Below are 448,252 nucleotides of genomic sequence, written 5' to 3'. Positions count from 1 at the left end.
GATCGACTCGACCGCGCCCACGTAGTGCGCCGGCGGGATGATCCGCAGCGCCTCCATGTCCTCCCGGAACAGCGCCGTCTCGCGCATCGCCAGGACCACCCAGTCCTCGCCGTCGCGGGCGGCCCGCTCCAGCAGTGGGTCGTCGATGTCGGTGACGTTCTGCACGTAGCGCACCGGGCGGCCGGCGTCGCGCCACATCCGCTGCACCAGGTCGAACGTGATCATGGTGGCGGCGTGGCCGAGGTGGGTGGCGTCGTACGGGGTGATGCCGCAGACGTACATGCTTCCCGCGTCGGTCGGCTCACTCGGGTGGACACCCTGCCGCGCCGAGTCGTACAACGCCAGTGGCTCGCCCCTGCCCGGCAGCCGTGGCACCTCGTGTCCCGCCCAAGACTCCATGGGATCAGCCTAGCCAGCCCTGCGACAACGCCGGAGCACCCCACGGGTGATCAAGATGACAGCGGGTCACATGGGCGGCCAGGGCATCGCCGGCCAGTCCTCCGGAGGCTGGGGGAAGCAGCCGGTCTCGCGCAGCCGGTCGACCCGGGCGGCCACCTCGGCCACCTCGCTGATCGTCAGATGGTCGGCCAGCTCCGCGCCGAGCGCACCGGCGACCTGCCCGGCCAGCGCGTCGAGCATCTCCACGGCGTCCGGGGGCAACCGCTTACCGGCCCAACCCCAGAGCACCGTGCGCAGCTTGTCCTCCACGTGGAAGCTCACCCCGTGGTCCACGCCGTAGATCCGGTCGTCGGCACCGACGAGCACGTGACCGCCCTTGCGGTCGGCGTTGTTGAGCACCGCGTCGAGCACCGCGAGCCGGGCCAGCCGTGGGTCGTCGGCGTGGGCGAGGGCGTACGCGGCGCCGTCGTCGTCCCGGGCGGCGGCGATCGGGATCCAGCGCGGCGGCAACTCCCCCGCGGGCAGGAAACCGACGAGCGGTTCGGCGTCCTCCGGCTCGTCGATCCACAGCTGGCAGGAGCCGGGGCCGAACGGGCCGTCCCGCAGCACGGTGGGCGGCACCAGGTCCCATCCGGTGGCCCGGGAGACCAGGTACGCCGAGACCTCCCGACCGGCCAGGGTGCCGTCGGGGAAGTCCCAGAGTGGGCGCTCGCCCCGGACCGGCTTGTAGACGCAGCGGGCGGTCAGCCCGTCCAGGGTCAGAATGCCGCGCAGCGTCGTGTTCGACGCGTCGACCAGCCGACCCTCCAGGTCGAGGACGCCGTCACGCAGCAGCCGCAGCGCGGCGTCGCCGTCCTGGCGAGGTTGGAGGCCGGACGAGGTCACCGGTGATAACCGTTGTGCCGCGGGCAGAGGTGCCCGGCGGGGTCCAACGGTTGGCCGCAGAGCGGGCACGGTGGCCGGCCCGCGTTGACCACTCGCCGGGCCCGCTCGATGAACTGGCGGGTCGCCTGCGGGGTGAGCCGGACCCGGAGCCGATCCAGGTCCTCGTCCGGCTCTTCGTCCTCGTCGTCGTCCTCGTCGTCGTCCTCGTCGCCGAGCTCGACCTCGGGCTCCACCTCGCCCGCGGCGATCGCCTCGATCACCACTGTCGCGGTGTCCACGTCGAAGGCCAGCCCGAGCGTCCCGACCCGGAACTCCTCGTCGACGGGCGTGTCCAGCGGCTCGTTGTCGCCGATCACCGGCGCCAGCTCGGGCAGGTCCACCCCGAAGCGACGCTGCGCCTCGGTGAGCAGCTCCTCGAGCTTCTCGGCGAGCAGGGACACCTGGACCTTCTCCAGCGCGACGCTGACCAGCCTGCCGCCGCCGCGGGCCTGCAGGAAGAACGTGCGCTCCCCCGGCGGCCCGACAGTCCCGGCGACGAACCGCTCCGGCGGTTCGAAGGCGTGCACCTGGTGGGTCATACCCACGACCCTATCCGGCCCGCCTTGGCATCGCGCACCCCACCGACGCGATTCGCCGCAGCGGCGACGCGCCCGGCGTACCAGGGGCTAAACCCGGGCGTGGCGGCCTTTCTGGCGTGCGCTGACGCCCCGGCCGGGGGCGGTGTGGTGACGCGCCTCACCGCGACGCACCCGCCCCACCGCCGACGGCCGCGTCCGAGTCGGCCACGCGGTTCGCGCGCCGACGCCGCTTGGCCGGCGGCGGCACCAGCGCCGCCAGGTCGCCGCCGGTGTCGTTGAGTCGCACCAGAAACGGACGCAGCGGCGTGAACCGGATCGCCGTCACCGACGCCGGGTCGGCCACGATCCGCTGAAAGGCATCCAGGTGTACGCCGAGCGCGTCCGCCACGATGGCCTTGATCACATCGCCGTGGCTGCACGCCAACCAGACCGCCTCGGGCCCGTGCTCGGCGTTCACCCGGGCGTCCCAGGAACGCACCGCCGCCACGGCACGCGCCGCCATCGCCGCCATCGCCTCCCCGCCCGGGAAGACCGCCGCGCTGGGGTGCTGCTGGACCACCGGCCAGAGCGGCTCCTTGGCGAGCTTCTTCAGCGGCTGACCCTCCCAGCTGCCGTAGTCGCACTCGATCAGCCCGTCCTCGACCACCGGGGCGGCCTGCGGGAGCGCCAACTCCAGGGTCTGCCGGCAGCGGATCAGCGGGCTGGTCACCACGGCGGCCAGCGGCACCGCCCGCAACCGCTCGCCGACCGCGGTGGCCTGGGCGCGCCCGGTGTCATCCAACTCGACCGGTTGCCGACCGGCCAGGCCGCCATCGGCGTTCGCCGTGGTTCGGCCGTGTCGCAGAAGCAGAAGGGTCGCCACGGAGACCACCCTATGACCTGCGCCCCGTGCCGGGCCGTCGCGGGCTCCGGAGGCACCACCCGGGGGCGGCGGGATGACGACTGCGGCCCCCGGCTCCGCCTGCGGGCGGAGCCGGGGGCCGTCGACAGATCGGTCAGGTGGCGTCGATAGTGCCGGTCAGCAGCAGGGCCAGGACCAGGGTGCCCAGCGCGACCCGGTACAGCACGAAGACGTACAGGGTGTGGTGGGCGACGTAACGCAGCAACCAGGCGATGGCCGCGTAGCCGATGCCGAACGCGATGAGGGTGGCCACGATCGTCTGGGCCACGGTGGGCACGGACGTGCCCGGGGCGGACGGTTCGAAGACGTCCCCGAGGCTGAACACGCCGGACATCACCACCGCCGGGATGGCCAGCAGGAACGAGTACCGTGCCGCCGCCTCCCGGGTCAGGTTGAGCAGCAGGCCGGCGGTGAGCGTGCCGCCGGAGCGGGACACCCCGGGGACCAGCGCCATGGCCTGGGCGAAGCCCATCACGATGCCGTCCTTCATCCGGAAGTTCTCCAGAGTGCGGGTCTGCCGCCCCCAGTACTCGGCGAAGGCCAACACGAAGGCGAACACGATCAGCGTGGTCGCCACCACCCACAGGTTGCGCCCGGCGGTCTTGATCTGGTCCTTGAACACGAAACCGAACAGCCCGATCGGGATCGAGCCGACGATCACGTACCAGCCCATCCGGTAGTCGAGGCTGGAGCGGACCGACTTGTCCCGGATGCCCACCAGCCAGGTCCGGGTGATCCGCCAGATGTCCTTGGCGAAGTAGATCAGCACGGCCGCTTCGGTGCCGAGCTGGGTGACCGCGGTGAACGACGCGCCGGCGTCCCGGTCGAAGAAGATCGCCGAGGTGATCCGCAGATGCCCCGACGAGCTGACCGGAAGGAACTCGGTCAGTCCCTGGACGATGCCCAGGACGATGGCCTCGACCCAGGTCACTCGCCGACTCCCGAAAGGTCGAGAGCCTCGGCGACGGTACGCAGGGTCTGCACACCGCTGTCCCGGTCGGCCACGAAGAGGGTCACCGACAGCGTGGTGACGCCGGCCGCCGCGTACTCCCGCATCCGCTCGGCGATGCGTTCCTTCGGGCCGAGCAGCGAGGTGCGGTCGATGAACTCCATGGGTACGGCGGCGGCGGCGTCGCGCTGCCGCTTGGCCAGGTACAGGTCCTGCACCTCGCGGGCGGCGTCGCCGTAGCCCATCCGGGTGGCGAGCTGGTTGTAGAAGTTCTGCTGCCGGCTGCCCATGCCGCCCACGTAGAGCGCGGCGTACCAGCGGACGAGTTCGGCGCAGGAGGCCACGTCGTCGCCGATCACCACGGGCACCGACGGCACCACGTCGAACCCGGCCAACTCCTTGCCGACCTTGGCCCGCCCGGCGCGCACCGAGGCGAGCTGCTCCTCGGCGAACTCCGGGGCGTAGAACACGGCCAGCCAGCCGTCGGCGATCTCGCCGGCCAGCTCCAGGTTTTTCGGGCCGACCGCGGCCAGGTAGATCGGTATGTGCTCGCGGGGTGGGTGGAAGCCCAGACGCAGGGCCTTGCCCGGCCCGTCCGGCAGCGGCAGCGTGTAGTGCTCGCCGTCGTACGCCACCTCCTTGCGGGCGATGGCCAGCTTGACGATGTCGACGAACTCGCGGGTCCGGGCGAGCGGCTTGGCGAAGCGCACGCCGTGCCAGCCCTCGGACACCTGCGGGCCGGAGACACCCAGGCCGAGCCGGAACCGGCCGCCGGAGAGCGCGTCGATCGTGGCGGCGGTCATGGCGGTGGCCGCCGGCGTACGGGCGGGGATCTGCATCACCGCGGCGCCGACGTCGATCCGTTCGGTCTGCCCGGCCATCCACGCGAGCATGCTGGGCGAGTCGGAGCCATAGGCCTCCGCCGCCCACACCACCGAATAGCCCAGCCGGTCCGCCTCCTGGGCCAGCGCCAGGTGGTCGGCCGGTGTGCTCCACGCCGTCTGGTATCCGAGACTGAGCCCGAGTCGCACTGGTCCTCCCCCATCCGTGGCACAGGTCGCCCCAGGTTACGCAATGCCGATAACGGACTCGATCACCGGCTCGACACCTTTGATCCCCCCTCCATCGGGGCAGCCCGGGGCGGCGGAACCGGCAGAACCGGCAGAGATACGGGAGCGAGGATATCGGTGGCGGCAGGTTCGAAATAAGGTTCACCCATGCAACAGCGACCGCTCGGCCGAAGCGGGCTGGCGGTTTCGCGGCTCGCGCTCGGCACCATGACCTGGGGCCGGGACACCGACGCCGACGATGCGGCCGCTCAGCTGAAGAGTTACCTCGACGCGGGCGGCAACCTGATCGACACCGCCGACGTGTACGGCGACGGCGACGCCGAGTCGGTGATCGGCTCGCTGCTGGGTTCCCTCGTGCCCCGCGAGGATCTGCTGATCGCCACCAAGGCCGGTTTGCGCCCCGGCAGTGGCCGACGCCGGGACGGCTCCCGGGGGCACCTGCTGCGCACGTTGGACGCGTCGCTGCGCCGGCTCGGCACCGACCACGTCGACCTGTTCCAGGTGCACGGGTACGACCCGGACACCCCGCTGGAGGAGACCCTGGCCGCCCTGGACCACGCGGTGGCCAGCGGCAAGGTCCGCTACGTCGGCGTGTCGAACTTCTCCGGCTGGCAGACCGCGCGGGCCGCCGCCTGGCAGACCGCCTGGCCGGGGCGGGCGCCGGTGGTCGCGTCCCAGGTGGAGTACTCGCTGCTGGAGCGCGGTGTGGAGCGGGAGGTGCTGCCCGCGTGCGACGCGCTCGGCCTCGGTGTGCTGCCCTGGTCGCCGCTGGGCCGGGGCGTGCTCACCGGCAAGTACCGGCACGGCCGTCCGGCCGACTCCCGGGCCGCGTCGCCGCACTTCGAACGGTTCGTCTCGACCTACCTGGAGCCGCGCTGCTCCAGCATCGTGGAGGCGGTGGCGACGGCGGCCGGTGGGCTGGGGGTGTCGCCGCTGGAGGTGGCGTTGGCCTGGATCCGGGACCGGCCGGGCGTGACCGCGCCGATCCTCGGTGCCCGCACGGTCGGGCAGCTGCTCGGCGCGCTCGCAGTGGAACGGATCACCCTGCCCGAGGAGATCACCACCGCGCTGGACGACGTGTCCGCGGTGCCGGTCGGCTACCCCGAACGCGACGGCTGACCGCCGGCCGGGTCACGGCTGGCCCCGCGCCCCGGGGTCACGGCGTCGGGCGCTGCCCGGGGAGGTCGTGGATCGCGGTCAGGAAGCGCGACTGGTCGTCGCGCAGCGCGGGCTGGGTCAGCCGGATCCACGAACCGTCGTCGAAGACGATGGTGGAGGCGAGCTGCACCAGCCCGCTCGCCCCACGCTCGGAGTCGACCCGGGCCACCCGGTCGCGGCGGACACTCCACAGCACCCGCGGTTGACGCCGGTCGGGCCGGTCGGCGTCCGGGCGGGGGCCCATCCGCAGCAGGTGCAGGTGGGTGTCGGTCACCGCCAGCGGGGTGCCGCTGTAGCGCTCCAGGAAGAGCAGCAGGCTGCCGGCGAGGGTGGCGAGGTCGCCGCTGAAGACGTACCGGCGGCGGTAGGCGATCTCGGCGAGCTGCTCGGCCAGCGGGCGGTACTGGCTCAGCCGGAACAGCGCGCGGAACGCCTCCTGCTCCTCGGTGAGCGGGATCGGCTCCCGCTGGGCGGGTTGCTGCGGCAGGCCCGGCTCCGGCGCGGCCAACTCCGGCACGCCGGCGGCGATGGCGCCGGCCTTGCCCGGCAGCAGCAGCACACCCGCGGCCAGCCGCACCGGCGCCAGCACGGCGTCGACCCAGACCACCGGGTTGACGATGTTGAGCAGCCCGAACAGCACCTTCGGGTCGAGTGCGTCGGCCAACTCGGCGCCGACCTCGTCGGCGAGCTGCCGACCGGCTTGGTGGGTCTGCGACAGGCGCACCGGCCCGAGCCCCACGTAGCGGAGGTCCTGCCCGGCCAGCAGCGGCGCCACCAGGGCGCGCTCCGGCTCGTCGCTGGTGCGGAGTTCGTCCCGCAGTTCGCGGGCCTTGTCCCGGGCGGCCCGCGCGCCGCCGAGCACCGCGTCGGTGAACCGGCCCAGCCGACCCCGCTCCCCTGACATCACCCGTCGCCTCCCTAGCGGCCCGCCGGCTGACCTGCCGGCGGCTGCCCGAAGACATTCTGGTCGATCCAGTCCGCGCCGCCCTGCACCGCCTGGTCGATCTGGTCGCCGACCTGTTCGCTGCCCGGCACGGAGAGCCCGCTGGTCAACGCCACCGTCCCCCAGGTGACACCGTGGACGACGGAGTTCGGCACGTTCCACGGCAGGTGGGTCGCCCAGTCCCGGGCGATCACCCGGGCCCCGTCGGCGACCCCGTGCGCCCGTAGCGCGGCGGCCCGGTCGAGGGCGCCCATGTCGAACGGGGAACCGGACTTGCCCAGCTTGTAGGTGCCCTTGGAGGGGTCGAGGAACTTGTGGTGCCACTTGTCGAGCTTGCCGGCGGCGCGGCGCTTGTCGGCGTACTTCTTGCCGGTGCGCAGCGCCTTCTGCATGTCGACCAGCTTGTCCAGGTGGGTGCGCAGCTTGCGCAGGTACAGCAGGACCCGTTGCAGCAGCCGGATGACCTTCTGCAGGTGCACCGCGAGCGGCCGGATGACCTTCAACATCCGGGTGACCACGATCAGACCCCTGGTAACGGCCACGCCCACACCGGCGGCCCAGGACGCGCCCATGGTCACCGGTGCCATCAGCAACGCCGTCACCAGCGTCACCAGGAGGAAGTTCACGAACTCCACGCAGAGGTCCACGAGCACGTCGTGCACGGTCTGCAGACCGTCGGCGACACTGCGCAGGTACTCCGCGGTCGCGGCGAACTGCTCGGCGACGTCGAGGAGCTGCTGCTCCACCTCGGCCAACCGCTGGCCGTACGCCACACCGGACGGTGAGCGCCAGCCGGCCTGCGCGGACTCCCGGGTGCCGCGGTGCCCCTGGGCCAGGTCGCGCACCTGCGCTGCCAGCGCGTCCCACTCGGCGGCCTTCGCGCGCAGCACGGCGGGTTCGCCGTCGACCAGGTCGACGAGCTGGATCAGTGGCCACGCCAGGGTCCGGCAGACACTGTCGACGGCGTCCTGCACCCCGGATAGTGCGCTGTCCAGGCCGTTCCACAGTTGGACGGCGCTGCCGGCCGGGCCGCTCATCCGGGCAACCCCGACTGGATGGCCTTGAACCCGGCGTCGAGGTCCCGTTCGTTGTGCTCGTACGCCTCGACCGTGTCACCCAGCGCCGTGGCGACCCGGCCGAACGCGGCGTCTGCGGCGGCGAACAACTCCTTGCCGCCGGTGACCTGCTCGGCGTACTTGTCACGGAGCATGTCGCTGGCGAACGGCAGGTGGCCGAAGGCGTCCGAGGGCACGTCGCCGGCCGAGACGATCTGCCCCTCCAGCGCGGCCAGCGAGCTGGCGACCTGCTTGGCGGCTGTCTCCAGTCGACGGACCGCCTGCACGTCGACATCGATATCCGGTGGCATGCCGTTCCTCCCCCATGAGTCGAGCGCACCGACGATACGATCTCCCGGCCACCGGGCACCACCCGGTCGCATGATTCACGGGGAGGAATCTCATGACGGACCCGACGTCCGCGTTCGACGCGCTCGCCGGGCGGATCGCCGACATCGAACGCCGGTTCGCGGGCCTCCGCGACGACCTGGCCGAGCTGTCCGGCACCGCGGCCGACGAGAGCGGGCTGGTCTCGGCGACCGTCGACGCCACCGGCGCGCTGATCGGCCTCACCCTCGCGCCCGCCGCCCTGCGCATCGGCACGGAGGGGGTGGCCGAGCTGGTGCTCGACGCGTACCGGCGGGCTCGCGAGGTCGCCTCCGGGCACGTCGACGAGCACACCGAGGGGTTGGACGTCGCGCTCGGCGCGGGGCTCGGCGACCTGTTCGGCACGCCGGGGGACTTCTCGGCGCTGGGCCGGCTGGAGGAGACCGTGGCCCGGCTCGGGCGGCTGGACGACCGCCTGCCGGGCGCACCGGCGTGACGTCGCCGTCGCCGACCTGGCCGGAGATCGCCGCTCGGCTGCGGGACACCGTCGCCCGCTGCGACCGGGACACCGACCTGGAGCTCTCCGCCGGTCCGCCCGGGATCCGGCTGCTGGTGCGCCGCCAGGTGGTGCGGGTGATCTGCCCCGGCCACGACGAGGCACGCCTGGCCGCGCTCGGCTGGCACCGCCCGACCGGCGACGAGGGCTGGTGGTACGAGGCGGCGCGCACTCCGGAGCAGGTGGAGCGGCTCAGTGTGTTCGTGACCCGTACCGCCGCCGAGGTGTTGACCGACGAGCCCGGCACGCTCTCCTGCCGGGCGGTGCCGCCGGCCGTGCGCCCCGGCCCGGCGGCGCTATCGATCGACCGGCCGGCGCCCGTCGAGGTGACCCAGGTCGAGGCGGCTCCGGCCGGGGCGGCTCCGACGGGAGCGGCACCCGCTGAAGCGACACCCGTCGACGCGGAGCCGGCGGTGGTGGGGCGGCTCGCCGCTGCCGTCGACCGGCGTGACCTGCCCGGCTACCTCGGAGCGCTGGCCGGCGCCACGGTGTGCGTCCCTCTCTCCGGGGAACCGACGCCGGAAGCCGACTTTCCGTGGACGGTGGTCGGCGACGCGACCGGCGCGCCGCTGCTGCCGGTCTTCACCTCGCCGGGGGCGCTCGCCGCGTTCACCGGGGACGGGGTGCCGTTCGTCGCGCTGCCCTGCGCCGAGCTGTTCGAGGACTGGCCGAACCCCTCCTGGGGGCTGGCGGTCGACCCGGGCAGCGCCCGAGCGGTCACCCTGGCCGCACCGGCCCTCACCGCCCTGCTGACGGCGAACGTCCCCACAGCCTGACGTCCTGCCGGGCCGCGACGACGCCCCCTCTCTCGCGATCTTGCAGTTGCTGTCGCGACATAGGAGGCGTTTCCACTCATCTCGGCGACAGAAACCGCAAGATCGGCGCGACGGGGACACGGGGCGGCACGGGGGCACGGGGCGGGACGGACCGCCCGCGGCGGCGTCGTTGGTCACTCCGGAGGGGGTGGCGAACGGCCGCTGGGCTGGGCAGCATGGAGGGCATGGACTACGAGTACGCGCCACTGCGGCTGCCGCCGAACGTCGACCGGTTGACCGCCGCGGCGCAGTTGGCGATCCAGGCGGAGTTCTCCGGATGGGAGTTGGCCCGGGTGCGGCTGTACCGGGACGGCACGCGGCAGGTGGTGCTGCGTCGTCGGCGGGTCAACCAGCCGCAGCCGGGCCTGTCGTACTGACGACCGGACGGCGCCGCCCGAGGCCGGAGTCGGCCCCGGGCGGCACCCGGCCTAGTGCTGGTGCCCGGCGTGGTCGTGGTCGTCGTCGAGCTCCAGGAACGGGTGCTCGTCGAGCCGACCGACCAGCCGGTCGTCGGCCGCCGGCTGGAACGGGCCGACCGCGTCGTCGTCGTCGAACGACTCCAGGTCGACCGGGGTGCCCACCTCGCTGACCATGACCACCCCGTCGAGCGGTTCCAACTCGGGGACGTCCAACGCGCCGAGCGAGCCGTCACCGCTCTGCAGCAGCTCCAGCACCGCCTCGCCGACGCCCTCCACCGGCGCGGGCTCGTCGTCCTCCGGGGTGCTCTCGCGGCGGGCCGCTTCGGCCACCCGCAGCAGCGCGGCGACGCTCGGCACCCGGTAGTCACGACGCTGACGCACCGAGATCACCCGGGGGTGCGGGTCACTGGCCTCGGCTCCCTCGCCGCCGCCGAAACGCTCGTCGGCCTCGTCCGGGTCGATCGAGTCGACATCCCACGGCGTCACCTCGCCGAAGGCGTCAAGCAGCCGCTCGTCGTACGCGAAGGAGGCGTTGTTCAACGCCACGTACGCCTGCCAGACGTCGTCGTCGTCGACGCGGCCCTGCGCGGCGCGTACGGCGGCCAGGTGGTGGCGGGCCGCTTCGATCACCCGCTCGAGAGCGGCGTCCAGCTCACCATGCTGGTCGGTCATGTGGGGCAGTCCCTTCACGATGGGGAGGTTGCGCGCCGGCGGCCACCGCCGGACACGACTAGCAGGTGCGGAGGAACCGGTCGAGAACCCGCACGCCGAACTGTAGTCCGTCGACTGGAACGCGCTCGTCGATGCCGTGGAACAACGCCGAGAAGTTCAGGTCGGCGGGCAACCGCAGCGGGGCGAACCCGAAGCAGCGGATGCCGAGCTGCGAGAACGCCTTGGCGTCGGTGCCACCGGAGAGCATGTACGGGACGGGCCGCGCCCCCTGGTCCTCCGCGCGCAGGGCCGCCGACATGGCCTCGACCAGGTCACCGTCGAAGGTGGTCTCCAGCGCCGGCTGCCGCTGGACGTACTCGATCGCGATGTCCGGGCCGACCAGCTCGCGCAGCTGCCGCTCCAGCAGCTCGGACTGGCCGGGCAGGCTGCGGCAGTCGATGGTGGCGGTGGCCCGGCCGGGAATGACGTTGTCCTTGTAGCCGGCGCTCAACCGGGTCGGGTTGGCGGTGTTGCGGATGGTCGCGCCGATGATGTTGGCGATGGGGCCGAGCTTCGCGATGGCCGTCTCCGGGTCGTCCGGGTCCAACTCGATGCCGAGCAGGTCGGAGACCTCGGTCAGGAAGGCCCGCACGGTGTCGGTGACGACCACCGGGAAGCGGTGCCGGCCGATCCGGGCGACCGCCTCGGCGAGCGCGGTGACGGCGTTGTCGTCGTGCATCATCGAGCCGTGCCCGGGGCGGCCCTTGGCGTGCAGCCGCAGCCAGTCGATGCCCTTCTCGGCGGTCTCGATGAGGTAGAGCCGCTGGCTGTCGTTGACCGAGTAGGAGAAGCCACCGACCTCACCGATCGCCTCGGTGCAGCCGTCGAAGAGGCCCCGGTGGTTGTCGACCAGGAAACGCGCGCCGTAGTCGCTGCCCGCCTCCTCGTCGGCGGTGTACGCGAGCACGATGTCGCGCGGGGGTCGCACGCCGGTGCGCTGCCAGTGCCGCACCACGGCGAGCACCATCGCGTCGAAGTCCTTCATGTCGATCGCGCCCCGGCCCCAGAGGTAGCCGTCGCGCAGCTCGCCGGAGAACGGGTCCACCGACCACTCGTCGGCGTCGGCGGGCACCACGTCCAGGTGGCCGTGCACCAGCAGCGCGCCCCGGCTCGGGTCGGTGCCCGGGATGCGGGCCACCACGTTCGCCCGGCCCGGCGCGGACTCGTGCAGGACGGACTCCACGCCCACCTCGGCGAGCTTCTCCGCCACGTACTCGGCCGCGCGGCGCTCGCCGACGCTGGTGTCGTTGTCACCCGTGTTGGTGGTGTCGATGCGCAGCAGGTCGCGGCAGAGGTCCACGACCTCTGCGGTGGGGTCGGGTCGGGCGGAGGCGGCATCGCTCGTCATCGCCTCTTCATACCAGCCCGGGCTGCTCGACAGGCCGGCGCGGGGGGACGCATCGACGGGTCGGTTTCGCCGTGGCCGCGTTCGGGTACCGCCGCCCACGACCGTACGTCCCTGCCGGAGCTTCCGCCCGCCAGTCGAGGAGGGCACCATGTCCGCTGTTCCCCTGCCGCCGCTGCCGCCCGCGCCCGCACCCGAGGATGGCTACCGACCCGCCGGTCGCAGCATCGCCGACATCGTCGACCGGGAGCACAAGCAACTGCTGGCGCTGCTGGACCAGCTCTCCGGCCCGGACACGACGCCGCAGGAGGGGCTGGCGGTGCTCACCGCCGCGCTGTCACGGCACCTGTCCGCCGAGGAGCAGTACCTGCTGCCGGCGGTCCGCGCGGCGCTGCCGGCGGCCAGCGAGCGGGTGGACGCGGAGATCAACGCCGACGCGGCCCTGCTGAGCGCACTGAAAGGGTTGACGGACGAGGCGCTCACCGAGGTCGCCGAGCGGGTCCGCCGGCACGTCGACGGGGTGGGCGTGCTGGTCACCGAGCTGCGCGCGGTAGCGACCGAGGAGGAGCTGATCCGGCTCGGCAACCGGTTGGAGATCGCCGAGGAGGCCGCGCCGACCCGGCCGCACCCGGGCACGCCGGCCACCCCTCCGTGGAACCGGATCGTGGAGCCGGCGGTCGGGGTGGTGGACAAGGTCCTCGACGCGGTGACCCGCCGGCCGACCTACCTGGCGGACCTGCCGGAGCCACCGCGCGACCGGTGACCGGCGACCGCCGGCAATGCATTCATTATCACCGATCCGCTCGGGCTATTCCGCCAGCAGACGCGTAGTCCTACCGTCACCCTATGAACCTGGAGCTGCGTCACCTGCGGGTGGTCTGCGCGATCGCGGAGACGGGAAGTGTGACGAAGGCGGCCTCGGCGCTCGGCCTGGCCCAACCGGCGCTCACCGCCCAGCTCCAACGCATCGAACGGACGCTGGGCGGCCCGCTGTTCGACCGGGACCGGCGCGGGGCTCGGCCCACCGCGCTCGGTGAGCTGGTGCTGGCCCGCGCCCGGGTGCTGCTGCCGGCGATGAAGGGCCTGCAGGACGAGGCCGCCCGACTGGCCGGGGCGGGCGACACGTTGCCGTCCTACCGCTTCGGCGGGGTGAACAGCCCGATCCTGGGTCGGCTGGTGCACCGGTTGGCGGCCGAGCAGCCGCCCGCCCAGATCACCACGTACGCGTCCTGGTCGGTCGACGAGTTGGCGCAGTTGGTGGCCGGCGGTCGACTGGACTTCGCGCTGGCCGGCGTGTGCGGCGACGCCAGCCCGTCGGCCGGGTTCGGATTGAGCTGGCAGGAGGTGGCCGTCGACCCGGTGCTGGTGCTGCTGCCGGAGACCCATCCCCTCGCGGCGCAGGACGAGGTACGCCTGGCCGACCTGCGCCACGAGCAGTGGGTCGCCGCGCCGGGCGACGGCTGCTTCGCCGACTGCTTCGCCGCCGCCTGCGCCCGCGCCGGCTTCACCCCCCGCAAGGTGTACGAGACCGACATCCGCGGGTGCGTCGACCTGGTGGAGGCCGGCGTGGCGGTGGCCCTGTGCCAGGCGACGTTCCGCCCGGTGAGCGGTCTGGTCACCCGTCAACTCGCCGGGACGCCGCTGCGCTGGCGGCTGCTGCTCGGCTGGCATCCGGACTCCCCCGCCGCCCAGGGTGCGGAGCTGGTGCTGGAGACGGCCAAGGCGGCGTACGTCGACTCGTTGGCACCGCATCCGGCGTATCTGGCCTGGCTGCCCCGCAACCCGGGGTTCGGCGTCCGGCAGCCCACCGGGGTCCGACCGGGCTGAGCTGCCGGTATTCCCGGCCGCTGGCGGTGCGAACCGCCGTGGGCCGGGTATCTGGCGGACATGACCGACCTCTACCCGCCCGCCGACGACCGCGAACTGCTGCGCCAGGCGGCTGCCGCGCACACCGCCGCCACCCGCGAGGTGGAGGCGTTCCTGCGCCGCCTGCCGACGGTGCCCGACCCGGCCGACGTGACCGAGTACGCGAACCTGCTCACCCGGGAGGACCAGACCCGCGGCGACCGGGACGCCGCCGCCGACGCGGCCGGCCTGACCATCGCAAGCCTGGAGCCCGACAAGGGCCAGTAGCGCGCCGCGACGGTGCCGTCCCGGGTTCGGGACGGCACCGTCGCGGGTGAACCTCGCTCAGCGTTCGACGAGCGGGTCGTGACCCAGGTCCAGCAGGGAGTGCCGCCAGCTGTCGTCGGCGTTGCCGCGCGACGGCTTGGCGTCCATCAGCTCGCGGATCCGCTCGACCGCCTCCCGCATCACCTCGATGTCCTCCGGGGTGAGGTCCACCTTGCGCTTGTTGAGCACCTTGAGGATCTCCCGGCCGGGCTGGGGCAGGTCGAGGTTCGGGTTCGGGCTGAACGACTCCTCCCCCGAACCCCGGGTCAGCAGCCAGGTCCGCAGCTGCTCCGACGGGACGTTGACCTCGGCGTGGAAGTCCTCCCAGAGCACTTCCACCTCGGGGTCGAGCCGCGCTTCGCGTACCATCAGGTCTCCTCTCCGGGCGGCGGCCCGGACGTCTCCGGGTCGTCCTTTTCGGTCTTCGGATGCAGGCCCTCCGCGGGCACCCGCGTGCGGCGGGGGTTCGCGGTGGGCGGCGCCAGGATCGGGTCGGGATGGTCGTCCTCGTCCCGGGGTTTCCCGGACTCCGCGGGCTGGTGCGGGTCCTCGTGGTCGTCCCTTCGCGCCGACCCGCTCATCGCGGGTGTGTGGTCGTGGCGGCGGTGTACCCCCGCTCGCCCGCGGTCACGTCGAAGGTGAGCGCGCCGTCGCGGACGTCCACCGTGACCTTCTGCCCCGGCGAGATCGCCGACTCCAGCAGCATCCGAGACAGGTGGTTGTCCACCTCCCGCTGGATCACCCGGCGCAGCGGGCGGGCGCCGAACTCCGGCTGGTAGCCGTGCTCGGCGAGCCAGTCGATGCCGGCGGTGGTGAACTCGACCTGGAGGTCCTGGGCGTGCATCCGACGGCGGGTCTCCTCCAGCAGCAGCGCGGTGATGTCGCGCAGCTGCTCGGCCTCCAGCCGGCGGAAGATGATGACCTCGTCGATGCGGTTGAGGAACTCCGGGCGGAAGTTCTCCTGCAGGCGGCGCATGAGCCGTTCCCGCAGCTCGTTGCTCTCCTGCTCGCTGCCCACGTCCCCGGTGCCGAAGCCGACCGAGCGCTGGGCGCCGGTGATCAGCTCGGAGCCGAGGTTGCTCGTCATGATCAGGACGGTGTTCTTGAAGTTCACAGTGCGACCCTGGCTGTCGGTTAGCCGCCCGTCGTCGAGCACCTGGAGCAGAATGTTGAACACATCCGGGTGGGCCTTCTCGATCTCGTCGAGCAGCACCACCGCGTACGGGCGGCGACGTACCGCCTCGGTGAGCTGACCGGCCTCCTCGTAGCCGACGTATCCGGGCGGAGCGCCAACCAGCCGGCTGACAGTGTGCCGCTCCTGGAACTCGCTCATGTCCACCCGGACCATCCGGTCGGCCTCGCCGAACAACGCCTCGGCCAGGGCCCGCGCCAACTCGGTCTTGCCGACGCCGGTCGGGCCGAGGAACAGGAAGCTGCCCATCGGCCGCTCCGGGTCGGCCAGCCCGGCCCGGGAACGGCGTACCGCCTCGGCGACCGCGGTGACCGCGTCGTCCTGACCGACCACCTTCTGGTGCAGGTGACCCTCCAGGCGCAGCAGCCGGTCGCGTTCCTCCTCGGTGAGCTGGCTGACCGGGATGCCGGTGGCCCGGGAGACCACCTCGGCGATCTCCTTGGGACCGACCTCGGGCACCTGGGAGCCGGACGAGCCGTCCTCGCCGTTCGCGCGTCGGATGTCCTCCTCCAGCTCGGAGATCCGGTCACGCAGCGCGGAGGCCCGCTCGTACTGCTCGTCGGTGACGGCCTGTTCCTTGTCCCGGCGTACCTCGTCGAGTTCCTGCTCCAGCTCGCGCACGTCGGACGCGGGGGTGCGGGTCCGCAACCGCACCCGGGCACCGGCCTGGTCGATGAGGTCGATCGCCTTGTCCGGCAGGAACCGGTCGGTGACGTACCGGTCGGACAGCTCGGCGGCCGAGACCAGTGCCTCGTCGGAGAAGCGCACCTGGTGGTGGGCCTCGTACCGGTCGCGCAGCCCGCGCAGGATGGCGATGGTGTCGTCGACGCTGGGCTCGGGCACCAGCACCGGCTGGAAGCGCCGGGCCAGGGCGGCATCCTTCTCGATGCTCTTGCGGTACTCGTCCAGCGTCGTCGCGCCGATCACCCGCAGCTCGCCGCGGGCAAGAGCGGGCTTGAGCATGTTGGACGCGTCCATTCCGCCCTCGCTGCCGGCACCACCGGCCCCGACCAGGGTGTGGATCTCGTCCATGAAGATGATCAGCTCGTCCCGGTGCGCCCGGATCTCGTCGATCACCTTTTTCAGCCGTTCCTCGAAGTCGCCCCGGTAGCGGGTGCCGGCGACCAGACCGGCCAGGTCGAGCTGGACGACCCGCTTGCCGAGCAGGGTCTGCGGTACGTCGCCGTCGCAGATCCGTTCGGCCAGCCCCTCGACGATGGCGGTCTTGCCGACACCGGCCTCGCCGATCAGCACCGGGTTGTTCTTGGTACGCCGGGACAGGATCTCGATGGCCTGTTCGATCTCGTCGGCCCGGCCGACCACCGGGTCGATCTGGTCGTTGCGGGCCAGGTCGGTGAGGTCCTGCCCGTACTGGTCCAGGGTGGGGGTGCCGCGGTCCGGCTTCGGCCCGTTCATCGGCCCGCGCTCGGCGTTGGCGGCCTGCAACGACTCGGGTTGGATCCGGCCGGCGGCCAGCATCCGCCCGGCGGGCGACTCCGGGTTGAGCGGCAGCGCCATCAGGATGTGCTCGGGGCCGATGTAGTTGGCGCCCATCGCCCGGGACAGCTGATGGGCGTCGAGCAGCGCCCGCTTGGCGGCGGGGGTCAACGACAGGTTGGGCGGCACCTCCCCGCGCGGGGCGCCGTCGCCCTTTCCGCCGAGGGCGTTGAGCAGGGTGTCCGGGTCGGCGCCGGCCCGGCGTACCAGGTCACGCAGCGGTTCGCGTTGCAGCGCCGCCCAGAGCAGGTGGTCGGTGTCCAGGTCGCTGCTCTGGCGCTGGGCGGCCCGCCGGGCCGCGTCGGCCAGCATCTCCCGAGCGTCGGCCGTCATCAGTCGGGTGATGTCGACCCGGTGCGGTGGCCGGCGCCCTCCCTCGCCCCGGCCGAAGTACCTGGCCAGGAATTCGTCCCACGGGTCGGAGCCGATGTCACCGGGTCCCATCATGTCTGTCCTCCGCAGTCGGGCGCGGCACGGTCGGCAGGGGCTACCCGGCGCGCGCCCCGACAAACGCCGCAGGTGGTGGAGCACCGGCATTCCGGGAGTGGCGTCCGGCCGGGGGCGGCCGATGGTGGCAGGCTGACGGGATGACTGAGACCCCGCTGCTGATCGTGGACGGCGCCAACGTTGTCGGCTCCCGCCCGAACGGGTGGTGGCGTGACCGTGCCGGTGCCGCGGCCCGGTTACGCGACTCGCTCGCCCCGGTGGCGACCGTCGGGCTGCCCGCCCGGCTGACCGCCCCGGTGGAGGTGGTCCTGGTGGTCGAGGGGGCCGCGCGGGACGTGCCGGGCACCGAGGGCGTTCGGGTGGTCTCCGCCGCCGGCTCCGGCGACGACACGGTGGTCGAGTTGGTGGAGGGCGCGCCGCTGCGTCGGCGGCTGGTGGTCACCGCCGACCGGGAGTTGCGTGGGCGGGTGACGGCACTGGGCGCCGAGGTGTACGGCCCGCGCTGGCTCCGGGAGAACCCGACCAGCAACTGAGAAGTTCTCGCACTGGGACTCCCACAGATCGGACTCCCGGCACTTCCGAGGGCCTTCCGGACAGGCGGGCAGGAACACCGACAGGGCGGATGTTCTTTCGGAACCGCCGATAGGCTCTAATGGAGATCTCCCCGCCCCCAGGAGGTTCCGCCGTGGCGAGCGTCGCCGAGCTGAAGGCTGCCATCGATGTCGCCCTCCAACAGATCGGGGACGGGCAGACAGCCGTGCAGGCGGCCGGCGAGAAATTGTCCGAGGCACAGCAGACCCTGGCCGGGGCGCTGGAGGGCAGCGGGCACGAGACGGTCGAGGCGGCCCAGGCGTCGCTGACCCAGGCCAGCCAGGAGCTGGAGGAGTGTCTCGCCGCGACACTTGTCGCGGTGGAGCAGGCGCAGCTCTACGTCTCCACCCTGTAGGCCGCCATGTCCATCATCGAGGATGTCGGCGGGCAGGTCCGTGCCGCCACCGAGGAGTTCCCGGTGGCCCTGCTCGGGCAGGCGCTGGAGAAGTTCGGCCTGGCCGCGGAGCGCCTGCGCTGGGTCCGACAGGAGTCGGCCAACCCGATGGGGGTGCCCGAGCTGTCCGCTGCCACCGAGCACGCCGAGAGCGCCGGCTACGCGCTGCGGGTGGCGCAGGAACAGCTGTCGGCCTACCTGACGGCGATCGGGCTCGGCGCGGACGGCGCCCCGGCGCCCCGCCCTGAGCAACGCGCTCCCCGACACGACACGCCACCGGCGTCCGGGCCCACCGCGGTCGCGCCGGAGCCGGCCGAGCAGGTGCGAATGCGCCGCTGGTGGTCGGTGCGGGTGGCCGAGCTGACCGGCGGGCGCGAGGGCACCGACGACGAGCCCGACGAGCGGGTGGACGACTCCCAGGAGTTGCTGCGCCGGGTGGTGGGTGGTGTCCGCTCCGGCGACCGGGACCGGCTCCGCAAGGAGCTGCGCCGGGCCCCGGCCGACGTGGGGCTGGGCATGGCGGCGCTGGCGCCGCCGCTGCTGCGCGAGCTGGCCGGCGAGCTGCTCGGGCACCCGCCGCGCGCCACCGACCTCGGGCGGCTGCGCGGCGAGTTGGACGGGCGGGTCCGCGACCTGCTGCCCGGGCTGCCGCCGCCGGTGTTGGAGACGCTGCTGACCCGGATGTGCCGAATGCCGCCGCCGCGCGCCTCCGGGGAGCCACCGCACGCCGCCGACTCCGCGGTGACCGCCGGGGTGGCGACCGGGCTGCTGCTCGCCCGCCTCGGCCGGGACCTGCCGGCCGGCGGCGCGAGAGAACCGGCGGGCGCCAGAGAACCGGTGGGGGCCGGACAACCGGGCGGCGCGGGGCAACCGGCGCGGGCCGGGCAACCGGTGGGCGCGCAACAACCGGACGGGACCGGGCGTCCGAGCGCGGTTCCCCGCGCCGGCGGTGCGGCCCAGCGGCCGGGCACCGCCGCCGCGCAGCGCTCCGGTGGCCTGCCGCCGCGCGCGGATGGGCTGCCGCCGCGCGCGGATGGGCCGCCGCCGCGCCCCGGTGGGCTGCTGCCGCCGCGCTCGGGCAGCCCCTGGCGGGACGCGCCGACGCGTCGGGGCTCCGATGGCTGACCGGCGCGGTCAGCTGGCCAGCCGGGTCCGGGACACCCTCGCCGAGGCGTTGGGCGCCACCCGTACCCGGCTGTCCGCCGCCCAGGCCGACCTGACCGCCGGGCGGGAACGACTGGCCCGGGTGCAGCGGGCGGCGGCCGCCGTACCGGCGCGGGTGGGCGCCCAACGGGACCGCCGCATCGCCGAGATCGACGCCCGCTACTCCACCCGGATCGCCGAGCTGGCCCGGCGGGCCGCCGACGCGGCCCGCCAGGAGGCGCCCGGCTGCGCGGGAGCCGACTGGGCCGGATGGACGCCGACGCCCGCCCGCCGGGCCGAGCCGCCCGGCGCGCTGCGGGTCGGCACGGTCCGGATCGACGGCGTCGACCCGGTGCCCGCGCTGGTGCCGCTGCTCGACGCCGGGCACGTCCACCTCTCCGGAGACGACCGCGCCGGCTGCGACGCGGTGGTGTCCGCGTTGCTGCTGCGGGCCGTCGGCCGCGCCGACCCCGGGGCGGTACGACTGATCGGGTACGACCCGGATCAGCTCGGCGGCGGACTGGCCGGGTTCGCCCCGTTGGGCACGGCGGGGCTGCTCACCTTCGTCGGCCCGGGCGGGCTGGGCCCGCTGCTGGACGACCTGGTGGAGCAGATCCGCCGGATCAACGAGACGGTCCTCGCCGGCGAGTACGCGTCGCTGCGCGAACTGGCGGCGGCGACCGGCCGGCGACCCGAGCCGTGGCGGGTGGCGGTGCTGCTCGGCGGGGAGGAGCTGAACCGGCACGAGCGCGGGCAACTGGACCGGGTGGTGCGGGCCGGCGCGGCCTGCGGCGTACACCTGGTGGTGCACGGTGTGCCGTTGCCGGAGGATCCGACGGTGACCCGGGTGGTGGCCGGGGTGTCCGGCGCGCGGATCGGCGGTTCGGCCGGGCTGCCGGTCCGGCTGGACCCACCGCCACCGGCAACGCTGGTCACCGAGACCTGCCGGGACGTCGCCGCCCGGGTGAACGCGGGCCCCCCGCCGACCCCCTTCACCGACCTGCTGCCCCCGCCCGAGCTGATGTGGCGGGAGGACTCCGCCGACGGGCTGACCGCGCCGATCGGTGAGGGCGCACAGGGCCGGCCGGTGCGGTTGACGCTCGGCGACTATCCACCGCACGCGCTGATCGGCGGGCCGTCCGGCACCGGCAAGACCAACCTGATCTTCGCGTGGATCGGCGCGCTCGCGGCCCGCTACTCCCCCGCCGAGCTGGAGTTCTACCTGCTGGACTTCAAGGAGGGGGTCTCCTTCGCGCGGTTCGCGCAGGGCCGGCGCGACCCGAGTTGGCTGCCGCACATGCGGCTGGTCGGCATCAACGTCAACACCGACCGGGAGTTCGGGCTGGCGCTGCTGCGCTTCCTCGCCGAGGAGTTGCGCCGACGCGCCGACGCGGCCAAGAAGCACGAGGTGACCAAGCTGGCCGAGCTGCGGGCGGTCGACCCGACCGGGCACTGGCCACGCATCGTCGCGGTGGTGGACGAGTTCCAGATGTTGCTGGCAGGCCGGGACGTGGTCGCCCGGGAGGCGGCCGACCTGCTGGAGGACCTGGCCCGGCGCGGCCGGTCCCAGGGCATCCACCTGGTCCTGGCCTCGCAGGACGTGCGGGGCATCGAGGCGCTGTGGGGCCGCCCCGCGCTGGTCGCCCAGTTCACCCTGCGCATCGCGTTGCCCAAGGCGCTGCGCATCCTCGCCGAGCGCAACGACGCGGCGCAGTCGCTGCCGCGCTGGCACGCGGTGGTCAACGCCGAGTCGGGCATGGTGGAGGGCAACGAGGTGGCCCGCATCCCGTCGGCCAGCGACTGGGAGACCTGGAGCGGGTTGCAGCACCGGCTGTGGCGGATGCGCGCCCCCGACGCGGCGCCCGCCCGGCTCTTCGACGGCGACGCGATCCCGCGGCTGTCGGACGCCCCGGACTTCCGGGCGCTCGCCGTACCGCCCGACGGGACCGCGCCGCGCAACCCGGTGGCGCTGCTCGGCGAGATCATCGACGTGCAGTCCCGCTCGGCGTCGCTGCGGCTGCCGCGTGCCCCGGGCCGCAACCTCGCGGTGCTCGGGACCCGCGTCGACGAGGCGTGCGCGGTGCTCGACGCGGCAGCCCGGTCGCTGGCCCGTCAGCACCCGCCGGGGACCGCCCGGTTCTCCATCGCCTGCCTCGACCCGGACGCCGACCCGATCGCCCGCGCCCTCTACGACGACCTGGCCGACGACGCCGCCTGGTACGACGAGGAGACCGTCGGCGAGCTGATGGCCGAGACGGCCGACGGGCTCAGTGGCCCGGGAAGCCCGCACTACCTGCTGCTGTTCGCGGTCGACGCGGCAGCGGGTGCGCTGGCCGCCCGCGCGGGTCGGCGTACCGGCCTGGAGCAGCTGCGCCGGATCATGCACGACGGGCCGGAACGACGCACGCACGTGTTGGCCTGGTGGCGGGGTGTGGCCCGGATGCGCGCCGATCTCGGTGGGCCGGCCGCCCGTACCGACCAGATCGGCGCCTGGGTGGCCCTGGACGCGCACGGCGGCGAACTGGGCTCGTCGCTCTACCCGGGCACCGGCGGCCCGGACTGGTATCCCCGCCCCTGGCGGGGGCTCTTCTTCGACCGGGCGGTCCACCGCACCGGACAGGTGATCATCCCGTATGGACCGACACGATGAACGAACCGGTGACCAGCGAGACGTACGCGGCGCAGTTGCGGCGGCTGGCCGACCTCACCGCGCGGGTGCGCGAGCAGCGGGCCGAGGCGCACACCTGGCACGAGCGGCAGTGCGCTGCCGCCGAACGGGCCGTCGCCGACGCGACCGAGCAGCTCCAGAGCGCCGAGGAGGAGCTTGTCGCCGCCCGTGAGCAGCAGGAACGGGTCGACGCCGAGGTGGCCCACCTGTGGCAGCAGGTCCGCTCGCGCCTCGGCGCCCGCCGCCTCGGCGGCCCGCCCGCCCCGGCGAACGGCGTCGGGGCCACCGACCCGGTACTGCTGCTCGCCAAGGCCCGTGACCTGCTCGACCGGGCCGGGCAGCCGGGCGAGCTGCCGGGCTCGGTCAACCCGCTGCTGGCGCTCTGCGGGGTGGCCGGCGGTGTGCTGGCGTACGCGCTGGGCGCCGGCGCCCGGGCGCTCGGCGTCGGGTACGGCGGCGACCTGGCGGTCGGACTACCGGTGCTGGCACTGGTGGTGACGCTGCTCGGGCCGTTGGTCGGCCTGGTGCCGGCCCGGGTGCTGGCCGACCGCCGACACGCGGTGCTCGGCCCCCGACCGATCACTGTGGTCCTCGGCGCAGGTCTGCTGACCACCGTGCTGCTGCTGATCCTCGGCCGCTGAACGGTGATCGACTCGGTTTCCTGAAACCGCGCTGTCCCGGCCTACCGGACACCGCGGCTTCCTGAAAACCGGGGCCGCTGGCTCAGGCCGGGACGAGCACGGCCTCGCGGAGCAGCCGGCGGGTCAGGGTGACCCGGTCGGCGTCGTCGGGCAGGCCGGGCAGGTCACCGACCCGCGTGACCACGCCGTCGAGCAGGGCGCGGGCTGCCGGCTCGCAGCTCGCCGGCAGCGTGATGGTGCGGTCGAAGAGCCGCAGCGCCACCGTGTCCGCACCGTGCGGCACCAACTGCCAGCGCAGGCCGGGCCGCACTGTGACCCGGGAGTCGGCGTCCAGGGTGGCCAGCGCGTCGGCCTGGGCGAGCGGTCGGATCGGCGCCGGGCGGGCGGCTGGCCAGGCCCGCTGCCGCAGTCGCGCGGCGACCGCGCCCGGGTCGGCGCGCAGCAACCAGTCCCGCAACGCCTCCACGGTCTCGGTCAGCTCCGGCTCGATGGCGTCCGGGTCGGCGACGTCTGTGCCGAACGGCAGGCTGGCCCGCAGCCGCTGGTCCTCGGCGGCCAGCGCCAACAACTCCTCGACCAAGGCGTAGCGGGTGAGCGCGCGGATGCCCACGGTCAGGTGCAGCGAGCTGGCGTCCTGCGCCTGCGCGCTGTGCAGCCACCCCCGAGGCAGGTAGAGGGCGTCACCGGGGGCGAGCACCACGTCCAGCGCGGCCTCACCTTGCGCGGTGGCACCGACCTCGTCGGCGCGCCCACCCCAGGGTTGCTTCTCCAGCGGGTCGGGCAACACCGGCGGGTGGATCCGCCAGTGCTTGCGGCCGTCAACCTGGAGCACGAACACGTCGTGGGTGTCGTAGTGGGTGGCGAAGCCCTGGCTGCCGGCCGGGGTCAGGTAGGCGTTGATCTGCAACGGCTGGTTGAGCGCGAGACCCAGGTCGCGGGCGAAGTCGACGAGCGGCGGCCAGATCCGGTGCAGCCCCTGCAACACCAGGGTGGCCCCGGACGCGTACTGCTCCAGGACCCGCTCGTCGAGCACCTGGTCGCCGATCTCCGCGCCCGCGCCGCCGCCGCCGGTCCAGCGCGACGCCGCGACCAACTGGCCGTCCCTGGCGACACGCAGGAACGGGGTACGCAGACCGCGCCGGCTCAGCAACTCGTCGGCGTCGGCGGGGCTGAGCAGGTCGGTGAAGCCGGCCGGGTCGGGCAGTTCGGCGGCGCGGGACAGCAGCGGGGTGTGCCCCCAGTGCGCGGCGGCGAACTTGGCCGGTTCGACCGAGACACAGCGGGCCAGCGCCGCGGTGGCCTCGGCGGACGGAACCGCCGGGCGGCCGTCGTGGCCGCCCGGCGGGTCGAGGTAGGTCATGGCGTGCCGCTACCGGGCGCTGCCGTCAGCGCCACCGTCCTGCTGACCCGGGGTGGCGCCACCGTCGGCGGGGCCCTCCGCGCTGCCGTCGGCGCCGCCGTCGTGCTGACCCGGGGTGGCACCGCCGTCGGCGGGACCCTCCGCGCCGCCATCGGCGCCGCCGTCGTGCTGACCCGGGGTGGCACCGCCGTCGGCGGGACCCTCCGCGCCGCCATCGGCGCCACCGTCGTGCTGACCGGGGGTCGCGCCGCCGTCGGCCGGACCCTCCGCGCCGCCGCCGCCGGTGGTCTGCATGTCGTCATCGTTGAGTGCCATCGGTACTCCCTCGGGTGTGCCGCCCCGCCGTACGCCGGGGTCCGTCGTGCTGCGGGTGGTACCCCACGCGCGATCTTCTCTAACCCTCACCGTAGACGCCGAACCGGGGCGACACGGGCAGTTCGCGAGCGGCGGCGGAGAGTGCCAGGATGGGGTGGTGATCCTGGTGGGCACGTCCGGCTGGCAGTACCGGGACTGGCGCGGCCGCTTCTATCCGCAGCGGCTGCCGCAGCGGCTCTGGCTGGAGCACTTCGCGGCCGGGTTCGCCACGGTCGAGGTCAACAACGCCTTCTACCGGCTGCCCGAGCGGGACACCTTCGCGGCCTGGCGGGCGCGCACCCCGGCGGACTTCTGCGTGGCGGTGAAGATGAGCCGCTACCTCACCCACATCAAGCGGCTGCGTGACCCGGAGGAGCCGGTGGCCCGCTTCCTCAGCCGGGCCACGGCGCTCGGTGACCGGCTCGGCCCGGTGCTGCTGCAACTGCCACCGAACCTGCGGGCGGACGCCGAGGCGCTGGACGCGACGCTGCGGCTGTTCCCGGCGCAGGTGCGGGTCGCGGTCGAGCCCCGGCACCCCTCCTGGTGGACCGACGCCACCCGGGCGGTGCTGGAACGGCGTCGGGCCGCGCTGGTCTGGGCGGACCGACTGGGCCGCCCGGTCGCCCCCCGTTGGCGCACCACCGACTTCGGCTACCTGCGGCTACACGAGGGGCGGGCGCGGCCGTGGCCCCGCTACGGTCGGGCCGCGCTGCGGTCCTGGGTGGGCCGGCTGACCGACGCCTTCAGCGCGGACGAGCCGGCGTACGTCTACTTCAACAACGATCCGGGAGGCGCCGCGATCGTGGACGCGGTGGCGTTCGCCGCGCTGGCCCGGCGGGCCGGGCACCCGGTGTCGCGGGTGCCCACCTCCGCCGAGGCTGCCGACGACTGAGCCCGCCCGACAGCGGTCGGACGGGCTCGCGGTGTCAGGCCGTCACGGCATCATCGTGGCGAGGTCCTTGGGCATGGTGTCCTTCACGTCCTGCCACTCACCCTGGGTGACGTGGCGGCGCAGCGTGTCCAGCACCACCTGCGTCACCCGCTCCGGACCACCCTCCGCGTCGTACGGGAAGCCCTGCCGGACCTCGTAGAGGAAGTCGTCACGGTTGAGCTTGATCGGCACGTCGGACGGCACCCAGCCGTCGAAGTAGATGCCCCGCACCAGCACCGGCAACTGCTGGGCGAACTCCACGCTCTCGTCCACCGGCAGCCGGTCGCGCAGCAGGTGCAGCACCGTGCGCAGGGCCGCGTACGACTGGTTGCGCCGATCCTTCGGCCAGCCGTAGGCGTTCTCGATGTCCTTGAGAATGAGGTTCGTCTTGTCCAGCGAGGACTCGAACGCTGAGATCATCGAGTCAGCCATCGGTCGACCCCCGTTCCGTGGCGTCCCACCGTCGGTCGTCGGCGCGGCGCGGCGGCCCCACCGGGCCACGGCGGGCCCGCACCGGGCTGCCCTGCGGGGCGCGCCGGGCGTTGTCGGCCGTGCCGACCACGTGCAGGACGGCACCACGCCGTCGATCCGTCACCACTCGAACCGTCATCCCCGTCACCTCCGTGTCGTCTCCGGCGTCGGCCGTCCACTGGGGCGGCCGAACCCACCGCGTCCACCCTCCCCTCGGGGCGGGTGAGACGGCCCCACCCGGATCGGGTGAGGTCAGCCGGCGTCGAGGAGACCCGCGAGCGTCTTCGCGTTGGTCTGCGCGTAGTCGCGGTAGCAGTTGTTCATCAGCACGTGGGTCTGCCCGGCCTCGTCGGCCAGCTCACGCAGCTTCGGCGCCCAGTCCGCCAACTCCCGCTTGGAGTAGTGGTACCCGAACTTCTCGTGGATGTCCTTGCTGGTCCACTTGTCGCTGTGCCCGTGGAAGCGCATGACCGCGAGGTCCGCCGTGGCGGCCAGCACCGGGGGCAGCGACGAGCGGTGGCCCTGCGGCATGTCCACGCAGACGTACGGCAGTTTGTGCTCGCGCAGGAAGGCCAGGGTCTCGTCGGCGTTGTCGCCGTCGAACCAGGAGGCGTGCCGGAACTCGTACACCGGGCGCAGCGGCGCGCAGCGCTTCGCCACCTCCAGCAGGTACTGCTTGTTGGCCCGCTTGATGGTGAACCAGGGTGGGAACTGGAACAGCAGCGCGCCCAGCTTGCCGGCCTCGACCAGCGGGTCCAGCGCGGACAGGAAGCGTGTCCACACCTCCTCGTACGACTGCGCGGGCAGGTCGTCGGGGTAGACGTTCTTCTTGTCGGTCTCCGGGCGCAGGTCCTTGTAGAGCGCGCTGACCCGGGTGGGGTGCCCGGTCAGCAGGCTGAACGCCTTTATGTTGAAGGTGAAGCCGGCCGGGGTGCGCTCGGCCCACAACCGCGCGGTCGCCTCGGCGGGCGGCGAGTAGTAGGTGGCGTCCACTTCGACCAGCGGGAACTGCCGGGCGTAGTAGGCCAGCCGCTTCTCCGGGGTGTCGGCGGTCTGCGGGTACCACCCCGAGTCCAGCAGTGTGCGGTCGGTCCAGGACGCGGTGCCCACGAGGATGTCACCCATGGTGGAAGTCCATCGCGTCGCGGACCGACCGGCAACCGCTGGAGTGGCTCAGGCCGCCCGCCGCTCGCGAGTCTGCTTGCACGTCACACAGGTGGTGGCGGACGGGAAGATCTCCAGCCGCTCCACCGGGATCGCCGCCGAGCAGCCCTCGCACCAGCCGTAGGTGCCCTCTTCGAGCCGGCCGAGGGCGTGCTCGTACTGGGCGCGGCGGTCGAGGATGGTGCGCAACAGGGACTGGGCGGTGTCCCGCTCGGCCGTCTTGGTGCCGCTGTCGGCCTGGTCGTCGCCGGCGGTGTCGCCGACCTCCACCAGCCGCAGCACCTGGCTCTGGAGGACCGCCTGGTCGTACTCGGCGGTCAGCTCGTCGTAGCGCGCCTGGAGCGACTGTCGGATCTGGTCGATCTCCGTCTGGGACCGGGTCGTACCGACCGTGTCGTGGACGAGCATCGCTGCCTGCCTTTCCTGGGCCTGTGGCTCAAGGTGAACCGGGTGCCGGCGGCGTGGGGCCCCGGTCACGGTCGCGTTCGGTACGCGGGCGGTCACCCGCGCTCTGTGAGCCGGGCGAGTACCCGCCGGATCCGCCGTGCAAACCGACAAGTTTTCGGTTGTTGTCAGTCGTTGCCGCCGGGCTCCACGAGCGCCGGTCGGCGGGGGTCGTCGGCGCGTACCACGACGTCGGCGAAGCTCGCCGGGACGACCTCCTCGGCGTACCGGTCGAAGGCCGGCAGCGCCCACTGCTGGGCCGGTTCGGTGCGTCGGCGCAGCGCTGCCGGGGACAGCTCCAGGTGGACGGTCACGTCGAAGGGCAGGCCGCCGCCGAGCAGCAGCGAGCCGCTGACCAGGACGACGCCGCCGGGTGCGAGATCGACGTAGCGGGCGCGGCTGGCCCGGTCGGCGTCGGCGTCCCAGAGCGACGGGAGCAGCCGGCCGCTGCCGCCGGGACCGGCCGGGTCGAGCACCTCCCGGCGCAGCCCGGCCTCGTCGACCCAGGCCTCGTAGAAGGAGTCCGGGTTGGTGCGCCCCAACTCGAAGCGCAGCGACGCGGGGCGGAGGAAGTCGGTGGCGCGGACGTGCAACACCGGGTGGCCCTGGGCGCGCAGCGGGTCGACCAGCGCTGCGGCCAGTTCGTCGGCACCGGCGGCGGGGGCGCCGTCCACGGCCACCCGCAGCCGCGCGGGCCCGGCGGAGGCGCTCGCGGCGCGGGTCGCCGCGTCGGCCAGCCGGCCGGTCAGCTCGGCGACGAGCAGGTCGGGCGAGATGGGGCGGATGCGCACCGGACCATCCTGCCGTGCGCCGGGCGCGTCGGTGCCGCCGGTCAGCCGCTGCGGTCGATGGTCACCCGGGCGTCGTCGGCCAGTCGGTAGCCCACACCGTAGACGGTGGTGACCAGCGGGACGTCCACGCCGACCTTGCCGCGCAGCCGACGCACGTGCACGTCGACGGTGCGTACGCCGGCGTGCTCGTAGCCCCAGACGGCGTTGAGCAGTTGCAGCCGGGTGAACACCCGGCGTGGGTGGGCGACCAGGTGCAGCAGCAGGTCGAACTCCAGCCTGGTCAGCGGCAGCGGCTCCTCGTCGCGCAGCACCGAGCGCGACGAGGCGAGGATGTGCAGGGCGGGGATGGTCGAGCTGATCGGGCGGGCCGGCGACCGGCTGGCGGGCGCCTGGTCGGGGCGGCGTTCGGCCGGGACCGAGCCGATGATCACGCCTTCGCCCCGCTCCAGCATCTCGCGAGCGGCCTCCAACAGCCGACGTGCCGCCGGGGTCAGCGACTCCTCACAGGCCAACGGGATGGACAGCGTCACGGTGAGCACGGGCGCGGCGGTGTTCGCCGGGCGGCGCTGCCCGCCGGGAGGTCGCCCGGGCACCGCGGGTTGGGACGTATGCCATCCGGCGCGCGACGAGGCGGGGCTGACCGACATGGTCCTCCTTGGGCTGGTCCGGGTATCTCCCCACGGCCCGGGACGCCGCTTCATCGATGCTTCCCGGCGCCTGGGCGAGGGTCAAGAGGCGGCTGCGTTGCATGAATGTGACAATTGACGAACACATCGGAGCCAGGTGCTCGCTCTGCGTACGAGGCCTGATGATTACAGCAGAGTCGTCGAGATGCCCCGTTACGGGGGTCCCCGACCGGTTCACCAGGCGGTCACATCGCCGCCGGACCAGCGCTCAGCTGCTGTGATCCACGCTGATCGGGGCCTCGTCGGCCAGCCGGTAACCGACGCCGTAGACGGTGGTGACCACCTCGGAGCCGGCCAGCTTGGCGCGCAGCCGGCGGACGTGCACGTCCACCGTCCGGGCCACCGCGTGCTCGTAACCCCAGACGCTGGAGAGCAGTTGCAGGCGGGTGAAGACGCGGCGGGGCCGCTCGGCCAGGAACAGCAGCAGCTCGTACTCGATGCGGGTCAGCGCGATGACCCGGTCACCCTGGCGGACCATCCGGGAGCCGGCCAGGATGCGGACGTGGTCCGCCTCGGCGGGCGGCGCGGCAGGGCGCGGAGCGGGTCGCGGCCCCGACGCGGCGTCCTCCACGGCACGCAGTTGACCCTCCCCCGACTCGGCCAGCTCGCCGAGCAGCTGCACCAGCCGGGCCAGCCGGGGGCTCAACGGCCCGGGGACGAGGTCGAGGGTGATGGTCAGGGTCGGGCTGGTGCGCGGACGGGCCGGCGGGCGCACGCCGGGGTGGCGACGCGTGGGGATGGCGACGACGGACATGGTGCCTCCTGAGTGGCGGTACGCCCGCCACGCCGGGTGTGGCGTGACGGTCAGTGGCGCGCCCAGCCGGCGTTGACCGGGGACGCGAGGGGAGAGGGATGGTGCAGTGGGGTCGGGCCGAGGGCCGGCAGGCCGGCGATCCGCCAGGCCGCGAACCCACCGACCACATCTGTGGCCCGGTGCAGGCCGACGTCCTGCAGCGCGGCGGCGGCCAGCGACGAGGTGTAGCCCTCCTGGCAGAGGATCACCACCGGCACGTCGTAGTCGACGGCGTGCGGCAGGCGGGCCGGGCAGCGTGGGTCGAAGCGCCACTCCAGCACGTTGCGTTCGACGATGAGCGAGCCCGGCACCACGCCGTGCGCGGCCCGCTGCGCGGCCGGACGGATGTCGACCAGCAGCGCACCGGTCCGGTACGCCAGGTGGGCCCGCTCCGGGTCCAGCCGGCGCAGCCGGGTCCGCGCGGCGGCCAGGATCTCGTCGATGCCCCGGGAGCCCGGTGGCGGCACGGGGACGGGACAGTGCTCGGCGGTTGTCTGCATTCTCGGGTTCCTTCCGGTGACAGGGGGTTCTCGGTGCGCGCGGCTACCAGGACCGGCCGGCCTCGGCGACCTCGGCGACCCGCAGCCGCCCGTCGACGAGGTGATAGCGGGTCATCCGCAGCAGCGCCGGCCGGTAGACGTGCACGCTGACCGCCGGCGCCGAGCCCCGGTTGGTCACCTGGTGCACGTGCCGGGGGCCGAAGCGGCGGGCCGCGCCGGCCGGCAGCAGTCGGGGGCGTAGTCGACCGGCGCTGACCGTCTCCTCGGTGAGCACGCCGCTGACCACCCGGAACGCTCCGGAGGAGCCGCCGTGGTCGTGCAGGTCGGTGCCCTGTCCGGGCAGCCAGCTCAGCGCCCACACCTCGTGCTCGTCGCTGACGGCGAGGCGGGCGTACCAGCGCTCGGCGGGATCGAAACGCAGCGCGACCGGCCAGCCGGCCGGGTCGGCCCATCCGGCGGCGACGGTGAGCAGGTCGGGCTCCGGACGGTGGTGCGTCATGGCGGTTCCTCGCGGGTCGTTCGGCGGGGTACTCTCGTACTCTAGACGGCAAAGCCTATAGGTTTAGTAGGTAATTCCGCCTGTTGGGACACGGGTCACCAGCACGGGTGAATCAGCGCAGCACCGGCGGGTCCGCGCGGTAGCCCGGCAGCGAGGGCCACCGCACGGTCAACACCACCGACGCGCGCTCGGCGAACCAGGAGTGGTCCACCCCACGGGCCCACACCACGTAGTCGCCCGGCGCGGCCAGCCGTACCGTCCGGTCCGGCAACTCCACCCGGAAACACCCCTCGACGAGTACGAGCAGAGTGGTGCGCACCTCACCGGTCGCCCACCGCGACCGGGCCTGCCCGGGCGGGTGCACGCCCCACTTCACCTCGACGTCGGTGCTGTGCCGGATCTCCCCCTGCGGCGCGAAGTGCCCGAGCAGCCAACCCGCGTTGGTGGCGCCGTCGACGCCCGCGTTGCCCACGTACACCGTCTCATCCATCGGACCTCCCCCAGCGCGCCGGCCGAGCAACCTATCAGGACCGGTGCGACTAATCTGGACCGGTGACCGAGGACCTCGACGCCGAGACGCTGGCGTTCGCGCACCGGATGTTCGACCTGGCCCGAGCAGGCGCCACCGACGAGCTGGCGGCGCAGATCGACGCCGGCCTGCCGGTCAACCTCACCAACGACAAGGGCGACACGCTGCTCATTCTGGCCGCGTACCACTCCCACCCGGACACGGTGGCCGCCCTGCTCAGCCGCGGCGCCGACCACACCCGGGCCAACGACCGGGGTCAGACCGCGTTGGCCGCGGCGGTCTTCCGCAGCAGCACCGAGGCGGTCCGCGCGCTCCTCGCCGCCGGCGCGGACCCGGCACACGGCAACCCGTCGGCGATCGAGACCGCGCGCTTCTTCGACCTGCCGGAGATGACGGAGCTGCTGCGCGTCGGCTGACACCGGCACGGCCGGCCGGTATACAGGGTCGGTGGAAGATCCTCTGCCGGAGCAGATGCGGGCCGCCGGCACCGCGTTGCTGACCGCGCTCGACCCCGCCGCCCGTGAGAGCGCCGTGCACTCCTTCGACGACGAGGCGGCCCGACGCTGGCTGGAGTACCGGCCCCGACCCCGACCGGGCGTCTGCCTCGCCGAGCTCGACGTCACCGCCCGCAAGGCCGCGCACCGGTTGCTGGCCACCGCGCTCAGCCCGTCGGCGTACGCGCAGGCGATGGCGATCATCTCGCTGGAGGAGGTGCTGGACCGGGCCGAGGGCTGGCAGCGCGGGCGGCACAGCGCCGACTACTGGGTGGCCGTGTTCGGCGACCCGGCGCGCGACGACCGCTGGGCGTGGCGGCTCGAAGGGCACCACCTGTCGGTCAACATGACAGTGGTGGACGGTCAGGTCTCCCCCGCACCGATCTTCTTCGGCGCCAACCCGGCCGCGGTCCGCTACGCCGGCCGGCCGGTCTCCCGCCCACTCGGTGTCGAGGAGGACCTGGCCCGCGCCCTGCTCGACGCCCTGGGCCCGGCCGAGCGGGCCGCCGCGATCATCGCCGACGAGGCCCCGGCGGACATCATCAGCGCCACCCGTGGGCGGGTCGACGCACCGCTGGAACCACTCGGCGTACCGGCGGAGCGCCTGGGACCGACCGGCCGCGCACTGCTCGACCAGGTGGTCGCCCTCTACCTCGACCGGCTGCCGCCCGAGCTGGCCATCCGGGAGGCGGCTCGACTGGACGCCGGCCCGCTGCACTTCGCCTGGGCCGGCCCGACCCACCCCGGCCGGCGGCACTACTACCGGGTACAGGGCGACGACCTGCTGATCGAGTACGACAACACCACCGCGGACGGCAACCACGCGCACACCGTGCTGCGCCGCCCCGCCAGCGACTTCGGCGCCGACGTCCTAGCCACCCACCACCAAACCCACCCCCACTAACCCGCCCCCGCCCCCCGCTCCCGCCCCCCGCCCTCGCCCCCGCTCCCGCTCCCGCTCCCGTCGATCTTGCAGTTTCGATGGTCGAATTGCCCTGGTAGACGGCTTTCGCGGGTGCCGAAAGCGCAAGATCGGCGGAGGCGGGTGTCCGTCAGGGGCGGGTGGCCTCGATGAGGAAGCGTTGGGCGTGGGCGACGAACGGGCCCTCGTTGGCGATGCGGTGGTGCAGGTCGCGCAGTGGTGCGCGGTAGCGGTCGACAGTGAACCCGGGCACCGTCCAGATCACCTTGCGCAGGAACCAGACCACCGCGCCGATGTCGGCGAAGGTCGCCCGCAGGGTGGCCCGACGCAGGTCGACCACCCGCAGGCCGGCGGCTTCGGCGGCGACGACCGCGTGCTCGGGGTGCCGCTGGGTCGGCGGCGGCAACGGCCCGAGAATCGCCTCACTCAGCTCCCGCATGGTGCCGGCCCCGATCTGCTGCGACAGGAACCTCCCGCCCGGTCGCAACACCCGCGCCGTCTGAACCCAGTCGGTACGCACCGGATGCCGACTGACCACCAGGTCGAACGAGGCGTCGCGAAACGGCAGCGGCCCGTCCGGCGCGACCGCGACCACCGACGCGCCGACCCGACGCAGGGTCCGTCGGGCGACCTCCACGTTCGGCGGCCACGCCTCGGTCGCCGTCAGCAGCTTCGGTGGACGCGGCACCTCGGCGAGCACCTCCCCGCCGCCGGTGTCCACGTCGAGAGCCGCGTCGGCGTGCGCCATCCGGTCGGCGACCAGCCGGGCGTAACCCCAGGGTGGACGCTCCTCGGTGGCCCGGCCGGCCAGCCAGCCGAAGCCCCAACCATCGACGGGCGCGGCGGCGGCCTCCGCGATCAGGTCCTCGGCGTCACGCTCAGCGGTCATGCCGGTCAGCCTCGCGGCCGGTCACCCGGGCGGCAACTGATTTGCCGCCGCCGGGTCGGGGCGCCGGTGGTGGATCTCAGCCGAGGTCGAGCCCGTGCTCTTCGAGGGCGGCCTGGAGGATTCCGAGCGCCTTCGGGCCCATGCCGTGCAGCTTGGCCAGGTCCACCCGGGGGACGCCCGCGAGCTGGCGCAGCGCGGTGTAGCCGGCGCCGTGCAGGGCCCGGGTGGCGGGCGCGCCGATCTTCGGCAACGTGTCCAGAGAGGAGGTCATCCGGGGATGGTAGACCGACCGGTCGCGCGGATGCCGGCCCCGCGCGCCAGGCCCGCCGGCCGGCCGGGTGCCCGGCTCCCGGGTCGAGCGGGCCCGCCCGGCAGGCCGGGTCAGGGACGAGCCCGTCTGGCAGGTCGGGTCAGGGACGGCCCGTCGGGTCAGGGACGGGCGATCTCGCCGGTGGAGCCGGCGAGCGCGTCCAGACCGCCGGCCTCGGCGCGGCCGCTGTCGAACTGACGCATCAGCCGGGCGCCCAGGTGCACGCCGACCCCGCCGACGGCCAGCGCGACCAGCTCGGTGACCAGGACCGCGACCGACGCGCCGCGCTGCGGGGAGTGTGACCGGACCAGGCAGGTGAGCAGGAACATCGCGGCCATCACCGCGTTCACCAGGTTGAAGGCGACAGCGGTGCGGCGGGTACGGTCGCCCGGCACGTCCCACAGGTCGACCATGCCGGCCACGGCGGTCAGCGCGGCGGCGACGAGGGCGGCGACGCCGGTCCAGTAGCCGACCTCGCCGAGGAACGCGGGCCCGCCGATCACGTCGGTGAGGTCGAAGACGGTGGCGCTGACGAAGAGCCCGAGCGGGAACGTCACGAGCATCGGTTGGATCGGGTGCCCCTGCACCCGTAGCCGGCTCTGCATCGGTCCTCCCCCGGGTCGGCGCAGCTCACCTGACCAGAGTGCTACCCGGGGCTGGTCGAGGCGAAACGACGCCGCCCGACTCGCCGGCAGCAGGGAGAACGGGCACCGTGGCCGCCGCCGCCGAGGCCGAACGGCCAGGCGGGCGGGTGATCGACTCGGGTTTCAGGAAGTCGGGGCGTCCGCCGGCCCATAACACCCCGAGTTCCAGGAACCCGAGTTGATCACACAGCCAACGCGGCCCGAGCGACCGACACGGCCGGAGCGGCCGGGGTCAGTTGTCGCGTTGGCGGGAGACCGTTCGGACCAGACGCTCGGCCACCTCGCGCAGCGGGATGTCCAGCGACGAGGCGGCGGTGCGCAGCACGTCGAGGGCCTCGGCCGGCAGGCACCCGCGCTGCGTCATGATCACGCCGACGGCCTGGCCCACCACCCCGTCCTGCAGGAGTGAGGCGTCCCGTTCACCGGCGAGGGTGAGCTGTCGGCCGCGATCGCGGACGGCGGCGAGCAGCAGACCGGCGTGTTCGGCGAGCAGCATGGCGGTCAACTGGTGTTGCGGGGTCAGCAGGTCCGGCGCGGCGGCGTACAGGTTGATCGCCCCGATCACCTGGTCGTCGATGTCGACCGGTGCGGAGATCACCCCGCGTACGCCGAGGTCTCGGGCGTGCGCCGTCCAGGCCGGCCAGCGGGGCTCACCGACCAGGTCGGCGGCGAGGATCATCTCGCGGCGGTGGACCGCGCTCATCGCCGGCGTGTCGGGCCCGTGGCGCAGGTCGTCCAGCCCGGCCAGCCCTTCGTCGGAGGCGGCCACCCCGGCCGGCTCGCCGGCCCGCAGGGCGGTGAACCCGCACCAGCGCACTCCGGCGACGGCGTCCCGGGTGACCCGGACCAGGGCCAGCAACGCCTCATCAAAGTCGGTCAGGGCGATCAGCTCGGCGGTGAGCTCCCGTAACAGCGCGGCTGCTTCCAGGACGCCGAGGGTCTGCACCACCGGTTCCCGCGTGTCGAGGTTCACCGGTTCGCAGCCTCCGTGCCGTCGCGCGCCTGCCCGGCAAGCATCGTCACCTGTGTCATCGTCTGCTCTCTCCCCGACTCGACCGACCAGCCCTACTACCCTGGGAAACCTAGGTCGAAACGGCGTAAATCGGGGCCCCGTCCGCACGCGGAGGCGCGATCGGGGCCCCGACGGTCGATTCGTCAGCGCGAGGCGCCGCTGAGCCGCCGCCCGATCGACGCGATCAGACGGTCGAGCTCGGACCCGAACGGGTTGTCGTGCACCAGGTACGTCCAGGTGGCGGTGGGCCGGACCAGGGTGCCGTCGTCGGGCTGCCAGTCCTCATCGAATTCGGTCTCGGTGAAGGTGGCGATGGTGCGGGCCTCGATCTCCGGGATCAGGTCGTTGAACGCCGGCACCGCGGCCCGGTGGAACTCGTCCAGCGGGTCGAGCCGGCCCAGCGCGCGCAGGTGCACGCCCTCGCGGACCTCCGACAGCTCGGCCAGGTGCTCGGCCCAGAGCCGGTCCAGGTGGTAGAGCGCGATCGACCGGGCGGCACGGGCGAGCAGGTCCTCGTCCATCTCGCCGGCCTTCTCGGGCTCCTTCTCCAGCAGCATCACCGCGGCCACGTCGCTGGTCAGCAGCCGCTCCCGACGCGCGGCGAGGGCCTTACGCTGCTGCTCGATCACCACGCTGTAGCGCCAGGTATTGCGGTGGATCTCGTGGTTGACGCCCTCGGCGACCCGCTGGGCGTGCTCCACCGCGTAGTCGACCTGCTCGTCGGTCACCAGACCGTCGGCGTTCATCCGCGGCGAGGCCGGCACCGAGTCGGCGGCGTGCCGGACGACGAGGTCGTCCTCCAGGCTGACGAAGAAGACCGAGCCACCCGGGTCGCCCTGCCGGCCGGCCCGACCGCGCAGCTGGTCGTCGACCCGGCGGCTGTCGTGCCGGCCGCTGCCGATCACGTAGAGCCCGCCCAGCTCGGCGACCCGCTCCTGGTCGGTCTGGTCGCTGCCGCCGAGGCGGATGTCGACGCCCCGGCCGGCCATCTGGGTGGAGACGGTCACCGCGCCGTACGCGCCGGCCTCGGCGATGATCGCCGCCTCTTCGTCGTCGTTCTTGGCGTTCAGCACGACGCAGGGCACCCCGGCGGCGTTCAGCCCGGCGGCCAACCCCTCGGACTCCTTGACGTCCAGGGTGCCGACCAGCACCGGCCGCCCCTTGGCGTGCCAGCGCTGGATCTCGTCGATCAGCGCCTCGTCCTTTTCCGCCCGGGTGGCGTAGATGCGGTCCGGCTCGTCCTCGCGGATGCACGGGGTGTTCGGCGGGATCACCGCGACCTCGAGGTCGAAGAACTCCCGCAGCTGGTCGCCGACCAGCACCGCGGTGGCGGTCATCCCGCAGACCTTCGGGTAGAGCGCGATGTACGCCTGCATGGCGATGGTGCCGAGCACCTCGCCCTCGGCGGTGGCGTCCAGCCCCTCCTTGGCCTCGACCGCGGCCTGGAGACCGTCCGGCCAGCGGCGGCGCTGGGCCACCCGGCCGCGCATCTCGTCGACCAGCTCGACCGAGCCGTCCCGGACGATGTAATCCACGTCACGGTGCAGCAGGGCGTGCGCGTGCAGCGCCACGTTGACCGCGGAGAGCTGCGCGACGTGCTCCTCGTCGTACAGGTCGATGCCGAGCTTGGCCTCGATGGCGGCCAGGCCGGCGGAGGTGAACGCCACGCTCCGCCCGTCCTCGGCGACCGTGTAGTGCTTGCCCTTGCGCAGGCCACGCACCAGCGCGGCGGCGGCGTGCACCGGGTCCTGCTCGCCCGGCACCGCGCCGGCCAGGACCATCGGCACCCGGGCCTCGTCGATCATGATCGAGTCGGCCTCGTCGACGATGGCGGTGGTCAGCGCGGGCTGCACCCGGTCTTCCACGTCGGTGACCAGCTGGTCGCGCAGGTAGTCGAAGCCCGCCTCGCTGACCGAGACGTAGGTGACGTCGCAGGCGTACGCGTCGCGCCGCTCCTGCGGGGTGGAGGCCTCGTTGACCCAGCCGACGGTGAGGCCGAGCAGGGTGTAGACCGGCTCCATCCACTGGGCGTCGCGGCGGGCCAGGTAGTCGTTGATGGTGAGCACGTGCACCGGGCCGTTGCCGAGCCGGACGTGCCCGTACGCGGCGACCGTGGCGGTCAGTGTCTTGCCCTCACCGGTGGCCATCTCGGCGACCTTGCCGGAGAGCAGCGACATCGCGCCGAGCAGCTGCACGTCGTACGGCCGCTGGTCGAGGCCACGGCGGGCGGCCTCGCGGCCGACGGCGCAGATCTCCTCGTAACCGGCGGCGGCGCCCGCGGCCGCGGTCAGCTCGGCGTCGTCGAGCGCGGTGAGGTCAGCCTCGCGCGCCTCGATCGCCGGGAGCAGTTTCTCCAGCGGAGCAAGATCCACGGTCGAGCCGGGGCGCTGGAGGAACCGCCGGAACTTGCTCTTGAACCGTTGCGACACACCCATGAGCGGCAACGGTACGCGATTCCGGGCGGCACGCGCGGCCCGGCCGCCCGGCAAGTCTGCCTTCCTGGGGCGCAGTCAGCCGACCAGCAGCTGGTGGCTGGCGAGTTCCCGGTACAGCGGGTCGGTGGCGGTCAGTTCGGCGTGGGTGCCCACGGCCACCACCCGGCCGCCGTCGAGGACGACGATCTGGTCGGCGTCGACCACTGTGGCGAGCCGGTGCGCCACGATCAACAGGGTCCGGCGGACGGCCACGGCGTCGATGGCGCGGCGCAGCGCGACCTCGTTGCGGGAGTCGAGGTTGCTGGTCGGCTCGTCGAGCAGCAGCACCGGCGGGCCGGCGAGCAGCGCGCGGGCGATGGCCAGCCGCTGCCGCTCACCCCCGGAGAGCAGCACCCCACCCTCCCCCACCTGCACGTCGAGGCCCAGCGGGGTGCGCTGCGCCAGGTGGCCCAGGTTGACCTCGTCGAGGACGTCGCGCAGCCGGTCGTCGGTGGCGTCCGGGGTGGTGATCAGCAGGTTCTCCCGCAGCGTGCCGGCCAGCACGGGGGCCTCCTGCTCCACGTAGCCGAGCCGGGCCCGCAGCGCGTCGCGGGGCAGGTCCCGTACGTCGGTGCCGTCGAGTCGGACCGCGCCGGCGCTCACCTCGTAGAAGCGCTCGACCAGGGCCAGCAGGGTGGACTTGCCGGCGCCGGAGGGACCGACCAGGGCGGTCCGGGTGCCGGCGGGGACCGCGAAGCTGACCTCGTGCAGCACCGGCTCGCCGCCCGGGTAGCCGAAGCCCACCCGGTCGAACTCGATCATCGGGTTCGGGCGGCGCGGAGTCGCGGCGGCGGGCGCCGGGCGGTCGTCCGCGCCCTCCGCGGGCACGGCGAGGATCTCCTCGATCCGTTGGAGGGCGCCCAGGCCGGACTGCAACTGGGTGTACGCCCGCAGCACCTGGCCCAGCGGCAACGCCAGCAGGAACAGGTACATGACGAACGCGACCAGGTCGCCGACGGAGATCGCCCCGGCGGCGACCCGCGCCCCACCGATGCCGAGCACCAGCAGGAACGCGCCCTGCACGGTGACCGAGCCGATCGGGCCGACCAACGCCTGCACCCGGGCCACCCGCAGCCCCGCCGCGTACGCCCCCCGCGCGCTGCCGGTGACGGCCTCCGTCTCGCGGGTCTCGGCGCGGCTGGCCCGGATTGTCCGGGCCGCCGAGATGGCCCGCTCCACCGCCGAGGTCATCTCGCCGATCCGCTCCTGGGCGACCCGGGCCAGCGCCCGGACCCGGCGAGCGAAGGTGGCGGCGAAGACCAGCCCCAGCGCCACCCCGAGCAGGGTGACGCCGAACAGCAGCGGGTCGAGCAGCACCATGGCCGTGCCGGCGCCGACCACCGTCACCGCCCCGGTGACCGTCTCGAAGAGCCCGGAGGTGACGACCGCCCGCAGCAGCGTGGTGTCCGAGCCGACCCGGGAGAGCAGGTCCCCGGTGCGTCGGCGGTCGTACTCGGCGATGGGCAGCCGCAGCAGGTGACCGGCGAGCCGGCGCCGGGTGCCCAGCACCACTCCCTCGGCGGTGCGTTGCAGCAGGTAGTCGCGCAGCCCGCCGATCGCCGCGCCGAGCACCACGAGGGCCACCAGCACCGCCACCAGCCGGGACACGCCCTGCTCGGCGCCGATCCGCTCGAGCACCGACCGGGTGAGCAGCGGCTGCGCCAGCGACGCCGCCGAGCCGATCAGCGACAGCGCGCCCACCACGACCAGGGTGCCGCGGTGCTCCCGCAGGTACGGCAGCAACGCGGCCAGGCCGACCGACCGGCCCGCAGGGCTGCCGCCGACCGGCCGGTCGGTCGAGGTGTCGCCGGGAACCGGCCGGTCCTGCACGGTGCTCATGTCGCGAACGGTAGCCGGCCCCGGCACGCGGCGAAGGCGGGTCAGGCGGCGAGCACCACCTGAAGCTCCTGGCGGCGACGGTCGGCCAGGTCGGTGAGGAGGGCGGGCGCCTCGTCGAACGGCACCACCGCCGAGACGAGGTGCTTACGGATCGCGTCGCCGTACGTCCTGAGCAGGTCCACGGTCTCGGCGGAGAGCCGTTCGCGGTCCCAGGTGGGCGCGAGCCCACGCGGCACCCGGCCGATCTGGGCGCAGCGCAGCGACAGGCCGTTGTGGTGGAACTCCTCACCGAGGCGGACCGCGTCCGCGCCGCCCTGGTAGAAGGCGAGGTCGATCACGGTGCCCTGGGGCCGCAGCAGCCGCAGGGCGAGGTGCAGCGCCCACGCCTGCCCCCGGCACTGGAACACCACGTCGGCGCCCCGGTCGCCGGCGGTGTGCGCCCAGCGGGTCTTGAGCACCACCGCCGGGTCGTCCGCGTCGGGGTCGAGGGTTTCCAGACCGAGCGCCTCGGCGACCTGGCGGCGTTGCGGGGTGGGGTCGAGCACCACCACCGACGCGGCGCCGTTGCGCCGGGCGAACAATGCCGTCAGCAGCGCCACGACACCGGCGCCGACGACGGCGACCCGTCGGCCGCGTACCCCGTCGCCGAGCGCCCGGACGTCGGAGCCGTGCAGGTCGGCGGCGGCGTGCAGCAGACCGTTGGCGCAGATCGGGCCCATGTGCGCGACGTAGACGCCGAGCAGCGGGTCCAGGTCGTCGGGCAGCGCCACGAACCGTTCGGCGACCGGGTCGGCCAGCCAGCCGGTGCGGTGCCCGTACGTCATCGCGCCGACCGTGCCCACCTCGATGGCCGGGGTCTCGCTCTCCACCACCCGGCCGACCTGCATGTAGCCGAGTCGGGTGACCGGGTAGGGCGTGCTGGCCGCGCCCGGCTGGAACAGCCCCAGGTCGGCGTTCCAGGTGACGTTCAGGTAGGGGTTCGTGCCCTTGACGTAGCTCAGCTCGGTGCCGGCGGAGACACCGCTGAACAGCGTCTCGACCCGGAACGTGCCGGGGCGCAGCGGGGCGGCGTCCTGCTCGACGAGGTCGACCCGGCCGGGGCCGGTGACCACCACGACCTTGTCACGCATCGACGGTCACCCCGGTGGCGAGCACCGTCGGCGCGGTCGCGGTGGCGAGCCGCACGGTGGTGCCGGTACGGGCCGAGTCGGCCACCGCGAGGGCCAGGCGCTGGGTCGCGAGGGCCTCGGCGTACGGGACGCGCACGTCGTCGCCGATGCCGCGGACGGCGTCGACGAAGGCGCGGTCCACCGCCACCCGGGCGGCTTCCGGGTCGGCGGGGACGTGTCGTTCGCCGTCGGCGTCGCGGATCGACAGCCCGTCCTCGGTGATCGCGAGGGCAAGCCCGTCGGCGAGGATCTCCAGGCCGGCGCGGTGCTTCCAGCCGAGGACGCAGGCGGCGCTGAGCGTGCCGACCGCGCCGTCGGCGAAGCGCAGCGCGGCGGTGGTCACCGAGTCGATGTCGGCGCCGTCGACCGGCGGTGGGGTGCCGTTGCCGTACGCGGTGACCTCGGTCACCTCGCCGGCCAGCACACGGATCAGGTCGAGCACGTGGGCGGCCTGCTCGACCACCGGCCCGCCGGAGCGGTCCCGCCGCGACCACCACGCCACCGGGGGCACCTTGTCCAGCCAGGCGCCGCTGACCATCCGCACCGGACGGTCGGCGAGCAGGTCGCGGGCCTGGTCGAGCACGCTCAGGTAGCGCCAGTGGTGGCCGACGGCGGTGCGCAGCCCACGCCGCGCGACCAGGTCGGCGATCCGCTCGGCGGTGCTCAGGTCGACCGCGACGGGCTTCTCCACGAACATCGGCACCCCGGCCTCGATCACCGCTTCCTCGGCGGGACCGTGCGCGAACGGTGGCACGCAGACGTACACGGCGTCCAGATCGCTGGCCAGCAGCTCGGCGACGTCGGCGCAGGCCTGCCCGCCGTACTGCCCGGCCAGCGCGGACGCCGCCTCCGGCGCGACGTCGGTGACCCCGACCAGTTCGACGTCGTCAAAGCCGGCCAGCACCCGGGCGTGACGTTGTGCCACTCCCCCGGCTCCGATCAGACCCACCCTGCATTCCCGCATTCGGCACCCCTTTGAAGACCTTTCATGAGCGATGGGACCAGTCCCCCGGGGTGTGCGCAATCAAACGTTCATCCCCAGGGAACGCGGAGATGTCACCGTTGTGATCAAGCTGTTGCCGAGAAAGCGGTTAGCGCGTGGTGAGGAATGGGAACAACCAATTTCGGTTTTTTCACGCACGAACGGAGGGGTGCCCGTGCGGGATACGACATCGAGCGTTTCACCAGTGGTGGAGGCGTGGGCCACGTACCGGACGACGTCGGCGGGCGACTGGCCGGTGCGTCGACTGTTGCGTGCCAAGGGTGAGACCCGGGTCAGCGTGGTGCTGCCGGCGCGCAACGAGGAGGCCACCGTCGGCGCGATCGTGTCGACCATCCGGGAGCACCTGATGGATCGGGTGGCCCTGGTCGACGAGCTGATCGTGGTGGATTCCCGCTCGACGGACCGGACCGCGCAGGTGGCCCGCGCCGCCGGCGCGGAGGTGGTCAGTCAGGACGCGATGACCCGGGGGTTGCCCCGGCTCACCGGCAAGGGCGACGCGCTCTGGGCCGGGCTGGCCGCCGCCGAGGGGGACGTGGTGGCGTTCATCGACGCCGACCTGCGGGAGTTCCGGCCGCACTTCGTGAGCGGTCTGCTCGGCCCGCTGTTGACCGACCCGTCGGTCGACTTCGTGAAGGGCTTCTACCACCGGCCCCTGGTGGGCACCGCCAGCGTGGAGCAGGACGGCGGGGGCCGGGTGACCGAGTTGATGGCCCGTCCGTTGCTCAACCTCTTCTGGCCGGAGCTGGCCGGCTTCGTGCAGCCGCTTGCTGGCGAGTACGCAGGTCGCCGGGACGTGCTGGCCCAGGTGCCGTTCGTCTCCGGGTACGGGGTGGAGACGGCCATGATGATCGACCTGCTCGACCTGGTCGGCCTGGACGCACTGGCGCAGGTCGACCTCGGTGAGCGCAAGCACCGCCACCAGGACACCGCCGCCCTGGGCCGGATGTCCGCGCAGATCATGTTGACCGCCTGGTCCCGGCTGCAACGGCGCGGCTGGGCGACCCCCGGGTTTTCACCGGAGGCGTTGCTGACCCAGTTCCGTCGTGGCGGCTCGGACACCCTGCCGAACCTGGACCGCGAGATCGTGGTCAGCGACGTGTCCATCGAGGAGCGCCCGCCGTTGGCCGAACTGCGCCACCGGGTGCCCCGCCGCCGGGTGGCCGCCGCGTGAGCGCGAGGAACCTCACCGTGCTGATGAACGCCGGCCCGTGGCTGTCGGTGCCACCGCCCGGCTACGGCGGCATCGAGAACGTCATCGCCACGCTGGTGCCGGAGCTGCGGCGACTCGGCGTACGGGTGGTACTCGCCTCGGTGGGCAGCAGCACCCTGCCCGTGGACGAGCAGATCTCGGTCTTCGCCGACGGGCAGTTCGCCGCCTTGCAGCGGCCGTACAACCAGGTCTGCGGGATCGCCCAGGCGCACCTGGCCGGGGTGGTCCGGGAGCTGCACTCCCGCGACGACATCGACCTGGTGCACGATCACGTCGAGGCGGTCGGTCTGGCGACCCTCGCCGCGATGGGGCCGGCCGGACCGCCGACCCTGCACACCCTGCACTGGGACCTGGCCAAGCACCCGGCTCTCTACGGCAGCCTGGACGGCGGCGACCGGGTCCGGGTCAACGGCGTCTCCGCGTCGCAGCTGGCCCGCGCCCCGCTGGCGCTGCGGGAGCACTCGGTGGGGCACGTGCACCTGTCCACGCCGCTCGCCGTCGACGCCGACCGGCGGCCCCGACCGGACAAGGGCGAGCACCTGCTCATCCTGGGCCGGATCAACCCGGGCAAGGGCCAGGACGTGGGTGCCCGGCTCGCGCACCGGGTCGGTATTCCGCTGGTGCTGGCCGGCCCCGTCGGCCCGTACCATCGGCCGGCCGACCTGGCCGCGGCCGGCGACGAGGCCCGACAGAACCCGGACGTGCGGTTCTTCCTCGACGAGGTGGCACCGCACGTCGACGGTGACCTGGTCCGCTGGGTCGGCACCGTGGCCGGCCAGGAGCGCGACGACCTGCTCGCCAGCGCCCGCGCGTCGCTGTTCCCACTGCGGTGGGAGGAGCCGGGCGGCACGGCGGTCGTCGAGTCGCTCGCCCTGGGTACGCCGGTGGTGGCCACCGCCCGGGGTTGCCTGCCGGAGCTGATCGAGCACGGCCGCACCGGGCTGCTCACCACCGACGAGGAGGAGCTGGACGACCTCGTCCTCGCCGCCGAGTTGCTCGACCCCGACGAGTGCCGGCGGGTGGCCGCGCAGCGCTTCACGCCCGCGGTGATGGCGCAGCGTTACGTCGAGCTGTACGAGCGGGTCCGGCAGTCGGCGAGCGCGCCGAGGTTGCTGCCGGCCTGACCGACGGCGGGGCCGGCCGGTTTGCCGGTCGCGTCAGCGGGTAGCCGGCAGCGCTCATGCCCGCCGCGCGACGAGGAGCCGGGAATGGTCGGACCGATGGCGCACTCCCGGGCCCGACCCAACCCGGCCGACGGCAAACCGCCGGTCCGTCGCGCGGCGGCCACGGCGGGGGTGTTGTTCCTGCTGGTCGGCGTGCTCGGCTTCGTGCCGGGGATCACCAGTGGCATGGACGCGCTGCGCTTCGCCGGCCACGACTCGGGCGCGTACCTGTTCGGCGTCTTCCAGGTGTCGGTGCTGCACAACCTGGTGCACCTGGCGTACGGGGTGGTGGGTCTGGTGTTGGCCCGGACGGTGACCGGCGCTCGGGCGTTCCTGATCGGCGGCGGCGCGGTCTACCTGGTGCTCTGGCTCTACGGGCTGGCGGTGGACCACGACACCGGGGCGAACGTGCTGCCGGTCAACGACGCCGACGGCTGGCTGCACCTGGGGCTGGGCGTCGGCATGATCGCGCTGGGCGTCCTGACCGGCCGGCCCCGTCGCTGACCGCCGACCCGGCCTGACCGGGCGGGCCGGTCCCTGACCGCCGATCCCCTGCCTGACCGGCCGGGTCGGTCCCTGACCTGGGGTTGCGGGACGTGACCTGCCTCGCCCCGGCGTCGGTCCGGTTTGATCGGGAACGGCCTCGGGTAGTTGGCAGATCCCGACCCAGCAGCGAATTGAGGCGCCGATGTCGAGCCGGATCACCTGCGAGGTGCGCACCACGGCACCGGTGGCGGTCGTTCGGCTCGCCGGCCCGCTGCACCTGGGCACGATGCGTTCGGTGCACCACGCGCTGACCGAGGCGCTGGTCGACCAGCCGGAGGCGCTGGTGGTCGACATGGCCGAGGTGAACGTCGAGGACCGGTTGGCGCTGTCCGTGTTCGCCGCGACCGCCCGCCGGGCCGAGGAGTGGCCGGCCGTGCCGGTACTGCTCTGCTCCCCGTCGCCGATCGCCGCACGGTGGCTGGCCGAGTCGACCACGTGCCGGGTGCTCCCGGTCTCCGCGGACTGCGCGGAGGCGACCCGGCTGGCCGGCACGACCTCCCCGTTGCGGATGCGGGCCCGGCTTGAGCCGGTGGCCGAGGCCTGCCGGCGGGCCCGGGAGCTGGTCACCGACGCGTGCGCGCGGTGGAACCTGCCCGATGCGTCCGGCCCGGCCGCGTTGGTGCTCAGCGAGCTGGTCGGCAACGTGGTGCGCCACGCCGGCACGCCGATGCAGGTGACGGTGACCCTGCGCCGGCCGTATCTGCACCTGGCGGTGGTGGACGGCAGCAGCGCCCAGGCCCGGGCGGGCGGGACGGACCTGCACGCCGAGGGCGGGCGAGGGTTGATGCTGGTCAGGGAGCTGACCCAGCGGTGGGGCAGCGTCCCGGCCGGGCAGGGCAAGGCCGTCTGGGCGATGCTGCCGGCAACCTGAGCGTTCGAGGCGCTTACTCCCGGTACCAGCGTTCTGACCGAAATTACCGCTCTGGCCTGGTTACATGGTGCGAGGGTCGGGTAGGCACGCCCGTCCTTTCTGCCGTCACGACGGGGTGAGCAGCCATGCCCAAGCGGGTAACCACGGAACCCGGTCGCGATCGGGGCCCGGCGATCCTGGCACCGGCCCGTTTCGGGGGTTTCCCGGGAGCGGTACGAGCGCCGGTCCCCGGCAACTCCCTGATCAAGTTTCTCGCCACGACCGACCACAAGCAGATCGGCCTGCTGTATCTGCTGACCTCGTTCGGGTTCTTCCTGCTGGCCGGTCTGGAGGCGATGCTGATCCGGGCCGAGCTGGCCCGCCCGGGGATGCAGTTCCTCTCCTCGGAGCAGTACAACCAGCTCTTCACCTCGCACGGCGCGGTGATGCTGCTGCTGTTCGCCACGCCCGCGGCGTTCGGGTTCGCCAACTACATCGTGCCGATCCAGATCGGCGCACCGGACGTGTCGTTCCCCCGCCTCAACGCGCTCGCCTACTGGCTGTACCTCTTCGGCGGCCTCATGGTGGTCGGCGGGTTCCTCGCCCCGGGCGGCTCGGCAGACTTCGGCTGGACCGCGTACGTCCCACTCAGCAGCGTCGAGAACAGCCCCGGCGTGGGCGCGAACATGTGGGTGCTCGGGCTGGTCGTCTCCGGGCTCGGCACCATCCTCGGCGCGGTCAACCTGATCACCACGATCCTCACCCTGCGCGCGCCCGGCATGACCATGTTCCGGATGCCGATCTTCACCTGGAACATGCTGTTCACCAGCGTGCTGGTGATCCTCGTCTTCCCGCTGCTGGCCGCCGCGCTGCTGGCGCTCTCCGCCGACCGGTTGCTCAACGCGCACGTGTACGACGCGGCCACCGGTGGGCCGATGCTCTGGCAGCACCTGTTCTGGTTCTTCGGCCACCCCGAGGTCTACATCATCGCGTTGCCGTTCTTCGGCATCATCACCGAGATCATTCCGGTCTTCTCCCGCAAGCCGCTCTTCGGCTACACCGGGATCGTGCTGGCCACCATCGCCATCACCGTGCTGTCCATGACGGTCTGGGCGCACCACATGTTCGCCACCGGCCAGGTGCTGCTGCCGTTCTTCAGCATCCTGAGCTACCTGATCGCGGTGCCCACCGGTGTGAAGTTCTTCAACTGGATCGGCACCATGTGGAAGGGCCAGCTCACCTTCGAGACGCCGATGCTCTTCGCCATCGGCTTCCTGGTCACGTTCCTGCTCGGCGGCCTCACCGGCGTCCTGCTGGCCAGCCCGCCGGTCGACTGGCACACCCACGACAGCTACTTCGTGGTGGCGCACTTCCACTACGTGGTGTTCGGCACCGTGGTCTTCGCACTCTTCGGCGGCTACTACTTCTGGTGGCCGAAGATGACCGGGCGACTGCTCGACGAGCGGCTCGGCAAGGCGCACTTCTGGACCATGTTCATCGGCTTCCACGGCACCTTCCTGGTGCACCACTGGCTGGGCAGCGAGGGCATGCCCCGCCGGTACGCCGACTACCTGCCCACCGACGGTTTCACCACCCTGAACACGATCTCCAGCATCTTCGCGTTCATCCTCGGCCTGTCCACCCTCTTCTTCATCTACAACGCCTGGAAGTCCTGGCGGTACGGGGCGGTGGTGACGGTGGACGACCCGTGGGGCTTCGGCAACTCCCTCGAATGGGCCACCAGCTGCCCGCCGCCGCTGCGCAACTTCGACCGGATGCCCCGGATCCGCTCCGAGCGCCCCGCCTTCGACCTGAAGTACGGCCCGCTCGTCGCCGACCTGGGCCGCGACCTGCCGCAGCGCACCACCAAGCCGCCGCAGCAGTTCGCCGAGGAGCTGCGGACGGAGCACCACGTCCCGGAGTCGCCGTCCGCCGAGGGCGCGCACGGCGCCCGCGACGCGGTCGACTACCAGCCGGCGCCGCGCTCCGGCGCCCGGCCCGTGGACGTGCCGGAGCCCGAGGGCGTCCGCCGGCCGAGCTTCGAGCAGAGCGACCCGCCGAAGGACGCCGAGGACGCGCCGAAGCCGCACGAGCGCTGGCGGCACCCGCACAGCGACGGCAACCCCGAAGAGCACTGACCAGGGGTACGCGCAGAAGGGCCGACACCCGGCGGGTGTCGGCCCTTCGTTCGTCCGTGTGCGGTCAGTCCCGAGCCGGCGCCAGGCCGGCGGCGGTGAGCGAACGGCGCACCGCGGGCTGGACCCGGGTCAGCCGCAGCGGCACCCCGGTCCGCTCCGCCGCGTCCCGGCCGGCCATCAGCGCGGCGATCCCGCCGGCGTCGAAGCCACCCGCGCCGACCAGGTCGACGACGACCTCGCTGGGCTGGCCGGTGACCGCCTCCAGCATGGCCCGGCGCAGCTGGTCCGCGCCGTCGCGGTCGATCTCGCCGCCGACCTCGACCACCACCGAGTCGCCGTTCTGCTTGACCGAGATCCGGGTCTTGCCCGGGTCGGGTTCGGCGGCGCCGTTCTGCCACGGCGGCGGCGCGTCGGCGAGCATCGCCTGGCGCAGCCAGGTGAGCGCCCGCGACAGCAGCCGGGACACGTGCATCTGCGAGATGCCGAACCGGGCGGCGATCTCCGCCTGGGTCTGGTTGCCGTAGAAGCGCATCGCGAGGATCCGACGCTCACGCCAGGGCAGTCGGTGCAGCAGACCGCTCACCGTCACCCGGTCGTCGACCGACTCCAACGCGTTGTCGGACTCGCCGACCAGGTCTCCGAACTCGGCGGAGCTCTCCCCACCCACCGGCGCGTTCAGCGAGGCCGGGCTGTAGCCGGCCGCCGACTCCAGGGCGGCGAGGATCTCCTCCTCCGGGGTCTCCAGTCGGGCCGACAGCTCGGCCACCGACGGGGCCCGGGACAGCTCGCTGGTGAGCGCGGCGGTGGCCTGCCCCACCTCGAGGATCAGGTCCCGCAGCCGGCGGGGCACGTGCACGCCCCAGGTACGGTCCCGGAAGTGCCGTTTGATCTCGCCCACGATGGTGATCGCGGCGTACGCGGTGAACGAGCCCCGTTCCGGGTCATAGCGGTCGACGGCGTTGACCAGCCCCAACCGGGCCACCTGCTCCAGGTCCTCCAGCGGCTCCCCCCGCCCCCGGTAGCGGCGGGCCAGCCGGCCGGCGAACGGCAGCGCGAAGCGCACCAGGTCGTCCCGGGCCTCCCCCCGCCGCTCCGGTGGCAGCCCGGCGATCCGGGCCGCGTACGCCATCGCCGCCGCGTCGAGATCCTCCAGACCGCGATCGGTGGGTGGTGGTGTGGTCGTGGTCGTGCTCGTCTGTCCGAACATCCGCGCCTCCCTCAGGAAGGTCCCCCGCCCGGATCGGGAAACCGGTCGTGCGCGTGGTCGAGCCACGCACCGGGCCGGAAAGTGGGTCAGTGACTGGGATGCCAGCGGGCGACACCGCCTCTACGCAGCGCAATCAGGCCGTCGCAGCCAGCGATGTTCCCGCTCCGTAGGTACTCAATCACGGGACCCCGGGTTCGCGAGGATGTTTCGGCGTGCTCGTCTCAGGAGACCAGCAACCCCTGGTGGCCGCCGCTGTCGCGGAGCACGGCCAGTGCCTCGGCGACCCCCAGCGGGGGCGGCGTGGGCAGGTCGTACGGCTGGGCACGCAGCACCTCGGTGGCCCGGCGGGTGGGCACCGAGGTGACCGGGTAGCCCCGGGCGGTGGTGCGGTCCAGCGCCCGACGCCGCCGGCCGAACGCGGCGACGGCCAGCCACTGCGGCAGCCCGGCCAGCGCGGGCGAGCGCACCCCGGGCGGCTCGGGCAACACGTCCACCGAGCTGAACGCCTCGCTGCCGGCGAGCCACCACTCGGCCTCGTCGACGCTGCGGCGGGTGGCGTTCTCACACCAGTACGGCACCAGCCCCGCCCGCACCACCTGCCACGGGTCGAGCAGTCGACCGCACTCCACCACCAACCGGTCGCCGGTCTTGCCGGCCCGCCGCAGCCACCGCCGGTACAGGTCGGCCACGCCCGCGCTCAGGGCCGCCGGCCGGGGCACCAACACCCGGTGCAGCGGGTGCTGGTGGCGGGTGGACCAGTCCCGCGCGGCCAACTCGAAACCCGAGTCGACGCCGTGCTCGGCGTACGCCGACGGTACGGACACCTCCGGCGGCTCCCACCGGGTCGCGTCGCCGCCGACGGAGCGCAGCACCTGCCGCAACGCGTGGCTGTCCGGGTGGAAGTCCACCGGGTCCAGCCCGCTGCCCGGACAGCCGACCTGGAAGCTGTGCCCCGGTCCGCGCTCCAGCACCGGCCAGGTGCGCGCGTCGCGGACCAGCAGCACGGGGGCACCCGGCACCAGCCGGTCGGCCAGGAACTGCGCGTACGCGGCCGGTAGGGCCCTCCACGCGGCGGTCAGCGCCACGGTCGCCCCGGTCAGCGCGCCACGGCTGGCCGGGCAGTGCACCTGGCGCAGGTGCAGGTCGGCGTTGCCGGCGAGCAACCGGGTGGCGAGTGCCGCGCCGTGCTCCGCGGCGTCCGCCGGGCGGTCCACCCCGCCGTCGGACCAGTGCACGGTCATCTCGAAGCCCGCCGGCAGCCACGGCACGCCGAGGGCCACCGCGAGGTGCGCTGCCGCGCCGTGCGGAGAGCCGATCAGCACTCCGGGGTAGCGCCGGCGGGGGTACTGGTCGACGAACCAGCGGGCCACCCGGGCGGCGTCCACCTCGTCGATCTGGGCCACGGTGAGCGCGACCCGGCCGGCGGCGCGGGTGACGGCGGCACGGCGTACCGGCTCGGGGGCGCCGGGGAACCGCGACGTCGGCCCGGTGTGCCCGAGGTCCGCGCAGTCGACCCCGCGCAGTGCCCGGGCGGTGGCGGCGACCAGCACCCGGGCGGAGCTGCCCGCGGCCACGACCCGGTCGCCGGCGAGACCGGCGCCATCGGCCGTGAGCCCCTTGTGCACCTTGTGCACCGGCCCCACCTTGCCTCGTTCGCTCACCACGCGGCCCGGCTTCCCGTCCCGATGGGGTTCAAACGGGGCATCACCCACCCGGCGGCACATTCCGCTGGTCAGCGGGGTGCCCCGGTCATCACCGGCGTTCGGCGGCTCGGGTTTCGCCAGGGCCAGGACGGGCACTTCCGGGGCCATGCGCACCGACGACACCAGTGAGCCAGCCGCCGCCACGATCACCCCGTACGAGGACGGACCGCTGCTCGTCCGCGGCGACTTCGCGTTGGTCACCCCTGACGGCGAGCGCATCGACGCGCGGCGGGGCACTGTGGCGTTGTGCCGGTGCGGCAAGTCGGCGCTCAAGCCGTTCTGCGACGGCACCCACAAGGCGATCAACTTCCGCGCGGGTACCACCCGCGACGGCTGACCCCACGTCGCCACGTCACGCTTTCCGAATGTGCCGAGCCCCTCGGATCAGACGAGCGCGGGCGGGGCCACTTCGGGCGACGCGACAAGCGAGACCTTCGGCGGCAGGGCCGGCGGGGCGGGTGCGCGCAGCGAGCTGCGGCCGGCGCCCCAGCTGTCCAGCAGGTGCGCGGCGAACAGCCGGTCCACCGCGAGCCCGGCCGCCGCGCCGAAGAGCACGTCGGGGGCGAGGGCCGGCTCGACGCGGACCAGGCCGCCGCACATGTCGTGCGCGGCGATCTGCTCGTGCACCGCGTCGGCCTCGACGTGCTCGTCGTAGAAACGGGTGGCCACCTCGTCGAAGCCGAGCCGGCGCAGCCCGTTGCCGTAGCGACGGTTCGGCAGCGACGAGGTCATCTCGAACGCGGCCAGGTGCCCGAGCAGCGCGCCGCGCAGCCGTCGGTGCAGCCCGAACAGCGACATCAGGTTGTTGGTCGCCAACGTCACCGCCGGCGCCACGTCGATGTGGGCGCCGTAGCCGGTGTCCAGGCCCAACCGGTCGAGGGTGCCCCGGAACAGCTCGGCGTGCATCCGGTCCAGCCGCCCGTTGCCGTACTCGTCGGTCTGGATCTCCACGAGCGCGGCCTTGGCCGGGCCACCGAGGCGGGGCAGCGCCCAGCTGTGCGGGTCCGCCTCCCGCAGGTGGTAGACGGAGCGGTGGGCGACGAACTCGCGGAACTGAACGAGGTCGGCGCGGCGTTGCAGCGTCGCGGCCAGCGACGGCCCGTCGTCGGCCGCGACCAGCTCGGCCAGGCCGGCCGCCACCCCGGCGGCGGGCACCGACGGCGCGCCGACCAGCCGGCGCAGCGCCGCCTCGAAGACCCGTTCGCAGCGGGCACGCAGCGCCAGCAGTGTCGGCTGCCACTCCCACGACTCGTCCACCCCGAGCCAACCCCGGTAGTGCAGCTCGTAGCAGAGGAACAGTGTCAGCTGAAGGTCCTCGTCGGTGATCGGGTCCGCCGGGTCGAGGTCGACGCCGAGATCGGCCGGCAGGTCGCAAGGTGGGCGCCGCAGAGCCTCGACGACCGCTGCGGAGAGCGGCCCCCGCGCCGTCGGCAGGGTCGCGGGACCGTAGCGGCGGTCGGCGGGCTCGGACATGGGACCTCCAGCGTCGTCGGGCCGCTACTGATGCCCTGGTCCGGGGTGGCTAAACGAGATCGTCGGCGTTCGCGGTGACCTCCACCTGCTCGCGGACCTTCCGGGCCGGAGCGCCCTCGGCGTACAGGCCGCGCAGGTCGGCGAAAGCGGGCTCCGGCGGCGCCAGCGACACCGCCGGGTCGACGACCGCCTCCAGGACGCAGGGGCGGTCCGCGGCGAGGGCCTCGTCCCAGGCCGCGCCGACCAGCTCCGGGCGGTCCACCCGCACCCCGTGCAGCCCCAGCAGCCGGGCCCACCCGGCGTACGGCACGTCGGGGCGACGGTGGGTCGGGTCGGACGACGGTCGTCGCCCGCCACCCATGCCGTTCTGGTCCCGGTTGTTGAGCACCAGCACCACCAGTCGCGGGTCGCGCCACTGCTGCCAGAGGTGCGACACGGTGATCAGTTCGGCGAGCCCGTTGAGCTGCATCGCCCCGTCACCGACCAGCGCGACCACCGGCTGGTCGGGGGCGGCGAGCTTGGCCGCCACCGCGTACGGCAGCGCGCAGCCCATCGAACCGAGTGTGCCGCACAACTGCGCGTTGACCCCGGGCGGCAGGGTCAGGTGCCGGGCGTACCAGTAGAGGACCGAGCCGACGTCGACGGCGACCGCGCCGGTGCCGGGCATCCGGGCGGACAACTCCTGAAGGACGAACTGTGGGTTGACCGGGTCCGCGGCGGCGGCGGCCCGCTCGGCGGCGACCTCCCGCCACCGGTCCACCGAGCTCTCCACGGTGGCGCGCCACTGCTGTTCGGGCCGGCCGCGCAGTCGGCTCAGCAGCGCACGCAGCGTCTCGGCGGCATCACCGACCAGCGGCACGTCGGCCGGGTACCGGGTGCCGATCCGCCGGCCGTCGATGTCGATCTGCACCGTGCGCGCCTGCTCGGGCATCGGGAAGTAGTCGGTCCACGGGTCGTTGGTGCCGACCATCAACAGCGTGTCGCAACCACCCATCAGCTCGGCCGCCGCCGGGGTGCCGACCTCGCCGAGCACCCCGGTGTGGAACGGCAACCGCTCGTCGAGCACCGGCTTGCCGAGCAGCGAGGTGGCCACCCCGGCGCCCAGCCGGTCGGCGATCTCGATGATCTCGGCGGCCGCGTCCCGACCGCCCTGGCCCACCAGGATCGCGGTCCGCTGGCCGCCGCTGAGCAGCTGCGCGGCGGCGTCCAGGTCCACCTCGTGCGGCAGGACCCGGGCCAGCGGTTCGCCGGGCGTCGCCGTGATCACCCCAGCGCCGTACGACTGGAGGTCGGGCACCAGCGCCTCCTGCAACTGTCGGGGCAGCACCACGCACGTCGGGCTGCGGGTCGCCGCCGCCGTCCGGAACGCCTGGTCCAGCAGCGCCCCCACCTCGTCGGGGCTGCGGCCGTACCGGACGAACTGGTTGCACACGTCCCCGAAGAGCCGGCTCAGCCCGATCTCCTGGTGCGCCCCGCCGAGCGGCCCGGAGATGTCCTCCCCGACGATGGCCACCACCGGCTTGCTGTCCAGCTTGGCGTCGTACAGGCCGTTGAGCAGCTGGACGGCGCTGGGCCCCTGGGTGGCGAGGCAGACCCCGATGCCGCCGGTGAACTTGGCGTGCCCGGTGGCCATGAACGAGGCGGTCTCCTCGTGCCGGGCCGGGATGAACGCCGGCTCGCCGCCGGTGCGGTCCAGCGCGTCGACCAGTGGAGCGATCGCCTCGCCCGGGTACCCGAAGGCGCGGGGTACCCGCCAGGCCAGCAGCCGCTCCACCACGACGTCCGCAACCGTTCGGTCAACCATTGCCGCGCCCCGGTGTGCTGGGGTCGACGTAGCGCAGTACCGCGCCGACGCCGTCGGTGAGGTCGGGCGCCTCGTCGGCGCCGAGCACGGTCAGTGCCGCGTCGGTGCCGACGAGCGCTCGGACCAGCGCCGCGTCGGCGCGTACCCGCTGCGGGTCGGCCACCGACATGGCGGCCAACTGCCCCGGGTCGACGGCGATCTCGGTGGGTTCCGCGCCGATCCACAACTCACCGTTGGCCGACGGGTCGTCGACGATGATCATCATGTCCACCTGGTTGCGTTGCAGGGCCGAGACGACCGCGTCGAGGCCGCCGCCCACGTCCTCCTGCACGCCGAACTTGTCCAGCGCGTCGCTGATCCGCTGGTCGGCGATCTCCGCGATGGTCTGCACGGTGAGGTCGTCCAGCATCGTCTGGTCGGCGCCGCCGGCCCGCGACCCGGCGTCGGTACGGACCACCAGGTCCTGCCAGCGCTCCGGCATCTGGGCGGCGATCATTCCGGTGGCCCGGACGTCACCGGCGACCACCACCACGTCCGCGCCGACCCGGTCGGCCAGCTGCACGGTCGCCGCGGTGACGTCGCCGGCGTTCTGGTGCCACGCCTCCATGGCCGCCCGCTGGTAGCGCGACTGGGACCAGCCGCCGGGCTTCGCCCGCCGCAGCGGGTACTCGTCCCGGCCGGCGACGTGTGCTCGCCGGGGCACCCCGCCGGCGCTGACCGCCATCGCGTCGGCGCCGAGCCGGTCGGCGACCACGCGCACCCAGGCCACCTGTTCGCCGCGCTGGGCGAGCAGCGGCATCACGTGCGGCAACGGGCCGACGTTGGCCAGGTCCCGCAGTGGCGGCGCGGACAGGTATTCGGAGAGCACCACGTGGCCGTGACTGGCGAAGAGCGCCAGGCCGTAGTCCCCGACCATCGGATCGTGACCTCGGACCACCCGGTCCAGCGCGGCGATGTTCGCCTCGTCCGCCCCCTGTTCGGCCAGGCTGCGTTCCAGGGCACGCCAGCGCAGGTCCAACGCGGGTTTGGCGTCCTCCGTGTCCGCGGAGGCGTCCAGATACACCGAGCACCACGGCCCGGGACGGTCGTAGAGCGGGCGCAGGAAGGACAGCTGCATGCTCGACCCCTTTCCAGCTCGGCCCCCCGCTTACCCGGGTCGCCGGGGATGTCACCTCGCGGCCGTGAGCCCGTGACCAGGTTTCATTCACGTCGTTCAACCGAGGACGTCGATACGATCTGTGAACACAAGCGGACTCTCGGTGGTGGGAATGGACAGCGGACTCGATACCCGACGGATCGTGCACCCGACGGAACGAATCGTCACCGGGCGGCTGATCCGCCTGCTCGACGGCTACACCCGTGAGGTACGCATCGGTCAGCCGGTGCTGGTGGCGGTGCTCGCCGCGGCGGCCTTCGCCCGGTTGCCCGCTTTGCTGCTGCGCTCGCTCTTCTCGTTCGGCGGCGGCAGCACCCGCCGTCGCTGGAAGGAGCTGAAGCAGGGCCCGGAATACCTGGTCACCCCGGTGCGGCTACGCAACACCGCCGGTCAGCTCTGCGAGGTGGAGCTGCACGGTCACCTGCCGCAGAGCGCCCTGCACCCGGCCGATCAGGTGCAGCTCACCCTGCGCCCGCAACGCGACCCGGAGCTGCCGCCCCGGATCGAGCGGATCGTCAACCTCACCACCGGGCAGTTGCTGACCCCGCGTACGGCGACGCTCTGGTCGCATCTCGGGCCGCCACTGCTGTTGCAGGCGTTCCTGGGCACGCTGCTACTGGCCGGCATCGCGGCCTGCTCCGCGCTGACCTGATCGGTCCGCCGGGCGGGCGGCTCGGCGGCTCAGCTCAGCGGGTGGGGTGCGCGGGCGGGTCGGCGGCTCAGCTGACCGGGACGGGCTCGCGGGCCGGTTGCCGGTCGGCGCCGAGCATGCCCCGGCGGCGGGCCCAGCGCTCGAAGGCCAGGGTGGCGAACGGCGGCACCGCGCTGGCCAGGGCCACCGCCGTGGCCAGCAGGCTCCACCGGTGCAGCCGGGCCACGGCAAGCACCAGCAGGACGTACGCGACGAACAGGCCGCCGTGGATCGGCCCGAAGATCTTGACGCCCAGCTCGTTGTCCGGCGGACCGTACTTGACCAGCATGCCGACCAGCAGGGCCAGCCAGGAGCAGGCCTCGGCGATCGCCGCCGCGACGAACAGCCGGGTCACCTTCTCGCGCATCCGCACGCCACCACCTCTCGGACCGCAATGCTATCGGTCGGCTCCGGCTGGGCTAACGGGGCGGGCAGTTGGGTAGGAAAGGGTCCTCGGGTCTTCCCCCGCCCGCCGATCACGTGCGAGGTTAGGGGGACCAGCGGTGACGGGGTGGTGACCATGGGCGAGGACGTCGGCGTACGAACCTTCAGTCGAGAGGATCGAGCCCGGTACCGCGACAAGGTCCGCCGCTGCCTGGATGTCTTCGCCGAGATGCTGCGCGAGTCCCGCTTCGACCTCGACCGGCCGATGACCGGCGTGGAGATCGAGCTGAACCTGGTCGACGAGGCGTCGAATCCGGCGATGCGCAACGCCGACGTGCTGGCGGCCATCGCCGACCCGAGCTTCCAGACCGAGCTGGGCCAGTTCAACATCGAGATCAACGTGCCGCCGCGCCGGCTGACCGGCACCGGCACTGCCGAATTCGAGGAATACGTGCGGGCCAGCCTCAACGCCGCCGAGGTGAAGGCCCGGGCGATCGGCGCGCACATGGTCATGATCGGCATCCTGCCGACGCTGCGCCCCGAGCACCTGACCGCCGAAACGCTGTCGGCCAACCCCCGCTACAAGCTGCTCAACGAGCAGATCTTCGCGGCCCGCGGTGAGGATCTGCCGATCGCCATCAGCGGGGTGGAACGTTTGGCGGTCACCGCCGACACGATCACCCCGGAGGCCGCCTGCACCAGCACCCAGTTCCACCTCCAGGTCAGCCCGGCCCAGTTCGCCGACTACTGGAACGCCGCCCAGGCGGTGGCCGGCATCCAGGTCGCGGTCGGCGCGAACTCGCCGCTGTTCTTCGGCCGGGAGCTGTGGCGCGAGACCCGCATTCCGCTGTTCCAGCAGGCCACCGACACCCGGTCGGAAGAGATCAAAGCCCAGGGGGTACGCCCCCGGGTCTGGTTCGGTGAACGCTGGATCACCAGCGTGTTCGACCTGTTCGAGGAGAACGTGCGCTACTTCCCGGCGCTGCTGCCGGTCTGCGATCCGGAGGATCCGGCGCAGGCACTCGCCGCCGGTGAGGTGCCCAATCTGGCCGAGTTGCGCCTGCACAACGGCACCGTCTACCGGTGGAACCGCCCGGTGTACGACGTATCGCGGGGCCGCCCGCACCTGCGGGTGGAAAATCGGGTGCTGCCCGCCGGTCCGACCGTGCTGGACACCATCGCCAACGGCGCCTTCTACTTCGGGTTGGTGCGCGCCCTCGCCGAATCGGACCGGCCACTGTGGTCGCAGATGTCGTTCAGCGCCGCCGAGGAGAACTTCACCAGCTGCGCCCGACACGGCATCGACGCGCAGGTCTTCTGGCCCGGTCTCGGCTACCTGCCCGTCACCGAGTTGGTGTTGCGCCGGTTGCTGCCGATGGCGCATCACGGCCTGGACCGGTGGGGGCTCGACCCGGCCGAGCGTGACCGGTTGCTCGGCATCATCGAGCAGCGCTGCCTGACCAGCCGCAACGGCGCGACCTGGCAGGTGGAGACGCTGCACCGGTTGGAGTCGGCCGACCACCTGGACCGGCCGGAGGCGTTGCGCGAGGTGGTCCGGCACTACGTCGACCTGATGCACAGCAACCGGCCGGTGCACGAGTGGCCGATCCCCTAAGCCCTCGGGTGCCCCTCTGGACCCCCGACCGCGTCCCGACCCAGCGGCCCGCGGTGGTGCGAAGCGCGTCCGCTCGGTTCACTGCCGGCAGGAACGTTTCTCGGTCGAGCCGCCCCGCTGCGCCGACCGCTCGGCGCGCCTGTCGTTGATGATGGGTGCCATGACGTCAGCGGGCGCCCAGCGGGTGCGGGATGTGAACGGCGCGACGCACACCGCGGTGGAGCAGCGACTGATCGAGTCCGTCGCCCGCGGCGAGGTGCTCGACTTGGCCGGCGACGGGCCGGTCGACGAAGAAGCGATGCGCTCCTGGGGCGACGACCACGCGATCTCGGCCTCGGTCATCCGTGAGCTGGCGCGCGGCCGGCTGGTCAGCGAGCCCGACCCGCATGGCCTGCGGCTGCGCGGGGCCCGGATCGTCGGCCAGATCGACCTGGAGAACGTCATCAGTGACCTGGCGCTGGAGTTGCGCGACTGCCTGCTGCCCGACGGTGTGAACCTTCGCAACGCCCGCCTGTCGGCGGTCGCCCTGAGCGGGTGCCGCATCGAGCAGGCGCCCGGTTCAGCGGACGCGGCACTGGAGGCCACGCGCTGTACGGCCTGGGCGCTCTCGCTCGAATGGAGCACGGTGAGCGCTGACACCGTCGCCGCCACCATTCGTCTCGCTGCCGCCCGCGTCGGCACACTGGACTGCCGCGGCGCGCGGTGGGAGAACAGCACTGGACCGGCCCTGGATGCCGACGGCCTCACCGTCGACCAGAGCGTGTTCCTGAATGACGGCTTCACCGCCACCAGCCCCAGCGCGCGCGGCACGATCCGGCTGCTCGGTGCCCACATCGGCGGCCAGCTCAACTGCGGTGGGGCACGGCTAGAAAACACCGTCGGCCCGGCTCTCAACGCCGACAACCTTCGAGCCGACCAGGACGTGCTGCTCTGGAACGGCTTCAGCGCCAGCAGCGCCAGCGAGCAGGGCACGATCCGGTTCATCGGCGCGCACATCGGGTCGCTGAGCGCGGGCGGTGCGCGGCTCACGAACACCGCCGGACCGGTCCTCGACGCCGACGGCCTCACCGTCGACCGGGACCTGGCCCTGGATCGTGGCTTCACCGCCCGCAGCGCCAGTGAGTGGGGCGGCGTCGGCCTGGCCGGCGCCCACATCGGTGGGCTTCTGGCCTGCGGTGGGGCGCAACTGGAGAACACGGTCGGCCCCGCCCTCGACCTGAACGGCCTTCGGGTCGACCAGGACGTGCTCCTGGATGGCGGGTTCAGTGCCACCAGCGGCGGTGACGAGGTGGTGGTGCTGGTGCTGGCCGGGACCAGGGTCGGTGGGGCTCTCCGCCTCGAGACCGATCGGCTGTCCCGTACGGCACCGGGCCCGGGACCGCTTGTCGAGGTGGAGGGGCTCACCTACAGCGGGCAGCCGCGGCCGGCGTCACTGCGGCGCTGGCTGACCCTGCTGCGCGAGGACACGCCCCGTTACAGCGCCCAGCCCTACCAGCAGCTCGCCGCCGTCTACCGGGCCGCCGGCCATGACCGCGACGCCCGCACCATCCTCATCGCCCAACGCCGTGACCAGCTCCAGCGCGCCGGGCTGAGCTCCGCCGAACGCGCCTGGGGTCGCCTCATCGGGATCACCCTCGGCTACGGCTACCAGCCCTGGCGCGCCCTGCTCCTGCTCCTCGCCACACTGGCGGTCGCCGTCGCGCTCAGCGTCGTCGGCGGCCACCACGGCGGCCTTGCGCAGAAGGCGGTGGCCAGCGGACCTGCCACCGCCTGCACGAGCATCGACCAGATCGGTGTCGGCCTCGACCTCGGCGCCCCACTACTCAAGACCGGTGCTCGGGATCGCTGCCAACCGACCGACACCGGTGCCGGTCAGACCCTCACCATCACCGGCTGGATCCTGCAACTGCTCGCCTGGAGCTTCGCCACCCTCTTCATCGCCGGCTTCACCAGCGCGGTCCGCAAGACCTGACCCCACGCTGACCTGCTCTGCGCCGGTTGCGGCGGGGGCGGCGCTCAGCCGCGCGGGGTGGGAACACCGAAGAGATCGATGATGCCGCCGGGAAGCTGGGCGAGCAGGTCGTGACGCTCGTCGTCGTTGAGCGCCTCGGCGACGGTCCGCAACACCGCCTGGGCGTGTAGACGCACCTGGTCCGCATCCGCGACCTGCTCCCGGTCGCCGACGTGCTTCAGGAACTCACCAATGTCCCACCGACGGCCCTGCGGATTACGGGTGACCGACGCGTCCAGCCGATCCGGTAGCTGCGCCGCCAGGTTGTCGGCCTCCTGTCCGGCGAGCCGTTCGCCGAGCACCGAGAGGACGGCCTGTATGGACCGCACGGCCTCGTTCTCACCGAGGCCCGCGCGCTGTCGTACCGTGGCGATCATCTGCTCGTACTCCATGCCCGCTCCTTCGGTCTCGTCGGCATGCCGTCAGGCCTGCCTGCTGACGAACGGGGCGAGTTCCCAGGCTCCCTGGCCACAAACGGGGTCACGCGTGGATCCGGACTTCCCGCCATCGGCGGGCGGGGCCTCACAAAACATGCCAGTCACGTCACTCGGCCTGCCAGCCGAGCCAGGTCGGGCCGTGCCGGAAGCCCGCCCGCTGGTGCAGGGGCACCGCGCGTTGCAGCGAGCGGCGTCCCTTGTGGACCCCGCCTGACATTGATGAATGTCGTAGGCTGTGGCAGCTCGCACATCGTCTGATCACGATGAGGGGACGCCGGTGGCCACTTCTGAAACAGATCCAGCCACGATCCAGGGACCCACGCGGGTGCCCCTGTCCCGTCGGCACATGCTGCGGATGGGAGCGGCGGCGGCCGGTGGCGCGGTGCTCGTCGGCACTGCGGAGGCCGCGTCCGCGCAGGCCGCGCCGGGCGGCACGAAGCGCCCGTTGCGGGCGCCGGTGTTGGCACCCGGCGACCGGGTCCGGGTCGTGTCGCCCGGCGGCACCCCCAACCCCACCAACATGGCCCGCGGGATCGAGATCCTGCGCAGCTGGGGCCTGGAGGTCGAGTTGGGCACGCACGTCTTCACCAAATACGGCTACCTGGCCGGCACCGACGAAGAGCGGCTGGCCGACCTGAACGCCGCGCTCAACGACCCGGGAATCCGTGCGGTCTTCGCCGCACGTGGTGGCTACGGCACCCAGCGGATCGTCGATCGCATCGACGTTTCCGGACTCCGCCGCGATCCTCGGGTGGTCGTCGGCTTCAGCGACATCACCAGCCTCCAGGGCCGGCTCTGGCGGGAGACCGGCCTGGTCACCTTCTACGGCCTCATGGTCAATTGGAGCGACAGTCGCACCGGCCCCGAGTCGGCCGAGGCATTGCGTCAGGCGGTGATGACCACCGCACCCGTCACGATCGTCAGGGATCCGGCCGAGGCAGCCGCGCCCGTGGTGGTGCCGGGGCGCGCAGCGGGGCCTCTGCTGGGCGGCTGCCTGACGCTGATCTCCACCTCGCTCGGCGCGGGGGATGTCCCCAAGTTCGACGGCGCGATCCTGTTCTTCGAAGACGTGGACGAGGCTCCGTACAGCATCGACAGGATGCTCACCGAACTGCGCCGGGTGGGCGTGCTGTCCAGGGTTGCCGGGGTGGTCATCGGTCAGATCACCAACAGCGTCGGCGGGCCGGGCGAGTGGGACGCGGCGGCGGTGCTGAGGGACCGCCTGTCCGACCTCGGCGTGCCGGTCCTGGGCGGGCTACGGCTGGGGCACGGCAACGGGCAGCTCACCGTTCCGCTGGGCTCGCGCGCCACGATCGACGCGACAGCGGGGACCCTGACGGTGGAGCCGGGAGTCCGCCCGCGCTAGGGCTCAGACCTGCGCCGTCGGGTCCCAGGGGGACGGGTCGTCGCGCAACCGGCTGTACAGGTGGCCGTCGCGCCACCGGCCAGCCCGAAACTCGCTGGCCCGCACGACACCCTCAAGCTGGAAACCGGCCTTCTCCAGCGCCCGTTGCTCGGCGACGTTCTCCGGGTGCGTACCGGCCTGGATGCGCTGGGCCGGGCTGTGCTGAAAGAGGTAGTCGCAGAGCAACGCCTGCGCGCGCCAGCCGATGCCCCTCCCCCGCCACGGCGGCAGCAGGACGATGCCGATCTCCCAGTACGACGCCCGTCCGGCGTAACGCCCAGCGGTGTAGCTGACGACGCCGGCGGCGGCCTGCTCCTTCTCGACCTCCACGACGAGCCGTCCGTCGTCCTCGCCGAGGTAGCCGTCGACGGCGAACCGCCGTGCCGGCGCGCCGGCGTCCCGGAAGCCGGCCCAGTCCAGCCCGATCAGGCCCGGCTCGGTGCAGAACCGCCCCAACATCGCCAGGTCGGGCTCGGCAACCGGCCGTAGCCGGACAGTGAGGTCGACCGATACCGGCACCGACGTGCCACCACTCTCCATGGCGACACGCTAGCTGCCGGACAACGGGAGACGTGCCCGGAGCTTTCGTCGCGTGCATGCGGGGCGACCTGCGGTGGTGGCCGAGGGGGGATCGCCAGTCAGACCTTGAGCAGCACCTTCGTACAGTCGTCCTGCTTCTTCTGGAAGATCTTGTAGCCCTTCGGGGCGTCGCGCAGCGGCATCCGGTGGCTGACGATGAAGCTCGGGTCGATCTCGCCGCGCTGGATGCGCTCCAGTAGCGGTCGGGTGTAGCGCTGGACGTGGCACTGACCGGTCCGCATGATCAGCGAGCGGTTCATGAAAGCGCCCATCGGGAACTTGTCGACGAAGCCGCCGTACGCGCCGACGACCGAGACCACCCCGCCGGAGCGACAGGCGAGGATCGCCTGCCGCAGTGCGAACGGCCGTTCCGTCTCGACCCGCGCGACCTGCTTGGCCCGGTCGTAGGCGTACATGGCGGCGTTGCCGTGGTGGCCCTCGAGGCCCACCGCGTCGATGCACGCGTCGGGGCCCCGACCGGCGGTCATCTCGTTGAGGGTGTCCAGCACGTCGGCTTCCTCGTAGTTGATCGTCTCGGCGTCGATGTGCTCCTTGGCCAGCCGAAGCCGGTACGGGAACCGGTCGATGACGATCACCCGTTCCGCGCCGAGCAACCGGGCGCTGGCCGCGGCGAGCAACCCGACCGGCCCGGCGCCCCAGACGGCGATCACCTGCCCCGGTTTGATGTCGCACATCTCGGCGCCCATGTAGCCGGTCGGGAACACGTCGGCCAGCATGACCGCCTGATCGTCGCTGATCTCGTCGGGCACCTTGACCGGGCCGACGTCGGCGAACGGCACCCGGGCGTACTCGGCCTGGCCGCCGGCGTACCCGCCGAGCAGGTGCGAGTAGCCGAAGATGCCGGCCGGCGAGTGCCCCATGATCTTCTCGGCGATGCCGGCGTTCGGGTTGGAGTTCTCGCAGACCGAGTAGAGGCCGCGCTGGCAGGACGAGCAGTGCCCGCAGGCGATGGGGAACGGCACCACCACCCGGTCGCCCGGCTTGAGGTTGCGGACCTGCGGGCCCACCTCGACCACCTCGCCCATGAACTCGTGGCCGAGGATGTCGCCCTTGCGCATCGCGGGGATGTAGCCGTGGTAGAGGTGCAGGTCGGAGCCGCAGATCGCGGTGGTGCTGATTTTGACGATCGCGTCCCGGGCGTTCATGATCTTCGGGTCGGGTACGTCGATGACCTTGACGCTGTCGGTGCCCATCCAGGCGGTGGCCTTCATTCTCGGTCCCTTTCGGAGAGCTCGGGCGGTCAGCGGCGGGACGTCGGCAGCGGCTGGGCGGGTCGCTGCATGGCCTGTTGGCGTACGGAGATGCCGTTGGGGCTGCCCTCGGAGCGGACAACCTCGCCGGTCTCCAGGACCTGCTTGAACCGGCGCAGGTCGTCGCGGACCTGCTGCTCGGGTTCCTCGCCGAAGAGCTTCGCCACCACTCGGCCGAGCGCGCCGGCCGGCGGGGCGTAGCGCAGCTCCACCCGCACCTCGGTCCCCCGGTCGCCGGGTGCGGGCACGAACCGGACCCGGCCGGCATTGGGCACCCGGGTCCCCGGCAGCGAACGCCAGGTGATCGACTTGTTCGGCTGGTCGTCGATGATCTCGGCGTCCCACTCGACGCGGTGCCCGGCCGGACCACGGGCGATCCAGTGCGAGCGGCGCAGGTCGTCGGCGCGGACGGACTCCAGGTGCGCCATGAAGCGGGGCAGGTTCTCCATGTCCCGCCAGAACCGGTACGCCTCGGCGGGTGACCGGTTCACCGTCACCGCGATCTGCATCCGGATCACCCGGGCGCGGGCCCGTCGATCCCGGCCGACGCGTACGGCGGCGAGCACGTCGACGGCGGCGATGCCGGCGATGGCGAGGGTGGTCAGCGCGACCCGGTGGCGGCGTTCACCGCCGCGGTCGGCGAGGGCCCGTCCGAGCAGGGTGAGGTCCATGGCGTCGCCGGCCACCCGACTCCAGGCCCAGCCGGCCGGGCGGCGGCCGCTGAGCAGGCCGGCGGCACTGCCCAGCTCCCGTAGGCCGATGGCCGGAAGCACGGCCCGCGCGGCCGGGGAGTCGTCGACCCCCGTCAGTCGCGCGAGGGGTCCGGGCGCGACCAGCGCGCCCACTCCCAGGGCCAGGCTCAGCAGGCCGAGCGTGCTCGGCAGCGTCGCCGGCACCGGCCCGTCCAGCTCCGGCAGGAGCACTGTGTCGACACGACTCATGTCCGGTCCCTTCCGGTGGGCGTCGCCGCCGGTCCGCCGGCGGGGCAGCGGTGGTCCCGCCCCCGTGACGCTATGTCGTGCCGGTGCCGCGTGCGCCGGGTTCGGGATAGAACGTCCGATGCGGTCGGTGTGGGCGGGAACGCCTGCGGCAACGGTCGGCATCGCGACATTGACCCGATTTGGATTACTTGAACGCCGTAACCGTCGGCCCGACCCACCGCGCCGAGCGGTTACGGACGCCGGTCGTGGTGGACTTCAACCTCGGCTGACCCGGATTCTGGCCGGACACCGGAACCTTCTCCCCGGCCCGTTGGTGGGAGTGGTGGAGAAGGGGGGTGACGGTGTCCGACGGCGATCTGATCTCCGAGCTCTACGCCGGCTGTTTCCGACGCCTGGTCGTCCAGCTGTACGCGGTGACCGGCGACCTGACCGAGGCGCAGGAGGCGGTCCAGGAGGCGTTCACCCGAGCGCTGATGGCGCCGGGGCGGTTCGCCGGGCTGGAGAACCCGGAGGCCTGGTTGCGTCGGGTCGCGGTGAACTGGGCCCGCAGCCGGTTCCGCCGCCGTCGGAAGCTCGACGGGCTGCTGCGCCGCATCGGTCCGCCGCCGGCCGTCGCCGATCACTCCCCGGAGCACCTCGCCCTGCTCGCGGCGCTGCGCGTGCTGCCGGAGGGGCAGCGAGTCGCGCTGGCCCTGCACTACCTCGTCGACCTGCCGGTGGACGAGATCGCGGCCACGCTGGGCGTGTCGTCCGGGACTGTGAAGTCCCGGCTGTCGCGGGGCCGGGTCGCCCTGTCGGCGCTGCTCGCCGACACCGACGCTACGGAAACCGGGAGGATCGATGTCCGGTCGTGAGTTCTCCGGATTCGACGTGGACACCGTCACCGAGGCCGTCTCGCAGCCGCCCCTCGACGACCTGCGGACCACCGCCCGGTCCCGTCGGCGCCGGTCGGTAGCGATGGTTACGGCCGCACTGGTCGTACTGGCCGGGCTGACGGTCGTACCGCTGGTGGTCGGGCCCGACCGGGCCGCGCCGGCCGACCCGCCGACACCGTCGGGTGCGCAGTTCAGCCAGTTCACGCTGACCGGGCCCGACTCCGGGGTCGACGTACGGCAGGACGGCTGCGTCGTGCGCTTCGCCTACACGGGTGACGGCGGCCGCAGCTGGTCGGACTGGGACGCGGCGCGCTTCGAGGGCACCCGATGTGCGGCCGGCATCGCCGCCGGGACGCCGGGCAGCGGCACTGACTTCTTCGTACTCGGTGAGCGGTCCTACCTGGTCACCGACTCGGGGCTGGCCCAGATCTCCACCGACTACGGCCGCACCTGGCGGGACGCGGCTTCCGCGATCGTCGCCGTACCCACGTTCCCGGTTACGGCCCGACCGGTCCTCTGCGGGTTCGGCTGTAGGCCGGTGTTGGAGCCGCTGGCGGTGGACCCGTCGAGCGGAACGGTGTACCGGCTCACCGCCACGGCACCCTCGTGGCGTGCGCTGTTCAGCCTCTACCCGGCAGCGGACGGCAGCATCTGGGCCACGTACCGGATGGCGAGCGCCCAGGGATCGACCGTCGCCCGCAGCGCCGACCGAGGCGCCACCTGGACCACCTGGGAGGTGGGCGACGGCGGGGACGTGATCACGGCGGTCGGGATCGACGACCAGGAAGGGTACGTGCTGACCGAATCGTCCACGGCGGGTGGCAGGGCGCGGCTGCTGCGGACCACTGACGGCGCGAAGACCTGGACGGACACCGGCGCCGAGCTGTCGGATCAGATCCACTACGACCTCACTGTGGGGTCGGACGGGTCCCTGCTGGCGATCACTCCCGGTGGGGGCACCGAACCCGACCGCCGCGCGCGGCTGCTGGTCAGCCGGGACGACGGGGAGCACTTCACAGTCGCGCGGGAGTACGGCCGGCTCGTTGGTTCGGTCAGTGTCGCGCCCGGCTACGCCTGGCTCTTCGGGCGCGACGACGGGTCGACGGGCGAGCCGGACCACGTCCTCGTCACCACGGACGCGACCACTTGGACCCGCTTCTCGCTCGCACCGTGAACAAGGGGCGCCGCCCGGCGTTAGGAGTGCGCGGCACCGGGTAGCCGGCATCCGCTCTTACCAGCGCCCGAGGAGGTGGGATGTCGGCGACCAGCGCCTTCTTCGAGCGGTTGACGGTCGCTGGCCAGGATCCGCGGTTCAGCAAGGTCTGTGGCAGCGTGCGATTCGACATCCGCGACGACGGCCACCTGGAGCAGTGGCTGCTGGACATCGATCATGGTCGGATGCGGGTGACCCGAAGCGGTGGCCCCGCCACCACGGTGATCCAGGTGTCCGCGCAGGTCGCGGAGGCGATGGCGCGGGGCGAGGTGAATGGGCTGGCGGCGATCACCCGGGGCGAGATCATGGTGGATGGTGACCTCGCTCTGGCGTTGCGCATCGGGCGGCTGTTTCCGCGTGAGCCCGGACGGCTCCAGCGCGACGACCCCGACAGTGGGACGTGATCGATGAGGGACATCGCGGGCACCGTGGCGTGCATCGACGGGAACACCTTCATGGTGTCCGACGCCAGCGGCGACGTGGAGTCGTCCCCGAGCACCCCGGTCGGCCTCTTCGCCGCCGACACGCGCTTCCTGTCCCGCTGGCGGCTCACCGTCAACGGCGAGTGCATGACCGCGCTGTCGGTGGACGACAGCCAGTACTTCGAGGTCACGTTCTTCGTGGTGCCGGGCGCGGCGGTGGACTACGTGGAGGCCGACGTGTCGGCCATTCGGCGTCGGCGCATCGGCCCGGATCTCACCGAGTCGCTGACGATCTTCAACTACGGCGAGCGGGACATGACGCTCGACGTGCGCCTGGAGGTGGCGGCCGACTTCGCCGACATCTTCGAGATCAAGTTCGACAGCGGTGACAAGGCCGGCGCCCGTTACACGCACGTCGGCCCGGACGAGTTGCGCCTGGGCTACCGGCGCGGCACCTACCGACGTGAGGTCGTCGTGTCGGCGAGTGAGCCCGCGGAGTTCCACCCGGGCGGCCTCCGGTTCGCGGTCCGGCTGCGCCCCGGGCAGCAGTGGTCCACCCGGTTGCAGGCCGCCATGCTGGCGTTGCGCCCGGACGGCGTCGACCTGCGCGAAGCCCTGCGCGCCCTTCGGCCGGACGACTCCACTCTGCCGACGAGCGTTCAGGCGTGGGTCGCGGCGGCCCCGACCCTGGACACCGACAGCGTCGGCCTCCAGCAGGTCTACCACCGCAGCCTGGTGGACCTGGCGGCGCTGCGCTTCGCCCCGCTCTCGCTCAGCGGCGCGAGCGTGCCTGCGGCCGGGTTGCCCTGGTTCATGACCCTGTTCGGTCGCGACAGCCTGTTGACCTGCTTGCAGACCCTGCCCGTCACCCCGTCGTTGACCCCACCGACGCTGCGGATCCTCGCGTCGTTGCAGGGCGTTCGGACCGACGACGTGTTGGAGGAGGACCCGGGCCGGATCCTGCACGAACTGCGCTACGGGGAGTCGGCCGCGTTCGAGGAGCAGCCGCACTCCCCCTACTACGGCACTGTGGACGCCTCACCGCTGTTCGTGGTGCTGCTCGACGAGTACGAGCGGTGGAGCGGCGACACCGCACTGGTGATGGAGTTGGAGCAGGAGGCCCGGGCGGCCCTGGCCTGGATCGACCTGTACGCGGACCTGACCTCCACCGGCTACGTCTGGTACCAGCGACGCAACCGCGCCACCGGGCTGGACAACCAGTGCTGGAAGGACTCCTGGGACAGCATCTCCTACGCCGACGGCCGGCTGCCGGGCTTCCCGAGGGCCACCTGCGAAACCCAGGGGTACGCCTACGACGCGAAGATCCGAGGAGCACGGCTGGCCCGTACCTTCTGGGGTGATCCTGCCTTCGCCGATCGATTGGAGAGCGAGGCGGCGGCCCTGTACGAGCGGTTCAACCGGGACTTCTGGCTGGAGGACCGCGGCTTCTACGCCCTCGCGCTCGACCACGACGGCACCCCCGTGGACAGCCTGTCGTCCAACATCGGGCACCTGTTGTGGAGCGGCATCGTGCCACCGGAGCGGGCACCTCGGGTGGTCGAGCACCTGATGGGTCCGGCGCTGTTCTCCGGTTGGGGGGTGCGGACGTTCGCCGAGGGGCAGCGCCGCTACAACCCGCTCGGTTACCACAACGGCACGGTCTGGCCGTTCGACAACTCGTTCATCGCCTGGGGTCTGCGCCGCTACGGGTTCAGCAACGAGGCGGCCCGCATCGCCGAGGGCGTCCTCTCCGCCGCCACCTACTTCGAGGGCCGGCTACCCGAGGCGTTCGGCGGGTTCGACCGCGACACCACCCGGTTCCCGATTCGGTACCCGACCGCCGGCAGTCCGCAGGCGTGGTCCAGCGGCGCCTGCATGCTGCTTATCCGCACCATGCTCGGTATCAACCCGCACGACGACCACCTGGCCGTGGACCCGGCGCTGCCCACCACCTACGGACGGATTGCGCTCCTGGACATCCCCGGCCGTTGGGGCAAGCGCGACGCGTTCGCCCGGCAACGCCCCGACCAGCGCTAGCGACACGTTCAACTGACGGTGAAGCCGCCGTGGGTACGCGCCTCCCGCAGCCAGTCGAGCCAGGTCACCCACAGCTCGTCGGTCTCCCACTCGGCCCGCGGGCTCGTCGGCGACGCCTCGTAGAGAATCAACGCCTGCTCAATCTCGGTCTGGCCCACCACCCAGGGGCCGTTGCTCGTCAGCTTGAACTCCGGAATCCCCACCTTGCCGGGGCTGGTCTGCGCGGATGCCGCCCGTTCGGCCTCTTTGTAGGCGTCGCGTCGGTGCTGATCGTTGCGCCAGTCGTCGACGCTGTCGAACGGCCAGTCCGGAAAGGGCTGTGGCGTTGCCTGGTAGGTCATGCCGGCCCACCGCATGCGTTCCCGACAGAACCCCATGCCGGCGATGTTCAGGGCGAACTGGTAGGCGGCGGCGAGCGACGAATACTCGTCGTAGCACTGTGGCCAGTTGCCACACGATCCGTTCAAATCCATGCACGCTTCGGCGTGGGCGCGCGCGGCCGCGGCGGGTTCGGGCAGATCAACGTGTTCGAAGCTGTAGCCCATCGGATCCCCCGACCGCCGGCAGAGCAGGAGCTTGGCATTCTGCCCGACACCGACGAGCGACGCCCTCCCGCGCGTACCCCGGTCAGGGCTCAACCCACGGCAGGTCCGGTGGCCCGGAAGGTGCGCCGGTACGCGTCCGGAGCCACGCCGACGGTGCGGTGGAAGTGCCGACGCAGCGTAGCGGCGGTGCCCATGCCGGCCGCCTCGGCGATGGCGTCGATGCTGTCGTCGGTGTTCTCCAGCAGCTCCTGGGCGCGGCGGATCCGCTGCGTCGACAGCCACAGCAGTGGGGTGGTGCCGGTGGTCGACCGGAAGTGGCGGGCCAGGTTGCGTGAGCTCATGTTCGCCTGCCGGGCCAGGTCCTCGACTGTCAGCGGCCGGTCCAGGCGGGCCAGCGCCCAGGGGAACAGGGTGGCGAGCGGGTGGTCGTCGCGGGCCGGCACCGGGGTGGTGACGTACTGGGCCTGGCCGCCGGCGCGGTGCGGTGGCACGACCAGGCGGCGGGCGACGGCGTTGGCGACGGTCGAGCCGTGGTCGCGGCGGATCAGGTGCAGGCACAGGTCGATCGCGGCGGCCTTGCCGGCGGAGGCGAGCACGGTGCCGTTGTCGACGTAGAGCACGTCCGGGTCGACCCGTACTTGGGGATAGCGGGCGGCCAGCGCCTCGGTGTGCGCCCAGTGCGTGGTGGCCCGCAGCCCGTCGAGCACCCCGGCGGCGGCCAGCACGAACGCGCCGGTGCACAGCGAGACCATCCGGGCGCCTGCCCGGTGGGCCGCGCGGACCGCGTCGAGCAGGTCGGGGGGTACGTCCCCGTCGACGTCCTCGACCGACGGGATGATCACGGTGTCGGCGCGGGCGAGGCGGTCCAACCCGTCGTCGGGCGCCACCAGGAAGCGGCCGATTCGGACCGGGCCGGGGCCGCAGATCGCCACGTCGTACCAGGGGTCGGCCAGGCCGGAGGGGTCGTGGGCGAATACCTCGCAGGCCAGCGCCAGCTCGAAGTGCAGCATTCCGTCGGTGGCGGCGATCGCGACAAGGGTCATGTCCGAAACTGTACGGGGGTTGGCGTTCCCGACACTGGTCGGTCGCCGGCCGCTGCGGGAGGCTGGATCCAGTCGATCTTCGAGGGGGCAGCGATGGGCCACAGCGTGGCGGTGTTCGGGGCGTACGGGCACACCGGACGGTTCGTGATGGCGGAGCTGCGCGAGCGCGGGATCGGCGCGCTGCCGGTGGGCCGCGACCCGCGCCGACTGGCGGGGTTCGGGCTCGCCTACCGGGTGGCGTCGGTCGACGATCCGGCCTCGCTCGACGCGGCGCTGACCGGCGTGGACGCGGTCATCAACTGCGCCGGCCCGTTCGCGTCGACCGCCCCCGGCGTGATCGAGGCCGCGCTGCGCGCCGGGATCCCGTACGTGGACGTGGCGGCCGAGATCGAGGCGAACCTCGACACGTTCACGCATTTCACCGAACGAGCCCGGGCGGCCGGTGTCGCGGTGGTCCCGGCGATGGCCTTCTTCGGCGGGCTCGGTGACCTGCTCGCGACGACGGCGATGGGCGACTGGACGTCGGCCGACGAGGCGCACGTCGCGTACGGACTGAGCAGCTGGCACCCGACGGCCGGGACGGTCGCCGCGGGCGCCGTCTCCCGCGAGCGCCGCGCCGGCCGCCGGGTCCGCTACACCGGCGGCCGGTTGGAGTACCCATCCGGCGGGGAGCTGCCGAGGGTGGACTGGGACTTCCCCGAGCCGCTGGGCCGGCGCACCGTCCTCGGTGAGTTCACCATGGCCGACGTCGTCACCATCCCCCGCCACCTGGCCATCCCCGAGGTCCGCACCTACATGACCGTCGACGCCGCCACCGACCTGGCCGCCGCGGCGGCACCGGTCGCTGTCGACGGGCTGGGCCGGTCGGCGCAGACGTTCACTGTCGACGTCATCGTGCGTCGCGGCGACACGCGTCGCCGCGTCGTGGCCAGTGGTCGGGACATCTACGCCGTCAGCGCGCCCCTGGCCGTGGAGGCGGTCCGGCGCGTCCTCGATGGTCAGACGAGGACCAGCGGCGTCGCCTCCGCCGGCGAGATGTTCGACGCGCCCGACTTCCTGCGCGCGCTGTCGCCGGCCATCACCGTCGAACCGGTCAGCGACTGAGGCCGAGAATTCGACCACAATTCGTTACTCAAAATCCGTAATCATTGAGCCAGAACGGGGCGACGGGACTTAAAAGAAACTTAAGACTGTACGAGCGAAAAATTGTCATCCGGAGCCGCCGCGCTGGCTGCCAGGGCACTTGTCGACCGGCCTCCTTAATTCTTTCCCCGCGAGTTGATGCAGGCCCCTGACGTGCACATACTCCTTCCGACAGGAGCTTTGTCGTCGACTCGAAGGAAACCACTGGTAATGCGGACTCCTCCCGCGCACGTCGCACCGCCGGATCGGGCGCGAAAGCGTCGTCGCGTCACTCGCATCACGCTCGCCTCCGCGGTCGTCGCCGCGCTGGCCGGCAGCGGCATCTACATCGCCGGCGCCCAGGCCGAAGAGGTCGCCGTGCCCGGCCGGGTGCAGGCAGAGGCCTTCGCGGCACAGTCCGGGGCGCAGACCGAGGGCACCGGCGACGCCGACGGCGGCCGGAACGTCGGCTGGCTGGCCAGCGGCGACTGGCTGCGCTACGACGGTGTGTCGGTAACCGGCGTCGACCTGACGGCCCGGGTCGCCTCGCACAACGCCGCCGGCGGCACTGTCGAGTTGCGCCTCGGCGCGCAGGACGGTCAACTGCTGGCCAGCTTCCCGATCGCCCAGACCGGCGGCTGGCAGAAATGGACGACCGTCACCGCGAAGGCGTCCGCTGTGCCGGCCGGCGCGCAGACCGTCTTCGCAGTCCTGAAGAGCGCCTCGAAGTCGGATTTCGTGAACCTGAACTGGTTCACGTTCGGCCCCGCGACGGGCACGTCGCCGAGCGCGTCGGCCACGCCGAGCACGTCGGCCGCCCCTTCGGCCACGCCGAGTTCCACCGCGTCCGCGTCCCCGTCGACGTCCGTCCCGCCGAGCGCGCCGGTCGGCGGCTGGGTGCCCGTCGACCAGGCCAAGTGGAACAAGGAACTGGCCGCCTTCGACGCCATCAAGCCGAAGGCGGTGCCACCGGGCACCACCCGGGTGCCGGAGTTCCACACCGACTGCGGCGTCGCGAATTCCGCCCCGGACGACCCGATCGTCCTGCCGGGCCTCTCGGGCGCCTCGCACATGCACACCTTCTTCGGCCCGAAGGTCGACGCCTTCACCACGACGGACAAGCTGTTCGCCGCGGCGAACACCTGCAACGCCCCCGGGGACAAGAGCGCCTACTGGACCCCGGAGCTGCGCAAGGACGGCAAAGCCGTGCCGATCAAGAGCATGCGCATCTACTACGGCTCGCGGGTCAAGGACCCGTCGACCGTCAAGCCCTTCCCGCCGGGCCTGGTGGTGGTCGAAGGCGACGCCAAGCGGCAGGTCGACACTCCGAAGAACGCCGGTAGCAACCAGTTCTGGTGCGCGGGCAGCGCCGAGATCGGCCGCAGCGCCGACGGCAACTGGCCGAAGTGCGCCCCCGGCGGCAACCTGATCTTCCAGCTCGTTTTCAAGGACTGCTGGGACGGCAAGAACATCGACTCACCCGATCACAAGTCGCACATGGGCGACCCGGTGAACGGCGTCTGCACCGGCAAGTACCCGGTGGCCGTGCCGGATCTCTCCTTCATGGTCAACTACGAGTCGCTGGGCGGTGATGGCCTCAGCCTCTCCTCCGGCAAGCCGTCATCCATGCACGGCGACTTCATGAACGCCTGGGAGCCGGAGCGTCTCGGCAACCTGGTGAAGTCCTGCCTCAACCAGAACGCCAAGTGCGGCGTCGACACGACCTTCGCCGGCGGCTGACCACCGCCACCGTTGTCGACGGACGGCCCCCACGCTCAGGCATGGGGGCCGTCCGTCCTCGCAGCACCGCGTTGGTCAGAGAACCAGGCTGACGCCGACCGCCTTGCACGCGGTGGAGATGTCCTTGCCGGCCTTCTCGAAGACCGGATTGTCGGCGGCGGTCGCCGGGTCCGCCGCGGCCGCGGCCTTGGCCGCCTCGGCGCCGAACTCTCGCAGGGCAGCGGCCAGCTTGCCGTCCCCGGTCGCGGCGACCGCGGTCACCTTCTTGTCCAGATCACTCAAGATCTTCTGGTAGTCCGCCGCCGACGGCTCGCCAGCCGTGGCGACCTTCACCAGCTCCACCCTCATCTCGTCGCTGGCCTTCTTCGCCGACTCGCAGAGTTTCTTGTCGCTCGCGGTGCCCGCCGCGGGTGACGAGGCCGGAGTGGCGGCAGCGGAGGTGGCCACCGCGGACGAGGTCGCGGAGGTGGGAGCGGGCGTGGTGGGTCCGGCGGTCGTCGCCTTGTCTGTGTCGCCACAGGCGGCGAGGGCGGTCGAAACGGCAAGGATCAACATGGCTGAGGCAAGACGGGAAGGTTTCACGGAGGCGCACGATAGCCGATGCCCAAACGATGATCAATTTGCTCGGTGCCCTGCCGGCTCTGGACTACTCCACAGTGTCTGGTCCTGATGAGGCCACGTCACGGAGCGCGAGGATGGAGGTCGCCGTCAGTGCGACGGCCCGGTCCTCGTCGCGCGACAGGTCAGTGAGGGCGCGTACGGCGGCACTCCCCGGGATGTCCGCCAACGCCTCGGTCAACCGCCGCCGTGCAGACGGTGCGACACCGCTCTGCCCGAGGCAGGCGACGAGCCGGTTCGCAATCTGCTCTGCCAACGCGGAATCGGCCGCCAGCAGGCTCAACGCGTCGGCGGCGTCGACGTCCTTGGTTTCCTTTACGACCATGTCGATCAACGTCGGAAGCGCGTCCGCCACTCCGCGCGCCCCGAGCGCCAGAGCCGCGTACCCGCGGACCACGAGGTCGGGGTGCGCGAGGGCATCCCGCAGCACGTCGGTCGCCGCAGCGTGCGGAATCTCGGCGACGGACTGGACGGCACGCTTGCGTACCTCGGCTTCTGGTGAGCCGAGGCCCTCGGCCAGCAGCGCCAACCCGCCGTCACCGGACTGCGCCAGCGCCCAGCGCAGGGCTCCGGCGACGTTCGGGTCCGACTCGCTCAGCACCGCCTCGACAAGTGCCTCCACGGGCACCGGACCCTCACCGACCGAGGACAGGGCGGCGCGCTGGCGGGCGCCCGCGCTCTCCGACCCCAGTGCCCGCAGGAGCGTGACGACCTGGAGGACGTCCTCCCAGTCGGCGGGGTCCGCGGCACCGATCCGGCGGAGTCGGGTGAGCAGCTCCATCTCGTCCGCGATGCGGAGTCGCGTCCGCCGGATGAGGTCGTTGACGAGTTCGGCCGGTGTGAAGCCGGGGTCGTCGAGCGCGCGGCGGACGTCGCGGAGCGACAGGCCCAACGACCGCAGGCTCTCGACGTGGAAGATCAGCCGGATGTCCTCGCTGGTGTACTCGCGATAGCCGGCACCGGTGCGACCAGTGGGCCGGATCAGCCCGAGCGCGTCGTAATGCCTGAGCATGCGGGCGCTGACCCCGGACCGTCGCGCGACCTCACCGATCAACACCTGGCGTCATCCCTTCTCGCCCGTCGGACCGAGGGCGACGACACGCTTCGCCGCCTCGATCGCGAACTCGAACCCGGCATCCGGATCCTGCATTAACCGTTGTGTGGCGACCGCGTGCGCGCGGACGCGCGGGTCGAGACCCGCCATCGCGGCGCGCAGGATCGGCATGATCACCTCGCCGAGCGCGATGAGCGCCCGGCTGAGGCTCAACTGCATCTCCCGCCCGCCCCGCCCGAACTGTGTCGACAACACCATGGCCAACTCGGGCTCCCCACCGGGGGGTACGAGCACAACCGCTGCGCGCCAGGCGCTTCGCGCCACCTCGTCGTCGGCGTCGGTCAGCAGCGCCCGGGTGATCGCCGGCCAGGCTCTCCGGTCCCCGATCTTGGACAGCGTGTGCAACGCCTGACTTCGGGCCTGCGCACGCTCCGAGCGGAGCTCATCGGTGAGCTTCGCGACGGTCAGTTCGGGTGGGTGGCGCAGGAGTGCCCAGGTGAGCATCTCGCGTACGGAGAACTCGGGCTCGACCGCGCAGCGCTCGATGAGCGTGTCGATGAGCTGCGGGTCAGGGGTCGTGCCGACCGTCAGTGCCGCGCGCAGCCGCACCGACGAGTCGCTGTTCTCCAGCCCGCGGAGAACCCTCATCGCGTTCATGTCCTGTTTCGGCGTGGTCATCGGAATCCCCCTTCCATCCCAGTGAAGACCTTGTCACTGTGTCAAGGTCAAAACGTCCTCACTGCTGCTCGGGGCAGACGGGTACGGCGGTAGTAGGACCAACCGGCCAGCGGCAACGCGACCGTCCAGGCCAACAGAATCGGGAGGCCGATCAGGACGCCGGTCGGGGTGAAGATGTCGTCCGCACTGGATTCCCTCAGGTCCATGGCGAACTGCCAGGGCAGGGTCGCCGAGTAGCCGATCATCAGGGCGGACCCCAGCACCGTTGGCGTCAGCGGCAACCACGGTGGCACCCGACGTCCGCGCAGCCACGGCACCCACCTAGGGAAGACCACGCCCCAGTCCTTGATGAGCCCCAGCGCCAGAACGCCTCCGAGCCCGGCGAGGACGCACAGGAGGCCCAGGTAGAACGCGCCGGCCGGCAGGCCCAGGAACCCGTCGACGGGGTGGTCCCCCACCCCGGGCCCGCGACCGTGGTACCACTCGCGGAACGGACCGGGATTGGCGAACAGCGGGATGCCGAGGATCCATGGCACGTGCAGCGGGATGAACCCCAGTACGGGGGCGATCCACGCCACGTGACCGGCTCGGCGGGCCCAGGGCGGCGGCGGTGGCGGGGCGGGCATTGTCTTCGTGCGTGGGGTTCGAGTCACGGCGTCGTCTCCATCAGCGGCGGGCGTTGGCACCTCTGAGATCACCGTGGCCGAACGGCGAGACGAGGGGATCGCCGCGCGGAGGGAATCGCCTCCCCCTGCCCGGGGATGGGGCCTTTTCGTCACGACAGCCCGTGTGACGAAAACACTTCACGGCAGCGGGCCACGCTCCGGAGGCTGGACACCATGAATGTGACAGGGCTCGACCGACCGGGCGACGGCCACCCACAGCCCTCGCCCGGGGACACCCTCGCCCGAATCACCGTCGTGGACGCACTGCGGGGAAGCGCGCTGCTGCTCATCCTGCTGGTGAACATCGCGTACTTCAGCTCCGGCTACGACTTCCACCTGGTCGACGATCCGACGCGCGGCACCGTCGACCTGCTGATCGCCGGCGCGGTGGAGCTGTTGTTCGCGATGAAGGCGTACCTGCTGTTCGCCTCCCTGTTCGGCTACAGCTTCACCCTGCAACTCGACTCCGCGGCTCGGCGCGGCGCGGCGTTCCGTCCGGCGTTCCTGCGCAGGCTCTCCGGGTTGTTCGTTCTCGGCGTGCTGCACGCGGTGCTGCTGTTCCACGGCGACATCCTCACCACGTACGCGCTGCTCGGTCTCGTGCTGCTCGCGGTCCGGCGGATCGAGCCCCGCACCGCGCTGATCACGGCGGCGTCCATCATCGGCGGCATCGCCGTGGCGGTCGGGATCGGCGCGGTCCTCGGTGCCACGCTGGTTTCGGACGAGGCCGCCGCGGTCAGCGCCGGTGCGCGTTCGACGCTGGCCCTGGGCGGTGGCCTCGGCGATGTCGTGCTGGAGCACCTGCGGTCGATGCCGGCGATGATCGGCGGGCTCGCCGTGCAGGGGCCCCTGGCGTTCGCGGCGTTCCTCGTCGGCCTCGCCGCCGGCAAGCACCGGCTTCTCGCCACCGTGCCCGCCCACGTGGACCTGCTGCGCCGGTGCGAACGGGTGGGGTATCCGATCGGTCTGGCCGGCGCCGTCGTGTTCGCGGTCGGTGGTTCTACGGCGAACCTGACCGGACTGATGGTCAGCATCGTCACCGCGCCGTTCCTGGCCGCCGCCTACGCCGCGACCCTGCTGCGCCTGTTCACGCGGCGACCGCGCGTCGCGGAGGCGTTCGCGCCCGCTGGCCGGATGGCCCTGACGAACTACCTGGCCCAGTCGCTCGTGTGCGTGCTCGTCTTCACCGGCGTCGGGTGGGGTCTGGTCGGCCGCACCTCGCCGGCACAGGCACTGCTGATCGCACTGGTGATCTTCGCGGTGCAGCTGGTGGCCAGCTCGTGGTGGCTGCGGCGGTTCCGCTACGGCCCCGTCGAATGGGCGCTGCGCGCCTGGACCCACCGGGAGCGCCGCCCCAACTAGGGTGCTGACATGGTCGATCGGCACCAGGTGATGAACTTCCGGGTCCGGGCCCAGCAGCTCGACCGGGACGAGGGCACGCTCGCCGACACCGCCGTCCTGGACCTCGGGGTGCAGAACACCGGTCCGGACGGCGGCCGGTGGGCACTGGCGGTGCGCGGGGTCGACGTGACCGCGTTGTCCGACACGGATCTGGTCCTGCTGTGGACCGTGCGGGGCGCGCCCCACCTCTATCGCCGGGCCGACGTTGCGAAGGTGGCGGCCGCCGTCGAACCCTTCTCCGAGGCCGACGCGGGCAAGCGCATCTACGACGCCGCGAAACCGTTGAAGGCCGCTGGCATCGACACCCTCGCGGCCCTGGACGAGATCGCCGACCGGATGCGGGCCATCGTCAGCACGCCGACGGTCAAGGGGGACGTTTCCGGCCGGCTGGCCACCATGCTGCCCGAGCCGTATCTGCGGTTCTGCCGGCCGTGCGACGCCACGCACCTCTACGAGATGCCGTTCCGGCTCGCCGCCGTGCGGGCCGGGCTGGAGTTGCAGCTCGACACCTCACCCCCGGTCTTGCGGCGCATCACCCGGTTCAGGAAGGCAGCCGCCGCAGGTGACCGCTTCGACCTCATCCGCGCGTATCTCCGCCTGCTCGGTCCGGCCACCCCGAAACAGGTGGCCGACTATCTCGACGCCCCGGTGAAGGACGTGAAGGCGCACTGGCCCGACGATGTGATCGAGGTGACGGTCGACCGCGAGGTGCGCTTCCTGCTGGCCGCCGACGAGGCGGTGCTGGAGTCGGCCGACGCGAGGGTCACCCGCCTGCTCGGCCCGTTCGACCTGTTCCTTCAGGCCAAGGACCGGACGACGCTCGTGCCGGACGCCGCCCACGCCAAGGAGCTGTGGCCGGTGTTGGGTCGCCCCGGCGCCGTCCTGGTCGACGGCGAGCTGGTCGGCACCTGGCGGCCCCGCAAGTCCGGCAGGACGTTCACGGTCGCCGTCCAGCCGTGGCACCGGCTGTCGGACGCCATGCGTAAGGCCATCACCGCGCAGGCCGAACACCTCGCCGCGTACCGCTCCGTCTCCCTCAGCGGCGTCGACTTCGGCAGCTACAGAGGTTGAAAGGCTGACGTGCGTCGGCGTGTCCGCGTGATCTGGGTCGATGGGTTCGGTAAGCCGGAGGTATGAGGTATCCGGCTGGTGGTGGCATGAACGCGGCAGCCCGGGTTCGGCGTGAGAAGGTCCGGATCCAGGCCGCGGCCATGTTCGAGAAGTCCGTACCGACTGCGTAGATCGCTTCTGAGCTGCGGGTTTCGGAGAAGTCGGTGCGTCTGCGGCGGCAGTGGACTGCCGGCGGAACGGAGGCTCTGGCGTCGGCCGGGCCTGGCGCCTGGATCTGCTTCCAGGACGAGGCAGGCCAGGTCCTGCGACCGCCGGTGGCCAAGACGTGGGCCCGGCGCGGGCACACGCCGGTGATCGAGGTCTCCGGCAAGGGCTCCGGCCGGGTGTCGATCGCCGGTCTGGTCTGCCTCAAGCCCGGACAGAAAGGCCGGCTGATGTGGCGAACCCGGCTGCACCGCAGCCGCAAAGGCGAACGCGGCAGCTTCAGCGAGGACGACTACATCGCCTTCCTCGACCAAGCCCACCAGTGCCTGTAGGCACCGATAGTGCTGATCTGGGACAACCTGAACACCCACGTCAGCCACCGCATGCACGCCCTGATCGCCGCCCGGCCGTGGCTGACCGTGATCCGGTTACCCGCCTACGCCCCGGACCTCAACCCCACCGAAGGCGTCTGGCGCTGGATGAAACGGGGCCTGACCAACACCGCCGCCCGCGGTGTCGACCACCTCGCTGAACTGGTCAAACGCCGGCTACGCGCTTGTCAGCAACAGACCGATCTCCTCGCCGGCTTCCTCGCCAGCACCGGCATGACCCTCGAACCCGAACCACCGAGATAGCTCGAACCTCGCCCTTTCGACCTCTGTAGTTAGTGGTCTGCTCCGTAAGCGAGACCGGCCGGGTGACCGGCAAGATTGTCCTCACCATCGGCGCGAGCTGACCTTTCCTCCGCGCTCAGCGCGAGTTGCGGCACCCGCCGACGAGCGCTCAGCGCCCGGGTTCCAGCGCCTGCAGCCAGGAACATGCTGCCGAGCAGCAGCCACCCCGGTGGCCCGAGTCCGACCGCCGCCGACGTGACGACGACCGGCGCCACAGCCAGGCCGATGCCCACTCCTGCCTGGCTGACGCCCTGGTAGGCGCCGGAGTTGGCCGGATCGGCCCACTCGAAGGCCAGTTCCCAGCCGCCGGCCTCGGAGACGATCTCGCCGAGACTGTGCGCCACGACCGCCGCCACCAGCAACGCGACGGCGAACCCGGTACCGCTCGGGTATCCGGCGGCCGCGTAGCAGAGGCAAGCCGCCAGCAGCAGGACCGTACCGTGAAAGACCGCCCGCCCGGCCGATGGCACGTCGCCGACCAACCGGGTCGACCAGACCTGGAGGATCGAGACCAAGCCGGTGTTCAGCAACAACAGCACCGCGACAGTCACGTCCGGCGCAGCGGTATGGCCGGTAACCCACAGCGGCATCCCGACGGTGAGCAGCAAGGCCTGCACACTCACCACGGCGTGCAACGCGGTCGCAGTCAGATACCGGCGATCGCCCAGCGGTGACGGGCCGCCTTCCGCCAGCCGGTCACCACCGCCCCCTACGAGAACGGGCAGAGCCCGCAGAGGCACAAGAGCGACCAACGTGAGTACGGCCGCCGCCAGCACCGCCGCCAGATAGGCGGATCGGCTACCCACCACCAGCGCCACGGCGGCCAATCCGGACCCAGCCGCGATGGACACGTTGTCCACGACCCGCAGCCAGGCCCGCACCCCCACCCGGGCCGGGCCAGTGAACGCTCGAGCCAGCAGCGCGACGTGCGCGGTCCGCTCCACGCTCTCAGCGCCGACCGCCACGCAGGCGACCAGCACGAACGTGCCGGCGTCGCGGGTCAGGCAGTACGCCGCGAGCGCACCACCTTGTGCCGTGGCCGCGACGATCAGCACCCGCCGCGGCCCGAACCGGTCGCAGAGCCGCCCGGACGCGAACGCCGTCACCACTCCCACGGCCCCGGCGATGGTGAGGCCCACCCCGACGGTTGCCGGGCTGATTCCGGCCACCGTGGTGAAAAACAGCACGCTGACGCTGAACATCACCCCCTTGGCTGTCGAGGTAGCCGCAGTGGCCCAGATCAAAACTCGTTTCAAAGGCACGGGCACAGTTCACCCGCCCCGGCCGGAGGACACGATTGATGTAGCGTTCTACTTCATGCCAGTGCGATACAGACTCGTCGGCCCTGACTTGGCGAGCGTCCGGTTCGCCGTCTCGCCCCTCAACGAACTGATTCTGTCGCTGCGAAGCTGGCGCGATCCGGGCCGCTTCCCGATCCACCTACCGTGGATCCGCCGCATGCAGCAAGCCCGCGACGCCCTCGACACCGAGATGCTGCTGGCCCTCATCGACGAGCGACTGTGGACCCCCGACTTCCTGACCCCGCAACCACGCTCACCGCTGACCCGCATCGAGGACGAACTCGCCACCATCGCGGCCACCCCACCCGACGTGGTCCGCCGAGACCTGCGCCTGCTCTACCGCGCCGACGAGCAAGTCCCCCCACCACTACGCGAGCCGGGCGCGCTCTCCCGCGTGGTCACCGCCCTGGCCGACTACTGGGACCGGTGCTTCGCCGCCCACTGGCCCCGGATGCGCGCCCTGCTGGAGGGCGACGTCACGCACCGCGGCCGCGAGATCGCCCAGCACGGCCTGGCCACGATGTTCGCCGGCCTGTCCGAACGGGTCACCATGACCGGTGACACCGTGGAGGTACACCTGCACTCCAATGTCCACTACACCCGCCCGACCCTGGGCGGCCTCACCCTGGTCCCCACCATGTGGACCCCCGCAGTGGCGGCCCCCATCTCCCCCGACCAGCCTCCGATGATCATCTATCTGGCCCGGGGTGCCGGCACCCTGTGGCAGCCCGAGCCCCTGCCCGCCCCGGGAGCCCTGGGAGCCCTGCTCGGCGCTCACCGAGCCGGCCTGCTCGTCCGCCTGGACACCCCCGCGTCTTCCACCGAACTCGCGACCCGTCTGGGCGTCACTACCACCGCGGTGAACCAGCACCTACGCGCTCTCCGCGCAGGCGGGCTCCTGGTCAGTGGCCGCCACGGCCGTTCGGTCCTCTACCGCCGCTCCGAGCTGGGCGACCGCCTCTTGGCTGGATCAGGGCATCCGGAGCGTTGATCCGACCGAGCGGCCGAAGTCGAACCTCGGCCTTTCAACCTCTGTAGCCGTCGACGACACTCACTCCACCGCCCAGGCGATGGCGGGCGGGGGCACCCGAGCGCAGATCGGCCCACCGGCGGCATCGGTCAACCCGACCCGGCCGACCAATGTCGCGTTGCCCTCGTGTGCGGCGCGCAGCAGCTCCGTCGGCACGTCGGTGAACATCAACTTCGCTCGTCGGAACATCGCGAAGCCGTCCTGGGACACCGCGCCCCAGCTCAGATAGAGAAACCGCGCCCCGGGGCGGCCGTGCACCCAGGGACCGCCGACGTCGAGCGTTCCGTCGATCTCGCGGCTGGACACCTCGAAGGACCAGGTGGCGCTGGCCGCGTCGGCCGGCACCTGATCGACCACCTCGGCCTTGCGCTGAACCCCGACGTGCACGTTGCCCCGCCGCAGCGCGTCGGCCTCCGCACCGGGACGCTGACCCGGGAAATCGGTGCCGTCGATCCTGATCCGCATGGCACCGACTCTAATTAGTCAGCCGGTTGCTCGGCGGTGTCGCCCTCGCCGTACTCGCCGCGGATGGGCAGGTAGTAGGCGGGCAGGAACGCGGCGATGATGACGACGCCGGCGATCGGCACGAACGCGCCGACGAGGATGCCGGAGCCGATCCAGAGCAGCGCGAGCGCGAACCGGCGGCCGATGGCCCGCGCACCGAAGGGACCGAGGCCGGGGTCCAGCAGTTTGGCCCGGCGCAGGTGCGCCCACACGACGTTGAAGAGGGCCGCCGCTGTCCACAGCGTGCCGCCATAGACGACAACCGACGCGCGCAGCCCCTGCTCCGCACGCAACGCGTCGGCGAGCAGCGACGTGGAAAACGGCAGGAACGCGATGACCATCAGGAGCAATGTGTTGAGGAACAGGACCCACCGGTCGACGTGCCGGACGCGGTCGAACATGACGTGGTGATTCACCCACACCTGCCCGATGAGCAGGAAGCTCAGCGTGTACGCCAGATACGAGGGCCACAGTGCACCGAGCCCCTGGACGAGGCGCCCGAAGTCGTGGGGCGGTTGGATCTCCAGCACGAGAAGCGTCACGGCGATCGCGAAGACACCGTCGCTGAAGGCCAGCAGGCGGCCCGGGCTACGGGTAAGCCGCGACGTTTCCCTTTTGGGAGGCACATCGCGAATTATGCTATATGTCGGCTTTCATTATCGGCAACGTTGACGGCCGCCTTCCGCAGGTAGGTCTCGGCCAACTGGCGAAGGCGCGTCCTGTCGAAGCTGTCCCCGTGACCGGGATGGACGACGGACACGTCGAGGTCGACGAGAAACTCCATGCTTCGCCGGTACGCGGCCACGTCGGAGTTCGGCAGATTGTCGATCAGGGCGCCCTCGTAGATGATGTCGCCGGAGTACAGGGTCCCGGTGCGCTCCTCCAACAGGGCGATGCTCCCCGGCGTGTGGCCGGGAAGGTGCAGCACGGTCAGCACCCGCCCGCCCAGGTCGACCCGGTCGCCGTCGTCGAGCAGGCGGTTCAGGGTCACGGGCGCGACGCGGTAGGCAGCCGGGTCGTACCCGGGATCGGGCAGGACGTCGATCATGAGCTCCGGGACGGCCTCCCCGGCGGCGTCGATGCCCAGCTTGTCGAAGAGTTCCGCGCCGTACAGGCTCGCCGGTACGCCGGCCGCCAGGATCCCGGCCTCGGCCGGGTGGGCGGCCCGGTCCCCGAACTCCGACGCCCCACCAACGTGATCCAGGTGCGCGTGGGTGAGCACGACCATCGGATCGCGCTCGAACAGGCCCGGAATCGCCTGCCGCACGGCGACGACACCGAGCCCGGCGTCGATCACGATGTCCCGATCGTCGCCCCGCAACCACCAGAAGTTCGCCGACAGCAGTTCGTTGACATGCGGCTCCGAGATCCGAACGACGTCGCCGTCCACTTCGGCCCGCGTATACCAGTCGACCATGCTCGAAGTGTGCCAGCGCGGCGCGCGCAGGGCCGCCCGATCGTGATCCAGACCTATGCCTGACCGACGGCCTGAGCGATGGCGAGGGTGTGCTGATACTCGCGCCAGTGGACCAGTTTGCCCTCCCGGGTCCGCAGCACCCCGATAAACGGCGCCGAGGCGGTCACCCCGGTCGCCGTGTGGGTGCCGACCAGTTCGTATTCGACCACGATCACCTCGGGGTCGGCGGTCTCGTGCAGGACCACGTTGCGGCAGTCGTCGAACCGGACCGGGAACATCACCCGGCCCGCCTGCGTGTACTCAAGGACCCGTTGCTTCCCTTCAATACGCGCAGGGCGGCCGGGTACGGCGAACGGTGTCTCGATCACCACGTCGTCTGCGAGCGAGTCGGCCTCGTAGGTGGGCAGGTTCGCGAGCCACCGGGCGCGCATGCTGTCGAAGATCTCGCTTGGCGTCATGTCGCCCTCCTGGATAATGAGTCATGACTCGACTTACACGACCGAGAATAATGAGTGGAGACTCACTTTGGTAGAAGGGCTTCCGCTGCGTGCCGATGCGCAGCGCAACCGGGCGCGCATCCTGGACGCCGCCGATGCGGTCTTCGCCGAGTTCGGCACCCGCGCCTCAACCGAGGAGGTGGCACGGAGGGCCGGCGTTGCCATCGGCACGGTCTTTCGGCACTTCCCCACCAAGGACGACCTGCTCGCCGCGATCATGAAGCGACTGCTCGCGCAGCTCGTCGAGGAGGCCGGGAAATCTGACCTCTTCGCGTTCTTCACACACCTGGTGGCGCAGGCCGCAGCGAAGAAGACCGTCGTCGACCTGCTCGCCGGGTCCGGGATGGACATCCGGCTTCCGGACGCGGTAGGTCACCTGGAGGAGGCGGTGGGCAGGCTGCTGGAACAGGCGCGGGCCGCCGGAGCCGTCGCCGACTCGGTACGGCTACCCGAGGCGATGGCGCTCCTTGCCAGCCTGTGCCAGGGGGCCCTGCACGGTGGGTGGGACCAGCAGTTGCAAGCCCGCACGCTCGCGGTCATCTTCGCCGGTCTGAGGCGCGACTGACCGCGGCGGACGGGTCCTGGTGCGGACGAGGGCTAGGTGATCATGAAGAGGCGGTCAGCGGGGTCCACGACCGCAGCCAGCACCGCGCCCGGCACGAGCGCCGGGTCGTCCGCGCGGATCGTGTCCGCCTCGAAGGTGGCGAACCCCGGCCCGCTGATGCGCAGGTGGAGTTCCAGCCCGGGATTCTCGCCGTCCAGGTGGTTCGCCACCTGAAGAACCTCCGCTGTCGCGGCGACGCCAGCCGCGGCCAGCTGACGCGAGTCGCGGCGCGAGCGGCCCACCACCCGCCAGCCGAAGACGCCGAACCCGACACCGATGGCTGTCGCCAGGACGCCACCGACCAGCAGACCCCAGAAGTCGCTGGACGATCGCGGTGGGTCCAGCGTCACGGCGGCGACGAGCAGGACCGGTCCGGGTAGGCAGATGGCCAGGAACACGAACCGGCTGAGTAGCGCGCCGATCGGACCGACACGCGCTTCGGCTTCGCGAGGGGCACTCGTCACCCTCGCACCGTAGTGCAGCGGCCTGCTGGTCCACTCCACCGTCCAGGCGAGGCCAGGGAGGGTGAATCCGTCCGCGCCGACAGGCGGGAACGCCCGATCCGCCGACCCGCACGAGTACGACATGAAAGACTCGCCCGGCTGGCGGAAGGGGCGGGGATGCAACCTACCTGGCTCGTAGCGCTCTCCTGGGCTTCGCTCGCGGTCGGCATCGTCAGCTTCGCGGTCGTCCTGGCCGACACCTATCTGCGCGGACACCGTCAGCCGGTCCGGGTCATGGAGATCGTCTGGCTGGTGACCGTCCTCTACATCGGCCCGGCCGCCGTCCGCCTCTACTGGAACTGGGGCAGGCCCGAGGCGTTCTCTCGACGGCGGCAGGAGGGTCAACCGCGACGGCCCCGCCGGGGCATCGTCGTCACCCACGTGTCCCGCTGCGGCGCCCACTGCGCTCTCGGCTTCATCGTCGCCGAGGTCGCCCTCTACGCAGTGAGATTCGATCCGGCCGAGGACCCGCTGTGGGTCGACTACGCCGGCGACTACCTGATGGCGGTGACGATCGCCGTGCTCTTCCGGTACTTCGCCGGGCCGGGTCGCAGCCTGACCAAGGTCTGGCACGCGCTGTCCAACGTCGGCAGGATCGAGCTGCTGACCATCACCGCGTTCGAGGTGGCGCTGTTCGCGTGGTTGACCCTCGCGCATCGTGTGGTCTTGCCGGAGCCACCCCTGCGACCCGACAGCCCCACGTTCTGGTTCGCCGGTCAGCTCGGGCTGATAGCCGGGTTCATCGCGGCCTGGCCGACGGCCTCCTGGCAGCTCGGCCGGGGGCTGAGTATCGAGCCGCGCCGACTCCCCTACGACTGAGCGGGCCCGGCAACCCCGACAAAAAGCAAGCGGCAAGGAGATCACTCTCCCTGCCACTTCTAACGTATACCGCACCTGGGGGCTTGCGGCAAGACCCCGGTCGTGGCGCAGAATCGGCGGCCGGACCAGCACAAACGAGGTAACGGGGGCGCGACGTGGGTGTGTTGTCGATGGACGGGGACCGCGGCGACCAGGCACCGCTGTTGGATCTTCGAGGGGTCGACGAGACGCAGGTGTCGGTCGTCGGCGGCAAGGCCGCGCACCTGGGCGCGCTGTCCCGGATCGCCGGCATCCGGGTGCCGGCCGGGTTCTGCGTGACGACGGCCGCCTTCCGGCGGATCATGGCGCAGGCGCCGTCGATCGACGATCGGCTCGATCAGCTGTCGCGCCTGAGCCCGGACGACCGGGAGGCGATTCGCACGCTCAGCGCGGAGATCCGCCGCAGCGTCGAGGAGACCGCGATCCCGGGCGATCTGGCGGCCGCGATCACCGGCGCGCTCGCCCGGATCGGCGAGCAGACCGCCTACGCCGTGCGGTCCAGCGCGACGGCGGAGGACACGCCCACCGCGTCCTTCGCCGGCCAGCAGGACACCTACCTGAACGTGGTGGGGCCGGAGGCGATCCTGCGGCACGTCAGCCGGTGCTGGGCATCGCTGTTCACCGAGCGGGCCGTCATCTACCGCCTGCGCAACGGCATCGACCACCGCACCGTCCAGATGGCTGTCGTCGTACAGCAGATGGTTTTTCCGGATGCCTCCGGCATCCTGTTCACGGCGGCCCCGGTGACGGGCAACCGCAAGGTCGCGACCGTGGACGCCAGCTTCGGCCTCGGCGAAGCCCTGGTGTCCGGCCTGGTGAACCCGGACGTCTTCACGGTGCGCGATGGCGAGGTCGTCGCCGGCACGGTCGCCGCGAAAGAGCGTGCCGTCGCCGCCCTGCCGGGCGGCGGGACGCGGGAAGTGGCAATCGACAGGCAGCGGCAGGAGCAGCCGGCGCTGACGCAGGCGCAGGTGGTGCGGCTCGTCCGGCTCGGGCGACGGATCGAGGCGCACTTCGGCCGCCCGCAGGACATCGAGTGGTGCCTGGCCGACGACGACTTCCAGATCGTGCAGAGCCGGCCGATCACCACGCTGTTCCCCATCCCGGCGGCCGATGACCAGGAGAACCACGTCTACCTCTCGGTCGGTCACCAGCAGATGATGACCGACGCCATGCGGCCGCTGGGGCTCTCCATGTGGCAGTTGACGGCCATGGCCCCGATGCTGACGGCCGGCGGGAGGTTGTTCGTCGACGCCACCCGGCTGCTGGCCTCCCCCGCCAGCCGCGCCGGCTTCCTCACGATGGCGGGGCGCGACGATCCGCTGATGCGGGACGCGCTGGAGACCCTCCTCGACCGCCGGGACTTCATTCCGACGCTGCCGGACGACGGCGGTCCCGGTAGGCCGACGACCGGCGGCGCGTCCACCTCGGTCGAGACCGACCCGGCCATCGTCACCGAGCTGATCGAGCGCAGCGACGCGTCCATCGCCGCCCTGCGACGCGACATCGCGACGGTGACCGGTCCGGCGCTGTTCGACTTCCTGCTGGAGGCCTTCCAGGAGCACAAGCGGGTCCTCGGCGATCCGCTGAACATGCGGGCGATCATGGCCGGCATGGAGGCCACCTGGTGGCTCAACGACCGGTTACACGAGTGGCTGGGCGAGAAGAACGCCGCGGACACCCTCACCCTGTCCGCCCCCGGCAACGTCACGTCGGAGATGGGGCTGGCGCTGCTCGACGTCGCCGACGTCATCCGTCCCTATCCGGAGGTGGTGGCGTTCCTCCAGGACGTCGCGCACGACGACTTCCTCGACGAGCTACCGAAGGTAGCGGGCGGGGCCGAGGCGCGCGCCGCCATCGAGGCGTACCTCGACCGTTACGGCATGCGCTGCGTCGGCGAGATCGACATCACCAGGCCGCGGTGGAGCGAACGCCCCGGCACGCTCGTGCCCGTGCTCCTCGACAACGTCAAGCTCTTCGAGCCGGGCGCGGCCCGGCGGCGCTTCGAGCAGGGCGGGCAGCAGGCGCGGCAGCAGGCGCAGGAGGTGTTGACACGCCTGCGGGCGCTGCCGGACGGGCAGCAGAAGGCCGACGAGACGGCGCGGATGATCGACCGGGTGCGGGCGTTCATCGGCTATCGGGAGTACCCGAAGTACGACATCATCAGCCGCTACTTCATTTACAAGCAGGCGCTGCTGGCAGAGGCCGAGCGCCTGGTGCGGGCCGGCGTGCTCACCGAGACCGAAGACGTCTTCTACCTCACGTTCCAGGAGTTCCACGAGGTCGCGCGCTCGCACCGGGTGGACGACGAGCTGATCCGGCAGCGCCGGGACGAGTTCCGGTCGTACCAGGCGCTCACCCCGCCCCGGGTGCTGACCTCCGACGGCGAGGTCATCACCGGGGCGTACCGACGCGACGACGTGCCGGCCGGCGCCCTGGCCGGTGTGCCGGTGTCCGCCGGGACGGTCGAGGGACGCGCCCGCGTCATCCTGGACATGTCTCAGGCCGACCTCGAAGCGGGTGACATCCTCGTCACGGCCCACACGGACCCGAGCTGGACGCCCCTGTTCGTCGGCATCGCCGGCCTGGTGACGGAGGTCGGCGGGTTGATGACGCACGGCGCGGTGATCGCGAGGGAGTATGGCCTGCCGGCTGTCGTCAGCGTGCTCGACGCCACCCGGCTGATTCGCGACGGGCAACGGATCCGCGTGCACGGCAGTGACGGGTACGTCGAGATCCTGCCCTGACCGACGGCACCCTCAGGAGGAACGACGATGGCGGTTTCGGTCCGACGGCTGGCGATCGTGGTGGCCACGGCGTCGACAGTGGTGTCGTTGGCGGGGTGCAGCAGCGGCGGCGACGCCACCGAGGCGCGGACGACGACGCCGAGCCCGGAGGCGACGCTCGCCCCGTCGCCGGCCGCCGATCAGGAGTTCCGGCGGCTGGAGGAGCAGTTCGGGGCGCGGCTGGGGATCTACGCCGTCGACACGGGCACCGGCCGCACTGTGGAGTACCGCACCGACGAGCGGTTCGCGTACGCCTCGACGTGGAAGGCCCTCGCTGCCGCCGAGGTGCTCGACGGCACCACCGACGCCCAGTTGAATCGAGTGGTGCGGTACTCGGCGCGGGACCTGGTGGCGCACTCCCCCGTCACCGAGAAGCACGTCGGCGAGGGCATGAGCCTGCGAGCCCTCGCCGATGCCGCCGTGCGCTACAGCGACAACACGGCCGGCAATCTGCTGCTGCGCCACCTCGGCGGGCCGGCGGGGTTCGAGTCGAAGCTGCGCGCGCTCGGCGACACGGTCACCGACGTCGCCCGCTACGAGACCGCGCTGAACGAGGGAACACCTGGCGACAAGCGGGACACCAGCACCGCGCGGGCCCTGGCCCGCGACCTCCGGGCGTACACCCTGGGGGAAGCTCTGGAACCGGCGGACCGTGACGTGCTGCGCGGCTGGCTGCGGGGCAACACCACGGGCGCGGCGCTGGTCCGCGCCGGGGTGCCGGCCGGCTGGGTGGTCGGGGACAAGACCGGGACCGGCGGGTACGGCACCCGCAACGACATCGCGGTGCTCTGGCCGCCCGACCGGGCACCGATCGTGCTCGCCGTGCTCTCCAGTCGTGACAAGAAGGACGCCACCCCCGACGACGCCGTCATCGCCCAGGCCACCCGGGTGCTCGTCGCCCAACTGTGAGCATGAGTCGGTCAGGTCGCGGCGCGGCTGTCGTACGCCGTCTGGTGGCGGCGGATCTCGGCGTGGTGGTCGGCGGACCAGGCCGCCAGGGCCAGGACGGTGGAGAGCAGTGACCTGCCCAGGTCGGTGAGGGCGTATTCGACGCGGGGTGGCACCTCGGGGTACGACGTCCGGGTGACGAGGCCGGTGCGCTGGAGGTGTTTCAGGGTCAGCGTGAGCATGCGCTGGGAGATGCCGGGGATCGCGTCGCCCAGGTCCGAGTAGCGGACGGGGCCGTCGGCGAGCGTGCCGATGATCAGCACGCTCCACTTGTCGCCGACGAGGTCCAGGACCTCCCGGATGAAGTCGGCGTCCTCGTCGTTCCAGTGCGCGCAGGGCCCCGGAGCGTCCCGGACGTTCCCCCGGACGTTGGTGCGCCTGCGCCGAAGATCTCCTGCGCTCATCCCCGCCACCCCTCCGCGTAGCCCGCGCTACGCACATGAATGTACCTTTTGTGGCCCTCCGATTCTGATGCATCATGGCGCTACGAACAAGAAGTGAGAATCAGTGAGGAGCATCATGAAGATCGAGTTCTGGTCGGACATCGTCTGCCCGTACTGCGGGCTGATGGACCACCGGCTCCACCAGGCCCTGGACCGACTCCCGTACGGCGATCAGGTCCAGGTGATCCACCGGTCGTTCCAGCTACATCCCGACCTGCCCCGCGCGGGCGTCAGCCAACGGGAGCTGATCACGATGGCGGGGGCTCCCGCGACGACCGTCGAGCGGGTCCTGCGGCCCATCGAGCAGGCGGCCGAGGCGGAGGGTTTGACGCCCTACCACGCTGTGGACCGCACGCTCGGGCCGACGGACTTCGCTCACGAACTGCTCGCGTACGCGACCGATCAGGGTCGCGGCGCCGAGATCTGGACGGCGATGTTCCGCGTGCACTTCGGGCAGGCCCGCAAGCTGTGGACCGTCGAGGAGGTCCTCGACTTCGCCGCCGAGGTGGGTCTGGACCGCGCCGGGGCCGCCGACGCCCTGCGAAGCCGCCGCTACCGGGCCCGCGTGGCGGCCGACCAGCGCGAGGCACAGCGCCTCGGGGCACGCGGCGCGCCGTTCCTCGTCTTCGACGGCCGCTTCGCCGTTCCCGGGGCGATCGGCCTCGACGACCTGCTCGCGGTCATCGACAAGGCGTGGGCCGAGAGCCACCCGACGCCGCAGCCGCTGCCGGTTGTCGGTGCGGCCGAGGGCATGTGCGCCCCGGACGGGTGCGTGGTGCCCGACCGCACCACCTGAGCCCGTCAGGCGGGGTGGTACTTCAGCAGGACGACACCGGAGGCGAAGGGTTCGGCGGACACCAGCTCCAGTCGCGTCGGCGGCTGACCACCGTCGAACAGCGCCCTACCTCGGCGAAGGAACACGGGATGCACCAGGAGGTGCAGCTCGTCGACGAGCTGGAGATCGGCGAGGGACCGGATCACTGTGAGACTGCCGTAGACCACGATGTCGCCGCCAGGCTCACGCTTGAGTTCGGTGATCTCGTCGGGGTCGAGGTGGGTGAGCCGCCGGGTGTTCGTCCAGGTCGCGGTGTTTCCCGATGCGGAGACGACGATCTTCTCCAGCGCGTCGAGGCGTTGGGCATATCCCCGTACGTCGTCCGGCTGGTCGGGGTTCTGGGCGGTCGACGGCCAGTGGCCGGCGAAGTCGGCGTGCGTGATCCGGCCCAGCATCAGGCTGCCGGCGTTGTCCACCAGGGCCCGCTCGTATTTCTGCAGGTGGTCGTCGACCAGCAGCCAGTCCATCTCGTCGTCGGGGCCGGCGACGAATCCATCCAAGGTGGTCCACATCGACACGACAATCTTGCGCAACGTCGTCCTCCCTCATGGTGCGGCGAGCCCGGGGATCCGGGTCCTCGGGGTGCTGGTTACTGGCCGCCGCCGAGCGCGGCTCGGACGGGTTGCGGTGTGCGAGCCGGGAAGCGCTCCTGGAAATCGACGACGCCGACCCAGGTGGGGCGTAGGCCGATCCGGACCATTCGCAGGCCCGGCTGATCTATCGCGGCCAGGTAGCCGTTGCCCATCTCGTTGCCCATCCCCGCGCGCTGGATGGTGGCGTACTCCGGCAGGACGCCCGCGACCTCGATCAGGGTGACCTTGCCGCGCAGCATGAGCACCTCCGGAAGTCCGTCGGCGGTGTCGATGCAGACCGCCACGTCCGGCCGGGCGCTCAGGTCACGGATCTTGTACGTCCCGGCGAACGCGCCGACGACCAGTTCCTCGCCGGTCCACAGGAAGTTCACCGGGATCAGCCGCGGCGTGCCGTCCCTGCTGGTGTAGGCGAGGCGTGCCACCAGGGACGCGGCGAGCAGACGCCGGGCCAACGGGGTGTCCAGCAGCTTCACGTCACCTTGCGGCAGGCTCATGTAAGCCACGCTAGGGGTCCAACTCCTAAAGAACAAGTGATACTCCTGAATTAGGATCCAGGTAGGGTGGACGCCATGAGCGGCATGCGTAGTTACGGAGATCCGTGCGGTGTCGCGCGTGGACTGGACATCATCGGCGAGCGGTGGGCGCTGCTGGTGGTTCGCGACCTCCTGCTCGGCCCCCGGCGGTTCAACGACCTGCTCGGCGGCCTACCCGGCGTGAGTCCCAACGTGCTGAGCCAGCGGTTGCGCCAGTTGACCGAGCACGGCGTGGTGCACCGGCGCGACCTGGGCCCGCCGACGCGGGTCCACCTCTACGAGCTGACCGAATGGGGCCGCGCCCTGGAGCCGATCCTCCTTCAGTTCGGGCGCTGGGGAAGCCAGTCCCCCCGACTCCCCGACGGCCCCCTCGGCGTCGACTCCCTGCTGCTCAGCATCAAGGCGGCGTTCGACCCGGCGCGAGGCCCGGCACTCGCCGGCAGCTACGCGTTCCACATCGACTCCGACACGTACCTCGCCGACGTCGCCGGCGAGACGGTGCAGCTCCGGCGTGGCACCGCGTCCGACCCCGACGCGGCCCTCACCACCGACATCGACACCCTCCGGGCCGTCTGCGGCCAGGAGATCACCATGGACGCGGCACTGGAGTCGGGTGCGCTGCGGTTGAGCGGCGACGAGGACGCCAGACGGCGCCTCACCGATCTGCTCCTGGCCCCGTTCACCCCCGCACCCCGGCCCGCCACGCCCTGACGCCCACCACCCACCCGCCCGCCCCGCCGGCCGGCCAGCCCTGGCCGTGGTCGATCATGGAGTTGTGGTGGGCCGCAAAAGCCGCGATGCATCCCCAAGCCGGCACCACAACTCCATGATCAGCCAGGGGCAGGGTCGGGGTCGGGGTCGGGGGGCAGGCGCGCTTACCCTGCCCGTGGGCTGATTCCCGCTACCGCCAGGTCGAGCAGTCGGGTCGCGGCGGCGGCGGGATCCGGTTGGTGCTCGGTTGCCAGGGCGATGCCGGTGATCAGCGCGAGCAGATCGGCGATGGTCACGTCTGGTGCCACCGCGCCGCCCTGCACGGCGCGACGGACGAGTGGGTCGCCCGCCTCGGTGAGCTGCGCGGAGGCGCAGTGCTCGTGCGCCTCGGTGGGGTTGGCCGTGCAGTCGCGGGTCAGCGCGATGGCCAGGCCCCTGATGGTGGCGACGTTCCCGTTGACTGCGGCGAGCCAGTCCAGCAGCGCGGCCCGCGCGTCGGCGGCGTCGGACAGTTCGCGGGCGCGGGCACCGAGGTTCTCGATCACGCCACGGAAGACGGCGTCCAGCAGCGCGTGGCGGCTGGGGAAGTGTCGGCGCACGGTGCCCGAGCCGACTCCGGCGATGCGGGCGATCTGCTCCAGGGACGCGTCGGCGCCGTGCGCGGCGATCTCCTGTTCGGCCACGGCCAGCAGGCGCGCGTAGTTGCGCCGGGCATCCGCTCGCTGGCCGGACATGGCGTCACCTCACGGGTTGCTAAGTGGCGGGGTCCGCCGTATCTTAGCGAAGCATAAACGGCGGGCCCCGCCGCTTATGCTTCGCCCCGTGACAGGAGACCCCTCATGCCCACCGAATCCGCACCCGTCCTGGTCACCGGCGCCACGGGAAGGCAGGGCGGCGCCACCGCTCGCGCCCTGCTCGCGGCCGGCGTACCCGTCCGGGCTCTGGTTCGTGATCCCGCAACCGACCGCGCGCGGGCCATCCAGGCCCTCGGGGCCGAACTGGTCACCGGCGACCTCGACGATCGCGACTCGCTGGTCCGGGCCGCGCACGGAGCACGGGCCGTCTTCTCGGTGCAGATGCCCGCGATGACTGGCAACAGCATCAACTTCGACGGCGAACTGGCGCAGGCCGTCAACCTGATCGAAGCCGCGCTGGCCGCCGAGGTGCCGCAGTTCGTGCACACGTCCGTGAGCGGGGCCGGCCAGCACACCGAGGCGCCCGGCTGGGCCGAAGGTCGGTGGGCGGCCATGGAGCCCTACTACACCACCAAGGCCGGAATCCAGGATCGTGTACGCGAGGCGGGCTTCCCGCACTGGACGCTCATCAAGCCGAGCTTCTTCATGGACAACTTCCTGCCCTCCGTGGCGTACCTGATCCCCCGTGGCGTCACGAACGGCCTGGCGACCGTCATCAAGCCCCAGACATCGCTCGCCCTCGTCGCGACCGACGACATCGGTCACGCGGCCGCCGCGGCCATCGCCGAACCCGATCGGTTCCACGGAGTCGAGCTGGAGCTGGCGAGCGACTACCTGACGATGACGGAGATTGCCGAGGCCCTCTCCGACGCTCTGGGCACCAAGCTGACCGCGCCGGACATGACCGAGGAGGAGGCGATCGCCGCAGGGATGCCGGAGTGGGCCGGCGTCTCCCACGAACAGAGGAATGTGGTCACGCAACCGGCCCGCCCGGAGTACGCGCGAGCCCTCGGCATCCCCCTCACGACCTTCGCGGAATGGACGCGCGAGGCTCTGCGCGAGTCGTCGCTGCGATAAGTGGCTGACGCCCCCCCAGCCCGAGGCTGGATCCCATCGTGGCCCGCAGGCGTGGAAGGGGCAGGTCTGGCAACCAACGCTGTGGCTCGTCGACTCCTGGCCTAATCTATGAGCGTCGATTCTTGTCGCCCTGGCCGCACGACTGGATCCGACCTGACCGGGGGCCGACCTCCGGCCAGCCCAGTTCGAGGAGAGGAATCCCGATCGTGAACGTCGGTAACCGAATCCTTCCCATCCTGTTGACCGTCGTGCTCGCCACCGGCCTGTCCCTGGTCGGCGCCGGGCCAGCGGCGGCAGGGCAGACCAGCCTGCGGGCCGCCGACCCGAGCGTGATCCGCGTCGGCGGCACCTACATCTCCGTACAGTCGCTCAACGGCGGGATCGCCGTCCGGCAGGCGGCCTCCCCCGACGCGCTGGCGGCCGCACCCGCGCGGCAGGTGTGGACGGACAGCCGCAACCTCGGTGAAGTCTGGGCCCCGGAGATCGTCACCGACGGTGGCCGCTACTACATCTACTTCTCGGCCGGGCGCGGCACCGCACACCGCATGTACGCGATCCACTCGGCGTCGCCGGCCAGCGGATACACGGCCGAGAGGCAGCTCGCGCTGCCCGACGGAAAGTGGGCCATCGACGGCAGCTTGTTCACCTTCAACGGGCAGCGGTGGTTCGTCTGGTCCGGCTGGGCCGGCGACACCAACATTGAACAGAACATCTACCTCAGCCGCATGAGCGACCCGCTCACCCCGACCGGCAGCCGGTACGTCATCTCCCAACCACGCGAGAGCTGGGAGCGCGTCGTCGGCAACCCGTTCATCAACGAGTCCCCCGAGGCGATCAGGGACCCCAACGGGCAGCTGCACATCGTCTACTCCGCCAACGGCAGTTGGAGCGACCAGTACTGCCTCGCCGACCTGCGACTGCGCGCCGGCGGCGACCCGACGTACGTGTGGGACTGGTACAAGTCGAACGGCTGCCTGTTCGGCTCGAACCGGGCCACCATGATGGTCGGCTGGGATCCCACCCTGCACGTCAACGGCCCCGGCCACCACAGCTTCGTGCTGCTCAACGGCGACATCGCCACCAGCCCACCCGCCGGGCCGAGGTTCCCACTGATGTACCACGGCGTGCCCAAGGGCACCGCGTACTCCTGGGCGAACCGGTACTGGTACACCGGCACCTTCTGCTGGTGGGGCAACACCACCTACCGCCGCGCCAACGTGCCCGGCCCGACGGCCGACACCGGGTTCAGCATCAAGTTCTTCGAGTGATCCAGCGAGCATCCTGGTCTTTTCGGGTCTGGTGAAGCCGGCGCGTCCCCGACTCGGGCACGATCACACAGTGGCGGCTACCTGGCCCACCGGGAACCGCACGCCGGTGAGGTCTTCCGAGACGGCCCAGAGGCGTTGCTGCACGCTCAGGTCGTAGGACTCGGGGCTGGACGTGACCAGCCTCGGGTAGCCGCGCGCCTCGGCCGCGCCGTCGGGGCCGTAGTACTGCCCGCCGAGGACGGACGGGTCGGTGGCGGCCCGCAGGGTGGGCAGCGCGCCCGCCGTCGCGGGCTGGGTGATCACGGGGGCGAGCCAGGTGAGCGGTCGGCGGACGACCGCCGGGGCGTTGCGGGCCAGTTCGGTGTTGGAGATGCCGGGGTGTGCGGCCACCGCGACGGTCGTGCCGTGCGCGGCGAGCCGGCGCTGCAACTCGTAGGTGAACATCAGGTTGGCGAGCTTCGACTGGCCGTAGGCGGCGACCCGGCCGTAGGACCGTTCCCATTGCAGGTCGTCGAAGTGGATGGCGGCGCGGATGCGGTGGCCGGTGCTGCTGACCGTGACCACCCGGGAGCCGGGCACGGGCAGCAGCAGGTCGAGCAGCAGGCCGGTGAGCGCGAAGTGGCCCAGGTGGTTGGTGCCGAACTGCATCTCGAAGCCGTCGCGGGTGGTCTGCCTCGGGGTGTACATCACGCCGGCGTTGTTGATCAGCAGGTCGATCCGCGGGTGCGTGGCGCGCAGGCCGGCCGCGGCGGCGCGTACCGATTCCAGCGACGTCAGATCCAGTTCCCGTACGGAGACGTCGCCGTTGATCCGGGCGGCGGCCAGCTTGCCCTTCTCTGTGTCACGCACGGCCAGCACGACCGACGCCCCGCGCTCGGCGAGGCGCCGGGCGGTCTCGAAGCCCAGCCCGGTGTTGGCGCCGGTGACCACGGCGACCCGGCCGTCCTGGCGCGGAATCTGCTGCTCGGTCCATTTCATCTCAGGCTCCTTAGGTACCGCCGGTAACTTATGCCAGAACGGTAAGGTACCGCCGGTACGTTGTCAAGGGACCGCCGGTACCTAAGCTAGGGTTGGCGACATGACGTTCCAGCGGGCGCGCAGCGAGGAGCAGCGCGAGGTCCGGCGCCGGGCCATCCTGGAGACCACCTCGGCGATGCTCGACGAGATGCCGGTGGCCGAGGTGACCCTGAACGAGCTGAGCCGGCGGGTCGGCCTGGCCAAGACTGCGGTGCTGCGCTATTTCGAGTCCCGCGAGGCGGTGCTGCTCGACCTGATGGACGACCGGACGACGACCTGGCTGGCCGAGCTGGACCAGGAACTGGCCCACGGTGTCGACCTGGGCCGGCCGGCGATGGAACGGGCGGAGCAGACGGCCGACGTGCTCAGCCGGTCGCTCGCCGCCCAGACGGTGCTCTGCGATCTCTTCGGCGCGCAGGGCGGGGTGCTCGAGCACAACGTCTCGGTCGAGGTGGTCCGCCGGCACAAGCGGGCCGCACTGGGCAACCTCGCGGTGATGGCCGGCCTCGTCCGGCGGCACCTGCCCGAGGTCGGTGACAACGCCGAGCTGTTCTGCCTGAACGCCTTGATCCTGGGTGGCGCGCTGTCCGCCTACACCTCGCCGCCGCCGAGCCTGCTCGCCGTCTACGAGTCCGAGCCGGCGCTCGCGGTCCACCATGTCGACCTACGGACAGCCCTGCGGCTCGCCATCATCACGTCGCTCGTGGGCATACTGCCGCGCTCCTGATTCCCGGCGGGAAACTCGGTGGTCATGAGGTTGTGTGCGGTCTACCGTTGCCCGCCGTGCTCTCAAACGAACAGCTGATCGGACAGGCCCTGGACCGGATCGAGGCCGGGTACGTCTTTCCTGAGAAGGTCGCTGACATCAACGCCGCGATCCGGCGCCGTCTCGCGGCAGGCGAATACGACGACCTGGACGGGCCGGCGCTCTGCCAGATGGTGACCGCTCACCTTCAGGCGGTGTGCCCGGACAAGCATCTGCGGCTGCTGTGGTCGGACCAGCCGCAGTCGCTGGATCCAGCCGACGAGGACGGGGGGCGGGCCGCGTTCCTCGCGCTGCTCAGGGCGGAAAACCAGGGCATCCGCCGGGTCGAGCACCTGGACGGCAACGTCGGGCTCATCGACGTGCGGCGCATCGCGTACGCCGACGAAGGCGCCGCCGCGATCGGCGCGGCCATGCAACTGGTCGCCCTCAGCTCCGCGCTCGTCCTGGACCTACGCGCCTGCTCCGGCGGAACACCGGAGGGAGCCGCGATGTGGTGCAGCTACTTCTTCGGCGACGACCAGGTGCACCTCAACGACTTCTACGAGCGGTCCACCGGCGCCACCCGCCAGTTCTGGACGACCGCGCACCTGCCCGCGCCGCGCTACGCGGACCGCCCGGTCTACGTGCTCACCAGCGCGATGACGTTCTCCGGGGGCGAGGACGTGGCGTACACCCTTCAGGCGCACGGCCGAGCCGTCGTCGTCGGTGAGACGACGCGTGGCGGCGCGCACCCGACGGCCCGCCACCCGGTCACCGAACACATCCTCGTGACCGTGCCGACCGCCCGGACCATCAACAGCGTCACCGGCACCAACTGGGAAGGCGTCGGAGTGGTCCCCGACGTACCCGTCCCGGCAGACCAGGCACTCGACGCGGCGCTCAAGGCCATCCTGGCCGCGTAGGCGCAGCGGCGGCCGTTGGTGACCCGCCGGCGGCAGCAGTATTGGGGCCGCGAACCACGCCTGCCGCCGGTGGGACGAGCATGGCCTACCCGACGTCGACGGTGGCGCGCTGCCGTACGGCGTGACGCCGCTGCTGGACTGAGCGCAGGCCCAGGTAGGCGACCGCACCGGAAGCCAGGTACAACAGGGCCTGCACGTTGAGCACGAGCACGACGCTGAGCACGTCGCCGAGCAGGCCGGCAGCCGCCATGCCCAGCCCCTGCGAGGCGTTGAAGATCGCGTAGTAGACGCCGAAGGCCCGGCCCAGCTCGGTGTCGGGCACGCTCTGTTGGATCTGCGCGAAAGCTCCGCTGGCGTACGCGATGCCCGGCGCACCGACCAGGATGAACAAGCCGATGTACCACTCGGGTTGACGAGTGACCGCCGGCCCGTTCCAGATGACCAGGCTGATCAGGGCGAAGGTGGTCGCCCCGAGGCTCATCAGCAGCCGAGGGCTGAGCCGAGCGCCCAGCATGCCGACAATGAGCCCACCCGCCACCCCGCCGATCGCCTGAACGCCGCGCAGCACACCGGTGAGGGTGCCGTCGGCATGCAGCGCGCGGCTGACGAAGACCACGAAGAGCACCACGAACAGGCCCTGCGCGATGCCGCCCAACGCCACACTCACGATCGTCATCCGCACGGCGCGGTTGCGCAGCATCGCCGTGAGGCCGTGTCGCCAGGCGGTGAAGAACGACGGCTCACGGTCCGGGGTCGTCGGCTGCGCGGTTGCGTGGTGGGCGGCGCGGCGGCCGGCGGCGATCAGGGCTGCCGTGATCGCGAAGGCCACGGCGGCGCCGACAGCGAGGTAGCGGGTGCCGTCGCGAGTGATCGCGAACCCGCCCAGCGAACCTCCGATGAGCCGTCCCACGCTGGTGTTGAGCGCCACCACACTGTTGGCGCGCACCAGGTGCGCGGGCTCGACGAGGCGTGGCAGCGCGGCGTTGCGGGCGGAGTCGAACGTCTGCGTCAGCACCGCCTGGGCCCCGGCGACCAGCGAGATGATCCACAGGTGGTGGTCGGGTTGACCGAGCAGGGGGATCACCACCGCGGCCTGGAGCGCGGCGACGCAGCTCATGAGCCGGAACCGGTCGAGACGATCGGCGAGCGCACCGGCGAACGATCCCAGCGTGATGCCGCACAGCAGCTCGACGAGGAAGACGGCGGAGGTGGTGAGCGCCGAGCCGGTCACCCCGAACACGTAGATCGGCAGCCCGGTGAGCAGCAGCCAGCTCGCGACGCTGGAGAAGAGCCCGCCAACCCAGATTAGGACGAATCCGCGGTGTCGCAGCAGCGTCAGCATCTCAGATGAACTCCGGCGTGGGGTACGCCTGGAGGTTGAGGGTGACGGGCCGGGCGTCGCTCGGGGGCGCGGTGCGCAACGGGCGCAGGTACGGCCGGATGACGGCGTCCAGGGTCAGGGCGAGGTGCCGCAGCTCCTCCGGAGTGAGCGAGAGGGTGTAGCTGTGGAGGGTGGCGCTCTCCCGCCACTCGTCGGTCAGTTTGTGCTGCTGATGCTGGTAGCGCTGCAACGATTGGAACACCTCGTCGAGCTCCAGGGCGGTCAGCGCGTCGTTGATCTGCTGCCCCTCGGCATCATCGGGATCCGGGAGGAATTCGAGCCCGGTGGCGGCGGCGCGCCACGGTCGGTCACGCCGGTTGGTCCCCTCGGCGTGGACCCGCTCGATGAGGCCGTGCCGGGCCAGTTGACGCAGGTGGTAGCTGCAGTTCGATCCGGTGTCGTCCAGGGCCTCGGCGCACTGCGCGGCGGTTCTCGGGCCGGCGGCCAGCAGGTAGCGCAGCAGCCGCAGGCGCAACGGGTGCGCGAGGGCCCGCAGCTTGGTGGCGTCCTGGACGCGCACCCGGCGTTCTGGCTCGTTCTGCTCCATGGGCACCCCTTAGCGAAAGACTCCTTTCGGTTATACGTCCTTGTGGCCCGCTTCCGCAACAAGTCTTTCGCATCGGGCAACCACAGCGGCGCCCCCGGTTCCGTCTTCCCGGCGGTGGCGAAGATCGAATCGGGTTTCGTGAAGTCGGGGTGTCCTTGGAGCCGGGAAACCCCGACTTCCGTGAACGCGAGTGGATCATCGGGTCGTCCCCGCCGGTGCCGCCGCCACCCCGGGGTTGTCCCCCGGTGGCACCATCGTTCTGATGAACGTTCGTCGCTTGGCGGCCATCGACATGCACGGCAGCCGAGGAACGACCCGCCGACGGCGGATCATCCTGGCCGAGTTCCTCGTCGGCGTGGTTCTCATGGTGGCGTGGGGCATCTGGCTGCTGTCGTCCTCGAACGACCTCGGCAGCCGAGCATTTGGCCTGTGGCTGACCGGCGCAGGTCTCAACTACGCACCGCTGTCCGCGTACGCGCTGGCGCTGATGCGACCTGGTGCTCTCGATGCCGAACTGGCTGGCGTCGACATCGACCGGGAGCTGCGCCGGTACACAGTGCTGCAGCTCTGGGTATTCGTGCCGCTCTCGCTCGTCGTTCTCGCCATCCGCGACGCACTCGCCCGGCGTAAGGCTCGAACGACAACTCCTTGACCACCTGACGAGCCTGTTCGACGCGCCCGTCATGCCACAGGTTTGGCCGACGACAACTTCGAGCACAACCAACAGGGTCAGGTCCGGTTGCCACTTAGGAGTGAGCCCAGTGAAACGACCGACTCTCGGCGTACGTGCTCGCCAGCACCGTCGGTGAGCGCCATCCAGACGCATTCGTGGGCACATCCGCCATGATCATCATCCTGGTCCTGACTGCCGTGCTCGTGCACCTGCTGCGCCGCCGGCGGCAGCACAGGGACTGAGGAAACCGCGGACCTGAGCGGCGGGTTGTGCTCGCCGCCGACGTGCGCAGCTCGAACCCGATCGGCAGGCCGAAGGCGGCCCAAAGTGGTCAGGGTCGACGGAAGCCCTGGTAGGCCTGCCAACAGCCCAAGCCGAACGCGGCGAAGCAGGCGACGCGCACCGCCAGCAGGATCGGCAGGCCCAACCGGCCCCGATCGACGAGCCAGTCGTGCAGGCCCCAAAAGAGGGCGGTGAACACGATCGCCGCAACCACGGCGACGGCCAAGCCGCTCACCACCTGCGCCCAGCGGCGGCTCGGCAGAACCTGGGTCGCGTCCCGGTCGCCGTCGAGCCGACGCCCCTCGCCATCGACCCCCGTCATGCCCGGCAGCCTAGTCGTCCCCGGCCAGGGCTGCCCCCGCTGGCGCACGGCGTTCCCTGTGGCCATACCGCCCGCACTCACGGCCGGGCGACACGTCCCGGTGCCAATCAGCTTTCAGACGTACACCGGCAATGATCGGATGCCGCCATGATGAGGGCCGGTCGGGAGTACCCGACGTCCTACCAGGCCGCCGACGGCAGCGAGTTGCCCCTGCTGGTCTTCGAGCCGGCCGAGGGCACGCCGCCACGCGCCGGCATCGTCCTGTTCCATGGCGGCGCCCTCCGCCAGGGATCGCCCGACGGACTCGCCCCGCACTGCCGATCACTGGCGTCGCGGGGAATCCTCGCGGTATCGGCCGGGTACCGGCTGCTCGGTCGTGGCGCTGCCAGCATCGACGACTGCCTCGCTGACGTTCGGCGCGCGGTCGAGCAGTTCGGTCGGCTGGCAGCATCGCACGGGCTCGACGCGCCGTACCTGGCCTCGGGTGGCAGCTCAGCCGGCGCTCACCTTGCGATGCTGGCCGCGATGATCCCATCCAGCCCGGCACCGGAGTTCGGCGTCGCGGCCATGGTGGCCCTCAACCCTGCGGGGCTGAATCTGGGCTCCTTCGAGCCGGAAACGCAGCGCAGCCTCGCACATCGGGTCGGCATCGCCGAGGGCAGACTGATCGAGTACTCGCTGATCGAGTTCGTGTGGCCGGGCAGTCCACCGATGCAGATCCACCACGGCACCCGCGACGAGGTCGAGCCGATCGGCTTGGTGCGGCAGTTCCGGGACGCGATGGTCCACGCCGGCAACGAGTGCACGCTCCTGGAGTACGAAGACGCCGAGCACGGATTCCACTACCCCGGCACCGGCGGGCACTTCGACGACGTCATCGAGGCCACGGCGCGGTTCCTCCTGGGCCGGGCAGCAACGACCTGAACGGCGCGCGTGTCAGCTGGGCGGCGGCGGACACTCCAGGACGGCGATCGAGTTTCCGGCGAACAGCCCCAGGTGAGGGTGCCCGGAGAAGATCTGAACCGCCTCCTCGTGCGAGCCCGCCTCCACGATGGTGTAGGCGATCAGGGCGTCGGTGAAGTCCTCGACACCTCGCGCCGTGACCCGTTTCTTGGCGTTCAAGGGAGCACCGGGGTCGACGATGGCCTTCTCGTTGGCCTGCGCCCAGGACGCCCACGCGTTCATGAACTCGGTCTGCTGCTGTTCGGTGAGTTCGGTCTTGTCGGCCTCGTCAGCCGCGCCGTTGAAGAGCGCCAGGAACCTGCCCATCCCGGCATCTTAGTGGCGGCCTGCTCGGGCCACCGAGTCACAATCACGACCCCGGCCGAAATTCCAGGTCGTTGACGCCTCAACAGAAGGGGTACTTTCCGTCACAGGCGAAACACTCTCTGCTTCCGTACTCATCGGGCATCGTGGATGCATGAAGCTACGTATGCTCCTGATCGCGGCCTTCGCGGCCCTCATCGCCACGCTGGCAGTGCCGTCGGCCGCCACCGCGGGCCCGGCCGATCAACCGGTCGTCAGCGTCGCGGCGCAGCCGACCAACCCGGCAACCGCGAGCGCGGCCGACAACCCGAACGCCGGCATCAGCGGCGTCTCGTCCCAGGCTGTCGGCCCCTGCCCGTACGGCGCCACCTGCGTCTACACCGACACCTACTTCGGCGGACGCATGTTCGTGCTGTACCAGTGTCGGTGGTACTCGCTCACCAACTGGAACGGCTGGGGTTCCATCTACAACAACCAGACCTGGGGTGCCTGGGCCGACATCATGGACCAGAACCGCAATCCGATCCGCGGCTTCAGCTCTGGAGTCGCCTGGGAAGCCGTCGACTTCTCGCCGGTCTGGTACATCCGGATGTGCTGATCCGCTTGCCGTGGGCGGGAGTCGGGGTTGCCCGCTCCCGCCCGCTGGGCGCCCGGCAAGCAACACCCTTCGACCGCGGCGGGACCTCTTCGGGTCCCGCTGCGGTTTCGCATTCCCGGCCGGCGGCGAGATCGACCCGGCCTCTTCCGACAGGCACAACATTAAGAAAATTAAGATCAACTTCTTGGAAGTTGAGGATTCTTAAGATACAACTTTAGGCATGACAGAACAGGCGATGGACTGGCAGGACCTGACCAGCCTGACGCGGGGGCAGCCGTTCGTCGTCGAGCGGGTGCGCCTGGCGAGCAACGGCGTCGCGATCGAGGGCGAGTTCGAGCCACCGCAACTGGCTCAGCTCAACGTCGATGATCAGGTCTTCGTCACCGCGTTCGTGCGCTGCCACGGTTCGATCAAGGAGATGGAACGCATCTTCGGGGTGAGCTACCCGACGATCAAGTCACGACTCAACCGGATCACGCAGATGCTCGACTTCGTCGAGACCGACCCGGCGCCCTCGCGAGCCGACGTCATCGACCGGCTGCGCCGCGGTGAGATCACCGCACAGCAGGCGCTGGCCGAGCTGGACGGCCGGACGTGATGCCGCAGTTGGTGACCGTCAAGGTCAACCGCCCGGACCGCCGGCCCATCCGCCTCTGGGTTCCGGTCCTCCCCGTGGTGCTCGTGCTCTTCCCGGTCGTGGTCCTGGTCGTGTTGGCGGCGATCGTGGCCTGCGTCGTGTTCCGCATCGGTGTGGTGCGGGCACTCGGCGCCGCTTGGCGTGTCATTTCGGCACTGCCCGGCGCCCGCTTCGACATCGAGCAGGGCCGCACGGCCGTGCTCGTGGCTATCCGATAAGGAGAGGTTCGAATGACCGAACAACGCAAGGACATCCTCGACATGCTGGTCGCCGGCAAGATCACCGCAGAGGAGGCGGAGCAGCTGATCGCCGCACTCGAACGGGACCAGGCACCGGCGACGGTGAGTCACGACGCCCGGCCGAAGGGCAAGGTGAAGTACCTGCGGGTGATGGTGGACGCCACCGACAACGGCGAGCCGTCGCGGGTCAACGTGCGGGTGCCACTGCAACTGCTGCGGGCCGGCGTACGGCTGGCGGCGCTGATCCCGCCGCAGGCCCTGGTCAAGGCCAATGCCTCACTCAGCGACTCGGGCGTGCCGATCGACCTGACGCAGCTCAAGCCCGAGCAGTTGGAGGCGCTCGTGGAGCACCTCGACGAGGTCACCGTGGAGGTGGATTCACCCGATGCCACCGTGCGGGTCTTCTGCGAGTAGGCGCTGTCTGATGGGACGGGCCCTCGAGAGGGTGCTGGAACACCCTCCCGAGGCTGCGCCCGCCGCAGCAGAGCACAGGTGAACTGCCAACCTGAAGTTTAGCCACGCACCAGCAACAGCGGAGGGACCACTCGGACGGGTGGTCCCTCCGCTGCGTCCCGCCACTGGGCGGGGTCAGATTGTCGTTCGAGGGAGTGCCCCGGTCAGCGGGTGAGGCCGACCAGCATCGCCAGTCGCGCCACGCCGGCCGGCGCCGGCTGCGCGCGGGCAACGTCGGCGATCAAGGTACGTGCCAACCGCCGCCCACCGACCACCCTCGCGCGGGCGCACCTGGGCGCGCCTCACCAAACCCGGGCGGACCCTCAGCGGCAACCCGGGAAACGCCGGACAGGGTCGAGATTCGAACTGGTTCGAATGTCTCGGCTGCGCCGCTATCCCCGGGGTTGACTGACCTCGTCCACACCGGTGCCACCAGCACAATCACTCAGCTCCGGCAGAAGGATCCCCAAGCAAAGGAGACTCATGAAGCGACAAATCCTGGCGTTCTTCGGTGCGTTGGCGCTGGCGGCCGGCGGGCTCCTGGCCGTGGCCAGCCCGGCCCAGGCGGCGACGTCGCGCAACGGCGTGTGCGAGAGCGGCGAACTGTGCATGTGGCAGCACCCCGACCTGCGCGGCGGTCGCTACGACACCCTCTCGACCACTGCGGACTTTAAGCAATGGTCGTTCGTGGCTGCCTGCACCTCGGACTGCTCGCTGCATGACAACGTCAGCTCACTGCGCAACTACGACACGCAGAATGCCGTCCGCCTCTTCGAGCACGAGAACTACCGGGGCCTCTACTTCTGGCGGCAGAAGGCCAACAGCGGCCAGTCGGACGAGGCCTTGAACCTCACGCTGGACCGGGACCAGAACGGGAACCACTGGGACGACCGATTCAGCTCGTTCTGCTTTGTCTGGGCCGGCCAGCCGCAGACCCGCTGCCGCCCCTAGGACCGCATCGAGGGGCTCGCGTCGGCCGTGAGGTAGCGGGCAACGCGGGCCCCTCCAGCCTGAGCGAGGTCTCCATGCCCATGATCCGTAGCCAATTCGCGGCCCTGGTGCTGGCCTGTCTGACCGTCGCTGCCGGGACCGCCTGTGACCCGAGCGGGCCCGCGCAACGGCCCGCCGGGCCGTCGCCGGTGGCGACCATGAGCCTTCCGTTGGACCGACTGTTTCCGTCCGGAGACGAGGATCTGCTTCTCCAGCGGGCCGAGGGGAAGCTGGTCGTGGCCTGCATGCGCCGGCTCGGGATCTCCTACCGGCCGCCGGAACCGCACCACACCGACCCGGCCGCCACGCGCGACGGGTTGTACGGGCTGGTGGAGCACGACCAGGCGCAGCGCCTCGGCTACCACGCCGCACCCGGCGGTGAGGCGGCTGAGGACAAGCCTCCACCGCCTCCGGAAAGGACGGCGCTGGCGCTGACCGGCACCCGGTTCGGCACCGACGGACCCGAGCCGGCCGGCGGCCGGATCCCTGAGGGCGGCTGCCTCGGCGAAGCGACCCGGCGCCTGGGCGAGGGCGCGCCACCGGTCGGCGAGACACTCCTGTACGACATGGCCCTGCGGGCCGGCCAACAGGCAGAGCAGGACGCGCGCGTTCAGGCCGGCTTCCGGGCCTGGTCGACGTGCATGGCCGGCAAGGGGTTCGCCTACGCCGACCCCTGGCAGGCCAACGACGACCCGAGGTGGAGCACCGACCATCCCAGCGACGTGGAGCGCCGGACCGCTGTGGCCGACGTAGCGTGCAAGGACAGCACGGACCTCGTGACGATCTGGCAAGCGGCGATGGTCGAGCACCAGCAGCGCACGATCGCGAGCCGCTCCGCCGACATCGAACGCTACGAGCAGGCCAAGAGCGCCCGGCTCACCAACGGCCGACGCGTGCTGGCGACGACGTGAGGCAGCCGCGACCGGCGGGTGCGTCTTTCAGCGGCTGAGGCCGACCAGGTTGGCCAGTCGCGCCACACCGGCCGGCGCCGGCTGCGCGCGGGCAACATCGGCGATCACGGTACGCGCCAACGGCCGGCACCGGACCTCAGCCGGCGCGACGCTGTCCGCGTCGACGAGCGCGCGCGCAGCGCCGCGCAAGTCACCCACTTGGAGGTACGCCCGCGCGACATCCACCAGATAAGCACCCCGGTACTCGGCCGGCAACCGCCGCCACGCCTCCCGCCGCACGATCACCGGATGTCGCCGCACCGCCTCAACAGCGTCACCCCGCGAGGCCGCCACCACCACCCGCGCCAGCTCGACGGCGATCGGCCCGAAGCCGGTGTGGTACGGATCGTCGTACCCCCGAAGGTTGGTGGCGACGCCCGCGGCCCGGTCGATCAGTTCGTCGGCGCGGCGCATGTCGCCGCAGCCGACGGCGGCCAAGGCGGCTTGGAGCAGCAGCGTCCCACCCACGGCCCACTCCCCCGCCGACCGCTGCGGCCCTGATGTGACGCGATTCGCGGCGGCGAGCGTCGCGGCCAGGGCGAGGCGGTCGCGGCCCGACGTGCGCAGCGCCTGGGCTACCGAGATGGCCGCCGTTGCCGCCAGGATCGGGTCGTCGCCGGCGGCGGACATCGCCCGGTCGGCGGCCAACCACCCGAGGTCAGCCTCGCCGAGCTTCACCAGCAGCGACGAGGTGATCCGGTACGCCTGCACCAGCAGCTCCGCCGACCGCGCGCCCTGGACGGCGTCGAGCAGACCCGGCAACACCCGCACCAACTGCCCGTAATGCGCGTGCTGGTAGCTCAACCAGGCGTACCCGATCTGCCTTCTCAGCTCGTCCGTCTGCTTCGGGGCGCGCGGGGCCTCGTAGCGGGCGAGAGCGGCCCGGATGCCGTCCACCCCGTGCGGCGTGCCCGCAGCCGTTGGCCGCTGCTGGCAGAGCAGCACCTCCGGGTCGACCCGCAGGACGTGGGCCAACTCCTGGATCACCGAGTACCGGTCGAGGGCGCGCACTCCCCGCTCCACCTTGTCCACCCAGCTCTTCGACCTGCGCAGCCGATCCGCGAGCATCTGCTGCGTCATCGACCGCCGCACCCGCCAGCCGGCGACGCGGCGACCGATCGGGAGGTCATCGTTGGTCACACCGCCACCGCCTGTCCGGAACCGCGCGGGTCGTGTCCTCCACGGGTACGCGCTCCGCCTCGGCCTGCGCCAGGAGACGCTGCTTGGCGGCCTCCCGCTCGGCCGCCTCACCCTTGTTATCCGGAGCGCTGTCGTCCTGCCCGCTCATCCCCGCCTCCTCAGCCAGAGGCCCAGCGGTGATGCTCGGGATTTGATCACCGCCGCACCAGGCCACGGGACGTGCCTGCGTCCCAAAACGGACAGTAGGGCGGATTCGTGATGCGTTGATTACTGGCAGTTATGCGGCCAGGTTGACGCCGATGCGGCCGGCGAGCAGGCGAAGCTCGTCGGGGATGGCTCGGCGCTGGGCGCGGTGGGCCAGGGTCACCACGGCATCACGAGCGAGGGGGTTGATGGCGAACGGGATCGGGGCAGCCCGCTCGGCCTGTACGAATGCGGCGAGGGCTTCGGCGTCTCTCCGACCACCGTCCGCAAGGGCGCGACCGAGATCGAGCCAGTAGGACTGCTGGCGGATCGAGGCTGCGAGCACCTGTGGACGAACCGTCCTGGACAGCTCAATCACCCGGCCGGAATCGCCCTGCTCGGCGGCGACGGACATCTCCCACAGCCCGACGTTGGTCGGCCCGAATCCGCAGCCATTGAAGCCGGCCCCGTCAACCGGATCCCCGAGCGTTGCCGCCTCGCGCGCTGCTTCGGCAAGGTGATCGCGAGCCATGTCCAAACGACCGCTGACCGTCGACGTCAACGCGGCCGAGAGATGCAGCTGTCCGAGCATCTGCCGCACCCGCTCGTCGGCGGCGTCAGCTTGCAGCTCGGTCAGTGACCGGTCGGCGGCACGGGCCGCGACGGATGCGGATTCGATCGGCAGGCTCTGCGCATAGGCGAAGCGTGAGGCCGCGATCCACGCCGGGTCTTCGGCGTCTTCGGCGACCGCTCCAGCGAGCCGGGCGGCGTTAAGGGCCAGGTGACGGTAGCCGAGGTTCCGCAGGCAGGTGGCGGCTTGGTAGGCGACCTGGACGAGCACACTGCCGCCCACGGCGGCGGCCTCAAGCAGGAGATTGGGCAGCATGCGGGCCATCGCCGGGTAGTTGCACGAGGTGCGGAGCTGTTCGGCGCGAGCAATCTCTGTCGTCAGGCGCTCCGCTGCGTAGGTCGACGGGCGGCGCTCGCCATCCTCGATCTCGATCAGGGCCGACCAGATCGCCGGTACGCACTCGGCGGCGCTTTCGCGGGCCGGATCGCCTGACTCCGTGCCCTGACCGAGCAGGTCGGCCACCGTGACCTGAAGTGCGGCAGCCAGCGCAACCAGAGTGGAGCGGCGGTCGATGGTCTTGCGGCCAGACTCGACCTGAGACACGTACGACTGGGTGACGCCAGCGAATCCGGCGAGGACGGACTGGGTCATGCCGCCACGGCGCATCCGCCAGTACCGGATCCTGGCACCGATGGTGTCCGGCTTCTTCACCATGCCTTCGTCCACTCTCGTAGAGAACCGAGCCAGCGGCTAAGCCCTGCTACTTCGCATGACTAGACGGTACACCGGCAGAGCATCCAGGCGATGACGCCATCTGCCCGAGAAGCGCCGCCCCGCTCAGCAGCACTTGCAACCCACAGCGTCGGAGCTGGCTGCGGTCGCTTGGTGACCTAGTACTTCAGCAGGAGATCCCTTTTCATGGCTCGGTGAGGGCTCGCGGGCGTAGTGGCTGGTCTTGGCTTGGTTTTGGTGCCGACGTCGGTAGATGGACCAGGCGTATAACGTCGGCGACGCGTCTTGGGCAGGTGGTGCTGACTGTGGCTGCTGCGGCGAGGAACGCGTGGGCGGCGATGACCAGGGTCGTCCAGCGATGCCAGGCTTTCCACCGGCGGTGTTGGTGCTGGTCCAGGCCGAGGCCGGTTTTGGTGACTTGGCGGAAGGATTCCTCGATACTCCACCGCCGGCCGGCGACGGTGACGAGTTGGTGCAGCGGAACCAGTTCGGGGGCTCCAGCAGCGATAGAACGCCTGTTCACCGGTGGTGCGATTGCGGCGGATCAGCAGCCAGTGGTGACCTTGGTACCGGTAGGCGGCCCGCGGCAGGGTGATGAGCGCCCAGTCGTCGTAGCGGTGTCCTTTCGCTCCGGCGCCGGTGGACACGCGACCGCCGAACTGAAGTGGTGACATCAACTCCAACGCTTCACCGGTCGCCGAGAACTCCCATCCGAGACCATTAACGCCGTCGCTGACCTGGTATCTGACCGCATGATTAGCTAGTAGCCAACCCGCATCAGAGCAGCTCACATGCCCCACTCAATTGCGCACAAGATCGTTAGCTGAGTGAAGGCTTGGGGCTGAGCTGGGGTGGGGGGGTTCAGAGCCGCGGAGGCAAGGATTGATCGCCCACCTCCCGGCCACCGCGCAGTAGGTCGAACCCGACGACCCCTGCGAGCACGACGGCGGCTGCCGCAGCGGGCACCAGTACGGGTTGCCCGACCAGGGGCGGGCCGATGGCGATGAGCACGCCTAGCCCGATCAGCCGAGGCATGGACACGCGGGTGAACACGTGCCGCCCGAGTAGTGCGTGTCCGGCGAGGAAGAGCGCCGGTCCGCTCAGGATGATGACCAGCCAGGACGCCGGGGCCGCTGCGGTCGCGTGCGCGATCGCCATCTCGTCGGAGACGGTGATGGCGACGATGCCGGCCACCATGAGCAGATGGGCGAAGGCGGATTCCCTGTTTCGAAAGCCCGGCTCGCGCGCATGGGAGAAGGCCGTGCCGAGCTTTTCCCGGGTGCGGTAGAAGTAGGTGAAGTAGAGCAGCACGCTGGTACCGAAAGCCACCGTGAACGCCATACCTCGGTGGAGGCTAAATTCGCTGGCGTGGAATGTTCGCCCGGTGGTGATGACCGTCTCACCGAGCCCGATGATGATGAACTGCCGGTAGCGCTCGGCGAGATGCTCGCTGGCCAGATTCCACTCCGAGGGGGTCGTACGACCGCGCTTCGGCGTGGGCCATCCGGAGAGCGCGGCCAGGTAGTCGATTGCGATGGCCAGGCTCCATAGCGCCACCCGGGCTGTCTCATCGACCAGCGCGCCGGCGAACCAGGGCACCGCCGAGACCACGAACCAGGGAACTGCGCGCAGCGGTCGACAGCCGAGCGCATCCCGGCGCAGAGCGATGGCGAGCAGGGAACTGCGGCCCAGGTTGATCGCGACGTATGCGATCGCGAAGAGTAGTCCGCGCCGTTCGAACGCCTCCGGGATAGCCGTGGAGATTAGCAGGCCACCGAACATGGTGGCGATTACCAACAACTGGATATGGATCAGCCGTGAGTCCAGGGTGTCGGTCACCAGGTTGGTGTACGACCAGACCCACCACACTGCCAACAGCAGGATCAGCGTCTGGTAAGCGCCGGTCCAGTCCAGCCGGTTGAGCAGGGTTTGAGAGAGCCGAAAAAGGATAAAAATGTAAATCACATCGAAGAACAATTCGACGTAGGTGGCCTGCTTCGGCTGGCCAAGATCGCGGACCAGCCCGGGGCGCTTCTCCGTCTTCATGCCAACCCGTTTCTTCACCCGTCCGGACTACCGGCTCCCGGAAGAGTCATACCACGGGCAAGTCAGACCGACGGGCGATTCGTTCATCGCCGCAGATGCTCCGATGACCCCACTGAATCCGGGATTGTGGATGAACCCGGGCGATGTAATCGATGCGTCTAATACTCCAGCAGGAGATCCGTCTCATGGTTCGGTGAGGGCTTGCCGGGCGTAGTGGCTGATCTTGGCTTGATTTTGGCCGCGACGTCGGTAGATGGACCAGGCGATAACGTCGGCGACGCGTTGTGCGGGTTCGATGATCAGGGCGTGGAACAGTCGGCGTACTTCGTTGACGGTGATCGCGATCAGTCCGTCTGGGCTGGTGGTGCTGACTGCTGTCGCTGCGCTAAGGAACGCGTGGGCGGCGATGACCAGAGTCGTCCAGCCATGCCAGGCTTTCCACCGACGGTGTTGGTGCTGGTCCAGGCCGAGGCCGGTTTTGGTGACTTGGAAGGTTCCTCGATACTCCACCGCCGGCCGGCGACGGTGACGAGTTGATGCAGCGGGACCAGTTTGGGGCTCCAGCAGCGATGGAACGTCGTTGGTCGCGTGATGTCATGCACGCGCTCATCTGCCGCGATCCGCAGTCATCCTCAGTCGACATCACAGCGCCACGATCGCCGCCGTCTCAGCCGGCAACTGGATCCGGTCCCGCATGACGGTGACGCCCTCCCCCGTAGCCAGCAGCACCCGCCGAGCCACCCCAGGAAGCGACACCCCCTGCCCCCGCCCAGCCAGGTTTGCCACGACAAGCGTGTCCCCCCGCCGCATCACCAAAAACTGGTCCCCGTGCTGAACAGAGACAGCGTTCAACCGAGGATCCGACAGGTCCGGCAGCGACCGCCGCAGCCCAATCAACCGCTGGTAAAAAGCCAACATTTCCCGATGCTCAGGCTTGTCCAGCTCGGCCCAGTCCAACCGCGACCGCGCGAACGTCTGCGGGTCCTGCGGATCCGGCACGTCCCCCTCCGGCCACCCGTGCGACGCAAACTCCCGCCGCCGCCCGGTCCGCACCGCAGAGGCCAACTCCGGCTCCGGGTGCGACGTGAAGAACTGCCACGGCGTAGAGGCCGCCCACTCCTCCCCCATGAACAACATGGGAGTGAACGGCGCGGTCAACAGCAACGTAGCCCCAACGCGGAGCAGCGAAGGCGACAGAGAGGCCGAGATCCGGTCCCCGGTAGCCCGGTTCCCGATCTGGTCGTGGTTCTGGAGATACGCCACGAACCGGTGCCCCGGCACCCGAGGATCAACCGGCCGCCCATGGTGCCGGTTGCGAAAACTCGACCAGGTCCCCGCGTGGAAGAACCCACCCGTCAGCACGTCAGACAGCGTCTCCAGGGAGCCGAAGTCCCCGTAGTACCCCTGCCGCTCCCCCGTCAGCAAGGTGTGCAGCGCGTGGTGCGCGTCGTCGTTCCACTGCGCGTGCAGCCCGAGGCCACCCGCCTCGCGCGGGGTGATGACCCGCGGGTCGTTGAGGTCGGATTCGGCAATGAGCGACAGCGGCCGTCCGAGGTGCGTCGACAACGACTCCACGCAGATGGCCAGCTCTTCCAGGATGGGAACGGCCCGCGAGTCGTGCAGGGCGTGAACGGCGTCGAGGCGTAGGCCGTCGACGTGGTAGTCGCGCAGCCACATGAGCACGCTGTCGATGATGTAGCGGCGTACCTCGTCGGAGTGCGGGCCGTCCAGGTTGATCGAGCGACCCCAACTGTTGCTCTGCTCGGCGAGGTAGGGCCCGAACTGCGGCGCGTAGGCCCCGGAGGGCCCGAAATGGTTGTAGACAACGTCGAGGATCACCCCCAGACCGCGAGCGTGGGCGGCGTCGACGAACCGTTTCAGGCCGTCAGGCCCGCCGTAGGGCTCGTGTGGGGCGTACCAGCAGACGCCGTCGTACCCCCAGTTGTGTTCGCCGTTGAAGGCGTTGACCGGGAGCAGCTCGATCAGGTCGACGCCCAGCGACACCAGGTGGTCGAGGCGGTCGATGGCCGCGTCGAAGGTGCCTTCCGGGGTGAAGGTGCCGATGTGCAGCTCGTAGAGGATGCTGCCGGGCAGTTGCCGGCCGGTCCACGCGCTGTCGGACCACGCGAATTCGGCGTGGTCGTAGCGGCGGCTCGGCCCGTGCACTCCCGCAGGCTGCCACGGTGACCGGGGGTCGGGCAGTGGGGTTTCGTCGTCGTTCAGCAGAAAGGAGTAGTCGAGGCCGGCGTCGGGCACCTCGACCCGCCACCAGCCGTCGGCGGCGGCGCGCATCTCGTGGTCGGCGTCGCCGGCCAGGCGCAGCCGCACCCGGGTGGCGTCCGGTGCCCAGACGGAGAATTCGGTCATGAAACGGCCTCCTCGGCAGCGGTGGGAGGAGCCAGCAGAGCGACGGGGTAGTCGGCCAGAAGAGTGTCCAGCGGCGTCTCTCCGCCACTGTAGACCCGGCCGGTGAACAGGTCCTTCATCTCGTGAACAGGAAGTGACAGAGCTGTGTCACACCATCCACCGGCACGTGCCAGGCCCAGCGGCAGCCGGGTCGCCACGGCGATCACGCCACCCCGGTCGAACGCCACCACGTGCCGGCCCACCGGCCCATGCGCGGGCACCGGTCGGTAGGTGGTGAACAGCTCCGGGTGCGCCCGCCGCAGCCGCAGGGTCCGCGACACGACGAGCAGCTTCGCCGCCCCGTCGGTGTCGACCGGGGGAAGCCAGCCGCCGTCGATGCGTGCCAGCAGCTCTCGGCGTACGTCGAAGTCGACCGGGCGGCGATTGTCCGGGTCGACGAGGGAGTTGTCCCACAGCTCGGTGCCCTGGTAGGTGTCCGGCACCCCGGGCATGGTGAGCTGGATCAGCTTCTGCCCGAGCGAGTTGCACCAGCCGGCCGGGGCGATCGCGGCGGCGAGTTCGGTCAGCTCGTCGTGCAGGCTAGGGTCGTCGTACATCAGGTCGACCACGGCGTGCAGGGCCTGCTCGAAGGCCGGGTCGGGGTCCGCCCAACTGGTCGAGGCCCCGGCCTCCCGCGCGGCCTTCTCGACGTACGCGTGCAGCCGTTCCCGCTCGATCGGCCACGCGCCGACGGCGGTCTGCCAGAGCAGGTGGGCGAAGGCCGGGTCGGGCAGCGGCGCGTACTCCATCCAGGTCTTGACCTGCTCGGCCCAGCGGCCCGGCAGTTCGCTGAGCACAGCGAGACGGGCGCGGACGTCCTCGCCGCGTTTGGTGTCGTGGGTGGAGAGGGTGGTCATGCTGGCGGGCCAGCGGACCTGTTGGGCGGCGGCGAAGCGGTGGAACTCCGCCGGCGGCACCCCGAAGTGGGCGGGGTTGTCGCCGACCTCGTTGAGCGCCACGAACCGGGTCCAGCGGTAGAACGCGGTGTCCTCCACGCCCTTGGCCATCACCGCGCCGGTGAGCTGCGGGAACCGTTGGGCCAACTCGTCGTCGGGGTTGCGCAGTCGGCGGGTGACAGCGTCCAGGGCACCGGCCAGGTCGGGGCGGCGGCGGCCGGCCTCGGAGCGGGCGGCGGCGAGGTGCCGGGCGCCGTGCGGCGGGTAACCCCGGTAGACGGCGAACGCGGCGGCCAGCTCGGCGAGCGCCACGCGGGCCTGCTCGGTGGGCACCTCGGGGGCGAGGGCGGCCAGCCGGGTCAGCTCGGCGGCGAGCAGTTGGGTGGCGGCGGCCAGCTTCGTGGCGTGGGTCAGGTCCTCCCAGGAGGTGTGCTGCCCGGTGAGGCGGTTGTCCAGCGCGGTGAAGTCGCCCTCGGCGTCGGTGTCGACGAAGAGCCCGCCGACCGCGGCCAGGGCGTCGTAGCCGGTGGTGCCGTCCACCGGCCAGTCCGGCAGCTCCTCGCCGTACTCCAGGATCTTCTCCACCACGAGCCAGGCGTCGGGCGCGGCGGCCCGCAACCGGGCCAGGTAGCCGGCCGGGTCGCGCAGGCCGTCCGGGTGGTCGACGCGGATGCCGTCGACCTCCCCGGCGGCGGCCCAGCGCAGGATCAGCTCGTGGGTGGCGGCGAAGACCGCCGGGTCCTCCACGCGCAGACCCGCCAGGCCCGCGATGGCAAAGAATCGGCGGTACGTCAGCTCGGCGTCACCGCGCCGCCAGGAGACCAGCTCGTAGTGCTGCCGGTCGTGCACCTCCCCGGCGCTGCCGTCGCCGGTGCCGTCGGCGACCGGGAAACGGTGCTCGTGGTAGCGCAGCTCCCCGTCGACCACCTTGAGGTCGTCGAGGGCGGCCGGGTCGTCGGCCAGCACCGGCAGCAGCAGCCGGCCGCGGTCCCAGTCGATGTCGAACCAGTCGGCGTACGCCGAGTCGCGCCCCCGGCGCAGCACGTCCCACCAGGCCGGGTTGGCGGCCGGGACAGCGACGCCGGCGTGGTTGGGCACGATGTCGACGACCAGGCCGAGTTGCTTGTCGCGTAGCGCGGCCAGCAGCCGCTGCCGGGCGGCCTCCCCGCCCAGCTCCGGGTTGACGGCCCGGTGGTCGACCACGTCGTAGCCGTGCTGGGAGCCGGGGGTGGCGGTCAGCAGCGGGGCGCTGTAGAGGTGGCTGACGCCGAGGTCGTCCAGGTAGTCGACGATCGCGGCGGTGGCGTCCAGGTCGAAGCCGGGACGAACTTGGATCCGGTAGGTGGCCTTGGGAGGGGTGGCCGGCATGTCAGATCGTCCTCTCCAGCACGACGAGGGAGCGGTCCGGCACCCGGATGGTGCCGCCCGCGCTGATCACCGTGGCGTCGCCCGGCTCGGGTTCGGCCGTGCTGATCACCCGTTCCCACTTCTGGCCGTACTCGCTGCCGGGCATGGTGAAGTCCAGTGGCGCGTCGTGGGCGTTGAAACAGAGCAGGAACGAGGTGTCATGGTGCTTCTGGCCGTACTGGCCGCGTTCGCGGATGCCCTCGCCGTTGACGAAGAGCGCCACCGAGCGGCCGAAGTCGTTGCCCCAGTCCTCGCCGGTCATCTCCCGCCCGTCCGGGGTGTGCCAGGCCAGGTCGGGCAGCGGCTCGTCGATGCCGCGCCCGTTCACCGGGAGACCGGTGAAGAAGCGGCGACGCCGGAACACCTGGTGTCGTTTGCGGAACGCGGTGAGCGTCTGGACGAACTCCAGCAGTTGCTCGTCGACGTTGCTCCAGTCGACCCAGGCCAGCTCGCTGTCCTGGCAGTAGACGTTGTTGTTGCCGTGCTGGGTGCGGCCCAGCTCGTCACCGTGGCCGATCATCGGCACGCCCTGCGACAGCATCAGGGTGGCCAGGAAGTTGCGCCGCTGCTTGGCCCGCAGGGCGAGCACCGCCTCGTCGTCGGTGTCGCCCTCGACCCCGCAGTTCCAGGACCGGTTGTGGCTCTCGCCGTCGCGATTTTCCTCGCCGTTGGCCTCGTTGTGCTTGTCGTTGTAGGACACCAGGTCGTTGAGGGTGAACCCGTCGTGCACGGTGACGAAGTTGATGCTGTGGAACGGTCGGCGGCCGTCGTCCTGGTAGAGGTCGGCGGAGCCGGAGATCCTTGACGCGAACTCGGCGAGGGTGGCCGGCTCGCCGCGCCAGAAGTCCCGCACGGTGTCGCGGTACTTGCCGTTCCACTCCGTCCACAGCGGCGGGAAGTTGCCCACCTGGTAGCCGCCGGGGCCGACGTCCCACGGTTCGGCGATGAGCTTCACCTGGCTGACCACCGGGTCCTGCTGCACCACCTCGAAGAAGGTGGAGAGCCGGTCCACCTCGTAGAACTCGCGGGCCAGGGTGGCCGCCAGGTCGAACCGGAAGCCGTCGACGTGCATCTCGGTCACCCAGTACCGCAGCGAATCCATGATCAGTTGCAGCGAGTGCGGGCTGCGCACGTTGAGGCTGTTGCCGGTGCCGGTGTAGTCGACGAAGTAGCGGCGGTCCTCCTCGCTGAGCCGGTAGTAGCTCGGGGCGTCCACGCCCTTGAAGCTCAGCGTCGGGCCGAGGTGGTTGCCCTCAGCGGTGTGGTTGTAGACCACGTCGAGGATGACCTCGATGCCGGCCGCGTGCAGCGCTTTGACCATGCCCCGGAACTCCTGTACCTGCTGGCCGGTCCGGCCCAGCGCGGAGTAGCCGTGGTGCGGGGCGAAGAAGCCGATGGTGTTGTAACCCCAGTAGTTGCGCAGGCCCAGGTCGACGAGGCGGTTGTCGTGGATGAACTGGTGCACCGGCATCAGCTCGATCGCCGTCACCCCGAGCCGGGTCAGATAGTCGATCATCGGCGGGGAGGCGATGGCCGCGTACGTGCCGCGCAGCTCCTCCGGGATGTCCGGGTGGCGCATGGTCAGCCCGCGCACGTGCGCCTCGTAGATCACCGAGTGGTGGTAAGGGGTGCGCGGCGGCTTGTCGTTGCCCCAGTCGAAGTATGGGTTGACCACCACCGACTTCGGCATGAACGGCGCCGAGTCGGTCTCCGACATGCGCTCCGGCTCGTCCAGGTCGTAGTCGTAGACCGCCGGGTCCCACTGCACGTCACCGTCGATGGCCTTGGCGTACGGGTCGATCAGCAGCTTGTGCGGGTTGCAACGCAGCCCGTTCGCCGGGTCGTACGGGCCGTACACCCGGTAGCCGTAGCGCTGGCCCGGCTCGATGCCCGGCAGGTACGCGTGCCACACGTAGGCGTCCACCTCGCGCAGCTCGACGCGGCGCTCCGCGCCGGTGTCCCACTCGTCGAAGAGGCACAGCTCGATCCGCTCGGCCACCTCGGAGAAAATGGCGAAGTTGGTGCCCATCCCGTCGTAGGTGGCGCCCAGGGGGTACCGCTCGCCCGGCCAGACCTGCATGTCGCTCCTTAGACCATGGTTATGTGCGCACCGGCCGAGATCGCCCGCGCGCACGCGGGTATTGCCCCCGGCCCGGTCGCGCCAATCCATCCTTGCAGCACTGCCCGGAAACCACCTGTCTGATGCGCGCTACACCACTCGGGTGTCCTCCGTCACGATGACCCTTTTCGAGGTGCGTTCTTGGGCCCGATGGACTTTCCTTGTTCAGGGGCAAGCGTCCGCGCGTGTCCCGCCAGGCCCTCGGCCACCCCTTACACCTCTCGCTCCGCCGCCACTGATGCCGGCGCGCACCACCATGCATGGACGGAGATTGATGTGACGACCCTGCGGGTCGACGAGCAGCTCGCTGCCACCAAGGACCGGGCCCACCGGCCCACCCTGACCTCCCGGCCCCCCGCGCCGTCCGGTCCCACCGCGCAGCCCGGCACGCCAGTGCCGGCGCAGTCCGGCACCGGGGTGCCCCCGCAGACCCGCCGCATCCTCATGCTGTCCTGGGAGTACCCGCCGGTGCTCGTCGGCGGTCTCGGCCGACACGTGCACGCCCTCTCCGTCGCCCTCGCCGCCGCCGGCCACGAGGTCACCGTCGTCACCCGCCACTCCGAGGGCGCACCCCTGGAGGAGTACGCCGACGGCGTGCGCATCCTGCGCGCACCCGAGGACCCGGTGGCCTTCCCCCTCGCCACCGGTTCGCTGCTGGCCTGGACGATGGCCTTCAACCACACCCTCACCCGCACCGCGCTGCGCGCCACCCAGGCCGGCTCCTACGACGTCATCCACGCCCACGACTGGCTCGTCGCGCACACCGCGATGACGTTGCGCGACCACCTGGACATCCCGCTGGTCAGCACGATCCACGCCACCGAGGCCGGTCGTCACCAGGGCTGGCTGCCGGAGGAGATGAACCGCACCATCCACGGCGTCGAGCAGTGGCTCAGCAGCGAGTCCAACCGGCTGATCGTCTGCTCCGGGTACATGCGCGACGAGGTGAACGCGCTCTTCGGCGTACCGGCCGGGCGGGTCGACGTGGTCGCCAACGGCGTGGAGCCGCACCGCTGGCGGGTGCCCGCGCGTGCCGTGGCCGCCGCCCGCGCCCGCTTCGCCGGGAACGGCCCGCTGGTCACCTTCGCCGGCCGCCTGGTGTACGAGAAGGGCGTGCAGCACCTCATCGCCGCACTCCCCCGGCTGCGCGAGCGGCACCCCGGGCTGCGTGCCGTGATCGCCGGCGACGGCCCGTACCGCGCCGAACTGGAAGCCGAGGTGCACCGCCGCGGCCTCGGCGGCATGGTCACCATGCCGGGCTTCCTGGGCGGCACCGACCTGCCGGCGCTGATGGCCGCGTCCGACTGCTTCGCCGTGCCGAGCATCTACGAGCCGTTCGGCATGGTGGCCCTGGAAGGCGCCGCGGCCGGTGCTCCCCTGGCCGTCGCCGCCACCGGTGGCCTCGGCGAGATCGTCGAACCGGGCGTCACCGGGATGACCTTCCGCCCGCAGGACCCGGACAGCCTGACCGACGCCGTGGACGCGCTGCTGTCGGACGCCGACCGTTCCCGCGTCATGGCCCGCCGCGCCCGCCGGATGGTCCACGACCAGTACGGCTGGGCCGCCATCGCCCAGCACACCGCCGCCAGCTACGCCGCCGCCATCCACCACGACGCCGCGTTCACCGCCGAGCGCGCCGAGCAGCGGATGTCGCAGGGCCGCGCCCTCCCGGCGCTCCCCGAGGGCAACCTGCTCGCCGCCGCCGGCCTGCGCTGACCCTCGCCGTCCGGGCCCGATTCCGGCTCGGCCCGGACTCGGGCCTGGCTCGGGCTCGGGCCTGGCTCGGGCTCGGGCCTGGCTCGGGCTTTGGCCCGGCGGGGTTGATCGACTCGGCTTTCTTGAAGTCCGGGTCTCCCGGTGCTGGGGATGCCCCGACTTGCGGTTGATCGACTCGGCTTTCTTGAAATCGGGGTGTCCCGTGGCTCGGGACGCCCCGACTTCCGGAAAGCCGAGTCGATCATGACGTGAGGAGCGCAGCGCACAGCTCAGCGCTGGGCCGCCGGGCTACGCCGCCGGGGCGCGGTGCGCCGGGGCGCCAACCGGGTAGCTCGACGCTGGGCGCCGGCCGCGCCGCCGAGTGTCGGGCCGTCGGGCCGTCGGGCCGTCGGGCCGTCGGGCCGTCGGGCCGTCGGGCGTCTGACCGAAGGGCCGTCGGGCCGGGGCCGCGCAGCTCGGCGATGTCGGTCGGGCCTGCCAGAATGTGCGAATGTCTCGCCCTGTGGACGCCCTGGATGTCACCTTTCCGATCGCCGCCTCGATCGCGCTGGACCTGATCCGACGCCCCGAGGTGACCGAGCAGTGGTCGAGCCCGAGCGCCCTGCCGCATTTGTCGGTGGGTGGCCTGGCGTGCCACCTGGGACGTCAGGCGGTCCGCGCCGCGGAGCTGCTGCCGACCCCGAGCGACCTGCCCACCCTGGAGTCGGCCGACAACCACTACGAGCGGGCCGCCTGGGTCACCGAGGGTTCCCCGGACAAGGACTCGGTCGCCTCCGGCCCCGACGAGGCCGACGCCGTACGCGGGCCGGCCGACCTGCACGCCCGGTCCGCTCAGGCGCTGAAAGAGGTCGGCGACCTGCTCTCCCGGGGTGCCGCCCGTGAGGTCGTGCCGATCCCGTGGCAGGGCTGGGCCCTCCCGCGCAGCGAGTTCCTGCTCACCCGTCAGCTGGAGGTCGTGGTCCACTCCGACGACCTCGCGGTGAGCGTCGGCGTACCCACGCCGGAGTTCCCGGCGGAGGTCTTCGACCCCGTACGCGACCTGCTGGTCCGACTGGCCGTGCGTCGCAACGGCCAGTCCGCGTTGATCAGCGCGCTGAGCCGCAGCGAGCGAGCCCGGAACATCTCCGCCTTCTGACCGGCCGCCCCGTCGGCGATCACCCGCCGCCCGGGACGGCCCGGGGCTCGGGGCCGGCCGCCCCAGGGCCCGGGGCCTGCCCCGGCATCACCCCGCGCGTGATCGACTCGGCTTCCTGAAAGTCGGGGCGTCCCGGAACGACGGACACCGCGCATTCAAGGAACCCGAGTCGATCAAGCGGGGAGCCGGCCCCGAACGCGGCAGGCCGCCGACCCGGAGGGGTCGACGGCCTGCTGGTGAAGCGAGGAGCGGGTCAGCGCTCGCCGAAGGGGACGTAGTCCCGCTCGGCGGAGCCGACGTAGACCTGCCGGGGACGGCCGATCTTGGTCTCCGGGTCGCTGATCATCTCGCGCCACTGGGCGATCCAGCCGGGGAGCCGGCCGAGCGCGAAGAGCACGGTGAACATCTTGGTCGGGAAACCCATGGCCTTGTAGATCAGGCCGGTGTAGAAGTCCACGTTCGGGTAGAGCCGACGGGAGACGAAGAAGTCGTCGGCGAGGGCGATCTCCTCCAACTCCATGGCGATGTCCAGCAGCGGGTCGGGCTTGGCCATCCGGCCCAGCACGTCCTGCGCGGCCTTCTTGACGATCGCCGCCCGCGGGTCGTAGTTCTTGTAGACCCGGTGGCCGAAGCCCATCAGCTTGACGCCGTCCTGCTTGTCCTTGACCTTGCGGACGAAGGACCGGACGTCGCCGTCGCCGGCGTGGATCTGCTGGAGCATCTCCAGCACCGCCTGGTTGGCGCCACCGTGCAGCGGGCCGAACAGCGCGTTCACGCCGGCCGAGACCGAGGCGAACAGGTTGGCGTTGCTGGAGCCGACCAGGCGGACGGTCGACGTGGAGCAGTTCTGCTCGTGGTCGGCGTGCAGGACGAAGAGCATGTCCAGCACCTTCGACATGACCGGGTCGACCTCGTACGGCTCCGCCGGCACGCCGAACGTCATCCGCAGCAGGTTGTCCACGTACCCGAGCGAGTTGTCCGGGTACAGCAGCGGCTGACCGATGGACTTCTTGTACGCGTACGAGGCGATGGTGGGGACCTTCGCCATCAGCCGGACCGTGGAGATCTCCACGTGCTCGGAGTCGAACGGGTCCAGGCTGTCCTGGTAGAAGGTGGACAGGGCGCTCACCGCGGACGAGAGCACCGCCATCGGGTGGGCGTCCCGGGGGAAGCCGTCGAAGAAGCGGCGCATCTCCTCGTGCAGCAGCGAGTGCCGCCGAATCCACTCGGTGAACTCGGTCAGCTGCTGCTCGGTCGGCAGCTCACCGTAGATGAGCAGGTAGGAGACCTCCAGGAAGGAGGACTTTTCGGCCAGCTGCTCGATCGGGTACCCCCGGTAACGCAGGATGCCCGCGTCGCCGTCGATGTAGGTGATCGCGGATGAGGCAGCGGCGGTGTTGACGAAACCGGGGTCGTACGTGGTCATCCCGGTTTCCTTCAGCAGCTTGCTCACCCCGATACCGGCGGGGCCCTCGACCGCAGGATGCACCGGCATCGACAGCTGCCCACCGGGGTGATCGAGCTTGACTTCCGTCATGTGGTTCCTCGCTTCGCCGGCAGATCTACGTTGAATTGCCTTCGCTTCTACCGTAATTGCGGCTCGGGGGACAACGCCCGCCGTGGTTCGGCGGTGAGGTATGCGTCACCCGATTCCCGACCGTGCGGCCGGGAAACCCGGCATCCCGCCAGACGGGACCGGACCGGACCGAACCCGGAAGCCAGGTCAGGAGAGGGTGAGGCGTCGCAGCGTACCGTCCGTCGCGACCTGGAAGACGTCGAGCTGGTTGGTGCCGGCGTGGAACAGCTTGTCGTCGGCGAGTAGCGCGGCGAAGCGGCGTCCGCCGGGGTCGGCCGGCACCACCGGGACGACGGCCCCGATGCGGCCGTTGACGGCGACGGCGAGGAGGGTGCCGTCCGGGATCCGGTCCGGGACGTCTCCCCAGACGAGCGCCGGAAGGGTGCCGGTGTCCGGGTCCGCGGCGGTGAACGCGGCCAGGTCGGCGACTCGGGCGCTGCCGGCGGCGGGGCCGGCGCGGACCTCGGTGCCGACCAGGGGGTGGGGTGTCGGCAGGGGTGGCGGGGCGGGCACGCCACCGGGGAAGGTGACCGGCTCGCCAGGGCGGTCGTAGAAGTGCTTCGTACCGTCGGTGCGGGGGGCCTGCCGGGCGGAGCGCCCGTCGACCCGCCAGGGCAACCGGACGCCGGCCTCGTCGGCCACTGTCGGCAGCAGGTCGACGTGTTCCCAGTTGCGGTCGTCCACCCGGCCGGTCTGCTGCCGGGGTTCCTTGACGAACGTCGGCACCCAGGCGACCTCGCCGGCGGCGGCCTTGATGGCGTCCATGCCCCGGCCCTGCGCGCCGGGGCGGAAGCTGACGCCGTGGTCGGCGGTCACCACGACGAGGGCCTGGTCGTAGAGGCCGTTGGCGCGCAGCGTCCGCAGCGTCTCGCCGATCAGCCGGTCGGTGTAGCCGAGCTGGGCGAGGTGCCGTTGCCGGGCCAGGTCGACCCACCCGGCGCCGTCGTTGGGCAGGTCCTCGGGGGCGTCGTATCGTGCCCCGGACGGCAGGTACGCCCACGGTGAGTGCGGCATCAGCAGGTGCAGGAAGTGCAGGGTGGGCCGGGTGGTCGGCTTCAGCCCGGCCAGGAAGCTGGTGAACCGGGCCGGTTGGTTGTCGTCCAGGCTGTCCCAGCGGAACTTCGGGTCGGCCGGCACCGGTTCGGCGGCGTCCAGGCCGGCCTCGGCGCGGGTCTGCTCGCGGTAGGAGTCTTCCGGGTCGACAGCGCTCTCCGTCGGCCCGGCGACCCGGCCGAGCAGCTTGCCGGTCTCCCGGACCAGCACGCCGAGCCCCTGCTCCGGGGTGACCGGCTGCTCGCAGCGGCTGGGTGGGCAGAGCCGGGTGATGCTCTCCTCGGCGCGGATGTCGTACAGGCCACCGAAGGCGGTGAAGATGTTGTCCGGGTACTGCGAGTAGTGCGGGGCGACCGGCTTGGCCGGGTAGCGGCCGGTGAGCATCGCCGGCAGCGCGTTGGGCGTCCACCCGCTGACCCCGGTGGAGTTGCGGTACCAGGTGGAGCCGCCGGCCAGCTCGGCGAAGTGCGGGTACCTCCCGGCGTCGATCTTCCCGTCCGCGCCGAGCAGGCTCACCAGCGGCAGCTCGTCGAGGATCAGCATGACCACCGGCGGGTGCACGGCCGAGCCCTGCGCGGTGCCGGCCGCGCCGCCGTCGCCGCGCGGTAGGACCACCGCCGAGGTGGGTGAGGCGAGCAGGAAGAGCGCCACGAAGGCCACCGGGCCGGCGGCGGCCAGTCGCAGCACACGGCCCGGCGCCCGCCACCGCCGGTGCGCGGCCGCGCCGGCGGCTCCGGCCAGCACGGCCACCAGCAGCAGCGGTACGCCCCGAAGTGGCGTGACGTGTCGGCCCACCTGCACGGCGAGGGCGGCGACCAGCAGCCCGACCAGCGCGGTGTGGGTGAGGGCGCGGGCGGTCCGGCCGGCCAGTCGGCTGAGCGCCCCGAGCATCGCCACCGCGACAGTGGGGAGCACCGTCACCAGGGCGAGCAGCAGCAGGATCTGGGCCGGGTCTGCGCGGTGGAAGAGGAAGAAGTCGGGGCTGCGGCCGAGCACGTCCAGCAGTGGCTGGGTGACCACGAGGCCGACCAGCGCGACGATCTCCAGCAGCCGGCCCAGCTCACCTCGCCAGCCCCGGTCCCACCGTCCGGTGGTCGGGGGCGGCCGGTGGTGCGGGGCCGGCGGGTCGACGGAGGCCGGTTCAGCCACCCATCACCGTCCGGTAGAGCGTGCGGGTGCCCGAGGGCAGTTCCAGCCGGTCGGTGATCCGGCCTCGGGCGGCGAGCAACGTCTCGAAGGTGTCGCGTCGGTAGTCCGAGAAGAGCCCGGCGGGCTTGTTGGCCAGCAGCCGGGTCGCCATCGGGTCCTCCGGGTGGACGAACTCCACCACCACCGCGCCGCCCGGCGCGGTCAGCCCGGCCAGCCAGTCGATGACCTCCGGCAGCGGCACGTTGCGCCCGATCGCCAGGTGGTGCACCACGGCCAGGGCGAGTACCACGTCGGCGGACGCCCGTTCGGCGAAACCGGCCCGCTCGACGCCCCGCCAGCCGCCACCCGGCGAGGGGTCGGCCAGGTCCAGCACGAGCGGCAGGATGCGTCGCTGCCCCTCGGAGCGCAGCTGTCGGTACAGCTCGTCGACGACTGCCGGGTCCTGCTCGACGGCGACCACGTAGTCGGCGTGCCCGGCCGCCAGCCGGGAGTACCGGCCGTCGTTGGCGCCGAGGTCGAGCACCAGGCGGGGACGGGTGCCGGCGGCCACCGAGGTGGCCACGAACTGCTCCTTCGCCACCCGGTCGCGGGCCGAGTAGCCGCAGGTGCGTTGGTAGTCCGACCAGTGGCTCTCGGGCGGGCGGCGGTCCAGCTTGCGGACCAGTTTCTCGATGCCGCGTACGGTGGCGAGCAGCAGCTCCCGGGAGAAGCCGGCGGCCCGCAGTTGGGCGCGGACCTCGGTGGTGCTGGCGGCGGCGTTGCGTTGCTGCATGGCCCCGTGCAGGTGCAGGTGGGTCAGCACGCCGGGGCGCAGCCGGCGGGCCCCGTTGAAGAGTGGCCGTAGCTCGTCGGCCTCGATGCCGTCGACCCGGGCGCGCAGCCACGGTTGGAAGTCGACGCCCAGGTGGGCGGTGAGCATCAGCGGGTAGAGCACGGTCTGGCAGAACTGCCGGTAGCCGGCCCACGGCTCGCCGTCGCGGACCGGCTCGAAGGAGCCGATGTCGATGAAGACCGGTTGGGCGCCGCGCCACTGGAGGTTGTACGCCGAGCCGTCCTTGGTGGTGAAACCCTCGCCGAGTGCGGCGGTCAGGATCTCCAGATGCAGCAGGGCGGCGTCGCGCAGCATGCTGAACGACCACTCGTACGGGTGGGAGACGAAGGGGATGCGCTCGTGGCGCAGCACGGCGGCCCACGGTGTTCCGGTCGCAGCGGGCACCAGGGTGGGCGGGGCGTCCTCGGTGGCGCAGACCTTGCGCGCGGCGACCAGCGCCGGGAAGAACGCGCTGCCGGTCAGTGCCCGCCAGTGCTCGGCGGCCTGGGGGTCCAGCCCGCGCAGCACCTCGTTGCCGACGTGGAAGACCCGGTTGGCGGGGTCGCGGAAGGAGGCCGGCTCGGGCCGTACCTCGGTGGGTGAGATCGCCATCGTCGGGGCTGGCCCGTTCAGCGCTGGTCGGTGGGTTGCCGGCGGAACCGGTCGACCAGCCGTCGCCAGTAGAGTTTCGCGGCGACCGCGGCGCCCGCCACCCCGCCGACGACCGCCTGCACGATCAGGCTGCCGGACCCCGCGTCCAGGTAGGCCAGATGTTCCACCGATCGCTCCTTGCCCTCGCCGCCTCGACACCGGCGTCCCAGGCGTACACCGATGAGGCTTTTGACCCAGAAAGCCGGACTTGTCCCTCACCGTACGCCGGTCGTCCTCGCCGTCGCGGGCACATGGGCGTACTCCCAGCCTCACCACAGAATGCGGCCGGGACGGCCGGCCGCGCCGGTACGCTGCGGACGTGCGCTGGATGATCGTGGACGCGCCGCTGGACTCCTCCGGCGCAGGGCGCGGCGAGGAGCGGGCCCCGGCCGCGCTGCGCCGGGCCGGCCTGCGCGAGGTCCTGACCGCCGACGACGACGGGCGGATCGACGAGGCGTGGTTGCGCGACGCGAACCGCGACCCGGCCAGCGGTGTGATCGGCGCGGCGGGCCTGGTCCGGGCCGGCGGCGCCATCGCCGCGCGGATCGGCGCGCTGATCGCGGACGGCCACCGACCACTGGTGCTCGGCGGCGACTGCGCGATCCTGCCCGGCATCTGCCGGGCCCTGCCCCCGGCGACCGACCTGTGGTTCGTCGACGCCCACCCGGACTTCCTCGACGGCACGACCTCGCCGACCGGTGAGGCCGCCGACATGGACCTCTCGGTGGTCACCGGGAACGGCCCCGCCGCCGCCGTCGGCCCCGACGGCGCGCTGATCGAGCCGAACCGCGTCCACCTGCTCGGGCACCGCCCGGCCACCGACGAGAGCAGCCGGGTCGAGGCGGCCCGGATCGACCCGGCGATCCACCAGGTCAACGCACCCGAGTTGCTGCGCCGGGGCGCGGCGACGGTCGGCGCGGGCCTGGCCGCCGACGGCGACGGACCGGCCTGGCTGCACCTCGACCTGGACGTGGTGGACCCGCGCGACCTGCCCGCGGTGACCTACCCCGAGCCGGACGGTCCGCGCTGGGCCGACCTGATCGCGCTGGTCACGCCGTTGGCCCGCGCCGACCGGCTGCTCGGGATGAGCGTGACCGACCTGAACACCGACAAGGACCCCGACGGGCGGCACACCCGCCGCGTCGTCGAGGTCCTCACCGAAATGCTGGTCGGCTGACCGGTCGGTGGCTCAGGTGCGCCGATGGTGCATGCCCAGTCGCAGCAGCACGAACCGCAGCACGGTGGCGGCCAGGTTCGCGGCCACCAGCACGGCCAGCTCCACCGGCCGGGCCGGTACGGCGGAGACGACGTGCAGCACGGCCAACGCGCCACTCGTCAAAGCCAGACCGAGGGCGAAGGCCAGCAACCCCTGCGCGTGGTGCCGGGCGGCGTGCCGACGTCCGCTGATGCCGAACGTCAGCCGCCGGTTCGCGGCCGTGTTCGCCACCGCGGTCACCAGCAGCGCCAGCAGGTTCGCCGGCTGCGCGCCGAGGATGCCCCGGGTGGCCACGAACAGCAGCAGGTACGCGAGCGTGCTCGCCACCCCGACCGCCGCGAACCGGACCAGCTGCCGGGGCAACCCGACCGGCACCTGCCCCGGCAGCGCCTGGCCGGGCTGAGCACGCGGCCCGGTCAGCGGCGTCCCGCCCGGCTGCGCCCGCAGCGCGGTGAGCGGCGTCCCGCCCGACTGGGCACGCGGCGCGGTGAGCGGCGCCCGGCCGAGCTGTGCGCGCAGGTCGGCCAGGGGCAGCGCGCCGGTCAGCAGCGCCCGACCCAGCCGGCCCACACCACGCAGGTCGGCCAGGGCGGTGGCGACGATGTCGACACGACTGTCCGGGTCGTCGACCCAGTCCACCGGCACCTCGTGGATGCGTAGCCCGGCCCGCTGGGCCAGCACCAGCAGCTCGGTGTCGAAGAACCAGCCGGTGTCCCGTACCAATGGCAGCAGCTCCGCGGCCACGTCGGCGCGGATCGCCTTGAACCCGCACTGCGCGTCGGAGAACCGCGCCGCCAACGCCCCGCGCAGCAGCAGGTTGTAGGCCCGCGAGATCACCTCCCGCTTGGCGCCGCGCACCACCCGGGAGGTACGCGCCAGCCGGGTGCCGATCGCCAGGTCGGAGTGGCCGGAGATGAGCGGCGCGACCAGTGGCAGCAACGCCGCCAGGTCGGTGGAGAGGTCCACGTCCATGTACGCCAGCACCGGCGCGGACGACGCCGACCAGGCGGCGGAGAGCGCCCTCCCCCGCCCCTTGGCGTCCAGGTGCAGCACCTCGACGCCGGGCAACTCACCGGCGAGGCCGTCGGCCACCTTCAGGGTGTCGTCGACGCTGGCGTTGTCGGCGATGGTGATCTGGAACGGGTACGGGAAGTTCGCGCACAGGTGGGCGTGCAGCCGCCGTACGCACGGCCCGAGGTCGACCTCCTCGTTGTAGACCGGGATCACCACGTCCAGCACGGCGGCGGTGGGTCGGGCCTGGACGGCGGCCCGTGGTCCGCCCAGCGCGGTCACGACGCCTCCGTACCGGCGCTGAGGTCATAGACGGTGACCCCGTCGACGGTCTGCGCCGTGAACGTCTCCGCGACCCAGGCGGCGATCTCCTGGGAGGCCGAGCTGCCGCCGTTGGCCCGGAAGCCACCGCCGCCGACGAAGTAGTGGATCTTCTTGTCGGCCACGTACCGCTGGAACTGCGCGAGGGTCGGTGACGGGTCGCTGCCGTTGAACCCGCCGATCGGCATCACCGGTTCGCCGGTGGCAAGCTGATAGCCGGACGCGTTGTTCGAGCCGATGGTCGCCGCCACCCAGGTGTAGTCGGCGCTGTCGTGCTCCAGCAGCTCGCGTAGCGCGGCGCTGGGCTCACTGGCGTCGAGCAGCCCGCCCATTCCCCCACCGGCCGGGCGCCCCTGGCCGCCGGTGGCACCGGGCACGCCGTTGCGACCATCGCCGGGCAAGCCCGGCAGCTGACCGCCGTTCTGGCCGCCACCGTTCTGGCCCCCGCCCGGGAACTGGCCCCCACCGGGGAAGCCGCCGGGCAACTGGCCGCCACCGTTCTGGCCCCCGCCCGGGAACTGGCCGCCACCGGGGAACTGGCCGCCGGCCGGCATCTCCATGCCGCCGGGCGGTCGTCCGCCGGGGAAACCGCCCCGGCCGAACCCGCCCGCCACGAACGGGCCGGCGCTCGGGATCGACCCGGTGTGCGGGGTCGCGGCGGTCTGCACCGCGTACGCCACCGGGCCGGCGAGGGCGGCCGCCGCGCCGAGGCCCAGCACCACCGGCACCAACCGGCGGGGCAGTCGGGTGACGAGCAGGAGCAGCATCGCACCGACCAGGCCGGCGACGAGCACCGTCGTCCGCAGCCACGGGTACCAGTCGGGGCTGCGTCCGAGCAGCACCCAGGCCCACCAGACGGTGACCGCGAGAGTGCCGGCGAGCGTCGCCGTGGCGGCCAGCGGACGCCACCGCTGCCAGCGCGGCCCGGCAGCTTCGGCGGACGCGGACGCGGGGAGCGGGTCGCCGGCTGGTGTCCCGGCGACCGGAGCGGCAGCCGGCACGGCCGCCGACGTTCCAGGTTGGACAATTCCAGGCGCGGGCAGCAGTCGGCGTTGTCCCCAGAGCAGCGTCACGCCGATGCCGACCAGCGCGCCGATCGCCGGTGCGAGCGCCACCGTGTAGTAGGCGTGGAAGATCCCGGACATGAAGCTGAAGATCAGACCGGTGACCAGCAGCCAGCCTCCCCAGAGCAGCAGCCCGGCCCGGGTGCAGTCGGTGCGGGCCGCTCTTCCGGCCAGCAGCAGGCCGACCACCAGCAGGATCAGCGCGGCCGGCAGCAGCCAGGAGACCTGACCACCGATCTCGCCGCCGAACATCCGCAGCACGCCGTTCTGCCCGGAGAACGGTCCGCCACCGCCTCCCGGCCGCGCGCCACCGCCGCCGACGCTGCCGACCTCCTCGCCGGTGATCCGGCCGAGGCCGTTGTAGCCGAGGGTCAACTCCAGGATGCTGTTGCTCTGCGAGCCGCCGATGTACGGGCGGGCGCTGGCCGGCACCAGCTCGACCAGCGCCACCCACCAGCCGGCGGAGACCACCACCGCCAGCCCGGCCAGCAGCAGCTGCCGAACCCGCCGCCACAGCCCGGTCGGCGCGGCCAGCAGGTAGACGCCGGCGAAGACCGGCACCACCAGGAACGCCTGCAACATCTTGGTGAGGAAGCCGAAGCCGACCAGCACACCGACCAGCACGATCCACCGGGTGCTGGCCGTCTCCAGCGCGCGCACTGTGGCGTACGCCCCGGCGACCAGCAGCAGGACCAGCAGCGCGTCGGGGTTGTTGAACCGGAACATCAGCGTCGCCACCGGGGTGACCGCGAGGACCGCGCCGGCGATCAGACCGGCGGCCGGCCCGTACCAGCGCTTCACCGTCGCGTGGAGCACGCCGACCGAGGCGACCCCGCAGAGCGCCTGCGGCACCAGCATCGCCCAGCTGTTCAGCCCGAAGACGCGCACGGACAGGGCCATCAGCCACAGCGACGCGGGTGTCTTGTCGACGGTGATGGAGTTCGCGGCGTCCGACGAGCCGTAGAGGAACGCCTTCCAGCTCACCGAGCCGGCCTGCACGGCCGCCGCGTAGAACGAGTTCGCCCAGCCGGACGCGCCCAGGCCCCACAGGTAGAGCAGGCCGGTGGCGAGCAGCAGGATCGCCAGCGCGGGCCGGGCCCAGGCCGGCGAGCGGCGCGTCGGCGGCGAATGCTCGTCGGGGCGGGCGGCCGTCGGCGGCTCGGGTGCGGCGGGTGCCGTCAGCAGGGTCTCTGTTCTGTCCATGCGGCCAGGCTCGACGGCCGGGCTGGCGCGACCCCGTGCGCCGACTATGCGTCAGCTGTGGGATTCGGCAGCCGGACGGTGAACATTGTCCGACCTGGACGGCTGTCCACCCCGACCGTGCCGTGGTGGGCCTCCACCACCGCCGCGACGATCGCGAGACCGAGGCCGGTGCTGCCGTGCGCGCGGGATCGGGAGCTGTCGCCCCGGGCGAACCGCTCGAACATCTCCGGTTGCAGCTCCACCGGCACCCCCGGCCCGTCGTCGGCGACGGTGAGCACGGCGCTGGCGGCGTCGACGGCCAGCGTGGTGGTGACCGTGCTGCCGGGCGGGGTGTGCACCCGGGCGTTGGTGAGCAGGTTCGCCACAACCTGGTGCAGCCGGGCGGCGTCGCCGGGCACCCGGATCGCCACCTCGGGTAGTTCGAGCTGCCAGCGGTGTTCGGGGCCGGCGACGTGCGCGTCACTGACCGCGTCCACCACCAGGGCGGTCAGGTCCACCGGTTCGACAGCGAGCGGCCGGCCGGTGTCGAGGCGGGCCAGCAGCAGCAGGTCGTCGACGAGGCTGGTCATCCGGGTGCTCTCCGACTCCACTCGGCGCAGCGCGTGCGCCACGTCGGCGGGAACCTCGTCACGGCCACGCCGGGCCACCTCGGCGTAGCCGCGGATCGCCGCGAGAGGCGTCCGCAGTTCGTGGCTGGCGTCGGCGACGAACTGGCGTACCCGGGTCTCGCTGGCCTGCCGGGCGGAGAGCGCGTCGGCGACGTGGCCCAGCATCCGGTTCAGCGCCGCGCCGACCTGACCGACCTCGGTGCGGGGGTCGGTGTCGGCGGCCGGGACCCGGACGGCGAGCGCCACCTCCCCCCGGTCCAGGGGCAGCTCGGTGACGCGGGTGGCGGTGGCGGCCACCCGGTTGAGAGGTCGCAGGGTCGCCCGCACGATCAGCGCGCCCGCCACGCCGGCGAGCAGCAGCCCGACCGCGGCCACCCCGGCCTGCGCGGCGACCAGCGCCCAGACGGTCTCCTGGACGCCGGAGAGGGGGATCGCGACGACGCGTACCCGGCCGTCCCAGTACTGGCGGGCCACGGCCCGGTAGTCACCGCGGTCGCCGAGGTCGACGGTGCGCGGCCTGGCGTCGACCGGCAGGTCCGCCAGGACGGCGACCTCCCCCACCGGGACGGACTGCTCGTCGGGGAACGGATCGGCGCTGGAGACGCTCTTGGTCAGGGTCCGGGCGCTGGTCACCCGGCCGTCGGTGATCTCGGCGACGACCGCGCCGGACGGCAACCCGGGCGGGATGCCCGGTCCGTTGCCGGGAAACGCCGGCCGTCCCGGCCGGTCGCCCCGCATGGCCGTCGCGGGGGCCAACTGGGCGTCGAGCCGGTCGATCAGGAAGTGCCGCAGCGCCACAGTGGTCAGGCCACCGATGGCGACGCTGACCAACGCCAGCAGCGCGAGCAGGGCGAACACCAGTCGGGTACGCAGGGAGCGCCCGGCCAGCCACCCGCGGGCGGCGCGCAGCGGGCGGCGCCTACTCGGAGGGTTTGAGGACATAACCCGCGCCGCGCAGCGTGTGGATCATCGGCGCCCGGCCGGCGTCGATCTTCTTGCGCAGGTACGAGATGTACAGCTCCACCACGTTGGCCTGGCCGCCGAAGTCGTAGTTCCACACCCGGTCGAGGATCTGCGCCTTGCTGAGCACCCGGCGCGGGTTGCGCATCAGGTAACGCAGCAGCTCGAACTCGGTCGCGGTGAGGGTGACGAGCTGGCCGGCCCGGCGGACCTCGTGGCTGTCCTCGTCGAGGCTGAGGTCACCGACGGTCAGCACCGCCTCCTCCCGGGCGGTGATCGCCAGCCCGGAGCGGCGCAGCAGCGCGCGCAGTCGGGCGATCACCTCCTCCAGGCTGAACGGTTTGGTGACGTAGTCGTCGCCGCCGACGGTCAACCCGGCGATGCGTTCCTCGACCGCGTCGCGGGCGGTCAGGAAGAGCACCGGCACGGTGGGGGCGTGCTCGCGCAGCCGGCGCAGCACCTGGAAGCCGTCCAGGTCGGGCAGCATCACGTCGAGCACCACGGCGTCCGGCTGGAACTGTCGGGCGGTGCTCAACGCCGCCATGCCGTTGCCGGCGGTGCGGACCTGCCAGCCCTCGTAGCGCAGGGCCATCGACAGCAGGTCGGTGAGCGTGGGTTCGTCGTCGACCACCAGCACCCTGACGGGCTCACCGTCGGGGCGACGAAGCTCGATCCGGCTTGGCGCGGCCTGCCCATTCATGACCATGGGCCCCATGGTGGCCGCCACGCCTGTGCCGCGCCCCTGCGGAAGCTGTGCGCGAGCTGTGCGGCCGGGCCGACGCGACGCCGGCGACACCACCGGTCAGCCCCGCCTCGTGGTCACTCGGACACCCCGTACGCGTCGGTGCGCACGAACCGCATGCTCCAGCCGCCGGCCTCGTCGGGCCGGTCGCGTTCGTAAAGGTGGTCGGGGCCGGGCTGCACCGGGCCCGTGCCGTCCGGGTGCCGCATGATCCAACGCTGGGGTGGGGCGCCGTCCGACCCGGCCGGCAGGAGCCGGACCAGGCCGTCCGCGGGCCCACCGACGAAGCGAACGGTGACCTCGCTCATCGCGGCGTCCCCTCGGGTGACCGTGCCGGCACAATCGGTGACACCGGCTCTGGCTCGCAAGCTACCGCACCCACCGCCGTGGCGCAGCGAGGTGCGCGGTGTCCGTCCGCCCCGAATCCGGCTCCGGTTTGCCCAGCTCGGCGCCCGGGTACCGGCACCTCAGCACCCGGCCGTCGGCGGGGCGAGGACGAGGAGTGGTCGATGCGCACGCTGGACGGGCGGTACCGGCTCGAGCAGCGCATCGGGGTGGGCGGGATGTCCGAGGTGTGGCGGGCCTACGACCAGGTGCTGGACCGGCCGGTCGCGGTGAAGCTCATCTCGCCCGGCCGTGACGATCGGGACGGCCCGGTGGACCGGATTCGCGCGGAGGCCCGGTCGGCGGCCCGCCTGGAACACCCCAACGTGGCGAGTGTGCACGACTTCGGCACCTCCACGACGTGGCCGGGCCGACCGGTGCCCTACATCGTGATGGAGCTGGCCGAGGGTGAGACGCTCGCCGTGCACCTGCGCGCCGGGCCGCTGGACTGGCAGATCGCGGTGCGGGTCTGCGCGGAGGTCGCCGCCGCACTGGCCGCCGCGCACGCCGAGGGCATCGTGCACCGGGACGTCAAGCCCGCCAACGTCATGCTCACCCCGGCCGGGGTGAAGGTGCTGGACTTCGGCATCGCCATCGCCGCCGGCGCGCCGGACCCGATGCCGACCGGAATGGTGCTGGGCACCCCGGCGTACCTGGCGCCCGAACAGCTGGACGAGGTGCCGGCCACCCCCGCCGCCGACATGTACGCCCTCGGTGTGCTGCTCTACTACAGCCTCACCGCCCGCCTGCCCTACCGCGCGTCGACCGGCAGCGAACTGCTGCTCGTCCGCCGCCGTCAGCCACCGGAGCCGCTGCCCGACATCGCCGGGCTCCCGCCGGAGGTCGCCGAGCTGTGCCACTCCTGCCTCGCCGACGACCCCGAGCAGCGTCCGACCAGCCTGGTCGCCGCGCTGCTGCTGGCCGAGGCGGTGGACGCCCGGGTGTACGTGCCGATGACGATCCCGACGACCCGCCGGCCGGCCCCGACGTCGCCATGGACCGAACGGGCCGCCGCGGAGGCCACCGAGGCGGTGGCGCTGGTGGACGAGTCGAACCTGCCCGCCGGGCGCTGACCGGACGACAGGCGGCGTTTCGCCGGGCGGCGAAGGGGTAGCCGGCTGGTGAGCGACGGGAGAAACGCGATGCCGGATCAGAGTTCCTGGCTGCGTGAGGCCACAGCGACCGCCGAGGGCGGTCACGTACGCACCGACGATGGCGGGCTCTCCACCGCGCTGGCCTCACCGCTGGCGCCGCACTGCACCGGGCTGACCCCGGAACAGTTGCTGGCCGCGGCCTTCGCCTCCTGCCTGCATCACGCGGCAGTGGAGGTGGCCGGGGAGATCACCGACGAGGCGCACACCGTGCAGGTCCGGGCGGAGGCGAAGCTGGGGCGGGACAACGACGGTCGATACCGGGCCGACGTGCACGCGGAGATCTCCTCAGCCGGTCTGAGCCGAGATCAACTGGCTGACCTGGTCGAGTACGCCGACCGGCTCTGGCCGTTCTCCAGCAGCGACACCACCCGACACCGCCTAACTGTCACCCCAGCCGAGAACGGCCGACACTAACGCCGTAGCCCGCCCGCACGCCCCACCGCGCCGATCTTGCACTTTCGGTCGTCGATATCAGGGGAATGCTCCCTATGTCGCGACAGCAAGTGCAAGATCGCGGAGCAGGGAGGGGATCTTGGGGCGGGGGGCCGATTGGTGGAGGTGCGCCTCGGTTGTTCGGGTGAGTCCTTTAGGTAGGCGGGGGCTCGGCCGGCAGAGTGGCGGGGCGACCGCATCCACCCGGCAAGTCGGGAATAACCGTCTGGAGTGATCCGCGAGGTTGATCAGCTTCGCTCATGTTTTGCCGGCTAAAGTCGGCATGATCAGGGCAAATTGTGGCGCATGCCACCGTACGGGCTGGTGGCGTCGGGCATTCAGCTCTTTAGCCTCGGCAGGTGCATTCCGACGACCCCTCCGACCAGAAGCTGACCGACGCGCGCCCGACCACCCCTTCGGACGACGCCGCATCAACCGAACAGACGATCGGCCGTCACCGCGCCGCCGAACCGTCGCGGCGTGCCCTGCTGGGCTCGACCCCGGTGCGGGTGGCGCTGGCCACCGGTGTCACCTGCTGCCTCAGCCTCGTCGCTGTCGCCACCGCGCGAGGCAACGACGAAGCCCCCCGCACTGTCGAGCCGCTCGCCGAGGCGGTGGCCGACCGCGCCGCCATCGCCGACGAACGCGCCTCCCGGTCGCTGGACCGCGACGCCGCCCCGGCCCGGATCCTGCCGCCCAGCCCGACAGCGAAGCCCACGCCCACTCCCACCGCCGTCCGCAAGGCGCCCAAGAAGCCGGTCAAGCCCCGCCGCCCTCGGCCGGTCGCCGGCCTCGACCAGGCACAGATGGACAACGCGAAGATCATCGTGGACGTCGGCCTGGAGATGAAGATGCCGCGCCGGGCCCTGGTGGTGGCGCTGGCCACCGCCATGCAGGAGAGCAACCTCTACAACCTGGCCAGCGACGTCCTCCCGGAGTCGGCGGAGTACCCGAACCAGGGCAGCGGCTCCGACCACGACTCGGTCGGGCTGTTCCAGCAGCGACCCAGCAGCGGCTGGGGCACGGTGGCCCAGTTGATGCGCCCGTCGTACGCCGCGCGGGCCTTCTACGCGGCGCTCAACGAGATCCCCGGCTGGCAGGACATGAGCGTCACCGCCGCCGCCCAGGCCGTGCAGATCTCCGCCTACCCGGACGCGTACGCCCAGCACGAGGATCGGGCCACCACGGTCGCGGCAGCGCTCACCGCCTGAACCGGGCACCCACGCCCGCGCGTCTCAGCGACGGCCGGGCGGAGGCTCCACGCCCGTGTCCAGGCCGCCGACCCCGACCCGACTGCCCGGCACCCCGGCGGCTGCGGTGGGGGTGTCGGCGGGCACCTGGTCGGCCGTCACCTGGCTGAGGATCTCGTCCACCCGCACCTCGCGCCGTCGACGAGCATCCAACGCCGCCTCGAAGTCACGTCGGGCCTGCACGGCCTCCGCGTACGCCCGTTCCCGCACCCGCCGTGCCTCCTCGCGGGCCTCGTCCAGCTCGGCGCGGGCCTGGGCCAGGATCTCGGCCGCCTCGCGCCGCACCGTGTCGCCGGCGTGCCGGGTGGCGGCGGCGTCGCCAAGGTCGAGCCGTTGCAGGAGCCCGCTGAGCCAGGCCGCCTCCTGACGGATCTCGTCCCACTCCCGGGCCGCCCCGGCCGCGCCCTCGGCCCGCGCCGCGAGCCGGGACAACCGGATCCCCAACTCGTCCAGGCAGTAATCCACCTGCCGCTGGTCGTAACCGGTCTCAACGACGGAGAACCTCATACTGTCGCCCCCCAGGCAGCTGCTGTTACTTCCCCACCTGGATCCTCGGCCGCGACCGCTCGCGCCGAGGGGGTTCGGGAAAAATGTTCAGCATGCGCGCAGGTGGCGCGGGCGTCAGACGCGCTTGGGCAGCACCACGACCCGGCCGAAGAACTCGTCGATGCGGCGGACCACATCGTTGAAATCGTCCAGGTCGATCGGCTTGGTGACGTACGCGTTGGCCTGCAACGTGTAGCTGCCGACGATGTCGGTGTCGGCGTTGGAGGTGGTCAGTACGACGATCGGGATGGTCCGCAGATCCTCGTCCTGCTTGACCGCCCCGAGCACCTGCCGACCGTCCATCCGCGGCATGTTCAGATCCAGCAGGATCACGTCCGGTCGGCGGGCCTGCTCGTGCCGGCCCTCGGCGCGGAGAAACTCCATCGCCTCCTCGCCGTCACTCACCACGTCGATGATCTTCTCGACGTCGGAGTCCGCCAGCGCCTCCTCGATCATCAGCACGTCACCCGGGTCGTCGTCGACTACCAGGATGCGTACCGGCTGCGGGCTGTCTACGCCCATCACTACCTGCCTCGGAGTCGGCGGGGACGGGACCCTGACGGTCACCGCGTTGGCGGGGAAATGCTGGCGGGGAAATCTAGCCCATCAGGAAGCACTGCGGGACGCGGGGTCGACCGACTCCGGTTCGTAGCGCAACACGTCGGCGAGGCCGGTCACCCGCAGCACCCGCTCGACCCGCCCCTGGGCGCCGGTGAGCCGGAGCCAACCCCCTTCGGCCGCCGCCCGATTGTCGCCCCGGACGAACACGGCCATTCCGGTGGAGTCGCAGAACGTGAGGTCGGTCAGGTCGAGCAGCACCCGGGTCTCGCCCGTCGCGGTGAGCCGGTCGATCGCGGCGGTGAGCTCGGGGGCGGTGCTCAGGTCCAGCTCGCCTGCGAGCCGCAGGCAGACGCCACCACCGTCGCGCTCGACGTAGTTGACGCTGAACGTCACCGTTCTCCCCCTCGCTCCACCCTCGGGTGGGACGTTTGCAGTCCGGCAAGTATACGCAGAGCTGACTCGTCCGCCGCCGAGCGCGGTGATCGATCCGACTGCCGCCGGCGGGTCGGTCAGCGGGCGGTGCCGGGCAGCGCCGCGCATCCCAGCGCCAGCGTCCGTGCCGCCCGGGGGAAGTCCCGCAACGCGGCGGCGTAGTGCTCCAACGGCAGGACGACGGCCCCGGTGGGAACCCCACGACTGCGCAGAATCCCCGACAGCCACTCCACGAACTCGGTGAACAACGAGGGATCGTCGACGTAGACCGCCGCGGCCAGGAAATCCACGATGTGGCCCAGGTCGCTCACTGTCGCGTCGAGCTGCGCGGCGGTGTACGCCCGCGCCGCCGGCACCCGCTCCCGCAACTCCGTCAACGCGCTGTCGATCAGCTCACCGCGACGGCGCACCAGGCTGGCGTACTCGTCGTCGGCCAGGTGGGCCAGCCGCGCCGGCGGCGCCCCGCGCAGCGCCCGCTCGTCGGCGATCAGCTCGGCCGCCGAGGGCGCGTCCGGCGCCCAGGCCACCCCGAGCCGGCGCGCCCACCGGCCGTCCGTGCCGAACCCACGCCCGCCGACCACCACCGGCACGTCCGAGCGGCGGCAGGCCTCGATCATCCGGTGGGCGTACGGCAGGCGCATCGGTAGCGCGCACGCCAGCGCGACCGCGTGCGCGTCGTAGCGGTGCAGGTACGACACGAGGTGCGCCGCGGGGACGCTGGCGCCCAGGAAGGTCACCTGCCACCCGCGTAACCGCAGCACCTCGGCCACCAGCCGGGGCGGCAGCGCGTGCCACTCGCCGTCCATGCAGGCGACCACGACCCGGCCGCCGGTCGGCCGCGGTTTGACGTGCGCGGAGACCGCCGCCACCACCTGCTCGCTGATGTGGGTGGCCGCGTGCTCCTGGGCGACGCTCCACTCGTTGCGCGCCCAGCGCTCACCCACCTCGGCCTGTGCGGGCGCGACCAGGTCGAGCAGCACCCGCTCCGCTGGGACGCCAGCGTCGAGCAGGCCGATCGCCAGGTCGGTCGCGGCGTACTCGTCGGCGTCGGCGAGGTGGTCCAGGTATTCGGAGTACGCGTCGTCGAGGTCGGTGGTGGCCGTGGCGGCGGTCACGCGTCAGTCTCCTCTGTCTGGTCGATGCCGGCGGGCACCGAGTGCAGGTGCCGCGCCCCGCGCCCGCTCAGGCCGGCCGCCCGCAGCGCCAGCACGGCGATGTCGTCGTGGTCGCCCTGTGCCAGCCAGTCGCAGGTGAGCTGCTCGACCCGTTCGGCCAGGGCCGGCGCGGGCATCCGGTGGCAGCCGGTCAGCGCGGTGATCAGCCGCTCGGCGCCGAACTGCTCGTCGCTGCGTCGGCCGCCCCGGGCCTCGGTCACGCCGTCGCTGTAGAGCAGGCAGGTCTCGCCCGGCGCCAGCCGCACGGTCACCTCCCCGACGCGGGGGTCGGGCACCACTCCGATCAGCATGCCGCGCAACGGCACCGTCTCCACCTCACCGGAGGCGCGCAGCACCAGTGGTGGCAGGTGCCCGCCGCCGGCCATGGTGAGGGTGAGGCCACCGTCGCGCTCCGGGCGGGCCACGCCGAGCACGATAGTGGCGAAGCGGCCCTGGCCGTGCGCCTGGGTCGTCTCCAGCAACGCGTCGTTGAGCAGCCGCAGCAACCGCGCCGGGTGAGACTCCAACCGGTGCAGCGCCTGGAGGCACTGGCGCAGTTGGCCGGTGAAGACGGCGGCTTCGACGCCCTTGCCCGACACGTCGCCGAGGAAGAACACCGAGCCACCGTCGGTGAGCCGGTGCGAACCGTAGAAGTCGCCGCCGATGCGCAGCCCCGCCTGCGCGGGCCGGTACGCGGTGCCCCACTGCACACCGACGGCCTCGACCGGCTCGACCGGCAGCAGGCTGGCCTGGAGAGTGTCGGCCACCTCGGCCTGGTCGCGGTAGAGCAGCGCGGTGGTCAACGCGGCGCCGGCGCGGGCCGCGAACGCGCGGACCAGCTCCACGTCGTCCTCGTCGTACCAGCGGGTGGCGCGACGGGCCACCAACAGCACCCCGACCGGCGCGTCGCGGCCCGGCAGCGGGACGACCCGGGCGGCGCTCTCGGTGCCGGCCAGCCCCGGCAGCCAGCCGGCGTCGACCGCCTGCTCGACCAGCCAGTCCACCGCGTGCGGCTCGGCACCGGTCAACCCGTCGGCGATGGCGGTCGGCAGCTCGCCGCCGGCCAGTACGCCGCTGTCCACCATCGGCACCTCGTCGTCGGTGCGCGAGGCCCGCCACCAGCGGGCGCGCCCGGCCCGCGGGGCGAGCACCAGCACTGCCACCTCGGCCAGGGTCGGCACGGCGAGTCGGACGACCGCGGCGGCCGCCCGGTCGGGGTGCAGAGGGTTGCCCAGCTTGTCGCCGACCACGGCCAGGAACGCCGAGCGGGCCCGCTCGGCGAGCAGCGCGTCGGCGCGGCTGACGCTGTCGGTGACGTCCTCGACGTACCAGCAGCAGCGTTCACCGGAGAGCGGCACCTGGCGCGCGGTGAGCCGGCGCCCGCGATGGGTCAAGCCCCCGGGGACGCCCTCGCTCAACCCGGGCACACCGGCGGCGCTGAGCAGCTCGCCGGGCGTCACCTCGGGCAGCAACCGCTCAGCCACCGGGCTGACGTGCCGCACGACGCCATCGGCGTCGCAGACCACCAGGCCCTCGCGGAAGTGCTCGACGACCTCTGCCCAGTCGGGCGTGGCCTGACCCCGGTCGGGGGCCAGCGGCGGCAGGGCCGCGGTGGGGCGGCGAACGTCGGCGGACCACGCCGAGGGTCGTGTCGTGCTCGGCGTGGAGAGCCGTCCGTCGCCCGGGTCCCAGTCCCTGACGTCGGAAGCAGTCACCAGCTGAGCCTCACTCCTTGTCGTTCACCGAACCCGTGCCGGAACCGGCGTCTACCGTCAAAACTCTCCAGCCACCCTACGCCCGAACCCGGAAAGCGGCATCTCACGGCGGGTGGCAGGCACCGCCACGGCGAGGGCGTTGGACGAGAACACGGGGGCGCGTCGGCGCCCCCGCTTTGCGTTTTGTCGCTCGACAAGGAAAATGGTGGGATGCCCGACCAGCTGTTGACCATCGAGACAACCCGGCTCGCCGCCGGGAACGTCCGACTCCGGCTGACCGGCGAACTCGACTACGACAGCGCGCCCGAGCTGGTCGCCGCGGCGACCGAGCTGCGCGGCGGCGACGACGCCCCGGTGCTGGTCGACCTGACCGGGGTGACCCTCTGCGACTCCAGCGGGCTCAGCGCGTTGCTGGTGGTGCACCGCGCCGCCGGGGCGATCCGACTGACCGGGGTCAGCCCTCAGCTTGAGCGGATGCTGGACCGCACGGGTCTGAGTGAGTTGCTGGCCGTGGCCTACGCCGACGACGACGTGCGCGCCATCGGCTGATCCGTAGGCCACCCCCGTAGGCGAACGGGGTGGCCCCCGACCCTGGGACCTGGGGTCGGGGGCCGGAGGAATGTCTAGGGCGCCGTCATCGGCTGGAGCCGGGGGCCGTCCGCACGCAGCTCGCCGATCGGAGCCGCGTCCACGTCCTCGGGCTTCCCCGAATCGGGCGTCTGGTACAGGTAGCGGACGAACTGCCCACCCGCCTCGTTGTCGTCCGCACCGGGCCACTGACCGATGCAGTCCATCCCGATCACTTCGCGGCCCGTTCCGTCGGCCTCCTCCAGCAGCGCCCACAGGCTCACCGGGTAACACCTGGTGACCTCGGGTGTGAGCTGCCAGCGGGCGTACCAGCCGGGTCGAGCGGGGACGATCTCGACAACTTCCTTCATGACGACCTTCCTTCCGCGTACCTCGGCAGAACTCCGGTCCTGACCCATCGTGCGGGCCGTGCGGGTGAGCACCCCTCACCCCCGCCGGATGAAGCGTGGCGCAGGCCGGTCCGACCCGGCCGGCGGCCTCCGTTTCGTTCTCCGGGGCGGCGGGAAGGCGACTGGCGCAGTCACGATCCCCAGCGGAAGGGATGCCACCATGCGCAAGCAGATGGAGGGCGACAACCAGAGGCGCCGGGCACTGGCCCGGCAGGCCCGGGAACAGAATCGCCAGCCCAGCGAGATCGGCGCCAGCCTGAGCGCCTCCAAGCAGCTCACGAGCCTCGACGCGGGTAAGCGCGCCGGCCCACCAGCGGCCGGACCGCACAAGTCGGACACCACGCGCGGCGGGCCGGCACCGCCGCCGGTCGGTAGCGCCGACAACCCGCGACCCCAACCGTCCCCGCCGAGCGGCGCGGCCGGTGTGAACAGCATGGGCTACCACGACCTGATCGACGAGGTCCGGCGTCGCGCCGGCGTCGACTTCAAGACCGCCAAGGTGGGCACCGAGGCGACAGTGCTGGTCCTCGCGTTCGCCCTGGAGGCCGCCGAGCGGCAGCGGTTGCTCGCCGCGGTGCCGGCGTCGCTGCACGACGTGCTGCCGGTCGACGGCATCGAGCGGCACCAGGACCTGCCGGGCTTCCTGTCCGAGGTGGGCCGGATCAGCGGCAACACCCCGGAGCAGGCCCGGTACCAGGCCGAGGCGACGATCGCCGCGCTCGCCGAGCAGGACGGCGACCTGGTCGAGTCGTTGCACGTACCCGACGGGTTGCGTGACCTCCTGAACCCGCCGGAGGCCGGCGGTGGCCTGGTGGGCGCCTCCACCACCACACCCACCCTGGACGCCGACGAGATCAGCGCGGCGCTGGACGACCTGCCCTACTGGGCCGGCGACAGCCAGGGCCTCTACCGGGTGGTCGCGCTGCCGCCCGACAACCTGGACCGGGTGCTCGCCCGGCTCGACCGGCTACGCCGGGACAACGGCCGCGGCCCGAGCATCGGGCGTCCGGGCGACACCGCCGCCGTGTTGACCGTGCGGACCAACCAGGCCAACGGGGTCACCGCGCTCGACGTGGACCTCGCCCGCCAGATCGACGACGCGATCGACGAGGTGGGTGCCGGGATGGCCGGCGGCTGACCGGCCACCACGACATCGGCGGGCCGGCGGACCGGGGGCGACCCCGCTCCGCCGGCCCGTCCGCCGTGCCGGGCCCCGGGCGGGGTGCACCGTGGGCTCGGCTAGCGTGCCGGATATGAACCGCGCCGCCGACCGGCTGGAGCTGGTCGCCGACCCGGTCCGCCGGACCGGGCGGACACTGTTGTCCGCCGGGGTCGAGCAGTCGTACGTGGATGTCGAGGATCCCCGGCACCTGCACTTCGAGTACGTCCGGCGGATCGCCTCGGCGGTGGAGGTGGCGGCCCCGCCCGGTGCCCCGCTGAACGTCCTGCACCTGGGTGGCGGCGCGTTGACGTTGCCCCGCTGGCTGGCCGCCACCCGGCCCGGCTCCCCGCAACGGGTCGTCGAGCGGGACGCGGCGGTGGTCGAGCTGGTGGCCCGGGAGTTGCCGCCGCTGCCACCGGAGGTGCGGGTGGAGGTCGCCGACGCCCGGGACGCCCTGACCGTCACCCCGGACGGCCGGTACGACCTGGTGATCGCCGACATCTACCGCGCAGCCCGGATGCCCCGGCACGTGCGCACCGTCGAGTTCGCCGCCGAGGTGGCCCGCGTCCTGCGCCCCGACGGGTCGTACCTGGTCAACGTCACGGACCTGCCGCCGCTGGTCGGGACCCGGGTGCAGGTGGCCACGTTGCGGGCGGTCTTCGCCGACGTGTGCGTGTTCGGCGACCGGCGGATGCTGCGCGGCCGCAGGTACGGCAACCTGGTGCTGGCCGCGACCTCCCGCCCCGGCGGGCTGCCGGTGGCCCGGCTGGCGGTGGCCGGCCTGCGCGACCCGGTGCCCGGCGGGCTGCTGCACGCCGCCGCGCTCGACACGTTCGTCGCCGGCGCCCACCCCGTCACCGACGCGGACGACAACTCCCACCACTGATCGCCGTTGTGCCCGCAATGCCGGGTTTCCGACGGCGCGCGCGGGGAAGGCCCGCCGGATGAGCAACACCGACGATCGGGAGACCGGCCGCCGAACTCTGATCGTGATCGGTCTGGTGCTGGCGACCGCGCTCACGCTGGGGTTCGTGTACGCGACCCGGCGGGTGCTGGTCTGGGCGGTGGTCGCCGCCTTCTTCGCCGTCGCGCTCAAACCCCTCGTCGACCGGCTGCAACGCCGCTTCGTCGGGCGTCGGGCACTGGCCACCCTGCTGGTGTTCCTCGCCGCGTTCGTGCTGCTGGCGATCCTGGCCGCGCTCATCCTGGTGCCGTTGTTCGGGGAGTTGGGCCGCTTCGCCGACCGGGCGCCCGAGCTGCTGCGGGAGGCCCGCGCCGGACGGGGCCCGGTGGGGCAGGCGCTGGAGCGCACCGGGGCACGACGCTACGTCAGCGAGCACGCCGAGCAGCTACGCGACCTCGGCAGCCGGCTGCGCCAACCTGCGGTCGGTGTGCTGCGCGGCGTCGTCGAGTCGGTCGCCGGGCTGGTCACGGTCATCGTGCTCGCGTACCTCATGGTGTTGGAGTCGCCGCGAATCACCCGCAGCCTGCTCGCGGCGGCCGGGGACGGTCAGGGCGAGCGGCTGCGCCGGGTGGGCCGGGAGGTGTCGCGCACCGTCACCGGCTACCTCACCGGGAACCTGCTGATCAGCGCGATCTGCGGGGCGTTGACCTTCGTGGTGCTGACCCTCACCGGGGTGCCCTTCGCGGCGGTGATCGCCCTGCTGGTGGCGGTGGCCGACCTGATACCGCTGGTCGGGGCGACCCTCGGCGCGGTGATCGCGGCTGGCGCCGGCTTCCTGCACTCCCCCACCGCCGGGGTGGTCGTGCTGGTGTTCTTCGTGGTCTACCAACAGCTGGAGAACCACCTGCTCCAGCCGCTCATCCTGTCCCGCGCGGTCCGGCTGAACCCGTTGACGGTGCTGGTCAGTGTGCTGCTCGCGGCGGAGCTGGCCGGTCTGCTCGGCGCGTTGCTGGCCATCCCCGCCGCCGGCATCATCCAGACCCTGCTGCGCGAGTACGGCCCGCGCCGGCTCCGACCCGCCCCGCCGGCCGGTCCTTCCGCGCGGTCCGCGCGGCCGGCCGGCTCCACCGACTGACCGTCGCGGTTAAGGGCCGGTGCCACCACCGGCCCTGCTCCCCGACGACCTGCCCGGGACCGCCGCCCTGCTCCCGACGACCCGGCCGGGGGCCCGCTCAGCGGGACCGGCTCGCGACCTCGGGTGTGGTGCTCTCCAACGGCACCGCGTTCGCCGGCACCAGCCCCAACTGGACCGCGGACCGGGTCAACGCGGCGTCCAACGCCCAGTCGGCGCTGACCCGCGTGCGGTTTCCCGGCATCGCCATCAGGTGGTACGCCCGGGTGACCGCCTTGGCCGGCAACCCGGCCAGGTTGACCTGCAACGGGTTCGCCGCCGCGTCCTTGCCACCCAGGTCGACGACCCAGCCCAGGTCGTGGTGCTTGTACGGCTTGCGGCGGCCGAAACCGTACGACGCGGCGATGTTGTACGCCGCCCGCTTACCCTGCCGCTGCGCGTGTTGGGCGGTCATCCCGCACACCTTCCCCGGGTTGACCAGGTCGGGCACCGCGGCGGCGTCCCCGCAGGCAAAGACCTCCGGGTAGCCGGGAACGTTGAGGAACTCGTCGGTGACCAGTCGACCCCGGTCGGTCCGCAGGCCCAGCTCGTTGACGAACGGGTCGGGGCGCACCCCCACGCACCACACCAGGGTGCAGGTCGGCACGTACTCGCCGTCGGTGAGCTTCACCCCGTCGCAGGTCGCCTCGGCCACCGAGGTGCCCATCCGCACGTCCACCCCACGCCGGTTGAGCACCTTGTGCGAGGTGTCCGACATCCGCTTGTCCAACTCCGGCAGCACCCGGGACGCCACGTCGAGCAGCATCCAGCGGGGCCGGACGGTGAGCCGGGGCCGCTGGGCGTGCAGCGCGTCGGTGAACAGCTGCCCGTGCGCCGCGACCTCGGTGCCGGTGTAGCCCGCCCCGACCACCACGAACGTGGACCGGGCCTGCTGCTCGGCCGGGTCCTCGGCCTGCTCGGCCAGCTCGATCTGCCGGACGATGTGATCATGCAGGTAGACGGCCTCGGGCAGGCCACGGAAGCCGTGCGCGTACTCGGTCACCCCCGGGATGGGCAGCAGCTTGTTGACGCTACCCACGGCGAGCACCAGCCGGTCGTACGCCAGCCGGTTCTTCTCCCCCTCGGCCTGGGTGAAGCCGACCCAGCGGTTCTGCAGGTCGACGTGGTCCGCCTCCCCGACCACCACCCGTACGCCCTTGAGCGTCCCGGTCAGCGGCACGGCGATCCGTTTGGGCTCGACCACCCCGGCCGCCACCTCCGGCAGCAGCGGCAGGTACAGGAAGTAGTCGGTGGAGTTCAACACCACGATCTCGGCCCGGTCCCGGGCGATCCGGCTCAACGTCTTCGCCGCGTGGTAACCGGCGAACCCGGCCCCCACGATCACCACACGAGGTTTCGTCATTGCGGGCCGTTTCCCGTCGAAGCCCCGAACAAACGTCCGGCAAGCCCGCCGCGGTCAGCTCGGCTGAAGCCGGACGTGGCCGCTCTGACCCACCGCCTCCAACTCCCACTGCTGGCCGAACGCGCGGACCCGCTCGGCGGTGATCCGGCCCAGTTCCGGGGGCACGTCCGGGTCGAGCACCAGCCGTCCCTCGACCGGGTTGACGCCGAGCATGGCGCGGATCAGGGCGAGCGGCGTGCCGGCCGCCCACGCCTGCGGACTGCAGGCGGTCGGGAACGGCACGGCGAAGAGCAGCCGTTCCCGGTCGAAGCCGCTGAGCGCCTCCGGCAGCCGGTAACCGAACTGGTCGGCCGCCTCGATCATCGCCAGACTGATCCGGTTCGACTCGGCCCGGTAGCCGTAGCGGGCCAGGCCGAGTGCGGCGATCGAGTTGTCGTGCGGCCAGACGGTGCCCAGGTGGTAGCCGAGGGCGTTGTAGAGCGTTTCCTCCCGGGACAGCGTGCGGATGCCCCAACCGGAGAACATGTCCGGCGACATGAGTTGACGCACCACCGCCTCGGCCCGCTCCGGTGGCACGATCCCGCTCCACAGCAGGTGACCCATGTTGGAGGTCTTGGAGTCGACGCGGTTCTTGTCGCCGTCCAGGGCGACCGCGTAGTAGCCGCCCCGTTCCTCGATCCAGAAGTCCTGGTTGAACCGCTCGTGCAGGGTGTTGGCCTCGTCGCGCAGCCGGTGCGCCAACGCGGGGTTGTCCAACGGCCCGTCGAACAATTCGGCGAGTCGTAGTTTGGCGTCGTAGGTGTAGCCCTGCAGGTCGCAGGTGGCCAGCGGGAGCACCGGGATTCGGCCATCGGCGAAGACGACGCCGTCCGGGGAGTCCCGCCAACACTGGTTGCCCAGCCCCTCGGGCGAGCGGGTGGCGTACTCGACGTAGCCGTCGCCATCCCGGTCGCCGTACTCGTCGATCCAGCGCAACGCCGCCAGCGCGTTGTCCCGTAGGTGCCGGACGGTCTCGTCGTCGCCGGTCCAGCGCCAGTACTCGGAGAGCAGGATCAGCCAGAGTTGGGTGGCGTCTGCGCTGCCGTAGTACGGCCCGAACGGTTTCTCGCCGCTGCGGGTCAACTCGCCGCTGCGTACCTCGTGCAGGATCTTGCCGGGCTCCTCGTCGGTGAAGTCGTCACACGTGTCGCCCTGAAGCCGGGCCAGCGCGAGCAGCGCACCCTTCGCCAGTGCGGGCCCGGCGACCAGCGTCTGATAGGCGGTGATCAGCGTGTCCCGGCCAAAGACGGTGAGGAACCACGGCAGCCCTGCCCCGGGCAGCATGATCCGCTGGCCCTTGACCTCCAGGTCTAGGCGCAGCGCAGTGAGGTCGGTGCGGGACTGCCGCACGGTGCGCTCCAACGCCGTGTTGTCGCTGCGCAGCACCGCCCGGTCCTCAAGCCACCGGCGCAGCGGGTCGTCGGCCCGACCGTGGATGACGTCGGCGATGTCGCCCCGGACCGGCTCGACCACCCCCATCCCGGGCGGCAGTGGCACGTGCAGGTCGACCTGCCACTCCTCGCGGGGGCCCAGCTCCAGCTCCCAGACCAGGTCGTCGCCCTCGATGCGGTCGGCCGGCTTCGCGCTGCACACCCGGGTCTGCGCGGAGAAGTCACCGCGCTGGTAGGAGAAGCACAGCTCGGACCCGTCGGCGGCGTGGTGACGGCTGATCTCGGCGGAGCGGTCCCGGACCCTCGACTTGACCTCGAACAGGTCGGCGAAGTCGGCGGCGACGGCCAGCCGCAGCTCCACCCGGACCGGCTCCAGCCGGAAGGAGACCAGTTCCAGGCGTTCGTGAAACCCGTCGCCGACGTAGCGCAGGCGCCGCATGCCCAGCGTGTTCGGCGGCAGCCCGGGCAACTCCGGGTTGGTGAGCACGTACTGCGCCGAGTAGTGGTCAATGGTCTCGGCGCGCAGCACCAGCAGCTCGCCACCGTTGACGGTCAGGCTCCAACCACTGATCAGGCGGGTGTCCAGATGGACGAGCCCACCGATGCTGCCCGTCGGCACGTCCCCGCACGCGTTGGAGTACAGGAACGTCGGCCCGCTGAGCACCGCGAGGGAGTCGGGACCCAGCTCGGGTGGGATGGCCCGCTGGTCGGCACTGTCCGAATCCGAGACGGACAGGCCGGGGAAGGGGTTGGCAGGGGTCGCGCGCACGGCAGCCATGACACCCACCGTAGGGAGCAAGGTACGGAGAGTCATCACCCGGTCCGGGTGAAAGGGTCCGGTGCTCCTGGGGAACGAGTTAACAAGATCGCAATCCGGGTGTCGGCGACTCGCCGGCGGAGACCGGCCCGCTCCGGCGGTGACGCTCGACCGTCGGTCCGGCGCGACCGGGCCGACGGTCAGGCGGGGGTTGGTGCGGTGATCGCCCAGCGCTCGTGGTCGCGCCAGGCGCCGTCGATGAACAGGTAGTCCGGGGAGAAACCCTCCAACCGGAAACCAAGCTTGCGGGCCACCCGCCGCGACGGCTCGTTGCCCGGTTGGATGTTCGCCTCCAACCGGTGCAACCCGACCGAGGTGAACGCGTGGTCGATCACCAGGGCGACGCCCGCTGAGGCGTGCCCGGTCCCGCTGTACGGCAGGAACGCCGCGTACCCCAGGTAGCCACCACGCAGCGCGCCGAGCACGATCCCGCTGATGTTCACGTAGCCGGCGATCTCGCCGCTGGCCCGGTCGCAGATCAGGTAGCCGGCGCTGTCGCGGCGACGGATCCGGCGCAGATAGAGCTCGTACTCCTCCGGGTTGGCCGGCGCGGCCAACCACGGGTGGTGCAGGTCCTGACTGCGACGCGCGGCGGCGACGAACTCGTCGGAGTCGGTGGGCCGGGGTCGCCGGATCGCGGCGGATCCACCGGTACGCAGGTATCTCACGGCGGATCACTCTGACCGACCGGTGCCGCCGTTGTCCAACCGGCCGCCGCGTGCGCGTCGCGGCGCGCCATGATCGTGCTCGAACAAGGATGTAGTGGCTTCCGGCGGCGCACGTGCCCACTACATCACTGATCGAGCACGATCATGCGGGCGTTCCGGTGGGCTAGCGGGACGTCAGCAGGCTGAACTCCTGACCATCGGGGTCGGCCAGCACCAGTCGGCCTGCCCCATCCTCGTCGGTGTCGACTCGCGTCGCCCCCAGCGAGAGCAGACGGTCGACCTCGACCTGCCAATCGACGTCGACAGCCGGGGCGAGGTCGAGACGCACCCGATCCCTGCCGCCGTTCGGCATCAGCGGCGGGCCACCCCAGCTGATCTTCGTGCCGCCGTGCGGCGACTGGATCGCGGTCTCCTCGTCCTGGTCCCAGACCAGCGGCCAGCCCAGCGCCCGACTCCAGAAATATCCAACCTTCTGCGACCCGTCGCTGGCCAGCGCACCGACGAAGCCGCAGCCGGCGAGGAAATTGTTGCCAGGTGCGATGACGTCGAACTCGTTGCCCTCGGGGTCGGCCAGCACCACATGATCGATCTCCGGGCCCTGCCCGATGTCGATGTGCCGCGCCCCGAGTTCCAGTGCCCTGGCCACCGTCTGCCGCTGGTCCTCCAGCGAACTGCTGGTCAGATCGAAGTGCATCCGATTCTGGACCACCTTTGGCTGCTGGTTCGGGGCGAAGCGGATGTGGAACTCGTTGTCGTTCGTGGGTAGGAGCAGGACGCCCTCATGTGGATCGTCGACGATCTTCCGCCCCAGGAGCCCGGACCAGAACTGCGCGAGCCGCAGAGGCTCGCTCGCGTCGAAACTGATCGCGAACAGGTGTGCAGTCATCGCTGCGCTCATCTCCCATCAGACCGGACGCCGTGCCGGCCGTCGGAGCCGGAGCCTAGGGGTGTGCCAGGTCGACCGCACCCGAGTTTCGAGTCAAGCGGAGAGGTAGGGCGGGGCCACACCCCAGCCCCAGCGTGGGACCGGTGCCTGCCGGATCGGGTCCGCGTCCGGTTGAGAATTACCCACCGCCAACCGGGTGCCCCACTCCAGGTAGCTCGTGAAGGCGGCGCGAAACTCCGGATCATCGGGTAGGCCGACCTCGTCGGCAGCGTCCATCATCAGGTTGACCCACCGCCGACGCTGCGCCTCGCTGATCGCCCTGCCCAGGTGCTGGCCGAGCATGTGGCGGTAGCCGCCGTGCTTCGTCGTGTAGGTGGCGGGTCCGCCGAAGACCTCGGCCAGCCAGACCGCTACATGCCGGGCGTGGTCGGGGTCCATGTGCGCGAACATCGGCGCGAGCAGGTCGTCGGAGCGGACCAGGCGGTAGAAGGCCTCGCAGAGCGTCATGAACGCGTCGGTGCCGCCGGCCCACTCGTACAAGCTCGGCGGCGCGGCGCCACCGGGGCCGACAACCGACGTTCGGGTGTAGTGCCGCATTTCCTGGATGTCCTCGACGTACGGCTTGATCGCGGCGAAGAACTGCCCGAACACCGGGCCGCCCCGAAACCCCTTCAGGTGCTCGTCCACCGATGTCCAGGTGATGCGCAGCAGGTAGCAGGCGGGGTCGTCCAGGCAGCGGCTCAACTCGTAGTCCACACACTGCGGCGCGGCGTGTAACGCGACAGCGGCCCGCTCGTACGCCGCCTCGAAACCGTCCAGCCGTTCCTGCGCGACGCGGTACCTGATGTACTCGATCACCATGGATACAGCTCAACACCCGCAGCGGCGATGATCAAGTACGCACCATTTGGTACGTGCCGAGGGAGGCCACGATGCCTAAGCGATACCACTGCCCGGTGGAGCTCGCCGTCGACGTTGTCGGCGGAAAATGGCGACCGGTGATCCTGGCCCACCTCAAGGAGGGCGTACACCGCTATGGCGAGCTGCGCCGCCTGATGCCAGGGATCAGCGAGAAGATGCTGACCCAGCGTCTGCGCGAGTTGGAGGCCGACGGGCTCGTCCTGCGGCACGACCACGAGACGACACCACCCCATGTCGAGTACCGGCTCACCGAGGAAGGACTCAGCCTGGCCCCGGTGTTGCAGGCCCTGTACGACTGGGGCGCCGCGCGGGCCGCACGTACCGGTACCGCCATCGACGAACTCTCTGCTGCCTGACCCGACACGCCGCACCTGGCCCCGCAGCAGTCGAAAGACCGTCGTCGGGACGTGCGGCGTTGTGATCCACTGGCCCGGTGAGCCGAACCCCGTCGATCCCTCCGGCCGACGTCGAGGAGCGACTGTCGCGGGAGCTGAACGTCTGGCTGTGCACGTTGCGGCGCGACGGGTCCCCACACCTGACACCGGTCTGGTTCGTCTACCGCTCCGCGACGTTCTGGGTCGGTTGCGAGAGCCGCAGCGTCAAGGCCCGCAACGTCGTGGCCGACCCGAGGGTGTCGCTGGCCCTGGAGGGCGGCAACGCCCCGGTGGTGGCGGAGGGCGCGGCCCACGTGCACCGAAGTGGATTCCCGAGCACGGTCGTCGAGGCGTTCGCGCGCAAGTACGACGGCTGGGACGTCGGCCGGCAGGTCGGCCCGGACGGCGAGCGGGCGCTGCTGGAGATCCCCGTCCGGCGGTGGCTGCTCGCGGGCACCGCCCAATGAGTGGTCGATGCGAGAATCGGCCGGTGGAGAAGGAGCTGACGACGGCCCTGGCGGGCGTACGGAACGCGTTCGCCCGGTATCCACGCCGTGCGGTGCTCGACGGCTGCCCGCACTGCGAGGGCTCGGTGCTGGTCGACGAGCACGACCTGTTCGCACTGACCATCAGCCTCGGCAACACGGTCGGCAGCCGGGCGGACGTGAAGGCCCTGCTCCCCGTACTCCTTGAGCGCCTGCTCGGGCCCGATCCGGCCCGGGGTGACACCGACCGCCGCGTCCAGCACGTAGTTGGCGTACCCGTTCGCGGCCGCGTCCGTCACCAACACCACGCAGCCCAGCACGAGGCCCTGCACCCGGCGAGCGGCCAACAGCACCGCCGCCAACGGATCCCACAGCGCGAGCGGCACACCACGCCATCGACCGGCGCTCATCCGGCCATCCTGCCTCAGCCGGGCGAGCGTTCCGTCAGAGCGGGCCGGGGAACGTCTGCTCCATCGGCATCGGCACCTGGAGGAAGGTGGTGCCGCGCATGTCCAGCCAGGCCCGGTCCGGCCCGCGCACCAGGCGCACCATCACCTCCTCGCAGGAGGGGCAGCGGGCGACGAGGCCCGGGGCGTGCGAGTAGACGTGCAGGCTGGCCATCGAGCCGGTCGTCCCGCAGTTCTCGCAGCGGCCCATCGCGCTGCTCAGGTCGACGGTGAACAGCTCACGCATCGGGCCGTCGAGCATGTTGCCGTCCAGGTACGACATCTCGGTCATCGAATCTCCTCGACACTGCGTGGGCGAGCGGGTGGTCAGCCGGTGGGGCCGAAGCGTTCGGTCTTGACCCGGCGCGACGGGTGACCCAGCCCCACCAGCAGGTCGGCCACGGTCTCCACGAAGGCGGTCGGGCCACAGACGTAGGTGAGTGGTTCCAGGTCCGGTGGCCACCCGTGCGTGTTGACGTCGGCCAGCCCGATCCGGTGCGGCTCACCGCGCCAGCCCTCGGGCGCCTCACGGGTGTAGACGTACGCCACGTCCAGCCCGAAGTCGTCGCGGACCCGGCGGCGCAGCTCGTCGGCGTAGATCACGTCACGGGGGGTGCGCACCGAGTAGATCAACCGGAACGGCGCCTTGCTGCCCGCCGCCCGCCGCGCCCGGATCATCGCCATCAGCGGCACGACGCCGGAGCCACCGGCGACGAGCTGCACCGGCGCGGTCTCCTCGGGCCGCCAGATGAACCAGCCACCGAGCGGTCCGCGTACCTCCACCGGGTCGCCGGCGCCAAAGACATCAATGAGGTACGGCGACACCTCGCCGTCGTGCACCCGCTGAACGGTCACCTCGATGCGCGGGCCTCCCGGCCCGTCCACGGCCGGCCCGGCGATGGAGTACGACCGGGCCGCCTGGTAGCCGTCCGGGGCGGTGAGCCGAAGGTCGACGTGCTGCCCGGCCAGGTGCCCCGGCCAGTCCGGCACCTCCAGCACCAGGGTCTGCGCGGTAGGCGTCTCCACCCGGCGCTCCACCAGCCGGCCGACCTGCCAACGGTTGGGCGTCCGGCGCTGGGTGCTCGTTGCCACGGCGCGCTCAGTCACCCTGGTACCGCTGTTCGCGCCACGGGTCGCCGTAGTCGTGGTACCCGGCGGTCTCCCAGAACCCCGGCTCGTCCATCGTCTTGAGCCGGAGGCCGCGCACCCACTTGGCGGACTTCCAGAAGTACAGGTGCGGCACCAGCAGTCGCGCCGGCCCGCCGTGCTCAGCGGGCAGCGGGGCACCGTCGAAGGTGTGCACCACCCACGCCTGACCACCGCGCAGGTCGTCGAGCGGCAGGTTGGTGGTGTACCCGCCGTAGGAGTGCGCCAGCGCGAAGTGCGCCCCCGTGTCGACGTCGGCGAGCAGGGTGTCCAGTGAGACGCCCTGCCAGTTGGTGCCGAGCTTGGACCAGCGGGTGACGCAGTGGATGTCCACCATCGGCGTCTCCTGCGGCAGGGCCATCAGCTCCTGCCACGACCACCGGTGTTCGCTGCCGTTCTCGGCGGAGATGACGAACTCCCAGGTGTCCAGTGACACCCGGGGCGTCGGGCCGGCCGAGAGCACCGGAAAGTCCTCGGTCAGATACTGACCGGGTGGCAGGGCCGGCTCCTGCGTTCGGGGCCGACCCTGAAAGCCCGGTGACACGATTCCCATTGCACAGTCGTACCACCCGCGCCGGTGGGGGCGGGAGCTTTCCCGCGTACCCCGTCGTCAGCCGGCGCGGCGCGGTCAGTGCCGCTCCGCGACCACCTTGCGGTCCTCGGGCAGGTCGCCGCCCCGGGTGGCGCGCAGGCTGGTCAGCGTGACCACCACCAGCACACCGATGATCACGCCGAGCGAGGCCAGGGTGGGGATCTGCGGCACGCTGTCCCAGATGCCGTGCGCCCAGTGCAGGCCCAGCTTGAGGCCGATGAACGCCAGAATGATGGCCAGGCCGTAGCTGAGGTGCACCAACCGGCTCAGCGCCGCGTGCAGGACGAAGTAGAGCGCCCGCAGGCCGAGCAGGGCGAACGCGTTGGTGGCGAACACCAGGTACGGGTCCTCGGTGATGCCGTAGACCGCCGGCACCGAGTCGACCGCGAAGACGATGTCGGTGGCCAGCACCGCGACCACCACCAGGGCGAACGGCGTGAGTGCCCGCTTCGCGCCCTGCCGGACGGTCATCTTGGTGCCGTGGTAGTCGTCGACCACCGGCATGAACTTGCGCAGCAGCTTCACCGAACGCATCTTGTTGATGTCGACTTCCTGCTGATGCCCGGACATGGCATCGCGCAGCAGCTTCACCGCGGTGGCGATGAGGATGATCGCGAAGAGCAGGAAGGCGAAGTCGAGGGTCTGCAACGCTGCCGCGCCGAGGGCGATGAAGACGGCCCGCAGCACCAGCGCGCCGGCGATGCCGTAGAGCAGCACCCGCTGGGCGAGCACCGCCGGCACCGCGAACGCCGCCAACAGCAGCATGAAGACGAAGAGATTGTCGACAGAGAGCGACTTCTCGACCAGGTAACCGGTCAGGTACTCGACGCCCTGCTGGGAGCCGAAACGGGACCAGATCCAGCCGCCGAACGCCAGCGGCAGCGCTATGTAGAACGCCGACCAGCCGATGGCCTCCCGCATGGAAACCTCGTGCGGGCGACGGGTGACCAGGAAGTCCAGCACCAGCAGCAGAATGACGCCGACGATGGTGACCGCCCACAGCGTGGGCGAGCCCACCGACGACAGGTCACTGGCGGCGGACAGATACGACACTTGGCTCATCTGGGGTCTCCTCGAACACCGTCATGTTCGAGGTCTCCTTCACCCACCACCTGATGGGCAACCACCCGAGGCGCGCCGGGCGCGCCGTACTGACCGGAATGGTTCGTGGGAAGTACTCCCCTCGCACGACAAGGTTAGGCCAGGCGGAATCGCCACGCCAAGCGGGACATCGATGGTTGCCCTGGTAAACCGCTGTGTGTGCGCGGTACGAGCACTGTCAGCCGCGGCGCAGCGTCGCGCCCGGGGCCATCGCCTGCTCGACCAGGCCCCGATAGTCGCGCGGCAGTTGCGTCGCCACGTCGTCGAACTCACCGCCGGTGATCGCCTCCCGCAGGGTGGTGAAGACCGCCCGACTGGCGTCCTCGGCGGCGGGCTCGGGCACCCCGGCGCGCAACGCGACCCGGGCGACGAACTCCGCCGCGCCGAACCGGTCCGCCTGCTCGGTGCTCGGGCTCGGTTTGAGCACGAGTTGCAGCGGTTGGGGCAACTGGGCGGCCAGGTCCAGGACCTCACCGCCGGTCAACCGCTCGGCGAACGTCTCCAACACGGCCCGGGTCAGCTCGACCGCCCGCTCGGACGACGTGGCGGTGCGCTGGGAAACCTGGTCGATGAAGGTGTCGTAGTTCATCGCGTACTCCCTTGGGCTCGCGTCGGCGTCTGCGGGTACCCGCGGCGGCCGAGGAGAAACGGCGCCGGGAATCCTGCACCGGGCGGGCGTGACCGGCCGGCGGGCGGGTAACCGCCGCCGGTCGTCACCACATCGATGCCCGAGGGAGCCCACGCCATGGCGAGCTACGCCGACGTCCTGCAGTACCTGTCGAGCCTGGACTACCCGGCCGAGAAGGACGACGTGGTCCGCGAGGCCGAACGGGAGGGTGCCCCGCCGGACGTGCTGAAGGCACTGCGCGCCCTGCCGCCGGTCGACTACGCCAACGGGACCGAGGTGGCCCGGTCGGCCGGGATCGAGGCGGCACCCGAGGTCGGGCCCGCCCAGCGGGCCGAGCAGGCCCGGGACAAGAAGCACAACCGGGTCTCGCAGCACCTGCGCGGCATCTGACCCGGCGGTGACGCCCACCACCCCGACCCGGGAGCGGCCGGGATGACCCAGACCGGTCCCGACCGGCCAGCGGACGTGCGTTTCCCGGCTGCCGCGAAGCAGCTCGCCGTGGTGGCGGTGGTCGGCGTCATTTCCGGCTGCGCCTTCGCGCTGCTGCTGCCACTGCCGCTCGCCGCGCTGGCCGGCTGGGACGTGGGCGCGCTGAGCTGGCTCGCGCTGGTCTGGCACAAAATCTGGCCGATGGACGCCGAGCGGACCGCCCAACTGGCCGTCCACGAGGACCCGAACCGGGCGATCCGGGACGCCCTGCTGCTCGTCGCCTGCCTGGCCAGCCTGCTGGCCGTCGGGTTGGTCGTGGCCAGCGCGCAGAGCGCGCCCCCCGGGATGGCCCGGGAGCTGCACAGCGGCGTGGGCGTGCTCAGCGTGGTGCTCTCCTGGTTCGTGGTGCACACCGTGTTCGCCGCCCGGTACGCCCGGATCTACTACACCGGCCCGGACGGCGGGGTGAACTTCAACCAGCCCGAACCGCCGCGCTACTCCGACTTCGCGTACGTCGCGTTCACCATCGGGACGACGTTCCAGATCTCCGACACCAACCTGACCAGCAACGAGATGCGTCGTACGGTGCTGCGGCACTCGATGGTGTCGTACCTGTTCGGCGCGTTCATCATCGCCGTGACCGTGAACCTGCTGGCGGGTCTGGCGCGGTGACGGCTATTTGCGCTCTAGGCCGCGCATTCCCCCGGAGCACGACACGGGGCGGGGCCGATCGAAGGGCCGGGACAGGCGGGCGCCCCTGGTCACGAACCGCGACCTAGGGCGCCACGCAAGCCTGCCCAGGCGGTGAACCGCGTCCGAACCGGTCGCGGTCACCAGGCGGTGGAGGTCCGCTCGAACCGAGCGGCCAGCACTGCCGGGTCCAACCATACGGCAGACCATCCTCCGTTTGGTCAGAATTTGGGGAAGTGTGGGCCAGGGCACGTCACGGCCGACCGGTCACCTCCGCGTACCGATGCTCCAGGTCAACCCGCGCCAACGCCCCCACCAGCCAGGCCAACTGCTCCGACTCGCCAGTGGCCAGGCCGGCCAGGTCGTCCGCGGACCTGCCCAGCCCGAGCCGACGCGCGGCGGCCAACGCCCGCCGGTCGGCGACCGGGGCAACCTCCCGCCACAACGCCTGCGCCTCGCGGAGAAACAGGTCGACGACCTGATCGTCCACGCCCGGAAGCCCGGACAGCAGCACCCGCTCCCGGACCGGGTCGTGGTGCGCCACCGCCCGCAACCGGCGCAGATCACCCCGGTACCGCTCCACCACCGTCCGAGCCAGGTCACCCAGCACAGCGGCCAGGGCGTCCACGTCACCGCGCTGGCCGCTGGCGCGCAGCACCCGTACCCGGTCCTCGTGCAGCGAACGCGCCAGCCGGGCCGCGCTGTCCCACCCCTCGTCGCGCACCGCCCGCGCGCCGTCCAACGCCCGCCGGAAGTCACCACGACGGGCCAGCAGCACCGACAGGTAGAGCACCTGGAACAGGCTCGCCGGGTTGTTGGTCACCCGGAACCCGTACTGCTCGGCGAAGCCCCGCCCGCTACCGGCGAGCCGGCGCGCCAGACGTTTACGGTCCTCCACCGGAGTGATCAAACTGGTCGCCATGCCGGCGACTACCCGCGCCACCACCAGCCACACACCCACCGCCCCGGGCGGGCGTCGTCGTCAGCCGTGCAGGCCGCCGGTGCGGTCGCGGGCCTTGAGACGGGTCGTGGGCAGGGCGGGCGCCGGCAGCGGCGGCGCCGAATCGTCGGCGACCACACCGAAGCGCCCGTCGCCGGCCATCCAGTCCTCCCGGGCGGCGGCGATCTCCTCGTGTGACCGGCCGACGAAGTTCCACCACATCACCAACGGCTCCTCGAACGGCGTACCGCCCAGCAGCAGCAACCGGGCCCCGGCCCCGCCACGCACTGTCAACTCCCGGCGGCCCGAGCCCAGATACAGCAGCGCCCCCGGCTCGAACCCGACCCCGGCCGCCTCCGCGGACCCGGACATCGCCAGCACGGCGTACTCGAAATCCGGCCGCAACGCCATCGTCGCCGGCGCCTCGCCGCGCAGCTCCAGCTGCACCCCCACCAGCGGGGTGTGCACCACCGCCGGTGACCGCTCCCCGGCGAATTCGCCGACCAGCAGGGTGACGTCCAGATCGCCGTCCCGCCAGCGCGGCAGGTCGGCGTGGTGCGCGAAATCGGCCGCTCCGGCCCGCGCCGGGTCCGGCAGCGCCACCCAGAGCTGCACACCGTGCATCACCGGCGGATGGGTGGCCGGCGAGCGCTCCGAGTGGGCGATACCGTTCCCGGAGGTCATCACGTTCAGCTGGCCGGGCACGATCGGCTGCACGTTGCCGAGGCTGTCCCGGTGCAGAATCTCCCCGTCGAGCAGCCAGGTCACCGTCTGCAGCCCGGTGTGCGGGTGCGGCGGCACCTCCATACCGGGCCGCTGCGCCACATCGTCCGGGCCGAAATGATCCACGAAACACCACGCGCCGACCATCCGGCGGGCACGCTGCGGAAGCAGCCGCCGCACCGTGGTGTACCGACCCAACGGCACGTCGTGGCCGGGCAACAACACACTGCCGGGATCGACGTCGGCCACGCCAGGCGGTCGGGTCTGCGCCGGCATTGATTCAGTACGCTCCACCGCCCGACTGTACGCGCACGCCCAGTCGCGACCGCTGCGCTTCCGGCCAGGGCGGGCGGGGTTCACCAGCCCGTGGCTATGGGGTTGGCCCGGCGTGGGCTGGCCCGGCGTGGGCTGGCCCGGCGTGGGCTGGCCCGGCGTGGGCTGGCCCGGCGTGGGTTCACCGGTTGCTGGAGGAGACCAGCACGCTGTTGGCACCGGCGACCAGGTCCAGGTACAGGCGCTCCGCCGACCGGTCCCAACCCGGCGTACCCAGCACCGAGCCCGCGGCCACCCCATCCCAGCGGTCGTCGCGTACCACCACCGAGCCGGCACCGGCTCCCACCCGCACTCGTACCGGAGTCTCCCCCGGGACCCGGACGTCGAGCTGGCTGGTCCCGCCGGTGAGTCGTACGGTCAGGTTGCTGGTGGGCTGATCTGAGCCCGGGCCGGTGGGGTTGCCGGGGCCGGCGGCGGTGATCGGTGGCAGGAGAATCTCGGTACGGCTGGAACCGCCAGCGAGTTCCACGCCGAGGAGCCGGGCCCGGGTCAGGTCCAACACCTGACTGCTCACCCCGCCGACGAGGTGAAGACGCCAGGCGACCCGCTCGTTGAGCAATACGCGCACGGCCCGCGGCCCGCGCGTACCGGACTCCACGAGGTCAAGCCGCACGGTCTCCCCCTGTACCGACGGTCGGCCCGCCACACCCGAGCCGGCCGGGGTACTGATCCGGTACAGGTCATCGCCCAAGTCGGCCGCCCGCAGCTCGAACGAGGACAGCCCATCCGCGAGCACGAAGGTGCCTCTCTGCCGACCCGCCAGCGGCGCTGTCAACAGTTGCTCGGCAGCAGCACCCGCACCACCGCGGCGCCCCTCAGCCGCGTCCGGGTCAGCGACGCCCCCCGGACGGCCGCCATCACCGGGGCGGGTGCCGTCGGGCCGGGTGCCATCGGGGCGGGTGCCATCGGGGCGGGTGCCATCGGGGCGGGTGCCGTCGGGTTGGCCGGAGTAGGTCATGCCGAGGCGTTCGGGATCGGCAACGATCACGGCCACCGCTGCCGCACCCAGGAGCACCACGACGGCGGCAGCAGCCACCAACAGACGAGCACCGCTGGACCAACGCCGCGGTGCGGCCTCACCGGACGGTTCCGGCTCTGACTCCGGTTCGCGATCCGCGCCGTACCCCACTGCGGCCATGCCTCTGTCCCTCCGCCGGTCCCCGTCCAGGGGTACGTACCCGCCAGCCGATCGGATCACTCGGCGCCGATCACCTCACTCCGCTACGTCGCCAACGTAGATCTTGGACAGTTTCCGTTCGCACGGCCCGCCCACGGAACGGAAACTGTCCAAGATCTACAGCGATCAGTGAGCGAGGACGGTGACTGGTGACTGGTGACCGGCTAGAGCAGAAAAGCCGCTGGCCGGCACCCGGGGTTGCGGGTGCCGGCCAGCGGTCGGTGTCGTGCGGTGGTGCTCAGGTGCGCTGGTTCTGCGGTGGTGCTGTGGTGCTGAGGTGCTGTGGTGCGGGTCAGCTGTTCCAGTACTGGCCAACCAGGTCGGCGGCCTGCTGCTCCCACTGGGCGTAGGCGTCCGGGTAGGCCGACACCTGCACCGTCTGCGCGGCGTCGGTCAGCGGCATGTCCTGCCAACCATCAACCTGCTTCAGACCCTTCAAAAACGCGGTCGTCGAGTACTCAGGGTCGGTGATCTGCTCCGGCGTACCCCAACCACTGGACGGGCGCTGCTGGAACAGGCCCAGCGAGTCGTGGTCGTTCATGTCGCCCAGGTGGCCGAGGTTCTCCAGCTTCGACTCCTGCAGGCTCGTCGCGATCGAGATGACTGCGGCCCGCTCGGGCAGGCCGGCCTTCTTCGTGGCGGCGATGATCGCCTTCACGTTAGCGGTCTGCTCGTCGTTCAGGCTGATCCGGGACTGGTCTCCCTGGGTGCCGTGCGGGATCAGCTTGCTGGTGTCGGGCTTGTCGGCCTGCACCGCTACGGCGACGGGCTTGGCGTCGACCGGGTTGGCAACGTGGGCGATCGGGCCGGCGAAGACACCACCGGCGAACGCGAGACCAGCAACAGAAAGAACGCTCTTACGCATGATCGTGTTCATTGGGGTAGCTCCTTCGGGGGTAGGACACCCGAACCGCCAAGGGGGGGCGGCAGGGTGTGAGCACCTCGTCCGGCGCTGCAACATGCAAGGGGAAGAAGTCTGGGGGTGACGCCCTAGCGGGCGTCGGGTCGGCGGCCTAGCGAGCGGGGGCTCGTGGCGCCGGGTCCAGATATAACGACCGGGGGGCCGGGGCAATTCCGGGGTTGGCCCATCCATCGGCACCCTCATCGTGGCGGTGCCAGGCGGTCGTTCGTGGGGACTGTAACGACCGGGTGCGGGCTGGCATTCCAACCTGCGCGACCAGCCCCCAGCGGTTCGGGCGGCGGGTCGGTGGTACTGCGATCGTCAGGGTATGTAACGACCCCGGCCCCGCCATGATTCCAGCCTGAGGGTGCGCCCGGTCACCACCCACAACCACCCACCGGCGGACAAACCGCCCACGCGGCGCCGCGTTCACGGCGTCGAATCGCCCTTCACCCGGGATGATCCACGCGGGTTCACGGAAGTCGGGGCATCCGGGACGCCGGGACGCCCCGACATCAAGGAAACCGAGTCGATCACGAATGCGGTGACCGGACGCCAGGGGGTTATTGGCTCGTCAGGCGGGAGCGCACCTTTGCGGCGCAGGCGTCCAGGGCGGTCTGCGCGTCCAGCCCGAGGCTTTCGATGGCCACCAACGCGGTGAAGGCGACGTCGGCCAACTCCGCCGCGACGTCCTCGCGGGTGTGGGTGACACCTTTGCGCGGATTCTGCCCGAGCAGGCCGATCCAGGCAGCCGAAGCCTCCCCCGCTTCCTCGCTGAGCTTGAGGATGCGGCAGGTCAGTTCGGTCTGCCCGGTGCCGTTCGCCGCGTCCAGCCAGCTGCGCGACGCTCGGGCCGCCTCCCAGATCGACTCGTCCACGGCGACCAGTCAACCCGATCGACCCACCGGCGCGGACGACCGGGTACGGCCGAACAGTCGTGTTGACCGACCGATCAGCGAACCCATTGACACTGGTCGACGGCGGTTCTAGGTTCAGGACGCTACCGGCCGGTAGGCAACCGTCCCGCTGGTCGCCCCCGGGCGACAACCGTCCGATGGGGAGCATCGATGCTGTCCACACCCGTTCGTACCCTCCGCAGGCTGCTCGCCGCCGCCGCGACGCTGACCCTCGCGGTCGGGCTGGCCGGTACCGCGCCGGCCAGCGCCACCGGTCGCGGCGCAAGGGGCGGCGAGCCGCTGCCCGGCTACACCATCGAGAATCCGCCGTTGGCCCCGCTGGTCGTGGGCGGCAAGTCGACGACGGTACGCCAGGGCGTGCACCGCCATGCCGGGTACATCATCGAGGTCCCCGCCCGGTGGAACGGCGACCTGGTGTTGTGGGCGCACGGCTACCGCGGCCAGGGCACTGTGCTCTCGCCGGAACCGCCGGGGTTCGGGCTGCGCCAGCGCCTGCTGGAGCAGGGGTACGCGTGGGCGTCGTCCTCGTACGACCGGAACGGCTTCGACATTCGCTCCGGCGTGCTGGGGACGAAGGATCTCGCCGACTACTTCGGGCGGACGGTCCGTCGGCCGCAGCACACCTACGTCTCCGGTGTGTCGATGGGTGGGTACGTCATCGGTCGTTCGCTGGAGCAGTACCCCGGCTTCTACGACGGCGCGTTGCCGATGTGCGGGGTGCTCGGTGACCAGACGCTGCTCGACTTCTACCTGGACTACAACCTGGTCGCGCAGACGCTCGCCGGGGTGCCGGCCTACCCCACGCCGGCTGACTATCTGACCAACGCGGTGCCCCGCATCCAGGTGGCGCTCGGCCTGGCCGGGCTGACCCCCACCGGGCCGGACACCACCACGGACCGGGGCAAGCAGCTGCGGGCGATCACGGTGAACCGTTCCGGCGGGCCACGTCCGGGCGCGGATGCGGCGTTCGCGGTCTGGAAGGACTTCCTCTTCTCGATCAGCGTGCCCACCGGGAGCGGCAACTCCCCCGCCCAGCGGCCCGGTCAGCTGTCCACCAACCTGCTCACCCGCTACACCCCGAACAGCCCGGTCAACGTCAACGCGACAGTGCAGCGGGTCGCACCGGAGAACGTGTGGCAGCGGCTCCTGCCGACGCTGACCGAGGTGCCGCGGATCGCCGGCCGCCCGACCGCGCCGGTGCTCAGCCTGCACGGCCTAGGCGACCTGTTCGTACCGTTCAGCATGGAGCAGGCGTACGCCACGGACGTGGCGCGGAACGGTCGCAGCAGGCTGGTGGTTCAGCGGGCGATCCGGGCCACGCAGCACTGCGAGTTCACCCCGGCGGAGGCCGGCGCCGCCTGGGACGACCTGGTGTCCTGGGTACGCACCGGCAAGCGCCCGGCCGGCGACACCGTGACCGACCCGGCGGTGGTGGCCCGACCCGACTACGGCTGCCGGTTCAGCGACCGGGACGCGTACGCGGCCGGGGTGGGCACCCGCCGCCTCTACCCGGCCTGCTGAGGTAGGCGCACACGAAGAACCGGCCGGCTCCCGTCGATGGGAGCCGGCCGGCCTCGTGTGCGGGTGTCACCAGATCTGCTGGACGATGTCCGCCGCCTGCTCCTCCCACTGCGCGTACGCGTACGGGAAGGCGGAGACCTGCACGGTCTGCGCAGCGGTGGTCAGCGGCAGGTCCTGCCAGCCACCGACGTTCTTGAGTGCGGTGAAGAACGCCGTGGCGGCGTACTCCGGGTCGGTGATCTGGTCGGGCGTGCCCCAACCGGACGACGGACGCTGCTGGAACAGGCCCTGCGAGTCGTGGTCGTTGTACGCGCCGAGGTGGCCGAGGTTGTACAGCTTCGACTCCTGCAGCGAGGTGGCGACGCCGATCACCGCGCCCCGGTCACCGACGCCGGTCTTCTTGGCGGCGTCGACGATGGCCCGGGCGTTGGCGAGCTGCGCGTCGTCGAGCGGTACGCGCGACTGTGCGCCCTCGATGCCGTGCGGGATCAGCTGGGCCCGGCTCGGCTTGCCGGCCGGCGGCTTACCGGTGGCGGAGCCGGTGGTCAGGCCCGACTCGACGGGCTGCTCATCCTGGTGTGCCGAGGTGGCGGCCTTGCCGGTGGCGAGGTCGATGGCGGCGACGGCGCCCTGGTGCGGTCCGGAGGTGACCGGTGCGGCGGCTGCGGTCGGCGCGAGCGCCAGACCGCCGAGGGCTGCCACACCCGCCACGCTCAGCGCGGTCTTGCGGTACGAGTCCTTAGCGATGGCGGGGAGCCATCGAGTGAAGTCGGCCTTCACGATGGTTGCCCTTTCGATCGTGCGAAGCGCTCCGGGGTGAACACTCCTCGGGAGATGACCGCGGAAAGGGTTTGGGCTCCGGCGGTACGGGGGACACAACCGGGTTCACGTGTCGGGCATTCCGGAAATGGCGGAGGGCTGGCTCGGTGCGGTCCCGGTCACGGCGCAGAGTCGGACATGGGGGCTCGGTCGACATCAGGCCAGACAGCCGCCATGCAAGGTGATGGGGAGGGCAGGCGGTTAGCGGTTTGTCGCTACCGTGCGTGGGCGTCTAGGCCAGCACGGAGGGTGAGATGGGGCCCCGGTCCGCCCACCGCCCGACTCAGTGGTCGCCGTCACCTTCGGACTCCGCGTCCCGCGTTCCGACAGCCCCGTCCGGCGTGATGAGTTCCTGGAAGATGGTGATCTGCAGGTCGGCGGGGGCGTCGAGGCGGGAGTTGAGCGACTGCCACGGCGTACGCGTCGGCGGCGCGATCTCGCTCGCCCCGGCGGCCACCAGTCGGGCGGTCGTCGCCTCCGTGTCGTCCACCTCGAAGGCCACCCGGATGCGCGGCGCGACCTGCCGACCCACCTCGACCTCGTCGATCAGGCGTTTCTGCGCGGGGTTGGCGATCTCCAGAGTGGCGCGGCCGGCGTCCAGGATCACCACCCGCGCATCCCCCTCCCCGCTGAACGCCGCCTCCTCCGGCAGGCCCAGCGCGTCGCGGAAGAACGCGACGGCGGCCTCGTGGTCGGCGGCCTCCACCACGAGGCGCAACTGACGGACGACGGGAGCGGGCGAGTCGGAGGGGACGGGCGAGTCGGCGGCCATGACCGGGGATCCTAGCGTCGCGGCGGGCTAGGTTGGGACCGTCCAGGAGGGAGCGAGGATGGTGGATGCAGTGAGCGATGACGCGTACCTGCTGCGCCCGGTCGGCCGGGTCGCCTCGTCGCTGACCGACGCGGCGAGCGCGCCACGGCAGGGCGACGAGGGCGCGCCGCCGGCGTGGCTGGTCTTCGACCCGCAGGTCGAGCGGGCCCTGCGTGAGCTGCGGGTCGGCATGGAGCTGCTGGTGCTGACCTGGTTGGACCGCGCCCGGCGCGACGTGCTCGCGGTGCACCCACGCGGCGACGAAGACCGGCCGGAGACCGGGGTGTTCAGCACCCGCTCCCCGCACCGGCCCAACCCGATCGGGCTGCACCGGGTGCGGGTCCTGGCGGTGGACGGGCTACGCGTCGAGGTGGCCGACCTGGAGGCCCTCGACGGCACCCCGATCCTGGACGTCAAACCGGTGCTGGGCGCGGCCGACGAACGTTGAGCCCGTCGACCACGCGCCAGCGGGCCGACCCGCCAGCCCAACCAAGCCGCCGCCCGCAGTCAGTGGCCGCGGTCCAGCCACTCCTGCAGGTGCGGGGCCTCCGTGCCGATCGTCGTGTCGTCGCCGTGGCCGGTGTGCACGACCGTCTCCGCGGGAAGGGTCAGCAGGCGGGTGCGGATCGACCGGACGATGGTGTCGAAGTCGCTGTACGAGCGGCCCGTCGCGCCCGGCCCACCGGCGAAGAGCGTGTCGCCGGTGAACACCGCGCCCAGCTCCGGCGCGTGGAAGCTGCACGCCCCGGGGCTGTGCCCGGGGGTGTGCAGCACCCGCAGCGTGGTGCCGCCCACCTCGATGCTCTGCCCGTCGTGCAGTTCTCCGTTGGGCGGCAGGTGCGGGTGGACCATGTCCCAGAGAACCCGGTCGGCGGCGTGCAGCAGCACCGGTGCGCCGGTGGCCTCGGCCAGCTCGGGTGCTACCCGGACGTGATCGTCGTGGGCGTGGGTGGCCAGGATCGCCCGGACCTGCCGGTCGCCCACCAGGGCGAGGATCGCCGCCACGTCGTGCGGCGCGTCCAGGACGACGCACTCGCGGTCGTCACCGATCACCCAGACGTTGTTGTCCACGTCGAACGTCTGCCCGTCCAGGGAGAACGTGCCCGAGGTGACCGCGTGGTCGACGCGGGCGGTCACGGGAACACCACCACCGAGCGGAGCACGTCGCCGTGGTGCATCCGGTCGAAGGCGTTCTCGACCTGGTCGAGTGCGATCTCCTCGGTGACGAACGCATCCAGGTCGAGCCGGCCCTGTAGGTACAGCTCGGTGAGCATCGGGAAGTCCCGGCTGGGCAGGCAGTCGCCGTACCAGCTGGACTTGAGGGCGCCGCCACGTCCGAAGACGTCCAGCAGCGGCAGCTCGATCTGCATCTGCGGGGTCGGTACGCCGACCAGCACCACAGTGCCGGCCAGGTCGCGGGCGTAGAACGCCTGCTTCCACGTCTCCGGTCGGCCCACCGCGTCGATCACCACGTCGGCGCCGAAGCCACCGGTGGCGGCACGGATCGCCTCGACCGGGTCGGTCTCGGAGGCGTTCACGGTGTGCGTGGCGCCGAACTTGCGGGCCCAGTCGAGTTTGCGGCTGTCGGTGTCCACGGCGACGATCGTGGTGGCGCCGGCGAGGGCCGCGCCGGCGACCGCCGCGTCTCCGACGCCGCCGCAGCCGATCACCGCGACCGAGTCGCCCCGGGTGACGTTTCCGGTGTTCATCGCCGCGCCCAGCCCGGCCATCACCCCGCAGCCGAGCAGACCCACGGCGGCGGGTCGGGCCGCCGGGTCCACCTTCGTGCACTGCCCGGCGTGCACCAGGGTCTTCTCGGCGAATGCCCCGATGCCCAGCGCCGGGGTGAGTTCGGTGCCGTCGGTGAGGGTCATCCGCTGGGTGGCGTTGTGGGTGTTGAAGCAGTACCAGGGCCGGCCCCGGCGGCAGGCGCGGCACACGCCGCAGACCGCGCGCCAGTTGAGTACCACGAAGTCGCCCGGGGCGACGTCGGTGACGCCCTCGCCGACCTGCTCCACGATGCCCGCCGCCTCGTGACCGAGCAGGAACGGGTAGTCGTCGTTGATGCCACCCTCGCGGTAGTGCAGGTCGGTGTGGCAGACGCCGCACGACTGAATCCGGACGATCGCCTCACCGGGCCCGGGATCGGGCACCACGATGGTGGTGACCTCGACCGGCGCGCCCTTGCTGCGGGAGATGACTCCCCGGACTTCCTGGCTCACTTCGCCTCCTGCTGGTGGTCTGCGGCGGGACCGGGTGCCGGGGTGCGCGGGTGTGCCACGGGCTCGGCGGTGGGCCCCCGGCGAACCTACCGCGACCACCACGGCCAGCCCAGCCGGCCCGGCGGGTTATCGCGGGCGGTCCGGGGTACGCGGGCCGCATTCGACCACGGCCAACGGGAGTGACAATGAAATTTGCGCACCTGCCGCTACGGGTCAGCATCGGCGCGTACTTCCTCAACTCGGGTCTGGGCAAGCGCACCCTGGAGGGGACCGCCGCGGAGGGCTTGCACGGGATGGCGGTCGCCGCCATGCCGCAGCTCGGGCAGCTGGAGCCGGCGCGCTTCGCCAAGCTGCTGTCGTACTCGGAAATCGCCCTGGGGGCCGCGCTGATCGCGCCGTTCGTCCCGGCGCCCCTGGTCGGGCTCGGCCTGACCGCGTTCGGCGCGGGCCTGGTGCAGCTGTACCTGAAGACGCCGGGGATGCGCGAACCCGGCAGCATCCGCCCGACCCAGCAGGGCGCGGGGCTGGCCAAGGACGTCTGGCTGGTCGGCGCGGGGCTGACCCTGGTGCTGGAGGGGCTGACCCACGGCCGTCGGCGCGGCTGAACCGGCGCGGGCGGCCTGAGGAGCTGCGGTGACCCAGCCTCGGTCGGTGCGGCCGTTCTACCGGCCGATGCGGCCACGTCGTCGTGACGAGCCGCACCGCGCGGCCACGCCGCTGGAACTCTTCTTCGACCTGTGTTTCGTGGTGGCTGTGGCGCAGGCCGCCGCCAACCTGCACCACGCCGTCTCCGAGGACCAGATCGGCCACGCGCTGACCAGGTACCTCCTGGTCTTCTTCGCGATCTGGTGGTCGTGGATGAACTTCACCTGGTTCGCCTCGGCCTACGACACCGACGACGACCTCTACCGGATCGCGACGCTGGTGCAGATAGCCGGGGCGTTGATCATCGCCGCCGGAGTGCCCCGGGCGTTCACCGACGGCGATTTCAGCGTCATCACGTACGGCTACGTGGTGATGCGGATCGCGCTCGTCGTGCAGTGGTGCCGGGCCGCCGCCGGTGACCCGGCGCACCGCCCGGCGGCCCGGCGCTACGCGATCGGCGTCACCGTCGTCCAGCTCGGCTGGCTGCTGCGGCTGGCCCTGCCGCAGGGCTGGGGGACCGCGGCGTTGCTGCTGCTGATCGTGGCCGACCTGCTGGTGCCGGCGGTGGCCGAGCGCCCGGGCATGACCCCCTGGCATCCGCGACACATCACGGAACGGTATGGGCTGTTCACCCTGATCGTGCTCGGTGACGTGGTGCTGGCCACGTCGGTGGCCATCCAGACCGGAGTGGACGCCGGCGACCGCCGCCTCTGGTCGCTGGCGGCGGCGGCCACCGTGATCGTGTTCGCCCTGTGGTGGCTCTACTTCGACCGGCCCATCGACGCGCCCGACCGGATGCCGTACACGCTGGTGTGGGGCTACGGCCACTACCTGATCTTCGCGGCGGTCGCTGCGGTCGGCGCGGGTCTGAGCGTTTCGGTGGACCACGAGCGGCACCTCGCGCACATTTCGGGAAGGATCGCCGGGTACGCGGTGGCCGTGCCGATCGCCGTCTTCCTGCTCACGGTCTGGGTGCTGCACGTACGTCGGCAGCAGCATGGCGCGGTGGTCGTCGCCTTCCCGGTCGTGGCGCTGCTGGCACTGCTCGCACCGCTCGGTCCGGCACCGGTGTACGCGGTGGCGGCGCTGCTGGTCGCCCTCGTGGCGTTGACCATCCTGTTGCGCCGCCGTGACGTGGGCCCGAGCGCGACGGTGGCCGACCCGGCCTGAACCGCTCAGGCCACCTCGCGGGCCGGGTCGGCGAGGGTGTCGGCGGGGCGTTGCGCGGGAACGCCGGCAGCGGGCGGCGCCGGGCGGGCCACACCCCGGTTCAGGCCGGTGACCAGGAGCCGGTTGTACGAGGCCGGCATGACCCGGGCCAGCAGGTCGGGCAGCTTCGCCGACCAGCCGATCAACACTCGGCCCCGTCGCCGTTCGACGCCACGCAGGATCACCTCGGCGGCCCGCTCCGGCGCGATGGTCAGCAGCTTCTCGAACTGCGCCCGGCCGGCCGCGTACTCGTCGTGGGAGACGCCACTGCCGATCCGGGCGTTCTCGGTGATCCGGGTGCGGATGCCGCCGGGGTGCACCGAGGTCACCCCGATGCCGTCGTCGACCAGCTCGTGGCGCAGGGCCTCGGTGAAGCCGCGTACGGCGAACTTGCTCGCCGCGTACGCGGTCTGCCCGGCCGGCGCGATCAGCCCGAACAGGCTGGAGATGTTGACCAGGTGCGCGCCCTGCTCGGCCCGGAGGTTGGGCAGCAGGGCATGGGTCAGCTGTGCCACGGCCCGGAAGTTGACGTCGATCACCCAGCTGAACTCGTCGAACGTCACCTGGTCGAACCGACCGCCGAGGCCCACGCCGGCATTGTTGATCAGCAGGCGTACCCGGGGGTGCCGCTGGCCGATCTCGGCGGCCACCTGGGCGGTGGCGGTCTGGTCGGCGAGGTCCACCAGGTACGTGGCGAGCTGACGATCCGGGTGGTCGGCGCGGATCGCGGCGGTGACCGCGTCCAGCCGCTCGGCGTCGCGGTCCAGCAGGACCAGATCGCTGCCTCGGCGGGCCAACGCGTGGGCCAGCGCGGCACCGATGCCACTGGCTGCCCCGGTGACCACCGCGGTCGCGCCGGCGAAGTCGAACCTCTGCACGATCCTGCTCCTCTGCTGGCGGTTACCGACGCTCGGACGCGACGGGACGTCGGGTGCGGTCGGGCACTGTCACCTCGCCGACGCGCGAGAACCGCACACCCTCGTCGGTGAGCCGGCCGTGCCGCATCAGCAGCACGTCGCGGGCGTAGTTCTGGTGCAGCCGCCACGGCGCGGTCGCGCCCTGCCTGGGCAGCGTGTCGACGGCGCGCAGCACGTAGCCGGAGCGCAGGTCGATCAGCGGCACCCGCTCGGCGTCGGGCGGTGGGAGCGGGGTGACGACGTGCTGGCCGGTGCGATCGAGGTGCCGCAGCAGTCGGCAGACGTACCCGGCGACCAGGTCGGCCTTGAGCGTCCACGACGCGTTGGTGTAGCCGAGTGTCAGCGCGAAGTTCGGCACGCCGGAGAGCATCATGCCCTTGTAGGCCACGGTCCTCGGCAGGTCGACGTCGACGCCGTCCACCCGCAGCGTCAGGCCACCGAGGGCGAGCAGGTTGAGCCCGGTCGCGGTGACCACGATGTCGGCGGGCACCGCCGCGCCGGAGGTCAGCCGGACACCGGTCGCGGTGAAGGTGTCGATGGTGTCGGTGACCACCGACGCGGTGCCGTCGCGCACGGCCGTGAACAGGTCGCCGTCGGGTGCCACACAGAGCCGCTGGTCCCAGGGGTCGTAGCGCGGCGAGAAGTGACGGTCGACGTTGTACCCCACCGGGAGCCGGCCCCGCGCGGCCCGGCGCAGCACCCGCTTCACCAGGCCGGGCGCACGCCGGCTGAGCTGGAAGTTGACGGTGGACAGCAGCACGTTCTTCCAACGCACCACCGGATACGCGGCCTTCGCCGGCAGCCAACGCCGCAACGCGTCGGCCAGCCGGTCATGGGCGGGCAACGCCAGAATGTACGTCGGTGAGCGCTGGAGCATGGTCACGTGCGCGGCCCGCTGGGCCATCGCCGGCACCAGGGTGACCGCTGTGGCGCCGCTGCCGATCACCACCACCCGCTTGCCGGTGTGGTCGAGGTCGTCGGGCCAGTGCTGCGGGTGCACCAGCCGCCCGGTGTACGCGTCGACACCGGGCAGGGGCGGGGTGTAACCCTCGTCGTAGCGGTAGTAGCCGGCGCAGGCGAAGAGGAACGAGCAGGTCAGCACCACGATTTCGGCGGTGTCGGTGCGCTGGGCGTGCACCGTCCAGCGGGCGGTGTCGCTGTCCCACTCGGCGCGCAGCACCCGGTGGCGGAAGCGGATGTGGCGCGGCACGTCGTACTCCCGGGCGGTCTCCCGCACGTACTCCCGGATGGTCGTGCCGTCGGCGATGGCCTTCGGCGCGGTCCACGGCTTGAACGAGTAGCCGAGGGTGAACATGTCCGAGTCGGAGCGGATGCCCGGGTAGCGGAACAGGTCCCAGGTGCCGCCGATGGCGTCACGCGCCTCCAGCACCGCGTACGTCTTGTCGGGGCAGTCACGACGAAGGTGGCAGGCGGCGCCGACACCGGACAGGCCGGCGCCGATGATCAGCACGTCGACGTGGTCGGAGGCCATCGCGTTCCTCCATCCGGGGCGGTGATCGGACCCTAACACCGCACCCGTTTGGCCGGAAACTACGCGACAACCCCTAGTCGGACGCTCGGGTGAACGTCATGATCCAGTTGGTCTCCCAGGTCTGCTCGCCGTCGACCGAGAACGCCTGCTCCCAGCGGGCGGTGGTCGCGCTGATCTCCGACCAGATGAACCGGCACCGGACCGGCCGCCCCTCGTGTTGGTCGTCGGCGTAGAAGCGGCCCACCCCGTCGACGAAGCGGCCCACCATCGGGGGCAGTCCCAGCACCCCGTCGACGCTGCTCATCCAGTAGATCGACCACTCCTCGCGAGCCGGGTCGAAGATCCGGACAGTGGCACCAGCGGAGCCCTTGGTCGGGAACGTGATCTCGTCGAAGTGACCGCCACCGGCGAAGAAGCCGTGCGCCACCGACACCCCCGGGAACTCCTCCCACTCGTCCGAGCCAACCAGCCGCTTGCGCAGCCGCCGGTTGACCACGTTCCAGGTGCCCACAAAGAAGTCGAAGTCGCCCATCAGCGGCCCACCGGCCCTTCCGCTCGCGTGTCGTCCAGATATCCAGTCAGGTTGGGCGCCTCCGGCGCAAGCATGTGCCGAACCCAGGCCGCCCGCTCGTGCTCCAGCACCGCCAACTCCCAGACGCAGCCGACGGCGGGTCGACGTACCTCGACGAAGTGGGTCGGGTCGGTGTCCGGACAGTCCAGCGCCGGCTGTCCGGCCGCGGCGACACGGACCTCCACCGCGTTGTCCCACACCCAGGTGTACGCCAGCAGGTAGGCGCCGGTGTCCGCGCCCCGGTGCAGCACCACCCACCCGGCGGCGGGGGTGCCGTCGTCGACGGCGTCGGCCAGCAGCGCGGTCAGCAGGTCGTATGCGGCCTTTTCCACCTCCGGTTCGACAGGCCGTTCCGGCTGGTCGATGTGGTAGCGCTTGAGCTGCCGGCCGTTCACGAGCACCGGTCCGGGCGTTCGTAGTTCCTTGTCGCGAAATGCCATGCCGGGACCCTACGAGCGGTCCCCTGACAACTAGTGTCAGTGAAGTGCGAGCTTCTCGACTTCTCTCCGTCCTGCTGCTGCTCCAGTCGCACGGGCGGTTGACCGCCGCGCAGCTCGCCGAGCGGTTGGCCGTCTCCCCCCGCACCATCTACCGGGACGTCGAGTCGCTGCACGCCGCGGGCATCCCGCTCTACGGCGAGGCCGGGCACGCCGGCGGCTACCAACTGGTCGACGGCTGGCGGACCCGACTGACCGGGCTGACCGCCGAGGAGGCCGACCGGCTGTTCCTCGCCGGGCTGCCCGGCCCCGCCGACGAGTTGGGCTACGGCGACGTGGTGGCGGCGCTGCAACTGAAGCTGCACGCCGCGCTCCCCGCGCCGCTGCGCGATCGGGCGACCCGGCTGCAACAACGCTTCCACCTGGACACTCCCGGGTGGTACGCCGACGGCGACGCCTCCCCCGAGTTGGCCCGCACGGCCGAGGCGGTCTGGCGGCAGCACCGCGTCGAGGTGCGCTACCGCGGCTGGAACGGCGAGGTGACCCGGGTCCTGGAGCCGTACGGCCTGGTACTCAAGGGCGGCCGTTGGTATGTGGTGGCCGACCAGCCCGGCCGGGGCGCGCCGGCGACCTACCGGGTCAACCAGATCCTCGCGTTGACCCCGCTGGCGCAGGAGTTCCACCGACCCGCCGACTTCGACCTGCCGTCCTGGTGGCGGGCGCACGTGGTGCAGTTCCGGGCCCGGCTGCACCGCGACGATGCCCACGTCCGGCTCTCCCCCACGGGGCGGGAGCGGCTGCGCGAGATCGGCAGCGATCCGGTGGTGACCGCGATGGACACCAGCGCCGGGCCACCGGACGCGCGGGGCTGGGTGAGCGCGGTGTTGCCGATCGAGTCGCTCACCCATGCCCACGGTGAGCTGCTGCGCCTCGGGGCCGACGTCGAGGTGCTGGCCCCGGTGGCGCTGCGCGAACGGCTGGCCGCCACGGCGGCCGGGCTCGCCGTGCTCTACTCCCCCGCCTGAACAGCTCCGACCTTCTCCACAGTGGAAGGGTCGGGGACGTCGATTGTCGGCACGGTGTGCCACCCTGGGACGGTCATCAATGGTCACCGGAGGTGAGCGCCACGTTACGGCTACGCGCACTGGTCGCCGTCCCCGGCACCGGGCCGGTGACCCTCGACGTTCCCGCCGGCACGCTCGCCGCCCTGGTGGCGCCGCCCCGGTTCGGCACGGCGGTCGCCCGGGTGCTGGCCGGGCTGGCCCCGCCGGTGACCGGTCGCGTCCTCGTCGGCGACCGGGACGTCACCGGCCTGCCGCCGCCCCGCCGGCAGATCGGCTACGTGCCCGCCGGTGGCGCGCTGCTGCCGCAGCTCACCGTGCGGCGCAACATCGAGTACGGCCAGCGCAAACGCGAACGGGTGCACGAGGTGGCAAACGACTGGACGGCCACAGTGGTCGACCGGCTCGAGTTGGGGCTCTCCCTGGCCCTGCTGCCACACCAGATCTCCGCCGCCCAGCGGTTCCGGGTGGCGCTCGCCCGAGCGGCGGCCTGCCTGCCCGAGGTGCTGGTGGTCGACCTGCCGGCCGGTTCGGCGGGCGACAGCCGTCTCGGTGACCTGATGCCCCGCCTCTCGCCGCCGGACGCCCCCGGGGTGGCGGTGCTGGTCTGCACCGCCGACCCGGCCACCCTGGCCGAGATACCGGTGCGGCACGAGCTGGTCACCGAGCCGAGCGAGGCGACCCGATGAGGCCGGCCGCCGGCGTGAGTCGTCGTACGCTGCTGCGCGCCGCCGCCGCGGGCGCCACCGCGCTGGCCGCCGGCTGCTCCGGCGGGACCCGGTCGGTGCAGGTCGCGGTGGTCTGGAGCACCAGCGAGCTGGACCGGTTCCGCGAGGTCGTCGCCGGCTACCCCGCCCCGGTGCAGGTGGTCAGCGCCGGCAACGACATCGACGCGTTCCTGCGCGCCCGACACCTCGCCGGCACCAGCCCGGACGTGGCGATCCTGCCGCGCCCCGGTCTGGTCACCGAGTACGCCCAGCGCGGTTGGCTGAGCCCGGTGCGCGCGTCCACCGAGTACGCCGTACCCGCCGGGTTGGGTGAGCTGCTGACGGCCGAGGGCCAGCGCTACGGCGTCTGGGTCAAGGCGGCGCACAAGTCGCTGGTCTGGCACCTGCCCTCGATGCTGCCGGTGCAGCCGGCCAACTGGGACGCGCTGGTCCGGCGGACCCAGGAGCTCGGCGCGCTCGCCCGGCGCGACGGCGGGCCGGCGCCCCTGGCCATCGGCGCCGCGGACGGCTGGGTGCTCACCGACTGGTTCGAGAACGTGCTGGCCGACATGGCACCCGAGAGCTACAACGCCCTGGCCCGGCAGGACGCCGACTGGCAGGGCGGACCGGTGCGCGACGCGCTGGACCGGCTCGCCGGGCTCTGGAGCATCAACGGAGCGTTCGTCGGTGGCGGCCGTCGTGCCCTGCTCACCCAGTACGAGGAGTCGGTGATCCAGGTGGTGCACACGAAGCGGGCGGTGATGCTCGTCGGGGCCGACTTCACCGCCGACGTGGCCGACCCGTTCCAGCACGGCCCGGAGGCACCGGTCACGTTCCGGTTCCCGGGCGCCCAGCCGGGCGGCGGCCCCCTGATCGTCGGCGGGGACGCGGCCGTGGCGTTCGCCGACGCCCGGGGTGGGGTCGAGCTGGTCGAGTGGCTCACCAGGGCCGACTCGTTCCAGCCGTGGCTGCGCGCCGGCGGCTACCTCTCGCCCAACACCAACGTCGCGATCGGCAGCTACCGGGACCGCGTCGGCCAGGGTCTCGCCGCGGAGATGCGGACACCCCGCACCCTGCGTTTCGACCTCTCCGACCAGTTGGCCGGCGCGTTCACCGGCTCGGACGGGGTCGGCATCTGGCGAATCATGCAGGGCTTCTTCGCCGACGTCACCGACGGGGTCCGCGCCAGCGAGGCGATCCGCCGGGCCACCGGCCTGCTCGCCGCGGCGGCCCGCAGCGCGGGGGGCGGCCGATGAGCCAGGTGCGGGTCCTCGGCGAGCTGGCGGTCCTCGACGACGTCGGTCCGGCCCGACGGGGTCGGGCCTATCCGGCGGCGGGGGCCACGTCGGCCCTGCTGCTGCCGGCCGCGGTGCTGCTCGGCGGGCTGGTGCTGTGGCCGGTGCTGCGGACCATGCACGCCAGCGTCACCACCGACGGTCGCTGGGTCGGCGCGGCGCACTTCCGGACCGCGCTCGCCGCCCCGGGCACCGGCGCGGTGGTCGGCCGGACGGTCCTCTGGGCCCTGCTCGTGCCCGCGGTGGTGACGGCCCTGGGCTATCTGCTCGCCGCCGCGTCCCGCCGCTCGCAGGAGGGCGGCCTGGTCCGGCTGATCCTCCTGGTGCCGGTGGCGTTGCCGCTGGTCGTCACCGGGGTCACCTTCCGGCTGATGTACGACCCGGACCCGAGCCGAGGGCTGGCCACCCTGGTCGCGACCCGGCTGACCGGCCGCTCGGTGGAGGACGCGCCGCAGTTGCTCGGGCCGGGGATGGTCACCGTCGCGTTGATGTCGGCGTTCGTCTGGGCCTGGGTCGGGTTGGCGGTGCTGGTCTTCCGGTCCGCGCTCGACGCGGTGCCACCGAGCCTCGCCGACGCGGTCCGCGCCTACGGCGGTAAGCGTCGCCATGTGCTGTGGGACGCGCAGTGGCGGCCACTGCTGCTGCGGACGACCGCTGTGGTCTTCGCGTTGGTGGCGGTCGGCACCAGCCGCACGTTCGACCTCATCCTGGTGATGACCCCCGGTTCGGTCCGCGACGAGGCCTCGGTGCTGGCGCTGCGGATCTGGCAGACGTCCGGGGGCACCACCACCGGCGACGGCGCCGCGCTCGGCGTGGTGTGGCTGGTGGCGGTGATCGGCGGGATCATGGTGGCCGCGCTCTTCGTCCGGCAGGCCTGGCCCCCGCCGCGCGTCGAGGCAGCACCGGAGCCCGCTCCGGTCGCCCCGCCCCGGCGGGTCTTCCGGCTGCTCGCGGCAGGTGCCGCGATCGCCTGGCTGGTGCCGCTGGCGGTGCTGGTCGCCACGTCGGCGCACGGCCGGGTGGACGCCGCCGCGCGCGGCTGGTGGTCGGCGCCGCCGAATGGCGAGTCCTACCGCAACCTGGTCACCGGCACCGAGCTGTGGCGCACGCTGGGCTTCACCCTGCTGTTGGCCACCGCGGTGACCGCCACGGTGCTGGTGGTCGCGCTGCTGGCCGCGTACCCGTTGGCCTGGTTGACCGGGCCGGCCGCGCAGGGCACCGGGCTGCTGCTGCTGGCGGCCAGCGTCGTGCCGATCCAGGTCATCGCCGGGCCGGTCAACGAGGTGCTGGGCCTGGTGCTCTCCTCCGGCACGGCCCAGGGCCTGGCCCTGGTGCACATCGCGCTGGGCGTGCCGTTCGCGGTGCTGGTGCTGCGCAACGCGTTCGCCGACCTGCCGGTCGAGCAGGTCCGAGACGCCCGACTGGGCGGGCGCCGGTGGTGGCACACCCTGCGCCGGTTGGCCCGGCACAACCTGTCGGCGGTGGTGGCGGTCTCCGTGCTGGAGTTCGTCCAGGTCTGGAACGACCTGGTGGTGGGTCGGCTGTTCGGTGGGCCGGGGTCGTCGCCGCTCGGGCCGTTCCTGGCCGAGCAGACCCGCAGTTTCGTGAGCAACAGTGGCGCGCTGGCCGCCAGCTCGGTGCTCGCCTCGGTGCTGCCGGTGGTGCTGGTGGTCCTCTCCCGGCGGCACCTGGTCGCCGGGCTCGTCTCCGGGGGCGTGCGGTGACCGGGCCGGGTGGTTCGCGCGGCGGCTCGCGCTGGCCGGCGCTGATCGCGATCGGCGGCGTGGTCGGCAGCATCCTCGCCAACGTTGCCAGCAACCTGGCCGGCAATCTCCTCTCCGAGCTGGCGGCCAGCGTGCTCGGGCCGGTGACCATCGTCCTGGCCTCCAGCGGCGTGGTGGGTTACGTGGTGTACGAGGTGCGCCGCCGCCGGGCCGGCCGGGAGGTCGGCCCCGAGCCGACGGAGGTGCTCACCACCCCGGCCACCGGGGCACCCAACCTGCCCTACACGGCCGAGTTCACCGGTCGCGACGAGCACGTCGACGCGCTGGTCGGTCTGCTCACCCGGGAGCACGCGGTGGCGGTCCTGGGCCGGCGCGCGGTGGGCACCTCCGCGTGCGCCGTGCAGGCCGCCAACCAGTGCCGGGAGGATTTCCCCGACGGGCAGTACTACCTGGACCTGCGGCGGCGCGGCCGACCCCGCTCGGCCCGGCAGGTGCTCACCGCGCTGGCCCGGATCCTGGGCACCGCCCCGCCGACCTCCGGCCGGCCGGACGCGCTCGCCGCGGCCGCGGACGCGCTGCGCGGTCAGCTCGACGGTCGCAAGATCCTGCTGGTGCTGGACAACGTCGACCGCCCCGACCAGGTCCGGCCACTGTTGCCGCCCACCGCGCGCACCTGCCGCCTGCTGCTCGCCGGCGGTCCGGCGCTGGTCGGTCTGGAGGGTGTGGTCGCGCACTGGATCGCCGAACCGGGCACGTCCGAGGCCGTGGAGCTGTTCGCGACGGCGGGCGGGGCCGCTCCCGCCGCCCGGGTCCGTCGCGCCGACCCGCGCACCGACCCGGCGGTACGCGAGATCGTCGACCTGTGCGGGCGGCAACCGCGTACCGTCCGCGCGCTCGGTTACCGCACCGCTCAACACGGCTGGCGGCACTCCGACGTGCTGGACGCGCTGCGCCGCGCGGTGCAGACACCACCGCACCAGCGGCTCGCCGTCTCACCGGCGGCCCGCCTGGTCACCGAACGGGACATCGCGTACCGGGTGTTGCCCCGCCAGGCCCGCCGGTTGTACCGGCTGATGTCGCTGGTCCCCGCCCCGGTGGACCGGCCCACCATCGCCGCGCTGGCCGGGCGGCACCCCGAGCTGGTGACCGCACTGCTCGACCGGTTGGCCGCCGCCGCGTTCGTGGTCGGCGCACCCGGCGACCGGTACGAGATCCGCCCCCTGCTGGCCGGCAGCGCCCGACTGCACCTGCGGGACGCGGATCCGGCCCGGGCCCGGGTCGCCGCGCAGGCCCGGCTGACCCGGCACCTGGCCCGCCGGGCCGAACGGCACGCGGCCAACCTGGCGGTGCTCGGCTCCCCACCCGACCGGGAGTGGTCGCTGCCGCTGGACGACGACCCGTACGGGTGGTTCGACCTGCACCAGGAGCTGCTGCTGGCGGTGGTGCGGGTGCCGGCCGGCGCGAAGGAGACGCTGCCCCGCCGGGTCCGCCGATGGTGGTTCCGGCTGGCCGTGGCGCTGTGCGGGTGGCTGGCGTACGCCGAGCGGCTCGACGAGTGGGAGCAGGTCTGCCGCACCGTGCTGGCCACCCCGACAGCCGACGACCGCCCGGAGATCGCCGGGTGGGCGCACAACGAGCTGGGGGTGCTGCGTCGACGCCGGCACGACCCGCAGGGGGCGGCCGCCGCGCTCACCCTCGCGGTCAACGAGCGGGGGCGGCGGGGCAACGCCCAGGCGCGGATGAACCTCGGCCTGGCCCTGCTCGACCTGGGGCAGCTCGACGACGCGGTGGAGCACCTGGAGATGTCCCGCCGACACCGCTCCGGCGCCGACCGGGCCGGGCACGCCCTCACCGAGCTGGGTCTGGGCGCGGCCCAGCTGGCCCGGGGCGAACCGGACACCGCGCACCACCACCTGGTGCGGGCGGCCAACACGTTCCGGTCGGTGGGCGACGCGCGCGGGTACGCCGCGGCGCTGACCAACCTGGTGCTGGTGCACGCGGCGCTCGGCGAGCACCTGGACGCCGCCCAGGCGTGGCGGGCCGCACTGCGCGAGTACGAGTCGGTCAACGACCCGACCAGCCGGGCGACGGCACTGCTCAACGCCGGGGCGACGCTGCTGAGCAGCACCCCGGGGCAGGCGCGGACGGCGTACGAGCTGCTGGCCGAGAGCCGCCGGCTGCGCGAGGAGACCCAGCCGACCGCCGGGCTGGCGCGCACCCTGCTCTACCTGGGTGACGCCTGCGCCGCGCTGGGCGACCGGGCCGAGGCGCGGCGGCACTGGGCGGACGCGGCGGCGGTGGCCGAGGAGGTCACCGACGCCCAGGGGTTGGCCGCCGCCGACGCCCGACTGGAGGACGACGCCGACAGCCGGGTGACGTAGGTCGCTCGGGTTGGTCGGTGGCACGGCTCTGGGAGACTCTGTGATCGTGGACGCGCTCTCGGTACGGGGACTCAGTCGCAACTTCGGCAACCTGGTCGTGCTCGACGAGGTGAGCTTCACGCTCCCGGCGGGCCGGATCGCTGTGGTGCTGGGCCCCAATGGCAGCGGCAAGACCACACTGCTGCGCTGTGTCGTGGGCGCCGACCGGCCCGACGCGGGTGAGGTGCTGGTGCAGGGCCGCCGGGCCGACGAGACCGATCCTCAGGTGCGGGCGCTGGTGGCGGCCGCCCTGGACGACATCGACTTCTTCCCCGACCTGTCGGTGGTCGAGCACCTGGAGTTGGTCGCGTACGCCCACGGGGGTGACGCCGAGCCGGTCGAGGAGGTCCTCGCCGAGCTGGGTCTGGAGCCGGCCCGCGACCAACTGCCGGTGACACTGTCCAGCGGGCAGCGCCGCCGGCTGGCGCTGGCGTCCTGTTTCGTCCGGCCACGCCGGGTGCTGATCCTGGATGAGCCCGAGCAGCGGCTGGACGTCCGCGGGCGTCAGTGGCTCGCCGACCGACTACTCCGGGAACGGGCGGCGGGCACGGCCGTGCTGCTGGCCTCGCACGACCCGGAGCTGATCGACGCGGTGGTGGACGAGCGCATCGAGATCGGCAAGTGACCGCCGCGCCGGCCACTATCGCCGACACGCCGGCCGGGGTGCCGACCGCCCGACAGGTGCGGACGCACCTGCGCAAGGCCCGCAGCCGGCACCACGACCATTCCCTCGGCGACGTGCTCGGCGACGCGTACGTGATGGTCCTGTTCGTGGGCATGTACGGCTGGTTCGCGATCAGCGCCAGCCGCGACCTGCTGGACTCCCCCACGGTGGGGCAGGCCGAGCCGGGCGTGCGGTGGTGGCTGGCGGTCGCCGCGCTGCTGGCCGGCGCGGGGCTCGCCTGGCGCGGTCTGCGCGCGCTCGGCCCGCTGCTGGTCACCCCGGCCACGCAGAGCTGGGCGACCAGCGCGCCCATCGACCGGCGGGCCTGGCTGGCGCCGCGCTTCGTCCTGCTGATGGTGGGCGCGGCGGCCGGCACCGCGGCGCTCGGAGTGGCCGTGGCGGCGCTCGGTGGGGTCACCGAACCGTCCGCCCTGGGCTGGGCGGCGGCGGCCGGCGCGGGCTGGGGCGCGGCCGCGCTGGCGCTCAGCGTCGTCGCCCAGGGCAGCCGGTCGGGGCGACGCTGGCCGACACTGGTCGGGGCGGTGCCGATGGTGGCGGCGGCCGTAATCACCGCCCTGGTGGTGCTCGTCGGTCGCCTCGGAGACGGGCTGCCCCGGCCGGCGACAACGCCGACCGTCGCGTTGTTCGCCGCCGCGTTGCCCCTCGCGGGCCTGGGCATGATCCTCGCGGTACGCGCGCTGCCCCGGGTCGACCGGGCCACCCTGACCACCGGCGCGCAGTTCGCCAACGCCGCCGCCACGGCCACGATCCTGCTGGACCCGAGCCTGCTCGCCGGCCTGGTGGAGAGCCGCCGCTGGCGCCGGATCGGCCGGGTTCACAGCCGCCGGTTCCGGCCCGGCCCCGGCTGGTGGGCGCTGCTCCAGGCCGACGTACGCCGGTTGCGCCGCCACCCGAGTGCCGTGCTGATCTGGGCGGCGCTGATCGGGGTGCAGTACGCTACCGCGCTCGCCCTGCCCGGGTTGGCCGGTGCCGCGCAGGTGGTGTTCGCGTACCTCGCCGCCAACCGGCTGACCGGCGGTCTGCGGTCGGTCAGCAGATCTCCCGGCCTGCGCCGGGCGCTCGGTGGCAGCGACAACCTGCTGCGCGGGATCCACGTGGTGGTGCCGGCCGTCGGTGCGGGCCTGTGGTGGTTGCTGACCCTGCCGTCCGTCGACCCGGGGCCGGCCTGGCTGGCGCCGACGCTGGCGCTGGGGGTGGTGGCCGCCGCGTTCCGGGCCGGCACCCGCCCGCCGATCAACTACGGCGGCGCGACGGTCAACACGCCGTTCGGGATGATTCCGGTCGACCTGATGCGTCAGGGGTCACGGGGGCAGGCGCTGCTCGCCGGGCTGGTCCTCGTCCAGCTGTTCCTGGGCTGAGCTGGTTCATCCGCCCGGTGGGCCCGGGGCCCGATCACGGCACCACCCGCTGTCGTTTCCGTCCAAGACAACGGCGCGACAACGATCTAGCGTGGACCCGGCAGCCGCGATCCGAGCATGAGGAGACAACACAATGCGCGACCTGGTCTACACCGGTTTCATGTCGCTCGACGGCGTCGTGGACTCGCCCGGCGGCGGGCCGGGTGAGGAGCACCGCAGCGGCGGTTGGGTGTTCAAGGACCTCGAGTTCGTCCCGGAGGCCTGGTCGCTGAAGGGGGAGGAGCTCGTTGACACGACGGCGCTGATGTTCGGCCGTCGCAGCTACGAGGCGTTCGCGCCGGTCTGGCCCGGTTCGGAGGACCACGCCAGCTACAAGGAGCTGCCCAAGTACGTGGTGTCGAGCTCGCTGTCCGACGACGCGCTCGTCGACGGGTGGGGGCCGACGACGATTCTGCGCTCGACCGGGGACGTCGCCGCGCTCAAGCAGGGCGAGGGCGGAGCGATCTTCATCCACGGGAGCGCGGAGCTGGCCCGGCGGCTCTCCGATGAGGGGCTGATCGACCAGTACAACCTGCTCGTCTTCCCCGTGCTGCTCGGTGCCGGCAAGAGCCTGTTCGGCCGGGCCGACCGCGACAAGCACATGCTGACGCTGCGGGAGTCGGAGAGCTACTCGAACGGGATCCTCAAGGTCATCTACGACGTCAAGCGCTGATCCAGGTCGAGGGCGATGGCGCCGCCGGTGCCCTCGCGTAGCTGCCGGACGGTGCGTCCGAGGTAGGAGCGCAGTGCCCGGGCCAGGTGCGGCTCGTCGAAGTAGTCGAGCTTGGCGACCACGTCGGCGGCCGGGTCGCCGGTAGCCAGCAGCTCCGCCGCCGCGCGGGCCCGCTCGATCTGCCGGACCGCGCCGCGCGTCAGTCCAGTCGCGGCGCGGAACCGGCGTTCGACGGTACGCCCCGAGACCGCCGGACGGTGGCCCCGCAGCAGCTCGGCGACGAGCGGATCCCGGACCACGGTCCCGGCCCGGACGAGGCTGTCGACCAGGGCCTCGGCGTCGTCGGGGCCGGGCGTCTCCCAGCGCGTGCCGTCCAGCCGGAACGTCCGGCGCCCGGTGTCGGGGAGCTCGATGCCGCCGTCGACCAGCGTCGGGGTGGGCACGGCCCGCAGCGAGGTGCCCACGGCGAACTCGATGCCGGTGAAGGTCGCGCCCTCCGGCACCGGCGCCGTGCCGGTCCGGGTCTCGGGACCGGTGACGCTCGCGTACGGCCGGCCAGCCTGCTCCCAGAACACCAGGCCCCAACGCACCCCTGCCACGGACGTCATCGTGGTGACCTGCTCGCTCGTGCAGGTCCACACGGTGTCGACCCATGGCGAGTCGGACCCGCGCGTCTCGAACCGCAGTCCCACGGGCGAAGGATACGCCGGGGAGCACGTTGGACCGGACGGTCCTAGCCGGAGCCGAGCGCGGCGGCGACAGCGGCGACGCCGTCCTCGATCTCGGTGGGTGTCCGGGCCGCGTAGCCGAGCACCAGGCCGGGCCGGTACGGCCGCTGGCAGTGCCAGGACAGCGGTTGCACCTTCACCCCGCGCGCCAGCGTCGCCGCCGCCAGCTCGGTGTCGACCACGCCGTCGTCCAGCGTGATCATCAGATGCAGGCCGGCGGCGGCGCCGTGCACCGTCGCCGATGGCAACACGCGGGCCAGCGCGGCGATCATGGCGTCCCGCCGGCGGATGTGTCGCCGACGCAGCAGCCGCAGATGCCGCTCGAAGGCGCCCGAGGTCATCAGCTCCGCCAGCACCAGTTGCGGTAGCACGGCGTTGCCCAGGTCGGCGTTGCGCTTGGCGGCCACCACGGCCTCGCGCAGCCGCGCCGGCACGAGCAGCCAACCGACCCGCAGGGCGGGGGCGAGCAGTTTGGAGACGCTGCCGGCGTAGCAGACCTGCTCGGGCAGCAGACCACGCAGCGCCGGCACCGGAGGGCGGTCGTAGCGGTGCTCGGCGTCGTAGTCGTCCTCGATGATCAGACCGCCGGCTCGCGCCCAGGCGACGAGCTGGCGGCGGCGGTCACCGTCGAGCACCACGCCGGTCGGGAACTGGTGCGCGGGGGTGAGCATCACGGCCGGTACGCCGCTGGCGGTCAACTCGTCGACCCGCAGCCCGGCGTCGTCGACGCTGATCGGCGGGGTGTCCATCCGCCAGTTGTTCAGGTGCTGGCGCACCCCGAGCGAGCCCGGGTCCTCGACGGCGATCCGGTCGACGCCAGCGGCGGTGAGCGCCTGGGCGAGCAGCCCGAGCGCCTGGGAGACGCCGGCCACGATGATCACCTCGGCGGGGTCGACGCTGATGCCGCGGTTGCGGGCCAGCCAGGCGGCGACGGCCTGTCGCAGCGCGGGCGTGCCACAGGGGTCGCCGTAGCCGAGGTCGGCCGCGGCGACGCGGCGCAGCACGCTCCGTTCGGCGCGCAGCCAGTCCGCGCGGGGGAAGGCGGCCAGATCGGGTACGCCGGGCGTCAGGTCGATGGTCGCGTGCGCCGCGCGTACCGCGTCGAAGATGTCGGTGCCCGGTGCCGGCGGGAAGGTCGCGGCCGGTGCCGGCGCGGCGGCAGCTGTGGGTGTGGGCGCGGCCGGCGCGGCGACGACCACAGTGCCGGCCCGGCCCCGACCGGCTATGTGCCCCTCCTCGGTCAGGCGCTGGTACGCCTCGGTGACCACGCCCCGGGAGACACCGAGGTCGGCGGCGAGCACCCGGGTCGGGGGCAGCCGGTCACCGACCGGCACCCGCCTTTCGGCGATGGCCTGCCGCAGCCGGTCGGTCAGCCAGTCGGCGCGCCCGCCCGGCGCCGCGTCGGTGACGGTCAGGTGCAGGAAGTCGGACCCGGCCGATATGGACCCCTCGGACGCAGTCGGTTTGGCTCTGCCCATCGGACCATTGTGGCAGCAGAGTGAGCAGCAGCCAGACCTGCCAACTCCGCCGGAGGACGACCGTGACCATCCCGTTCCTGATCACCACGCTGATCGTGGTGGTCACCCCCGGCACCGGGGTGATCTTCACGCTCTCCGCCGGCCTGTCGCGGGGTGCGCGGGCCGGCGTGCTGGCCGCGTTCGCCTGCACGCTGGGCACGTTGCCGCACCTGCTGGCCGCGATGACCGGGCTGGCCGCGCTGATGCAGACCAGCGCCGCGGCGTTCGAGACCGTCCGCTACCTCGGCGTCGGCTACCTGCTCTACCTGGCCTGGTCCATGGCGCGGGACCGCGACGCCTTCGCGGTGACCACCGACGCCCCACTCCGCTCGGCGATCCGGGTGATCGTCTCCGGGGTGCTGGTCAACCTGCTCAACCCGAAGCCGACGATGTTCTTCGTCGCGTTCCTTCCCCAGTTCGTGGACACCACGGCACCGGGCTCGACCCGGGCGATGCTCGGCTGCGGCGCGGTGTTCATGCTGCTCACCTTCGTGGTGTTCAGCGGCTACGGCATCTTCGCGGCCAAGGTACGCGACCGGGTGCTGACCCGACCCCGGGTCACCGACTGGCTGCGCCGATCAGCCGCCGGCACGTTCGTCGCGCTCGGCGTGACCCTCGCCCTCACCGAACGATAGGAGCACTGTGCAGTTCGAACATGCCCCGCAGCTTCGCGACGCGTACCCCGACCTGGTCGCCGGTGTGGTGCGAGCCGCCGGGATCACCGCCACCGCCGACGTGACGGCACGCACGGCCGTTCATCTCGCCGACGCGCGACGGCGGTTGGCCGGCGGGGCCGAGAGCGGGTTCCCGGAGATCCAGGCGTGGCGGCGGGCCTACGCGGCGATGGGGCTGCGGCCCACCAGGTACCGGTGCGCCGCCGAGGCCCTGCTGCGTCGGTTGCGCCTGGACGGCGAGCTGCCCCGGGTGCACCCGCTCGTCGATCTCTGCAACGCGATCTCGGCCGCGTACGCCATCCCGGTCGCGGTGCTCGACCTGGATCGGGTCGACGGCGACCTGGTGGTCCGCCCGGCACAGGGCGACGAGGCGTACCTGAGTTTCGCGGGCGACACCGAGCATCCCGAGCCGGGTGAGGTGACCTTCGTCGACTCCGCCGGGCGGGCCCACGCCCGACGGTGGACGAACCGGCAGAGCGGCTGGTCGGCCGTGCGGTCGGGCACCTCGTCGGTGCTGATCGTCGCCGAGGCGCTGCACCCGGGTGGCGAGCCGGCGGTGACCCGGCTGGTCGCCGACCTCGTGACGGAGCTGACCGACGGGTGGTCCGCCCCCACGGCCGCCGCGGTGCTCACCGCCGCCGCGCCCCGTTTCCGCAGCCCGGCGCCGGGTGACGACCGGGGTCAGGCGGTGTCGCCGGGCCTCAGGTGACGGTAGCCGGGAATCGTCTCAGCGAACCAGCCCTCGACGCTGGCCAGGCCGCGGTCGTTGAGCTGCGCGTCGTGGATCGGGTACGCCGCCGCCGCGCCCACGGCGCCGGCGAACCGGATCGCCTCGTCGAGGCGCAGCCAGGACCCCTGGGCCGGGACGAGCAGGGTACGCACCGGCTCGTCCGGCACGTGCAGGGCGTCGCCCGGGTGGTAGAGCTCGCCGCCGATCAGGTAGCCGAGGTTCGGGCAGTCGGGCTGCCCCTCGTGGATCGCGGCGTGCCGGCCGCCGTGCGCGCTGACGGCAATGCCGGCCGCCGTGAACCGCTGCCCCGCACGGACCCGGGTCACCGGCAGCGGGGCGAGATCCGGCAGCCGGGCGCCCTCCGGCACGTACACGGGGACACCGAGACCGACGAGCCGCAACACGTCTATGTGGTCGGTGTGCTCGTGGGTGACCAGGACGGCGTCCGCGCCGACCAGGGCCTCCGGTTCGCTCCACGTCCCCGGGTCGACGACCAGCACCCCGCCGTCGTGCTCGACGCGTACACAGGCGTGCGTGAACCGGGTGATCCGCATCAGGCGACGGTACGCCGTCGGCACATCAGTCGTGGTTCCCGTGGCGGTTGGGCCGGCCCTGCCGGGGTAGTGCGGCAGCATGCCACAGCGATACGAGAACTACCCCAGGATCGCCGTCGTCACCGGCGCGGACTCCGGCATCGGCAAAGCCTGCGCGGTGGCGCTGGCCAGGGCCGGCTTCGAGATCGGCATCACCTGGTACGGCGACCCCGACGGCGCGGAGCGGACGGCCACCGAGGTCCGCGCGACGGGGCGGCGCTGCGAGGTCGCCGAGGTGGACCTGACCCGACTGCCGGACGCGGCGGCGGTGGTGGACGAGCTGGCCGACCGGCTCGGCGGCATCGGGGTGCTGGTCAACAACGCCGGTATCGGGGCCTCGACGCCGTTCGTCGACACCGGGTGGGAGCAGTGGCGCGAGGTGCTCGCCGTCGACCTGGACGCGCCCTTCCTGTGCGCCCAGCGGGCCGCGCGACGGATGCGGGCCACCGGCGCCGGCGGGCGGATCATCAACATCACCAGCGTGCACGAGCACGCGCCCCGGGTGGGCTCCGCCGCGTACTGCGCCGCGAAGGGCGGGCTCGGGCTGCTGACCCGGGTGATGGCCCAGGAGTTGGCCGCCGACGGGATCACCGTCAACGCCGTCGCCCCCGGCGAGATCGCCACGCCGATGACCGGTCAGGAGGATGTCGACCCGTTCACCCAGGAACGGCCCGGCGTGCCGCTGGGACGGCCCGGCGATGCCCGGGAGGTGGCCGCCGTGGTCGCGCTGCTCGCCTCCCCCGCCGCCAGCTACGTCACCGGCGCGTCCTGGCCGGTCGACGGAGGCATGTCGCTGATGGGTCCCCAGGCCTCGGCGTTGACGAACGACGACTGGCGATCGGTCTGAGCGGCACCGGCGGGCGCCGTCAGCGCATCGGCGCGGCCGACGCCCGGACGATGTACGCGAACTGCACACCGAACGCCACCACCGCGACCAGCACCCCGACCAGGACCGTCAGCCCGACCCCGACCCCGACGGTCGTCGCCACCAGCGCGATGCCGAGCCCGCTCAGCACCGCGTTGACCGCGCCCACGAGTGCGGCCGTGGTCAACATGAACTCCCACCGCCCCGGACGCGTGCCGACCAGGTTCCAGGCCGTGCTCATGGCATCGTCGGCCACCACCGCGTCGGCGAAGAAGTCGTGCTCGCCGGCGAGATTGTGTTGGTAGTAGGCCCGGATGCGCTGGATCCGCAGCAGGTCCAACGAGTTCTCCACGGTGGTCTCCACGAGCCGCAGGAACGTCAGCACCCCGATGATGACCAGCGTCGGCAGCACCGCCGCCAGGTACGGCCGTACCAGCTTGTCGTTGCTGGCGACGAAGCCGAGACCGATCAGCGCCGCCGACAGCACGGACAGGAAAATGGTGGCGCGGCCGGTGGCCTCGGCGATGGTCCCGGCGCGGGACGTCTGCAACGCGTAGTGCTCGGTGGTCAGGACGGTGAGAAGCGCCTGCTCGCGTTCGCTCTCGTCCACCCCGCCACCCTCCGTGGTCGCACGCCTCCGTTACCGTCACCCTATGAGCGGTGGAGCGGGTCCGAGCGGCGAACCGGCCGCTCCTCAACAGGACAGCGCCCAGCAAAGCGGGCACGTATCCTCCGAACTCCGGTGATCAGCAAGCGGCGGTGGGGCCGACCGACGGCGGAAGGGGACCGGATGCCCGGGTGGGCTGGTCGGGGCGGGCGGCAACGACGGGCCTTCGTCGTCGGTGGGGCACTGTTCGCGATCGCCGTCGTCATGTTGCTGGGCGCCTGGCGCAGCACCGGTTTCCTCAGCGACCTGCTGCTCAACCTCGGGGCCAGCGTGGTCCTCGCGGCCATCTCGTACGTCATCTTCGACCCGATGTTCGAGGAGGCCCGCAAGGCCCGGGTGCAGGAGCACCTCAGCTTCGACCAGCAGGCGTTCGTGACGCGGCTGCACCGCTCCGGTCGTCGAGTGCGCATCCTCGACACCTGGACGATCCTGCTGGAGCAACGGCACCGGGAGGACACCCTGAGCGCGGTACGAGCGGCGCTCGCCAACGGCGCCCAGGTGCAGTTGCTCCTGCTCGACCCCGACTGCACCGCCGCCCAGCAACGCTCCGAGGAGCTGGAACGGCAACGGGTGGACGTGCCCCGGCAGATCCGCACCAACCTGCGCCACCTGGCCGCGTTCGCCGAGGCGCTCGACGCGCGGCTGCGACACCGCCTACAGGTCCGGCTCTACGACGCGTCCCCGTCGATCCAGCTCTACCAGTGGGACGGGCGGGCGCTCATCTCGTTCTTCCCGATCGGGAAGTTGTCGTTCAACGTGCCGCAGCTCGAGGTGGACATGGACAGCCCGTGGGGCGGGTTCGTGCACGCCCGGTTCGAGGAGCTGTGGGAGCACGAGCAGGCCACCCTCGACCTGGAGCGGTACTGGTCGGTCACGGTCACGCTGCGCCACGACGAGTCGGACGTGGTCGAGGTACGCGTGCCGTACGTGACGGTGGACGGGCAGCACCACGTCGACTGTCGGGGGTTCCGGGTCACCGGGCCACTGACTGTGCGAGCCGTGCTGCCGCCCCGCGCGCCCGGGGCAGCCCCCGGCGTATTCGCGCTGGCCGAGCCCGCCGACGGGGACCGCACCCCGGTCGCGGTGGTGAAACGGCACTTCGATCAGAAGTACGGGCACGGCGACGGCGAGCGGGACGTACGCCGACTGGTGCCGCCGCCGGGCGATGCCCGCACCCCGGCGCCCCGGCCCGCGACGGCCGGTGACACGCACGCACGGTGACCCCCGAACGGACCGTCGGCTCGGCACGGGAAACAATGGTGACCCAACCCTGATCACCAGGAGGACCGTCGGCGTGTCGCACCGCACCGCACCGCCGCCCGGGGCGGCGCAGCTGCGCGCCGACTGCGGACGCTGCTTCGGGCTGTGCTGCGTGGTGCCCGCCTTCGCCGCGTCGGCGGACTTCGCCATCGACAAGCCGGCCGGCTCGCCCTGCCCCAACCTGCGCCCCGACCACCGCTGCGGCATCCACACCGAGCTGCGGCAGCGGGGTTTTCCCGGCTGCACTGTGTTCGACTGCTTCGGTGCCGGGCAGCAGGTCGCCCAGGTGACCTTCGGCGGGCGGGACTGGCGGGACGCGCCGGAGACGTTGCCGGCGATGGCGGAGGCGTTCGCGGTGCTGCGACCGCTGCACGAACTGCTCTGGTACCTCACCGAGGCGGTGGCGCTGCGCCCACCGGCCGACCTGCGCGCCGAGCTGGAACGCGCCCGCGCCGAGACGCTGACGCTCACCGAGGGTGACCCGGCGCAACTTCGCGCGGTGGACGTCGCCGACCAACGGAACCGGGTCAACCCGCTGCTGTCCCGGACCAGCGACGTGGCCCGCGCCCCCGGCGGCGCCGACCGGCGGGGCGCGCACCTGCTCGGGGTGGACCTGCGCCGCGTCGACCTCCGCCGGGCCAACCTGCGCGGGGCGCTGCTCATCGGCGCCGACCTGCGCGGGGCGGACCTCGGCCTGGCCGACGTCACCGGTGCGGACCTGCGCGGCGCTGACCTGCGTGGCGCCGACCTGCGGCGCACGCTCTTCCTGCACCAGACCCAGCTGGACGCCGCCCGGGGGGACACCCACACCGAGCTGCCGCAGACGCTCACCCGGCCGGCGCACTGGACGGCGCTGCCGCTCACCCCGGTCCGTCAGCCGTCCCGCTCCCCCGCCCGTCGGGGCCGCCGTCGCTGACCGCAAGGTTTCGGCCGGGACGACGCCGGGTAGCCAGCGCCGACGCGAACCGGCATCGACGGGGGGCACGGCGTGGGCTACCGAAATCGCCAAGGTGAGCAGCCGGGCGACCCGCAGCACAGCGAGGACGAGGCCGGCCAGGTGCCACTGGTGCAGGTCGAGACGGACACCGAGGTTCCCGCACCGGCGGACACCGACGTCCGGCCGGACATCGTGACCGAGCCCGACAACTCGGGCGTCGCCGGTGGTTCTTCGGGCAGCAGCGGCGGCGGGTCGAGCATGCCGGGGCACCCCGACGCGACCCGCTGACCCAGGCTCAGCGGCTGGTCAGCGCGGCCCTGGCCTCGGTCATGCCCTTGTTGGCGAGTCCGTCGGCCCGCTCGTTCTCCGGGTGGCCGTTGTGCCCCTTGACCCACAGCCAGGTGACCTCGTGCCGTTCGCAGGCCGTCTCCAGCCGCTGCCACAGGTCGGCGTTCTTCACCGGCTGCTTCGCGGCGGTCCGCCAACCGTTGCGCTTCCACGACGCCAGCCAACTGGTGATGCCGTTGCGCACGTACGTGCTGTCGGTGTGCAGCTCCACGGTGACCGGCCGGTTCAGGCTCTCCAACGCCTGAATGGCCGCCATCAGCTCCATCCGGTTGTTGGTGGTGGGCGTGGCCTCACCGCCGCACAGCTCCCGCTCGTGATCGCCGTAGCGCAGCAGCGCACCCCAACCACCCGGACCAGGGTTGCCACTGCACGCCCCGTCGGTCCAGATCTGCACGCCCCTGCCGGCCGCCGCGTCCACCATGCCCGGCAACCTACCGGGCGCGGACGTCGTCCTCCCCGCTCGGGGGGCCGCCGCGCCGAGCCGTCGGCGCCGAGCCCTGTGGGTCGCCCACCACCGCGGGTGGGATGGCCGGCGCGGGCCGGGTGGGGCGCAGCCGGTCGCGGACCCGGTGTACGGCGTCACCGGCGGTCGCGGCGATCATCGGCCACAGCCGGGTCGAATTCATGATCGCGACCTCCTCGGCCGGGGTGGTGCCGCCGTCGAGGAAACGCAGCACCCGTTCGGCCGGGTTGCGGTCGAAGAGCCGGTCGAAGAACTCGGGGCCGCCCACCCCGCCCCGGTCCAGCGCGCGCAGCGCCACCGCGTCCATCCAGCGGTGCCGGCGCGGGTACGCCGGCGCGGGCACCGGCGCGTGACCCGCGGCGAGGGCGCGGGCCACCTGGTCGGCCTGGCGGTACATGGCGGAGAAGGTGAAGCCGGTCGAGGGGCGGGTCGCGCCCCCGGCCGTGCCGAGCCGGACCACGCGGGGGGTGGGCCGGGCCGGGAACGGCGCGTCGGTCATCGGGATCACCCCGTTCTCCACCTCGCGCACCCGCAGCCCGGCCGGATCCAGCCCGAGCAGATCCCGGTAGCCGGCCAGCGCCGCGTCGTACCCGGCGTCGGTCAGCAGGTCGGGCGAGAACTCGGTGTACTCGACCAGGGCGTAGCGGTCGCTGACCGGCAGCACGTACCCGAAGGAGACGCCCCGGGGCGGCTGCGGGGTACGGAAGTCCATCAGCACCGCACGCGCCGGGTCGAACACCGGCCGGTCGGCCTCCAGCCACCATCCCCGGAAGTGCTGCAACCAGGTCGTTCGCCCCGGTCGCGCCGGCGGGCGGGGGCGGGAGTCGAGCACCCAGCCGGCCCGTACGCTGCGCCCGTCGCCGGTGCGCACCAGCACCCGGTCGCCGTCGTCGCGCACGGTCTCGGCGGGCGCGACGATCCGCGCGGCGTCGAGGCGACGCTCGGCGTCGGCAGCCCGGTCGTAGACCGGGCCGGAGCGGAGCATGGCGTACCGCAGCGGGGTGAGGTCCAGGACGCGGCGCCGCGCCGCCGTCGCCACCTCGACCTGCTGCCAGCTCGCGCTGAGCAGCGGGTCCAGGTCACTGTCCGGGTGACCCCAGAACGCCCAGGTGCGGTCCTGACCGCGCCGGCGCACCGGGTCGACGATGGCGACCCGCAGATCCCGGACGCCGTGCCGGTCCAGCGCGGCGAGCAGCAACGACGCGGCGCCACCGCCACCGAGCAGCGCGAGGTCGACGTCGAGCGGCGCGGAGTCGGTCACCCCCACCACGCTGCCACACGGCCGCCCGACACCACCGGATGGGCCGCAACGGCGCTCAGGCCACCGGGGCGGGCGACTCGACCGGGGGCGGGTCGGCGAACGCGCGCGCGACCGCGGCGCGGTTGAAGACCCGCCAGGTGGCGGCAGAGACGCCGATCGCCACCACCAACCCGACCCAGTACGGCGCGGTGATGCCGAATCGGGCGGCGAGCAGCCCGCCCAGCAGTGCGCCCACGCAGTTGCCGCCCGCCGCCACGAAGAGGTTCGTGCTGGCCACCCGGCCCTGCAGGTTCGGAGGGGTGAGTCGTTGGCGCAGTGAGTTCGACACGATGTTCCACAGCCCGCCGTGCACGCCGAAGGCGAACAGCGCGAACCCGACCACGATGGTGCTGCGGGACGCGGCCAACGCCAGGTGCAGCCCCGCCTCGACGAGCAGGCCGATCCGGATCGTCCAGGTGGCGCTGATCCGGGCGATGATCCGGTCGCCGAGGAGGGCGCCGAGCACCCCACCGGTGGCCATGCAGGTGAAGAGCAGGCCGTAGCCGACGGACCCGAGTCCCAGCCGCTCGCCGGCGAGCAGCACCAGCACCGCGAGCGCGGCGGTGAGGGTCACGTTGAGCAGACCGATCAGCACGGCCATCGTGCGCAGCAGCCGCTGGTTGGCCAGCCACCTCAGCCCTTCGACGATCTCGCCGCCCATCGAGCGGGTACGGCGTTCGTGCGTGTCGGCGACGGCGGCCCGGAAGTCCCCGCCGATCAGCGCCACCAGCACGGCGCTGAGGGCGTACGTGACGGCGTTGACCAGGAAGGGGCTGCCCGCCGAGAGCGCGAACAGGAAGCCGCCGAGCGGGCCGGCGAGCAAGCTGTGCATGAGGGTGGCGCCGCCGCTGAGCCAGCCGTTGGCACGCTCCAGGCGATGCCGTGGCACCACGACCGGCACCATGGCCTGGCTCGCCGCGCGGAACACGATCTCACCGGTGTTGACCAGGAACAGCACCGCGAACAGCACCGCTACCCCGCCTCGGCCGCTGAGGATCGCCGTGGCCAGAACGGCGAGCGCGACCACCCGGACCAGGTCGATGACGATCATCAGACGGCGCCGGTCCATCCGGTCCACCAGCACCCCGCCGGGCAGGGCGAACAGCAGCCACGGCAGCCACGCCACGGCGGACGCCCCGGCGACCACGAGCGGGTCGTCGGTACGCGACGCGACGAAGAGCGGCGCGGCGACGGTGGCCAGGCCGCTGCCCAGGGCCGAGAGGGTCGTCGCCGCCCAGAGTCGGGCGAACGCCGTTCCCAGGCCAGCTCCCACGTTCGTTGTCACGGCGAGCGAACCTACCAGCGTCTTCCCTGGCCGCACGGGGATTTATCCCGCCGGCAGAGGCCGCCCGCGGCCAGGTTGACAGGCAACCCATTGGTTGCCTAACTTGGCAGGCAACCGATTGGTTGCCTGTTGCGGGGAGGGTCGATGGACGACGCGTTTCGAGCGCTGGCCGACCCCAGCAGGCGTCGACTGCTGGACCGGCTCAACGAGCGCAACGGCCAGACCCTGCGGGAGCTGTGCGACGGGCTGGCCACCACCCGACAGGCCGTCAGCAAGCACCTGTCGGTGCTGGAGGCGGCCGATCTCGTCACCACCGTCCGGCGCGGCCGGGAGAAGCTGCACTACCTCAACGCCGCCCCGATCAACGCCATCGCCGACCGGTGGCTCAGCCACTACGACCGCGAGCGCGCCACCGCCCTCGCCGACCTGACCACCGCATTGGAGCGACAACCCATGGAGAGCCCGACCTTCGTCTACACCACCTACGTCACCACCACCGCGCAGCGACTGTGGTCCGCGCTCACCGAACCGGCGTTCACCCGTCGCTACTGGGGTGGAGTCGCGCTGGTTTCGGACTGGCAGGTCGGATCACCCGTGCTGTGGCAGGACGCGCCGGACGGTGAGCCCCGCGACCTCGGCCAGCGGGTGCTCGTCGCCGAGCCGTACCGTCGCCTCTCCTACAGCTGGCACGGCTTCCAACCCGAGCACGCCGAGCACTTCGGCTGGTCCGCCGAGGAGCTGGCCGCCCGGCTCGGCGAGCGCCGGTCGACGGTGACCTTCGAGATCGAGCCGCACGGCGGGTCGACCGTCCGGCTGACCGTCATTCACGACGGCTTCTCCCCCGACAGCGAGATGCACCGGGCGATCAGCGGCCAGCTCGACGGCAGCGGAGGCTGGCCGGAACTGCTGGCCAGCCTCAAGACCCTGCTGGAGACCGGCGAGCCGATGCCCGAACCGACCCAGGCCGGCTGACCCACGGCGTATTCGCGCCGTCGCCGGCAATACCTCGCCATCGACCCAGCGGCGACAGCCCGCAGCTCTCCCCGCCTTCGGGTGGACACGTGACGGCAACGAGGATTTCTCATTTTCACCTGATCGAGGACCCAACCCACCTAGTGTTGGGCACACCGGTGCTAGTCACGGAGTTGGCCACCCGAACGACGTCCCACGCAGTCAGCGGACGAAAAGTGAGGGAAGACGCGTATGAAGGTCTCAACAGCACTCTGCTCGGCGGCGCTCGGCGTGGGCCTCGGCACGCTCCTGCTGCCAGGCGCCGCACTGGCCGACACCACTGTGTCACCGGCCACCACCCCGGTCGGTGGGACCGTCGTGCTCACCGCGACGACCTGCAACCCGAAGTCGGGTGACGCCATCTTCCGGGTCACCGGCCCCAACCGCGACCAGAACGTCCGATCCACCACGGCCGCCGCCGGCGGCGGCCTGAGCGCCGAACTCTTCACCGCCGGGTTCACCCTGGGCACGTACACGGTGGCGGCGACCTGCGGCGACGGCAGCTCGGCCGGCACCGCCACCTTCGCCGTCACCCCGATCGGCGGCGCGCCGGCCGGCTCCGGCGGCGACAACCGTGACACCGGCGCTCTCGCCGCCGGCGGCACGCTGCTCGGCACCGCCCTCGCCGGCGCGGTGATCCTGATCCGCCGGCGCCGTCCGGTGTCCACTGTCGCCTGATCGGCGACCGTTCCATCCCTGAGACGGGTGCCCGCGCCGGTGACACCGGTGCGGGCACCCCGACGATCCGGTACGGAGGTGCACACGTGTGGTGGCGGCGGACCCTACCGGCCGTGGTCGCCCTGCTCGGCGTGACCGGGCTCGGGCTGATCACCGTCGGCCTCACCGCCGACCCGGAGCGGCCACCACGACCGTCGGCCGACGCGCCGACCCGCACCCACCCCGCACCGGACCTGGCGCCGCTGCCACCCGCAGCGCCGGTCCGGGTGCGGATCCCCGCCATCGACGTACGCGCCGACATCGTCCCCGTCGGCGCCGACGCCGCCGGGGTGCTGGAGGTGCCGCCACTGGACCGGCCCACCCTCGCCGGCTGGTACCGGCACGGGGTCAGCCCCGGCGAGACCGGCAACGCCGTCCTGGTCGGACACGTCGACGCGCCGTCCGGCCCGGCGGTCTTCTTCGACCTCGGTCGGCTCCGCGCCGGGCAGCAGGTACAGGTCACCCGCGCCGACGCACGGGTCGCCACGTTCACCGTGGACGACGTCCGGGCGTACCCCAAGGAGCACTTCCCCACCACCCTGGTCTACGGCCCGGCGGACGCCGCCGGGCTGCGCCTGATCACCTGCGGCGGCCAGTTCGACGCCGCCACCGGCAACTACGTCGACAACGTGGTGGTCTTCGCCACCCGCACCGCCTGAGCCACGCCGCAGGCCCGAGCAGCCCGCCCGAACCACCGCCCCGCTGTCGGGAGCAGGACCCCGCTCGGCAGAATGCGGTGGCACCATCCCTGATCGGGACGGTGCGCCGGCGACGGGGAGGCACGCGGTGGATCAGCGACCGGTACGGGACCGGACCGGTCGAGGCGTACGCGCCCTGGCCCGTCGACTGCTCGGACGGGTCGAGGGCGACTCCCCCACCCCCCGCCGGTCCAACCCGGACGCCGTGGTCGACTGCGCCGTCTACGTCAACGGCCGGCGGGAACCCGGTCAACCGCACTACGCCGACGCGTACGCCCGGGCGCGGCACGGCCGCGACGCCTTCGTGTGGCTGGGACTGCACGATCCCGGTCCGGCGGTGCTCGCCGCGGTCGGGCAGACCTTCGGCCTCGACGAACTGACCGTCGAACAGGCGCTCGCCGACGGGCACCGGCCCACCGTGCAGCGCCACGGGCCGGTCACGCTGCTGGTCCTGCGCACCGCCGGGTACGTGGAGCACGACGAGTTGACCGACACCTCCGAGGTGATCGACACCGGGGATGTCATGGTGCTGCTCGGTGACCGCTTCGCCATCACGGTGCGGCACGGCGCCGCCGGGGCGCTGCGCAGCGTCCGCGCCGACATCGAACGCCGCCCCGCGCTGCTGGCCGCCGGCCCGTGGGCGGTGGCGTACGCGGTCTGCGCCCGCATGGTCGACTCCTACCTGGAGGTGGCCGGGCACGTGGAACGGGACCTGGAGCGGGTCGAGGAGGCGGTGTTCGCCCGCGACCGCACCGCCGACATCCAGCACATCTACCAGCTCAAACGGGAGGTGGTGGAGTTCAAGCGGGCGGTCCTGCCGTTGCAGGCGCCGATGCGTACGCTGCTCGAACCCGACGGCCCGCCGCGCGCCCTGCACCGCTGGTTCGTCGACGTCGACGGCCGGCTGAGCCGGGCGGTGGACCGGGTGGCCGCGTACGACGACCTGCTCACCTCGATCGTCCAGTCGCGACTGGCGCAGCTCGCCGTCGAGCAGAACAACGACATGCGCAAGATCGCCGCCTGGGCGGCCATCGCGGCCACCCAGACCGGCATCGCCGGCATCTACGGCATGAACTTCGACCACATGCCCGAGCTGGCCTGGCGCTACGGCTACGCCGGAGCCCTCACCCTGATGGCGGCGGCTGCCCTGTTCCTGTATCGGCTGTTCCGCCGCTCCGGCTGGTTGTGAGGCCCGCCGACGGGCTGCTCAGCGGTACGCGGAGAGGAAGGCCCGGATGCGGTCGCGGGGTCTGTCGGTCAGCTCCGGGCCGTGGGTGAACGCCGCGAGGTCGTAATCCAACTCGCCGAGCACGTGCGCGGTCTCCCGGGTCATCTGGAAGTCGCTGCACAGCCACTTCATCGGCCATCGGACGCCGAGCACGTTGAACAACGCGTCCCCGGTGATCAGCAGGCGGGTCGGCTCGTGCAGCAGCGACACATGCCCGGGCGAGTGCCCGGGGGTGTGCACCACCCGCAGGCCGCCACCGACGTCGAGCAGGTCTCCGTCGGCCAGCGGCTGCGCCACCTCGACCGCCGGAAACCGGCCGCTGTTGACCCGGGCGAAGAACCGCCCGCCGGTCACCGTCGGGTCGCTGACCGGCGCGCGGCCCGCCTCCGCGTACGGCGCGTCGGCGGCGTGCGCCGCGACCGGGGCGCCGGTGCGGCGGGCCAGCTCAGCCGCGCCGCCGGCGTGATCGGGGTGCGCGTGGGTGAGCACGATGCGGGTGACGTCCGCCGGCGCCTTGCCGATCGCCGCGAGCCCGCGCACGATCCGGGCCGGTGCCTTGGCCAGCCCGCAGTCGACCAGCGTCACACTGCCGTCGTCGTCGACGAAGGCGTACGAGTTGACGGCCGAACGGCCCACCGTGGGGATACGCCAGACGTTCGGGGCCAGTGGCACCGCAGGGGCTCGCGTCATGCCGCGAGTCTAGGAACGATCGTCAACTGTCGTTGTCAACCGACCGGCGGTCCGCCTCAGCTCACCGAGGGCTAACCTCGCGCGGGTGATGTGGCAGCGGTACGTGGCGATCGGCGACAGCACCACCGAAGGGCTCGACGACCCGGACGGCGTGGGCGGCTACCGGGGCTGGGCCGACCGGTTCGCCCTGGCGGTGGCCCGCGCCCAGGGCGGCCTGGAATACGCGAACCTGGCCATCCGGGGCCGGACCACCGCGTTGATCCGCGCCGAGCAGCTCCAGCCCGCCCTCGCCCTGGCCCCCGACCTGGCCACCGTGGTCGCCGGCATGAACGACGTGCTGCGCCCCTCCTTCGACGCGGACCAGGTCGCCGGGGATGTCGCGGCGATGCAGCAGGCACTGGTCGAGCAGGGGGCCACCGTGCTGACGTTCACGATGCCGGATCCGGCGCCCGTGATGCCGCTGGCCCGGCCGCTCCGGGGTCGCATGCTGGCGCTCAACGAGGCGCTGCGGGCCGCCACCGCGCGGACCGGCGCCACCCTTCTCGACCTGGGCGCCCATCCGGTCTCCTCCGATCCCCGGCTGTGGAGCGACGACCGTCTGCACGCCAACAGCGCCGGGCACGAGCGGATCGCCGCCGCACTGGCGTACACGGCGGGTCTGCCCGGGTTCGACGACTCCTGGACGCGGCCGTTGCCGCCGGCACCACGGCGGCGCCGCGGTGAGGTGTTCGGCGCCGAGCTGGCCTGGACCCGCCGGCACCTGCTGCCCTGGCTGGCCCGGCACCTGCGCGGCCAGTCGTCAGGCGACGACCGGGTGGCCAAGCGGCCGGTGCCGCTGCCGGTGCCGCTGGACTAGGTCGGGTGCGGCAGGATGGCGACGTGGGTAAGGGGGCGGGACGTCGGTGGGCGAACGCGACGACAGGACGGGTGTGCCCGTGCGGCTCCAGCCGGGCGTACGCGGAGTGCTGCGCGCCGGCGCACGGCGGTGACGCCCCGGCGACGGCCGAGGCGTTGATGCGCTCCCGGTTCAGCGCCTTCGCCCTCGGCGACTCCGGTTACCTGCTGCGCAGCTGGCACTCCTCGACCCGGCCCGCCTCCCTGGAGCTTGACCCGGGGCAGCGGTGGACCCGACTGGAGATCGTGGAGACCGAGCGGGGCGGCCTGCTCGACACCGCCGGCACGGTGACCTTCCACGCGCACTACCGGGACGGGGGCCGGCCCGGCACGTTGACCGAACACAGCCGGTTCGTCCGCGAGGACGGCCGGTGGGTCTACCTCGACGGTGACCAACCCTGACGGCCGTTTGGGCGTAGGATGACGTCGGCGTAGTCCTGCGCCGCACCTCCCTCCCGGCGCTCACGCCGCCGGCAACGCGGAGGCAAAGGGGGCCTGAAGCCCTCGGGACGTGGTGCCACATGCCCCACTCCGGCGGGGTCGGCGGGAGCGTGAGTCCCGGTGACCGTGCCGTTGACCGGGAGCATGTGATGACCACCCAGAGATCGTTCAAGGCCCGGGTCCGGGCCCGGATGGAAAAGACCGGCGAGAGTTACACCACCGCCCGCCGGCACCTGATCAAGACCGTCGAGCCGACAACGGCGTCCATCGCCGCGTCCCCGCCGGCACCTACCGAACCGACCGCCACGGCCGCCGCAGCGCAGACCGAGCGGATCGCCGACGACCTGATCAGCGCCCGGACCGGCCGCGGCTGGGCCGAGTGGTTCGCCCTGCTCGACGCCGCGTCCGCCACCGAGTGGACGCACACCCGGATCGCCCGTCACCTGGCCACCGAACACGAGGTGCCGGGCTGGTGGGCGCAGACCATCACCGTGGGGTACGAGCAGGCACGCGGACTGCGCGCGCCGGGTCAACGACGCGGCGGCGGCTTCGAGGCCAGCGCGAGCCGGACGGTGGCCGTGCCGGCGCTGCGACTTTTCGAGGCGTTCGCCGACGAGACGGCACGCGCCCGCTGGCTGCCCGATGTCGAGGTACGTGTCCGCACCGCCACCGCGCCGCGCAGTTTCCGGGCCGACTGGGCCGGTGGCCCCACCAGGATCGTCGTCGGCATCGACGCTGTCGGCGAGTCAAAGGCCCGGGTCAACGTCCTGCACGAGAAGCTGACCGCAGCCGAGCAGGCCGCGGAGCTGAAGGTGTACTGGCGGGACCGGCTCGCCGCACTGAAGGCACTGCTCGAAACGGACGGAGACCACCGATGACCATGACATTCATCAACCTGCCGGTGCGTGACCTGACCACCGCGACCGAGTTCTACCGGGCGATCGGCTTCACCAGCGACCAGGCCGTGCCGGACGGCGACAGCGCGGTACTCACCATCTCCGACACCACCCGGCTGGTGCTGCACCTCCGCTCGGGCTTCGAGGCGTACACCGGGGTCGCCACGACGGACACGGCGACCAGCCGGGAGGTCATCGTCGGGCTGTCGGCGTCCAGCCGGGGGCAGGTCGACGAACTCGTCGACCAGGCGGCGGTCGCCGGCGGGGAGTCGCTCGGGCCGGGGATGGCCAACGGGCCGATGTACATGCGCGGCTTCCGGGACCTCGACGGCCACCAGTGGTCGTTCCTGCACATGGCCGGCTGACCGCGCGGCCCGGCGGCGGCCCGAGGAGGCCGCCGCCGGGCCCCGGTCAGTCCGGGCCACCCGGCACAGCCGCGGCCACGCCGACGGGCACGGCCGTCCGGCGCCGGCGGCGGGTCAGCAGCACCAGCGCCACCACGAGGTACGCCCCGGCGGTAAACGCGAACGCCACCGCGTTGCCGGCCGCCGTGGCGAGCAGCCCGTAGCCGGCGTACGTCACGATGATCAGCACGTCGGTGGCCATCCCGGCCAGGGACGTGACGGTGGCGCGGCTGGAACCGATGATCCGGGCCTGGAGCCGCGCGTCGGCCAGCACTGTCGCCAACTGCGCGGCGCCGAAGGCCACCGCGAGCAGCACGAACCCCGCCGGGTGCCGCAGCAGGGCACCGCCGGCCAGCGCGACACCGACCAGCCCCAGCAACGCGGCGTAGCCTCGGCTGCCCAGCCGCTCACCCGCCGGGGCGAGCAGCCCGCCGACTGTCACTCCGGCCCAGAGCAGCAGGAGCAGCAGGGGTACTGCCTGCGCCCCGACGCCGGTGTCCAGGGCGAGCAGCGGGGTGTACTCGTCCAGGGCACCCCAGTCGGCGGCGACCACGGCCACCAGCAGCACGGCGGCCCGTACCGGCGGACGGGTGCGGACCTGCGACACTCCGGCCCGCAGCGTGTCCCACCATCCCAGGTCACCATCGTCGTCCGGGCTCGCGGGCGGGACGGTGTCCGGCTCGTCCTGCCGGGTTGGTGCGGCGCCCACCGGCCGAGCGGCCATCGCCGGCTCGGCGACCGGAACGCGTACGGCCCTCGGCGCGCGGTGTTCCGGGAAGCGGGTGGCGACGATCGTGGCGAGCAGGCAGGCGAGCACGCTGGCCGCGCCGACCGCCGGGTACCCGCCGACGGCGAGCACCGGGCCGGCGAGCACTCCGGAGACCACCACGCCCAGCACCCCCGCCGTCCGCGCCCGCCCGAGCACCCGGGCGTACCGGTCGACCGCGCCGAGCCGGTTTAACTCGGTCCAGACCAACGCCTCCAAGGCGCCGGAGACCAGTGCGCCACCGGCGCCCCAGAGCAGGAAACCGACAGCGAACGCCGGGTACGACGGCAGCAGCACCCAGAGCGCGAAACCGGCGGCGGCCACCAGCGGGGCGAGGCACAGCAGCAGCCGGCGGGACAGCACGTCGGCCCAGGCGCCGGAGGGCACCTCGAACAGGATGCCGGCGGCGGACCAGATGACGAAGAGCGACGCGATCTGCCCCACCGACAGCCCGGTGTCGGCGAAGAACACCACGTACAGCGGGTAGAGCAGGACGAGGTCACTGAGGAACGCGTACCCGTAGAGGGTCGCCGTCAGCCGACGGACCGCCGGCTCGGGCACGCGCGAAGCGATGGGGATCATGGGGCCTTCCCGTGGGAGTGGAGACGGACACCGGACGTGCGGTGCCCGTGGTGGCCCACGGGATCGGCCGACGCTGCTGGATCAATGTCGCCAGGTCATGCCCGCGATGCTAGACAACCGGCGCGGCCGCGGCCAGCGCTTTCAGCGTGCCGAGCAGTGCGCACCGTGCCGGGTGAGCGAGGCGGGGCGGACAGCGAGAGGCGGGGCGGGATCAGATCGATCCCGCCCCGCCGCCGTACCGCTGGTGTCAGCGCCGGTCGACCGGCGGAATGACAGTGGTGGTCTCACTGTCGTCGCTGGTGCGCTGCCCGGGCACCGCGCGGTCGCTGCCGCCCGTGACCACCTGGGTCGTGTCGGGGTCGACACCGGCGCCCACCGCCTGCGTGACGTCCGAACCGGCCGAGCCACTGACCACCTGGGTCGTGTCGTCGGTCGCGGAGGGCCGGGCCGGCGTCACGTCGTCGACGGCGCTGCGATTGACCGCCTGGGTGGGGTCGGAGGTGACCGGGAAGCGAACGACCTGGGTGGCGTCCGTGTCGGCCGGCCGGGTCACCACCTGGGTGGCTTCCGCGTCGGCCGGCCGGGTCACCACCTGGGTGGCGTCGGCTTCGGCCGGTGGGGTCACCACCTGGGTGGCCTCCGGGTCGCTGGTGGTGGTCGACGCGCGCGCCAGCTCCGCCTCGGCGTCGCGGCGGCCGGCCCGGTACGCCTGGGCGTGCTCGGCGATCAGCTGCGACTCCTGCTCGGCGCGGGTCAGCCACGACTCCCAACGGCTCTGCATTGGACGGATCAGGCCGCCGCCGACACCGACGACGAGGATGCCGCCGATGGTGGCCAGCACGGCGATCAGCACGGGAGTGGTGACCGCGGTGGCAACGCCGATCTGGTTCAGGGCCGCGATGACGCCGAGGCCGAGGATGAACACCGAGGCGATGGTGGCCAGCACCCGGCCGTACGACAGGCCGCCGAGCGCGCCGCTGATGATGTCCTTGACCGCGTTGGCGATGGCGGCGGCGACCACGACGATGACGATCGCGACGAAGGCGCGGGGCAGCCACGCGATCACCGCGCCGAGCAGGTCGGAGATCGGGTTCGGCCCCCAGATGCCGAAGGCGAGCTGGAGGGTGAACAGCAGCACCGCGTAGTAGACGAGCTTCGCGACGATGTCGCTGGCGTCGTACCGGGAGCGGCTCAACGCGCGGCGGATGCCGCCGCGTTCGACGGCGCGGTCGAAGCCCACCCGCTCGAGGACCTTCTCCACAATCTTCAGCACGGCCTTGGCGATCAGCCATCCGGCCACCAGGATCGCCAGGAAGGCGACGGCCTTGGGCAGGAAGAGCATCACCGAGCGGAGAGCGTCGCCCACCGCGTCGCTGACGTTGTCACTCATCTGGTCATTCCTTAGGAAGGGGCAGCCGGAACGGTCAGCCCCGACCTACCCCGGACCCGACGCGCGGAAACACAAGTGATCACCTGGCCTGCCGGCCCTCTAGCGCGCGGTGAGTCTTGGCAATATTCTCCGGAGTGCGTGCGGCCACTGGAGCTACTTTTCATCCCCCCGCCGTCGGCCGCAGGAGGAGATGCAATGCACGTCGACCATTCCGAAGTGGATCGCCGGACGCTGCTGCGGGCCGGTCTCGGCGCCGCCACGGTCGCCGTCGTCGGGAGCGAACTTGCCTTCCCGGGCGCGGCGCAGGCCGCGCCGGGCACCGACCTGGACTGGATCATCAGCTGTGACGAGTGGGCCGCCCGCCCGCCGAAGGACCCGCTGTCGGTGAGCGCCATCGCCACCAACAAGATCATCGTGCACCACATGGCGTTCCCGAACGTCATCGACTACTCCCGCGAGCAGGCGGTCAAGCTGGCCCACGACTGCCAGGACCTGCACATGGACGGCAACGGCTGGTCGGACACCGGCCAGCACTTCACGGTGAGTCGCGGCGGGTACGTGCTGGAAGGCCGCCGGGGCAGCCTGGAGCGCCTCGAAGCCGGCGACCGGCAGATGATCTCGGCGCACTGCCCGGGTGAGAACGGCCGGGCCATCGGCATCGAGAACGAGGGCACCTACGTCACCGAGACGCCGCCCGAGGCGTTGACCGACTCGCTGGTCAAGCTCTGCGTCGCGATCTGCCGGCAGTACGGGCTGCACGCGCACGACATCTTCGGCCACTGGGACTTCCGCACCACCGAGTGCCCGGGCGCGGCCTTCTACCGGCAGTTCCCCGAGCTGCGGCGACGGGTGCACGCCGCCCTGGGCACCAAGCTCGGTGACGTGCCGGCACGCCGCTGGCCGGACCTGTGGCGTTTCGTCAACTCCCCCTCGGTCCGGGTGGTGCAGCACCTGCTCGCCTACCGGGGCTACCCCGTGACCGTCAGCGGCACGTTCGACGCCGCGACCGTCGCGGCCGTGCAGGACTGGCAGGCCCGCAACGGCATCGCGGTGGACGTGGACGCCACACTCACCACGCCGACCTGGGAGACGCTGGCGCCGGAGCTGGACCAGCACGCCGCCGGAACGCCGGTCACGGCCGTGCAGGAAATCCTCGCCACCAAGGGGTACGCGGTCACCGTCACCGGAGCGTACGACCACGCCACCCGGAGGGCGGTGCAGGACCTTCAGGCGCTGCACGGGCTGCCCCGCAACGGCAAGCTCAGCACGAGCACGTGGTGCACGGTCGTCGGCGGATCGGTCCGCGAGTCGTTCCGGCACCGCTGAGCGCGTGGTGGCGGTGCGGGGCGCACCCGCACCGCCACCAGCCGGCTCACCGGTTTGATCCGCCGCCCGGGCGGAAAGAGTCCCGGGCATGACCTGGGCCCGTCGAGCCGTACCCGCTGTCGCCGCCGCCGTCGCGGCCCTCGCCGCGCGGGACCTGATCCAGCGCGACCACGCGCTGCTGCGCAACTTCCCGGTCCTCGGCCGCGCCCGCTATCTCTTGGAGACGATCGGGCCGGAGCTTCGGCAGTACATCGTGGCCGGCAACAACGAGGAGCGGCCGTTCACCCGCGACCAGCGCCGCTGGGTGTACGCGTCGGCCAAGCAGGAGAACAACTACTTCGGTTTCGGCACGGACAACGACATCGAGTACACCCCCGGGTACCCGATCATCAAGCACCGCACATTCGGCCGTGCCGTGCCGCCGTCTTCACCGACCGCCGGGCACGACGTGCGGTTGCCCAGCGCGAAGGTGCTTGGCGCGGCACGGGGACGCGCCCGGGCGTTCCGACCGGAGTCGGTCGTCAACATCTCCGGGATGAGCTTCGGCTCGCTCTCCGGCAACGCCATCACCGCGCTCAACAAGGGGGCGGCCCTCGCCGGCTGCCTACAGAACACCGGCGAGGGCGGCCTGTCGCCGTACCACCGCAACGGTGGTGAACTGGTCTTCCAACTCGGCACCGCGTACTTCGGCTGCCGCGACGATCAGGGTCGGTTCAGCCTTGACCGGCTGAAAGACCTGGTCGCCGGCGCACCGGTGCGGGCGCTGGAGATCAAGCTGAGCCAGGGTGCCAAGCCGAGCCTCGGTGGGTTGCTGCCCGGCGCGAAGGTGTCCGCCGAGATCGCCGCCACCCGGGGCATCCCGGCCGGTCAGGACTGCGTCAGCCCGTCCCGGCACGCCGAGTTCTCCGACTGCGACAGCCTGCTCGACTGGGTGGAGTTGCTGGCCGCCGAGACGGGTCTGCCGGTCGGCATCAAGTCGGCTGTCGGTGACCTGGGCTTCTGGCAGGAGCTGGCCACCCTGATGCGGGACACCGGCCGGGGCGTGGACTTCGTGACGATCGACGGCGGCGAGGGCGGCACCGGCGCCGCGCCACTGATCTTCACCGACTCCGTGTCGCTCCCGTTCCAGCAGGGCTTCTCCCGGGTGTACAAGATCTTCGCCGAGCACGACCTGCACGAGCAGGTGGTCTTCGTCGGCGGCGGCAAGCTCGGCCTGCCGGACAACGCCATCGTGGCGTTCGCGCTCGGCTGCGACCTCGTCAACGTCGGTCGGGAGGCGATGCTGGCGATCGGCTGCATCCAGGCGCAGAAGTGCCACACCGACACCTGCCCCACCGGCGTCGCCACCCAGAACGCCTGGCTCGCCCGGGGCCTGGACCCGACGTTGAAGTCGGTCCGGGCGGCCAACTACCTGCGGACGCTGCGCCGGGACCTGACCAAGGTCGCCGAGGCCTGCGGCGTCGAACACCCCGGCCTGATCGGCACCGACGCCGTGGAGATCCTGGACGGTCGCACCGGCTCCACCCCACTGCACCAGGTGTACGGATACCGACCGGGATGGGGGCTGCCCTCGCCCGCCGACCAGGCGGAGATCATCCGGCTGATGGTCCCGGAAGCGCCCCAGGGAGGCAGCGCCCCGCCCTCCGCCACCGCCGTCGGCTGAGATCACGCCCGACCTGGCCCGGCCTCGGCTCGGACCCGCTGGTCTCAGACCGGGAGCCATATTCGCTGATAAACGATATACCTGTGAGTCATAACTATGACTCGTCCAGACGATCACCGCCGCGCAGACCCTCGGGTGGACGGGCCGAGGACGCCGCGTCGTCGGCATTCGACGGGATAACACGTGGAGCCGCTGCCGAGGGCACCCGTATGGTGGCGCGGTGCTGATCAGACGCGAGACACCCGCGGACGTCGACGCCATTCGGGCGGTGCACTCCGCCGCCTTCGCGAAGGCCGACGGCGGTGAGGGCGTACCGGTCGAGGCGACCCTTGTCGACGCGCTGCGCGTCGACGAGGGCTGGCTGCCCGCGTACTCCCTGGTGGCGACCGACTCGGACGGCCAGGTGGTCGGGCACGTGGTGGCCACCCGCGGCCGGGTGGGCGGTGCGGCGGTGGCGCTCGGGCTGGGGCCGCTGGGCGTGTTGCCCGACTGGCAGCGCCGCGGGGTCGGCAGCGCGTTGATGCACGCGGTGCTCGGCGCGGCCGACGCGCGGGACGAACCGCTGGTGGTGCTGCTCGGGCACCCCGACTACTACCCGCGCTTCGGGTTCCGACCCGCCGTCGAGCTGGGCGTCACCCCACCGCAGCCATGGGGGCCGCAGTACTTCATGGCGCGACCGTTGCACGCGTGGCGCGAGTCGATCCGGGGCGAGTTCCGCTACGCCAGCCCGTTCGACGACCTGTGAACGGACCCGCTATCCGTCGGCGGCGCGCCACCGACCTGGACGGCTGCGTCGCGGCGCTCGCCGAGGTTCACCGGGTCGACGGGTACCCGCTGAGCTGGCCCGCCGACCCGCACCGCTGGCTGCGCGAGCCGCACCCGGCGCGAGCCTGGGTCGCTGTCGACGCCGACGCGGCCATTGTCGGACACGTCGCGGTGCATCGGATTCCCGATCAGGTGGACGGGCCGCCCGGCCGGCCGACGGCCGAGGTGGCTCGCCTCTTCGTGGTGCCGAAAGCGCGTGGGTTGGCGCTGGGCAGCGCGCTGCTGAACCGGGCCCGCCAGTGGGCGGACAAACGCGCAACGGACCTGGTGCTGGAGTTGGCCGGCGGTGGCACCGCGGCCGCTGCGCTGTACGAGCGCACAGGATGGCGGTGTGTCGGCACCAGCACGGCACCATGGACCGCTCCCGACGGCAGCCCGGTGTCGCTGCGCCACTACACGCTGCGTCACCGCGTGCCGGGCTCCGACGGCGCACCGGCCAGCACTGCCAGGCGACGGGCGAGCCGGCCTGCGGCCTCGCGCAGCTCGGGAGGCTCCAGCACCTCCATCTCGTGATCCAGGCGGGCGAGGTGAGCGGCGAGCCAGTCCAGGTTGTCGCCGCCGACGACCAGCACGGACCACCCGTCGCGGTCGTCCTCGACCCGCCCCACCTGGGGCGGGACCACCTCCCGCAACCGCTGCGGTTGGGCGTGCACCCGCACCCGGGCGAGGTACCGGTACGGCGCACCGGTCACGGCCCGCTGCACGAAGGCGACCGGGTCCGGGTGCTCGCGCGCCGGGAAACGCCAGGTCGTCGCCACCGCAGCCCGCATCCGGTCCAGCCGGAACGTCCGCCAGTCGGCGCGGTCGACGTCCCAGGCCATCAGATACCAGCGGCGGCCGGTCGTGACCATCCGGACCGGCTCGACCGTCCGTTCCTGCTCACCAGCGCTCCGCCCGGGATAGTGGAATCGAACGCGTACCCCGTCCCGACAGGCCCGGGCGAGTGTCACCAGCAGCTCCGCGTCGATCTCGGCGACCGGGCCGATGAGGGTGTCGGTGGAGCCGTGCACCGCCCGTACCTCGGCGCGTAGCCGCGACGGCATCACCTGGTCGAGCTTCGCGAGTGCCCGCAGCGCGGCCTCGCTCGCCCCGGCGACCGTGCCCCCGGAGGCGAGCCGCAGAGACACCGCCGTGGCGATCGCCTCCTCGTCGTCGAGGAGCAACGGCGGCAGCCGGGTGCCCGCACCGAGTTGGTAGCCGCCGCCGACGCCCGACACCGCGTGCACGGGGTAGCCGAGCGTCCGCAGACGCTGCACGTCGCGGCGCACGCAACGCCCGGTGACCCCCAGCTCGGCAGCGAGTTCGGCGGCCGTCCAGGACGGTCGTCGTTGCAGCAGCGCCAGCAGGCGCAGCACCCGCTCGGTCGTCGCCTCGACGGTCACCCGTCGATCGTTGCACGGATAGCGGACCAACCCTGTCCGCTATCAGCGAGAGGCTGGGATCATGACCGACCAGAACAGGAAGCAGGGATCCGCCGTGACCCGCGACGTCCAGATCACGTTCGACTGCGCCGACCCGGCGGGGTTGGCCACGTTCTGGGCCGAGGCGCTCGGTTACGAGGTGCAGGCCCCACCCGGCGACTTCAAGTCCTGGGACCAGGCGCTGGAGGCGATGGGCGTGCCTCCGGAGAACCGCAACGACGCGTCGGCGGTGGTCGACCCCGAGGGCTCGCGACCACGGCTGTTCTTTCAGCGGGTGCCGGAGCACAAGCAGGTGAAGAACCGCGTCCACCTCGACGTACGCGCGGCCCCCGGCCTGGAGGGTGACGAGCGGATGGCGGCCCTGGAGGCGGAGGCCGAACGGCTCGTCGCACAGGGTGCCAAGCGGCTCAGTCGGCACGAGCCCAGTCCCCCGTTGGGCGCCGGTCATCTCATCATGGCCGACCCCGAGGGCAATGAGTTCTGCCTCGACTGACCGGGCGTTCGCCCAGCTCACTGCCGCACTGGCCGGGCGTCATGCGAACATGTGTACGTGTCGCCCGGCGCCAGCATCCTGCACGCCGACCTGGACGCGTTCTACGCGTCGGTCGAGCAGCGCGACGACCCGCGCCTGCGTGGGCGGCCGGTGATCGTCGGTGGCGGCGTGGTGCTCGCGGCCAGCTACGAGGCGAAGGCGCGGGGCGTCCGCAGCGCGATGGGCGGCCAGCAGGCGCGAAGACTCTGCCCGGACGCGATCGTCGTGCCGCCGCGGATGTCGGCGTACACGGCGGCGAGCCGCGCGGTCTTCGAGATCTTCCGGCAGACCACACCGCTGGTCGAGGGGCTCTCCATCGACGAGGCGTTCCTCGACGTGGGTGGTCTGCGGCGGCTGGTCGGGCCACCGGCCGAGATCGCCGAACGACTGCGCCGGGAGGTCAGCGACCGGGTCCACCTGCCGATCACGGTGGGCGTGGCCCGCACGAAGTTCCTGGCCAAGGTGGCCAGCGGGGTGGCGAAACCGGACGGCCTGCTGGTGGTCGAACCGGACGCCGAGCTGGCGTTCCTGCACCCACTGCCGGTGGAACGGCTCTGGGGCGTCGGCCCCGTCACGGCCGCCAAGCTGCGCGAACGCCGGATCCGTACCGTCGGGGAGGTGGCCCGCCTCGGTGAGGCGGCGCTGGTGTCACTGCTCGGTGCGGGCGCCGGCCGACACCTGCACGCGTTGGCGCACAATCACGATCCCCGGGCGGTGCAGGTGGGGCGGCGGCGCGGGTCGATGGGCGCGCAGCACGCGCTGAGTCGTACCCCGCACGCCTCGACGGAGCTGGACGCCATCCTCGCCGGCCTGGTCGACCGGGTCAGCCGGCGGATGCGGACGGCCGGGCGGTCCGGCCGCACAGTGGTGTTGCGGCTGCGCTTCGGCGACTACACCCGGGCGACCCGCTCGCACACGGTGGGCAAGGCGACGGCGGACACGACACCACTGCTCGCCGCCGCGCGTGCGCTGCTACGCGCCGCGCTGCCCGAGATCGATCGCCGTGGCGTCACGCTGATCGGTGTCTCCGTGGGCAACCTCGACGACAACCCGGTCCAGCCTGAGCTGCCATTCCAGCCGGACCCCGGTTCCGATCTGGACGCTGCGGTCGACGCGGTCCGCGACCGGTTCGGATCAGCGGCGCTCACTCGGGCGGTGTTGCTCGGCCGGGAGCCGGGCGTGGAGATGCCGCTTCTGCCGGACTGACCGATAAGCGTGCGGCGTCCGCGGCCGAGCTGCGATCAGAGACACATCACAGCAGGTCGGCGGTTTAGCTGGCGGCTGACGGGTGACCCTTGTGGGGTACAGCCTGACGAGGGGGGCCCACCATGTCCGACGACACCAGCAACCGACCGAGTCGCACCGCCGAGCGCCCGCACGACGTGACGGACCCGCTGCTGTGGCAGTTGGCGATCGACGTGCTGAGCGCACACGAGCCGGACGACCAGGGTCAGTGCCGCAACCTCCAGTGCGCCGGGCAGTCCTGGCCGTGCGCGGCTCGCACCGGCGCCGAGCACTCACTGCGACTGGCCCGCAGCACACCCGCCTCGGTCGAGCTGACCGTCGACGGAACCGACAGCGACGACGTCGACACGGACGGGCGGCGCGACGCGGCGGTACCGGCCCCCCGCTGGGGCTGGAACGCCGGCCCGGTGGCGTCGCACCGAGGGTCGAAGGCCGCCTCCGCGGCGTGACGGTCCACCCACAACTGAACTGATCCGCACCGCACAGGCGAACGCTCGGCCGGTTGTCCGGTCGAGCGTTCAGCTGTCGTGGCGGAGCCAGGCCACGATGCGGCGCAGCAGCTCCTGATGCCCCGGCGACTCGTACGACCGGACGTCGTGGCCGAGTGCGTTGTAGACGATTCGGCTTCTCCCGACGGTGCGCGCCCAGACCAGCGGGTGGGCGTCGCCGCCCTCGTCGTGGACGTAGAGGGGCTCGATGTCGACGCCGTCGACCAGCTCCAGCTCGGTGTAGCGCTCGTCGTGAACCCCGAAGTCCCCGAGCCCGGCGCTGATCGGGTGTTCCACACCGCTGCGCTGGACGAGACTCGGGCCGATCGGCGGGTGGAAGGTCCGGCCGTGGGCCCAGGCGGCGCCGACCGCGGAACGCCAGCTTGTCAGCTGGGGGAACGCGATGGTGGCACTGTGCACGGCGAGCAGGCTGCCGCCACGGGCCAGGAAGTCGTCGAGGACGCGACCGAAGGTCTCGTCCTCGGGGATCGGGGTTGTGCGGTCCGCGCTCGCGTTCACCACCAGCAGGCGCGCGCCGTCGAGCGCGGCCTCGAGCTGGTCGACGGCTGTCACGACCGCGACCGAACCCTCGTCGCCGATCAGCCGGGCCAGCGTGGCACTGGTTTCGGCCAGCGGGTGCCAGGGGTCGGCATGCGGGCCCTCCCCGCTGAAGATCACAGTGTCGACAGGCATGACCATGCTCCGCTCATCATTTGGATAATTTTCGAAATCACGAAATGAAAGCTAGCATGGCCTCCATGAGAGCCCTGCATCATCCCGATCTCACCTCGGTCGACCTGGCCACCCTGCTCGGCGCCCTGGCCGACCCGGTGCGCCTCAGCGTCGTACGGCAGTTGGCGCAGGCCGGCGGTGTCGTCTGCGGCCAGTTCGACGCCTTGTCCGAGGTCAGCATTTCCACGCTCTCGCATCACCTGAAGGTCCTGCGGGCCGCCGGCGTCCTCCGTGTCACGCCGAACGGCAGTTTCCGTCGCCACGAGTTGCGGGCCGACGAGATCAACGACCGGTTTCCGGGCGTCCTTTCCTCGATCATCGCCAACCTCGACCTGCCGGAGCGAGTGGAGGTGCCCGCATGACCGACGCCGCGTCGGCCGGAAAGAACCCGCCGAGCACGCTGGGCCTGTCCGCCGACGAGGTCCTGAGCACGACCCGCGCCGTCCGCAAACGTCTCGACCTCGGACGCCCGGTCCCCCGCGACGTGATCGAGGACTGCCTGCGCATCGCGCTTCAGGCACCCAGTGGCCGCAACAGGCAGCGCTGGGACTTCATTTTCGTCGAGGACCGCGAGACCCGGGCGGCCGTCGCCCGACTGTGGCGGCTCGGCCTGATGGCGCCGCCACCGGCGTCGGGCGGCACTGGGCCGGCCTTCAGCCGGATGGACTTCGCTTCCGAGCAGTGGGGTCGGATCGCCGGCAGTCTGGCGCACCTGGCGGACCACCTGCACGAGGTTCCGCTGTTGCTCATCCCCTGTCTACGCGTCGAGTCACGCGCCGAACTGGACAGCGTGCGCGGGCAGGCAGGGGCCTGGGGTTCGGTCATCCCGGCGTTCTGGAGCTTCATGCTGGCCGCCCGGGAACGCGGGCTCGGCACCGCCTGGACCACCAGCCATCTCAGTTGCGAGCGGGAGATGGCCGAACTGCTCGGCATCCCCTACGACACGGTTGTGCAGGTCGCCCTCACCCCGGTGGCGTACACCCTGGGCACCGACTTCAAGCCCGGTCCGCGGGCCGACGCGGACGCGTTCGCCCACTGGAACCGCTGGTAGCGGCCCGCCGGCTGCGGGCTTCCCGGTGATCCGGGAACCCCGCAGCCGAAGGGGTACGCCTACAGGGTGCGCGCCAGCCGGTCGGCGAGCGTCCGGGTGAAGCGGGCCGGGTCGGTCAGCTCACCGCCCTCGGCGAGCACCGCCAGGCCATAGAGCAGCTCGGCGGTCTCGGTCAGGGCGGCGGGGTCGCTGCCCTGCTCGTGGGCCTTGCGCAGCCCGGACACCAGCGGGTGACCGGGGTTGATCTCCAGGATCCGCTTGGTCGTGGGGATCTCGTGCCCCATCGCCCGGTACATCTTCTCCAGGGTCGGGGTGAGGTCGTGGGCGTCGCCGACGACGCAGGCCGGTGAGGTGGTCAGCCGCGACGACAGGCGGACCTCCCGGACGCTGTCCGTGAGGGTGGTCCCCAGCCAGTCGAGCAGCCCGGCGAACTCCTGTCGCTGCTGCTCGCGCTCGGCCTCGGCCTGCTGCTTCTCCTCATCGGTGTCCAGGTCGATCTCGCCCTTGGCGATCGAGCGCAGTGGCCGGCCGTCGTACGTGCCGACCCGCTCGACCCACACCTCGTCGACCTGGTCGGTGAGCAGCAGCACCTCGTGCCCCTTGGCCCGGAACGCCTCCAGGTGCGGAGAGTTCTCGATGGCGCCCCGGGACTCGCCGGTGGCGTACCAGATGTCGCTCTGGCCGTCCTTCATCCGCGACACGTAGCCGGCCAGGTCGGTGGGCTCGGCCGGGTCGTTGGTGGAGGCCACCGACAGGATGTCCAGCAGGGTGTCCCGGTTGTCGGTGTCGTCGATCAGCCCTTCCTTGACGACCGCGCCGAACTCGGTCCAGAAGGTGCGGTAGCGCTCGGCGTGGTTGACCTTGAGGTCCTTGACCGCGGCGAGGACCTTCTTGACCAGGCGGCGGCGGACGATCTGGATCTGCCGGTCCTGCTGGAGGATCTCCCGGGAGATGTTCAGCGACAGGTCGTGCGCGTCGACCACGCCCTTGACGAAGCGCAGGTAGGTCGGGACCAGCGCCTCGCAGTCGTCCATGATGAAGACGCGCTTGACGTAGAGCTGGACGCCACGGCGGCCCTGCGGGGAGAACAGGTCCAGTGGGGCGTGGCTGGGCAGGAAGAGCAGCGCCTCGTACTCGAAGGTGCCCTCGCCCTTCATGTGCACGACCTCGAGCGGGTCGGCCCAGTCGTGGCTGACGTGCTTGTAGAACTCGTTGTACTCGGCGGCGTCGACCTCGTCGCGGGGCCGCGCCCAGAGCGCCTTCATCGAGTTGAGGGTCTGCACCTCGTGGGTGGCGGCCTCACCGTCGGCGCCGGGGCGCTCGACGCTCATCCGGATCGGCCAGGCGATGAAGTCGGAGTAGCGCTTGACGATCTCGCGGACGGTCCACTCGGCGGTGTAGTCGTGCAGGTTGTCCTCGGTGTCGGCCGGCTTGAGGTGCAGCGTCACAGTGGTGCCCTGCGGCGCCTCGTCGACCGCCTCGATCGAGTACGTCCCCTCGCCGGTGGACTCCCAGCGGGTGCCGCCGGTCTCGCCGGCCTTGCGGGTCAGCAGGGTGACCCGGTCGGCGACCATGAACGCGGCGTAGAAGCCGACGCCGAACTGGCCGATGAGGTCCTGCTTGGCGTGGGCGTCGGCGGACTCGCGCAGTTGGCGCAGCAGCTCGGCGGTGCCCGACTTGGCAATCGTGCCGATCAGCTGGACGACCTCGTCGCGGGTCATCCCGATGCCGTTGTCGCGCACGGTGAGGGTGCGGGCGTCGCGGTCGATCTCCAAGGCGACGTGCAGGTCGTCGGTGTCGGCGACGAGGTCCTTGTCGACGAGGGTGGCCAGCCGAAGCTTGTCCAGTGCGTCGGACGCGTTCGAGATGAGTTCCCGCAGGAAGACGTCCTTGTTCGAATAGATCGAGTGGACCACCAACTGGAGGAGCTGACGCGCCTCGGCCTGGAATTCCAACGTTTCGGCCTGGTTGCTCACACCGTCTCCCATCTCGGCTCGTGCGAAGGTTCGCGGAAAGGATACGAGTCGTCACCGGTCGGGGTGTGGGCGCGTCCGGGTCGTATTCCCGATCCGGCCGGCCGCCCCCGTGACATAGCTGACTTTGCCTAACAGAAGTCAGGTCGGATAGCGTGACGGCCATGAAGATCGCTGGAAGCACCGCCCTCGTCACCGGCGCCAACCGTGGCCTCGGCCGGCACCTGGCCGCCGAGCTCCTCGCCCGGGGCGCCACCGTCTACGCCGGCGCCCGCAACCCCGACAGCGTCGACCTACCCGGCGTGACGCCGGTCCGCCTCGACATCACCGACCCCGCCTCGGTGGCCGCCGCCGCCGAGCTGGCCGGCGGCGTGAACCTGCTGATCAACAACGCGGGCATCGACACCCGGACCGACCTCCTCGACGGCGACCTGGACCTCGTCCGGCTGGAGTTGGAGACCCACTACATCGGCACCCTGTCGACGATCCGGGCGTTCGCGCCGGTCATCGCCGGCAACGGCGGCGGAACGATCCTCAACGTGCTCTCCGTGCTGTCCTGGTTCGGCTCCCCGACCCACGCGGCCTACAGCGCCGCCAAGTCCGCCGAGTGGGCGATGACCAACGTGCTGCGCGTCCAACTGGCCGACCGGGGCGTCCGGGTCGCCGGCCTGCACGTCGGCTACCTGGACACCGACATGGCCGCGGACATCACCGGCCCGAAGTCCGACCCGGCGGCGATCGCCCGGATCGGCGTGGACGGCATCGAGGCCGACGCGTACGAGATCCTCGCCGACGACCTCAGCCGCCAGGTACGGGCCGGGCTGGCCGGCGGCGTCGCCGCGCTCTACCCGCAGCTCCCCTGACCCACGACGCAACGGGCCGCCACCGGGAAGAACCGGTGGCGGCCCTTTCTCGGGTACGCGGTCAGCTCGCCTGCAACGTCACGTCGTCGATCACGAAGGTGGTCTGCAACGACGAGTCCTCGGTGCCGGTGAACCGCAGCGTCACCGTCTGCCCGGCGAACCCGGCCGCATTGAGGCTGCGCTGCACATAGCCGCTCGCGGCGTTGAGATTCGAGTACGTCGCCAGCGTGGTCGAACCCGCCTGCACTGTGAGCCGGTCGTACGCCGTGGAGCTGGTGGTCTCGGCGGTGTCGATGTGCAGCCAGAACGACAGGGTGTACGTGGAGCAGCCGGCCGGCAGGGTCACCGACTGCGAGAGGCTCTCGGTGCGGGTGCTGCCGTACCCGTTGAGCCACGCCTTGTACGACCCGGTCCGGGCGGGCTGGCCGCTGGCGTTGGTGATCACGCCGGAGGACGCGGTCCACGGCGTGCTGCCGCTCTCGAAGCCACCGTTTCCGACCACCTGACCGCCGGTGCAGGTCGGGGTGCCGCCGCCAACGGCGAGCTGCCACAGCGCGTACGCGACACCGTCGGCCGCCCGGTTCAGCACTGTGGCGCTGACGTTGGCGGTGGTGTCGCAGGACCGGTGGTAGCACGGGTCGTACGCGGAGTTGGCGGTACCGCCCCACTTGGCCGCCTGGGCGCTGGTCTTGCGGGCGCTGGCGCCGGCGGCGTACCCCGAGGTGGGGATGCCGGCCTGCTGGAAGTAGTAGTCGTCGGAGCGGCCCTGGCCCTCGACGTTCTCCTCCGGTTGCAGGCCCAACGAGTCCCAGTACGCCTTCAGCGGCGCAGCCGTGGTCGAGCTGACCCGGTTGATGAAGTAGCCGCCGTTGGTCGAGCCGACCATGTCGAAGTTGTAGTAACCCTTGATGTAGCCGCGCTGGGTGGCGCTGAGCGAGTTGACGTAGAACCGGGAGCCGTTGAGCCCCTGCTCCTCGTCGGTCCACCAGGCGAACCGCACCCGTTTGGTCATGGTCGGGTTCTGCGCGGCCAGGACCAGCGCGTTCTCCAGCAGGGTCGACGAGCCGGTGGCGTTGTCGTTGATGCCCGGACCGGCCGCGACGCCGTCCAGGTGCGCGCCGAACATGACCACCTGGTCGGCCGGACCGCCGGGCCACTCGGCGATGAGGTTGTTCGAGGGGTACCGGCAGCTGGAGCAGTACTGCTCGCTGACGGTGTAGCCGGCCGACTGGAGCCTGGTCTTGACGTAGTTGAGTGAGGCGGTGTAGCCGGCCGAGCCGGCCCGTCGGTTGCCACCGTTGCTGGTGGCGATGGCGTTGAACTGGGTCAGGTGCGCCTGGACGTTGGTGATGGAGATGTCCGGTGCGGCCAACGCGGCGGCCGCGGCGATCGGCCGGGTCACCGCCGTCGTCGCGGTCGAAGGTGACGCGGTCGCCGGCTGGGTGGCCAGCGTCACCGTCATCCCGGCGAACACGGCAAGCGCGATTCCCGCGCTCAGCGTTCTGCCTCTCATGAGGGCTCCTCGGGGTTGGAGAGATACCCGAGACACTTACAGATATCTATTTCTTGAGCATCGGTCGTTCGTCCCGAACCGCCGCCGGTTCGACGGTGGGTACCGGCGTCGGCACAGGTGAGTAGAGGTGTCAGGATGGGTAGGTAACGCGGTAGGGGTCGTCGGGCCCGGAACGGGGGCTTGCGATGGGGTCGGATCGAGCGTGACACGACCCAGCACTGACCTGTTTCTCGGCGGCGGCGACACCGGGCGGTTGATGGCACAACTGGACTGGGCCGGCACTCCGCTCGGCCCGGTCGGCGGGTGGCCACAGAGCCTGCGCGCCGCCGTCCGGATGGTGCTCTCCTCCCGGTATCCCATGCTGCTGCTCTGGGGTGAGAGCTACTCCCAGCTCTACAACGACGCGTACTCCGCGCTGATCGGCGACAAGCATCCCACCGCGCTCGGCGACGACGTACGAGTGACGCTGGCCGAGGGCTGGAACGTGCTCGCCCCGCTGATCGAGGAGGCCATGGCGACCGGGGTGGCCAGCTGGGTCCCCGCGCTGCAACTGCTGCTGGAGCGGGCCGGCTACCGCGAGGAGGCGTACTTCAGCGTCTCGCACGCCCCGGCCCGCGACGACGACGGCCGCACAGTCGGCGTACTGACCGTCTGCAGCGAGGTCACCCAGCAGGTGGTCGGCGAACGCCGGCTGCGTCTCCTGCGCGACCTGTCCGTGCTCGGCGACGGGCGCACCGTCGACGTGGACGCCACCGGCACCCGGCTGATCGACGTGATCGACGGCCACCCCCTGGACGTGCCGTTCGCCGCCATCTACCTGCGCGACGGCACGGCGCTGCGCCGGGTCGCCTGCACCGGCGGCGACCGGGGGCACGCCGGGGCCCTGCCGGACGCCGTCGAGCTGACTGACCCGGGCCCGCCCGCGTACGCCTGGGGGCTGGCAGACGCCGCCGAGGGCCGGGCGACACCGGTGACCGACGTCGCCGACCGGCTGCCGCTGCCCGCCGGCCCGTGGAACGACCCGGTCCGCACCGCGCTGGCGTTGCCGCTGCCCTCCGCCGACGAGGATCAGCCGCTCGGCGTCCTGCTCGCCGGGGTCAGCCCCAGCCGAGGGCTCGACGAGGCGTATCGCTCCTTCCATCAGCTGCTCGCCCAGCAGATCTCCGTGGCTGTGCGCAACGCCCAGGAGTACGAGGAGGAGCGGCGCCGGGTCGAGGCGATGGCGGAACTGGACCGGGTCAAGACCGACTTCTTCGCCAACGTCAGCCACGAGTTCCGTACCCCGTTGACTCTCATCCTCGGTCCGCTGACCGACGCCCTCACCGACGCCACCGCGCCACTGGCGGCGGTGCAGCGGGAACGGGTGGAGACCGGCTGGCGTAATGCCACCCGACTGTTGACGCTGGTCAACAGCCTGCTCACCTTTTCCAGCCTGGAGGCCGGGCGGGCGCGCAGCGACGCCCGGGTGGTGGACCTGGCCGCGCTGACCGCCGAGCTCGCCGGGGTGTTCCGGGCCGCCGTCGAGCGGGCCGGGCTGACCCTCGAGGTGAGCTGCCCACCGCTGCCCCGGCCGGTCGCGGTCGACCCGGTCAACTGGGAACGCATTGTCACGAACCTGCTCTCCAACGCGCTGAAGTACACGTTCATCGGCCGCATCCGGGTCACTCTCGACGCCGACGACGAGGAGGTGCGCCTCACCGTCGCGGACACCGGCATCGGCATCGCGGAACGGGACCTGCCGAAACTCTTCGAACGCTTCCACCGGGTGCGGGGCGCCCGCTCGCGCAGTCACGAGGGCACCGGCATCGGCCTGGCCCTGGTGCACGAGTTGGCCCGGCTGGAGGGCGGCGACGTGCGAGTAACGAGCCAGGTGGGCGCCGGCAGCAGGTTCACCGTGACGCTGCCCTGGTCGGCGGCGCACCGCACCGCGGTCACCGGGCCGGCGGTGGACGGGCGGGGTGACGCGGCCCGCGCCGCCGTCGAGGAGGCGATGGGCTGGCTCACCGAACCGGACGACGCGCTGACCGAGCCCGATCCCGCGTCCGGACCGGCCACGGACGAGCTGGCCGGTGCCCGGATCCTGCTCGCCGACGACAACGCCGACATGCGGGCGTACCTCACCCGGCTGCTCACCGGGCAGGGCTGGCGGGTGCGGGCCGTCACCGACGGCCGGCAGGCTCTCGACGAGATCCACCGCGACCTGCCCGACCTGGTCCTGACCGACGTGATGATGCCGGTGCTGGACGGCTTCGACCTGGTGCGCCGGCTACGCGCCGACCCGGCGACCCGGACGCTGCCGGTGTTGGTGCTCTCCGCCCGCGCCGGTGGGGAGGCCAGCGTGGAGGGCCTGAGCCTGGGCGCCGACGACTACCTGGTCAAACCGTTCGCCGCTGCCGAGTTGATCGCCCGGATCCGGGCCAGCATCCGCCGAGCCCGCGACCGTACCCCGGCCGCGGCCGTCGCGGGCGACCCGGCGACGATCGCTGCCCCGACTCCTCCGGCTCGACCCACCCCGGTCGACCCCGGCACACCGGCCCCGGCGGCCGAACCTGTCCGCGACGCGTCCGTGGTCGGGCAGGCGCCGGCCGACCCGGATGGGCTGGGCGACGTCCTGGACGTCGGGTGGACGTACCCGTCCGCACCCACCTCCGCCGCCGCGATGCGTCGGGACGTCCGGGGCGCGCTGGACGACCTGGACGTCGACCCGGACGTGCTGGAAGATCTCCTACTCGCCGCCTCGGAGGCCATGAACAACGCCGTCGAGCACGCGCAGCGGCCCAGCCGTCCGGAGGTACGGGTGCGCGTGCAGGTGGGTGGCGGGCTGAGCCGGATCTCGGTACGGGACTTCGGCACCTGGCGGGACCGCCGGCCGGCGATGGACCGGGGACGCGGCGCGCTGCTGATGAACGCCTACGGCGACGTACGGCTGGTCTCCACCGCCGAGGGCACGACGGTGACCATCGAGCGTCGACTGGCCTGAGCGCCGGAGGTGCGTCAGAGTCGGCGGCCGCCGCTGTCGTGGGCGATGATGCCGTCCAACCGCTCCCCCGGGGTGAGCTGCGCCGGGTCGAACCAGAAGATCAGCACCTGCTTGTCGACAGTCCATCGCGCCACTCGGGCGTCGACCTGCCGACCGTCGACAGTGCCGATGATCCGCTTGGCGGGGCCGACGAAGTAGCCGAAGGTGGGCACCGGAGCGGCAGAGCCCTCGTCGTAGCCGATCTGGTGGAACCCGGCGCTGCGATCGCTGCCGTCGACGTCGTTGACCAGGATGTCCGTGGTCACCGAGCCGTCCGGAGCCTGGCGACCGGCGGCCAGTCCGATGGACACCTTGGGCTCACCGGGCACGGACACCCGGACGAAGTAGTAGATCCGCCGGTCGGTGCCGTGCCGCACCCCGCTGTCCACGAACTGGCCCAGCGGCTTCGGTGGCGGCTCATCGCGGCCCACCGTCGGCGGTGGCGTGGAGCCCGGCGACTTCTCCTCCCACGGCGAGACACCGACCGACGGCGGAGCGACGGCGACCGACGGTGGGTGCTCGGTCGGCGCCGGATCACCCGGCCCGGACGCGCCGACCGCCACCACGACGACCACGGCGGCCAGGCCGGTCGCGAGCGTCGCCGCCCCGGCTCCGGCGACGCGTCGACGGGTCCGCAACCGACGTCCCTCGCGCATCACGGTGTCCAGGTCGAGCACGGCGTCGGGGCGCTCGGTCGCCCGCATGGCGTGGCGGAGCCGTTCCAGCTCGCTCATCGGCGCGCCTCCTCATCGGACGTGCGGGGCGCGGCGGTGCGCAACTTCTCCAGAGCTCGCGAGCTGGTGCTCTTGACCGTGCCGACGGATACGGAGAGTTCCCGGGCCACCTGCGCCTCCGGCAGGTCGAAGTAATAGCGCAGGACGACGATGGCGCGCTCCCGGGGGCTGAGCGCACCGAGGATGGTGATCAACCAGCGCCGGGTGGCCACGTCGTCGGCCACATCGCCGCGCCGCTGCTCCGGCACCTCATCGGTCGGGTACTCCCGCATCGGCCGTCGCCACCCGTCGACCAGGTGGTTGACCAGCGTGCGGCGGGCGTACCCGTAGGCGTCGTCGTCGTGGATCCGCGACCACGACGCGTAGGTGCGCACCAGGGCGGTCTGCGCGGCATCCTCGGCCTGGTGGTGGTCACCGGTCATCAGGAACGCGGCGTGCACCAGTCGCGCGGACGCCGCCCGCGCGAACTCGACGAATTCCGCGTCACCCCGCGCCACCGCGAACCCTCCCCGTGCCACAGAGCTAGAGACGGGCGAGGCCGGCAAAAGGTTGAGCCCTGGGTCACATCAACTTTTCGCCACGGTCACCCGTCTTCTCCTCCGCGCCGCCGCCGAGCGACGCGCGAGGGGAGAGACATGTCGACGAAGGTTACCCGCCGCCGGGGTCCCGCCTCGATGGCGTCGCTGCTGGTGGTGGCGCTGCTCACCGGGTGCGGCCTGCCCGCCGCCGGGCAACCCGCCACCGACCCGGTCGCCGCCGGACCGCTGCCCAGCGGACCGGCGACACCTGTCGGCCGGCCGACCGGGGCCGCCGAGGTCCGACCAAGTTCCGCGCCCGTCATCCCGGTCAGCTACCCCGCCACCGGCGGTAACCGCTGGTCGGTGGCGCCCGGCGAGACAACCCCCGGGCGCGCGACGGCCGGCCGGTTGCTGCGCTACCGGGTCGCTGTGGAGCGCGACATCCGGGGCCTGCCGGCGAAGGACATCGCCACGGCGATCACCACGACGTTGAACGACCCACGCGGGTGGACGGCGGGCGGGGCGTGGCGGCTGCGCCGGGTCGGCGCCGGCGAACCGACCGACTTCACCATCTACCTGGCGACCCCCGGCACCCGCGACACCCTCTGCCAGGACGTGCCGGACGCCTACACCTCCTGCCGCAACGGTGGCCGGGTGGTGCTCAACGTGGCGCGCTGGGCCAAGGGGGTGCCGGGTTACGGCGCGACCCTGGAGACCTACCGGCAGTACATGGTCAACCACGAGGTGGGGCACAAACTCGGGTACGGCCACGAACGGTGCCCCGGGCGGGGCCGGCCGGCGCCGGTGATGCAGCAGCAGACGCTGGGCCTGCACGGGTGCACCGCGAACGCCTGGCCGTACCCGAAGGGCAAGGCCCGCTACAGCGGGCCGGTCGGGGCGTACGACGACGAGATCCCCCGGCGTGAGGGCGCCTACTCGGCGTCGTGAGGACGGCGTGCCCTCAGGTTCGTCGGCGGCGCTCCTGTTCGAGTCGCTCGTCCTGCCGGCCCATCTCGTAGATGGCGTTGAGGCTGGTCGGCAATCGGCTGACATTCTCCGGCACCGGGCCGGGATCCGGTGCCGGCCCGGATTCCGGTACGGGACCGGGGTCGGGTGCGGCGGCGGGGACCGGGGCCCGGCGGCGCAGGAGCAGCAGACCCAGCACCGCGAGGACCGCCACGACCAGCAGGTATGACACGGGTGGCCAGGCATCCCGGGTGGGGTTGGCGAGCGCCGGCGGGGCGGTCGGTGCGGGGGTGTCGCCGTCGCGCCAGGGCACGGTGGCCTCGCGGGTGCCGGTGCCCTCCCCAGCGGTGCGGCGATCGGGGGCTGCGGGTGCGGGAGCACTGCCCGCCGACCCGGTGGGCCTGGGGATCGCGATGGGTTCCACCGGGCTGGGCTGGCCGGCGACCGGTGGGCGACTCGGCGTGGCCGCCCCGGTGGGGGTGACGCTCGGCGTCGGAGCGACACTCGGCGTGTCGCCGCCGAGCAGGTCGTCGACGATCTGGCCGACGCCGCCGACGATGTCACCGAGCGGATTCGAGGTGGCCGACGGGGACGGCGCGGGCGCGAGGGCGAGGGTCAGCGCGATGACGACGACGGTAGGCATGACGCCACCTCCGATGTGCCGGATATGCCACGCACCGTACCGCATCGTGGGATCGCGTGGGTGACACCGGCACACCGGGGCGGGGGCGCGTCTGGCGCTCGCCCCCGCCCGCGATGTCGATGATGGTCAGACCGGCAGGCCACCCACCTGAGTGGAGATCCACGAGCGGATCGACGGCAGGTCGACGTAGATGGACGGGCCGGTGGCGCAGGTGGAGTTGTTGTTGCCGGCCCGACTCGTGGCGCCGATCAGGTTCCACACTCCGTTGACCCGGCGCACCTGCGGCCCACCCGAGTCGCCGTAGCAGGCGCCGGAGTTGCCGTTGGTGTTGTTGGTGCAGATCTCGTACGGGCCGTTGATGCCGGAGCACCGGCTGTCGGCCACGATGGACGTGTCGAGTTCGTTTGCCACGGCCGGAGCCGAACCACAGCCCCGCGGGGCGCAGGTCTGGCCCCAGCCGATGATCCGGGTGGCGGTGCCGACCGCGCCGGAGGTGCTCGGGATCGGGGCCGGCGCGTACGTGACCGAGCTGGCCAGTTGCAGCAGCTTGACGTCGACGCTCGGGTGGTTGACCGCACGGGTCACCCGCACCACGGTCCCGCCGCTGGAACGGTTGATGCTGCCCACGCGCACCGAGGACGGCGTCGAACAGTGCTTGGCGGTGACCGCCCAGTTGCCCTTGATCAGCGTGCCGGTGCAGCCGGAGACGTACACCATGAAGGGGTAGTTCTCCGTTGCAGGCCGGCCGCCGACCACCAACGGCTCGATGTCGGAGGCGCCGTTCCAGGTGTACGTCGTGCTGGCCGGCGCGGCCAGGGTGCCGGCGAACAGCGAGTTCACCCGGCTCGCCTCGGCAGCGCTGGGGTTAGCGTTGCGGCAGGAGACCGGTGCGCTGCTGCCGGACATCAGGTCGGAGCAGAGGCCGGTGCGCCGGTCCGGCAGGCCCAGGATGTGGCCGACTTCGTGGGTGGCGATGCGGGTGCGGTCGTAGCCCTGGTTGACGGCCGTGCGGCCCATCCAGATCCGGCCCGAGCCGAGGCCGGTCGGCTGCGCGCGGGGCCAGCCGTCGTCGACGTAGATGGTGATGCTGGCCGGGGTTCCGGGCAGAAGTCGGACGGTGCTGACCCGGCTGTTCCAGATCTGCGCCGCCTGGTCGAAGTTGGTGCGGAACTCGCCGGTCCGGCTCGCGTCGTAGTAGACGGTCCGGACGGCGGCGGCCGGCGTACCGGTGGCGAGCTGCACCCCGGCCGCCGCCAGGATCGCCACCAGCATGGCCAGCGCCGCGCGTCTCAGTTGTCCTCGGAACATCGGGTACTCCCCTGCGGTCGTCCGGCGGCCGTCGGCCACCGGGTCATCGATGCACGTAGATATTAATGTGACGGCGATCGATGTTCGGCATAGCGGAAGCGTCATACCGGCGACGTGGCGGCTGTTACCCCGCGGTTACGCCGCGGCGAAGCGCCTGTGCCGGGGCAGGACGACGGTGGCGGCAGAGGGTCACCGGCAGCGCCGCCACCTTGTGGCCCCGACTCTCGAACGGAGAACCACGATGAGGATCAAGAGCGCACTGACCGCGTTGGCGGTCGTTCTCGCCGGGCTGATCGCCAGCGCCGGCAGCAGCACCGCCGCGGGCACCACGACCGCAGCGGCGTACTGCGGGATCACCTGGGGCAGCGCGGAGAAGACGGCCGGCGCGCTGAGCGACGCCCCGCTGGTCGACGTACGGACCGGCCGGCACGACTGCTACGACCGGGTCGTGTTCGAGTTCAACGGCCCGGTGGACGGTTACGCGATCGGCTACGGCGAGACGTGGACCGAGGGCGAAGGGCTGGCGCTGTCGCCGTACACCGCCGGCGGCGCGCTGCTGCGGGTCTCGCTGCGGGCCCCGGCGTACGACGACGACCACCTGGGCACCGTGCCCTACGCGGTCGGTGAGCACGTGGCGAACCTGCTGCGCTACCCGACGCTGCGCGACGTGGTCTTCGGCGGCAGCTTCGAGGGCTACAGCACCTTCGCCGTCGGCGTACGGGCGCGGTTGCCGTTCCGGGTGCTGGTGCTCGCCGGCCCCGGCACCCACAGCCGGGTGGTGCTCGACGTCGCCCACCAGTGGTGATCGGAGCCGGCCGATCCGCTTGGCCATCCGCCCAGTTCGGGCGGATGGCCGAGCGAGGCACTAACCCGGCTGGGCGCGGCGAGCCGTACCGAACCGGCGTTGGTAGGCGGCGGGGCTGATCGACAGCTTCCGGGCGAAGACCCGTCGCATGCTCTCGTAGCTGGGGAACCCGGCGAGGGTCGCGGCCTGCGTCGCGGTGTGGCCCTGGTCGAGCAACGCCCTCGCCATGTCGAAGCGGATGTTCTCCACGTAGCGGGCCGGGGTGGTGGACAACTCGTCGTGGAAGAGTCGGGTGAGCTGCCGGGTGCTCACGTTGAGGTGTTTGGCGAGTTCGGTGAGCGAGTGCCCTCCGCGGGGGTTCGCCGTCACCACGTCGGTGATTGTCCGCAGCGCCGCCGACCGGGGCGGCGGTCCCTGCAACGGCGCGGAGAACTGGGACTGGCCGCCCGCCCGCTGCATGTACACCACCAGGGCGCGTGCGACGTCGCGCGCCAGGTCGGGCCCGTGGTCCTCTTCGACGAGCGCGAGCGCCAGGTCGATACCGGCCGTCACCCCTGCCGAGGTGTACGTGGTGCCGTCGCGAACGTAGATCGCGTCCGGCTCGACGCGGCACGCTGGATACCGGGCCGCAAGCTCGTGCGCAACCTGCCAGTGCGTGGTCGCACGCTTCCCATCGAGGACACCAGCGGCGGCGAGGACGAACGCCCCCGTGCAGATCGAAGCGACCCTTCCCGCCACCGCCACCGGTACGCGTACGGCATCGGCCAGGTCGGCGGGCACCCGGGTGCGCGGATAGTGGTCGGACCCGGCCACCAGTAGCGTGTCGAAGGCGGGCTCGGCAGAAACGGCACCGTCGACGGCCATCCGAACCCCGAGGCTCGACGTGACATCCGCCCCGGTCGGCGACAGCAGCACGATCCGGTAGTCGGCGCCGAAGCGGTTCGCCTCCTTGAACACCTCCGCCGGACCGGCGACATCCAACAACGTCACCCCGTCGTAGACGAAGATCGCGACGCGATGCGGACCGGTGTTCAGCACCGCTCATTGTTGACGCCCTCTCCGCCTTGAGGGGCGGAGATTCCGGTCTTATACCCCCGAAGGGGCACGCTCCCGGCGGGTTACCGTTTCCCTGCGCGGTGCCGGCACGGGTGTCGGTCTTACCTGCGCTCCACGGTCGTTGAGGTCCGCCCGTCCGGCGGCCCTGATGTTCTTGGCGGCGTTCACGTCTCGGTCGTGCAGGCTGCCGCATGGGCAGCCCCACGTCCGGACGTTGAGCGCCATCTTGTCGTTGATCCGGCCGCAGTCCGAGCACATGCGGGTCGACGGGAAGAACCGATCTACCCGGGCGAAGGTGCGCCCGTGCCGGGCGGCCTTGTACTGCAGCATGGCCGCGAACTGCGACCACCCAGCGTCGTGCACCGACTTCGCCAACCGTGTCCGGGCGAGACCGCTCACGCACAGGTCCTCGACGAACACCGCTTGGTTGTCACGGATGATCTGCGTCGAAAGCTTGTGCTGCCAGTCCCGCCGGGTGTCGGCCACCTTCGCGTGCGCGCGGGCGACCTTCCGGACGGCCTTCTTGCGGTTGTTGCTGCCCCGCTGCTTGCGGGACAAGCCCTGCTGCAACCGGCGCAGCTTGCGGGCTGCACGGCGCAGGAACTTCGGCGCGCTCACCTTCGTCCCGTCGGACATGACCGCGAAGTGCGTCAACCCCAGGTCGATGCCGACCTCCGAGTCCAGCTCGGGCAACGGCTGGTCGGCGGTCTGCACCACGAACGAGGCGAAGTGCCGACCGGCGGCGTCTCGGACCACCGTCACCGAAGTCGGCGCAGCCGGCAGCTCCCGCGACCAACGGACTTCCAGATCGCCGATCTTCGGCAGCCGCAGTCGACCGTTGTCGAGGACCTTGAACCGGGCGTTGGCGGTGAACCGGACGGCCTGCCGGCTGTCCTTGCGGGACCGGAACCGGGGAGCGGCGACCTTGCGACCCTTGCGCTTGCCCGACAGCGAGGCGAAAAAGTTGCGGTAGGCCTTGTTCAGGTCCGCGAGGGCCTGCTGCAACACCACCGATGACACCTCGCCCAGCCACGCCCGCTCCGGGGTCAACTTGGCCACGGTAACCCGCTTGGACAGCTCGGCGTCCGTCGGATACGGCAGGCCAGCCTCGTGTGCTTCCTGTCGCACGCGCAGCCCGTCGTTGAACACCACCCGCGCACACCCGAACGCCTTCGCCAGCGCCTCACGCTGGGCGCCATCCGGGTAGAGCCGGTAGTTGTACCGAAGCTGCACGGGATCGAATCTAACTGGCCTATGGCTGGCCTCGGAGACATCCGCACCGGTACACACTGCACTTTCGCGTTACACGCCCACTTGGTCTTCGTGACCAAGTACCGGCACCGAGTCCTCTCTGACCAACACCTCAACCGGATGGAGGACATCATGCGGACGGTGTGCGCCGACTTCGACACCGAGTTGGTCGAGTTCAACGGCGAGGACAACCACGTTCACCTACTACAGAACCGTCCGACCTAGGGCACGATCGGGCCTTGACGGCCCTCCCACGCGGGCTTTCACCACCGCCCTGAAGGGCGGTGCACTAGGGCGTGTCCTGTCGATCTTGTAGTGGTTGGTCGTTGACGATGTTCCGGTGGTGCGTCGTGGTGAGCTGACCGATGAGGCGTGGGTTGTGATCGCGCCGCTGCTGCCGGAGCCGGGTGGTGCGCGGGGGCGGTGGCGGGATCACCGTCAGGTCATCAACGGGATTTTGTGGAAGCTGCGCACGGGTGCGCCGTGGCGTGACCTGCCGGAGCGCTTCGGGCCGTGGAAGACCTGCCATGAGCGGCTGCGCCGCTGGACGGCGGACGGCACGTGGGATCGGATCCTGGCTGCGGCGCAGGTGCATGACGACGGCACACCGGTGCAGTGGACGATCAGTATCGACTCGTCGATCGTGCGGGCGCACCAGCATGCCGCTGGCGCCCGTAAAAGGGGGCTCCCCGGCAAGTGCGGCGACGCCTGGTGCGCAAGATGGTGAGGCCATCGGCCGGTCCCGTGGAGGGCTGAGCACGAAGATCCACCTGGCCGTCGATGGACGCGGCCGGCCGTTGTCGATCCTGCTCACTCCAGGTCAGGCCGGCGACAACCCGCAGCTTCTGGCGTTGCTCGACGCGATCCGCGTTAACGAGCCCGGGCCCGGCCGGCCACGCAAGCGTCCCGAGGTGCTGATCGCGGACAAGGGCTACGCGCATGACTCGACTCGTCGAGCCCTGCGGCAGCGAGGAATCCGGCACGTCATCCCGGAGCGCACCGACCAAGTCGCCCGCCGAGCGGCCAGAGGCAGCGTCGGCGGGCGACCGCCAGCCTTCGACAAGGTGATCTACAAGAAGCGCAACGTCGTGGAACGCTGCTTCAACCGGTTCAAACAATGGCGCGACCTCGCTACCCGCTACGCCAAACGCGCATCGCTCTACCGGTCCAGTCTGATCCTCATCGCCGCCATCATCTGGCTCCGGTAATCGGCAGCAACAGCTAGTTGCCGCGAACCTCGCCCGAGTCAGGCAGGTCGAGGTACGCCAGCAGCCGCAAGAGCCCGCTCATGTGCGCGAGGTCGTGCCACAGCGATACAACGTCCTCCGGATCTCGCTGGAGGAGGCTGGACAGCTCTGCGAGATCGTCGCTGCTCTGCCCGCAGTCGATCTCCAGCTCGGGCCGCGGGACCATCGCGAATGCCGCGCGAAGATCGACGTTCCAGTAGTAGTCGACGCTGAGCTGTGACAGCTGGATTTGAGGACCGAACCGACTCTCCGCCGCGTCCAACAGCATCGAGCACGCTCGGCGCAAATCCGCGATCCTCAGCACCGCATCAGCATCGGTCACGCCTCATGATCCCTCGGGGTGACGTCACCTGACCAGTCGATTCAAGGTCGACAGGACAGGCCCTAGCCCGCATTTCGGTAGCACGCCATTACCGGCCGTGAACCGTGTCCGGATATGAGGGATTCCTGGCCGGACGAGGGCGGCGGCGTACGACGATCGCTAGGCAGCATGGAGGACGTCAGCACGTCCGCACACTGCCGGAAAGGTCGGAGGACATGTCAGAGGTCATCGGGGGGCTGGAGATTCCTGAGACGGCGGCGGTAGCCGAAGCAACCAGGCACATCCAGGAAACGACCAGACCAGTCATCTTCCACCACTCCCGCCGCGTCTTCCTCTTCGGTCTGATTCACGCTCGCCGGCTTGGCGTGAAACCGGACCCGGAGCTGCTCTATCTGGCGGCCATGTTCCACGACTCCGGCCTCCTGACCCCGTTCGCCGACGGCGAGCAGCGCTTCGAGATCGATGGCGCCGACCACGCGCGCGCGTTCCTTCTGGGCCGGGGCTTCTCGACTGCCGCCGCCGAAACCGTGTGGACGGCGATCGCGCTGCACACCTCGCCGGGCATTCCCGACCGGATGGGCCCGGAGATCGCGACCACGTACCTCGGTGTCCTGACCGATGTGCTCGGCCTCGGTCTGGACGGGCTGGAACACGATCAGCTGGCCGACATCCTCGCCGCTCATCCACGAGGGGACTTCAAGAACGAGTTCCTGCGCGCCCACGTCGACGGGCTGAAGAACCGCCCCGAGACCACGAACGGCACCGTGAACTCCGACATCCTCGAACACTTCATTCCCGGCTTCCAGCGCGTGACGACGGTCGAACGCATCGTCGGTTCGCCCTGGCCGAGTTGATTGGACGTCCATGCGAGCGATCACCGTACGCGACCGTGACGCGGGTGTCGGCGGTCTCACCCTGACCGATATGCCGTACCCCCATGCCGCGGAGAACGACGTCGTCGTGCGCGTCCACGCCGCCGGCTTCACCCCCGGTGAACTCGATTGGCCGGGGACGTGGACCGATCGTGCCGGCCGCGACCGGACACCCAGCATCCCCGGCCACGAGTTGTCCGGAGTCGTGGTCGAACTCGGGTACGGAACCACCGGCCTCACCGTGGGCCAGCGGGTGTTCGGACTGACCGACTGGACGCGCAACGGATCCCTGGCCGAATACACCGCGGTGGAGGCTCGCAACCTCGCTCCGCTCGCGGCCGACATCGACCACACCGTGGCAGCAGCGCTGCCCATCTCCGGACTGACCGCCTGGCAGGGCCTGTTCGACCACGCCCACCTCGCGACTGGCCAGACCGTCCTCATTCATGGTGCCGCGGGCGGCGTCGGCTCGATCGCCGTTCAACTCGCCCGGGAGGTGGGCGCCCACGTGATCGGCACCGGCCGAGCCGACGACCGTGATCTCGCGCTCAATCTCGGCGCGCAGACCTTCGTCGACCTGGACGCCGACGACCTGCACCAGCTCGGCGAGGTGGACGTGGTGCTCGACGTCATCGGTGGCGACATCCTCCAGCGATCGACCGACCTGGTACGCCCGGGCGGCACCGTCGTCACCATCGCCATGCCGCCGACCGTCCAGCCGAAGGACGGGCGAGCCATCTTCTTCGTTGTCGAGCCTGATCGCGCCCGGCTGATCGACCTCGCCCAACGCCTGCGGACCGGACGGCTCAAACCCATCGTCGGCGGCGTCCGACCGCTGCACGAAACGGCCTCGGCTTTCGCCCGTCACCACCGCGCGCCGGGCAAGACGATCATCCAGATCGCGGACGGACAAGCACCGCGGCACCCGGGCAGCAACAGGTGACTCGCGCGGGTGCCGACAGGCCGGGCTGCCGTTCCGGTTCGGCAACCACGTCGACAAGAGGAGACGCGAATGGCCAAGGTGATAGTTGGATCGACCCCTTTTCAGGGTCACGTGAGCCCGGTCCTCACGGTCGCGGCGGACCTGGTCGGGCGTGGTCACGAGGTGGTCGTGTACACCGGCTCCCGGTTCGAGGAGCGCGCTCTGGCGATCGGGGCGCGGTTCCAGGCGCTACCTCCGGAAGCCGACCTCGACGACCGGAGGTTGGACGCCCTCTTTCCGACGCGAGCCACACTGCCGCCAGGGCCAGCCCAGCTGTCGTTCGACTTCGAGAACTTCTTCCTGGGCCACCTGCCCGCCCAGCTGCAGGGTCTGCGGGCACTGCTGGCCGAGTTCCCCGCGGACGTGGTGCTGGGTGAGCTCGGATTCTGGTCGATACCGGCGCTCAGCCTCGCCAAGGCGCCGGAGGAACGCCCGACGCTCGTGACGCTGGGCTCGGTCCCCCTGGTGATCCAGAGCGAGGACACCCCGGCTTTCGGCCCCGGAATACTGCCGACGTCGGGCGAGGAGGCACGCGCCCGCAACCGAGCGATGAACGCCGAGGCGCGCCAGGTCTTCGCCGCTCTGCAGACATTCGGCGAGGCAACGCTGAAGGAGTTGGGCGTGACGCTGCCGGACTACCTTTTCGACGCGCCCTTCCGCCGTACGGACCACTACCTGCAGCTGACCGTGCCCGGCTTCGAGTACCCCCGCAGCGATCTTCCGGCGCACCTGCGCTTCGTCGGTACGCTTCCTCCTTCCCGCAGTGACGACTACGAGGAGCCGGCCTGGTGGCCTGAGCTGTCGTCCGGCCAACCGGTGGTGGTCGTCACCCAGGGAACTGTCGCCAACAACGATCTGAACGACCTGGTCATCCCCACAGTGCGGGCCCTTGCCGATCTCGACGTCCTCGTCGTCGCCGCCACCGCACGGGACGACGGCCCAGCCCTGGTACGCCAGGCCCTGCACGACGTGCCGGACAACGTGCGGCTGGCCAGCTTCGTACCGTTCGACCGGCTGCTTCCGCACGCCGACGCACTGGTCACCAACGGCGGTTACGGCGGGGTGCAGACCGCCCTGTACCACGGAGTGCCGTTGGTGGTCGCCGGTGCCAGTGAGGACAAGCCGGAGGTGGCCGCCCGCGTCGAGTGGACCGGCACCGGGGTCAACCTGCGCACCAGCACGCCGGGGATCATCGAGTTGCGCGCCGCGGTGCAGACGGTGCTGAACGACCCCGGCTACCGCTCCCAGGCGCAGGTCTTGGCCAAGGAGATTGGCCAGTACGACCCGTTCGACGCGATCGCCGACATCATCGCCGGGACGGCTCAGACGTGCAGGGTGGGTCGATAGACGAGCTCCTGGGTACGGCCGTCGAGGGTCCGGCTCTCGATCAACTCCAGGTCGAAGTCGGCCGCTCCCTGGAAGATCGGCTCGGTGCCGGTCTGTCCGGTGACCACCGGGAAGATCGTCACCTGGACGAGGTCGACCAGCCCGGCGGCCATCAGCGCCCGGTTCAACGACAGGCTGCCGTGCGATCGCAGGGGCACGGCGGACTCCTCCTTGAGCCGGGCGACGACGTCGACGGCGTCGCCGGGCACGACTGTCGCGTCCGGCCAGTCGAGGGGGCCTTCCAGCGTGTTCGACACCACCGTCGCCGGGAGGTTCCTCATCTGGGTCACCCAGGCGTCGCGGACCTCGGACTCCTCCGTGCTCGCGGCCAGCATCTGCGCGAACACCCGGTACGTGTTGGCCCCGAACACCATGCGCTGCTCCGCGCTGTACACGGACAGGCGGTGCGCGAGCAGTTCTGGGCCCTGCTTACCCCAGTACCCGCCCCAGTTTCCACTGGTGGTGCCGAAGCCGTCGAGGCTGGAAAAGACGTCGACGGTGTAGGTAGCGGTCATGATGCTCTCCATTCACGGGTGAGTTCGGTGCGACGGGTCTCCAGGTACGCCCGCTCGGTCTCGTTGGTGGCCAGTGCCGCGGCCTGGTCGTAGGCGGCTCGGGCCTCGTCGTCGCGTCCGAGCCGGGCCAGTAGTTCGGCTCGGGTGGCAGGCAGCCGGTGGTAGCCCGGGAGGTCGACGTCCTCCAGCGCGGCGAGGGCCACCGCCGGTCCGTGCACCTCGGCGACGGCGACCGCACGGTTGAGCGCCACGACCGGGGTTGGCGCGAGCGCGAGGAGCTGGTCGTACAGTGCCAGGACCTGGGGCCAGTCGGTGGCGGCGCCGTCGGTGTGCACAGCGCTGATCGCGGCCTGGATCTGGTACGGGCCGGGCCGGTTGCGGCGTAGGCAACGGCGGACCAGGTCATGGCCCTCGGCGATGAGCGGCCGGTTCCACAGTGACCGGTTCTGGTCGGCCAGCAGCACCAGTTCGCCGGTCGGGCCGAGCCGGGCGGGGCGGCGCGCCTCGGTCAGCAGCAGCAGGGCGAGCAGGCCCAGGACCTCGGGCTCGTCGGGCATCAACGCGGCGAGTTCGCGGGCGAGCCGGATCGCCTCGGCGCACAGGTCCGTTCTGATCAGCGGGCCGGCGGTGGACGCGTAGCCCTCGTTGAACATCAGGTAGAGCACGGCGAGGACGGGCGGCAGCCGGTCCGGCAGCTCATGTTCGGCCGGTACCCGGTACGGGATTGCGGCGTCACGGATCTTCTTCTTGGCGCGCACGATCCGCTGGGCGACGGTCGCCTCCTGGACCAGGTAGGCCCGGGCGATCTCCGGTACTTCGAGGCCACCCAGCAGACGCAGGGTGAGCGCCGTCCGCGCCTCCGGAGCGAGCGCGGGGTGACAGCAGGTGAAGATGAGTCGCAGCTGGTCGTCCCGCACCGGTCCCACCTCCGGGGGCTCATCCTGGTGATACAGCAGCAGGGCCTGGGCGTGCCGAGCCTCGCGGGTCGACTCCCGGCGAAGCCGGTCGACGGCACGGTTGCGTGCCGTGGTCACGATCCAGGCGCCCGGGTTCGGCGGTAGGGTCTGCCACTTCTGCAGCGCCGTGGTGAAGGCATCCTGGACGGCCTCCTCGGCGAGGTTGATGTCACCGAGGAGGCGGGCCAGGGTGGCGACGCAGCGGCCGTACTCCGCGCGGTAGATGCTCGCCAGGTCCATGTCGGGAAACCGGCTCCTGGTCAGGCCTGGGACAGGTCGTCGAAGGGACGCACCTCGACCGGTCCGCAGGCCGCCGCGCACCTCTCGGCCCAGGCCAGCGCCGCGTCCAGGTCCGCGCACTTGATGACCCAGAACCCGGCGATGTGCTCCTTCGTCTCGGCGAACGGCCCATCGCTCATGGCGGTGGTGCCGTTCTCGACCCGGACGACGGTGGCGCTGTCCGGCGAGGTGAGTCCCCCGCCGAAGACCCAGGCGCCGGCGGCCTGCATGTCGTCGTTGATCCGGCCCGTCTCCTTGAACATGGTCTGCGTCTCCTCGTCCGACGGCGTCGGTGCGCCCTCGACGAAGTGCACGGACAGCAGGTACTGCTTCATGACGATCCTCCGGTAGCTCGATGGTGGGATGGGTACAGGTCAGGCGGCCAGGCGGCGCGCGACAGCGGGGATCACGATCGCGGCCGCGACCAGGTGGGTGAGCATCAGCAGCGCCTTGGTGGCCACCCCGGCGTCGGCGATCACGTCGGGCACCAGGGACAGGACCGTCAGCACCACAGTCGTGCGGACGAACGTGAGCCGGGGGCGCCGGGCGAAACGCGCCAGCGACGCGGCGATGATCACGCCGATCAGCGAGAAGACGACGGTCAGCACGCCGAACCCCGACACGGGGATCGGCGCGTCGCCCAACTCGAGGCTGACCCCGGCCAGGTGTCCGGCGGCGGCGACGGCCATGGTGGCGACGCTCGCCGCGACCGTGGCGGCGACACCGGTCCGGATCAACGCACCGATGTTCGACGTGGTGGCGCGGGTCGTGTTCGCAGTGGCGGTCATCGTGCCCTCCAGTGGGTGTGCAGCCCGTTGCGATGCCGGGCTCTCACCAGGGCTACGAACTGAACCGATCCCAATCGACAGGCACGCCCACAAATTTGTCGAGGACTTTCGACCGGAGGCAGTCTCGGGACCTGACGGGCGAGCCCGACCACCGATTCTCGCAGCTTGACCGACCGCTGACCGACGGCACGCCGGCCGGATCACCGGCCGGCGTGCGGTGCAGCCGGGTGGGTCGTCAGTAATTCACGTAGGCGGTCACGGCGCGGTGCTCGGAGTACTCGCCGCCGGTCATCGACGGCGTGATGGTCGCGGCGTTACTGAAGCCGTTGCCGCTCTTGACCAGCAGGAAGTCGATCCGCCGACTGCCGTTGGTGTCGTACGCCGAGGAGCAGTCGCGGCTGCCGCACTTCTCGGCGATCGGGTCGCGGTACCCGTCGGCCTTACCGTCGTTCCACCAGCCCGCGTCCTCGGGCTCGGCATTGGCATCACCCGCGACGATCTTCAGGCCGCCGCCGAGGCGATCCATCGCCTCGTCGGCCTCCTTGATGTTCTCGTCTGCGCACAGAGGGCCGTGCCAGGTGTTGGTCGGCCAGTGGATCGAGGCCACCGACACGTCCTCGTTGCGGACGTTGTCGTGCAGGCGGACGGCGATGTTGTGGACGCGGTCCTGACTGCTGCGCGTGGGTTCGAGGTTCTGGCACCCACCGGTGCCGGCGTCGTAGTCCTCGGGGGCGTCGGATCGCCACCGGGTGGCGTCCTCGAACGTGAACCGGTCCGAGCGGTAGATGACCGCGTTCGTCTGCTGGTTCTTCAGCTTGCCGCAGGTGCTGGTGTAACCCATCGAACCCGGGCTCGCGATCGCGATCTGTCCGGCGTACGTACCGGGCAGCTCGTCGGAGAGGCGCTGCGTGAGGGTGTTGAGCTGCGTCTGGTTGGACACCTGCTGCACGGTGAAGATGTCCGGGCTCAGCGGCCGGCCCTTGAGGTAGGTGATCAGCCGGTCCCAGCTGTACCCGTCCGCGCAGGAGCTCGGCAGCCAGTTCTCGATGTTGTTGTTGTAGACCACCAGGTAACTCGTCGAGGTGTTCACGGCCGCCTGGGCCCCGGTCGAACTGGCGACGCTGATCGCCGCGGTGGTGAGGATCGTGGTGAGCACGGCGACGGTGCCGCGCAGGAAACGGCTACTACGGATGGACAATTTCGCTCCTCTGTACGCCGAACAACCCGCATCGAAGTGGGAGAACCGGTAGGCCTCAGAGCGTGCGCTGGTACTCCTCCCAGGTCCGCTTCGGGCTGACCGCCGGTCCATCATCGACGCCGCGGTTGGCCAGGCCGTTACGACCGAGGTAATAGTCGCCGGCCTGGTTCTGCGCACCGGTCGACTGGTCGGTGTCGGAGAGTGCGATGGCGTGGATGTGGTAACCCCAGTCCCCCTGGGCCGGGGTCCGCAGCCACGCGGCAAAGCCCACAGTGCGCAGTCGGCGCAGCACGTCCGTCCGGACCGCCGAGGAGAGACCGCTGACCGAGAGGTCGAGCGCGCCGCCGCCGTCGTGTGTGCCGGCGGAGGCGCCCACACCGCTGCTGTACGAGCCCTGCGTGATGCCGAGCTGGCGGCCGAGCAGGCGTTCGGCCTCGAACAGCATCGACCTGGTGCGCGTGTTGACCTGCACACCGCGCAGGGTCACCACGCTGCCGGGCGAGATCGCCCTGACCACGGTGTACCGTCCCTCGCCGAGCGACCGCAGCGACGACGGGCCGGGCAGACCTGTCGCGTCGAGACCGGTGTAGCCGAGGGACCGCTGGTACGCGGCGTACGCGGCGATCGTGCTGGTGCCGAAATGACCGTCGACGTACGCCGACGAGAGCAGCCCTCTCGCCTGGAGTGCGCGCTCGACCAGCAGGACGCTGTCCTTGGCCCCCTCGGTCAGCGCGGTGTCCGGCCGGCGCGGGTCGATCTGCGCCGCCTTGATCAGCGCCTCCATGTCCAGCTGCGGCAGAGCGGCCGCGGCCGAGCCAGCCAGCGGTACGGCGCCGACTACCGCCGCACCGGCGGCGACGAGCAGGTTCCTTCTCGTGAGCACGCTTCCTCCGTAATATATCGACGGATCCGCATAGCGGAATGAAGCTATTCTTCAATGCGGGAGCGGAGTTGTCACCCCGCTGGGGCGTACGAACGTCCTCGGGATCGCCTCCCACCCATCGACACGGATGGTCGGGACCGGCCGGCCCCGACCATCCGATGGCGCCCACCCGACCGGCGTCCGACGCAGGTCTGTGGGCCACCGTCGCAGCTGCGTGTCAGCTAGCTGCCGGAGCTCTGCTGGGTCGGGTCGGGTGCCTGCCCGACAGCCTCGTCGGTGAGGTGCCAGACCTCGCGCATCGGGGCCCACCAGTCCCCCGAGCCGGGCTCGGCGATCGACTCCTGACACGGGTCGGTCAGCTTCCACCACTCCTGCGTCTGCGGGTCCGCGGCGATCAGCCGCAGGTCGGCCTCGTAGTCGTCGCCCACGTACTCGTAGTAGCCGAAGAGCAGGTCGTCGTGGAGGAAGATGGTGTAGTTGCGGAAGTTCGCCTCGCGCAGCGTCTTCTCGACGCTCGGCCAGACGGCGGCGTGCAACCGCAGGTAGGTCTCCCGCTGCTCGGGGCGGAGTCGGATCACGCAGCCATGACGTTTCACGTCGTGCCCTTTCGTGTGAGCTGGTCCAGGGGTGCCGAAGGCACCCGACCGTAGCGGTTGGACCGTGCCCGAAGGGGGCCAGCCGGCCGCCGATCTCGACCGTTTTGCCAGGACTACGCACGGTGGCGCCGGGTCTACCCTCGGATGATGGAGGGCCGCGTGTTGGTGGTCGAGGACGACTTCTCGATCCGGGAGGTCACCGCCCTCGGTCTGCGTCGCGCCGGTTTCCGCGTCGACACCGCCGTCGATGGGCGGCAGGCCCTGGCCACGTTCCGCGCCCACCCGGTCGACCTCATCGTGCTCGACATCATGCTGCCGGGCCTGGACGGCCTGGAGGTCTGCCGGGAGATCCGGCGGACCAGCCAGGTGCCGATCCTGATGCTGACCGCGCGCACCGACACCATCGACGTGGTGGTCGGGCTGGAGTGCGGCGCGGACGACTATCTGCGCAAGCCCTTCGACCTGCCCGAGCTGGTGGCCCGGGTCCGCTCGGTGCTGCGTCGGGTGAGCGTGCCGGCCCCCTCGACCGTCATCGAGATCGGTGGCCTGGAGATCGACCCGGGCGGCTTCGTGGTCCGCCGGCACGGCCAAGAGGTGGCGCTCACCGCCACCGAGTTCCGCCTGTTACTGGAGCTGGCCCGCCGGCCCGGTCAGGTCTTCACCCGGGATCTGCTGCTGGACCTGGTCTGGAACCACGACTTCCTCGGCGACTCCCGACTGGTCGACGTGGCGGTGCAGCGGCTACGCGCGAAGGTCGAGGACGACCCGGCGCAGCCACGGCTGATCCGGACCGTGCGCGGCGCCGGCTACAAACTGTCGACGGGCTGACGGGGGGCGGCGATGGCCGGACGCGCGGTGTTCCCCGGCCGCCTGCGGCGCCGACTGACGATCGCGTTCGTCCTGGTCGCCGGCGTCTCGGCCGGGCTGCTCGCCGGCGGGACCGGGCTGCTGCTGCGGCAGTCCTGGTTGGACGCATCGCTGCACGAGGCCGCCGCCGACGCCCGCTACCAACTCGTTCTCGCTGGGCAGTTCCTTCCGCTGACCGAGCAGCGCAGCACCGAACTGCTCACCAGCTTCGAGGCCAGCGGTCGGCACGTGCTGCTCGTCGACGGCCCGACCCGCGCCTCGCACCCCGCGTACGCCCCGGTGCTGGGCACCCGGTTGCGGGCCGTCGTCGCGGACGGGCGGCTCGGCTATCAGCGCTCCGCCCCGGCGGAGCGTCCTCGGCTCCTGGTGATCGGTGCGCGCATTCCCGACTCGACCGCCGAGCTGTACGTCCTGACCGTGGAGGACGACGTCGCCACCGACCTGGGTCAGCTACGCACCGCGCTGGTGGCCGGCTGGGTGCTCGTGGTGCTGCTCGCCGCCGCGGTGGGTCACACGTTGGCTCGCCGCACGTTGGAGCCGGTGGGCCGGGCCAGCCGGGCCGCCCGAGCGCTCACCGAGGGCCTGCTCGCCACCCGCCTGCCGGTACGCGGGCGCGACGAGTTCAGCGTGTGGGCGGCGACGTTCAACGAGATGGCCGAGGCACTGGAGTCGAAGATCGCGGCGCTCTCGGCCGCGCAGGCCCGCGAGCGGCGGTTCACCGCCGACGTCGCGCACGAGCTGCGTACCCCGGTGACCGCGTTGGTGGCCGCGGCGTCGCTGCTGCGCGAGCACCTCGACCAGCTGCCCGACGACGCCCGGCCGGCGGCCCGGCTACTGGTCGGCGACGTGGTCCGGTTGCGCCGGTTGGTCGAGGATCTGATGGAGATCTCCCGGCTGGACGCCGGGCGGGAGCAGCTGGCCGTCGGGCCGGTCGACGCGTTGGCGCTGCTGCACGGCATCGTCGCGGCGCGCGGCTGGTCGCCCCGGGTGCGGGTCACCGGTGATCCGGTCGCGGTGCGCACTGACCCGCGTCGGCTGGAGCGCGTGCTGGCCAACCTGGTCGCCAACGCGGTCGAGCACGGCGGTGGCGAGATCACGGCCAGCGTGGCGGGCGCGGGCCGCCTGGTCGTCTTCCAGGTCACCGACGAGGGGCCGGGCATCCCGGCCGAGCATCTGTCCCGCGTGTTCGACCGGTTCCACCAGGTCGATCCGTCCCGCTCCGCGCCGGGCAGTGGGCTCGGGCTGGCCATCGCGCGGGAGCACGCCGAGCTGCTCCGCGGCGCGCTGGGCGTGCGCAGCGAACCGGGCGAGGGGACCCGGTTCCGGCTGGAGCTGCCCGCTGACGGTCCCGCCGGCCCGCACGGTGACCTGCCGCGCCCGGACGATCGCGCCAGCCCGGGTCCGGTTGGGCGTGCCGCCGGCGCGGCGGGCGGTGTGGGGTGACCGGCCGCGGCGCGGTCGGGCTGGGCGTACCGGTGCTCGTCGCGGCGCTCCTGCTCGGCGGCTGCGGCACTCCCCGCTCCGGTGACCTCGGCCCGGCCCCCATCGCGCCGCCGCCGAGCGCCGCGCCCACCGAGCGCCCGGAACCCACCCCGACCCGGGCCGCGGAGCCGACGCCACCACCCACGAACCGGCCGCCGCGTCCGTCGACACCGGCGTCCACCGGCACGCGCCGGCCGGACCCGGTGACCATCGAGCTGTGGTACGTCCGCGCCGGGCTGCTCGTGCCGACCCGGCGCACCCGGCCGGCCACGGTCGCGACGTCCCGGCTGGCGCTGACCGAACTGGCCGCCGGACCGAGCCCGGCCGAGGCTGCCACCGGGATGACCACCCTGCTTCCGGCCGGCGTCGAGGTCACGCGCATCGCCGACGGCGTGGCGACGCTGCGGGTGCCGTCCGTCGGCGACCCGGCCAACCGGCGGCTGCGCGAGGCACAGGTGGTGTGGACGCTCACCCAGTTCCCCAGCGTGCGTCAGGTTCGCCTCGACGTCGCCGCCCCGGTCGACCGGACGGACTACGCGGACCTGTTACCACCGATCGTGGTCACCGGCCCGATCCCCGGCGAGCGCGTCTCCGCCCCGCTCGTGGTCACCGGCACCGCCACCGTGTTCGAGGCCACGGTGAGCGTCCGGGTGCTGGACGCCGCCGGCCGGGAGGTGGCCACCGCTTTCGGCACCGCCAGTTGCGGCAGCGGCTGCCGGGGTGGCTACCGGGTCGTGGTCGGCTGGCGCGCGGTCCGCGAACAGAAGGGCACGGTCGAGGTGTACGAGGTGTCCGCCGAAAACGGCGCGCGGATCAACACGATGGCAGTGCCGGTGGTCCTCGCCCCCGGCGGCTGACCACCCCGTTCACCCGCCGGACTCCCTGTGGAAACGCAATCGTTTCGTCGACTCAGTGCGAGGCAACTCACGAAAACCTGCACGATCAGCCAACCGCGAACTAGGGTCAGTACGACATCGTTTCGCGGGGGGTCGGGATGCTGGGTGGTCAGCAGGTGGGCGCGGGTGCCGGGGTTCCGGCAGCCCGGGCTCCGCGCTGCACCGACAGCGACCTGTTCACCGTCGTCATCGACACCCTGCGCGAGGTCGGCTTCGACCGGATGACCATCGACGCCGTCGCCGCCCGCGCCCACGTCAGCAAGGCCACCATCTACCGGCGCTGGGACGGCAAGGCCGAGCTGGTCGTCGCCGCCCTGCGCGACCGGCACGTGGGTGTACACAACCCGCCCGACACCGGCTCCCTGCGCGGCGACCTGATCGAGTTGCTGCGGGCCACGGCCGCGATCTGCACGGCCGACTGTGACCTGATGCAGGCCTTGACCTTCGCCATGCGGACCAACCCCGAGCTGGAACGCCTGGTGCGTCACCAGGTGCTGCCGGCCGGGCGGGTGGCCAGCACCGCCATCCTGGTCCGGGCCGCCGCCCGCGGGGAGATCCCGCCGGAGGCCGGCGAGCGGGAGCTGTTCCACGATCTGGCGCCCGCGCTCACCATGTCCCGCATCGTCGCGCACGGCCTACCCGCCGATGACGCGTTCCTCACCCAGGTCGTCGACCAGGTGCTGATCCCGGTACTCCGCTATCAGCACGACCGTCCGTCGCCGGCCTGATTCACCGATATTCGCAACACGGAAGGCTTCACCATGCCCGGAACCACCTCGACCGCGCCCGGCGCGCCCAACGCCGGGGCGTCGACAGGCGCACCGCACCCGCGGCGCTGGATCGCGCTGGCGGTCATCGCGGTCTCACAGCTGATGGTCGTCCTGGACGCCACCATCGTGAACATCGCGCTGCCGCAGGCCCAGGCCGACCTGGGGATCACCGACGCGAACCGGCAGTGGGTGATCACCGCCTACACGCTGGCCTTCGGCGGTCTGCTCCTGCTCGGCGGTCGCATCGCCGACTACTGGGGGCGCAAGCGCACCTTCCTGGTCGGCATGACCGGTTTCGCGCTCGCCTCCGCCCTGGGCGGTCTGGCCACCACCGGTGAGATGCTCTTCGCCGCCCGCGCGTTGCAGGGCGCCTTCGGCGCGCTACTCGCCCCGGCCGCACTGGCGCTGCTCACCGTCCTGTTCACCGAGGCCACCGAGCGGGCCAAGGCCTTCGCGGTGTACGGCGCGATCGCCGGCGGTGGGTCGGCGGTCGGCCTGCTGCTCGGCGGGGTGCTCACCGAGTACGCCGACTGGCGCTGGTGCCTGTTGGTCAACATCCCGGTCGCCGCCATCGCCATTGCGTTCGCGCTGCCGCTGGTGCCGGAGAGCCGGGCCCACGGCAACACCCGCTACGACGTGCCCGGTGCGATCGTGGTGACCGCCGGCCTGGTCTCCCTGGTCTACGGCTTCACCAAGGCCGCCGAGGACGGCTGGGACGCCACCGCGACGCTCGGTTTCATCGCCGCGGGCGTGGTGCTGCTCGCCGTCTTCGTGGTGATCGAGCTGCGCTCCAGCCACCCGCTGCTGCCGCTGCGGATCCTGCTGGACCGCAACCGGGGCGGTGCGTTCCTCACCTCGACCCTGATCGGCGCCGGCCTGTTCGGGGCGTTCCTCTTCCTGACCTTCTACTTCCAGGTGGTGTTGCAGTACAAGCCCCTCGAAGCCGGTCTCGCGTCCCTGCCGGTCACCGCCGGTGTGCTGATCGCCGCGGGTGGCGCCAGCCAGCTGATGCCCCGGTTGGGTGCCAAGCCGCTGATGGTCGCCGGTGCGGCGCTCGCCGCCCTGGGCATGCTGGTGCTGACCCAGATCGACGTGGACACCTCGTTCCTCACCCACCTGCTGCCCGCGCAGGTCGTCCTGGGCCTGGGGCTGGGCTTCACCTTCGTCCCGCTGTCCAGCCTCGCCCTGGTCGGGGTGCCGGAGCACGACGCCGGCGCGGCCAGCGCGACGCTCAACGCCACCCAGCAGATCGGTGGCTCGCTCGGCACCGCGCTGCTGAACACCTTCTACACCAGCGCGGTCGCCGCCTATCTGGTCGGCCGGGCGCCGAACCCGGTCAACCAGGTCGAGGCGCTGGTACACGGCTACCGGGTGGCCTTCGCCTGGGGCGCGGCGCTGATCGTGCTCGCCGGACTGGCCACCCTGGTGCTGGTGAAGGTCCGCAAGGAGGACATCCCGACCGGCAACACCGTGCACATGGGCTGAGCTGACCGACGTGGCCGCCGGCCGGAGCGCCCCGACCCCGGGGTGGTCCGGCCGGCGGCCACGTCCGGTAGCGTCCCGACCATCGTCGAAAATCCGTTTGAGGAGATCCATGTCGACCCCTGCTGACCAGATCATCACAGCTCTGCGCGCGGGCCACGAGGAGCTCGCTTCGCTCGTACGGGACCTCAAGGAGGACGACCTGCTCCGGCCGTCGGGGGCCAGCGAGTGGCAGGTCTCCCAGGTGCTGAGCCACCTGGGCAGCGGCGCCGAGATCAACCTGGCGACGCTGGACGCCGCTCGCACCGGCGCGCCCGGCCCGGATGGGGACTTCAACCGTGGCGTCTGGGCCCGCTGGGACGCGATGTCCCCAGCCGAGCACGCCGCCGGGTTCCTCGCCACCAACGAACGGCTGGTCGAGGCGTACGAGGCGTTGGACGCCGAGACCCGGGCCTCGATGCGGATCGACCTCGGCTTCCTCCCGGAGCCGGTCGATGTGGCCACCGCGGCCCGGTTCCGGCTCAGCGAGTTCGCCCTGCACCAGTGGGACGCCGAGGTGGCGTTCAACTCGTTCGCGGCGGTGACGCCGGGGGCGGTGGCGCTGCTGCTCGACCAGATCGGCGGCATGCTGGCCTGGACCAGCCGACCGCAGGAGCTGGCCGGCCGGGAGGCCACTCTGCTGGTCCGGCTGCACGCGCCCGAGCGGACGTTCGGGCTGCGGCTGGGCGAGAAGGTCGAGATCGTCGACGCGCCGGAGCGTCCCGACGGCGAGCTGGTGGCCCCGGCCGAGGCGTGGCTGCGGCTGGCCACCGGACGGCTGGGCCCCCAGCACACCCCCGAAGGGGTGCAGGTGACCGGCTCGGTGACCCTCGACGACCTGCGCCGAGTCTTCGTCGGCTTCTGACCAGCGGCCGTGCGGGCCGGTCTCCCCGGCCCGCACGGCACGTCAGCCCTTCACGCAGACCACCTGCTTGAGGTGCGCGACCACCTCGACCAGGTCCTCCTGCTGGGCCATCACCTCGGTGATGTCCTTGTACGCGCCGGGGATCTCGTCGACCACCCCGGCGTCCTTGCGGCACTCCACCCCGGCGGTCTGCGCGGCCAGGTCCTCCGTGCTGAAGGTCCGCTTGGCCTGCGCCCGAGACATCCGACGCCCCGCCCCGTGCGACGCCGAGCAGTACGCGTCCGCGTTTCCCCGCCCTCGCACGATGTACGACCCGGTGCCCATCGACCCGGGGATGATGCCCAGGTCACCCCGGCCAGCCCGGATGGCGCCCTTGCGGGTCACCAGCACGTCCACCCCGTCGTAGCTCTCCTCGGAGACGTAGTTGTGGTGGCAGCTGATGGGCTCGTCGTAGCCGACCTGCGGGAAGTGCTCACGCACCACACCGCAGAGCAGGGCCAACATGACCGCCCGGTTACGCCGGGCGTACTCCTGCGCCCACCACAGATCCCGCCGGTACGCGTCCATCTCCGGCGTCCCGGCGAGGAACACGGCCAGGTCCCGGTCCGGAAGGTCGGCGTTGTGCGGCAGCTCTCGGGCCACCCCGATGTGCCGCTCGGCCAGCTCCTTGCCGATGTTGCGGGACCCGGAGTGCAGCATCAGCCAGACCCGTCCCTCGTCGGCGCCGCCCTGCTCCAGGCAGACCTCGATGAAGTGGTTACCCCCGCCGAGGGTGCCGATCTGCCGCTGCGCCCGCGTCTCCAGCTGCGCCACCCGGCGGTCCAGGCCGGCGAACCGGCCCCAGAAGTCGTCCCAGCCGGCCTGCTCCAGGCCCCGGATCCGACGCGTGTCGACCGAGTCCTTGCGCTGGGCGAAGCCGACCGGGATGGTGGCCTCGATCGCGGAGCGCAGCCCGGCCAGGTCGTCAGGCAGGTCGGTGGCGGTCAGCGAGGTACGGACCGCCGACATCCCGCAGCCGATGTCGACGCCGACCGCGGCCGGCGAGACGGCCTGCCGCATCGCGATCACCGAGCCGACGGTGGCGCCCTTGCCGAAGTGCACGTCGGGCATGACGGCGACACCCTGCACCCAGGGCAGCGCGCCGATGTTGCGCAGCTGCTTGGCGGCCTGCGGCTCGATGGCGTACGGGTCGGTCCAGACCCGGACCGGTGCCCGGGTACCGGCGAGGGGGGTGAATCCCATCGTGGTCTCCTTCTGTCGTGCGGTGACCGTTAATGATCAGATTTTGGCGGCCAGCGGCGGTGCGCGGATACGAAAGGGCCGCCCGATCCCGGTGGGATGGGCGGCCGGCGGACGCGTCAGCGTCGGCGTCAGTCGCGCCACCCCGGCTCGTTCCGCCGCAACGGGCAGTAGGCACGGGTTTTGGCGGTGATCTGCACAGGGGTGCCGGCGGGGAGCAGGCACCAGCGGGCATCGGTGCGGACGCGTCGCGACATGGCGTACTCCCCTCGGGGTGTGATCGGCTGACCTTGCACCGACGACAGTAGAAGGGACGCGGCACGTCCGCAATGGATATCGCCGCCCAGCGTCCGCCCACCCGACGGGTGACCGCCGGCAGATACTTTTTGCGGTCCAGTGGGTTGTGATCCCAGCGAGCCCGGGTGGGGGGCGTGTCCCCTAGCGCTTAGCGCCGTCGGCGCAGTTCGGGGCAGGATTCTCGCCGGCCACGACGAAGTCCTCGCAGGTGACGAAGCGGTAATTGAAGTGCCCGACGAGGAAGCCGGTCAGCGCCACGATGGCGACGATCGCCACCACGGTGAGTTTGATGCGCCAACCCGAGAGGGTGAAGTAGTTGGGCGCGAGCAACTGGACGATGACGGCCGCGACGAACGGCGCCACGGCCAGTGAAGCGACGTTCAGGATCCGGTAGGCGATCTCCGCGACGGCACCGAGAGGCTGCGGTGCGCCCAGTCTCAGCAGCAGGAACGCAATTGGAGGCAGGAAGAAGAGCAGCACCCAGGAGTGGGTGTGCAGCCGCCGGCGCAGAAGGAGCGCGCTCAGGAGCACGACGAGGGAGAGGACGAACAGTTCCTGTCGCCGGTAGTAGTAGATGGTTTGGTGCGTACCGAGAGCGAACGCGACGTCCCAGGCCCACAGGGAGGCGCCGAAGGCGATCGCGTAGAAGCCCCCCAGCTTCTGCTCCGCCGTTCCCCGGAGGAGATCGTCGCCGTCGGTCAACTCTTGCGACTTCCTGGCGGCTCGCCTGGCCGGACCATTTTCGTGCATGTCCCCGCCTATCGTGCTCGCCGCCCAGCCGTGGCGTTCCATCGCCTCCGGTCCGGGGGCGCGAGGAGCGGACGGGCGGCTCGGTTCCCGCGACCTCTATGGCCGTAACGACGAAGGGGAACCTTGGGCTTCGGCCCAGACCGGCTCGGCAGGGCGCGTCCGACGGAACGGGCGACCGGAAGCGGCCCCCGCCGCGATTCGCTGGCAGACTCGCCGACATGGTGGAGACCTCCGTGCGCCTGCTGCGGCTGCTGACTCTCCTACAGGTCCGACGGGAGTGGTCCGGCGCCGAGCTGGCCGACCGGCTCGCGGTCACCACCCGCACGGTACGCACGGATGTGGAGCGGCTGCGGGTGCTGGGCTACCAGATCGAGTCACACCCGGGGGTCGCCGGCGGCTACCGGCTCGGTGCCGGGTCGGCGCTGCCACCGCTGCTGCTCGACGACGACGAGGCCGTGGCGGTGGCCGTCGGGCTGCGGGCCGCGGCTGGTGGCTCGGTGACCGGCATCGAGGAGACATCGCTGCGGGCGCTGGCCAAGCTGGAGCAGTCGTTGCCGTCACGGCTGCGGCACCGGGTGGACGCCCTGCGCTCGGCGACGGTCTCCGCCGCTGGCGGTGGCCCGACCGTGGACGCCGACACTCTGACCGCCGTCTCCACGGCCGCGCACCGCCGGGAGCGGCTGCGGTTCGACTACGCCGGTCATGACGGCACGGTCAGCGTGCGCGACGTCGAGCCGTACCGTCTGGTCTACACCGGGCGGCGGTGGTACCTGCTGGGATGGGATACCGACCGGGCCGACTGGCGGACGTTCCGCGCCGACCGGATCCAACCCCGGGTGCCGACCGGCCCGCGCTTCGCGCCGCGGGAGCCGCCGGGTGGCGACGCGGTCGCGCACGTGCTGCGCGGCGTCGGCTCCACGGCCTGGCCACACCCCGCCCGGGTACGCCTGCACGCGTCGGCCGAGGCGATGGCGCGGCGGATTCCCACCACGGCGGGTCTGCTGGAGGCGATCGACGAGCGGGCCTGTCTGCTGCACACCGGCGGGGAGTCGCTGGGCAATCTCGCTGCCTTCCTCGGCACCCTGGAGGTCGACTTCGACGTGCTCGACCCGCCGGAGCTGCGTGCCGTCGTCCGGGACGTCGCCGCCCGGTTCGCTCGCGCCGCCGGCCCCGTGCCGGGGTGAGTGGCGTTTCACCCCGGCGCGGACGTGGCAGTGGAGCTATGACTGCGGCACCAGCCGGAAGGACTGCGCCGCGGTGCCGTTGCAGGTGTATTGGATGAGCTGGACGCTGTCCGCCGTGGACGCTCCCGGCACGTCGAGACACTTGCCACTGTTGCGGTTGACCAGGCGGTAGTAACCGCCACCCTCGGGCTCGGCCCTCCACTGCTGGTTGTTCCCGCCGCTGTAGGACCAGAGCTGGATGCGTGCCGAGTCGGCGGTCGACCGGTCAGTCACGTCGATCACCTGGGCGCTGTTGTTGCGGTTGTTGACCCGCAGGTACCCGCCGCTGGTCGGCACGAACTGGTACTGCTGCGCGGTGCTGCTGTTGCACGCGTACTGCTGGATGGCCGTGCCGTTCGCGCTGGCCGCGGCCCGGGCGTCCACGCACTTGCCGTTGCCCCGGTTGACCACTGTGTGCCAGGCGGTCGGCGAGATGCCGTCGGACGGCGGGGGCGTGGTCGGTGGGACGGTGCCGACGCCGGCCAGCCAGTGCAGCCCGTCGATCAGCAGCTGGTTCTGTTGCGCGCTGTCGAAGGTGGAGGACAGCCCGGTGTTGGTGCTGTAGTTCATCGCGTTGTGGCCGAAGTTGGCGTAGAGCATCTTGTACTGCCGGTTGCTCCAGACGAGCGGGTAGTAGCCGCCGTACCAGGACTGGTTGGGGTCCGTGCCGACCGGGAAGCTGGACGGGTCGACCGAGGCGAGGATGTCGATGTTGGGGTTCTGCCGCAGGTCGTTGCTCCAGGAGTACCACTCGCTGATCGACGACGGGAACGTCGCCGGGAGGTTCCGGGTGGCGGCGTGGGTGCGGTTGTCGGCGCGCATCGTGACCCGGGTGGGTCCCCAGGTGTTCGTCTGGAACGAGCCGGTGCCGAGGAAGGTGTTGTAGTACCAGCTCCAGCTCGACGGGTTGTCGGTCCACGCGCTGACGTGGAAGCCCAGCCACGCTCCGCCGTTCTGCATGTACTGCTGGAACGCGCCCCGCTGCGCGGCGGGCGGCGCGTCGTCCAGGAACATGACGACCTTGTACTGGGCCAGGTTGGCGGTGTTCAGCAGACCCCAGTTGTTGGTGGCCTCCCAGGAGAAGCCGTGCTGGGCGGCGGCCTGCGGGAACCAGGCCCGGGCGTCCTTGACGAAGTCGATGTGCGCGGCGTCCCAGGTGCCGTTGTAGAAGGCCAGGACCTTGAACGTCGGCGCGGCCTGCGCGCTTCGCGAGGCGTTGACCGCGAGACCGGCGGTCAGCGCGACGACCAGGGCGACGAACAACGACAGGATTCGTCTGGTACGGGAGGAGAGTTCTGCGATCACCTGATCGTCCCTTCGGTCGGGACGCGCGCCGCCGCGTCGATGTGCATCTGTTCACAAGGTTTACAGATAGATGAGAGGTTATGCCGCCGGTTCGGCGGCGTCAATCGCGGGGCGGCCGATCGGGTGGGATTCCTGCGGCAATGGGTACCCCGGCCGGATGACCAGCCCGGACGCCGTCGACGTCGACCAGCCGCTCGCCATGGACGTGCCCGCCGCGCCGCACGACGCCAGCGGCGAACGGGTGCCGACCCGCGACCTGGCCGGCCTCGCGCCGCCGACCCGCCCGGCGCGCCGCTGGACGCCGAGCCGGGTGGTGGCCACCCCCGCCGCGCTCGACCACCCGCACGGCCAACGGATCGTCGAGCGGGTTCGGGCACTCGGCATCGAGGTGGAACACCTGCGCGCCAACCGGCTCACCGGGGTACGCGGGCAGACCGACCGGGAAACCTACGCCCGGGCCAAGTCGACGATGGCGATCGTGGTGAGCCCACCCTCGCGGCGCGTCCTGCAACCCATCGCGCCCAGCGCGGACTGGCGGGTCGACCTGGCCGAGGGCTGCCCGGCGCACTGTCAGTACTGCTACCTCGCCGGATCCCTGTCCGGCCCACCGGTGACCCGGGTGTACGCGGACCTCGACGACATCCTCGCCGGGCTGGCCGCGTACGCCGGGCGTGGAACGGTGACCAGCCGCAGCGCGCGGCGCGCCGACGAGGGCACCACCTTCGAGGCGTCCTGTTACACCGACCCGCTCGCCCTGGAGCACCTGACCGGCAGCTGGCGGCGAGCGGTGCAGCACTTCGCCGACTGGGACGCCCCCGTGCAGTTGCGCTGGACCACCAAGTACGCCGACGTGGAGACCTTCGTGGGGCTGCCACACGCCGATCGGACCCGGGTCCGCTTCAGCGTCAACTGCGCCCCGGTCAGCGAACGGTTCGAGGGCGGCACCGCCCGGGTGCCGGACCGGCTGGCCGCGCTGCGCCGGCTCGCCCTCGACGGCTACCCGGTCGGGCTGACCATCGCGCCGATCATCGCGCTGCCCGGCTGGCGGGAGCACTACGGCGAACTGCTCGACCAGGTCCGCGCGGCGGTCGACGGGGTGCCGGCCCTGGACCTCACCGCCGAGCTGATCACCCACCGGTTCACGCCGGGTAGCAAGGAAGTGCTGCTCGGCTGGTACCCGCGCACCCGGCTGGAGATGGACGAGGAGTCCCGCACCCGCAAGCACGGCAAGTTCGGCGCGGTGAAGTACGTCTACCCGCGTGAGCAGATGACCGAGCTGCGCGACTGGTTCACCGCCGAACTCACCGCCCGTGTGCCGGCCTGCCGGATCCTCTACTGGACCTGACCGCGTCCCTGTCGCGGGCTAGACGCCGACCGTGCCGTCGACGCCCTCGCGGAGAAGATCGGCGTGGCCGTTGTGCCGGGCGTACTCGTGGATCAGGTGCAGCATCACCAGCCGCAGTGACACGGTCTCGCCGGAGCGGGCGTTGAGGCCGGTCACGTCGAGCGACGCGGCGGCCCGCTCGATCCGGCGGGCATGCGCGACCTCACGCTCCCAGGCGTCGAACGCCTCTGCCCGGGTGGCCGAGGTGGCGTCGTACGCCTGCTGGAAGTCGCCGGTCTCCGACCAGACCAACCCGATGTCCTCGCCGTCGATGATTCGCCGGAACCAGGCGCGCTCCACCTCGGCCAGGTGTCGCACCAGGCCGAGCAGGGAGAGCGTGGAGGGCGGCATCGACTGCCGGCGCAGGTCCTCGTCGGACAGACCCTCGCACTTGAGGGCCAGCGTGGCGCGGTGGAAGTCGAGGAAGGCGCGCAGCGTCTCCCGCTCGTCGCCGGTAACCGGGGGGCCGATCCGTTCAGTGGTCATTGAAACGATCATGCCGGATGGCACCGGCGGCTGCGGTGCCGGGCCGCGGGTCAGGGCCGCGGGTCAGCCGACCGAGGAGCGGGCGACCGGGGCGGCGAAGAACGTGTCCGGGTACGGCTCGTCGCGCAGGCTGTAGTGCCACCACTCACGGTCGTAGTTGACGAACCCGGCGTCGGTCATCAGCCGCTGCAACAACCGACGGTTGTCCCGCGCCGTCCCGGTGACCCGGGAGTCGGCGGTGTGCGCCCGCGGGTCGAAACAGTCGAAGCCCGTACCCATGTCGATGCTGTTGTCCGCGAAGCGCTGCCCGCGCGGTGCCGTGCAGGCGACCAGCGGTTGCCCGACCCGGTACGGAGGTTGGCTGGCGGCGGGATCGTCGACCAGTGTCAGGTCCAGGGTGCTGCCGCGGCTGTGTGCGGTGGGCGCACCGATGTAACCGTCGGCGAAGAGCTTGCTCTTGGCCACGTCCGGGTAGAACTCGGCCTTGGTCTGCTGCTCACCGGGGCGCTTCGACCAGGCGACGAAGTCGTCCACCGCCGGTTGCGGGCGGTAGCAGTCGTACACCTTGAGGCTGTGCCCACCGGCCAGCGCGGCGTCCTGTACGCGGCGCAGCGCCTCGGCCGCTTGCCGGGTGAGCAGGCACAGCGGCTCGCGGTAGCCGGTGATCGGCCGGCCGACGAAGTTGTGCGGGGTGGCGTAGCGGATATCGGCGTGGATGCGCGCGTCGAGGTCGGTCAGCACCACGAACCCCGGCAGCGGGGCTGCCACGGAGGTGGACGGGGTCGGCGCGGGTGTGGGTGTGGGGCTCGCCGACGTCGGCTGCGGCGCGGCCGGCGAGGGGCGGGGCTCCGGCCGTGAGCAGCCGCCGAGCAGCGCGGCGAGCGCGAACACGACGGCCAGGCGGTAGCGCACGAGTCCTGTCTATCAGCCCCACTGGGGCCACCATCCCAGGATCCACGTCGTCCATCGGCCGAAAGTAACCGGAAAAACTCCGGAACTTTTCCGCAACTCTAGCGAAGCTTCGGTCGACCTGGCATGTCGTCAACCCCCGTCGGTGAGGCAAGATGGCGCGTGGGACGGGCACGCCGTTTCGGGACACACGGTGGGCGACGCCTGGTGGTCGTTCCTCCGGCTCGGTGAAGGAGACGCGGGTGGGCGCGGACGACGGACGCAGGGTGACCATCACCGCGATCGCACGGGAGGCCGGGGTGTCGGTGCCGACCGTGTCCCGGGTGCTCAACGGGCGCTCCGATGTGGCCCCGGACACCCGGGAGCGGGTCGAGGAGCTGTTGCGCCACCACGGCTACCGGCGCCGCACCAGCCGCAGCGTTCGCCGCGCCGGTCTCGTCGACCTGGTCTTCAACGACCTGGACAGCCCGTGGGCCGTGGAGATCATCCGGGGCGTGGAGGATGTCGGGCACGGCGCGGGCGTCGGCACCGTGGTCTCCGCGATCCACCGGCAGCCCACCGCGGCCCGGCAGTGGTTGCAGAACCTGCGCACCCGGGCCACCGACGGCGTCATCTTCGTGACCTCGCACCTGAGCCCGCCGCTGCACGCGCAGCTGCGTCGCCTCAACGTGCCGGTGGTGGTCGTCGACCCGGCCGGGGTGCCGGCCATGGACGTTCCGACGATCGGCGCCACCAACTGGGCCGGCGGGCTCGCCGCGACCGAACATCTGCTCGCGATCGGGCACCGGCGCATCGGTTTCGTGGCCGGGCCGACGCACCTGCTGTGCAGCCGGGCCCGGCTCGACGGTTACCGGGCCGGGCTGGAGGCCGCCGGGGTGCCGGTGGACGACAAGCTGATCTACCCGGGCGACTTCTACCACGCCTCCGGGTTCGCCGGCGGGACCGCGCTGCTCGACCTCGCCGACCCGCCGACCGGCATCTTCGCCTCCAGCGACCAGATGGCCTTCGGCGTCTACGAGGCCATCCGGCGCCGCGGGCTGCGCGTCCCGGACGACGTGAGCGTGGTCGGTTTCGACGACCTGCCGGAAGCCCGCTGGGCCTCACCGCCGCTGACCACCGTGCGCCAACCGTTGGTCGAGATGGGACGGTTGGCGGCCCGGACCGTGCTGCGCCTGGCCCAGGGCGAGGGCATCGACTCGCCCCGGGTGGAACTCGCCACCGAATTGGTCGTTCGGGACAGCACCGCCGCCCCGCCGACCGGGTCGCCCGCGTCGGCGTGACGGCCGGAACTGCGTGGGAAACCGGTTGGGCCGGTTCCGGTCCGTTCCCGAAAATTCCGGCCGGGCCGCGCGTGATCAAGGCTCACCCACCGTGGGCGCGGTGAGCGACCGACGGTCACCCACCGCGCCGCGCGGTCAGTGGTGGTGGTGCCAGCGGACGGCCTTGCGGATGGTCACCGGCAGTGCGGGCGCGCCGTCGACCGGCGCCGGGTCCTCGGCGGTCGGTGCCACTCCCCCGGCGGCGATCCGGTCCAGGGTGGCCAGGCCGGCCCCGTCGACCTCGCCGAAGATCGTGTAGTTGGGGCGCAGCGCGGAGTTGGCGTAGACCAGGAAGAACTGGCTGCCGTTGGTGTCCGGCCCGGCGTTGGCCATGGCCAGCACACCCCGGGCGTACACCCGGCGCTCCCCGGTCGGGTCGGTGGGCGCGGGCGGCAGGTCGGTCGGCAACTCGTCGCGGTACCGGTAGCCCGGGCCGCCCTCACCGGTGCCGGACGGGTCACCGCACTGCAACACGCTCAGCGTCGGGTACGCGGTGAGCCGGTGGCACGGGGTGCGGTCGTAGAACCGCTTGCTCACCAGGTGCAGGAAGCTCTGCACCGTGCACGGCGCGGCGGCCCGGTCCACTGTCAACCCGATCGGCCCGTGGTTGGTCGCCAGGGTCACCCGGACGCTGCCCCGGGCCGGGGTGCGTCGCGGGTCGGGCGGCAGCGGCACCGGCCGGGCCGCGGGTTCGTCCGGGGTCTCGGTGTACGCGCACGGGCCGTGGGTGGTGCGGGGCGGTCGGGTGGCGGTGTCGACAGCGGCGGGCGACGCGGCGGAGACGCGCTCGGCGTCGGCCGACGGGCCCGGCGCGGCGAGCGCGGTGGCGGACGCGCCGACGACCAGCGTCCCGGCGAGCACGGTCACCCCCGCGAGGCGGGTCAGGGCGCGCACCGGCCGGCGGGGTGCCGCCGTTGCGGGGCGCGGTTCGAGTTCACTCGACACAGAGATCCTCCTGGACTGGTGGTGCCAGAAAGACCGGAGTCTATGGAGGGCAGCGCCCGATGTCGATCCGTCAGGGCATCCGACGGCGACGCCGCCACAGCAGGCCGCCCAACAACGCCACCACCGTCGCGCCGCTCACCGCGGTCACCGACCAGAGCCACCCCGAGCCGGTACGCGCGGGCCCGCTGGCCGCCGCCGGTCGGGGCGCGCCGGGTGCCGCCAGCGCGGACGGCGCCGCCGACGGGGTGGCGGTCAGCTCGCCGGGCTCGACCAGTCGACCCACGGCGGCGTCCCGCGGCAGCGTGAAGCCCCAGTCCAGGAGGGCCGCGCCCTGCTCCCAGCCGCGTAATGGTGCCGATTCGGCGCCCAGCAGGGTCACCACCAGCCGCCGCCCGCCGCGTTCCGCCGCCCCCACGTAGGTGTGCCGGGCCAGGTCGGTGAAGCCGGTCTTGCCGCCGAGCGCTCCCGGGTACCGGTAGATCAGCTGGTTCTCGTTCTGGATCTCGAAGCCCTTGGTGCGTTGCGCCCGCTGGACCGGAATCGACGTCTGCTCGGTCAGCGCGTACCGGCGGAAGGTCGGCTCAGCGAAGCAGGCCCGGGCGATCAGCGCCAGGTCGTACGCGCTGGTGAACTGCCCCTTGCCGTCCAGCCCGGACGGGGTGACCGCGTGCGTCTGGAGCGCGCCCAGGTGGTGCGCCTGCTCGTTCATGGCGCGCACGCCGGCGGCGCTGTCCGTCCCGCTGCCGAGCCGGGCCAGCGCGTTGGCGGCCTCGTTGCCGGAGTTGAGCAGCAACCCGAGCCAGATGGTCTCGATGGTGTACCGGCCGCCCGCGACCAGGCCCACGGCCGAGGAGCCAGGTTCGATGTTCAAGTCCGCGTCGGTGACGGTGACCGTCTGCTTCGGGTCTAGCTTGGGCAGCATGGTGGCCGCCAGCAGCAGCTTCTGCACGCTCGCCGGTGTGCCGTACTCGTGGGGGCCGCAGCCGCCGAGCACCTGGCCGCTGTCCAGGTCGGCGACCAGCCACGACGTGGCGGTGACCCTCGGTGGCGTGGCGACGCCGGCCGGCACGGCCAGGCCGGCCGTGTCCAACGCCGCGCCGCCGATCATCCGTTGCTCGGGGACGGCGGGCGGGGGCGACGGCCGGGGTGGGCGGGACGCCGCTGGCGCCGGGACCCGGGGACAGCGCACCGTCGGCGCGGCGGACGCTCCCGTCGCACCGACCGGCACGGGAGCGAGCAGGACGGCGGACGTCGTGGCCGCCAGCAGCGCAGCTCTCATGTGCCCGACCCTAGTCAGGAAGATCGCCCGGCGGGACGGGATGCCGGTCAACTCGCGTCGCCGCGACCGCGCAGGTAGTCGTGCAGGGCGGCGCTGCCCCGCAGCCGGCGCAGGCTGCGGACGTGCAGCTCCTGCTCGCGGCGGGCAAGCTCCGCGCGGACCCGCTGAGCGCTGCCGGTGGTCCGCAGTTCGCCCAGCACCGCGGCGATGATCTCGAAGGGGTACGCGCCCCGGCGCAGCAACGCGATGACCTGCGCCGCGCGTAGCTCCGCCTCGTCGTACACCCGGTAGTTGGTGCCCGGGGTGCGGCCCGGCCGCAGCAGTTCGCGCTCCTCCCACAACCGCAGCTGCGACTTCCGGACGCCGACCAGTTTGGCGACCTCGCCAATGCGGGCGCCGTGGCGTGGCGCGGGCCGCGCCGCCGGTGGGCTGGCCAGCACGGTCTCGAAGGCGCCGAGCACCCGGCGGATCTCGGCGCGTTCCCGGTCCAGCTCGGCATGGCCGCCGTCGAGCGCCGCCAGGGCCGCCGGCAGGTCACCCTTGTGCACCGCCGCCATGATCTCCCGGGTACGGCTCCAGCCGTGCCCCTCGGCCAACCGCCGCGCCACGCTCAGCGCCCGGGCGTGCTCGCTGGTGAAGATCCGGTAGCCGCTGGCGGTGCGGCGCACCGGCGGCAGCACCCCCAGGTCGACGTAGTTGCGCACCTGCTGCACCGAGATCCCGACGGTGGCCGCCAGGTCGACGGCGCGCAGCCGATCCTTCGAGGCGACGTCCACGTGAGCCACCGTACCGCTTACGACGTGATTTGAGACTTTCCCGGACGTAGCGCTGGAGCCTGCGCTCGGACCTCGGCAGAACTGTCTACATGGGGATGAATGAGACAATGGAACCCGCCAGTGCCCGGCGGGGCGAAGTCCCGCCACGATTCCGTGAAGGGTTCGTATGTCGCAGCCAGCATGGTCCGCCGCCGACAGCCACGACATGATCGAGGTACGCGGGGCGCGGGAGAACAACCTCGCCGACGTCTCGGTCGACATCCCCAAACGCCGGCTGACCGTCTTCACCGGTGTCTCCGGGTCGGGCAAGTCGTCGCTGGTCTTCGGCACCATCGCCGCCGAGTCCCAGCGCATGATCAACGAGACCTACAGTGCGTTCCTCCAGTCGTTCATGCCGAACCTCAACCGGCCGGACGTCGACTCGCTACGCAACCTCAGCGCGGCCATCGTCGTCGACCAGGAACGGATGGGGGTCAACTCCCGCTCCACCGTCGGCACCGCCACCGACGCGTACGCCATGCTGCGGATCCTCTTCAGCCGCCTCGGCCAGCCGTCCATCGGCGGCGCCGGGGCGTTCAGCTTCAACCTGCCCGAGGGCATGTGCCTCACCTGCGAAGGGCTGGGCCGGGTCTCCGACCTCGACGTCAACGAGCTGGTCGACGTCGAGCGCTCCCTCAACGACGGCGCGATCACCGTGCCCAACTTCGCTGTCGGCTCCTGGTACTGGCAGACCATCGTCGGCTCCGGTCTGTTCGACCCGGACGTCAAACTCCAGGACTTCACCCCGCAACAGTGGGAGGACTTCCTGCACAAGCCGGCCACCAAGATCAAGGTGGGCAGCAACAACTGGACGTACGAAGGGCTGGCGGTCAAGGTCAAGCGGCTCCTCCTGGCCAAGGACCGCGAGTCGATGCAACCGCACATCCGCGCCTTCGTCGATCGGGCGGTCACCTTCACCAGTTGCGGCGACTGCGGCGGCACCCGACTCAACGCGGCGGCCCTGTCGTCACGCATCGCCGGGCACAACATCGCCGACTGCTCGGCCATGCAGATCAGTGATCTGGCCGCGTTCGTCCGCACCGTCGACGACCCGGCGGCCGCGCCACTCGTCGCCAACCTTCGCGACCTGCTGGACTCCCTGGTCGAGATCGGTCTGGGCTACCTCAGCCTGGACCGTGAGTCCGCGACCCTCTCCGGCGGCGAGGCGCAACGGGTGAAGATGGTCCGGCACCTCGGCTCCAGCCTCTCCGACGTCACGTACGTCTTCGACGAACCCACCGTCGGCCTGCACCCGCACGACATCGCCCGGATGAACGACCTGCTGCTGCGGCTACGCGACAAGGGCAACACCGTGCTGGTGGTGGAACACAAACCGGAGACCATCGCCATCGCCGACCACGTGGTCGATCTCGGACCGGGCGCCGGCACCGACGGTGGTCGGATCTGCTTCACCGGCGACATCCCCGGCCTGCGCCGCTCCGACACGCTCACCGGGCGGCACCTCGACCACCGGGTGACAGTGCGCGAGGCGGTACGCCGACCCACCGGGCAACTCGCCATCCGCCAGGCCGACCTGCACAACCTGCGCGACGTGGACGTGGACATCCCGCTCGGGGTCCTCACCGTGGTCACCGGTGTGGCCGGCTCCGGCAAGAGCTCACTGATCCACGGGTCGCTGCGCGGCCGGTCCGGGGTCGTCATCGTCGACCAGTCCCCGATCCGTGGCTCACGACGCAGCAACCCGGCCACCTACAGCGGACTACTCGACCCGATCCGCACCGCCTTCGCCAAGGCCAACGGAGTCAAGGCCGCGCTGTTCAGCGCCAACTCCGAGGGCGCCTGCCCGGCCTGCAAGGGGATCGGGCTCATCTACACCGACCTGGCGATGATGGCCGGCGTCGCGAGCGTCTGCGAACGATGCGAGGGGCGACGCTTCACCGACGAGGTGCTCACGTACACGCTGCGCGGCAAGAACATTCACGAGGTGCTGACCATGTCCGTCACCGAGGCGCACGCGTTCTTTCCGCACGTCATTCTCGGTCGGTTGGTCGACGTCGGGCTGGGCTACCTCAGCCTCGGCCAGCCACTGACCACCCTGTCGGGCGGGGAGCGGCAGCGACTCAAGCTCGCCATCCACCTGGCCGAGAAGACCACCACGTACGTCCTGGACGAGCCGACCACGGGCCTGCACCTGGCCGACGTGGACCAACTGTTGGCCCTGCTCGACCGAATGGTCGACGCCGGAAACACGGTGATCGTCATCGAGCACCACCAGGCGGTCATGGCACACGCCGACTGGCTCATCGACCTCGGCCCCGGCGCCGGCCACGACGGTGGCCGCATCGTCTTCACCGGCACACCGGCCGAGTTGATCGCCACCGGCGACACCCTCACCGCCAAGCACCTCCGCGAGTACGTCAACGACCCGGCGGTGGTCGGCCAGGGCTGACACCGCTACCCCGAGGCCGGCCGAAGCGCTGCGCACGACGCCACGGGCGGCCAGCACAGACGGCCGGCACGGGCGGGCGGGGCGGACGGCCGGCGCGGGTGGCCGGGGCGGACGGCCGGCACGGGTGGCCGGGGCGGGCGGGGCGGGTGGCCGGGGCGGACGGCGGTGGTCCGGCGCTCCGGCGGCGGTCAGGAGACGCGGCGCAGCCAGCGCCGCTGCCAGGGGGTCTCCACCGCCTTCGGGTGGTAGCCGGCCCGAACAAACGGCACCGCCCGCTCGACCGGCAGACCGTCGAGGATCGCCAGCGCGGCCAGGGCCGTTCCGGTACGACCCACCCCGCCCCGACAGGCCACCTCGACACGTTCACCGTCGTGGGCCCGTCGCAGCGCCTCCCGCAGGACGTCGAGGGCTTCGGCGCGGTCGAGCGGCACCCAGAAATCGGGCCACCGGATCCGCCGGTGCGGCCAGGCCGGGTTCGGACCACGGGCCAGCAGCACGGCGAAGTCGGCGGGCGAGGTCGCGGCAGCGACGCGGCGCCCGCGCACCATCGCCCCACTGGGGAGTACGAGTACGCCCGACTGCTCGGACCACGGCTGCGCGTCAGTCACCCGAACATTGTGCCGCCACGCCCTGACGATGAGCACAGACAGCGCCGCCCCCGGCCGGTAGGACGGGGGCGGCGCTGGTGTCGGTGTGCAGGTCGCCTCTCGGCGAGTGGCACGACGCGGCTCCAGCCGAACGGTATTCCGCGAAGGCGATATTAGGTGAGGCCCGGGGACACTGAGTCACACCGACACCCTCCACAACCAGCCCGCACCCCGCGTTGTTCCCCCGCCCCCGCCCCGCCCACCGTTCCGTTCGGCCGTCTCGCCGCCCCGCCCACCCGATCGCACCGCCCGGCCGTCCCGCCGCCCCGCAGTCACACTGCCCCCTCCCCCCGTGCGTGCCGCGCCGCTGGCTACGGCCGCTCCACTCCCGCCACACCGCTGGCTGGCGGCGGTCGATCGGCGGCCTCAACGCCCAGTCGCCCCGCGGGGCCGAATGCCGTCAGGCTCATCGCTGCACCGCCGGTCGCCTCACGACCACGACACCCACCATCGCGCCGCGATTCGGCCATGCCCCGCGAGATCTTGGACAGTTTCCGTTCGTGCGGCGGGCCTGCGGAACGGAAAGTGTCCAAGATCTGCTGGCAGCCACCGACCGAACCGCGCCATCCGCTTCCGGCCGGCACCCAGCGGCGTGGCATCCACTTTCGGCGCACACTCAGCGGCGTCCCGCGGGCACCCAGCGGCGCGGCATCCGCTTCCGGCGGGCGGCGGCGCGGCATCCGCAATCACTGACCAGTGACATGTGCCTGCCGCACGGCGGAGACGGAAGTGCCGCTGGCCGGCACCCCGGGGTTGCGGGTGCCGGCCAGCGGTTGGTCTTACCGTTTGTGGTGCGGGGTCAGCTGTTCCAGTGCTGGCCAACCAGGTCGGTGGCCTGCTGCTCCCACTGGGCGTAGGCGTCCGGGTAGGCCGACACCTGCACCGTCTGCGCCGCCTCGGTCAGCGGCATGTCCTGCCAACCATCAACCTGCTTCAGACCCTTCAGAAACGCGGTGGTCGAGTACTCAGGGTCGGTGATCTGCTCCGGCGTACCCCAACCACTGGACGGGCGCTGCTGGAACAAGCCCAGCGAGTCGTGGTCGTTCATGTCGCCCAGGTGACCGAGGTTCTCCAGCTTCGACTCCTGCAGGCTCGTCGCGATCGAGATGACCGCGGCCCGCTCCGGCAGGCCCGCCTTCTTCGTGGCGGCGATGATCGCCTTCACGTTCGCGGTCTGCTCGTCGTTGAGGGTGATGCGGGACTGCTCGCCCTGCGGCTTCGACGCCGACTGCTGCACTGCCACGGCGACGGGCTTGCCCTCGGCCGGGGCGGCGTGGGCGGCGATCGGGCCGGCGAAGACACCACCGGCGAACGCGAGACCAGCAACAGACAGCATGCTCTTACGGAAGATCGTGTTCATGAGGGGTAGCTCCTTCGGGGGTAGGACACCCGAACCGCGCCAAGGGGGGCGGCGGCAGGGTGTGAGCACCTCGTCCGGCGCTGCAACATACAAAGGGGAAGAAGTCTGGGGGGGTGACGCCCTGTCGGGCGTCGGGTCGGCGACCTAGCGAGCGGGGGCTCGTGGCGCCGGGTCCAGATGTAACGACCGGGGGGCCGAGGTCATTCCGGGTTGGCCCATCCATCGGCACCCTCATCGTGGCGGTGCCAGGCGATCGGTCGTCGGGACTGCAACGACCGGGTGCGGGCCGGCATTCCAACCTGCGCGACCAGCCCCCAGCGGTCGGGCGGCCGGTCGGTGGTACTGCGATCGTCAGGATATGCAACGACCCCGACCCCGCCATGATTCCAACCTGAGGGTGCGCCCGGTCACCACCCACAACCACCCACCCACGGACAAACCACTCACACACGTCGGGCCCGCGGCGTTCAATCGCCCCTCACGCGCGTGATCCACTCGCGTTCACGGAAGTCGGGGCATCCCGGACGCCGGAAACACCCGACATCAAGGAACCCGAGTCGATCATGTCGGCTCTGCCCGCGCCGGCCGGCTTCCGATGGGCGGAGAGATCGGCGGGCGGCGAGCCGGCGGCTTTCCTGAGCGGATCAGGTGCCCAGGTAGCGCACGACCGCGAGGATTCGCCGGCTGTAGCCCGTGGTGTGCGCGAGGTCGAGTTTGTCGAAGATGGCGTTCACATGCTTCTCGACCGCGCTCTGCGATACGTGCAGCCGCTGGGCGATGGCGAGATTCGTGTGCCCCTGGGCCATCTCGTGCAGTACGTCCCGTTCCCGTGGCGTCAGCCGACCGAACGGATCGGGCCGGTCCGAGCCGGCCACCACCTGACGGACCACCTCCGGGTCGAGGGCGGTGCCTCCGGCGGCGACCCGGTCGAGTGCGTCGAGGAAGTCGTCCACCTGGGCGACCCGGTCCTTGAGCAGGTAGCCGACCCCCTCGGGGCGGTCCGCGAGCAGCCGCCCGGCGTAACGCCGCTCCACGTACTGGGAGAGCACGAGGACGCCGGTGTCGGTCCACCGACGACGGATCTCCAGGGCGGCCCGTAGCCCGTCATCGGTGTGGTTGGGTGGCATCCGGACGTCGGTGACGACCACGTCGGGACGGGATCGTCCGACCGCCTCGACAAGCTGGTCGGCGGTCCCGACCGCCGCGAGCACCTCGTGCTCCTCGTCGGCGAGCAGCCGCGTCAGGCCCTCCCGGAGCAGCGTCGAGTCTTCGGCGAGGACTAGTCGCACGGCAGTTGCGCCAGCACTGTCGTCGGACCGCCGGCCGGACTGGTCACGAGCAGGCGGCCGTCCAGCGCGGCCACCCGCCGCGCCAGCCCGGACAACCCGCGCCCGGTCGGGTCCGCCCCGCCGACACCGTCGTCGTGCACGCGCATCCGGATCCACCCATCCCGTACTCCGATATCGACCGTGACCAGGGTAGCGGCGGCGTGCTTCGCGGCGTTGGTGAGCGCCTCGCAGGCCACGAAGTACAGCACCGTCTCGACCTGCCGCTCGGGGCGGACCGGCAGCTCGCAGCGGATCCGCACCGGCACCTCGGATCCGCGGGCGACGATGGCCAGGACCTCGCCCAGATCGCTGTCGTCCAGCGCTGACGGGTAGACCCGCCACGCCACCTCGCGTAACTCTCCGATGGCCCGCTGCACGTCCTCGTGTGCCTGCGCGAGCAGTGCGTGTGTGCGGTCGGCGTCGCGGGCGCGCCGGGCCCGGCCGAGCAGCATGCCCAGGGCGACCAGCCGCTGTTGGAGGCCGTCATGCAGGTCGCGTTCGATGCGCTGCCGTTCGGCGTCGACGGCGGCGATGACCCCGGCCCGACTGGCGGTCAGCTCGTGGACCCGCCGCGTCAGTTCCGCCCGACTTCCCGGCCCGAGCAGTCGTCGCGCCAGCCGGATGTCCAGCGCGGCGATGCTGGCAACGGCCTGAACGTTGAGCAGTAACAGCACCGCCCCGACGGCGATCTGGGAAAGGGCGTCGGGAAGGGTCAGCTCTCCGCGAACCGCCGCGCGCAGCACGATCCCGGCCAGCACCACGCCGACGCCGAGCACGGCGTATGCCAGCAGGGCGAGCGTGCCGGGTATCAGTCGGGCGGCCAGGTAGCCGATCTGCCGCCGGGTCGCCACGGTGTTCGGCACGGGCAGATCCTCCGCGGCGAGCAGCCCGGCGAGGCGGCGATGTTCCATCCGCACCAGCCGGCCCCCGTACCGGTCGGTCAGGCCAGCAACCCGACGGCCGGCCGCAGGCGCGACCGCGCGCACGCTGGATGCGGCGGCCGCGACGACGAGGAAGGCGAACTCGACGGCGGCCGTCGCGATCCCGACGGCGACGCCGAGAGGCAGCCGGAGCCGAAACCACCATTTGCCGGTTCGCCGCTCCCCCACCACCTCGCCCGCCTTCCGCACCGCGTCTGTTCCCCCTTGCTCTGCGTCAATTGACCCGCCCGCCCGCAGGCGACCCCGGGTGGCGCGTGGGGTGAGGCAGAGCAAAGGAAACCAGAAGGGGGCTGGCTAGCGCTCGTCCGAGGCCCAGGTTCCGCTTCGGTAGAGGGTGCCGCGACCGCCCGGGTCGGGCATCCCGTTCGGTACGCTCTGCTCGGGTTCGGTCGACTCGGGGTTCCGGGCGGCGCGTCGGGCTTTCAGCACGCGGGACCCGACGAACCAGGCGGCCGCCGCCACGCAGACCACGATCACCACTTTCTGAAGCGTGCCGACGTAGCCCTCGACGAGGTGCCAGTTGTCGCCCAGCAGGTAGCCGGCGAGCACGAAGGTGGTGTTCCAGATCAGGCTGCCCAGCGTGGTGTAGAGCAGGAACGTGGTCACCGGCATCCGCTCCACGCCGGCCGGAATGGAGATCAGACTCCGGAAGATCGGGATCATCCGGCCGAAGAAGACCGCCTTCACACCGTGCCGCAGGAACCACGCCTCGGTCCGGTCCACGTCGCTGAGCTTGACCAGGGGAAGCCGGGACACGATGGCGCGCATCCGGTCGCGCCCCAGGGCCGCGCCGATCAGGTAGAGCGCGAGCGCGCCCACCACCGAGCCCAGCGTGGTCCAGAAGATCGCACCGACCAGACTCATCCGTCCCTGCGCGGCGACGAACCCGGCCAGCGGCAGGATCACCTCACTGGGGATCGGCGGGAAGAGGTTCTCCAACGCCACCGCCAGGCCGGCACCCGGCCCGCCGAGTCGTTCCACCAGGTCAGTGACGTAGCCGACGATCCCGTCCTGTGGTGGCTCCGCTGCTGCGGCGGGGGTTCCGGTGGCGAACACGGCGTGGGACGTTCGAATCATGCGCCCACGTTACGAAGTCATCCTGAGAGCCGACCATGAGGCCGACCGCCCGACCGCGCGGGTCGACCACACCGGTGGGGGTGCGGAAAGCCGCACCCCGCTGCGGCTCGCGGTGGTCCAGCCGCCGTGCGTACCCCTGGATGTCGCGGCAAACGCGCGGGCGCACGCCGCCGCGGTCCGCGCGGCGCGCGCCCAGGTGGTGGTCTTTCCGGAGCTGTCGCTGACCGGGTACGAGCTGGACGCGCCGGTCGTGTCGGCCGACGACCCGCGGTTGGCGCCGCTGGTCGAGGCGTGCGCCGAGGCAGGTGCGCTGGCCCTGGTCGGCGCGCCGGTCAGCGGCGAGCACATCGCGATGCTGGCGGTGACCGGCGGCGGTGCGACGGTGGCGTACCGGAAGATGTGGCTGGGGGACGCGGAGGCCCGCCGGTTCCGGCCCGGCGATGCCCCGGTCGTGCTCGATGTGGACGGTTGGCGGGTGGGGCTGGCGATCTGCAAGGACACCGGCGTGGCCACGCACGCGGAGCGGACGGCCGCGCTCGGGATCGACGTGTACGCGGCGGGCGTCCTGGAGTCGACAGGCGACGCCGTCGTGATAGACGAGCGGGCGCACCGCACCGCCACCGCGCACCGGGTCTGGGTGGCAGTGGCGAGCTTCGCCGGGTCGACCGGCGGTGGCTACACCGAGGCGGCGGGGCGGTCGGGCGTCTGGACGCCGGACGGCGAGGTGTACGCCCGCGCGGGCACCGAACCGGGCGAGTCGGTCAGCGTCAGCATCGGTTGACTGGGCAGTCGACGTCGGACCCGTCCCCTAGCGTGGGGCAGCGTCAATGACACGAGGAGGAGCGCATGGACGAGGCCGCGACGACCGGCACGGTCCGCTCGGCGGACGGCACCACCATCGCCTACGAGCGCAGCGGCGCCGGTCCTGCGGTGATCCTGGTGGATGCGGCGGGCGGGTTCCGCGAGATGGGCCCGATGAGGTCGCTGGCGGCCCACCTGGCCGAGGAGTTCACCGTGCTGACCTATGACCGGCGGGGCCGGGGGCAGAGCTCCGACACGTCGCCGTACGCGCCACAGCGGGAGGTCGAGGATCTACGGGCCCTGATCGAGGACGCGTCCGGCGGTTCGGCAGCCCTCTACGGTTTCTCCTCGGGGGCGGTGCTGGCGCTGCTCGCCGCGACCGGCGGCCTGCCGGTCACCCGGCTGGCCCTGCTGGAGCCGCCGTTCGCGCAGGACGAGCAGTCGACGGACGATCCGGGCCTGGCCGCGGACATCACCGGGCTGGTCGCCGCCGGCCGTCCGGGCGATGCGATGCTGCATTTCCAGCGCAGCATCGGCGTGCCCGCGGAGTTCATCGACGGGATGCGCGACGGGCCGGGCTGGCCGGCCATGGAGGCCCTGGCGCACACTCTGGTGTACGACCTCACCCTGCTCACGGCCCTACCTGCCGAGGCACTGACCGCACTCACGATCCCGACACTGGTGCTCGACAGTGCGCAGAGCGATGCACGGCTGCACGGCTGGGCACGGGAGGTGGCCGAAGCGCTGCCAACGGGGCGGCACCGGACGCTGCCCGGCGAGTGGCACGGTGTTTCGGTTGACGTGCTGGCACCGGTGCTCGCCGACCATTTCTCCGGCCGCGCCGACTGAACGCGACGCCTGGCACCTGTCGGACGTCTCGGGCAGGATCGGGCCATGAGCACTGTCCCCTCCCGCCTGTCAGTTGTCACACTGGGAGCACGCGACGTCGCCGCGCTGCGGTCGTTCTACCGGTCGTTGGGGTGGCCCGAGCTGCCGGCCAGTGACGACGGCTGGTCGGCCTTCCTGCTCGGTGGTGTGCTGTTCGCGCTCTACCCGCTGCCGGAGTTGGCCGCCGAGGCGGCGCCGGGCGTGCCCGCGCCAGCCGGTGGTTGGTCCGGCGTCACCCTGGCCTGCAATGTCGACAGCCCGGAGCAGGTCGACGCGGCGTTCGCGGCGGCCGTCGCGGCGGGGGCGACGGTGGTGGCGGAGCCGACCGACCGGTCCTGGGGTGGGCGCTCCGGCTACATCGCCGACCCGGAGGGCAACCGCTGGGAGATCGCCTGGGCGGGCACCGCCCGCTTCGACGAGCGCGGCGCTCTTCTCTCCTTTGGCTGAGTGCGGTCTTTGCGCGGCGGCGATGACCTTGAAATGCTTTGAGAATGACCTCCTTTCCCCCGACCTTCGCCGCTGATGTCGTCGGCCAGTCAGCCCAGACGCAGTTCGAGGCGTTCATCGACGAGCACCGCAGAGCGCTCAACGGCTACCTGGACGGGCTGACCGAGGAGCAGGCGCGCCGGTCGTTGGTGCCGTCCCGGACGACGCTGCTGGGTCTGGTGAAGCACGCCACGTTCGTGGAGAAGGTCTGGTTCGACGAGGCCGTCACCTGCCGGTCCCGCGCGGAGATCGGCATCCCTCCGACGCCGGACGAGTCGTTCATCCTCGACGACGGCGACACGATCGCCACCATCCAGCGCGCGCACCGGGAAGCATGCGAAGCGTCCCGCCGCGCCACGTCCAGCCTGGGCCTCGATGACCTGCTTCGCGGCAACCGGCGCGGCCCGCTGCCGCTGCGCTGGGTGTACCTGCACGTGCTGCGCGAGCTGGCCCAGCACTGCGGGCACGCGGAGATCCTGCGCGAGCAGATCCTGGCCGAGTAGCGCGGACGATCAGCCGGCGTCCAGCACCTCGCGCAACCGTCCGCGATCTCCTCGGGCTAGCCCGCGTAGCCGAACTCACCCCCGAGGAAGCCGCCGTGGTGACTCCGGAACACCACTGGCTCCCGACCGAGCAGGGCCGCCAGGCCGAGGGCCTTCCGCGCGGCCGGCGGAAACCGATGGGCGGGTACGACGTGCCAGCGACAACCGTCGTGTGCTTCCCGGGTTGCGGGCGGCTACCGTCGCGGCATGCCCGAGTTGCTCGCGCCCACCGTTCGCCTGCACGCCGCCTGGCTGGAAGCGCACGACGAGTGGGGCCCCGGTCTCCACGAGGACGGTTTCGGGCTGCGGTCGACAGACGAGGTGCGCTCGCCGGAGGGGTTCGCGGCCTGGGTGACCCGACTGGCCGACCGGTCGGGTCCGGCGAAGCCGTTGGATGCGGGTCGCGTGCCGTGCACGTACCGGTGGATCGTCGAGGACGACCGGGTGCTCGGCGGGATCGCGCTGCGACACGAGCTCAACGACTACCTGCTGCAGGTTGCCGGCCACATCGGCTATGGCATCCGCCCGTCCGCACGCCGCAGGGGGCTGGCGACCTGGGCGCTGGGCCGGATGCTCGCCCACGCGCGGGCGCTCGGCTTGGATCGGGTGCTGCTGGTCTGCGAGGCGGGCAACGACGCGTCGTCGAGGACGATCGAGCGTTGCGGCGGCGTCCTGGAGGGCATCCGGGACGCCGACCTCGGCCCGGCACGGCGGTACTGGATCACGCTCTAGCCCACCCGCCGGTGTCGGCGAAGCGGCGCAGCGTCCAGCGGGCCGGTGGCCAACCGCCGGGGTCGTGGTCGGTGGTCCACTCGGTGATGGAGGCCGGGGGCACGTCCAGGTCGAACGCCCGGAAGATCGGCTGCGCGCCGAGCGCGTGGAAGGCGCCCTCGACGGTCTCACTGTGGCCGACCAGGACCACTGTGGAGCCCCGGTGCCGGTGGGCGATCTCCATGATCGCGCGGCTGACCCGGACCACCAGTTCGGCCCAGCTCTCGTTGCCCTCCTCGAACGGCCGGAACACGCCGCCACCCGCCACCGCGTGGTCGGTGCGGAAGAGGGCGGTCGGCAGGCCGTCGGCGTACGGGGGTGTGTGCCAGGTGCAGAGACCACAGTCGGGCACGGGTCGGACGCCGAACGCCGCGCCGATCGGTTGAGCGGTCTCGACGGCTCTGCGCAGCACGGACGAGTAGACCGCCACCGGCCCGTCGGCGGCGACCTCACTGGTGAGCCGGTTGGCCAGGTCGTGTGCCTGCTCGTGGCCGAGGGCGGTGAGGCCCCGACAGCCACGTGGCCCACCGACGATTCCTTCGAGCTGGTGGACCGACTCGCCGTGTCGCACGAAGATCAGACGTGTCCGCATCGGGACATCATGCCAGCGGTATCGACGGAGGTATCAGTCGTCCGTACGGCTGGTGGAGGAGCTGCCGGCCTGGGTGAGCAGAGCGTCCAGTTTCGCGCCCGTCTGCGCTGCTAGGCGGTCCCGCCGCACCAGCTCGGCGATGTGGTCCCGTAGGTCGGCGACGCGCTTGGCGCGGTCCCTGGTGCGGCGGTTGAGGTCGGCGAGGTCGTCACGCAGATCTTCGGCGGTCTCTCGGTCGACGTCGCCGCGGGCGACCGCGGTGGCGAGGACGGCGGCGAACTCGCTGCTCACCTACCGGAAGCTGACCGGCAGCTGCTGCCCGACGGTCGGGGGCGCGGTGCTGGCGGTGGGACGTGTTGGGGACGGTGCGGCCGGCGTCGGCGAGTGTGTCGTGGGTGCAGGGGCCGGGGCGGAGGTCGACGGCGCGGCGGCGATCTCGGCCGGGTCGGGTGTGCCCGGGTTCCCGAGCGGATTCTCCACGAACAGGACGCCGACGCCGACGAGCACGGCGAGCACGGCCGCGACGAGCACGGCGAGGGGCCGACGCGATCGACGTCGGGCCGGTGCGGCGGTTGCCGGGACGGGACGGGCCACCACCGACCGGTCGATCAGGGTGGGCGGGTGGGCGGCCGGCCGGATGCGCAGCAGTTCGGTGGGCGGCTCGACCGGCTGACCGGCGCCGAAGCGGCGGGCCAGGTGCGCGGCGCTCGGCCGGTCGGCCGGGTTGGCGGCCAGGCAGGCGACGGTCAGCTCAGCGATGTCGGCGGGAAGGCCGGGCACCCGCAGCGGCGGCACCGGGGTGCCCCGCCGGTGCACCTCCAGCGCGTCCTCCCAGCTCTGCACGGGCAGTGGCGCCCGCCCGGTGAGGGTGCGGTAGAGCAGTGCGCCGAGGGCGTACACGTCGCTCGCCGGGTCGGGCGGGCCGGCGGTCAGCCGTTCCGGGGCGAAGTAGGCGGGGGTGCCCATCAGCGGTTCGCCGGACTGGCTGTCGAGGCCGCCGAGCGCGGCGATGCCGAAGTCGAGCACCTTGGCGCCGGTGTCGGTAAGCATGACGTTGCCGGGCTTGACGTCGCGGTGCACGACGCCGATGCGGTGCGCGGCGGCCAGCGCGGCGGCGATCTGCCCGGCCACCCGGACCGCCTCCGGCCAGGGCAGCGGCCCGTTCCGCAGCCGGTCGGCCAGGTTGTGACCGTCGACGAGCTCCATCACCAGGTACGGGACCACGACGCCGCCGGCCAGGGTCGCCTCGGCGTAGTCGTACACCTGGGTCACGTGTGGGTGGGTCAGCCGGGCGGCCGCGCGGGCCTCGCGTTGGATGGTGGCCCGCAGCTGTGGGTCGGTGGCGAACTGCCCGGCGAGCACCTTGATCGCGACCGGCCGCCCGAGCACCTCGTCGTCGCCTCGCCACACCTCGGACATGCCACCGAGACCGATCCGCTCGTGCAGTACGTAGCGGTCGTGGAGGCGGAGAGTGGGCGTGAGCGGCGACATGGCTTCACCAGTCTGCCTGGCAACACCGCCCTCGACCACTCTGCGTGCCCGGACCCACACTGTTCGTCCCGTGCGTACCCAAATGGGATTGGTGCGGGTCAGGAGCAGCGCGGGGTGGCGGGCAGCGGTCGCGGCTGGATGCGGTCGGCGAGCCGGCGCAGGGCGAGGGCGGTGGCCTGCCGGGTCGGGGCGAGCAGGGCCCGACGGGGGTGTTCGACCTGGACCGGCGCGTCCGGTCGGGCCGAGTTGATGTGCCGGTTCATGGCGTCGAGCGCGGTGATGTATCCGGTGGGAAATTCCATGGTCAACTCCTCGGGACAGGTCCGGTGGAGCCCCGGACGACGAGTGCGGTGGGCAGCAACACGTGACCGGCCGCGGCGTCCGCGGGCGGGTCGAGCAGCAGTTCGGCGGCGATGCGGCCCTTCTCCTCGGCCGGTTGCCGGACGGTGGTGAGGCCGGCCGCGGCGGCCTCGGGGACGTCGTCGAAGCCGGTCACCGAGACGGTGGGGCGATCATGCGCCGGCCGTGCGGCCAGGGCGTCCAGCACACCGAGCGCGAGGACGTCGGAGCCGGCCAGCACGGCGGTCGGCGGTGCGGGTTGGTCGAACAGCCCGGCGATGGCTGCGGCTGCCGCCGGCCGGCTGTTGCCGGGGACGTTGACCAGGGTCAGCTCGGCCCAGCCGACGCCGACTTCGGCGAAGGCGTCGGCGAAACCGCTGAGCCGACCTCGGGTGGTCGGGTGCGGCACCTGGTCGACCCCGGCCAGGGTGAGCGGGCCGGCCGGCGCGTCGGGCAGCACCGAGTCGGCGAGCAGCGCCACCCGACGGTGCCCGAGCCCAGCGACGTGCGCGGCGGCGCTGCGCGCGGCGGCCCGTTCGTCGATGCCGACGAACCGCTCGTCGGCGCTGGCGTCGTCGCGGGCGGCCGTGCTGACGAACGGCAGCCCGCGTTGGCGGATCACGTCCAACGCCCACTCCTCGTCGGCGACGCAGTAGACGCAGAACCCGTCGACGGCGGCGTTCTCCACCGCCCGTCGGGCGTCGGTCACCGCCGGAGGCAGCGGCACCAGCAGCATGCTGGTGCCGTGCCGCTCGGCCGCCGCGCCGACACCGGCGAGGAAGCGGACCGCGAACGGGTCGGTGAAGGCGTACGACAGTTGCGAGGTGAACAGCACCCCGATCGACCCGACGAAGCCCCGGCGCAGGGACCGCGCGGTGGGGTTGGGGCCGGGGTACCCGAGTTGCCGGGCGGCGTCCAGGATCCGCTCGCGCAGGGTGGCGGAGAGCTGGTCGGGGCGGCTGTAGGCGTTGGACACGGTGCTGCGGGAGACGCCGACGGCGTCGGCCACGGCTTGCAGTGTTGGCTTCACCGGCACCTCTCTGTATCGATCCAGTCTGTATCGATACAGAGACTAGCCCGACCAGTCGGCGTCGGTCAATACGTGAGCCGAGAGTGCGGGCGCCTGGGCGGTCAGGGCAGGCGGGCGACGCCGCCGTACATGCTCACGTCGGCCACCGACGGGCGCGGCTGCGGTTCGCTCTCGGCCCGCCACTCGGCGACCGAGGTGATGCCCGGCTCCGCCACGTCGAGGTCGACGAAGAAGCGGGTGAACTCGTCCCGGCTGCGTAGGTTGATCACCCCGTGTGGGCCACCACCCTTTGCCGCTGCCCGGGCCTGCTCGGCAACCGCCGGCGGAAGATAGTCGTGGGTGGCGTGCGAGGCAGCGAGGTAGCTGCCCGCCGGCAGCACGTCAAGCAGTTGCCGCACCAGCGCGTACGGGTCCTCGTCGTCGGGCACGAAGTGCAGGACCGCCACCAGCATGAGCGCGACCGGCCGGGAGAGGTCGATGATGCGGCTCAGTTCCGGGTGGGCGAGGATCCGCTCCGGGTCGCGCAGGTCGGCGTCGATGTAGGCCGTGGCACCCCGCGGCGAACTGCTCAGCAGCGCGCGGGCGTGGGCCAGCACGATCGGATCGTTGTCGACGTAGACCACCCGGGACTCCGGCGCGATGGCCTGGGCGACCTCATGGGTGTTGTTGGCGGTCGGGATGCCGGTGCCGATGTCGAGGAACTGCCGGATGCCGGCCTCGCGGGTCAGGAAGCCCACGGCCCGCTGGAGGAAACGGCGGTTCTCCAGGGCGGCGGTGCGGATCGTCGGGAAGGCTGCCGCCATCGTGTCGCCGGACTCCCGGTCGGCCTGGAAGTTGTCCTTGCCACCCAACCAGTAGTTGTAGCGGCGGGCCGGGTGGGCCACCGAGGTGTCGATCCGGTCGCTCGGTGAGCCGGCCGCCGCGCCCGAGGTGTTGGTGGTCAAGTCTGCCTCCGCGCTGACGTCCGTCCACTGTCCACGGTCGTCGACCATGCTAGGGCCGTCGCGGTCTGGCGTCAGGCCGGGTAGAGGTCGTCCAGCAGGCCACCGAGGATCTCCGCCGTACGCTCCGGCGGCTCGGCCTCGACGCAGAGCCGCTCCATGGCCACCGCGTAGTAATCCAGATCGTCGCGCTTGTCGAGGTAGATGGCGCTGGTGAGCTGTTCGATGTAGACGATGTCCGGAAGCTCCTGGTCGCCGAAGCGCAGGATGGTGAAGGCGCCCCCGGCGGCGGCGTGGCCACCGGCGGCGAACGGGATGACCTGGAGCCGGATGTGCGGCGACTTGGTCGCCTCGATGAGCGCGGTGAGCTGGCCGCGCATGACCTCGGCGCCGCCGATGGGCCGGCGCAGCGCCGCCTCGTCCACCACGGCCCAGAGCTGCGGCGGGTTCTGCCGCTGGAGCAACTGTTGACGCTGCATCCGCAGCGCGACGCGCCTGTCGATCTCACCCGGACCGGCCGCGCCGTGCCCGAGCAGCACGACCGCCCGGGCGTACTCCCGGGTCTGCAGGAGGCCGGGCACGAACTGCACCTCGTAGCTGCGGATCAGCGCGGCGGCGGCCTCCAGGCCCAGGTACGACTGGAACCAGGACGGCAACACGTCGCCGTAGCGGTGCCACCAGCCGGGGCTGTTCGCGTCCCGTGCGAGCTTGAGCAGCGCGTCGCGCTCGTGGTCCTCGGTGACGCCGTAGAGGGTCAACAGGTCGGCGACGTCGCGTTCCTTGAAGCCGACCCGGCCCAGCTCCATCCGACTGATCTTGGATTCGGAGGAGCGGATCTCCCAGCCGGCGCCCTCCCGGGTCACCCCGCTGGACTCCCGGAGTCGGCGCAGTTGGGCGCCGAGCAGCATGCGCAGCACGGTCGGCCCGGTTGTCGGGCCACCCTCGGCGGGAACCATCGTCACGTGCGGACCTCCGGACACCGACCCACGACGGCCGGGCGCCCCGGCCCGGCCGACGTGTAAGCATGCCATGGACCGACAGTGAGGTGAACTCCTCCGCGCCGGTGAATCAGTCCCGCCACCGGGACGACCCACCCCCGGACGGTCAGTTGATCAAATGGTCGAAATCTCCGTCCCGCGCACCGAGAACGAAGGCGGCGATCTCGTCCACTGTGTAGATCAGCGCCGGCCCTTCCGGGTGTCGTGAGTTGCGGACCGCGATGCCCGCTCCCTCGGGCAGTTCGGCCAGTTCGACGCAGTTGCCGCTGGGGTTGCTGCGGCGACTCTTCTGCCAGCTCAGCGGAGGCAACTGGTGGATCGGTACGCCATTGGGTGGCTGCTGCATGAAGGCGTCTTTCTGTTACGAGCCCGCCGGTGGCCGTGGGAGGAGCGGTGACGGCGAGGGGGTGCGGTATCGACATTGGACGGTTCTGCACGTGCATCTGCTATTGCATCTGCATCCGACGGCGAGCATGATAACGCACATGATCGGTGCCCATCCGTTCACTTTGTGTTACCCCCACACGGGCAACGATCAGGCAAAACTGGGCCCGACGCGGCGCGCCGCGTCAACCGAAGGCTGGAGGCGGTCGCGGCGATGGGAGGGTTCGTGCCGGATCCGATGAGTGTCGCCTCCGGCGTCTGCGCGGCCGGCGCGCTGCTCTCCTCCTGGCAACTACGCCGACGGGCGGTGCGCGCCGAGGCCGAGATCGGCCACCTCCAGGCAGAGCTGGCCGCCGAACGGCACGCCGCCAGTCACGACCCGCTCACCGGGCTGCCCAATCGACGCGCCTTCTACCGCCTGGCAGCCGCCTTGCTCACCGACGCCGCCGGCCAGCCGCTGATCGCCGTGGTGCTCGACCTGGACGACTTCAAGCAGATCAACGACCGGTACGGGCACGCCGCCGGCGACCAGGTGCTGATCAGTGTGGCCGAGCGGCTCGCCGGCTTCGCCGGTGACAATCTCGTGGCCCGCCTCGGTGGCGACGAGTTCGCCGGGTTGCTCTCCAGCCCCACCGTCGACCGGCGCTGGATCGAGCACTCGACCCGCCGGCTCAGCGAGACCGTCGCCGCGCCGATCCGGTTGAGCGGGTGCAGCGTCCGGGTCACCGCCTCCGTCGGGCTCGCCCCGGTGACCGGCCCGGCCCAGCTCACCGACGCGCTCAGCCGCGCCGACGCGGCCATGTACCAGGCGAAGAGCCTCGGTGGCGCCCGGTCGCCCCGCCAACTGGTCGACAGCGCGTTCCTCGGCGAGCGCTGACCGTTCAGGTGACGGGCGCGCCGAACCACCTGGGCAGATGGCTGAGCAGGTCGGCCTGGTCATCGCCCACCCACGCCACGTGACCGTCGGGCCGTAGCAGCACGGCGGGCACCTCCAGCTCCTCACTGACGTCGACGACGTGGTCGACCCGTTCCGCCCAGCCGGCGACCGAGAGCTGGCCGGTCTGGTCGAGCAGCAGGCCACGGCCGCCGTGCATCAGCTCGTAGAGGCGCCCCCGCCCCAGCCGTACGTCACGCATGTGGCGTCCGAGCATGTCGTGGCCCGCGCCGAAGTCGTAGCGGACCCCGATCGCGGTGATCTTCTCGATCAGGTACCGGTTGACGTCCTCGAAGTCCAACAGCTCCGACAACAGTTGGCGCACGGATCGCGGCCCCGGCTCGGGTGAGAGCAGCAGCATCTGCGCCCGGGTGTTGTTCAGCACGTCCGCAGCCACCGGATGCCGTTCGCTGTGGTAGCTGTCCAGCAGCCCCTCCGGCGCCCAGCCGTTGAGGTCGGCGGCCAGTTTCCAGCCGAGGTTGAACGCGTCCTGGATGCCGAGGTTGAGCCCCTGCCCGCCGGTCGGCGGGTGGATGTGCGCCGCGTCGCCGGCCAGCAGCACCCGGCCGACCCGGTACCGCTCGGCCAGCCGGGTGGCGTCACCGAAGCGGGAGAGCCAGCGTGGTGAGTGGACACCGAAGTCGGTGCCCGCGTACACCCGCAGTTGGTTCTTGAAGTCGTCGATGGTCGGTGGGACCGTGCGGTCCTCGACCACCCCCTCGGCCGGGACGAGGACGCGGTACACCCCGTCTCCGAGGGGCCCGAGACCGAATCGGAGATGGGTCTTGCGGACCTCGGCCACCACGTCGGCCACCGTCTCCGGCGGCACGCCCACCTCCATCTCGCCCAGCAGCGTCTCGACGCTGCTGGGCTCGCCGGGGAAGCCGACACCGAGCAGCCCGCGTACGGTGCTGCGACCGCCGTCGCAGCCGACGAGGTAGCGCGTACGCAACTGGGTGCCATCGGCCAGCCGCACGGTCACCCCGTGGTCGTCCTGGCTCAGGCCGACGAGTTCGCTGCCGCGCCAGATCTCGACGCCGACCTCGCTGGCGTGCTCGCTCAGGATTCGGTCGGTGGTGGTCTGCGGGATGCCGAGGACGTACGGGTGGGCGGTGTCCAGCCCGCCCGGCGACGGCTTGGGAATCGCGGCGAAGAAGCCCCCGACCGGGTGCTGCTGTCCGAGGGCGAGGAACCGCTCCAGCAGACCTCGCTGGTCCATTACCTCGATGCTGCGTGCGTGCAAGCCGAGCGCGCGGACGTAGCTGGTCGGCTCGGTCTCCTTCTCGAGCACGAGCGCGTGCAGCCCATGCAGCCGCAACTCACTGGCCAGCATCAGGCCGGTCGGTCCGCCGCCAGCAATGATGACATCGATCATGGAATCTCCCGGTTTTCCCAGATTTGGGCGTCGGCTGGAGATTCTGCGGCACCACCCGGGTCTTGCCGCAAGGCCCCTGGTGCGATATATGTTGAAGGTGGCAGAGAGCGAATCCGCTCTTTGCCTTACTTTTTGTCTCAGGTAGACGGCGTGGTCGCCGCTCAAAGCCACCGGTCGTTGTCGCGCAACGCCGCGTCGGCGAGGGTGACCAGACCCATCGGTGACACCAGCCCCCGCACGATCCGCGCCGCCCGATCCCGGTCGGCCGCCTCGGCGTCGAGGTCCAACGCCTGGCGGGTCCAGTCGCTGAAATCGTCGAGCGCGCGGACCGCGAGGAACCAGGCCAGGCGCACCGGGTCGATGTCGACCTTGCCATAGCCGGCGAGCACGGCCTGCTGCTGCTCGGGAGTGATCGGCGCGAAGGCGAGCACCCCGCCGAGGACGAACATGAGGTCGCACTCGGGCGGGGCGAGCACCGCGTCGTCCCAGTCGATCAGCCAGACCTGCCCGTCCGCGCCGAGCAGCAGGTTGCCCAGGTGCGGGTCACCGTGACAGACGACTGTCGCGCCGGGCCGGTCGCGCTGGTCGACGGCGCGGCCCTCGACCTCGCGGGTCAGGACCTCCAGCCGGTCGGCCACCGCCGACCACGCCCCCGCCAGCTCCGCCACCAACGGGTCCGCGAGGTCGGCCGGGTCCGGGTCGCGCAGTCGCGCGGCCAGCGCCCGGGTCGCGGTCAGGATCGAGGGGTACCCGGCACCGCCCGCCGGTAGCAGCCGGCTCAGCTCGTCGGTCACCGGCACCGCGTGCACCGCGGCCAGCACCTCGCCGTACGCGCGCCAGTGCGCGCCCGTCATCGGGCCGTCGAGCGCCCGCCGGTCGGAGACCCACGGCACCACCGAGAGGCGGCGGCCGTCGTGGTCGACGAACATCCGTCCGTCGGCGGCCCGCAGCGGCGCGGCGATGCCCGGCACCCCCTGCTCGGCCAGGTACGCCGTCACGACCAGGCCGGCCGGGGTGCCGCCACCGCTCAGCTTGACCGCGTACCGACCGCCGTCGGCGGTCTGAGCCAGCCACAGTCGGGCGTGCTGGTCCGCGCCGTAGGTGACAGGCTCCATCGTGGACAGCCGCAGGCCGAAGCCCGTCCGTACCTGCTCGGCCACCTGCCGTGCGACGTCCTGCACCATGCGGACACCATGCCAGCGCTCCGGCCACCGACCCAGCGATTTTGCCGGTCGCGCCGCGCTCAGCGCAGCGTGGCCAGGTGGCGGTCCAGCGCGGCGTACGACTCGGCGGCGCCCTGCGTCATACCGGAGTCGATCATCCCGTCGCGCTCCGCGGTGGTGTCGAAGCGGGTGGTGCTCGTTATCGTGGTGCGCCCCTCCTGTTCGGTGAAGACCACCGTCTCCACCGCGACACGGCCGGGCATGCCCTCGAACTCGAAGGTCTGCACGAGACGCTCGGGAACGACGATCTCCCGGTATTCACCGCGGAAGGCGTAGTCGTTGCCGTCCGTGGCGTGCTCGACGAATCGGTAGCCACCGCCCACCCGAAAGTCGATCTCGACGTCCAGTGGGTTGCCCCGCCCCCACCACTGCCTGAGGTGCTCGGCCTGGGTGTGCGCGGCGTAGACCAGTTCGCGGGGCGCATCGAACGTCCGGGTGAGGGTGATCTCCCGGTCGGTCGGCAGGTCGATCGTCAGGTCAGGGAGCTTGTTCATGGCGGGTCTCCTTCAGGTCGCGTAGGTAGTCATCCAGGGTGTCGTAACGGTCGTTCCAGAGCCGGTGGTACTGATCGACCCACTCGGCGAGCGTCCGCAGCGGCGCCGGGTCGAGCCGGCAGCGACGCCACTGCGCCTCGCGGGTCCGCACGATCAGCCCGGCACGCTCCAGCACCGAGAGGTGCTTGGAGATCGCCTGGACGCTGATCGGGAACGGCGCCGCCAGCTCGTTGACCGTCGCGTCGCCGGTTGCCAGCCGGGCCAGGATCGCCCGCCTGGTCGGATCAGCGAGCGCGGCGAACACGGCGCTCAGGGGATCTGCGATCATGCGTCTCTTTCAACCAACTCGTTAATCAACCTTAAGGTTGAATATACAGGTCATCGTGGTTGCGTCAACGACTTCCGCCGCTCGAACTGACAGAGGTGTTCCGGCACGCCGGCTGGGTATGGGAAGCCGGCACCCGCCCAGGACCGCCGAGAGGAACCGACGTGGCGACCATCCGCGCCCTCGTACTCAACTGCACCCTCAAGCCGTCGCCGGCACCGTCGAGCGCCGAGCAGCTCGGTCGGGAGGTGCTCGGCGAGTTGGCCGCGCAGGGCGTGGAGGGCGAGATGATCCGGGTGGTCGATCACGACGTGCGCTTCGGGGTGTCCACCGACGAGGGCGACGGCGACGGTTGGCCAGCGATCCGCGCCAAGCTGATGACAGCCCAGGTGCTGATCATCGCCACGCCGATCTGGCTCGGTCAACCCTCCAGCGTCTGCAAGATGGTCCTCGAACGCCTCGACGCCGAACTCTCCGAGACCGACGCCGAGGGCCGTCTCCACACCTACGGCAAGGTCGCCGGTGTCGCCGTCGTCGGCAACGAGGATGGCGCCCACCACACCATCGGCGAGGTGCAGCAGGCACTCAACGAGGTCGGGTTCACCATCGCCGCCGCCGCCGCGACCTACTGGGTCGGCGAGGCACTACACACAGTGGACTACCGCGACGCCGGCCCCAAACCCGACACCACCGGCCGCACCACGAAGGCCCTGGCGCTCAACACCGCACACCTGGCCCGGTTCCTCGCCGACCAGCCGTACCCGCCCCCGGACGCGAAGGGTGCCGCAGTCGGCCCGAGCCGCGAATAGACCTCACCGCCAGCCGTAGCCGGCGCGCAACGCCTGCCCGACCCGGTCGAACCGGGGCCGATCCAACACGGCGCCCTCCCGGCGGATGCTGTCCTCGCGCATGGTGAGCACCCGGTCCAGCCGGACCCAGCTCGGCCGGTTGTCGCGGTCCCACTCACCCGGCCCGAGCGCGAACCAGTGCCGCTGCCCGTCCCGCTCGCTCTGGCTGGACAGCATCAACCCGAACAGGGTCCGGCTGTGCCGGCCGACGACCAGCACCGGCCGGTCCTTGCCCTGGCGCGGGTCGTCCTCGTACGGCACCCACGTCCAGACGATCTCGCCCGGGTCGGCCTGACCGTCCCGCTCCGGAGCGTAGGTCAGCTCCCGACGCTGCAACGCGCTCACCTGACGGCGGCGGGCCACCTGCGCGGGCGCCGGCCCGGTACGCCGAGGCGACGGGATCACCGCACCGACCCGAGAGATACGCGCCGCGACATTCCTCAACAGACCAGCCACGGCGGGCAGCCTACCCGCCGCCGAAGGGGACGGTGCGACAGACTGGCCCGATGAACGAGCTGCCCCGTGACCTGCCGATCCTGGAGCGACGCGCGGTGCGGGTGGTGGTCACCGACGGCACCGGCCGGGTGTTGCTGTTCCACACCCGCGACCCGGACCACGCCAGGCTGGGCACCTGGTGGGAGTTGCCAGGCGGCGGCATGGACCCCGGTGAGACCTACCGCGACACTGCGGTGCGTGAGCTGCGGGAGGAAACCGGCATCGTGGTCGCCGCCGACCAGGTTGGTGCGCCGAACTGGCGGCGGCGGGCGAGCTTCCTGCACCGCCAGGTGCGGCACGTCCAGGACGAGGTGGTGGTCGTCGTACGGCTGGCCGGCCCCGGTCCGGACGTGGACGAGACGCATCGGCTCGACTACGAGCTGGAGGACTACTTCAGCTTCCGCTGGTGGCCGTTGCCGGAGGTGGTGGCCAGTCGGGAACGGTTCTACCCCGGGCAGCTACCCCGGCTGATCACCCCGTTCCTCGCCGGCACGGAGATCGACGAGCCGTTCGAGCTGTGGTCGTGAGCCGGGCTGGCGGGCAGAGTAGGGGCATGAGGACCGATCTGCACGGGCCGCTCTCCGCGTACGCCGGGCGACTGCACGCCACGGCCGGCGACCAGCACCACGTCGCCTCCCCGCTCGGCGCCTGGCTGCTGCTCGCGATCGCTGCCACGACGGCCGACAGCGATCCGGCGGCAGCGGGCGAAGCCGCCGCAGAGCTGGCGCAGGCCCTGGGCACCGACCTGCCGAGCGCGGCCGAGGTGGCTCGAACGCTGTTGAACGCGCCGCACCCGCTGGTCGGGTCCGCCACGGCGCTCTGGCACCGAGCGGGGCAGGGCGACGACGGGCCGGCGGCGTGGCAGGCCGCGCTGCCCGGCACGACCGAGGTCGGCGTACTGCCCGATCAGGCCGGGTTGGACGCCTGGGCGCGCGAGCACACCCTCGGCCTGATCGAGACGTTTCCCCTGACGGTCGAATCGGGCGTGGTGTTCATCCTGGCCAGCGCGTTGGCCACCCGGGTGTCCTGGGCGACCCCGTTCGACGTCGCCGACGCACGCGCGCTCGGCGCCAACAGCCCGTGGGCCAACCAACTACGGCGGGCACTGCGCAGCCCGAGCCATGGCCACCGCTGCGCCATCGTGTCCACCGCGCGGGTCGGTGACGTGATCGTGCACGCCGCACCCGCCCAGACGACCGACGGCGCGGGGCTGGTCGTCCTCTCGGTGGCCGCCGCGCCGCAGGTGCCACCGGCCGAGGTGTTGGCCATTGCGTACGACCTGAGCGCCGGCGCGGCCGACGGCGCGCCACCGGCGGGCAGCCGCGCGCTGTTCGACCTGCCGCTCGGTGAAACTCCGCTGTGGACGCTGACCGAGGAGCGGGTACACACCTGGGCCCGCGACGGCCGCGAAGAGCGGCACAACGCCGTCCTCCCCTGCTGGTCCGCCCGGAGCGACCATGACCTGACCGCCCCGGCGCTTGGCTTCGGGGCCGCGGTGGACTTGCTGGCGACGGCGATGATGCTGCGGGCGGACGAATTCAACGCACGGCAGACGGCGGTGGCCCGGTTCGACAGGTACGGCTTCGAGGCGGCGGCGGTGACCGGCATGGCCGGGATAACCAGTATGCCGCCGGAGGGCGTGGCCCGCACCGCCGAGCTGCGCTTCGGCCACCCGTACGCGGTGGTGGCCGTCGCCACCGACACCCGGGCCGATGGTGCCACCGGTCCGTGGCACGGGGTGCCGGTCTTCTCCGCCTGGGTCGCCGAGCCCGAGGAGGTGTCCGAGGCATGAGTTACCTCACGGAGGACCAGCTGGCCGCTGTGCTCCGGCAGTGGATCGGCACGACCACCCCGAAGCTGCTGGGTGAGGGCATGGAGGGCGCGGTCTACGAGGTAGACGACTCGCGGGTGGCGAAGATCTGGTTCGCCGGTTCGGTCGAGTCGTCACGCCGGGCGGCAGCGTTCTACGACGCGATGGCCGCGAAGCCGCTGGCGTTCCAGGCGCCACGGATCACGCAGGTGGCATCGGTGGAAGGTCGAGTCGTCACCATCGAGCGGCGGCTGACCGGAACGACAGTGGCCGCCGCTCTCGCGGCCGGCGCGGTGTCCCGCGAGGACGCGTACACGATCGTTGTCGACATCGTGGCCGCGCTCGCGGGCGGCGGTGGTCTCCCGGCGGCCCGTGAGTTGGCAGTCCTGGGCGAGGATTCTCCGCTGTACAACGCCGGGGAGGGCTTCGCGGTAGCACTCGCGCGCCTCGCCGAACGCCGCGTCGAGCGTTTCCGGCCGGTGCTGAGCGGAGCTGTCGTCGACTTCGAGCGGAAGGCCGCGGCGATTACCAGCCGTCTGGTCGAGGTCGACAGTGGCCGGCGTGCGGTGCTGCACGGTGACCTGATCCCGGGGAACATCCTGGTCGACGCCTCCGGTCGGCCGAGCGCGGTGCTGGACTGGGGCTTCCTGACCACCGAGGGTGACCCGGCGTTCGACGCGGCGGTCACCGCCGCGATCTTCGACATGTACGGGCCGGAGGCGGCGCAGGTCGAACGCGAGCTCCTCGACCGGATCGAGGCGCGGTTGGGCTACGACCGCACGGCGCTGCTCGTCTACCGGGCCGCCTACTCGCTGATCACGGCCAACGCCTACGACCCGACGGGTCAGGACGGCCACTTCGCCTGGTGCGTGGCGGCCCTCAACCGGGCCGACGTCACCAGTGCACTCCTGGGCTGACCCCGCCGGGCCGGGTCAGAGATCGTCGTCGCGCGGCAGTCGCGCCACCATCTCCGCCGACGGGTGCCCCCAGGCCGAGGAGTCGTAGCCCGATCAGCCCTGCGGTCTCATTGGTCGGCGAGCAGAGCGGCGGTCGGCAACCGCCGGATCAGGATCGCCGGGACCAACGCGGCGAGCACGGTGAGCAGCAGCGCCGTCCCGGTCACGGCCAGCGCCAGCATCGCCAGCCGGCCGTCCACCCTGCCGACCAGCAGGGCGACGGAGCCGAGGCCGGCGGCGACCCCGAGGACGCAGCCGAGCACTCCGACGCCGAGCGCCTCGTAGATCAGGAGCCGGTTGAGCGCGGAATCAGGCCAGCCGACGGCCCTCAGCGTGGCGAACTCGGCCGCTCGCTCCCGCACGTTGAGGTACAGCACGTCGGCCACGCCGAGCACCCCGAACAGCAGCACTCCGCCGACGGCAACAAGGTCCACCCCGCGCACCTGCACAGAGACCGCCTCGCCGAGCAGCGAGCCGACCATGCCGTCGTCGAACGCCCAGAGCGCGGCGGCGATCAGTGTTACCGCACCGACGCCGGCCGCCAGGCTCGTCGCCCCAGCGAGGGTACGCGCGGGCGTTCGTACGAGATTGGCCACCGCAAGCCCGGCAAGGCTCCGCGCCGTGGCTCGCCGGGCCGGTGCCGCGCTGGCCTGCAGCGCCTCCGCCGACCGGGTACGGGCGGCCCGCACTGCGGGCAGGGCGCTGGCCACTGCCGTCAGCAGCACCGCAATCGGCACGCACAGCAGGGTCACCGTGCCGGAGATCTGCACGCCGGCCAGCCAACCGAGCGGCATCGACAGCCCCGCGCCGAGCAACCCCGCGGTCAGCCCCAGTGCTGCGGTCTCGGCGAGGATCAGCAGGCTCAGCCGCCAGCCGGGCCAGCCAATACAGGCCAGTACGGCGAGTTCACGTCGACGAACCCGGACCGCCGTTGACACCGCGTTGCCGACCAGCAGAGCGCAGACCACAAGCAGCAGCCCGAGCAGCATGATGTTCTTGCGATCCACGGCGGTGACGATTTCGGTCGCGACGCCCTTGCGGGTACGTGCCTCCAACAGGTCCAGCTCGGGGCGGCCGAACTCGCCGGCAGGCAGCAGCACCGGGCTACGTACCGTCGAGCCACCCAGCACGATCTCGACGGTCAGGCCGGTCTGTCGGACAATCTCGTCAGCGACCATCCGGACCCGCTCCCGGGTTACCTCGTCGAACCGGTCGATCCCGGCGACCCGGACCCGCACCGAACTCACCGGGGCCGCCGCGAACGCGGGCGCGACGCTGGCGTACAGCTCACCGGCCACGGTCAGGTTGGTCACCAGACTGGGCGCGCGACGCGGATAACCGAGCGGGTCGTCTCCGGGAAGCAGTGGGCGGTCGCCGAGCAAGCCCCGGGAGCGTGCGTCGGCACCCACCGGCGGGGTCCGACGGTAGAGGTCGAGGGCCTGTTGCGCGGCGCCGGCGGTGGATTCGAGCGCATCCGGTGCGAAGCTGCCCACCGCGGTGACCGACCACGACGACTGCCCGAGCAGACTCACCGGATCTGCCGTCCCGACACCGCCCGTACTAAACCACGAGTCTCGCCACACGTCGTCGATCGTGGGGTCGGCCGATTCGACTCCGTCGGATCGGGGCAGCATCCGATCGCCCCCGTCAGGTTGCGGCGAGTAGGTCGGCGGCCCGGGCCGGAGCAGGGCCATGATGCCGGCCAGTGGGGCCTGCTCGGACAGTGCGGAGTCGAGCCGGGCGCGGTAGATCTGCGCCAGGTCATGCTGGAGCGCCTGCGGCGGGCCCGTCGCCGAGTTGTGCAGCAGCGGCCAGAGCGCCTGAGTCGCGGTGCCGGGCACCTGATCGGCGGCCCGGCCGGTCAGCCGGGACACGGCAATGTCCACCCGCTCGTCCATGGCGATGTCGTCGGCGGCGAGCACCGGCAGCGTCCGGCCGGCCGGGCTGCTCGTGGGCAAGGTGGAGGACAGGGAATCCGGGGCCGCCGAAGCGACGGCATCGGTGCCGGTCAGGTAGCGACCCTGGCGTACCGCCCGGTCTAGGCCGACCAGACGCGCCTCAGCCGCCGGATCGATCGCGGCGACGAGCATCGGTAGCACCTTTGGCAGCCGGATTTCCAGCCGGGCGGTGGGGGGCACCACGGACGCCGGACGGCCGGACGTGAAGACGGAGGCACGCCGGAAGGTGCCGTCCGAGAGCAACTGGTATGTCTCGATGTCACTGACCTGGGTCCGCCGGACGTCGGGATCGAAGCTGCCGGCGGCGATGTCGCACACCTGACGACGCTGGCCGTCGGGCTGCACCTCCAACGTGCCGCCGCCACCGGTGCCGGGGCACTCGGCGGCGGACGTGGCCTGGCGGACCCGGGTGCCATCGGCGTATACGAACCGTTGGTCGCTGATGTCCGCCAGCGGCACCAGCGGCCGTCGCGACACATAGACGTAGGTTGGCGCCGCCGTCAACGTGCTCAGCCCGCGCTCGCCGCTGATCCGGGGAGCGACCTCGATGACCTGCCGCTCAGTCGACCTGTCGACCTGGTCGGTCAGGTCCACCCGCGGCTCGACTCGGAGATCGGCGATGCCCAGGACCGCCAGTGGGGCGGCCACCTCGACGCCGGAGATCCCTTCGATCAGCCGCCACTGGTCCAGCCCGATGCCGCCGTAGGCCGCGGTGGGCCGGTCCTGGTGGAGCAGGCCGGTGGCCGGTGCCGCGGGATGGACCAGGATGTCGTACGACGGACGGAACTGCCCGTCGACGGAACCGCTCGCGACCAGCCGGGAGGTGCTCGCGGCACCCGTGAGCACGGTGAACCCGGTGGTCGCGACCAGTACAGCGGAGAACACTGCGAGGCTCCGGCCTGGTGTGTTCCGCAACTGCGATCGGACCATCCGCAACATGACGCTAAATGATCCGTCCGTCGTGGAGTCGCATGGACCGTTCGCCGCGTGAAGGGTCGCATTCGGCGGGATCCACGAGTGCCGGACTTCGCAGGAACCGAAAATCCGAAAGCGGATCCCTCCTCACCCAGCCCTGTGTTGCTCGCATGAGGAGGCGAAAATACCTGACAGAGCGTCAATTCCTCAACCCGCTCTGTCGGCCGCCGACCGCTCGCATGAGGGTCAGGACGGCCACTTCGCCTGGTGCGTGGCGGCCCTCAACCGGGCCGACGTCACCAGGGCACTCCTGGGCTGACAACCGCCCGACCCCGCTCGGCCCCGGCTCAGCGACTACGAGGCGGCGCTCATTCGGGTGCGCCGCCACCCGGCCGGAGCGACTCCTCGCCGTGCTGCTCTGCCTCCCGTACCACCTGGTTAGCGGTTGTCGGATCGCATCCGGTGGCCCGCAGGAGGTCGCTGGCGGCGGTGCGCAGTTGAGTCACCACCGCGTCGCCGAACTCGTCGACTCCCCGCGCCCTCGCGCGACCGGCCTGGTAGACGGCGTCGCGTGCGGCCTGCCGGGTGCGCTCGGTCGGCCGGCCGGCCCGGTGTTCCCGGCGCAGCAGTTCGACCGCGTCGGCGAGTCTCCCGACGCTGGCCGGCAGCTCGGCGGGGATCGGCTCGTTGTACTGCAACGCCATCGCCGACCGGCGGGCCACGCCCCGGCCGTGTTCGATGACGCGTTCCACGTGCTGGCTGGCACGCGCGAACCGCTCCACATCCTGACGGCGCAGCCACCGGGCGGGCGCGAGGCTCACCACCTCCTCGGCACCGCTCAGCGCCTGGTGCATGCGTTCGAGGTCGGGGCCCATGGCGCGCAGCGCGTCCAACGCGCGGACCGCCCGCTGCTGATCCCCGGTACGCAACGCGGCGGAGACCTCCCGCAGTTGCCTGGCGAGGCACTGGTAGATCGGCGCGGCGTCCCGGTCGAGAATCCGCATCGGGTTCAGCGGCACCAGCACCGCGACCACCACGAGACCCACGACGCCACCGACCATCGCCTCGACGATCCGGGGCCACTCAAGGTCCTGCTGGGCGGGGCTGAGGGCGGCGAGCAGCACCGCCGTGCCGCCCGCCTGACCGACGGCGGCACCGCTGCGCCCGAACAGCACGAGCGTGGCGAAGATCGCGCACCCGACGACGAACCCGGTCTGCCAGAACCCGGTGCCCAGAAAGGACAGCAGGAAGTCGGTGGTGGCGATACCGAGGCCGACCCCGACCAGCAGTTCGACAGTGCGGTGGGCACGTTGACCGAGCGCGGCGACGATCGTGCCCACGGCCGCCGAGGGCGCGAAGATCGGCGCGGGGTTGCCCAGTACGTTGTGCCCGATCGCCCAGGCCAGAGCCGCGGCGAGGCCCGCCTGCACCGAGATCACCAGTGCGACTTCCAGCTGACTGAGCCGCAGCCGCCCCGCCTGGCCACCGCGACCGCGAACCCGGGCAGCGGCCGCCCTGACTCGTCCCACCACCCGCCCACGCCCCGGGCGGGTGACGTCGGGTCGGCGGCGACCATCAGGATCCACCGAGCACTCGTACCACGCCGCGTCCCGGCCAGTACCGACAATCCCGACACGAGGTCGGGTCAGAACCCACCGTCGCGTGGTAGCCGCGCCACCATCTCCCGGAACTCCCGCACCGTCATCGCCGTACGCAACGTGGCGAAGACGGCGCCGGTTCCGGCCCGGGCGGTGGCCGGGTCCACCCCGGCGCGCTGTTCCACCCGACGAAGGAACTCCGTCGGGCCGGCCTCCATCGGGGTCGCGCCGGCACCGCCGACCTCCAGGCCCACCCCGCTGGTCAACCCATCGGCGCCGGCATCCGGGGGGCCGAGGGCTTCGGCCGGTGCCGGGCCGGAGGCCCCGGCGGCATCCGGGGCCGGGCCGCTCAGGTAGCCGTCGACCTCGTTCGGAAGGTGCCCGACGAGGTCGCCGGGCGCGTCGCCGGTCACCCGCTCGGCCAACGTCTGGAGCACGGCGCGGGCGAGCACGGCGGCCTCCTCGGCCGGCAGGCCGGACCGTTGGGACACCGCGTCGATGAAGTACGGGAACCCGTCGCCGTCGGTCACGCTCGGGCGGTTACCCCTGGCCGGCCGCGACAAACTGTCCTAGACCAGCAGACCCTCGGTCAGCAGGTGGTCGAAGATGATCTGGTCGACCGGTGAGGTGCGGTGCCGGTCGGCGTACCCGAGCCAGGCCATCTCGGCGATCTCGCTGGCCGGCCTGAGCTGTCCCCGATAGCCGGCCCGGTAGCAGGTCATCCGCACGGTGATGCCGGCCGTGTGGCCGTGCGCCTGAGCGGAGAAGGTGCCCAGGTGCACGGCGCCGGGCCAGTCGACCTCGACGCTCAACTCCTCGTGGATCTCCCGACGCAGGGTCTCCAGGTCAGTCTCGCCCGGCTCGCGCTTTCCACCCGGCAGGTACCAGACGTCCTTGCCCACCGACCGGGTGCTCAGCACCCGACCGTCCTCGACGAGGATCCAGGCCACCTTGTCGATCTCGCGCACGATGCTCCTTACGGCCGCCGGGATCGGGGACGCTACCACCCGGCACCGCGCTCAGTCGGCGAGCAGGTCGAGCAGCAGCGCGGCGGTCCAACTGAACGCCGGTGAGCCCAGCCCGGCGCCGGTGTCCGGGTGGAAGTACTCGTGGCAGCCGGCCGCGGCGACCAGACCGATCATCGAACGGCGCAGCCCGGCGGCCAATTCCGGGTGCCCATGCCCGAGCAGCCCTCGCCGGACCAGCCAGCCGATGTTGAGCCAGCTCGGCCCACGCCAGTAGCGCAGCGGCTCGAAGTCGAGCGCGGTGCGGTCGTAGGTGGGTAGCGGCCGGTCCATCCGCCGGGCCACCCCGAAGCGGGCCGACCGGGCCTCGACGACCAGCGCGTCGGCCTGCCGGGTCGGCAGGTCGGGCAGGATCAGGGGGGTCAGCCCGAGCACGGTACGGGTGCTCACGAGGCGGCCGGTGCGCAGGTCACGAGGCTGGAACGTGCCGGTTTCCGGGTCGTACAGCCGGCGGAGGAGAGCGTCAGTGACGCGGGCGGCGCGGGCCCGGTGCGGCCCGGGGTCGTCGCCGACGAGCGCGGCGATCTCGGCGAGGGCGTGTTCGGCAGCCCCGAACGCCGCGTTGAACAGCGGGCACTCCACCAGGAACGGGTGACCGGCGGCCAGGTCGCGGTCGGAGTAGCCGTGGTCGCGGTAGGCGGCGACGATCGCCAGGTAGCGCGCGTAGTCCAGGTCCGTGGGGCGGTGCGCGGCGTCGGCGTGCGTGGTGTCGTGCCGACGGTACGCGCGCATGACGGCCGCCTCGGCCGGCACCGCGGCCATCGGCTCGTCCCACGCCGGGCTGTTGTCCAACCCGGACTCCCACGGGTGCACGATGCAGACCAGCCCGTCACCGGCGACGTCCCGCCGGTCGGCGAGGTAACGCTGTTGGGCGACCAGCGCCGGATAGAGCCGGCGCAGCGCGGCCAGGCCGGTGGGGTCGGGCGCCCGCCGGTACGCCAGCAAGGCGGCGAGCGCGTGCACCGGCGGCTGGACCAGGCCGGACGTGGCCACCGTCGGCGCGCCCGGCACGTCGGCCGAACGCCACATCTCCGGCCCCGGGAAGTACGCGCCGACCCGCAGCGCCGGGTTGAACACGATGTGTGGCACCCGTCCGTCGGCCCACTGCGCCCGGAACAGGCTCGCCAGCTCCCGCCAGGCACGGTCGGGACGGACCTGGGCCAACCCGATCGCGATGAACGCGGAGTCCCAACTCCACTGGTGCGGGTAGAGCGTGCGCGAGGGCACCGTGTGGTCGTGCTCCCAGTTGGCGTCGAGCGTGTCGACCGCGAGCCGACGCAGCCCGGCCGCGTCGGCCGGGCCACCCGCGCCGGCGCGCGTCGCACCGACGTCGGCGGGCACGCCGACGCTGGTCGGCTCGGCATCGGCGGGCACGCCGACGCTGGTCAGCCTCGCGTCGGCGGTCACGCGGCGGCCCGCCGGGGCAGCGCGTGTCGCAGCACCGTGGCGGCCTGTTGCAGGGCCCGGACCGGGTCGCCGCGGAGCCGGCACTCCAGCGCCAGCCAGCCCCGGTAGTCCAGCTCCAGCAGGGTTCGCACCAGCGCCGGCCAGTCCAGATGCCCAGCGCCGGGCTGGTACCGGTTGGAGTCGCTGACCTGGACGTGCCCGAGGTACGGCGCGGCGGCGCGGAGCGCGCGGTGCACGTCGTCCTCCTCGATGTTCATGTGGAAGGTGTCGGCGACCACCCGGACCGACGGCAGCCCGAGCGCGGCGCAGAGCGCCACCGCCTCGTCGAGACGGTTGACCATGTGGTCCTCGTACCGGTTGAGGGGTTCCAGGAAGAGGGTGACGCCCTCGGCCTGGGCGTGTTCGCCCAGCTCGCCGAGGGCGTCGAGGAGCACCTGCCGGTCGCCGTCCGGCGGGCGGGGCGGCTCGAACGGCGGCAGTCGCCGGGAGAACATCCCCCAGGCGGCCGGGGTCATCACCCCGACGCCGCCCAGCTCGGCGATCACCGAGAGCTGGGAGCGCAGGTTGCGGACGGCGTCGGCGGACCGAGCGGGGTCGAAGTCGCCGATGAAGTGGTCCATCTCGACGCAGACGGTGGGCATCACCACCCCGGCGGCGCGGGCCCGGCGCAGCTCGGGCAGCCGGCGGGCGAACGCCAGGTCGCCGCGGCCGCGTAGCTCGATGCCCTGGTAGCCGAGGGCGGCCGCGAGGGCGTACTTCTGGATCAGGTTGGTGCCCGGCAGGAGTTGTTCCTGACAGGCCAGCGCGATGGTGGTCATGAGAACCTCAGCACGACTTGGAGGACGTCACCGGCGCCGCGGTCGAGCAGCGCGAGGGCGTCGGCGACCGCGCTGGCGTCGACGATGTGGCTGACCAGCGGCAGCGGGTCGACGCTGCGGTCGGCCACCAGGTCCATGAAGGTCTGCGCGACCCGGTCTCCGGTCCACCGGCCGGCCATGCTCGGCGCGGGGGTGGGCCCGGAGACCTGGGCGGCCACCAACTGGATGCGGTTGTGGTGGAACTCCTCGCCGAGGCCGAGCGCATCGGCTTGGCCCTGGTAGAAGCCTGCGGCCACGACTCGGCCGGCGTGGGCGGTGGAGCGGATCGCCTCGTGCAGCGCCGGGTACGCGCCGGACAACTCCAGGCAGACGTCGGCCCCCCGGCCGACGGTGGCCTGGCGCAGCACGGCGGCGGCGGAGGTGACAGTGGCATCCACCGTGGATCGCGCGCCGTAACGGGCGGCGTGCTCCAGCCGGGCGGGCACCGTGTCGACGGCCACCACCCGGGCCCCGGAGAGCACCGCGAGCCGGGTGGCGAGCAGCCCGATGACGCCCTGGCCGAAGACGCCGACCCAGTCGCCGAGGTGCAGGTCACCGGCGAGCACGGCGGTCAGCGCGATGGCGCCGGGGCGGGCGAAGACCGCGGCGAGCGGATCCAGCCCGCTGGGGAGCGCACGGACCGCGTCGGCGGCGAGCACCGCCTCGGCCCGGTGCCCCCAGATGCCCCAGACGAGCTGCCCCGGATGCCGGTCGGTGACCTCCGGCGCGACCTCGATGACCTCCCCGACCTCTTCGTAGCCGAAGCCGATCAACGGGTACGGCACCGGCGTCTGTCGGGGGACGAACATCCGTGCGGCGTCGTCCCAGTCCTTGCTGAGCCGGGGATTGCTGCCCCGGTAGAGGGTCAGCTCGGTGCCGGCGGAGATGCCCGAGTAACAGGTGCGGACTCGGACCTGGCCGGGGCCGAGCGGATCCGGCGGGCAGGGCTCGAGGCTGATGCGTCGAGGCCCGGCGAGAGAGACCACCCAGTTGCCCATGTGTCACATCCCGGTAGCACTGGGCTCCAGGATAGCAAAAAATCGCGATATGTCTTGCTATTGATCAATCGAAGGTGTTGGATCCTTCTTGTACCCTTCGAGAGGAGTGCCATCGATGTCTGCACCTCCGAGGCGGATACTCGCCACCACCCTGATCCTGGCACTGACTACGTCCACCCTGCTGGCCTGCGGCGACGATGAACCCGACAGCAACAGCAAGAAGATCACCGTCTGGAGCCTGGAAGACGTGGCCGACCGGGTCACCGCCACCAAGGCGATCATCGCCGACTTCACCGCCAAGACCGGGATCCAGGTCGATCTCGTGACCGTCAATGAGGACCAGTTCCCCTCATTGATCGCCGCCAACGCCGCCGCCGGTGACCTGCCCGATGTGGTCGGGTCGGTCTCCCTCGCCGGCATCCGTACGCTTGCCGGCAACGAACTGCTACACGCCTCGGCGAACGCGGAGGTCGTCGACAAGCTGGGCAAGCAGACGTTCTCCCCGCGAGCGCTGGAGCTCACCTCCGACGACGGCAAACAGCTCTCCGTGCCCAGTGACGGGTGGGGGCAGCTGCTCGTCTACCGCAAGGACCTGTTCGCCGCGGCCGGCCTGCCCGCCCCCGACACGTACGAGCGGATCACCGCCGCCGCGGCCCGACTGAACACCGGCGGCGTCGCCGGCATCACCGCGGCGACCGCCCCCAGCGACGTGTTCACCCAGCAGACCTTCGAGCACCTGGCGCTGGCCAACGGCTGCCAGCTCACCGACGACTCGGGGAAGGTGACACTGGATTCGCCCCAGTGCGTCGAGGCGTTCCGCTTCTACGGTGACCTGATCCGCACCAGCTCGGTGAAGGGCGCGCAGGACGTGGACACCACCCGGGCCACCTACTTCGCGGGCAAGGCGGCCATGGTGATCTGGTCCCCGTTCATCCTCGACGAGCTGGCCGGGCTGCGCAACGACGCCAAGCCGACCTGCCCCCAGTGCCAGGCGGACCCGGCGTTCCTCGCGAAGAACAGCGGGTTCGTGACCGCGATCAAGGGCCCGAACGGCACCGAGCCGGCCCAGTACGGCGAGATCAGCTCCTGGGCGGTGCTCGACGGCGCGGCAGCCGACCCGGCCAAGTCCTTCGTGGAGTACATGCTCGGTGACGGCTACCCGCGCTGGTTCGGCATGTCCCCCGAGGGCCGCTTCCCGGTGCGCAAGGGCACCACGGCCGAGCCCGAGGCGTACCTCACCGCCTGGAACACCAGCCAGGCCGGCGTGGACGCGAAGAAGCCCCTCACCGACGTGTACGGCGAGGAGGTCCTGGCCACACTGCGCCGCAGCCCGGACACCTTCGGGCGCTGGGGCCTCACCCAGGGGCAGGGCAAACTCGTCGGCGCCATGCTCGGCGAATTGCCGGTGCCCAAGGTGCTGGGCGACCTCGTCTCCGGCAAGTCCGACGCGGCGGCCACCGCCAACCGCGCCACGAAGGACGTGGACGCCATCAAGGCGGGCGTCAATTGACCACCACCGCGCCCGGCCCCGGCCGCTCCCCCACCAGGGAGCGGCCGGCGCCACCCCGGCGCCGACCGCTGACCCTGCGCCGCCGCGAATCCCGGGCCGGGCTCGCGCTGGTCGCACCGACCCTGCTCGTCACCATCGCGGTCATCGGCATCCCGATCGTGTGGACAGTGGTGCTCGCCTTCCAGCGGGTCCGGCTGGCCACGCTGCGCAAGACCGGCCTGTTCGGCGAGTTCACCATGGACAACATCGACCGGGTGCTGCACACCCCCGGCTTCGCCGAGACACTGTGGGTCACGCTGATCTACAGCATCGGCGGCACCGTCGGGTCGATCCTGCTCGGCCTGGTGGCCGCCCTGGTCGTCCGCCGGCCGTTCCGGGGCCGCACCCTCGTCCGGGCGTCCATGCTGCTGCCGTACGTGGCACCGGTGGTCGCTGTGACGTTCGTCTGGCAGGTGATGCTCGACCCACAGCTCGGCATCGTCAACGCGTGGGGTCAACGCCTGCTCGGCTGGGACGCCCCGGTGCCGTTCCTCACCCAGGAGTCGACCGCACTGGCCACGGTGATTGTCTTCGAGGCGTGGCGGTACTTCCCGTTCGCGTTCCTGTTCCTGCTGGCCCGGCTCCAGGCGGTGCCCGGCGAGCTGGAGGAGGCCGCCCGGGTCGACGGCGCCACCCCCACCCAGCGGTTCCGGCACATCCTGCTGCCGCAACTGCTGCCGGTGATCGCCCTGCTGGGCGTGCTGCGCTTCATCATGACGTTCAACAAGTTCGACGACGTCTACCTACTCACCGGCGGTGCAGCCGGCACCGAGGTGGTCAGCGTGCGGGTGTACGAGTTCCTCACCGCCCGTACCGACATCGGGGCCGCCGCCGCGCAGGCGGTCGTGCTGGCGGTGGTGCTCATCGTGTTCGTGCTGATCTATCTGCGCTTCTTCGGACGGAGGGTGGGCTGATGGACCGGGACGTGGTCGAGACGGTGAGCCTGCGTTGGCTGCGCCGCCTGGTGATCGCCGTGTTCCTGGTGATCACGGTGTTCCCCTTCTACTACATGCTGGTGCTCTCGGTGCGCCCCATCGAGCGGCTGCTGCTCGACCCCGGCGCGCTGGTGGTCGGGTTCGGTGAGCTGACCGTGGCCACCTACGCCGAGGTGCTCAAGGCCACCGACGACGGCGGCCAGGGCTTCCTCACCTTCATCCGCAACAGTGGGCTGGTCGCCGTCGCGGCGACAGTGCTCACCCTCCTGGTCGCGATCCCCGGCGCGTACGCGGTGGCCCGGCTGCGGTTCTTCGGCCGGCGGCAGGTGGACTTCCTGTTCCTGGCGGTCTACCTGTTTCCGTCGATCGTCATCGCGATCCCGCTGTTCGTGGTCTTCACCCGGGCCGGGCTGCGCGGCTCGCTGTTCGGTCTGGTGCTGGTCTACATCTCGCAGACGTTGCCGGTGTCGGTCTACATGCTGAAGAACTACTTCGAGACCATCCCGGTCAGTCTGGAGGAGTCCGCCGCCATCGACGGCGCCGGTCGGCTCGGCATCATTCGGCGCGTCAGCCTGCCCCTGGCGATGCCGTCGATCATGGCGGTCGCGCTCTACGACTTCATGATCGCCTGGAACGAGTTCCTCTTCGCCCTGCTGTTCCTGGTCGACAAGCCCAACCGGTGGACGGTGTCACTCGGGTTGTCCCTGCTCGCCGACGGGGTGGAGGTCCCCAAGACGGTGCTGATGGCCGGGTCGGTCGTGCTCACCCTGCCCATCGTGATCCTCTTCTTCGCCAGCGAACGGCTGCTCACCGAGGGGCTGACCAGCGGCGCGGAGAAGGGATGATCGTCTCGTCCGGGTCGCCCGCCAGGCCCCCACCGGCCCGGTTACGGTGGCCTCATGGCCAACCCGACCCGCTGGGCGACCGACACCGGCCCCGAGCACTCACAGTGGTATATCGACCGGTTCCGCAAGCTCGTGGCCGAGGGCGCGGACCTGGCCGGCGAGGCCCGACTGGTGGACGCCCTCGTCGCGCCCGGCTCCCGGATTCTCGACGCCGGCAGCGGCACCGGCCGCGTCGGTGCCGCGCTGGCCGAGCGGGGGCACACGGTGGTCGGCGTGGACGCCGATCCCGCGCTGGTGGATGCGGCCCGCGCCGACTATCCCGGTCCGACGTGGCTGGTCGCCGACCTCGCCGAGCTGGATCTACCGGCGCTGGGTGAGGCGGAGCCGTTCGACGCGGCGGTGTTGGCCGGCAACGTGCTCGCCTTCGTCGCCGTCGGCACCGAACCGGCGGTGCTGCGCCGGGTGGCCGCGCACCTGCGACCCGATGGCGTGCTGACCGTGGGCTTCGGCACCGAGCGCGGCTACCCGCTGACCGCGTTCGACGCCGACGCGGTGGCCGCCGGGCTGCGCGTGGAGCAGCGCTTCGCCACCTGGGACCTGCGCCCGTGGCGCGACGACGCCCCGTTCGCGGTCACCGTCCTGCGCCGCCCGGCCGACTGACACCGGCGGCCGCGCGTTGCCTCCCGGTGATCAAGAGGTTTGCGTCAGAACTTGGCGCCAGCCTGACGCAAACCTCTTGATCACCGCTGCCCCGCCGCCCGGCGCGGGCCGGGTCGTCCTCAGTCGGGGGCGGCGACGGCGCGGGCGGCGGCCGGGTCGAGGGTGGCGCCGGCGGGCACCAGGCTGACCAGCCCGGCCGGTAGCCGCACCGGCCGCACGTCGCGGTAGCCGAGCATCGGGAGCACCTCCCGGTCGGCCAGCACGTACCGTCGGCCCAGGTCGGTGACCACGGAGACCGCGCCGCCGGTTGCGCCGGGCGCCGCGGCGGCCTCGACCACCGCGCCGCGGCCCGGTTCCACCACCACGTGGTCGGCCAGCACCGCGCCGCCGGTCGGCGCGGTGCGGGGCACGGCGGTCAGGTCCCGCAGCGGTACGCCCCAGCGCACCTCACCAACCCCGCCGTCGTCGCCGATGCGGGTGCAGAGCGCCCCGCCGTCGCCGGCCGCGAGCCGGGGCGGGGTCGGTGGCGGGGCGTTCGGGCCGGTCGGGGCGAGATCAGGCACCGTGGGCAGCGCGGCGAACTGACCCAACGTCATCGGCACCGGCTCGACCTGCCCGGTGCGGGCCAGCAACAACCCCGCCTGCAACTCGGTGATGCCGGCCAGGCCGGCGTCGAGCGCCACCGCGTACTGCCGGCCGCCACCGGAGTTGCTCACCAGGTAGACCGTGCCGATCGCGGCACCCGGCACCCGGGTGGCGGGCCGAGCCAGCGCGGGCAGATCGAGCGGGGCGAGGTCGGTGCCGGCGGGCAGCGAGTTGAGCAGTGCCGGCGCCACCGGGACCGCCTGGGCCCGGGTGGTGGCGAGCGCCGCCAGCACCCGGCTGGGATCACGGACGAGGTAGCGCCGCTGGTGCCAGACCAGGTGCAGCCCACCGTCGGGGTGGCGCAGCAGCAGCGCGTCGTCGCCCAACGGCCGACCGCCGTCGGGCTCGGTGCCGATCAGCAACGCCGAGTGGGGCGCCTCGACGCCCGCGCCGGCCGGGACCGTCGAGCAGACCGTCCACGCAGTGGCGGCCAGCCGGCCCGGGGCGGGCAGCGAGTCGGGTGCGTCGGCGATGCCCAACGGCAACCCGCGCGGGACCCCGTCGATCGTGCGTCGGGACACCAGGACGGTTTTCGACCGGTCCGCACCGACGATGAGCAGCGCCGAGGCGTAGTTGAGCACCGGGTGCAGCTTCTGCTCGCGGTAGACGAACCGGGCGCCGGATTCCTTCTCCACGATCACCGCGCCCGGGTCGCGCCACCCCTTGCCGCCGCCGGCGAACAGGCCGTAGAGGGCGAAACCACCGAGCCCGATCGCCGCGACCAGGACGCTGGCCAGGCCGGCGCCGGCCAGCCGCCGAAACGGCGACTGCGCGGGGTCGGTCTCCCGCATGACCAGGGCGGCGACTGCCCGCTGGACGCTGAACTGGTAGGAGTGCAGCTGGTCCTGCCGCGACGGCATGAGTCCCCTCCGGTGGATCGGCCGGGCACAGGATATGCGCTGCGTCGATCTCCTGCGGACCCTGCGTGGCCGCCCGTCGCGGGGCAACCGCTACCATCCGTGGACGAATCCGGCGGCGAGAGGGCACCCGTGGGCGCGCGTTTCGAAGAGCTGGCCTGGCGGGAGACCCCGATCGGCGCGATCAGCCTGCGCCGACGCCGGGACCCGGCACTCCAGGTCGAGGTGTACGAGGTCAAGCTCGACGACGAGTACCTGATGTCCAGCCTCTTCCCGGTCGCGGAGATCGAGCTGGCCCGGCTGGGGCTCGCCGAGGTGGCCGGTGACTCGCTCGACGTGGTGGTCGGCGGTCTCGGGCTGGGCTACACCGCCTGCGCCGCGCTGGGCGACCCCCGGGTGCGCTCACTGTTCGTGGTGGAGGCGATCGAGGACGTGATCGACTGGCACCAACGAGGACTGCTGCCGTTCGCGGCGGGGCTCGCCGAGGACCCCAGGACCCGCTTCGTGCAGGCCGACTTCTTCGCGGCGGTGGCCGGTGACACCGGCTTCGACACCGAGGTGCCCGGTCGGCGGTTCGACGCGGTGCTGCTCGACGTCGACCACTCCCCGCGCAACGTCCTGCACCCGAGCCACGCGGCGTTCTACCCGCCGGCCGGGTTGCACCGCCTGACCGCCCTGCTGCGCCCCGAGGGCGTCTTCGCGCTCTGGTCGGACGACCCGCCGGACGCCGAGTTCACCGCCGCGCTCACCGAGGTGTTCGCGAGCGTCCGCGCGCATGTCGTACCGTTCGCCAATCCTCTGACCGGCGGGGAGTCGGCCAACACCGTCTACGTGGCGCGTACCGGGCCCTGATCGACTCGGGTATGCCGCTCGCGCATGGTGTCGGCCGGACGGGGAACGAGAAGCCGGGGCCGGCCGCACCAGGCGCGGCCGGTTACGGGAGGTCGACATGCGTGCACTGCTCTGGGTTGTCGGCGTGGTCGCCGGCGTGCTGATCCTGCTCGGGTTGATCCTCGAGGCGGTCCGCTGGCTGATCATCATCGGTGTGATCGCGCTGGTGATCGTGATCGTCTGGGGCGTCGTCAAGGGGCGGCAGGCCGTGAGCCACCAGTCCCGCCGACGGTGACGGGCGACGGGGCCGGTCAGAACCAGTCCGGGCGCATGTCGAGCGTGGTCCGGTCCCGGCTCTCCAGCAGGTCGAACTGCGGCCCGGTCCGGGGCAGCTCGACAGCGAAGAAGTAGCGGGCGGCCTGCCGCTTGCCGGCGTGGAACGCGTCGCCGGCCCCCTCCGGCGGCAGCGCCAGCACCTGCTCCAACCACATCCACGCGATCACGACGTGACCGGCGGCCTCCAGGTAGGCGCTGGCGTTGGCCAGCGCCAGCACCGGATCACCGTCGGCCCACAGTCGACGGGTGACAGCGGTGACCCGGTCCACCGAGGCGGCCAGCCGGTCCGCCAGCTCCGCCGCCTCTCCCCCGACCTTTCGGGCCCGCTCGAGAGTGTCACCGATCGTCGTGGTCAGCAGGGCAAGACCAGCGCCGCCCTGCATGATCATCTTGCGCCCCAGCAGATCCAGGGCCTGAATGCCGTGGGTGCCCTCGTGGATCGGGTTGAGCCGGTTGTCCCGGTAGTGCTGCTCCACATCGTGGTCGCGGGTGTAACCAGCCCCTCCGAGCACCTGGATCGCCAGGTCGTTGGCGGTGAGGCACCACTGCGACGGCCAACTCTTGGTGATCGGGGTGAGCACGTCCAGCAGCAGGTGCGCGCGCTCGCGGTCGGCCTCGGCCGGGGCGGTCTTCTGCTCGTCGAGCAGCCGCGCGCAGTAGAGCACCAGCGCCAGCGCCCCCTCCACGTAGCTCTTCTGGGCCAGCAGCATCCGTCGTACGTCGGGGTGGTCGATGATCGGCACCTGCGCGGTGGCCGGGTCCTTCGCGCCGACCGGCCGACCCTGCGGCCTCTCCTTGGCGTACGCCAGGCTCTTGAGATAGCCGGTGTAACCCAGCGCGGTCGCGCCCGCCCCGACCCCGATCCGGGCCTCGTTCATCATGTGGAACATCTGCGCCAGACCCTGGTGCGGCGCACCGACCAGGTGGCCGACCGCTCCGGCGCGGCCGGCCGGTGTGTGCGCGCCGTCGCCGAAGCTGAGCAGGGTGTTGGTGGTGCCCCGGAACCCCATCTTGTGGTTGAGCCCGGCCAGCACCACGTCGTTGCGCTCGCCGAGCGACCCGTCCGCGCCGACCAGCACCTTGGGCACGATGAACAGCGAGATGCCCTTGACCCCGGGCGGCGCGCCAGGGATGCGCGCCAGCACCAGGTGGACGATGTTCTCGGCCAACTCGTGGTCACCACCGGAGATCCACATCTTGGTGCCGAACAGCCGGTACGTGCCGTCCGCCTGCGGCTCGGCGCGGGTGGTGATGTCGGCCAGTGAGCTGCCGGCGTGCGGCTCGGACAGGCACATGGTGCCGAAGAACCGGCCGTCCAGCATGGGCCGGACGTAGGTGTCCACCTGCTCGGGGCTGCCGTGGGCCAGCAGCAGGTTGGCGTTGCCCAGGGTGAGGAACGGGTACGCCGAGGTGGCCACGTTGGCGGCCTGGAACCAGGTGAAGCAAGCCGCCGCGACGGCGTGCGGCAGTTGCAGGCCACCGACCGTGGCGTCCAGCCCGGCGGTGAGCAGGCCCGTCTCGGCGAAGCTGTCCAACGCCGCACGGACCTGCGGGATCAGCCGCACCCGCTGCCCGTCGAAGGTGGGCTCGGCCAGGTCGGCGGCGCGGTTGTGCGGGGCGAACTGCTCGGTGGCCACCCGCTCGGCGAGATCCAGGGCGTCGTCGAAGGTCTCCCGGGAGTGCTCGGCGTAGCGGGGGCGCTCGACGAGCTCGGACACCCGCAGCCATTCGTGCAGCAGGAAATCGAGGTCACGGCGGGAGAGCAGGGTGGACGGCACGGCACTCCTCAGCGGGCACGGGGGCGGGTCGGGCCGGGGCGACGGCCCACTGTCGCCCCGCCCATCCTGGCGGATCGACAGGGCGCGCACCACCGGCCCGGGCGGGGTTCGACGAGCGGAACTTGTCACACCGACCGATTAGCGTCGTTGCCCGTGACCGCACCCGGAGACGTCCCGCCCGAGGTCCTCGACCGGCTGCGGCCGATCTGTCTCGGGCTGCCTGAGACCTACGAGGAGCCCGCCTGGGTGGGCACCCGCTGGCGGATCCGCAAGCGGACCATCGCCCACGTGCTCACCGTCGACCCCGATCGCCAGCCGGTCCACGCACGGGCCGCCGCACTCGACCAGCCCGCATGCCTGCTGACCTTCCGGTCGCCGCTCGACGAGATCGCCGGGCTCCTCGCCGCGGGGCACCCCTTCTACAAACCGGACTGGAGTCCGAACGTGATGGGCATGGTCCTGGACGGGAACACCGACTGGGAGGAGGTGGGTGAGTTGCTCACCGAGAGCTACTGCGTCATGGCCCCGAAGCGGCTCGCCGCCCGGGTCGGCCCCCCGTCACCGCCGACCGGCTGAGCACCGAGGGCACCCTGCCGCCGGCTCAGCGCCGGCGCTGTCCTGCGGCCGGCGGTTTCGGTCGGCCTGCTCCGGGGATACCGCGCCGGTTGGCCGTAGCCGTCGTCACCGGCTGAAAGCCGAGGCGCCGCCGGGCGGGTGAGGAGCAGGTCGATGTCGTCGCTGCCCACCGAGGAGGATCACCGGTTGACGCCGGTGCTCCGGGAAGACCGGGTGTGCACGGGGGTGACCACAGTGCGCGGGCGGGTGTTCCTGAGCTACCCGTCGGCGGATCGGCCCGGCGTGCAGGTGGTCGAGGCGCTGCCGGACGGCCGTCGCGTCCCCTACCCCGACGCCGCGTGGAACCGTGCCGACCAGCCGCCGAGCGGGGCGTTCGTGCACGTCAACGGGTTGCGTGCCGGCCCGGACGATCGGTTGTGGATCGTCGACTCAGGCGCGCCACGGATCGGCGGCGCACAGGTGCCGGGCGGCGCTCGGCTGATCGGCGTCGACCCGGACGGCGACCGCGTGGAGCGGGTCTACCACCTCGACCAGGCGGTGCGCCCAGGCAGCTACGTCGACGACGTCCGCTTCAACGGCCGGGTGGCGTACCTCAGCGACGCCGGGGCGGCCGGTCTCATCGTGCTCGACCTCGACTCGGGTCGGCCGAGACGGGTGCTGGACGGGCATCCGAGCACGGCGGGCGGCCCGGTGCTCGCCGACGGTCGCGTGCTGCGTGACCCGGACGGCGCCGAGGTACACCTGCACGTGGACCAGTTGGAGGTGTCGCCGGACGGTCGCTGGCTCTACTACCAGCCGGCCTCCGGCGGGATGTCCCGGATCGCCACCCGCTGGTTGGACGACCCGTCGGTGTCCGCCGACGAGCTGGCCCGGAGGGTCGAACGCTGGTGTGACACGCCCAGCACCGGTGGCACGGCCATCGACGCCACCGGCACCATCTACCTCAGCGATCTGGAACGGCGGCGCGTCCTCGTCCTCGCACCCGACCGCAGCGTGCGGACGCTCGTCGCCGACCCTCGGCTGGCGTGGGTGGACGCGATGTGGCTCGACGCCGATGCCCGGCTCTGGATGCCGGCGGCCCAGTTGCACCTGACCGCCGGGCTCAACGGCGGGCACTCGGCCGTCGACTACCCGGTCCAGATCTACCGGATAGCGGTCGAGGCCGGGCCGCCCGCACGGGACCACGCCTGAGTGCCCAGTCCGGCAGCCGCGGGTTCGCACCGGGTCTCCCCGGCCCGGGTACGAAATTCCGGTGGAGACGATGCGGTCCGGCGGGTGAAGATCACAGTGTGTCCGTTCCCGCGCGCCAGATCCGTGCCCGTTACTCGGAAGACACGATCACCGTGTACCAGGCGTACCCACCGGAGATCGCCTTGCCGGCGACGGCCGCCGGTCGCTTCGTGGCTCCGTTCAAGCGTGACCGGATGACCTGGATCAAGCCGTCCTTCCTGTGGATGATGTACCGCTGCGGTTGGGCCACCAAGCCCGGGCAGGAGCGCGTGCTGTCCATCGACATCACGAGGGAGGGCTTCGAGTGGGCGCTGGCGCGCGCCTGTCTGAGTCACTACGACCAGGGCCTGCACGGTGACCGGGCGACGTGGTCGCGGCAACTCAAGACCAGCCCGGTACGGGTGCAGTGGGATCCGGAACGGACACTGCACCTGAGCGCGTTGCCCTACCGGTCCTTGCAGGTCGGGCTGTCCGGCGAAGCCGTCGCCCGGTACGTCGACGACTGGACGGTCAGCGTCACGGACATCACCCCCACTGTCCATCGCGTACGGGAACTGGTGCGGGCCCATGACGTACGGGCGGCCACGGACCACCTGCCGGCCGAACGAAGCTATCCGCTGCCGAGGCAGATCGCGGCCCACCTAGACGCCACCGGGTGAGCCCGCGCGGTCACCGCCCCTCGGGTGCCGTGCGCCAGCATCGAGCAACACGTTCACATTCTCGATATCCTGGCCGGCATGCACCGAAGCCGTGTGTACGCGCTGCTGATCGACGCTCCCGAGGCGGAGGCCGCCAGGGCGGCGGAGTTCTGGTCGGCGGCGCTCGGCGTCAGCACCCGGTCCGATCCGGCCGAGCCGCAGTTCGTCGGCCTGCACAAGGCACTGCCGGGGCTGGTCACCGCGGTCCAGGCGGTCGACGACACGCCTCGCTTCCACCTCGACATCGAGACCGACGACGTGCCAGCCGAGACCGGACGGCTGATGGCTCTGGGTGCCACCGAGGTGTCGCAGTGGCTCGAGTGTCGGATCCTGCGGGCGCCCGGCGGTCACCTGCTCTGTGTGCTTCCGGTGGCGAGTCCGCCGGAGGTGTTCGCGGCCGAGGCCCGCACCTGGTCGTGACCCGCCGACCTGTCGCAGGTCGGCGTTAGGCTCCCGGCCATGGCTGAATTCGTTTTGGTGGCGGGGGCGTGGCTGGGGTCGTGGGCGTGGGACGAGGTGGTGCGGCCCCTGCGGGCGGGCGGCCACGGCACGCACCCGCTGACCCTCTCCGGCCTCGCCGACAGGCGGGATGTGCCCGCCGGGCAGCAGACCCATGTGCAGGACATCGTCGACGAGATCGAGCGCGGCGACCTGCACGACGTGGTGCTGGTCGGCCACAGCTACTCGGGCATTCCAGTGGGTCAGGCCGCCGAGCGGATCGGTGACCGGTTGGCCCGGGTGGTCTTCGTGGACTCCGAGGTGCCGGTCGACGGTGGGTCGTTCGCCTCCGGCTGGTGGCAGGGCCAGGCGGCCTTCGAGGCGCAACTCGCCGACAACGGCGGCGATTGGGCTCCGGCCGGCGTGGCCGACGTCGACGGTCAGGGTCTCACCGACGAGCAGATCGCCCGCCTGCTCGGAGGCGCCACTCCGCACCCGGGCGCCACGCTGACCGAGCCGGCCGTGCTGAGCCGTCCGCTGGGTGAGCTGCCGGCGACGTACATCAAATGCCTGCTCGACGGGCCTGAGCCCAACGACACGGTGGCCAAACTGCTGGCCAGCGACCACTGGCGACTGGTCACCATGGACACCGGTCACTGGCCGATGTTCTCCCAGCCCACCGAGCTGGCCCGGATTCTGTTGGCGGAGGCCGGCTGACCTTCGCTGGCCGGGGCGGCAGACCCAGGCCAGCCGCACGCCAGCAGCCCTCAGGTCGCGTCGAGGGTCTGGATGTGGCGCACCGGCGACGCGAGCAACCACAGCACGGCGAGCACGCCACCCAGGCCGGCGATGGCCAGGGTGGGCCGCAGCCCGATGGTGGTGCCCAACGCACCGCCGACCAGCGCGCCGAGTGGGCGGATGCCGTAGTTGACGGCGCTGTAGGCACCGGCCCGGCGTCCTAGCGCGTCGGCGGGTGTCACGGCGATGAGGAGGGCGTTGAGGTTCACGTCCATCAGCATCACCCCGACGCTGGAGACCAGCTCGATGGCCGCCAGCATGGCCACCTTCGTCCAGGTGGGTCCGGACACCAGCGCGGTCAGCGCCAGCGGCGCGGGAAAGAGCACCGCGCCGATCATGGCGGTACGGCCCAGACCGATGGCGCGTGAGACCCTCGGTGCGAGCGCCGCGCCGATGAATCCGCCGATCGCTCCGAAGCCGAGGGCGATGCCGATCGCGCCGGCCGACAGGTCGAGTTCACGGCTGGCGTAGAGCACCAGCAGCGCGCCGGCGATGAAGGTGAAGAAGTTGACAGTGCTGGTGCAGCCGAGGGCGGCCCGCAGCACCGGATGCCGCATTACCAGCACGAGCCCTTCGCGGACCAGGCCGAGAGTGGACGTCCGACGCGGCGGCGGCGGGGGCTCGGTCACCGGGATGCGGCTGAGCAGCAGCGCGGAGCCGAGGAAGGAGACCGCGTCGACGACGATCGCGACCGGAGCGTTGAGCGCCTGGACCAGCCCACCGCCGACGGCCGGGCCGGCGATGAAGGAGAGCGACCGGCTCATGCTCATCTTGCTGTTCGCGTCCACGTACGCCGATCGCGGCACCAGGCCGACGAAGAACGCCTGACGCGCCATGGCGAAGAGCACCGCGCCGAAGCCGGTGAGCAGTGCCACCAGGTAGAGGTGGGTGAGGGTGATCGCGTCGAACAGGTAGGCCACCGGCAGGCTGAGCAGCACCGCGGCGCGGATCAGGTCCGCGATGATCAGCAGTCGCCGCTTGTGGGTGCGCTGGTCCACCCAGGCACCCAGGAACAGGCCCAGCAGGTTGGGCAGCCAGATCAGCGCGGTGAGGACACTGACCTGCACGGGTGTGGCGGTGAGCAGGGTGACGGCGATCAGCGGTAGGGCCAGTTCGCTGATCCGATCGCCGAAGTGGGAGATCGTCTCGCTGATCCAGAAGGTGCGGAACCGCCGGTCACGGTGCAGGGCCGGCGGGGGCCCGGCGTTGGTCTCGGTGGGGGCGTCGGTGGCGGTCATGACGCGGCCGAGTCGTCGTCGCCGGGTTCGGGCAGCAGGTAACGCAGCATCCGGATGATCCGCGCGTCGGCCGGGGCCGACTCCTCCTTGCGCCGCACGTACGGGGCGATCAGCTCTTCAATCGACTCCTCCAGTTGCCGCAGCTCGTCGGCGGTGGCCACGAACCGGGTGTCGGCCATGCCGGCCAGCGCGCGCCACTCGTCGTCCAGCCGGGGCTCGTCATGCAGCAGCCACTGCTGGGGTGCGTCGGCGTTGCGGGCGAACATCTCGCCGCGAAGCTGCTGGCTGGCGGACTTCCCCTCGGTGCCCTCGGGCACCGTGAAGCGGAAGCCTCGGGCTGCCGCCTGCCACCAGCGTTCCCGCTTGCTGGTGGCGCCATCCCAGTCGGTGACCAGGCCGAACGTCGCGAGGTGCCGCAGGTGCCAGCTGACCACCGACGGTGTGGCGCCGACGTGCGGCGAGAGCCCGGTGGCCGTGGCCGGGCCGTGCCGCTGAAGGTGCTCCAGGATCGCCAGCCGGACCGGGTGGGCCAACGCTCGCAGCGCCTGCGGCTCGGTGATCTCGAAATCCCCATACGGATTCTTGAGAGACATGTTTCGAGAGTAGTCTCTCAGATCAGATCGGGGCAACCCCGAGACGCCGCAGCGGCGCGTTGATCAGGCGATGCCCAACCGCGCCAACGGCTCGACCAGTTCCCGCTCCTCGTAGCTCAGGTGCGACAGGAGGGCGTCGGTCAGCAGGTCCACCGCGGCCCGCAGCTCGGTGATGCCGTCCGGAGACCCGACGTACGCGACCAGGGCCTGATCGACACCCTCCAGCACGTCATGGATGACGTGATGTTCCTGCTCCAGGCGGTCGACCACCGGACCGAGTCGGGCGTCGCGCGCCCGCAACCGGGGGAAGAGCGACTGGTCCTCGATCGTGTGGTGGGTGGTGACGATGCGGCAGTACGACTCGCAGTAGACGCCGAGGGTCCAGCGGTTCTGCCGCATGGTCATCGTGTTGATGTGGGACCGGGCCGCGCCGGCGTCGATCTCGCCGGCCGCCACCTGCTCGATCAGGTCGTGAATCTGGGCCAGCTCGGCGCGCAGGCCGTCGTGGATCTGCACAAGGTGCGCGCCGGTGGCCTGCTCCTGCGGGGTGTAGGTGCGCTCCGGGTCGGGCGCGGGCCCGGTCGGCCGCTTCGACTCGTCCCACACCTGCCGCTCGCTTCGCCGTACGCCGTCGTCCGGGGTCGGCACCACGGCGAACGCGCCGCCGGTCGCGGTGGCGCGGCTCGCCCGGACCGGCGGCGCAACGACCGGCTCCGGCTCCGGCGGTGCCGGCGTACGCTCCGGAGCCGCGCCCCGGTCACGTTCGGCGGCGACCAGCTCGCGGACGGCGGGCGCCACCTCGCCGGCGAAGCGGCGCAGGCCGTCGGGGTCGTCGCTGCCCAGGATGAAGGTGCCCACGCCCTCCTCCAGTGCCAGCTCGGCCAGCTCCTCGGCCCACTGCTCGGCGGGCCCGTTCAACGGGCCGCGCCCGACGGTCGAGAACTCTCCGGCGATGTTGAGCAGCCGACGCACGTCCTGCGGGGACCGGCCGGCCTGCTGCGCGGCGTCGTCGATGATCGCGTTGCCCTTGGTCAGATCACCGGGCTGGAGGTAGCCCAGCGTGGGCAGCCAACCGTCGGCCCGACGACCGGTGAGCTGAAGCATCCGGGGCTTGTACGCACCCAGCCAGATCGGCACCGCGTGTGCCGGAGCGGGACCACGCTTGGCGCCCACCACCCGGTAGAACTCGCCGTCGACCCGCACTCCGCCGCGCGTCTCGACGTCCCAGAGCTGACGGACGACCTCGATGGCCTCCTCCAGCGCCCGTACGCCCTGGCCGGGGGTCAGCCGCCGGCCGCCCATCGCCTCGATGGCATCCCAGAACGCCCCCGCCCCGAGGCCGAGGCTGACCCGGCCGCCGCTGAGCAGGTCCAGGCTCGCCACACTGCGGGCGAGCACCGCCGGCGGGCGCAGTGGCAGGTTCGTCACGTTCGCCGCCAGGTGCACCCGGCCGGTGCGGGCCGCCACGAAGCTCAGCAGCGTCCAGGTGTCGAGAAACGCCGGCTGGTACGGGTGATCCTGAAAGGTGACCAGGTCCAACCCGACCTGCTCGGCCAGGACGGCGACACCGACCGCACGGTCCGGATTGTCAGCGCTGGGCGTGACGAAGGAGCCGAAGACCAGGTCGTGGCCGTAGTCGCTCATCTGCGAGCCTCCCGATTTCCCCGACGCCTCGGACGATGCGTCGTGACCTTAACCTTATGCCACACAGAACATCTTCTGCCAACAAGGTCTGACCTACTGCGGTATTGTCGGGGGATGACGGGTGCCCCTCACCGGCCGGACCGGCCCGATCCGCTCGACGACGACCTGGGCTGGATGCTCGGGATCGTCTTCCGCGGCTACGTCCGGGCGGCCGAGCACGCGCTCACCGACTTTCCCGGTGGCCCGCGCGGCTACCAACTGCTCACCGCGGCCAGCAACGGGCCGGCCCGAAACCAGGGCGCGATCGCCGAGGAGATCGGCATCGACCGCACCGTCCTCACGTACCTGATCGATGACCTGGAGCGGCCCGGGTTCGTTGCCCGGCGCGCGGACCCGGCCGACCGGCGCAACCGGCTGGTCGAGGTCACCGACGCCGGCCGTGCCGCGTGGGAACGGCGGCGGTTGGCGTTGCGGCAGGTCGAGTCGCATCTGCTGGGGGCGCTCACGCCGACCGAGTCGGCGACGCTGCGGTCACTGCTGCAGAAGGTCGCCTGCTCGGCCCAGGCGGTGGACCCGTTGCGCGACCTCTGCGAGGTGGTGACACAGGTGCAGGTCGACCCGGCGTCGGCGGCGCCCGCTGCGCGCCGGACCGGCGCCGCGGCGACGCGGAGCGGGCGAACCGCCACCCCCCGAGCCCGCCGCAGCAGGCCCGACTGACCTGCGGATACAGCGGGGCGGGCCCGCCCCGCGCCACCCGACGTGGTCCGTCGAGCGGTGCCGGACAGGCCCGCGATGTCGCTACCGCACTCGGTCAGCGCACGTGCACGAAGACCGGGTTCGAGTAGAACCACAGGTCGTCCCACGGGCTCTCCAGCCCATCGGCGAGCGGCTCGGCCTCGTCGGTGCTGGTGCCGCGCACCCGTGCGTAGGTGTCCGCCTCGACATTGCGCAGGGTGTGCCGGATGACGTAGCTGTCGCCCTGTCGACGCCAGTCCCGCGGGCCGAACCGGGCCGCCACCTTGGTGGTGGGGTTGGTGTCGGCGTCCAGGCTGGCGCTCGGGCCGGTGATCTGGCCGACGATCAGGTCGACCCGGCGGACCTCGGGCCGGTCGCCGTTCGCGTTCACCCCACCCAGCGGGCGGAACGTGATCTCGATCTCGACATCGGTACGGCTACGACGGCTCACCGTGATCGTCTCGCCCACCTCGGCGGTCCTGCCCTGCGACGTGGCGGTGACGTCGAGGCTGCGGATCAGGTCACCGGTGGTGACCCAGATCCGGCCGTTGCGCAGGCCGTCCATGATGTCGCCGTAGTCCTGGCGGGCGTGCACGTACGTCTTGCTGTACTCGCCCGGCCAGAAGTCGGAGCCGCCGCGCGTCCAGTGCACGTGCGAGTCCGAGGTCGCGGTGATCCACCAGCGCCGGCCCTCGCCGAGCAGTGAGTCCCACAGGCCGCCGACCCGGGCGGTCATCTGATCGAAGCCGCCATAGGTGGGGTGGTTGCCGTAGCCGCCCCGCTTGCCACCGTTGAGCGGACCGGCCTGGTGACCGGGGGCGCCCTCGAAGCCGATGTAGACGTCCGGCGCGGCGTTGTTGCCGTTGCGGAACTCGCGCGGGGTGTCCTGACCGTAGACGCCGAGACCGGGCGCCGAACGGGAAGTGTGGTGGGCGATCACCAGCGGCTTGTGCGGCATGCCCCGGGCGACCTTGAGGAACTCCACCATCTTGGCCTCGGTGTCCCGGGCCGGGTCGGTGGGGAACGCGTCGTACTTGGCGAACCGGCTCTCCAGCTCGAAGAGCTGCTTCGCCTCGTCGTCGTGGCGCGGGATCATCAGCGTGTGGTGGTCCAGCGAGGGCGCGTCGAACTCCATGCCCCAGAACTGGAGCACCTCGGGGACCAGCTTGCGGGACCGCAGCAGGTCGGGGTACGCCTGCTCGATGTTCACCTTCGAGTGGGTCGGTCCACCGTGGTCGGTGCACATCGCCCAGGTCAGGCCGAAGTTCTTCGCCATGATGGCGTTGGTGACGATCGGGTAGACCGCGTCCGCGCCCTTGTGGAAGACGATCGGGGACTTCGTGGTGTCGAACTCACCGCTGTACTCAGAGTGGATGTGATGGTCGCCCGCACGCCACGCCCGGTTCTTGGAGTTACCCCGGTCGGCCTTGTCGTCGTCACCCGGCCGGCGGTCCTCGTCGGCCCACGCCGCGCTGGCGCCGACCAGCGGGCTGGCCGCGGCCAGCGTCGCGCCGACGCCCGCGTACTTGACCAGCTTGCGCCGGGACAGCTGCGCGTGCTCGGTCTCTTCGGGATGCTTGTCTCTCACGTGAGAGCCTCTCCTCGATCAAGCGAATGCTCTTTCGATCAAGGAGCCTCGGAGAGTGCGGTGAACACCCGCCGTACGCAGCGGGTGCGCACGATGAACACCCTGCCCCGACCTGCCGGAGTGCCGGGCCGGGGCAGCGGCGGGTCACACCGCGACCGCGCGGAGTGCCCGAGCAGGACTGAGGCCGGCCGGGCCAGGGCACCTGCCGGCTGCCACAGCCGCCGACGGCCCGGTCAGATCCGGGCCCGCGGCAGCCAGCCCAGGAATCGGAGCCGGACCCGGGGCAACGGCAACGTGGGCAGGTCCTGAGCGGCGGCGACGAGGCAGGAGCCGAGATAGACCGCGAGGGAGGCGCGCGCTCCACCGAACTCGGCGAGCAGTTGGCTCTGCTTGGTGGCGCAGGGCCACTCGCGGCCGCATCCGGTGCAGGTCCAGCTCGGCGGACTGGGAAGGTGCTCCGGCAGCTTGGCGCGGCGGTACCGACCGACGACGCTGTTGTCCGAGCGCACGTCGCGTCGCCGTGCCGCGGGGCCTTCGTTGCGGTGGCCCACCGGACGGGCACCGGGCAGGTAGCGCCCGACAGTGCCGAAGAGCACCCCGACGCGGATCAGGGCGTCCGGTCCGACGTGCTGGGTCAGCAACGCGGTCATCAGGTAGTGCCCCAGCAGGTCGAAGGCGTCACGGTGCAGACCCAGGTCGCGGCAGAGGTCGACGAAGTCCGGCGTGGTCAGTGGCACCCGGTCGTCGAGTGCGCGGCGCAGCACCTCACGCAGCCCACGCCCGAGCCTCTCCAGCGCGTCCCCCTCGCCCAGGCCCAGGCTGTCCTCGTCCGCCACCCGGGCCAGCGCCTCGGCGACGGCCAGCCGAACGACGCGGTCAGGATCGGTACTGTCCAACGCTTCCCCCTCCGTGGGTCGGCCTCCCGGCAGTGACCCGGTCGCCCTCCGACGAATCATGAACAAGATTTCGCTGTCGGCCACGAGGGTGGCTAGGACAGCGGACGTAGAACCATTCGGCGCGCTAGCCGGAAAACGAAGTCGAGCTGCCGACACATCACAGTGATTCGCAGGACGGCACGCCGATGATTGTCGTATGGTGACATTCCCATCTACAGATATTGCGTCTCAGAGTCGGTGAATGGTCAGACCAGATCCGACACGCTGAACCGGTCGCTGCCGTCCCGCTCGCGACGTTCCATCCCACCGCACCGCCGGCCAACGATGTGCCGGGTCACCGCCGAGCACCCCGGCACGTCCCGAACCTGCCGTCGGCACCCGTTCCAGCACCCGGCGGCACCTCCACCGGACGGAGACAGCGGATGACCTCATCGCCAGTGCAGACCCACCAGTTCGACAGCCGTGACCCGGCGGTCATCCAGGAATTCCTGTCCGCCACGTACGACCCGAAACTGCGCATTCAGAGCCGGAACGGATACCGGCTCACCCACCACCGCGTCGACACCGGCCCCTTCGCTATCGCGACCACCCGCCAGACCGGGCACCTCGAGATCGATGCCAGCACCCTCGGCGGGCTCGTCATCGGTCGCACCCGCACCGCGCACGTCGATCGCTCCTGCGCCGGATCGGCCCACCGGTTCGGCCCCGGCGAGGTCTTCCTCGTCACCAGACCCCAGGAGCCGTGCACCGTCCACTGGCATCCCGGTGAGGTGGAGCTCTGCGTGCTGGACCTGTCGGTGCTGGCGCAGGTGGCCACCACCGCGCCGGCCCGCCGGCCCGGTCGGATCGAGTTCACCGAGCTGGGTTCCGCCACTACGACCCTCGCCCGGCAGTGGCGCAACACCACCAGCTTCGTCCGCGACGTCGTGTTGAACAGCCCAGCCGCCGGGGCACAGTCGCTGGTGATCGGCAACGCCGCCCGGATGCTGGCTGCGGCGGCGCTCGCGGTCTTCCCCAACACCGCGTTCACCGAACCGACCGCCGCGGACCGGAACGACGCCACCACCGCCACGCTGCGGCGGGCGATCGCGTTTCTGGAGGAGCACGCCGACCGGGACATCAGCGCGGCCGACATCGCCGGCGCCGCCGGCGTCTCCCTCCGGGCGGTGCAACTCGCCTTCCGCCGTCATCTCGGCACCACCCCCATGGCCTACCTGCGTCGGGTCCGGCTCGTGCGGGCACACCACGACCTGGTACGCGCCGACCCGCGTCAGGAGACGGTCTCGGCGATCGCCAGTCGGTGGGGATTCGCCAGCCACAGCAGGTTCACCGCGCGATACCACGCCAGCTTCGGTGTGCCGCCACGCGAGACGCTGAACACCTGAGACAGGTCGCGGTCCGCGTCTTGTGGGGGTGACCACGACCCGACGACAATCGACGAGGTGAAGCTCCCGTCGCCGCTCACGGTGCCGCTGGTGGCACTGCTGACCCTCGCCGCCTGCGGCACCTCGTCCAGGCCGGCCGACGACCCACCGAGCAGCGCGCCGCCGGCAGCTCCAAGCACCCCCTCCCCCGCCTCGTTCGACAGGGCGCTGCACGACGAGTTGATCGCGATGCTGGAGCGTGACCAGGCCGACCGCGAGGGCACGCCGCAGAGCGAGTCCGACCAGGCCCGCACCGAGCGGTTGAAGGAGATCATCCGTAGCCACGGTTGGCCGACCTTCGCCCTCGTGGGCGAGGACGGCGGCAACGCCGCCTGGGCGATCGCCCAGCACTCCGACCAGGATCCGACCTTTCAACAGGAGGCACTGGACCTGCTGCGGGCGGCGGTGGCCGCCCGCCAGGCATCGCCGGGCAACCTGGCCTACCTGGAGGACCGGGTCGCGGTGGGCAGGGGGGAGCCCCAGGGGTACGGCACACAGATCCGCTGCGGACCGGACGGCCCCGTCCCGACGACTCCGATCAGGGACGAGCCGGCTGTCGAGCGGCGCCGGGCCGAGGCCGGCCTGCCGACGCTGGCCAGCTACCTGGCCGAGATGACCACGATCTGCGCGCAGGACGCCAACTAGCGCGGCGTCGACCAACGCTCATCGGGCTGCGAGTTAGCCCCGGTCGCGCTCGCGGCTGTCGCGGGCGGTCTGCAACTCGGGCACCGAGGCCTCCAGCAGATCGGCGAGGCCACGCAGTTGCTCGGCGACCCGGGCGCCGAGCGGGGTCAGCGAGTATTCGACCCGCGGCGGGATCGCGGTGAGCACCTCGCGGGTGAGCATCCCGTCGCGTTCGAGGGTCTGCAGGGTCTGCGAGAGCATCCGCTCGCTGACCCCGTCGATGCGGCGACGCAGCGCGTTGAACCGGTAGCGGCCCTCACCGAGCGCCAACAGGGCCAGCGAGGCCCACTTCGAGGTGACGTCCTCGAAGGCCGCACGGGAGGTGCACCCCCGGGCGAAGACATCGCTGACGAATTCCTGGGTAGGCCCCGCCGGGTCCTGGGCCGGCATGTCGCTCACCTCACCAGCCTATCCCACGGCGCTTCTTGGTTAGTGCTGTAGATTCGTAAGTGCTTACTGATCCGCCCCTACCCTCCGGAGGTTCCCATGCCCACCTATGCCGTCACCGGCGCCACCGGCCGGCTGGGCCGCCTGGTGATCGAGCAGTTGCTCGACAGCGGCGTACCCGCCGCCGAGATCGCCGCCGTCGTCCGCAGCCCGGAGAAGGCCGCCGACCTGGCCGCGCGCGGGGTCGAGATCCGCAAGGCCAACTACGACGACCCGTCGACGTTGCCCGGCGCCGTGGCCGGCGTACACCGGCTGCTGCTCATCTCCGGCGACACTCCCGGTCAGCGCGTCGCGCAGCACACCGCGGTCATCGACGCCGCCAAGCTCGCCGGGGTGGAGCGTCTCGTCTACACCAGCATCCTGAGGGCCGACACCACAGCGAACCCGCTCGCCCCGGAGCACAAGGCCACCGAGGAGGTCCTCGCCGCGTCCGGTCTGACCTACACCGTGCTGCGCAACAGCTGGTACACCGAGAACTACACCGACCAGCTGCCGCAGTACCTGGGGTCCGGCACGATCCTCGGCGCCACCGGCGGCAGCAAGATCTCCGCCGCGACCCGGGCCGACTACGCGGGGGCGGCCGTGGCCGCGCTGACCCGCGAGGAGGACGGCAACGCCGTCTACGAACTGGGCGGCACCGCGTTCACCTTCGACGAGCTGGCCGAGGCCGTCACCGAGGTGACCGGCACAACCGTCGTCCACCAGGACATGTCCGCCGCCGAGCTGGCCTCGGCCCTGGAGAACGTCGGCCTGGACGCGGGCACCGCCGGTTTCGTCGCCGCGCTCGACCACTCGATCGCCAACGGCGAGCTGGCGACCGACAGCGACGACCTCAGCCGGTTGCTCGGCCGGCCGAGCACCCCTCTGCGCGACGCCATCAGGGCCGCGCGGACCTGACCGGGTTCATCGCCGAGGCGGGCGGCGGGGCCCCGGTCGCCGTCGCCCGCCAGGCGGGGATGCAGACGTATCCTCGACGGCATGGTGAGGCACGTCGATGACCAACTTCCCGGGCCCATCGGGCTGCCATGTGGGCACGCCGTGCGGTCCGACGTGGCCACTCCGGCGTCGGCCCGGTGAGCGGCGGCGACTTCGTCGTCCGCGCCGCCGTGGCGCAGGACGACCCCGAGCTGGTCTTCGACGTGCTGTGGCAGCTCGCGCCCGACGACGCGCGGCCGGACACCGCCCGCCTCGCCACCGCCTGGCGCGACCTGCACGCCCAAGCCGGCCGCCGCCTCCTGCTGGCCGTCGCCGGGGACACCTTCGTGGGCACCCTGGACACCCTCGTCGCCCCCAACCTCACCCACGGCGCGCGACCGTACATGGTGGTGGAGAACGTGGTGGTCGCACCCGGATGGCGTCGTCGTGGGGTCGCCCGGGCTCTCATGCTGGCGGCGCTCGGCGAGGCGACGGCGGCCGGGTGCTACAAGGTCCAACTGGTGTCGAACGCCGCGCGTACCGACGCCCACCGGTTCTACGCGTCCATCGGGTTCACGCAGTCCGCTCTCGGTTACCGCCGATACCTCACCGCCGCGACGTGACGCCGGGTGCGGGCGCTGCCGCGTCCCGGCCGACTACTCCGCCTCGTCCTGCTCTTCGGTGAGCTCGGCCAGGACGTCGGCCGCATCCCGGTTCCCGCCGTCGGCGAGCCGGCGAAGTTCACCGACGTCCGCCCGCTCGGTGGCCAACTCGACGAGTTGGTCAGCGGCGTCCCGGTCGCCCCGGTCGGCGAGGCGCCGCAGCTCGTTCGTGTCGCCGAGTTCGGTGGCGAGTTCGACCAGTTGGGCCGCCGCGTCGGCGTTGCCGTCCTCGGCCAGCTGACGCAGCTCGACCAGGTCGCCCCGCTCCCCCGCGAGCTCGACGAGCTGGTCGACCGCGTCCCGGTCACCGTCCTTGGCCCGTTGGCGCAGGTCGGCAAGATCAGGGTCGGACATCGCGCACCTCTCCGCAGCTGGCGCGGGGTCGCCTCGTCCCGCTCACCATCGAGAACCTAGTCGAGTGCGTCGTGACGGGCACGAGAACGGCGGACACCACCGGTACGCCGAGGCGGTCAGCCCACCTCGGTCGACTCCGCGAGCAGCAGGCCGGTCAGCAGACTGCGCAGGGTCCGCTCGACGAGGTCCACCCGGGGCGCCGGTCCGGGGGGCTGACTGAACGCCGCGACGAGGTGCGGGTACTCCGCGAGGTCCACCCCGGCGAAGCTGAACGCCCCGGCGGCGGACTCGCGGCGGGCGAAGAGGCTCACCACGCCGGTCATCATCGCGATGGCCTCGAACTTGGCGGCGACGGGGCTGCGCACGGGCTCCAGGATCCGGATGCAGTTGTCGAACCAGGCCAGGCTTTGTGGGCCGATGCCGGAGGGCCGGTGGATCACGTCGAGCAGCCACGGGTGGGCGCCGAACAGCGCCAACTGCCGGCGTCCCAGCAGCACCATCGTCTCCAACCAGTCGCCCTCCACCTGCGGGTACGGGCGCAGCTCCCCCACGGCCCGGTCGGTCATCAGGTCCAGCAGGTCGTCGCGGGACGACAGGTAGCGGTAGAGGGACCCGGCGCCGGTGCCGAGCGCTGCGGCCACGGCGCGCATCGAGACCGCGGCCAGCCCTTCGGTGTCGGCCAGGGTGATGGCGGCCATGACGATGGCGTCCCGGCTGTGCGCCGGAGCGGGGCCGCGGCTGCCGCGTTCGGGCCTGCTCCAGATCGGCTGCCGGTCGGGGCCGCTCGCGGCTGTGTCACTCACTGATCTACTGTAAACCGCAAACGTCGTTCGCGATTTGTGTGGTCGCCGCGAGGATCGCGCCTTCGCGCAGCGAAAGAGTCACGCTGCACGATGCCGCGGTCGCCCAGCATCGTTGATCTTGGCTAGGCTGGTGCGCATGCCCGCATACCATCCGCACCGCCACGACGACGGCCGGAGGTGGGCCCCGGCCCCGGCGCGCCTCATCGAGCCGGCCGACTGGTGAGTGACGCACCCGTGCCCGCCCAGCGGGGTGGCCCGTCCACACCGCCGCGGCACCGCTCGGGTTGGACCGACCGTTGCGACCAGCTCGCCCGGTCACGACCCTTCGAGATCGCCATCGTCGTGGTCATCCTCGCCAACGGCATCGTTCTCGGCCTGGAGACGTACGACGACCTGAGCTCGGCCGGCACCGCGCTGCACGGGCTGGAGCTGTTCTTCCGGGCCGTCTTCGTCGTCGAGATCGCCGTCCGGCTGGCCGCCTATGGCAGACGCCCACAGGACTTCTTCCGGCACGGCTGGAACGTCTTCGACTTCGTGGTGATCGCGGCGATCTTCATCCCGGGCCTGCACGGCGACCCGGCGCTGCTGCGGGTCGTACGGGTCGCCCGCATGGTGCGCCTGGTGCGGTTCTCGCCGGGCCTGCGGACCATCGTCTCCGCGCTGTGGCGCAGCCTGCCGGGCGTCACCGGGTTCCTCGCCCTGGCCGTGGTGACGCTCTACGTGTACGGGATGGCCGGCTGGCTGATCTTCGGCAACAGGTATCCGGAGGAGTACGGCGACATCGGCCGATCACTGCTGACGTTGTTCGTGCTGTTGTCGCTGGAGACACTGCCGGACCTCATCGAGCAGGGCATGGCGATCTCACCATGGACACTGCTCTACTACGTCAGCTACGTGGTCATCACCGTCAACCTGCTGCTCAACATCCTCATCGCGGTCATCGTGAACTCCATGGAGGAGGCACGCCGGTTGGAGATGACCGAGCGACTGGCTCCCGGGTACGACGAGGACGGCGACGGCGTACCGGACGAGGTGGACCGGATCGCGCTCACCCAGCGGCTGGACGACCTGCGGGCGGTCATCACCGAGTTGGAGCGCGAGCTGCGCATCGACCGGGACGACGGGCACGGCCGACCCCACCGGGACAACGCCCGCGTCAGACGGTAATCCGACGCTCGCGCTGCGTCTTCGGGTTCGGATAGTGTCGACGGCGGTCCCATCGGCCTCCCTGAAGGGGCACCGAGCATGACGACCAGTGTCGACAATGCCCAGACCGCCACCGACCCCACGGACACGCTCGGCACGGTGATCGAGGACGTGATCCGCCCGCAGGCGCCGATCGTCGACCGGGATGGGGCCTTCCCCCGTCCGGCTGTCGACGCTCTCGCCGCAGCCGGCCTGCTCGGCCTGGCCTCCTCGAGCGAGGTCGGCGGCGCCGGCCACGGAATGCGGGCGGTCGCCGAGGTGATCGAGCGGCTGGCCGCCGAGTGCGGGTCCACCGCGATGGTGGTGCTCATGCACTACGCGGCGACCGCCGTCATCGAGTCGCACGGCTCGCGCGACGTCCGCGCGGCCATCGCCGCCGGTGATCACCTCACCACGTTGGCGTTCTCCGAGTACGGCTCGCGCAGCCACTTCTGGTCGCCGACCGGCACCGCGACAGCCGCCGTCGACGACGACACCGTCCGCCTCGACGCCCGTAAGAGCTGGGTCACCTCGGCCGGCGAGGCCAACAGCTACGTCTGGTCGAGCCTTCCGCTGACCCGCGACGCCGGCCCGATGACGCTGTGGCTGGTGCCGGCCGGCAGCGCCGGGCTGAGCGTGACCGGCGACTTCGACGGGCTGGGCCTGCGGGGCAACGGCTCTCGGCCGATGACCGCCGACGGTCTCCGGCTTCCGTCGACGGCGAGGATGGCGGCCGACGGGGCCGGGCTCGACGCCGCGCTCGGCGCGGTCCTGCCCTGGTTCCTGGTGCTCAACGCCGCTTTCTGCCTCGGTCTCGCCGACAGCGCGGTGGCCGAGGCCGGCCGGCATCTCACCAGCACCACGCTCATGCACACCGGCGCGGCCCTGCGCGACGCACCCGTCACCCGGCGCGACCTCGCCCGACTGATGATCCGCACCGATGCGCTGCGCGCCTTCCTGGGCGACACGCTCACCGCACTGGAGACCGGCCGCGACGACGCGATGCTGCGGGTGCTCCAGGTCAAGGCGCTCGCCGGCGAGACCGTCGCCGACGTGACCGATGGCGCGATGCAGCTCTGCGGCGGCAGCGCCTTTCGCAAGGAGTTGGGCCTGGAGCGCCGTTTCCGGGACGCCCGCGCGGCCCGGGTGATGGCGCCGACCACCGACGCGCTGCACGATTTCGTCGGTCGGGTCGCCACCGGGCTGCCGCTCCTCGACGAGGCCAACCGCTGATGCCCGCGCCAAGCGTCCTGATGGGCGCGGTCGCGTACGACCCGAAGGTGGTGACCATCTGGGAGGGCTTCCGCACCTGGCTGCGCGGGCGGGGCCTGGACTTCGACTTCGTCCTCTACTCGCACTACGAGCGACAGGTCGAGGACCTCGTCGCCGGGCGGATCGACGCGGCCTGGAACTCTCCCCTGGCCTGGCTGCGGGCCGAGCGGCTGGCGGCCGCCAACGGCACGGCCGTACGCGCGCTCACCATGCGCGACACCGACCAGGACCTCACCTCGATCGTGGTGGTCCGCGCGGACTCGCCGGTGCGTCAGCTCGCCGACCTCGCCGGACGGGTGGTCGCCGTCGGGGCGATCGACAGTCCACAGGCGACGGTGATTCCGCTGGGTCACCTCGCGGCGGCCGGGGTCACTGTCGACGTACGCCGCTTTGACGTGGGTGTCGGCCTGCACGGCGACCACATCGGCGGCGAGCGCGACGCGGCCCGCGCACTGGTGGCCGGGGAGGTCGACGCCGCCTGCATGATCGACGCCAATCATCTGGCGTTCGTCCAAGAGGGCACGTTACCGCCGGAGGGCACCCGGATCGTGGCGCAGACCGCACGCTACGACCACTGCAACATGACGGTCCGCGCGCCGGAGTCCGACGGGGTCCGGCTCTTCGGCACGTTGCTGCTCGGCATGTCGTACGCCGATCCGCAGGTGCGCCCGCTGCTCGACCTGGAGGGGCTGACGGCCTGGCGGGAGGGCCGTACCACGGGGTATGACGCCCTCGCCGACGCGGTCGACTCCAGCGGATTCTACTCTCCCGACGGGCGGGTGACAGCCACGGACTACCGGCCGTGAGCACGGCACCGGCCGCCGAGGTCGACCTGGGTGACCTGGGTTTCAGCCGGGGCGCGCACCTGCTGGTGCAGCGCGCCCTGGCCGGGTTGCCGCCCGGCGGCCGGTTGGCGGTCTCCGGTCGCGACCCGGCGCTGCGCGTACACCTGCCCGCCTGGTGTCGTGGCCGGGGTCATCGGGTCGAATGGCCGGATCGCGGCGAGGCGAGCGAGCTGGTGGCGGTGGTGGTCCGGGGGTCGGCGGATGACGACCGCTGGTCCGGCGCGGAGCGGGCCGGGCCGGCCCTGCCGTCGGCGCTCAGCAGCCGTCCACCCGCGCGGTGGGGGCTCGGCGCCCGGGGCGCGCTGCTCGAAGCCGGTGGTCCGGAGGCCCGGTTCGACCTCGACGACCGCGACCTGGTCTGGGCCGACATCGCCCCCCACCTGTACGCGCAGGCCGCTGCCCGACAGTGGGACCCGCAGACCGCGGTGCCGTGGGACGACCCGTTCGCGCTGCCGGCCGACGTCGAGGCTGCGGTGGTTCAGGTGATGACCTACCTGGTCGAGAACGAGCAGGCCGCCCTCGTCGTACCGGCCCGGTTCGTGGGTCGCATCCATCCGCACTTCCGGGAGGTGGTGCAGCTCCTGGCCGTGCAGATGGCCGACGAGGCCCGGCACATGGAGGTCTTCAGCCGGCGGGCGCTGCTGCGGGGCGCCGAGATGGGGACGTCATCCGCTGGCGGTCGACAGTCGCTGTTCACGCTCGTCGCGGAGTCGGACTTCGCGTTGGCGTCGTTCCTGCTCTCCGTGCTCGGCGAGGGCAGCTTCGTCGATCTGCTCTCGTTCCTGCACGAGAACGCCCCGGACCCGGTGACGCGCCGGGTCTGTTGGCTCGCCATGCAGGACGAGCGCCGGCACGTGGTGTTCGGCATGGCACACCTGGAGCATCAGGCGCAGCTGGATCCGCTGCTGCGGGATCGGCTGCGGGCGGCCATCCACCGCCGCCACGACGCGCTGGTCGACACCGCGGGCCTCAACGCGGATGTCTTCGACGCGCTGGTGGTCCTCGCGGCGGGTGGTTGGCATCCGGACGACGTGTCCGGCGGCTTCGTCCGGGTGCAGGCTCTGCAACACGCGATGGACCAGGGCCGTCAGCGCCGCCTCGTCCGCCTGGGTTTCCGGCCCGACGAGGCGGCGGCACTCTCCGCCCTGCACACCCGCAACTTCATGTAGGCGAGCAGTACTGTGGAATGGCCATGACCAGCAAATCCAGCGCGGTCCGCGAGTCACTGCTGCGGCTGCGCGAGCAGACCGAGGCTCAGGCCACCGCCCTGGAGGGCGACCTGCGGAGCCTCTTCGAGGCGTCCCGGTCGTCCAACGCCGACGACGAGCACGACCCCGAGGGCAGCACGATCGCCTTCGAACGCGCGCAGCTCATCGCCGTCCTGGACGCCACCCGCCGACGCCTGGCCGAGCTGGACGTCGCGTTGCGACGGGTCGACGACGGCAGCTACGGCGTGTGCGAACGGTGCACCCGGCCGATTCCCGCCGAGCGGCTCGTCGCCCGCCCGTCCGCGCGTACGTGTGTCGCCTGTGCCAGCCGACGGTGACGGCGCCCGTCTACCGCGAGGGCGGCGGGCACCGTCCCGGTGATCAGCTGGCGCAACAACCTCCTGCGGGGGCGGCGTCGAGGGCGACGAGGCTGATCGGTGCGGACCGCAGCCTTCCGGAGATGCCGGTGGACAGTCCACGTCCCGTCGGTTCCGGCCCGCAGCAGTTGTCGCCGCTCGCCGAGTCGGCAGGGTTGCTGTTGCACACGCCGGTCTCGGGCAGGCCGAGCTGGACGTCGCGGGCGGCGGCCCAGTCGCCGGCCAGCGCGGCGACCACGGAGCGGACCTGCTCGTAGCCGGTGGCCATGAGGAACGTCGGCGCTCGGCCGTAGGACTTCATGCCGACGGCGTAGTAGCCCTGCTCCGGGTGGGCGAGTACGTCCACGCCGTGCGGCGGCACGGTGCCGCAGGAGTGCTCGTTGGGGTCGATCAGCGGGGCCAGGGCGCGGGTGGCGCCCAGCACCGGGTCCAGGTCCAGCCGCAGCTCGGCGGCGATGGAGTGGTCGGGGCGGAAGCCCGTGGCAGCGACAACACGGTCGACGGTGATCGACTCGGCGGTGCCGTCGCCGTGCCGCAGGACCACACTCACCCGGCCGTCCGTTGGGGTGAGCGCCTGCACGGAGAAGCCGGTGAGCAGCCGGATCCGTCCGGCGTCGACGTGCGCACGCAGCCGCGCACCGAGCGCGCCCCGCGCCGGGAGGGCGTCGGCGTCCCCGCCGCCGTAGGTACGCGTCGGCGCGGCGGCCCGGATGGCCCAGGTCACCTCGGTGCGGGGCTCGACGGCGGCCAGCTCCGCCAGGGACAGCAGGGTGTTCGCGGCCGAGTGGCCGGCGCCGACCACCAAGGTGTGCCGGCCGACGAACCGGCCCCGCTCGGCGCCGAGAACGTCCGGCAGCGCGTGCTCCAGGTACGCCGCCGCGTCGGCCTCCCCTCGCGCGCGCAGACCGGACGTGCCGAGGACGTTCGGCGTGCTCCAGGTGCCGGAGGCGTCGATGACGGCGCGGGCGACCAGCTCGTCGCCGTCGGCGAGGCGGAGCAGGAACGGCGCGGTGTCGCGCCCGGCGGTACGCAGCCGGTCGAGACCGAGCCGGCTGATCGCCTCGACGCGTGCCCCGTACCGCAGGTGTGGCTTCAGTTGTGGCAGCTGCGCGAGGGGCCGAAGGTAGTCGTCGACCAGCTCCGCGCCGGTGGGCAGCGCCCCCGGGTCGGGGGCGACCCAACCGGCCTCGTCGAGGAGCCGACGGGCGGCCGGGTCGATGTTGTAACGCCACGGCGAGAAGACCCGCACGTGCCCCCACTGGCGTACGGCGGCACCGGGGGTGTCGCCGGCTTCGAGGACGGTGAAGGGCAGCCCGCGTTCGTGCAGGTGCGCGGCGGCGGCGAGACCGGTCGGGCCGGCGCCGATGACGATGGTGGGAAGGTCGTCCAGAGCGTTCATCCGTGGCTCCTCGGTGTGGTGGCCCGTTCTGGGGGTCACGGCTGGTCAGGTGATGGTGGGGCTGCGACGTTCCAGCAGGACGACGTCGCGCCAGCGGCCGTGGTGGCGACCGACCCGCTCGCGTACGCCGATGGCCCGGAAGCCGGCCCGCTGGTGGAGGGTGAGGCTGGCGGTGTTCTCCGGGAAGACCCCGGACTGGATGGTCCAGATGCCGGCGGCCTCGGTGGAGGCGATCAGCGCGGTCAGCAGCAGCCGGGCGATGCCCCGCCCCTGGGCGGCCGGGTCCACGTAGACGGAGTGTTCGACCACTCCGGCGTAGACCGCACGGGTCGAGGTCGGCGAGACGGCGATCCAGCCGAGAACCGCCCCGTCGCTGTCGACGGCCACGAAGCGGTGCGCGCTCAGGCGCGCGGCGTCGAACGCCGCCCAGGTCGGCGCGGTGGTCTCGAAGCTGGCATTGCCGGCGTCCAGACCGGCCTGGTAGATCGCCAGGACCGGGTCGGCATCGGCGGCGGTCATGGGGCGCACGGTGATGTCGGCCATCAGCGGGTTGCCTTCCGGAAGAGATCAGAGGACTGTCTCGACGTCCGTCGAATCAGACAGTTGCACACTGATTAGAGAAGTGTCAACCTAGAGCAATGTCGAATCAAGCAGTTCCGGCCATGGACGTGGAGTGCTGCGCCCCGCTGGCCGAGCGACGCGTACCGGCCGAGGCCGCCGCGGTGCTCGCGCCCGCGTTCAAGGCCCTCGGCGACCCGGTGCGGCTGCAACTGCTGTCGATGATCGCCTCCGCCGAGACCGGGGAGATCTGCGTCTGCGACCTGACCCCCGCGTTCGACCTGACCGGTCCGACCATCTCGCACCACCTCAGGACGCTGCGCGAGGCGGGGCTGGTCGACGCCGAGCGCCGGGGCACCTGGGTCTACTACCGCGCCCGGCCGGGCATCCTGCGCCAGCTCGCCGCACTGCTCACCGTGGCGTCGGCGACATGACGACGACCTTCCAGAACGACCCGGCCGAGAGCGCGGTCGTCGGCCGGCTCTCCCGACTCGACCAGTTCCTTCCCGCCTGGATCGGGCTGGCGATGATCGCCGGTCTCCTCCTCGGTCGGCTGATCCCCGACCTGAACAGCACGCTGGACTCGGTGACGATCGGCGGGATCTCGCTACCGATCGCGGTAGGCCTGCTGATCATGATGTACCCGGTGTTGGCGAAGGTCCGCTACGACCGGCTCGACACCGTCACCGGCGACCGCCGCCTGCTGATCTCCTCGCTGGTCCTCAACTGGCTCGTCGGCCCCGCCGTGATGTTCGCCCTGGCCTGGATCTTCCTGGCCGACCAACCCGCCTACCGCACCGGGCTGATCATCGTCGGCCTGGCCCGGTGCATCGCCATGGTCATCATCTGGAACGACCTCGCCTGCGGTGATCGGGAGGCCGCCGCCGTCCTGGTCGCGCTGAACTCGGTCTTCCAGGTCATCGCCTTCGGCCTGCTCGGCTGGTTCTACCTCGCCGTGCTCCCCCAGTGGCTGGGGCTGCCCGGCACCGAGCTGACGATTTCGGCCTGGGACATCGCCGGTAACGTGCTCATCTTCCTCGGCATCCCGCTGCTCGCCGGCTACCTGACCCGCCGCCTCGGCGAGCGCGCAAAGGGCCGCGCCTGGTACGAGGCCCGCTTCCTGCCCCGCATCGGCCCGGCCGCCCTCTACGGGCTGCTGTTCACGATCGTGATCCTGTTCGCCCTGCAAGGCGACGCCATCACCAGTCGACCACTGGACGTGGTCCGCATCGCCCTGCCCCTGCTGGTGTACTTCGCGCTCATGTGGGCCGGCTCCTACGCTCTCGGCCGGGCCATCGGTCTCGGCTACCAGCGCACCACCACGCTGGCGTTCACCGCCGCCGGCAACAACTTCGAACTCGCCATCGCCGTCGCGATCGGCACCTTCGGAGTCACCTCCGGCCAAGCCCTCGCCGGGGTCGTCGGCCCGCTGATCGAGGTGCCCGTCCTGGTCGGGCTCGTCTACGTCTCCCTGTGGGCGCGCCGCCGCTTCTTCACTCCCCCGCAATCCGCGACCGCGTAACCGGAAGGCAACCCCGACATGAGTGACAAGCCCAGCGTCCTGTTCGTCTGCGTCCACAACGCCGGCCGTTCGCAGATGGCCGCCGGCTGGCTGCGCCACCTCGCCGGCGACACAGTCGAGGTCCGCTCGGCCGGCTCCGCGCCGGCCGAGACGATCAACCCCGCCGCCGTGCAGGCCATGCGCGAGGTCGGCATCGACATCACCGACCAGACCCCCAAACTTCTGGAGTACGCGACCGCGGAGTCATCCGACGTCATCGTGACGATGGGCTGCGGCGACACCTGCCCGGTCTTCCCCGGCAAGCGCTACGAGGACTGGAAGCTCGACGACCCGGCCGGCAAGGGCGTCGACGCCGTCCGCCCGATCCGTGACGAGATCCGGGACCGGGTGGAGAAGCTCCTCACCGAGCTGAACCTCGCCACCCGACCGGAGCACAGCCCTCAGCGGCCTCCGGCGTAGCTGGCGCGCTCGCCGAGCTCCTCCTCGATGCGGATGAGCTGGTTGTACTTGGCCGTACGGTCGGAGCGCGACAGCGAGCCGGTCTTGATCTGACCGCAGCCGACGGCCACGGCCAGGTCGGCGATGGTGGTGTCCTCGGTCTCCCCGGATCGGTGCGACATCACCACCCGGTACCCCGCCTTGTGTGCGGCGTCCACCGTCGCCAGGGTCTCGGTGAGGGTGCCGATCTGGTTGACCTTGACCAGGATCGCGTTGGCGTAGCCGCCGTCGATCCCGTCGCGCAGCCGGTCGACGTCGGTGCAGAAGACGTCGTCGCCGACCAGCTGCACGCGCTCCCCCGCCATCGCCGTCAGCCGCTTCCAGCCGGCGATGTCGTCCTCGGCCATCGGGTCCTCGATCGAGCTGATCGGGTACCGGGAGACCAGGTCGAGCATGTAGTCGATGTGCTCCTCGGCGGTGCGCTGGCGTCCCTCGCCGACGTAGTCGTAGACGCCCGCGCGGAAGAACTCCGAGCTGGCCGGGTCGAGGCAGATCAGCACGTCGACGCCGGGCTGGTAACCGGTGTCCTCGATGGCGCGCAGCACGAACCGCAGTGCCTCGTCGGCGTCCGTGACGTTCGGCGCGAAGCCGCCCTCGTCACCGACGTTGGTGTTGTGCCCGGCGGCGGCCAGGGACGCCTTGAGGGTGTGGAATACCTCCGCGCCCATCCGGACCGCCTCGGCGAAGGTCTGCGCTCCGACCGGGGCGATCATGAACTCCTGGAAGTCGAGCGGATTGTCGGCGTGCGCGCCACCGTTGATGATGTTCATCATCGGCACCGGCAGCAGGCGGGCGCCGACGCCACCGACGTAGCGGTACAGCGGCTGCTCGTGGGCCAACGCCGCCGCCTTCGCGGTCGCCAGCGACACCGCCAGGATCGCGTTGGCGCCCAGTCGACCCTTGTCCTTGGAACCGTCGAGAGCGATCATCGTCTCGTCGATCAAGGCTTGGTCCTCCGCGTCGAGCCCGAGCACTGCGTCGGCGATCTCGCCGTTGACCGCGGCGACGGCCCTGCTGACGCCCCTGCCGTGAAAACGCGTCCGGTCCCCGTCGCGCAGCTCGACCGCCTCGTTCGCCCCCGTCGACGCGCCGGACGGCACGGCCGCCCGGCCGGCCGACCCGTCGGCGAGGACCACGTCGGCCTCCACGGTCGGGTTGCCCCTGCTGTCGAGGATCTGCCGAGCCCGCACCAGACTGATTGCCGTCATCACACACTCCCTGCTCAAGCCGCCTTTTCGCAGCCAGACTGGCAGGAAACGGCGGCCCTGGCACCGCGACGATGGACACGTTGACCCGTACCCCGGGGTGCGGGTTTAGGGTCGCGGGATGCGGGTGGGTGAGTTGGCACGCCGGACCGGAACCACGGTCCGGGCACTGCGGTACTACGAGTCGGCCGGGCTGGTCGTACCTCGGCGGCTGAGCAACGGCTACCGCGAGTACGACCCGATCGCCGTGCGGCTGGTGGCGCAGATCCGCGAGCTGATGGCGCTCGGCCTCACCGTCGAGGAGACCCGTCCGTTCGTCGAGTCGATCGCCGATGGTTCCGACGACACCGACGTGTGCGCGGCGGCGGTGGCCACGTACCGCAGCACCATCACCAACCTGCAGGAACGGATCGGCAAGTTGACCGCCCAGCGGGACGCGCTGGACGCGCGCCTGGACGCCGCCGCGACCCAGGTCGTGCCCGGCAGTCCCGCCGAAGGCGCCGACCCCACCGCGCTGGTCGGCGTCAGACTGCCGCCGCTGTCCTTCTACGGCACCGACGGCCGCCCGGTCGATCTCGGCGCGCTCGGCCCCGGGCGCAGCGTCATCTTCGTCTACCCACTGACCGGCCGACCGGGCGTCGACCTGCCCAACGGGCTGCTGGAGATCCACGGCGCCCGCGGCAGCACCGAGCAGGCCGCCTGGTTCCGCGACCACCACGCGGAACTCCGCGCAGCCGGCGCCGCCCGGGTGTACGGCCTGTCCGCGCAGTCGACCGGGTACCAGCGGGAACTCGCCCACCGGCTGCGGCTGCCCTACCCGCTGATCCCCGACCCGAGGCTGACCCTGGCCGACGCACTGCGGCTGCCAACCCGCACCGCGGGCGACATGACGCTCTACGAGAGGCTGACCCTGATCGTCGCCGACGGGAAGGTCGAACACGTCTTCCACCCGATCCCGGACCCGGCGTCGCACCCCCTGCACGTGATGCGGTGGCTCACCAAGCGACGCCAGGCCCCCGGATCGGCTGCCGCCTAGAAGTCGTCGTCGAAGGCGACCGTGCCGGTCACCCCGACCTGGTACGCCGACACCCGCCGCTCGAAGAAGTTGGACAGCTCCTGCACGTCCTGCAACTCCATGAAGCCGAACGGGTTGCTCGACCCGTAGTGCGGCGCGATGCCGAGCTGGGCGAGGCGGCGGTCGGCGACGTGCTGGAGATACTCCCGCATGTCGGCCAACGTCAGACCGGGCACCCCGTGGCCCACCAGGTCCTCGGCGAACTGCACCTCACACTCGACGGCCTCGGTGAGCATCCGGCGAACCTGGTCGGCGAGGTCGTCGTCGAACAGGTCCGGCTCCTCGGCGCGGACGGTGTCGACGACGTCGAACGCGAACGCCATGTGCATGGACTCGTCGCGGAACACCCAGTTGGTGCCCGAGGCGAGGCCGTGCAGCAGGCCGCGGGAGCGCAGGAAGTAGACGTACGCGAACGCGCCGTAGAAGAACAACCCCTCGATGCAGGCGGCGAAGCAGATCAGGTTGAGCAGGAACGTCCGTCGGTCCTCGCGGGACCGCAGCTCCCGCAGGTCGCTCAGGGAGTCGATCCACCGGAAGCAGAACTCGGCCTTACGACGGATCGAGGGGATGTTCTCGATGGCCGCGAAGGCCTCGAAGCGCTCGGTCTCGTCGGGCACGTACGTGTCGAGCAGGTTGAGATAGAACTGGACGTGCACGGCCTCCTCGAACAGCTGGCGGGACAGGTAGAGGCGGCCCTCCGGGCTGTTGACGTGCTGGTAGAGGTTGAGCACCAGGTTGTTGGCGACGATCGTGTCACCGGTGGCGAAGAACGCCACCAGGCGGCTGACCAGGTGCCGTTCGGCCGGCGACAGCTTGTCCAGGTCGGCGAGGTCGGCGTGCAGGTCGACCTCCTCGACCGTCCAGGTGTTGCGGATCGCGTCGCGGAACCGGTCGAAGAAGTGCGGGTAGCGCATCGGGCGGAGAGTCAGGTCCATCCCGGGGTCGAGCAGCATGTGCGTGGTCCTCGTGTCGGTGGTGCCGGCGTCGGTGGTGGCTTCGGCGGGGGTCACTGGCAGGCCTCGCACGACTCGGGGTTCTCCAGCGAGCAGGCCAGCGCCTCCGCGTCGACGACGACGGGTGCGACAGTGCTGACGGTGGCCTGCTGGATCCGCGTCGCGGGGCGCGAGCGCAGGTAGTAGGTGGTCTTCAGCCCGGCCTTCCAGGCGTACAGGTACATCGAGGAGAGCTTGCCGATGGTCGGCGCGGCCAGGAACAGGTTCAGCGACTGGGACTGGTCGATGAACGGGGCGCGGGCGGCGGCCAGGTCGATCAGCGCCCGCTGCGGCAGCTCCCACGCGGTGCGGAACAGCTCCCGTACGCCGGCCGGCAGTTCGGCGATGTCCTGCACCGACCCCTCCGCCCGCTTGATCGCCGAACGGATCCGCTCGGTCCACAGACCGCGGGCCTTCAGCTCGCGTACCAGGGCGGTGTTGACCTGGAGGAACTCCCCCGACAGGGTCTCGCGCTTGAACAGGTTGGACACCTGCGGCTCGATGCACTCGTAGCACCCGGCGATCGAGGCGATGGTCGCGGTCGGCGCGACCGCCACCAGCAGCGAGTTGCGCAGCCCGTACGCCTCGACCCGCTCGCGCAGCGCGTCCCACCGCGCGGTCTGCGTACCCTCGACACCCCACAGATCGGGCTGGAGCTGGCCCCGCGCGGCCCGGGTCTGCGGGTACGCCGGGTGCGCGCCGAAGTCGCGCGCCAGGTCGGCGGAGGTCTCCAGCGCCGTCAGGTACAGCTCCTCGCTGATCCGGGTGGACAGCTCCCGGGCGGCCGGCGAGTCGAACGGCAGCCGCAGCGCGAAGAAGACGTCCTGTAGGCCCATCAGCCCGAGCCCGACCGGCCGCCAGCGGGGGTTGCTCGCCGCCGCCTGCGTGGTCGGGTAGTAGTTGATGTCGATGACCCGGTCGAGGAAGGTGACCGCGGTCCGCACCGTGGCGCGCAGCCGCTCCCAGTCGATGCCGCCGGCGGTGAGGTGGGCGGCGAGGTTCACCGAGCCGAGGTTGCACACGGCGGTCTCGGCGTCGCTGGACACCTCGACGATCTCGGTGCAGAGGTTGGACAGGTGCACCACATTGCCCGGCTCGGCGGTCTGGTTGCAGAGCCGGTTGGCGGCGTCCTTGAAGGTCATCCAGCCGTTGCCGGTCTGGGCGAGGGTCCGCATCATCTTCCCGTACAGCTCCCGCGCCGGGACCTGCCGCACGTAGCGCCCCTGCGCCTCGGCCTCCCGGTACGCGGCGTCGAACCGCTCCCCCCACAGGTCGGGCAGCTCGGGTACCTCCTGCGGGTCGAACAGCGACCACAGCTCGTCGGCCTCGACCCGGCGCATGAACTCGTCCGGGATCCAGTTGGCCAGGTTGAGGTTGTGGGTGCGCCGGGCGTCCTCGCCGGTGTTGTCCCGCAGTTGCAGGAACTCCTCGATGTCCGGGTGCCACGGCTCCAGGTAGACGCAGGCCGCGCCCTTGCGCCGGCCACCCTGGTTCACCGCGGCGACGCTCGCGTCCAGCGTGCGCAGCCACGGCACGATTCCGTTGGACTGCCCGTTCGTGCCCCGGATCAGCGCCCCCCGGGAGCGGACGCGGGAGTACGCAATGCCGATGCCACCGGCGAACTTGGACAGGTTGGCGACCTGGGCGTACCGCTGGTAGATCGAGTCCAGCTCGTCGAGCGGGGAGTCGACCAGGTAGCAGGAGGACATCTGGGTGTGCCGGGTACCGGAGTTGAACAAGGTCGGTGAGCTGGGCAGGTAGGCCAGGCTGGACATCAACCGGTAGAAGTCGACCGCCTCGTCGGCCGTCCGGGACAGGCCGCAGGCCACCCGCAGCAGCCAGTACTGCGGGGTCTCCAACACCAGGCGGCTGGTGGGGTGGCGCAGCAGGTAGCGGTCGTACACCGTGCGCAGGCCGAAGTACTCGAACCGGCGGTCGCCGTCCGGGTCGATGGCGTGGTCGAGCGTCGCGGCGTGTGCGGCGACGAATGCGGCGGTGTCGTCACCGATCAGGCCATCGGCGTGGCCGACCCGGATCGCCGCGCTGAACGAGGTGATGCCCTGTCGACGCACTTCCTTGTCGACGTAGCCGGCCAGCAGCCGCGCGGCGAGGCGCGAGTACTGCGGCTCCTCACCGATCATCTCGGCGGCGGTCTGGATGGACAGCCGGTCCAGTTCGGCAGTGGTGGCGCCGTCGTAGAGGCCGCTGATGGTACGGGTGGCCACCCGCATCGGGTCGACGTCGGTCAGGTCGTCGGCCCACCGCTCGACCGCCCGGACGATCTTGTTCACGTCCACGGGTGCGGTGCCGCCGTCGCGCTTGCGGACCTGCATCGGCGTCCGCCGCAGGGCCGCGTCGCCGCTGGCCGGGACTACCTCGGTGACTGTCACCACTCGCTCCTCGGAGTTCGAGACCTGGTGGCCCGGACGCGAGGAGACAGACACCGACGGACGCCACGCCAGCCCGGCGTGGGTCAGGTGGCGTCAGCCGTCCCACGCGGCCTCGGACCGCCGCCCACCCGGGTGCGGGTACGCGGCGCGCTGGCAGGTCTTCGGACTCGCGGGCACGACCGGGCTCGCCGGTCTCCTACTGGCCGTCGCTTCCCAGGCCGATTGGTGGCCCAGTGCTGATGACGGCGGTCGTTCCCACTCACCGCTGCGGGACAGTCCCGGATTTCCACCGGGTTCCCTGTTGCCTCGACCGCCCCGGATGAGCGGTCGAACCAGCTGCGCTCGACACCATATATAGGGACGCAGTCGTTGTCACACCCCACATGTCGGTCTCGGGCGTGTCGGTGCCGACTCGGTGACCACCGTCACCAACCCGGCCGAGCACGCCACGCCGACCGACGCCAGGCACCGGAGACGGGGCCCTCCACGCGGGTGTCGACAATCGACAAAGATTTGACGTATCGAGACTGCGGTGCCGCAGGCCACACCCATATGCCGCCGTCAATGCCCTGGGCTGAGGCGGAACATCCAATCTCCACGGCCGGCCACCCCCGTCACCTTCGCCCGCCAACCGGCACGATGGGCGGTAAGGCGGATCGACCCAGCGGCGCAAACATCATATGTCTGCGGGCTTGCGGTGATCGACATCGTTGACTCGCTGGAGCAGCCCTCCGTATACTCCCAGTGATCATCTGATCTTTAGCCTAGCCGGGCGAGGAGCGCATGCCGCAGATCACTGCCGTCACCGTCGAAGACGTCCGCTTCCCCACCTCCCTGACCGCTGACGGTTCAGACGCCATGAACAAGGACGGCGACTACTCGGCGGCCTACGTCATCTTGCACACCGACGGCGTCGACGGCGTGGGCGCGCCACTCGCGGGGCACGGCCTGACCTTCACCATCGGTCGCGGCAACGACATCGTCGCGGCGGCGGCAGTCCACCAGGCACAGCGCCTGGTGGGCCTGGACGTGGCGACGATGGCAGCGGACATGGGCGCGGTCTACCGCCTCCTCACCTCCGACTCGCAACTGCGCTGGCTCGGACCGGAGAAGGGCGTCGTCCACCTGTCCCTCGCCGCCGTGTTGAACGCGTCGTGGGACCTGGTCGCCCGGGTCGCCGACAAGCCGCTGTGGCGGCTGCTCGTCGACATGTCCCCCGAGCAACTCGTCGACATCGCGGACCTGCGCTACCTGTCCGACGCCCTGACCCGCGACGAGGCACTGGCCATCCTGCGAGCCAAGGAGGGCACGAAGGCCACCCGCCTCGCCGAGCTCGACCGGACCGGCTACCCCGCCTACACCACCTCGGCGGGCTGGCTCGGCTACGGCGACGACAAGCTGCGCCGGCTGTGTCAGGAGGCGGTGGACACCGGCTACGGCTACGTCAAGCTCAAGGTGGGCGCCAACCTCGACGACGACATCCGCCGATGCGCCATCGCGCGGGAGATCCTCGGGCCGGATCGCAACCTGATGATCGACGCCAACCAGGTGTGGGACGTCGGTCAGGCCATCGAGTGGGTCATCGCCCTCGCCCAGTTCAAGCCACTGTGGATCGAGGAGCCGACCAGCCCCGACGACATCCTGGGCCACGCGGCCATCCGCCGCGCCGTCGCTCCGATCGGCGTCGCCACCGGCGAACACTGCCACAACCGGGTGATGTTCAAGCAGCTGTTCCAAGCCGAGGCCATCGACTTCTGCCAACTGGACACCGGCAGGCTGGCCAGCATCAACGAGATCGTCGCCGTGCTGCTGCTCGCCGCGAAGTTCGACGTCCCGGTGTGCCCACACGCCGGCGGTGTCGGGCTGTGCGAGATGGTCCAACACGTGTCGGTGCTCGACTACGTCGCGATCTCGGGGGACCTCACCGACCGGGTCACCGAGTTCGTCGACCACCTGCACGAGCACTTCACCGACCCGTGCATCATCCGGGACACCGGCTCGGGCAGCGGATACGTCCTGCCCAGCCAGCCCGGCTACTCCACCCGGATGCGTCCCGAGTCGATCGCGCTCTACCGGTTTCCCGACGGCCACTACTGGGCGGCGACAGACCCGACTACCGTGTCATCTCCGGAGGCGGCGTACGTGATCGCGGGTGGGAAGGCCACCCCCGCCGGCCGTTAGGGGGGTCATGTCTCGCACTGACGAAGTGGTCAACGGCATCAAGCGGATGATCCTCGAAGGGCAGTTCAGGCCCGGGGACCGGTTGCCTATCGAGAAGGACCTCGCCGAGCAGCTCGGTGTCTCGCGGGGGTCCCTGCGCGAGGGGATGTCAGCCCTGTCGATCCTCGGCATCGTCAACATCCGCCAGGGCGACGGCACCTACGTCACCAACCTCGACGCGCCACAACTGCTGGCCCCGATGGGTTTCGTGGTGGACTTCCAGGGCCAGGGCGACCCCCGGCACATCCACACCGTTCGCCGTCTGCTGGAGTGCGAGGCCGCCTGCCTGGCGGCGACCAGGATCACCGACGAGGCCCTGGCCCAGGCGGGTGACCTGCTCGACGAGGCGGCCCGGTTGATCGGCCAGTCACCGCCGGACCACGAGCGGATCATGGAGATCGACATCGCCTTCCATCGGATCATCGCCGTGCACGCCGAGAATCCGGTGCTCGTCGGCCTGATCGAAGCCTTCGCCGGGCGCACCATCCGTGGCCGACTCTGGCGGAGTCTGCACGAGGAGGGCGCGGACCTGCGCACCCACGACGAACACGTGGCGATCCTGAAGGCCCTCGTGGCGCGCGACCCGGAGCGGGCCCGCACCCGCATGGCCAACCACCTGATCGGTGTGGAGGAGTCGTTGCAGGGGTTACCCGACGACGCTGACGCCAGCATCGAGACGGCCCGGTAGTGACCGCTGACCCTCACGACTGCACGTCGAGCAGCCCCTCGTCGTACAGCGCCGCCCAGAGCTGATCCGGGACGTCGACACCAGCTCGCCGCAGGGTCTCGGTCGCCTGGGCCTCGTCCCGCATGCCGACGACCGTCGAGACCACGGCCGGGTGGCGACGGACGAACGCCAACGCCGCCTGGGGCAGCGTGACGCCGTACATCTGGCAGACCCGTGCTATCCGGCGGGCCTGGTCGATCACCTCTGCTGGCGCCTGCTGGTAGTCGTAGACGGCGTCGGTCGGTGGCATGTCCCGGGCCAGCAGCCCGGAGTTGTAGACCCCGGCGACCACCACGCCGACGTGGCGGGCCTGCGCGGCGGGCAGCAGGTCGGTCAACGCGCCCTGCTCCAGCAGGGTGTACCGGCCGGCGCACATCACCACGTCCACGTCGGTCTCCGCCACGAAGCGGGCCAGCATCGCGGACTGGTTCATCCCCGCCCCGACGGCACCGATGACGCCCTGCTCCCGCAGCTCCACCAACGCCGGGATCGCCTCGTGCGCGGCCTGCTCCCAGTGCTCGTCCGGATCATGCAGATACACCACGTCGATCCGGTCCAGGCCGGTGCGCCGAAGGCTCGCCTCCAGCGAACGGCGTACGCCGTCGCGGCTGAAGTCCCAGACCCGGCGATGGTCGGCGGGAACGTCGAACCCCTCCGGATCCCGCCGGTGTGCCGTCTCCGGTGACGGCACGAGCAGCCGGCCGACCTTCGTCGACACCACGTACTCTCCGCGCGGGCGGGAGCGCAGGGCCGCGCCGAGGCGCCGTTCGGACAGGCCCAGCCCGTAATGCGGCGCCGTGTCGAAGTATCGGATGCCGCCTGCCCACGCGGTGTCCACGGCGGCGGCGAACTGCTCGTCCGACGTCGCCCGGTAGAGATTGCCGCCCTGGGAGGCGCCGAAGCCCAGTGGGCTCAGCCGCAGCGGCGACCCGACGCCGTTCGAGGTCGCCCGACGGGCGGGGTCGCGCGCGCCCCGCTGGACGACAGCCGTCACCGCTCGTCCCGATCCACGCTGGTGCTGCCGGTCATCGCCGCGACCAGATCGTCGGTGGTGACCTCGTCGGCGCGGAGTTGGGCTGCGCGCCGACCGAGGCGCAACACCTCGACCCGGTCGGCGATCTCGAGCACCTGCGGCATGTTGTGGCTCACCAGCACCACCGACATGCCGGCGTCGCGGGCACGCCGAACGACGTCGAGCACCCGCCCGGTCTGGACCACACCCAGCGCCGCGGTGGGCTCGTCGAGGATGACCACGTTGGTCGCCCAGATGATGGCGCGGGCCACCGCCACGCACTGCCGCTGCCCACCGGAGAGCATCGCGATCGGAGTGGTGACCCGGGGGATCCGTACGCCGAGTTCGTCGAGGGCGGCGGCCGCGCCCTGGCGCATGGCGCGCTTGTCCAACAGCCCGAGCCGACCGAGTGGTCCGGAGCGGAGGATCTCCCGGCCGAGATACAGGTTGGCGGCCACGCTGAGGTCGTCGGCGACGGCGAGGTCCTGGTAGACCGTCTCCACTCCCGCCCGGCGGGCATCGACCGGAGTGGAGAATTGGACCGGACGGCCGCCGACCCGGATCTCGCCCTCGTCGGGCGGATGCACACCGGACATGGTCTTGATCAGGGTGCTCTTGCCGGCACCGTTGTCACCGATCAGCGCGACGACCTCACCTCGGCGGACGGTGAAGTCGGCGCCCCGCAACGCCTCGACGTGCCCGAACCGCTTGACGATGCCGCGGGCTTCGAGGACCGGCGGTTCCGTCTCGGTGGGTTGCTGATCGCTGTCGGCGGTGGCCGTTGGAATGCCGCCCATCACTGCACCGGCGGGTTGGCGCAGCTGGGCTCGAGCACCGCCTTGATCTCCGCCGAGTCGATGTTCTCCTTGGTGACGAACGTGACGCCGGTGTCGGCCGATGCCAGCGGCGCCTTGTCCCGGAGGTGCTTGACCATCTTGTCGACGCCGAAGTAGCCCATCTTGAACGGGTTCTGCACGACCAGTGCCGAGATCTGGCCGTTGCGCACTCCGGCGATCTCGTCCGGGGCCGCGTCCCAGCCGATGATGACCACCTTGCCGGACTTGCCGGCCGCCTGGATGGCCTGCGCGGCACCGAGCACGCTCGGCTCGTTGGCCGCGAAGACGCCGGCGAGCTTGGGGTTGGCGGTGAGGATGTTCTCGGTGACCCGTCGGGCCTCGTTGACGTCACTGCGGCTCGGCTGCTGGCCGACCAGCTTCAGGTTGGGGTACTGGGCGAGGCCGGCCTTGAAGCCGTCGACCCGCTCGGTGTTGGTCTGCGATCCGGGCTGGAACTCGACGAGCGCCACCTCGTGGTTGCCGGGGCCGAGTTCGGTGGCGAGCAGCTTCGCCGCCTCGGTCGCCGACGCGCGGTTGTCGGTGGCGAAGAGGGGCACAGTCGACGGTTGCGGGCTCGTGCCAGAGTCGATCATGGCGACGGGGATGTTGGCGCCGAGCGCCTTGTCGGTGGCCGGCGCCAGCGCGCTGGAGTCGGTCGCCGCGTAGACGATGCCGTCGACCTTCTTGGTGACGAAGTTCTGGATCAGGTTGACCTGACCCTCGACGTCGGTCTCGGTGGTCACCCCGTCCCACTGGACGGTGACGTCCCCCGCGCGCTGCGCGGCGCACTCCGCGCCCGCCTTGACCGTGTTCCAGTAGTCGGCCCCGACCGCCTTGGGTACGACGGCGAGCTTCAACGGGCCGCTCGCGTCCTTGGTCGCGCCGTCGCCGCCGTCACGGACCTCGACCCCGCCGCAGGCGCTGAGCAGAGCGGTCGCCGCGGCCGCGGCCAGAATCGCCTGCGCGCGCAGGAGTCGTCCTCGCGTCCGCCGGCTGGTGGTGGTGTGTGCCATGGTGTGTGTCCTTCCTCGTTCGGACTCTCGGAATGGCATGTCAACCCCGTGATTCCAGCCGCCGGCGGCGGTACTGGTCGAAGTAGACGGCGGCCCAGATGATCACGCCGACGATCACCTGCTGGTAGTGGATGCTGATGTCGAGCAGGACGGCGCCGTTGCGTACCAGGGCGATGAGGAACGCGCCGATGATGGTCCCGACGACCCGGCCCTGCCCGCCGAACAGGCTGGCTCCGCCGATGACCGCGGCGGCGATGACGTCGAGCTCCAGCGAGATCCCGTAGTTGGGCTGGCCGGAGTTGACCCGGGACGCGGCGATCATGCCGCCCAGCCCGACCAGCACGCCGGCCAGCACGTACACCCCGGTCAGGTGCCGCCCGACCCGGATGCCGGAGCGGCGGGCCGCCTCCAGGTTGGAGCCCATCGCGTAGGTGTACTGACCGAAGCGGGTCTGGGAGAGCAGGAAGGCGACCCCGACGGCGACCAGGACGGTGATCACCACGGCGAACGGAATGCCGAGGATCTGCCCGTTGCCGAGCAGTTGGAAGGATCGGGGCAGGCCGTAGACGCCGACCGCTCCGGTGATGATGAAGACGAGGCCGCGGCCCACGGACATCGTCCCCAAGGTCGCGATGAACGGCGGAATCCGGGCCACCGTCACCAGCAGCCCGTTCAACAGCCCGGCCAGCGCGCCGACGCCGATCGCGACCGCCGTCGCCGCCCAGAGCGAGAAGCCGAGGTCGCGCACGACCATCGCGCCCAACACGCCGGCGAGCGCGGCGACCGACCCCACGGACAGGTCGATGCCCTTCGTGATGATGACCATTGTCTGGGCCGTGGCGATGATGGCGATCACCGCTGTCTGTGCCCCGATGTTGAAGAGGTTGTCCGCTGTCAGGAAGTACGGACTCGCGAAGGTCAGGGCGATGAAGAGGACGACCAGCGCGGTCGCGGCGGTGAACTCGGAGACGGCGTGGGAGATCCGTTCCCGGAACCAGTCGCTGAGTTCGCCGCGCTGCGTGCCGGCGGTTGCCTCGGCGCTACTCATCGTCGGACCTGACCTCCCCAAGCGTGGCGCCGGCGTCCGACGGGGACCCGCCGACGAGCCGAACGCCTGTGAGCGACCAACCCCGCTCGGACGGCAGTGCGACTGGTGCCCGCACAACCCTTGGAGATAGGTCGGATGTTTCCCACGATCAGGCGTTACCTTGCCACGCATTCACGTATGTTGCCAAGGTCTTGCCGGCATGTTTTGCCATCGTTACCTGCACCACCGAAGGCATACGTCTGACCAAATCGACATCGGCTGCCGTCGCTAGCATGTTATCGATAACATGCTATGTCCCCAGTTCGGAAGCCGCTGCGCTCAGGAAGAAGCCAGCCGGTAGACCCGTCCGGCGGTCTGGCGCCAGATCGCCGCCCGCTCGTCGTCGGACAGCGGATCCAGCAGGTCACCGAGGACGGTGACCCAGCGGGTGTACGAGGTGGCGAGCAGGCACACCGGCCAGTCCGAGCCGAACATCAGCCGATCCGGCCCGAACACGTCCAGGGCGTGCTCGACTGCGGGCCGCAGGCCGGCCGTCGTCCAGGAACCGCCGTCCACTTCGGTCACCAGGCCGGAGAGCTTCGCCGTCGTGTTGGGCTCGGCCGCGAGCGCCCGCAGGTCATGCCGCCAGTCACCGAGATCGGCGCGCCCGAGCGGAGGCTTGCCGAGGTGGTCCAGGACGAAGCGCACCTGGGGCAGGTCGCGGACGAGCCGGGTCGCCGCCGGCAGTTGACGATGGCGCACCAGGAGGTCGAAGGCGAGGCCGGCGGCACCGACCGTGGCGATGCCCCGCCGCACGTCGGGGCGGTCGAGATAGGTCGGGTCGGGTTCGGACTGGACCAGGTGGCGGATCCCGACCAACCGTTCGCCGCCGCGCGCCCTGCGTAGTCGGGCGAGGCGGCGGTCGACATCGGCGGCGGTGAGGTCGACCCAACCGACGACCCCGCCGATGAGGGGGTCGTCAGCCGCGATGCCGAGCAGCTCGGGCGTCTCCGACCGAACGGCGACGGACTGGACGACCACGGTCTGGGTGACCCCGGCGGCCCGGGTCGCCGGGGCGAGCTCGACCGGCGTGAAGTCGTCGTCGATCGCGGCCATGGTCTGCGGATCGATCCAGGGCTGTGGGTGCCGCGCCCGGACCCAGAGGTGATGGTGCGCGTCGACGATGCCCGATCGTCGCGCGACCTCGCCGGTCGTCACCGGACCCGTCCTGGCGCGTTCTCGTCCACACCACACCCCGCCCAGCCGCTGATCGAACCCCCGGGTCAACCCGGAGCCACAGAGTCGATCTGGCAGGTTGACCATGTTAGCGGTAACAGACTGTTGTTGAGTCGCGGAACTCGCGCCACGACCGGCTTCCGGCAGTGTCGCTGTTTGGTCTGACGAATCCACTGGCACCTGCGGCTGGTCCGCCTCGCTGACGTACCGATATTCAGACGTCTCCGGGGGCGCGGCGTCCGGGTTGACCGCCTGAGGCGGCACCGATACCGTCGACCCACTATCTGCGGCGACGCGAGGGAAGCCGGTGTGAATCCGGCGCGGTCGCGCCACTGTGAGCGGTTCCTCAACCACAACTGGGGGCCGCGAGCCAGGACGCTCGGTCGTCCGCAGCCTTGCGATGGGGACGCGTCATCCCTGGGGAGGTTCGTGTATTCATGTCTAGCTCCGCTTCCAGCCAGCCGGTGGTGCACCCCGCTGGCAGTGCCCGTCTGCTGTGGACGGCTCTGGCGACCGTTGCCGTGCTCACCCTGCTGGCGTACCTCGTCGCCTTCGACCAGGGGGCGGTGTCGCGCAGCGGGATGTACCTGCACGAGCTGATGCACGACGGCAGGCACCTGCTGGGTGTCCCGTGCCACTGAACACCACCACTCCCCCGTTCGTCGCCGTCCTCGTTCGCGGGCTGCTGGCCGGCCTGATCGCCGGTCTGCTCGCCGGGGCGTTCGCGTACGTCGCTGGCGAACCGCACGTCGAGGCAGCCATCGCCATCGAGGAGGCGGCGTCGCACGCCGAGCCCGCCGCCGCTGGTGCGCACGATCACGAGGACGCCCTGGTCAGCCGCACTGGTCAGCGCGGCGGCCTGTTCCTGGCCACCGGCCTGTTCGGGGCCGCGATGGGTGGCCTGCTGGCCACGGCGTACGTCCTGCTGTCCCGGCGGCGGCGGCGCGGCGACGACGACGGGCGGTCGGGTCTGCTGCTGGCCGGCGCGGCGCTGCTCGGCGCGGTGATCGTGCCGTTCCTCAAGTACCCGGCGAACCCGCCGGCGGTCGGCGACCCGGCCACCATCAACCAACGGACCGTCACCTACCTGTTGATGGTGGTGCTCGGGCTGGTGGCCGTGTGGGCCGGCTCGCTGGGCTACCGGTCGGTCGGCGCCCAGGCACCGACGTGGTTGCGCGCCGCCGCGGCCGTGGGCGGGTTCCTGCTGGTCACGGCAGTGTCGTACGTGGTGATGCCGTCCTTTCAGGAGGTCCCGGCGGACTTCCCGGCGACCCTGCTGTGGAGCTTCCGACTGGCCTCGCTCGGCACCCAGGTCGTGCTCTGGACCGGCATCGGCCTGCTGTTCGCGGCCCTGATGCACCACGAGCGGCGTCGCCGGGCCGGCACCGCACTGCCGAGCACGTGACCGGCACCAGCCTCCGGCTGGTCGCCCACGGTCACACCGCCGCTCTGCGCGGGGCCCGCTTCGGCGGCGCCGACGACGGCCTGGACGAGGGTGGCCTGCGTGCCGCACTCGCCCAGGCCCGCGCGGGCGCAGACCGGCGTGGGCCCCTCGGCGTGAACGCCACCTGCCTGTCCAGCCCCGCGGCGGCCGCCCGACAGACCGCCGACGCCTTCGGCCTGCTGCCGACGATCGAGACGGCGTTGGCCGACTGTGACTACGGGGACTGGTCCGGACGGTCGCTTGCGGAGATAGCTGGCACGCAGCCGCAGGCGCTGCACGACTGGCTGTCCGCACCGGACTCCGCGCCGCACGGCGGTGAGTCCGTCACGGCCGTGCGGGATCGGGTCGGCAGGTGGCTGGACGAGCAGCACCGGGCCGGTGGGCGCGTCATCGCTGTCACCCACCCAGTGGTGATCCGGGTCGCGGTGGTGCACGCCCTTAGTCTTCCGTTGGCGACGTACCGGCAGGTGGACGTGGAGCCGTTGGCGGTCGTCCGGCTCGCCAGCCAGGGCACGCGCTGGCACCTTCGGCTGGGCGCGCCGCGAGCAGCTTGAGGTCGCACCAGAACGGCGCAGGCCGTGCCCACCAGCAGTGGACACGGCCTGCGCTCGTTCGGCGACGGTCAACCGCCTGCTCAGTGGTGCCGGTGGGGCAGGTGCAGCTCGACCGGCTCGGGCGGAAGGTCGTCGACACCGGCGGCGACGGCCTGTTCGTGACGGCGACGCGCCGAGGGCAGGGCGAGTGCCGCGAAGACGGCCAGGACCGCGACGCCCGCGCACACCCAGAAGCCGGCGGTGAACGCCGCGTCGGTGGGCAGCCCCGCAGGGGTGCTGTTCGACGTGATGACGGCCGCCACGACCGCCGCGCCGATGCTGCTGCCGATGGTGCGGGCGATGGTGTTGACGCCGCTCGCCTCGCCGGTCTGCCCGGCCGGGACGCTCTCGATGATGGCGTTGGACATCGCCGCGAACGCCAGGCCGATGCCGGCGCCGGTGAGCACCCCGGAGAGCAGCACCTGCCAGGTCGCGCCGTGCGCGAGCGCCGGCAGCGCGAATGCGACGACGACCGCGACCGTGCCGAGGAACATCGGAACCTTGGGACCGAAGCGTCGGTCCAGCAGACCGGCGAGGGGACCGAAGACCACCATCATCAGGACGGTGGGCAGCAGGAACAGGCCCGCCTGGGACACCGTCTTGCCGAACCCGTACCCGGTGGCGGCGGGAAGTTGCAGCAGGGTCGGTACCAACACGAACGTCCCGAACATCGCGAAACCGAGGATCAGGGCGACGAGGTCGGTGGCCCAGACACCGCGAATCCGCATCAGGCGCATGTCGATGAGTGGCTCGCGTACCCGTAGCTCGACCCGGACGAACACCACCATCGCGACCGCGCCGAGCAGGAACAGGCCGATGGTCTTCGGCTCGGTCCAGCCCCAGCCTTGTCCCTTGCTCACGGCCAGCAGCAACGAGACCAGCGACACCGACAGGATGGCCGCGCCGAGCATGTCGAGCCGCCCGGGCGTGCGGACCCGCGACTCGGGCATCCCGAAGATGGCCCCGAGCAGCGCGACGACGACGAGGACCAGCGGTAGCCAGAACAGCCAGTGCCACGACAGGTGCTCCACGATCGGGCCCGCGGCCACGATGCCGACACCGGCGCCGACCCCGAAGATCGCCGACAGCAGGCCGACGGTGACGCCGACCTTCTCCCGGGGCAGTTGGTCGCGGACGATGCCGATCGACAGCGGCAGGATCGCTCCGGCGGCTCCCTGCAGCGCCCGCGCGACGATCAGCACGGTCAGGTTGGGAGCCAGGGCGGCGAGCAGGGTGCCCGCGGCGAGGGCCGCGAGGACGCCGATGAGGACGCGACGCTTGCCGACCATGTCACCGAGACGTCCGAGAATCGGCGTCAGCACCGAGGCGGCCAACAGGTACGCCGTGAGCACCCAGCTGATGTCTCCGGTCGAGACGCCCAGGTCCCTTCCGATGGTGGAGAGCGCGGGCGCCACCAGCGACTGGAGCACGGCGAACGCCAGGCCGCCCAGCGACAGGTACAGCACCAGAAGGGTGCTGTTGGCGCGCGGGGCGGCGCCGGGCGGGGAGCCGAGGTCGGTCGACTCCTCGATGGTGTGGGTCATGAAATCCCCGAACTAGATGTAAACGTTTGCTGACTTAGCCAGTATGCGCAGCCGGGAGGCTATGTCAACAGTCGTTTACGTCACCCCCCGGCCGCTCTGGAGCTTGCATCCGCCGGAAAGTCAACATATGTTTACTTGCGGACGGGCGACGACCGGCGGCGCGGTTCGGAGAGCGATATACCTCAGCGGTATAGATATGACTCGGTGGTATACCGCCTGAGAGCAACACCGCTGCCAGCGATGTCCTCGCGGTCGGGGCGGCCCGAGTGCCGACAGCACCGCCACCGAGCCAGAGCGAAGGAAGGACGCGTCGTGACAGCAGAACCGCCTGTCCCCGCGACCAGTGACACCGCCGGCGAACCGGCCCAGCGTCGCCGTCGGGACGCGACCGAGACGCGACAGCTGCTGCTCGACGCCGCCCGCCAGCGCTTCGCCCGGGACGGCTACGCGGCCACCACCGTCCGGGACATCGCTGACGACGCGGGCGTCAACGTGGCGCTGATCAGCCGCTACTTCACCTCGAAGGAGGGCCTGTTCGAGGCGTGCCTGCGAGCCGCAGGCGACGAACTACGCCGAACGACAGGTCAGACGCCCGCCGACCGGGTGCCCGAGGCCATCGCCCGGCACATCGCCGACCTCGGCGCGGCGGGCCTGTCGAGCCAGCTCTCACTGCTGTTGCGGTCATCCGGGGACGCGGGGGCCGACGAGATCCGACGCGGCGTGCTGATCCGATCCAGCGAACAACTGGCGGCGGCTCGCGGGTGGCGTCCCGGCGAACCAGGCAGCGAACAGCTCCTGCTCCGCGCCCAGATGGCCCTCGCCGCCGGCCTCGGAGTCGCGGTGCTGCGATCGTCGATCCAGCTGGAACCGCTGAGTTCCGCCACCGAACAGAACCTGGTCGGGCCGCTGCGCGACCTGGTCGACGCGTTGCTGCCACCGCACTGAAAAGTCGATCATCGCAATGCGGCGTGGGGCGGGCCGTGATCACGGCCCGCCCCACGCGGCTGCACTGCCCCCCGGCTCGGTGCTAGCCGGTGACGGTGAACGGTCGGGACACCTTCGTCGCCGACGTGGCGCCGTTCAGCGTGACGCTGGTCGCGCCCGCCTTCGCCGCACCCGGAACGCTGACCGTCGCGCCGGAGATGACGCCGTCACCGTTAGCGCGCACGGTGCTGACCGCCAGTTCGGTCCCGAAGGCGATCGTGACCACCTCGTTCGGCGCGAACCCGGAACCGTCGACCATGATCGACGTGCCGCGCGGGCCCGATGTGGTCAGCAGCGCCACCCGCGGCTGGTAGGTCCGCGCCACCGGCTCCCCGGTCACCTGGACGGTGGCCGTGGCCGGCGTACGCGAGGACGCGCCCGTCGCGGTGACGGCGTACCGGCCGGGTTGCGCGTCACCGGAGGTCGGCACCGAGGCGCGGACCGTTCCCGTCGCGGAGGCCGCGACCTTCATGGTCCGGCCCGGGTCGGTGCCGACGCTGACGGTCACCTGCTCGCCGGCGGCGAAGCCGCTGCCGGCGACGGTGATCGCGTCACCGGTGGTGACGGTTCCGGACGCGGACAGCGCGATCGCCGGCTGCGATCCGCCCCCAGCCACGGACACGGTGAAGGACTCGGTGCTGCTCGACAGCGTGTCCCACGCGGTGACACGCACCGTGTAGGTGCCCTCTCGTGCGTAGGTGTGCTGGCTGCTCATCGCACCGGACTCGCCGATCGTCACGTCGTTCGGAACCGTGCCGTCACCCCACTGGACGCGGGCGCGGTAGCCCGTCGTACCGGGAACGCCACCGGTCACCGCACCGAGGTTCGCCGTGAGGGCCTGCCCGACGGTGACCGTCTGGTTCTTCGGGGCGGCGGTCGTCAGCGCCGGGGCGGGCGTGCCGTCATTGGCCACGGCGAACACGTGGATCCGACCCGCCGAGCGAGGGTCACCGGTCTGCGTCGGCAGGGTCACCGACACCAGCGTCTTGCCCGCCGGGATCTGGTACGGCGCGGTGGCGAACAGGAACGGCTGGGCGCCGTCGCGGCTCGTGCCCTGCAACCGGTACGCCGTCCGGGCGACGATGATGTTGCCGTAGGACGGGGTGCCGTTGGCGTTGCCGCCCAGCGTCCAGTCGCTCAACTGGATCGGAATGCTGGCCGTGCTGCCGTCGCTGAACGTCGCCGTGCCGGTGGTGCTCTGGTTGCCCTGCGTTCCGGCGCCGATGAAGGAGATGCTATTCGCGTCCTGCGGAAGATCGAGGACGACGGTCGCCCCGTTGCCGGTGGCGTTGTCCGGCTGCCCGGCCGGGATCACCGGCAGGGTGAATCGCAGCGCCGTTCCGGGAACCTGCTGCGCCTGGCCCTGGGTGGCACCACCGGCCGCCAGGGCGGCCCGCGAGTACGCCCACGACTTGGCGTCACAGTCCGCCGCCAGGGCCCCTTCGTCGCCGATGCAGACGTTGTCGAACGCGGCGGTGAGACCGGAGGCCGGGGCGTACGCCACCTCGACGCCGACCGTCGCGGAGCTCTGGCTTTCGCCGTCGGTCACCGTGACGTTCGCCTGGTGGTAGCCGGGCGTGGTGTAGATGTGCGACCCGGCGATGCGGTAGACGGCCCGCGAGCTCAACGTCACGGTGCCCGCGGTGACCGGCGTGCCGTCACCCCAGTCGATGGTGGCCTGGTAGCCGCCGGCGTCGCCGCCGGTGACGGTGGCCAACGGCACCGAGACGGCTGCGCCGGAGGTCGCGTGCACGTCGTCCGCGGCGGTGACGGTGATGTCGCCGCCCCCGAGGTCGAGGTCACCTCCGGCGAGCAGCTCGACCTCGGCGAGGTTGGTCTGCGCGGCGCCGACAGTCTTCGTGACGGCGAGGCGGAACTGGGCGAACCGTCCCGGCTTGTCGATCGAGTACGGGCGGGTCTGGTTGCGCCACGGGAACACCTGGCCGGCGCGGGAGTCCACTGTGGTCCAGGTGAGGCCGTCGTTGGAGCCCTGAAGGCGCCAGTCCGCCGGATCGCCGGCAGCGGCTCCGGACGTGACGGTGTAGTACTTCGGCTTCTGCTTGCCACCACGGAAGGCCCAGGTGATCTGCGGGGTCGCCGAGGTGAAGGTCAGCTGCGTGGTCGACGAGTCGTCGAACAGCTTCGACGCGTCCTGGCCACCGGTCGCGCTCGCGGTGCCGAGACCGGGGCCGGTGACGTCCTGCAACGGCTTCGGCGCCTCGTCACCCTTGGTCAGCGACGGCGGCCCGTCGTTCCGGCCGCTGCCCCACGACGACGGCTTGGAGCCCATCTGGAAGTCGATGGTGCCGCCCTTGGCGAGCGCCGCCACATCCAGGGACAGGCCGCGCTGCTTCTTGCCGTTTACCTTGACATCCTGCACGTAGACGTTCGCCGCGCTGTTGTTCGGCGCGTTGACGACGATGTCGCCGCTGCTGCGGTGCACGGTCATCCTGGTGAACTGCGGCGAGCCGATCGCCCACTCGGACGACCCGGCCTGCAACGGGTAGATGCCCAGCGAGCTGAGGATGTACCACGACGACATCTCGCCGTTGTCCTCGTCGCCCAGGTAGCCCTGGCCGATCTCACTGCCGACGTAGAGACGCCGCAGGATCTCCCGCACCGTCTCCTGGGTCTTGGCCGGCGCGCCGGCGACGTTGTACATGTACGGGATGTGGTGCGACGGCTGGTTGCTCATGCCGAGCTGACCCATCCGCACCGCGCGCGCTTCGAGCATCTCGTGGATGACGCCGCCGTACCCACCGGGGCGGTCTGCGTTCTCCGGGGTGGTGAAGAACGCGTCGAGCTTGTCCCGCAGCGCCTTCTGCCCGCCGTACAGGTTGATCAGGCCCTGGCCGTCCTGCTGCGCGGTGAACGCGAAGTTCCACCCGTTGGTCTCGGTGTAGACGCCACCCCAGTCCAGCGGGTCACCGGCGAGGAAGTTGCCGGCGGCGTCGCGGCCCTGGAAGAGCTTCGTCTCCGGGTCGAAGAGGTGGACGTAGTTGCGAGCCCGCTCCAGGAAGTACCGCGACTCCTCCTTGAGCCGGGCCCGCTCCGACTTCGGCGTGGCCGGGTCCTTGGCGAGCGCCGCACCCATGTTGCCGATGCCGAAGTCGTTGATGTAGCCCTCCAGCGCCCAGGACACCGACTCCCCCGTGGACGTCGGCGTGTAGCCGAGAAACAGGGAGCTTTCGATGCCCTTGCGCCCGACCGCGCTGCGCCCGGACGCGACGGTCGCGTCCTTGACGGCCGCGTCGTAGGCCGCGAGCGGGTCGGGCAGCTTGACCCCGGTGAGGTACGCCTGGGCCAGCGCCACGTTCGCGCTGGTGCCGGTCATCAGGTCGGCGTAGCCCGGGGACGACCAGCGGGCGATCCAGCCGCCGTCGCGGTAGTGCTGGACGAACCCGTCGGAGATCTTGGCGGCGACGTCCGGGTAGAGCAGCGCGTAGGCGGGCCACACGGTGCGGTAGGTGTCCCAGAAGCCGTTGTTGACGTAGATCTGCCCGTCGACGACCTTCGCGCCGGTCTGGGTGGGGGTCGACGCTCCGGTCGGCGCCGAGACCGGGCTCGCGTACTGCCAGCGCGGCTTGGCTGCGGTGCCGGTGTTCTCCGACTGGGAGTTCGGGTAGAGGTTCAGCCGGTACAGGTTCGAGTACATGGTGACCAGCTGCGACTCGTTGGCGCCGCGCACCTCGACCCGGCCGAGCCGGTCCTTCCACGCGGCCGTCGCGGCGGCGTGGATCTGGTCGAAGCTCTTGCCGGTGACCTCCAGATCGAGGTTGCGGCGCGCCTGGTCGACGGAGAGGAACGACGTGGCGAGACGCATCGTCACCTCCCGCGACCCGGAGAGGTCGAAGGTGGCCGAGGTCGCGGCGGACGCCGTCGGCGCCCGGTCGAAGGCGCCGGAGACGAACATCCGGCTGCGCCCGGCGGACAGGCCGCTTCCGTTGTCGACCCAACCGGTGAACGTGCCGTCCGCGCCGATGGTGAACGTGCCGTTGTGGAAGACGAGGCTTCCGGTCGCCTGCCCGGTGGGGAAGGTGAACCGCATGATCCCGGCGTGGTCGGTGGGCGACATCTCGGCGACCAGGCCGTTCTGGAGCGTGACCCGGTAGAGGTCCGGCTGTGCCGTCTCGTCGTCGTGGCTGAAGGCGAGCGCACGACTGGCGGGCTGACCGGTGAGCGGTCCGCCACCGACGACCGGCATGACGGACATCTGGTTGCGGTCACCCATCCAGGGGCTGGGCTCGTGGGAGATCGCGAGGCCCTGGAGCATGGGCAGGTTGGCCTCGTTGTTGATCCGGTGGTACTCGTACTCCCACGAGTCGGAGGTCGCGTCGGTCACCGGGGTGAAGAAGTTGAATCCGTTCGGCACGGCGGTGATCGGCAGGTTGTTGCCGCGCGAGAAACCGCCCGTCGAGTTGGTGCCCCGTCGGGTGTCGACGTAGTTGGTCAGCTTCGAGCCGTCGATCGACGCCGGCGCGGCCGTCAGCTCGACGTCGTCGAGCCAACCCTGGAACCGGGTCTCCCCGGTGGCCTGCGGATTGTCGTACGCGAGCAGGATGCGGTCGATCGTCTTGCCGCGCGCGACGGTGCCGAGGTCGGCCTGCACCAGGTTCCACTGGTCGGCGAAGAGCACCTTCGAGGCGCCCTGACCGGCGCCCGTGAGCGGGTAGCCGTGCTGGTCGGCGGGCGAGCGAGCACTCAGGTAGCTGCCGTCGGTGAAGTGCAGGTCGACGGCGGCGTAGGTGGACGGGTAGCGGCCGTCCCCACCGGTGAACTCGGGGAAGATCTTGTACGACAGCCGGGTCTTGGGCCCGACCGGGATGGTGACGTCGAAGAGCTTGTTGGTCGCGTACGACCGGCCGTTGCCCACGGCGCCGCCGGAGTAGCGCAGCGCGGCCAACCCGGTGAACCCGACGTCCGGCTTCGTGGTGTAGCCGCCGTTCGGGCCGGCGGTCGCCGCGCTGACCATGGGGGTGGCCGGCGGGCGGACGTCCGAGCCGTCGCTGATGTTCCAGTCGGCGAGCTGCACGAGCGAGTCACCGGAGTTCGCGGTGACGTTGAGCCGGTAGAAGCCGTAGGCGTTCGGGTTGGTGAAGCTGTACGTCTTGGTGGCGAAGCGCCCGCTGAACTTCTCGCCGGCGCGCTTGTCCAGGTCGGTCCAGGTGCTGCCGTCGTTCGACCCCTGGATGACGAAGTCCTTCGGGTCCCGGGTCGGTGCGTCGTCGGCCGCGGTCAGCGTGTAGCGCGCCACCGTCGCCGGCTTGGCGAGTTGGTAGGTCACCCAGCCGGTGGACGCGAACACGAGCCACTTGGTCGACGGATCGTCGTCCCGGAGGTTCGCGGCGATCTCTCGCGGCGGGTTCTCGTCGCTCGCGGTCACGGCGCTGACCTGGCCGAGCAGGCTGCCGGGCAGCGTGGCGACCTTGCCGCTCAGGTTGGCCTGGACCGGCTTTCCGTTCGGGCCGATCTCCACGGTGCTGGTGGCGGGTTGCGGGTCGGCGGACTCGAACGAGGAGGTGAAGTTGCCCGGCGGTGCGGGGTTGGGGGCGGCGTTCGCCAGGGGCGCGGCGACGAGCAGGCCCAGCGGTAGCAGGGCGGCTGTCGTCGCCGCGATCAGGCGGGGTGAGAGGGAGCGCGCAAGGGGGGTGTGCGACATGAGGGACGGAGCCTTTCGACTCGAACCGGGTCGAGTACGTCGAACGTCTGGGCAGTGTGGAGCGGGTGGCGGGTCGGAGCCCTGACATCGTTGTCATTGGAGATCGTGAGCAACGGGAGCCGGGGCGGGTGGACTGCCGCTGATAGTTCCGGGCGCAGCACGGCCGTGTCAACGGGTTGATCGCGCCGAAACGGCCGCCGCCCCACCGGGCCCCGGCCGCCGATGCGCCGGGCCCCGGCGCCGTCCGGGGACGTACGCCGAGGCCCGGCCAGGGATCAGCAGTAGAGGTTGGCTCCTGCGGACACCCCGAGGATGCCGACGAACTGCTGGTACCTGGTGACGCGACTCTGCACCTGGGCGGGGTTTCCGCCGTTGCACTCGATCGAGCCGTTGATGCTGCGGATCGTCTGACCGAACCCGGCGCTGTTGACCATCGCATTGTGGGCGGTCATGGTGCCCGGCCCGTTCTGGGTCATCCAGTACCAGATACCGGTCTTCCAGGCCACCGCGGCGTCGGTCTGCACCAGCCACGGGTTGGTCAGCAGCGGCAGGTTGAGGGCGTTGCCGGCGGCGTTGTAGTTGAAGTTCCAGCTGAGCTGGATCGGCCCGCGCCCGTAGTAGGCGGCCTGCCCGGCGGGGCAGCCGTACGGCTGGCCGTAGTCGCAGTAGTGCGGGTAGTTCGCGGTGTTCTGCTCGACCACGTGCACGAGCCCGCCGGTCTCGTGGTAAACGTTCGCCAGGAAGGCTGCGGCCTCCTGACGCTGGACGGTGGCACTGCCGGTGCGCGCGAACGCCGGGTAGGCGCTGAGCGCGGCGACGAGCCCGGAGTACGTGTAGAAGGAGTTCCGACCTGGGAACATCTGGTTGAACTGGGCCTCGGTGACCACGAAGGCGCCCGGGTTGGTGGGCGGCGGGGTGGTTGGTGGCTGACCGCCACAGGTGTAGGGCTCCCAGTACCAGGTGCTGACGACGGGGTCGTACCCCGGATTGTCGTGCTCGGCGATGTAGTAGGAACCGTTGGTGTAGCGCACGATCGCCCCGGTGGCGTACCAGGTCCCGGCGGTCCAGTTCGGGTAGCTACAGGTGCCACCGGTGGGCGGCGTGGTGCCCCCTCCGCACGCGCCGAGGTCCTCCCAGACGCCGGTCGTGCCCGGCGGCGCCTCGTTCTGGGTCCACCACTTCGCCCGGTAGTTGCGGCCGTTGTGGGAGACCTGGGCGTCTCCCCAGTAGACGGCTGAGGCCTGCCACGATGCTGAGCAGGCCGCCGCCGACGCGGCGGTGGCCGGGATGACCGCAACCAGTCCACCGGTAACGATCAGTGCCGCCAGCGCGACCAGCGCGCGCAGTCTCGTCATGTGATCACTCCTTTCTCGGACCTCACTGGCCGAAACCCGAGCGGACATCGACCGAAGTGACTGTAACATCTTCTGTTCACAATCTTTACTATTCCGCGCGGCGGGGCGCGACGGGCGCGACGGCTGACCCGGCGATCGACGACCGATAATTCCGGCCACTTTCCGGATCACGTCGCGGGCAGACCCATCGATCGACGCGATCGAGACGACATCGGAGCACCACTCCGACCAAGGCATGCCTGGATCCACCCCCGGGACGGCTTCCTGAGTTGTTACGAGGATGTTCCGGAACTTGTTGACGCGTCGGAATTCTCGCTGTAATACTCCGATCCATTGAGGTCAATGCGATCGGCTTCGTTGCGGTTTCCGCTCCACCTACCCACTCATCCACACCTGTCCGGACTGTGCTGCCCGCGCACCAGGGCACGTCCGGGCCAGCGCGAAGGGGCACCAGATGAGCAGGCTCTTCCCCCGCACGGCCCTGTGGTCCAGGCGGTTGCGTGCGGCGCTCGCCGTCCTCGCCACCGCCGTCGCCATGTGCGGCGTCGTCCTCGCGGCCACCTCCACCCCGTCGAGCGCCGCCACCTGCAACGGCTACGTCGGGCTCACCTTCGACGACGGTCCGACCGGCAGCACCAGCGCGCTGCTGAACGTGCTGCGCAGCAACGGCGTACGGGCCACCATGTTCAACGTCGGGCAGAACGTCCAGAACAACCGCTCGGCCGCGCAGGCGCAGGTGGCCGCCGGCATGTGGGTCGCCAACCACAGCTGGAACCACGCCCACATGACCTCGATGAGCCAGGCCCAGATGCAGTCGGACCTGTCCCAGACCAGCTCGGCGATCCAGTCGGCCACCGGCAGCCGACCGGTGCTGTTCCGGCCGCCGTACGGCGAGACCAACTCCACGTTGCAGTCCGTCGCGTCGTCACTGGGCATGCGCCAGGTGCTCTGGGACGTGGACTCCCAGGACTGGAACGGCGCCAGCGTCAGCCAGATCGTGGCCAACGCCAGCCGACTCCAAGCCGGTCAGGTCATCCTGATGCACGACGGGATCCAGAACACCCGCGACGCCATTCCCCAGATCATGGCCAACCTGACCAGCCGCAACCTGTGCCCCGGCATGATCTCGCCGTCCACCGGCCGCGCCGTCGCGCCGGACGGCACGACCCCGCCGCCCACCACCACCCCGCCGCCCGCCGGCGGCACCTGCACCGCTACCGCCACGACCCCCAACGTCTGGGGCGACCGGTACAACACCTCGGTCACGGTCAGCGGCGCCAGCACGTGGACGGTGGTCGTGGCCATCACCTCGCCGCAGCGGGTCACCACCATCTGGAACGGCACCGCCACCTGGGACAGCAGCGGGACAGTCATGACCATGCGGTCCAACGGCAGCGGCAACACCTTCGGCTTCACCACGATGACCAACGGCAACAGCAGCGCCCGCCCACAGATTCGCTCCTGCACCTCGGGTTGACATCGCCCAGGTTGAGTCGTGCGCGGTGGGTGCGCCCGGCACCCACCGCGCACCTGCCCGCCCACCGCACGTGGCCACTAGCCTGCACTGATGCGACACACCCTCATCCCGGGGGATGACAGCCTTCACGGCCACTTCTCCCCCGACTTCCCGCCGGTGCTCACCATCGACCCCGGCGACACCGTCACCTATCGCACCCTGGACTGCTGGTGGTCCGCCGGCCCGTACCCCGGCGGGCCGAACCGGGACCGGCCCCGGGTGGCGCAGCACCGGCCCGATTACGGACACGCGTTGATCGGTCCGGTCGCGGTCCGCGGTGCGCGCGCCGGCCAGACCCTCGCGGTACGCATCGACGCGGTCATCCCGAGCAGTTGGGGAACCACGGTGGCCGGCGGCTGGCCGAGTGGGTTCAACCAGCGCTACGGCGTGCAGGATCAACCGGTGGTGCACGCCTGGGCGCTGGACCCGGTGACGATGACCGGCCGCAACCAGCACGGCCACACGGTCGCGCTGCGGCCCTTCATGGGAGTGCTCGGCATGCCACCCGCGGAGCCGGGGCTTCACTCGACGATCCCACCGCGCCCCTGGGGCGGCAATCTGGACTGTCGGGACCTCACCGCCGGTAGCACGCTCCTGCTGCCGATCCCGGTGGACGACGCGCTGTTCTCCGTCGGGGACGGGCACGCCGCGCAGGGTGACGGCGAGGTCGGCGGCACCGCGATCGAGTGTCCGATGGACGAGGTGACGTTGACCTTCGACGTGCGCGACGACTTTCCGGTCACCGGCCCGGTGGCCCGTACCCCCGACGCGTGGCTCACCCTGGGCGTCGGCGCCTCCCTAGACGACGCCACATTCACCGCCCTGGACTCGATGCTGAACCTGATGCAGCGGCTGCACGGCCTCAGCCGCGCGGACGCGGTGGCGCTGGCCAGCATCGCGGTCGACGTGCGGGTGACGCAGATCGTCAACCAGAGCGTCGGCGCGCACGCGGTGCTCCGCGACGACGCGCTGCGCTGGCCGGACGCCGATTCTGTCGGGGGGCGCCGTTAACGTGTGGTCACTGTCGCCGCGCCGGCCGGATCGCGCCGCTCGCTGACCCTCGGAGGCCCCCATGTCCCAGGAGACGACCTACCTCGAACTGTCCGAAGTGGACGGTGCGCACAAGTTCTACGAGGTCATCGTCGACAACGCCACGCTGACGGTGCGCTACGGCCGGATCGGCGACCAGGGGCAGGTCAAGGCGAGTGCCTATCCGGACAACGCCCGGGCCCGGACCGCTGCGGCGAAGAAGATCGGGGAGAAGGTCCGCAAGGGCTACGCGCCGGCGGTCCCCGGCGTCCGCCAGAAGCGCACCGTGTCGCGGCGGCAGATCGTGAGCACCCGCTCCACCGCCCACACCGCCCCGGTGCTCTGGCGCTACGACTCCGGCGCCCCCGCCTTCGGCATCTTCGTCGACGGGCAGCACTGCATGGTCGGCAACGAGCACGGAGTCATCACCACGCTCGACCACGACGCCCAGGTGCGCAGCCAGGTCCGCCTTCCCGACGGGGTGAAGTGCATCGTCGCCGACGACGCCTGGATCTACGCCGGCTGCGACGACGGCAACGTCTACGACCTGTCCGGCAAGGTGCCCCGGGTGGCGTACGCGATCGCGCCGGAGATCGACATCTACTGGCTGGACATCCACGACGGCGTCCTCGGCGTCTCCGACGCCGACGGCGGGATCACCGCAGTCGACCACGAGGACGAGTTCCTGTGGCGTCGCCCCGGGCGGGGGCGTTCGGCCTGGATGGTGCGGTGCGACGACGACGCCATCTACCACGGCCACTCGCAGGGCGTGACCGGCTACGAGTGGCGTACCGGCAGCGAACTGTGGCACACCAGGACCGGTTCGGTGCTCTTCGGCTGGCAGGAGCACGGCAGTGTGTTCGCCGGCACCAGCAGCCGCGAGGTGGTGCGGCTGTCCAAGGCCGGTCGCCTCGAACGCACCTACCTGTGCGACGCCCCGGTCTTCTCCTGCGCCACCGCCGAGGGCGGCCAGTACGTCTTCGCCGGTGACAGCCAGTCCTCGATCTACTGCTTCGACGCGGCGGGCACCCGGCTGTGGAAGCTCGGCACCGGCTGCGGCTCGGCGTACTCCATGCAGTACCACGACGACCGGCTCTACGTCGTCACCACCGGCGGCCATCTGGCCTGCATCGACGCGAGCGAGCCGGCGATCCGCGCGGCGCAGGCCGGGAACGTGCCTGAGGTACGCGACATCAAGGCTCCCCGCCAGGCTCCCCAGCCGGTGCAACCGACGATCGTCGAGGTGACCAGCGATTCGGGCTCGGGCGTGGTCGTGCAGTGCCTGGACGATCGGGGGCGGCTGCGGGTTCAGGTGCTCTCCGACGGTTACCGGCGCGACTGGTCGGTGCAGTTCCCCAAGGGGATCCGCGAGCCGGGCGCCCGCTACCTGGTGACCGAGGTGCGCGAGTCCAGCCGTGGTGGTTACTACCGCGCGTACGGCGACATCCGCCGGCTGCGCTGAGCGGCGGCGCATCGCCTCGTCAGCGAAGGGTCCCCGGTCGCGCCCGCCCGTGTCGTAGGGTGCCGCCATGGCGCACCCCGTCCGGGTCAACGGCGACGCCAACAGGGCCTGGTGGGCTGCCCCGCCGACGGGGCGAGTGAGTCACCTGCCGGGCGTCGACCCGGAGCTGCTGCGGGTGGCACTCGACCCGCTGCCACCGGCAGCACCCGCGATCGTGCACTACCGGCCAACTGTGGCAGGTCCCCTCGGTGACCTCGTGGACACAGTGCTCGACCAACTGGACACCGCAGCTCTCGCGATGTTCCCCCGCTGGCTGACGGGGGCCGACCGTTTCGACAGCGAGGGCACGCTCGGCGTGGCGGCGGTGCGGGCCCTCGCGGCCCGTACCGCCGCCCGGTCCCGGCACTTCGGCCCTTTCCTGGCCGACCTCGCCGAGCGAGGGCTGCGCGGCCCGCGCCGCCCCGGCGGCCGGTCCCGCTTCGCCCCGGGAGTACGCGCCGCCGGGCTCGCCCGCGTGATCGCCGCGGCGTACGACCGGGAGAGCTGCGTACTCGTCGTGGCCCTGCCCGACCTCGACGCCGACGCCAACGCCGAGCGGACGCTGGTGGCCGCCGCCGAGTGGCTCGTGCGGCACGGCGGCTTCACTGTGTGGTTGGCCGGCGGGCCGCTGCGCCACGCCGACCGGGTGCGCTCGGTGCCCATGCCGGTGCCGGCGCGATTCGCCGGGCTGGCCAGCACGACCGGACGGCTTCCGGCCACCGCCGCCGAGCCGGAGTCGACGGTGCTGGCCTGGCCGCCGATCGCGGGCGTGCCACGCGGTGACAGCGCCGCCGAGCAGACATTGGAACGCGCGCTCGCGCCGCACGACTGGGCCCGGGGCCGGCGGTGGAACCAGACCTACGAGTGGCACGACCTGGCCGAGGCGTACCGACTGGATCTGTTTTGGCCCACGGAGGGTCTTGCGGTCGAGGTGGACGGCCCGGAGCATCGTGGGCGAATCGCTTTCGCCAACGATCGGCGGAGAGACGTGCAGCTGCAACTTCTCGGGCTGGACGTGCTCCGCTTCACCAACGAGCAGGTGCTCACCGACGCGCCGGCGGTGGTCGACGGGATCCGTCGGCTGCTGGCCCGGCGGCGCGCGGGCGGCACGCACCCCCACGGAGATGAGACATCATGACGAGCCCGGCGGACGTCCCGCACCTGACGCCGAACCAGATCAACGCCCTCGTGGTGCTGATGGTCGAGGCACGCCGACTCACCAACGTCGAGCTGAAAGAGCTGGCCGGTTTCACGCTGACCGGCAAGGACAACACGAAGCTCGTCGACCTGGGCCTGGTGGACACCGATCGGACGCACCGGCCGTTCGCCCACGAGCTGACCGAGGAGGGCTGGCGGGTGGCCCGTCAGCTGCACACCTCCGTGCCGCCGAGGCAGGGCGGCTCCACGACCCGGTCGCTGTTCGTCGTCCTGTCCAACCTGCACCGTTCGCTGGACCGGCTCCGGGTCAGCCACGGCGATTTCTTCAAGCAGACCGAGGCAACTGCCCCCGCGGCCAGCGAGCCGCGACACGAAGCGCCGGCACCCACGGCGGCGACGACGGCGGCACCGGCAGCAGCGGCACCGGTGTCCGCGGCGGAGGTGGAGGCGCTGGTTCGTTCCGCGTACCGGGATCTGGCCACCGCGCCGGGCGCCTGGGTCGGCCTCGCCGACGTCCGCGACCGGCTCGCCGACACCGACCGGGCCGCCCTCGACGCGGCGTTGCGGGCGATGGTCGGCCGGGAGGACGTCCGCATCATCCCGGTGGCGAACACCAAGTCGCTGACCGCACGCGACCGGGCCGCTGCCGTCCGCATCGGGAACGAGGACAACCACGCCCTGGCGATCGGCCCGGCATGATCTCCGACGACCAGCGGGCCGCGCTGGAAGCGGTGAACCTCAACCCGGCGGTCACCCCGGACGACGTCTGGCGACCCAGCCCGCACAACGTGCCGGAGCTGCACGAGAAGGTGGCCGCGGAGATCCTGCGCGGGGTGGCGCGGGCCCGCACCGACGACACCAGCATGCCGCTCGGCGTGGCCATGCAGGGCCGCGCGGGCGCCGGCAAGACGCACCTGCTCGGGGCGGTCCGCGAACGGATCCAGCGCGACGGCGGCTACTTCTTCCTGGTCGACATGGTCAGCGGCAAGACGTTCTGGGAGAGCGTGGCCCTGGCCCTGGTGGAGGGGATGGGCCGCCCCCACGTCGGCTGGGGCACCCAGTTGAAGACCTTCCTGCGTCGACTCACCCCCCAGCTCGGCCTGCCGGTGGAGGTCCGCGACGCGGTCGCCGGCGCCCGACCGGTGACCCGTGCGCAGCTCGACACCTTCATCTGGGCGCTGCGCGAGCGCGATCGGGAGGTCGGGCGGGACGCCCAGGACACCGCTCGGGCGCTCGTCCTGCACGGCGCCATCGACTTCGAGGCACAGGACGTCGGTTACGCCCACCTCATCTCCGAACCGGGTGACCCGGCCGCGCGGGCGGCATGGGGGTTGAGCACCGCGATCCGCACCCCGCAGCAGGTCGTGCAGGACATCTCCCGGCTGATGGCCCTGACCCTGGACCCCACGGTCATCGCCGTGGACCAGCTCGACACGCTGTTCGCCCAGACCAGCACCTCACTGCTCAACCAGCATCAGGGGCTGGAGGACGGCCAGGCCAAGGTGCTCGGCCCGATCGCCGACGGCCTGCTCAAGCTCCGCGACATCACCCGCCGCACCCTGGTCGTGGTCTCGTGCCTGCCGGACACCTGGGTGCTGATGACCCGCACCGCGCCCACCCCGGTCGCCGACCGCTTCCGTACGTCGACCCTGCCGGACCGGATCCCCACCCCGGAGATCGGGCAGGCGATCGTGGCGAAGCGCCTCGCTGCCGCGTTCGCGGGTATGTACTTCGGGCCACCGCACCCCACCTGGCCGATCACCCCCGCCGCTTTCGCCGACGCCCCCACCCTGACGCCACGCGCCCTGCTGCGCCGGGTGGACCGCCACATCGCCTGGTGCCGTGATCGCGACGAGGTGGTCGAACTGGACCGGCTCATCGACGGCGCCGACACGACGCCGACGGTCAGCACCGCCCGTGGCGCCTCCGCCGATCCGACGACGGACGAGCGCCGCCTGCACGAGTTGGACGAACGCTTCGCCGAACTCGTCGAGGCCGCAGACGTGTCGGCCGCCGTCGACCCGGCGGGCGAGGACGAGCACATGCCGCCGCTGCTCGCCGCCGGCTTGGCCGCCTGGATCGCCGAGCAGGCGCCGACCGGAGCCACCTACAAGTACGATCCGCCGCCCGGACGCAAGCCCGCGCTGCACGGACGGCTCATCGAGGTGCTCGACGAGGCCACCGAGAACGAGGCGCACTGGTGCTTCCGGGCCATCGCGCACCCCAATGCCGTCGCCGTCACCGCCCGGGTCAAGGCCGCCTGCACCCTCGCAGGGTTGGACCGGGACCTGCCACAGCGGCGGCTGATCCTGCTGCGCAACGGTCCGTGGCCGACCGGGAAGCGTACGACCGAGGTGTTGACCGGCTTCGACGCGGCCGGCGGCCTGCGGTGCGCCGTGCCGGAGGCGGACCTGCGGGTCTTCGCGGCGCTGCGGGTGATGGCTGCCGAGCCGTCCACGGCCTTGCAGGAGTGGCTGGTGGCCCGCCGTCCGGCCAGCGGCACCGAACTGTTCCGCGCGGTCCTGCCCGGGCCCGACGGGACGCGCGGCGGTGCCCAGCCGCCGACGCCCGACGACGACGAGCCACCGTCGGGTGGCCCCGCAACCGACCCGACGAACGTGCCGGAAGCCGACGTCCCCGCTGGCGCGTCGACCGGCGCGACGGCCGGGCCCGCAACCGCTGACCCGGCCGACCTCGCGGTCGGCACCGGCGGTCGGGCCGTCGGGCTGGGGCGGACCGTCGACGGCGGTCAACCGTTCACGGTGCCCCTGGAGTCGTTGCGCCGCCACGCCGTCGTGTTCGCCGGGTCCGGCTCGGGCAAGACCGTGCTGATCCGCCGGCTGGTCGAGGAGTGCGCCCGCGAGGGGGTCTCCGCGATCGTGCTCGACCCCAACAACGACCTCGCCCGGCTCGGCGACGCGTGGCCCGACCCGCCGGGCGGCTGGGGCCCCGGCGACGCCGAACGAGCCGCCGACTACCTCGCGCACACCGAGGTGGTGGTGTGGACGCCCCGGGTCACCGCCGGTCGGCCGTTGAGCTTCCAGCCGCTGCCCGACTTCACCTCCCTGCGGGACTGGCCCGACGAGTTCGACCAGGCCGTCCGCTCCGCCGTGGAGGCGCTCGCGCCACGGGCCGGCGTGGACCGCGCCGGCCGGCTCGCCCAGCAGGGCAAGGCCGTCCTCACCGAAGCCCTCCAGGCGTACGCCCGCAGCGGGATGGTGGGCCTGCCCGGCTTCACCGAGTTCCTCACCGACCTGCCCGAGGGGGTCAGTCGGCTGGCCCGCGCCGGGAAGCTCGCCGAGGAGTTGGCCGAGGCGCTCAAGGCGGCGATGGTCACCGATCCGCTCTTCGGCGGGGTCGGCGCGCCGGCCGACCCGGGGCTGCTGCTGACACCGTCGGCGGGGCGGCGGGCCCGGGTGTCGGTGATCAGTTTCGTCGGCCTCACCTCGGATCAGGAGCGGCAGAGCTTCGTCAACCAGTTGCAGATGGCGCTCTTCGCGTGGATCAAACGGCACCCCGCCGGTGACCGACCGCTGGGCGGGCTGTTCGTGATGGACGAGGCGCAGACGCTCGCGCCGTCGACCGGCACCACGGCCTGCACCGCCAGCACGATCGCGCTGGCCTCGCAGGCCCGCAAGTACGGGCTCGGGCTGGTCTTCGCCACCCAGGCGCCCAAGGGTCTGCACAACCAGATCTCCGGCAACGCGACGACGCAGTTCTTCGGGCTGCTCAACGCGCCGGCGCAGATCGACGCGGCCCGGCAGCTCGCCGAGGCCAAGGGCGGGCGGCTGCCGGACATCGGCCTGCTCAACAGCGGTGAGTTCTACGCGGCCGGGGAGGGATTCTCGTTCGTCAAGGTCCGCACCCCGCTGTGCCTGACGCACCACCCGAAGGCGCCGCTGACCCCCGAGGAGGTCGTCGCCCGCGCCCGCCCGGCTGGGTAGCCTGGGGCCATGATCTTCATTACCGCCAAGTTCCGGGTCCTGGCCGAGCACGCCGACCGGTGGCCGCAGATCGCCGCCGAGTTCACCGAGGCGACCCGGGCGGAGCCGGGCTGCCTGTGGTTCGACTGGTCCCGCAGCCTGGACGATCCCACCGAGTACGTGCTGGTCGAGGCGTTCCGCGACGACCAGGCCGGCGCGGCCCACGTCCAGTCCGCGCATTTCCGCGCGGCCCAGGAGACCCTGCCGCCGCACCTGGCCGAGACGCCGCGGATCGTGAACGCCACGGTGCCGCAGGAGGACTGGTCGCTGCTCGGCGAGATGGCCGTTCCCGAGGGCCGCTGACCGCCACCGGTCCGGGGTCAGCGACCGTCGTCAGCGCAGCCGGTCCGCGGTCAGCGACCCGCCGTCAGCGCAGCCGGCGGGCGGTGAACCGGGCCGGCGGGTCGGCGATCACGTCCTGCGCCGCGATCAGCTGGATCTCCCGGGTGCCCGCCGCGAGAGTGGCTTCGAGCACGGCGTAGACGGAGGCGATGGTGCGTTCCAGCGCGGTCGCGGGTGAGCCGGTCGTCCACAGGTGCGCGAGGTACAGCGCCGCGGTGACGTCGCCCCCACCGTTCGGGTTGATCGGCAGCAGCGGCGTGGTCACCGCCCAGGCGCCCTCGTCGGAGACCGCCACCACCTCCAGCGAGTCCGGAGGCAGGTCGCCGTGGAGCACGCTGGTCACCAGGACGTGCCGTGGCCCGGTCGCACGCACCACGTCGACCGCGTCGAGCACCTCGGCCAGCGAGTTCGTGGTACGACCGGCGAGGAAGTCCAGCTCGAAGTGGTTCGGCGTGATGATGTCCGCGCGGGGCACGACGGTGTCGCGTAGGTACTCCGGAATTCCCGGCCGGACGAACATGCCCCGGCCGGCGTCGCCCATCACCGGGTCGCAGCAGTAGACCGCCGCCGGGTTGGTCGCCTTCACCGTCGCCACCGCGTCCAGGATCACCGCGCCCATGGCCGGGTCGCCCTGATAGCCGGAGAGCACCGCGTCGGCGCTGCCGAGGACCCCACGGTCCTCGATGCCCGCAATCACCTCCGCCACGTCCGCCGCCGGGAGCATCGGGCCCCGCCACGCGCCGTACCCGGTGTGGTTGGAGAAGTGCACAGTCAGGACCGGCCAGACCTCGTGCCCGAGGCGTTGCAGCGGAAAGGCCGCCGCCGAGTTGCCGACGTGACCGTAGGCGACCGACGACTGGATGGACAGGATCTTCACCGGCCCATCATCGCCGCTGCGGCCGGCGGCGCAGGGACGGCCCGCCGTTTCTGTCGGGTGGCCCACTCGCCGCCCACCCGGGACGGCACGAACGGGCGACCCGGACCGTGTCGTCCGGGCCGCCCGAGCGGTCGTACGGTCAGCCGCCGAGGCTCGCCGCGGCCGAGGCGATCGACGAGGCGAAGTAGCTCACCTGGGTGTAGACACCCGGGTAGTTGGGCCGGGCACAACCGTTGCCCCAGCTGACGATGCCGACCTGGATCCAGGCGTTGGAGGCGTCGCGGCGGAACATCGGGCCGCCCGAGTCACCCTGGCAGGTGTCCGTGCCGCCGCTGGCGTAGCCGGCGCAGATTTCCTGGGCGGGGATGAGGTCCCCGCCGTAGTTGGCGTTGCAGGTGGAGTCGCTGACGAACGGCACTGTCGCCTTGAGCAGGTACCGCTGCTGGCCGCCGCCCTCGCGCGCGGCACCCCAGCCGGCGACGGTGAAGGTGCCGCTGTCGTACGCGGTGGTGCTGGCGATCGGCAGCGTGCTCAGCCCGGTGACGGGGCTGGCCAGCCGGATCAGCGCCCAGTCGCGGCCGGCGCCGTTGTAGCCGGGGGCACGGTAGACGTAGTTGGACCGGACGGTGATCCGGCTGGACGACTGGAGGTCGACCGTCCCGAGCGTCGCGGTGATGCTGGTGTTGGTGCCGGTCGCGCCCACGCAGTGCGCCGCGGTGAGCACCAGCCGGGCGCTGTACAGCGCCCCGCCGCAGCCCATCGAGAGACGGACCATGAACGGGAACTCGCCCTGAGCGGCGCGGGTGCCGCCGACGACGTTCGGCGTCACGGGGCTGTCGGCCGCGGCGGCCGGCGCGGTGAGGGTGAGGCTGGCCGCGGTCACCGCGGCCAACGCGGTGGCCAGCAGGCCAGTGAGGGTACGCCAGCGAACCATGCATTCCTCCGCATCAGGATGGCACGCCTCGTGAGCGCACCGCAGTCGAGATAGCGGTCATCATATTGAGGTCTATGGATCTAGTGGGTCATCCTCTCTGGGTCGTACCACCGGCGGTATGGATCTCGCGCGGCGCGTCGCAGGGCCTGCGGGCGACTGTGGTCAGGCGTCCGGCGTGCCGGTGCTCTCCCGACGGAGAAGCCGGAACGGTGTCTGCACGGTCAGCGGCCCCGCGACCTCCGCGCCCTCGATGCGGGCGACGAGACGGCGTACCGCGAGACGACCGATCTCCCTCTTGTCCGGGGCGATAGTGGTGAGGGTCGGGGCAGTGAACCGTCCCTCCTCGATGTCGTCGATCCCGACCACCGCGACGTCCTCGGGCACCCGGTGACCGGCCTCGGCCAGCGCCCGCAGCGCGCCGATGGCGACCAGGTCGTTGTAACCGAACACGGCGTCCGGCGGGTCACCGAGGGCGAGCAGGTCATGCATTGCCCGCATGCCGTCAAGCCGGCCGAAGGCGTCGGTGCGGGCGACCAACCGTGGTCGGTACGGCAGACCGGCGGCTGCCAGTGCCTCCCGGTAACCCCGGACCCGCAGGTGGGCCGACTGCCGGTCACCGCCCGGGGTGGCGCCGATGAACGCTATCCGGCGGCGGCCGATCGCCACGAGATGCCGGATCGCCGCGTGGCTGGCGGCGACGTTGTCGATGGCGATGTGGTCGTGCGGCACGTCGTAGACGCCCTCACCGATCAGCACGAGCGGGCTGCCGGCCGTCCGGGCCAGCACCTCCTCCCGGCCGACGCGCACCGGGCTGAGGATCAGGCCGTCGATGATGCGCTGTCGCGAGCCGTCGAGGAGCGCCAGCTCCGCCTCCCGGTCCGCGGCGGTGTTCTCCATGACGAGCGTGTAGCCGAGCGCGGCGGCCTCGGAGATGGCGATCTCGGCGAGCTCGGCGAAGTAGGGGTTGGTCAGTTCCGGGATGGCCAGGGCGATCAGGCCGGTACGGCCCCGGCGGAGATGCCGGGCGCCGAGGTTGGGGCTGTAGCCGAGTTCGTCGATCGCCTGCTGCACCCGTTGGCGGGTCCGCTCCCCCACCGGCCGGTACCCGTTCACGACGTTCGAGACCGTGGCCAGCGAGACACCGGCGCGCTGGGCGATGTCCTTCAGGTTGACGCCCATCCTCCAACCTTTCGCGAATACGACCGGCGGGCCGACCGGACATTGATGAACAAGCATTGACGGGAGGGCCGGCGCGGCTCTATAACGTTATACAGGTGATGATGGATGTCAATATGCCGGTCACCGTTGGCGCGTGGAGATCCCACCGACATCCGTCGCTGACGCCCGCCCCCCGTCAATGACCACCCGATGCCCACCACCCACGCGCTTCGGGCCTGGCTGCACTGCCCGCGGCGACTCGTCCCCCGGAGACGGCATGACACGTCACGTCCCCATCCGCCCCGCCCTGCCACTGCTGCTCGCCATCGCCCTGGTCGCCGGCGTTCTCGCCGCGCCCGCCTCACCGGCGTACGCCGCACCGGCCAAGACGCCACCACTGAGCACCCCCTGGACCAGCCAGGCGCTGGCCGGCACACCACTGCCCGAGTACCCGCGACCCCAGATGACGCGGCCGGACTGGCTCAACCTCAACGGCGAGTGGCAGCTACGCCAGTCGACGACCGACGACGCCCCGCAGTTCGGCACCAACCTGCCCGAGCGGGTCAACGTGCCCTTCCCGGTGGAGAGCGCCCTGTCCGGCATCCAACGGGCCGCCAACGACAACCGCAACTACCTGTTCTACCGACGCACCGTCACCATCCCGGCGAACTGGTCGGGTCGGCGCACCCTGCTGCACTTCGGCGCCGTCGACTGGCAGAGCACCGTCTGGGTCAACGGTGTCCGGGTCGGCGCGCACACCGGCGGCTACGACGCCTTCACCTTCGACGTGACTCCCCAGCTCACCACCGGGACGAACGAGATCGTCGTCAAGGTCTGGGATCCCACCGACACCCGGCAGAACGGCAGCCTGCCCGCCATCGGCAAGCAGACCAAGACACCTGGCGGGATCTTCTACACCCCCAGCTCCGGCATCTGGCAGACGGTGTGGATGGAGCCGGTGCCCGCCGCCTCGATCAGCAGCGTGGACGTCTACCCGAACCTGAGCAACAACACCCTGCGGGTCCGGGTCTTCACCCGCGGCGACGTGAGCGGCCACAGCGTGCTCGCCGAGGCGCTGAACGGCGCCACAGTGGTCGGCTCGGCCACCGGCGGCTTCACCGACTTCAGCGTGCCGGTGCCCAACGCCCGCCGATGGTCACCCGACGACCCGTTCCTCTACAACCTCCGGGTGACCCTGCGCAGCGCCACCGGTGCCACCGTGGATCGGACCACGCACTACTTCGGCATGCGGGAGATCACCACCGGCCTGGTCAACGGGGTGCTGCGCCCCAAGCTCAACGGCCAGTTCGTGTTCCAGGTCGGCACCCTCGACCAGGGCTTCTGGCCGGACGGGCTCTACACCGCGCCGACCGACGCCGCCCTCGCCTTCGACCTCCAGAAGCACAAGGACCTGGGCTTCAACATGGTGCGCAAGCACATCAAGGTCGAGCCACAGCGCTGGTTCTACCACGCCGACCGGCTCGGCCTGCTGGTCTGGCAGGACATCCCGTCGCTGACCGCACAGGACGTCGACCCCACCGACGCCCAGCAGGCGCAGTTCGAGGCCGAGGCACGCGAGATCGTCGACGAGCACCGCAGCTCACCTGCCGTGATCGCGTACACGCCCTACAACGAGGGCTGGGGCGAGCGGTCCCTCGCCGACACCCGGCGGGTCGCGCAGAACATCAAGAACCAGGACCCGACACGTCTGGTCAACCCGCACAGCGGCCACAACTGCTGCCAGTCCCTCGGCAACCCCGGCAACGGCGACATCGACGACTGGCACGTCTACCTCGGCCCGGACTCCCCCGTACCCTCGAGCAGCCGGATCGCGGTGCTCGGTGAGTTCGGCGGCCTGGGCCTGCACACGCCGGGCCACGAGTACAGCCCGAACGGCAGCTTCTTCGCGTACGAGTGGCAGTCCAGTTCGAGCGCGCTCACCGACCGGTACGTGGGGCTGGTGCAGGGCACCCAGAACCTGATGCTCGGCAAGGGGCTCAGCGTCTCGATCTACACCGAGATCACCGACCTGGAGGGTGAGCTCAACGGGTTCCTCACCTACGACCGGCAGGTGATCAAGATGGACCAGGCGCGGGTGCGCGCCGCCAACACCGCCCTGATCAACGCCTCGAAGGCCGTCGGCAGTTCGGCACCTGTCGCCCTGCCGGTCAACACCCGCCGGTCGTTGCAGGTGACCACGCCGGGCTTCACCAACCGCTACCTACGCCACCAGGACAGCCTGGCCTACACGGAGGTGGTCGACGCCGCGAGTTCCAGCCTGCTCAAGGCCGACGCCACGTACACCATCCGGCCCGGCCTGACCGGCGCCGGCTGCTACTCGTTCGAGTCGGTCAACTTTCCCGGGCAGTACCTGCGCCACCAGAACTCCCGGGTCCGCAACTCGCCGGATGACGGCTCCGCGCTGCTGCGCGCCGACGCCACCTGGTGCGCCCGTACCGGCCTGACCGGCACCGGCGTGTCGCTGGAGTCGTACAACTTCCGAGGTAAGTACCTGCGGCACTACAACGCGGAGGTCTGGCTCAGCAACGGCGCCGGCGGCGACGCGTACAACACGCCGACATCGTGGACCGCCGACAGCACCTGGAGCATCGCCGCCCCGTGGGCGCCCTGACCGCTGCGCGCTGACCGGGCCGTCACGACTAGAAGAAGCGCGGGGGTTCCGGCATGGGCCGGAACCCCCGCGACGCGTGGACGGTGTCGCGGGGCCGGCCCCTTCCGCCGGGGTCGGCTCCTTCCGTCAGCGCCGGCTCCTTCCGCCGGGGTCGGTGACCGGACTCCGGCGTCACTCGTCGTCTCGGGGGTCGTTTCCCCGGTCATGAGCGAAAGCGGCGAGTTGATTGCACCGTCCGGCGGGGTCGTCTTCATGGCAAGGACCGTGCCGCAACTTGCATCTGGCCAGGTTCGCTCGGCTGTTGCAACACGCAATTATGCCGACCAATAAATAGACAAGAACCAATCTTGACTTGTACGGCCGGCCAGCGCACCGTAAAGAGCCAGAGGCAGATGCACACCATTATCGGCCCGGCTGAAGTGGATCGCCAAATGGGGGCGCTGCCGGTTTCGCGCCGTGTGCATCAGGAGGCTTTCCATGCGGTTGAATCCGTTCGCCGGGGTCTATCTCACCGATCCGGCAAGCATGTGGCGGCGCATTCTCGACGATCCCGACGGGGTGCACTACGCCGAGGATCTGGGCCTGTGGTTGATCAGCCGGCACGCGGACGTCCGGAGGGCCCTCGCCGACGCCACCACATTCGCCAACGCCCTCACCCTCGCCCCGGTCTACGAGGTGTGCCCGCCGGCACTGAACGTCATCATGCAGATCGACGCGCCACCCACGACGGCCGCTGCGGACCCACCGGCGCACCCACGCACCCGGCGGGCCCTACGGGCGACCTTCGCGAACACCGCCGAGCGGGTCGAGGCTGAGTACGGGGCGATCATCCGACGCCGGGTCGACCAGCTGGTGTCCCGTCTCGCTGCCCGCCAGGGCGATCAGGTCGACCTGATCCCGGAGTTCGCGACCGAGCTGCCCCTGCTGGTGGTCCTGGACATCCTCGGGGTGCCCGACGCCGACATCGGGCGGATCCGGAGTTGGGCGGACGGCCAGATCGCCCTCATCTGGGGGCAGCCGGACCCGGCCGAGCAGGTACGCCTGGCACAGGGCCTGCTGGAGTTCTGGCACTACTGCGAGGACCTCGTCCGCCAGCGGGTGGACAGTGGACAGCGGGGCGAGGACTTCATCAGCCGCGCCCTGGACTACCGGGACGACGACGACAGTGTGCTGACGGTGCCCGAGGTGGCGAGCCTTGCCTTCAATCTCCTGGTCGCGGGTCACGAGACCACGGCCGGGTTGCTCGCGCACGCCCTCGACCAGGCCCTGTCCGATCCCCAGCGTTGGTCGGCGATCACCGCGGACCCGGGGCTCGTCCCCGCCTTCGTGGGCGAGACGCTCCGGTTCGCGCCCGCCATCGACGGCTGGCTGCGGGTGACCACCCGGGATGTCACAGTGGGGTCGGTGACGATCCCCGCCGGGGCGCGTTGCCTGCTGTTGATCGGAGCGGCGAACCGGGACCCGGCGGCGTTCCATGACCCGGACCGGTTCGACCCACACCGGGCCGATGTGGGAAATCACCTGTCGTTCGGCCACGGTCCACACTTCTGCATCGGTGCGGGATTGGCGCGACTTGAAGCCGGAATCGCCCTCAGCCGGCTCGCCGAAGCCATTCCCGGGCTGAGGCTGTCACCGGAGCAACATCGGGCGTACAAACCCAATGTCGCCTTTCGGGCGCACCGCACGCTGCTCGCGATAATCGACGTTCCGGCGTCCGCGGACACGCCGACGGCACGCGCTGGCGCGACGGCCGAAGTGCACGCCGCCTGAGCGGGCGCGGGCGCCAGCGGTGCTGACCTGCGGGCCGGTCGAGGGTGGGGTGGGCCGTCGTTGACCCGTTCCACCCGGCGCACCTCGGCGTCGGCGCGGGGTCCGGCGCGCACCTTTCCCGCTTTTCCCGACGATCCATACCGGTGAACATCTTCACACCCATCGCGTCCTGGGTTAAGAATTGCCCTCTGTGAATGTTCAGCTCATCGGCCATTCTCGATCTGGTGTCCGCCGCTGAATGTCCGTTCCACGAAGGTGAGCGCATGGAGCACACGTCCCCGTCGAGCTCGGCTCACTCTGCGGCCAGTCAGCGGTTCCGGCGGGAGTTACGCGACTGCCGCGTCCAACAGGGTCTGACCCAACGAGCCCTGGCGGATCTGGTGCGGTTCAGCCGGGAGACGGTCGCGGCGGTCGAGTCAGGTCGCCGGTTCGGCAGTCACGAGTTTGCACTGCGCTGCGACGACGTGCTCGGCACCGGAGGCCGGCTGGCCGCGCTGTGGCCGCAGGTCGCGGCCGAGCAGTTGGCGGCCGACGGTCGCCGAGGCCCCCGTGCGCCGGAACCGGCCCGGCTGGATCGGCAGGTGCCGCGCCAGCGTGGACGGCGTGACGCGCGCGACCCGGGCGCCGTGGTGGACGCGATCGACGAGCTGCGTGAGCTGATCGGCCAGGTGCTCAACGGCCAACCCGAACCGGATCAACCGGAGCGGCGGCACCCGTCGGCCGAACCCCTCGACAACCAGCGCTGACCCGACGAATCCGGCCCGACCTCGCGGCGTCACCGGCCGCTGACTTTGGGTACAGATGCTGGTACGGGCAGTTTGTACCACGGCCAGGTCTGGTCTACGAGCGCGGCTTCCGGCCGAATGGGACTTGCATTCGGCAACGTGCGGATAGACCGTCATCGACGAGTCGTGGGAGTCAATCTTGGCGTCGAGCACCCGGTCCCACGCGGCCAGACCCTACCCGACCCGCCGACGCGGTTGGAAGATAGCCGGTCGGATGCGCCTCATCGTCGCGGCCCCGCTCGTCGCCGTGATCGGCTTCGCCGGTCTCGCGCTGACCGAGAGCGCACGCCAGACGGCCCGCGCCAGCGACCTCCAGATCCTGGCGCAGGTCGGTGCCGAGGCCGGCGACCTGGCCTACCGGCTGCAACGCGAACGCATCGCCGCCGCCGACCTGCTCACCTATGCCCGGCCGGAGCAGCAGGACACCTTCGGCGCGGAGATGGCCGCCACCGATGACGCCGTCGCCCGCTACCGCGGGCAGCGTGACCGACTGTCCACCGACAATGGCACCAGTTCGGCTCTCCTGCGGCGCATCGACGCGGCCCTGGACGGCCTCGCCCCGCTGCGCACCCAGGTGCGCACCGCCACGCACGCGTCGGTGTCGGCGATGACCTTCAGCTACCGCATCGCGATCGCCGACCTCATCAACTTCCGGGAGAACGTCTCACACGGCGTGGTGGACGCCCCACTCGCCGACGGGATCCGGGCCTCGGCCGCGCTGTCGAAGACGGCCGAGGCCATCGGTCAGCAGCAGGTGGCCGTTCTGCGCGCCGTCGCGGGCGGCGAGCTGACCCCGGCCATGCAGCAGGACATCACCGCCGCCCGCACCAGCTACACCGAGTCGAGCCTGTCGTTCCTGGCCCTGGCCCCACCCGAGTGGAGCATCTGGTGGGAGCAGGCCGGCACCGGCAAGGAGGCGCTCACCCTGCAACGGATGCAGGACGAGGTGTCCCGGGCCCAGCCGGGTTCGCAGCTGAAACTGGAGACCGACGCGTGGGTGTCCACCACCCAGACACGCGCCGCCCGGCTGGCCGACCTGCGCGCCCGGGTCGACGACGCGGTCCGCGACGACGTTCGGGCCGCGCACGCCGACCAGCGCCGCCGAGCCGTGGCCGAGGCGGCCAGCGTCCTCCTGGCCCTGATCCTGACCGCGTTGGTGACCTGGGCCGTCGCACGGCAGATCACCCGACGGCTGCGCCGGCTTCGGGACGCGGCCAACGCGGTGGCCTTCGAACAGCTCCCCGCCGTGGTGGCCCAGCTCCAACAGCCCGGCAGCGCCACAGTCGACCCACAGAAACTCGCCCACCAGCAGTCCAGTGCCGCCCTCGAACCGTCCAGCGACGACGAGATCGGCGAACTGGGCCAGGCGTTCAGCGCCGTGCACCAGGCCGCCGTGCGGACCGCCGCCGAACAGGCCGTCATGCGCGCCAACACCGCCGACATCTTCATCCACCTGAGCCGCCGCGAACAGCGACTGGTCGACGCCGTCCTGGCCCAGGTCGACCTGGTCGAGCGCGACGAGACCGACCCCGACCGGCTCGACCAGCTATACACACTGGACAACCTGGCGACCCGGATGGGCCGGATCAACGCCAGCCTGCTGGTGCTCGGTGGCGTCGGCGTGGGTCGCGTACGCCAGCGCGACATTCCGCTGCAACAGGTGCTCCAGGCGGCGCTGTCCCAGATCGAACACTACGCACGGGTCCGGCTCGGCATGATCGACGGAGACGTCGCGGTGGCCGCCAAGACCGTCGACGAGGTCGTGCACCTGCTCGCCGAACTCATGGACAACGCCACGACGTACTCGCCGCCGGGTAGCGAGACCTGGGTGAGCGGCCGGAGCCTGGGAGACCGCGTCATCGTCCAGATCAGCGACGAGGGTGTGGGGCTGTCCACGCAGCGGATGCAGCAACTCAACGAGCTGCTGGCCCGCCCACCGGCCATCGACGTGGCCGCCGTGCGGGCGATGGGGCTGGTCGTCGTGGGCCAGCTCGCGGCCCGGCTGGGCGCCACCGTCCAACTGCGACGCGGCCCCCGACGCGGCATCCTCGCCGAGGCGACACTGCCCGCGGCGATCATCCGGTCGCTGCCACCGGAGGAGTACCTGCTCGCGCCCGGCCGCCTCTCGCGGCGGGCAGCGCGGACGCCCAGCCCTCCGCCGCCGTACCAGCCGCGCCCCGAACCCACCGCCGGACGCCCGCCGGCCGAACGGACCCTGCCGGCCGCGCCGGTCTTCCGACCGGCGGCTCCCCCACCCCCGGACCGGGGTGACGCGCCCACCGAGGAGCTCCTCATCTTCGAACAGGTCAACCACTGGTTCCAGAACGACGTCGTCGACGGACAGAACGGCCAGAACGGCCAGAACGGCCAGAACGGCCAGCAGTGGTCCAGCCCCGCCGACGACGCCTGGCGTACGGCCGCCCAGGCGCACACCCCCGAGGTCGCCACGACCACCAACTCCGGCCTGCCCAAACGGCAACCGCAACGGCACCTCGTGCCCGGCGGTGTGACGGTGCCCCAGCAGCAGCAACGGTCCGAGTACCGCGACCCGGCACAGGTGGCCACGGCGATGGCCGCGTACGCGCGGGGCGTGGCGAACCGCCGGCGCACCCCGATCAACCTCGGCAACAAATGACGCGACAGGAGTGCACGTGACCGACCAACAGGATCTCGGCTGGCTGCTGGACAACTTCGCGGCGCGCGCGACCGAGGTCAGCCACGCGATCGCCATTTCCAGCGACGGCCTGATGGTGGCCGCCACCCGCGACCTGCCTCCGGACCGGGCCGACCAGTTGGCCGCCACGGGTAGCGGGCTGGTCAGCCTGCTGCGGGGGGCGGCGGCCTTCTTCGACGCCGGCGCGGTGATCTCCAACGTCACCCAGCTCGAGGGCGGGTTCATGTTCTCCATGGCCTTCAACGACGGCGCCTCGCTGCTGGTGCTCGCCGCGCCCGAGTGCGACGTGGGCAAGGTCTCCTACGAGATGACCGAGCTGGCCAACCGCATCGGGGACGCGCTGACCCCCGCTGCCCGAGCGGCGCTCGCCCGCAGCCGCTGACCACCCCGGCGCCCCCACGCCGGAGACCCCTTCCCCTTCCTCTGGAGTTAGACATGCCTCTCACCACGCCTTGGCGCAGCCGTGCCCTCACCGCCGCGCTGCTCGCCGCCGTGCTGACCACCAGCACGGCCTGCGGCGACGACGCTCCGGGCACGAGCGCCGGCGGCTCGATAAAGATCGGCCTGCTCGCGTCGCTGTCCGGGACGTACCAGGCGGTCGGTACGGAGATCCGCGACGGCTTCCAGCTCTACCTCGACACCCACGACGGCAAGCTCGGCGGCCGGCAGGTCGACCTCATCGTCGCGGACGAGGGCAACGGCGCCCAGACCGCTGTCCCGGCGGCGACCAAGCTACTCAAGCAGGACCGGGTGTCCGCGCTCACCGGCATCGTCGGTGGCGGCTCGGTCGCCGGAGTCACCCCGGTGCTCAACGAGACCAAGGTGCCACTGGTCGGCTCCAACGGCCGGCCGGAGCTCAAGGACGTCTCCCGGGTCTGGCACACCTCGTACCTCTCCGACGAGCCCGGGGAGGCGATCGCCCAGCACGTCCGCGACAACGTGAAGGGCTCCGTGTACGCGATCGGCCCGGACTACCAGGGCGGTTGGGACGAGCTGCGCGGCTTCACCGACGCGTTCGGCAAGATCGGCGGAAAGCTCGCGAACGCCGACGGCAAGACGACCTTCACCCCGTTCCCGGCCACCACCAACTTCCTCCCGTACTTCGCCCGCATCAAGGCCTCGGGCGCGGCGGCCGTCTACACCTTCTACGCCGGCAGCGCCGCCGTCGACTTCGTGAAGCAGTACGCGCAGTCGGAAATCAAGGACATCCCGTTGTACGCGGCCGGGTTCCTCACCGAGGGCGGCGTGCTCAACGCGCAGGGCGAGGCCGCCCGGGACATCTACTCGGTGCTCAACTACTCGCCCGACCTCGACAACGCGGAGAACCGCGCCTTCGTGGCCGCGTGGAAGGCGAAGCACGACGGTTCTCCGACGACCTACGCCCTGGCCTCGTACGACGCGGCGGCGGTGCTGGACCGGGCGATCGGCGCCGCCGGAAGCGACCCGACCCCCGAGGCCATCAACACGGCCATCGGCCAACTTGGCCAGATCGCCAGCCCGCGCGGCACCTGGCAGTTCTCCACCACCACGCACTCCCCGGTGCAGAAGTGGTACCTGCGGCAGGTCCGCCAGGACGGCCGGGCGCTGTCCAACACCGTCGTGGGTGACCTCGCGACCGTCGGCCGGTGATAGCGGTGGCGGCCGGCACGAACCGGATCGACCCGTACCTGATCCCGGCGTTGGACGGAGTCGCCTACGGGCTGCTCGTGTTCGTCGCCGCGTCGGGCCTGGTCTTCTGTTTCGGCGTCGCCAACATCCTCAACCTGGCGCACGGCCTGCTCTACGCGATCGGCGGGTATACCGCCGCGGCGCTGCTCGACGGCGGCTGGGCGAGCCTGGCGTTGGCCCTCGCCGTCGGTGTGCTGGCCGCCGCAGCGGCGGGGGTGCTGCTGGCCGGCCTGCTCACACCGGTCGCCGCCGGCAATCACCTGAGTCAGGCGCTGCTGACGTTCGGAGTGGCGCTGGCCGGCGGCAGCCTGCTCGTCGCCGGCTTCGGGCCCGACAACCCGCAGGTCCAGGTGCCCTCCGCCCTGGAGGGGTCGGTGATGGTCGCCGGCCACCGCTACGCCGCGTACCGGTTGGTGTTCATCGTCGTCGCCGCGGTGCTCGCCGCCGCCCTCTACCTGGTGGTGCGACGCACCAGGGCCGGGATGCTGGTCCGGGCGGCCGTCGACGACCCGGAGATGGTCGCCTGTCTGGGCGTGAGTCCGGCGCGGATCCGGGCCGGTGTGCTCGCCGCCGCCGGTGCGCTGGCCGGCGCGGCCGGGGTCCTGGGCGCGCCCATCATCGGCCCCGGCACGGGCACCGCTGACACGGTGCTGCTGCTCTCCCTGGTGGTGGTCGTCCTCGGTGGTCTCGGGTCGATGGCGGGCACCCTGCTGGCCGCGCTCGCGATCGGTGAGATCCAGACGCTGGGAGTGGCACTGCTGCCGTCCGCCGCGCCGTTCCTGCTGTTCGCCGCCATGGCGGCCGTGCTGGCCGTGCGGGCGCGTGGCCTGGCCGGCAGGTGGAGGCCGGCATGAGGGGTGAGGTGATCCGGCGAGTTCGGGGCGGCATCGCGGCGCTCGTCCTGGTCGGCCTGGTCGTGGCGCCCTGGGTGGTCGACGACTACACCACGTCGATCCTGGCCCGGACGCTGGCGCTGGCCCTGGTCGGGGTGAGCGTGGCGCTGCTCACCGGCGTCGCCGGCATGCCGACCCTCGGCCAGACCGCACCGTACGCGGCGGGCGCCTACGCGTGCGCCGTGGTCGGCAGCCGAGTCTCCGACGTCGGCGTCGTGCAGCTCGTCGTCGCGGCGGCCGCCGGGGCGCTGCTGGCAGCGCTCACCGTGCCGCTCGTCGTGCACGCCCGAGGGGTGATCGTCCTGATGATCACCCTGGCGATCGGGGAACTCGTCGTCATCGTCCTGGGGCGGTGGCGTTCGGTGACCGGTGGCACGGACGGGCTGGCCGGCATCCCCGCGGTCCGCCCGTTCTGGGGGCTCCCGGCCCTGGCCAACGATCAGGCCCGTTACCTCTATGCCCTGGCCGTCGTGGCCACGCTGGTCGGCGTGGTGCTGGTGCTGCTGCGTACCCGAGCCGGGCTGGTGCTGCGTGCCGGCCGCGACGACGAGACGCGGCTGCGGGCCAGCGGACACCGGGTGGGGCTGCACCTGTCCGGCGCGCACATCGTCGCCGGGGCGATCGCCGGTGCCGCCGGCTCGCTCCTGGTCGTCGCCCAGCAGTACATCTCCCCCGCCGACTTCGGCTTCGACACGTCCGCGCTGCTGCTGCTCGGCGTCGTCATCGGTGGCACCGCCTCGGTGGGCGGAGCCCTGGTGGGTGCGGCGTTGGTCATCGCCGTCCGGGACTGGCTGTTCGGGGTGCTGCCAGGCCACGCGCCACTGGTGCTGGGCGCGCTGTTCGTGGCGACGGTCTACCTGCTGCCCACCGGCGTCAACCGGGCCCGGGGTCGGCTGCGCCCGCCGGGCGTTCCGGCGCTACGGCCGGACCAGCCAGCCGCCTCTGATCAGGCCACCGTTGCGGAGCTGCACCGATGACCGGCCTGCTGGAAGCCCAGGATGTCAGCGTGCGGTACGGCTCGCTCGCCGCGCTCGACGGCGTGGACCTCTGCATCCACGACGGCCAGCGGCACGCGCTGATCGGCCCGAACGGGGCCGGCAAGACGACCCTGCTCAACGTGATCGGCGGGTCCACCAGGCCGCAGCGCGGCACGGTGCGGTTCGACGGACGGAACGTCGGTCGGCTCGGCCCGGCGGCCCGGGCGCGGCGGGGCATCAACCGCATCCACCAACGACCCGCTGTCTTTTCCACGCTCACCGCGACGGAGAACGTCGTGGTGGCCGCGCTGCCACGGGTCATCCCACGCCACCGGTGGTGGCCGGGCGGACGCCGACGCGCCGCGCAGCGCCTGGCCGGCCCGCTGCTGGACCAGATGGGGCTCACCGCCGTCGCGGCGGTGCCCGCCGGGCACCTCGCGCACGGACAACGACGCCAGTTGGAGATCGCGATGGCCCTGGCCGGTCGCCCCCGCCTGCTGCTCCTCGACGAACCGGCGGCCGGGCTGTCCGCCATCGAGGTCGGCCGGCTGGTCGAGTTGCTCCAGGCGCTGCCCCGGGCGGTCGCCGTGTTGCTGGTCGAGCACCGACTGGACCTGGTGTACGCCCTCTCCGACACGGTCACGGTGCTGCGCGACGGTCAGACGTTGGCCGCCGGCACACCGGACGAGATCCGTACCTCGCCGCTGGTGCGGCAGGCCTACGCCGACGGGGTGGCCTGATGCTCACTGTGGATCGCCTCTGCGCCGGCTACGGCGGGGGAATCGTCCTGCACGAGGTCAGCCTGCGGGTGCGCCCGGGCAGCATCCAGGCCGTGGTGGGCCGCAACGGGGCGGGCAAGAGCACGCTCGTGCACACCATCGCCGGGCTGGTTCGCGCGTCCAGCGGTCGCATCGAGATCGGCGGCGTGCACGTCGCCGGCCGACAACCACATCGCATCGCCCAGTCCGGTGTCGGCCTCGTCCCGCAGGGCCGCCGGGTCTTCTCCCGGTTGACAGTGGCCGAGCACCTGCACCTGGCGGCCGCGCCGTGGCGGGCCCCCACCTCCGGCGGCGAGGGCTGGACGGTCGCCCGGACCCTGGAACTGCTGCCGAGGTTGGCGGTGCGGCTGCGACACCGCGGCTGCGAACTCTCCGGCGGTGAGCAGCAGATGCTGGCGATAGCCCGTGCGCTGCTCGGCCAACCCCGGGTGCTGTTGCTCGACGAACCATGTGAGGGCCTCTCGCCCGACCTGGCGGCGCGGGTCCGCGAACTCGTCAACGGTCTCGCCGCCGACGGCCTGACCGTGCTGCTCGTGGAGCAGCAACTCCAGCACGCCATCGAGATCGCGGACCGGGTGGCGGTGCTCGAGTACGGCCGGGTGGTCTACGACCGGCCGACCGCGGAGGCCCGCCGCGATCCGGCCCCACTGGCGGCGATGTTGAGCGTCGCCGCCGTTGCGCCGCCCCCGGCCAACCGATCGACGCCTCGGCTCTGGGCCGACACCCCGTAGTCACCCGACCCTTCACGGAGAGGTAGACACCGATGACAACCGCTACGAGCGATGACACGTACACGTTCGACAACGGCGCACCGGACGCCGTTCCCCAGATGCACGCGCTGGAGTCCTTCCTGGACCCGATCACGACGCGGCGGCTGGCCCGCCCGGTGCTGGAGCCAGGTGCGACCTGCTGGGAGGTCGGGGCGGGTGGCGGCTCGATGGCCCGACGGATGGCCCGCGCGGTCGGCGACGACGGCCACGTGCTGGCCACCGACATCGACCCCACACACCTCGTGGCCGAGGGCAACCTGCACGTACGCCAGCACGACGTGCGCACCGAACCGCCGCCCGGGGACGCGTTCGACCTGATCCACGCCCGGCTGGTGCTGCTGCACCTCCCCGATCGACGACGGGTCCTGCGCACACTCACCGGCGCGCTGGCGCCCGGCGGGTGGCTGGTGGTCGAGGAGTTCGACTGCACAGCGCCGCAGCGGGTGTTGACCGCGCCCAGCGACGACGCCGCGAAGCTCTTCGCGCAGGTCATGGACGCCATGATGGGTGTCCTGGAGGATCACGGCGCCGACCTGGGGTGGGCGCAGGACGTGCACACCGAGATGGCCCTCGCCGGTCTGACCGACCTGGACACCATCACCCACTCGCAGAGCTGGGCCGGCGGATCGACCGGAACCTCGCTCTACGAGACCAACTCCCGCCAGTTGGAACCGGACCTGCTGGCGGCCGGACTGTCGCCCAACCAACTGAACGCCTTCCGGCGGCTGCTCCGCGACCCCGGATTCGCCGTCATGTCGTACCACTTCGTCTCCACGCGGGGCCGCCTACCGAGCTGAGCAGGTGGACCACCGCGCGGAGCGCGGTCACGCCGTCCTTACCTCTCCCGCGCGCAGCACCTCCCCCCCGCTGCGCTCCGGACAGCTCTACGACGGCGTCGACCGCACCGGCCGGGCTCCCGCGAGGGGGCCCGGCCGGCCCGTGTCCGTGGTGCCTCGCCCCGTTCCGCGATCTTGCACTTGCTGTCCCGACACAGGGTGCGGTCCGCGCTTTTCGGCAACCGAAACTGCAAGATCGGCGCAGGCGGGGCGTTCCTCGCGGCCCCGGTGTCAGCCCGTGTCAGCCGGTGTCGGTGGCGTGTCGGGGCGGTGTCAGCGGGCCCGCGCAGACTGGGCGCATGACAGCTGACCTGGTGATCGAGGCCGAGGGCCTCGTGAAGACATTTGGGAAGACGAGGGCGCTTCAGGGCGTCGACCTCGCCGTACCCCGCGGCACGGTGCTCGGGGTGCTCGGGCCCAACGGCGCCGGCAAGACCACCGCCGTGCGCATCCTCTCCACCCTGCTCACACCGGACGGCGGGACCGCCCGAATCAGCGGTTTCGACGTGGTACGGGACGCCGAGCGCGTTCGGCAGAGTATCGGCCTCACCGGCCAGTACGCCTCGGTCGACGAGGACCTGACCGGGCGGCAGAACCTGGAGCTGTTCGGCACCCTGCTGGAGCTGGGGCGCACCGGCGCCCGGCGACGGGCCGCCGAACTGCTCGACTGGTTCGACCTGACCGATGCCGCGAACCGTCAGGCCAAGACCTACTCCGGCGGCATGCGGCGACGGCTGGACCTGGCCGCCAGCCTCGTCGGCTCCCCCGACGTGATCTTCCTGGACGAGCCGACGACCGGGCTCGACCCGGCCAAGCGCGAGGACATGTGGGACGTGGTCCGAACGCTTGTCAACAACGGTTCGACGGTGCTGCTCACCACCCAGTACCTGGAGGAGGCCGACGCGCTCGCCGACGCGATCACGGTGATCGACCATGGCCGGGTCATCGCGCACGACACCCCCGAAGGCCTCAAGCGGGTGGTCGGCGGGCAGACCCTGGAGGTCCGGCCGTCCGATCCGGCGCAGCTGCCTCGCACCGCGGAGATCCTGACCCAGGTCGGCTCCGGTGCGCAGGCCGACGAGATCCGCAAGGGTGTGCTCGCGGTGCCGGTCACCGACGACGCGGCCCTGACCGAGAGCGTCGCGCGGTTCGCCACTGCCGGCATCGCGGTCACCGAACTCTCCCTGCACCTGCCGAGCCTCGACGAGGTGTTCTTCACCCTCACCGGGCGTACGGCATCCGAAGACGACACCACCCGCCCCACGGAGGTCGCGGCATGAGCACTCTGACCGACACCGCGCCCCCGAGAAGCCGCGTGCTCTCGAACTCCGCGCCGAACCCTCGGCCGTTCCGGCTGGTCCGGCACTCGTTGGCGCTCGCCAAGCGCAGCCTCATCAAGACCTGGCGTACGCCCGAGGCGCTCATCGACGTCACCCTGCAACCGGTGCTGTTCCTCATCATCTTCGTGTACGTCTTCGGCGGCGCCGTCGCCGGATCGACCCACGACTACCTTCAGTTCCTGCTGCCCGGCATCCTGGCGCAGACGATCGCGACCGGCGCCATCGCGATCGGCGTCAACCTCAACACCGACATCGCCAAGGGCATCTTCGACCGGTTCCGGTCGTTGCCGATCCCCCGCTCCGCCCCACTGGTCGGCGCGGTCCTCGGCGACGTCGTCCGGTACGTCATTGTCACCGTGTCGACCCTCGCGATCGGCTACGTGATGGGTTTCCGGATCGACACCGACCCGTTCCGGGCGATCGCCGGATGTCTGCTCGCTGTGCTGTTCGCGCTCTGCCTGAGCTGGCTGCCCGTGCTGGTGTCGATGAAGGTGCGGACCGCGGGCGCCGTGCAGGGTGTGATGTTCGCGCTGATCATGCCGCTGAGCTTCGCGTCCAACGTGTTCGTCGGCGCCGACACCCTGCCGGGCTGGATGCAGGCGTTCGTGGACGTCAACCCGATGACCCACCTGGTGGCGTCGGTACGCGGGCTGTTCCTCGGCACCCCACTGGGCAACCACGTGTGGTGGACGCTCGCCTGGTGCGCCGGCTTCGTTGCGGTGTTCATGCCGCTGGCGCTGCGGGCGTACCGCAAGAAGATCTGACCTACGCGAGCAGGTCGTCCATCAGCTCGCGGATCCGGCTCACGGCCGCGGCGGGTGGCCGCTCGCGCCACGCGGCCAGCAACGGCTCACGCTGCTCCTCGTTCCCGAGGATGGCGTTGAGCCGTTCGCCGTTTTCAAAGGGGAAGAACATCTCGATCTGGGTGCCGATCCGCTTGGCGAGTACGGCCAGTTCGCGGGCGGTGTCGGCGTCGCCCCGGTACGCCGCGAACTCCGCGCCGCCCGACGCCCACGCCCCGATCACCGGCAGGTCCCGCGAGGTCAGCGCATCGTCACGGGCGAGCGACAGCATCGCGGCCGCCTGGACGGTGGCGTCGTTGCCCGACACCCGCCCAACCTGGGCCACCCGCAGGTAGATGATCGCCGCCGTGGCTCGGAGCATCACGCGCGGCTGTGGCTGCGGCCCGACCCAGCCGGCGAGGACACGAGTCACCTCGTCGGCGTGGGCGAGCGTCTCGTCGTACCGCTCACGCTGCCAGGCGAGGTGCGCCAGGCCAAGCAGCGCCTGCGCGGCGTCGATCTGCTCGGCCTGGCCCAGCGCAGCCGTCTCGCCCAGTCGCCGCTCCGCGTCCGCGTCGCCGGTCAGGGCGAGCTGCACGTCCAGCCGTACCCGGATCGACCGCGCGTCCTGCGTGGCACCGACCAACTCCATGTGCCGAACGCTGCGGGTCAGCCACTCGGCCGACCGGGCGTCCCCGCCCGGGACCAGGAACTGCCCGACCGCACCCGCCGCCATCGCCATGCCCCAGTGGTCGCCGGCGGCCTCGAAGCGGTGGTAAGCCTGCTCGGCGTCGCTGATCGATGCTTCCGGCAGGCCGCCGTTCTCCCGTACCGCCGCGCGCGCGAAAAGCCCCAGCCCCTGCACGTACGGGTCCGGGTGCGCGACCATCTCGGTCGCGCTCTTCAGGCTCTGCTCCGGATCGGACGCGTCGAAGCCGGGCAGCGCCGACGCGAGAGCGGTCAGCCGGGACGACACCTCGCCGGGACGTTCGGTCTGGAGCGTCCGCAGCGCCCGCCGGGCGAGAACGGCGGGCCGCAGGTCGGCGCTGACGCCGGCGTTCACGCTGATCACCACGCACGTCCAGGCCAGCCGGTCGGCGTTGGGCAGCGGCCGGCCGCTGGCCGCGCCGCGCAGGATCGCCGACCGCAGCCGCCGCTGCGGGTCGTCGATGTGCAGCAGCCCGCGCGCCCAGGCGAGGACCTCCAGGTGCAGGCCCCGCACCGACCAGAGGTGGAACAAAGCGGTGGCGACGTCGACTGCGGCGGGCTCGTCGTCCGCTCCCATCGCCCACCGCAGGCCCGCAACCAGGTTGTCCTGCTCGGCGGCGCAACGGTGCAGCGCCTCGACCTGGCCGGGGCCGATGAAGCGGGCGGCCAGCGCGACGGCCTGCTCCCGCGCCCACCGGACCAGGCCGGCCATGGCCTGATCCCGGGCGCCGGCCGCGTCCAGCCGGGCCTCGCCGTACTCACGGACCGTTTCGAGCATGCGGTAGCGCGGCGGACCGTCCCCCTCGACCAGGGTCAACAGGGACTGTTCGACGAGGGTCGCCAGGCCGCGACGGACGTCCGGCGCCTGCGCGACGGCGGCGGCGAGGTCCGCTGTGAACGGCGCGGGAATGACCGCGACCCGTTGGAGGAGGTCCCGGTCGGCCTCGGCGAGCAGCTCCCTGCTCCAGTCGACAAGCGCCCACAGGCTCGCGTGCCGCTCGGGCAGGCCGCGCAGGGCGTCGTCGAGCAGCGCGAACCGGTCGGTCAGCCCGGCGAGCACGTCGTCGATCGGCATGTGCCGCAGTCGCGCGGCGGCCAGTTCGAGGGCCAACGGCAGGTTGTCGAGCCGGTGGCACAGGGCGAGCGCCCGCTCGGTGTCCCAGGTCGGCACGGCGCCACCGGCCCGTGCCCGGGACTCGACCAGCGCGAGCGCGTCGGCGTCCGGCAACGCGGTCAGCCGGTGCACCAGCTCGCCGACCAGGCCCAGTGGGGCGCGGCTCGTCGCGAGCACCGCGACCTCCGGCGAGGCCGCCGCGACGAGGTCCGCGACGACGACCGCCACCGCGTCGAGCACGTGCTCGCAGTTGTCCAGCACCACCAGCCCGTCCAGGTCCGGCGCCACGGCGCGCAGCCGCTCCTCAGGGCTGAGGACCCGCCGTTCCAGACCCAGGTTGCCGCCGGTGGCCGTGGTGTCCGCGCCGCCGAGCGCGGCGAGCACAGTGGGCAGCACCTCGTCGGGCGAGCGCAGGCCAGCGAGTTCAATCACGCGTACCGCCCGCCCACCCGCCGCCGTGCGCCTGGCCACCTCGGCGGCGAGCCGGGTCTTGCCCGCCCCGCCGGTCGCCACGATCGTGACGACCGGTGTCTCGGCGAGCGCGTCGGTGACGGCCCTGACGTCCCGCTCCCGCCCGACGAGGGCGGCCATGGGGCGGCGCCACGCGGCGGGCAGCGTGATCCGCGCCGGTTGCCGGGGCGGCGCCGCGACGGGCGGTGCGGTGAGTTCGCCGCGCAGCAACGCCAGGTGGACGCTCGTGATCACGGGCGACGGGTCGGTGCCGTACCGGTCGGCCAGGTCGGCGCGGAGCCGCTCGACCACCTCCAGCGCCTCCGCCTCCCGTCCCTGCGCGGCCAGCACCCGGACGAGCAGGGCGGCGGACGGCTCGTCCGGCGGTGTCCGCGCGACGAGTCGGCCCAGGTCGACCTCGTCGAACGGGCCCACGCCGGCGAGTGCCGCCTGCGCGCGCAGCGCGGCGACCTCCGCGAACAGGCGGGTGTCCTCGGCGCTGACCAACTCCGGCACCTCGGGGAACAGGGCCCGCGCCTGATCGGCCAGGGCGCGGGCGGCACGGAGGTCACCGCACCGGAGCACGGTGCCCGCCTGATCGACGAGCGCGCGCGCCTCGACCGCGTCGACGGTGATTTCCTCGGCGGGCAGCCGGTATCCGCCCGGCACCGCGACCACGGGCAGCCCGAGACGGCGCACCCGGGACACGAGCGCCTGGACGGCGCCGGTCGCGTCGTCGGGTGGCGCGCCGTCCCAGACGGCGTCCACGAGCAGGCTCACGGAGACCGCCCGTCCCCGCGCGTCGACGAGCGCGCGGAGCACTGCCGCGAGCCGTTCACCCCGAACGGGCTGGCCGTCGACGGCGAGTGGGCCGAGGGTCGCGATGTGCACGGACCCAGCATCCCCCACGCGCGCACCGGCCCGACGACCACCGGTCCGCCAGGCCGGTCACGGCCCCGCGGCCGGCTTGACACGCCGTCATTCGGTTAGGTTAGCCTAACCTCATGCAGAACGAGTTGGCGTCGGTCAACGGGGAGCGCAGCCTGTCCGGCGTCGACCTCCGCCTGGGCTATCACGGTGTGCCGGTGGTGCACGATGCCGTGATCGACCTCCGCGCGGGTGCCGTCACCGCACTGGTGGGGCCCAACGGCAGCGGCAAGTCCACCCTGCTGCGGGCCCTGGCCCGCCTGCACCCGATCGAGGCCGGAATCGTGCACCTCGCCGACGGCGTCACGGCCGCCAGCCTCGCGGCCCGGGAGTTCGCCCGGCGGGTCACCCTGCTCGCCCAGAGCCGGCCGGTGCCCAGCGGCGTCACCGTCCGCGACGTCGTCGGCTACGGCCGCCACCCCTACCGGGGGCGCTGGCGTACCGAGGATCCGGACGGTCCCGCCGCCATCGCACGCGCCATGGACGTCACCGGCGTCGCCGCGATGGCCGACCGTCCCGTCGACGAACTCTCCGGGGGCGAGTTGCAGCGGGTCTGGTTGGCCACCTGCCTCGCCCAGGACACCCCGGTTCTGCTCCTCGACGAGCCCACCACGTTCCTCGATCTGCGCTACCAGGTGGAAATCCTCGACCTGGTCCGTGACCTCGCGGACGATCACGGCGTCGCCGTCGGCGTCGTGCTGCACGACCTCAACCAGGCAGCCGCCGTGGCGGACGAGGTGGTCCTGTTGCAGCAGGGCCGGGTCCGCGCCACCGGCACCCCGGCAACGGTGTTCACCGAGAACGCCCTCACCGAGACCTACGGGATCCGCATCGAGGTGACCACCGATCCGATCAGCGGACTGGTCACCACCCGCCCCGTCGGGCGGCACCAGATCCGCGCCCTGGTCTGAACCACCCCCATCCACAGCAGAGAAAGACCGTCATGACCCGTACCCGTTTCACCTCCCTCATCGCCGTCGCGGCCGTGCTGGCGCTCGGCGCCTGCGGCACCACCGAGAACGCCGCGACCCCCGACACCTCCGCCTCGGCGGCCGGCGGCCCGGTCACCGTCACCGACAGCCGGGGCAAGGAGATCACCCTCAAGGCGCCGGCGACCAAGGTCGTCGCGCTTGAGTGGGGCGAGACCGAGCTGCTGGTCAGCCTGGGCGTCATGCCCGTCGGTGTCGCCGACCCCAAGGGCTACGGCACCTGGGTCACCTCCGCGAAGCTCGACCCGAACGTCAAGGACGTCGGCGCCCGCGGCGAGCCCAGCGTCGACGCGATCGTCGCCCTCCAGCCCGACCTCGTCGTGATGGAGGACGACCGGGGCGCCAACATGGTCAGTCAGCTGGAGAAGTTCGTGCCCGTGGTGGTCGCCAAGGGCAGTGACGCCACCGACAACCTCGGCCGGATGCGCACCGACCTCACCATGATCGCGAAGGCGGTCGGCAAGACCACCGAGGCGGAGAAGCTGCTCGCCGACTTCGACGCGGCCATCGCCGACGGCAAGAAGAAGATCGCCGACGCGGGTGCCGCCGGCCGTCCGTTCGCCATCGCCGACGGCTGGAAGGAGGGCAGCACCGTCAGCATCCGGATGTTCGGCAAGGGCGCGCTGGTCTCCCAGATCGGCATCCAACTCGGCCTCACCAACGCCTGGACCGGCAAGACCGATGAGGTGTGGGGCCTGGGCCAGACCGACGTCGAGGGCATGACGGTCCTCAAGGACCCGAACATGCACCTCTTCTACAACGCCTCCGACGGCGACGACGTGTTCGCGGACGGTCTCGCCGGCAACGCCATCTGGAAGTCGCTGCCCTTCGTGCAGAAGGGCAACCTGCACAAGATGCCCAACGGCATCTGGACCTTCGGCGGTCCGCTCTCCGGAAAGCAGTACATCGACGAACTCGTCAAGACGTACGCGGTGTGAGCGTGCTGAACGCGCCCCCACGCCCGGAGCCGGCCACCCGGCCGGCTCCGGGCGGACGCTTGGCCGTGCCCCGCGTCGCCGCTGTCTTCGTCGCCGCGATCCTGCTGCTGCTCGTGGTCGGCGCGGTGCACCTCACCCAGGGCACCTCGAACGTCGGCGCCCTCGACCTGCTGCGGCTCGCGACCGGCGCCGACGACGAGGCGGCCCGCGTCCTGATCGCGTCCCGGCTGCCCCGGCTGCTCGCCGGACTGGCCATCGGCGTGGCGCTCGGGTTCGCCGGGGCGGCGTTGCAGTCGATCGCCCGCAACCCGCTCGCCTCACCCGACACCCTCGCGGTCAACGCGGGCGCCCACCTGGCGATCGTCGCCGTCGCCGCGTTCGGCGTCTCGCTGCCCGCGCTGCCCGCCGGCGGCCTCGCCTTCTGCGGCGGTCTGGCCGCCGCCGGCCTGGTGATGGCGATGTCCTCCGGTGGGCAGGCCGGCACCACCCGGCTGATCCTCGCCGGTTCGGCGACCGCGCTGGCGCTCGGCTCGGTGACCACCCTGCTGCTACTCCTGTTCGAGCAGGCCACCATCGGACTGTTCGCCTGGGGGAACGGCTCGCTGGTGCAGAGCGACCTGACCGCGCTGACCCAACTCGCTCCGGTGATCGTCGGCGCCGCCATCGTGCTCGTGCTGCTCGGGCACCGCCTCGACATCCTCGCCCTCGGCGACGACACCGCCACCGTGCTCGGCCTCGACGTGCGGCGCACCCGGCTCACCGTCATGGTGCTGGCCGTGCTGCTCTCCGCCGCGGCCGTCACCCTCACCGGCCCGGTCGGCTTCGTCGGCCTGTGCGCACCGGTGATCGTCCGGCTGCTCGCCCCCGTGATGCCGGGCGTGCACCGCCACCGCATCCTGCTGCCGTTGTCCGGCATCGCGGGGGTCATCATCGTGCTCGGCTCCGACGTGCTGCTGCGGGCCTTGATGGGCGGGCAGGCCGGGGTCGACATCCCCACCGGTGTGGTCACCACCCTGTTCGGCGCGGCGATCCTCATCTGGCTGGCCCGCCGGCACCGCGACGCGGGCCCCACCCGTCGTCCGCCCGGCGGGCACGCGGCCGTCCGCTCCGCCGCCTTCCACCGCGGCGTCGTCGCCGTCACCGCCGTCCTGACCGTCTGCGCCGTGGCGGTCGGCATGCTGGCCGGTGACACCTGGGTGCTGCTCGGTGACGTCGTCAACTGGGTCGACGGCACCACCGGGCCCGCGTACACCTTTGTGCTGGACCAGCGGTGGCCGCGCGTCGCCGCGGCGGTCCTGGCCGGCGCGGCGCTCGCGGTCGCCGGCACCACAGTGCAGGCGGTCTGCCGCAATCCGCTGGCCGAACCCGGCATCCTCGGCATCACCGCCGGCGCCGGGCTCGGCGCGGTCTCCCTGCTCACCTTCGTGCCGCTGGCCGGGGTGTGGGCCGTCTCCGGCGTCGCCGGGCTCGGCGCGATGGTGGCGTTCGCCCTGGTCTACGGCCTGGCCTGGCGCGGCGGACTGAGCTCCGACCGACTGGTGCTGATCGGTTTCGGCGCCTGGCAGGGCGGCATGGCGGTCATCACCTACCTGGTCGTCGCCTTCGACCCGTGGAACACCGGGAAGGCGTTGACCTGGCTGTCCGGCTCCACCTACGGTCGGATGCCCACCCAGGTGCTGCCGGTGCTGATCGCCCTGCTGGTGCTCACCCCGGCCGTGGTCGCCGCCCGCCGGGAACTCGACCTGATGGCGCTGGACGACGACACCCCCCGGGTGCTGGGCGTCCGGCTGGAACGCACCCGGTTGATCGCGCTCGGCGCGGCGGCGCTGCTCACCTCCACCGCCGTCTCGGCCGTCGGGGTCATCGGCTTCGTCGGTCTGGTCGCCCCGCACGCCGCGCGGGCGCTCGTCGGCGGGCGGCACTCCCGGGTGCTCCCGGTGGCCGCCCTGCTCGGCGCGGCGCTGGTCAGCATCGCCGACACCCTCGGTCGGACGGTCATCGCTCCGGCCCAGATCCCCGCCGGCCTGGTCACCGCCATGATCGGCACCCCGTACTTCGTCTGGCTGCTGTGGCGCTCCCGCGCCGTGGCGAGCACCACCCGGTAGAGCCGGCCCCAAGCCGAGAGAGGCACCATGACCGAGACCCTGCCCATCGCCCCGTGGCGCGTGTTCGCCGTCACCGTCCGCGCGGTACGCCGCCTGAGCCCGTCCTTCACCCGGGTGACCTTCACCGGGGCGAACCTGGACCGCTTCGCCGACAACGGTTACGACCAGCGGATCAAGCTGGCGCTTCCCCTGCCCGGTCAGGACCGGGCGACCCTGCCGGACGGCGCGGACTGGTACGCGACGTGGCGGGCCCTGCCCGAGCACCTGCGCAACCCGATTCGTACCTACACGGTGCGGGCGGTCCGCCCGCACCTGGCCGAGGTCGACGTCGACCTGGTGCTGCACGGCGACAGTGGCCCGGCGACGCGCTGGGCTCGGCGGGCCAGCGTCGGCGACGAGATCGCCCTGGTCGGGCCGGATGCCAGCTTCGACGGCAACCACGGCGGGGTCGAGTTTCGACAGTCCACCGGCGGCACGCTGCTGCTGGCCGGGGACGAGACCGCCGTTCCGGCGATCAGCAGCATCTGCGAGCGGCTCCCCCTCGACGCCCGGGGCACTGTCGTGCTGGAGGTGCCCGACCCCGCCGACGTGTTGCCGCTGGTCGCGCCGCCTGGCGTCGAGGTCCGCTGGCTGGCTCGGGGCACCGACGGGTACGGCAGCCGGCTGGTGCCCGCCGTCGTCGCGGCGGCCGGGGAACTGCTGGCCCCCGGCGGGGCGGCAGCCGCCCAACCCGTGCCGGACGTGGACGCGGACACCGAGATCCTGTGGGAGGTGCCCGAGCAGGTGGCCTCGGCGCCGCTCTACGCGTGGCTGGCCGGGGAGGCCGGCGTCATCCGCAACCTGCGCCGGCACCTGGTCGCCGAGCGGGGTCTGGACCGGCGGGCGGTGGCCTTCATGGGCTACTGGCGGCTCGGTCACGTCGACGCCGACTGACAGCGCCGCGAGCCGCACCACGCCGGACGGCCGCGAGGTGCGTCGGAGGCCGTGAGGCGCGTACCGTTTCGGGTCGGACTTGGGGCGGGCCGGCTGGAGCCGGCACGGGATACGGGACGAGACAACGACGCATGACGGTGGACAACATTACGGAAAACGGTCAAGAGGGTATTGACCGAAGCCGGCTGGAGGCCTGCCTCAGCGTCTTCGAGGCGTTGGAGGCGCTGCCCTCCGACCACCCCGACGTGGTGCAGGTGCAGCGGGCCACGGCCCGGCTCTACAAGGTGATCAAGCAGCGGCGACGGGAGGAGCGGCGAGACGCCATCCTCGCCGCCGACCGCGCGGTGACGGAGGCCACCGCCACCGGCGCTCCGGGGCGGATCGACGACGAGACGCAGGGCATTCCGCTCGCGTCGTCCGTGGCAGGCGAGACGGCGGGCTTCCTGCACAACCCGCGCGGCTGCTACGTCTGCAAGCAGCGCTACCGCGAGGTGGACGCCTTCTACCACCAGCTCTGCCCGTCCTGCGCCGCGCTGAACCGGGAGCGCCGCGACGCCCGCACCGACCTGACCGGCCGGCGTGCGCTGCTCACCGGCGGCCGAGCCAAGATCGGCATGTACATCGCGCTGCGGCTGCTGCGCGACGGCGCGCACACGACGGTGACGACCCGGTTCCCGCACGACGCGGTCCGCCGCTTCGCCGCGATGCCCGACAGCGCGGACTGGCTGCACCGGCTGCGCATCGTCGGGATCGACCTGCGCGACCCCGCCCAGGTGATCGCCCTCGCCGACGACGTCAGCAGCCAGGGCCCCCTCGACATCCTGATCAACAACGCGGCGCAGACCGTCCGCCGGTCCCCCGGGGCGTACGCGCAGCTCATCGCCGCCGAGGCCGCGGCCCTGCCGGACGGCCCGCTGCCGGAGCTGATCACGTTCGCCAAGCCGGACGGGCAGGGCGGCCCGGTGGGCAGCCTGACCACCGGGCCACAGTCGACAGCGCTCACACCGCACGCGCTCACCGCGCTGGCGCTGACCAGCGGCTCGGCCTCGCCGGAACGGATCGCGGCGTCCACGGCCATCGACGCCGGAGGTCTCGTGCCCGACCTCGACTCGGTCAACAGCTGGGTCCAGCGGGTGCAGGAGGTGGACCCGGTCGAGCTGCTCGAAGTGCAGCTGTGCAACGTCACCGCGCCGTTCGTGCTGGTCAGCCGGTTGCGCCCGGTGATGGCCGCCGCGTCGGCCCGCCGCAAGTACGTGGTGAACGTGTCGGCGATGGAGGGCCAGTTCGGCCGTGGTTACAAGGGGCCGGGGCACCCGCACACCAACATGGCCAAGGCGGCGCTGAACATGCTGACCCGCACCAGCGCCGAGGAGATGTTGACCGACGGCATCCTGATGACCAGCGTCGACACCGGCTGGATCACCGACGAACGCCCCCACCCGACGAAGATGCGGCTGGCCGACGAGGGCTTCCACGCCCCACTTGATCTGGTCGACGGCGCGGCCCGGGTGTACGACCCGATCGTCCGCGGCGAGCTGGGCGAGGACCTGTACGGCTGTTTCCTGAAGGACTACGCGCCCTGCGCCTGGTGATCGCCCCGCACGACGAGGATGATCGCCCGCACCACAAAGGAGAAGAAACATGTCAGCTGACCGTGAATCGTGGCCGACGCTGGACGAGCTGCTGCGCGAGGAGAACGAGCTGGAGCTCGCGGGCCTGTCCGAGACCGACGCGTACGAGTTGGGGATGCTCGCCGTCGCCGCCGCGACCGAGCAGCGGCTGCCGGTCTCGGTGGGCGTGTGGCGGGCCGGGCGGCAGCTGTTCCACTGTGGCCTGCCGGGGTCGACGGCGGACAACGACGCGTGGCTGCGCCGCAAGGGGCGGGTGGTGATGCGGTTCGAGCACTCCTCGCTTTACATGGCCCGGCTGTGCCAGGACAAGCAGGTGACGCTGGCCGAGCGGTTCGGCCTGCCGGCCTCGCGATACGCGGCCGCCGGGGGCGCGGTGCCCCTGCGCGTACGCGGCACCGGTGTGGTGGGCTGGGTCGGTGTCTCCGGGCTGCCGCAGCTGGACGACCACCGTTTCGTTGTCGACATCCTCCGCAAGCTCCCTCGCTAGAGGCGTGCCCGGCGGCCTCGCTGGCGAGGCCGCCGGGTCACTCGCTCAGCGTGCGCGCCGGTTGGCGCGCAGGGCGCCCAGGAGCACGCCGGGGCGGGCCAGCGAGTGCGGGTGCTCGCGCATGGAGACGACGTCGTTGAACCGCCGCGCGGTCGCCACGTCCGTGACGGTCGCGGCGATGACCTGGCCGCTGGCCCAACGGGAGAACCGGTAGCCGCGCGGGTAGGGCCCGTCGACGTGGGGCAACGCCAGGTCCGCCGAGGTGGAGAGCGACCAGGCGGCGTCGACCACGACCTTCTGTAGCGCGAGGTAGTGGCGCGCGGGCGCCCGCAGGTCCGGGCCGGACCGAAGGTACGTCGACAGGCAGGCCGCGTGCAGGGCCGCCGCCGTCATGCCCTGCCCGTAGACCGGGTTGAACGACGCGACGGCGTCACCGACGCTGATCAGGCCGGCCGGGAACCGCTTGAGCGCGTGGAAGTCCCGTCGCCGACTGTCGGCATGGTGGTAGGTCTGGACGTCGCCGATCATCTCCTGGTCGGCGACCTCGCCGAACTCCGGTGGGAACTGCTCGCGCAGGCGGCGGACGAAGTCCGCCGCGGTACGCCCCGGACGGTCGTCGCCGTAACCGGCCATCATGGCCATCCACCGGCCGTCCTCGATCGCGAAGAACGCGGCTCCGGCCACGTCCATCGCCATCTTCGGCGTGTTCAGGGCCAGCACGACAGTCGAGGCCGGGGTGACCGCCGGGCGGCGGAACAGGGCGGTCGCGTAGTTGAGGTGCACTGTCATCCGCCGGGTGACCGGCCGGTCCCAGTCGGCGTGCTCCAGCCAGTCCGAGAGTCTGCTGGACCGCCCCATGGCGTCCACCACGAGGTCGGCGCGTTCGACACCGGGCACCCCACCGACCTCACAGCGGACCCCGGTGACCGCGGTGCCGTCGAACACGAGGCCGGTGGCGCGGGCGGTGATCGTCTTGACGTTGGGCAGTCGGAGCACCTGCTGGCGGATGAGGCCCTCCAGCAGCGGCCGACTGCCCGCCAGGCTGTCGGCGTCGTCGGGGACGACGACCTTCAGCCGCCCGTCGAGGTAGTTGCGCCGGGCCGCGGGCGGCGCCTCGATCGCTCCGCGCGCCAGTGCCTCGTCGCGGAATCCGGGAAACAGCCGCTCCAACTGGAAGAGGCCGCCGGGCAGCAGCGCGTGCAGCTGTGTCCCCTGTGGTACGCCGGGCCGCGCGCCGGTCACCTGCGGGTCGTCCCGGTCGATGATGACGACGGTGTCGGCGTGGTCGGACAGCACCCGCGCGGCCAGCAGACCGGCGACACTGCCACCGACCACGACGGCCGTGCCCATCGTCGGGGACGGCTGGTCAGGGGGTCGAGTCGCATTCAGCTCTGCGAAGACCCGGGACGGGGAGAGGGACATCGTGCTCTCCAAGGGGTTAACGAGGTGTGTGCCCTCCACGGTTACTGTCCGCGACCGTGCGCGGACAGACCGGTGGACGGTCGTTCGACGTAATGCCCGCCGATCGTCGCACAACCGCCTGAATGGCAACCGGCTGTGTCCGCCAGATGACCACCTGTTGGCCGATAGGTCGGACGAAGCCGACGTTCGGACGGGTCAGGTGGCACGTTGTCGGGCCGGCTGTCACGCTCTCCGACATGCCCGTTGCGCGTCGTACTCTGCTCGGGGCCGGCCTGGCCGCCGCGACCTCCGCCCTCACCGGTTGCCGCGACAACGGCGCGCCGAACCCCGGTTCGGCCGGCCCCGGCGACGCGACGACCGGGAAGGGCGCCAGCGGCAGCCGGGTCGGATTTGGCGCGGCGGAAGACCCCGGGTCGCCGCCCAGGGCACCCGACGCACCGGTCGGCGGCAACCCACCAGTCCGTCAGGCCCGCTACGCGCAGGACGTGACCGCCCTGCTCCGGCGACACCTGCCCGCGACCCCGCAGACCGTGCAACACAAGGGTTTCCCCGGTGCTGTCGCTCTCGTCCTGGTGGGCGGAAGGATGACGGTGCGCACCGCTGTCGGTGAGGCGCTGCGTTATGAGGCGGGCCCGAAGCTGCTCGCGGCGAACCAGCGCGTCGCGATGCGCCCGGACTCCATCTTCGACCTCGCCTCGGTCACCAAGGTGTACACGGCCATCCTGCTGTTGCAGCAGGTCGACAAGGGGCGTGTCGACCTCGGCGCCCCCGTGCGCGACTACCTGCCCGCCTTCACCGGCACCGGCAAGGAGCAGGTCACCGTCGAGATGCTGCTCACCCACACCAGCGGCCTTCCCGTCGGCGCCAAGGTCACCGGCCTGCCCGACAACGCGGCCCGCTGGAACGCCGTACTCACCACGCCGCTGGTCTCCGGCGCCGTCCCGGGCAACACGTTCCGCTATTCCAGCGTCGGGCTCATGGTCGCCGGCAAGATCGTCGAGAAGGTCACCGGCCAGCGGCTCGACCAGGCGCTCAAGAGCAACCTGACCGACCCGCTCGGCCTGCGCGACACCGGCTTCAACCCGAACAGCTGGCTGTCGGCCGCCGCGAAGGCCAGCCGGCTGGTCGCCACCGACGCCCGCTCGTCCCGGGGGCTGCTCCGTGGCGTCGTCCACGACGACGTCGCCAACCACCTCGGTGGCATCGCCGGTCACGCCGGCATCTTCGCATCCGCGACCGATCTCGCGGCCATCGGTCAGCTGCTCCTCAACGAGGGCACCCACCAGGGCAAGCGGATCCTCGCCGCCGCGACGGTGCGCCGGATGCTCACCAACCACAACGCCGGCAAACCCGCCATCGACCCCGAGCGCCCCAACCGGACCTCGGCGCACGGCCTCGGCGTCGTCCTCGACCAGAGCTGGTTCATGGGCAAGCTCACCTCGGCCAGGACCTTCGGCCACACCGGATTCGCCGGCCCCTCGCTCCTGGTCGCGCCCGATCGCAAACTCGTCCTGGCGCTGCTCACCAACCGCGCGCACCCCAACTGGAGTTGGTCGAACCCCGACCCGGTCCGCGCCGCCGTCGGCGACCTGCTCGCCACAAAGGTCAACTGACCGCAAGGTGTGGACCATCGCGCCCCGCCCTGACACGATACTTGCGCTAGTAGTGCAAATACTTCGTCCGTCCAGGTGGAGGATCGATGCACACATCTCGCCGGAGGCTGCTCTCCGTGGTGGCCGGGGTCGCCCTCGCGACCAGCCTGTCCGCCGTCGCCGTTCCACGCGCCGAGGCCGCCACCACACCGACGTACCGTCCAGTGATCTTCGTACACGGCAGCGCGGGATCGGCGGCGCAGTTCGAGACCCAGGCCAAACGGCTGGCCAGCAACGGGTACCCGATCGACATCATCGAAGCCCACGAGTACGACTCACCGAACGTCGCGACGATCCTGCCCCAGGTGTACGCGGGACTCGACGCACGGATCTCCCGCCTGCTGGCGGCCACCGGCGCGGACCGGGTCGACCTCGTCGCGCACTCGCTGGGCACCTTCGTCTCGCAGGGCTATCTCAACAGCTCGCCGGAGCGTGCCGCCCGGGTCGCGCACTACGTCAACCTGGACGGGCGCCCCGCGACCTCCCCGCCGGGTGGTGTGCCCACGCTGGCGATCTGGGGCGAGGGTGACCCGGCCCGCGCCGTCGTCGGCGCGATCAACGTGCACCTGCCGGACCAGTCGCACACCCAGACCGTGTCGTCGGCGGAGTCGTTCACCGAGATCTTCGGCTTCCTCCGGGGCCGCGCGCCCCACACGACGCGGATCGTGCCGCAACTTTTCGGCGCCGCCCGGGTCTCCGGCCGCGCCGTGCTCTTCCCGAGCAACGTCGGTGTCACCGGTGCGACTCTCGAGGTCTACCCGGTCAGCCCGCTGACCGGCGGCCGACTGTCACACCTGCCCGCGCATCGGCTGCCACTCAGCGGCGACGGCTCGTTCGGCCCCCTCCCGGTGCTCGCCACGGCCCGCTACGAGTTCGCCATCGTGCGTCCGGGCGCCGCGACGCACCACTTCTACTTCCAGCCGTTCCTCCGCTCGGACTCGTTCGTACGCCTCGCGACCAGCGAGCCGGGCGAGGGCCTCAGCGGCCTGGTCGAGACCAGCGACCGGCACACGGCACTCACGATCCAACGGCAGAAGGAGTGGTGGGGCGACCAGGGCGACGCCGGCGACCACCTCTGGATCAACGGCAGGGATGTCCTGAACGCGGCGAACACACCGCGCGTCAAGCGGACGATCGGCATCTTCGCCTTCGACGACGGCAGCGACGGCGTCACGGACCTGACGGCCCCGTTGCCGGAGTTCTTCAGTCAGACCTTCATCACCGGCATGGACGTCTTCATCCCGGCGGCGCCGGCACACCTCGGCCTGGTACGGATCACCGTGGGCCAACGCGGCGGCGGCTACGAGGTGATCAACGTGCCCAACTGGAGATCGAGCACCGACCGGGTGACGGTCAGCGTGGACGACTTCTGACCGCGTCTCGCGGACGGCCCGGCCACCTCAGGTCGAAAGGGTGGCCGGGACCCGCTCGCACTCGTCAGACGGTGGCCAGGGCCCGCCCGCGCACTCGTCAGACGGCGGCCGGGACCCGCTCGTGCACTCGTCGTCCGACGGCGAAGCTGACCAGCCCCAGGATCAACCCGACGACCGCCAGGACGACGCCAACCCGGGCCGGCGCGAGGTAACCGAATCCGGCGGCGATGGCGACGCTGCCCAGCGCGGCGCCCAGGCTGTTCGCGATGTTCATGGCCGACTGGTTGACCGCCGCGCCCATCAGTTGCGCTCCCGGGGCGACGGTGATCAGGCGCGCCTGTAGGACGGGACCGAGATAGAGACTGGTCGCACCGACCAGGAACGCGCCCACGAACAGGCCGACGCGGGTCGACGCCACGAGGCTGAACACGGCGATGCTCACGATCATCGCCACGAAGCCGATGACCATGCTCCGCTGGAGGTCGCGGTCCGCCAGCCAGCCGCCCAGGGCGTTGCCGACGGTCATCCCGAGACCCACCGCGACCAACGTCCACGGCACCGTCGCGGCGGAGAGGCCGGTGACGTCGGTGGTGACCGGTGCGATGTAGGTGTTCACCGCGAAGAAGCCGGCGAAACCGACAGCGCCGGTCGCGGCGACCAGCCAGACCTGCGAGGTCCGCAGCGCCCGCAACTCGGCGGCCGGCGAGCCGTCGACCGCCGCGGCGACCTCCGGAACGACCGCCAGCACCGCCAGCAGCGTGAGCACGAAGAAGCCGGCGATGACCAGGTACGCGACCCGCCAGTCGACCGCCTGCCCGAGCCGGGTGATGAGGGGTACGCCGACCAGGTTGCTCACGGTCAGACCGCCGAGCACTGTGGCGAAACCACGGGCCTCGTTACCGGGGCCCATCAGGGTCGCCGCGAGCAGACCGGCCGCACCGAAGTACGCGCCGTGCGGCAGCGCCGCGGCGAACCGGGCCACCAGCACCAGGTCGAAGGTGGGGGCGAGCGCGGACGCGACAGTGCCGACGGCGAACAGGACGAGCAGCCCGAGGACGAGCTTCTTGCGGGGTAGGCGCGCGCTCAACGCGGCGATCAGCGGCGCGCCGACGACGACGCCGAGCGCGTACGCGGTGATCATCCAGCCCGCCCGGGCGACGGCGTCCGACGACGACTGCGCGTACTCGTGCGGGAGCAGACCGCGGGCGATGTCGGGCAGCAGCCCCATCGCCACGAACTCGGTCAGGCCGACCGCGACGCCGCCCAGTGCCAGAGCGGCCAGCGCCGCCAACCGTCGACCTCTACTCAACTCGATCACCGAAAAAATTTAGCAACAGCGTTGCGTAATAGGGTGGTGAGATGACTCGCGTCACTGCCGACGTCACCTTCCTCCGCGGCTACAACCAGGCACTGGTCATGGCGGTGGGGCGCGCGGCCCGCACGTTCGAGCGCTCGACAGTGGTCGAGGCCACCGGCCTGACACCACAGGCGGTCTCCAAGGTCATCGCCCGGCTGACCGCCGACGGCCTGATCCGCCCCGCCGGCGTCCGGCGTCCGGGCATCGGCAAGCCCGCGATCGTCTACGAACTCGTCCCGGACAGCCGGTACGCGATCGGCGCCCACGTGGCCCGACGTACGCTGCGGCTCGTCCTGGTCGACCTGGCCGGCACCGTGCACCACTCGGCGGTCAGCCCGCTGCCCCGCGACTTCACCCCGGAGCAGCTCCTCGACGCCCTGAGCGCCGGCATCGACACGCTGGCCGGCATCGGCGACCTGCGGAGCCGGCTCACCGGGCTGGGCATCGGCATGATCGGCCCACTCGACCACGCCAACGGCCTGGTCCGGGACGCCCACGGCCTGCGGCACTGGCACGACGTACCACTGCGCGAGATCGCCGAGAAACACCTCGGCCTCCCCGTCCACCTGGACAAGGACGTCACCGCGGGAATCACGGCGGAGGCCTGGCGGCACGGCGCGACGTTCGGCGACGCGGTCCTCATCATGGTCGAGTCCGGCATCGGCGGCGGCTTCTGGCTGGGCGGCGCGGCCCACCGGGGGGCGCACACCAACGCGGGCGAGTTCGGCCACACGGTCGTCGACCTGACCGGGCCCCGCTGCGTCTGCGGCCGGCAGGGCTGCCTGGAGATCGTGCACCACCGTGCGGCGGAGGCCGGAGACATCGCACACGCCGCCCGCGTGCTGGCCGTCGGCGTCGTCAACCTGCTCCAGACCCTCGACCTCGCCCACGTGGTGCTGGCGGGCGCGGACCTCCTCCGGCACCCGCAGACCTATCTGGCGGCGGTCACCGAGGCCGTCGGGGCGGACGCCCGGCGCGCGGACTGGCTCAGCACCAGGGTGACTCTGTCCAGTCTCGGCGCGGACGTGATCGCCGCGGGCGCCGCCATTCAGGTCCTCGACCAGCACTACGGCATCCCGGAGCTGGCCCACTCCTTGATCGTTGGCAGCTGAGCAGCTCGACACGCCGAGCGCCGCCCTGCTGAGCTGCCAACGATCGCCGCGAGGTCAGATGGCGGCGGGTGGTGACAGCGCCATCTTCTGCCAGTTGCGGAAGACGAAGCGGTGCACCGATTTCAGCCCGACCCAGAGTGCCGGCTCCAACGCGACGCGGCCGTACCCGCGGACCGTCACCGTGGTGGTCCGGGTGACCTGTGTGCCACCGTTCACCTCGGTCAACTCGAACAGGTCCCCGAGATGGTCGACGAAGCGGTGGAAGTGCAGGTCCGTCGACTCCATGTGGAACGCCAGTCGGCTCGGTGGTTCCCACACCGTGATCCGCTGCCGCACCACGCCCTGTTCCGAGACGCACTGCCGGGTGGCACCGACCTCACCGGGGCCGTCGGGCAGCCGGCACGACGTGGGTCGGGGCGTACCCAGGTAGAACACCGGGCAGCGCGGCTGCAATTCGAGGCGTGAGTCGCAGAGCGCTGGCCACAACACGTCGGGCGGGTGTGGCATGACCCATCCGGTCCGCACGATCATGCACAAACTGTAGGACGGGGATCGCAAACAGCACATGGGCAGACTGGTCGTGACGCGCGCCGGCATACCGGTCCCGCCGTCGGCGACGGGGACTCGCCGCGTCGCTACGCCACTGCGGCGTCGGTGTCCGTTCGGGTGCAACCGTTGGCCGGGCTCTCGCTGAGCGCGATGACCTCGTCGAGCCGCTTGCGCGCCTGCCGGAGTTGAGTGATCTGCCGATCGATGCGGTCGCGTTCGGCGCGCAGCATTGCCCGCGACTGCGGTGTGTTGACCTTCGCGTCGACGCAGGGCAACAGGTCCAGGATGGTTCGGCTGGACAGGCCGGCGGCGTACAGCATCTGGATCAGATACACCCGGTCGACCGCGTTGTCGAGGTAGTGGCGCTGGCCGCCACTGCTTCGTGCGGCAGTCATGAGGCCCTGCTCCTCGTAGTAGCGCAGGGCTCGTACCGACACCCCGGTCTTCGTGGCGAGTTCCCCGATCCGCATGGACCCCTCCCCCGGCCGGTGACGCCAGCCACACAGCCTTTCCCCTCACGTGAACGTCAGGTTTCACCGTAGCTCGCCGGCCAGGGACCAACGACCCGGGCGACCTCAATGCCGACGGCGCTGTGACTCACTGGCAGACGCGCCAGTCGCCGTCCTCCTTGACCAGCACCAGCCCCTGGGTGAGCCTCGCACCGGTGGCCTCCTGGACTGCCTCGACGGTGGCGGTCGCGGTCAGCCGCCCGTTGTAGTTGTTGACGTTCACGTCGGTGATCTCATAACTGCGGATCTTCAACTGCGCGGCCTGGACCCGGGCGAACTCCTCCTGCGTCATACCGTCGCGCACACGGTCGCACAGCCGCCCGTACGCGCCCGGATAGTTGCCGGCCTGCACGTCGTCGACGAATGCCGTCGCGGCTGCCCCGGCCGGTTCGACGGAGTCCTTGACCGAGCGGTAGAGCCAGAGGCCGACGCAGGTGCCAACCACGCAGCACAACGCCAGTAGGGCGCCGACGACGATCAGGACTGTACGAAGTGTCCGGTTGGGCCTCGGGGCGGGAACCATTATCGGCTCGTACGTCATGGCCCGGAGGGTAGGGCCGCCGGGCAAGCGGCGAGAGCCTGCCGGGCAGCCGGTGGTTCAGCCTCCGGAGGCGGACGGACCCGGCTTCGGCACGCCACCGGCAACCGCACGCGCGGGTGGCGCCGACGCCGGGCCCGGGCGGAGATCCGCGGGTACGGGCAGCGCGCTGCCCTTGACGAACTGGCCCCAACTGGTGTTCCAGGCCGTCCAGCCGTTGCCCGACTGGAGCCGAACCTCGGTGCCGGTGAAGGTGACCAGGTCACCGACCTGGGTGACGCCCATCAGCCAGTCGGCGTTGGCCGCCGAGATGTTCGTGCAGCCGTGCGAGACGTTGCGGTGTCCCTGATCCGACACCGACCAGGGTGCCCCGTGGATGAACTCGCCGCCCCAGGTGAGCCGTTGCGCGTCCTCGACGTTCACCACGTAGCCGCCGTTCGGCTCGCCGCGCGTGTCGAACGTGGTGTACTGGTGCTTCTCCATGATCACCATCTTGCCGCTGGACGTGGGGGTGCTGCGCTTGCCCAGGCTGACCGGGATCCTGCGGATCAACTTGCCGTCGCGCAGCACGCGCATCTGCTTGGTGGCGTTGTCGACTTCGAGCGCCACCTGCCGTCCGATCCGGGACGTCGCGGTGCGGTCGGCGTCGCCGACGTGGTTCCTGCCGATCGGCAGACCCGCCAGGCCGGCCCGGACGCTGATGGTCGTGCCGGGCCGCCAGAAGTCGGGAGCCCGGTAGTAGACCTGGCTGCCGTCGTCCACCCAGGACCAGGCACCCGGCTGCGGCGGGTTCGTGGTGACGAACAGCCGACGCTGCACGTCGGCGCGGGCCGCCCTGGCGATGGGTGGATCGAAGCCGATGGTCACCGGCATTGCGGTGCCGTACGTCTGTTTGTCGGCGAAGTACAGGGTGCTGGTCACCTGCGGCTTCGTCGACGCCGCCGCGGTGGTGAAGGTGGTGGTGCGGGTGGTGCTCCGCCCGGAGTCGCCGGTGGCGGTCACCGCCGCGGTGTAGGTGTGTTGCGGCCGCAATGGAGCGGTCGGCACCCAGGCCGAGCCGTCCTCGCGTGGCTCCGCCCGGACCAGCGTGCCCGCGTTGTCGACGATGCGCACGGCGGTGATCTTTCCGCCCGTGACGAGCGGAACCACCTCGGCGCTGAGCGGCACGTTCCGGGACAGGTCGGCGGGCGTGAGGGTCAGTTCGGGCGATGGCACCACCCGCTCGGCGGGGCGTGCGGCGAACTTCCGCTCGGCGGTGCACCCACCGAGGACCAGCGGTGTCGCCGCGACGATCACCGCCACGAGCGCCATGCGCCTTCGCAACCCCATCCAACGTCCCCCGGCTTCCGTGTGCTCCGTGGCGGCAATTCTCTCCGCGCCGGCGGCGCCCTGCGCTGTTTCCGGAAATCACGCAACGAAGGTGGGAACGTTCGGCACCGCACCCGGTCCGGGTCCGTCGGTAGGGCTTCTCCTTTCGTGATCCTCGGGGCATCGGAGTGTGATGCCGCCGTGGAATGCTGCCGACATGCGCGGAAGACGACGTCCATGGAGTCTGCTCCCGCTCCCCCTCCTCCTCCTGACCGCCTGCTCCCCACCGGATGAGCCGCTCGTCGCTCTCGCCGTCAAGGATGGCCAGCCGGTCGGCGTGCTGGTCACCTGCCAGGGCGATCACGCCAATATCCACGTGTACGAGGACAGCGACGAGGGCGGACGGGGCACACGGACCCTGAGCAAGTGGGGCGTCTACGGCGCGACCGCGAGCGAGGTCGTGGAGGTCACCCTGTTGGGTCAGCCACCGGAGGGCTGGGAGGACTTCGACGCTCTCGACAGCCAAATGAGCGAGGTGGAGGTCGCGCCACTCACCGAATTTCGGCCCGGGGTCACCTACACCGTCATCGGGTCGGGCCGCCATCACGCCATCTCGGTGGACTTCGCCCTCGCGGACCTGCCGCGCGTCGGGCCGGACCAGGTGCTGGCGCCGCGCGGACATGACTCGACGACTGTCGTGTCGCGGGAGACCTTCCTGCGCAAGGCACGCGACCGCTGCTGACCCGACGCGGCCGACCACTCAAGAAAGTGGAGTGGCGCCGCAGCCGCCGATTACGGTTTTTGGAGAGAAATCAAAGAATTGAGATCGAGCCGACATCACGGCGACTCCACAAACCTGACCAGGCAATCGCTGAGCGCTATTTAAGGGAGAATTAATCGTTTCAGTGGGAAACGCGCAGGGGGCCGACTCGTATTCTTCGTGCTCGGAAGAAAGGTGCGCCCCCGTTGATAAATCTCCGATCCACCCCTCGACACCGTCGTTCCGTGACCGCCCTGCTGCTGGTGAGCGTGGCGCTCGCCGGCGGATGCAAGGAGACGCCGGGCACCCCCGGCGGGTCCGGCCCATCCAGCGACACCGGCATCGGCTCGTCCGGCCCGGATGCGCCGACGGCCGCCGCCCCGGGCGACCCGTCGGCCACGCCGAGCGCCCCGGGCACCTCGGCCACCCCGTCCGCGCCGGGCAAGCCGGGAACGCCGGCGACCAGCGCAGCCCCGCCCACCGCATCCGGCGGTTGGATCACCATCGACGCCGCCGCGCAGGCCGCCGCGACGAAGGCGTTCTTCGCGCGTAAGCCCAAGCCGGTGACCGGCAACCCCGTGACGGTTCCCGAATTCAACGTCGGCTGTACGACCAGCCACCACAACAGCGACGACCCGATCGTGCTGCCGAAGCTGGTGGGCGGTTCGCACAACCACACGTTCTGGGGCAACAAGTCGACCGACGCCAACTCGACCGCCGAATCGCTGCGGGCGTCCAAGGCGACCACCTGCAACTCGCCGGACGACCAGTCCGCCTACTGGGTGCCGACGATGTACCAGAACGGCAAGGTCGTGGACCCGAAGGAGGTGACCGTCTACTACGGTTCCCGCCTGAAGGACCCGAGCAGGACCCAGCCCTTCCCGTTCGGTCTGCGAATGATCACCGGCAACGCCAAGAACCAGGTCGACACCCCGGACAAGCAGGGCAACCACTTCTGGTGCGCCGGCATCGGCGGCGAGATCGGCCGCAGCGCCGACAAGACGTTCCCGGTCTGCGCCAAGACCGCGAACATCGTCCGGCAGATCACCTTCCCGGACTGCTGGGACGGCAAGCACCTGGACAGCCCTGACCACAAGGCGCACATGGCCAACGGGGACCACACCGGGGCGTGCCCGAAGAGCCACCCGGTGCCCGTCCCCTCGGTGTCCTTCGTGATCTCGTACCCGTTGAGCGCGAACACGGACGGCATCACCCTCGCGTCCGGCACGTCGTTCTCCATGCACGCGGACTTCTTCAACGCGTGGAAGGACGAGGCGCTCGCCGCACGGGTGCGCAACTGCCTCGACCAGGGCGTGAAGTGCAACTCGGCCGGTAACTTCTAGGGCCCGTACGACGGCGGCGGCCGGTCACCCCGAAGCGGGGGTGGCCGGCCGCCGTCGCGTCGATCAGCTAGAGCCGGGCGGCGCCCGCCTCGGTGGCCTCCTGCACCGCCGAGGTACGGCGGACCTCGGCCCGCTGGTCACCGGCGTCCTCCCGGTCCGGGCCGGCCACCCGGGCCGCCCGGTTTGTGGTCGTGGCCGCCTGGTCGCCGGTCACCCCGCCACGGATCCGGTTGTTCGCGGCCACCTGGGCGGCCGGGTCGTTGGACGTCACCGCCAACTGGCCGTTGATGATGTTGTCATCGACGGTGACGCCGCCGGTGGTGCTGGTGATGCTCACGTCCCCACCCCAGTAACCGCCGGAGGCGCAGCTGTCGAGGGTGCCGTTCGGGCCGAGCTGCACACCGCCCAGGTTGCCGGCGAAGGTGGCCCGGCCCTGGACCGCACTGCCGCACACCACGCTGCCGGTGGCGCTGTTGAGCACCGACAGCGTGCCGTCGACGAACGAGTCGTGCAGGTCGGTGTAGTAGGTGCCGGTGCTGCTGAGGTTGCGCTGCACCTGGGTGCCCCGGTCGAGCCGGACCTCACCGGCACCGACGTTGACGTGCCCGGTGACCGTCGACGCCTCGGCGAACAGGAAGCTGTCGATGGTCGTGGAGCCCTTCGGCCGTACGGTGACGGTGCCGGTGCGGGCGTCCTTCAGGAAGATGCCGTACCCCCCGGCCGCGAGCACCACCTGGCCGTCGACCGTCGTCTCGGTCGCGTCGAGGTACCCGTCGGCGGCGACGCGCACCTCGCCGCTGACCCGGCCGCCGGTCACCACCAGGTTGCCGCCGGCCGCGACGGTGACGTTGCCGGTGATCGTGGTGCCGGTGAGCGCGCAGGACTCGCCGGCGGGCACGAGCAGGTCGTTGGGCACGGTCACCGCGCCGCCGGTGCCGATGCAGTGGGTGACCAGGTCGGCGTGTGCGGTTGGCGCCACGGCCAGCACCGAGGCCGCGATGACGGCGCTCACGGTGGCGAGCTTGGCGACGGTACGTCCGGGCATCGTGGTACTCCCTGTCGGTGAGGTTCGAGGACTCATGCGCCGACGTCCGATCGGGCCGCGGCCCGGACAATGGCGCCCTGCTGCCGCCGGTCGAGCGTGCCGCCGGTCACGAGCGCGGCGGTGACCGCTTCGACGTGGCGGACGAACTCGGCGTGGCCGGGGTAGTCGGCGTGTTCGTCGATCAGGTCGTTGATGGTGCAGCCGTCGCCGGTGTCCACGTTGGCCACACCGGTGTCGCCGCCGTCGATGACCACGGTGGCCCGGGTGTCCGAGTCGGGACACTTGTCGGTGCCGTCGGCCACCACGGTGAACGTCGTCGACTGCTCGGTGGAGGAGTTCCCCGCCGTGTCGGTCGCCCGATACCGCAGGGTGTGCGCGCCGGGCGTGCGGACGGCGACCGGAGCGGTGTACGCCGTCCAGGCCCCGGTGTCGAGCGCGTACTCGATCTTCGCCACGCCGGACTCGGCGTCGGTGGCCGTGACGGTGACGGTCGCGCCGCCGACGTACCCGCCGTCGTCGTTTCGGTCACCGGCCACCGTGGCGGCGACCGTGGGTGGGGTGGTGTCCTCGGCCTGCGGTTCGACGACGGTGAAGTGGGACATCTGCTCCGCCGACGTGTTCCCGGCGACGTCGGTGGCCCGGTAGTGCAGCATGTGCATCCCGGCCGCGTTCACCACGATCGGGTTCGTGTACGCGGTGAAGGCCGCCCCGTCCAGGGCGTACTCGATGGTGGCGACACCGGATCCGCTGTCGGTGGCGGTCAACGTGGCGGTGGCCGTACCGATGTAGTTGCCGTCGCCGTCGCGGTCGCCGGCCAGGGCGGCCGTGACCACCGGCGCGGTGGTGTCATCCTCCCCCGGCTCGACGATCCGGAACGCCACCGAGCCGACGGCGCTGGTGTTGCCGGCCTGGTCGGTGGCGCGGAACTGCACGGCGTGGTCGCCGATCGCGGTCACCTGCACCGGCCCGGTGTACGGCAGGAAGCTGGTGTCGTCGACCTGGTACTCGACGGTCTGCACCCCCGAGTCGGCGTCGGTGGCCGTCACGGTCACCGTGGCCGCACCGAGGTAGTTGCCGTCCTGGTCCTGGTCGCCGGAGACCGCGGCGGTCACGGTCGGCGCGGTGGTGTCGCCACCGCCACCGCCGTCGGTGACCACCAGTTCACCGACCATCGAGCTGTGGCCGGGGATCGAGCAGAAGTACCGGTACCGGCCCGGGGTCAGCGTCACGGTCGCCTGGTGGCGGCCGTCGTTGGCGTCGAACGGGCTGGCCAGGATGTTGAGGGTGACGTCGTGGTTGTAGCCCTCGGTGCTGGTGTCGAAGGTCAGGGTGTGCGGCATCCCGGTGGTGTTGCCGGTGGCCGCGCTGTTCTCCCAGATGATCGTGGTCGCCCCGGCCACCGCCGTGGCGGGCGCGGACTTGTATTGGGTGATGCTGTCGTCGGCGGTCCAGGTCAACACCTGGTCGGCGGCGACACGCGGGGCGGCGGAGGCGGGCGCCACTGCCAACGGGATCACCGTGAGCAGGAGCGCCGCCAGCGCGGCCGTCAGTCGTCGGGTCATCGTCACTCCTAGAGTTCCCGCGCACGGATGTTGCGGAACTCGGTCAGGTCGTTGTCACCGTGGTTCTGTAGGCCGATGAAGCCGCGCAGGAACTGCCGCAGGTCGGTCGGCGGGTCGCCGGCGCGCGACGACTGCTTGCCGGGCGTGTTGTCGAACTCGTTGATCACCACGCCGTTGCGGATCATCGTGTAGTGCTGCCCGACGGCGCGGATCTCGTAGTCGTTCCACTCGTTCTTCGGCGTCACGCCTGCCTGGGCCAGCGGCACCGGGTCGAAGTTGTAGACCGAGCCGGTCTTCTGCGGCTCACCGGTTTCGCCGTCGTAGATCTGGATTTCGTGTCCGCAGTAGATCGCCATCCAGGCCGCCGAGGTACGCGCCGACCCGACCGTGCCGCAGCTGTCCGGTGGCCGCTGGTCGAGGGGGGTGCGCAGGTCCGGGAACCGGATGAAGACTCCGGTGTTGGCCCGTCCGGTGCCCGGTGCGATGTCCCGGAACTGCAGCTTCAGCGAGAAGTCGCCCAGCTCCTTGGTGTGCCAGAGCATGCCCAGGCCACCGCTGGAGCGCAGCGACCCGTCCGGCTGGATGCCGAACTGTCCCGACGGCGCCTGCTGCCAACCGCGCAGCGACTCGGCGGTGCCGTCGAAGAGCGGCTCGTAGCCGGTGTGCCCGTCCCGGCCGATCTCCGACGCGGCGGCGAGGCGGGTGAGGGTGCCCGCTTCGCGGCTGCTGAGCAGGTCGTCGTCCTGCAACGCGCGGGCCACCGCTGTGACGTGCCGGACGAAACCGTTGTGGTCGGCCCAGGTGCTCTCGTCGTCGATCAGGTCGTTGGCCGTGCAGCCCTGCCCGACCGTGCGACTGGGCACCCCGGTGTCCGTGTCGCCGAGCCACACCGTCGACCGGTCGTCGGGCACCGCGCAGCCCACGGTCACCGTGGTCTGCACCGTCGCCGTCTGACCGTCGGCGTACGTGACGGTGAGCTTCGCGGTGTAGGTGCCGACCGTGGCGTACGTGTGCCGGGGGTCCGCCTCGGTCGACGTGGCGCCGTCGCCGAACTCCCAGCGGTGGCTGACGCCGCCGGATCGGGAGCCGTTGAAGGCGATGGTCAGCGGCTTGTTCTGCACGGCGACCGAGGTCGCCGCCGGTGCGGGGGTGGGCGCCCCGCCGGTGTAGGTGATCCGGATCAGCTTCTGGTTCGCGTGCAGGCTGAAGAAGCCGCCGCCGTAGTCGAGCAGGTAGAGCGCGCCGTCCGGGCCGAACTTCGCGTCCATCCAACTCTGCAACCGGGTGTCGCCGTTGCCACCGGGGATGATGGCCCGCAGCGACTCGGCGTACACCGGTGGAGCGGCCTGCGGCACGCCGGCCGGGTCGACGGTGACCGCGACCCGGTTGGCGGCGTTCGACTGGTCGCCGATGAACCACTTGCCGTCCCAGTGCTCCGGCCACGCCACGCCGCTGGTGGTGTCGACGAGGCTCCGGTGGTAAGTCGGGCCGGACATGATGGCCTGCCCGCCGCCGCGCAGGTACGGCTGCGTGTAGGTGGCGTCGGCCGCCACGTAGGTCGGCAGGCCGCTGCCGTCGGTCCGCTTCGGGAACACCGGGCCGCCGCCGTCCGGCGAGTACCAGATCATGTTGTCCCGGGCCGCCGGGATGTCCACCAGTCCGGTGTTGCGCGGCGACTCGTTCTTCAGGTTGTCGCAGTCGTACCAGCCGGTCAGCACTGTCGCGTCGGTGGTGCTGCGGTCGCGGTACGGCTGCCGGTTGCCCATGCAGTACGGCCAGCCCTGGTTGCCGGCCGAGGTGATGATGGTGGCCGTCTCGTACTTCGCCGGGCCCAGGGTGGGGCTGGGCGACGAGGCGTCCGGGCCGACCCAACCGGCGGTCAGCCACTGGTGCACCGGGTCGATCTGGAGGCGGGCGATGTTACGCACGCCCATCACGTAGATCTCCGGCCGGGTCTTCTCGGTGCCCGGTGGGAACAGGTTGCCCTCCGGGATGGTGTACGTGCCGTCCGGCTCCGGGTGAATCCGGATGATCTTGCCGGCGAGGTCGTTGGTGTTACCCGACGTGCGGCGGGCGTCCTGGAACGAGATCCCCTGGTACTCCTGGGTCCAGTTGTTGCCGGCGTAGCCCTGCGACCCCTCCGAGGAGTTGTTGTCGCCGGAGCCGACGTAGAGGTTGCCCTTGGCGTCGAACGCCATGCCGCCGCCCGCGTGGCAGCAGCTGTGGATCTGCACCGGGAACTGCAACAGGTCCTTGCGGGTGGCCTGGTCGATGGTCTGCGCCTGACCGTCGTAGGTGAACCGCGAGACGGTCCGCTGACCGACCCGCTTCACCCGGTCGACCGAGTCGTGCGGCATCCAGTAGACGTAGAGCCAACCGTTCTCGGCGAACGCGGGGTCGGGCACGATGCCGAGCAGGCCCTCCTCGTTCTTGACCAACTCGGAGCCGCTGCCCCGGTTACCCATCACCTCCAGGGTGGTGAGCAGCTTGACCTGCTTGGTGCGCGGGTCCCAGGAGTGGATGGTGCCGCAGCCCAGGCCGACCTTCGGGTTGTTCCAGTCCGCGATCGGGCCGCTCGGGCAGGCCGCCTTGCCGACGTAGAAGACCGTGCCGTCCGGCGCGATGGTGAGCCCGTGCGGCTCGCCGATCTGGTCCAGCTGCCCGGTCTGGTTGGCTGCGGTGAGTCGCTCCACCTTGTAGTTCGCGGCGATGGTGGCCTGGCAGTCGCCGCGTACCCGACCGGTGGTCCAGTTGAGGGCGCCGGCGAGGTGCGTGCGGAACGCCTCCTCGCCGTAGCTGCCCTCGGTGTGACCCATTCCGGTGTAGAACGACCGGCCGCCGTCGTAGTCCCGGCACCAGGACACCGGGTGGAAGGCGCCGTTGGCGGCCGCCCCCGCGTTGTAGTGCCGTTCCTCGACCTGGGCGAGGGTGTGCACGGTGCCGATCGGGTTCGGGTCCCAGTTCTCCCAACGGTCGGACCGGGTGATGGTCATCGGCAGCGACGCGGTGGCCGGGTGCTTGCGGTCCAGGATGTTCACCACCGCGCGGTTCACCGCGGGCGGCTCCGGGGCGGTGGTGCTGCCGGTGAACAGGCGCAGGTCGGCGAGTTGGACCAGCGGTTCACCGCTGTTCGCGGTGACGTTCAGCCGGTAGCGCGTGAACTCCTGCGGCGTGGCGATGTCGAACCGCCGGGTCTGGTACCGGTCCGGGAAGGTCTGCCCGGTGCGGCGGTCCAGGTCGGTCCAGCTCTGACCGTCCGTGGAGCCCTGGAGGGTCCAGTCCTTCGGGTCCCGACCGGCGGAGTCGTTGGCCGACGTGAGCGCGTACCCGGTGATCCGTTTCGGCGCGCTCAACTCGTACGCCACCCAGGCGGTCGGGGTGCGGACGAGCCATTTGGTGTTGGCGTCGCCGTCGGTCAGCTTCTCCTTGGTCTCGTTGGGCGGGTTCTCCCCGCTGGCGGTCACCCGGGTCACCGGCTCGGCGACCGGGATGGCACCGGCCGGGCGGGTGCCGATCAGCCCGGTGAACCAGGTGGAGTCGACCTGAGCGCGGGCGGCGTCGGCGATGCCGACGAAACCGCCGCCGGCCTTGACGTAGTTCTGGAGCGCCGACTCCTGGTCGCGGTTCAGCGCGGCGCCCGTCGCGGAGAGAAAGACCACGCTGCGGTACGCGGACAACCCGGCCGCGGTGAACGCACCCGGGTCCGTGGTGGCCGTGACATCGATGTCATGAACGGCACCAAGTTGTTTGATGGTGTCCACCGCGCGGGAAACCGGGTCCTGCTGCTCGGCCACCGGGCCGTGGAACACCAGGACCGCGGTCTGCTGCGGCGCCGCCGCCTGCGGGGCGGCTGCCGTTCGTGGTGCGGCCGCAGCCGCTGGCAGTGCCGGAATCAGTGTCGCTAAGGCCGCTACCGCGGCGAGGGTTCGTCGTAGTTTTCTGGTCATCCCCGTCCCCACTTTCGGTTCGGTCAGCTTCCGTGCGTGTGGGTGTGGCCCTGGAACCGGTGGATCGCCTCCTCGGCGCCCGGCGGCATGCTGCCGTCGGCGTTGCGCACCAGGAAGATCCCCGCCATGCCGCCGTCGGAGTGCGTCTGCACGTGGCAGTGGTACATCCACGCGCCGGGTCCGACGCCCTCCCCGGCCAGCACCTGGAAACCGAACGAGCTGCCGGGATTGAGGTCCTTGTTGTCGACCACCAGGCTCGGGTCGCTCGGCCCCTCCAACATCCCGGTGCGGTTGTCCGCCCAGCGGTGCGCGTGCAGGTGGAAGGTGTGGAACAGGTTGCCGTGGCCGATGGCGATCCACTCAACGCGCTCGCCCAGGTTCGCCTCGAACATCGGCGTCGCCGGGGCCATCTTGTTGTTGATCATCATGTCGTGGAACACCGCCGTGAACTGCTTCGACGGCAGAATGTCGCCACGCCGCCGGACGATCAGCGCCCCGTACAGTCCCTTCGCGACACCGCCGGTGCCATGGTCGGTGCCCATCGCGTGATCGTGGTAGTGCCAGTAGCCGGCGCTGCCCGGCATGTACCGCCGGCCCGCCGCGGCCACCATCTCGTGCGAGCGCCAGACGTACGTCCGCGTCTCACCCGGGTTGTTGAACGAGGCATTGAACGGGCTGCCGTCGGACTCGGTGCTGTAGTCCACCCCGTGCGGATGGATGGAGAGCCGCTGGTTGGTGGTGTTGACCAGGGTGATCTCCAGCGTGTCACCCTCGTACATCTCCAGGATCGGGCCCGGAACGGTGGCCTGACCGGGCGCCAGGCCGTACCCGAACAGGTTGCCGGGCAACTGCTCGGCGTAGATGGTGATCTTCTTGGTGACACCGGCGGCGGCCCGGGCGGGGCTGCCACCGAACGCGGTGCCGATCGTTGGGGCGGACGCGCCCAACGCCCCGGCGGCGAGCGCGCCGGTGGCGATCAGCGATCTGCGGGACAGGTGGCGGTGAGGGCCACCAGCGTGACCGTCCATGGGTCTCCGTTCCCGACCGGGCGAAGACGCGACGAGGGCAGGGTGCATCGACCGCCGAGCACGGGCGGCGGTGGCGTGGCACGACTGAGGGTGAGGCTCGTCGCGGACCTTGCTCGGAAGACTCAGAACTTTCGATGGATGACTGCAACTTATGTAATCCATCGACGAAAGTACAGGTCTGATTGCAAAAAGATTACCTTGACATCACGACGTCCGTCGATTGACATGAAGCTGACACGTAGGCCGGCGACCAGCAGGTCGTCGACCTGTCAGTCGCGGGCGGACGCCGCCAGCCGCACCGGCAACGGAGCAGCGCACAGCTCGACGCCGGGCTGCCATCGATGAGGCAACCCGGCGGGAAGGACGTACGGGAGCTGTCGTCAGAGGTGGTGGCGATCGTCCGCCGGCAGGCTGGGGGTCTGCGGTGGCGCGGGCGACTGGTCGGGCTGACCGAGCTGCGCGACGTGGGTCGGGTCGAGGACCCGGGAGAGGAACGCGCGGGTCCGTTCGTGCTTCGGCGCGCCCAGCACCTCCCGCGGCGGCCCCTGCTCGACCACCACGCCACCATCCATGAAGACGACCCGGTCGGCGACGTCACGGGCGAACGCCATCTCGTGGGTGACCACCATCATCGTCATGCCGTCCTCGGCCAGCTTGCGCATGACGGTGAGCACGTCGCCGACGAGTTCCGGGTCGAGCGCGGAGGTCGGCTCGTCGAAGAGCATCAGCTTCGGCTCCATCGACAGCGACCGGGCGATCGCCGCCCGCTGCTGCTGCCCACCGGAGAGCTGCGCCGGGAAGGCGTCGGCCTTGTCGGTCAGCCCGACGCGCTCCAGGTTGGCCCGCGCGATCCGCTCGGCCTCGGCCCGACCTCGCCGAAGCACCCGGCGCTGGGCGATGGTGAGGTTGTTCAGGACGGTCAGGTGCGGAAACAGGTTGAACGACTGGAAGACCATGCCGATGCCGCGGCGGACCGCGTCGATCTCGACGTCCGGGTCGGTCATCTCGACCCCGTTCACCCAGATCTTGCCGGCCGTCGGCTCCTCCAGCAGGTCGACGCATCGCAGCAGGGTCGACTTGCCGGAGCCGGACGGCCCGATGACGCAGACCACCTCGCCCTGGCCGACCTCGAAGTCGATGCCCTTGAGCACCTTGAGCGGCCCGAAGGACTTGTGCAGGTCGCGGATCTCCACGGCGGGGCGGGATGGGGTGGTCGTCATCGGGGTCACCGAGCCTTGGCGTAGCGGAGTTCGAGGCGTCGTACCACCTGCGACAGGGGCAGGGTGATCACCAGGTAGGCGAGACCGGCCACCAGCAGCGGGGTCGCGTTCACCCGGTCGTTGAGCATGTCCCGACCGAACTTGGTGATCTCGATCGTCTGCGCCGTCACCCCGAGCACGTAGGCCAGCGACGAGTCCTTGGTGAGCAGGATGAGCTCGTTCGTCAGCGGCGGGATCACGATCCGGAACGCCTGCGGGATGACGATCGTGCGCATGGCGGTGAAGTGGGACATGCCGAGGGTCCGCGCCGCCTCCATCTGCCCCTTCGGCACGGCCTGGATGCCGGCCCGGATCGTCTCCGCCATGTACGCCGCGGCGGTCAACCCGAGGCCGATCGCGATCGAACCGAACACCCCGCCCGGAATCTCGCGCTCCGGGAAGGCGATCGGGATGCCGTACCCGACGAGGAAGAGCACCAGCAGCGCGGGCAGACCCCGGAACAGCTCGATGTACGCCGTCGCCACCCAGCGGTACGGCGCCACCCGGGACAGCCGCATCAGCGCCAGGATGGTGCCGAACACGAGCCCGAAGGCGAACGCGCCCAGGGTGTAGAGGATGGTGTTGCGCAGCGCGACGGTGATGATCGTCGGGAACATCGACTTGATGATGTCGACGCGGAAGAACGCGTCGGCCAGCCTGTCCCAGTCCGCGGCGACGAGCACCGTGGCGATGATGGCGATGAAGACCAGGTACTGGAGCCCGAGGGACAGCCGCTCCCGCTGGCGGCGTCGCAGCTTCACGTTCGCTCGTTGCCTTCCCGGAGGTTACCGACGTCGGAGGGCGCGCGGGACGCGCGCCCTCCGGTACTGCGCGGCGCTCAGGCGCTCGGCTGCTTACCGATCCACTTCTCGTAGATCGTGTTGTACGTGCCGTCCTGCTTGGCCTTGGCCAGCACCTCGTTGATCTTCTTGAGCAACTCCGGGTTGGCGTCCTTCTTCACGGGGAAGCCGTACTGCTCACCGGTGTCGAACTCGGCGGCCACCTCGAACCCGCCCGGGTTCTTCTTCAGGTACTCGGTCCAGACCGGCAGGTCGTTGATGGCGGCCTCGACCTGGCCGTTGGCGACGGCCTGCTGGAGGGCGGCGAGGTCCTCGAACTCGACGAGCTTCAGGCCCTTCTCCGCCTCGAGCTTCTTGGCGTAGTCACGACCCGTGGTGGCCGCCTGGACGCCGAGCTTCTTGCCCTTGAGGTCGTCGAGCGACTTGTACGTCTTGCCGGTCTTCACCAGCATCGCCTGGGTGGCGTCGAAGTAGGGATCGGAGAAGTCGATCACCTTCCGCCGCTCCTCGGTGATGGTCATGCCGGCTGCGGCCGCGTCGCACTTGCCAGTGTTGAGGTCCTGGCCGGACTTGATCCCCTCGAACGGGGTGTCGATGATCGTCTGCTCGACGCCGAGCTCCTTGGCGACCAGGTCCATGATCTCGACGTCGAAGCCGGTCACCTTGCCGCTGGCGTCCTTGGACTGGAACGGCGGGTACGGCAGGTGGGTGCAGACGGTCAGCTTGCCCGCCGCGACCAGCTTGACGCCGCTCGCCTGGACCTCGCTGTCATCCTTCTTCGCGCAACCCGCGGTCAGCGCGAGGGCGGCGACGGCCACGACGAGGCCGGCCTGACGGACGGCGCTTGGGAACCTCACGGCTGTGTCCCTCCGATTCGGCTTCCATTGCACAGAAAGCCAATCTGGTTCATAGACTTTGCGATAAGCGACCGTACCCGATCCGGCGGGTCGCCCCCAGATCACGCCGTGACCGCCCGGCCGACCCGGCCCGCCGACCCCCGCCGGCAAACCCGACACTTGCCCCGCAAGGTGCCTCAGCCGCCGGTTCCCTCGGCCGCCCCGTCCGGGGTGAGGGCCCCTTCGTGGGGGTCTGTGTCCAGGAACACATGCTGGTGGCCCTGGCCGGAATCGACGCTGATCTGGTCGAGCTGGGTCGCCGCGACCGACCAGATCGTCGCGGCCTCGGCCGCCTGCCGCGCGGTGACGTCCAGCAGGGCCGCACGTTGCGCGGCCGGAACGCCGGCCGCCAGCGCGTAGGCGTCGACGGCCAGCGACGCCTGTTGGACCGCTCCGCGCAACCCTCCGCGCGCCACGTTGGTGGCGGTGGTCCCCGACGGCGGGTCGGCGAACGGCTCGGCCGCCTGGCGCATGACCTCCTGCCACCGGCGCGCCTGCGCCGGGTCCGGCGCACGTCCGGCGGTCGTCTCCGTCTTGATGGCGGCCAGCACCGGGGCGACCTGGTCGCGAACGCGTCGGGCCGTCTCGATCAGCTCCACGATCTGCTGAGCGTCCCGCTTCGCCTCGTCCTGCTTGATGCTCGCGATGGTCGCCTCGGTCGCGTCCGGGCGGCCCAACTGGTAGCCGATCAACCCACCCAGCAACGCGGTGACCAGTGCGATCACGCCCGCGGCGGCAACGAAGCGCATTGTGCGGCGGTGACGCACATCGGCCTTGTCCAACTGGTAGGAGGGTCGGCCGGTACGGCGCGCCATCGCATCTCCTCACATCGATGGTGTGGGGCCAAAGATTAGCCGCCCCTCGTGACGTCCGTCGATAGCACCGCCGGTACGCGCAACGGCACGCTCGCGCCGGCAGAAGCAGCTACAGCGGGTAGCCCCACTCGGCCAGCGGCTTCTCCAGCACCCGTTCGATCGCGGTGAGCTGCGCCGGGCTGAGTTCGTCCCGGTACGCCTCCGCCCGGCCCACCGTGAAGTCGTACCGGGAGAAGCCCTTCTCGAAGGCTGTCGACCAGCTCAGGCCGAGGAAGTCGAGCATCCGGCCGACCTGCTCGCGCGGCTGCTCGACCAGGTCCTCGTAGCGCACGTCCAGCCACTGGTCGGCCGGGTGACGCAGGCGGGCCGACGCGAAGGCGTCCATCAGCATCTTCCAGCCCAGCGCGGCGAGCACCTGGAAGGAGCGAGCGGACTCGACCCACTCCTCGCGCAGGTCGGACGGGAGCGGGCCGTAGATCCAGTTGTCCGGCCCGCGCCAGCCGTCCCACCAGCCCATCTGGAGCCACGAGTTGGCCACCGCCCGGCCGTCGCGCACCACGTTGACCACCCGCAGCTCCGGGTACGCGGCGTGCAGCAGGCCGGTCCGCGGCCACCCGGTGACGTGCTGCACCAACTGCTGACAGCCCTGCCGGGCGATCCGCTCGTCGAAGAAGGCCCGCAGCCGCCGGGCCACGAACGGGGTCAGGTCCTCGGCCACCAGGTCCCGACACGGCCGGGAGAAGCCGGCCAGCACCTGCCGGTCGAGCAGGTGGTACGCCTCCGACGGCGCCACCCGGAGCCGGCCCCGCTCCAGCAACCGTCGACTGTGCCGCAGCGAGGTCATCCCCGCCGGGCGCGGCGCCGAACGCCGGTAGAGCGCGCCGTTGAACCTGCCCTTGGGGTTGAGCCGGGCCAGTTTGTCGTCCAGACCGGAGACGAAGCCGACCGCGGGATGCCGGGAGAGCAACTCCTGGACCAGTGTCGAACCGCACCGACCGGTGCCCACCACCAGTGAGAGCATCGTTCAGCCTTCCTGCCGGGCGGCGGGTGATGGGGAGACGGCCGGGTCCGCGGCGAGGCGGGCAGCGGGAGAGGTGACCGCCGGGCGGCGCAACGGATAGCCGAACCGGGTCAGGGCCACGGCGGTCAGCCCGGTCACCACGGCGTACGCGCGGGTGGGGAGCCCGGTCAGCCACTCGGTGTCCGCGACCACGTCGACCAGCCCGGTGCGGTGCCGCGACGGATTGCCGGCCACCGAGTGGGTGGGGGCGAGCCGCACCGTGGCCGGTGTCGGGAACGGAAGCTCGTCGGGGGTAGCGCCGACGAAACCGGCGATCCGGGCGGTGACGCCGGCCGGGTCGGCCACGAAGTCCTCGTACCGGACCCGCAGGTAGCGGCCCGGCGCACGGCGGCGGTCGCCCCACAGTCGTACTGTCGCGGTGTTCCAGACCAGCCAGAGCAGCGCGGCCTTGCCGACCGGTGGGCGGCTCATCAGCTGGTCGTCGGCGCGCCCGTCCAGCGGGCGTCGGCGACGCCAGGAGTACGCGGTGGCGCGCGGGTCGCGCACCATGTGCAGGACGTACAGGTCGATGCCGGGCAGGCTGCCGAGCAGGGCCCCGTACGGCGGCAGCTTGGAGGAGTCGACGATGACGCCGTCCGACCGGCCGGCCAGGGCGTGCTCGGCGATCGAGGCGTAGAGCCGGGCCAGCTGCGTGTCGTCGGGGTGGCCCGCGACCGGCGGCTGCCCCCGACGCTGGCGGCGCAGCAGTGCGGGCAGCGCCCGCAGCCGCAGCCGCTGGGCCAACCGGGCGGCGATTCCGGCCGGGTCGGCGTCGGTCAGGTCGGCGCGCACCCGGGCCCAGAGTGGGCAGTCGGCGACCGGGGAACCGCAGCCGCAGGGCCGGTTCTCCAGGATGCCGCGCCGCCACAGGTATCGCAGCTCGCCCGCCGCGAAGAAGCCCGGCAACTGTCCCAGGACCGTGGTGACCAGCGTGCTGCCACTGCGACCACTGCCGGCGAGGTAGAGCACCCGCACCGGGCTCACCGGGCCGCTCCCCCACCGGCGGTGGCCCGGCCGGCCCGCCGCCGCGACGGCAGCGCCTCGGCTGCCTCCGTGTACAGCCCACGGATGCGGTCCAGGTGCCGGTCCGGGGCGAACTGGGCGGCGATCTTCGCCCGGCCGGCCCGGCCCATCCGGTACGCCCGCTCCGGGTCGGCCAGGAGGTCGTTGAGCGCGTCGCCGAGGGCCGTCGGCGCATCGGCGGCGACGACGCGGCCATCCACCTCCGGCTCGACCAACTCGGGTAGCCCGCCCAGGTCGGTGGCGACCACCGGCACCCCGCAGGCGAACGCCTCCAGCACGGCCATCGGTTGGTTCTCGTGCCACCGTGACGGGACGGCGACCACCGCCGCCGACCGGATCAGCTCGTGCAGGCGCGGCTTGTCGAGGCGGCCGTGGAACCGGACCCGGCCGGGCACCCGCCGCGCGGCGAGGGCCTCCAACTCCGGGCGGGCCGGGCCGTCTCCGGCGACGTCCACGCGGACCCCCGCCGGCAGCGCGGCGGCCGCCTCGATCAGCACGTCGACACCCTTCTCGGGCGCCAACCGGCCGGCGAAGACGACACCGCCGCCGGGCGTCTGCTTGGCCGTCACGCCGGTCAGGTCGACGAAGTGGTTGACCACCCGCAACCGGTCCGGGTAGACGCCCGCGCGGCGCATCACATCGGCCAGGAACCCGCTCGGGCTGACGAAGAGCTGCACCGGGTCGTACGCGTCGAGCTGCCGGTGCAACCAGGACTCGACAGCGAGCAGTCCACTGCGGGACAGCGATCCGTCCTTGCAGCGGCGACGGGCCGCCTGCAACGGGCCACCGGTGACGCACGCCTGGCAGGGGCGGCCCCGGTCCAGCAGTTGGTAGCTCGGGCAGGCGAGCTTGTAGTCGTGCATGGTCAGCACGCACGGCACACCGGCGGTGCGGGCCGCGGCGAGCACCGACGGGGAGAGCTGATGGTAGATGTTGTGCAGGTGCAGCACGTCCGGCCGAAAATCGTCGATCACCCGGGCCAGGCCGCGGCGGCTCGTCGGCGACCACAGCATCCGGCCGACGGCCACCGCGCGGGGCCGCACCCCGCGCGGGGCCGGCTCCAACTCCACTTCGGACGGAAAGCGCGCGGCGTACGGCAGCGGTGACTCGTTCTCCGGGTGGCTCATGCCGAAGTAGGCGACAGTGTCGCCGGCAACCCGTTGCAGGTCGGCGAGATCGAGCAGATACCCCTCCGCGCCACCACGGCGGTAGAGGAACTTGTTCACATGCAGCACGCGCATCGACTCGCCCTGCTCACGTCGATCGGGCGAACCGGGCCCGGAGGTGATGACCGGGGTCTGCCCGCCCCGGCCAGGGCCCACGGTATGCAGGGCGGGTCAGCGAGTCCAGCTCACGTTTGGCATGTGGCTGAACGGGTGATCTTCGTCTGCCCGTGCGGTCCGCGGCCTGGCCTCCCGCCGTGATCTCCCGATAGCCTGGCTGCCGCCGGTCGCACCCGCTCTGGTTTCGGGCCGGGCCGGTGCCCGACGAGGAGGACCGTGGCAGCCGACGACGAGGTCTCCGCGCTCGCGTACACCGCGCGCCGGGTCCGGCGGCATCTGCGCTGGGCGCGTACCGAGGGGATCGGACGGCTGATCGAGGAGGACCGCCTCAACCCGGTCGACCGGATCGGCACGGCCCTGGCGAAGCGACGCTGGCGACGGCGGGCCGGCCGGACGCCCGGCTCGGCGATGCCGGTCTACCTGGTCGGTCTGCAACGCTCCGGCACGAACATGCTGGTCCGGGGCCTGGACGCCGCCGGAGAGGTCGAGGTCCGCAACGAGAACGACGGCACCCTCTTCCACCGCTTCCAACTGCGCCCGGACCCGGTGCTGACCGCCGCCCTCCACCGCAGCCGGCACGCGTACGTCCTGGTCAAGCCGCTCTGCGAGAGCCACCGCGTGGATGAGTTGCTGGCCCTGCCGGGGCTGACGCCCGGGCGGGCGCTCTGGGTCTACCGCGACGTCGACGACCGGGCCCGCTCCGAGGTCGCGAAGTTCGGTGACGCCAACCTGCGGGCCCTGCGGGCGATCGCCGACGGCAGCATCGGTCGACGGTGGCAGGGGCAACGCCTCGACGCCGACACCATCGAGCTGATCCGGACCCACGACCCGCAGCGGTTGGATCCGCACAGCGGCGCGGCGCTGTTCTGGTACGTCCGCAACTCGCTGTTCTTCCAGCTCGGCCTGGACCAGCGGGCCGACGTGCTGCTCTGCCGCTACGACAGCCTGGTCGCGGAGCCCGCCGCGCAGCTCCGACGGCTCTGCGCCTTCCTCGACTTTCCCTACCATCCCCGGCTGCACGCGCACATCGCCCCACGCGTGTCGCACGGCGCGACGGGCGACCGACGGCTACCGATCGATCCGCGCGTCCGGGCCCGCTGCGACGAGCTGACCGACCGGCTCGATCGCGCCGCGGCCGACGCCCGATCCGAGACGACGAAGGCGGTCGACAGTGGCTGAGACCGAGACCCGTACCGCGCCGATCTTCCTGGTCGGCTGCCAGCGGTCGGGCACCACGATGGTGCGCCTCGTCCTGGACTCGCACTCGCGGATCAGCTGCGGCCCGGAGACCCGGTTCCTGCCGGACCTCCGACGGATCGTCGGCCGGGACTGGGAGCGACTGGCCCGCTTCGGTTTTCCGCGCGAGGACTGGCTGCGCCGGATCCGGGACTTCTTCGGCGGCGTGCACGCCGACTACGCCGCCGCGCGGGGCAAGACCCGGTGGGCCGACAAGACCCCGCTGTACGCCATGTCGCTCGACTTCGTCACCGAGGTCTTCCCGGACGCCCAGATCGTGCACCTCATCCGGGACGGACGCGACGTGGTGGTCTCGCACCGCAAACGGTTCGGCTACTGGTCCGCCGTGAAGTGCGTGGTGAAGTGGCCGCGCTACATCCGCGCCGCGCGGGCGGTCGGCGCCACCCTGCCGGCGGACCGCTACTACGAGCTGCGGTACGAGCTGGCGGTCAGTGAGCCGGAGAAGACGATGCGGGGCCTCTTCGAGTTCCTCGGCGAACAGTGGGAGGACGGCATCCTCGACTACGACAGCAAGCAGCACGACGTGGCCCAGAAGTACACCACCGAGGCCGAGCGGCGACGCGCGGCGGTGGGCGACACCGCACCGATCTACGGCTCCCGGGTGGGCAGCTACCGCCGTGAACTCGACCCGTTCCTCCGCCTGCTGGTCTGGGTCTTCTCCGGTCCGACCCTGCGCGCGCTGGGCTACCGGTGACCCGCGCCGGCCGGCTGCGCGCGGTCGCCACCGCCGTCGCCGTCACGCTCCTGCTCACCACCGGCTGCACCGCCGGCGACGACGATCCGCCACCGGCCGCCACGCCCTCCGCGACGGCGGCACCCGGAGCCGGCCCGCCGGGGCGCGCCGCCGACCAGGTGAGCAACCCGTTCGGCGCGCACTGGGACTGGTCGCGGTACCAGCAGTTCGGGCCGTACCTGCGCCGGCTCGCCGGTTCGGCGACGTACGAGGAGATCTCCTGGTGCGAGATCGAACGGACCTCGGGGCAGGCCGACTGGGCCGGGCTGGACGAGATCGCCTCGCGCAGCCGGGAGCTGGGCATCACCCTGCACCTGAAGATCCGCACCGGCGTGTGCTGGGCGACCGGTGGCACCGCCCGCTACACCCGGGGCGCGGCGAACAGGACCGAGTCGGCGATGCCCACCGACCTCGGCGCGTACCAGCGGTTCGTCCGCTCCGTCGTGCAGCGCTACGGCCCGTACGGGGTGCGGGAGTACGCCATCGAGAACGAGGTCAACGCGCCGAGCTACTGGGCCGGCAGCCCCGAGGATTACGCGCGGCTGGTCCGGGCCGCCGCCGAGACCATCCGCTCGACCGACCCGAAGGCGCTGGTGGTCGACTCCGGCATCAGCAGCGTCGCGTACGGCATGGGTGTCGCCGACCGGCTGGTGCGCGCCGGTCGGATGCCCGAGGCGATCGCTGCCTACCAGGCGTACTTCCACCGTCGGGTCGGCACCCGGGGGCAGCAGATTCCGGCGGTGACCGGGGAGGCGCAACTGCGCCGGGCCCTCGGCACCGAGACCAACAGCCGCAGCCTGCGTTTCCTCGCGGTGACCGAGTCGCTGCTGACCGACCGCACCGTCGACGTCCGGCAGGTGCACTTCTACGAGCACTTCAGCGGAGTGGCCCCGCTGCTGGACTACCTGCGCGCCACCACACCGCCGGGCACGCCGATCCAGGCGTGGGAGGTCGGGCAGTTCTGGCGCGACGGCGACGGTGACCCGGCCAGCCGGGCGGCGGAGATGGTCAAGACGGTCACCCTGCTGGCCGCCGGCGGGATCGGCGAGATCAGCTGGCTGCCGTTGGCGTACAACCCGAACAATGCGGCCGGCAGCGAGGTCCGCTACGGCCTGCTCGACCCGGACGGTACCGAACGGGACGCCGGCCGGATGATGGCCGCCCTGGCCGACGCGGCCCGGGACGCCACAGTCATCCCGCTGCCCGCCTCGGTCGTCGGAAGGCTGAACGGGGTCGCGTTCGTCCGGGGCGGGTCGAGCACGCTGGTGCTCTGGTCGGCGTCGAAGACGCCGGTGACCGTGCCGGCGACACCGGGCGGACGGACCGGGGCGGTGGGTTCCCCGCTGGGCGCAGCCGGCGACGGCACCACCGTCACCGACGTCCCCGTCCTGCTCCGCGCCGACCAGCCGGTGGACCGGATCCTCGCCACGGTGCGCTAGCCGGGCCAGGGTTCGGGCCAGTCGAGCAGGGCGGTCAGGCGGGCGTTGTGCGGCGCGAAGTGCTCGCCCAGCCGGTCCCGCAGGGCCGGGGTCAGCTCGGAGACGCCCGGGTCGACGCGACGGGTGTGCCGGGTGAACGCCTCGGGAACGAAGGCCGGCAGTCCGAGGAAGCGCAGGATGTCGGCGTACGTGCCGGCCGGATCGGCCTGGAGGTCCTCGGTGCGGGCCAGGTGGATCCGCTCCCGGGAGACGTGCGCGAACCACAGGTGCAGCTGCTCGGCGTAGCGCCCCCGGGCCGCGTACGAATAATTGCGCAACGCCCGGTGCGCGGCGGGACTGTCCGGGCCGCCCCGCGTCGCCCGCGCCAGCCGCTCCTCCTCCGCGTCCAGCGCGTCGGCGAAGGAGAGCGGCTCGACGCCGTACGAGCGGGTGTGCAGGTAGTGCGAGTACGCCCGCTGCACCGGGTCACGCAGCAGTGCGACGAAGCGGGCCTGCGGCAGGGTCGCCGCGACCCGGGCCGGCACGCTCGGGTGGAACAGGTAGTAGGGGCTCGCCTCGAACGTACGCTCGCCCGGGGCGAGGTGCGGGAAGTGCGCCCGGTACCACCGCACCCCCCGACCATGGTGGACGCTGAAGTACTGCAACTCCTTGCCGCTGGCCGCCCGGACCTGGGGATGCGCGGCGAGGTGGTGGTAGAGCGAGGTGGTGCCGCAGCGCTGCCCTCCGATCACCAGGAAGTCGGGCAACGGTCCCGGGTCCCCCGGCCTCGCCGCGCGCCCCCACGCCCGCGCCGCGCGTATCCCCCGGCGCAGCCGGTCGGTGACCTGACGCCGCGCGACCCCGGTCACGAGCGCACCCCGCTGCGGCCGGCGCCCACACCGGCACCGTCGGCGGGGCCGGCGGGGTCGGCCAGGGCGCGTCGACCACCTCGGCGGGTCACCGACCGCAACACCATGACGTCCTCCCGACTGAGCCCGAGGGCGAGCACCAGGGCGAGGTACGCCACCACGATCGCGGCCAGACCGACCACGAGCTGCGCGGTCGCGCCCCCGACCAACCACCGCACACCGAATCCGACGCCCATCGCGACCAGCGCGGCGACCAGGCCCTTCACCATGCCCGCCGTCACCGGCACGGTGTGCACCTGCGCGCGCACCTGCCAGACCCGGACGACGTTCACCGCCGCCAACGACACCGCCCAGGCCACCGCCGCGCCGAGAATTCCGTACGCCGGGATGAGCCAGAGGTTGAGCAGGACGTTGAGCAGCAGGGCCGCGAGGTTGTCCACCATGTTGACCGAGACCCGGCCGGACATGTTCAGCAGCGTCCCGCAGGGCCCGGTCGCGGCGTTGACGAGCTGGCCGAGCGCCAGCACCACCGTCACCGCCGCGCCGCCGGCCAGACCCGGCCCGCCGACCAGGCGCAGCAACTGCTCCGGGAAGACCAGCAACGCCACGAAGGCCGGCAGCGACAACCGGAGCACCCAACCGGTGGCGACCCGGTAGATCCGGCGTACCTCGTCCAGTCGACCCTGGTGGTAGAGGTGCGCCAGGTGCGGACCGAACGAGGCGTTGACCGGCGCCAGCACGAACACCGCGATCGTGACCAGCCGGGTCGCCACGTGGTAGACGCCGATCGCGTCGGGACCGTAGTCGAAGAACCCGAGCAGCAACGCGTCCACCCAGATCAGCCCGGTGGACGACAGCGAGGAGACCCAGCTGACGGTGGAGAACCGGAACAGCTCGCCCGGCCGGTAAGCGGGCCGGGCGGCGGGCACCCGGCGCACCATCCGGGTCAGCGCCACGAGGGCGAGCCCGGCCGCGCTCCAGCTCGCCGCCACCAGCGCCCAGAACGCGCCGGTCAGGCCGGCCCCGAGGGCGAGCGCCAACGCGGTGAGCACCAGCCGGGCGCCCGGCTCGTAGACCTGGCCGATGAGCGCGTAGGCCCGTTGCGTGCGCCACCCCCGGGTGGCCGCGAGCGCGGCCTCGCAGACGGTGGCGGCGGGCAGGCAGAGCGCCGCCAACCGCAGCCCGGTGGTGAGCTGCGGGTCGTGCAGGGCGTCGGCGAGCCACGGCGCGCCGACCGCCAGACCGAGGGCGATCACTGTGGACGCCACGGCCGAGATGCCGATCCCGAGTCGGATCGCGCCCCGGAGGGCAGCCGGCTCGTCGTCGGCGAGATGCACCGCCACGAACCGGGTCAGCCCGGCCCGGAAGCCGGAGAGCGAGAGCAGCCCCAGCAGCGACAGCACGGCGTAGACCTGGGCGTACCGGCCGAGTTCGCGTATCCCCAGGGCCCGGGCCAGCAACAGCATGACCAGGAAGAGCGCCACCTGGCTGAGCACGGCGCTGCCCAGGTTCAGCACACCGCCGCGGGCCATGCCGCGTACCTGCTGGTCGCCGGCCTCCGGCGCGGCCGGCGACCGGCCGGTCACCTCGCGCACCCGGCGGCCCGTTCTCCGACGGTCACGGCCGTGCCGCGGTCACGGTCTCCGCCGGCACCGAGGGGGCCGCGGTGGTCGCCGCCGGGGCCACCGGCGGGGCGGCGGCACGACTCCGGGAGAGCAGTTCGAGTACGCCCACCAGCAGCACCGCGAGCAGCAGACCCGCACCGCCCACCGGCAGGGCGGTGCGCACCAGCTCCGTCATCCGGCTCACCTCGTGCGCCTCGCCGATGCTGGTCACCTGCTTCGGATCGGCGGCCTGGGCCTGCGCCCGCGCCGCCTGCAACCCCTCCCGCGCCTGGGACAGGGCGTTGGTCGCCGCGTCCCGCTGGGCGAGCAGGGCCTGGTAGTCGGGGAGCTTCGGCCCCAGCTCGTCGAGCTTCTTCTGGGCGGCGGTGATGGCGGCGGTCGCCGCGGCGACACCCCGGCCGTTGCCGACCGCCTGCATGGAGAGCTGCTGCTGGCGCAGGCTGGTCAGCTCGCTTAGCGTCGCCTGGTAGATCCGGTCCGGCTGGGAGACCTTGTTCGCCTTCTCCCATTCACCGATCGCCTTGGTCGCCGCGGTGACGTCGGCGTTGGCCGCCTCGACCTCGCCGGTGGCGATGCCGACCTGGGAGGAGAAGAGGAAGGCCAGCGCCCGGGTGGTGGTCGCGGTCAGCACCGGCGCTACCTTCGCCCGGTCGCCGGCGGTGTACGTCACCTCCAACTGGCTGCTCGCGCCGACCTGGGTGATGGCGAGCCCTTCGCGCAGCCGCTCCGGCGCCACCCCGGTGTCAGCGGCCACGTCGGCGAGCACGCGCGGCGAGGTGACCGCCGCGCCGAACGCCGCGACGAACTGGTTCGCCGCCTGCGTACCGGTGTACTGCGTCCCGGCCGCGCCGCCGCCCACCAGGGCCGGCGCCGCCACGTACGCGGTCCCGCTGAACTGCTGTGGCGCGAACAGGACGATGGCGGCCGCGGCGCCGGTGGCGAGCACCGGCACCCCCACGAGTACCCAGAGGCGCCGCCGGGCGACCCGCAGGTAGTCGACGATCTCCACTTTTTCCCCAATGCTGTCGTTCAGTCAAACCGGGACGGACGTGCCTCGTGGCTGCTCGCCGGTCAGGTTCGGAGCCGGTTGGCGGGCGATCACACTGGCCGCCGCGGCGAACGCGACGAAGTACCAGAGGGTGACCACGTTGGAGATGACGTTGGAGGCGGCGCTGACCGCCACGAAGGCGGCGGCGCAGCCGGTGAACCCGACCGCGACGCCACGCTCGAAGCTGCCCGGCGGCGCGCGCCGCAGCGCGGTCCGGGCGGTGTGCAGAAAGGCGAACAGCATCAGCAGGTACGCCCCGAGACCGAGCAGCCCGGTCTCCACGTACGCCCGCAGGAAGTCGTTGTGCGGCTTCTTCGCCTCGTCGGTCTCGCGCTGGGTCATGTTCGGCCCGATGCCGGTCACCGGGTTCCGGTCGGCGAGCGTGACGATCTCGGTCCAGTAGCCGATCCGCCACGCCAGGGTGTTTCCGGTCGGGTCTCCACCGACCGCGCGCGACGTACCGAGTTGGGCGAAGCGTTCGCCGACGGCGGGCACCAGGGCCACCCCGGCGACCGCCACCACGCAGAGGGTGACCAGCATCCGCTTGCTGCGATGCAGCGCGGCGACCACCACCAGGCCGATCGCCGCGCCGAGCAGGGCGCTGCGGGTGTTGGTGAGCAGGAGGAACAGCAGCGAGAGCGCGAGCAGCACCCCGAGTGACGCCCGCAGTCGACGATCCAGGAAGCGGTACACCGCGAAGCCGAAGATCACCATGAACATCAGGTAGCGGCCGAACGTGGTCGACTGGCTGAACGTGCCGCTGATCCGGGTGAAGTCGCCCTTCACCTCGGCCGGCGGGTTGCCGAGCAGCGACAGCACGACGGTGTAGCCCAGTGCCAGCACCAGCGAGGCGTAGCAGGCGAGCAGGACCCGACGGATCGACGCGGTGTCCGGCATGAGCTGTTCCAGCACCACGAACATCACCACCACGGTGAGGATCCGCAACGCCTCCAGGAGGCTGTTCGCCGGCCGGCTGGCACCGAGGGCGCTGACCACGCTGCTGGCGCCGACGAGCAGCATGGCCCAGCTGAGCGGGGAGCCGCGCAGCCGCCCGTGTCGGCTGAGCTGTGCGGCCAGCCAGAGCCCGGCGGCGAGGAGGAACAGCACCGCGAGCAGGGTGGAGGGGTCCACCGCCCGGGCCGCCCCGGCGGGGTCTGCCTGGCCGGCGCTCGGGCCGGTCAGTTTGAACAGGTCGACGCAGGAGCGCACCGCGAGCATCAGCAGCACGTACCCGGCGAACCGGGTCAGCGCGAGGACGGCCACCGCGATCCCCCCGACCGCCGCGAGCGGCAGCACCATGCCCCTGCGGTCGCCGGCCGCCATGGAGACACCCGCGACCACCGCCACCACCGCGGCGGCCAGCGCCGCGCCGCCGGTGAGCAGGCGGGCCGGGTCGAGCCGCTTGGTCATGAGCGGAGTGACCTGCTGCGTGTGTTGTTCCACTGATCCCACTGAACTGAATCGGCGCTGCCCGGCCGCTGCCGGGCGCGGCCAACCGATGTCCTCCCGGCACAAGATCGGTTCAATCTAGTCCTGTCACACCGACGGCAGAAGGGGCCGTTGCACCGACTGCACCGTCCCCCGGGGGGCTGATCCGACGCTCCCCCGGCGAACGCCACCCGGTCAGTCGGCGGCCACCGCGAGTCGTGCCCTGGCCCGTCGGCCCGGCACCGGAGCCAGCCGGAGATAGAGCCGCTCCAACTCGCGGGCGGCGGTGTCCCAGCTGTACCTGCTGGTGATCCGCTCGCCCAGCGCCACGGCACCGGCCCGCTCACCCGGCAGGTCGGCGAGCAGCGACGTCAACACCCGGACCAGGTCGTCCTCGTCGCCGTCGCGGAACAACCGCCCGCCGGCGGTGTCGGACTTGAGCACCTCCACGTGCGGCGCGATGTCGCTGGCGACCACCGGCAGCCCGTACGCGGCCGCCTCCAGCAACGTCAACGGCAGTCCCTCCAACCGGGACGGTTGGACGAAGCCGGCGGCACCGGTGTACAGCTCGGCGAGCAGGTCGCCGTAGGCGAACCCGGTGAAGACGATCCGGTCGTCCGCCCCGGCTTCCCGGCGCAGCCGGTCCACGAAGTCGTCGGTGAACGACGACCCGCCGACGATCGCCAGGCGCATCGGGGTCTCGGTGCGGCGGAAGGCCCGGATCAGCAGGTCGGCTGCCTTCTCCGGAACCAGCCGACCGACCAGCAGCAGGTAGCCGCCGGGGGTCAGCCCGAACCGGTCCTGGATCTGACGGGTCCGCGCCGGTCGGGCCGGGTTGACGCCGTTCGGGATGTAGGTCGTCGGGCGGCCGAACCGGGCGCCGTAGTGGGCGGCGAGCCCCTGGGAGACCGCCACCCGCTGGTGCGGGACGTACCCGCTGAACCAGTGGGCGCTGCCCAGCACCGCCCGCGCGGCGAGCCCCCACTTGCCCCGCTGGTTGTCCAGCCCGTGCACGGTCAGCACCACGCGCGCCCGGGACAGGGCACGCGGGAGTGGGGCGACCAGGGCCGGCCCGAGCCCGTGGTAGTGCACGATGTCGGGCCGCGCGGTCATCGCCGCCATGGTCGAGGTCGCCGCGTGCACGATGGCGTCGAGGTGCTTGCTCGCGATCGTGTGGGTCTGGCGCAGCCGTACGCCCCGGTAGCCGTCGGCGGGTGTCTCGCCGTAGCTCCGGCGGCAGTAGACGGTGACCTCGTGGCCGTAGCTGGCGAGCCGGCTGGCCATCTCCTCCACGTGCCGTTCGATCCCGCCGTAGGTCGCCGGCATCCCCTTCTGGCCGATCATCGCGATCCGCAGCGGACGCCAGGCGGTGCCGGTGTCGGCGACGCCCCCTCGGGGCTGCCGGGCGGGGACCAACCGTTGCCGGGGTATCGCAGGGGTTGCGGCGTGCTGGTCCACGTCCTCGGCCTGCAGGTCGGGATGGGCCACGTTGACTCCCTGCGTGACTAGGTCCGCGCCCGCCGCCCGGGCAGGATCAACACCTTGCCATGGATGGGCCCGTCCGCCAGCTGATCAATGAGACAGAAAAATCATCCATGGGATTCGTCGCTAAGGGAATGGCACGCAGGTGACATCGAGGTGGACGGCGCTGGTGCCGCGTCGAACGGCACGCAAAGGGCGACGAGCCCCGGTCGATCACTGGCGGATCGGCCGGGGCTCGTCGGTGGTACCTGTCAGGCGAGATCGAACCGGTCGAGCTCCATGACCTTGGTCCAGGCGGCCACGAAGTCGGCCACGAACTTGTCGCGGGCGTCCTGGCTGGCGTAGACCTCGGCGAGGGCGCGCAGCTGCGAGTTGGACCCGAAGATGAGGTCGACCGCGCTGGCGGTCCACTTCACCTCATCGGTGGCCAGGTCGCGGATCTCGTACACGTGCTCGTCGGACTTCGACGCGCTCCACCGGGTGCCCGGGGAGAGCAGGTTGGCGAAGAAGTCGTTGGTGAGCACACCCGGCCGGTCGGTGAGCACACCGTGCTGGCTGCCGCCGACGTTGGCGCCGAGGGAGCGCAGGCCGCCGATGAGGACGGTCATCTCGGGCGCGGTCAGGTTGAGCATGTAGGCACGGTCGATGAGCAGCACCTCCGGCTGGGTCTTCTCGCCGGCGCGCAGGTAGTTGCGGAAACCGTCGGCGCGCGGCTCCATGACCCGGAAGGAATCGGTGTCGGTCTGCTCCTGGGTCGCGTCGGTGCGGCCCGGCCGGAACGGCACGGTCACCTCGACGCCGGCGTCCCGCGCCGCCTTCTCGACGGCGGCCGAACCGGCCAGCACGATCAGGTCGGCGAGCGAGATGCTCGCCCCGCCGGCGGAGTTGAACTCCTGCTGGATGCCCTCAAGGGTGGCGAGGACGGTGGCCAGCTGCTCGGGCTGGTTGACCTCCCAGCTGCGCTGCGGCTCGAGGCGAATGCGCGCCCCGTTGGCGCCGCCGCGCTTGTCGGTGTGCCGGAAGCTCGCGGCAGAGGCCCAGGCGGTGGAGACCAGCTGGTCGGTCGTGAGACCGGACTCCAGAACCTTCGCCTTGAGCGCGGTGACGTCGGCGTCGCCCACCAGCTCGTGGTCGACGGCCGGCACCGGGTCCTGCCACAGCTGCGGCTCGGCCACCCACGGCCCGAGGAAGCGCTCGATCGGGCCCATGTCGCGGTGCAGCAGCTTGTACCACGCCTTGGCGAAGGCCAGCGCGAACTGGTCGGGGTTCTCCAGGAAGCGGCGGGAGATCTTCTCGTACGCCGGGTCGACGCGCAGCGACAGGTCGGTCGTGAGCATCGTCGGCCGGTGCTTCTTCGCCGGGTCGAAGGGGTCCGGGATGATCGCCTCGGCGTCCTTGGCGACCCACTGCTTCGCGCCGCCGGGGCTGGTGGTCAGCTCCCACTCGTAGCCGAAGAGGATCTCGAAGAAGCGGTTGCTCCACTGCGTCGGCACGTCGGTCCACGTCACCTCGAGACCACTGGTGATCGTGTCGCCGCCCTTGCCGCTGCCGTGGGTGCTCAGCCAACCCAGGCCCTGTGCCTCCAGCGGAGCGCCCTCGGGCTCCGGGCCCACGTGGTTGTCGGCGACGCCTGCACCGTGGGTCTTACCGAAGGTGTGACCACCGGCGATGAGGGCGACGGTCTCCTCGTCGTTCATCGCCATCCGGCCGAAGGTCTCGCGGATGAAGTGCGCCGCCGCGGCCGGGTCCGCGTTACCGCGCGGGCCCTCCGGGTTGACGTAGATGAGCCCCATCTCGGTCGAGCCGACGCCGGCCGCCATCTCCTTCTCGGAGGCGTAGCGCTCGTCACCCAGCCAGGTGTCCTCCGGACCCCAGAAGATCTCCTCGGGCTCCCAGACGTCCTCGCGGCCGAAGCCGAAGCCGAAGGTCTTGAAGCCCATCGACTCCAGGGCGACGTTGCCGGCGAGCACGAGCAGGTCGGCCCAGGAGATCTGCTGGCCGTACTTCTGCTTGACCGGCCAGAGCAGCCTGCGGGCCTTGTCCAGGTTGGCGTTGTCCGGCCAGCTGTTGAGCGGGGCGAACCGCTGACCACCGTCGCCGGCGCCGCCGCGACCGTCCTCGATGCGGTACGTGCCGGCGGCGTGCCAGCTCATCCGGATCATCAGGCCGCCGTAGTGGCCGAAGTCGGCCGGCCACCAGTCCTGCGAGGTGGTGAGCACCTCGATGATGTCGCGCTTGAGGGCCTCGACGTCGAGCTTCGCGAACTCCTTGGCGTAGCTGAAGTCCTCGCCCAGCGGGTTGCCCTTGGACGAGTGAGCGTGCAGCACCGAGAGGTCGAGCTGGTTGGGCCACCAGTCCCGGTTGGTGCGCGGACGACCGCCGGTCTTCGGGGTCGGCGAGTCGATCGCCGGGTTCTCACTCTCGCTGCCGTGCGCGGTCACCGAGTCGTGCGCGACCGGGCAGCCGGCCGCTGCCTTCTGGTCCACGCCCTGCGCACTGACGGGGCCGTTGTCCTGGGTGTCGCTCATGTACTTCCTTCCGAGCTTGCGGATCTCTGGGGCGTGCGTTCGGTCGCGCAGTCGGGGCAGGTGCCCCAGTAGACGACCTCCGCCTCGTCGACCACGAAACCGTGGTCGCCCGCGGCGGTGAGACAGGGGGCGTGACCGACGGCGCAGTCGACGTCGGCGATGGCGCCGCAGGAGCGGCACACGACATGGTGGTGATTGTCCGCGACCCGGGACTCGTAGCGGGCGGTCGCCCCGGCCGGCTGGATGCGCCGCACCAGGCCGGCATCGGTGAGCACGCGTAGCACGTCGTACACCGCCTGGTGGGAGACCGTGGGGTGCTCCGCGCGGACCAGCGCGATCACCGCGTCGGTGCCGACGTGCGGGTGGTCGCGCAGCGCCGTGAGCACCGCCAACCGGGGCCGGGTCACGCGCAACGAGACGGCCCGCAGCTGCGCCTCGAAGTCGGACATCACGGGTACGAACACTAGCTCACTATTTTGGAACGAATCAAGTTTTGTGCCGCCCGAGGTACCCCAACGGCGGACGATTCACCCGAGGTTAACCTGCGGGAGGAAAAAAACCGGACACCCATGTCGAGAAGTGCCGACCGGCTCCGTCCCCGCAGTGAACGCGACCACACTGGGTCGCAGCCAGCACCAAGGAGCATCACGATGGCCAAGTACCTGCTGCTCAAGCACTACCGGGGCGCCCCGGCCGCGGTGAACGACGTGCCGATGGACCAGTGGACGCCGGCGGAGATCTCGGCCCACGTGCAGTACATGCGCGACTTCGCGGCCCGACTCGAGGGCACCGGTGAGTTCGTCGACGCTCAGGCACTCGCCCCGGAGGGGACGTTCGTCCGGTACGACGGCGAGGGCCGCCCGCCGGTCACCGACGGCCCGTTCGCCGAGACCAAGGATCTCATCGCCGGCTGGATGGTGATCGACGTCGACAGCCACGACCGCGCCGTCGAGCTGGCCGGGGAACTGTCGGCCGCCCCCGGGGCAGGCGGAAAGCCGATCCACGAGTGGCTGGAGCTGCGCCCGTTCCTGAGCGAGCCCCCCACCATCACGGAGTGACGGCTCCGATGGACGAGACGCTGCTGCGCAGCCTCACGCCGAGCGTCCTCGGGATCCTCGTCCGCCGCGGAATCGACTTCGCGGCGGCCGAGGACGCCGTGCAGGACGCCCTGGTCGAGGCGGTCCGGGTCTGGCCGGCCGACCCGCCGCGCGATCCGTTGGGCTGGTTGACCACTGTGGCGTGGCGACGGTTCCTCGACGCCGCCCGAGCCGACACCGCTCGCCGTCGGCGCGAGGATCTCGTCGAGGAGGAGCCGGCGCCAGGGCCGACTCCCACGGTGGACGACACGCTCCAGCTCTACTTCCTGTGCGCCCACCCGTCGCTGACGCCGTCGTCCGCGGTCGCCCTCACGCTGCGCGCCGTCGGCGGGTTGACCACCCGGCAGATCGCCCACGCCTACCTGGTGCCCGAGGCGACCATGGCGCAGCGCATCAGCCGGGCCAAGCGCACCGTCTCCGGGCTGCGGTTCGACCGACCCGGTGACGTCGCCACCGTGCTGCGCGTCCTCTACCTGGTCTTCAACGAGGGCTACTCCGGTGACGTGGACCTCGCCGCCGAGGCCATCCGGCTCACCCGGCAGCTCGCGGCCGGGATCGACCACCCCGAGGTGGCGGGGCTGCTCGCCCTCATGCTGTTGCACCACGCCCGCCGGGCCGCCCGGACCGCGCCCGACGGCAGCCTGGTGCCGCTCGCCGAGCAGAACCGCAGCCGCTGGGACACCCGGTCGATCGCCGAGGGCGTCGAGATCCTCCAGGCGGCCCTGGCCCGCGACCAACTGGGCGAGTTCCAGGCCCAGGCGGCCATCGCGGCGCTGCACGCGGACGCGCCGACCGCCGCCGAGACCGACTGGGTGCAGATCGTGGAGTGGTACGACGAACTCGCGCGCCTGACCGGGAACCCGGTCGTCCGACTCAACCGCGCGGTCGCGGTCGGCGAGGCCGACGGTCCCCGGGCCGGTCTGACGGCGCTCGCGGCGGTGGACGAGACACTGCCCCGGTACACGGCGGTGGCGGCGTACCTGCACGAGCGCGACGGCGATCTGGCAACGGCGGCGCGGCTGTACGCCGAGGCCGCCCAGCAGGCCACCAACCTCGCCGAACGCGACCACCTGACCCGCCAGGCCGCCCGGCTCAACGCCCTGCGGCGTCGCTGACCGGTCGGGCTACGGGAGCGTGTGCCCGTGCCGCTGGCCACGGTCGGGGCACCTGGTCCGGAAAGTCTCCGGAACTTTCGGCGGCTCCCACCCCGACTGGTGTTCGGCTGTTGCGACGCCTCGGTGACCGCCCTGAACTCTGATCGACTACTGACCTGGATGGATGCCGCTCCGGCGACGACAGCAGTGTTGCCACGCTGTTTCCGAAAATTGTTGACAAGGAGACGGCTGGGTTAATACGGTCGCCATCGACGGCGCTCGATTGTCGTCAGCACCAGCCACCACGACCCACTTCTCCGGTCGTCGTGCAGGACGACCGGCCCACCACCACCGAGCGGTACGACGCCGTGGCCGTCACCCGACCACCGGCAACCTGCCGAGGCGTACCGCGCCGCTGGCCCCCGCCAGCCGTCAGAGGAGGCAACAGTTCCATGACCGACACCAGCCACACCAAACCGAGAGGCCGCGGCCGCATGCGGCTGCTCCTGGGCGCCGCATGCGCCGCCGTCGTGGCCGTCGCCGGCACGATGACGGCCACCAACGCGTACGCCGAGGCCGACCGGACCCTCACGTCGAGCCTCACCGGCACGCACAACGGGTACTACTTCTCGTTCTGGAAGGACAGCGGCAACGCCAGCATGACGCTGCGCGCCGACGGCCGATACACCAGCAGTTGGGACAGGAGCACCAACAACTGGGTCGGCGGCAAGGGTTGGGCCACCGGCAACCGCCGGACGGTCAGCTACTCGGGCAGCTACAACCCGGGCAACAACAACACCTACCTCGCCCTGTACGGATGGACGCGCAGCCCGCTCATCGAGTACTACGTGGTGGAGAACTTCGGCAGCTACAACCCGAGTAGCGGCGCCACCCGGATGGGCACTGTCACCACTGACGGCGGCACCTACGACATCCTCCGCAGCCAGCGGGTCAACGCCCCGTCGATCGACGGCAACCAGACGTTCTACCAGTTCTGGAGCGTCCGCCAGCAGAAGCGATCGAGTGGCACCATCACCACCGCCAACCACTTCGACGCCTGGGCCCGGGCCGGCCTGAACCTCGGCACCAACCACAGCTACCAGGTCATGGCCACCGAGGGTTACCAGAGCAGCGGAAGCTCCGACATCACCGTCCGGGAGGGCAGCGGCGGTGGCAACCCGACCACCCCGCCCACCACCGGCAACCCGGGGACCGGCAACTGCAGCGCGACGCTCTCCGCCGGCCAGCAGTGGGGTGACCGGTTCAACCTCAATGTCGCGGTCAGCGGCACCAACAACTGGGTCGTCAGCCTCGGCCTGGGTGGCGGCCAGAGCATCCAGAACAGCTGGAACGCCGCCGTCAACGGCAACAGCGGCACCGTCACCGCGACGCCGAACGGCAACGGCAACAACTTCGGCGTAACGATCATGGCCAACGGCAACTGGAACTGGCCGACGGTCACCTGCCGTACCAGTTGACCCCGATCAGTTCCTGACATCGCACCACTGGCGTGGCGGCCTCGGTCGCCACGCCAGACTGCGTTGCGCAGGCACCGCCGTCCGCCTCGGCGTCCATGCCGGCCTCGGGGTCACCGGTGCGGCACGGTCCGGTTGTCGCCACCGTCCGCTACACCTGCGGCGCCGCGGTCTCTCCTTCGGCCGTCGATTCCTCCGCCGACGGTTCCGAGGTTGGGTCCGCCGCTGGGTTCTCCGTCGTCCCCTCGGTCGGTGCCGCTGTCGTTCCGCCCGTCGGGGCTGCCGTCGGGGCTTCCGTCGGCTCCGCAGGAGCGCTCTCGGACGCGGTGGGACCGGGCGCACCCGTGGTGCTTCCACCGGACGGCGTCGATGGGTCCGCCGTCCCCTCACCCGCGGCCCGGGTGGGCGTCGGGGTCGGGGAGCCCGGCGCTCGGACCGGTAGGCCCGCAGAACCGCGGGTGTCTGGTTCACCGCCGCCGACGCCGGGGCCCGGTTCCCGCTGCGTCGGCACCGTTGGCGACACCGCGGGCGGCACCCCGGGAGGCGTCGACGGTCGCCCGGTCGGGCCGGGCATGAACCCGATGGGATCGGCGAGCACCAGGACGGAAGCCGCGGCGGCCAACGATCCGAGAAGCACCGCGAGCGCTCTGGGCCCAGGAGTGACCGCCCGGCTCACCGCGCCACCGGGGGCCGACCGCCGGGCAGCCGTGACCTCGGTCCGCACCCCGACCTCGGTCGCCCCGGTCGCGGTGGACAGCAGGTGGTCAGACGGGCCCGCGAGTGTCTGCGCCGCCCTGGCCATGGCCGCTGCCGTCGGAAAGCGGTCGGCCGGCTCCTTGGCCATCGCGGTGGCGACCACAGCCCGGACCTCCGCCGGAACGTCTTCGGGCAGCGGCGACGGTTCCTCCTCAAGATGCCGCAGCGCCACCGCGACGGCGTTCTCGCCCTGGTGCGGCGGTCGACCGGCGAGGCAGTGGTAGACGACAGCCCCCAGCGCGTAGATGTCGATCGCCGGTGTGGTCTCGTTCTTCGCGACCTGCTCGGGTGCCATGTACAGGGCGGTGCCGACGATCTGGTTCGTTCCGGTCAGGCTCGCCGCTTCCTGCGTCACCGCAACACCGAAATCGACGAGTACGACGTGTCCGTCCGGTTCAATGATCAAATTGCTGGGTTTGACGTCACGATGGACGACACCAGCGTCATGCGCGGCTTGCAGGGCACTGGCGGTCTGCGCGGCGATCGACATCGTCTCGACCACGTCCAGTCGGCCGACCTCGGCGATCCGCTCCGACAACGGCTGCCCCTGCACGCATTCCATCACGATGTAGGCGAGGACCGGCGCCCCGGACTCGGACACCTCACCGTAGTCGTAGACCTGGGCGACACCTGGGTGACGCAGCGCAGCCATGGCCCGCGCCTCGCGCCGGAACCGCTCACCGAAGCCGCCGTCGGCAACCAACCGAGGTTGCAGCATCTTGACCGCCACGCAGCGGTCGAGGGTCTCGTCGACCGCCCGCCACACGTCACCCATTCCGCCGCTGGCGATGCTTTCGACCAGGCGGTAACGGTCTCCGACGACTTGCCCCACATTCGCCATAGCTTTCGGTACCCCGGACTCCCCGATCTCAAGCACAGCGGGGCTGGACATCGCCGCGCGGCGCACCGCAGGAGTGACCCGCCCCGCCGTTGCCGGCGGGGCGGGCTCGGCCGATCACGGCCCGGTCAGCTGTTCAGCCTTGCAATCAGAGCGGTGGCCATGCCCTGCTCACCTCGGGCGTTGGGGTGGAACGGCGCGGCCGAGTTCTGCGGCACCAGGCCCTCGATCCACCGGGTGCCGCTGCCCTTGCACGCGTCGCGGCCGATCGACGGGGTGTAGACATCGGCGTAGGTGGCGCCGTTGGCGCTCGCGGCGCTGGCCAGCATCGCGTTGAGCGACTTCTCGATGCCCCGCAGGTACGGCACGTCCTGGTAGGCGATCGGAACGACCGGCCAGCAGCCGTAACCGCTGTCCGGCAGGATCGCCGGATAGCCGAGCACCACGACCCGCGCGCCCGGTGCGGCCTGCCGGACCGCCTGGAGCACGGCGGTGACCTTCGGCGTGGCGGCGACGATCCGCGCCTGCAACTGGTCGACTCCTCCGGCGGTGTACCGGTTCTTGCACGGAGATCCGAGCGGGCTGCTGACGCTCGCCTCGGCGCAGGCGCCGATGATGCCGGAGAAGCCGATGTCGTTGCCGCCGATCTGCACCGTCACCAGCGACGTGTTCGACGTGACCGCGTTGAGCTGCGGCGGCAACGTGATGCCCAGTTGGCCGCTACCGCCGTAGAGGATGTCGTCAGTGGTGGCACCGGAGCAGCTCACGTCGGCGAACGACGACGAGCCGGCGGACGCCGCCACCAGCGACGGGTAGTTGCGGTTGGACCGTAGGCAGTTGAGGTCGACCTGGGTGGGGATCAGCGGGCCTGCGGTGTACGAGTCGCCCAGCGCGACGTAGCGGCCGGTGGGCACGGCGGCGCTGGCGGGGGTGGCGACGGTGAGCAGCACGCCGGCGGTGGCGAGGGCGAGTGCGGCGAACCGGGTGGCTGCCCGCAGGCGGGGCAGGCGGGGACGGGTCATGGCGCCTCCCAGGAGGGATCAGGGTGGTGGTGCCCGAGATCCTGTCGCCGCTGACGTCAACCGTCAATATCGATAGCCCTCACTAAACACCGGTCCGAAGTGTGGGATGAATCGGTGGTGGTCAATCCAGCGGCGCGTACCACTGGGCACCGGTGACCCTGACCCGGCGGGACTGCTTGCGGTTCCACTCCACTTCCATGCCGTGCTTGCGGAGCACCGGAAACGCGACCTCGTCCAGCAGTCGTTCCAGGTCGGCCTGGTAGTCGGCCTGCTGCTCGGCCTCCGACAGCCCCGCGTAGGCGACCTCGTCGAAGTCGGCCGGAGGATAGACGCCGTAGCCGAGATAGACCTCGCCGTTCTCGCTCGCGAGCAGTGACTCGGTGTCCTGCTGGTGGTACCAGAGAAACCCGCGCCAGTGCCGAGAGTCGTCCCGCTCGTCGTGGATCTCGGCGCTCGCGCAGGTGCCACAGCAGCTGAAGTTCTCCCGCGCCAGCACCCCCAGCTCGTTGAGCTCGACGAAAGCACGGGTGAGGTTGCCGCGCACCTCACCCCACTCGCGCTGCTGCCCCCGCCGAACCGCCAACGCCGTCTCGTGCGCCGCCCTGAGCTCGTCGTCACGGGCGCCGCAGCGCTCGTCGGCGTCGTCGAAGAAGTCGACGAACTCGTCCGCGTCGGCCTCACCCCGCACGACCCAGGCCCACAGCTCGTCCTCGACGGCGGTGCGGCCCGGCTCCGGGATCCGATCGGTGAGGAACCTGACGCCCACCGGGCGATCGTTGTACGTCCACGCAGTCACGACGAGATCTTCACATGGGCCTGTGACGGCCTCGGTCGGAGAACGGCCGGCGCGGCAGCCGGCCCCGAAGGCGCCCTAGTTTCCGGCCGGCACCTGGTCCGTGATCTCGTCGTAGCCGACCGGAGTCGGTGCCGTGCCCGGCGCGTAGATCACGCGGAGGACGCCGGTCGGGAACGCCTCCGAAGCCACCAGTCGCAGGTGGTACGCCGTGTCGCCCTCGTCGAACAGCTTGCGGCCCTTGCGCGCGGCCACCGGATGCACCAGCAGACGCAGCTCGTCCACCAGGCCCGCGGCGAGCAGTTGCTGCACCACGGAGATCGAGCCGGGGATGAGGACTCCCCGCACGCCCGCATCGGCCTTGAGCGCGGCGACGGCGTCGAGGAGGTCCCCGTCGATCAGCTCGGAGTTGCGCCAGGAGAACTCCGGCGATTGGCGCGAGACGACGACCTTGCGCATGTCGCCGAGTTGCTTGGCGAACGGCGCGTCGTCGCCACCCGCGGCCTCCCGGTCGGGCCAGGCCCCGGCGAAGCTGTCGTACGTCTCGCGGCCGATGAGCAGCACGTTGGCGGCGTCATAGTCCTCGGTGACGGCGCGGCCCATGTTCTCGTCGAAGTACGGGAAGTGCCAGTCAGGGTCGATCTCGGCCACACCGTCGGCCGAGATGAACAGCGTGGAGATGACCTTTGCCATCGCGGGGGATCCCTTCGAGTCGGGTGATGTCGGTGTTCGACCGGCGCATCGTCCCAAACTCGTCGGCCGCAGGCGGCCCCGGTGATGCGTGTCGTATCCCCTGTTTGTTGCTTGATCGACTCGCGTTCAAGAAAGTCGTGGCGTCCGGACGGCCGGGATACCGCGACTTCCATGAACCCGAGTGGATCGGTGCGGGCGGGCTCGGCGGCACGCCGAGCCCGCCCGTCGCGGGTCAGTCGAGCGTGATCAGACCGGGCGCTGCAGGGTCAGCAGACCCGGCCGGTACGGCAGGAGGCCGTAGTCGCCGCCGGATTGCGGGGAACGGCCCTGGTAGAGCAGTTGCAGGTTGCAGGCGTCGACGGTCATGGTCTGGTCGGCGTTGGTGCGCAGCAACTCGCCGTGGCTGATGTCGTTGGTCCAGGTGGCACCGCTGTTGGCCTTGCCGGCGAACGGGTTGCTCTCGCTGGTGGCCTGCGGCGTCCACGAGCCGCCCAGGCTGGTGGCCGTGAACGAGCGGAAGTAGCGGCCCTGCGACCCGATCGCCTCGACGATCATGAGATAACGGGTCTGGCCCTGGAGCTTGTAGACCTGAACAGCTTCGAACAGGTTGTTGGTGGTGTCGCTCATGATGGTCGTGTAGTTGGAGCCGAAGCTGCCGGGGAAGTTGCCGATCGGCATGCTGGCCCGGTAGATCTTGCCGTTGTCACCGGCGAAGAACAGGTACATGTTCGTGTCGTCACCGATGACCGCCTGGTCGATCGGGCCGGTGCCCGAACCGGTGATGCTTCCGCTGAACAGCGTCTGCGCCGCCGACCATCCGTTCGGGTTGGTCGGATTGGTCGAGGTCCGGTAGGAGAACGCGGGCCCACCCCACTGGTAGGCGAGCACCCAGATGTTCTTCGGCGCGAAGTAGAACAGCGACGGCGCGACGGTCGCGTTGTTCATCGCGTTCTGGCTGGCCGAGGCCATCTGCGAGTAGTTCGTGAAGAGGCCGAAGTTCATCGAGCCCCACCGGGTGCCGTTGTCGTGGGTGGTGGCGTAGACGAGTTGCTGGCCGTTGTAGGGGGCGACGGTGAAGTCCTTGAGTGACACCCAGCCCGACCTCGGGGTCGCCAACACCCCGGTGGAGGACCACCGGTACGTCGAGGGCAGGTTGCACGTCTCCGACGGCGGCGGGGTCGTCGGCGGCGGGTCGGTCGGCGGCGGATCGGTCGGCGGCGGAGTCGTCGTGCCACCTGTGCAGGCGACACCGTTCAGGGCGAAGCTCGTCGGGTCGGGGTTGCTGCCCGTCCAGGACCCGTTGAACCCGAACGACACAGTGCCGTTGGTCGGGACCGCACCGTTGTAGCCCACGTTCTTCGCCGTCACCGCCGACCCGCTCTGCGTCAGCGACGTGTTCCAGGCCTGCGTCACCGTCTGCCCGGCGCCGTACGACCAGGTCAGCGTCCAACTGCTCAACGGGTCACCCAGGTTCGTGATCGCCACGTTGGCGCCGAAGCCGCCCTGCCACTGCGACGACACGGCGTAGTTCACCGAACAACCCTCAGCCGCGGCACCGGCCGGCAGCGCCGCGACAACTGTCGACGACATCAGTAAGCCGACGCCGGCCGCAACCAGACCGACATTGGTGGCTCTGGATCTGGTCATATAGCACCCTCCTCGCGGGATGACGGCCTATGCATTGGTGGTGGTCGCTGCTCAGTGACTGATTGTGAGCGTTAACAGGCCGCGTCAGGTATGTTACGGGAGCGCTCCCATGCACTCAACAGCATCTATCTCTTGTTCTCACCTACGTCGACTGGCCCGGTGTGACTGGCCGGGCGGCGCCCCTTCTCAGACGATGGTGAGGGTGAGGACACCGAACTGGCCGCTCCGCTGCACGTAGTGCGGCAGGTAGAACTTCCACGTCACGGTCAGCTCGCGCCCGGCCCGCATCGAGGCCGGCACCTCGGCGACCATCTCGAACACGGCGCTGCCTCCGGCGGGGATCTGCGGGAGCGCGCGGCAGTTCAGCCGGTACAGCTGGGCCGAGTTCACCGCGTCGTTTGTCGCGTCGCCGAGAGAGAACCGTTCCACCAGGTAGCCCGGGCAGGGGTCCAGCGCGAGGGGGCCGTCGGTCGGGTTGCCCAGCGTCACCCGGAAGGTGAGCCGCGACCCGGCGACGGCGGTCGTTGGCCCCTGAACAGCGACGGTGAGCTTTTCGAGCGGCGAGGACGGGGGCTTCGACACCGTCACCGGCTCGGTGAACCCGCTCGCGGACAGCGTCCCCCGCGTGCGGGGGTGGACCCCCTCCCCCTGCGGACAGCCCGGACGTTCGTCGGCGGTGACCGGTGCGCGCAACCTGCCGCCGTCGTGTGGCAGCTCGATCGCGAGCTCCAACGACCCCTTCACGGGCTGACAGAACGGCCCGGACCAGTCCAGCCGCAGGCTGGCGTTGCCGCCGGCCGGCACGGCGACCACCCGGGTGCGGCCCTCCTCGTCGATGCCGTGGGTGTAGAGCATCGGGATCTCGCGGCCGCCGGCGAGCATGGTCGTGGGCACCTCGCCCTGAAGGGTGCACTCGACCGTCGACGAGTTCCGCACGTCCACCTCGCCGATGAGCTTGCCGATGGCGGCGTCGAAGCCCCGGGACGTCTCACCGCCGGTGCCGGGCCGCGTCCAGGTGGTCAGCCGGCCGGTCAGCTGCTCCGCCCGGCACGGTTCACTGCCGGTGGCCGGCTTTCTCGGCGCGGCAGGGCGCCCGTTGAGGTCCTCGCCGGTGATCTTCAGGTCGGCCCAGGGCACGCTGCCGTCGGCGAGCAGCTCGGTGGGCGCCGCCTCCGCGCCCGTCGGGTCCGAGCGACCCGGCTGGGCGTTCGGGTCGGCGCACGCCACCGCCAGGGTGAGGACGATCAGCAGTGGCACCAGTAGTCGACGCATGCGTCACCCTCACACGAACGAACCGCACGGACCTGAGTAGCCGTGCTCAGCGACGATCAGTCTCCGGTGGGCCCGGGGCCCTCGGCGATCGCGACGGGAGTGCCGAGCTCGACGGTACGGGAGACGGTGCACAACCGATCGTGCGACTGCTGCAACGACCGGGGCAGCGCGGCACGGGCCGCGTCGCCCTCCGCGCCCTCCGGGAACGTCACGGTGAACTCGACCCGCAGGTTGCGCATCCGGTTTCCGCCGGCCTCGTCCCGGATCTTGTCACCGGTGACGGCGACGGCGAACTCGGTCGGCTCGGCACGACGGCTGGTGATGTGGTCCACGTCCACCGCGGTGCAGCCGCCGATGGCGGCCAGCAGCAACTCCACCGGTGTGAAACTGCCGTCCTCGCCCGTGCCCAACGACACCGACCCGCCCCGGGAGTTCCGCACGACGTAGTTGCCCAGGCTGGTGCGCTCGATCGCCACCGAACGGAAGGTGTCCTCAGTCATGACAGAAAACTACAGGCCTCCGCGATCACGAGTACATGAGATGCAGCGTCATCCCGGCATCGGCGTGCGCCAGGTTGTGGCAGTGATTGGCCCACATTCCCGGGTTGTCGGCCCGGAACGCCACCTCCCACACCTCGCCCGGACGGACGTCGAACGAGTCCAGCCACAACGGGCTTCCGGCCACCGGCTCTCCATCGCGGGCCAGCACCAGGACGTGGTGGCCGTGCAGGTGCCACGGGTGCACGATCTGCGACCGGTTGACGATCGTGAACCGCACGACGTCGCCCAGGCGTACGACCTGCGGTGGGATGTCCGGGTCGGCCGCGCCGTTGACGGTGTGGGCGTACCGCGGTAGCAGTTTGCGCAGGTCGAGGCCGCGATCGAGGACGAGGGTGAGCGTCTTGTCGAAGCGGGACCAGGGCACCGGAGCGGTCGCGCCGTAGCCGAGCGGATCGAGCACCGGCCAGGCGCCGGTCGCCGTCGACACCGGGCCGGTCGAATAGACGGCCCGTCCGTCGACGAACAGCGCCACCGGGGTCGCCGGCCCGTCGAAGACCAGGTCGTAGCGGCCGCCGGCCGGGATCAGCACGGCCGTGTCCACCAGCGGCGTCGGGCCCCGCAGGTCGACGCCGTCGATCGCGGCCACCCGGAACGCGGTCCCGGCGAGGGCGTACCGGTGCGTCGTGCTGTCGGTGTTGATCAGCCGCAATCGCACCGGCACGCCGGCCTCGACCTGCTCCACTCTCGGCGCGGGCAACGGACGGCCCGCCAGGCTGTGCACCGGCACTGTGACGTCGAGCCCGGTCACCGGGCCCGGTCGCACCACCAGCACCCCGTAGAGACCCATCCGCACGCCGACATCGGAGGCCGAGTGCGTGTGGTACCAGTACGTTCCGGCCTGATCGGCGCGGAACCGGTAGACGAACTCCTGCCCGGGCCGCACCGCCGCCTGCGTCACCCCGGGTACCCCGTCCTGGTCGTTCGGCACGTCGTACCCGTGCCAGTGCACTGTGACACCGCGCCCGATGTCCCGGTTGCGCAGCGTCACCTCCAGGACGTCGCCGACGGTGGCGGTCAACTCCGGTCCGGGGACCTGCCCGTTGAACGCCCAGGCCGCGACGTTCCGGCCGCCCGCGTCCACCGTGGCGGTCCCGGCGGTCAGGGTGAACCGCCGGGTGGGTTCGTCGGCGATCCGGGCCGCCGAAGAACCATGACCATGCGGTACGGCGGGCGCGGCGCCCGGGGCGACGGTCAGCCCGGTTCCGGTCAGCAGCGCCGCGACCGCCACCACGAGGGCCACCCGGGACACCCTCCGGGACGGGCGCGCACCGAGCGCACGTCCCGAGATCACCGTCGCCGCCACGACCCCGGCGACCGCGAGCAGCCCCGCCCCGGCCGACGCCGGATAGCCGTGCAGGATGGTCACGAGCAGGGCGCTGCTCGTGGCGTACCCGGCGAAGAGCAGCGGAAGCGCGACGGCCCGGATGTCGCCCGGGGCCCGCAGCAACCGCGGACCGGCGACGCCCACCGCCGCGAGCGACAGCGGGCCCGCGATCAAGATCTTCTCCGCGGCGAACCACCAGCCGGCGCGGGCGAGGGCGGTGATCGTGATCGCGCGGGCGAGCGTGGCGAGCAGTGCGACGGCCGCCAGTCCCAGTGCGAGCGGGCGGCGGCGGGCGGCGGACGCGGCGCCACCCCCCAGCCAGGCGGCGGTCGCGAGGACCGCGATCACGAGGTCGGCCACGAGCAGCGACCCGGTGGTCATGCCGGCTCTCCTTCCCGGGTGACCAGCCGAGCCGCGCCGGCGGGAACCGGGACGGCCAGCTTCCGCGCCGCCCGATGGACGCCGACCACGACGTGCACCGCGATGATTCCGTTGAGCGCGTGCAATCCACCGATGGTCAGGCCGAGCGGGGTGCTGACACCCGACGCGTCAGTGGACGCCTCGGCCAGCATGGCGATGAGCGGCTGGAGGAGGACGAGGCCGATCGGCAGGATCGCCAGTCCGATGAGCCTTCCCGGCGCCTTCGCCAGCGCGGCGAACAGGGCGGTGAGCACTGTGAGAATCGGGATGACCGCCATGCCGTTGACGCTGTGCAGCGCGTACGCGTCCTCGCCGGTGGGTCTGGTGAACCCGCCCACGGCGGCGAGGACGAACTGCACGGCGAACGCGACGAGCAGCAGGGCGCTGGTGATGACGAATGCCTTGCGCATGGGTTACCTCCTAGAGGTGCGCCGAGGCGAGGGCCTGGGCGACGTGATCGGTGGCCGTGATCGCCCCGTACGCGACCAACCGCACGAGGTCGGCGTCGGCGGGGTGGGAGAGCCGCCAGAGTGCGACGTCGCCCGGGCTGATCGCGCTGGGAGCGAACGCCGCCAGCAACGCGATCCGCGTCCCGATGCGGTCCGTGCCCGGCACGTCCCGGACCAGGTCGACGGCCCAGTCCGCGGGCCGGGCCGGGAACCGCCCGTCCTCCCAGCGCACGGTGGCCGTGACGGTCTGGCGCGCCACGTCGCCCAGCAGGTCTTCCCCACCCCGGGTGGCGGCGTTCCGCAACGACGCGTAGGCGACGCCCACCGGGCTGTCCCCCGCCCAGGCGGGAGGTGATGCGGTCGCGTCGGCGTCGAGGAGCGGGAGGCTTCGGCCGGGCTCCTTCGGCTCCCGGGCCGCCTTGGCGTAGAGCCGGCCCCCGACCGAGCGCACCAGTGGGGAGCGTTGCAGGCCGCCGGGGAGCAGATCGGGGTCGAGCAACGCGGAGACGACCCGGTTGATGAAGTGGAAGGCGAGCAGGGTGCCGGTGATCTCCGGGCGGTACGGGCTGGTCCAGTCGGCGGCTCCGGGGCTGCGGCTCGCCTGCGCCCAGCGGACGAGCTGGGCGTGCCTCGGCTCGGGGGGCGTCTCGCCCCGGGCGACGGCCTCGGCCAGCTTCGGTGCGCCCAGCGCGTGCAGCAGCAGCACGTGGGCGTCGACGCAGAACTGACAGTGGTTGGCCCGGGACACCGCGGCCGCGACGAGTTCGCGGTCGACCCGGGGCGCGTCCCCGGCGAGCAGCGCCTCCCGCATCAGGGCCCAGGTCGCGGCCAGCACGTCCGGCACGGCCGAGAGCGCCTGGAAGGTCGGCAACGGGCCGAGAAAGTCGTCGCGCGACTGTTGGTAGACGGCCGCGGTGCGGCCGGTGGCCGCCCTCGTCGGCGTGGGGGTGAAGAAGCGGTATGTCATGGGCTCGATGCTTGCGGCGGCGGCCTGGGAAAACGTCGTGCCGCCGCAGACACTTGTCCCGCCGCTCATACCGCATCCGTGGTACGCCGCGGCTACCACGCGCGCGGGATGCTCCACCGACGACGGCCGTTCTACAGTGCGACCATGCGCCGCGACCTCCCGTACGCCCTCGGCGGTCTCGCCCTCGGTGTCCTCCTGCTCGGCAACGCCGTGCTCACCCCGGACGCCGCGACGGTCGAGGTGCTCGACGTCGCCCTGGTCCTCGCCACGGTGGTGGCCCTGGCGGCGTGCCGGCGCTACCCGGTGGTGGCGCTGGGCGTGGTCACCGTCGCCATGCTGGCCGTTCACGTCCGGGTGCACCCCGGGGTGTCGGCCGCGTTCCCCGTGCTCTGCGCGGTCTACGTCAGCGCCTGGCAGGGACACCGGTCGGCCGCCGCCGTGGCCAGCCTCGCCTTCCTCGGTAGCTTCCTGGCCCGCGACATCTCGATGGCGCCGGCCGGCCGACCCGGCCAGCTGGTCGCCGAGCGGACGGCCCTGCTGCTCGGCTGGTTCGTGGCGGCCAACGTCGCCGGGCTCGTCGCGCGGCAGCGCCGGGCGTACCTGGAGCAGGTCGAGCAGCGGGCGATCGAGGCCGAACGCACCCGCGAGGAGATGGCGTTGCGGCGCGCCGGGGAGGAGCGCCTGCGCATCGCCCGCGACCTGCACGACTCCCTGACCCACAGCATCTCGGTGATCAAGGTGCAGGCGGGGATCGCCGTGCACCTGGCCCGCAAACACGGCGAGGAGCCGTCGGCCACGCTGCTGGCGATCCAGGAGGCCAGCGGCGCCGCGATGCGGGAACTCCGCACGACCCTCGACGTCCTCCGCGCACCCACCGACGGCGATCGAATCGGGCTGGCCCGAGTGGACGAGCTGGCCGAGCGGACCCGGGCGGTCGGCGTACCGGTGCAGGTGACCGTCACCGGCCAGCGCTGGGACCTGCCCGACGAGGTCGACCAGGCCGGGTTCCGGGTCATCCAGGAGGCGCTCACCAACGTGGCCCGCCACGCCGGCCCCGCGACCGCGCACATCCAGGTCGAGTACGCCCCGGCGGAGCTGACCGTCGCGGTCACCGACGACGGTCAGGCGTCACCGGCCGAGCCGTTGACCCCGGGCGTGGGCCTGCGCGGCATGCGGGAACGGGTCAGCGCCCTGGGCGGCACGCTGCGGACCGCCGCGCACGACGACCACGGGTTCACCGTACGGGCCACCTTCCCGCTGGACGGCCCGCGATGACCGTCCGCTGCCCGGAGGAGCCGGGATGATCCGGGTGCTGCTCGCCGACGACCAGGCGCTGATGCGAGCCGGCTTCCGGGCACTGCTCGACGCCGAGGACCACCTGGAGGTCGTCGGCGAGGCGACCGACGGCACCTCGGCCGTCCACCTGTCGCGGTGTCTGCGCCCGGACGTCGTCCTGATGGACGTGCAGATGCCCGGCCTCGACGGCATCGAGGCCACCCGGCGCATCGCCGCTGATCCCGACCTCGCCGCGATCCGCGTTCTCATCCTCACCAACTACGGTCTCGACTCCTATGTGTTCGCCGCCCTCCGGGCGGGCGCCAGTGGCTTCCTCCTCAAGGACGCCGACCCCGCCGACCTGCTGCACGCCGTCACCGTCGTCGCGCGCGGTGACGCGCTGCTCGCGCCGACCGTCACCCGCACACTGATCAGTGAGTTCGTGGCCGGCCCACCGCCGGCCGTGCCGATGGCCGGACGCGACGTGCTGACCGCCCGGGAGCAGGAGATCGTCGAGTTGGTCGCCCGCGGGCTGACCAACGACGAGATCGCCGCGCGCATGGTGATCAGCCCGCTGACCGCCAAGACACACGTCAACCGGGCGATGACGAAGCTGCACTGCCGCGACCGGGCCCAGTTGGTCGTGTGGGCGTACGAGTCGGGGCTGATCACGCCGCGTCGGCGGTGATCGCCGTCTCCGAGAGCGGAATCGATCAGCCCCCCTTGGGAACACGAGGGAGGGTCGACGCACTAGCATTGCCGCCGTCCGCGACGGCTCTGCTGAATCGAGGCGACATGCGTTGGCTCCGTCGATTGCTGGGCGGTAGGCGAATCCAGCTCGACCCGGGACGCCAGCAGGCGCTGCTGCACGACGTCCAGTCCCGGTACGGCCCCCACGCGCGGATCCGGTTCAACGAGCAGGTCGAGGCGCTCACCGGTTCGCTCGACAGTGACGACGGCCTGGTGGTGGCGACCCGGATCGTGAGTCAGGTCGCCGATGAGGCCCACGTGGACCTTCAGGCCCAGGCCCAGGAGATCCACCGACGGACGGGCCGTCGACTGCTCGTGCACCGCCGTAACTACCGGCCGCTGTGGAAGGAGGCGGGCCCGGCCCTGCGCTGGCCGCTGTTCGCGTTGCCGTGTGGCTTCCACCCGTACGCGCAGGTGGCCGCCGCTGTCACGGTGCTCGGCAGCCGGGCGCGCCGCCTCGACCGGGTGACCGACCCGAACCCGCTGGTGACCCGCGTGTTCGAGGTGCTCGACCTGACCACGTCGGGCTGGGAGTACGGCCGGGTGCGGGTGGACACCGACGCCGCCGCGCTGGCCGATCGACTGATCTCCAGTGCCGGGCAGGTCCTCGCGGCCATGGACGACCCACCGCGACTACCGCCCGCGGTCCGGGAGCTGATGCGGCGCAACAACACCGTGGCCGTGCACGACCCGACCGGCCCTCGGGCGGTGGGCGGGATCAACCTGGGCGCGCGGATGCGGGAGGAGTTCCTGGTCTGACCACCCGCGCCGGCGCTACTGCTCGAGGCGTCGACGCGCGAGATGCACGATGATGTCGGCGGAGAGCTCGACCGTCGCGGGCAGGACCTGCCCGATCTGGCTGAAGACCTGTTCCTGCTTCGAGCTCGGCAGCTCGAGATACGCCGAGATCGTCGACAGATGCCCGATGTAGTCGCGCGCACTCATCGTCAGTCGACGCTCGATCACGGTCTGCCGCACATCGGTGAACCATTCGGACCGTTGGAGCTCGGTGCCCGGCCACTGCATGGCCTGTCCCGGGGGCGTGCCATCGGGGGATGGAATCTCGTCGGTCTCCAGGAAGGGCGCCCGGGCGGCGCGGACAGCGTCCGCCACCGCCGGGTCGACCAGCTGGGTTGGTCCACCGAACGAGGCGAACACGCCGCCCGGTTCCAGCAGCGTGGCCATCCGCGACCATCGGCCCTCCGGTGTCGTCCAGTGCAGAGCCGCTGCCGCGTAGACCAGGTGGTACCTCGCGACCGGCCGCAGGTCCTCGAATGCGGCCCGCACGGTCCGGACGCCTGCTGGCACGTGCTTACGCAGCTCGGCGAGCATGGCCTCGTCCGGCTCGGTCGCGGTGACCGTGACGTCCCGTCCGGTGAACAGCCGGGTCGCCTTGCCCGTGCCGGCGCCGATCTCCAGCGCCGTCCGAATCGGCCGATCCGCGTACGCCAGCACCAGGTCGACAAGCTCGGCGGGGTAGCCCGGTCGGTACCGTTCGTATCGTTGCGCCACCATCCCGAAGCTCAGTGCGCGCGCTGGCATGCCGATGATCCTGTCACGACTCGCGTCGGCGATGCCCGGTCTTCCACGCAAAGGGGTCGGCTACGCGCCGCCGTGACGACAACTGCGCGCAACCGCTTGCCGGCCCGCAGACCACCGCTCGACCATGTGCGGATGGGGCCGGAGCGTCGGGTGATCATCGGAGTCGACGTGGGCACCAGGGCCGTGCGGGCTGCCGCGTTCGCGTTGGACGGCACCGCCCGACACGTCGCGACGCGGGAGTACCCACTGCTTGAGCCGATGCCCGGCTGGCAGGTGCAGGAGCCGGACGTGCTGATGGCGGCCACCCTGGCGGCGACGTCCGCGTGTGTGGCCGGCACCGCCGGGGCGGAGGTGGTCGCCCTCGCGCTGAGTTCCGCCAGGTACGGCCTGATCGGGCTGGACGCGGCCATGACGCCGGTGACGCCGCTGCTGACCCGAGGCGACACGCGGTCGTCGGAGGCGGCCCGTGAGTTGCGGTCGTCCGGCCAGAGCCGGGAGCTGCACCGGTTGACGGGCACTCCCGTGCACCCGATGAACCCGCTCTGCAAGCTCCTGTGGTTCGCCCGCCACGAGCCGTACCTCTGCACCTCGACGCGGTGGTGGATCGGCCTCAAGGACTATGTGGTCCATCGGCTCACCGGGATGTTGGTGACCGAGTTGTCCTCGGCCTCCGGCACCGGGATGTTCGACGTGCACCGGCGGGGCTGGAGTCCCGCCGTACTCGATCTCGCCGGGGTGTCCGAGAGTCAGCTGCCCCCGGTGCTGCCCACGACGGCGGTGTTGCGGTTGTCGCCGACGGCCGGGCGCGCGGTGGGCCTGCCCTCCGGCACACCGGTCGTCGTCGGCGCGGGAGACGGTCCGTTGCGGAGTCTGGGCGCGGCGGCGATCGACCCCGCCGTCGGTGGCCTGACGCTCGGGGCCACCGGGGCCCTGCGGACGGTCGTCGAGGCACCCCTCACCGACCCGGTCGACACGTTCTCCTGCGCTGCGTTGACCGACGACGCGTGGGTTGTCGGCAGCGCGGTCAGCAACGGCGGCAACGTCGTACGGTGGGCGGGACGTGTCCTCGGTGACGACCGTGCCGCGCCCGCGCTCCTGGATCTCGCCGAGCGGATCGCACCGGGCAGCGACGGTCTCGTGATGCTGCCCTTTCTGCGGGCCGACGAGGCCCCGCCGCAGGGCTGTGCCCCGCCGGGCGCGTTCCTGGGACTGCGCAGCGAACACTCGCGCGGCCATCTTGTCCGGGCCGCCGTGGAGGGCGTCTGCCTGCAACTCGGTGGTGTCCGTGACCGTCTGGCCGAGCTGACGCCGATCGGCAGCATCCGCCTGACCGGCGGCGCCTTCCGGTCTCCGCTGTGGCGCGAGGTGATGGCGGCGGTCCTGGACTGCCCGGTCCGCGTCGCGGGTTTCGCCGACCACGTCACCCTCGGCGCGGCGGCGCTCGGGCTCTTCGCGATCGGCCACACCTCCGATCTTCGGGAGGCGGTCACCCAGCTCGATTCCGGGGTCGTCGGCGGCGAGCCCGTAGCGGTCGACCCGGCTCTCGCCGCGGCCTATCGCGGTCTGCGGACGAGGCTGCCCGGTCTCCTCACCGTCGCGGGTCGCCTGGGTGAGATCCTCGACGACGCGGCCGGCGCCGGCCTCAGTGCTCCGGCTCGTCCTTGACCTGCGCCACCAGCTGGGTCGGGTTGACGTAGCGCAGCGCGACGACGAGCAGGACCAGCATCATCGAGGTGTAGATGACCGCCATGGCGTCGACCGACTGCTGAGCCCTGATCCCGGACGCGGACATCGAGTAGTAGAGCGCCACCACCAGGGTCTGCGAGTCCGGCCCCGCGGTCAGGAAGGTGAGTTCGAACATGCCCACGGTCCGGACCAGCACGAGGATCGCGGAGGCGAGGATGCCCGGCACGAGCAGCGGCGTGAGGACCCGGAGGAACACCGTGCGCAGGCCCGCGCCGCACATGCGCGCCGCGCTCTCGATCCGCGGGTCGATCTGCTCGATGAACGGGGTCATGGTCAGGATGACGAAGGGCACCGACGGCACGAGGTTGGCGAGCACCACCCCGGACATGTGCCCGGCCAGGCCGAATTTGTAGAGGACGGTCGCCAGCGGGATGCCGTAGGTGATCGGGGGCATCAGGATGGGCAGCAGGAACACGAGGAAGATCAGCCGTTTGCCCGGGAACGAGCGCCGCGCGAGGGCGTAGGCGGCCGGCACGCCGATCACCAGCGAGAGGCCCACGACGAGGACGGAGACCTCCAGTGTCACGACGATGACCTGAAGGAGCGCGAACTCGTCCCAGGCCCTGGCGTACCAGTCGGTGGTGTAGCCGTCCGGGAGCCAGGTGTCGAACCAGCGCTGGCCGAACGAGCTGACCAGGACGGACGCCACGACGCCCAGCAGGTTGAGGAAGAAGAAGATGACGACGCCCCACACGATCCAGGCGGCCGGCCGCGCGGCGATGCGCCGCCGCCGGTCGGTGCTGGTGGCGGGGGGCCGCGCTGGTGGGGCCTGGGTCGTCGTTGCCATCAGCCCTTGCCTCCGGTGGAGCCGGTGTAGAAGCGGCTACGAGCGGCCAGCACCACCGCGATGATGACCAGCTCGACGAAGCCCATGATCATGGCGATCGCCGACGCGTACGGGTAGTCGTACTGCTCGTAGGCCGCCTGGTAGGCGGCGAGGGAGATGACCCGGGTCTCACCGGCCGGGTTGCCGACCAGAACCGCCGACGGGAACACGCTGAACGCCAGG

Annotated in this window: 440 protein-coding genes, 2 pseudogenes and 2 riboswitches (2 of these 444 running past the window's edge); of the genes and pseudogenes, 204 read left to right on the top strand and 238 right to left on the bottom strand. The window is 71.7% G+C overall.

All coding sequences use genetic code 11. The features are described 5' to 3' along the window. The 6 genes from mshC to ACQRWP_RS09440 all read right to left on the bottom strand — a co-directional run. Positions 1–399 carry the start of a cysteine--1-D-myo-inosityl 2-amino-2-deoxy-alpha-D-glucopyranoside ligase gene (gene mshC, locus ACQRWP_RS09465; protein ID WP_430501779.1) on the bottom strand. It extends 840 nt beyond the left edge of the window, so only the first 399 of its 1,239 coding nucleotides appear in the window; it begins with the start codon at positions 397–399; its stop codon lies beyond the left edge, outside the window. A gap of 66 nt (positions 400–465) precedes the next feature. Beyond that, a complete protein-coding gene (locus ACQRWP_RS09460; RefSeq protein ID WP_430501777.1) occupies positions 466–1,284 on the bottom strand; it encodes an SCO1664 family protein in 819 nt (272 codons plus the stop codon). Further along, positions 1,281–1,862, bottom strand: coding sequence for a DUF3090 domain-containing protein (locus tag ACQRWP_RS09455; RefSeq protein WP_357232892.1), 582 nt, complete (start codon positions 1,860–1,862; stop codon positions 1,281–1,283). The genes ACQRWP_RS09460 and ACQRWP_RS09455 overlap by 4 nt, the downstream gene beginning before the upstream one ends. 157 nt (positions 1,863–2,019) lie before the next feature. Next, the gene (locus tag ACQRWP_RS09450; RefSeq protein ID WP_430501775.1) at positions 2,020–2,733 is read right to left on the bottom strand and encodes an MSMEG_4193 family putative phosphomutase; all 714 of its coding nucleotides are present in this window, start codon (positions 2,731–2,733) and stop codon (positions 2,020–2,022) included. Between the two features lie 124 nt (positions 2,734–2,857). After that, positions 2,858–3,694, bottom strand: a complete 837-nt coding sequence (locus ACQRWP_RS09445; RefSeq protein ID WP_112587410.1) for an undecaprenyl-diphosphate phosphatase — start codon at positions 3,692–3,694, stop codon at positions 2,858–2,860. After that, complete coding sequence (locus ACQRWP_RS09440; RefSeq protein WP_030332780.1) at positions 3,691–4,743, bottom strand: LLM class F420-dependent oxidoreductase; 1,053 nt, start codon at positions 4,741–4,743, stop codon at positions 3,691–3,693. Before ACQRWP_RS09440 ends, ACQRWP_RS09445 begins: the two co-directional genes overlap by 4 nt. Positions 4,744–4,929: 186 nt before the next feature. Here ACQRWP_RS09440 and ACQRWP_RS09435 point away from each other — a divergent pair, with 186 nt between their 5' ends. Then, on the top strand, positions 4,930–5,901 hold the full coding sequence (locus ACQRWP_RS09435) for an aldo/keto reductase (protein WP_091408467.1): 972 nt from the start codon (positions 4,930–4,932) through the stop codon (positions 5,899–5,901). 37 nt (positions 5,902–5,938) lie between these two features. On the opposite strand, the gene ACQRWP_RS09430 is transcribed toward ACQRWP_RS09435, so the two are convergent. From ACQRWP_RS09430 to ACQRWP_RS09420, 3 genes are read right to left on the bottom strand one after another with little or no spacing between them, the layout of a single operon-like run. Continuing rightward, complete coding sequence (locus ACQRWP_RS09430; protein WP_430501772.1) at positions 5,939–6,847, bottom strand: hypothetical protein; 909 nt, start codon at positions 6,845–6,847, stop codon at positions 5,939–5,941. An 11-nt stretch (positions 6,848–6,858) separates the two neighbouring features. Then, the gene (locus ACQRWP_RS09425; protein WP_430501771.1) at positions 6,859–7,920 is read right to left on the bottom strand and encodes a WXG100 family type VII secretion target; all 1,062 of its coding nucleotides are present in this window, start codon (positions 7,918–7,920) and stop codon (positions 6,859–6,861) included. After that, positions 7,917–8,249, bottom strand: coding sequence for a hypothetical protein (locus tag ACQRWP_RS09420; protein WP_430501769.1), 333 nt, complete (start codon positions 8,247–8,249; stop codon positions 7,917–7,919). The genes ACQRWP_RS09425 and ACQRWP_RS09420 overlap by 4 nt, the downstream gene beginning before the upstream one ends. A gap of 92 nt (positions 8,250–8,341) precedes the next feature. On the opposite strand from ACQRWP_RS09420, the gene ACQRWP_RS09415 reads away from it, so the two are divergent. The 3 genes from ACQRWP_RS09415 (at position 8,342) to ACQRWP_RS09405 (ending at position 10,013) form a co-directional block, all read left to right on the top strand. Next, a complete protein-coding gene (locus ACQRWP_RS09415; RefSeq protein WP_430501767.1) occupies positions 8,342–8,761 on the top strand; it encodes a YbaB/EbfC family nucleoid-associated protein in 420 nt (139 codons plus the stop codon). Beyond that, a complete protein-coding gene (locus ACQRWP_RS09410; protein ID WP_430501766.1) occupies positions 8,758–9,597 on the top strand; it encodes an SseB family protein in 840 nt (279 codons plus the stop codon). The genes ACQRWP_RS09415 and ACQRWP_RS09410 overlap by 4 nt, the downstream gene beginning before the upstream one ends. Positions 9,598–9,821: 224 nt before the next feature. Further along, the gene (locus ACQRWP_RS09405; RefSeq protein ID WP_013734349.1) at positions 9,822–10,013 is read left to right on the top strand and encodes a DUF5703 family protein; all 192 of its coding nucleotides are present in this window, start codon (positions 9,822–9,824) and stop codon (positions 10,011–10,013) included. A 51-nt stretch (positions 10,014–10,064) separates the two neighbouring features. Here ACQRWP_RS09405 and ACQRWP_RS09400 read toward each other — a convergent pair whose 3' ends face one another. Both ACQRWP_RS09400 and ACQRWP_RS09395 read right to left on the bottom strand, forming a co-directional pair. Continuing rightward, positions 10,065–10,727, bottom strand: a complete 663-nt coding sequence (locus tag ACQRWP_RS09400) for a hypothetical protein (protein WP_430501764.1) — start codon at positions 10,725–10,727, stop codon at positions 10,065–10,067. A gap of 58 nt (positions 10,728–10,785) precedes the next feature. Continuing rightward, positions 10,786–12,114 (bottom strand): M20/M25/M40 family metallo-hydrolase, encoded by a 1,329-nt coding sequence (locus tag ACQRWP_RS09395; RefSeq protein WP_430501763.1) that lies wholly within the window; start codon positions 12,112–12,114, stop codon positions 10,786–10,788. Between the two features lie 148 nt (positions 12,115–12,262). On the opposite strand from ACQRWP_RS09395, the gene ACQRWP_RS09390 reads away from it, so the two are divergent. From ACQRWP_RS09390 to ACQRWP_RS09380, 3 genes are all read left to right on the top strand, one after another. After that, positions 12,263–12,874 (top strand): hemerythrin domain-containing protein, encoded by a 612-nt coding sequence (locus tag ACQRWP_RS09390; protein ID WP_430501762.1) that lies wholly within the window; start codon positions 12,263–12,265, stop codon positions 12,872–12,874. Positions 12,875–12,957: 83 nt separating this feature from the next. Beyond that, a complete protein-coding gene (locus tag ACQRWP_RS09385; protein WP_238679128.1) occupies positions 12,958–13,938 on the top strand; it encodes a LysR family transcriptional regulator in 981 nt (326 codons plus the stop codon). A gap of 60 nt (positions 13,939–13,998) precedes the next feature. Next, complete coding sequence (locus ACQRWP_RS09380) at positions 13,999–14,244, top strand: hypothetical protein (RefSeq protein ID WP_328654538.1); 246 nt, start codon at positions 13,999–14,001, stop codon at positions 14,242–14,244. Between the two features lie 57 nt (positions 14,245–14,301). Here ACQRWP_RS09380 and ACQRWP_RS09375 read toward each other — a convergent pair whose 3' ends face one another. The 3 genes from ACQRWP_RS09375 to ACQRWP_RS09365 are packed head-to-tail and all read right to left on the bottom strand — an operon-like array spanning position 14,302 to position 17,419. Beyond that, positions 14,302–14,652 carry a DUF3140 domain-containing protein gene (locus ACQRWP_RS09375; protein ID WP_091408434.1) on the bottom strand — a complete coding sequence of 117 codons (351 nt, stop codon included), beginning with the start codon at positions 14,650–14,652 and terminating at the stop codon, positions 14,302–14,304. After that, entirely contained in the window at positions 14,652–14,864 is a 213-nt protein-coding gene (locus ACQRWP_RS09370; RefSeq protein WP_430501760.1) for a hypothetical protein, read from the bottom strand. The genes ACQRWP_RS09375 and ACQRWP_RS09370 overlap by 1 nt, the downstream gene beginning before the upstream one ends. Continuing rightward, positions 14,861–17,419, bottom strand: coding sequence for an ATP-dependent Clp protease ATP-binding subunit (locus ACQRWP_RS09365; protein ID WP_430501758.1), 2,559 nt, complete (start codon positions 17,417–17,419; stop codon positions 14,861–14,863). Before ACQRWP_RS09365 ends, ACQRWP_RS09370 begins: the two co-directional genes overlap by 4 nt. Before the next feature lie 140 nt (positions 17,420–17,559). On the opposite strand from ACQRWP_RS09365, the gene ACQRWP_RS09360 reads away from it, so the two are divergent. The 5 genes from ACQRWP_RS09360 (at position 17,560) to ACQRWP_RS09340 (ending at position 22,856) form a co-directional block, all read left to right on the top strand. After that, entirely contained in the window at positions 17,560–17,952 is a 393-nt protein-coding gene (locus ACQRWP_RS09360; RefSeq protein WP_430501757.1) for a hypothetical protein, read from the top strand. Positions 17,953–18,104: 152 nt separating this feature from the next. Further along, a complete protein-coding gene (locus ACQRWP_RS09355; RefSeq protein ID WP_030332749.1) occupies positions 18,105–18,365 on the top strand; it encodes a hypothetical protein in 261 nt (86 codons plus the stop codon). A gap of 6 nt (positions 18,366–18,371) precedes the next feature. Then, entirely contained in the window at positions 18,372–19,529 is a 1,158-nt protein-coding gene (locus ACQRWP_RS09350) for a hypothetical protein (RefSeq protein WP_430501755.1), read from the top strand. Continuing rightward, positions 19,522–22,197, top strand: a complete 2,676-nt coding sequence (locus ACQRWP_RS09345; RefSeq protein ID WP_430501753.1) for an FtsK/SpoIIIE domain-containing protein — start codon at positions 19,522–19,524, stop codon at positions 22,195–22,197. Before ACQRWP_RS09350 ends, ACQRWP_RS09345 begins: the two co-directional genes overlap by 8 nt. Continuing rightward, entirely contained in the window at positions 22,194–22,856 is a 663-nt protein-coding gene (locus tag ACQRWP_RS09340) for a hypothetical protein (RefSeq protein WP_396718629.1), read from the top strand. Before ACQRWP_RS09345 ends, ACQRWP_RS09340 begins: the two co-directional genes overlap by 4 nt. An 82-nt stretch (positions 22,857–22,938) precedes the next feature. Here the strand turns inward: ACQRWP_RS09340 and ACQRWP_RS09335 are convergent, their stop codons facing one another. Together ACQRWP_RS09335 and ACQRWP_RS09330 are read right to left on the bottom strand one after the other, a co-directional pair. Next, the gene (locus ACQRWP_RS09335) at positions 22,939–24,216 is read right to left on the bottom strand and encodes a cupin domain-containing protein (protein WP_430501752.1); all 1,278 of its coding nucleotides are present in this window, start codon (positions 24,214–24,216) and stop codon (positions 22,939–22,941) included. A 9-nt stretch (positions 24,217–24,225) separates the two neighbouring features. Further along, positions 24,226–24,531, bottom strand: a complete 306-nt coding sequence (locus ACQRWP_RS09330; protein WP_357258145.1) for a hypothetical protein — start codon at positions 24,529–24,531, stop codon at positions 24,226–24,228. 157 nt (positions 24,532–24,688) lie between these two features. Here ACQRWP_RS09330 and ACQRWP_RS09325 point away from each other — a divergent pair, with 157 nt between their 5' ends. After that, positions 24,689–25,462, top strand: a complete 774-nt coding sequence (locus ACQRWP_RS09325) for a DUF72 domain-containing protein (RefSeq protein WP_430501750.1) — start codon at positions 24,689–24,691, stop codon at positions 25,460–25,462. A 42-nt stretch (positions 25,463–25,504) separates the two neighbouring features. On the opposite strand, the gene ACQRWP_RS09320 is transcribed toward ACQRWP_RS09325, so the two are convergent. From ACQRWP_RS09320 to ACQRWP_RS09275, 10 genes are all read right to left on the bottom strand, one after another. Then, positions 25,505–25,933, bottom strand: coding sequence for a DUF2267 domain-containing protein (locus tag ACQRWP_RS09320; RefSeq protein WP_238679119.1), 429 nt, complete (start codon positions 25,931–25,933; stop codon positions 25,505–25,507). Continuing rightward, complete coding sequence (locus tag ACQRWP_RS09315; protein WP_430501748.1) at positions 25,926–26,111, bottom strand: hypothetical protein; 186 nt, start codon at positions 26,109–26,111, stop codon at positions 25,926–25,928. The genes ACQRWP_RS09320 and ACQRWP_RS09315 overlap by 8 nt, the downstream gene beginning before the upstream one ends. Before the next feature lie 113 nt (positions 26,112–26,224). Next, positions 26,225–27,097 carry a DUF72 domain-containing protein gene (locus tag ACQRWP_RS09310; protein WP_112587446.1) on the bottom strand — a complete coding sequence of 291 codons (873 nt, stop codon included), beginning with the start codon at positions 27,095–27,097 and terminating at the stop codon, positions 26,225–26,227. A gap of 48 nt (positions 27,098–27,145) precedes the next feature. Beyond that, on the bottom strand, positions 27,146–27,544 hold the full coding sequence (locus ACQRWP_RS09305; protein WP_091408390.1) for a TraR/DksA family transcriptional regulator: 399 nt from the start codon (positions 27,542–27,544) through the stop codon (positions 27,146–27,148). A gap of 164 nt (positions 27,545–27,708) precedes the next feature. Continuing rightward, positions 27,709–28,371: a uridine kinase gene (locus ACQRWP_RS09300; RefSeq protein WP_430501746.1), complete on the bottom strand. Its 663-nt coding sequence runs from the start codon at positions 28,369–28,371 to the stop codon at positions 27,709–27,711. A 41-nt stretch (positions 28,372–28,412) separates the two neighbouring features. Next, positions 28,413–29,018, bottom strand: a complete 606-nt coding sequence (locus ACQRWP_RS09295) for a winged helix-turn-helix domain-containing protein (RefSeq protein ID WP_238672145.1) — start codon at positions 29,016–29,018, stop codon at positions 28,413–28,415. Between the two features lie 247 nt (positions 29,019–29,265). After that, positions 29,266–29,811 carry a winged helix-turn-helix domain-containing protein gene (locus ACQRWP_RS09290; protein WP_430501744.1) on the bottom strand — a complete coding sequence of 182 codons (546 nt, stop codon included), beginning with the start codon at positions 29,809–29,811 and terminating at the stop codon, positions 29,266–29,268. A gap of 50 nt (positions 29,812–29,861) precedes the next feature. After that, positions 29,862–30,350, bottom strand: a complete 489-nt coding sequence (locus ACQRWP_RS09285; RefSeq protein WP_430501743.1) for a rhodanese-like domain-containing protein — start codon at positions 30,348–30,350, stop codon at positions 29,862–29,864. Positions 30,351–30,393: 43 nt separating this feature from the next. Further along, positions 30,394–30,849, bottom strand: a complete 456-nt coding sequence (locus ACQRWP_RS09280; RefSeq protein ID WP_430501742.1) for a cysteine dioxygenase — start codon at positions 30,847–30,849, stop codon at positions 30,394–30,396. A 112-nt stretch (positions 30,850–30,961) separates the two neighbouring features. Next, positions 30,962–31,339 (bottom strand): signal peptidase I, encoded by a 378-nt coding sequence (locus ACQRWP_RS09275; protein ID WP_430501741.1) that lies wholly within the window; start codon positions 31,337–31,339, stop codon positions 30,962–30,964. A 107-nt stretch (positions 31,340–31,446) separates the two neighbouring features. On the opposite strand from ACQRWP_RS09275, the gene ACQRWP_RS09270 reads away from it, so the two are divergent. Both ACQRWP_RS09270 and ACQRWP_RS09265 read left to right on the top strand, forming a co-directional pair. Further along, positions 31,447–31,794 (top strand): ankyrin repeat domain-containing protein, encoded by a 348-nt coding sequence (locus tag ACQRWP_RS09270; RefSeq protein ID WP_430503165.1) that lies wholly within the window; start codon positions 31,447–31,449, stop codon positions 31,792–31,794. Between the two features lie 31 nt (positions 31,795–31,825). Further along, positions 31,826–32,776, top strand: coding sequence for a DUF3500 domain-containing protein (locus ACQRWP_RS09265; protein WP_238679108.1), 951 nt, complete (start codon positions 31,826–31,828; stop codon positions 32,774–32,776). 148 nt (positions 32,777–32,924) lie between these two features. On the opposite strand, the gene ACQRWP_RS09260 is transcribed toward ACQRWP_RS09265, so the two are convergent. The 8 genes from ACQRWP_RS09260 to ACQRWP_RS09225 all read right to left on the bottom strand — a co-directional run bounded on the left by ACQRWP_RS09260 (position 32,925) and on the right by ACQRWP_RS09225 (position 42,095). Further along, positions 32,925–33,683, bottom strand: coding sequence for a class I SAM-dependent methyltransferase (locus tag ACQRWP_RS09260; protein WP_430501739.1), 759 nt, complete (start codon positions 33,681–33,683; stop codon positions 32,925–32,927). Positions 33,684–33,759: 76 nt separating this feature from the next. Then, complete coding sequence (locus tag ACQRWP_RS09255; protein WP_430501737.1) at positions 33,760–33,954, bottom strand: DNA-binding protein; 195 nt, start codon at positions 33,952–33,954, stop codon at positions 33,760–33,762. Positions 33,955–34,112: 158 nt separating this feature from the next. Next, positions 34,113–34,598, bottom strand: coding sequence for a DUF2231 domain-containing protein (locus ACQRWP_RS09250; protein WP_410818360.1), 486 nt, complete (start codon positions 34,596–34,598; stop codon positions 34,113–34,115). A 271-nt stretch (positions 34,599–34,869) separates the two neighbouring features. Beyond that, complete coding sequence (locus ACQRWP_RS09245) at positions 34,870–35,610, bottom strand: GAF and ANTAR domain-containing protein (protein WP_430501735.1); 741 nt, start codon at positions 35,608–35,610, stop codon at positions 34,870–34,872. A 182-nt stretch (positions 35,611–35,792) separates the two neighbouring features. Then, complete coding sequence (secA2, locus tag ACQRWP_RS09240) at positions 35,793–38,084, bottom strand: accessory Sec system translocase SecA2 (protein ID WP_430501733.1); 2,292 nt, start codon at positions 38,082–38,084, stop codon at positions 35,793–35,795. Positions 38,085–38,159: 75 nt separating this feature from the next. Beyond that, positions 38,160–39,962, bottom strand: a complete 1,803-nt coding sequence (locus tag ACQRWP_RS09235) for an ABC transporter ATP-binding protein (protein ID WP_430501731.1) — start codon at positions 39,960–39,962, stop codon at positions 38,160–38,162. 41 nt (positions 39,963–40,003) lie between these two features. Beyond that, positions 40,004–41,092, bottom strand: a complete 1,089-nt coding sequence (locus ACQRWP_RS09230) for a zinc-dependent alcohol dehydrogenase (protein WP_430501730.1) — start codon at positions 41,090–41,092, stop codon at positions 40,004–40,006. Further along, positions 41,085–42,095 carry a Gfo/Idh/MocA family protein gene (locus ACQRWP_RS09225; RefSeq protein ID WP_430501729.1) on the bottom strand — a complete coding sequence of 337 codons (1,011 nt, stop codon included), beginning with the start codon at positions 42,093–42,095 and terminating at the stop codon, positions 41,085–41,087. The genes ACQRWP_RS09230 and ACQRWP_RS09225 overlap by 8 nt, the downstream gene beginning before the upstream one ends. Positions 42,096–42,321: 226 nt before the next feature. Between ACQRWP_RS09225 and ACQRWP_RS09220 the strand changes: the two genes are divergently transcribed. The 5 genes from ACQRWP_RS09220 (at position 42,322) to ctaD (ending at position 48,041) form a co-directional block, all read left to right on the top strand. Beyond that, positions 42,322–43,305 (top strand): glucosyl-3-phosphoglycerate synthase, encoded by a 984-nt coding sequence (locus ACQRWP_RS09220; protein ID WP_430503164.1) that lies wholly within the window; start codon positions 42,322–42,324, stop codon positions 43,303–43,305. A 23-nt stretch (positions 43,306–43,328) separates the two neighbouring features. Beyond that, positions 43,329–44,468, top strand: a complete 1,140-nt coding sequence (locus tag ACQRWP_RS09215; RefSeq protein WP_430503163.1) for a glycosyltransferase — start codon at positions 43,329–43,331, stop codon at positions 44,466–44,468. Positions 44,469–44,552: 84 nt separating this feature from the next. After that, positions 44,553–45,011 carry a DUF4383 domain-containing protein gene (locus tag ACQRWP_RS09210; protein ID WP_430501728.1) on the top strand — a complete coding sequence of 153 codons (459 nt, stop codon included), beginning with the start codon at positions 44,553–44,555 and terminating at the stop codon, positions 45,009–45,011. Positions 45,012–45,195: 184 nt separating this feature from the next. Next, complete coding sequence (locus ACQRWP_RS09205) at positions 45,196–45,924, top strand: ATP-binding protein (protein WP_430501726.1); 729 nt, start codon at positions 45,196–45,198, stop codon at positions 45,922–45,924. A 125-nt stretch (positions 45,925–46,049) separates the two neighbouring features. Further along, entirely contained in the window at positions 46,050–48,041 is a 1,992-nt protein-coding gene (gene ctaD / locus ACQRWP_RS09200) for an aa3-type cytochrome oxidase subunit I (protein WP_430501724.1), read from the top strand. 64 nt (positions 48,042–48,105) lie between these two features. Here ctaD and ACQRWP_RS09195 read toward each other — a convergent pair whose 3' ends face one another. Then, positions 48,106–49,248, bottom strand: coding sequence for a SigB/SigF/SigG family RNA polymerase sigma factor (locus ACQRWP_RS09195; protein WP_279516281.1), 1,143 nt, complete (start codon positions 49,246–49,248; stop codon positions 48,106–48,108). A 221-nt stretch (positions 49,249–49,469) separates the two neighbouring features. Next, positions 49,470–50,912: a hypothetical protein gene (locus tag ACQRWP_RS09190; RefSeq protein WP_430501722.1), complete on the bottom strand. Its 1,443-nt coding sequence runs from the start codon at positions 50,910–50,912 to the stop codon at positions 49,470–49,472. Positions 50,913–51,057: 145 nt separating this feature from the next. On the opposite strand from ACQRWP_RS09190, the gene ACQRWP_RS09185 reads away from it, so the two are divergent. Beyond that, entirely contained in the window at positions 51,058–51,288 is a 231-nt protein-coding gene (locus ACQRWP_RS09185; RefSeq protein WP_430501721.1) for a CDGSH iron-sulfur domain-containing protein, read from the top strand. 47 nt (positions 51,289–51,335) lie between these two features. On the opposite strand, the gene ACQRWP_RS09180 is transcribed toward ACQRWP_RS09185, so the two are convergent. From ACQRWP_RS09180 to ACQRWP_RS09170, 3 genes are read right to left on the bottom strand one after another with little or no spacing between them, the layout of a single operon-like run. Continuing rightward, positions 51,336–52,424: an iron-containing redox enzyme family protein gene (locus ACQRWP_RS09180; RefSeq protein WP_430501719.1), complete on the bottom strand. Its 1,089-nt coding sequence runs from the start codon at positions 52,422–52,424 to the stop codon at positions 51,336–51,338. A gap of 49 nt (positions 52,425–52,473) precedes the next feature. Next, positions 52,474–54,228 (bottom strand): thiamine pyrophosphate-binding protein, encoded by a 1,755-nt coding sequence (locus tag ACQRWP_RS09175; protein WP_430501717.1) that lies wholly within the window; start codon positions 54,226–54,228, stop codon positions 52,474–52,476. Further along, positions 54,221–55,345, bottom strand: a complete 1,125-nt coding sequence (locus ACQRWP_RS09170) for a Vms1/Ankzf1 family peptidyl-tRNA hydrolase (protein ID WP_354946292.1) — start codon at positions 55,343–55,345, stop codon at positions 54,221–54,223. Before ACQRWP_RS09170 ends, ACQRWP_RS09175 begins: the two co-directional genes overlap by 8 nt. A gap of 142 nt (positions 55,346–55,487) precedes the next feature. Between ACQRWP_RS09170 and ACQRWP_RS09165 the strand changes: the two genes are divergently transcribed. Then, complete coding sequence (locus tag ACQRWP_RS09165) at positions 55,488–56,036, top strand: hypothetical protein (RefSeq protein WP_430503162.1); 549 nt, start codon at positions 55,488–55,490, stop codon at positions 56,034–56,036. 67 nt (positions 56,037–56,103) lie between these two features. On the opposite strand, the gene ACQRWP_RS09160 is transcribed toward ACQRWP_RS09165, so the two are convergent. Further along, positions 56,104–56,442: a DUF3817 domain-containing protein gene (locus ACQRWP_RS09160; RefSeq protein ID WP_430503161.1), complete on the bottom strand. Its 339-nt coding sequence runs from the start codon at positions 56,440–56,442 to the stop codon at positions 56,104–56,106. Positions 56,443–56,595: 153 nt separating this feature from the next. Here ACQRWP_RS09160 and ACQRWP_RS09155 point away from each other — a divergent pair, with 153 nt between their 5' ends. Continuing rightward, a complete protein-coding gene (locus tag ACQRWP_RS09155; RefSeq protein WP_430501715.1) occupies positions 56,596–58,074 on the top strand; it encodes a glutamate--cysteine ligase in 1,479 nt (492 codons plus the stop codon). Positions 58,075–58,234: 160 nt separating this feature from the next. Further along, positions 58,235–60,046 carry a hypothetical protein gene (locus tag ACQRWP_RS09150; protein ID WP_430501713.1) on the top strand — a complete coding sequence of 604 codons (1,812 nt, stop codon included), beginning with the start codon at positions 58,235–58,237 and terminating at the stop codon, positions 60,044–60,046. Between the two features lie 44 nt (positions 60,047–60,090). Here the strand turns inward: ACQRWP_RS09150 and ACQRWP_RS09145 are convergent, their stop codons facing one another. Further along, positions 60,091–60,477 (bottom strand): DUF2267 domain-containing protein, encoded by a 387-nt coding sequence (locus ACQRWP_RS09145; RefSeq protein ID WP_430501712.1) that lies wholly within the window; start codon positions 60,475–60,477, stop codon positions 60,091–60,093. Between the two features lie 370 nt (positions 60,478–60,847). Here ACQRWP_RS09145 and ACQRWP_RS09140 point away from each other — a divergent pair, with 370 nt between their 5' ends. Beyond that, positions 60,848–61,888, top strand: a complete 1,041-nt coding sequence (locus ACQRWP_RS09140) for a S66 peptidase family protein (RefSeq protein WP_430501710.1) — start codon at positions 60,848–60,850, stop codon at positions 61,886–61,888. A 3-nt stretch (positions 61,889–61,891) separates the two neighbouring features. Here ACQRWP_RS09140 and ACQRWP_RS09135 read toward each other — a convergent pair whose 3' ends face one another. The 3 genes from ACQRWP_RS09135 to ACQRWP_RS09125 all read right to left on the bottom strand — a co-directional run bounded on the left by ACQRWP_RS09135 (position 61,892) and on the right by ACQRWP_RS09125 (position 64,718). Beyond that, positions 61,892–62,467: a GNAT family N-acetyltransferase gene (locus ACQRWP_RS09135; RefSeq protein WP_430501709.1), complete on the bottom strand. Its 576-nt coding sequence runs from the start codon at positions 62,465–62,467 to the stop codon at positions 61,892–61,894. 98 nt (positions 62,468–62,565) lie between these two features. Continuing rightward, on the bottom strand, positions 62,566–63,738 hold the full coding sequence (locus ACQRWP_RS09130) for a zinc-dependent alcohol dehydrogenase (RefSeq protein WP_430501708.1): 1,173 nt from the start codon (positions 63,736–63,738) through the stop codon (positions 62,566–62,568). Between the two features lie 29 nt (positions 63,739–63,767). Then, complete coding sequence (locus ACQRWP_RS09125) at positions 63,768–64,718, bottom strand: SRPBCC family protein (RefSeq protein WP_430501707.1); 951 nt, start codon at positions 64,716–64,718, stop codon at positions 63,768–63,770. Positions 64,719–65,053: 335 nt separating this feature from the next. Here ACQRWP_RS09125 and ACQRWP_RS09120 point away from each other — a divergent pair, with 335 nt between their 5' ends. The 4 genes from ACQRWP_RS09120 (at position 65,054) to ACQRWP_RS09105 (ending at position 69,265) form a co-directional block, all read left to right on the top strand. After that, entirely contained in the window at positions 65,054–65,572 is a 519-nt protein-coding gene (locus tag ACQRWP_RS09120) for a sigma-70 family RNA polymerase sigma factor (RefSeq protein ID WP_430501706.1), read from the top strand. Next, on the top strand, positions 65,559–66,767 hold the full coding sequence (locus ACQRWP_RS09115) for a hypothetical protein (RefSeq protein WP_430501705.1): 1,209 nt from the start codon (positions 65,559–65,561) through the stop codon (positions 66,765–66,767). The genes ACQRWP_RS09120 and ACQRWP_RS09115 overlap by 14 nt, the downstream gene beginning before the upstream one ends. A gap of 80 nt (positions 66,768–66,847) precedes the next feature. Then, positions 66,848–67,210 (top strand): SCP2 sterol-binding domain-containing protein, encoded by a 363-nt coding sequence (locus tag ACQRWP_RS09110; protein WP_238679083.1) that lies wholly within the window; start codon positions 66,848–66,850, stop codon positions 67,208–67,210. A 3-nt stretch (positions 67,211–67,213) separates the two neighbouring features. Beyond that, positions 67,214–69,265: an amylo-alpha-1,6-glucosidase gene (locus tag ACQRWP_RS09105; RefSeq protein ID WP_430501703.1), complete on the top strand. Its 2,052-nt coding sequence runs from the start codon at positions 67,214–67,216 to the stop codon at positions 69,263–69,265. An 8-nt stretch (positions 69,266–69,273) separates the two neighbouring features. On the opposite strand, the gene ACQRWP_RS09100 is transcribed toward ACQRWP_RS09105, so the two are convergent. Further along, positions 69,274–69,810 (bottom strand): hypothetical protein, encoded by a 537-nt coding sequence (locus ACQRWP_RS09100; RefSeq protein WP_430501702.1) that lies wholly within the window; start codon positions 69,808–69,810, stop codon positions 69,274–69,276. Positions 69,811–69,899: 89 nt separating this feature from the next. Next, entirely contained in the window at positions 69,900–70,853 is a 954-nt protein-coding gene (locus tag ACQRWP_RS09095; RefSeq protein ID WP_430501701.1) for a helix-turn-helix domain-containing protein, read from the bottom strand. A 93-nt stretch (positions 70,854–70,946) separates the two neighbouring features. On the opposite strand from ACQRWP_RS09095, the gene ACQRWP_RS09090 reads away from it, so the two are divergent. Beyond that, the gene (locus ACQRWP_RS09090; RefSeq protein WP_430501700.1) at positions 70,947–71,957 is read left to right on the top strand and encodes a saccharopine dehydrogenase family protein; all 1,011 of its coding nucleotides are present in this window, start codon (positions 70,947–70,949) and stop codon (positions 71,955–71,957) included. 249 nt (positions 71,958–72,206) lie between these two features. After that, entirely contained in the window at positions 72,207–73,715 is a 1,509-nt protein-coding gene (locus ACQRWP_RS09085; RefSeq protein WP_430501699.1) for a DUF1996 domain-containing protein, read from the top strand. A 75-nt stretch (positions 73,716–73,790) separates the two neighbouring features. Here the strand turns inward: ACQRWP_RS09085 and ACQRWP_RS09080 are convergent, their stop codons facing one another. From ACQRWP_RS09080 to ACQRWP_RS09065, 4 genes are all read right to left on the bottom strand, one after another. Then, on the bottom strand, positions 73,791–74,270 hold the full coding sequence (locus ACQRWP_RS09080) for a hypothetical protein (RefSeq protein WP_430501697.1): 480 nt from the start codon (positions 74,268–74,270) through the stop codon (positions 73,791–73,793). 91 nt (positions 74,271–74,361) lie between these two features. Beyond that, a complete protein-coding gene (locus ACQRWP_RS09075; protein WP_430501696.1) occupies positions 74,362–75,390 on the bottom strand; it encodes a HEAT repeat domain-containing protein in 1,029 nt (342 codons plus the stop codon). 6 nt (positions 75,391–75,396) lie between these two features. Then, positions 75,397–76,065: a HEAT repeat domain-containing protein gene (locus ACQRWP_RS09070; RefSeq protein WP_430501695.1), complete on the bottom strand. Its 669-nt coding sequence runs from the start codon at positions 76,063–76,065 to the stop codon at positions 75,397–75,399. 47 nt (positions 76,066–76,112) lie between these two features. Beyond that, positions 76,113–76,718: a hypothetical protein gene (locus ACQRWP_RS09065; protein WP_430501694.1), complete on the bottom strand. Its 606-nt coding sequence runs from the start codon at positions 76,716–76,718 to the stop codon at positions 76,113–76,115. A 186-nt stretch (positions 76,719–76,904) separates the two neighbouring features. Here ACQRWP_RS09065 and ACQRWP_RS09060 point away from each other — a divergent pair, with 186 nt between their 5' ends. The 4 genes from ACQRWP_RS09060 to ACQRWP_RS09045 all read left to right on the top strand — a co-directional run bounded on the left by ACQRWP_RS09060 (position 76,905) and on the right by ACQRWP_RS09045 (position 80,041). Next, positions 76,905–78,092, top strand: a complete 1,188-nt coding sequence (locus ACQRWP_RS09060) for a DUF418 domain-containing protein (RefSeq protein ID WP_430501693.1) — start codon at positions 76,905–76,907, stop codon at positions 78,090–78,092. Positions 78,093–78,101: 9 nt separating this feature from the next. Further along, positions 78,102–79,202: a winged helix DNA-binding domain-containing protein gene (locus ACQRWP_RS09055; RefSeq protein WP_430501692.1), complete on the top strand. Its 1,101-nt coding sequence runs from the start codon at positions 78,102–78,104 to the stop codon at positions 79,200–79,202. A 203-nt stretch (positions 79,203–79,405) separates the two neighbouring features. Continuing rightward, positions 79,406–79,738, top strand: a complete 333-nt coding sequence (locus ACQRWP_RS09050) for a hypothetical protein (protein WP_430501690.1) — start codon at positions 79,406–79,408, stop codon at positions 79,736–79,738. 9 nt (positions 79,739–79,747) lie between these two features. Beyond that, positions 79,748–80,041, top strand: coding sequence for a transposase (locus ACQRWP_RS09045; protein ID WP_430501689.1), 294 nt, complete (start codon positions 79,748–79,750; stop codon positions 80,039–80,041). Between the two features lie 29 nt (positions 80,042–80,070). Here the strand turns inward: ACQRWP_RS09045 and ACQRWP_RS09040 are convergent, their stop codons facing one another. After that, positions 80,071–81,342 (bottom strand): MFS transporter, encoded by a 1,272-nt coding sequence (locus ACQRWP_RS09040; RefSeq protein ID WP_430501688.1) that lies wholly within the window; start codon positions 81,340–81,342, stop codon positions 80,071–80,073. Positions 81,343–81,538: 196 nt separating this feature from the next. On the opposite strand from ACQRWP_RS09040, the gene ACQRWP_RS09035 reads away from it, so the two are divergent. After that, a complete protein-coding gene (locus tag ACQRWP_RS09035; RefSeq protein WP_430501687.1) occupies positions 81,539–82,372 on the top strand; it encodes a DUF5937 family protein in 834 nt (277 codons plus the stop codon). 60 nt (positions 82,373–82,432) lie between these two features. Here the strand turns inward: ACQRWP_RS09035 and ACQRWP_RS09030 are convergent, their stop codons facing one another. Genes ACQRWP_RS09030 through ACQRWP_RS09015 form a run of 4 tightly spaced genes read right to left on the bottom strand, consistent with a single transcriptional unit; the run spans position 82,433 to position 84,790 of the window. Beyond that, positions 82,433–82,876, bottom strand: a complete 444-nt coding sequence (locus tag ACQRWP_RS09030) for a DUF5990 family protein (RefSeq protein WP_430501686.1) — start codon at positions 82,874–82,876, stop codon at positions 82,433–82,435. 14 nt (positions 82,877–82,890) lie between these two features. After that, the gene (locus ACQRWP_RS09025) at positions 82,891–83,541 is read right to left on the bottom strand and encodes a TMEM175 family protein (protein ID WP_430501685.1); all 651 of its coding nucleotides are present in this window, start codon (positions 83,539–83,541) and stop codon (positions 82,891–82,893) included. 8 nt (positions 83,542–83,549) lie between these two features. After that, positions 83,550–84,332: an MBL fold metallo-hydrolase gene (locus ACQRWP_RS09020; protein ID WP_430501684.1), complete on the bottom strand. Its 783-nt coding sequence runs from the start codon at positions 84,330–84,332 to the stop codon at positions 83,550–83,552. A gap of 53 nt (positions 84,333–84,385) precedes the next feature. After that, positions 84,386–84,790, bottom strand: coding sequence for a nuclear transport factor 2 family protein (locus tag ACQRWP_RS09015; protein WP_430501683.1), 405 nt, complete (start codon positions 84,788–84,790; stop codon positions 84,386–84,388). A 67-nt stretch (positions 84,791–84,857) separates the two neighbouring features. Here ACQRWP_RS09015 and ACQRWP_RS09010 point away from each other — a divergent pair, with 67 nt between their 5' ends. After that, positions 84,858–85,394, top strand: a complete 537-nt coding sequence (locus ACQRWP_RS09010; RefSeq protein WP_430501682.1) for a TetR family transcriptional regulator — start codon at positions 84,858–84,860, stop codon at positions 85,392–85,394. A 32-nt stretch (positions 85,395–85,426) separates the two neighbouring features. On the opposite strand, the gene ACQRWP_RS09005 is transcribed toward ACQRWP_RS09010, so the two are convergent. Beyond that, on the bottom strand, positions 85,427–85,897 hold the full coding sequence (locus ACQRWP_RS09005; protein ID WP_430501681.1) for a hypothetical protein: 471 nt from the start codon (positions 85,895–85,897) through the stop codon (positions 85,427–85,429). 156 nt (positions 85,898–86,053) lie between these two features. Here ACQRWP_RS09005 and ACQRWP_RS09000 point away from each other — a divergent pair, with 156 nt between their 5' ends. The 3 genes from ACQRWP_RS09000 (at position 86,054) to bla (ending at position 90,489) form a co-directional block, all read left to right on the top strand. Then, a complete protein-coding gene (locus ACQRWP_RS09000; RefSeq protein WP_430501679.1) occupies positions 86,054–86,755 on the top strand; it encodes a DUF4396 domain-containing protein in 702 nt (233 codons plus the stop codon). Positions 86,756–86,925: 170 nt separating this feature from the next. Then, the gene (rph, locus tag ACQRWP_RS08995) at positions 86,926–89,541 is read left to right on the top strand and encodes a rifamycin-inactivating phosphotransferase (RefSeq protein ID WP_430501678.1); all 2,616 of its coding nucleotides are present in this window, start codon (positions 86,926–86,928) and stop codon (positions 89,539–89,541) included. A gap of 27 nt (positions 89,542–89,568) precedes the next feature. Next, positions 89,569–90,489 (top strand): class A beta-lactamase, encoded by a 921-nt coding sequence (gene bla / locus ACQRWP_RS08990; RefSeq protein WP_430501677.1) that lies wholly within the window; start codon positions 89,569–89,571, stop codon positions 90,487–90,489. A gap of 11 nt (positions 90,490–90,500) precedes the next feature. Here the strand turns inward: bla and ACQRWP_RS08985 are convergent, their stop codons facing one another. Beyond that, entirely contained in the window at positions 90,501–90,932 is a 432-nt protein-coding gene (locus ACQRWP_RS08985; RefSeq protein ID WP_430501676.1) for a winged helix-turn-helix transcriptional regulator, read from the bottom strand. A 115-nt stretch (positions 90,933–91,047) separates the two neighbouring features. Here ACQRWP_RS08985 and ACQRWP_RS08980 point away from each other — a divergent pair, with 115 nt between their 5' ends. Then, on the top strand, positions 91,048–91,767 hold the full coding sequence (locus ACQRWP_RS08980) for a DsbA family oxidoreductase (protein WP_410818433.1): 720 nt from the start codon (positions 91,048–91,050) through the stop codon (positions 91,765–91,767). 5 nt (positions 91,768–91,772) lie between these two features. On the opposite strand, the gene ACQRWP_RS08975 is transcribed toward ACQRWP_RS08980, so the two are convergent. Further along, on the bottom strand, positions 91,773–92,339 hold the full coding sequence (locus ACQRWP_RS08975) for a dihydrofolate reductase family protein (RefSeq protein WP_430501675.1): 567 nt from the start codon (positions 92,337–92,339) through the stop codon (positions 91,773–91,775). Between the two features lie 56 nt (positions 92,340–92,395). After that, the gene (locus ACQRWP_RS08970) at positions 92,396–92,893 is read right to left on the bottom strand and encodes a pyridoxamine 5'-phosphate oxidase family protein (RefSeq protein WP_430501674.1); all 498 of its coding nucleotides are present in this window, start codon (positions 92,891–92,893) and stop codon (positions 92,396–92,398) included. A 75-nt stretch (positions 92,894–92,968) separates the two neighbouring features. Here ACQRWP_RS08970 and ACQRWP_RS08965 point away from each other — a divergent pair, with 75 nt between their 5' ends. Next, positions 92,969–93,643, top strand: a complete 675-nt coding sequence (locus ACQRWP_RS08965) for a winged helix-turn-helix transcriptional regulator (protein WP_430501673.1) — start codon at positions 92,969–92,971, stop codon at positions 93,641–93,643. Positions 93,644–93,807: 164 nt separating this feature from the next. On the opposite strand, the gene ACQRWP_RS08960 is transcribed toward ACQRWP_RS08965, so the two are convergent. After that, positions 93,808–94,377, bottom strand: coding sequence for a TetR/AcrR family transcriptional regulator (locus tag ACQRWP_RS08960; protein ID WP_430501671.1), 570 nt, complete (start codon positions 94,375–94,377; stop codon positions 93,808–93,810). A gap of 105 nt (positions 94,378–94,482) precedes the next feature. Between ACQRWP_RS08960 and ACQRWP_RS08955 the strand changes: the two genes are divergently transcribed. After that, positions 94,483–95,415: an NmrA/HSCARG family protein gene (locus tag ACQRWP_RS08955; RefSeq protein WP_430501670.1), complete on the top strand. Its 933-nt coding sequence runs from the start codon at positions 94,483–94,485 to the stop codon at positions 95,413–95,415. A gap of 206 nt (positions 95,416–95,621) precedes the next feature. Beyond that, complete coding sequence (locus ACQRWP_RS08950) at positions 95,622–96,683, top strand: glycoside hydrolase family 43 protein (RefSeq protein WP_430501669.1); 1,062 nt, start codon at positions 95,622–95,624, stop codon at positions 96,681–96,683. Positions 96,684–96,746: 63 nt separating this feature from the next. Here the strand turns inward: ACQRWP_RS08950 and ACQRWP_RS08945 are convergent, their stop codons facing one another. Continuing rightward, on the bottom strand, positions 96,747–97,661 hold the full coding sequence (locus ACQRWP_RS08945; protein ID WP_430501667.1) for an SDR family NAD(P)-dependent oxidoreductase: 915 nt from the start codon (positions 97,659–97,661) through the stop codon (positions 96,747–96,749). A 100-nt stretch (positions 97,662–97,761) separates the two neighbouring features. On the opposite strand from ACQRWP_RS08945, the gene ACQRWP_RS08940 reads away from it, so the two are divergent. Both ACQRWP_RS08940 and ACQRWP_RS08935 read left to right on the top strand, forming a co-directional pair. Then, complete coding sequence (locus ACQRWP_RS08940) at positions 97,762–98,427, top strand: TetR family transcriptional regulator (RefSeq protein ID WP_430501666.1); 666 nt, start codon at positions 97,762–97,764, stop codon at positions 98,425–98,427. A gap of 56 nt (positions 98,428–98,483) precedes the next feature. Continuing rightward, positions 98,484–99,368, top strand: coding sequence for a S41 family peptidase (locus tag ACQRWP_RS08935; protein WP_430501665.1), 885 nt, complete (start codon positions 98,484–98,486; stop codon positions 99,366–99,368). A gap of 85 nt (positions 99,369–99,453) precedes the next feature. Here ACQRWP_RS08935 and ACQRWP_RS08930 read toward each other — a convergent pair whose 3' ends face one another. Continuing rightward, positions 99,454–100,710, bottom strand: a complete 1,257-nt coding sequence (locus ACQRWP_RS08930; protein ID WP_430501664.1) for an MFS transporter — start codon at positions 100,708–100,710, stop codon at positions 99,454–99,456. A 1-nt stretch (position 100,711) separates the two neighbouring features. Then, complete coding sequence (locus tag ACQRWP_RS08925) at positions 100,712–101,296, bottom strand: helix-turn-helix domain-containing protein (RefSeq protein WP_430501663.1); 585 nt, start codon at positions 101,294–101,296, stop codon at positions 100,712–100,714. Between the two features lie 262 nt (positions 101,297–101,558). Between ACQRWP_RS08925 and ACQRWP_RS08920 the strand changes: the two genes are divergently transcribed. Then, positions 101,559–101,948 carry a hypothetical protein gene (locus tag ACQRWP_RS08920; protein WP_430501662.1) on the top strand — a complete coding sequence of 130 codons (390 nt, stop codon included), beginning with the start codon at positions 101,559–101,561 and terminating at the stop codon, positions 101,946–101,948. Positions 101,949–102,300: 352 nt separating this feature from the next. Here ACQRWP_RS08920 and ACQRWP_RS08915 read toward each other — a convergent pair whose 3' ends face one another. Then, positions 102,301–102,573: a hypothetical protein gene (locus ACQRWP_RS08915; protein ID WP_430501661.1), complete on the bottom strand. Its 273-nt coding sequence runs from the start codon at positions 102,571–102,573 to the stop codon at positions 102,301–102,303. 147 nt (positions 102,574–102,720) lie between these two features. On the opposite strand from ACQRWP_RS08915, the gene ACQRWP_RS08910 reads away from it, so the two are divergent. Further along, positions 102,721–103,497 (top strand): alpha/beta hydrolase, encoded by a 777-nt coding sequence (locus ACQRWP_RS08910; protein ID WP_430501659.1) that lies wholly within the window; start codon positions 102,721–102,723, stop codon positions 103,495–103,497. A 12-nt stretch (positions 103,498–103,509) separates the two neighbouring features. On the opposite strand, the gene ACQRWP_RS08905 is transcribed toward ACQRWP_RS08910, so the two are convergent. Beyond that, entirely contained in the window at positions 103,510–103,842 is a 333-nt protein-coding gene (locus ACQRWP_RS08905; protein WP_430501658.1) for a hypothetical protein, read from the bottom strand. Positions 103,843–103,993: 151 nt separating this feature from the next. Between ACQRWP_RS08905 and ACQRWP_RS08900 the strand changes: the two genes are divergently transcribed. The 6 genes from ACQRWP_RS08900 (at position 103,994) to ACQRWP_RS08875 (ending at position 107,667) form a co-directional block, all read left to right on the top strand. After that, complete coding sequence (locus tag ACQRWP_RS08900; RefSeq protein ID WP_430501657.1) at positions 103,994–104,437, top strand: hypothetical protein; 444 nt, start codon at positions 103,994–103,996, stop codon at positions 104,435–104,437. Positions 104,438–104,657: 220 nt separating this feature from the next. Beyond that, positions 104,658–105,035, top strand: a complete 378-nt coding sequence (locus ACQRWP_RS08895) for a DUF2089 domain-containing protein (RefSeq protein ID WP_430501655.1) — start codon at positions 104,658–104,660, stop codon at positions 105,033–105,035. 11 nt (positions 105,036–105,046) lie between these two features. After that, complete coding sequence (locus ACQRWP_RS08890) at positions 105,047–105,292, top strand: hypothetical protein (RefSeq protein ID WP_430501654.1); 246 nt, start codon at positions 105,047–105,049, stop codon at positions 105,290–105,292. A gap of 12 nt (positions 105,293–105,304) precedes the next feature. After that, positions 105,305–105,727 (top strand): SHOCT-like domain-containing protein, encoded by a 423-nt coding sequence (locus ACQRWP_RS08885; RefSeq protein ID WP_357186969.1) that lies wholly within the window; start codon positions 105,305–105,307, stop codon positions 105,725–105,727. Between the two features lie 522 nt (positions 105,728–106,249). Beyond that, positions 106,250–106,717: a peptidase inhibitor family I36 protein gene (locus tag ACQRWP_RS08880; RefSeq protein ID WP_430501653.1), complete on the top strand. Its 468-nt coding sequence runs from the start codon at positions 106,250–106,252 to the stop codon at positions 106,715–106,717. Positions 106,718–106,791: 74 nt separating this feature from the next. Then, positions 106,792–107,667 (top strand): hypothetical protein, encoded by an 876-nt coding sequence (locus ACQRWP_RS08875; RefSeq protein ID WP_430501652.1) that lies wholly within the window; start codon positions 106,792–106,794, stop codon positions 107,665–107,667. A gap of 27 nt (positions 107,668–107,694) precedes the next feature. Here the strand turns inward: ACQRWP_RS08875 and ACQRWP_RS08870 are convergent, their stop codons facing one another. The 9 genes and pseudogenes from ACQRWP_RS08870 to glgX form a co-directional block, all read right to left on the bottom strand. Beyond that, positions 107,695–108,846, bottom strand: a complete 1,152-nt coding sequence (locus tag ACQRWP_RS08870; protein ID WP_430501651.1) for a helix-turn-helix domain-containing protein — start codon at positions 108,844–108,846, stop codon at positions 107,695–107,697. Continuing rightward, complete coding sequence (locus tag ACQRWP_RS08865; protein ID WP_430501650.1) at positions 108,833–108,994, bottom strand: hypothetical protein; 162 nt, start codon at positions 108,992–108,994, stop codon at positions 108,833–108,835. The genes ACQRWP_RS08870 and ACQRWP_RS08865 overlap by 14 nt, the downstream gene beginning before the upstream one ends. A gap of 129 nt (positions 108,995–109,123) precedes the next feature. After that, positions 109,124–110,314: a helix-turn-helix domain-containing protein gene (locus tag ACQRWP_RS08860; protein ID WP_430501649.1), complete on the bottom strand. Its 1,191-nt coding sequence runs from the start codon at positions 110,312–110,314 to the stop codon at positions 109,124–109,126. Between the two features lie 202 nt (positions 110,315–110,516). Then, complete coding sequence (locus tag ACQRWP_RS08855; RefSeq protein ID WP_430501648.1) at positions 110,517–110,855, bottom strand: transposase; 339 nt, start codon at positions 110,853–110,855, stop codon at positions 110,517–110,519. A gap of 338 nt (positions 110,856–111,193) precedes the next feature. Then, the gene (locus ACQRWP_RS08850; protein ID WP_430501646.1) at positions 111,194–112,378 is read right to left on the bottom strand and encodes a low temperature requirement protein A; all 1,185 of its coding nucleotides are present in this window, start codon (positions 112,376–112,378) and stop codon (positions 111,194–111,196) included. A 183-nt stretch (positions 112,379–112,561) separates the two neighbouring features. Beyond that, a pseudogene (locus ACQRWP_RS08845) lies at positions 112,562–112,953 on the bottom strand (IS701 family transposase); the annotation flags it as partial. A gap of 67 nt (positions 112,954–113,020) precedes the next feature. Then, complete coding sequence (treZ, locus tag ACQRWP_RS08840; protein ID WP_430501645.1) at positions 113,021–114,745, bottom strand: malto-oligosyltrehalose trehalohydrolase; 1,725 nt, start codon at positions 114,743–114,745, stop codon at positions 113,021–113,023. Then, entirely contained in the window at positions 114,742–117,048 is a 2,307-nt protein-coding gene (gene treY, locus ACQRWP_RS08835; protein ID WP_430501643.1) for a malto-oligosyltrehalose synthase, read from the bottom strand. Before treY ends, treZ begins: the two co-directional genes overlap by 4 nt. Position 117,049: 1 nt before the next feature. Continuing rightward, entirely contained in the window at positions 117,050–119,167 is a 2,118-nt protein-coding gene (glgX, locus tag ACQRWP_RS08830; protein WP_430501642.1) for a glycogen debranching protein GlgX, read from the bottom strand. Between the two features lie 315 nt (positions 119,168–119,482). On the opposite strand from glgX, the gene ACQRWP_RS08825 reads away from it, so the two are divergent. Together ACQRWP_RS08825 and ACQRWP_RS08820 are read left to right on the top strand one after the other, a co-directional pair. Next, complete coding sequence (locus tag ACQRWP_RS08825) at positions 119,483–120,922, top strand: glycosyltransferase family 4 protein (protein WP_430501640.1); 1,440 nt, start codon at positions 119,483–119,485, stop codon at positions 120,920–120,922. A 490-nt stretch (positions 120,923–121,412) separates the two neighbouring features. Then, positions 121,413–122,057 (top strand): maleylpyruvate isomerase N-terminal domain-containing protein, encoded by a 645-nt coding sequence (locus ACQRWP_RS08820; RefSeq protein WP_430501639.1) that lies wholly within the window; start codon positions 121,413–121,415, stop codon positions 122,055–122,057. Positions 122,058–122,310: 253 nt separating this feature from the next. Here ACQRWP_RS08820 and ACQRWP_RS08815 read toward each other — a convergent pair whose 3' ends face one another. From ACQRWP_RS08815 to ACQRWP_RS08800, 4 genes are all read right to left on the bottom strand, one after another. Beyond that, a complete protein-coding gene (locus ACQRWP_RS08815; protein WP_091408199.1) occupies positions 122,311–123,594 on the bottom strand; it encodes a citrate synthase in 1,284 nt (427 codons plus the stop codon). A gap of 186 nt (positions 123,595–123,780) precedes the next feature. Continuing rightward, complete coding sequence (locus ACQRWP_RS08810; RefSeq protein WP_430501638.1) at positions 123,781–125,835, bottom strand: sulfatase-like hydrolase/transferase; 2,055 nt, start codon at positions 125,833–125,835, stop codon at positions 123,781–123,783. Further along, positions 125,828–127,258, bottom strand: a complete 1,431-nt coding sequence (locus ACQRWP_RS08805) for a class I SAM-dependent methyltransferase (RefSeq protein ID WP_430501637.1) — start codon at positions 127,256–127,258, stop codon at positions 125,828–125,830. The genes ACQRWP_RS08810 and ACQRWP_RS08805 overlap by 8 nt, the downstream gene beginning before the upstream one ends. Before the next feature lie 17 nt (positions 127,259–127,275). Beyond that, positions 127,276–127,425, bottom strand: coding sequence for a hypothetical protein (locus tag ACQRWP_RS08800; RefSeq protein ID WP_165947858.1), 150 nt, complete (start codon positions 127,423–127,425; stop codon positions 127,276–127,278). 200 nt (positions 127,426–127,625) lie between these two features. On the opposite strand from ACQRWP_RS08800, the gene ACQRWP_RS08795 reads away from it, so the two are divergent. Continuing rightward, positions 127,626–128,474, top strand: coding sequence for an arginase family protein (locus ACQRWP_RS08795; protein WP_430503160.1), 849 nt, complete (start codon positions 127,626–127,628; stop codon positions 128,472–128,474). A 12-nt stretch (positions 128,475–128,486) separates the two neighbouring features. On the opposite strand, the gene ACQRWP_RS08790 is transcribed toward ACQRWP_RS08795, so the two are convergent. From ACQRWP_RS08790 to ACQRWP_RS08770, 5 genes are all read right to left on the bottom strand, one after another. Further along, complete coding sequence (locus ACQRWP_RS08790; protein WP_430501636.1) at positions 128,487–129,806, bottom strand: glycosyltransferase; 1,320 nt, start codon at positions 129,804–129,806, stop codon at positions 128,487–128,489. Next, entirely contained in the window at positions 129,803–132,112 is a 2,310-nt protein-coding gene (locus ACQRWP_RS08785; RefSeq protein WP_430501635.1) for an ArnT family glycosyltransferase, read from the bottom strand. Before ACQRWP_RS08785 ends, ACQRWP_RS08790 begins: the two co-directional genes overlap by 4 nt. Before the next feature lie 44 nt (positions 132,113–132,156). After that, entirely contained in the window at positions 132,157–133,662 is a 1,506-nt protein-coding gene (locus tag ACQRWP_RS08780) for a sensor histidine kinase (protein WP_430501634.1), read from the bottom strand. Then, positions 133,640–134,380: a response regulator transcription factor gene (locus ACQRWP_RS08775; RefSeq protein ID WP_430503159.1), complete on the bottom strand. Its 741-nt coding sequence runs from the start codon at positions 134,378–134,380 to the stop codon at positions 133,640–133,642. The genes ACQRWP_RS08780 and ACQRWP_RS08775 overlap by 23 nt, the downstream gene beginning before the upstream one ends. 119 nt (positions 134,381–134,499) lie before the next feature. Continuing rightward, positions 134,500–134,730, bottom strand: coding sequence for a hypothetical protein (locus ACQRWP_RS08770; RefSeq protein WP_091408172.1), 231 nt, complete (start codon positions 134,728–134,730; stop codon positions 134,500–134,502). A 201-nt stretch (positions 134,731–134,931) separates the two neighbouring features. Here ACQRWP_RS08770 and ACQRWP_RS08765 point away from each other — a divergent pair, with 201 nt between their 5' ends. From ACQRWP_RS08765 to ACQRWP_RS08755, 3 genes are all read left to right on the top strand, one after another. Further along, positions 134,932–135,879, top strand: coding sequence for a serine/threonine-protein kinase (locus tag ACQRWP_RS08765; RefSeq protein WP_430501633.1), 948 nt, complete (start codon positions 134,932–134,934; stop codon positions 135,877–135,879). Between the two features lie 69 nt (positions 135,880–135,948). Beyond that, the gene (locus ACQRWP_RS08760; protein ID WP_030491017.1) at positions 135,949–136,374 is read left to right on the top strand and encodes an OsmC family protein; all 426 of its coding nucleotides are present in this window, start codon (positions 135,949–135,951) and stop codon (positions 136,372–136,374) included. Between the two features lie 377 nt (positions 136,375–136,751). Then, a complete protein-coding gene (locus tag ACQRWP_RS08755; RefSeq protein ID WP_430501632.1) occupies positions 136,752–137,603 on the top strand; it encodes a hypothetical protein in 852 nt (283 codons plus the stop codon). Positions 137,604–137,627: 24 nt separating this feature from the next. Here ACQRWP_RS08755 and ACQRWP_RS08750 read toward each other — a convergent pair whose 3' ends face one another. The 5 genes from ACQRWP_RS08750 to ACQRWP_RS08730 all read right to left on the bottom strand — a co-directional run bounded on the left by ACQRWP_RS08750 (position 137,628) and on the right by ACQRWP_RS08730 (position 142,050). Beyond that, positions 137,628–138,149, bottom strand: coding sequence for an ATPase (locus tag ACQRWP_RS08750; RefSeq protein ID WP_430501631.1), 522 nt, complete (start codon positions 138,147–138,149; stop codon positions 137,628–137,630). A gap of 114 nt (positions 138,150–138,263) precedes the next feature. Further along, positions 138,264–138,710, bottom strand: a complete 447-nt coding sequence (locus tag ACQRWP_RS08745) for a response regulator (protein ID WP_330441079.1) — start codon at positions 138,708–138,710, stop codon at positions 138,264–138,266. A gap of 84 nt (positions 138,711–138,794) precedes the next feature. Next, the gene (locus ACQRWP_RS08740; RefSeq protein WP_430501630.1) at positions 138,795–139,142 is read right to left on the bottom strand and encodes an STAS domain-containing protein; all 348 of its coding nucleotides are present in this window, start codon (positions 139,140–139,142) and stop codon (positions 138,795–138,797) included. A gap of 116 nt (positions 139,143–139,258) precedes the next feature. Further along, positions 139,259–140,296 carry a cobalamin B12-binding domain-containing protein gene (locus ACQRWP_RS08735; RefSeq protein ID WP_430501629.1) on the bottom strand — a complete coding sequence of 346 codons (1,038 nt, stop codon included), beginning with the start codon at positions 140,294–140,296 and terminating at the stop codon, positions 139,259–139,261. After that, positions 140,293–142,050 (bottom strand): PP2C family protein-serine/threonine phosphatase, encoded by a 1,758-nt coding sequence (locus ACQRWP_RS08730; RefSeq protein ID WP_430501628.1) that lies wholly within the window; start codon positions 142,048–142,050, stop codon positions 140,293–140,295. The genes ACQRWP_RS08735 and ACQRWP_RS08730 overlap by 4 nt, the downstream gene beginning before the upstream one ends. Before the next feature lie 210 nt (positions 142,051–142,260). Here ACQRWP_RS08730 and ACQRWP_RS08725 point away from each other — a divergent pair, with 210 nt between their 5' ends. Further along, a complete protein-coding gene (locus ACQRWP_RS08725; RefSeq protein WP_430501627.1) occupies positions 142,261–142,599 on the top strand; it encodes an STAS domain-containing protein in 339 nt (112 codons plus the stop codon). A gap of 74 nt (positions 142,600–142,673) precedes the next feature. On the opposite strand, the gene ACQRWP_RS08720 is transcribed toward ACQRWP_RS08725, so the two are convergent. Then, entirely contained in the window at positions 142,674–142,988 is a 315-nt protein-coding gene (locus ACQRWP_RS08720) for a hypothetical protein (RefSeq protein ID WP_430501626.1), read from the bottom strand. A gap of 199 nt (positions 142,989–143,187) precedes the next feature. Here ACQRWP_RS08720 and ACQRWP_RS08715 point away from each other — a divergent pair, with 199 nt between their 5' ends. The 3 genes from ACQRWP_RS08715 to ACQRWP_RS08705 all read left to right on the top strand — a co-directional run bounded on the left by ACQRWP_RS08715 (position 143,188) and on the right by ACQRWP_RS08705 (position 146,228). Further along, positions 143,188–144,165 carry a DUF2267 domain-containing protein gene (locus ACQRWP_RS08715; RefSeq protein WP_430501625.1) on the top strand — a complete coding sequence of 326 codons (978 nt, stop codon included), beginning with the start codon at positions 143,188–143,190 and terminating at the stop codon, positions 144,163–144,165. A 115-nt stretch (positions 144,166–144,280) separates the two neighbouring features. Next, positions 144,281–145,075: a spermidine synthase gene (locus ACQRWP_RS08710; RefSeq protein ID WP_430501624.1), complete on the top strand. Its 795-nt coding sequence runs from the start codon at positions 144,281–144,283 to the stop codon at positions 145,073–145,075. Positions 145,076–145,133: 58 nt separating this feature from the next. Next, on the top strand, positions 145,134–146,228 hold the full coding sequence (locus tag ACQRWP_RS08705) for an AI-2E family transporter (protein WP_430501623.1): 1,095 nt from the start codon (positions 145,134–145,136) through the stop codon (positions 146,226–146,228). 97 nt (positions 146,229–146,325) lie between these two features. On the opposite strand, the gene ACQRWP_RS08700 is transcribed toward ACQRWP_RS08705, so the two are convergent. From ACQRWP_RS08700 to ACQRWP_RS08680, 5 genes are all read right to left on the bottom strand, one after another. Beyond that, complete coding sequence (locus ACQRWP_RS08700) at positions 146,326–147,627, bottom strand: NAD(P)/FAD-dependent oxidoreductase (RefSeq protein WP_238679012.1); 1,302 nt, start codon at positions 147,625–147,627, stop codon at positions 146,326–146,328. Positions 147,628–147,681: 54 nt separating this feature from the next. Beyond that, positions 147,682–149,835, bottom strand: coding sequence for an amylo-alpha-1,6-glucosidase (locus ACQRWP_RS08695; protein WP_430501622.1), 2,154 nt, complete (start codon positions 149,833–149,835; stop codon positions 147,682–147,684). 179 nt (positions 149,836–150,014) lie between these two features. Further along, on the bottom strand, positions 150,015–150,542 hold the full coding sequence (locus tag ACQRWP_RS08690; protein ID WP_430501621.1) for a GNAT family N-acetyltransferase: 528 nt from the start codon (positions 150,540–150,542) through the stop codon (positions 150,015–150,017). Positions 150,543–150,705: 163 nt separating this feature from the next. Further along, positions 150,706–151,428 (bottom strand): VOC family protein, encoded by a 723-nt coding sequence (locus ACQRWP_RS08685; RefSeq protein WP_430501620.1) that lies wholly within the window; start codon positions 151,426–151,428, stop codon positions 150,706–150,708. 93 nt (positions 151,429–151,521) lie between these two features. After that, entirely contained in the window at positions 151,522–152,289 is a 768-nt protein-coding gene (locus tag ACQRWP_RS08680) for a group II truncated hemoglobin (RefSeq protein ID WP_430501619.1), read from the bottom strand. 71 nt (positions 152,290–152,360) lie between these two features. Here ACQRWP_RS08680 and ACQRWP_RS08675 point away from each other — a divergent pair, with 71 nt between their 5' ends. Both ACQRWP_RS08675 and ACQRWP_RS08670 read left to right on the top strand, forming a co-directional pair. Then, entirely contained in the window at positions 152,361–152,705 is a 345-nt protein-coding gene (locus ACQRWP_RS08675; protein WP_430501618.1) for a winged helix-turn-helix transcriptional regulator, read from the top strand. Between the two features lie 77 nt (positions 152,706–152,782). Continuing rightward, complete coding sequence (locus ACQRWP_RS08670) at positions 152,783–153,190, top strand: pyridoxamine 5'-phosphate oxidase family protein (protein ID WP_430501617.1); 408 nt, start codon at positions 152,783–152,785, stop codon at positions 153,188–153,190. 462 nt (positions 153,191–153,652) lie between these two features. Here the strand turns inward: ACQRWP_RS08670 and ACQRWP_RS08665 are convergent, their stop codons facing one another. The 5 genes from ACQRWP_RS08665 to ACQRWP_RS08645 form a co-directional block, all read right to left on the bottom strand. Further along, the gene (locus ACQRWP_RS08665; protein ID WP_196922747.1) at positions 153,653–153,946 is read right to left on the bottom strand and encodes a DUF6510 family protein; all 294 of its coding nucleotides are present in this window, start codon (positions 153,944–153,946) and stop codon (positions 153,653–153,655) included. A gap of 35 nt (positions 153,947–153,981) precedes the next feature. Further along, positions 153,982–154,746, bottom strand: coding sequence for a ferredoxin reductase (locus ACQRWP_RS08660; RefSeq protein WP_430501616.1), 765 nt, complete (start codon positions 154,744–154,746; stop codon positions 153,982–153,984). A 7-nt stretch (positions 154,747–154,753) separates the two neighbouring features. After that, the gene (locus tag ACQRWP_RS08655) at positions 154,754–155,353 is read right to left on the bottom strand and encodes a sulfite oxidase-like oxidoreductase (RefSeq protein WP_091408112.1); all 600 of its coding nucleotides are present in this window, start codon (positions 155,351–155,353) and stop codon (positions 154,754–154,756) included. A 75-nt stretch (positions 155,354–155,428) separates the two neighbouring features. Next, positions 155,429–156,454, bottom strand: coding sequence for a TerC/Alx family metal homeostasis membrane protein (locus tag ACQRWP_RS08650; RefSeq protein ID WP_430501615.1), 1,026 nt, complete (start codon positions 156,452–156,454; stop codon positions 155,429–155,431). A 217-nt stretch (positions 156,455–156,671) separates the two neighbouring features. Next, positions 156,672–157,082 (bottom strand): DUF2267 domain-containing protein, encoded by a 411-nt coding sequence (locus tag ACQRWP_RS08645; protein ID WP_354948159.1) that lies wholly within the window; start codon positions 157,080–157,082, stop codon positions 156,672–156,674. Between the two features lie 156 nt (positions 157,083–157,238). Between ACQRWP_RS08645 and ACQRWP_RS08640 the strand changes: the two genes are divergently transcribed. After that, the gene (locus ACQRWP_RS08640; protein ID WP_030332551.1) at positions 157,239–157,511 is read left to right on the top strand and encodes a DUF2795 domain-containing protein; all 273 of its coding nucleotides are present in this window, start codon (positions 157,239–157,241) and stop codon (positions 157,509–157,511) included. A gap of 42 nt (positions 157,512–157,553) precedes the next feature. Beyond that, complete coding sequence (locus ACQRWP_RS08635; protein ID WP_430501614.1) at positions 157,554–158,222, top strand: DUF1345 domain-containing protein; 669 nt, start codon at positions 157,554–157,556, stop codon at positions 158,220–158,222. Between the two features lie 271 nt (positions 158,223–158,493). Here the strand turns inward: ACQRWP_RS08635 and ACQRWP_RS08630 are convergent, their stop codons facing one another. The 5 genes from ACQRWP_RS08630 to ACQRWP_RS08610 form a co-directional block, all read right to left on the bottom strand. Then, positions 158,494–159,162: a hypothetical protein gene (locus ACQRWP_RS08630; RefSeq protein ID WP_430501613.1), complete on the bottom strand. Its 669-nt coding sequence runs from the start codon at positions 159,160–159,162 to the stop codon at positions 158,494–158,496. A gap of 60 nt (positions 159,163–159,222) precedes the next feature. After that, complete coding sequence (locus tag ACQRWP_RS08625; RefSeq protein WP_430501612.1) at positions 159,223–160,197, bottom strand: pirin family protein; 975 nt, start codon at positions 160,195–160,197, stop codon at positions 159,223–159,225. Between the two features lie 160 nt (positions 160,198–160,357). After that, positions 160,358–161,272 (bottom strand): hypothetical protein, encoded by a 915-nt coding sequence (locus tag ACQRWP_RS08620; RefSeq protein ID WP_430501611.1) that lies wholly within the window; start codon positions 161,270–161,272, stop codon positions 160,358–160,360. Between the two features lie 433 nt (positions 161,273–161,705). Further along, a complete protein-coding gene (locus ACQRWP_RS08615) occupies positions 161,706–162,290 on the bottom strand; it encodes a hypothetical protein (RefSeq protein ID WP_238682769.1) in 585 nt (194 codons plus the stop codon). A 587-nt stretch (positions 162,291–162,877) separates the two neighbouring features. After that, a complete protein-coding gene (locus ACQRWP_RS08610; RefSeq protein ID WP_430501610.1) occupies positions 162,878–163,192 on the bottom strand; it encodes a MazG-like family protein in 315 nt (104 codons plus the stop codon). Positions 163,193–163,381: 189 nt separating this feature from the next. Between ACQRWP_RS08610 and ACQRWP_RS08605 the strand changes: the two genes are divergently transcribed. Further along, positions 163,382–164,752, top strand: a complete 1,371-nt coding sequence (locus ACQRWP_RS08605; protein WP_430501609.1) for an alpha/beta hydrolase family protein — start codon at positions 163,382–163,384, stop codon at positions 164,750–164,752. 66 nt (positions 164,753–164,818) lie between these two features. Here the strand turns inward: ACQRWP_RS08605 and ACQRWP_RS08600 are convergent, their stop codons facing one another. Next, positions 164,819–165,532, bottom strand: a complete 714-nt coding sequence (locus tag ACQRWP_RS08600) for a hypothetical protein (RefSeq protein ID WP_430501608.1) — start codon at positions 165,530–165,532, stop codon at positions 164,819–164,821. Positions 165,533–165,854: 322 nt separating this feature from the next. After that, positions 165,855–166,343, bottom strand: coding sequence for a VOC family protein (locus ACQRWP_RS08595; RefSeq protein WP_430501607.1), 489 nt, complete (start codon positions 166,341–166,343; stop codon positions 165,855–165,857). A 58-nt stretch (positions 166,344–166,401) separates the two neighbouring features. Between ACQRWP_RS08595 and tsaA the strand changes: the two genes are divergently transcribed. Beyond that, positions 166,402–166,830: a tRNA (N6-threonylcarbamoyladenosine(37)-N6)-methyltransferase TrmO gene (tsaA, locus tag ACQRWP_RS08590; RefSeq protein WP_430501606.1), complete on the top strand. Its 429-nt coding sequence runs from the start codon at positions 166,402–166,404 to the stop codon at positions 166,828–166,830. 59 nt (positions 166,831–166,889) lie between these two features. Here tsaA and ACQRWP_RS08585 read toward each other — a convergent pair whose 3' ends face one another. After that, positions 166,890–167,519, bottom strand: coding sequence for an MBL fold metallo-hydrolase (locus tag ACQRWP_RS08585; RefSeq protein WP_430501605.1), 630 nt, complete (start codon positions 167,517–167,519; stop codon positions 166,890–166,892). Beyond that, a complete protein-coding gene (locus tag ACQRWP_RS08580; protein WP_430501604.1) occupies positions 167,516–168,604 on the bottom strand; it encodes an S-(hydroxymethyl)mycothiol dehydrogenase in 1,089 nt (362 codons plus the stop codon). Before ACQRWP_RS08580 ends, ACQRWP_RS08585 begins: the two co-directional genes overlap by 4 nt. A gap of 185 nt (positions 168,605–168,789) precedes the next feature. Here ACQRWP_RS08580 and ACQRWP_RS08575 point away from each other — a divergent pair, with 185 nt between their 5' ends. Then, entirely contained in the window at positions 168,790–169,209 is a 420-nt protein-coding gene (locus tag ACQRWP_RS08575) for a hypothetical protein (RefSeq protein WP_354946842.1), read from the top strand. Positions 169,210–169,237: 28 nt separating this feature from the next. After that, on the top strand, positions 169,238–170,419 hold the full coding sequence (locus tag ACQRWP_RS08570; RefSeq protein ID WP_430501603.1) for a low temperature requirement protein A: 1,182 nt from the start codon (positions 169,238–169,240) through the stop codon (positions 170,417–170,419). A gap of 5 nt (positions 170,420–170,424) precedes the next feature. Here the strand turns inward: ACQRWP_RS08570 and ACQRWP_RS08565 are convergent, their stop codons facing one another. The 4 genes from ACQRWP_RS08565 to ACQRWP_RS08550 all read right to left on the bottom strand — a co-directional run bounded on the left by ACQRWP_RS08565 (position 170,425) and on the right by ACQRWP_RS08550 (position 173,878). Beyond that, positions 170,425–171,336, bottom strand: a complete 912-nt coding sequence (locus ACQRWP_RS08565) for an SDR family NAD(P)-dependent oxidoreductase (protein ID WP_430501602.1) — start codon at positions 171,334–171,336, stop codon at positions 170,425–170,427. Positions 171,337–171,358: 22 nt separating this feature from the next. Then, positions 171,359–172,867: a flavin-containing monooxygenase gene (locus tag ACQRWP_RS08560; RefSeq protein ID WP_430501601.1), complete on the bottom strand. Its 1,509-nt coding sequence runs from the start codon at positions 172,865–172,867 to the stop codon at positions 171,359–171,361. A 73-nt stretch (positions 172,868–172,940) separates the two neighbouring features. Then, complete coding sequence (locus ACQRWP_RS08555) at positions 172,941–173,399, bottom strand: hypothetical protein (RefSeq protein ID WP_430501600.1); 459 nt, start codon at positions 173,397–173,399, stop codon at positions 172,941–172,943. Next, on the bottom strand, positions 173,399–173,878 hold the full coding sequence (locus ACQRWP_RS08550; protein WP_430501599.1) for a hypothetical protein: 480 nt from the start codon (positions 173,876–173,878) through the stop codon (positions 173,399–173,401). Before ACQRWP_RS08550 ends, ACQRWP_RS08555 begins: the two co-directional genes overlap by 1 nt. Positions 173,879–173,922: 44 nt before the next feature. Here ACQRWP_RS08550 and ACQRWP_RS08545 point away from each other — a divergent pair, with 44 nt between their 5' ends. From ACQRWP_RS08545 to ACQRWP_RS08510, 8 genes are all read left to right on the top strand, one after another. After that, on the top strand, positions 173,923–174,900 hold the full coding sequence (locus ACQRWP_RS08545; protein WP_430501598.1) for a helix-turn-helix transcriptional regulator: 978 nt from the start codon (positions 173,923–173,925) through the stop codon (positions 174,898–174,900). A 92-nt stretch (positions 174,901–174,992) separates the two neighbouring features. After that, on the top strand, positions 174,993–175,625 hold the full coding sequence (locus ACQRWP_RS08540) for an ATP-binding cassette domain-containing protein (RefSeq protein ID WP_430501597.1): 633 nt from the start codon (positions 174,993–174,995) through the stop codon (positions 175,623–175,625). After that, positions 175,622–176,899: an extracellular solute-binding protein gene (locus tag ACQRWP_RS08535; protein ID WP_430501596.1), complete on the top strand. Its 1,278-nt coding sequence runs from the start codon at positions 175,622–175,624 to the stop codon at positions 176,897–176,899. The genes ACQRWP_RS08540 and ACQRWP_RS08535 overlap by 4 nt, the downstream gene beginning before the upstream one ends. Continuing rightward, entirely contained in the window at positions 176,896–178,662 is a 1,767-nt protein-coding gene (locus ACQRWP_RS08530; RefSeq protein ID WP_430501595.1) for a hypothetical protein, read from the top strand. The genes ACQRWP_RS08535 and ACQRWP_RS08530 overlap by 4 nt, the downstream gene beginning before the upstream one ends. Continuing rightward, the gene (locus tag ACQRWP_RS08525; protein WP_430501594.1) at positions 178,659–181,043 is read left to right on the top strand and encodes a hypothetical protein; all 2,385 of its coding nucleotides are present in this window, start codon (positions 178,659–178,661) and stop codon (positions 181,041–181,043) included. The genes ACQRWP_RS08530 and ACQRWP_RS08525 overlap by 4 nt, the downstream gene beginning before the upstream one ends. Before the next feature lie 40 nt (positions 181,044–181,083). Further along, complete coding sequence (locus tag ACQRWP_RS08520) at positions 181,084–181,707, top strand: ABC transporter ATP-binding protein (RefSeq protein WP_112602474.1); 624 nt, start codon at positions 181,084–181,086, stop codon at positions 181,705–181,707. Beyond that, positions 181,704–183,125, top strand: a complete 1,422-nt coding sequence (locus ACQRWP_RS08515; protein WP_430501593.1) for a DUF6297 family protein — start codon at positions 181,704–181,706, stop codon at positions 183,123–183,125. The genes ACQRWP_RS08520 and ACQRWP_RS08515 overlap by 4 nt, the downstream gene beginning before the upstream one ends. A gap of 133 nt (positions 183,126–183,258) precedes the next feature. Further along, positions 183,259–183,837 (top strand): dihydrofolate reductase family protein, encoded by a 579-nt coding sequence (locus ACQRWP_RS08510; protein ID WP_430501592.1) that lies wholly within the window; start codon positions 183,259–183,261, stop codon positions 183,835–183,837. Here ACQRWP_RS08510 and ACQRWP_RS08505 read toward each other — a convergent pair. Then, complete coding sequence (locus ACQRWP_RS08505; RefSeq protein ID WP_430501591.1) at positions 183,819–184,529, bottom strand: helix-turn-helix domain-containing protein; 711 nt, start codon at positions 184,527–184,529, stop codon at positions 183,819–183,821. The genes ACQRWP_RS08510 and ACQRWP_RS08505 overlap by 19 nt on opposite strands. A 41-nt stretch (positions 184,530–184,570) precedes the next feature. Then, the gene (locus ACQRWP_RS08500; RefSeq protein WP_430501590.1) at positions 184,571–186,043 is read right to left on the bottom strand and encodes a PLP-dependent aminotransferase family protein; all 1,473 of its coding nucleotides are present in this window, start codon (positions 186,041–186,043) and stop codon (positions 184,571–184,573) included. 62 nt (positions 186,044–186,105) lie between these two features. Between ACQRWP_RS08500 and ACQRWP_RS08495 the strand changes: the two genes are divergently transcribed. After that, positions 186,106–186,717 carry a LysE family translocator gene (locus tag ACQRWP_RS08495; RefSeq protein ID WP_430501589.1) on the top strand — a complete coding sequence of 204 codons (612 nt, stop codon included), beginning with the start codon at positions 186,106–186,108 and terminating at the stop codon, positions 186,715–186,717. Between the two features lie 7 nt (positions 186,718–186,724). Further along, complete coding sequence (locus ACQRWP_RS08490) at positions 186,725–187,465, top strand: B3/B4 domain-containing protein (protein WP_430501588.1); 741 nt, start codon at positions 186,725–186,727, stop codon at positions 187,463–187,465. Here ACQRWP_RS08490 and ACQRWP_RS08485 read toward each other — a convergent pair. Then, a complete protein-coding gene (locus ACQRWP_RS08485; protein ID WP_430501587.1) occupies positions 187,438–188,040 on the bottom strand; it encodes an MBL fold metallo-hydrolase in 603 nt (200 codons plus the stop codon). The two genes, ACQRWP_RS08490 and ACQRWP_RS08485, sit on opposite strands and share 28 nt — an antisense overlap. A gap of 79 nt (positions 188,041–188,119) precedes the next feature. Here ACQRWP_RS08485 and ACQRWP_RS08480 point away from each other — a divergent pair, with 79 nt between their 5' ends. Then, entirely contained in the window at positions 188,120–188,926 is an 807-nt protein-coding gene (locus tag ACQRWP_RS08480) for an SDR family oxidoreductase (protein WP_430501586.1), read from the top strand. 19 nt (positions 188,927–188,945) lie between these two features. On the opposite strand, the gene ACQRWP_RS08475 is transcribed toward ACQRWP_RS08480, so the two are convergent. Continuing rightward, positions 188,946–189,554: a hypothetical protein gene (locus tag ACQRWP_RS08475; protein WP_430501585.1), complete on the bottom strand. Its 609-nt coding sequence runs from the start codon at positions 189,552–189,554 to the stop codon at positions 188,946–188,948. Positions 189,555–189,734: 180 nt separating this feature from the next. Between ACQRWP_RS08475 and ACQRWP_RS08470 the strand changes: the two genes are divergently transcribed. The 3 genes from ACQRWP_RS08470 to ACQRWP_RS08460 all read left to right on the top strand — a co-directional run bounded on the left by ACQRWP_RS08470 (position 189,735) and on the right by ACQRWP_RS08460 (position 192,096). After that, complete coding sequence (locus ACQRWP_RS08470; RefSeq protein ID WP_430501584.1) at positions 189,735–190,832, top strand: DUF5919 domain-containing protein; 1,098 nt, start codon at positions 189,735–189,737, stop codon at positions 190,830–190,832. A gap of 73 nt (positions 190,833–190,905) precedes the next feature. Beyond that, the gene (locus ACQRWP_RS08465; protein WP_430501583.1) at positions 190,906–191,787 is read left to right on the top strand and encodes a pentapeptide repeat-containing protein; all 882 of its coding nucleotides are present in this window, start codon (positions 190,906–190,908) and stop codon (positions 191,785–191,787) included. A 72-nt stretch (positions 191,788–191,859) separates the two neighbouring features. Beyond that, positions 191,860–192,096 (top strand): preprotein translocase YidC, encoded by a 237-nt coding sequence (locus ACQRWP_RS08460; RefSeq protein ID WP_430501582.1) that lies wholly within the window; start codon positions 191,860–191,862, stop codon positions 192,094–192,096. 7 nt (positions 192,097–192,103) lie between these two features. Here the strand turns inward: ACQRWP_RS08460 and rnhA are convergent, their stop codons facing one another. Genes rnhA through ACQRWP_RS08445 form a run of 3 tightly spaced genes read right to left on the bottom strand, consistent with a single transcriptional unit; the run spans position 192,104 to position 195,204 of the window. Continuing rightward, positions 192,104–192,577, bottom strand: a complete 474-nt coding sequence (gene rnhA / locus ACQRWP_RS08455; protein ID WP_430501581.1) for a ribonuclease HI — start codon at positions 192,575–192,577, stop codon at positions 192,104–192,106. Positions 192,578–192,587: 10 nt separating this feature from the next. Then, the gene (locus ACQRWP_RS08450) at positions 192,588–193,880 is read right to left on the bottom strand and encodes a lycopene cyclase family protein (RefSeq protein WP_430501580.1); all 1,293 of its coding nucleotides are present in this window, start codon (positions 193,878–193,880) and stop codon (positions 192,588–192,590) included. Positions 193,881–193,935: 55 nt separating this feature from the next. Beyond that, positions 193,936–195,204 (bottom strand): MFS transporter, encoded by a 1,269-nt coding sequence (locus ACQRWP_RS08445; protein WP_430501579.1) that lies wholly within the window; start codon positions 195,202–195,204, stop codon positions 193,936–193,938. A 144-nt stretch (positions 195,205–195,348) separates the two neighbouring features. On the opposite strand from ACQRWP_RS08445, the gene ACQRWP_RS08440 reads away from it, so the two are divergent. From ACQRWP_RS08440 to ACQRWP_RS08425, 4 genes are all read left to right on the top strand, one after another. After that, a complete protein-coding gene (locus tag ACQRWP_RS08440; RefSeq protein ID WP_430501578.1) occupies positions 195,349–196,176 on the top strand; it encodes an ArsR/SmtB family transcription factor in 828 nt (275 codons plus the stop codon). Positions 196,177–196,407: 231 nt separating this feature from the next. Next, a complete protein-coding gene (locus ACQRWP_RS08435; RefSeq protein ID WP_124775133.1) occupies positions 196,408–196,893 on the top strand; it encodes a hypothetical protein in 486 nt (161 codons plus the stop codon). A gap of 86 nt (positions 196,894–196,979) precedes the next feature. After that, entirely contained in the window at positions 196,980–197,591 is a 612-nt protein-coding gene (locus ACQRWP_RS08430) for a class F sortase (protein WP_430501577.1), read from the top strand. Positions 197,592–197,718: 127 nt separating this feature from the next. Continuing rightward, positions 197,719–198,819 (top strand): magnesium and cobalt transport protein CorA, encoded by a 1,101-nt coding sequence (locus ACQRWP_RS08425; RefSeq protein ID WP_430501576.1) that lies wholly within the window; start codon positions 197,719–197,721, stop codon positions 198,817–198,819. A gap of 18 nt (positions 198,820–198,837) precedes the next feature. Here ACQRWP_RS08425 and ACQRWP_RS08420 read toward each other — a convergent pair whose 3' ends face one another. Then, entirely contained in the window at positions 198,838–199,548 is a 711-nt protein-coding gene (locus ACQRWP_RS08420; protein ID WP_430501575.1) for an MBL fold metallo-hydrolase, read from the bottom strand. Positions 199,549–199,636: 88 nt separating this feature from the next. On the opposite strand from ACQRWP_RS08420, the gene ACQRWP_RS08415 reads away from it, so the two are divergent. The 4 genes from ACQRWP_RS08415 to ACQRWP_RS08400 all read left to right on the top strand — a co-directional run bounded on the left by ACQRWP_RS08415 (position 199,637) and on the right by ACQRWP_RS08400 (position 202,144). Continuing rightward, complete coding sequence (locus ACQRWP_RS08415) at positions 199,637–200,404, top strand: SGNH/GDSL hydrolase family protein (protein ID WP_430503158.1); 768 nt, start codon at positions 199,637–199,639, stop codon at positions 200,402–200,404. A 23-nt stretch (positions 200,405–200,427) separates the two neighbouring features. Further along, positions 200,428–200,844: a YchJ family protein gene (locus ACQRWP_RS08410; protein ID WP_430501574.1), complete on the top strand. Its 417-nt coding sequence runs from the start codon at positions 200,428–200,430 to the stop codon at positions 200,842–200,844. A 188-nt stretch (positions 200,845–201,032) separates the two neighbouring features. Next, the gene (locus ACQRWP_RS08405; protein WP_430501573.1) at positions 201,033–201,761 is read left to right on the top strand and encodes a hypothetical protein; all 729 of its coding nucleotides are present in this window, start codon (positions 201,033–201,035) and stop codon (positions 201,759–201,761) included. Next, positions 201,758–202,144: a VOC family protein gene (locus tag ACQRWP_RS08400; protein WP_430501572.1), complete on the top strand. Its 387-nt coding sequence runs from the start codon at positions 201,758–201,760 to the stop codon at positions 202,142–202,144. Before ACQRWP_RS08405 ends, ACQRWP_RS08400 begins: the two co-directional genes overlap by 4 nt. 46 nt (positions 202,145–202,190) lie before the next feature. Here the strand turns inward: ACQRWP_RS08400 and ACQRWP_RS08395 are convergent, their stop codons facing one another. Together ACQRWP_RS08395 and ACQRWP_RS08390 are read right to left on the bottom strand one after the other, a co-directional pair. Continuing rightward, positions 202,191–203,531 (bottom strand): MFS transporter, encoded by a 1,341-nt coding sequence (locus tag ACQRWP_RS08395; RefSeq protein WP_430501571.1) that lies wholly within the window; start codon positions 203,529–203,531, stop codon positions 202,191–202,193. A gap of 247 nt (positions 203,532–203,778) precedes the next feature. Continuing rightward, positions 203,779–204,921 carry a mechanosensitive ion channel family protein gene (locus ACQRWP_RS08390; protein WP_430501570.1) on the bottom strand — a complete coding sequence of 381 codons (1,143 nt, stop codon included), beginning with the start codon at positions 204,919–204,921 and terminating at the stop codon, positions 203,779–203,781. Positions 204,922–205,116: 195 nt separating this feature from the next. On the opposite strand from ACQRWP_RS08390, the gene ACQRWP_RS08385 reads away from it, so the two are divergent. The 4 genes from ACQRWP_RS08385 to ACQRWP_RS08370 all read left to right on the top strand — a co-directional run bounded on the left by ACQRWP_RS08385 (position 205,117) and on the right by ACQRWP_RS08370 (position 209,248). Continuing rightward, on the top strand, positions 205,117–206,247 hold the full coding sequence (locus tag ACQRWP_RS08385) for a peptidoglycan recognition protein family protein (protein ID WP_430501569.1): 1,131 nt from the start codon (positions 205,117–205,119) through the stop codon (positions 206,245–206,247). 88 nt (positions 206,248–206,335) lie between these two features. Then, positions 206,336–207,910 carry an FMN-binding glutamate synthase family protein gene (locus ACQRWP_RS08380; protein WP_430501568.1) on the top strand — a complete coding sequence of 525 codons (1,575 nt, stop codon included), beginning with the start codon at positions 206,336–206,338 and terminating at the stop codon, positions 207,908–207,910. Positions 207,911–208,130: 220 nt separating this feature from the next. Then, a complete protein-coding gene (locus tag ACQRWP_RS08375; protein WP_430501567.1) occupies positions 208,131–208,655 on the top strand; it encodes a GNAT family N-acetyltransferase in 525 nt (174 codons plus the stop codon). After that, positions 208,652–209,248: a GNAT family N-acetyltransferase gene (locus tag ACQRWP_RS08370; protein ID WP_430501566.1), complete on the top strand. Its 597-nt coding sequence runs from the start codon at positions 208,652–208,654 to the stop codon at positions 209,246–209,248. The genes ACQRWP_RS08375 and ACQRWP_RS08370 overlap by 4 nt, the downstream gene beginning before the upstream one ends. Here ACQRWP_RS08370 and ACQRWP_RS08365 read toward each other — a convergent pair. Further along, positions 209,140–210,117: a helix-turn-helix transcriptional regulator gene (locus ACQRWP_RS08365; protein WP_430501565.1), complete on the bottom strand. Its 978-nt coding sequence runs from the start codon at positions 210,115–210,117 to the stop codon at positions 209,140–209,142. The two genes, ACQRWP_RS08370 and ACQRWP_RS08365, sit on opposite strands and share 109 nt — an antisense overlap. A 61-nt stretch (positions 210,118–210,178) precedes the next feature. Between ACQRWP_RS08365 and ACQRWP_RS08360 the strand changes: the two genes are divergently transcribed. The 3 genes from ACQRWP_RS08360 to ACQRWP_RS08350 all read left to right on the top strand — a co-directional run bounded on the left by ACQRWP_RS08360 (position 210,179) and on the right by ACQRWP_RS08350 (position 212,382). After that, entirely contained in the window at positions 210,179–210,649 is a 471-nt protein-coding gene (locus tag ACQRWP_RS08360) for a VOC family protein (RefSeq protein ID WP_430501564.1), read from the top strand. Positions 210,650–210,706: 57 nt separating this feature from the next. Continuing rightward, positions 210,707–211,894: a DNA polymerase IV gene (gene dinB / locus ACQRWP_RS08355; protein WP_430501563.1), complete on the top strand. Its 1,188-nt coding sequence runs from the start codon at positions 210,707–210,709 to the stop codon at positions 211,892–211,894. 122 nt (positions 211,895–212,016) lie between these two features. Beyond that, on the top strand, positions 212,017–212,382 hold the full coding sequence (locus tag ACQRWP_RS08350; protein ID WP_430501562.1) for a hypothetical protein: 366 nt from the start codon (positions 212,017–212,019) through the stop codon (positions 212,380–212,382). Between the two features lie 69 nt (positions 212,383–212,451). Here the strand turns inward: ACQRWP_RS08350 and ACQRWP_RS08345 are convergent, their stop codons facing one another. Beyond that, the gene (locus tag ACQRWP_RS08345; RefSeq protein WP_430501561.1) at positions 212,452–213,114 is read right to left on the bottom strand and encodes a ThuA domain-containing protein; all 663 of its coding nucleotides are present in this window, start codon (positions 213,112–213,114) and stop codon (positions 212,452–212,454) included. Between the two features lie 65 nt (positions 213,115–213,179). On the opposite strand from ACQRWP_RS08345, the gene ACQRWP_RS08340 reads away from it, so the two are divergent. Both ACQRWP_RS08340 and ACQRWP_RS08335 read left to right on the top strand, forming a co-directional pair. After that, positions 213,180–213,515: an ArsR/SmtB family transcription factor gene (locus ACQRWP_RS08340; RefSeq protein WP_430501560.1), complete on the top strand. Its 336-nt coding sequence runs from the start codon at positions 213,180–213,182 to the stop codon at positions 213,513–213,515. Next, the gene (locus ACQRWP_RS08335; RefSeq protein WP_430501559.1) at positions 213,512–214,204 is read left to right on the top strand and encodes a nitroreductase family protein; all 693 of its coding nucleotides are present in this window, start codon (positions 213,512–213,514) and stop codon (positions 214,202–214,204) included. Before ACQRWP_RS08340 ends, ACQRWP_RS08335 begins: the two co-directional genes overlap by 4 nt. A gap of 59 nt (positions 214,205–214,263) precedes the next feature. Here the strand turns inward: ACQRWP_RS08335 and htpG are convergent, their stop codons facing one another. Then, positions 214,264–216,192: a molecular chaperone HtpG gene (htpG, locus tag ACQRWP_RS08330; RefSeq protein ID WP_430501558.1), complete on the bottom strand. Its 1,929-nt coding sequence runs from the start codon at positions 216,190–216,192 to the stop codon at positions 214,264–214,266. A gap of 149 nt (positions 216,193–216,341) precedes the next feature. Here htpG and ACQRWP_RS08325 point away from each other — a divergent pair, with 149 nt between their 5' ends. Further along, the gene (locus ACQRWP_RS08325; protein WP_430501557.1) at positions 216,342–217,040 is read left to right on the top strand and encodes an SDR family oxidoreductase; all 699 of its coding nucleotides are present in this window, start codon (positions 216,342–216,344) and stop codon (positions 217,038–217,040) included. 61 nt (positions 217,041–217,101) lie between these two features. Here the strand turns inward: ACQRWP_RS08325 and ACQRWP_RS08320 are convergent, their stop codons facing one another. Further along, positions 217,102–218,553 (bottom strand): M28 family peptidase, encoded by a 1,452-nt coding sequence (locus tag ACQRWP_RS08320; protein ID WP_430501556.1) that lies wholly within the window; start codon positions 218,551–218,553, stop codon positions 217,102–217,104. 202 nt (positions 218,554–218,755) lie between these two features. On the opposite strand from ACQRWP_RS08320, the gene ACQRWP_RS08315 reads away from it, so the two are divergent. Next, positions 218,756–221,533, top strand: coding sequence for an ATP-binding protein (locus ACQRWP_RS08315; RefSeq protein WP_430501555.1), 2,778 nt, complete (start codon positions 218,756–218,758; stop codon positions 221,531–221,533). A 14-nt stretch (positions 221,534–221,547) separates the two neighbouring features. Here ACQRWP_RS08315 and ACQRWP_RS08310 read toward each other — a convergent pair whose 3' ends face one another. Further along, positions 221,548–222,306: a hypothetical protein gene (locus ACQRWP_RS08310; protein ID WP_430501554.1), complete on the bottom strand. Its 759-nt coding sequence runs from the start codon at positions 222,304–222,306 to the stop codon at positions 221,548–221,550. Beyond that, complete coding sequence (locus ACQRWP_RS08305) at positions 222,303–222,803, bottom strand: SigE family RNA polymerase sigma factor (RefSeq protein WP_430501553.1); 501 nt, start codon at positions 222,801–222,803, stop codon at positions 222,303–222,305. The genes ACQRWP_RS08310 and ACQRWP_RS08305 overlap by 4 nt, the downstream gene beginning before the upstream one ends. Before the next feature lie 138 nt (positions 222,804–222,941). Between ACQRWP_RS08305 and ACQRWP_RS08300 the strand changes: the two genes are divergently transcribed. Then, positions 222,942–223,772, top strand: coding sequence for a DUF3152 domain-containing protein (locus tag ACQRWP_RS08300; RefSeq protein ID WP_430501552.1), 831 nt, complete (start codon positions 222,942–222,944; stop codon positions 223,770–223,772). A gap of 13 nt (positions 223,773–223,785) precedes the next feature. Here the strand turns inward: ACQRWP_RS08300 and ACQRWP_RS08295 are convergent, their stop codons facing one another. The 3 genes and pseudogenes from ACQRWP_RS08295 to ACQRWP_RS08285 all read right to left on the bottom strand — a co-directional run. Further along, the gene (locus ACQRWP_RS08295) at positions 223,786–224,433 is read right to left on the bottom strand and encodes a hypothetical protein (protein ID WP_430501551.1); all 648 of its coding nucleotides are present in this window, start codon (positions 224,431–224,433) and stop codon (positions 223,786–223,788) included. Between the two features lie 126 nt (positions 224,434–224,559). Continuing rightward, positions 224,560–225,264 carry a S1 family peptidase gene (locus tag ACQRWP_RS08290; RefSeq protein ID WP_430503157.1) on the bottom strand — a complete coding sequence of 235 codons (705 nt, stop codon included), beginning with the start codon at positions 225,262–225,264 and terminating at the stop codon, positions 224,560–224,562. A 3-nt stretch (positions 225,265–225,267) separates the two neighbouring features. Then, positions 225,268–225,846: pseudogene (locus ACQRWP_RS08285) on the bottom strand (snapalysin family zinc-dependent metalloprotease); the annotation flags it as partial. Positions 225,847–225,982: 136 nt separating this feature from the next. On the opposite strand from ACQRWP_RS08285, the gene ACQRWP_RS08280 reads away from it, so the two are divergent. Further along, a complete protein-coding gene (locus ACQRWP_RS08280) occupies positions 225,983–226,546 on the top strand; it encodes an AMIN-like domain-containing (lipo)protein (RefSeq protein WP_430501550.1) in 564 nt (187 codons plus the stop codon). A 60-nt stretch (positions 226,547–226,606) separates the two neighbouring features. On the opposite strand, the gene ACQRWP_RS08275 is transcribed toward ACQRWP_RS08280, so the two are convergent. Both ACQRWP_RS08275 and ACQRWP_RS08270 read right to left on the bottom strand, forming a co-directional pair. Then, complete coding sequence (locus tag ACQRWP_RS08275) at positions 226,607–227,584, bottom strand: GlxA family transcriptional regulator (RefSeq protein WP_430501549.1); 978 nt, start codon at positions 227,582–227,584, stop codon at positions 226,607–226,609. A gap of 48 nt (positions 227,585–227,632) precedes the next feature. Next, entirely contained in the window at positions 227,633–228,835 is a 1,203-nt protein-coding gene (locus tag ACQRWP_RS08270) for an RNA-guided endonuclease InsQ/TnpB family protein (RefSeq protein WP_430501548.1), read from the bottom strand. Positions 228,836–228,856: 21 nt separating this feature from the next. On the opposite strand from ACQRWP_RS08270, the gene tnpA reads away from it, so the two are divergent. Both tnpA and ACQRWP_RS08260 read left to right on the top strand, forming a co-directional pair. After that, positions 228,857–229,078: an IS200/IS605 family transposase gene (gene tnpA, locus ACQRWP_RS08265; protein WP_430501547.1), complete on the top strand. Its 222-nt coding sequence runs from the start codon at positions 228,857–228,859 to the stop codon at positions 229,076–229,078. 118 nt (positions 229,079–229,196) lie between these two features. Then, a protein-coding gene (locus ACQRWP_RS08260; protein WP_430503156.1) for an IS5 family transposase occupies positions 229,197–230,061 on the top strand; the annotation gives its coding sequence in 2 pieces (ribosomal slippage) (positions 229,197–229,531 and positions 229,530–230,061; 867 coding nt in all). Between the two features lie 13 nt (positions 230,062–230,074). Here the strand turns inward: ACQRWP_RS08260 and ACQRWP_RS08255 are convergent. Then, positions 230,075–230,422 (bottom strand): hypothetical protein, encoded by a 348-nt coding sequence (locus tag ACQRWP_RS08255; protein ID WP_430501546.1) that lies wholly within the window; start codon positions 230,420–230,422, stop codon positions 230,075–230,077. Between the two features lie 215 nt (positions 230,423–230,637). On the opposite strand from ACQRWP_RS08255, the gene ACQRWP_RS08250 reads away from it, so the two are divergent. From ACQRWP_RS08250 to ACQRWP_RS08240, 3 genes are all read left to right on the top strand, one after another. After that, positions 230,638–231,276 carry an HD domain-containing protein gene (locus ACQRWP_RS08250; RefSeq protein ID WP_430501545.1) on the top strand — a complete coding sequence of 213 codons (639 nt, stop codon included), beginning with the start codon at positions 230,638–230,640 and terminating at the stop codon, positions 231,274–231,276. A 10-nt stretch (positions 231,277–231,286) separates the two neighbouring features. Then, positions 231,287–232,237, top strand: coding sequence for an NADP-dependent oxidoreductase (locus ACQRWP_RS08245; RefSeq protein ID WP_430501544.1), 951 nt, complete (start codon positions 231,287–231,289; stop codon positions 232,235–232,237). Positions 232,238–232,348: 111 nt separating this feature from the next. After that, complete coding sequence (locus tag ACQRWP_RS08240; RefSeq protein WP_430501543.1) at positions 232,349–233,623, top strand: nucleotide disphospho-sugar-binding domain-containing protein; 1,275 nt, start codon at positions 232,349–232,351, stop codon at positions 233,621–233,623. Here the strand turns inward: ACQRWP_RS08240 and ACQRWP_RS08235 are convergent. From ACQRWP_RS08235 to ACQRWP_RS08205, 7 genes are all read right to left on the bottom strand, one after another. Continuing rightward, positions 233,599–234,177, bottom strand: a complete 579-nt coding sequence (locus ACQRWP_RS08235) for a dihydrofolate reductase family protein (RefSeq protein ID WP_430501542.1) — start codon at positions 234,175–234,177, stop codon at positions 233,599–233,601. The two genes, ACQRWP_RS08240 and ACQRWP_RS08235, sit on opposite strands and share 25 nt — an antisense overlap. Next, a complete protein-coding gene (locus tag ACQRWP_RS08230; protein ID WP_430501541.1) occupies positions 234,174–235,373 on the bottom strand; it encodes an RNA polymerase sigma factor in 1,200 nt (399 codons plus the stop codon). The genes ACQRWP_RS08235 and ACQRWP_RS08230 overlap by 4 nt, the downstream gene beginning before the upstream one ends. A 20-nt stretch (positions 235,374–235,393) precedes the next feature. Further along, positions 235,394–235,747, bottom strand: coding sequence for a YciI family protein (locus ACQRWP_RS08225; RefSeq protein ID WP_430501540.1), 354 nt, complete (start codon positions 235,745–235,747; stop codon positions 235,394–235,396). 39 nt (positions 235,748–235,786) lie between these two features. Then, positions 235,787–236,200, bottom strand: a complete 414-nt coding sequence (locus ACQRWP_RS08220) for a DUF6069 family protein (protein WP_430501539.1) — start codon at positions 236,198–236,200, stop codon at positions 235,787–235,789. A gap of 235 nt (positions 236,201–236,435) precedes the next feature. After that, the gene (locus ACQRWP_RS08215; protein WP_430501538.1) at positions 236,436–237,398 is read right to left on the bottom strand and encodes a hypothetical protein; all 963 of its coding nucleotides are present in this window, start codon (positions 237,396–237,398) and stop codon (positions 236,436–236,438) included. A 55-nt stretch (positions 237,399–237,453) separates the two neighbouring features. Then, complete coding sequence (locus tag ACQRWP_RS08210; protein ID WP_430501537.1) at positions 237,454–238,281, bottom strand: peptidoglycan-binding domain-containing protein; 828 nt, start codon at positions 238,279–238,281, stop codon at positions 237,454–237,456. Between the two features lie 221 nt (positions 238,282–238,502). Next, positions 238,503–238,859: an L-rhamnose mutarotase gene (locus ACQRWP_RS08205; protein WP_430501536.1), complete on the bottom strand. Its 357-nt coding sequence runs from the start codon at positions 238,857–238,859 to the stop codon at positions 238,503–238,505. A 165-nt stretch (positions 238,860–239,024) separates the two neighbouring features. On the opposite strand from ACQRWP_RS08205, the gene ACQRWP_RS08200 reads away from it, so the two are divergent. From ACQRWP_RS08200 to ACQRWP_RS08175, 6 genes are all read left to right on the top strand, one after another. Continuing rightward, a complete protein-coding gene (locus tag ACQRWP_RS08200) occupies positions 239,025–239,705 on the top strand; it encodes a response regulator (RefSeq protein WP_430501535.1) in 681 nt (226 codons plus the stop codon). 12 nt (positions 239,706–239,717) lie between these two features. Then, positions 239,718–241,187 (top strand): sensor histidine kinase, encoded by a 1,470-nt coding sequence (locus tag ACQRWP_RS08195; protein WP_430501534.1) that lies wholly within the window; start codon positions 239,718–239,720, stop codon positions 241,185–241,187. Then, the gene (locus tag ACQRWP_RS08190; RefSeq protein WP_430501533.1) at positions 241,184–242,083 is read left to right on the top strand and encodes a Gmad2 immunoglobulin-like domain-containing protein; all 900 of its coding nucleotides are present in this window, start codon (positions 241,184–241,186) and stop codon (positions 242,081–242,083) included. Before ACQRWP_RS08195 ends, ACQRWP_RS08190 begins: the two co-directional genes overlap by 4 nt. A 137-nt stretch (positions 242,084–242,220) precedes the next feature. Then, the gene (locus ACQRWP_RS08185; RefSeq protein WP_425700005.1) at positions 242,221–242,850 is read left to right on the top strand and encodes a TetR/AcrR family transcriptional regulator; all 630 of its coding nucleotides are present in this window, start codon (positions 242,221–242,223) and stop codon (positions 242,848–242,850) included. 33 nt (positions 242,851–242,883) lie between these two features. Continuing rightward, the gene (locus ACQRWP_RS08180; protein WP_430501532.1) at positions 242,884–244,377 is read left to right on the top strand and encodes a DHA2 family efflux MFS transporter permease subunit; all 1,494 of its coding nucleotides are present in this window, start codon (positions 242,884–242,886) and stop codon (positions 244,375–244,377) included. A gap of 109 nt (positions 244,378–244,486) precedes the next feature. Further along, positions 244,487–245,278: a maleylpyruvate isomerase family mycothiol-dependent enzyme gene (locus tag ACQRWP_RS08175; RefSeq protein ID WP_430501531.1), complete on the top strand. Its 792-nt coding sequence runs from the start codon at positions 244,487–244,489 to the stop codon at positions 245,276–245,278. Between the two features lie 42 nt (positions 245,279–245,320). Here the strand turns inward: ACQRWP_RS08175 and ACQRWP_RS08170 are convergent, their stop codons facing one another. Together ACQRWP_RS08170 and ACQRWP_RS08165 are read right to left on the bottom strand one after the other, a co-directional pair. Next, a complete protein-coding gene (locus ACQRWP_RS08170) occupies positions 245,321–246,520 on the bottom strand; it encodes an RtcB family protein (protein ID WP_430501530.1) in 1,200 nt (399 codons plus the stop codon). A 435-nt stretch (positions 246,521–246,955) separates the two neighbouring features. Continuing rightward, positions 246,956–247,516 carry a hypothetical protein gene (locus ACQRWP_RS08165; protein ID WP_430501529.1) on the bottom strand — a complete coding sequence of 187 codons (561 nt, stop codon included), beginning with the start codon at positions 247,514–247,516 and terminating at the stop codon, positions 246,956–246,958. 266 nt (positions 247,517–247,782) lie between these two features. Between ACQRWP_RS08165 and ACQRWP_RS08160 the strand changes: the two genes are divergently transcribed. Further along, the gene (locus tag ACQRWP_RS08160) at positions 247,783–248,748 is read left to right on the top strand and encodes a helix-turn-helix transcriptional regulator (RefSeq protein WP_430501528.1); all 966 of its coding nucleotides are present in this window, start codon (positions 247,783–247,785) and stop codon (positions 248,746–248,748) included. A gap of 36 nt (positions 248,749–248,784) precedes the next feature. Here the strand turns inward: ACQRWP_RS08160 and ACQRWP_RS08155 are convergent, their stop codons facing one another. Beyond that, the gene (locus ACQRWP_RS08155; protein ID WP_430501527.1) at positions 248,785–250,092 is read right to left on the bottom strand and encodes an RICIN domain-containing protein; all 1,308 of its coding nucleotides are present in this window, start codon (positions 250,090–250,092) and stop codon (positions 248,785–248,787) included. Positions 250,093–250,249: 157 nt separating this feature from the next. Here ACQRWP_RS08155 and ACQRWP_RS08150 point away from each other — a divergent pair, with 157 nt between their 5' ends. Then, positions 250,250–251,437, top strand: coding sequence for a spore photoproduct lyase family protein (locus ACQRWP_RS08150; RefSeq protein WP_430501526.1), 1,188 nt, complete (start codon positions 250,250–250,252; stop codon positions 251,435–251,437). 18 nt (positions 251,438–251,455) lie between these two features. Here ACQRWP_RS08150 and ACQRWP_RS08145 read toward each other — a convergent pair whose 3' ends face one another. Both ACQRWP_RS08145 and ACQRWP_RS08140 read right to left on the bottom strand, forming a co-directional pair. Next, the gene (locus ACQRWP_RS08145) at positions 251,456–251,962 is read right to left on the bottom strand and encodes a DinB family protein (RefSeq protein WP_430501525.1); all 507 of its coding nucleotides are present in this window, start codon (positions 251,960–251,962) and stop codon (positions 251,456–251,458) included. Positions 251,963–252,025: 63 nt separating this feature from the next. Next, on the bottom strand, positions 252,026–252,874 hold the full coding sequence (locus tag ACQRWP_RS08140) for a M15 family metallopeptidase (RefSeq protein ID WP_430501524.1): 849 nt from the start codon (positions 252,872–252,874) through the stop codon (positions 252,026–252,028). A gap of 239 nt (positions 252,875–253,113) precedes the next feature. Between ACQRWP_RS08140 and ACQRWP_RS08135 the strand changes: the two genes are divergently transcribed. Next, a complete protein-coding gene (locus ACQRWP_RS08135; protein WP_430501523.1) occupies positions 253,114–254,151 on the top strand; it encodes a LacI family DNA-binding transcriptional regulator in 1,038 nt (345 codons plus the stop codon). Between the two features lie 135 nt (positions 254,152–254,286). Here ACQRWP_RS08135 and ACQRWP_RS08130 read toward each other — a convergent pair whose 3' ends face one another. The 3 genes from ACQRWP_RS08130 to ACQRWP_RS08120 all read right to left on the bottom strand — a co-directional run bounded on the left by ACQRWP_RS08130 (position 254,287) and on the right by ACQRWP_RS08120 (position 257,190). Beyond that, the gene (locus ACQRWP_RS08130; protein ID WP_430501522.1) at positions 254,287–255,135 is read right to left on the bottom strand and encodes a peptidylprolyl isomerase; all 849 of its coding nucleotides are present in this window, start codon (positions 255,133–255,135) and stop codon (positions 254,287–254,289) included. A gap of 70 nt (positions 255,136–255,205) precedes the next feature. Next, positions 255,206–256,414: a D-alanyl-D-alanine carboxypeptidase family protein gene (locus ACQRWP_RS08125; RefSeq protein ID WP_430501521.1), complete on the bottom strand. Its 1,209-nt coding sequence runs from the start codon at positions 256,412–256,414 to the stop codon at positions 255,206–255,208. Positions 256,415–256,461: 47 nt separating this feature from the next. Next, positions 256,462–257,190, bottom strand: coding sequence for a MerR family transcriptional regulator (locus ACQRWP_RS08120; RefSeq protein WP_430501520.1), 729 nt, complete (start codon positions 257,188–257,190; stop codon positions 256,462–256,464). A gap of 166 nt (positions 257,191–257,356) precedes the next feature. On the opposite strand from ACQRWP_RS08120, the gene ACQRWP_RS08115 reads away from it, so the two are divergent. Next, positions 257,357–259,639 carry an ATP-binding cassette domain-containing protein gene (locus tag ACQRWP_RS08115; RefSeq protein WP_430501519.1) on the top strand — a complete coding sequence of 761 codons (2,283 nt, stop codon included), beginning with the start codon at positions 257,357–257,359 and terminating at the stop codon, positions 259,637–259,639. Between the two features lie 188 nt (positions 259,640–259,827). On the opposite strand, the gene ACQRWP_RS08110 is transcribed toward ACQRWP_RS08115, so the two are convergent. From ACQRWP_RS08110 to ACQRWP_RS08090, 5 genes are all read right to left on the bottom strand, one after another. Beyond that, positions 259,828–260,247: a protein-tyrosine phosphatase family protein gene (locus ACQRWP_RS08110; protein WP_430501518.1), complete on the bottom strand. Its 420-nt coding sequence runs from the start codon at positions 260,245–260,247 to the stop codon at positions 259,828–259,830. 838 nt (positions 260,248–261,085) lie between these two features. Beyond that, positions 261,086–261,646, bottom strand: a complete 561-nt coding sequence (locus ACQRWP_RS08105; protein ID WP_430501517.1) for a hypothetical protein — start codon at positions 261,644–261,646, stop codon at positions 261,086–261,088. Between the two features lie 644 nt (positions 261,647–262,290). Then, positions 262,291–262,935, bottom strand: coding sequence for a response regulator (locus ACQRWP_RS08100; protein ID WP_430501516.1), 645 nt, complete (start codon positions 262,933–262,935; stop codon positions 262,291–262,293). Next, the gene (locus tag ACQRWP_RS08095; RefSeq protein ID WP_430501515.1) at positions 262,926–264,104 is read right to left on the bottom strand and encodes a sensor histidine kinase; all 1,179 of its coding nucleotides are present in this window, start codon (positions 264,102–264,104) and stop codon (positions 262,926–262,928) included. Before ACQRWP_RS08095 ends, ACQRWP_RS08100 begins: the two co-directional genes overlap by 10 nt. Positions 264,105–264,209: 105 nt before the next feature. Further along, positions 264,210–264,992, bottom strand: a complete 783-nt coding sequence (locus ACQRWP_RS08090) for a DedA family protein (RefSeq protein WP_430501514.1) — start codon at positions 264,990–264,992, stop codon at positions 264,210–264,212. On the opposite strand from ACQRWP_RS08090, the gene ACQRWP_RS08085 reads away from it, so the two are divergent. From ACQRWP_RS08085 to ACQRWP_RS08065, 5 genes are all read left to right on the top strand, one after another. Further along, positions 264,991–265,773 (top strand): carbon-nitrogen hydrolase family protein, encoded by a 783-nt coding sequence (locus ACQRWP_RS08085; protein ID WP_430501513.1) that lies wholly within the window; start codon positions 264,991–264,993, stop codon positions 265,771–265,773. The genes ACQRWP_RS08090 and ACQRWP_RS08085 overlap by 2 nt on opposite strands. A 65-nt stretch (positions 265,774–265,838) precedes the next feature. Further along, on the top strand, positions 265,839–266,642 hold the full coding sequence (locus tag ACQRWP_RS08080) for an alpha/beta fold hydrolase (protein WP_430501512.1): 804 nt from the start codon (positions 265,839–265,841) through the stop codon (positions 266,640–266,642). Between the two features lie 45 nt (positions 266,643–266,687). Continuing rightward, positions 266,688–267,128, top strand: a complete 441-nt coding sequence (locus ACQRWP_RS08075; RefSeq protein ID WP_430501511.1) for a VOC family protein — start codon at positions 266,688–266,690, stop codon at positions 267,126–267,128. A gap of 44 nt (positions 267,129–267,172) precedes the next feature. After that, positions 267,173–267,670: a DinB family protein gene (locus ACQRWP_RS08070; protein ID WP_430501510.1), complete on the top strand. Its 498-nt coding sequence runs from the start codon at positions 267,173–267,175 to the stop codon at positions 267,668–267,670. Between the two features lie 246 nt (positions 267,671–267,916). Beyond that, positions 267,917–268,441, top strand: coding sequence for a GNAT family N-acetyltransferase (locus ACQRWP_RS08065; RefSeq protein WP_430501509.1), 525 nt, complete (start codon positions 267,917–267,919; stop codon positions 268,439–268,441). Here ACQRWP_RS08065 and ACQRWP_RS08060 read toward each other — a convergent pair. From ACQRWP_RS08060 to ACQRWP_RS08025, 8 genes are all read right to left on the bottom strand, one after another. Then, positions 268,431–269,072, bottom strand: coding sequence for a histidine phosphatase family protein (locus ACQRWP_RS08060; RefSeq protein WP_430501508.1), 642 nt, complete (start codon positions 269,070–269,072; stop codon positions 268,431–268,433). The two genes, ACQRWP_RS08065 and ACQRWP_RS08060, sit on opposite strands and share 11 nt — an antisense overlap. A gap of 33 nt (positions 269,073–269,105) precedes the next feature. Then, the gene (locus ACQRWP_RS08055) at positions 269,106–269,363 is read right to left on the bottom strand and encodes a hypothetical protein (protein WP_430501507.1); all 258 of its coding nucleotides are present in this window, start codon (positions 269,361–269,363) and stop codon (positions 269,106–269,108) included. Further along, on the bottom strand, positions 269,364–270,563 hold the full coding sequence (locus tag ACQRWP_RS08050) for a serine/threonine-protein kinase (RefSeq protein ID WP_430501506.1): 1,200 nt from the start codon (positions 270,561–270,563) through the stop codon (positions 269,364–269,366). It lies immediately after the preceding gene. A 98-nt stretch (positions 270,564–270,661) separates the two neighbouring features. After that, positions 270,662–270,865 (bottom strand): hypothetical protein, encoded by a 204-nt coding sequence (locus tag ACQRWP_RS08045; RefSeq protein ID WP_430501505.1) that lies wholly within the window; start codon positions 270,863–270,865, stop codon positions 270,662–270,664. A 2-nt stretch (positions 270,866–270,867) separates the two neighbouring features. Then, a complete protein-coding gene (locus ACQRWP_RS08040) occupies positions 270,868–271,911 on the bottom strand; it encodes a LacI family DNA-binding transcriptional regulator (protein WP_430501504.1) in 1,044 nt (347 codons plus the stop codon). A 122-nt stretch (positions 271,912–272,033) separates the two neighbouring features. Beyond that, positions 272,034–272,924 (bottom strand): SAM-dependent methyltransferase, encoded by an 891-nt coding sequence (locus ACQRWP_RS08035; RefSeq protein ID WP_430501503.1) that lies wholly within the window; start codon positions 272,922–272,924, stop codon positions 272,034–272,036. A 23-nt stretch (positions 272,925–272,947) separates the two neighbouring features. Then, positions 272,948–273,829 carry a helix-turn-helix domain-containing protein gene (locus tag ACQRWP_RS08030; RefSeq protein ID WP_430503155.1) on the bottom strand — a complete coding sequence of 294 codons (882 nt, stop codon included), beginning with the start codon at positions 273,827–273,829 and terminating at the stop codon, positions 272,948–272,950. A gap of 148 nt (positions 273,830–273,977) precedes the next feature. Continuing rightward, complete coding sequence (locus ACQRWP_RS08025; RefSeq protein ID WP_091406718.1) at positions 273,978–274,217, bottom strand: DUF397 domain-containing protein; 240 nt, start codon at positions 274,215–274,217, stop codon at positions 273,978–273,980. A 264-nt stretch (positions 274,218–274,481) separates the two neighbouring features. Here ACQRWP_RS08025 and ACQRWP_RS08020 point away from each other — a divergent pair, with 264 nt between their 5' ends. Further along, positions 274,482–275,132, top strand: coding sequence for a GGDEF domain-containing protein (locus ACQRWP_RS08020; RefSeq protein ID WP_091407349.1), 651 nt, complete (start codon positions 274,482–274,484; stop codon positions 275,130–275,132). 4 nt (positions 275,133–275,136) lie between these two features. Here the strand turns inward: ACQRWP_RS08020 and rox are convergent, their stop codons facing one another. From rox to ACQRWP_RS08000, 4 genes are all read right to left on the bottom strand, one after another. Next, entirely contained in the window at positions 275,137–276,564 is a 1,428-nt protein-coding gene (gene rox, locus ACQRWP_RS08015) for a rifampin monooxygenase (RefSeq protein ID WP_430501502.1), read from the bottom strand. A gap of 161 nt (positions 276,565–276,725) precedes the next feature. Further along, a complete protein-coding gene (locus ACQRWP_RS08010) occupies positions 276,726–277,748 on the bottom strand; it encodes a phosphotransferase enzyme family protein (RefSeq protein ID WP_430501501.1) in 1,023 nt (340 codons plus the stop codon). 59 nt (positions 277,749–277,807) lie between these two features. Then, on the bottom strand, positions 277,808–278,281 hold the full coding sequence (locus tag ACQRWP_RS08005) for an SRPBCC family protein (RefSeq protein WP_430501500.1): 474 nt from the start codon (positions 278,279–278,281) through the stop codon (positions 277,808–277,810). Next, positions 278,265–278,609 carry an ArsR/SmtB family transcription factor gene (locus ACQRWP_RS08000; RefSeq protein WP_430501499.1) on the bottom strand — a complete coding sequence of 115 codons (345 nt, stop codon included), beginning with the start codon at positions 278,607–278,609 and terminating at the stop codon, positions 278,265–278,267. The genes ACQRWP_RS08005 and ACQRWP_RS08000 overlap by 17 nt, the downstream gene beginning before the upstream one ends. Before the next feature lie 161 nt (positions 278,610–278,770). On the opposite strand from ACQRWP_RS08000, the gene ACQRWP_RS07995 reads away from it, so the two are divergent. Then, entirely contained in the window at positions 278,771–279,415 is a 645-nt protein-coding gene (locus ACQRWP_RS07995; RefSeq protein ID WP_430501498.1) for a flavodoxin family protein, read from the top strand. A gap of 3 nt (positions 279,416–279,418) precedes the next feature. Here the strand turns inward: ACQRWP_RS07995 and ACQRWP_RS07990 are convergent, their stop codons facing one another. Beyond that, positions 279,419–279,910 carry a type II toxin-antitoxin system PemK/MazF family toxin gene (locus tag ACQRWP_RS07990; protein ID WP_030336385.1) on the bottom strand — a complete coding sequence of 164 codons (492 nt, stop codon included), beginning with the start codon at positions 279,908–279,910 and terminating at the stop codon, positions 279,419–279,421. 50 nt (positions 279,911–279,960) lie between these two features. Between ACQRWP_RS07990 and ACQRWP_RS07985 the strand changes: the two genes are divergently transcribed. The 3 genes from ACQRWP_RS07985 to ACQRWP_RS07975 are packed head-to-tail and all read left to right on the top strand — an operon-like array spanning position 279,961 to position 282,676. Continuing rightward, a complete protein-coding gene (locus tag ACQRWP_RS07985) occupies positions 279,961–280,476 on the top strand; it encodes an NUDIX hydrolase (RefSeq protein ID WP_430501497.1) in 516 nt (171 codons plus the stop codon). Between the two features lie 26 nt (positions 280,477–280,502). After that, positions 280,503–281,741 carry a hypothetical protein gene (locus tag ACQRWP_RS07980; protein WP_430501496.1) on the top strand — a complete coding sequence of 413 codons (1,239 nt, stop codon included), beginning with the start codon at positions 280,503–280,505 and terminating at the stop codon, positions 281,739–281,741. Continuing rightward, positions 281,738–282,676 carry a phosphotransferase family protein gene (locus ACQRWP_RS07975; protein WP_430501495.1) on the top strand — a complete coding sequence of 313 codons (939 nt, stop codon included), beginning with the start codon at positions 281,738–281,740 and terminating at the stop codon, positions 282,674–282,676. Before ACQRWP_RS07980 ends, ACQRWP_RS07975 begins: the two co-directional genes overlap by 4 nt. A gap of 107 nt (positions 282,677–282,783) precedes the next feature. Here ACQRWP_RS07975 and ACQRWP_RS07970 read toward each other — a convergent pair whose 3' ends face one another. The 7 genes from ACQRWP_RS07970 to ACQRWP_RS07940 all read right to left on the bottom strand — a co-directional run bounded on the left by ACQRWP_RS07970 (position 282,784) and on the right by ACQRWP_RS07940 (position 291,473). Further along, positions 282,784–285,558, bottom strand: a complete 2,775-nt coding sequence (locus tag ACQRWP_RS07970) for an FtsX-like permease family protein (RefSeq protein WP_430501494.1) — start codon at positions 285,556–285,558, stop codon at positions 282,784–282,786. A 398-nt stretch (positions 285,559–285,956) separates the two neighbouring features. Continuing rightward, on the bottom strand, positions 285,957–287,174 hold the full coding sequence (locus ACQRWP_RS07965) for an FUSC family protein (RefSeq protein WP_430501493.1): 1,218 nt from the start codon (positions 287,172–287,174) through the stop codon (positions 285,957–285,959). A gap of 59 nt (positions 287,175–287,233) precedes the next feature. Then, on the bottom strand, positions 287,234–287,716 hold the full coding sequence (locus ACQRWP_RS07960; protein WP_430501492.1) for a DUF2267 domain-containing protein: 483 nt from the start codon (positions 287,714–287,716) through the stop codon (positions 287,234–287,236). A gap of 39 nt (positions 287,717–287,755) precedes the next feature. Further along, a complete protein-coding gene (locus ACQRWP_RS07955) occupies positions 287,756–288,154 on the bottom strand; it encodes an NUDIX hydrolase (protein ID WP_430501491.1) in 399 nt (132 codons plus the stop codon). A 51-nt stretch (positions 288,155–288,205) separates the two neighbouring features. After that, positions 288,206–289,552 (bottom strand): MGH1-like glycoside hydrolase domain-containing protein, encoded by a 1,347-nt coding sequence (locus tag ACQRWP_RS07950; RefSeq protein ID WP_430503154.1) that lies wholly within the window; start codon positions 289,550–289,552, stop codon positions 288,206–288,208. Positions 289,553–289,614: 62 nt separating this feature from the next. Beyond that, entirely contained in the window at positions 289,615–290,436 is an 822-nt protein-coding gene (locus ACQRWP_RS07945; protein ID WP_430501490.1) for a TIM barrel protein, read from the bottom strand. Then, a complete protein-coding gene (locus ACQRWP_RS07940; RefSeq protein WP_430501489.1) occupies positions 290,433–291,473 on the bottom strand; it encodes a zinc-dependent alcohol dehydrogenase in 1,041 nt (346 codons plus the stop codon). The genes ACQRWP_RS07945 and ACQRWP_RS07940 overlap by 4 nt, the downstream gene beginning before the upstream one ends. Before the next feature lie 115 nt (positions 291,474–291,588). On the opposite strand from ACQRWP_RS07940, the gene ACQRWP_RS07935 reads away from it, so the two are divergent. From ACQRWP_RS07935 to ACQRWP_RS07920, 4 genes are read left to right on the top strand one after another with little or no spacing between them, the layout of a single operon-like run. Then, the gene (locus tag ACQRWP_RS07935) at positions 291,589–292,983 is read left to right on the top strand and encodes an ABC transporter substrate-binding protein (RefSeq protein ID WP_430501488.1); all 1,395 of its coding nucleotides are present in this window, start codon (positions 291,589–291,591) and stop codon (positions 292,981–292,983) included. After that, positions 292,980–293,936 carry a carbohydrate ABC transporter permease gene (locus ACQRWP_RS07930; protein WP_196922626.1) on the top strand — a complete coding sequence of 319 codons (957 nt, stop codon included), beginning with the start codon at positions 292,980–292,982 and terminating at the stop codon, positions 293,934–293,936. The genes ACQRWP_RS07935 and ACQRWP_RS07930 overlap by 4 nt, the downstream gene beginning before the upstream one ends. Then, positions 293,936–294,802: a carbohydrate ABC transporter permease gene (locus ACQRWP_RS07925; protein ID WP_091406739.1), complete on the top strand. Its 867-nt coding sequence runs from the start codon at positions 293,936–293,938 to the stop codon at positions 294,800–294,802. Before ACQRWP_RS07930 ends, ACQRWP_RS07925 begins: the two co-directional genes overlap by 1 nt. A 54-nt stretch (positions 294,803–294,856) precedes the next feature. Then, complete coding sequence (locus ACQRWP_RS07920; protein ID WP_238684903.1) at positions 294,857–295,462, top strand: class I SAM-dependent methyltransferase; 606 nt, start codon at positions 294,857–294,859, stop codon at positions 295,460–295,462. A 119-nt stretch (positions 295,463–295,581) separates the two neighbouring features. Here the strand turns inward: ACQRWP_RS07920 and eccB are convergent, their stop codons facing one another. Further along, on the bottom strand, positions 295,582–296,967 hold the full coding sequence (eccB, locus tag ACQRWP_RS07915; RefSeq protein ID WP_430501487.1) for a type VII secretion protein EccB: 1,386 nt from the start codon (positions 296,965–296,967) through the stop codon (positions 295,582–295,584). Positions 296,968–297,096: 129 nt separating this feature from the next. On the opposite strand from eccB, the gene ACQRWP_RS07910 reads away from it, so the two are divergent. Both ACQRWP_RS07910 and ACQRWP_RS07905 read left to right on the top strand, forming a co-directional pair. After that, positions 297,097–297,816: a spermidine synthase gene (locus ACQRWP_RS07910; RefSeq protein WP_430501486.1), complete on the top strand. Its 720-nt coding sequence runs from the start codon at positions 297,097–297,099 to the stop codon at positions 297,814–297,816. 97 nt (positions 297,817–297,913) lie between these two features. Beyond that, complete coding sequence (locus ACQRWP_RS07905) at positions 297,914–298,090, top strand: hypothetical protein (RefSeq protein WP_238677404.1); 177 nt, start codon at positions 297,914–297,916, stop codon at positions 298,088–298,090. A 16-nt stretch (positions 298,091–298,106) separates the two neighbouring features. Here ACQRWP_RS07905 and ACQRWP_RS07900 read toward each other — a convergent pair whose 3' ends face one another. Beyond that, complete coding sequence (locus tag ACQRWP_RS07900; protein WP_430501485.1) at positions 298,107–299,909, bottom strand: acyl-CoA dehydrogenase; 1,803 nt, start codon at positions 299,907–299,909, stop codon at positions 298,107–298,109. Positions 299,910–300,062: 153 nt separating this feature from the next. Here ACQRWP_RS07900 and ACQRWP_RS07895 point away from each other — a divergent pair, with 153 nt between their 5' ends. From ACQRWP_RS07895 to ACQRWP_RS07875, 5 genes are all read left to right on the top strand, one after another. Continuing rightward, positions 300,063–300,485: an MmcQ/YjbR family DNA-binding protein gene (locus ACQRWP_RS07895; protein WP_430501484.1), complete on the top strand. Its 423-nt coding sequence runs from the start codon at positions 300,063–300,065 to the stop codon at positions 300,483–300,485. A 153-nt stretch (positions 300,486–300,638) separates the two neighbouring features. Continuing rightward, on the top strand, positions 300,639–301,676 hold the full coding sequence (locus ACQRWP_RS07890) for an SMP-30/gluconolactonase/LRE family protein (protein ID WP_430501483.1): 1,038 nt from the start codon (positions 300,639–300,641) through the stop codon (positions 301,674–301,676). 98 nt (positions 301,677–301,774) lie between these two features. Next, the gene (locus tag ACQRWP_RS07885; RefSeq protein ID WP_430501482.1) at positions 301,775–302,374 is read left to right on the top strand and encodes a DUF4291 domain-containing protein; all 600 of its coding nucleotides are present in this window, start codon (positions 301,775–301,777) and stop codon (positions 302,372–302,374) included. Positions 302,375–302,452: 78 nt separating this feature from the next. Beyond that, complete coding sequence (locus tag ACQRWP_RS07880) at positions 302,453–302,833, top strand: VOC family protein (protein ID WP_430501481.1); 381 nt, start codon at positions 302,453–302,455, stop codon at positions 302,831–302,833. Positions 302,834–302,872: 39 nt separating this feature from the next. Continuing rightward, positions 302,873–303,568: an alpha/beta fold hydrolase gene (locus tag ACQRWP_RS07875; protein ID WP_430501480.1), complete on the top strand. Its 696-nt coding sequence runs from the start codon at positions 302,873–302,875 to the stop codon at positions 303,566–303,568. A 50-nt stretch (positions 303,569–303,618) separates the two neighbouring features. On the opposite strand, the gene ACQRWP_RS07870 is transcribed toward ACQRWP_RS07875, so the two are convergent. The 3 genes from ACQRWP_RS07870 to ACQRWP_RS07860 all read right to left on the bottom strand — a co-directional run bounded on the left by ACQRWP_RS07870 (position 303,619) and on the right by ACQRWP_RS07860 (position 307,124). Then, positions 303,619–304,887, bottom strand: coding sequence for an MFS transporter (locus ACQRWP_RS07870; protein WP_430501479.1), 1,269 nt, complete (start codon positions 304,885–304,887; stop codon positions 303,619–303,621). Further along, complete coding sequence (locus tag ACQRWP_RS07865) at positions 304,884–305,480, bottom strand: ArsR/SmtB family transcription factor (RefSeq protein WP_430501478.1); 597 nt, start codon at positions 305,478–305,480, stop codon at positions 304,884–304,886. Before ACQRWP_RS07865 ends, ACQRWP_RS07870 begins: the two co-directional genes overlap by 4 nt. Before the next feature lie 63 nt (positions 305,481–305,543). Beyond that, positions 305,544–307,124 carry an LLM class flavin-dependent oxidoreductase gene (locus tag ACQRWP_RS07860; RefSeq protein WP_430501477.1) on the bottom strand — a complete coding sequence of 527 codons (1,581 nt, stop codon included), beginning with the start codon at positions 307,122–307,124 and terminating at the stop codon, positions 305,544–305,546. Positions 307,125–307,238: 114 nt separating this feature from the next. Between ACQRWP_RS07860 and ACQRWP_RS07855 the strand changes: the two genes are divergently transcribed. After that, positions 307,239–307,841 carry a MarR family winged helix-turn-helix transcriptional regulator gene (locus ACQRWP_RS07855; protein ID WP_430501476.1) on the top strand — a complete coding sequence of 201 codons (603 nt, stop codon included), beginning with the start codon at positions 307,239–307,241 and terminating at the stop codon, positions 307,839–307,841. Positions 307,842–307,935: 94 nt separating this feature from the next. On the opposite strand, the gene ACQRWP_RS07850 is transcribed toward ACQRWP_RS07855, so the two are convergent. Both ACQRWP_RS07850 and ACQRWP_RS07845 read right to left on the bottom strand, forming a co-directional pair. Continuing rightward, a complete protein-coding gene (locus ACQRWP_RS07850) occupies positions 307,936–309,447 on the bottom strand; it encodes a phosphoesterase (RefSeq protein ID WP_430501475.1) in 1,512 nt (503 codons plus the stop codon). 233 nt (positions 309,448–309,680) lie between these two features. Beyond that, positions 309,681–310,343 carry a hypothetical protein gene (locus tag ACQRWP_RS07845; protein WP_430501474.1) on the bottom strand — a complete coding sequence of 221 codons (663 nt, stop codon included), beginning with the start codon at positions 310,341–310,343 and terminating at the stop codon, positions 309,681–309,683. A 422-nt stretch (positions 310,344–310,765) separates the two neighbouring features. On the opposite strand from ACQRWP_RS07845, the gene ACQRWP_RS07840 reads away from it, so the two are divergent. Together ACQRWP_RS07840 and ACQRWP_RS07835 are read left to right on the top strand one after the other, a co-directional pair. Beyond that, positions 310,766–311,728, top strand: a complete 963-nt coding sequence (locus tag ACQRWP_RS07840) for a helix-turn-helix transcriptional regulator (protein WP_430501473.1) — start codon at positions 310,766–310,768, stop codon at positions 311,726–311,728. Between the two features lie 57 nt (positions 311,729–311,785). Beyond that, positions 311,786–312,412, top strand: coding sequence for a DUF6624 domain-containing protein (locus ACQRWP_RS07835; protein WP_430501472.1), 627 nt, complete (start codon positions 311,786–311,788; stop codon positions 312,410–312,412). A gap of 33 nt (positions 312,413–312,445) precedes the next feature. Here the strand turns inward: ACQRWP_RS07835 and ACQRWP_RS07830 are convergent, their stop codons facing one another. After that, the gene (locus tag ACQRWP_RS07830; protein WP_196924914.1) at positions 312,446–312,841 is read right to left on the bottom strand and encodes a winged helix-turn-helix transcriptional regulator; all 396 of its coding nucleotides are present in this window, start codon (positions 312,839–312,841) and stop codon (positions 312,446–312,448) included. A gap of 96 nt (positions 312,842–312,937) precedes the next feature. On the opposite strand from ACQRWP_RS07830, the gene ACQRWP_RS07825 reads away from it, so the two are divergent. Together ACQRWP_RS07825 and ACQRWP_RS07820 are read left to right on the top strand one after the other, a co-directional pair. After that, on the top strand, positions 312,938–313,795 hold the full coding sequence (locus ACQRWP_RS07825; protein ID WP_430501471.1) for an SDR family oxidoreductase: 858 nt from the start codon (positions 312,938–312,940) through the stop codon (positions 313,793–313,795). Positions 313,796–313,923: 128 nt separating this feature from the next. Further along, positions 313,924–314,436, top strand: a complete 513-nt coding sequence (locus ACQRWP_RS07820; RefSeq protein ID WP_430501470.1) for an N-acetyltransferase family protein — start codon at positions 313,924–313,926, stop codon at positions 314,434–314,436. Between the two features lie 33 nt (positions 314,437–314,469). On the opposite strand, the gene ACQRWP_RS07815 is transcribed toward ACQRWP_RS07820, so the two are convergent. Both ACQRWP_RS07815 and ACQRWP_RS07810 read right to left on the bottom strand, forming a co-directional pair. Then, positions 314,470–314,829, bottom strand: a complete 360-nt coding sequence (locus ACQRWP_RS07815; RefSeq protein ID WP_430501469.1) for a hypothetical protein — start codon at positions 314,827–314,829, stop codon at positions 314,470–314,472. 116 nt (positions 314,830–314,945) lie between these two features. Further along, a complete protein-coding gene (locus ACQRWP_RS07810) occupies positions 314,946–315,632 on the bottom strand; it encodes a TetR/AcrR family transcriptional regulator (protein WP_430501468.1) in 687 nt (228 codons plus the stop codon). A gap of 219 nt (positions 315,633–315,851) precedes the next feature. Between ACQRWP_RS07810 and ACQRWP_RS07805 the strand changes: the two genes are divergently transcribed. The 5 genes from ACQRWP_RS07805 to ACQRWP_RS07785 all read left to right on the top strand — a co-directional run bounded on the left by ACQRWP_RS07805 (position 315,852) and on the right by ACQRWP_RS07785 (position 320,480). Beyond that, positions 315,852–316,799, top strand: coding sequence for an ion transporter (locus ACQRWP_RS07805; RefSeq protein WP_430501467.1), 948 nt, complete (start codon positions 315,852–315,854; stop codon positions 316,797–316,799). Between the two features lie 78 nt (positions 316,800–316,877). After that, positions 316,878–318,050 carry an acyl-CoA dehydrogenase family protein gene (locus ACQRWP_RS07800; protein WP_430501466.1) on the top strand — a complete coding sequence of 391 codons (1,173 nt, stop codon included), beginning with the start codon at positions 316,878–316,880 and terminating at the stop codon, positions 318,048–318,050. Continuing rightward, a complete protein-coding gene (locus ACQRWP_RS07795) occupies positions 318,050–318,895 on the top strand; it encodes a phosphate/phosphite/phosphonate ABC transporter substrate-binding protein (protein ID WP_430501465.1) in 846 nt (281 codons plus the stop codon). Before ACQRWP_RS07800 ends, ACQRWP_RS07795 begins: the two co-directional genes overlap by 1 nt. Then, positions 318,892–320,103, top strand: a complete 1,212-nt coding sequence (locus ACQRWP_RS07790; protein WP_430501464.1) for a ferritin-like domain-containing protein — start codon at positions 318,892–318,894, stop codon at positions 320,101–320,103. The genes ACQRWP_RS07795 and ACQRWP_RS07790 overlap by 4 nt, the downstream gene beginning before the upstream one ends. Before the next feature lie 23 nt (positions 320,104–320,126). Beyond that, complete coding sequence (locus ACQRWP_RS07785) at positions 320,127–320,480, top strand: TraR/DksA family transcriptional regulator (RefSeq protein WP_430501463.1); 354 nt, start codon at positions 320,127–320,129, stop codon at positions 320,478–320,480. Between the two features lie 43 nt (positions 320,481–320,523). On the opposite strand, the gene ACQRWP_RS07780 is transcribed toward ACQRWP_RS07785, so the two are convergent. Together ACQRWP_RS07780 and ACQRWP_RS07775 are read right to left on the bottom strand one after the other, a co-directional pair. After that, positions 320,524–321,918, bottom strand: a complete 1,395-nt coding sequence (locus tag ACQRWP_RS07780) for an FAD-dependent oxidoreductase (protein ID WP_430501462.1) — start codon at positions 321,916–321,918, stop codon at positions 320,524–320,526. A gap of 45 nt (positions 321,919–321,963) precedes the next feature. Next, on the bottom strand, positions 321,964–322,461 hold the full coding sequence (locus ACQRWP_RS07775) for an N-acetyltransferase family protein (RefSeq protein WP_430501461.1): 498 nt from the start codon (positions 322,459–322,461) through the stop codon (positions 321,964–321,966). A gap of 95 nt (positions 322,462–322,556) precedes the next feature. On the opposite strand from ACQRWP_RS07775, the gene ACQRWP_RS07770 reads away from it, so the two are divergent. From ACQRWP_RS07770 to ACQRWP_RS07760, 3 genes are read left to right on the top strand one after another with little or no spacing between them, the layout of a single operon-like run. Continuing rightward, positions 322,557–322,910 (top strand): ArsR/SmtB family transcription factor, encoded by a 354-nt coding sequence (locus ACQRWP_RS07770; protein WP_430501460.1) that lies wholly within the window; start codon positions 322,557–322,559, stop codon positions 322,908–322,910. Further along, positions 322,907–323,998 carry an ACR3 family arsenite efflux transporter gene (gene arsB / locus ACQRWP_RS07765; protein ID WP_430501459.1) on the top strand — a complete coding sequence of 364 codons (1,092 nt, stop codon included), beginning with the start codon at positions 322,907–322,909 and terminating at the stop codon, positions 323,996–323,998. Before ACQRWP_RS07770 ends, arsB begins: the two co-directional genes overlap by 4 nt. Positions 323,999–324,016: 18 nt before the next feature. After that, positions 324,017–324,457: an arsenate reductase ArsC gene (locus ACQRWP_RS07760; RefSeq protein ID WP_430501458.1), complete on the top strand. Its 441-nt coding sequence runs from the start codon at positions 324,017–324,019 to the stop codon at positions 324,455–324,457. Here the strand turns inward: ACQRWP_RS07760 and eno are convergent. Then, a complete protein-coding gene (gene eno, locus ACQRWP_RS07755; RefSeq protein WP_430501457.1) occupies positions 324,439–325,704 on the bottom strand; it encodes a phosphopyruvate hydratase in 1,266 nt (421 codons plus the stop codon). The two genes, ACQRWP_RS07760 and eno, sit on opposite strands and share 19 nt — an antisense overlap. 118 nt (positions 325,705–325,822) lie before the next feature. Between eno and ACQRWP_RS07750 the strand changes: the two genes are divergently transcribed. Continuing rightward, positions 325,823–326,737, top strand: a complete 915-nt coding sequence (locus ACQRWP_RS07750; RefSeq protein WP_430501456.1) for a MerR family transcriptional regulator — start codon at positions 325,823–325,825, stop codon at positions 326,735–326,737. Here ACQRWP_RS07750 and ACQRWP_RS07745 read toward each other — a convergent pair. Both ACQRWP_RS07745 and ACQRWP_RS07740 read right to left on the bottom strand, forming a co-directional pair. Beyond that, entirely contained in the window at positions 326,734–327,729 is a 996-nt protein-coding gene (locus ACQRWP_RS07745) for a ribonucleotide-diphosphate reductase subunit beta (RefSeq protein ID WP_355010116.1), read from the bottom strand. The genes ACQRWP_RS07750 and ACQRWP_RS07745 overlap by 4 nt on opposite strands. Positions 327,730–327,782: 53 nt before the next feature. Continuing rightward, complete coding sequence (locus ACQRWP_RS07740) at positions 327,783–330,101, bottom strand: ribonucleoside-diphosphate reductase subunit alpha (RefSeq protein WP_430503153.1); 2,319 nt, start codon at positions 330,099–330,101, stop codon at positions 327,783–327,785. Positions 330,102–330,293: 192 nt separating this feature from the next. After that, a riboswitch (cobalamin riboswitch) is annotated at positions 330,294–330,510 on the bottom strand. 431 nt (positions 330,511–330,941) lie between these two features. On the opposite strand from ACQRWP_RS07740, the gene ACQRWP_RS07735 reads away from it, so the two are divergent. Continuing rightward, the gene (locus tag ACQRWP_RS07735) at positions 330,942–332,339 is read left to right on the top strand and encodes an enolase C-terminal domain-like protein (RefSeq protein ID WP_430501455.1); all 1,398 of its coding nucleotides are present in this window, start codon (positions 330,942–330,944) and stop codon (positions 332,337–332,339) included. 7 nt (positions 332,340–332,346) lie between these two features. Then, entirely contained in the window at positions 332,347–333,066 is a 720-nt protein-coding gene (locus ACQRWP_RS07730) for a FadR/GntR family transcriptional regulator (protein ID WP_430501454.1), read from the top strand. Positions 333,067–333,079: 13 nt separating this feature from the next. On the opposite strand, the gene ACQRWP_RS07725 is transcribed toward ACQRWP_RS07730, so the two are convergent. From ACQRWP_RS07725 to ACQRWP_RS07705, 5 genes are all read right to left on the bottom strand, one after another. After that, positions 333,080–334,099, bottom strand: coding sequence for an aldo/keto reductase (locus ACQRWP_RS07725; protein ID WP_430501453.1), 1,020 nt, complete (start codon positions 334,097–334,099; stop codon positions 333,080–333,082). Further along, on the bottom strand, positions 334,096–334,914 hold the full coding sequence (locus tag ACQRWP_RS07720; protein WP_430501452.1) for an ATP-binding cassette domain-containing protein: 819 nt from the start codon (positions 334,912–334,914) through the stop codon (positions 334,096–334,098). The genes ACQRWP_RS07725 and ACQRWP_RS07720 overlap by 4 nt, the downstream gene beginning before the upstream one ends. After that, positions 334,914–335,966: an ABC transporter substrate-binding protein gene (locus ACQRWP_RS07715; protein ID WP_430501451.1), complete on the bottom strand. Its 1,053-nt coding sequence runs from the start codon at positions 335,964–335,966 to the stop codon at positions 334,914–334,916. Before ACQRWP_RS07715 ends, ACQRWP_RS07720 begins: the two co-directional genes overlap by 1 nt. A gap of 40 nt (positions 335,967–336,006) precedes the next feature. Next, complete coding sequence (locus tag ACQRWP_RS07710; RefSeq protein ID WP_430501450.1) at positions 336,007–337,014, bottom strand: ABC transporter permease; 1,008 nt, start codon at positions 337,012–337,014, stop codon at positions 336,007–336,009. 318 nt (positions 337,015–337,332) lie between these two features. Then, positions 337,333–338,211, bottom strand: coding sequence for an amidohydrolase family protein (locus tag ACQRWP_RS07705; RefSeq protein ID WP_430501449.1), 879 nt, complete (start codon positions 338,209–338,211; stop codon positions 337,333–337,335). 265 nt (positions 338,212–338,476) lie between these two features. Continuing rightward, a riboswitch (cobalamin riboswitch) is annotated at positions 338,477–338,632 on the top strand. Positions 338,633–338,666: 34 nt separating this feature from the next. On the opposite strand from ACQRWP_RS07705, the gene ACQRWP_RS07700 reads away from it, so the two are divergent. From ACQRWP_RS07700 to ACQRWP_RS07690, 3 genes are read left to right on the top strand one after another with little or no spacing between them, the layout of a single operon-like run. After that, positions 338,667–338,870 carry a CbtB domain-containing protein gene (locus ACQRWP_RS07700; RefSeq protein WP_124822026.1) on the top strand — a complete coding sequence of 68 codons (204 nt, stop codon included), beginning with the start codon at positions 338,667–338,669 and terminating at the stop codon, positions 338,868–338,870. Continuing rightward, positions 338,861–339,634, top strand: coding sequence for a CbtA family protein (locus tag ACQRWP_RS07695; protein ID WP_430501448.1), 774 nt, complete (start codon positions 338,861–338,863; stop codon positions 339,632–339,634). The genes ACQRWP_RS07700 and ACQRWP_RS07695 overlap by 10 nt, the downstream gene beginning before the upstream one ends. Continuing rightward, the gene (locus ACQRWP_RS07690; RefSeq protein ID WP_430501447.1) at positions 339,631–340,227 is read left to right on the top strand and encodes a histidine phosphatase family protein; all 597 of its coding nucleotides are present in this window, start codon (positions 339,631–339,633) and stop codon (positions 340,225–340,227) included. The genes ACQRWP_RS07695 and ACQRWP_RS07690 overlap by 4 nt, the downstream gene beginning before the upstream one ends. 80 nt (positions 340,228–340,307) lie before the next feature. Here ACQRWP_RS07690 and ACQRWP_RS07685 read toward each other — a convergent pair whose 3' ends face one another. Next, positions 340,308–341,810 (bottom strand): MFS transporter, encoded by a 1,503-nt coding sequence (locus tag ACQRWP_RS07685; RefSeq protein ID WP_430501446.1) that lies wholly within the window; start codon positions 341,808–341,810, stop codon positions 340,308–340,310. 312 nt (positions 341,811–342,122) lie between these two features. On the opposite strand from ACQRWP_RS07685, the gene ACQRWP_RS07680 reads away from it, so the two are divergent. Continuing rightward, positions 342,123–342,755 (top strand): TetR family transcriptional regulator, encoded by a 633-nt coding sequence (locus ACQRWP_RS07680; protein ID WP_430501445.1) that lies wholly within the window; start codon positions 342,123–342,125, stop codon positions 342,753–342,755. Between the two features lie 82 nt (positions 342,756–342,837). Here ACQRWP_RS07680 and ACQRWP_RS07675 read toward each other — a convergent pair whose 3' ends face one another. Both ACQRWP_RS07675 and ACQRWP_RS07670 read right to left on the bottom strand, forming a co-directional pair. Next, on the bottom strand, positions 342,838–348,453 hold the full coding sequence (locus ACQRWP_RS07675; protein WP_430501444.1) for a GH92 family glycosyl hydrolase: 5,616 nt from the start codon (positions 348,451–348,453) through the stop codon (positions 342,838–342,840). Positions 348,454–348,728: 275 nt separating this feature from the next. Continuing rightward, positions 348,729–349,808 (bottom strand): glycoside hydrolase family 19 protein, encoded by a 1,080-nt coding sequence (locus ACQRWP_RS07670; protein ID WP_430501443.1) that lies wholly within the window; start codon positions 349,806–349,808, stop codon positions 348,729–348,731. Positions 349,809–350,262: 454 nt separating this feature from the next. Here ACQRWP_RS07670 and ACQRWP_RS07665 point away from each other — a divergent pair, with 454 nt between their 5' ends. From ACQRWP_RS07665 to ACQRWP_RS07635, 7 genes are all read left to right on the top strand, one after another. Continuing rightward, positions 350,263–351,285: a polysaccharide deacetylase family protein gene (locus ACQRWP_RS07665; protein ID WP_430501442.1), complete on the top strand. Its 1,023-nt coding sequence runs from the start codon at positions 350,263–350,265 to the stop codon at positions 351,283–351,285. A 90-nt stretch (positions 351,286–351,375) separates the two neighbouring features. Next, positions 351,376–352,335: an acetamidase/formamidase family protein gene (locus tag ACQRWP_RS07660; protein ID WP_430501441.1), complete on the top strand. Its 960-nt coding sequence runs from the start codon at positions 351,376–351,378 to the stop codon at positions 352,333–352,335. 61 nt (positions 352,336–352,396) lie between these two features. Then, complete coding sequence (locus ACQRWP_RS07655) at positions 352,397–353,815, top strand: PQQ-binding-like beta-propeller repeat protein (RefSeq protein ID WP_430501440.1); 1,419 nt, start codon at positions 352,397–352,399, stop codon at positions 353,813–353,815. Between the two features lie 67 nt (positions 353,816–353,882). After that, positions 353,883–354,992 (top strand): endonuclease domain-containing protein, encoded by a 1,110-nt coding sequence (locus ACQRWP_RS07650; protein WP_430501439.1) that lies wholly within the window; start codon positions 353,883–353,885, stop codon positions 354,990–354,992. Beyond that, positions 354,989–355,711 carry a hypothetical protein gene (locus ACQRWP_RS07645; protein WP_430501438.1) on the top strand — a complete coding sequence of 241 codons (723 nt, stop codon included), beginning with the start codon at positions 354,989–354,991 and terminating at the stop codon, positions 355,709–355,711. The genes ACQRWP_RS07650 and ACQRWP_RS07645 overlap by 4 nt, the downstream gene beginning before the upstream one ends. Next, complete coding sequence (locus ACQRWP_RS07640; protein ID WP_430501437.1) at positions 355,708–358,956, top strand: ATP-binding protein; 3,249 nt, start codon at positions 355,708–355,710, stop codon at positions 358,954–358,956. Before ACQRWP_RS07645 ends, ACQRWP_RS07640 begins: the two co-directional genes overlap by 4 nt. A 9-nt stretch (positions 358,957–358,965) precedes the next feature. Then, positions 358,966–359,298 carry a putative quinol monooxygenase gene (locus ACQRWP_RS07635; RefSeq protein WP_430501436.1) on the top strand — a complete coding sequence of 111 codons (333 nt, stop codon included), beginning with the start codon at positions 358,966–358,968 and terminating at the stop codon, positions 359,296–359,298. Between the two features lie 64 nt (positions 359,299–359,362). Here the strand turns inward: ACQRWP_RS07635 and pdxY are convergent, their stop codons facing one another. The 3 genes from pdxY to ACQRWP_RS07620 all read right to left on the bottom strand — a co-directional run bounded on the left by pdxY (position 359,363) and on the right by ACQRWP_RS07620 (position 362,327). Then, a complete protein-coding gene (gene pdxY / locus ACQRWP_RS07630) occupies positions 359,363–360,214 on the bottom strand; it encodes a pyridoxal kinase PdxY (protein WP_112602567.1) in 852 nt (283 codons plus the stop codon). Positions 360,215–360,353: 139 nt separating this feature from the next. Continuing rightward, positions 360,354–361,148: a S1 family peptidase gene (locus ACQRWP_RS07625; RefSeq protein WP_238678438.1), complete on the bottom strand. Its 795-nt coding sequence runs from the start codon at positions 361,146–361,148 to the stop codon at positions 360,354–360,356. Between the two features lie 162 nt (positions 361,149–361,310). Further along, complete coding sequence (locus tag ACQRWP_RS07620) at positions 361,311–362,327, bottom strand: LacI family DNA-binding transcriptional regulator (protein WP_430501435.1); 1,017 nt, start codon at positions 362,325–362,327, stop codon at positions 361,311–361,313. 256 nt (positions 362,328–362,583) lie between these two features. Here ACQRWP_RS07620 and ACQRWP_RS07615 point away from each other — a divergent pair, with 256 nt between their 5' ends. The 13 genes from ACQRWP_RS07615 (at position 362,584) to ACQRWP_RS07555 (ending at position 378,194) form a co-directional block, all read left to right on the top strand. Further along, on the top strand, positions 362,584–364,938 hold the full coding sequence (locus tag ACQRWP_RS07615) for an AbfB domain-containing protein (RefSeq protein WP_430501434.1): 2,355 nt from the start codon (positions 362,584–362,586) through the stop codon (positions 364,936–364,938). A gap of 477 nt (positions 364,939–365,415) precedes the next feature. Continuing rightward, positions 365,416–366,708, top strand: coding sequence for a cytochrome P450 (locus ACQRWP_RS07610; RefSeq protein ID WP_430501433.1), 1,293 nt, complete (start codon positions 365,416–365,418; stop codon positions 366,706–366,708). 263 nt (positions 366,709–366,971) lie between these two features. Beyond that, positions 366,972–367,454, top strand: coding sequence for a helix-turn-helix transcriptional regulator (locus tag ACQRWP_RS07605; protein WP_430501432.1), 483 nt, complete (start codon positions 366,972–366,974; stop codon positions 367,452–367,454). Between the two features lie 253 nt (positions 367,455–367,707). Next, positions 367,708–370,128 (top strand): sensor histidine kinase, encoded by a 2,421-nt coding sequence (locus ACQRWP_RS07600; protein ID WP_430501431.1) that lies wholly within the window; start codon positions 367,708–367,710, stop codon positions 370,126–370,128. A 16-nt stretch (positions 370,129–370,144) separates the two neighbouring features. Further along, complete coding sequence (locus ACQRWP_RS07595) at positions 370,145–370,549, top strand: roadblock/LC7 domain-containing protein (protein ID WP_030490280.1); 405 nt, start codon at positions 370,145–370,147, stop codon at positions 370,547–370,549. Between the two features lie 53 nt (positions 370,550–370,602). Next, positions 370,603–371,796 carry an ABC transporter substrate-binding protein gene (locus tag ACQRWP_RS07590; protein WP_430501430.1) on the top strand — a complete coding sequence of 398 codons (1,194 nt, stop codon included), beginning with the start codon at positions 370,603–370,605 and terminating at the stop codon, positions 371,794–371,796. After that, positions 371,793–372,689 (top strand): branched-chain amino acid ABC transporter permease, encoded by an 897-nt coding sequence (locus ACQRWP_RS07585; RefSeq protein ID WP_430501429.1) that lies wholly within the window; start codon positions 371,793–371,795, stop codon positions 372,687–372,689. The genes ACQRWP_RS07590 and ACQRWP_RS07585 overlap by 4 nt, the downstream gene beginning before the upstream one ends. Continuing rightward, complete coding sequence (locus tag ACQRWP_RS07580) at positions 372,686–373,705, top strand: branched-chain amino acid ABC transporter permease (protein ID WP_430501428.1); 1,020 nt, start codon at positions 372,686–372,688, stop codon at positions 373,703–373,705. Before ACQRWP_RS07585 ends, ACQRWP_RS07580 begins: the two co-directional genes overlap by 4 nt. After that, positions 373,702–374,445 (top strand): ABC transporter ATP-binding protein, encoded by a 744-nt coding sequence (locus tag ACQRWP_RS07575; RefSeq protein WP_430501427.1) that lies wholly within the window; start codon positions 373,702–373,704, stop codon positions 374,443–374,445. The genes ACQRWP_RS07580 and ACQRWP_RS07575 overlap by 4 nt, the downstream gene beginning before the upstream one ends. Beyond that, positions 374,445–375,215, top strand: coding sequence for an ABC transporter ATP-binding protein (locus ACQRWP_RS07570; RefSeq protein WP_430501426.1), 771 nt, complete (start codon positions 374,445–374,447; stop codon positions 375,213–375,215). Before ACQRWP_RS07575 ends, ACQRWP_RS07570 begins: the two co-directional genes overlap by 1 nt. 32 nt (positions 375,216–375,247) lie before the next feature. Beyond that, positions 375,248–376,051 carry a methyltransferase domain-containing protein gene (locus ACQRWP_RS07565; protein WP_357185683.1) on the top strand — a complete coding sequence of 268 codons (804 nt, stop codon included), beginning with the start codon at positions 375,248–375,250 and terminating at the stop codon, positions 376,049–376,051. Between the two features lie 338 nt (positions 376,052–376,389). After that, on the top strand, positions 376,390–377,370 hold the full coding sequence (locus ACQRWP_RS07560) for an ATP-binding cassette domain-containing protein (RefSeq protein ID WP_430501425.1): 981 nt from the start codon (positions 376,390–376,392) through the stop codon (positions 377,368–377,370). Next, positions 377,367–378,194 (top strand): ABC transporter permease, encoded by an 828-nt coding sequence (locus ACQRWP_RS07555; protein ID WP_430501424.1) that lies wholly within the window; start codon positions 377,367–377,369, stop codon positions 378,192–378,194. Before ACQRWP_RS07560 ends, ACQRWP_RS07555 begins: the two co-directional genes overlap by 4 nt. 1 nt (position 378,195) lies before the next feature. Here the strand turns inward: ACQRWP_RS07555 and ACQRWP_RS07550 are convergent, their stop codons facing one another. Next, on the bottom strand, positions 378,196–381,375 hold the full coding sequence (locus ACQRWP_RS07550; RefSeq protein WP_430501423.1) for a BTAD domain-containing putative transcriptional regulator: 3,180 nt from the start codon (positions 381,373–381,375) through the stop codon (positions 378,196–378,198). Positions 381,376–381,488: 113 nt separating this feature from the next. Between ACQRWP_RS07550 and ACQRWP_RS07545 the strand changes: the two genes are divergently transcribed. From ACQRWP_RS07545 to ACQRWP_RS07520, 6 genes are all read left to right on the top strand, one after another. Next, entirely contained in the window at positions 381,489–382,322 is an 834-nt protein-coding gene (locus ACQRWP_RS07545; RefSeq protein WP_430501422.1) for an ABC transporter ATP-binding protein, read from the top strand. 32 nt (positions 382,323–382,354) lie between these two features. Next, entirely contained in the window at positions 382,355–383,338 is a 984-nt protein-coding gene (locus ACQRWP_RS07540) for an ABC transporter substrate-binding protein (protein WP_430501421.1), read from the top strand. A gap of 5 nt (positions 383,339–383,343) precedes the next feature. Next, positions 383,344–385,443 (top strand): iron ABC transporter permease, encoded by a 2,100-nt coding sequence (locus ACQRWP_RS07535; RefSeq protein ID WP_430503152.1) that lies wholly within the window; start codon positions 383,344–383,346, stop codon positions 385,441–385,443. A gap of 27 nt (positions 385,444–385,470) precedes the next feature. After that, entirely contained in the window at positions 385,471–386,376 is a 906-nt protein-coding gene (locus ACQRWP_RS07530) for a siderophore-interacting protein (RefSeq protein ID WP_430501420.1), read from the top strand. A 131-nt stretch (positions 386,377–386,507) separates the two neighbouring features. Continuing rightward, a complete protein-coding gene (locus tag ACQRWP_RS07525) occupies positions 386,508–387,968 on the top strand; it encodes an SDR family NAD(P)-dependent oxidoreductase (RefSeq protein WP_430501419.1) in 1,461 nt (486 codons plus the stop codon). A 49-nt stretch (positions 387,969–388,017) separates the two neighbouring features. After that, a complete protein-coding gene (locus tag ACQRWP_RS07520) occupies positions 388,018–388,494 on the top strand; it encodes a heme-degrading domain-containing protein (protein WP_355010264.1) in 477 nt (158 codons plus the stop codon). Positions 388,495–388,539: 45 nt separating this feature from the next. Here ACQRWP_RS07520 and ACQRWP_RS07515 read toward each other — a convergent pair whose 3' ends face one another. After that, complete coding sequence (locus ACQRWP_RS07515; RefSeq protein ID WP_430501418.1) at positions 388,540–389,916, bottom strand: FAD-dependent oxidoreductase; 1,377 nt, start codon at positions 389,914–389,916, stop codon at positions 388,540–388,542. 236 nt (positions 389,917–390,152) lie between these two features. Between ACQRWP_RS07515 and ACQRWP_RS07510 the strand changes: the two genes are divergently transcribed. Both ACQRWP_RS07510 and ACQRWP_RS07505 read left to right on the top strand, forming a co-directional pair. Further along, complete coding sequence (locus ACQRWP_RS07510; protein ID WP_430501417.1) at positions 390,153–391,529, top strand: serine hydrolase domain-containing protein; 1,377 nt, start codon at positions 390,153–390,155, stop codon at positions 391,527–391,529. Between the two features lie 86 nt (positions 391,530–391,615). Then, complete coding sequence (locus ACQRWP_RS07505; RefSeq protein WP_430501416.1) at positions 391,616–392,941, top strand: alpha/beta hydrolase; 1,326 nt, start codon at positions 391,616–391,618, stop codon at positions 392,939–392,941. A gap of 97 nt (positions 392,942–393,038) precedes the next feature. Here the strand turns inward: ACQRWP_RS07505 and ACQRWP_RS07500 are convergent, their stop codons facing one another. After that, a complete protein-coding gene (locus ACQRWP_RS07500; protein WP_430501415.1) occupies positions 393,039–394,259 on the bottom strand; it encodes an MFS transporter in 1,221 nt (406 codons plus the stop codon). Between the two features lie 41 nt (positions 394,260–394,300). Between ACQRWP_RS07500 and ACQRWP_RS07495 the strand changes: the two genes are divergently transcribed. Further along, a complete protein-coding gene (locus tag ACQRWP_RS07495; RefSeq protein WP_430501414.1) occupies positions 394,301–395,410 on the top strand; it encodes an ROK family protein in 1,110 nt (369 codons plus the stop codon). 54 nt (positions 395,411–395,464) lie between these two features. On the opposite strand, the gene ACQRWP_RS07490 is transcribed toward ACQRWP_RS07495, so the two are convergent. From ACQRWP_RS07490 to ACQRWP_RS07475, 4 genes are all read right to left on the bottom strand, one after another. After that, a complete protein-coding gene (locus ACQRWP_RS07490; RefSeq protein WP_430501413.1) occupies positions 395,465–395,941 on the bottom strand; it encodes a hypothetical protein in 477 nt (158 codons plus the stop codon). A 104-nt stretch (positions 395,942–396,045) separates the two neighbouring features. Continuing rightward, positions 396,046–396,429, bottom strand: a complete 384-nt coding sequence (locus ACQRWP_RS07485; RefSeq protein ID WP_430501412.1) for a MerR family transcriptional regulator — start codon at positions 396,427–396,429, stop codon at positions 396,046–396,048. Positions 396,430–396,556: 127 nt separating this feature from the next. After that, the gene (locus ACQRWP_RS07480; protein ID WP_430501411.1) at positions 396,557–397,009 is read right to left on the bottom strand and encodes a hypothetical protein; all 453 of its coding nucleotides are present in this window, start codon (positions 397,007–397,009) and stop codon (positions 396,557–396,559) included. Between the two features lie 57 nt (positions 397,010–397,066). Further along, positions 397,067–398,317 carry an Ig-like domain-containing protein gene (locus ACQRWP_RS07475; protein WP_430501410.1) on the bottom strand — a complete coding sequence of 417 codons (1,251 nt, stop codon included), beginning with the start codon at positions 398,315–398,317 and terminating at the stop codon, positions 397,067–397,069. Between the two features lie 214 nt (positions 398,318–398,531). Between ACQRWP_RS07475 and ACQRWP_RS07470 the strand changes: the two genes are divergently transcribed. Both ACQRWP_RS07470 and ACQRWP_RS07465 read left to right on the top strand, forming a co-directional pair. Further along, the gene (locus ACQRWP_RS07470; RefSeq protein ID WP_430501409.1) at positions 398,532–399,056 is read left to right on the top strand and encodes a hypothetical protein; all 525 of its coding nucleotides are present in this window, start codon (positions 398,532–398,534) and stop codon (positions 399,054–399,056) included. A 263-nt stretch (positions 399,057–399,319) separates the two neighbouring features. After that, positions 399,320–400,417 (top strand): DUF1996 domain-containing protein, encoded by a 1,098-nt coding sequence (locus ACQRWP_RS07465; RefSeq protein WP_430501408.1) that lies wholly within the window; start codon positions 399,320–399,322, stop codon positions 400,415–400,417. A gap of 67 nt (positions 400,418–400,484) precedes the next feature. Here ACQRWP_RS07465 and ACQRWP_RS07460 read toward each other — a convergent pair whose 3' ends face one another. From ACQRWP_RS07460 to ACQRWP_RS07410, 11 genes are all read right to left on the bottom strand, one after another. After that, positions 400,485–401,462 (bottom strand): hypothetical protein, encoded by a 978-nt coding sequence (locus ACQRWP_RS07460; RefSeq protein ID WP_430501407.1) that lies wholly within the window; start codon positions 401,460–401,462, stop codon positions 400,485–400,487. Between the two features lie 32 nt (positions 401,463–401,494). Continuing rightward, entirely contained in the window at positions 401,495–403,024 is a 1,530-nt protein-coding gene (locus tag ACQRWP_RS07455; protein ID WP_430501406.1) for an OmpL47-type beta-barrel domain-containing protein, read from the bottom strand. An 8-nt stretch (positions 403,025–403,032) separates the two neighbouring features. Further along, complete coding sequence (locus tag ACQRWP_RS07450; protein WP_430501405.1) at positions 403,033–406,971, bottom strand: ThuA domain-containing protein; 3,939 nt, start codon at positions 406,969–406,971, stop codon at positions 403,033–403,035. 23 nt (positions 406,972–406,994) lie between these two features. Next, entirely contained in the window at positions 406,995–407,999 is a 1,005-nt protein-coding gene (locus ACQRWP_RS07445) for a multicopper oxidase domain-containing protein (protein ID WP_430501404.1), read from the bottom strand. Positions 408,000–408,379: 380 nt separating this feature from the next. Beyond that, positions 408,380–409,219 (bottom strand): amino acid ABC transporter ATP-binding protein, encoded by an 840-nt coding sequence (locus ACQRWP_RS07440; protein WP_430501403.1) that lies wholly within the window; start codon positions 409,217–409,219, stop codon positions 408,380–408,382. A gap of 5 nt (positions 409,220–409,224) precedes the next feature. Continuing rightward, positions 409,225–410,019: an amino acid ABC transporter permease gene (locus ACQRWP_RS07435; protein ID WP_091406922.1), complete on the bottom strand. Its 795-nt coding sequence runs from the start codon at positions 410,017–410,019 to the stop codon at positions 409,225–409,227. Between the two features lie 77 nt (positions 410,020–410,096). Then, positions 410,097–410,915, bottom strand: a complete 819-nt coding sequence (locus tag ACQRWP_RS07430; RefSeq protein WP_238679145.1) for a basic amino acid ABC transporter substrate-binding protein — start codon at positions 410,913–410,915, stop codon at positions 410,097–410,099. 176 nt (positions 410,916–411,091) lie between these two features. After that, positions 411,092–411,769 (bottom strand): hypothetical protein, encoded by a 678-nt coding sequence (locus tag ACQRWP_RS07425; RefSeq protein WP_430501402.1) that lies wholly within the window; start codon positions 411,767–411,769, stop codon positions 411,092–411,094. A gap of 109 nt (positions 411,770–411,878) precedes the next feature. Beyond that, positions 411,879–412,790, bottom strand: a complete 912-nt coding sequence (locus ACQRWP_RS07420; protein ID WP_430501401.1) for a sulfotransferase family protein — start codon at positions 412,788–412,790, stop codon at positions 411,879–411,881. A gap of 3 nt (positions 412,791–412,793) precedes the next feature. Beyond that, positions 412,794–413,813 carry a sulfotransferase family protein gene (locus ACQRWP_RS07415; protein ID WP_430501400.1) on the bottom strand — a complete coding sequence of 340 codons (1,020 nt, stop codon included), beginning with the start codon at positions 413,811–413,813 and terminating at the stop codon, positions 412,794–412,796. After that, positions 413,810–415,093, bottom strand: coding sequence for a glycosyltransferase family 4 protein (locus tag ACQRWP_RS07410; RefSeq protein ID WP_430501399.1), 1,284 nt, complete (start codon positions 415,091–415,093; stop codon positions 413,810–413,812). The genes ACQRWP_RS07415 and ACQRWP_RS07410 overlap by 4 nt, the downstream gene beginning before the upstream one ends. Before the next feature lie 258 nt (positions 415,094–415,351). Here ACQRWP_RS07410 and ACQRWP_RS07405 point away from each other — a divergent pair, with 258 nt between their 5' ends. Genes ACQRWP_RS07405 through ACQRWP_RS07395 form a run of 3 tightly spaced genes read left to right on the top strand, consistent with a single transcriptional unit; the run spans position 415,352 to position 418,564 of the window. Then, on the top strand, positions 415,352–416,314 hold the full coding sequence (locus ACQRWP_RS07405; RefSeq protein ID WP_430501398.1) for a hypothetical protein: 963 nt from the start codon (positions 415,352–415,354) through the stop codon (positions 416,312–416,314). Next, the gene (locus tag ACQRWP_RS07400; RefSeq protein ID WP_430501397.1) at positions 416,307–417,086 is read left to right on the top strand and encodes a sulfotransferase family protein; all 780 of its coding nucleotides are present in this window, start codon (positions 416,307–416,309) and stop codon (positions 417,084–417,086) included. Before ACQRWP_RS07405 ends, ACQRWP_RS07400 begins: the two co-directional genes overlap by 8 nt. Next, a complete protein-coding gene (locus ACQRWP_RS07395; protein ID WP_430501396.1) occupies positions 417,083–418,564 on the top strand; it encodes a hypothetical protein in 1,482 nt (493 codons plus the stop codon). The genes ACQRWP_RS07400 and ACQRWP_RS07395 overlap by 4 nt, the downstream gene beginning before the upstream one ends. Here the strand turns inward: ACQRWP_RS07395 and ACQRWP_RS07390 are convergent. From ACQRWP_RS07390 to ACQRWP_RS07360, 7 genes are all read right to left on the bottom strand, one after another. Continuing rightward, on the bottom strand, positions 418,561–419,412 hold the full coding sequence (locus ACQRWP_RS07390) for a sulfotransferase family protein (RefSeq protein WP_430501395.1): 852 nt from the start codon (positions 419,410–419,412) through the stop codon (positions 418,561–418,563). The two genes, ACQRWP_RS07395 and ACQRWP_RS07390, sit on opposite strands and share 4 nt — an antisense overlap. Further along, a complete protein-coding gene (locus ACQRWP_RS07385) occupies positions 419,409–421,007 on the bottom strand; it encodes an oligosaccharide flippase family protein (protein WP_430501394.1) in 1,599 nt (532 codons plus the stop codon). The genes ACQRWP_RS07390 and ACQRWP_RS07385 overlap by 4 nt, the downstream gene beginning before the upstream one ends. Positions 421,008–421,029: 22 nt before the next feature. Continuing rightward, the gene (locus ACQRWP_RS07380; protein WP_430501393.1) at positions 421,030–422,046 is read right to left on the bottom strand and encodes a Wzz/FepE/Etk N-terminal domain-containing protein; all 1,017 of its coding nucleotides are present in this window, start codon (positions 422,044–422,046) and stop codon (positions 421,030–421,032) included. 24 nt (positions 422,047–422,070) lie between these two features. Beyond that, on the bottom strand, positions 422,071–423,528 hold the full coding sequence (locus tag ACQRWP_RS07375; protein ID WP_430501392.1) for an O-antigen ligase family protein: 1,458 nt from the start codon (positions 423,526–423,528) through the stop codon (positions 422,071–422,073). 180 nt (positions 423,529–423,708) lie between these two features. Beyond that, positions 423,709–425,001 carry a glycosyltransferase family 4 protein gene (locus ACQRWP_RS07370; protein ID WP_430501391.1) on the bottom strand — a complete coding sequence of 431 codons (1,293 nt, stop codon included), beginning with the start codon at positions 424,999–425,001 and terminating at the stop codon, positions 423,709–423,711. Between the two features lie 245 nt (positions 425,002–425,246). Further along, entirely contained in the window at positions 425,247–427,523 is a 2,277-nt protein-coding gene (gene katG / locus ACQRWP_RS07365) for a catalase/peroxidase HPI (protein ID WP_430501390.1), read from the bottom strand. After that, positions 427,520–427,975, bottom strand: a complete 456-nt coding sequence (locus tag ACQRWP_RS07360) for a Fur family transcriptional regulator (RefSeq protein ID WP_430503151.1) — start codon at positions 427,973–427,975, stop codon at positions 427,520–427,522. Before ACQRWP_RS07360 ends, katG begins: the two co-directional genes overlap by 4 nt. A gap of 198 nt (positions 427,976–428,173) precedes the next feature. On the opposite strand from ACQRWP_RS07360, the gene ACQRWP_RS07355 reads away from it, so the two are divergent. From ACQRWP_RS07355 to ACQRWP_RS07345, 3 genes are all read left to right on the top strand, one after another. After that, positions 428,174–428,581, top strand: coding sequence for a YciI family protein (locus ACQRWP_RS07355; RefSeq protein ID WP_430501389.1), 408 nt, complete (start codon positions 428,174–428,176; stop codon positions 428,579–428,581). An 8-nt stretch (positions 428,582–428,589) separates the two neighbouring features. Further along, positions 428,590–429,735, top strand: a complete 1,146-nt coding sequence (locus ACQRWP_RS07350) for an RNA polymerase sigma factor (protein WP_430503150.1) — start codon at positions 428,590–428,592, stop codon at positions 429,733–429,735. A 431-nt stretch (positions 429,736–430,166) separates the two neighbouring features. Beyond that, complete coding sequence (locus ACQRWP_RS07345) at positions 430,167–431,192, top strand: glycoside hydrolase family 11 protein (protein ID WP_410818905.1); 1,026 nt, start codon at positions 430,167–430,169, stop codon at positions 431,190–431,192. A gap of 148 nt (positions 431,193–431,340) precedes the next feature. On the opposite strand, the gene ACQRWP_RS07340 is transcribed toward ACQRWP_RS07345, so the two are convergent. From ACQRWP_RS07340 to ACQRWP_RS07295, 10 genes are all read right to left on the bottom strand, one after another. Further along, positions 431,341–432,786, bottom strand: coding sequence for a protein kinase domain-containing protein (locus tag ACQRWP_RS07340; RefSeq protein WP_430501388.1), 1,446 nt, complete (start codon positions 432,784–432,786; stop codon positions 431,341–431,343). Positions 432,787–432,911: 125 nt separating this feature from the next. Then, the gene (locus tag ACQRWP_RS07335) at positions 432,912–433,805 is read right to left on the bottom strand and encodes an SGNH/GDSL hydrolase family protein (RefSeq protein ID WP_430501387.1); all 894 of its coding nucleotides are present in this window, start codon (positions 433,803–433,805) and stop codon (positions 432,912–432,914) included. A 121-nt stretch (positions 433,806–433,926) separates the two neighbouring features. Next, a complete protein-coding gene (locus ACQRWP_RS07330) occupies positions 433,927–434,571 on the bottom strand; it encodes a DUF6891 domain-containing protein (RefSeq protein WP_430501386.1) in 645 nt (214 codons plus the stop codon). Positions 434,572–434,676: 105 nt separating this feature from the next. Beyond that, the gene (locus ACQRWP_RS07325; protein WP_430501385.1) at positions 434,677–435,291 is read right to left on the bottom strand and encodes a dihydrofolate reductase family protein; all 615 of its coding nucleotides are present in this window, start codon (positions 435,289–435,291) and stop codon (positions 434,677–434,679) included. 246 nt (positions 435,292–435,537) lie between these two features. Continuing rightward, positions 435,538–436,938: a non-reducing end alpha-L-arabinofuranosidase family hydrolase gene (locus ACQRWP_RS07320; RefSeq protein ID WP_430501384.1), complete on the bottom strand. Its 1,401-nt coding sequence runs from the start codon at positions 436,936–436,938 to the stop codon at positions 435,538–435,540. Positions 436,939–437,124: 186 nt separating this feature from the next. Beyond that, entirely contained in the window at positions 437,125–438,210 is a 1,086-nt protein-coding gene (locus ACQRWP_RS07315; RefSeq protein ID WP_430501383.1) for a hypothetical protein, read from the bottom strand. Positions 438,211–438,266: 56 nt separating this feature from the next. Next, positions 438,267–438,710: an OsmC family protein gene (locus ACQRWP_RS07310; RefSeq protein WP_430501382.1), complete on the bottom strand. Its 444-nt coding sequence runs from the start codon at positions 438,708–438,710 to the stop codon at positions 438,267–438,269. A gap of 25 nt (positions 438,711–438,735) precedes the next feature. Next, the gene (locus ACQRWP_RS07305; protein WP_430501381.1) at positions 438,736–440,475 is read right to left on the bottom strand and encodes a multicopper oxidase family protein; all 1,740 of its coding nucleotides are present in this window, start codon (positions 440,473–440,475) and stop codon (positions 438,736–438,738) included. Then, positions 440,472–440,924: a DUF6220 domain-containing protein gene (locus ACQRWP_RS07300; RefSeq protein ID WP_430501380.1), complete on the bottom strand. Its 453-nt coding sequence runs from the start codon at positions 440,922–440,924 to the stop codon at positions 440,472–440,474. Before ACQRWP_RS07300 ends, ACQRWP_RS07305 begins: the two co-directional genes overlap by 4 nt. 10 nt (positions 440,925–440,934) lie before the next feature. After that, positions 440,935–441,930: a carboxymuconolactone decarboxylase family protein gene (locus ACQRWP_RS07295; protein ID WP_430501379.1), complete on the bottom strand. Its 996-nt coding sequence runs from the start codon at positions 441,928–441,930 to the stop codon at positions 440,935–440,937. 144 nt (positions 441,931–442,074) lie between these two features. On the opposite strand from ACQRWP_RS07295, the gene ACQRWP_RS07290 reads away from it, so the two are divergent. The 3 genes from ACQRWP_RS07290 to ACQRWP_RS07280 all read left to right on the top strand — a co-directional run bounded on the left by ACQRWP_RS07290 (position 442,075) and on the right by ACQRWP_RS07280 (position 444,714). Then, positions 442,075–443,205 carry a sensor histidine kinase gene (locus ACQRWP_RS07290; protein WP_430501378.1) on the top strand — a complete coding sequence of 377 codons (1,131 nt, stop codon included), beginning with the start codon at positions 442,075–442,077 and terminating at the stop codon, positions 443,203–443,205. A 25-nt stretch (positions 443,206–443,230) separates the two neighbouring features. After that, the gene (locus ACQRWP_RS07285; protein ID WP_430501377.1) at positions 443,231–443,893 is read left to right on the top strand and encodes a response regulator; all 663 of its coding nucleotides are present in this window, start codon (positions 443,231–443,233) and stop codon (positions 443,891–443,893) included. A 107-nt stretch (positions 443,894–444,000) separates the two neighbouring features. Next, entirely contained in the window at positions 444,001–444,714 is a 714-nt protein-coding gene (locus ACQRWP_RS07280) for a hypothetical protein (RefSeq protein WP_430501376.1), read from the top strand. 15 nt (positions 444,715–444,729) lie between these two features. Here ACQRWP_RS07280 and ACQRWP_RS07275 read toward each other — a convergent pair whose 3' ends face one another. Continuing rightward, complete coding sequence (locus ACQRWP_RS07275; protein ID WP_430501375.1) at positions 444,730–445,497, bottom strand: class I SAM-dependent methyltransferase; 768 nt, start codon at positions 445,495–445,497, stop codon at positions 444,730–444,732. A gap of 132 nt (positions 445,498–445,629) precedes the next feature. On the opposite strand from ACQRWP_RS07275, the gene ACQRWP_RS07270 reads away from it, so the two are divergent. Then, complete coding sequence (locus tag ACQRWP_RS07270) at positions 445,630–447,162, top strand: gluconokinase (RefSeq protein ID WP_430501374.1); 1,533 nt, start codon at positions 445,630–445,632, stop codon at positions 447,160–447,162. Here the strand turns inward: ACQRWP_RS07270 and ACQRWP_RS07265 are convergent. Beyond that, positions 447,140–448,030, bottom strand: a complete 891-nt coding sequence (locus tag ACQRWP_RS07265; RefSeq protein WP_203116155.1) for an ABC transporter permease — start codon at positions 448,028–448,030, stop codon at positions 447,140–447,142. The two genes, ACQRWP_RS07270 and ACQRWP_RS07265, sit on opposite strands and share 23 nt — an antisense overlap. Then, positions 448,030–448,252, bottom strand: the final stretch of a protein-coding gene (locus tag ACQRWP_RS07260) for an ABC transporter permease (RefSeq protein WP_430501373.1). 677 nt of this gene lie beyond the right edge of the window; only the last 223 of its 900 coding nucleotides appear in the window; its start codon lies off the right edge, out of view; the stop codon is at positions 448,030–448,032. The genes ACQRWP_RS07265 and ACQRWP_RS07260 overlap by 1 nt, the downstream gene beginning before the upstream one ends.

Origin of the sequence: Micromonospora trifolii, from assembly GCF_050516465.1 — a bacterium.
Lineage (GTDB): Bacteria > Actinomycetota > Actinomycetes > Mycobacteriales > Micromonosporaceae > Micromonospora > Micromonospora trifolii.
The sequence above is the reverse complement of the archived record's forward strand: the minus strand, read 5'-3'. Positions and strand labels throughout refer to the sequence as shown.

Excerpts from the sequence above, each read along its gene's own strand:
- ACQRWP_RS09455 (WP_357232892.1), bottom strand. The coding sequence starts at position 1,862 with ATGACCCACCAGGTGCACGCCTTCGAACCGCCGGAGCGGTTCGTCGCC.
- ACQRWP_RS09435 (WP_091408467.1), top strand. The coding sequence starts at position 4,930 with ATGCAACAGCGACCGCTCGGCCGAAGCGGGCTGGCGGTTTCGCGGCTC.
- ACQRWP_RS09425 (WP_430501771.1), bottom strand. The coding sequence starts at position 7,920 with ATGAGCGGCCCGGCCGGCAGCGCCGTCCAACTGTGGAACGGCCTGGAC.
- ACQRWP_RS09420 (WP_430501769.1), bottom strand. The coding sequence starts at position 8,249 with ATGCCACCGGATATCGATGTCGACGTGCAGGCGGTCCGTCGACTGGAG.
- ACQRWP_RS09415 (WP_430501767.1), top strand. The coding sequence starts at position 8,342 with ATGACGGACCCGACGTCCGCGTTCGACGCGCTCGCCGGGCGGATCGCC.
- ACQRWP_RS09405 (WP_013734349.1), top strand. The coding sequence starts at position 9,822 with ATGGACTACGAGTACGCGCCACTGCGGCTGCCGCCGAACGTCGACCGG.
- ACQRWP_RS09400 (WP_430501764.1), bottom strand. The coding sequence starts at position 10,727 with ATGACCGACCAGCATGGTGAGCTGGACGCCGCTCTCGAGCGGGTGATC.
- ACQRWP_RS09395 (WP_430501763.1), bottom strand. The coding sequence starts at position 12,114 with ATGACGAGCGATGCCGCCTCCGCCCGACCCGACCCCACCGCAGAGGTC.
- ACQRWP_RS09390 (WP_430501762.1), top strand. The coding sequence starts at position 12,263 with ATGTCCGCTGTTCCCCTGCCGCCGCTGCCGCCCGCGCCCGCACCCGAG.
- ACQRWP_RS09385 (WP_238679128.1), top strand. The coding sequence starts at position 12,958 with ATGAACCTGGAGCTGCGTCACCTGCGGGTGGTCTGCGCGATCGCGGAG.
- ACQRWP_RS09380 (WP_328654538.1), top strand. The coding sequence starts at position 13,999 with ATGACCGACCTCTACCCGCCCGCCGACGACCGCGAACTGCTGCGCCAG.
- ACQRWP_RS09375 (WP_091408434.1), bottom strand. The coding sequence starts at position 14,652 with ATGGTACGCGAAGCGCGGCTCGACCCCGAGGTGGAAGTGCTCTGGGAG.
- ACQRWP_RS09370 (WP_430501760.1), bottom strand. The coding sequence starts at position 14,864 with ATGAGCGGGTCGGCGCGAAGGGACGACCACGAGGACCCGCACCAGCCC.
- ACQRWP_RS09365 (WP_430501758.1), bottom strand. The coding sequence starts at position 17,419 with ATGATGGGACCCGGTGACATCGGCTCCGACCCGTGGGACGAATTCCTG.
- ACQRWP_RS09360 (WP_430501757.1), top strand. The coding sequence starts at position 17,560 with ATGACTGAGACCCCGCTGCTGATCGTGGACGGCGCCAACGTTGTCGGC.
- ACQRWP_RS09350 (WP_430501755.1), top strand. The coding sequence starts at position 18,372 with ATGTCCATCATCGAGGATGTCGGCGGGCAGGTCCGTGCCGCCACCGAG.
- ACQRWP_RS09345 (WP_430501753.1), top strand. The coding sequence starts at position 19,522 with ATGGCTGACCGGCGCGGTCAGCTGGCCAGCCGGGTCCGGGACACCCTC.
- ACQRWP_RS09340 (WP_396718629.1), top strand. The coding sequence starts at position 22,194 with ATGAACGAACCGGTGACCAGCGAGACGTACGCGGCGCAGTTGCGGCGG.
- ACQRWP_RS09335 (WP_430501752.1), bottom strand. The coding sequence starts at position 24,216 with ATGACCTACCTCGACCCGCCGGGCGGCCACGACGGCCGCCCGGCGGTT.
- ACQRWP_RS09330 (WP_357258145.1), bottom strand. The coding sequence starts at position 24,531 with ATGGCACTCAACGATGACGACATGCAGACCACCGGCGGCGGCGGCGCG.
- ACQRWP_RS09320 (WP_238679119.1), bottom strand. The coding sequence starts at position 25,933 with ATGGCTGACTCGATGATCTCAGCGTTCGAGTCCTCGCTGGACAAGACG.
- ACQRWP_RS09315 (WP_430501748.1), bottom strand. The coding sequence starts at position 26,111 with ATGACGGTTCGAGTGGTGACGGATCGACGGCGTGGTGCCGTCCTGCAC.
- ACQRWP_RS09310 (WP_112587446.1), bottom strand. The coding sequence starts at position 27,097 with ATGGGTGACATCCTCGTGGGCACCGCGTCCTGGACCGACCGCACACTG.
- ACQRWP_RS09305 (WP_091408390.1), bottom strand. The coding sequence starts at position 27,544 with ATGCTCGTCCACGACACGGTCGGTACGACCCGGTCCCAGACGGAGATC.
- ACQRWP_RS09295 (WP_238672145.1), bottom strand. The coding sequence starts at position 29,018 with ATGTCGGTCAGCCCCGCCTCGTCGCGCGCCGGATGGCATACGTCCCAA.
- ACQRWP_RS09290 (WP_430501744.1), bottom strand. The coding sequence starts at position 29,811 with ATGTCCGTCGTCGCCATCCCCACGCGTCGCCACCCCGGCGTGCGCCCG.
- ACQRWP_RS09285 (WP_430501743.1), bottom strand. The coding sequence starts at position 30,350 with ATGCAGACAACCGCCGAGCACTGTCCCGTCCCCGTGCCGCCACCGGGC.
- ACQRWP_RS09280 (WP_430501742.1), bottom strand. The coding sequence starts at position 30,849 with ATGACGCACCACCGTCCGGAGCCCGACCTGCTCACCGTCGCCGCCGGA.
- ACQRWP_RS09275 (WP_430501741.1), bottom strand. The coding sequence starts at position 31,339 with ATGGATGAGACGGTGTACGTGGGCAACGCGGGCGTCGACGGCGCCACC.
- ACQRWP_RS09270 (WP_430503165.1), top strand. The coding sequence starts at position 31,447 with ATGTTCGACCTGGCCCGAGCAGGCGCCACCGACGAGCTGGCGGCGCAG.
- ACQRWP_RS09260 (WP_430501739.1), bottom strand. The coding sequence starts at position 33,683 with ATGACCGCTGAGCGTGACGCCGAGGACCTGATCGCGGAGGCCGCCGCC.
- ACQRWP_RS09255 (WP_430501737.1), bottom strand. The coding sequence starts at position 33,954 with ATGACCTCCTCTCTGGACACGTTGCCGAAGATCGGCGCGCCCGCCACC.
- ACQRWP_RS09250 (WP_410818360.1), bottom strand. The coding sequence starts at position 34,598 with ATGCAGAGCCGGCTACGGGTGCAGGGGCACCCGATCCAACCGATGCTC.
- secA2 (WP_430501733.1), bottom strand. The coding sequence starts at position 38,084 with ATGGGTGTGTCGCAACGGTTCAAGAGCAAGTTCCGGCGGTTCCTCCAG.
- ACQRWP_RS09235 (WP_430501731.1), bottom strand. The coding sequence starts at position 39,962 with ATGAGCACCGTGCAGGACCGGCCGGTTCCCGGCGACACCTCGACCGAC.
- ACQRWP_RS09230 (WP_430501730.1), bottom strand. The coding sequence starts at position 41,092 with ATGCGTGACAAGGTCGTGGTGGTCACCGGCCCCGGCCGGGTCGACCTC.
- ACQRWP_RS09225 (WP_430501729.1), bottom strand. The coding sequence starts at position 42,095 with ATGCGGGAATGCAGGGTGGGTCTGATCGGAGCCGGGGGAGTGGCACAA.
- ACQRWP_RS09215 (WP_430503163.1), top strand. The coding sequence starts at position 43,329 with ATGAACGCCGGCCCGTGGCTGTCGGTGCCACCGCCCGGCTACGGCGGC.
- ACQRWP_RS09210 (WP_430501728.1), top strand. The coding sequence starts at position 44,553 with ATGGTCGGACCGATGGCGCACTCCCGGGCCCGACCCAACCCGGCCGAC.
- ACQRWP_RS09205 (WP_430501726.1), top strand. The coding sequence starts at position 45,196 with ATGTCGAGCCGGATCACCTGCGAGGTGCGCACCACGGCACCGGTGGCG.
- ctaD (WP_430501724.1), top strand. The coding sequence starts at position 46,050 with ATGCCCAAGCGGGTAACCACGGAACCCGGTCGCGATCGGGGCCCGGCG.
- ACQRWP_RS09195 (WP_279516281.1), bottom strand. The coding sequence starts at position 49,248 with ATGTTCGGACAGACGAGCACGACCACGACCACACCACCACCCACCGAT.
- ACQRWP_RS09185 (WP_430501721.1), top strand. The coding sequence starts at position 51,058 with ATGCGCACCGACGACACCAGTGAGCCAGCCGCCGCCACGATCACCCCG.
- ACQRWP_RS09180 (WP_430501719.1), bottom strand. The coding sequence starts at position 52,424 with ATGTCCGAGCCCGCCGACCGCCGCTACGGTCCCGCGACCCTGCCGACG.
- ACQRWP_RS09175 (WP_430501717.1), bottom strand. The coding sequence starts at position 54,228 with ATGGTTGACCGAACGGTTGCGGACGTCGTGGTGGAGCGGCTGCTGGCC.
- ACQRWP_RS09170 (WP_354946292.1), bottom strand. The coding sequence starts at position 55,345 with ATGCAGCTGTCCTTCCTGCGCCCGCTCTACGACCGTCCCGGGCCGTGG.
- ACQRWP_RS09160 (WP_430503161.1), bottom strand. The coding sequence starts at position 56,442 with ATGCGCGAGAAGGTGACCCGGCTGTTCGTCGCGGCGGCGATCGCCGAG.
- ACQRWP_RS09155 (WP_430501715.1), top strand. The coding sequence starts at position 56,596 with ATGGGCGAGGACGTCGGCGTACGAACCTTCAGTCGAGAGGATCGAGCC.
- ACQRWP_RS09150 (WP_430501713.1), top strand. The coding sequence starts at position 58,235 with ATGACGTCAGCGGGCGCCCAGCGGGTGCGGGATGTGAACGGCGCGACG.
- ACQRWP_RS09145 (WP_430501712.1), bottom strand. The coding sequence starts at position 60,477 with ATGGAGTACGAGCAGATGATCGCCACGGTACGACAGCGCGCGGGCCTC.
- ACQRWP_RS09135 (WP_430501709.1), bottom strand. The coding sequence starts at position 62,467 with ATGGAGAGTGGTGGCACGTCGGTGCCGGTATCGGTCGACCTCACTGTC.
- ACQRWP_RS09130 (WP_430501708.1), bottom strand. The coding sequence starts at position 63,738 with ATGAAGGCCACCGCCTGGATGGGCACCGACAGCGTCAAGGTCATCGAC.
- ACQRWP_RS09125 (WP_430501707.1), bottom strand. The coding sequence starts at position 64,718 with ATGAGTCGTGTCGACACAGTGCTCCTGCCGGAGCTGGACGGGCCGGTG.
- ACQRWP_RS09115 (WP_430501705.1), top strand. The coding sequence starts at position 65,559 with ATGTCCGGTCGTGAGTTCTCCGGATTCGACGTGGACACCGTCACCGAG.
- ACQRWP_RS09110 (WP_238679083.1), top strand. The coding sequence starts at position 66,848 with ATGTCGGCGACCAGCGCCTTCTTCGAGCGGTTGACGGTCGCTGGCCAG.
- ACQRWP_RS09105 (WP_430501703.1), top strand. The coding sequence starts at position 67,214 with ATGAGGGACATCGCGGGCACCGTGGCGTGCATCGACGGGAACACCTTC.
- ACQRWP_RS09100 (WP_430501702.1), bottom strand. The coding sequence starts at position 69,810 with ATGGGCTACAGCTTCGAACACGTTGATCTGCCCGAACCCGCCGCGGCC.
- ACQRWP_RS09095 (WP_430501701.1), bottom strand. The coding sequence starts at position 70,853 with ATGACCCTTGTCGCGATCGCCGCCACCGACGGAATGCTGCACTTCGAG.
- ACQRWP_RS09090 (WP_430501700.1), top strand. The coding sequence starts at position 70,947 with ATGGGCCACAGCGTGGCGGTGTTCGGGGCGTACGGGCACACCGGACGG.
- ACQRWP_RS09085 (WP_430501699.1), top strand. The coding sequence starts at position 72,207 with ATGCGGACTCCTCCCGCGCACGTCGCACCGCCGGATCGGGCGCGAAAG.
- ACQRWP_RS09080 (WP_430501697.1), bottom strand. The coding sequence starts at position 74,270 with ATGTTGATCCTTGCCGTTTCGACCGCCCTCGCCGCCTGTGGCGACACA.
- ACQRWP_RS09070 (WP_430501695.1), bottom strand. The coding sequence starts at position 76,065 with ATGACCACGCCGAAACAGGACATGAACGCGATGAGGGTTCTCCGCGGG.
- ACQRWP_RS09060 (WP_430501693.1), top strand. The coding sequence starts at position 76,905 with ATGAATGTGACAGGGCTCGACCGACCGGGCGACGGCCACCCACAGCCC.
- ACQRWP_RS09055 (WP_430501692.1), top strand. The coding sequence starts at position 78,102 with ATGGTCGATCGGCACCAGGTGATGAACTTCCGGGTCCGGGCCCAGCAG.
- ACQRWP_RS09035 (WP_430501687.1), top strand. The coding sequence starts at position 81,539 with ATGCAGCAAGCCCGCGACGCCCTCGACACCGAGATGCTGCTGGCCCTC.
- ACQRWP_RS09030 (WP_430501686.1), bottom strand. The coding sequence starts at position 82,876 with ATGCGGATCAGGATCGACGGCACCGATTTCCCGGGTCAGCGTCCCGGT.
- ACQRWP_RS09020 (WP_430501684.1), bottom strand. The coding sequence starts at position 84,332 with ATGGTCGACTGGTATACGCGGGCCGAAGTGGACGGCGACGTCGTTCGG.
- ACQRWP_RS09015 (WP_430501683.1), bottom strand. The coding sequence starts at position 84,790 with ATGACGCCAAGCGAGATCTTCGACAGCATGCGCGCCCGGTGGCTCGCG.
- ACQRWP_RS09000 (WP_430501679.1), top strand. The coding sequence starts at position 86,054 with ATGCAACCTACCTGGCTCGTAGCGCTCTCCTGGGCTTCGCTCGCGGTC.
- rph (WP_430501678.1), top strand. The coding sequence starts at position 86,926 with ATGGACGGGGACCGCGGCGACCAGGCACCGCTGTTGGATCTTCGAGGG.
- bla (WP_430501677.1), top strand. The coding sequence starts at position 89,569 with ATGGCGGTTTCGGTCCGACGGCTGGCGATCGTGGTGGCCACGGCGTCG.
- ACQRWP_RS08985 (WP_430501676.1), bottom strand. The coding sequence starts at position 90,932 with ATGAGCGCAGGAGATCTTCGGCGCAGGCGCACCAACGTCCGGGGGAAC.
- ACQRWP_RS08980 (WP_410818433.1), top strand. The coding sequence starts at position 91,048 with ATGAAGATCGAGTTCTGGTCGGACATCGTCTGCCCGTACTGCGGGCTG.
- ACQRWP_RS08970 (WP_430501674.1), bottom strand. The coding sequence starts at position 92,893 with ATGAGCCTGCCGCAAGGTGACGTGAAGCTGCTGGACACCCCGTTGGCC.
- ACQRWP_RS08965 (WP_430501673.1), top strand. The coding sequence starts at position 92,969 with ATGAGCGGCATGCGTAGTTACGGAGATCCGTGCGGTGTCGCGCGTGGA.
- ACQRWP_RS08960 (WP_430501671.1), bottom strand. The coding sequence starts at position 94,377 with ATGTCCGGCCAGCGAGCGGATGCCCGGCGCAACTACGCGCGCCTGCTG.
- ACQRWP_RS08955 (WP_430501670.1), top strand. The coding sequence starts at position 94,483 with ATGCCCACCGAATCCGCACCCGTCCTGGTCACCGGCGCCACGGGAAGG.
- ACQRWP_RS08945 (WP_430501667.1), bottom strand. The coding sequence starts at position 97,661 with ATGAAATGGACCGAGCAGCAGATTCCGCGCCAGGACGGCCGGGTCGCC.
- ACQRWP_RS08940 (WP_430501666.1), top strand. The coding sequence starts at position 97,762 with ATGACGTTCCAGCGGGCGCGCAGCGAGGAGCAGCGCGAGGTCCGGCGC.
- ACQRWP_RS08930 (WP_430501664.1), bottom strand. The coding sequence starts at position 100,710 with ATGCTGACGCTGCTGCGACACCGCGGATTCGTCCTAATCTGGGTTGGC.
- ACQRWP_RS08925 (WP_430501663.1), bottom strand. The coding sequence starts at position 101,296 with ATGGAGCAGAACGAGCCAGAACGCCGGGTGCGCGTCCAGGACGCCACC.
- ACQRWP_RS08920 (WP_430501662.1), top strand. The coding sequence starts at position 101,559 with ATGAACGTTCGTCGCTTGGCGGCCATCGACATGCACGGCAGCCGAGGA.
- ACQRWP_RS08915 (WP_430501661.1), bottom strand. The coding sequence starts at position 102,573 with ATGACGGGGGTCGATGGCGAGGGGCGTCGGCTCGACGGCGACCGGGAC.
- ACQRWP_RS08910 (WP_430501659.1), top strand. The coding sequence starts at position 102,721 with ATGATGAGGGCCGGTCGGGAGTACCCGACGTCCTACCAGGCCGCCGAC.
- ACQRWP_RS08905 (WP_430501658.1), bottom strand. The coding sequence starts at position 103,842 with ATGGGCAGGTTCCTGGCGCTCTTCAACGGCGCGGCTGACGAGGCCGAC.
- ACQRWP_RS08900 (WP_430501657.1), top strand. The coding sequence starts at position 103,994 with ATGAAGCTACGTATGCTCCTGATCGCGGCCTTCGCGGCCCTCATCGCC.
- ACQRWP_RS08895 (WP_430501655.1), top strand. The coding sequence starts at position 104,658 with ATGACAGAACAGGCGATGGACTGGCAGGACCTGACCAGCCTGACGCGG.
- ACQRWP_RS08885 (WP_357186969.1), top strand. The coding sequence starts at position 105,305 with ATGACCGAACAACGCAAGGACATCCTCGACATGCTGGTCGCCGGCAAG.
- ACQRWP_RS08880 (WP_430501653.1), top strand. The coding sequence starts at position 106,250 with ATGAAGCGACAAATCCTGGCGTTCTTCGGTGCGTTGGCGCTGGCGGCC.
- ACQRWP_RS08875 (WP_430501652.1), top strand. The coding sequence starts at position 106,792 with ATGCCCATGATCCGTAGCCAATTCGCGGCCCTGGTGCTGGCCTGTCTG.
- ACQRWP_RS08865 (WP_430501650.1), bottom strand. The coding sequence starts at position 108,994 with ATGAGCGGGCAGGACGACAGCGCTCCGGATAACAAGGGTGAGGCGGCC.
- ACQRWP_RS08860 (WP_430501649.1), bottom strand. The coding sequence starts at position 110,314 with ATGGTGAAGAAGCCGGACACCATCGGTGCCAGGATCCGGTACTGGCGG.
- ACQRWP_RS08850 (WP_430501646.1), bottom strand. The coding sequence starts at position 112,378 with ATGAAGACGGAGAAGCGCCCCGGGCTGGTCCGCGATCTTGGCCAGCCG.
- treZ (WP_430501645.1), bottom strand. The coding sequence starts at position 114,745 with ATGACCGAATTCTCCGTCTGGGCACCGGACGCCACCCGGGTGCGGCTG.
- treY (WP_430501643.1), bottom strand. The coding sequence starts at position 117,048 with ATGCCGGCCACCCCTCCCAAGGCCACCTACCGGATCCAAGTTCGTCCC.
- glgX (WP_430501642.1), bottom strand. The coding sequence starts at position 119,167 with ATGCAGGTCTGGCCGGGCGAGCGGTACCCCCTGGGCGCCACCTACGAC.
- ACQRWP_RS08820 (WP_430501639.1), top strand. The coding sequence starts at position 121,413 with ATGTCTCGCCCTGTGGACGCCCTGGATGTCACCTTTCCGATCGCCGCC.
- ACQRWP_RS08815 (WP_091408199.1), bottom strand. The coding sequence starts at position 123,594 with ATGACGGAAGTCAAGCTCGATCACCCCGGTGGGCAGCTGTCGATGCCG.
- ACQRWP_RS08805 (WP_430501637.1), bottom strand. The coding sequence starts at position 127,258 with ATGGCGATCTCACCCACCGAGGTACGGCCCGAGCCGGCCTCCTTCCGC.
- ACQRWP_RS08795 (WP_430503160.1), top strand. The coding sequence starts at position 127,626 with ATGATCGTGGACGCGCCGCTGGACTCCTCCGGCGCAGGGCGCGGCGAG.
- ACQRWP_RS08785 (WP_430501635.1), bottom strand. The coding sequence starts at position 132,112 with ATGGACAGAACAGAGACCCTGCTGACGGCACCCGCCGCACCCGAGCCG.
- ACQRWP_RS08780 (WP_430501634.1), bottom strand. The coding sequence starts at position 133,662 with ATGTCCTCAAACCCTCCGAGTAGGCGCCGCCCGCTGCGCGCCGCCCGC.
- ACQRWP_RS08775 (WP_430503159.1), bottom strand. The coding sequence starts at position 134,380 with ATGAATGGGCAGGCCGCGCCAAGCCGGATCGAGCTTCGTCGCCCCGAC.
- ACQRWP_RS08770 (WP_091408172.1), bottom strand. The coding sequence starts at position 134,730 with ATGAGCGAGGTCACCGTTCGCTTCGTCGGTGGGCCCGCGGACGGCCTG.
- ACQRWP_RS08765 (WP_430501633.1), top strand. The coding sequence starts at position 134,932 with ATGCGCACGCTGGACGGGCGGTACCGGCTCGAGCAGCGCATCGGGGTG.
- ACQRWP_RS08760 (WP_030491017.1), top strand. The coding sequence starts at position 135,949 with ATGCCGGATCAGAGTTCCTGGCTGCGTGAGGCCACAGCGACCGCCGAG.
- ACQRWP_RS08750 (WP_430501631.1), bottom strand. The coding sequence starts at position 138,149 with ATGAGGTTCTCCGTCGTTGAGACCGGTTACGACCAGCGGCAGGTGGAT.
- ACQRWP_RS08745 (WP_330441079.1), bottom strand. The coding sequence starts at position 138,710 with ATGGGCGTAGACAGCCCGCAGCCGGTACGCATCCTGGTAGTCGACGAC.
- ACQRWP_RS08725 (WP_430501627.1), top strand. The coding sequence starts at position 142,261 with ATGCCCGACCAGCTGTTGACCATCGAGACAACCCGGCTCGCCGCCGGG.
- ACQRWP_RS08720 (WP_430501626.1), bottom strand. The coding sequence starts at position 142,988 with ATGAAGGAAGTTGTCGAGATCGTCCCCGCTCGACCCGGCTGGTACGCC.
- ACQRWP_RS08715 (WP_430501625.1), top strand. The coding sequence starts at position 143,188 with ATGCGCAAGCAGATGGAGGGCGACAACCAGAGGCGCCGGGCACTGGCC.
- ACQRWP_RS08710 (WP_430501624.1), top strand. The coding sequence starts at position 144,281 with ATGAACCGCGCCGCCGACCGGCTGGAGCTGGTCGCCGACCCGGTCCGC.
- ACQRWP_RS08705 (WP_430501623.1), top strand. The coding sequence starts at position 145,134 with ATGAGCAACACCGACGATCGGGAGACCGGCCGCCGAACTCTGATCGTG.
- ACQRWP_RS08700 (WP_238679012.1), bottom strand. The coding sequence starts at position 147,627 with ATGACGAAACCTCGTGTGGTGATCGTGGGGGCCGGGTTCGCCGGTTAC.
- ACQRWP_RS08695 (WP_430501622.1), bottom strand. The coding sequence starts at position 149,835 with ATGGCTGCCGTGCGCGCGACCCCTGCCAACCCCTTCCCCGGCCTGTCC.
- ACQRWP_RS08685 (WP_430501620.1), bottom strand. The coding sequence starts at position 151,428 with ATGACTGCACACCTGTTCGCGATCAGTTTCGACGCGAGCGAGCCTCTG.
- ACQRWP_RS08680 (WP_430501619.1), bottom strand. The coding sequence starts at position 152,289 with ATGGTGATCGAGTACATCAGGTACCGCGTCGCGCAGGAACGGCTGGAC.
- ACQRWP_RS08675 (WP_430501618.1), top strand. The coding sequence starts at position 152,361 with ATGCCTAAGCGATACCACTGCCCGGTGGAGCTCGCCGTCGACGTTGTC.
- ACQRWP_RS08665 (WP_196922747.1), bottom strand. The coding sequence starts at position 153,946 with ATGACCGAGATGTCGTACCTGGACGGCAACATGCTCGACGGCCCGATG.
- ACQRWP_RS08655 (WP_091408112.1), bottom strand. The coding sequence starts at position 155,353 with ATGGGAATCGTGTCACCGGGCTTTCAGGGTCGGCCCCGAACGCAGGAG.
- ACQRWP_RS08650 (WP_430501615.1), bottom strand. The coding sequence starts at position 156,454 with ATGAGCCAAGTGTCGTATCTGTCCGCCGCCAGTGACCTGTCGTCGGTG.
- ACQRWP_RS08645 (WP_354948159.1), bottom strand. The coding sequence starts at position 157,082 with ATGAACTACGACACCTTCATCGACCAGGTTTCCCAGCGCACCGCCACG.
- ACQRWP_RS08640 (WP_030332551.1), top strand. The coding sequence starts at position 157,239 with ATGGCGAGCTACGCCGACGTCCTGCAGTACCTGTCGAGCCTGGACTAC.
- ACQRWP_RS08635 (WP_430501614.1), top strand. The coding sequence starts at position 157,554 with ATGACCCAGACCGGTCCCGACCGGCCAGCGGACGTGCGTTTCCCGGCT.
- ACQRWP_RS08630 (WP_430501613.1), bottom strand. The coding sequence starts at position 159,162 with ATGGCGACCAGTTTGATCACTCCGGTGGAGGACCGTAAACGTCTGGCG.
- ACQRWP_RS08615 (WP_238682769.1), bottom strand. The coding sequence starts at position 162,290 with ATGAACACGATCATGCGTAAGAGCGTTCTTTCTGTTGCTGGTCTCGCG.
- ACQRWP_RS08605 (WP_430501609.1), top strand. The coding sequence starts at position 163,382 with ATGCTGTCCACACCCGTTCGTACCCTCCGCAGGCTGCTCGCCGCCGCC.
- ACQRWP_RS08595 (WP_430501607.1), bottom strand. The coding sequence starts at position 166,343 with ATGGCCGCCGACTCGCCCGTCCCCTCCGACTCGCCCGCTCCCGTCGTC.
- tsaA (WP_430501606.1), top strand. The coding sequence starts at position 166,402 with ATGGTGGATGCAGTGAGCGATGACGCGTACCTGCTGCGCCCGGTCGGC.
- ACQRWP_RS08575 (WP_354946842.1), top strand. The coding sequence starts at position 168,790 with ATGAAATTTGCGCACCTGCCGCTACGGGTCAGCATCGGCGCGTACTTC.
- ACQRWP_RS08560 (WP_430501601.1), bottom strand. The coding sequence starts at position 172,867 with ATGGCCTCCGACCACGTCGACGTGCTGATCATCGGCGCCGGCCTGTCC.
- ACQRWP_RS08555 (WP_430501600.1), bottom strand. The coding sequence starts at position 173,399 with ATGGGCGACTTCGACTTCTTTGTGGGCACCTGGAACGTGGTCAACCGG.
- ACQRWP_RS08550 (WP_430501599.1), bottom strand. The coding sequence starts at position 173,878 with ATGGCATTTCGCGACAAGGAACTACGAACGCCCGGACCGGTGCTCGTG.
- ACQRWP_RS08535 (WP_430501596.1), top strand. The coding sequence starts at position 175,622 with ATGAGGCCGGCCGCCGGCGTGAGTCGTCGTACGCTGCTGCGCGCCGCC.
- ACQRWP_RS08530 (WP_430501595.1), top strand. The coding sequence starts at position 176,896 with ATGAGCCAGGTGCGGGTCCTCGGCGAGCTGGCGGTCCTCGACGACGTC.
- ACQRWP_RS08510 (WP_430501592.1), top strand. The coding sequence starts at position 183,259 with ATGCGCGACCTGGTCTACACCGGTTTCATGTCGCTCGACGGCGTCGTG.
- ACQRWP_RS08500 (WP_430501590.1), bottom strand. The coding sequence starts at position 186,043 with ATGGGCAGAGCCAAACCGACTGCGTCCGAGGGGTCCATATCGGCCGGG.
- ACQRWP_RS08485 (WP_430501587.1), bottom strand. The coding sequence starts at position 188,040 with ATGCGGATCACCCGGTTCACGCACGCCTGTGTACGCGTCGAGCACGAC.
- ACQRWP_RS08480 (WP_430501586.1), top strand. The coding sequence starts at position 188,120 with ATGCCACAGCGATACGAGAACTACCCCAGGATCGCCGTCGTCACCGGC.
- ACQRWP_RS08470 (WP_430501584.1), top strand. The coding sequence starts at position 189,735 with ATGCCCGGGTGGGCTGGTCGGGGCGGGCGGCAACGACGGGCCTTCGTC.
- rnhA (WP_430501581.1), bottom strand. The coding sequence starts at position 192,577 with ATGGTGGACGCGGCGGCCGGCAGGGGCGTGCAGATCTGGACCGACGGG.
- ACQRWP_RS08440 (WP_430501578.1), top strand. The coding sequence starts at position 195,349 with ATGGACGACGCGTTTCGAGCGCTGGCCGACCCCAGCAGGCGTCGACTG.
- ACQRWP_RS08435 (WP_124775133.1), top strand. The coding sequence starts at position 196,408 with ATGAAGGTCTCAACAGCACTCTGCTCGGCGGCGCTCGGCGTGGGCCTC.
- ACQRWP_RS08420 (WP_430501575.1), bottom strand. The coding sequence starts at position 199,548 with ATGACGCGAGCCCCTGCGGTGCCACTGGCCCCGAACGTCTGGCGTATC.
- ACQRWP_RS08415 (WP_430503158.1), top strand. The coding sequence starts at position 199,637 with ATGTGGCAGCGGTACGTGGCGATCGGCGACAGCACCACCGAAGGGCTC.
- ACQRWP_RS08405 (WP_430501573.1), top strand. The coding sequence starts at position 201,033 with ATGACCACCCAGAGATCGTTCAAGGCCCGGGTCCGGGCCCGGATGGAA.
- ACQRWP_RS08400 (WP_430501572.1), top strand. The coding sequence starts at position 201,758 with ATGACCATGACATTCATCAACCTGCCGGTGCGTGACCTGACCACCGCG.
- ACQRWP_RS08395 (WP_430501571.1), bottom strand. The coding sequence starts at position 203,531 with ATGATCCCCATCGCTTCGCGCGTGCCCGAGCCGGCGGTCCGTCGGCTG.
- ACQRWP_RS08390 (WP_430501570.1), bottom strand. The coding sequence starts at position 204,921 with ATGAGTGACAACGTCAGCGACGCGGTGGGCGACGCTCTCCGCTCGGTG.
- ACQRWP_RS08385 (WP_430501569.1), top strand. The coding sequence starts at position 205,117 with ATGCACGTCGACCATTCCGAAGTGGATCGCCGGACGCTGCTGCGGGCC.
- ACQRWP_RS08380 (WP_430501568.1), top strand. The coding sequence starts at position 206,336 with ATGACCTGGGCCCGTCGAGCCGTACCCGCTGTCGCCGCCGCCGTCGCG.
- ACQRWP_RS08360 (WP_430501564.1), top strand. The coding sequence starts at position 210,179 with ATGACCGACCAGAACAGGAAGCAGGGATCCGCCGTGACCCGCGACGTC.
- ACQRWP_RS08350 (WP_430501562.1), top strand. The coding sequence starts at position 212,017 with ATGTCCGACGACACCAGCAACCGACCGAGTCGCACCGCCGAGCGCCCG.
- ACQRWP_RS08345 (WP_430501561.1), bottom strand. The coding sequence starts at position 213,114 with ATGCCTGTCGACACTGTGATCTTCAGCGGGGAGGGCCCGCATGCCGAC.
- ACQRWP_RS08340 (WP_430501560.1), top strand. The coding sequence starts at position 213,180 with ATGAGAGCCCTGCATCATCCCGATCTCACCTCGGTCGACCTGGCCACC.
- ACQRWP_RS08335 (WP_430501559.1), top strand. The coding sequence starts at position 213,512 with ATGACCGACGCCGCGTCGGCCGGAAAGAACCCGCCGAGCACGCTGGGC.
- htpG (WP_430501558.1), bottom strand. The coding sequence starts at position 216,192 with ATGGGAGACGGTGTGAGCAACCAGGCCGAAACGTTGGAATTCCAGGCC.
- ACQRWP_RS08325 (WP_430501557.1), top strand. The coding sequence starts at position 216,342 with ATGAAGATCGCTGGAAGCACCGCCCTCGTCACCGGCGCCAACCGTGGC.
- ACQRWP_RS08320 (WP_430501556.1), bottom strand. The coding sequence starts at position 218,553 with ATGAGAGGCAGAACGCTGAGCGCGGGAATCGCGCTTGCCGTGTTCGCC.
- ACQRWP_RS08310 (WP_430501554.1), bottom strand. The coding sequence starts at position 222,306 with ATGAGCGAGCTGGAACGGCTCCGCCACGCCATGCGGGCGACCGAGCGC.
- ACQRWP_RS08300 (WP_430501552.1), top strand. The coding sequence starts at position 222,942 with ATGTCGACGAAGGTTACCCGCCGCCGGGGTCCCGCCTCGATGGCGTCG.
- ACQRWP_RS08295 (WP_430501551.1), bottom strand. The coding sequence starts at position 224,433 with ATGCCTACCGTCGTCGTCATCGCGCTGACCCTCGCCCTCGCGCCCGCG.
- ACQRWP_RS08280 (WP_430501550.1), top strand. The coding sequence starts at position 225,983 with ATGAGGATCAAGAGCGCACTGACCGCGTTGGCGGTCGTTCTCGCCGGG.
- tnpA (WP_430501547.1), top strand. The coding sequence starts at position 228,857 with ATGGCTGGCCTCGGAGACATCCGCACCGGTACACACTGCACTTTCGCG.
- ACQRWP_RS08250 (WP_430501545.1), top strand. The coding sequence starts at position 230,638 with ATGTCAGAGGTCATCGGGGGGCTGGAGATTCCTGAGACGGCGGCGGTA.
- ACQRWP_RS08245 (WP_430501544.1), top strand. The coding sequence starts at position 231,287 with ATGCGAGCGATCACCGTACGCGACCGTGACGCGGGTGTCGGCGGTCTC.
- ACQRWP_RS08235 (WP_430501542.1), bottom strand. The coding sequence starts at position 234,177 with ATGACCGCTACCTACACCGTCGACGTCTTTTCCAGCCTCGACGGCTTC.
- ACQRWP_RS08230 (WP_430501541.1), bottom strand. The coding sequence starts at position 235,373 with ATGGACCTGGCGAGCATCTACCGCGCGGAGTACGGCCGCTGCGTCGCC.
- ACQRWP_RS08225 (WP_430501540.1), bottom strand. The coding sequence starts at position 235,747 with ATGAAGCAGTACCTGCTGTCCGTGCACTTCGTCGAGGGCGCACCGACG.
- ACQRWP_RS08220 (WP_430501539.1), bottom strand. The coding sequence starts at position 236,200 with ATGACCGCCACTGCGAACACGACCCGCGCCACCACGTCGAACATCGGT.
- ACQRWP_RS08200 (WP_430501535.1), top strand. The coding sequence starts at position 239,025 with ATGGAGGGCCGCGTGTTGGTGGTCGAGGACGACTTCTCGATCCGGGAG.
- ACQRWP_RS08195 (WP_430501534.1), top strand. The coding sequence starts at position 239,718 with ATGGCCGGACGCGCGGTGTTCCCCGGCCGCCTGCGGCGCCGACTGACG.
- ACQRWP_RS08185 (WP_425700005.1), top strand. The coding sequence starts at position 242,221 with ATGCTGGGTGGTCAGCAGGTGGGCGCGGGTGCCGGGGTTCCGGCAGCC.
- ACQRWP_RS08180 (WP_430501532.1), top strand. The coding sequence starts at position 242,884 with ATGCCCGGAACCACCTCGACCGCGCCCGGCGCGCCCAACGCCGGGGCG.
- ACQRWP_RS08175 (WP_430501531.1), top strand. The coding sequence starts at position 244,487 with ATGTCGACCCCTGCTGACCAGATCATCACAGCTCTGCGCGCGGGCCAC.
- ACQRWP_RS08170 (WP_430501530.1), bottom strand. The coding sequence starts at position 246,520 with ATGGGATTCACCCCCCTCGCCGGTACCCGGGCACCGGTCCGGGTCTGG.
- ACQRWP_RS08160 (WP_430501528.1), top strand. The coding sequence starts at position 247,783 with ATGGTGGAGACCTCCGTGCGCCTGCTGCGGCTGCTGACTCTCCTACAG.
- ACQRWP_RS08150 (WP_430501526.1), top strand. The coding sequence starts at position 250,250 with ATGACCAGCCCGGACGCCGTCGACGTCGACCAGCCGCTCGCCATGGAC.
- ACQRWP_RS08145 (WP_430501525.1), bottom strand. The coding sequence starts at position 251,962 with ATGACCACTGAACGGATCGGCCCCCCGGTTACCGGCGACGAGCGGGAG.
- ACQRWP_RS08125 (WP_430501521.1), bottom strand. The coding sequence starts at position 256,414 with ATGAGAGCTGCGCTGCTGGCGGCCACGACGTCCGCCGTCCTGCTCGCT.
- ACQRWP_RS08115 (WP_430501519.1), top strand. The coding sequence starts at position 257,357 with ATGTCGCAGCCAGCATGGTCCGCCGCCGACAGCCACGACATGATCGAG.
- ACQRWP_RS08105 (WP_430501517.1), bottom strand. The coding sequence starts at position 261,646 with ATGAACACGATCTTCCGTAAGAGCATGCTGTCTGTTGCTGGTCTCGCG.
- ACQRWP_RS08085 (WP_430501513.1), top strand. The coding sequence starts at position 264,991 with ATGCGCCCACGTTACGAAGTCATCCTGAGAGCCGACCATGAGGCCGAC.
- ACQRWP_RS08090 (WP_430501514.1), bottom strand. The coding sequence starts at position 264,992 with ATGATTCGAACGTCCCACGCCGTGTTCGCCACCGGAACCCCCGCCGCA.
- ACQRWP_RS08080 (WP_430501512.1), top strand. The coding sequence starts at position 265,839 with ATGGACGAGGCCGCGACGACCGGCACGGTCCGCTCGGCGGACGGCACC.
- ACQRWP_RS08075 (WP_430501511.1), top strand. The coding sequence starts at position 266,688 with ATGAGCACTGTCCCCTCCCGCCTGTCAGTTGTCACACTGGGAGCACGC.
- ACQRWP_RS08070 (WP_430501510.1), top strand. The coding sequence starts at position 267,173 with ATGACCTCCTTTCCCCCGACCTTCGCCGCTGATGTCGTCGGCCAGTCA.
- ACQRWP_RS08065 (WP_430501509.1), top strand. The coding sequence starts at position 267,917 with ATGCCCGAGTTGCTCGCGCCCACCGTTCGCCTGCACGCCGCCTGGCTG.
- ACQRWP_RS08060 (WP_430501508.1), bottom strand. The coding sequence starts at position 269,072 with ATGCGGACACGTCTGATCTTCGTGCGACACGGCGAGTCGGTCCACCAG.
- ACQRWP_RS08050 (WP_430501506.1), bottom strand. The coding sequence starts at position 270,563 with ATGTCGCCGCTCACGCCCACTCTCCGCCTCCACGACCGCTACGTACTG.
- ACQRWP_RS08045 (WP_430501505.1), bottom strand. The coding sequence starts at position 270,865 with ATGGAATTTCCCACCGGATACATCACCGCGCTCGACGCCATGAACCGG.
- ACQRWP_RS08035 (WP_430501503.1), bottom strand. The coding sequence starts at position 272,924 with ATGGTCGACGACCGTGGACAGTGGACGGACGTCAGCGCGGAGGCAGAC.
- ACQRWP_RS08030 (WP_430503155.1), bottom strand. The coding sequence starts at position 273,829 with ATGGTTCCCGCCGAGGGTGGCCCGACAACCGGGCCGACCGTGCTGCGC.
- ACQRWP_RS08025 (WP_091406718.1), bottom strand. The coding sequence starts at position 274,217 with ATGCAGCAGCCACCCAATGGCGTACCGATCCACCAGTTGCCTCCGCTG.
- rox (WP_430501502.1), bottom strand. The coding sequence starts at position 276,564 with ATGATCGATGTCATCATTGCTGGCGGCGGACCGACCGGCCTGATGCTG.
- ACQRWP_RS08010 (WP_430501501.1), bottom strand. The coding sequence starts at position 277,748 with ATGGTGCAGGACGTCGCACGGCAGGTGGCCGAGCAGGTACGGACGGGC.
- ACQRWP_RS08005 (WP_430501500.1), bottom strand. The coding sequence starts at position 278,281 with ATGAACAAGCTCCCTGACCTGACGATCGACCTGCCGACCGACCGGGAG.
- ACQRWP_RS08000 (WP_430501499.1), bottom strand. The coding sequence starts at position 278,609 with ATGATCGCAGATCCCCTGAGCGCCGTGTTCGCCGCGCTCGCTGATCCG.
- ACQRWP_RS07985 (WP_430501497.1), top strand. The coding sequence starts at position 279,961 with ATGAACGAGCTGCCCCGTGACCTGCCGATCCTGGAGCGACGCGCGGTG.
- ACQRWP_RS07980 (WP_430501496.1), top strand. The coding sequence starts at position 280,503 with ATGAGGACCGATCTGCACGGGCCGCTCTCCGCGTACGCCGGGCGACTG.
- ACQRWP_RS07975 (WP_430501495.1), top strand. The coding sequence starts at position 281,738 with ATGAGTTACCTCACGGAGGACCAGCTGGCCGCTGTGCTCCGGCAGTGG.
- ACQRWP_RS07945 (WP_430501490.1), bottom strand. The coding sequence starts at position 290,436 with ATGACCACCATCGCGCTGGCCTGTCAGGAACAACTCCTGCCGGGCACC.
- ACQRWP_RS07940 (WP_430501489.1), bottom strand. The coding sequence starts at position 291,473 with ATGGGCAACTGGGTGGTCTCTCTCGCCGGGCCTCGACGCATCAGCCTC.
- ACQRWP_RS07935 (WP_430501488.1), top strand. The coding sequence starts at position 291,589 with ATGTCTGCACCTCCGAGGCGGATACTCGCCACCACCCTGATCCTGGCA.
- ACQRWP_RS07925 (WP_091406739.1), top strand. The coding sequence starts at position 293,936 with ATGGACCGGGACGTGGTCGAGACGGTGAGCCTGCGTTGGCTGCGCCGC.
- ACQRWP_RS07920 (WP_238684903.1), top strand. The coding sequence starts at position 294,857 with ATGGCCAACCCGACCCGCTGGGCGACCGACACCGGCCCCGAGCACTCA.
- eccB (WP_430501487.1), bottom strand. The coding sequence starts at position 296,967 with ATGCCGTCGCGGCAGGACCAGCTGCACTCCTACCAGTTCAGCGTCCAG.
- ACQRWP_RS07905 (WP_238677404.1), top strand. The coding sequence starts at position 297,914 with ATGCGTGCACTGCTCTGGGTTGTCGGCGTGGTCGCCGGCGTGCTGATC.
- ACQRWP_RS07890 (WP_430501483.1), top strand. The coding sequence starts at position 300,639 with ATGTCGTCGCTGCCCACCGAGGAGGATCACCGGTTGACGCCGGTGCTC.
- ACQRWP_RS07880 (WP_430501481.1), top strand. The coding sequence starts at position 302,453 with ATGCACCGAAGCCGTGTGTACGCGCTGCTGATCGACGCTCCCGAGGCG.
- ACQRWP_RS07875 (WP_430501480.1), top strand. The coding sequence starts at position 302,873 with ATGGCTGAATTCGTTTTGGTGGCGGGGGCGTGGCTGGGGTCGTGGGCG.
- ACQRWP_RS07870 (WP_430501479.1), bottom strand. The coding sequence starts at position 304,887 with ATGACCGCCACCGACGCCCCCACCGAGACCAACGCCGGGCCCCCGCCG.
- ACQRWP_RS07865 (WP_430501478.1), bottom strand. The coding sequence starts at position 305,480 with ATGTCTCTCAAGAATCCGTATGGGGATTTCGAGATCACCGAGCCGCAG.
- ACQRWP_RS07860 (WP_430501477.1), bottom strand. The coding sequence starts at position 307,124 with ATGAGCGACTACGGCCACGACCTGGTCTTCGGCTCCTTCGTCACGCCC.
- ACQRWP_RS07855 (WP_430501476.1), top strand. The coding sequence starts at position 307,239 with ATGACGGGTGCCCCTCACCGGCCGGACCGGCCCGATCCGCTCGACGAC.
- ACQRWP_RS07840 (WP_430501473.1), top strand. The coding sequence starts at position 310,766 with ATGACCTCATCGCCAGTGCAGACCCACCAGTTCGACAGCCGTGACCCG.
- ACQRWP_RS07830 (WP_196924914.1), bottom strand. The coding sequence starts at position 312,841 with ATGCCGGCCCAGGACCCGGCGGGGCCTACCCAGGAATTCGTCAGCGAT.
- ACQRWP_RS07825 (WP_430501471.1), top strand. The coding sequence starts at position 312,938 with ATGCCCACCTATGCCGTCACCGGCGCCACCGGCCGGCTGGGCCGCCTG.
- ACQRWP_RS07820 (WP_430501470.1), top strand. The coding sequence starts at position 313,924 with ATGTGGGCACGCCGTGCGGTCCGACGTGGCCACTCCGGCGTCGGCCCG.
- ACQRWP_RS07815 (WP_430501469.1), bottom strand. The coding sequence starts at position 314,829 with ATGTCCGACCCTGATCTTGCCGACCTGCGCCAACGGGCCAAGGACGGT.
- ACQRWP_RS07800 (WP_430501466.1), top strand. The coding sequence starts at position 316,878 with ATGACGACCAGTGTCGACAATGCCCAGACCGCCACCGACCCCACGGAC.
- ACQRWP_RS07795 (WP_430501465.1), top strand. The coding sequence starts at position 318,050 with ATGCCCGCGCCAAGCGTCCTGATGGGCGCGGTCGCGTACGACCCGAAG.
- ACQRWP_RS07785 (WP_430501463.1), top strand. The coding sequence starts at position 320,127 with ATGACCAGCAAATCCAGCGCGGTCCGCGAGTCACTGCTGCGGCTGCGC.
- ACQRWP_RS07780 (WP_430501462.1), bottom strand. The coding sequence starts at position 321,918 with ATGAACGCTCTGGACGACCTTCCCACCATCGTCATCGGCGCCGGCCCG.
- ACQRWP_RS07775 (WP_430501461.1), bottom strand. The coding sequence starts at position 322,461 with ATGGCCGACATCACCGTGCGCCCCATGACCGCCGCCGATGCCGACCCG.
- ACQRWP_RS07770 (WP_430501460.1), top strand. The coding sequence starts at position 322,557 with ATGTCGAATCAAGCAGTTCCGGCCATGGACGTGGAGTGCTGCGCCCCG.
- arsB (WP_430501459.1), top strand. The coding sequence starts at position 322,907 with ATGACGACGACCTTCCAGAACGACCCGGCCGAGAGCGCGGTCGTCGGC.
- ACQRWP_RS07760 (WP_430501458.1), top strand. The coding sequence starts at position 324,017 with ATGAGTGACAAGCCCAGCGTCCTGTTCGTCTGCGTCCACAACGCCGGC.
- eno (WP_430501457.1), bottom strand. The coding sequence starts at position 325,704 with ATGACGGCAATCAGTCTGGTGCGGGCTCGGCAGATCCTCGACAGCAGG.
- ACQRWP_RS07750 (WP_430501456.1), top strand. The coding sequence starts at position 325,823 with ATGCGGGTGGGTGAGTTGGCACGCCGGACCGGAACCACGGTCCGGGCA.
- ACQRWP_RS07745 (WP_355010116.1), bottom strand. The coding sequence starts at position 327,729 with ATGCTGCTCGACCCCGGGATGGACCTGACTCTCCGCCCGATGCGCTAC.
- ACQRWP_RS07740 (WP_430503153.1), bottom strand. The coding sequence starts at position 330,101 with ATGCAGGTCCGCAAGCGCGACGGCGGCACCGCACCCGTGGACGTGAAC.
- ACQRWP_RS07735 (WP_430501455.1), top strand. The coding sequence starts at position 330,942 with ATGCCGCAGATCACTGCCGTCACCGTCGAAGACGTCCGCTTCCCCACC.
- ACQRWP_RS07730 (WP_430501454.1), top strand. The coding sequence starts at position 332,347 with ATGTCTCGCACTGACGAAGTGGTCAACGGCATCAAGCGGATGATCCTC.
- ACQRWP_RS07720 (WP_430501452.1), bottom strand. The coding sequence starts at position 334,914 with ATGGGCGGCATTCCAACGGCCACCGCCGACAGCGATCAGCAACCCACC.
- ACQRWP_RS07715 (WP_430501451.1), bottom strand. The coding sequence starts at position 335,966 with ATGGCACACACCACCACCAGCCGGCGGACGCGAGGACGACTCCTGCGC.
- ACQRWP_RS07710 (WP_430501450.1), bottom strand. The coding sequence starts at position 337,014 with ATGAGTAGCGCCGAGGCAACCGCCGGCACGCAGCGCGGCGAACTCAGC.
- ACQRWP_RS07700 (WP_124822026.1), top strand. The coding sequence starts at position 338,667 with ATGTCTAGCTCCGCTTCCAGCCAGCCGGTGGTGCACCCCGCTGGCAGT.
- ACQRWP_RS07685 (WP_430501446.1), bottom strand. The coding sequence starts at position 341,810 with ATGACCCACACCATCGAGGAGTCGACCGACCTCGGCTCCCCGCCCGGC.
- ACQRWP_RS07675 (WP_430501444.1), bottom strand. The coding sequence starts at position 348,453 with ATGTCGCACACCCCCCTTGCGCGCTCCCTCTCACCCCGCCTGATCGCG.
- ACQRWP_RS07670 (WP_430501443.1), bottom strand. The coding sequence starts at position 349,808 with ATGACGAGACTGCGCGCGCTGGTCGCGCTGGCGGCACTGATCGTTACC.
- ACQRWP_RS07665 (WP_430501442.1), top strand. The coding sequence starts at position 350,263 with ATGAGCAGGCTCTTCCCCCGCACGGCCCTGTGGTCCAGGCGGTTGCGT.
- ACQRWP_RS07660 (WP_430501441.1), top strand. The coding sequence starts at position 351,376 with ATGCGACACACCCTCATCCCGGGGGATGACAGCCTTCACGGCCACTTC.
- ACQRWP_RS07655 (WP_430501440.1), top strand. The coding sequence starts at position 352,397 with ATGTCCCAGGAGACGACCTACCTCGAACTGTCCGAAGTGGACGGTGCG.
- ACQRWP_RS07650 (WP_430501439.1), top strand. The coding sequence starts at position 353,883 with ATGGCGCACCCCGTCCGGGTCAACGGCGACGCCAACAGGGCCTGGTGG.
- ACQRWP_RS07645 (WP_430501438.1), top strand. The coding sequence starts at position 354,989 with ATGACGAGCCCGGCGGACGTCCCGCACCTGACGCCGAACCAGATCAAC.
- ACQRWP_RS07640 (WP_430501437.1), top strand. The coding sequence starts at position 355,708 with ATGATCTCCGACGACCAGCGGGCCGCGCTGGAAGCGGTGAACCTCAAC.
- ACQRWP_RS07635 (WP_430501436.1), top strand. The coding sequence starts at position 358,966 with ATGATCTTCATTACCGCCAAGTTCCGGGTCCTGGCCGAGCACGCCGAC.
- ACQRWP_RS07625 (WP_238678438.1), bottom strand. The coding sequence starts at position 361,148 with ATGGTTCGCTGGCGTACCCTCACTGGCCTGCTGGCCACCGCGTTGGCC.
- ACQRWP_RS07620 (WP_430501435.1), bottom strand. The coding sequence starts at position 362,327 with ATGGGCGTCAACCTGAAGGACATCGCCCAGCGCGCCGGTGTCTCGCTG.
- ACQRWP_RS07615 (WP_430501434.1), top strand. The coding sequence starts at position 362,584 with ATGACACGTCACGTCCCCATCCGCCCCGCCCTGCCACTGCTGCTCGCC.
- ACQRWP_RS07610 (WP_430501433.1), top strand. The coding sequence starts at position 365,416 with ATGCGGTTGAATCCGTTCGCCGGGGTCTATCTCACCGATCCGGCAAGC.
- ACQRWP_RS07605 (WP_430501432.1), top strand. The coding sequence starts at position 366,972 with ATGGAGCACACGTCCCCGTCGAGCTCGGCTCACTCTGCGGCCAGTCAG.
- ACQRWP_RS07600 (WP_430501431.1), top strand. The coding sequence starts at position 367,708 with ATGCGCCTCATCGTCGCGGCCCCGCTCGTCGCCGTGATCGGCTTCGCC.
- ACQRWP_RS07590 (WP_430501430.1), top strand. The coding sequence starts at position 370,603 with ATGCCTCTCACCACGCCTTGGCGCAGCCGTGCCCTCACCGCCGCGCTG.
- ACQRWP_RS07580 (WP_430501428.1), top strand. The coding sequence starts at position 372,686 with ATGAGGGGTGAGGTGATCCGGCGAGTTCGGGGCGGCATCGCGGCGCTC.
- ACQRWP_RS07575 (WP_430501427.1), top strand. The coding sequence starts at position 373,702 with ATGACCGGCCTGCTGGAAGCCCAGGATGTCAGCGTGCGGTACGGCTCG.
- ACQRWP_RS07570 (WP_430501426.1), top strand. The coding sequence starts at position 374,445 with ATGCTCACTGTGGATCGCCTCTGCGCCGGCTACGGCGGGGGAATCGTC.
- ACQRWP_RS07565 (WP_357185683.1), top strand. The coding sequence starts at position 375,248 with ATGACAACCGCTACGAGCGATGACACGTACACGTTCGACAACGGCGCA.
- ACQRWP_RS07560 (WP_430501425.1), top strand. The coding sequence starts at position 376,390 with ATGACAGCTGACCTGGTGATCGAGGCCGAGGGCCTCGTGAAGACATTT.
- ACQRWP_RS07555 (WP_430501424.1), top strand. The coding sequence starts at position 377,367 with ATGAGCACTCTGACCGACACCGCGCCCCCGAGAAGCCGCGTGCTCTCG.
- ACQRWP_RS07545 (WP_430501422.1), top strand. The coding sequence starts at position 381,489 with ATGCAGAACGAGTTGGCGTCGGTCAACGGGGAGCGCAGCCTGTCCGGC.
- ACQRWP_RS07540 (WP_430501421.1), top strand. The coding sequence starts at position 382,355 with ATGACCCGTACCCGTTTCACCTCCCTCATCGCCGTCGCGGCCGTGCTG.
- ACQRWP_RS07530 (WP_430501420.1), top strand. The coding sequence starts at position 385,471 with ATGACCGAGACCCTGCCCATCGCCCCGTGGCGCGTGTTCGCCGTCACC.
- ACQRWP_RS07525 (WP_430501419.1), top strand. The coding sequence starts at position 386,508 with ATGACGGTGGACAACATTACGGAAAACGGTCAAGAGGGTATTGACCGA.
- ACQRWP_RS07520 (WP_355010264.1), top strand. The coding sequence starts at position 388,018 with ATGTCAGCTGACCGTGAATCGTGGCCGACGCTGGACGAGCTGCTGCGC.
- ACQRWP_RS07515 (WP_430501418.1), bottom strand. The coding sequence starts at position 389,916 with ATGTCCCTCTCCCCGTCCCGGGTCTTCGCAGAGCTGAATGCGACTCGA.
- ACQRWP_RS07510 (WP_430501417.1), top strand. The coding sequence starts at position 390,153 with ATGCCCGTTGCGCGTCGTACTCTGCTCGGGGCCGGCCTGGCCGCCGCG.
- ACQRWP_RS07505 (WP_430501416.1), top strand. The coding sequence starts at position 391,616 with ATGCACACATCTCGCCGGAGGCTGCTCTCCGTGGTGGCCGGGGTCGCC.
- ACQRWP_RS07495 (WP_430501414.1), top strand. The coding sequence starts at position 394,301 with ATGACTCGCGTCACTGCCGACGTCACCTTCCTCCGCGGCTACAACCAG.
- ACQRWP_RS07490 (WP_430501413.1), bottom strand. The coding sequence starts at position 395,941 with ATGATCGTGCGGACCGGATGGGTCATGCCACACCCGCCCGACGTGTTG.
- ACQRWP_RS07485 (WP_430501412.1), bottom strand. The coding sequence starts at position 396,429 with ATGCGGATCGGGGAACTCGCCACGAAGACCGGGGTGTCGGTACGAGCC.
- ACQRWP_RS07480 (WP_430501411.1), bottom strand. The coding sequence starts at position 397,009 with ATGACGTACGAGCCGATAATGGTTCCCGCCCCGAGGCCCAACCGGACA.
- ACQRWP_RS07475 (WP_430501410.1), bottom strand. The coding sequence starts at position 398,317 with ATGGCGCTCGTGGCGGTGATCGTCGCGGCGACACCGCTGGTCCTCGGT.
- ACQRWP_RS07470 (WP_430501409.1), top strand. The coding sequence starts at position 398,532 with ATGCGCGGAAGACGACGTCCATGGAGTCTGCTCCCGCTCCCCCTCCTC.
- ACQRWP_RS07460 (WP_430501407.1), bottom strand. The coding sequence starts at position 401,462 with ATGCCCGGACGTACCGTCGCCAAGCTCGCCACCGTGAGCGCCGTCATC.
- ACQRWP_RS07455 (WP_430501406.1), bottom strand. The coding sequence starts at position 403,024 with ATGACCCGACGACTGACGGCCGCGCTGGCGGCGCTCCTGCTCACGGTG.
- ACQRWP_RS07450 (WP_430501405.1), bottom strand. The coding sequence starts at position 406,971 with ATGACCAGAAAACTACGACGAACCCTCGCCGCGGTAGCGGCCTTAGCG.
- ACQRWP_RS07445 (WP_430501404.1), bottom strand. The coding sequence starts at position 407,999 with ATGGACGGTCACGCTGGTGGCCCTCACCGCCACCTGTCCCGCAGATCG.
- ACQRWP_RS07440 (WP_430501403.1), bottom strand. The coding sequence starts at position 409,219 with ATGACGACCACCCCATCCCGCCCCGCCGTGGAGATCCGCGACCTGCAC.
- ACQRWP_RS07425 (WP_430501402.1), bottom strand. The coding sequence starts at position 411,769 with ATGGCGCGCCGTACCGGCCGACCCTCCTACCAGTTGGACAAGGCCGAT.
- ACQRWP_RS07420 (WP_430501401.1), bottom strand. The coding sequence starts at position 412,790 with ATGCTCTCACTGGTGGTGGGCACCGGTCGGTGCGGTTCGACACTGGTC.
- ACQRWP_RS07410 (WP_430501399.1), bottom strand. The coding sequence starts at position 415,093 with ATGCGCGTGCTGCATGTGAACAAGTTCCTCTACCGCCGTGGTGGCGCG.
- katG (WP_430501390.1), bottom strand. The coding sequence starts at position 427,523 with ATGAGCGACACCCAGGACAACGGCCCCGTCAGTGCGCAGGGCGTGGAC.
- ACQRWP_RS07355 (WP_430501389.1), top strand. The coding sequence starts at position 428,174 with ATGGCCAAGTACCTGCTGCTCAAGCACTACCGGGGCGCCCCGGCCGCG.
- ACQRWP_RS07350 (WP_430503150.1), top strand. The coding sequence starts at position 428,590 with ATGGACGAGACGCTGCTGCGCAGCCTCACGCCGAGCGTCCTCGGGATC.
- ACQRWP_RS07345 (WP_410818905.1), top strand. The coding sequence starts at position 430,167 with ATGACCGACACCAGCCACACCAAACCGAGAGGCCGCGGCCGCATGCGG.
- ACQRWP_RS07340 (WP_430501388.1), bottom strand. The coding sequence starts at position 432,786 with ATGGCGAATGTGGGGCAAGTCGTCGGAGACCGTTACCGCCTGGTCGAA.
- ACQRWP_RS07335 (WP_430501387.1), bottom strand. The coding sequence starts at position 433,805 with ATGACCCGTCCCCGCCTGCCCCGCCTGCGGGCAGCCACCCGGTTCGCC.
- ACQRWP_RS07325 (WP_430501385.1), bottom strand. The coding sequence starts at position 435,291 with ATGGCAAAGGTCATCTCCACGCTGTTCATCTCGGCCGACGGTGTGGCC.
- ACQRWP_RS07320 (WP_430501384.1), bottom strand. The coding sequence starts at position 436,938 with ATGACCAGATCCAGAGCCACCAATGTCGGTCTGGTTGCGGCCGGCGTC.
- ACQRWP_RS07315 (WP_430501383.1), bottom strand. The coding sequence starts at position 438,210 with ATGCGTCGACTACTGGTGCCACTGCTGATCGTCCTCACCCTGGCGGTG.
- ACQRWP_RS07310 (WP_430501382.1), bottom strand. The coding sequence starts at position 438,710 with ATGACTGAGGACACCTTCCGTTCGGTGGCGATCGAGCGCACCAGCCTG.
- ACQRWP_RS07305 (WP_430501381.1), bottom strand. The coding sequence starts at position 440,475 with ATGACCACCGGGTCGCTGCTCGTGGCCGACCTCGTGATCGCGGTCCTC.
- ACQRWP_RS07300 (WP_430501380.1), bottom strand. The coding sequence starts at position 440,924 with ATGCGCAAGGCATTCGTCATCACCAGCGCCCTGCTGCTCGTCGCGTTC.
- ACQRWP_RS07295 (WP_430501379.1), bottom strand. The coding sequence starts at position 441,930 with ATGACATACCGCTTCTTCACCCCCACGCCGACGAGGGCGGCCACCGGC.
- ACQRWP_RS07290 (WP_430501378.1), top strand. The coding sequence starts at position 442,075 with ATGCGCCGCGACCTCCCGTACGCCCTCGGCGGTCTCGCCCTCGGTGTC.
- ACQRWP_RS07285 (WP_430501377.1), top strand. The coding sequence starts at position 443,231 with ATGATCCGGGTGCTGCTCGCCGACGACCAGGCGCTGATGCGAGCCGGC.
- ACQRWP_RS07280 (WP_430501376.1), top strand. The coding sequence starts at position 444,001 with ATGCGTTGGCTCCGTCGATTGCTGGGCGGTAGGCGAATCCAGCTCGAC.
- ACQRWP_RS07275 (WP_430501375.1), bottom strand. The coding sequence starts at position 445,497 with ATGCCAGCGCGCGCACTGAGCTTCGGGATGGTGGCGCAACGATACGAA.
- ACQRWP_RS07270 (WP_430501374.1), top strand. The coding sequence starts at position 445,630 with ATGGGGCCGGAGCGTCGGGTGATCATCGGAGTCGACGTGGGCACCAGG.
- ACQRWP_RS07265 (WP_203116155.1), bottom strand. The coding sequence starts at position 448,030 with ATGGCAACGACGACCCAGGCCCCACCAGCGCGGCCCCCCGCCACCAGC.